This is a genomic window from Staphylococcus sp. 231237_7MaSpsaltlick (assembly GCF_043107035.1).
In genome coordinates, this window is sequence record NZ_JBICNX010000002.1 from 57,672 (window position 1) to 519,044 (window position 461,373).

Annotated in this window: 400 protein-coding genes, 2 tRNA genes, 11 pseudogenes, 3 riboswitches and 2 other annotated features (2 of these 418 running past the window's edge); of the genes and pseudogenes, 228 read left to right on the forward strand and 185 right to left on the reverse strand. The window is 32.3% G+C overall.

Going from position 1 to position 461,373, the window contains the following annotated elements; translation table 11 throughout:
* Together ACF91D_RS03450 and ACF91D_RS03455 are read left to right on the forward strand one after the other, a co-directional pair.
* Positions 1 to 472, forward strand: partial view of an anti-sigma factor gene (locus ACF91D_RS03450; RefSeq protein ID WP_327620928.1) — the 3' portion only. Its footprint begins 347 nt before the window's first position; 472 of the gene's 819 nt are visible here — the last part of the coding sequence; its start codon lies off the left edge, out of view; its stop codon occupies positions 470 to 472.
* Between the two features lie 136 nt (positions 473 to 608).
* The gene (locus ACF91D_RS03455; protein ID WP_119586357.1) at positions 609 to 2,084 is read left to right on the forward strand and encodes a Mur ligase family protein; all 1,476 of its coding nucleotides are present in this window, start codon (positions 609 to 611) and stop codon (positions 2,082 to 2,084) included.
* A gap of 63 nt (positions 2,085 to 2,147) precedes the next feature.
* On the opposite strand, the gene isaB (ACF91D_RS03460) is transcribed toward ACF91D_RS03455, so the two are convergent.
* Together isaB (ACF91D_RS03460) and ACF91D_RS03465 are read right to left on the reverse strand one after the other, a co-directional pair.
* Positions 2,148 to 2,963, reverse strand: coding sequence for an immunodominant staphylococcal antigen IsaB family protein (isaB, locus tag ACF91D_RS03460; RefSeq protein ID WP_327620929.1), 816 nt, complete (start codon positions 2,961 to 2,963; stop codon positions 2,148 to 2,150).
* A 191-nt stretch (positions 2,964 to 3,154) separates the two neighbouring features.
* A complete protein-coding gene (locus ACF91D_RS03465) occupies positions 3,155 to 3,775 on the reverse strand; it encodes a M15 family metallopeptidase (protein WP_069792933.1) in 621 nt (206 codons plus the stop codon).
* Between the two features lie 635 nt (positions 3,776 to 4,410).
* Between ACF91D_RS03465 and ACF91D_RS03470 the strand changes: the two genes are divergently transcribed.
* Both ACF91D_RS03470 and ACF91D_RS03475 read left to right on the forward strand, forming a co-directional pair.
* Positions 4,411 to 5,892, forward strand: coding sequence for a catalase (locus tag ACF91D_RS03470; protein ID WP_069792934.1), 1,482 nt, complete (start codon positions 4,411 to 4,413; stop codon positions 5,890 to 5,892).
* A gap of 22 nt (positions 5,893 to 5,914) precedes the next feature.
* Positions 5,915 to 6,241: a PH domain-containing protein gene (locus ACF91D_RS03475; protein WP_327620973.1), complete on the forward strand. Its 327-nt coding sequence runs from the start codon at positions 5,915 to 5,917 to the stop codon at positions 6,239 to 6,241.
* Between the two features lie 57 nt (positions 6,242 to 6,298).
* On the opposite strand, the gene allB is transcribed toward ACF91D_RS03475, so the two are convergent.
* Positions 6,299 to 7,660, reverse strand: a complete 1,362-nt coding sequence (gene allB, locus ACF91D_RS03480; protein ID WP_039068457.1) for an allantoinase AllB — start codon at positions 7,658 to 7,660, stop codon at positions 6,299 to 6,301.
* The gene (gene allW / locus ACF91D_RS03485) at positions 7,650 to 9,140 is read right to left on the reverse strand and encodes an allantoin permease (RefSeq protein ID WP_327620930.1); all 1,491 of its coding nucleotides are present in this window, start codon (positions 9,138 to 9,140) and stop codon (positions 7,650 to 7,652) included. The genes allB and allW overlap by 11 nt, the downstream gene beginning before the upstream one ends.
* A gap of 315 nt (positions 9,141 to 9,455) precedes the next feature.
* On the opposite strand from allW, the gene ACF91D_RS03490 reads away from it, so the two are divergent.
* Entirely contained in the window at positions 9,456 to 11,075 is a 1,620-nt protein-coding gene (locus ACF91D_RS03490) for a PucR family transcriptional regulator (RefSeq protein WP_069792935.1), read from the forward strand.
* A 246-nt stretch (positions 11,076 to 11,321) separates the two neighbouring features.
* On the opposite strand, the gene ACF91D_RS03495 is transcribed toward ACF91D_RS03490, so the two are convergent.
* Positions 11,322 to 11,822 (reverse strand): GrpB family protein, encoded by a 501-nt coding sequence (locus ACF91D_RS03495; RefSeq protein WP_069792936.1) that lies wholly within the window; start codon positions 11,820 to 11,822, stop codon positions 11,322 to 11,324.
* A gap of 359 nt (positions 11,823 to 12,181) precedes the next feature.
* Here ACF91D_RS03495 and ACF91D_RS03500 point away from each other — a divergent pair, with 359 nt between their 5' ends.
* The gene (locus tag ACF91D_RS03500; protein WP_039068454.1) at positions 12,182 to 13,621 is read left to right on the forward strand and encodes an MDR family MFS transporter; all 1,440 of its coding nucleotides are present in this window, start codon (positions 12,182 to 12,184) and stop codon (positions 13,619 to 13,621) included.
* Between the two features lie 84 nt (positions 13,622 to 13,705).
* Here ACF91D_RS03500 and ACF91D_RS03505 read toward each other — a convergent pair whose 3' ends face one another.
* The gene (locus ACF91D_RS03505) at positions 13,706 to 14,596 is read right to left on the reverse strand and encodes a LysR family transcriptional regulator (RefSeq protein WP_069792937.1); all 891 of its coding nucleotides are present in this window, start codon (positions 14,594 to 14,596) and stop codon (positions 13,706 to 13,708) included.
* 115 nt (positions 14,597 to 14,711) lie between these two features.
* Between ACF91D_RS03505 and ACF91D_RS03510 the strand changes: the two genes are divergently transcribed.
* Entirely contained in the window at positions 14,712 to 15,866 is a 1,155-nt protein-coding gene (locus tag ACF91D_RS03510; RefSeq protein WP_392436502.1) for an MFS transporter, read from the forward strand.
* A gap of 108 nt (positions 15,867 to 15,974) precedes the next feature.
* On the opposite strand, the gene cspD is transcribed toward ACF91D_RS03510, so the two are convergent.
* The 4 genes from cspD to ACF91D_RS03530 all read right to left on the reverse strand — a co-directional run bounded on the left by cspD (position 15,975) and on the right by ACF91D_RS03530 (position 18,625).
* Positions 15,975 to 16,175: a cold-shock protein CspD gene (gene cspD / locus ACF91D_RS03515; protein ID WP_011303913.1), complete on the reverse strand. Its 201-nt coding sequence runs from the start codon at positions 16,173 to 16,175 to the stop codon at positions 15,975 to 15,977.
* Between the two features lie 341 nt (positions 16,176 to 16,516).
* A complete protein-coding gene (locus tag ACF91D_RS03520) occupies positions 16,517 to 16,717 on the reverse strand; it encodes a DUF5453 family protein (protein ID WP_039068450.1) in 201 nt (66 codons plus the stop codon).
* 34 nt (positions 16,718 to 16,751) lie between these two features.
* On the reverse strand, positions 16,752 to 16,946 hold the full coding sequence (locus tag ACF91D_RS03525) for a hypothetical protein (RefSeq protein WP_039068449.1): 195 nt from the start codon (positions 16,944 to 16,946) through the stop codon (positions 16,752 to 16,754).
* A gap of 404 nt (positions 16,947 to 17,350) precedes the next feature.
* Positions 17,351 to 18,625: a dicarboxylate/amino acid:cation symporter gene (locus tag ACF91D_RS03530; RefSeq protein WP_107548534.1), complete on the reverse strand. Its 1,275-nt coding sequence runs from the start codon at positions 18,623 to 18,625 to the stop codon at positions 17,351 to 17,353.
* Positions 18,626 to 19,450: 825 nt separating this feature from the next.
* Here ACF91D_RS03530 and ACF91D_RS03535 point away from each other — a divergent pair.
* Positions 19,451 to 19,618 (forward strand): hypothetical protein, encoded by a 168-nt coding sequence (locus tag ACF91D_RS03535; RefSeq protein ID WP_392436670.1) that lies wholly within the window; start codon positions 19,451 to 19,453, stop codon positions 19,616 to 19,618.
* Positions 19,619 to 19,641: 23 nt separating this feature from the next.
* Here the strand turns inward: ACF91D_RS03535 and ACF91D_RS03540 are convergent, their stop codons facing one another.
* From ACF91D_RS03540 to ACF91D_RS03555, 4 genes are all read right to left on the reverse strand, one after another.
* Positions 19,642 to 19,908, reverse strand: coding sequence for a hypothetical protein (locus ACF91D_RS03540; protein WP_392436506.1), 267 nt, complete (start codon positions 19,906 to 19,908; stop codon positions 19,642 to 19,644).
* A 118-nt stretch (positions 19,909 to 20,026) separates the two neighbouring features.
* A complete protein-coding gene (locus ACF91D_RS03545) occupies positions 20,027 to 20,149 on the reverse strand; it encodes a hypothetical protein (protein WP_256093209.1) in 123 nt (40 codons plus the stop codon).
* A 169-nt stretch (positions 20,150 to 20,318) separates the two neighbouring features.
* A complete protein-coding gene (locus tag ACF91D_RS03550; RefSeq protein ID WP_039068446.1) occupies positions 20,319 to 20,564 on the reverse strand; it encodes a hypothetical protein in 246 nt (81 codons plus the stop codon).
* Between the two features lie 272 nt (positions 20,565 to 20,836).
* Complete coding sequence (locus ACF91D_RS03555; RefSeq protein WP_069792941.1) at positions 20,837 to 21,034, reverse strand: hypothetical protein; 198 nt, start codon at positions 21,032 to 21,034, stop codon at positions 20,837 to 20,839.
* Between the two features lie 358 nt (positions 21,035 to 21,392).
* Here ACF91D_RS03555 and ACF91D_RS03560 point away from each other — a divergent pair, with 358 nt between their 5' ends.
* Both ACF91D_RS03560 and ACF91D_RS03565 read left to right on the forward strand, forming a co-directional pair.
* On the forward strand, positions 21,393 to 21,863 hold the full coding sequence (locus ACF91D_RS03560) for a hypothetical protein (protein ID WP_069792942.1): 471 nt from the start codon (positions 21,393 to 21,395) through the stop codon (positions 21,861 to 21,863).
* Between the two features lie 11 nt (positions 21,864 to 21,874).
* Positions 21,875 to 22,228, forward strand: a complete 354-nt coding sequence (locus tag ACF91D_RS03565; RefSeq protein ID WP_039068443.1) for a hypothetical protein — start codon at positions 21,875 to 21,877, stop codon at positions 22,226 to 22,228.
* 43 nt (positions 22,229 to 22,271) lie between these two features.
* On the opposite strand, the gene ACF91D_RS03570 is transcribed toward ACF91D_RS03565, so the two are convergent.
* From ACF91D_RS03570 to xpt, 5 genes are all read right to left on the reverse strand, one after another.
* Positions 22,272 to 22,502: a terminase small subunit gene (locus ACF91D_RS03570; RefSeq protein WP_107548532.1), complete on the reverse strand. Its 231-nt coding sequence runs from the start codon at positions 22,500 to 22,502 to the stop codon at positions 22,272 to 22,274.
* Positions 22,503 to 22,788: 286 nt separating this feature from the next.
* Positions 22,789 to 24,330 (reverse strand): glutamine-hydrolyzing GMP synthase, encoded by a 1,542-nt coding sequence (guaA, locus tag ACF91D_RS03575; protein WP_017723341.1) that lies wholly within the window; start codon positions 24,328 to 24,330, stop codon positions 22,789 to 22,791.
* A gap of 21 nt (positions 24,331 to 24,351) precedes the next feature.
* Positions 24,352 to 25,818 carry an IMP dehydrogenase gene (gene guaB, locus ACF91D_RS03580; RefSeq protein ID WP_039068442.1) on the reverse strand — a complete coding sequence of 489 codons (1,467 nt, stop codon included), beginning with the start codon at positions 25,816 to 25,818 and terminating at the stop codon, positions 24,352 to 24,354.
* Positions 25,819 to 25,856: 38 nt separating this feature from the next.
* A complete protein-coding gene (gene pbuX / locus ACF91D_RS03585; protein ID WP_069792944.1) occupies positions 25,857 to 27,125 on the reverse strand; it encodes a xanthine permease PbuX in 1,269 nt (422 codons plus the stop codon).
* Positions 27,122 to 27,703 (reverse strand): xanthine phosphoribosyltransferase, encoded by a 582-nt coding sequence (xpt, locus tag ACF91D_RS03590; protein WP_039068440.1) that lies wholly within the window; start codon positions 27,701 to 27,703, stop codon positions 27,122 to 27,124. The genes pbuX and xpt overlap by 4 nt, the downstream gene beginning before the upstream one ends.
* Positions 27,704 to 27,953: 250 nt before the next feature.
* Positions 27,954 to 28,056: riboswitch (purine riboswitch) on the reverse strand.
* A 227-nt stretch (positions 28,057 to 28,283) separates the two neighbouring features.
* Here xpt and ACF91D_RS03595 point away from each other — a divergent pair.
* The 4 genes from ACF91D_RS03595 to ACF91D_RS03610 all read left to right on the forward strand — a co-directional run bounded on the left by ACF91D_RS03595 (position 28,284) and on the right by ACF91D_RS03610 (position 32,538).
* Complete coding sequence (locus tag ACF91D_RS03595) at positions 28,284 to 28,697, forward strand: general stress protein (protein ID WP_039068439.1); 414 nt, start codon at positions 28,284 to 28,286, stop codon at positions 28,695 to 28,697.
* A 271-nt stretch (positions 28,698 to 28,968) separates the two neighbouring features.
* Positions 28,969 to 29,634, forward strand: a complete 666-nt coding sequence (locus ACF91D_RS03600; RefSeq protein ID WP_039068438.1) for a hypothetical protein — start codon at positions 28,969 to 28,971, stop codon at positions 29,632 to 29,634.
* A gap of 121 nt (positions 29,635 to 29,755) precedes the next feature.
* Positions 29,756 to 30,805, forward strand: coding sequence for a midas domain-containing protein (locus tag ACF91D_RS03605; RefSeq protein ID WP_101094412.1), 1,050 nt, complete (start codon positions 29,756 to 29,758; stop codon positions 30,803 to 30,805).
* Positions 30,806 to 31,158: 353 nt separating this feature from the next.
* Complete coding sequence (locus ACF91D_RS03610; protein WP_039068436.1) at positions 31,159 to 32,538, forward strand: L-cystine transporter; 1,380 nt, start codon at positions 31,159 to 31,161, stop codon at positions 32,536 to 32,538.
* Positions 32,539 to 33,021: 483 nt separating this feature from the next.
* Here ACF91D_RS03610 and ACF91D_RS03615 read toward each other — a convergent pair whose 3' ends face one another.
* Together ACF91D_RS03615 and nfsA are read right to left on the reverse strand one after the other, a co-directional pair.
* Complete coding sequence (locus ACF91D_RS03615) at positions 33,022 to 33,597, reverse strand: hypothetical protein (protein ID WP_119584989.1); 576 nt, start codon at positions 33,595 to 33,597, stop codon at positions 33,022 to 33,024.
* Between the two features lie 79 nt (positions 33,598 to 33,676).
* On the reverse strand, positions 33,677 to 34,432 hold the full coding sequence (gene nfsA, locus ACF91D_RS03620; RefSeq protein ID WP_039068435.1) for an oxygen-insensitive NADPH nitroreductase: 756 nt from the start codon (positions 34,430 to 34,432) through the stop codon (positions 33,677 to 33,679).
* A 320-nt stretch (positions 34,433 to 34,752) separates the two neighbouring features.
* On the opposite strand from nfsA, the gene ACF91D_RS03625 reads away from it, so the two are divergent.
* The 5 genes from ACF91D_RS03625 to ACF91D_RS03645 all read left to right on the forward strand — a co-directional run bounded on the left by ACF91D_RS03625 (position 34,753) and on the right by ACF91D_RS03645 (position 41,484).
* On the forward strand, positions 34,753 to 36,744 hold the full coding sequence (locus ACF91D_RS03625; RefSeq protein ID WP_327620933.1) for a catalase: 1,992 nt from the start codon (positions 34,753 to 34,755) through the stop codon (positions 36,742 to 36,744).
* An 837-nt stretch (positions 36,745 to 37,581) separates the two neighbouring features.
* Positions 37,582 to 38,151, forward strand: coding sequence for an alkyl hydroperoxide reductase subunit C (gene ahpC / locus ACF91D_RS03630; protein ID WP_069792947.1), 570 nt, complete (start codon positions 37,582 to 37,584; stop codon positions 38,149 to 38,151).
* Positions 38,152 to 38,167: 16 nt separating this feature from the next.
* Entirely contained in the window at positions 38,168 to 39,691 is a 1,524-nt protein-coding gene (ahpF, locus tag ACF91D_RS03635; protein ID WP_392436513.1) for an alkyl hydroperoxide reductase subunit F, read from the forward strand.
* A 649-nt stretch (positions 39,692 to 40,340) separates the two neighbouring features.
* Positions 40,341 to 40,961 carry an NDxxF motif lipoprotein gene (locus tag ACF91D_RS03640; RefSeq protein WP_069792948.1) on the forward strand — a complete coding sequence of 207 codons (621 nt, stop codon included), beginning with the start codon at positions 40,341 to 40,343 and terminating at the stop codon, positions 40,959 to 40,961.
* A 307-nt stretch (positions 40,962 to 41,268) separates the two neighbouring features.
* On the forward strand, positions 41,269 to 41,484 hold the full coding sequence (locus ACF91D_RS03645) for a hypothetical protein (protein ID WP_017723360.1): 216 nt from the start codon (positions 41,269 to 41,271) through the stop codon (positions 41,482 to 41,484).
* Positions 41,485 to 41,524: 40 nt separating this feature from the next.
* On the opposite strand, the gene ACF91D_RS03650 is transcribed toward ACF91D_RS03645, so the two are convergent.
* Entirely contained in the window at positions 41,525 to 42,103 is a 579-nt protein-coding gene (locus tag ACF91D_RS03650) for a histidine phosphatase family protein (RefSeq protein WP_039069251.1), read from the reverse strand.
* A 123-nt stretch (positions 42,104 to 42,226) separates the two neighbouring features.
* Between ACF91D_RS03650 and ACF91D_RS03655 the strand changes: the two genes are divergently transcribed.
* Positions 42,227 to 42,592, forward strand: coding sequence for a DUF4870 domain-containing protein (locus tag ACF91D_RS03655; RefSeq protein ID WP_039069250.1), 366 nt, complete (start codon positions 42,227 to 42,229; stop codon positions 42,590 to 42,592).
* Positions 42,593 to 42,747: 155 nt separating this feature from the next.
* A complete protein-coding gene (locus tag ACF91D_RS03660) occupies positions 42,748 to 43,083 on the forward strand; it encodes a DUF4889 domain-containing protein (protein ID WP_039069249.1) in 336 nt (111 codons plus the stop codon).
* Positions 43,084 to 43,201: 118 nt separating this feature from the next.
* On the opposite strand, the gene ACF91D_RS03665 is transcribed toward ACF91D_RS03660, so the two are convergent.
* From ACF91D_RS03665 to ACF91D_RS03680, 4 genes are all read right to left on the reverse strand, one after another.
* Entirely contained in the window at positions 43,202 to 44,542 is a 1,341-nt protein-coding gene (locus tag ACF91D_RS03665) for a PepSY-associated TM helix domain-containing protein (protein WP_069792950.1), read from the reverse strand.
* A 312-nt stretch (positions 44,543 to 44,854) separates the two neighbouring features.
* Positions 44,855 to 45,481 carry a LysE family translocator gene (locus ACF91D_RS03670; protein ID WP_039069247.1) on the reverse strand — a complete coding sequence of 209 codons (627 nt, stop codon included), beginning with the start codon at positions 45,479 to 45,481 and terminating at the stop codon, positions 44,855 to 44,857.
* 504 nt (positions 45,482 to 45,985) lie between these two features.
* Positions 45,986 to 46,300 carry a DMT family transporter gene (locus ACF91D_RS03675; protein WP_039069245.1) on the reverse strand — a complete coding sequence of 105 codons (315 nt, stop codon included), beginning with the start codon at positions 46,298 to 46,300 and terminating at the stop codon, positions 45,986 to 45,988.
* The gene (locus tag ACF91D_RS03680) at positions 46,300 to 46,626 is read right to left on the reverse strand and encodes a DMT family transporter (protein ID WP_039069244.1); all 327 of its coding nucleotides are present in this window, start codon (positions 46,624 to 46,626) and stop codon (positions 46,300 to 46,302) included. Before ACF91D_RS03680 ends, ACF91D_RS03675 begins: the two co-directional genes overlap by 1 nt.
* Before the next feature lie 51 nt (positions 46,627 to 46,677).
* Positions 46,678 to 46,776: riboswitch (guanidine-I (ykkC/yxkD leader) on the reverse strand.
* Positions 46,777 to 47,063: 287 nt separating this feature from the next.
* Between ACF91D_RS03680 and ACF91D_RS03685 the strand changes: the two genes are divergently transcribed.
* Positions 47,064 to 47,288 carry a hypothetical protein gene (locus ACF91D_RS03685; RefSeq protein WP_039069243.1) on the forward strand — a complete coding sequence of 75 codons (225 nt, stop codon included), beginning with the start codon at positions 47,064 to 47,066 and terminating at the stop codon, positions 47,286 to 47,288.
* A 41-nt stretch (positions 47,289 to 47,329) separates the two neighbouring features.
* Here the strand turns inward: ACF91D_RS03685 and ACF91D_RS03690 are convergent, their stop codons facing one another.
* The gene (locus ACF91D_RS03690) at positions 47,330 to 47,764 is read right to left on the reverse strand and encodes a GNAT family N-acetyltransferase (protein WP_257934634.1); all 435 of its coding nucleotides are present in this window, start codon (positions 47,762 to 47,764) and stop codon (positions 47,330 to 47,332) included.
* 228 nt (positions 47,765 to 47,992) lie between these two features.
* Here ACF91D_RS03690 and ACF91D_RS03695 point away from each other — a divergent pair, with 228 nt between their 5' ends.
* Positions 47,993 to 48,172, forward strand: a complete 180-nt coding sequence (locus ACF91D_RS03695) for a hypothetical protein (RefSeq protein WP_039069241.1) — start codon at positions 47,993 to 47,995, stop codon at positions 48,170 to 48,172.
* Between the two features lie 424 nt (positions 48,173 to 48,596).
* On the opposite strand, the gene merA is transcribed toward ACF91D_RS03695, so the two are convergent.
* The 3 genes from merA to ACF91D_RS03710 form a co-directional block, all read right to left on the reverse strand.
* Positions 48,597 to 49,919 carry a hypothiocyanous acid reductase MerA gene (merA, locus tag ACF91D_RS03700; protein ID WP_327620935.1) on the reverse strand — a complete coding sequence of 441 codons (1,323 nt, stop codon included), beginning with the start codon at positions 49,917 to 49,919 and terminating at the stop codon, positions 48,597 to 48,599.
* Positions 49,906 to 50,340, reverse strand: coding sequence for a redox-sensitive transcriptional regulator HypR (gene hypR / locus ACF91D_RS03705; RefSeq protein ID WP_327620936.1), 435 nt, complete (start codon positions 50,338 to 50,340; stop codon positions 49,906 to 49,908). The genes merA and hypR overlap by 14 nt, the downstream gene beginning before the upstream one ends.
* Before the next feature lie 220 nt (positions 50,341 to 50,560).
* Positions 50,561 to 50,974: an SRPBCC domain-containing protein gene (locus ACF91D_RS03710; RefSeq protein ID WP_369967133.1), complete on the reverse strand. Its 414-nt coding sequence runs from the start codon at positions 50,972 to 50,974 to the stop codon at positions 50,561 to 50,563.
* A gap of 252 nt (positions 50,975 to 51,226) precedes the next feature.
* Between ACF91D_RS03710 and ACF91D_RS03715 the strand changes: the two genes are divergently transcribed.
* Positions 51,227 to 51,967 carry a poly-gamma-glutamate hydrolase family protein gene (locus ACF91D_RS03715; protein WP_069792954.1) on the forward strand — a complete coding sequence of 247 codons (741 nt, stop codon included), beginning with the start codon at positions 51,227 to 51,229 and terminating at the stop codon, positions 51,965 to 51,967.
* Positions 51,968 to 52,119: 152 nt separating this feature from the next.
* Positions 52,120 to 53,424 (forward strand): TrkH family potassium uptake protein, encoded by a 1,305-nt coding sequence (locus tag ACF91D_RS03720; protein ID WP_392436520.1) that lies wholly within the window; start codon positions 52,120 to 52,122, stop codon positions 53,422 to 53,424.
* A 193-nt stretch (positions 53,425 to 53,617) separates the two neighbouring features.
* On the opposite strand, the gene ACF91D_RS03725 is transcribed toward ACF91D_RS03720, so the two are convergent.
* Genes ACF91D_RS03725 through ACF91D_RS03740 form a run of 4 tightly spaced genes read right to left on the reverse strand, consistent with a single transcriptional unit; the run spans position 53,618 to position 57,796 of the window.
* Positions 53,618 to 55,114 (reverse strand): tripartite tricarboxylate transporter permease, encoded by a 1,497-nt coding sequence (locus tag ACF91D_RS03725; RefSeq protein ID WP_052253461.1) that lies wholly within the window; start codon positions 55,112 to 55,114, stop codon positions 53,618 to 53,620.
* An 18-nt stretch (positions 55,115 to 55,132) separates the two neighbouring features.
* Complete coding sequence (locus tag ACF91D_RS03730) at positions 55,133 to 55,618, reverse strand: tripartite tricarboxylate transporter TctB family protein (RefSeq protein ID WP_327620938.1); 486 nt, start codon at positions 55,616 to 55,618, stop codon at positions 55,133 to 55,135.
* Positions 55,619 to 55,638: 20 nt separating this feature from the next.
* Positions 55,639 to 56,637, reverse strand: coding sequence for a Bug family tripartite tricarboxylate transporter substrate binding protein (locus tag ACF91D_RS03735; protein ID WP_327620939.1), 999 nt, complete (start codon positions 56,635 to 56,637; stop codon positions 55,639 to 55,641).
* 4 nt (positions 56,638 to 56,641) lie between these two features.
* The gene (locus ACF91D_RS03740) at positions 56,642 to 57,796 is read right to left on the reverse strand and encodes a PrpF domain-containing protein (RefSeq protein ID WP_327620940.1); all 1,155 of its coding nucleotides are present in this window, start codon (positions 57,794 to 57,796) and stop codon (positions 56,642 to 56,644) included.
* 144 nt (positions 57,797 to 57,940) lie between these two features.
* Here ACF91D_RS03740 and ACF91D_RS03745 point away from each other — a divergent pair, with 144 nt between their 5' ends.
* The gene (locus ACF91D_RS03745) at positions 57,941 to 58,807 is read left to right on the forward strand and encodes a LysR family transcriptional regulator (protein WP_039069229.1); all 867 of its coding nucleotides are present in this window, start codon (positions 57,941 to 57,943) and stop codon (positions 58,805 to 58,807) included.
* 212 nt (positions 58,808 to 59,019) lie between these two features.
* A complete protein-coding gene (locus ACF91D_RS03750; protein ID WP_392436523.1) occupies positions 59,020 to 59,580 on the forward strand; it encodes a hypothetical protein in 561 nt (186 codons plus the stop codon).
* A gap of 76 nt (positions 59,581 to 59,656) precedes the next feature.
* Here the strand turns inward: ACF91D_RS03750 and ACF91D_RS03755 are convergent, their stop codons facing one another.
* The 5 genes from ACF91D_RS03755 to ACF91D_RS03775 form a co-directional block, all read right to left on the reverse strand.
* On the reverse strand, positions 59,657 to 60,964 hold the full coding sequence (locus ACF91D_RS03755) for a peptidoglycan recognition protein family protein (protein WP_039069226.1): 1,308 nt from the start codon (positions 60,962 to 60,964) through the stop codon (positions 59,657 to 59,659).
* A gap of 307 nt (positions 60,965 to 61,271) precedes the next feature.
* Positions 61,272 to 61,460: a hypothetical protein gene (locus ACF91D_RS03760; protein WP_039069225.1), complete on the reverse strand. Its 189-nt coding sequence runs from the start codon at positions 61,458 to 61,460 to the stop codon at positions 61,272 to 61,274.
* Between the two features lie 304 nt (positions 61,461 to 61,764).
* The gene (locus ACF91D_RS03765) at positions 61,765 to 62,007 is read right to left on the reverse strand and encodes a hypothetical protein (protein WP_017723381.1); all 243 of its coding nucleotides are present in this window, start codon (positions 62,005 to 62,007) and stop codon (positions 61,765 to 61,767) included.
* Between the two features lie 470 nt (positions 62,008 to 62,477).
* Entirely contained in the window at positions 62,478 to 62,888 is a 411-nt protein-coding gene (locus ACF91D_RS03770; RefSeq protein ID WP_327620942.1) for a GNAT family N-acetyltransferase, read from the reverse strand.
* A 54-nt stretch (positions 62,889 to 62,942) separates the two neighbouring features.
* On the reverse strand, positions 62,943 to 63,473 hold the full coding sequence (locus ACF91D_RS03775; protein ID WP_069792964.1) for a hypothetical protein: 531 nt from the start codon (positions 63,471 to 63,473) through the stop codon (positions 62,943 to 62,945).
* A 323-nt stretch (positions 63,474 to 63,796) separates the two neighbouring features.
* Between ACF91D_RS03775 and ACF91D_RS03780 the strand changes: the two genes are divergently transcribed.
* Complete coding sequence (locus ACF91D_RS03780) at positions 63,797 to 64,237, forward strand: hypothetical protein (protein WP_107548668.1); 441 nt, start codon at positions 63,797 to 63,799, stop codon at positions 64,235 to 64,237.
* 119 nt (positions 64,238 to 64,356) lie between these two features.
* Here the strand turns inward: ACF91D_RS03780 and rpsR are convergent, their stop codons facing one another.
* From rpsR to rpsF, 6 genes are all read right to left on the reverse strand, one after another.
* On the reverse strand, positions 64,357 to 64,599 hold the full coding sequence (rpsR, locus tag ACF91D_RS03785; protein WP_002484306.1) for a 30S ribosomal protein S18: 243 nt from the start codon (positions 64,597 to 64,599) through the stop codon (positions 64,357 to 64,359).
* Positions 64,600 to 64,840: 241 nt separating this feature from the next.
* Positions 64,841 to 65,536, reverse strand: a complete 696-nt coding sequence (locus tag ACF91D_RS03790) for a thioesterase II family protein (RefSeq protein WP_039069221.1) — start codon at positions 65,534 to 65,536, stop codon at positions 64,841 to 64,843.
* An 11-nt stretch (positions 65,537 to 65,547) separates the two neighbouring features.
* Positions 65,548 to 66,180: a 4'-phosphopantetheinyl transferase family protein gene (locus ACF91D_RS03795; RefSeq protein ID WP_069792965.1), complete on the reverse strand. Its 633-nt coding sequence runs from the start codon at positions 66,178 to 66,180 to the stop codon at positions 65,548 to 65,550.
* 77 nt (positions 66,181 to 66,257) lie between these two features.
* The gene (locus ACF91D_RS03800; protein WP_327620943.1) at positions 66,258 to 83,054 is read right to left on the reverse strand and encodes a non-ribosomal peptide synthase/polyketide synthase; all 16,797 of its coding nucleotides are present in this window, start codon (positions 83,052 to 83,054) and stop codon (positions 66,258 to 66,260) included.
* Between the two features lie 505 nt (positions 83,055 to 83,559).
* Positions 83,560 to 84,075: a single-stranded DNA-binding protein gene (gene ssb / locus ACF91D_RS03805; RefSeq protein WP_039069219.1), complete on the reverse strand. Its 516-nt coding sequence runs from the start codon at positions 84,073 to 84,075 to the stop codon at positions 83,560 to 83,562.
* Between the two features lie 18 nt (positions 84,076 to 84,093).
* Positions 84,094 to 84,399 (reverse strand): 30S ribosomal protein S6, encoded by a 306-nt coding sequence (rpsF, locus tag ACF91D_RS03810; RefSeq protein WP_039069218.1) that lies wholly within the window; start codon positions 84,397 to 84,399, stop codon positions 84,094 to 84,096.
* A gap of 402 nt (positions 84,400 to 84,801) precedes the next feature.
* Here rpsF and ACF91D_RS03815 point away from each other — a divergent pair, with 402 nt between their 5' ends.
* On the forward strand, positions 84,802 to 85,608 hold the full coding sequence (locus ACF91D_RS03815) for a GH25 family lysozyme (RefSeq protein WP_107548666.1): 807 nt from the start codon (positions 84,802 to 84,804) through the stop codon (positions 85,606 to 85,608).
* A gap of 148 nt (positions 85,609 to 85,756) precedes the next feature.
* Here the strand turns inward: ACF91D_RS03815 and ychF are convergent, their stop codons facing one another.
* The 6 genes from ychF to ACF91D_RS03845 form a co-directional block, all read right to left on the reverse strand.
* Positions 85,757 to 86,854, reverse strand: a complete 1,098-nt coding sequence (gene ychF, locus ACF91D_RS03820) for a redox-regulated ATPase YchF (protein ID WP_327620944.1) — start codon at positions 86,852 to 86,854, stop codon at positions 85,757 to 85,759.
* Entirely contained in the window at positions 86,854 to 87,069 is a 216-nt protein-coding gene (locus ACF91D_RS03825; RefSeq protein ID WP_017723390.1) for a DUF951 domain-containing protein, read from the reverse strand. The genes ychF and ACF91D_RS03825 overlap by 1 nt, the downstream gene beginning before the upstream one ends.
* A gap of 21 nt (positions 87,070 to 87,090) precedes the next feature.
* Positions 87,091 to 87,975: a mechanosensitive ion channel family protein gene (locus ACF91D_RS03830; protein ID WP_039069215.1), complete on the reverse strand. Its 885-nt coding sequence runs from the start codon at positions 87,973 to 87,975 to the stop codon at positions 87,091 to 87,093.
* Positions 87,976 to 89,050: 1,075 nt separating this feature from the next.
* On the reverse strand, positions 89,051 to 89,419 hold the full coding sequence (locus ACF91D_RS03835; protein ID WP_039069214.1) for a Na-translocating system protein MpsC family protein: 369 nt from the start codon (positions 89,417 to 89,419) through the stop codon (positions 89,051 to 89,053).
* Positions 89,420 to 89,593: 174 nt separating this feature from the next.
* Complete coding sequence (locus ACF91D_RS03840) at positions 89,594 to 92,242, reverse strand: DUF2309 domain-containing protein (RefSeq protein ID WP_327620945.1); 2,649 nt, start codon at positions 92,240 to 92,242, stop codon at positions 89,594 to 89,596.
* Between the two features lies 1 nt (position 92,243).
* Positions 92,244 to 93,773, reverse strand: a complete 1,530-nt coding sequence (locus ACF91D_RS03845) for an NADH dehydrogenase subunit 5 (RefSeq protein WP_327620946.1) — start codon at positions 93,771 to 93,773, stop codon at positions 92,244 to 92,246.
* A gap of 517 nt (positions 93,774 to 94,290) precedes the next feature.
* Between ACF91D_RS03845 and ACF91D_RS03850 the strand changes: the two genes are divergently transcribed.
* The 3 genes from ACF91D_RS03850 to melB (ACF91D_RS03860) all read left to right on the forward strand — a co-directional run bounded on the left by ACF91D_RS03850 (position 94,291) and on the right by melB (ACF91D_RS03860) (position 98,170).
* Positions 94,291 to 95,175, forward strand: a complete 885-nt coding sequence (locus ACF91D_RS03850) for an AraC family transcriptional regulator (protein WP_327620947.1) — start codon at positions 94,291 to 94,293, stop codon at positions 95,173 to 95,175.
* A gap of 172 nt (positions 95,176 to 95,347) precedes the next feature.
* Positions 95,348 to 96,646, forward strand: coding sequence for an alpha-glucosidase/alpha-galactosidase (melA, locus tag ACF91D_RS03855; RefSeq protein WP_327620948.1), 1,299 nt, complete (start codon positions 95,348 to 95,350; stop codon positions 96,644 to 96,646).
* Positions 96,647 to 96,799: 153 nt separating this feature from the next.
* Positions 96,800 to 98,170, forward strand: coding sequence for a melibiose:sodium transporter MelB (melB, locus tag ACF91D_RS03860; RefSeq protein WP_107549985.1), 1,371 nt, complete (start codon positions 96,800 to 96,802; stop codon positions 98,168 to 98,170).
* A 484-nt stretch (positions 98,171 to 98,654) separates the two neighbouring features.
* On the opposite strand, the gene ACF91D_RS03865 is transcribed toward melB (ACF91D_RS03860), so the two are convergent.
* The 7 genes from ACF91D_RS03865 to ACF91D_RS03895 all read right to left on the reverse strand — a co-directional run bounded on the left by ACF91D_RS03865 (position 98,655) and on the right by ACF91D_RS03895 (position 105,636).
* Positions 98,655 to 99,695, reverse strand: coding sequence for an NAD(P)-dependent alcohol dehydrogenase (locus tag ACF91D_RS03865; RefSeq protein ID WP_101051013.1), 1,041 nt, complete (start codon positions 99,693 to 99,695; stop codon positions 98,655 to 98,657).
* Positions 99,696 to 99,876: 181 nt separating this feature from the next.
* Positions 99,877 to 100,344, reverse strand: a complete 468-nt coding sequence (locus ACF91D_RS03870) for a DUF805 domain-containing protein (protein WP_327620949.1) — start codon at positions 100,342 to 100,344, stop codon at positions 99,877 to 99,879.
* A gap of 149 nt (positions 100,345 to 100,493) precedes the next feature.
* Positions 100,494 to 101,315, reverse strand: a complete 822-nt coding sequence (yidC, locus tag ACF91D_RS03875; RefSeq protein ID WP_069792660.1) for a membrane protein insertase YidC — start codon at positions 101,313 to 101,315, stop codon at positions 100,494 to 100,496.
* A 27-nt stretch (positions 101,316 to 101,342) separates the two neighbouring features.
* The gene (locus ACF91D_RS03880) at positions 101,343 to 102,443 is read right to left on the reverse strand and encodes a helix-turn-helix domain-containing protein (protein ID WP_069792611.1); all 1,101 of its coding nucleotides are present in this window, start codon (positions 102,441 to 102,443) and stop codon (positions 101,343 to 101,345) included.
* 248 nt (positions 102,444 to 102,691) lie between these two features.
* Positions 102,692 to 104,185 carry a tripartite tricarboxylate transporter permease gene (locus tag ACF91D_RS03885; RefSeq protein WP_069792612.1) on the reverse strand — a complete coding sequence of 498 codons (1,494 nt, stop codon included), beginning with the start codon at positions 104,183 to 104,185 and terminating at the stop codon, positions 102,692 to 102,694.
* Between the two features lie 14 nt (positions 104,186 to 104,199).
* Complete coding sequence (locus ACF91D_RS03890; RefSeq protein ID WP_039069444.1) at positions 104,200 to 104,643, reverse strand: tripartite tricarboxylate transporter TctB family protein; 444 nt, start codon at positions 104,641 to 104,643, stop codon at positions 104,200 to 104,202.
* Positions 104,644 to 104,655: 12 nt separating this feature from the next.
* Positions 104,656 to 105,636, reverse strand: coding sequence for a tripartite tricarboxylate transporter substrate binding protein (locus tag ACF91D_RS03895; RefSeq protein ID WP_069792613.1), 981 nt, complete (start codon positions 105,634 to 105,636; stop codon positions 104,656 to 104,658).
* Between the two features lie 334 nt (positions 105,637 to 105,970).
* Here ACF91D_RS03895 and ACF91D_RS03900 point away from each other — a divergent pair, with 334 nt between their 5' ends.
* A complete protein-coding gene (locus ACF91D_RS03900; RefSeq protein ID WP_069792614.1) occupies positions 105,971 to 107,026 on the forward strand; it encodes a DUF418 domain-containing protein in 1,056 nt (351 codons plus the stop codon).
* Between the two features lie 314 nt (positions 107,027 to 107,340).
* On the opposite strand, the gene ACF91D_RS03905 is transcribed toward ACF91D_RS03900, so the two are convergent.
* Positions 107,341 to 108,081 carry an SDR family NAD(P)-dependent oxidoreductase gene (locus ACF91D_RS03905; RefSeq protein WP_107549834.1) on the reverse strand — a complete coding sequence of 247 codons (741 nt, stop codon included), beginning with the start codon at positions 108,079 to 108,081 and terminating at the stop codon, positions 107,341 to 107,343.
* Positions 108,082 to 108,429: 348 nt separating this feature from the next.
* On the opposite strand from ACF91D_RS03905, the gene isaB (ACF91D_RS03910) reads away from it, so the two are divergent.
* Entirely contained in the window at positions 108,430 to 108,939 is a 510-nt protein-coding gene (isaB, locus tag ACF91D_RS03910) for an immunodominant staphylococcal antigen IsaB family protein (protein WP_039069453.1), read from the forward strand.
* Positions 108,940 to 109,133: 194 nt separating this feature from the next.
* Here isaB (ACF91D_RS03910) and ACF91D_RS03915 read toward each other — a convergent pair whose 3' ends face one another.
* The 4 genes from ACF91D_RS03915 to ACF91D_RS03930 form a co-directional block, all read right to left on the reverse strand.
* Positions 109,134 to 109,229, reverse strand: coding sequence for a type I toxin-antitoxin system Fst family toxin (locus ACF91D_RS03915; protein ID WP_107549122.1), 96 nt, complete (start codon positions 109,227 to 109,229; stop codon positions 109,134 to 109,136).
* A gap of 262 nt (positions 109,230 to 109,491) precedes the next feature.
* Positions 109,492 to 110,667 (reverse strand): ABC transporter permease, encoded by a 1,176-nt coding sequence (locus ACF91D_RS03920; RefSeq protein ID WP_039069454.1) that lies wholly within the window; start codon positions 110,665 to 110,667, stop codon positions 109,492 to 109,494.
* On the reverse strand, positions 110,664 to 111,344 hold the full coding sequence (locus ACF91D_RS03925; protein WP_107549124.1) for an ABC transporter ATP-binding protein: 681 nt from the start codon (positions 111,342 to 111,344) through the stop codon (positions 110,664 to 110,666). Before ACF91D_RS03925 ends, ACF91D_RS03920 begins: the two co-directional genes overlap by 4 nt.
* Entirely contained in the window at positions 111,341 to 112,456 is a 1,116-nt protein-coding gene (locus ACF91D_RS03930) for an efflux RND transporter periplasmic adaptor subunit (protein ID WP_327620950.1), read from the reverse strand. Before ACF91D_RS03930 ends, ACF91D_RS03925 begins: the two co-directional genes overlap by 4 nt.
* 374 nt (positions 112,457 to 112,830) lie before the next feature.
* Between ACF91D_RS03930 and ACF91D_RS03935 the strand changes: the two genes are divergently transcribed.
* A complete protein-coding gene (locus tag ACF91D_RS03935) occupies positions 112,831 to 114,261 on the forward strand; it encodes a YfcC family protein (protein ID WP_039069457.1) in 1,431 nt (476 codons plus the stop codon).
* A 276-nt stretch (positions 114,262 to 114,537) separates the two neighbouring features.
* On the opposite strand, the gene bioB is transcribed toward ACF91D_RS03935, so the two are convergent.
* Entirely contained in the window at positions 114,538 to 115,506 is a 969-nt protein-coding gene (bioB, locus tag ACF91D_RS03940) for a biotin synthase BioB (protein WP_327620952.1), read from the reverse strand.
* A 259-nt stretch (positions 115,507 to 115,765) separates the two neighbouring features.
* Between bioB and ACF91D_RS03945 the strand changes: the two genes are divergently transcribed.
* Entirely contained in the window at positions 115,766 to 116,587 is an 822-nt protein-coding gene (locus ACF91D_RS03945; RefSeq protein ID WP_101051052.1) for a MerR family transcriptional regulator, read from the forward strand.
* 95 nt (positions 116,588 to 116,682) lie between these two features.
* On the forward strand, positions 116,683 to 118,170 hold the full coding sequence (locus ACF91D_RS03950; RefSeq protein ID WP_327620953.1) for an MFS transporter: 1,488 nt from the start codon (positions 116,683 to 116,685) through the stop codon (positions 118,168 to 118,170).
* Positions 118,171 to 118,331: 161 nt separating this feature from the next.
* Here ACF91D_RS03950 and ACF91D_RS03955 read toward each other — a convergent pair whose 3' ends face one another.
* Positions 118,332 to 119,825 carry a CoA transferase gene (locus ACF91D_RS03955; protein ID WP_327620954.1) on the reverse strand — a complete coding sequence of 498 codons (1,494 nt, stop codon included), beginning with the start codon at positions 119,823 to 119,825 and terminating at the stop codon, positions 118,332 to 118,334.
* Positions 119,826 to 119,940: 115 nt separating this feature from the next.
* Between ACF91D_RS03955 and ACF91D_RS03960 the strand changes: the two genes are divergently transcribed.
* The 8 genes from ACF91D_RS03960 to ACF91D_RS03995 all read left to right on the forward strand — a co-directional run bounded on the left by ACF91D_RS03960 (position 119,941) and on the right by ACF91D_RS03995 (position 128,075).
* Positions 119,941 to 120,525: a TetR/AcrR family transcriptional regulator gene (locus ACF91D_RS03960; protein ID WP_080750313.1), complete on the forward strand. Its 585-nt coding sequence runs from the start codon at positions 119,941 to 119,943 to the stop codon at positions 120,523 to 120,525.
* A 408-nt stretch (positions 120,526 to 120,933) separates the two neighbouring features.
* Positions 120,934 to 122,235, forward strand: a complete 1,302-nt coding sequence (locus ACF91D_RS03965; RefSeq protein ID WP_107548895.1) for an LLM class flavin-dependent oxidoreductase — start codon at positions 120,934 to 120,936, stop codon at positions 122,233 to 122,235.
* Between the two features lie 13 nt (positions 122,236 to 122,248).
* Positions 122,249 to 122,815 (forward strand): GNAT family N-acetyltransferase, encoded by a 567-nt coding sequence (locus ACF91D_RS03970; protein WP_259338830.1) that lies wholly within the window; start codon positions 122,249 to 122,251, stop codon positions 122,813 to 122,815.
* Entirely contained in the window at positions 122,805 to 123,476 is a 672-nt protein-coding gene (locus ACF91D_RS03975; RefSeq protein ID WP_107548896.1) for an amino acid ABC transporter permease, read from the forward strand. Before ACF91D_RS03970 ends, ACF91D_RS03975 begins: the two co-directional genes overlap by 11 nt.
* 12 nt (positions 123,477 to 123,488) lie before the next feature.
* Entirely contained in the window at positions 123,489 to 124,262 is a 774-nt protein-coding gene (locus ACF91D_RS03980; RefSeq protein ID WP_107548897.1) for an amino acid ABC transporter ATP-binding protein, read from the forward strand.
* Between the two features lie 47 nt (positions 124,263 to 124,309).
* Entirely contained in the window at positions 124,310 to 125,593 is a 1,284-nt protein-coding gene (locus ACF91D_RS03985) for an MmgE/PrpD family protein (protein ID WP_241962751.1), read from the forward strand.
* A complete protein-coding gene (locus tag ACF91D_RS03990) occupies positions 125,590 to 126,351 on the forward strand; it encodes a transporter substrate-binding domain-containing protein (protein WP_107548899.1) in 762 nt (253 codons plus the stop codon). The genes ACF91D_RS03985 and ACF91D_RS03990 overlap by 4 nt, the downstream gene beginning before the upstream one ends.
* 296 nt (positions 126,352 to 126,647) lie before the next feature.
* Positions 126,648 to 128,075, forward strand: coding sequence for an aldehyde dehydrogenase family protein (locus ACF91D_RS03995; RefSeq protein ID WP_039069466.1), 1,428 nt, complete (start codon positions 126,648 to 126,650; stop codon positions 128,073 to 128,075).
* Between the two features lie 418 nt (positions 128,076 to 128,493).
* Here ACF91D_RS03995 and ACF91D_RS04000 read toward each other — a convergent pair whose 3' ends face one another.
* Positions 128,494 to 128,967, reverse strand: a complete 474-nt coding sequence (locus ACF91D_RS04000; protein WP_119585281.1) for a DUF805 domain-containing protein — start codon at positions 128,965 to 128,967, stop codon at positions 128,494 to 128,496.
* A gap of 243 nt (positions 128,968 to 129,210) precedes the next feature.
* On the opposite strand from ACF91D_RS04000, the gene ACF91D_RS04005 reads away from it, so the two are divergent.
* Positions 129,211 to 129,822 carry a YIP1 family protein gene (locus tag ACF91D_RS04005; RefSeq protein ID WP_039069467.1) on the forward strand — a complete coding sequence of 204 codons (612 nt, stop codon included), beginning with the start codon at positions 129,211 to 129,213 and terminating at the stop codon, positions 129,820 to 129,822.
* 552 nt (positions 129,823 to 130,374) lie between these two features.
* Here ACF91D_RS04005 and mbcS read toward each other — a convergent pair.
* The gene (mbcS, locus tag ACF91D_RS04010) at positions 130,375 to 131,946 is read right to left on the reverse strand and encodes an acyl-CoA synthetase MbcS (RefSeq protein WP_039069470.1); all 1,572 of its coding nucleotides are present in this window, start codon (positions 131,944 to 131,946) and stop codon (positions 130,375 to 130,377) included.
* Between the two features lie 523 nt (positions 131,947 to 132,469).
* On the opposite strand from mbcS, the gene ACF91D_RS04015 reads away from it, so the two are divergent.
* Positions 132,470 to 133,891 (forward strand): MDR family MFS transporter, encoded by a 1,422-nt coding sequence (locus ACF91D_RS04015; protein WP_080750315.1) that lies wholly within the window; start codon positions 132,470 to 132,472, stop codon positions 133,889 to 133,891.
* 166 nt (positions 133,892 to 134,057) lie between these two features.
* Here ACF91D_RS04015 and ACF91D_RS04020 read toward each other — a convergent pair whose 3' ends face one another.
* Both ACF91D_RS04020 and ACF91D_RS04025 read right to left on the reverse strand, forming a co-directional pair.
* The gene (locus ACF91D_RS04020; protein ID WP_327620955.1) at positions 134,058 to 135,254 is read right to left on the reverse strand and encodes an amidohydrolase; all 1,197 of its coding nucleotides are present in this window, start codon (positions 135,252 to 135,254) and stop codon (positions 134,058 to 134,060) included.
* A 189-nt stretch (positions 135,255 to 135,443) separates the two neighbouring features.
* Complete coding sequence (locus tag ACF91D_RS04025; protein ID WP_327620956.1) at positions 135,444 to 136,625, reverse strand: MFS transporter; 1,182 nt, start codon at positions 136,623 to 136,625, stop codon at positions 135,444 to 135,446.
* 120 nt (positions 136,626 to 136,745) lie between these two features.
* On the opposite strand from ACF91D_RS04025, the gene ACF91D_RS04030 reads away from it, so the two are divergent.
* The 3 genes from ACF91D_RS04030 (at position 136,746) to ACF91D_RS04040 (ending at position 138,274) form a co-directional block, all read left to right on the forward strand.
* Positions 136,746 to 137,123: a winged helix-turn-helix transcriptional regulator gene (locus tag ACF91D_RS04030; protein WP_039067130.1), complete on the forward strand. Its 378-nt coding sequence runs from the start codon at positions 136,746 to 136,748 to the stop codon at positions 137,121 to 137,123.
* Between the two features lie 115 nt (positions 137,124 to 137,238).
* On the forward strand, positions 137,239 to 137,664 hold the full coding sequence (locus ACF91D_RS04035) for a MaoC family dehydratase (RefSeq protein WP_327620957.1): 426 nt from the start codon (positions 137,239 to 137,241) through the stop codon (positions 137,662 to 137,664).
* A 250-nt stretch (positions 137,665 to 137,914) separates the two neighbouring features.
* Positions 137,915 to 138,274 (forward strand): DUF1304 domain-containing protein, encoded by a 360-nt coding sequence (locus tag ACF91D_RS04040; protein WP_039067133.1) that lies wholly within the window; start codon positions 137,915 to 137,917, stop codon positions 138,272 to 138,274.
* Positions 138,275 to 138,528: 254 nt separating this feature from the next.
* Here the strand turns inward: ACF91D_RS04040 and ACF91D_RS04045 are convergent, their stop codons facing one another.
* The 3 genes from ACF91D_RS04045 to glcP form a co-directional block, all read right to left on the reverse strand.
* On the reverse strand, positions 138,529 to 140,118 hold the full coding sequence (locus ACF91D_RS04045) for an ABC transporter permease (RefSeq protein ID WP_327620958.1): 1,590 nt from the start codon (positions 140,116 to 140,118) through the stop codon (positions 138,529 to 138,531).
* Between the two features lie 2 nt (positions 140,119 to 140,120).
* Positions 140,121 to 141,017, reverse strand: coding sequence for an ABC transporter ATP-binding protein (locus ACF91D_RS04050; RefSeq protein WP_327620974.1), 897 nt, complete (start codon positions 141,015 to 141,017; stop codon positions 140,121 to 140,123).
* A 110-nt stretch (positions 141,018 to 141,127) separates the two neighbouring features.
* Positions 141,128 to 142,486, reverse strand: coding sequence for a glucose transporter GlcP (gene glcP, locus ACF91D_RS04055; RefSeq protein ID WP_327620959.1), 1,359 nt, complete (start codon positions 142,484 to 142,486; stop codon positions 141,128 to 141,130).
* A 191-nt stretch (positions 142,487 to 142,677) separates the two neighbouring features.
* Between glcP and ACF91D_RS04060 the strand changes: the two genes are divergently transcribed.
* Positions 142,678 to 143,463, forward strand: a complete 786-nt coding sequence (locus tag ACF91D_RS04060; RefSeq protein ID WP_039067140.1) for a VLRF1 family aeRF1-type release factor — start codon at positions 142,678 to 142,680, stop codon at positions 143,461 to 143,463.
* A 146-nt stretch (positions 143,464 to 143,609) separates the two neighbouring features.
* Here ACF91D_RS04060 and ACF91D_RS04065 read toward each other — a convergent pair whose 3' ends face one another.
* Together ACF91D_RS04065 and ACF91D_RS04070 are read right to left on the reverse strand one after the other, a co-directional pair.
* Positions 143,610 to 144,191 (reverse strand): phosphatase PAP2 family protein, encoded by a 582-nt coding sequence (locus ACF91D_RS04065; RefSeq protein WP_039067142.1) that lies wholly within the window; start codon positions 144,189 to 144,191, stop codon positions 143,610 to 143,612.
* Positions 144,192 to 145,373, reverse strand: a complete 1,182-nt coding sequence (locus ACF91D_RS04070; RefSeq protein WP_101051393.1) for an FtsW/RodA/SpoVE family cell cycle protein — start codon at positions 145,371 to 145,373, stop codon at positions 144,192 to 144,194.
* Positions 145,374 to 145,695: 322 nt separating this feature from the next.
* On the opposite strand from ACF91D_RS04070, the gene ACF91D_RS04075 reads away from it, so the two are divergent.
* Complete coding sequence (locus tag ACF91D_RS04075) at positions 145,696 to 146,304, forward strand: class I SAM-dependent methyltransferase (protein ID WP_069792630.1); 609 nt, start codon at positions 145,696 to 145,698, stop codon at positions 146,302 to 146,304.
* 145 nt (positions 146,305 to 146,449) lie between these two features.
* Here the strand turns inward: ACF91D_RS04075 and add are convergent, their stop codons facing one another.
* From add to ACF91D_RS04140, 13 genes are all read right to left on the reverse strand, one after another.
* A complete protein-coding gene (gene add / locus ACF91D_RS04080) occupies positions 146,450 to 147,430 on the reverse strand; it encodes an adenosine deaminase (protein ID WP_069792631.1) in 981 nt (326 codons plus the stop codon).
* 326 nt (positions 147,431 to 147,756) lie between these two features.
* Complete coding sequence (locus ACF91D_RS04085; RefSeq protein ID WP_069792632.1) at positions 147,757 to 147,957, reverse strand: hypothetical protein; 201 nt, start codon at positions 147,955 to 147,957, stop codon at positions 147,757 to 147,759.
* 127 nt (positions 147,958 to 148,084) lie between these two features.
* On the reverse strand, positions 148,085 to 148,684 hold the full coding sequence (cysC, locus tag ACF91D_RS04090) for an adenylyl-sulfate kinase (protein WP_327620960.1): 600 nt from the start codon (positions 148,682 to 148,684) through the stop codon (positions 148,085 to 148,087).
* A gap of 18 nt (positions 148,685 to 148,702) precedes the next feature.
* On the reverse strand, positions 148,703 to 149,881 hold the full coding sequence (gene sat / locus ACF91D_RS04095) for a sulfate adenylyltransferase (RefSeq protein WP_039067150.1): 1,179 nt from the start codon (positions 149,879 to 149,881) through the stop codon (positions 148,703 to 148,705).
* A 16-nt stretch (positions 149,882 to 149,897) separates the two neighbouring features.
* Entirely contained in the window at positions 149,898 to 150,809 is a 912-nt protein-coding gene (locus ACF91D_RS04100) for a sulfite exporter TauE/SafE family protein (protein ID WP_069792633.1), read from the reverse strand.
* A gap of 20 nt (positions 150,810 to 150,829) precedes the next feature.
* Positions 150,830 to 151,441 (reverse strand): NAD(P)-binding protein, encoded by a 612-nt coding sequence (locus tag ACF91D_RS04105; RefSeq protein WP_069792634.1) that lies wholly within the window; start codon positions 151,439 to 151,441, stop codon positions 150,830 to 150,832.
* A gap of 25 nt (positions 151,442 to 151,466) precedes the next feature.
* Positions 151,467 to 152,207, reverse strand: coding sequence for a sirohydrochlorin chelatase (locus ACF91D_RS04110; protein ID WP_327620961.1), 741 nt, complete (start codon positions 152,205 to 152,207; stop codon positions 151,467 to 151,469).
* 45 nt (positions 152,208 to 152,252) lie between these two features.
* Positions 152,253 to 153,026, reverse strand: a complete 774-nt coding sequence (gene cobA / locus ACF91D_RS04115) for a uroporphyrinogen-III C-methyltransferase (RefSeq protein ID WP_327620962.1) — start codon at positions 153,024 to 153,026, stop codon at positions 152,253 to 152,255.
* Positions 153,027 to 153,048: 22 nt separating this feature from the next.
* A complete protein-coding gene (locus ACF91D_RS04120) occupies positions 153,049 to 154,758 on the reverse strand; it encodes an NADPH-dependent assimilatory sulfite reductase hemoprotein subunit (RefSeq protein ID WP_327620963.1) in 1,710 nt (569 codons plus the stop codon).
* Between the two features lie 15 nt (positions 154,759 to 154,773).
* Positions 154,774 to 156,600: an assimilatory sulfite reductase (NADPH) flavoprotein subunit gene (locus ACF91D_RS04125; RefSeq protein WP_107548616.1), complete on the reverse strand. Its 1,827-nt coding sequence runs from the start codon at positions 156,598 to 156,600 to the stop codon at positions 154,774 to 154,776.
* 192 nt (positions 156,601 to 156,792) lie between these two features.
* Positions 156,793 to 157,521, reverse strand: coding sequence for a phosphoadenylyl-sulfate reductase (locus ACF91D_RS04130; RefSeq protein ID WP_039067160.1), 729 nt, complete (start codon positions 157,519 to 157,521; stop codon positions 156,793 to 156,795).
* A gap of 401 nt (positions 157,522 to 157,922) precedes the next feature.
* On the reverse strand, positions 157,923 to 159,068 hold the full coding sequence (locus ACF91D_RS04135; RefSeq protein WP_327620964.1) for a globin domain-containing protein: 1,146 nt from the start codon (positions 159,066 to 159,068) through the stop codon (positions 157,923 to 157,925).
* A 420-nt stretch (positions 159,069 to 159,488) separates the two neighbouring features.
* Positions 159,489 to 160,370, reverse strand: coding sequence for a ParB/RepB/Spo0J family partition protein (locus ACF91D_RS04140; RefSeq protein WP_101051388.1), 882 nt, complete (start codon positions 160,368 to 160,370; stop codon positions 159,489 to 159,491).
* Positions 160,371 to 160,515: 145 nt separating this feature from the next.
* Positions 160,516 to 160,893 (forward strand) — a binding site (T-box leader).
* 61 nt (positions 160,894 to 160,954) lie between these two features.
* Between ACF91D_RS04140 and ACF91D_RS04145 the strand changes: the two genes are divergently transcribed.
* The 10 genes from ACF91D_RS04145 (at position 160,955) to ACF91D_RS04195 (ending at position 173,135) form a co-directional block, all read left to right on the forward strand.
* Positions 160,955 to 162,058 (forward strand): PLP-dependent transferase, encoded by a 1,104-nt coding sequence (locus tag ACF91D_RS04145; protein WP_069792640.1) that lies wholly within the window; start codon positions 160,955 to 160,957, stop codon positions 162,056 to 162,058.
* Positions 162,055 to 163,230 (forward strand): cystathionine beta-lyase MetC, encoded by a 1,176-nt coding sequence (gene metC, locus ACF91D_RS04150; protein WP_327620965.1) that lies wholly within the window; start codon positions 162,055 to 162,057, stop codon positions 163,228 to 163,230. Before ACF91D_RS04145 ends, metC begins: the two co-directional genes overlap by 4 nt.
* Positions 163,184 to 165,025: a bifunctional homocysteine S-methyltransferase/methylenetetrahydrofolate reductase gene (locus ACF91D_RS04155; RefSeq protein WP_069792641.1), complete on the forward strand. Its 1,842-nt coding sequence runs from the start codon at positions 163,184 to 163,186 to the stop codon at positions 165,023 to 165,025. Before metC ends, ACF91D_RS04155 begins: the two co-directional genes overlap by 47 nt.
* Positions 165,019 to 167,265: a 5-methyltetrahydropteroyltriglutamate--homocysteine S-methyltransferase gene (gene metE, locus ACF91D_RS04160; protein ID WP_101051385.1), complete on the forward strand. Its 2,247-nt coding sequence runs from the start codon at positions 165,019 to 165,021 to the stop codon at positions 167,263 to 167,265. Before ACF91D_RS04155 ends, metE begins: the two co-directional genes overlap by 7 nt.
* Before the next feature lie 24 nt (positions 167,266 to 167,289).
* Positions 167,290 to 168,030 carry a cyclase family protein gene (locus tag ACF91D_RS04165; RefSeq protein ID WP_119585253.1) on the forward strand — a complete coding sequence of 247 codons (741 nt, stop codon included), beginning with the start codon at positions 167,290 to 167,292 and terminating at the stop codon, positions 168,028 to 168,030.
* A gap of 506 nt (positions 168,031 to 168,536) precedes the next feature.
* Entirely contained in the window at positions 168,537 to 170,393 is a 1,857-nt protein-coding gene (locus ACF91D_RS04170) for an assimilatory sulfite reductase (NADPH) flavoprotein subunit (RefSeq protein WP_202847875.1), read from the forward strand.
* Positions 170,394 to 170,515: 122 nt separating this feature from the next.
* A complete protein-coding gene (locus tag ACF91D_RS32445) occupies positions 170,516 to 171,583 on the forward strand; it encodes a WD40/YVTN/BNR-like repeat-containing protein (RefSeq protein WP_327620967.1) in 1,068 nt (355 codons plus the stop codon).
* A 187-nt stretch (positions 171,584 to 171,770) separates the two neighbouring features.
* On the forward strand, positions 171,771 to 172,211 hold the full coding sequence (locus tag ACF91D_RS04185) for a LytTR family DNA-binding domain-containing protein (RefSeq protein ID WP_039067172.1): 441 nt from the start codon (positions 171,771 to 171,773) through the stop codon (positions 172,209 to 172,211).
* Positions 172,208 to 172,678: a DUF3021 domain-containing protein gene (locus tag ACF91D_RS04190; RefSeq protein ID WP_327620968.1), complete on the forward strand. Its 471-nt coding sequence runs from the start codon at positions 172,208 to 172,210 to the stop codon at positions 172,676 to 172,678. Before ACF91D_RS04185 ends, ACF91D_RS04190 begins: the two co-directional genes overlap by 4 nt.
* Positions 172,671 to 173,135, forward strand: coding sequence for a DUF4188 domain-containing protein (locus tag ACF91D_RS04195; protein WP_039067175.1), 465 nt, complete (start codon positions 172,671 to 172,673; stop codon positions 173,133 to 173,135). Before ACF91D_RS04190 ends, ACF91D_RS04195 begins: the two co-directional genes overlap by 8 nt.
* Before the next feature lie 92 nt (positions 173,136 to 173,227).
* Here ACF91D_RS04195 and ACF91D_RS04200 read toward each other — a convergent pair whose 3' ends face one another.
* From ACF91D_RS04200 to fadX, 5 genes are read right to left on the reverse strand one after another with little or no spacing between them, the layout of a single operon-like run.
* A complete protein-coding gene (locus tag ACF91D_RS04200) occupies positions 173,228 to 174,412 on the reverse strand; it encodes a thiolase family protein (protein ID WP_107549476.1) in 1,185 nt (394 codons plus the stop codon).
* Between the two features lie 32 nt (positions 174,413 to 174,444).
* Positions 174,445 to 176,703 (reverse strand): 3-hydroxyacyl-CoA dehydrogenase/crotonase FadB, encoded by a 2,259-nt coding sequence (fadB, locus tag ACF91D_RS04205; RefSeq protein ID WP_101051381.1) that lies wholly within the window; start codon positions 176,701 to 176,703, stop codon positions 174,445 to 174,447.
* Positions 176,704 to 176,745: 42 nt separating this feature from the next.
* The gene (gene fadE / locus ACF91D_RS04210) at positions 176,746 to 177,954 is read right to left on the reverse strand and encodes an acyl-CoA dehydrogenase FadE (protein ID WP_107548610.1); all 1,209 of its coding nucleotides are present in this window, start codon (positions 177,952 to 177,954) and stop codon (positions 176,746 to 176,748) included.
* A 58-nt stretch (positions 177,955 to 178,012) separates the two neighbouring features.
* Positions 178,013 to 179,539, reverse strand: a complete 1,527-nt coding sequence (gene fadD / locus ACF91D_RS04215; RefSeq protein ID WP_119585247.1) for a long-chain-fatty-acid--CoA ligase FadD — start codon at positions 179,537 to 179,539, stop codon at positions 178,013 to 178,015.
* Between the two features lie 17 nt (positions 179,540 to 179,556).
* Positions 179,557 to 181,131, reverse strand: coding sequence for a fatty acid degradation protein FadX (fadX, locus tag ACF91D_RS04220; protein ID WP_039067182.1), 1,575 nt, complete (start codon positions 181,129 to 181,131; stop codon positions 179,557 to 179,559).
* Between the two features lie 729 nt (positions 181,132 to 181,860).
* Between fadX and mgtE the strand changes: the two genes are divergently transcribed.
* Positions 181,861 to 183,246 (forward strand): magnesium transporter, encoded by a 1,386-nt coding sequence (mgtE, locus tag ACF91D_RS04225; protein WP_107550149.1) that lies wholly within the window; start codon positions 181,861 to 181,863, stop codon positions 183,244 to 183,246.
* 333 nt (positions 183,247 to 183,579) lie between these two features.
* Here mgtE and ACF91D_RS04230 read toward each other — a convergent pair whose 3' ends face one another.
* The 3 genes from ACF91D_RS04230 to ACF91D_RS04240 are packed head-to-tail and all read right to left on the reverse strand — an operon-like array spanning position 183,580 to position 186,118.
* Positions 183,580 to 184,533: a metal ABC transporter substrate-binding protein gene (locus tag ACF91D_RS04230; protein WP_069792649.1), complete on the reverse strand. Its 954-nt coding sequence runs from the start codon at positions 184,531 to 184,533 to the stop codon at positions 183,580 to 183,582.
* Between the two features lie 15 nt (positions 184,534 to 184,548).
* Positions 184,549 to 185,388: a metal ABC transporter permease gene (locus ACF91D_RS04235; protein WP_039067184.1), complete on the reverse strand. Its 840-nt coding sequence runs from the start codon at positions 185,386 to 185,388 to the stop codon at positions 184,549 to 184,551.
* Complete coding sequence (locus tag ACF91D_RS04240; RefSeq protein WP_069792650.1) at positions 185,381 to 186,118, reverse strand: metal ABC transporter ATP-binding protein; 738 nt, start codon at positions 186,116 to 186,118, stop codon at positions 185,381 to 185,383. The genes ACF91D_RS04235 and ACF91D_RS04240 overlap by 8 nt, the downstream gene beginning before the upstream one ends.
* Before the next feature lie 348 nt (positions 186,119 to 186,466).
* On the opposite strand from ACF91D_RS04240, the gene ACF91D_RS04245 reads away from it, so the two are divergent.
* Positions 186,467 to 186,901 carry a MarR family transcriptional regulator gene (locus ACF91D_RS04245; RefSeq protein ID WP_069792651.1) on the forward strand — a complete coding sequence of 145 codons (435 nt, stop codon included), beginning with the start codon at positions 186,467 to 186,469 and terminating at the stop codon, positions 186,899 to 186,901.
* Positions 186,902 to 186,905: 4 nt separating this feature from the next.
* The gene (locus tag ACF91D_RS04250; RefSeq protein WP_069792652.1) at positions 186,906 to 187,304 is read left to right on the forward strand and encodes a hypothetical protein; all 399 of its coding nucleotides are present in this window, start codon (positions 186,906 to 186,908) and stop codon (positions 187,302 to 187,304) included.
* A gap of 331 nt (positions 187,305 to 187,635) precedes the next feature.
* Here the strand turns inward: ACF91D_RS04250 and ACF91D_RS04255 are convergent, their stop codons facing one another.
* The 5 genes from ACF91D_RS04255 to ACF91D_RS04275 form a co-directional block, all read right to left on the reverse strand.
* Entirely contained in the window at positions 187,636 to 189,093 is a 1,458-nt protein-coding gene (locus ACF91D_RS04255) for a carboxylesterase/lipase family protein (RefSeq protein WP_158262149.1), read from the reverse strand.
* A 363-nt stretch (positions 189,094 to 189,456) separates the two neighbouring features.
* Positions 189,457 to 190,470: an amidohydrolase family protein gene (locus tag ACF91D_RS04260; RefSeq protein WP_069792654.1), complete on the reverse strand. Its 1,014-nt coding sequence runs from the start codon at positions 190,468 to 190,470 to the stop codon at positions 189,457 to 189,459.
* A gap of 52 nt (positions 190,471 to 190,522) precedes the next feature.
* Complete coding sequence (locus ACF91D_RS04265) at positions 190,523 to 191,368, reverse strand: NmrA/HSCARG family protein (protein ID WP_039067192.1); 846 nt, start codon at positions 191,366 to 191,368, stop codon at positions 190,523 to 190,525.
* Positions 191,369 to 191,404: 36 nt separating this feature from the next.
* Positions 191,405 to 192,238, reverse strand: coding sequence for an alpha/beta hydrolase (locus tag ACF91D_RS04270; RefSeq protein ID WP_069792655.1), 834 nt, complete (start codon positions 192,236 to 192,238; stop codon positions 191,405 to 191,407).
* 259 nt (positions 192,239 to 192,497) lie between these two features.
* Positions 192,498 to 194,186 (reverse strand): CocE/NonD family hydrolase, encoded by a 1,689-nt coding sequence (locus ACF91D_RS04275; RefSeq protein WP_039067194.1) that lies wholly within the window; start codon positions 194,184 to 194,186, stop codon positions 192,498 to 192,500.
* Positions 194,187 to 194,352: 166 nt separating this feature from the next.
* Between ACF91D_RS04275 and ACF91D_RS04280 the strand changes: the two genes are divergently transcribed.
* Positions 194,353 to 194,940 carry a TetR/AcrR family transcriptional regulator gene (locus ACF91D_RS04280; protein WP_039067195.1) on the forward strand — a complete coding sequence of 196 codons (588 nt, stop codon included), beginning with the start codon at positions 194,353 to 194,355 and terminating at the stop codon, positions 194,938 to 194,940.
* Positions 194,941 to 195,103: 163 nt separating this feature from the next.
* On the opposite strand, the gene ACF91D_RS04285 is transcribed toward ACF91D_RS04280, so the two are convergent.
* From ACF91D_RS04285 to ACF91D_RS04295, 3 genes are all read right to left on the reverse strand, one after another.
* Positions 195,104 to 196,165: an acyltransferase gene (locus ACF91D_RS04285; RefSeq protein ID WP_069792656.1), complete on the reverse strand. Its 1,062-nt coding sequence runs from the start codon at positions 196,163 to 196,165 to the stop codon at positions 195,104 to 195,106.
* A 361-nt stretch (positions 196,166 to 196,526) separates the two neighbouring features.
* A complete protein-coding gene (locus tag ACF91D_RS04290; RefSeq protein WP_039067198.1) occupies positions 196,527 to 197,906 on the reverse strand; it encodes an MFS transporter in 1,380 nt (459 codons plus the stop codon).
* A 165-nt stretch (positions 197,907 to 198,071) separates the two neighbouring features.
* Complete coding sequence (locus tag ACF91D_RS04295) at positions 198,072 to 198,872, reverse strand: Cof-type HAD-IIB family hydrolase (RefSeq protein ID WP_039067199.1); 801 nt, start codon at positions 198,870 to 198,872, stop codon at positions 198,072 to 198,074.
* 210 nt (positions 198,873 to 199,082) lie between these two features.
* Here ACF91D_RS04295 and cidR point away from each other — a divergent pair, with 210 nt between their 5' ends.
* From cidR to ACF91D_RS04315, 4 genes are all read left to right on the forward strand, one after another.
* Positions 199,083 to 199,970: a cidABC operon transcriptional activator CidR gene (gene cidR, locus ACF91D_RS04300; RefSeq protein ID WP_039067200.1), complete on the forward strand. Its 888-nt coding sequence runs from the start codon at positions 199,083 to 199,085 to the stop codon at positions 199,968 to 199,970.
* A 112-nt stretch (positions 199,971 to 200,082) separates the two neighbouring features.
* Complete coding sequence (locus tag ACF91D_RS04305) at positions 200,083 to 200,619, forward strand: acyl-CoA thioesterase (protein WP_039067201.1); 537 nt, start codon at positions 200,083 to 200,085, stop codon at positions 200,617 to 200,619.
* Positions 200,616 to 200,990 carry a hypothetical protein gene (locus tag ACF91D_RS04310; protein ID WP_101050699.1) on the forward strand — a complete coding sequence of 125 codons (375 nt, stop codon included), beginning with the start codon at positions 200,616 to 200,618 and terminating at the stop codon, positions 200,988 to 200,990. The genes ACF91D_RS04305 and ACF91D_RS04310 overlap by 4 nt, the downstream gene beginning before the upstream one ends.
* Positions 200,991 to 201,024: 34 nt before the next feature.
* Positions 201,025 to 201,228 carry a hypothetical protein gene (locus ACF91D_RS04315; RefSeq protein ID WP_039067204.1) on the forward strand — a complete coding sequence of 68 codons (204 nt, stop codon included), beginning with the start codon at positions 201,025 to 201,027 and terminating at the stop codon, positions 201,226 to 201,228.
* A gap of 304 nt (positions 201,229 to 201,532) precedes the next feature.
* On the opposite strand, the gene ACF91D_RS04320 is transcribed toward ACF91D_RS04315, so the two are convergent.
* The 10 genes from ACF91D_RS04320 to ACF91D_RS04365 form a co-directional block, all read right to left on the reverse strand.
* Positions 201,533 to 202,591 carry an acyltransferase family protein gene (locus tag ACF91D_RS04320; RefSeq protein ID WP_327620970.1) on the reverse strand — a complete coding sequence of 353 codons (1,059 nt, stop codon included), beginning with the start codon at positions 202,589 to 202,591 and terminating at the stop codon, positions 201,533 to 201,535.
* 261 nt (positions 202,592 to 202,852) lie between these two features.
* Entirely contained in the window at positions 202,853 to 207,682 is a 4,830-nt protein-coding gene (locus ACF91D_RS04325; protein WP_327620971.1) for a CDP-glycerol glycerophosphotransferase family protein, read from the reverse strand.
* 338 nt (positions 207,683 to 208,020) lie between these two features.
* On the reverse strand, positions 208,021 to 208,293 hold the full coding sequence (locus tag ACF91D_RS04330) for a hypothetical protein (protein WP_202847876.1): 273 nt from the start codon (positions 208,291 to 208,293) through the stop codon (positions 208,021 to 208,023).
* A 75-nt stretch (positions 208,294 to 208,368) separates the two neighbouring features.
* Positions 208,369 to 210,057, reverse strand: coding sequence for a teichoic acid ribitol-phosphate polymerase TarL (gene tarL, locus ACF91D_RS04335; RefSeq protein WP_327620972.1), 1,689 nt, complete (start codon positions 210,055 to 210,057; stop codon positions 208,369 to 208,371).
* Between the two features lie 28 nt (positions 210,058 to 210,085).
* Complete coding sequence (locus ACF91D_RS04340) at positions 210,086 to 211,114, reverse strand: alcohol dehydrogenase catalytic domain-containing protein (RefSeq protein WP_392436553.1); 1,029 nt, start codon at positions 211,112 to 211,114, stop codon at positions 210,086 to 210,088.
* Positions 211,107 to 211,823: a D-ribitol-5-phosphate cytidylyltransferase gene (locus ACF91D_RS04345; protein WP_039069270.1), complete on the reverse strand. Its 717-nt coding sequence runs from the start codon at positions 211,821 to 211,823 to the stop codon at positions 211,107 to 211,109. The genes ACF91D_RS04340 and ACF91D_RS04345 overlap by 8 nt, the downstream gene beginning before the upstream one ends.
* A 995-nt stretch (positions 211,824 to 212,818) precedes the next feature.
* Positions 212,819 to 213,337: a hypothetical protein gene (locus ACF91D_RS04350; RefSeq protein ID WP_039067208.1), complete on the reverse strand. Its 519-nt coding sequence runs from the start codon at positions 213,335 to 213,337 to the stop codon at positions 212,819 to 212,821.
* Positions 213,338 to 213,441: 104 nt separating this feature from the next.
* Positions 213,442 to 215,361 carry a coiled-coil domain-containing protein gene (locus ACF91D_RS04355; protein ID WP_069793253.1) on the reverse strand — a complete coding sequence of 640 codons (1,920 nt, stop codon included), beginning with the start codon at positions 215,359 to 215,361 and terminating at the stop codon, positions 213,442 to 213,444.
* A gap of 667 nt (positions 215,362 to 216,028) precedes the next feature.
* The gene (locus ACF91D_RS04360; protein WP_327620902.1) at positions 216,029 to 220,405 is read right to left on the reverse strand and encodes an amino acid adenylation domain-containing protein; all 4,377 of its coding nucleotides are present in this window, start codon (positions 220,403 to 220,405) and stop codon (positions 216,029 to 216,031) included.
* Positions 220,406 to 220,651: 246 nt separating this feature from the next.
* Positions 220,652 to 221,398 carry an SDR family NAD(P)-dependent oxidoreductase gene (locus ACF91D_RS04365; RefSeq protein WP_069793255.1) on the reverse strand — a complete coding sequence of 249 codons (747 nt, stop codon included), beginning with the start codon at positions 221,396 to 221,398 and terminating at the stop codon, positions 220,652 to 220,654.
* A gap of 416 nt (positions 221,399 to 221,814) precedes the next feature.
* On the opposite strand from ACF91D_RS04365, the pseudogene ACF91D_RS04370 reads away from it, so the two are divergent.
* Positions 221,815 to 221,966, forward strand: a pseudogene (locus tag ACF91D_RS04370) (recombinase family protein); the annotation flags it as partial.
* Positions 221,967 to 221,996: 30 nt separating this feature from the next.
* Here the strand turns inward: ACF91D_RS04370 and ACF91D_RS04375 are convergent.
* A complete protein-coding gene (locus tag ACF91D_RS04375) occupies positions 221,997 to 222,551 on the reverse strand; it encodes a TetR/AcrR family transcriptional regulator (RefSeq protein ID WP_101050693.1) in 555 nt (184 codons plus the stop codon).
* Between the two features lie 151 nt (positions 222,552 to 222,702).
* On the opposite strand from ACF91D_RS04375, the gene ACF91D_RS04380 reads away from it, so the two are divergent.
* The gene (locus ACF91D_RS04380) at positions 222,703 to 223,380 is read left to right on the forward strand and encodes an SDR family NAD(P)-dependent oxidoreductase (protein WP_039067213.1); all 678 of its coding nucleotides are present in this window, start codon (positions 222,703 to 222,705) and stop codon (positions 223,378 to 223,380) included.
* Positions 223,381 to 223,617: 237 nt separating this feature from the next.
* On the opposite strand, the gene ACF91D_RS04385 is transcribed toward ACF91D_RS04380, so the two are convergent.
* Positions 223,618 to 225,039, reverse strand: coding sequence for an APC family permease (locus tag ACF91D_RS04385; protein ID WP_039067215.1), 1,422 nt, complete (start codon positions 225,037 to 225,039; stop codon positions 223,618 to 223,620).
* A 216-nt stretch (positions 225,040 to 225,255) separates the two neighbouring features.
* Between ACF91D_RS04385 and ACF91D_RS04390 the strand changes: the two genes are divergently transcribed.
* A complete protein-coding gene (locus ACF91D_RS04390) occupies positions 225,256 to 226,089 on the forward strand; it encodes an aldo/keto reductase (RefSeq protein WP_069793258.1) in 834 nt (277 codons plus the stop codon).
* An 80-nt stretch (positions 226,090 to 226,169) separates the two neighbouring features.
* Here ACF91D_RS04390 and ACF91D_RS04395 read toward each other — a convergent pair whose 3' ends face one another.
* Together ACF91D_RS04395 and ACF91D_RS04400 are read right to left on the reverse strand one after the other, a co-directional pair.
* The gene (locus tag ACF91D_RS04395; protein ID WP_327620901.1) at positions 226,170 to 227,069 is read right to left on the reverse strand and encodes an ABC transporter substrate-binding protein; all 900 of its coding nucleotides are present in this window, start codon (positions 227,067 to 227,069) and stop codon (positions 226,170 to 226,172) included.
* Positions 227,070 to 227,316: 247 nt separating this feature from the next.
* Entirely contained in the window at positions 227,317 to 227,613 is a 297-nt protein-coding gene (locus tag ACF91D_RS04400; RefSeq protein WP_392436557.1) for a hypothetical protein, read from the reverse strand.
* Between the two features lie 397 nt (positions 227,614 to 228,010).
* Here ACF91D_RS04400 and ACF91D_RS04405 point away from each other — a divergent pair.
* Both ACF91D_RS04405 and ACF91D_RS04410 read left to right on the forward strand, forming a co-directional pair.
* Positions 228,011 to 228,397: pseudogene (locus ACF91D_RS04405) on the forward strand (nucleoside recognition domain-containing protein); the annotation flags it as partial.
* A gap of 12 nt (positions 228,398 to 228,409) precedes the next feature.
* Positions 228,410 to 228,559 (forward strand): FeoB-associated Cys-rich membrane protein, encoded by a 150-nt coding sequence (locus tag ACF91D_RS04410; protein ID WP_080750262.1) that lies wholly within the window; start codon positions 228,410 to 228,412, stop codon positions 228,557 to 228,559.
* Positions 228,560 to 228,643: 84 nt separating this feature from the next.
* Here ACF91D_RS04410 and ACF91D_RS04415 read toward each other — a convergent pair whose 3' ends face one another.
* From ACF91D_RS04415 to ACF91D_RS04435, 5 genes are all read right to left on the reverse strand, one after another.
* Positions 228,644 to 229,405: a MerR family transcriptional regulator gene (locus ACF91D_RS04415; RefSeq protein WP_039067220.1), complete on the reverse strand. Its 762-nt coding sequence runs from the start codon at positions 229,403 to 229,405 to the stop codon at positions 228,644 to 228,646.
* A gap of 526 nt (positions 229,406 to 229,931) precedes the next feature.
* Positions 229,932 to 230,801: an SDR family oxidoreductase gene (locus ACF91D_RS04420; RefSeq protein WP_101050690.1), complete on the reverse strand. Its 870-nt coding sequence runs from the start codon at positions 230,799 to 230,801 to the stop codon at positions 229,932 to 229,934.
* 16 nt (positions 230,802 to 230,817) lie between these two features.
* Positions 230,818 to 231,843, reverse strand: coding sequence for an NAD-dependent formate dehydrogenase (locus ACF91D_RS04425; RefSeq protein ID WP_327620900.1), 1,026 nt, complete (start codon positions 231,841 to 231,843; stop codon positions 230,818 to 230,820).
* 107 nt (positions 231,844 to 231,950) lie between these two features.
* The gene (locus ACF91D_RS04430; RefSeq protein WP_069793263.1) at positions 231,951 to 233,102 is read right to left on the reverse strand and encodes an alcohol dehydrogenase catalytic domain-containing protein; all 1,152 of its coding nucleotides are present in this window, start codon (positions 233,100 to 233,102) and stop codon (positions 231,951 to 231,953) included.
* Between the two features lie 118 nt (positions 233,103 to 233,220).
* Positions 233,221 to 234,063, reverse strand: a complete 843-nt coding sequence (locus ACF91D_RS04435) for an MBL fold metallo-hydrolase (protein ID WP_327620899.1) — start codon at positions 234,061 to 234,063, stop codon at positions 233,221 to 233,223.
* 311 nt (positions 234,064 to 234,374) lie between these two features.
* Here ACF91D_RS04435 and ACF91D_RS04440 point away from each other — a divergent pair, with 311 nt between their 5' ends.
* From ACF91D_RS04440 to ACF91D_RS04460, 5 genes are all read left to right on the forward strand, one after another.
* The gene (locus ACF91D_RS04440) at positions 234,375 to 235,508 is read left to right on the forward strand and encodes a hypothetical protein (protein ID WP_107548886.1); all 1,134 of its coding nucleotides are present in this window, start codon (positions 234,375 to 234,377) and stop codon (positions 235,506 to 235,508) included.
* A 20-nt stretch (positions 235,509 to 235,528) separates the two neighbouring features.
* Positions 235,529 to 236,647: a 5,10-methylene-tetrahydrofolate dehydrogenase gene (locus tag ACF91D_RS04445; RefSeq protein ID WP_327620898.1), complete on the forward strand. Its 1,119-nt coding sequence runs from the start codon at positions 235,529 to 235,531 to the stop codon at positions 236,645 to 236,647.
* Positions 236,648 to 237,237: 590 nt separating this feature from the next.
* Complete coding sequence (locus ACF91D_RS04450) at positions 237,238 to 237,651, forward strand: CBS domain-containing protein (RefSeq protein WP_052253406.1); 414 nt, start codon at positions 237,238 to 237,240, stop codon at positions 237,649 to 237,651.
* 132 nt (positions 237,652 to 237,783) lie between these two features.
* Complete coding sequence (locus ACF91D_RS04455; protein ID WP_039067229.1) at positions 237,784 to 238,137, forward strand: hypothetical protein; 354 nt, start codon at positions 237,784 to 237,786, stop codon at positions 238,135 to 238,137.
* 75 nt (positions 238,138 to 238,212) lie between these two features.
* On the forward strand, positions 238,213 to 238,920 hold the full coding sequence (locus ACF91D_RS04460; protein ID WP_327620896.1) for a peroxiredoxin: 708 nt from the start codon (positions 238,213 to 238,215) through the stop codon (positions 238,918 to 238,920).
* 678 nt (positions 238,921 to 239,598) lie between these two features.
* Here the strand turns inward: ACF91D_RS04460 and ACF91D_RS04465 are convergent.
* Complete coding sequence (locus tag ACF91D_RS04465; RefSeq protein WP_069793266.1) at positions 239,599 to 241,326, reverse strand: solute:sodium symporter family transporter; 1,728 nt, start codon at positions 241,324 to 241,326, stop codon at positions 239,599 to 239,601.
* 257 nt (positions 241,327 to 241,583) lie between these two features.
* On the opposite strand from ACF91D_RS04465, the gene ACF91D_RS04470 reads away from it, so the two are divergent.
* Together ACF91D_RS04470 and ACF91D_RS04475 are read left to right on the forward strand one after the other, a co-directional pair.
* On the forward strand, positions 241,584 to 242,045 hold the full coding sequence (locus tag ACF91D_RS04470; RefSeq protein ID WP_069793267.1) for a DUF2243 domain-containing protein: 462 nt from the start codon (positions 241,584 to 241,586) through the stop codon (positions 242,043 to 242,045).
* Positions 242,046 to 242,048: 3 nt separating this feature from the next.
* Positions 242,049 to 242,822 carry a cytochrome c oxidase assembly protein gene (locus tag ACF91D_RS04475; RefSeq protein WP_039067235.1) on the forward strand — a complete coding sequence of 258 codons (774 nt, stop codon included), beginning with the start codon at positions 242,049 to 242,051 and terminating at the stop codon, positions 242,820 to 242,822.
* A 91-nt stretch (positions 242,823 to 242,913) separates the two neighbouring features.
* Here the strand turns inward: ACF91D_RS04475 and ACF91D_RS04480 are convergent, their stop codons facing one another.
* The 9 genes from ACF91D_RS04480 to rpmH all read right to left on the reverse strand — a co-directional run bounded on the left by ACF91D_RS04480 (position 242,914) and on the right by rpmH (position 252,853).
* Positions 242,914 to 243,474 carry a helix-turn-helix domain-containing protein gene (locus ACF91D_RS04480; RefSeq protein ID WP_039067237.1) on the reverse strand — a complete coding sequence of 187 codons (561 nt, stop codon included), beginning with the start codon at positions 243,472 to 243,474 and terminating at the stop codon, positions 242,914 to 242,916.
* Positions 243,475 to 243,786: 312 nt separating this feature from the next.
* The gene (gene glpT, locus ACF91D_RS04485) at positions 243,787 to 245,145 is read right to left on the reverse strand and encodes a glycerol-3-phosphate transporter (protein WP_069793269.1); all 1,359 of its coding nucleotides are present in this window, start codon (positions 245,143 to 245,145) and stop codon (positions 243,787 to 243,789) included.
* Positions 245,146 to 245,409: 264 nt separating this feature from the next.
* Positions 245,410 to 246,867, reverse strand: coding sequence for a carbon starvation CstA family protein (locus ACF91D_RS04490; protein ID WP_327620895.1), 1,458 nt, complete (start codon positions 246,865 to 246,867; stop codon positions 245,410 to 245,412).
* Positions 246,868 to 247,159: 292 nt separating this feature from the next.
* Positions 247,160 to 247,996, reverse strand: a complete 837-nt coding sequence (locus ACF91D_RS04495) for a ParB/RepB/Spo0J family partition protein (protein WP_039067241.1) — start codon at positions 247,994 to 247,996, stop codon at positions 247,160 to 247,162.
* Between the two features lie 46 nt (positions 247,997 to 248,042).
* Positions 248,043 to 248,762, reverse strand: coding sequence for a 16S rRNA (guanine(527)-N(7))-methyltransferase RsmG (gene rsmG / locus ACF91D_RS04500; protein ID WP_069793271.1), 720 nt, complete (start codon positions 248,760 to 248,762; stop codon positions 248,043 to 248,045).
* Between the two features lies 1 nt (position 248,763).
* Positions 248,764 to 250,641: a tRNA uridine-5-carboxymethylaminomethyl(34) synthesis enzyme MnmG gene (gene mnmG / locus ACF91D_RS04505; RefSeq protein ID WP_039067244.1), complete on the reverse strand. Its 1,878-nt coding sequence runs from the start codon at positions 250,639 to 250,641 to the stop codon at positions 248,764 to 248,766.
* Positions 250,642 to 250,657: 16 nt separating this feature from the next.
* Positions 250,658 to 252,037 (reverse strand): tRNA uridine-5-carboxymethylaminomethyl(34) synthesis GTPase MnmE, encoded by a 1,380-nt coding sequence (gene mnmE, locus ACF91D_RS04510; protein WP_101050738.1) that lies wholly within the window; start codon positions 252,035 to 252,037, stop codon positions 250,658 to 250,660.
* 175 nt (positions 252,038 to 252,212) lie between these two features.
* On the reverse strand, positions 252,213 to 252,557 hold the full coding sequence (gene rnpA / locus ACF91D_RS04515; protein ID WP_039067267.1) for a ribonuclease P protein component: 345 nt from the start codon (positions 252,555 to 252,557) through the stop codon (positions 252,213 to 252,215).
* Positions 252,558 to 252,715: 158 nt separating this feature from the next.
* Positions 252,716 to 252,853, reverse strand: coding sequence for a 50S ribosomal protein L34 (rpmH, locus tag ACF91D_RS04520; protein ID WP_000240855.1), 138 nt, complete (start codon positions 252,851 to 252,853; stop codon positions 252,716 to 252,718).
* Between the two features lie 732 nt (positions 252,854 to 253,585).
* Between rpmH and dnaA the strand changes: the two genes are divergently transcribed.
* The 6 genes from dnaA (at position 253,586) to gyrA (ending at position 263,044) form a co-directional block, all read left to right on the forward strand.
* Positions 253,586 to 254,953 (forward strand): chromosomal replication initiator protein DnaA, encoded by a 1,368-nt coding sequence (dnaA, locus tag ACF91D_RS04525; RefSeq protein WP_039067249.1) that lies wholly within the window; start codon positions 253,586 to 253,588, stop codon positions 254,951 to 254,953.
* Positions 254,954 to 255,194: 241 nt separating this feature from the next.
* Positions 255,195 to 256,328: a DNA polymerase III subunit beta gene (dnaN, locus tag ACF91D_RS04530; protein WP_026113537.1), complete on the forward strand. Its 1,134-nt coding sequence runs from the start codon at positions 255,195 to 255,197 to the stop codon at positions 256,326 to 256,328.
* A 673-nt stretch (positions 256,329 to 257,001) separates the two neighbouring features.
* Positions 257,002 to 257,235 carry a S4 domain-containing protein YaaA gene (gene yaaA, locus ACF91D_RS04535; protein WP_171914394.1) on the forward strand — a complete coding sequence of 78 codons (234 nt, stop codon included), beginning with the start codon at positions 257,002 to 257,004 and terminating at the stop codon, positions 257,233 to 257,235.
* Positions 257,232 to 258,347, forward strand: a complete 1,116-nt coding sequence (recF, locus tag ACF91D_RS04540; RefSeq protein ID WP_039067250.1) for a DNA replication/repair protein RecF — start codon at positions 257,232 to 257,234, stop codon at positions 258,345 to 258,347. Before yaaA ends, recF begins: the two co-directional genes overlap by 4 nt.
* A gap of 12 nt (positions 258,348 to 258,359) precedes the next feature.
* Positions 258,360 to 260,294, forward strand: coding sequence for a DNA topoisomerase (ATP-hydrolyzing) subunit B (gene gyrB / locus ACF91D_RS04545; protein ID WP_172643867.1), 1,935 nt, complete (start codon positions 258,360 to 258,362; stop codon positions 260,292 to 260,294).
* 35 nt (positions 260,295 to 260,329) lie between these two features.
* A complete protein-coding gene (gyrA, locus tag ACF91D_RS04550) occupies positions 260,330 to 263,044 on the forward strand; it encodes a DNA gyrase subunit A (protein ID WP_327620894.1) in 2,715 nt (904 codons plus the stop codon).
* A gap of 210 nt (positions 263,045 to 263,254) precedes the next feature.
* On the opposite strand, the gene ACF91D_RS04555 is transcribed toward gyrA, so the two are convergent.
* Positions 263,255 to 264,070: an NAD(P)H-hydrate dehydratase gene (locus ACF91D_RS04555; RefSeq protein WP_069793274.1), complete on the reverse strand. Its 816-nt coding sequence runs from the start codon at positions 264,068 to 264,070 to the stop codon at positions 263,255 to 263,257.
* Between the two features lie 390 nt (positions 264,071 to 264,460).
* On the opposite strand from ACF91D_RS04555, the gene hutH reads away from it, so the two are divergent.
* From hutH to ACF91D_RS04605, 10 genes are all read left to right on the forward strand, one after another.
* Positions 264,461 to 265,969, forward strand: a complete 1,509-nt coding sequence (gene hutH / locus ACF91D_RS04560; protein ID WP_101094303.1) for a histidine ammonia-lyase — start codon at positions 264,461 to 264,463, stop codon at positions 265,967 to 265,969.
* A gap of 70 nt (positions 265,970 to 266,039) precedes the next feature.
* Positions 266,040 to 266,230, forward strand: a binding site (T-box leader).
* A 67-nt stretch (positions 266,231 to 266,297) separates the two neighbouring features.
* Complete coding sequence (gene serS / locus ACF91D_RS04565) at positions 266,298 to 267,581, forward strand: serine--tRNA ligase (RefSeq protein ID WP_327620893.1); 1,284 nt, start codon at positions 266,298 to 266,300, stop codon at positions 267,579 to 267,581.
* Between the two features lie 327 nt (positions 267,582 to 267,908).
* A complete protein-coding gene (locus ACF91D_RS04570) occupies positions 267,909 to 268,610 on the forward strand; it encodes an AzlC family ABC transporter permease (protein ID WP_107548657.1) in 702 nt (233 codons plus the stop codon).
* Positions 268,607 to 268,936, forward strand: a complete 330-nt coding sequence (locus ACF91D_RS04575) for an AzlD domain-containing protein (RefSeq protein ID WP_069793277.1) — start codon at positions 268,607 to 268,609, stop codon at positions 268,934 to 268,936. The genes ACF91D_RS04570 and ACF91D_RS04575 overlap by 4 nt, the downstream gene beginning before the upstream one ends.
* Before the next feature lie 130 nt (positions 268,937 to 269,066).
* A riboswitch (SAM riboswitch) is annotated at positions 269,067 to 269,166 on the forward strand.
* 60 nt (positions 269,167 to 269,226) lie between these two features.
* The gene (gene metX / locus ACF91D_RS04580; RefSeq protein WP_039069539.1) at positions 269,227 to 270,195 is read left to right on the forward strand and encodes a homoserine O-acetyltransferase MetX; all 969 of its coding nucleotides are present in this window, start codon (positions 269,227 to 269,229) and stop codon (positions 270,193 to 270,195) included.
* Between the two features lie 304 nt (positions 270,196 to 270,499).
* On the forward strand, positions 270,500 to 271,426 hold the full coding sequence (locus ACF91D_RS04585; RefSeq protein ID WP_176723098.1) for a DUF2232 domain-containing protein: 927 nt from the start codon (positions 270,500 to 270,502) through the stop codon (positions 271,424 to 271,426).
* Positions 271,427 to 271,440: 14 nt separating this feature from the next.
* Positions 271,441 to 273,408, forward strand: a complete 1,968-nt coding sequence (locus ACF91D_RS04590; protein ID WP_039069540.1) for a DHH family phosphoesterase — start codon at positions 271,441 to 271,443, stop codon at positions 273,406 to 273,408.
* A complete protein-coding gene (gene rplI / locus ACF91D_RS04595; protein ID WP_039069541.1) occupies positions 273,405 to 273,851 on the forward strand; it encodes a 50S ribosomal protein L9 in 447 nt (148 codons plus the stop codon). Before ACF91D_RS04590 ends, rplI begins: the two co-directional genes overlap by 4 nt.
* A 30-nt stretch (positions 273,852 to 273,881) precedes the next feature.
* Entirely contained in the window at positions 273,882 to 275,282 is a 1,401-nt protein-coding gene (gene dnaB, locus ACF91D_RS04600) for a replicative DNA helicase (protein WP_039069542.1), read from the forward strand.
* 286 nt (positions 275,283 to 275,568) lie between these two features.
* Complete coding sequence (locus tag ACF91D_RS04605) at positions 275,569 to 276,852, forward strand: adenylosuccinate synthase (protein WP_039069543.1); 1,284 nt, start codon at positions 275,569 to 275,571, stop codon at positions 276,850 to 276,852.
* Positions 276,853 to 276,942: 90 nt separating this feature from the next.
* Here the strand turns inward: ACF91D_RS04605 and ACF91D_RS04610 are convergent, their stop codons facing one another.
* Positions 276,943 to 278,160, reverse strand: a complete 1,218-nt coding sequence (locus ACF91D_RS04610; protein WP_039069544.1) for a macrolide family glycosyltransferase — start codon at positions 278,158 to 278,160, stop codon at positions 276,943 to 276,945.
* A 307-nt stretch (positions 278,161 to 278,467) separates the two neighbouring features.
* Here ACF91D_RS04610 and ACF91D_RS04615 point away from each other — a divergent pair.
* The 24 genes and pseudogenes from ACF91D_RS04615 to ACF91D_RS04730 all read left to right on the forward strand — a co-directional run bounded on the left by ACF91D_RS04615 (position 278,468) and on the right by ACF91D_RS04730 (position 300,212).
* Positions 278,468 to 278,542, forward strand: a tRNA-Glu gene (locus tag ACF91D_RS04615).
* Positions 278,543 to 278,551: 9 nt separating this feature from the next.
* Positions 278,552 to 278,624 (forward strand) — tRNA-Asp (locus ACF91D_RS04620).
* Between the two features lie 158 nt (positions 278,625 to 278,782).
* Positions 278,783 to 279,232, forward strand: a complete 450-nt coding sequence (locus tag ACF91D_RS04625; protein ID WP_039069545.1) for a MarR family winged helix-turn-helix transcriptional regulator — start codon at positions 278,783 to 278,785, stop codon at positions 279,230 to 279,232.
* A gap of 367 nt (positions 279,233 to 279,599) precedes the next feature.
* Entirely contained in the window at positions 279,600 to 281,009 is a 1,410-nt protein-coding gene (locus ACF91D_RS04630; RefSeq protein WP_101094299.1) for a DHA2 family efflux MFS transporter permease subunit, read from the forward strand.
* 543 nt (positions 281,010 to 281,552) lie between these two features.
* Positions 281,553 to 282,254 (forward strand): response regulator YycF, encoded by a 702-nt coding sequence (gene yycF / locus ACF91D_RS04635; RefSeq protein WP_029378693.1) that lies wholly within the window; start codon positions 281,553 to 281,555, stop codon positions 282,252 to 282,254.
* 12 nt (positions 282,255 to 282,266) lie between these two features.
* Entirely contained in the window at positions 282,267 to 284,099 is a 1,833-nt protein-coding gene (walK, locus tag ACF91D_RS04640; RefSeq protein WP_039069547.1) for a cell wall metabolism sensor histidine kinase WalK, read from the forward strand.
* The gene (yycH, locus tag ACF91D_RS04645; RefSeq protein WP_101050671.1) at positions 284,089 to 285,426 is read left to right on the forward strand and encodes a two-component system activity regulator YycH; all 1,338 of its coding nucleotides are present in this window, start codon (positions 284,089 to 284,091) and stop codon (positions 285,424 to 285,426) included. Before walK ends, yycH begins: the two co-directional genes overlap by 11 nt.
* A complete protein-coding gene (locus ACF91D_RS04650) occupies positions 285,427 to 286,209 on the forward strand; it encodes a two-component system regulatory protein YycI (protein ID WP_101094297.1) in 783 nt (260 codons plus the stop codon). It abuts the gene before it with no gap.
* Positions 286,210 to 286,627: 418 nt separating this feature from the next.
* Positions 286,628 to 287,428 (forward strand): MBL fold metallo-hydrolase, encoded by an 801-nt coding sequence (locus tag ACF91D_RS04655; RefSeq protein ID WP_327620892.1) that lies wholly within the window; start codon positions 286,628 to 286,630, stop codon positions 287,426 to 287,428.
* A 582-nt stretch (positions 287,429 to 288,010) separates the two neighbouring features.
* The gene (gene rlmH / locus ACF91D_RS04660; protein WP_327620891.1) at positions 288,011 to 288,490 is read left to right on the forward strand and encodes a 23S rRNA (pseudouridine(1915)-N(3))-methyltransferase RlmH; all 480 of its coding nucleotides are present in this window, start codon (positions 288,011 to 288,013) and stop codon (positions 288,488 to 288,490) included.
* 73 nt (positions 288,491 to 288,563) lie between these two features.
* Entirely contained in the window at positions 288,564 to 288,998 is a 435-nt protein-coding gene (locus tag ACF91D_RS04665) for a hypothetical protein (RefSeq protein WP_103388680.1), read from the forward strand.
* Positions 288,999 to 289,027: 29 nt separating this feature from the next.
* Positions 289,028 to 289,765, forward strand: a complete 738-nt coding sequence (locus ACF91D_RS04670) for a Cthe_2314 family HEPN domain-containing protein (RefSeq protein WP_107391432.1) — start codon at positions 289,028 to 289,030, stop codon at positions 289,763 to 289,765.
* Between the two features lie 186 nt (positions 289,766 to 289,951).
* Entirely contained in the window at positions 289,952 to 291,277 is a 1,326-nt protein-coding gene (locus ACF91D_RS04675) for a DUF6038 family protein (protein WP_107505230.1), read from the forward strand.
* 210 nt (positions 291,278 to 291,487) lie between these two features.
* Positions 291,488 to 292,588, forward strand: a complete 1,101-nt coding sequence (locus ACF91D_RS04680) for a hypothetical protein (RefSeq protein ID WP_107505229.1) — start codon at positions 291,488 to 291,490, stop codon at positions 292,586 to 292,588.
* The gene (locus ACF91D_RS04685) at positions 292,581 to 292,949 is read left to right on the forward strand and encodes a hypothetical protein (protein ID WP_031864395.1); all 369 of its coding nucleotides are present in this window, start codon (positions 292,581 to 292,583) and stop codon (positions 292,947 to 292,949) included. The genes ACF91D_RS04680 and ACF91D_RS04685 overlap by 8 nt, the downstream gene beginning before the upstream one ends.
* Entirely contained in the window at positions 292,949 to 294,565 is a 1,617-nt protein-coding gene (locus ACF91D_RS04690; RefSeq protein ID WP_207572932.1) for a DUF5906 domain-containing protein, read from the forward strand. The genes ACF91D_RS04685 and ACF91D_RS04690 overlap by 1 nt, the downstream gene beginning before the upstream one ends.
* 224 nt (positions 294,566 to 294,789) lie before the next feature.
* Positions 294,790 to 296,466, forward strand: coding sequence for a cassette chromosome recombinase CcrC (ccrC, locus tag ACF91D_RS04695; RefSeq protein WP_207573128.1), 1,677 nt, complete (start codon positions 294,790 to 294,792; stop codon positions 296,464 to 296,466).
* Positions 296,467 to 296,571: 105 nt separating this feature from the next.
* On the forward strand, positions 296,572 to 296,910 hold the full coding sequence (locus ACF91D_RS04700; RefSeq protein WP_040030676.1) for an SAUGI family uracil-DNA glycosylase inhibitor: 339 nt from the start codon (positions 296,572 to 296,574) through the stop codon (positions 296,908 to 296,910).
* Positions 296,911 to 297,008: 98 nt separating this feature from the next.
* Positions 297,009 to 297,320: pseudogene (locus ACF91D_RS04705) on the forward strand (DUF960 family protein).
* A gap of 14 nt (positions 297,321 to 297,334) precedes the next feature.
* The gene (locus ACF91D_RS04710; RefSeq protein WP_040030675.1) at positions 297,335 to 297,838 is read left to right on the forward strand and encodes a DUF1643 domain-containing protein; all 504 of its coding nucleotides are present in this window, start codon (positions 297,335 to 297,337) and stop codon (positions 297,836 to 297,838) included.
* A gap of 27 nt (positions 297,839 to 297,865) precedes the next feature.
* Positions 297,866 to 298,313 (forward strand): annotated as a pseudogene (locus ACF91D_RS04715) (JAB domain-containing protein).
* Between the two features lie 169 nt (positions 298,314 to 298,482).
* Positions 298,483 to 299,355, forward strand: coding sequence for an HTH domain-containing protein (locus tag ACF91D_RS04720; protein WP_327620889.1), 873 nt, complete (start codon positions 298,483 to 298,485; stop codon positions 299,353 to 299,355).
* Positions 299,356 to 299,411: 56 nt separating this feature from the next.
* Positions 299,412 to 299,702, forward strand: a complete 291-nt coding sequence (locus tag ACF91D_RS04725) for a hypothetical protein (protein WP_002464567.1) — start codon at positions 299,412 to 299,414, stop codon at positions 299,700 to 299,702.
* Positions 299,703 to 299,717: 15 nt separating this feature from the next.
* Positions 299,718 to 300,212, forward strand: coding sequence for a hypothetical protein (locus ACF91D_RS04730; RefSeq protein WP_053041964.1), 495 nt, complete (start codon positions 299,718 to 299,720; stop codon positions 300,210 to 300,212).
* 133 nt (positions 300,213 to 300,345) lie between these two features.
* Here the strand turns inward: ACF91D_RS04730 and ACF91D_RS04735 are convergent, their stop codons facing one another.
* From ACF91D_RS04735 to ACF91D_RS04750, 4 genes are all read right to left on the reverse strand, one after another.
* Positions 300,346 to 300,483, reverse strand: a complete 138-nt coding sequence (locus tag ACF91D_RS04735) for a hypothetical protein (RefSeq protein WP_095231730.1) — start codon at positions 300,481 to 300,483, stop codon at positions 300,346 to 300,348.
* Between the two features lie 13 nt (positions 300,484 to 300,496).
* Positions 300,497 to 301,381, reverse strand: a complete 885-nt coding sequence (locus ACF91D_RS04740; protein ID WP_044291542.1) for a permease — start codon at positions 301,379 to 301,381, stop codon at positions 300,497 to 300,499.
* 89 nt (positions 301,382 to 301,470) lie between these two features.
* Positions 301,471 to 301,791 carry an ArsR/SmtB family transcription factor gene (locus ACF91D_RS04745; protein WP_040030671.1) on the reverse strand — a complete coding sequence of 107 codons (321 nt, stop codon included), beginning with the start codon at positions 301,789 to 301,791 and terminating at the stop codon, positions 301,471 to 301,473.
* Positions 301,792 to 301,823: 32 nt separating this feature from the next.
* Complete coding sequence (locus ACF91D_RS04750; protein ID WP_040030670.1) at positions 301,824 to 302,024, reverse strand: hypothetical protein; 201 nt, start codon at positions 302,022 to 302,024, stop codon at positions 301,824 to 301,826.
* Positions 302,025 to 302,228: 204 nt separating this feature from the next.
* Between ACF91D_RS04750 and arsR the strand changes: the two genes are divergently transcribed.
* The 3 genes from arsR to arsC are packed head-to-tail and all read left to right on the forward strand — an operon-like array spanning position 302,229 to position 304,251.
* Positions 302,229 to 302,543, forward strand: coding sequence for an As(III)-sensing metalloregulatory transcriptional repressor ArsR (gene arsR / locus ACF91D_RS04755; RefSeq protein WP_040030669.1), 315 nt, complete (start codon positions 302,229 to 302,231; stop codon positions 302,541 to 302,543).
* Complete coding sequence (gene arsB / locus ACF91D_RS04760) at positions 302,540 to 303,832, forward strand: arsenite efflux transporter membrane subunit ArsB (protein WP_164097235.1); 1,293 nt, start codon at positions 302,540 to 302,542, stop codon at positions 303,830 to 303,832. Before arsR ends, arsB begins: the two co-directional genes overlap by 4 nt.
* 17 nt (positions 303,833 to 303,849) lie before the next feature.
* Positions 303,850 to 304,251: an arsenate reductase (thioredoxin) gene (gene arsC / locus ACF91D_RS04765; protein ID WP_044291550.1), complete on the forward strand. Its 402-nt coding sequence runs from the start codon at positions 303,850 to 303,852 to the stop codon at positions 304,249 to 304,251.
* A 19-nt stretch (positions 304,252 to 304,270) separates the two neighbouring features.
* Here arsC and ACF91D_RS04770 read toward each other — a convergent pair whose 3' ends face one another.
* Both ACF91D_RS04770 and ACF91D_RS04775 read right to left on the reverse strand, forming a co-directional pair.
* A complete protein-coding gene (locus ACF91D_RS04770; protein ID WP_025907459.1) occupies positions 304,271 to 304,612 on the reverse strand; it encodes an ArsR/SmtB family transcription factor in 342 nt (113 codons plus the stop codon).
* Positions 304,613 to 304,630: 18 nt separating this feature from the next.
* Complete coding sequence (locus ACF91D_RS04775) at positions 304,631 to 305,248, reverse strand: CadD family cadmium resistance transporter (protein WP_011274431.1); 618 nt, start codon at positions 305,246 to 305,248, stop codon at positions 304,631 to 304,633.
* Between the two features lie 288 nt (positions 305,249 to 305,536).
* On the opposite strand from ACF91D_RS04775, the gene ACF91D_RS04780 reads away from it, so the two are divergent.
* The 4 genes and pseudogenes from ACF91D_RS04780 to ACF91D_RS04795 all read left to right on the forward strand — a co-directional run bounded on the left by ACF91D_RS04780 (position 305,537) and on the right by ACF91D_RS04795 (position 310,172).
* Complete coding sequence (locus ACF91D_RS04780) at positions 305,537 to 307,873, forward strand: AAA family ATPase (RefSeq protein WP_327620888.1); 2,337 nt, start codon at positions 305,537 to 305,539, stop codon at positions 307,871 to 307,873.
* Positions 307,874 to 308,363: 490 nt separating this feature from the next.
* Positions 308,364 to 308,966 carry a succinate dehydrogenase assembly factor 2 gene (locus ACF91D_RS04785; RefSeq protein ID WP_327620886.1) on the forward strand — a complete coding sequence of 201 codons (603 nt, stop codon included), beginning with the start codon at positions 308,364 to 308,366 and terminating at the stop codon, positions 308,964 to 308,966.
* Positions 308,967 to 308,984: 18 nt separating this feature from the next.
* A pseudogene (locus tag ACF91D_RS04790) lies at positions 308,985 to 309,164 on the forward strand (abortive infection family protein); the annotation flags it as partial.
* 228 nt (positions 309,165 to 309,392) lie between these two features.
* Positions 309,393 to 310,172: a hypothetical protein gene (locus tag ACF91D_RS04795; RefSeq protein ID WP_327620884.1), complete on the forward strand. Its 780-nt coding sequence runs from the start codon at positions 309,393 to 309,395 to the stop codon at positions 310,170 to 310,172.
* Between the two features lie 213 nt (positions 310,173 to 310,385).
* Here the strand turns inward: ACF91D_RS04795 and ACF91D_RS04800 are convergent, their stop codons facing one another.
* Positions 310,386 to 310,592, reverse strand: a complete 207-nt coding sequence (locus ACF91D_RS04800) for a hypothetical protein (RefSeq protein WP_327620883.1) — start codon at positions 310,590 to 310,592, stop codon at positions 310,386 to 310,388.
* A gap of 349 nt (positions 310,593 to 310,941) precedes the next feature.
* Between ACF91D_RS04800 and ACF91D_RS04805 the strand changes: the two genes are divergently transcribed.
* The 4 genes from ACF91D_RS04805 (at position 310,942) to ACF91D_RS04820 (ending at position 314,381) form a co-directional block, all read left to right on the forward strand.
* Complete coding sequence (locus ACF91D_RS04805) at positions 310,942 to 311,322, forward strand: DsbA family protein (RefSeq protein WP_327620910.1); 381 nt, start codon at positions 310,942 to 310,944, stop codon at positions 311,320 to 311,322.
* Positions 311,323 to 311,499: 177 nt separating this feature from the next.
* Positions 311,500 to 311,865 carry a DUF4870 domain-containing protein gene (locus ACF91D_RS04810; RefSeq protein ID WP_119523411.1) on the forward strand — a complete coding sequence of 122 codons (366 nt, stop codon included), beginning with the start codon at positions 311,500 to 311,502 and terminating at the stop codon, positions 311,863 to 311,865.
* 429 nt (positions 311,866 to 312,294) lie between these two features.
* Complete coding sequence (locus ACF91D_RS04815) at positions 312,295 to 313,626, forward strand: PrsW family glutamic-type intramembrane protease (protein WP_327620882.1); 1,332 nt, start codon at positions 312,295 to 312,297, stop codon at positions 313,624 to 313,626.
* Positions 313,623 to 314,381 (forward strand): zinc ribbon domain-containing protein, encoded by a 759-nt coding sequence (locus ACF91D_RS04820; RefSeq protein ID WP_327620881.1) that lies wholly within the window; start codon positions 313,623 to 313,625, stop codon positions 314,379 to 314,381. Before ACF91D_RS04815 ends, ACF91D_RS04820 begins: the two co-directional genes overlap by 4 nt.
* Positions 314,382 to 314,604: 223 nt before the next feature.
* Here ACF91D_RS04820 and ACF91D_RS04825 read toward each other — a convergent pair whose 3' ends face one another.
* The 3 genes from ACF91D_RS04825 to ACF91D_RS04835 are packed head-to-tail and all read right to left on the reverse strand — an operon-like array spanning position 314,605 to position 317,462.
* Positions 314,605 to 315,582, reverse strand: a complete 978-nt coding sequence (locus ACF91D_RS04825) for a DUF1002 domain-containing protein (RefSeq protein ID WP_327620880.1) — start codon at positions 315,580 to 315,582, stop codon at positions 314,605 to 314,607.
* A gap of 43 nt (positions 315,583 to 315,625) precedes the next feature.
* On the reverse strand, positions 315,626 to 316,375 hold the full coding sequence (locus ACF91D_RS04830) for a hypothetical protein (RefSeq protein ID WP_327620879.1): 750 nt from the start codon (positions 316,373 to 316,375) through the stop codon (positions 315,626 to 315,628).
* A 34-nt stretch (positions 316,376 to 316,409) separates the two neighbouring features.
* Positions 316,410 to 317,462 (reverse strand): hypothetical protein, encoded by a 1,053-nt coding sequence (locus tag ACF91D_RS04835; protein ID WP_327620878.1) that lies wholly within the window; start codon positions 317,460 to 317,462, stop codon positions 316,410 to 316,412.
* 257 nt (positions 317,463 to 317,719) lie between these two features.
* Between ACF91D_RS04835 and ACF91D_RS04840 the strand changes: the two genes are divergently transcribed.
* From ACF91D_RS04840 to ACF91D_RS04885, 10 genes are all read left to right on the forward strand, one after another.
* The gene (locus ACF91D_RS04840) at positions 317,720 to 320,512 is read left to right on the forward strand and encodes a type I restriction endonuclease subunit R (protein ID WP_327620877.1); all 2,793 of its coding nucleotides are present in this window, start codon (positions 317,720 to 317,722) and stop codon (positions 320,510 to 320,512) included.
* 117 nt (positions 320,513 to 320,629) lie between these two features.
* Positions 320,630 to 322,186: a type I restriction-modification system subunit M gene (locus ACF91D_RS04845; RefSeq protein ID WP_327620876.1), complete on the forward strand. Its 1,557-nt coding sequence runs from the start codon at positions 320,630 to 320,632 to the stop codon at positions 322,184 to 322,186.
* Positions 322,179 to 323,342 (forward strand): restriction endonuclease subunit S, encoded by a 1,164-nt coding sequence (locus ACF91D_RS04850; protein WP_327620875.1) that lies wholly within the window; start codon positions 322,179 to 322,181, stop codon positions 323,340 to 323,342. Before ACF91D_RS04845 ends, ACF91D_RS04850 begins: the two co-directional genes overlap by 8 nt.
* 131 nt (positions 323,343 to 323,473) lie before the next feature.
* A complete protein-coding gene (locus ACF91D_RS04855) occupies positions 323,474 to 324,394 on the forward strand; it encodes a DUF5655 domain-containing protein (RefSeq protein ID WP_327620874.1) in 921 nt (306 codons plus the stop codon).
* Positions 324,395 to 325,064: 670 nt separating this feature from the next.
* A complete protein-coding gene (locus tag ACF91D_RS04860; protein WP_327620873.1) occupies positions 325,065 to 325,646 on the forward strand; it encodes a glycerol-3-phosphate responsive antiterminator in 582 nt (193 codons plus the stop codon).
* Positions 325,647 to 325,763: 117 nt separating this feature from the next.
* The gene (locus ACF91D_RS04865; protein WP_327620872.1) at positions 325,764 to 327,044 is read left to right on the forward strand and encodes an ABC transporter substrate-binding protein; all 1,281 of its coding nucleotides are present in this window, start codon (positions 325,764 to 325,766) and stop codon (positions 327,042 to 327,044) included.
* Between the two features lie 21 nt (positions 327,045 to 327,065).
* A complete protein-coding gene (locus ACF91D_RS04870; RefSeq protein ID WP_101050653.1) occupies positions 327,066 to 327,941 on the forward strand; it encodes a carbohydrate ABC transporter permease in 876 nt (291 codons plus the stop codon).
* A complete protein-coding gene (locus tag ACF91D_RS04875) occupies positions 327,931 to 328,746 on the forward strand; it encodes a carbohydrate ABC transporter permease (RefSeq protein WP_327620871.1) in 816 nt (271 codons plus the stop codon). Before ACF91D_RS04870 ends, ACF91D_RS04875 begins: the two co-directional genes overlap by 11 nt.
* Positions 328,747 to 328,756: 10 nt before the next feature.
* Positions 328,757 to 329,827 (forward strand): ABC transporter ATP-binding protein, encoded by a 1,071-nt coding sequence (locus ACF91D_RS04880; RefSeq protein ID WP_107549896.1) that lies wholly within the window; start codon positions 328,757 to 328,759, stop codon positions 329,825 to 329,827.
* Positions 329,828 to 329,829: 2 nt separating this feature from the next.
* Positions 329,830 to 330,609, forward strand: a complete 780-nt coding sequence (locus ACF91D_RS04885) for a sugar phosphate isomerase/epimerase family protein (protein WP_327620870.1) — start codon at positions 329,830 to 329,832, stop codon at positions 330,607 to 330,609.
* A 1,380-nt stretch (positions 330,610 to 331,989) separates the two neighbouring features.
* On the opposite strand, the gene ACF91D_RS04890 is transcribed toward ACF91D_RS04885, so the two are convergent.
* A complete protein-coding gene (locus ACF91D_RS04890) occupies positions 331,990 to 332,736 on the reverse strand; it encodes an SDR family NAD(P)-dependent oxidoreductase (protein WP_392436661.1) in 747 nt (248 codons plus the stop codon).
* A gap of 138 nt (positions 332,737 to 332,874) precedes the next feature.
* Here ACF91D_RS04890 and ACF91D_RS04895 point away from each other — a divergent pair, with 138 nt between their 5' ends.
* From ACF91D_RS04895 to ACF91D_RS04905, 3 genes are all read left to right on the forward strand, one after another.
* Positions 332,875 to 334,965, forward strand: a complete 2,091-nt coding sequence (locus ACF91D_RS04895; RefSeq protein WP_327620869.1) for a heavy metal translocating P-type ATPase — start codon at positions 332,875 to 332,877, stop codon at positions 334,963 to 334,965.
* Positions 334,966 to 334,982: 17 nt separating this feature from the next.
* A complete protein-coding gene (locus ACF91D_RS04900; protein ID WP_069793291.1) occupies positions 334,983 to 335,528 on the forward strand; it encodes a DUF1541 domain-containing protein in 546 nt (181 codons plus the stop codon).
* 843 nt (positions 335,529 to 336,371) lie between these two features.
* A complete protein-coding gene (locus ACF91D_RS04905; RefSeq protein ID WP_039067894.1) occupies positions 336,372 to 337,190 on the forward strand; it encodes an oxidoreductase in 819 nt (272 codons plus the stop codon).
* A 56-nt stretch (positions 337,191 to 337,246) separates the two neighbouring features.
* Here ACF91D_RS04905 and ACF91D_RS04910 read toward each other — a convergent pair whose 3' ends face one another.
* Positions 337,247 to 341,575, reverse strand: a complete 4,329-nt coding sequence (locus ACF91D_RS04910) for a non-ribosomal peptide synthetase family protein (protein WP_327620868.1) — start codon at positions 341,573 to 341,575, stop codon at positions 337,247 to 337,249.
* 805 nt (positions 341,576 to 342,380) lie between these two features.
* On the opposite strand from ACF91D_RS04910, the gene ACF91D_RS04915 reads away from it, so the two are divergent.
* Positions 342,381 to 343,655, forward strand: a complete 1,275-nt coding sequence (locus ACF91D_RS04915; protein WP_327620867.1) for a condensation domain-containing protein — start codon at positions 342,381 to 342,383, stop codon at positions 343,653 to 343,655.
* A gap of 56 nt (positions 343,656 to 343,711) precedes the next feature.
* Here the strand turns inward: ACF91D_RS04915 and ACF91D_RS04920 are convergent.
* The 4 genes and pseudogenes from ACF91D_RS04920 to ACF91D_RS04935 form a co-directional block, all read right to left on the reverse strand.
* Positions 343,712 to 344,158: pseudogene (locus ACF91D_RS04920) on the reverse strand (TRM11 family SAM-dependent methyltransferase); the annotation flags it as partial.
* 12 nt (positions 344,159 to 344,170) lie between these two features.
* A complete protein-coding gene (locus ACF91D_RS04925; protein ID WP_081325031.1) occupies positions 344,171 to 344,632 on the reverse strand; it encodes a THUMP domain-containing protein in 462 nt (153 codons plus the stop codon).
* 566 nt (positions 344,633 to 345,198) lie between these two features.
* Positions 345,199 to 345,801 carry a hypothetical protein gene (locus ACF91D_RS04930; protein ID WP_392436591.1) on the reverse strand — a complete coding sequence of 201 codons (603 nt, stop codon included), beginning with the start codon at positions 345,799 to 345,801 and terminating at the stop codon, positions 345,199 to 345,201.
* A complete protein-coding gene (locus ACF91D_RS04935; protein ID WP_327620866.1) occupies positions 345,794 to 346,426 on the reverse strand; it encodes a hypothetical protein in 633 nt (210 codons plus the stop codon). Before ACF91D_RS04935 ends, ACF91D_RS04930 begins: the two co-directional genes overlap by 8 nt.
* Positions 346,427 to 346,585: 159 nt before the next feature.
* Here ACF91D_RS04935 and ACF91D_RS04940 point away from each other — a divergent pair, with 159 nt between their 5' ends.
* The 9 genes and pseudogenes from ACF91D_RS04940 to ACF91D_RS04980 form a co-directional block, all read left to right on the forward strand.
* On the forward strand, positions 346,586 to 347,209 hold the full coding sequence (locus tag ACF91D_RS04940) for a hypothetical protein (protein ID WP_039067902.1): 624 nt from the start codon (positions 346,586 to 346,588) through the stop codon (positions 347,207 to 347,209).
* On the forward strand, positions 347,206 to 347,811 hold the full coding sequence (locus tag ACF91D_RS04945) for a hypothetical protein (RefSeq protein ID WP_039067903.1): 606 nt from the start codon (positions 347,206 to 347,208) through the stop codon (positions 347,809 to 347,811). Before ACF91D_RS04940 ends, ACF91D_RS04945 begins: the two co-directional genes overlap by 4 nt.
* The gene (locus ACF91D_RS04950; protein WP_039067904.1) at positions 347,808 to 348,941 is read left to right on the forward strand and encodes an ABC transporter substrate-binding protein; all 1,134 of its coding nucleotides are present in this window, start codon (positions 347,808 to 347,810) and stop codon (positions 348,939 to 348,941) included. The genes ACF91D_RS04945 and ACF91D_RS04950 overlap by 4 nt, the downstream gene beginning before the upstream one ends.
* A gap of 11 nt (positions 348,942 to 348,952) precedes the next feature.
* Positions 348,953 to 349,951 (forward strand): FecCD family ABC transporter permease, encoded by a 999-nt coding sequence (locus ACF91D_RS04955; protein WP_039067905.1) that lies wholly within the window; start codon positions 348,953 to 348,955, stop codon positions 349,949 to 349,951.
* On the forward strand, positions 349,951 to 350,760 hold the full coding sequence (locus ACF91D_RS04960; protein WP_069793297.1) for an ABC transporter ATP-binding protein: 810 nt from the start codon (positions 349,951 to 349,953) through the stop codon (positions 350,758 to 350,760). The genes ACF91D_RS04955 and ACF91D_RS04960 overlap by 1 nt, the downstream gene beginning before the upstream one ends.
* 266 nt (positions 350,761 to 351,026) lie before the next feature.
* Positions 351,027 to 351,983 (forward strand): alpha/beta hydrolase, encoded by a 957-nt coding sequence (locus tag ACF91D_RS04965; RefSeq protein WP_101050632.1) that lies wholly within the window; start codon positions 351,027 to 351,029, stop codon positions 351,981 to 351,983.
* A 94-nt stretch (positions 351,984 to 352,077) separates the two neighbouring features.
* A complete protein-coding gene (locus tag ACF91D_RS04970; protein WP_327620865.1) occupies positions 352,078 to 352,998 on the forward strand; it encodes an NAD-dependent epimerase/dehydratase family protein in 921 nt (306 codons plus the stop codon).
* A gap of 4 nt (positions 352,999 to 353,002) precedes the next feature.
* Positions 353,003 to 353,692, forward strand: coding sequence for a type 1 glutamine amidotransferase domain-containing protein (locus tag ACF91D_RS04975; RefSeq protein WP_327620864.1), 690 nt, complete (start codon positions 353,003 to 353,005; stop codon positions 353,690 to 353,692).
* 40 nt (positions 353,693 to 353,732) lie between these two features.
* Positions 353,733 to 353,906 (forward strand): annotated as a pseudogene (locus ACF91D_RS04980) (rhodanese-like domain-containing protein); the annotation flags it as partial.
* 467 nt (positions 353,907 to 354,373) lie between these two features.
* Here ACF91D_RS04980 and ACF91D_RS04985 read toward each other — a convergent pair.
* Entirely contained in the window at positions 354,374 to 355,123 is a 750-nt protein-coding gene (locus ACF91D_RS04985; protein ID WP_069793301.1) for a DeoR/GlpR family DNA-binding transcription regulator, read from the reverse strand.
* 143 nt (positions 355,124 to 355,266) lie between these two features.
* On the opposite strand from ACF91D_RS04985, the gene ACF91D_RS04990 reads away from it, so the two are divergent.
* The 5 genes from ACF91D_RS04990 to phnX are packed head-to-tail and all read left to right on the forward strand — an operon-like array spanning position 355,267 to position 360,538.
* A complete protein-coding gene (locus tag ACF91D_RS04990; RefSeq protein ID WP_069793302.1) occupies positions 355,267 to 356,022 on the forward strand; it encodes an ABC transporter ATP-binding protein in 756 nt (251 codons plus the stop codon).
* Complete coding sequence (locus tag ACF91D_RS04995; protein ID WP_107549901.1) at positions 356,012 to 357,637, forward strand: ABC transporter permease subunit; 1,626 nt, start codon at positions 356,012 to 356,014, stop codon at positions 357,635 to 357,637. Before ACF91D_RS04990 ends, ACF91D_RS04995 begins: the two co-directional genes overlap by 11 nt.
* Positions 357,638 to 358,639, forward strand: coding sequence for an extracellular solute-binding protein (locus ACF91D_RS05000; protein WP_039067913.1), 1,002 nt, complete (start codon positions 357,638 to 357,640; stop codon positions 358,637 to 358,639). It begins immediately after the preceding gene.
* A gap of 13 nt (positions 358,640 to 358,652) precedes the next feature.
* Positions 358,653 to 359,747, forward strand: a complete 1,095-nt coding sequence (gene phnW / locus ACF91D_RS05005) for a 2-aminoethylphosphonate--pyruvate transaminase (protein WP_069793304.1) — start codon at positions 358,653 to 358,655, stop codon at positions 359,745 to 359,747.
* Positions 359,748 to 359,749: 2 nt separating this feature from the next.
* Positions 359,750 to 360,538 carry a phosphonoacetaldehyde hydrolase gene (phnX, locus tag ACF91D_RS05010; RefSeq protein ID WP_069793305.1) on the forward strand — a complete coding sequence of 263 codons (789 nt, stop codon included), beginning with the start codon at positions 359,750 to 359,752 and terminating at the stop codon, positions 360,536 to 360,538.
* An 80-nt stretch (positions 360,539 to 360,618) separates the two neighbouring features.
* Here the strand turns inward: phnX and ACF91D_RS05015 are convergent, their stop codons facing one another.
* Positions 360,619 to 360,720, reverse strand: coding sequence for a hypothetical protein (locus ACF91D_RS05015; protein ID WP_158262151.1), 102 nt, complete (start codon positions 360,718 to 360,720; stop codon positions 360,619 to 360,621).
* Positions 360,721 to 361,254: 534 nt separating this feature from the next.
* Between ACF91D_RS05015 and ACF91D_RS05020 the strand changes: the two are divergent.
* A pseudogene (locus ACF91D_RS05020) lies at positions 361,255 to 361,597 on the forward strand (heavy metal translocating P-type ATPase); the annotation flags it as partial.
* A gap of 280 nt (positions 361,598 to 361,877) precedes the next feature.
* Here ACF91D_RS05020 and ACF91D_RS05025 read toward each other — a convergent pair.
* Positions 361,878 to 363,482: an amidohydrolase gene (locus ACF91D_RS05025; protein WP_069793307.1), complete on the reverse strand. Its 1,605-nt coding sequence runs from the start codon at positions 363,480 to 363,482 to the stop codon at positions 361,878 to 361,880.
* A 379-nt stretch (positions 363,483 to 363,861) separates the two neighbouring features.
* Between ACF91D_RS05025 and ACF91D_RS05030 the strand changes: the two are divergent.
* A pseudogene (locus tag ACF91D_RS05030) lies at positions 363,862 to 365,095 on the forward strand (APC family permease); the annotation flags it as partial.
* Between the two features lie 126 nt (positions 365,096 to 365,221).
* On the opposite strand, the pseudogene ACF91D_RS05035 reads toward ACF91D_RS05030, so the two are convergent.
* From ACF91D_RS05035 to ACF91D_RS05055, 5 genes and pseudogenes are all read right to left on the reverse strand, one after another.
* Positions 365,222 to 365,341: pseudogene (locus ACF91D_RS05035) on the reverse strand (hypothetical protein); the annotation flags it as partial.
* A gap of 332 nt (positions 365,342 to 365,673) precedes the next feature.
* On the reverse strand, positions 365,674 to 366,423 hold the full coding sequence (locus ACF91D_RS05040; protein ID WP_069793308.1) for a glucose 1-dehydrogenase: 750 nt from the start codon (positions 366,421 to 366,423) through the stop codon (positions 365,674 to 365,676).
* 25 nt (positions 366,424 to 366,448) lie between these two features.
* A complete protein-coding gene (locus ACF91D_RS05045) occupies positions 366,449 to 367,204 on the reverse strand; it encodes an SDR family NAD(P)-dependent oxidoreductase (protein ID WP_069793309.1) in 756 nt (251 codons plus the stop codon).
* On the reverse strand, positions 367,197 to 368,477 hold the full coding sequence (locus ACF91D_RS05050) for an MFS transporter (protein WP_327620863.1): 1,281 nt from the start codon (positions 368,475 to 368,477) through the stop codon (positions 367,197 to 367,199). The genes ACF91D_RS05045 and ACF91D_RS05050 overlap by 8 nt, the downstream gene beginning before the upstream one ends.
* Positions 368,478 to 368,504: 27 nt before the next feature.
* Positions 368,505 to 368,948: a MarR family winged helix-turn-helix transcriptional regulator gene (locus tag ACF91D_RS05055; RefSeq protein ID WP_069793311.1), complete on the reverse strand. Its 444-nt coding sequence runs from the start codon at positions 368,946 to 368,948 to the stop codon at positions 368,505 to 368,507.
* Between the two features lie 150 nt (positions 368,949 to 369,098).
* On the opposite strand from ACF91D_RS05055, the gene ACF91D_RS05060 reads away from it, so the two are divergent.
* Both ACF91D_RS05060 and ACF91D_RS05065 read left to right on the forward strand, forming a co-directional pair.
* Positions 369,099 to 369,542 carry a GNAT family N-acetyltransferase gene (locus ACF91D_RS05060; RefSeq protein ID WP_327620862.1) on the forward strand — a complete coding sequence of 148 codons (444 nt, stop codon included), beginning with the start codon at positions 369,099 to 369,101 and terminating at the stop codon, positions 369,540 to 369,542.
* Positions 369,543 to 369,611: 69 nt separating this feature from the next.
* Positions 369,612 to 370,346: a glucose 1-dehydrogenase gene (locus ACF91D_RS05065; protein ID WP_039067926.1), complete on the forward strand. Its 735-nt coding sequence runs from the start codon at positions 369,612 to 369,614 to the stop codon at positions 370,344 to 370,346.
* A gap of 434 nt (positions 370,347 to 370,780) precedes the next feature.
* Here ACF91D_RS05065 and alsE read toward each other — a convergent pair whose 3' ends face one another.
* The 6 genes from alsE to ACF91D_RS05095 are packed head-to-tail and all read right to left on the reverse strand — an operon-like array spanning position 370,781 to position 375,232.
* Positions 370,781 to 371,467 carry a D-allulose 6-phosphate 3-epimerase gene (gene alsE, locus ACF91D_RS05070; RefSeq protein ID WP_039067928.1) on the reverse strand — a complete coding sequence of 229 codons (687 nt, stop codon included), beginning with the start codon at positions 371,465 to 371,467 and terminating at the stop codon, positions 370,781 to 370,783.
* Positions 371,468 to 371,479: 12 nt separating this feature from the next.
* Positions 371,480 to 372,580, reverse strand: coding sequence for a PTS fructose transporter subunit IIC (locus ACF91D_RS05075; protein ID WP_069793313.1), 1,101 nt, complete (start codon positions 372,578 to 372,580; stop codon positions 371,480 to 371,482).
* A gap of 14 nt (positions 372,581 to 372,594) precedes the next feature.
* Entirely contained in the window at positions 372,595 to 373,041 is a 447-nt protein-coding gene (locus tag ACF91D_RS05080; RefSeq protein WP_039067930.1) for a PTS sugar transporter subunit IIA, read from the reverse strand.
* Between the two features lie 11 nt (positions 373,042 to 373,052).
* Positions 373,053 to 373,370, reverse strand: a complete 318-nt coding sequence (locus ACF91D_RS05085) for a PTS fructose transporter subunit IIB (RefSeq protein WP_069793314.1) — start codon at positions 373,368 to 373,370, stop codon at positions 373,053 to 373,055.
* A gap of 7 nt (positions 373,371 to 373,377) precedes the next feature.
* Positions 373,378 to 373,767 (reverse strand): PTS sugar transporter subunit IIA, encoded by a 390-nt coding sequence (locus tag ACF91D_RS05090; protein WP_327620861.1) that lies wholly within the window; start codon positions 373,765 to 373,767, stop codon positions 373,378 to 373,380.
* Positions 373,760 to 375,232: a BglG family transcription antiterminator gene (locus ACF91D_RS05095; protein ID WP_107549228.1), complete on the reverse strand. Its 1,473-nt coding sequence runs from the start codon at positions 375,230 to 375,232 to the stop codon at positions 373,760 to 373,762. The genes ACF91D_RS05090 and ACF91D_RS05095 overlap by 8 nt, the downstream gene beginning before the upstream one ends.
* A 271-nt stretch (positions 375,233 to 375,503) precedes the next feature.
* On the opposite strand from ACF91D_RS05095, the gene ACF91D_RS05100 reads away from it, so the two are divergent.
* Genes ACF91D_RS05100 through ACF91D_RS05120 form a run of 5 tightly spaced genes read left to right on the forward strand, consistent with a single transcriptional unit; the run spans position 375,504 to position 380,376 of the window.
* On the forward strand, positions 375,504 to 376,265 hold the full coding sequence (locus ACF91D_RS05100; protein ID WP_327620860.1) for an IclR family transcriptional regulator: 762 nt from the start codon (positions 375,504 to 375,506) through the stop codon (positions 376,263 to 376,265).
* Positions 376,262 to 377,203 (forward strand): sugar kinase, encoded by a 942-nt coding sequence (locus ACF91D_RS05105; protein ID WP_327620859.1) that lies wholly within the window; start codon positions 376,262 to 376,264, stop codon positions 377,201 to 377,203. The genes ACF91D_RS05100 and ACF91D_RS05105 overlap by 4 nt, the downstream gene beginning before the upstream one ends.
* A gap of 8 nt (positions 377,204 to 377,211) precedes the next feature.
* Positions 377,212 to 377,835 carry a bifunctional 4-hydroxy-2-oxoglutarate aldolase/2-dehydro-3-deoxy-phosphogluconate aldolase gene (locus tag ACF91D_RS05110; RefSeq protein ID WP_327620858.1) on the forward strand — a complete coding sequence of 208 codons (624 nt, stop codon included), beginning with the start codon at positions 377,212 to 377,214 and terminating at the stop codon, positions 377,833 to 377,835.
* 12 nt (positions 377,836 to 377,847) lie between these two features.
* Positions 377,848 to 378,993, forward strand: coding sequence for a galactonate dehydratase (dgoD, locus tag ACF91D_RS05115; protein ID WP_039067937.1), 1,146 nt, complete (start codon positions 377,848 to 377,850; stop codon positions 378,991 to 378,993).
* Between the two features lie 21 nt (positions 378,994 to 379,014).
* The gene (locus ACF91D_RS05120) at positions 379,015 to 380,376 is read left to right on the forward strand and encodes a gluconate:H+ symporter (protein WP_208181803.1); all 1,362 of its coding nucleotides are present in this window, start codon (positions 379,015 to 379,017) and stop codon (positions 380,374 to 380,376) included.
* A gap of 435 nt (positions 380,377 to 380,811) precedes the next feature.
* On the opposite strand, the gene ACF91D_RS05125 is transcribed toward ACF91D_RS05120, so the two are convergent.
* Both ACF91D_RS05125 and ACF91D_RS05130 read right to left on the reverse strand, forming a co-directional pair.
* A complete protein-coding gene (locus tag ACF91D_RS05125) occupies positions 380,812 to 381,495 on the reverse strand; it encodes a flavin reductase family protein (RefSeq protein ID WP_101050626.1) in 684 nt (227 codons plus the stop codon).
* Between the two features lie 713 nt (positions 381,496 to 382,208).
* Positions 382,209 to 382,760, reverse strand: a complete 552-nt coding sequence (locus ACF91D_RS05130) for a cysteine hydrolase family protein (protein ID WP_039067942.1) — start codon at positions 382,758 to 382,760, stop codon at positions 382,209 to 382,211.
* Positions 382,761 to 382,883: 123 nt separating this feature from the next.
* On the opposite strand from ACF91D_RS05130, the gene ACF91D_RS05135 reads away from it, so the two are divergent.
* Positions 382,884 to 383,348 carry an Lrp/AsnC family transcriptional regulator gene (locus ACF91D_RS05135; protein WP_069793321.1) on the forward strand — a complete coding sequence of 155 codons (465 nt, stop codon included), beginning with the start codon at positions 382,884 to 382,886 and terminating at the stop codon, positions 383,346 to 383,348.
* Between the two features lie 63 nt (positions 383,349 to 383,411).
* Here the strand turns inward: ACF91D_RS05135 and ACF91D_RS05140 are convergent, their stop codons facing one another.
* The 3 genes from ACF91D_RS05140 to ACF91D_RS05150 form a co-directional block, all read right to left on the reverse strand.
* Positions 383,412 to 383,741 (reverse strand): winged helix-turn-helix transcriptional regulator, encoded by a 330-nt coding sequence (locus ACF91D_RS05140; protein WP_107548751.1) that lies wholly within the window; start codon positions 383,739 to 383,741, stop codon positions 383,412 to 383,414.
* A 333-nt stretch (positions 383,742 to 384,074) separates the two neighbouring features.
* Entirely contained in the window at positions 384,075 to 385,409 is a 1,335-nt protein-coding gene (gene cstB / locus ACF91D_RS05145) for a persulfide dioxygenase-sulfurtransferase CstB (protein ID WP_101050617.1), read from the reverse strand.
* A gap of 35 nt (positions 385,410 to 385,444) precedes the next feature.
* Entirely contained in the window at positions 385,445 to 386,512 is a 1,068-nt protein-coding gene (locus ACF91D_RS05150; RefSeq protein WP_327620857.1) for a DsrE/DsrF/DrsH-like family protein, read from the reverse strand.
* 138 nt (positions 386,513 to 386,650) lie between these two features.
* Here ACF91D_RS05150 and cstR point away from each other — a divergent pair, with 138 nt between their 5' ends.
* Genes cstR through ACF91D_RS05165 form a run of 3 tightly spaced genes read left to right on the forward strand, consistent with a single transcriptional unit; the run spans position 386,651 to position 388,299 of the window.
* A complete protein-coding gene (gene cstR, locus ACF91D_RS05155; protein WP_017722250.1) occupies positions 386,651 to 386,911 on the forward strand; it encodes a persulfide-sensing transcriptional repressor CstR in 261 nt (86 codons plus the stop codon).
* Positions 386,911 to 387,666 carry a sulfite exporter TauE/SafE family protein gene (locus tag ACF91D_RS05160; protein ID WP_039067949.1) on the forward strand — a complete coding sequence of 252 codons (756 nt, stop codon included), beginning with the start codon at positions 386,911 to 386,913 and terminating at the stop codon, positions 387,664 to 387,666. Before cstR ends, ACF91D_RS05160 begins: the two co-directional genes overlap by 1 nt.
* Positions 387,667 to 387,690: 24 nt before the next feature.
* Positions 387,691 to 388,299 (forward strand): class I SAM-dependent methyltransferase, encoded by a 609-nt coding sequence (locus tag ACF91D_RS05165; RefSeq protein WP_327620856.1) that lies wholly within the window; start codon positions 387,691 to 387,693, stop codon positions 388,297 to 388,299.
* 180 nt (positions 388,300 to 388,479) lie between these two features.
* Here ACF91D_RS05165 and ACF91D_RS05170 read toward each other — a convergent pair whose 3' ends face one another.
* A complete protein-coding gene (locus tag ACF91D_RS05170; RefSeq protein WP_039067951.1) occupies positions 388,480 to 389,235 on the reverse strand; it encodes a DeoR/GlpR family DNA-binding transcription regulator in 756 nt (251 codons plus the stop codon).
* A gap of 199 nt (positions 389,236 to 389,434) precedes the next feature.
* Here ACF91D_RS05170 and ACF91D_RS05175 point away from each other — a divergent pair, with 199 nt between their 5' ends.
* The 12 genes from ACF91D_RS05175 (at position 389,435) to ACF91D_RS05230 (ending at position 402,861) form a co-directional block, all read left to right on the forward strand.
* Complete coding sequence (locus ACF91D_RS05175; protein ID WP_327620855.1) at positions 389,435 to 390,889, forward strand: CoA-acylating methylmalonate-semialdehyde dehydrogenase; 1,455 nt, start codon at positions 389,435 to 389,437, stop codon at positions 390,887 to 390,889.
* A 16-nt stretch (positions 390,890 to 390,905) separates the two neighbouring features.
* Positions 390,906 to 391,724, forward strand: a complete 819-nt coding sequence (iolB, locus tag ACF91D_RS05180) for a 5-deoxy-glucuronate isomerase (protein WP_327620854.1) — start codon at positions 390,906 to 390,908, stop codon at positions 391,722 to 391,724.
* A gap of 15 nt (positions 391,725 to 391,739) precedes the next feature.
* Complete coding sequence (gene iolC, locus ACF91D_RS05185) at positions 391,740 to 392,699, forward strand: 5-dehydro-2-deoxygluconokinase (RefSeq protein WP_327620853.1); 960 nt, start codon at positions 391,740 to 391,742, stop codon at positions 392,697 to 392,699.
* Between the two features lie 14 nt (positions 392,700 to 392,713).
* A complete protein-coding gene (iolD, locus tag ACF91D_RS05190) occupies positions 392,714 to 394,630 on the forward strand; it encodes a 3D-(3,5/4)-trihydroxycyclohexane-1,2-dione acylhydrolase (decyclizing) (RefSeq protein ID WP_327620852.1) in 1,917 nt (638 codons plus the stop codon).
* A gap of 16 nt (positions 394,631 to 394,646) precedes the next feature.
* On the forward strand, positions 394,647 to 395,666 hold the full coding sequence (locus ACF91D_RS05195) for a Gfo/Idh/MocA family oxidoreductase (protein ID WP_039067958.1): 1,020 nt from the start codon (positions 394,647 to 394,649) through the stop codon (positions 395,664 to 395,666).
* Between the two features lie 10 nt (positions 395,667 to 395,676).
* Positions 395,677 to 396,579: a myo-inosose-2 dehydratase gene (gene iolE, locus ACF91D_RS05200; protein WP_107549914.1), complete on the forward strand. Its 903-nt coding sequence runs from the start codon at positions 395,677 to 395,679 to the stop codon at positions 396,577 to 396,579.
* A gap of 41 nt (positions 396,580 to 396,620) precedes the next feature.
* Positions 396,621 to 398,210: a solute:sodium symporter family transporter gene (locus ACF91D_RS05205; protein WP_069793329.1), complete on the forward strand. Its 1,590-nt coding sequence runs from the start codon at positions 396,621 to 396,623 to the stop codon at positions 398,208 to 398,210.
* Positions 398,211 to 398,223: 13 nt separating this feature from the next.
* A complete protein-coding gene (gene iolG, locus ACF91D_RS05210; RefSeq protein ID WP_039067962.1) occupies positions 398,224 to 399,219 on the forward strand; it encodes an inositol 2-dehydrogenase in 996 nt (331 codons plus the stop codon).
* Positions 399,220 to 399,240: 21 nt separating this feature from the next.
* Entirely contained in the window at positions 399,241 to 400,080 is an 840-nt protein-coding gene (locus ACF91D_RS05215; protein WP_327620851.1) for a ketose-bisphosphate aldolase, read from the forward strand.
* Between the two features lie 27 nt (positions 400,081 to 400,107).
* Positions 400,108 to 400,497, forward strand: coding sequence for a tautomerase family protein (locus ACF91D_RS05220; protein ID WP_069793331.1), 390 nt, complete (start codon positions 400,108 to 400,110; stop codon positions 400,495 to 400,497).
* A gap of 350 nt (positions 400,498 to 400,847) precedes the next feature.
* Entirely contained in the window at positions 400,848 to 401,930 is a 1,083-nt protein-coding gene (locus tag ACF91D_RS05225) for a flavin monoamine oxidase family protein (RefSeq protein WP_327620850.1), read from the forward strand.
* A 193-nt stretch (positions 401,931 to 402,123) separates the two neighbouring features.
* Entirely contained in the window at positions 402,124 to 402,861 is a 738-nt protein-coding gene (locus ACF91D_RS05230) for an SDR family oxidoreductase (RefSeq protein ID WP_039067967.1), read from the forward strand.
* 187 nt (positions 402,862 to 403,048) lie between these two features.
* Here ACF91D_RS05230 and ACF91D_RS05235 read toward each other — a convergent pair whose 3' ends face one another.
* Positions 403,049 to 404,098 carry an ISL3 family transposase gene (locus ACF91D_RS05235; RefSeq protein WP_081325034.1) on the reverse strand — a complete coding sequence of 350 codons (1,050 nt, stop codon included), beginning with the start codon at positions 404,096 to 404,098 and terminating at the stop codon, positions 403,049 to 403,051.
* A 143-nt stretch (positions 404,099 to 404,241) separates the two neighbouring features.
* Positions 404,242 to 404,556: an antibiotic biosynthesis monooxygenase family protein gene (locus ACF91D_RS05240; protein ID WP_069793334.1), complete on the reverse strand. Its 315-nt coding sequence runs from the start codon at positions 404,554 to 404,556 to the stop codon at positions 404,242 to 404,244.
* 186 nt (positions 404,557 to 404,742) lie between these two features.
* On the opposite strand from ACF91D_RS05240, the gene ACF91D_RS05245 reads away from it, so the two are divergent.
* Together ACF91D_RS05245 and ACF91D_RS05250 are read left to right on the forward strand one after the other, a co-directional pair.
* Positions 404,743 to 405,504 (forward strand): SDR family oxidoreductase, encoded by a 762-nt coding sequence (locus tag ACF91D_RS05245; protein ID WP_069793335.1) that lies wholly within the window; start codon positions 404,743 to 404,745, stop codon positions 405,502 to 405,504.
* 76 nt (positions 405,505 to 405,580) lie between these two features.
* Positions 405,581 to 405,841 (forward strand): annotated as a pseudogene (locus ACF91D_RS05250) (ArsB/NhaD family transporter); the annotation flags it as partial.
* Here ACF91D_RS05250 and ACF91D_RS05255 read toward each other — a convergent pair.
* Together ACF91D_RS05255 and ACF91D_RS05260 are read right to left on the reverse strand one after the other, a co-directional pair.
* Entirely contained in the window at positions 405,835 to 406,077 is a 243-nt protein-coding gene (locus ACF91D_RS05255) for a hypothetical protein (protein ID WP_069793336.1), read from the reverse strand. The pseudogene ACF91D_RS05250 and the gene ACF91D_RS05255 sit on opposite strands and share 7 nt — an antisense overlap.
* 254 nt (positions 406,078 to 406,331) lie before the next feature.
* The gene (locus ACF91D_RS05260; protein ID WP_069793337.1) at positions 406,332 to 407,081 is read right to left on the reverse strand and encodes a DeoR/GlpR family DNA-binding transcription regulator; all 750 of its coding nucleotides are present in this window, start codon (positions 407,079 to 407,081) and stop codon (positions 406,332 to 406,334) included.
* Between the two features lie 157 nt (positions 407,082 to 407,238).
* On the opposite strand from ACF91D_RS05260, the gene ACF91D_RS05265 reads away from it, so the two are divergent.
* The 13 genes from ACF91D_RS05265 (at position 407,239) to ACF91D_RS05325 (ending at position 421,460) form a co-directional block, all read left to right on the forward strand.
* The gene (locus tag ACF91D_RS05265; RefSeq protein ID WP_069793338.1) at positions 407,239 to 408,708 is read left to right on the forward strand and encodes a rhamnulokinase; all 1,470 of its coding nucleotides are present in this window, start codon (positions 407,239 to 407,241) and stop codon (positions 408,706 to 408,708) included.
* Positions 408,692 to 409,951: an L-rhamnose isomerase gene (rhaA, locus tag ACF91D_RS05270; RefSeq protein WP_069793339.1), complete on the forward strand. Its 1,260-nt coding sequence runs from the start codon at positions 408,692 to 408,694 to the stop codon at positions 409,949 to 409,951. Before ACF91D_RS05265 ends, rhaA begins: the two co-directional genes overlap by 17 nt.
* Positions 409,952 to 410,782 carry a rhamnulose-1-phosphate aldolase gene (rhaD, locus tag ACF91D_RS05275; RefSeq protein WP_069793340.1) on the forward strand — a complete coding sequence of 277 codons (831 nt, stop codon included), beginning with the start codon at positions 409,952 to 409,954 and terminating at the stop codon, positions 410,780 to 410,782.
* Positions 410,782 to 411,096: an L-rhamnose mutarotase gene (rhaM, locus tag ACF91D_RS05280; protein WP_069793341.1), complete on the forward strand. Its 315-nt coding sequence runs from the start codon at positions 410,782 to 410,784 to the stop codon at positions 411,094 to 411,096. The genes rhaD and rhaM overlap by 1 nt, the downstream gene beginning before the upstream one ends.
* 17 nt (positions 411,097 to 411,113) lie before the next feature.
* Positions 411,114 to 412,451, forward strand: a complete 1,338-nt coding sequence (locus ACF91D_RS05285; protein ID WP_069793342.1) for an MFS transporter — start codon at positions 411,114 to 411,116, stop codon at positions 412,449 to 412,451.
* A 3-nt stretch (positions 412,452 to 412,454) separates the two neighbouring features.
* A complete protein-coding gene (aldA, locus tag ACF91D_RS05290; protein ID WP_327620849.1) occupies positions 412,455 to 413,885 on the forward strand; it encodes an aldehyde dehydrogenase in 1,431 nt (476 codons plus the stop codon).
* Positions 413,886 to 414,039: 154 nt separating this feature from the next.
* Positions 414,040 to 414,921: a family 1 glycosylhydrolase gene (locus ACF91D_RS05295; RefSeq protein WP_481135860.1), complete on the forward strand. Its 882-nt coding sequence runs from the start codon at positions 414,040 to 414,042 to the stop codon at positions 414,919 to 414,921.
* A 270-nt stretch (positions 414,922 to 415,191) separates the two neighbouring features.
* Positions 415,192 to 417,003: a purple acid phosphatase family protein gene (locus ACF91D_RS05300; RefSeq protein WP_081325036.1), complete on the forward strand. Its 1,812-nt coding sequence runs from the start codon at positions 415,192 to 415,194 to the stop codon at positions 417,001 to 417,003.
* Positions 417,004 to 417,082: 79 nt separating this feature from the next.
* On the forward strand, positions 417,083 to 417,757 hold the full coding sequence (locus ACF91D_RS05305; protein WP_039067972.1) for a hypothetical protein: 675 nt from the start codon (positions 417,083 to 417,085) through the stop codon (positions 417,755 to 417,757).
* A gap of 566 nt (positions 417,758 to 418,323) precedes the next feature.
* Entirely contained in the window at positions 418,324 to 419,742 is a 1,419-nt protein-coding gene (locus tag ACF91D_RS05310; protein ID WP_069793345.1) for a sodium:solute symporter family protein, read from the forward strand.
* 286 nt (positions 419,743 to 420,028) lie between these two features.
* Positions 420,029 to 420,613, forward strand: a complete 585-nt coding sequence (locus tag ACF91D_RS05315; RefSeq protein ID WP_327620847.1) for an arginase family protein — start codon at positions 420,029 to 420,031, stop codon at positions 420,611 to 420,613.
* A 51-nt stretch (positions 420,614 to 420,664) separates the two neighbouring features.
* Complete coding sequence (locus tag ACF91D_RS05320; protein ID WP_327620846.1) at positions 420,665 to 420,886, forward strand: hypothetical protein; 222 nt, start codon at positions 420,665 to 420,667, stop codon at positions 420,884 to 420,886.
* 241 nt (positions 420,887 to 421,127) lie between these two features.
* The gene (locus tag ACF91D_RS05325; protein WP_069793347.1) at positions 421,128 to 421,460 is read left to right on the forward strand and encodes a winged helix-turn-helix transcriptional regulator; all 333 of its coding nucleotides are present in this window, start codon (positions 421,128 to 421,130) and stop codon (positions 421,458 to 421,460) included.
* A gap of 338 nt (positions 421,461 to 421,798) precedes the next feature.
* Here the strand turns inward: ACF91D_RS05325 and ACF91D_RS05330 are convergent, their stop codons facing one another.
* Positions 421,799 to 422,875, reverse strand: coding sequence for an oxidoreductase (locus ACF91D_RS05330; RefSeq protein ID WP_069793348.1), 1,077 nt, complete (start codon positions 422,873 to 422,875; stop codon positions 421,799 to 421,801).
* A gap of 115 nt (positions 422,876 to 422,990) precedes the next feature.
* Between ACF91D_RS05330 and ACF91D_RS05335 the strand changes: the two genes are divergently transcribed.
* Positions 422,991 to 423,842 carry a LysR family transcriptional regulator gene (locus tag ACF91D_RS05335; protein ID WP_327620845.1) on the forward strand — a complete coding sequence of 284 codons (852 nt, stop codon included), beginning with the start codon at positions 422,991 to 422,993 and terminating at the stop codon, positions 423,840 to 423,842.
* 386 nt (positions 423,843 to 424,228) lie between these two features.
* Here the strand turns inward: ACF91D_RS05335 and ACF91D_RS05340 are convergent, their stop codons facing one another.
* Positions 424,229 to 424,972, reverse strand: a complete 744-nt coding sequence (locus ACF91D_RS05340; protein WP_392436617.1) for an amidohydrolase family protein — start codon at positions 424,970 to 424,972, stop codon at positions 424,229 to 424,231.
* Positions 424,973 to 425,391: 419 nt separating this feature from the next.
* On the reverse strand, positions 425,392 to 426,126 hold the full coding sequence (locus ACF91D_RS05345) for an NAD-dependent protein deacylase (protein WP_069793351.1): 735 nt from the start codon (positions 426,124 to 426,126) through the stop codon (positions 425,392 to 425,394).
* A 479-nt stretch (positions 426,127 to 426,605) separates the two neighbouring features.
* Between ACF91D_RS05345 and cntK the strand changes: the two genes are divergently transcribed.
* The 10 genes from cntK to ACF91D_RS05395 all read left to right on the forward strand — a co-directional run bounded on the left by cntK (position 426,606) and on the right by ACF91D_RS05395 (position 436,977).
* Positions 426,606 to 427,427 carry a histidine racemase CntK gene (cntK, locus tag ACF91D_RS05350; RefSeq protein WP_327620844.1) on the forward strand — a complete coding sequence of 274 codons (822 nt, stop codon included), beginning with the start codon at positions 426,606 to 426,608 and terminating at the stop codon, positions 427,425 to 427,427.
* A 9-nt stretch (positions 427,428 to 427,436) separates the two neighbouring features.
* Positions 427,437 to 428,255 (forward strand): staphylopine biosynthesis enzyme CntL, encoded by an 819-nt coding sequence (gene cntL / locus ACF91D_RS05355; protein WP_069793353.1) that lies wholly within the window; start codon positions 427,437 to 427,439, stop codon positions 428,253 to 428,255.
* Positions 428,248 to 429,540, forward strand: a complete 1,293-nt coding sequence (cntM, locus tag ACF91D_RS05360; RefSeq protein ID WP_069793354.1) for a staphylopine biosynthesis dehydrogenase — start codon at positions 428,248 to 428,250, stop codon at positions 429,538 to 429,540. The genes cntL and cntM overlap by 8 nt, the downstream gene beginning before the upstream one ends.
* A gap of 110 nt (positions 429,541 to 429,650) precedes the next feature.
* Positions 429,651 to 431,249: a staphylopine-dependent metal ABC transporter substrate-binding lipoprotein CntA gene (gene cntA / locus ACF91D_RS05365; protein ID WP_327620843.1), complete on the forward strand. Its 1,599-nt coding sequence runs from the start codon at positions 429,651 to 429,653 to the stop codon at positions 431,247 to 431,249.
* Positions 431,250 to 431,264: 15 nt separating this feature from the next.
* The gene (gene opp1B, locus ACF91D_RS05370) at positions 431,265 to 432,197 is read left to right on the forward strand and encodes a nickel/cobalt ABC transporter permease (RefSeq protein WP_069793356.1); all 933 of its coding nucleotides are present in this window, start codon (positions 431,265 to 431,267) and stop codon (positions 432,195 to 432,197) included.
* Positions 432,197 to 433,066 (forward strand): staphylopine uptake ABC transporter permease subunit CntC, encoded by an 870-nt coding sequence (gene cntC / locus ACF91D_RS05375; protein ID WP_069793357.1) that lies wholly within the window; start codon positions 432,197 to 432,199, stop codon positions 433,064 to 433,066. Before opp1B ends, cntC begins: the two co-directional genes overlap by 1 nt.
* A complete protein-coding gene (gene cntD / locus ACF91D_RS05380) occupies positions 433,063 to 433,878 on the forward strand; it encodes a staphylopine uptake ABC transporter ATP-binding protein CntD (RefSeq protein WP_069793358.1) in 816 nt (271 codons plus the stop codon). Before cntC ends, cntD begins: the two co-directional genes overlap by 4 nt.
* A complete protein-coding gene (locus ACF91D_RS05385) occupies positions 433,871 to 434,620 on the forward strand; it encodes an ABC transporter ATP-binding protein (RefSeq protein ID WP_069793359.1) in 750 nt (249 codons plus the stop codon). Before cntD ends, ACF91D_RS05385 begins: the two co-directional genes overlap by 8 nt.
* An 11-nt stretch (positions 434,621 to 434,631) precedes the next feature.
* On the forward strand, positions 434,632 to 435,819 hold the full coding sequence (cntE, locus tag ACF91D_RS05390; RefSeq protein WP_069793360.1) for a staphylopine family metallophore export MFS transporter CntE: 1,188 nt from the start codon (positions 434,632 to 434,634) through the stop codon (positions 435,817 to 435,819).
* 303 nt (positions 435,820 to 436,122) lie between these two features.
* Positions 436,123 to 436,977, forward strand: a complete 855-nt coding sequence (locus ACF91D_RS05395) for an alpha/beta hydrolase (protein ID WP_392436664.1) — start codon at positions 436,123 to 436,125, stop codon at positions 436,975 to 436,977.
* 73 nt (positions 436,978 to 437,050) lie between these two features.
* On the opposite strand, the gene ACF91D_RS05400 is transcribed toward ACF91D_RS05395, so the two are convergent.
* Both ACF91D_RS05400 and ACF91D_RS05405 read right to left on the reverse strand, forming a co-directional pair.
* A complete protein-coding gene (locus tag ACF91D_RS05400; protein ID WP_327620842.1) occupies positions 437,051 to 437,608 on the reverse strand; it encodes a hypothetical protein in 558 nt (185 codons plus the stop codon).
* A 32-nt stretch (positions 437,609 to 437,640) separates the two neighbouring features.
* Positions 437,641 to 437,913 carry a hypothetical protein gene (locus ACF91D_RS05405; protein WP_327620841.1) on the reverse strand — a complete coding sequence of 91 codons (273 nt, stop codon included), beginning with the start codon at positions 437,911 to 437,913 and terminating at the stop codon, positions 437,641 to 437,643.
* A 223-nt stretch (positions 437,914 to 438,136) separates the two neighbouring features.
* On the opposite strand from ACF91D_RS05405, the gene ACF91D_RS05410 reads away from it, so the two are divergent.
* The 10 genes from ACF91D_RS05410 (at position 438,137) to ACF91D_RS05455 (ending at position 448,171) form a co-directional block, all read left to right on the forward strand.
* Complete coding sequence (locus ACF91D_RS05410; protein ID WP_039068218.1) at positions 438,137 to 438,643, forward strand: DUF805 domain-containing protein; 507 nt, start codon at positions 438,137 to 438,139, stop codon at positions 438,641 to 438,643.
* 342 nt (positions 438,644 to 438,985) lie between these two features.
* On the forward strand, positions 438,986 to 439,291 hold the full coding sequence (locus ACF91D_RS05415) for a TM2 domain-containing protein (RefSeq protein ID WP_039068217.1): 306 nt from the start codon (positions 438,986 to 438,988) through the stop codon (positions 439,289 to 439,291).
* 380 nt (positions 439,292 to 439,671) lie between these two features.
* Entirely contained in the window at positions 439,672 to 440,400 is a 729-nt protein-coding gene (locus ACF91D_RS05420; RefSeq protein ID WP_069793362.1) for a tryptophan-rich sensory protein, read from the forward strand.
* A 218-nt stretch (positions 440,401 to 440,618) separates the two neighbouring features.
* Positions 440,619 to 442,118 carry an NAD-dependent epimerase/dehydratase family protein gene (locus ACF91D_RS05425; protein ID WP_107549785.1) on the forward strand — a complete coding sequence of 500 codons (1,500 nt, stop codon included), beginning with the start codon at positions 440,619 to 440,621 and terminating at the stop codon, positions 442,116 to 442,118.
* 42 nt (positions 442,119 to 442,160) lie between these two features.
* The gene (locus tag ACF91D_RS05430) at positions 442,161 to 442,661 is read left to right on the forward strand and encodes a TspO/MBR family protein (protein WP_101050587.1); all 501 of its coding nucleotides are present in this window, start codon (positions 442,161 to 442,163) and stop codon (positions 442,659 to 442,661) included.
* A gap of 4 nt (positions 442,662 to 442,665) precedes the next feature.
* Positions 442,666 to 443,139, forward strand: a complete 474-nt coding sequence (locus ACF91D_RS05435; protein WP_208181834.1) for a glycosyl-4,4'-diaponeurosporenoate acyltransferase CrtO family protein — start codon at positions 442,666 to 442,668, stop codon at positions 443,137 to 443,139.
* Positions 443,140 to 444,630: a phytoene desaturase family protein gene (locus tag ACF91D_RS05440; protein WP_069793365.1), complete on the forward strand. Its 1,491-nt coding sequence runs from the start codon at positions 443,140 to 443,142 to the stop codon at positions 444,628 to 444,630. It abuts the gene before it with no gap.
* A gap of 66 nt (positions 444,631 to 444,696) precedes the next feature.
* Entirely contained in the window at positions 444,697 to 445,740 is a 1,044-nt protein-coding gene (locus ACF91D_RS05445; RefSeq protein ID WP_069793366.1) for a glycosyltransferase family 2 protein, read from the forward strand.
* Between the two features lie 53 nt (positions 445,741 to 445,793).
* Positions 445,794 to 446,669, forward strand: a complete 876-nt coding sequence (locus ACF91D_RS05450; protein WP_069793367.1) for a phytoene/squalene synthase family protein — start codon at positions 445,794 to 445,796, stop codon at positions 446,667 to 446,669.
* The gene (locus tag ACF91D_RS05455) at positions 446,666 to 448,171 is read left to right on the forward strand and encodes a phytoene desaturase family protein (protein WP_208181837.1); all 1,506 of its coding nucleotides are present in this window, start codon (positions 446,666 to 446,668) and stop codon (positions 448,169 to 448,171) included. Before ACF91D_RS05450 ends, ACF91D_RS05455 begins: the two co-directional genes overlap by 4 nt.
* A gap of 50 nt (positions 448,172 to 448,221) precedes the next feature.
* On the opposite strand, the gene ACF91D_RS05460 is transcribed toward ACF91D_RS05455, so the two are convergent.
* On the reverse strand, positions 448,222 to 448,647 hold the full coding sequence (locus ACF91D_RS05460; RefSeq protein ID WP_039068208.1) for a pyridoxamine 5'-phosphate oxidase family protein: 426 nt from the start codon (positions 448,645 to 448,647) through the stop codon (positions 448,222 to 448,224).
* Positions 448,648 to 448,881: 234 nt separating this feature from the next.
* Between ACF91D_RS05460 and ACF91D_RS05465 the strand changes: the two genes are divergently transcribed.
* The 3 genes from ACF91D_RS05465 to ACF91D_RS05475 all read left to right on the forward strand — a co-directional run bounded on the left by ACF91D_RS05465 (position 448,882) and on the right by ACF91D_RS05475 (position 451,941).
* Positions 448,882 to 450,255, forward strand: a complete 1,374-nt coding sequence (locus ACF91D_RS05465) for a cryptochrome/photolyase family protein (RefSeq protein ID WP_208181839.1) — start codon at positions 448,882 to 448,884, stop codon at positions 450,253 to 450,255.
* A gap of 32 nt (positions 450,256 to 450,287) precedes the next feature.
* Positions 450,288 to 450,725: an antibiotic biosynthesis monooxygenase family protein gene (locus ACF91D_RS05470; RefSeq protein WP_039068206.1), complete on the forward strand. Its 438-nt coding sequence runs from the start codon at positions 450,288 to 450,290 to the stop codon at positions 450,723 to 450,725.
* Between the two features lie 319 nt (positions 450,726 to 451,044).
* Entirely contained in the window at positions 451,045 to 451,941 is an 897-nt protein-coding gene (locus ACF91D_RS05475) for a DUF5996 family protein (RefSeq protein WP_107549780.1), read from the forward strand.
* 379 nt (positions 451,942 to 452,320) lie between these two features.
* Here ACF91D_RS05475 and ACF91D_RS05480 read toward each other — a convergent pair whose 3' ends face one another.
* The gene (locus ACF91D_RS05480; RefSeq protein ID WP_327620840.1) at positions 452,321 to 452,692 is read right to left on the reverse strand and encodes a nuclear transport factor 2 family protein; all 372 of its coding nucleotides are present in this window, start codon (positions 452,690 to 452,692) and stop codon (positions 452,321 to 452,323) included.
* Positions 452,693 to 452,842: 150 nt separating this feature from the next.
* Positions 452,843 to 453,838 (reverse strand): YeiH family protein, encoded by a 996-nt coding sequence (locus tag ACF91D_RS05485; protein ID WP_107549778.1) that lies wholly within the window; start codon positions 453,836 to 453,838, stop codon positions 452,843 to 452,845.
* A 122-nt stretch (positions 453,839 to 453,960) separates the two neighbouring features.
* Between ACF91D_RS05485 and ACF91D_RS05490 the strand changes: the two genes are divergently transcribed.
* Positions 453,961 to 454,791: a LysR family transcriptional regulator gene (locus tag ACF91D_RS05490; protein ID WP_327620839.1), complete on the forward strand. Its 831-nt coding sequence runs from the start codon at positions 453,961 to 453,963 to the stop codon at positions 454,789 to 454,791.
* Positions 454,792 to 454,962: 171 nt separating this feature from the next.
* Here the strand turns inward: ACF91D_RS05490 and ACF91D_RS05495 are convergent, their stop codons facing one another.
* Positions 454,963 to 455,802 (reverse strand): AraC family transcriptional regulator, encoded by an 840-nt coding sequence (locus ACF91D_RS05495; RefSeq protein WP_101050576.1) that lies wholly within the window; start codon positions 455,800 to 455,802, stop codon positions 454,963 to 454,965.
* A gap of 175 nt (positions 455,803 to 455,977) precedes the next feature.
* On the opposite strand from ACF91D_RS05495, the gene melB (ACF91D_RS05500) reads away from it, so the two are divergent.
* Both melB (ACF91D_RS05500) and ACF91D_RS05505 read left to right on the forward strand, forming a co-directional pair.
* Entirely contained in the window at positions 455,978 to 457,366 is a 1,389-nt protein-coding gene (melB, locus tag ACF91D_RS05500; RefSeq protein ID WP_327620838.1) for a melibiose:sodium transporter MelB, read from the forward strand.
* A 14-nt stretch (positions 457,367 to 457,380) separates the two neighbouring features.
* On the forward strand, positions 457,381 to 460,365 hold the full coding sequence (locus ACF91D_RS05505; RefSeq protein ID WP_327620837.1) for a glycoside hydrolase family 2 TIM barrel-domain containing protein: 2,985 nt from the start codon (positions 457,381 to 457,383) through the stop codon (positions 460,363 to 460,365).
* A 126-nt stretch (positions 460,366 to 460,491) separates the two neighbouring features.
* Here ACF91D_RS05505 and ACF91D_RS05510 read toward each other — a convergent pair whose 3' ends face one another.
* Together ACF91D_RS05510 and ACF91D_RS05515 are read right to left on the reverse strand one after the other, a co-directional pair.
* Positions 460,492 to 461,121, reverse strand: coding sequence for an ABC-2 transporter permease (locus ACF91D_RS05510; protein WP_107548553.1), 630 nt, complete (start codon positions 461,119 to 461,121; stop codon positions 460,492 to 460,494).
* On the reverse strand, positions 461,121 to 461,373 hold the final stretch of the coding sequence (locus tag ACF91D_RS05515; RefSeq protein WP_107548552.1) for an ABC transporter ATP-binding protein. It continues 590 nt past the right edge of the window; 253 of the gene's 843 nt are visible here — the last part of the coding sequence; the start codon falls outside the window, past its right edge — the gene reads right to left on this strand; its stop codon occupies positions 461,121 to 461,123. The genes ACF91D_RS05510 and ACF91D_RS05515 overlap by 1 nt, the downstream gene beginning before the upstream one ends.

The following is a 461,373-nucleotide window of genomic DNA, read 5'->3' on the forward strand; positions in this document are numbered from 1 at the left end:
AATTAAACGTACGCCCGGCAAAAAACTTTCTATAGGAATTATGGCAGCATTATTACTGCTATCTCTAATTGGCAATGGCGTTCAATATTTTAACCACAAAGAATCACAAAAACAATCATCACCGATGATTAATACCAATGATACACACGCCATTAATTTGAAATCTATGAATGATGAAAAAACACAAGGTCAAGCTTATGTATCTAATGACAAGACTAATAATAAGTTAATGGTCGAAGCTAACGATATTGAAGCAACAAAAGGTAATGAAGTTTATCAAGTTTGGATTATTAAAAATGATAAACCATATCCAGCTGGAACATTCGCAACTACAAACAATAAGGGTATGGTCGTATTCAACTTAAATGAAATTGATGTAGACAAGAACGATACTATTGCAATCACTCTTGAACCTTCACCAAACAACCCAGAACCGAAAGGGCAAATGGTTATGGCTAGTAAAGAAGTTTAATAAAATTATCTGAAAGGATCACAAATTTATGTGATCCTTTTTTAATTTTTATACGTATATTTCTTAATTACATTTTTAATAAAACCATGATTATATTTGTACAATAAGAAACTCACTAAAAAGGTGGAGAAAAACTATGAAAATTACTATTAAAGATATCTTGTCAGTTATTGAACAAAATACAGTTGAATCTTCAAAATGTGTGAAATTGGATTCAGAAGTCGTTTGTGAAAAAGTTACTTCAATGTACCAAGATATAAGCCAAGCTACTCTCTTTATGCTAAAAGATTCAGACAACGTAACATATTATGCACAATGTGCTTGTAAAATGAATCCATTGCTTGTGGTTACCGATGCAAGCCCTTCAAAATTTAGCCATTTCGAATACAACCTACCTATTATTTTTATAACAGATTTTCCAGAAGTAGCTAATAACTTAGTCAAATTATTTTATAAAAGAGCAATTGAATATATGAATTTCATCGCTGTAACAGGCACAAATGGCAAAACAACAACTAGTCATATGATTGGTAATTTACTTACTAAACTTGATAAAAAAGTTGCCATCATAGGGACAATGGGAGTATACGACTGTAATTATAATAAGCTTAACTTTAAACACTCGACTCAAACTACACCAATGTATTTCGAAATGGCTGAGATTATAAATTATTTTTATAATGAAAATTACGATTATATCGTCTATGAAGCTACTTCTATAGCTTTGGAACAACGCCGGACAGATTTCATCAAAAATGACTTAGCCGTCTTCACCAATTTCAGTCCAGAACACCTTGAATATCACGGTACAATGACAAATTATTTAAATGCTAAACTAAGATTAAATAGCTTAAGCTCACTAAATTTAGTTAATTTAGACACGGTAGAATATCGTACTATTTTAAAAGATGAACAACATTTTTCCAGTACACAAGACGCATATTATCAATATCATATTGGTAATGACACTATTAGTATTGAGATTAATGATGATGCATTTACTATTACACCAACCTTTAAAGGGGGACATAACTTTATAAACTTAGCTACAAGCATATTTGCTTTAGATAAATTAGGTTTTGATTCAAAGAAAATTGTAAAAGTTGCTTCAATAATTGATCCGCCACTCCATCGTTTTCAAATTATAGAAATAGATGCTTATACGATTATATTGGATTTTGCACACACTGCTTTGGCCATTAAAGAATCTATAAATAACGCTTTGAATTATAGTAAAAGTATTAATAAGAGCTTAAACACGATGGTTACAGGCATAGGTTTAAGAGGCTTAGATAAAATAAAATTGACTGTAGATACTTTGCCTAAAGGTATTCATAAGTTGATGATTGCTGCGGAACAAGTAGGCTATGAAGACCCAGAAAAAATCCTCCGTTTTATGTTTAATCATTTACCAGATTGCTATAAAACCGGCAATATTTTGCGTGGCTCCTCACGTAAAGAGGGAATAAAGTCACTTTTACAAGCAACAGATAAAAATAATGAGATTATTTTACTTACTGGGATAAATGAACCACAAAATTATAGAGGTAAAAAGTATGATCATGATGATCAAGAATATGCAAAACAAATATTACAAGAGTTAAAAACTTAAAAAATAACACTAAAAAAAGCCCCTTAAATCGGGACTTTTTTTATGCTTTTCTGCACATTCAAACTAACTAATCATTACTTTCATTAAATAACCTTGCTTATCGAAGAAAGCTTTATACATACCGTTATTTGTTTCATAAGTCATATATGAGCCATCAGTCGTTTTGCCTTCATCTATCATATGATTCGACATATGCGCTTTTTTAAACATCTCTTTACTTACCGATTCTGGTTTCGTATCAAAAGTAATATGAATTACTTGTCCATCCTTATTCATATCGATCGTTGTGTCATAAACTGTTTTACTTGATGCAACATCCTTATCAGATGTAGCAGTATTAACTTTATAACCATCAATCATAACGTTGTCGTACTGTAATGCTCTTACAAAATCATAATCTTGAGTAAATTGCCCGTCATATGTTGTATATCCATTATAATTATAATATGGCATCATTGTTGTTTGTTCCATATGACTCATTTGCTCATTCATTGCCATGTCCTGTTGGTTCATGTTGTTATTCATTTGTCCCATCTGCTCGTTCATTGACATGTCTTGTTGATTCATGTTGTTATTCATTTGTCCCATCTGCTCGTTCATTGACATGTCTTGTTGATTCATGTTGTTATTCATTTGTCCCATCTGCTCGTTCATTGACATGTCCTGTTGATTCATGTTGTTATTCATTTGTCCCATCTGCTCGTTCATTGACATGTCTTGTTGATTCATATTGTTATTCATTTGTCCCATCTGTCCGTTCATTGACATGTTCTGTTGGTTCATGTTGTTATTTGTTGTTGTATTGGCTTGAGCTGATCCTGCTCCTAAAAATAGACTTGTCGCTAATACTGATGAAATCATTAATACTTTATTATTCATAAATCTCCACCCCTTTTTTAATATTTTATGAATGATTCTTGTTGTGTGTTTCTTCTTAATCTTACGCTTAAAAACAAAAGACTGTTTTACTGACAATAAAACTAATTGTTTTGCGTAATGCCCCCTTTTTATTCTACTTACTAAAACATACGTATTTTTACTATTATAAGTTCACTTTTTATAAAAATTATTTAAACTAAATGAAAATATTCTTCTAACGTAAGGTTAGTATTTTTCATTTTTTTCGCATCTTTTTTCCCTAAATACCTTAAATGCCACGGTTCGTACATAAATTGGGTAATGTGTTCTTTACCTTTAGGATACCGAATAATAAAGCCATAATGATGAGCGTTATCTTCCAACCATTCACTCTCTTTAGTATATTGAAACAGTTCCTTAGCTGATTCATGTAACCCTGGAGTAGCAACATCAAAAGCAAGACCAGTCTGATGTTCAGAAAATCCAGGTTTTGCGCTATATAGTTGCGCTTTTTTTAAACCATCACGTTGCACATATATATTAAACAATCGCATCTGTTTAAAATACGAACGAAAACCGCTTATAATAATCAATCGAAGCCCTTGTTTATTTGCATCATTAATCATTATCTTTAAAGCGTTTAGCGCTTTCAATTTTGGAAATGGCGTATAAAATGGAGAAATTTTATAGTCTTTATTTACGATAATATGACTATTAAAATAATACGCTCCGTTCTTTTTTATAATAGTATTATCATAGCCTTTTTGTTTTTTATTTAAGAAATAAATTATTAAGATTAAAATTACAACTAACCATGGGATTACTTTTCTCATATACTCATCCTTCTCACCACATATTTTTATAAAACATACTTCTTGTAACCTTCAGTTTACAAATCTTAGCTTTCATTTTTAAACTGAATTTACCCTAGCGCTATTTCAATTTATGTTTTAAGAACTATAAATGACTCCATATTTGCATCATTGACAGACTAATACCCCAAAATATTTCACCATTATTTGTTCAATAACATTACATTTAATAAAATGATAAATCAATTAAAAACTCAAAACATAAAATTACACATAAAAATTGAGCTTGATATTATAAACTATAAATTTCATTTATAGATAAGTATTATCAATTAAAATGATTTTTTGAGTAAAAAACTATGTACTTTAGCAAATTTTCAGCTATAATAAATTATAATAATTATAAAAAGATATTAATTATAATTAACTTCATAGTTTTGGAGGTGTATTGATTGTTTGAAAAAAACAATATATTCCAAGCTTTAAATTAGAGTCATAAAACAAAACTAAATATGCTTTTAATTATTGAAAATTTTATACATAAATATTACTTATTATAAATTTGAATGACTGAGTCCAAGCATTATTTACTGGAAAAGATCCAAATTTATTTATTTGATAATAAAAATATGGTTAAAAATAAAGGAGATTAAATTATGAATAAAAAGTTAACAGGGCTATTTGGAGCGCCTGTATCAGATAGAGAAAATAGTATGACTGCTGGTCCAAGAGGCCCTTTATTAATGCAGGACATTTATTTCCTTGAACAAATGGCACACTTTGATAGAGAAGTGATTCCAGAACGTCGAATGCATGCTAAAGGATCAGGTGCATTTGGTACATTTACAGTAACAAATGATATAACAAAATATACATGTGCAAGTATCTTTGCTGAAATCGGTAAACAAACAGAAATGTTTGCACGATTTTCAACTGTAGCAGGCGAACGTGGTGCAGGCGACGCAGAACGAGATATTAGAGGATTTGCTTTGAAGTTTTATACAGAGGAAGGTAACTGGGACTTAGTTGGTAATAATACGCCAGTATTCTTCTTTAGAGACCCTAAATTATTCCCAAGTTTAAACCACGTGGTTAAACGTAATCCAAAAACAAATATGAAAGACCCACAAGCAAATTGGGATTTCTGGACCTTATTACCAGAAGCGTTACACCAAATTACAATCTTAATGACAGATCGTGGCATTCCTAAAGGTTTTAGAAATATGCATGGCTTTGGTTCTCATACATATTCTATGTATAACGATAAAGGCGAACGTTTTTGGGTTAAATTCCATCATAGAACACAACAAGGTATAGAGAACTATACTGCAGAAGAAGCCGAACAAGTGATAGCTAAAGATAGAGATTCTTCTCAAAGAGACTTATTTAACAACATTGAACAAGGCAATTTCCCTAAATGGAAAATGTACATCCAAGTAATGACAGAAGAACAAGCCCGTAATCATAAAGATAATCCATTTGATTTAACTAAAGTCTGGTATAAAGACGAATATCCATTGATTGAGGTTGGTGAGTTTGAATTAAATCGAAACCCTGAAAATTATTTCCAAGATGTTGAACAAGCTGCATTTGCGCCAACAAATATCGTCCCAGGTTTAGATTTCTCACCAGACAAAATGTTACAAGGTAGACTGTTTTCATATGGAGATACTCAAAGATACCGTTTAGGCGTTAACCATTGGCAAATTCCAGTTAATCAACCTAAAGGTGTTGGTATGGAAAACATATGTCCATTTAGTAGAGATGGGCAAATGCGTATCTTAGATAATAACCAAGGTGCTAGTACACATTATTATCCAAATAGTAACGGTGCATTCGAAGATCAACCGCAATACAAAAAACCAGCTTTAGATATTCAAGGGCAAGCATACGAATATGACTTTCGTGAAGATGACGATAATTATTTTGAACAACCTGGTAAATTATTCCGTTTATTGTCATATGAAGAACAACAAACATTATTTAAAAATACTGCAAATGAAATGAGTCCCGTTACAGACGCATTGAAACACCGCCACATAAGACATTGCTATAAAGCCGATCCAGCATATGGTCAAGGTGTAGCCGAAGCTATGGGCATTGATATTAATGGAGTGGACTTAGATGTCGCGGACTAATATAAAAGGAAAAGGTGATTATATGATATTAGATAACGTAAACCCAGAAGATTTATTTCCAACTGGGAAAAAAGGTCCTGCCATTTTAGGGAAAATGGAATACCCTATTAATGGTATTGTAAAAACGTATGATGCTGCATACATTGCAACAAATGAACGCCTTATCTTAAATGTAGATATGGATGGTCAATTTTACTATAGAAATATCCGTTATGACGAATTAGAAGATGTTCAATTAGATAATGATACGCTAACAATGCGTTTTAGTATTGGTACATTTCCAATTACAAATTTAAATAACAATGACGCCGAACAATTCATAAATTATATTGAAACTAAGCGTACTTAAACAAAAAAGGATGACTTCTACCAAAGATTGAGTAGAAGTCATCCCTTTTTATTAAGATTAAATAAATTGGCCGATACGTTTTTCTGAAATACCAGTTTTTTGATTGTAAATTTCTTCGCCTCTTAAAATAGTTTGCGTTACTTGCGCGCCAATTTCACGACCAATATAAGGGCTCATCTTATTTCGATATGCTAAATCTTCTGCTGTTAAAGTATATGGCGCATTCGGTTTGATTAATACAAAATCTGCATCTTTTCCAACTGCTATGCTACCTTTTGCTTTCAATCCAAAACGTTTGGCAGGTGCTGTAGCAATAATATCTGCAAATTTATTTAATGACATATTACGTTTTTGAACACCTTCATCAAATAAAATATCAACATTATTTTGTAACCCAGCTATACCGCCCCATGCTTCAAAAGCATTATCTGTATCTTTTAAGTCGGGTGTACAAGGAGAGTGATCGGAAGTAACAAATCCAATATCACCATTTAGCACGCGATTCCACATACCTTCTAAGCGTGATTTTTCTCTGATTGGCGGAGAACATTTTACGACTGGACCAATGTCATCTAATTCTTCCTTGTAGAAGTAAAGATAATGTGTACATGTTTCACATGAAATATCTACACCCTCTTGTTGAGCTTTGATAATTTCATCTACACCTTCTTCACAAGCAACATGTACAATATGTACACGACAACCAGTTTCTTTTGCAAATAAGATAATCTTACGAATTGGCTCAACTTCAGTAAATACTGGTCTACTATCGACATATGCACTTAAAGTTGTTTCACCATTAGCTTTAGCAATTTCACCTAAACGGTCAGTGATCGTTGCATTTTCAGCATGAATAGAAAGTAATTTACCAGTTTTAGCAATTTGTTTCATACCTTCATATAATGAATAATCATCCACATTTTCAAAGTCACCTTCTATTGAACGATCACCACATGTTGCTAAAAACGCTTTATATGCTACGACACCCGCTTCATCTAACTCTTGAATACCGCCGTTTAAGTTATATGGTACTAAACCGCCATAACTCGCAACATCAACTGATAATTCATCTTTACCAGCATCAAATTTTGCTTGAATAGAAGCTTGATCAGTTGTTGCAGGCACTTGATTTAAAGGCATTTCAATAAATGACGTTACGCCACCTTTTGCTGCTGCGCGTGTACCAGTAACATAACCTTCCCAGCTATCACGATAACCGCCGCCTGGTTCAGTAATATGCACATGTGCGTCTACCATTCCTGGTGATACGATTTGGTTCTGAGCGTCAATAACTTGTTCAGCTTCACCTAAATCTTGACCAATAGCAGCAATCTTGCCATCTTTAACACCGATTTCTACATTTTGCTGACTATCTTCTAAAATGACTAATCCATTTTTTAAAATTAAATCATATTTCATTATAGTTCACTCCTTCTTGTTTTTTTGAAAATAATTTAACTGAATGGTGTAAAACAATATAAACTAAACTAGATATAAAGAATCCAATAAACCATGAAAAATCAGAAATTACTTTAAATGCTGGTAAGAATCCTAGTAATGAAATAACCACGCCTACTACTGTTGCAATGTAAGCAGAAATATTAACTCTTTGTATTTTTATCTCTTTATCATGTAAATCAAAATACAATTTATCAATATCAATACGACATTTAGATACTAGGTAGAAATGTACTATCATTACACCTGCAACAGGCCCAAGTATTGCGCCAATAGCATTTAAGAATAAAAAGATACTATCCTCATTTTCCATCATTTTCCATGGCATAATAACAACACTTAATACAGAAGCAATAACTACGCCACGTTTATAATTAATCCATTTAGGTAACAGCGCACTTAATTGATACGCAGCTGGTATAATATTACTCGTTGCATTCGTAGAAATGGTCGTCATTAATAGCACCCCTGTCGATATCAAGATTGCCCAGAAATTACTCCATTCATTAATAATCGTTAAAATATTCCACTCTTGATGACCTAAGTAAATAGAACCACCAATAATAATAAATACACTAGCAATCGCAAATAACACATGCGCAACTACTATGCCAGAAATCTGACCAATAATTTGTGTTTTAGTAGATTTAGCATTTTGTGTAAAATCAGATACACTTGAACCTGGTCCAGCCCAAACACCTAATAAAGAGTTGAAGATTAAAATAAATGATAAAATGGCTGGATATATAATACCGTCTGTTTTCGTTGATATTTCATAGTTCATGATATTACTGAAACCACCAGCAACAGTCACACCCCATATTGCCATGCCACCAAATACAATGTAAATTAGTGGATTTAAAATAGCAGTGAATTTGTTCAGTATGTCACCACCACCAAATCCAATCGCAAAACTAATTGCCCAAAAGATTAAAAATGCAATTAATCCTGGTACTGAAATACCTAAAATCGAAACGCCGCTTCCAATATTTTCAAATCCTGGAAAAATCTTATTTAATAAAATTAATAGCGCTTGAGAACCAGCAAATGTTTGTAAACCAAACCATGCAATACCGGCTACAACACCACGTAAAACGCCAGGCAATTTAGCGCCGATGTCTCCATATGTATCACGTAATTGCATTGCGAAGGGTATACCGTATTTAGAACCGGCATATCCATTTGAAACGAGTAATAACGCAATAACAAATGAACTTAAAATCAATGCAAATATGACTTGTAATGGCGATAGACCTATTAATAGAAAACCACCTACCGCTGTATAGTTAGGTATATTATGAACAGCACCCATCCATAAAGTGAAAAAGTTGAATGCAGAATTATTTCGTTGAGCTGATGTCTTAGGCATTATATCTTTATTATAACCACGCTTTTCAAAGAAAGCTTGATTATAAGCCGCTTCATTCCCCTGTCTTTCCATCTATTTATCTCCTTTGCTTCAATAGGCTATAACTATCTTAATCAATCTTTAATTTACATTTTATTACGTATGTAAGCGTTTTTCTTTGTTAGTAATGACATATATTGAGTAGAAAGTTATATATTTCGAACAAAATATGTGTATAATAATTTTTATATAACATTATTTTTGATAAGATTTATAAAATTATAAACGTATTTACGATGTTTATAAATATACCACTTGATTAATAAATATACAAATAAACCTATATTTGTTCATAAAATATAATAGTATGACTCATAATACAAGAAGACGGAAACGGAGGATTAAACCATGACTACACTTAACGAAATTTTATCCGTTCCTCAGTTTAAAGAGTTAGAACTGATTAACAAAAACGGAGATTTATCATCAGAAGTTTCAAGCTTAGATATTACTGAAAATAATGATATTAAGCATTTTACTTCTCAAAATGCTTTTATTCTAACAACTGGCGTATTATTTCAAGACAACCAAGAAGATTTAAAAAGGTTAATTAAAGACTTGCATGATATTAATACAGCTGGTCTTGGTATAAAAGTTTCAAGGTTTTTACATGAGATAGACAAAGAAGTTATAGAATTTGCAGACAAATTGGGGTTTCCTTTAATAGAAATACCAGAAAGTTGGAATTTAGGCGAAATTACACATCAAATTTCATCTTACATTTCAGACTCAGAAACTGGAAAATTAAACTATGCATTACATATACAACAAGAATTAAATCAGCTTCTCATCAAAGGTCATAGCATTAAGACAATGATTCAACGAATGAGTAAATTACTTGGTGTACCAATCATTCTTTTCGATCCTTTTAAAGCGCCGGAAGCGTTAAGTCATCATTATGATCAAAATAAACATTTAACTAATGAGCACATCGGTTATTTTCTCAACCATTATCAACAATCAACTATCTATGATAAAAACAAACAAGTTTTTGAAAACAAAGACCATGTAATCTTCAAAGTTTTGGGATATACGTATTTCCCTTATTATTTAATGGTTTCACAAGTTAATAAATTATCGTATCCATTCAGTTTGTTAACCATTGAACAAGTAGTTAGTGTATTGAGTTTCGCACTTTACAAAAACACAAAAATCGAAGAAGCTGAACAAAATGATATTAACCGCTTTTTTGAAGCACTCGTTAATAATCAAAGCGAGCAAACACTTTCAATCAAAAAGCATAACGATTTACTGAAACGCTATAATATTTTCGATTCTGATTATTATCAAATTATCATTTGTGATATTGATTCACCGAATAGCTTAGAAAACAGTTATTATCTCAATGAAAGGTATCAACTGACATTTCGTTGGCTACAATATATGCTTACCGATCTTGATGATTATATCAGTATTTATAAAATACCAAGTACAAATCGGTTCGCTATTTTATTACAAAATCGTCACGATTATTACTATGACTATCTTAAACGTCTCCAAAACAGTTATGGAGAACATTTTGAAGGCACGATTTCTTTTGGTATTGGTAATGAAGTTACAGAGTTTACACAAATAGCTTCATCATATTTTGAAGCTAACGAGGCATTTGAAAATGGATTGTTGAATGACAAACAAAGTTTCATTTCTTATTATCATTCCAAAGATATTAAAGAACTTTTACAGTTAATACCTAAAGAGAAATTACGTCCCTTTATAAAACATACTTTAGGCCCATTGAGCTACCCTAAAACTAAGAAAGACTTAGAATTAAAACAAACATTACAAGTCTATATGGATAATCAGTGTGATATAACTAAAACTGCAGAAAAGATATATATTCATCGTAATACAGTTAAATATAGAATTAATAAATGTAGCAATTTAATTGGAGTGAATATTGAAGACCCAATGCATTCATTAAATATCCGTATCGCTTTATACGTTTCTGACACCACTCAATTTGATTAGCCTCCTATAAGGTTATCTTAACTAAAGACGTGGAGCAGAAACCAAATTTTTTAATTGTTTATCTAAGCTTGCGCTCATGCATAAGTCTCACTAAATCAAAACTAATTACAAGAGCTGAAACTCTTGCATAAGAACCACTAATTTTCAAAAGTGGAAGACCTGAGTAAAAACTCACGTGTGAGAACCACTAACTTAATAAAGCCCCCACTCCTTTAAAGAAGTGGGGGCTTTACATTATTTCAAATACTAAGTTAATGCATCTTGTTCTAATTTTTTCATAAAAGCATCTTTTCCATCACAATAACTTTGCCTATCATCAGGAAATTGTTGAGCTAATCGTTCTTTTAATTGTCCGTATTCACGTGCATTCTCTTCATGTTTACGTAAATAATCCCTTACCGCTATGTGACGGTTAATCTCATTCATATTATCCTGTTGAAATATATGCATATGATGCGTACGTGGATTTCCACCCTTTATAAAAAATCTTCTCCCTGTAATTCCATTTTCTCCCAATGAAGTATAACCCAGGCTCATCAATACTTCATTATAGTCATCAATTTTTTCTATTTTATTTACTACTACTAACATATCAATAATAGGTTTAGCCTTTAAATTTTCAACAGCAGTACTCCCAATGTGATGTATTTTAATGACTTCTTCACTTATAATAGCTTCGATGTTTGATTTCTCAATTTCAAATAAAATCGGCCACTGTTTTTGATAGTGCTGTACTTCAATTTCCATTATAGTCACCTTCCCCCAATATACTTCATCATCTCTTAAAATCTCTCTTTTCTTTTAAACTAAATTATATCTTTAAAATCGGTAGTTATAAATGTATTTTCAATTCAACTGACAAAGTCACTTTCATATTGTACTTGATGATAGCACTATTTTTTTATATCTTAAATTAAATTTAAATCTATTTATCGATTTTGATTTATTCATTATACTCATTACATTCAATCAACTTCATAATCACATTATTATTTTTTAAAAGTTATTGCTTTTAATATTAGATTTTTAAACCGAATGGTTTGCTTTGCTAACTTAAAAGGATTAAAATCTATCGTTGGGATGTTATAAAAGGAGATGTAATTGAAATGTCGGAGAATGGAATATCTAACAAAAAAAGAAATACAATCATTTTAGTTATGCTCAGTAGTGCCTTTGTTGCAATGCTTAACCAAACATTACTCAACACTGCACTGCCAGCCATCATTAATGGCTTAGAAATAACTGAAACGACTGCTCAGTGGCTCATCACAGGATTTATGCTTGTTAACGGAATTATGATTCCTACAACAGCTTTCCTCATGGACCGCTTCCATACAAGATCACTCTATATTTTTTCAATGAGTGCATTCTTACTTGGTTCTATCATAGCTGCACTTTCGCCGACATTCGGTTTACTAATGTTAGCACGAGTAATTCAAGCTATCGGTGCAGGTATCTTGTTACCATTAATGCAATTCACTGTCTTCACCCTCTTTCCAGCTGAAAAGCGTGGATTCGCCATGGGGCTTACAGGAATTGTTGCGCAATCAGCACCAGCAATCGGCCCTACTTTAACTGGCTTTCTAATAGATACATTTAGTTGGAGAGCACCATTTATCGTAGTAGCTGCAATCGCTATAATCGCATTTATTATTGGTATCATTTTTGTAGAAAGTAATAATGAAACTAAACGTACTGAATTAGATAAGACTTCAGTGATATATTCTACATTTGGTTTTGGTCTAATGCTCTACGGCTTTAGTAGCGCTGGTAACCTTGGCTTCACTTCACCAATTGTTATCATTTCATTAATAGTTGGACTTATCATTGTCGGTATCTTTGTCTTAAGACAAATTAAAATCGACAATCCATTATTAAATATGCGTGTATTTGCTAACAGAACATTTTCATTATCTGCATTCGCTTCAATGGTTCTATTTATTGGTATTGTAGGTCCTGCGTTATTGATACCTATGTATATTCAATCAGGGCTTGGCCTATCAGCAATACTTTCAGGTTTAGTCATCTTACCTGGAGCCGTGGTTAATGCGTTTATGTCTGTATATACGGGTAAAATTTATGATAAATATGGACTGAAGATATTGGCTGTCCCTGGATTTATCTTATTAATTATTATGACCATTCTGCATTGTTTCTTAACTACAGAAACACCTTATTGGTATATTGTTGTCATCTATGCAGTCAGAATGTTTGCTGTTGCGTTAATTATAATGCCGTTAAATACAATTGGTATTAATGCATTAGAAACTAAAAACATTTCACACGGTACCGCTATTATTAATTCATTAAGAATTATAGCTGGTGCGATAGGTACTGCTATTATGATTACAATTTTAACTATTGTTAGAACAAACTACGTAGAAAATACTAATGGTAGTCAAACAAAAACTGAAGTAATGCAACATGCTACCGTACTTGGTGTAGATGCTGCATTTGCTTTCACAACAATTCTAATGATTATTGGTTTCATCCTAATGTTGATGATTCGTACTAAAAAAGAAACTATCAATAGTCGAGAATTATAACAGGAATAATTAAAGGAGCGAATATATGCTGTTAACTTTTAACGTCATATACTCGCTCCCTTTTTGTATTTTATTAATTTATATTTAATGACAAGCTTCTATGGCTTTTTCTAAAAATAATTGAGCTGCCTTTGAAAATGTATGGTCTTTACGCCAAACCAAATTATGCTTTGCAATTAACTTTGGCTCTAGCGGAATAAACTTAAGATCACTTTCAACAGAAGTATTAATAATACTATCTAATGTAACAACGTAACCCATATTAGCTTTAACCATCCAACCAGCATTATATGCTAAGTTAAACGTACTTACTATATTTAAATCTTTATATAAATGTCCAAACCATTCTGCAAATTCATTTTCTTCAATATCGGTTTCTAATACTTGTCTTGAACATATCAAGGCCTCTTTTGACAAATCTGTTTTTGTCACGTAATTTTTTTTCGAAAAAGCATCGTCTTTTTTAGCAATCACACCCCAGTGATCAAAAGTCGGTAAATCTAATGCTTTGTACTTATTTAAATTTACAGGCTGGATAAGCAAACCAAAATCTAATAACCCTTTATCTAATCGGCTTGCAATGTCCTCTGCATTACCACTATAAATATGAAAATGCACCTTAGGATGATATGTCTGAATCTCTTTAAAAATATTTGCAATAACTTCCATGCCTTTGGTTTCACCACAACCTATATAGACGTTCCCTTCAATATTTCTATCAATCACTTTAAATTCCTCTTGTATTTTTCGAGACATTTCTATGAGTTCTTCAGCTCTATTTTTCAATAAAAGGCCTTCGTCAGTAAGATGAATATTGTGATTGCTTCGCCTAAACAGTTTCACGTCTAACTCTGTCTCTAAATCTTTGATTTGTCTAGACAAAGTTGGCTGTGTGATATGTAATGCATTTGCAGCACGTGTAATACTTTCTTCTTTTGCTATTCTTACAAAATATTGTAGTGTTTTTATTTCCATAAATTTCCTCTCTTAGTTATACAATATATGCATATCTATTTAATATAAATAAGTATTTGTCATATCTCATTTTAACTTTTAAACTGAATTTATTAAAGTTCGGGAGGAACCTATAATGAAAAATAATAAATTAGTCATACTCATTTTAACTATTGGCGTATTTGGTATTTTAAATACAGAAATGGGGTTCATAGGACTAATCCCTCAAATCGCCGCTCATTTTAACGTTAATATATCTACAGCGGGATGGCTAGTTTCCATTTTTGCAATAGGCATTGCTATTTCTGGTCCTATCATGCCTCTATTACTCTCAAAAGTAGAAAGAAAAAGAGTAATGTTGCTCGTGCTCATAATCTTTATAATCAGTAATATTGTTTCACTTTTTACAACAAGCTTTACCGTATTATTAGTAGCGAGAATAATACCAGCCATATTTCATCCTGTATATATCGCTTTAGCCTTTTCAGTTGCATCAGATTCAGTTAATCCAAAAGCTGTTGCTCGAGTGTTTATAGGTGTCTCTGCCGGAATGGTTGTGGGTGTACCAATCGTGAATTTCTTAGCAAATCAATTCAATTTGTATGTAGCATTATCATTCTTTGCGCTTGTTAATATCATTGTACTTATACTAACAATTATGTTCATTCCAAAAATGCCAGCGAAAACAACTGTAACGTACGGAGATCAATTACGCGTCCTCAAACGACCACTAACTTGGTTGTCGATTATAGTATCTATTCTATTTAACGCAGCAATTTTTGGGGTTTATAGTTACTTTACTGATTTCTTAAATATTGTTACAGAGGCACAAGGAAATTTAATATCAGTTATGTTATTCTTGTATGGATTTTTCAATATTTTGGGTAATATTATTGCAGGAAAACTATTAACTTCGATGCCTCAAAAAGCAATATTAATGTTACCTTTGGCGTTGATTATAATATATATTGCTATGTTTTGTTTAGGAGCTTTCTCTATTCCAATGATGATTATCACTATGGTATGGGGAACATTAGCAGGCATTTCAGCAAATATAACACAATATGTGATTACTTCAGCTGCACCAGATGCTCCTGACTTATCAAACGGCATATTTTTATCTGCAGTAAATTCTGGCACCACAATCGGAACCTTTATAGGCGGTATATTTATTGCAACTTTAGGATCTAGCTTCGTAATGTTAATTGGTATATTCGCATGTATAATTAATATTGCATTTATTTTACTTAGAAAACGAAATTTTAAGCGCTTTGAAAATAACTTATCATAATAAAAACCCCCTAGTGCATTCATTGCTGCATCAGGGGGTTAAATGTCGTATTTCTTTTTTAAATTTGCATAAAAAAAAAGACGAGTTATACTCGTCTTTCAGCCGTTATTATAATTTAACAACGTTAGCTGCTTGAGGACCGCGGTCGCCTTCAACGATTTCGAATTCAACAGCTTGTCCTTCTTCTAATGATTTGTAACCTTCTTGAGCGATTGCTGAGAAGTGTACGAATACGTCGTTTCCACCTTCAACTTCGATGAAACCGAAACCTTTTTCTGCATTAAACCATTTAACTGTACCGTTATTCATAATTAAATTCCTCCATATGTGCTTTTGCACGAATATTTGTAATCTGTCTTAAAAAATCAAAAGGAGTAAATTCAAAAGAATAACTCTACAAATCAATTTCACGAACTAAATTACTTAATACCTATTATAACGAGTAATCATTCATTTGTACACCCTAAACCGTAAATTAGTTTATTAATTTAATTTTTAGTAACGATATAGTGTATTGTTCTATTTATTTTTATTCTTGTATATAGATAAAACACCTAAACACGACCTTAATTTTCATAGCTCAGAACACCCTAAATAATGCTATTCTTTAAAATCTTGAAGCATATTATTCCTTTTTCAAAACTTTAAGATCAACCAACAATTAACGAGATGATAAATAAAATAACAGATATGATGAGTGAGGACCACAAGTAAGGAGACATACGGTCTATCATTCTTTTATATTCGTGATCAGGAGCCTGCTCTTTTTTTAATTTCAAAAGTTTCATTAATAAATATAACGCTCCTACCATATTTATTAAAAATATAATAATCAATAATGTAATTGCCATAATATGTAACACCTCCTATGCGATTGGCTCATTGTTACGTTCTTTCTTCTCTAAATATATAGAATGCCTTATATAGTAAATGACTACCATTTATCATCGTAATCAACGCAAGTACAATAAGTATAGTTTGGCTAAATATAGATATGCTAAAAACGATGAACAGCGCTAAAACAATATTAATAAAACTAGAAATTAGAAAGCCATTACCTAATTTATTTTTCTTTTGCACATTAACGCACCTTTTACTTAAGAATATATTTTTGAAAATCTAAAATTGTGTTATCTTATAATAAATAATAACACAATTTATTTTTTAAAAAAATATAAAATCGACCTAAGGAGAGACATACATTGAATCTTACCCTTAAAATTCTAGTAGGTATTATCTTTGTTAGCATAATGTCTTGGAATAATACGATACAAACACGTCAAAATGTAAATAAAAAAGCACATAAAAACCAGACTCAACCCATGAATGGAAAACAATTTCGTTTCATGCTTTTCTTAAATATCGTTGTAGTTACACTTTTTTATATACTTCTAACGTACGCTTATTTTTAATAAAAACTGGATCAAATTTTAAAAATTACATAAAAGTACCCTCCCTTACAATCCGTAAAGGAGGGACATTTTCTATATTGTTTTCAGATACTCTTCGCCTTCTTTTTTATCGTAAACACCTTCTGTTTTAGCAATAAAGATTGTAGCTACTGAGTTTCCTAATACGTTAACACATGTTCTAAGCATTTCTAAAATTCTATCTACACCTATAATAAGTGCTAAACCTTGTGGATTTAATCCAACCGAACCTAATGTTGTTAATAACACTACGATTGAAGCTCCTGGCACACCCGCCATACCTTTTGATGTAAGCATCAATGTAACCATTAAGATGATTTGTTCACCAATGCTTAAGTCAACACCGTATAATTGTGCAACAAATAGCGCCGCAATAGATTGGTACATGGCCGCACCATCAAGGTTAAACGAATAACCAGTTGGTAACACAAAGGATGCGATATCTCTAGGCACGCCAAATCTTTCCATTTTTTTCATAACTGTTGGTAATACTGCTTCTGAACTTGCAGTTGAGAACGCAAGCATTAAATCATTTTTCAATAACTTGATGATTTGCGTAATCTTCACTCCACAAATTCTTGAAACAATACCTAATACAATAAAAATAAAGAAAAGCATTGCTATGACTACTGTTAAACATAATTTGAACAGTGGAATTAATGCTGATAATCCAAAAGTAATAATTGTTGTCGTAATAAATGCAAATACTGCAATTGGTGCTAATAATAATACTTTACCAATCATCCAGAATACTGCTTCTAATGCGCCACCTAAAAAGTCTTTAACAGGTTGTGCTTTTTGTCCAATAGCAGCTAACGCCAAACCGAAAAATACTGAGAAGAATATGACTGGTAAAAGTTCTCCAGATCCAAATGCTTCAACTATGTTAGTCGGAATAATATTGACAATTGTATCGATTAAATGATTTCCATATGTAGTGCCTTCTGCTGCTTTAGCAGTTGATTCATATTTTGAAATATCACCTTTAGGTAATAAATCGGGATTTAGCCCTTGACCTGGTTTAAATAAGTTACCAAATATTAATCCCATAAAAATTGCAAAACTTGTCATAATAACAAAATATAATAATGTTTTACCGCCATAGCGCCCAATCGTTTTTGTGTCTCCAACATTTGAAATAGATAGTGCTAAAGAACAAAATACAATAGGTACTACTAACATTTTAATTAAATTTATAAATACATCACCGAATGGTTGTATATAGTTAATTACATCTTTATTTCCATGTAAGATACTACCTAAAATTACCCCTAATACCAATGCTATGATAATTTGCGTCGGTAGGTTTATTCTTTTAATTACTCTCACTCTTGTTCATCCCCTTATCTAAGCTAACATTTGTATAAATGCTAGTTTTCTACAAAATACAGTTTATCACAAAGAAAATTCCACTCATATATTAAATTTACATGATTCTAAAAATTATTTATGATTTTTGTACAACTAAGCTATTATACCAGAAATTTGTGTATTTTAGTTAAAAAAGAACCACCTTTCAGCCTTATATCTATAGGAGTTTAAAGGTTATTAGCACATTAAAAGAAAGCGCTTTCTATATTATGTACAAATTTTTCAAAAATAGCTTTTTACATACAAAATTAGAGTTATTTGTTTTAATATACGTTATTTTACAATATATCTTCATCATATATATGTTTAAATCGAACTAGAACATTTTTAACAACCATATGTTAAAATCTCTTTTACTTTTTCAAAAAAGACGACCATAACCGCCTCATTCTTTGTTAATATAAAATTATGCTTTAAATATATTGCACACATCAAAAAACATTAATGTTTCATAAAAATTTTTACAAAAAAGGAGAAGTAATAATGGCAAGACATTAATCTAGAAGTCATCCCCAAAACAAATATACTGTTATATTAGCTAATTTACCTGTTATGGTGTTTTTTACCTATATGAATATTAACAACATATTAACAAACGACAGTACTACAGCTGTCTTATTATCTATCATTAGTCTAATGATTTTCTCGACGCTATATACTTTGCTTTCTACACTTTTTTTAAAAGCATAAGAACAATTGAATGTACTTACCTTTCCAAAATTAAAAGTATCCGTTTATCAATAACTTAGAATAACAACCAACTATTTTAAAAAGGAGTGTGCTATGATGCAATTTATAAATATTAATGCAGTAACAGAAAAAGGGTTAAATAAAAAGGTCAATGCGTTTTTAGAGGAAAATCCATATATTGAAATCATTAAATTCGATTATGCTATCGGCACTAGTGGTTATGGTGTAGGGATTTTATATCAAGACAAAGTGAAAATATAATTCAGGTCACGTCTGTAAAATAGTTAGATCGTTGTGCCTATTAACGCCAATGAAAGTATAAACATCTGTAACGGAACTACAAGCCCATTATTCACAATATACTTAAAAACTACATCTAATCCTGAAGATTCCTTAACAGATCCAGGTATACCGTTATCTATACTTTTAACGACTTCTTTCATGTTTATATTAATACTATATGTAATTGCAATCGTTAAAACCATTGTTATTAAGCTGAACAAAAATATCTTTAGAGTTCTAATAATAAAGGCTTTATCAATAGCAAACATAGTCTTCCCCTAACATTTATGAAGTCCACAACCAACTATACGTTAACATATTTTTCATTGAATTTATATTGTACATAAAAACCCCCACCAGAACTTATACTGATGGGTAATCACTTTATCAAGTATTCTTTTTAAAATTTTCTTTAAAGCCTTTTTTAATATCCTCAATCAAAGATTTACTACCAGTTAAATTAGAGATTGTACTCATTACAAAAGTTATAATTTTTCCGATTATATCCATATAGCATTCTCCTTTACTATATAAATACCATTTTTATAAATATATAATCATACTTACACTCTAATCCTACAATGGAACATCATCTACAATTTTAGTCCTATTAAGGTACTCCTTATCCATTTCCACTTCTGCTGGTGGGTAATTATTTTATGTATCAAGACAAGAAGAACTAATTTCTAAAAAACAAAATCTCTATTAAACCTAAAATAAACAAGACTGTACCTACTGATAAGTAAAGAGCTTCAGTTTTCCCTTCTTTTTTAGTTTCAATCCAATAATTTAAGATAAGTATTAAACCTACAATGGATAAAGAATATGGAAACTTTATAAGACCTATAAAATCCAATATTGTTAATATGGAAGTTGCTATAATTAATAAAATCAATATATTAGATATAACATTTAAACCTTTCATTACAACATCCCTTTCTCAAACGTTAACATTGTTACTTTTTCCAACCCCTTTATTGACGTTGAGCCTTGTAACTTTTAACAATCAATAATTTTTCTCTGTATAAATACATGTTCTACTTCTTTTTATTCTTCTTATTTTTTTCATTTACAGAAATTATAATTGGCAACAAACCACAACAAATAACAATTATTAAAAACAAACCAATATTCATAAAAGCACTCCTTTTATATTGGTCACACCACAAATCTGTGGTGTGAGTTACATACTTCTATTCAAAAACCTTTACGTTTAATTTGTCTGTACACAAAAATACTAGCTACAATAAAGGTTACTATACCGAATAATTTTACACAAATAGAACTGAACTTTAATATTTCTATATTAAAGGCTGTTCCTATTATTGGCATAAAAAAATCGATTACAATAAGTATTAGTAAAATACCTAATATTATTTGTTGACTTTTAGGCATATTAAACACTCCAATTTATAAAATTACAATTACAAATGTAGCTGTAGCAACATCAGCACTTTATTTAAGCAACCACTTATATTGTACAATTCTAATATTATTTATAGTTTATATTTCCTATATGCATAAATTGAGTTCTTAAATGTCTTATCAACATTAAGATATGTAACAATTCTCGCATAATAACTGTGTGAATACATTATTATTTATTCTGTTGTTAAATTTCAATCTTACCAGACAGATACGCATAGAAAATAACCACTTAGAGACTTTTTATCATTTTGTTGTTAAATAATTTTATACTTATATTGCAAACTTTCGAAATTGCAGATTTACCATTAAAGAAGATAACTGTATAATGAAAATCACAAAATCTATTGCTTCATTAGTATTAAGTGCTGTTTTATTAACATCTTTTTCACCTTTAGCAAAAGCAGAAGAACAAGCTCAATCAAAGCATAATGATAATGCTCAACAAACTCAGCAAAATAATCCGAATCAACAATCTTATGACAACAAAAAAGATATACAAACGTATGTCGGAGGAACATACCTTACTAAAAAAGCAATTAAAAGTATGCTAAACAATAAGGGTAAATTGGTAGGAGCAGTTAAAAATGTTACTGGGAACCAAAAAGCAGCAGATGCTGTTTCAAAAAACTTCAACTACATTGATGCAGAACTACGACCTTTACTGAAATTAACTGAAGTTCCAGCTAATTCAGTTGCCGACGCAGTATATAGAGGATTAGTCGAAGCTGGTGTTAAAAAAGGACTTGCTGGTCAAGTTAAGGTTGCAGTAAAAGAAGGTATTAACTTACTTGTTTAGGAGTGAAAATAATGTTTGAAAATAAAGATGATATAAGATTATTATATCAAGCAGTTTCAGAACTAGCTGAAATCGTAGGACATCATCCCTACAATACAAAATCAATAAGTCTCTTATGTTTAGACTTAGGCATCACTCTAGATGAATATGAAAAAGTATTTATGGCATTTACAAGGTTGTCTAATAACAAAAATACTGATGATATGAATATTGAAGAATTTAAAGCCATACTAATTGAAAATGTAGCTAAATATGATGAAATAACAGACTCTAAAGCTTTAAGATTTATAGAAGGTTATGCTAGAAATTATATACCTGAATTATTGCCATATGCAGAAAAGTTATATCTTGATTTAAGAGTATAAAATAAGAGCTTAGCATTAATTTGCTAGGCTCTTTACAATTTAATTAATCCTCCAACGGAACATCATCAATAAACACTGGTCTATTTGTATGCTTATCAGTAACTTGTTCTATTTCCTTATCCAATTGTTCTTCATCGAAATCCCATTCACCAACATTAATGAATATAAGTGTGTCTCCCGAAATTTCTTTCTTATCAGTAAATAAAGTGTGGTATTTACCTAATAGGTCACGCGCTTTTAAACGATTACTTATCTTAATAGGTACTTCCACCATCTCAATACTCTCATTTTAGATAATGTTGTACTTACCTGTATCTGGATTCTTAACATATTCACCACGTTTAGTAACGAACTCTTTCACTTCTGTTTCTTCTCTACTGCCGCGTTAGATAATAAATGTAAAATCTCATTCGCAGCATGCACATGATTATCAATAACCTAGCTTTTAAATCCATTATCCGAAAATCTTTCTGCTATATCTCCTTTTTTCACAAGTAATTTAAAATCCACAAAAACAACCCCTTAAGCCTACGCCTAAGGGGTTTAATCATTCTATACCATTATTCCCACTCAATTGTACTTGGTGGCTTAGATGTAATATCATATACAACGCGGTTAACGTGATCTACTTCATTCACGATACGGCTTGAAATCTTTTGTAAGACTTCCCAGTCGATGCGTGCGAAGTCACTTGTCATGCCATCGATTGAGGTTACGGCACGAATACCAACTGTATGGTCATACGTACGGTAATCTCCCATAACACCTACTGATTGGATACCTGGTAACACTGTGAAATATTGCCAAATCTCACGTTCAAGACCTTCCTCACGGATAACCTGTCTTAAAATCGCATCAGATTCACGTACAATTTCAAGTTTGTCTTCAGTGATTTCTCCAAGGACACGGATACCTAAACCTGGGCCAGGGAATGGTTGTCTCCAAACTAAGTGCTCTGGAATACCTAATTCGATACCTAGTTCACGCACTTCATCTTTGAATAGTGTGTTAATAGGTTCGATTAATTGGAATTCCATATCTTCAGGTAAACCGCCTACATTGTGGTGTGATTTAATTGTTTGAGCAGTTTTTGTACCTGACTCGATCACATCTGTATAAAGTGTACCTTGCGCTAAGAAATCTACACCTTTTAATTTAGAGGCTTCATCATCAAAGACATAGATAAACTCATTACCGATGATTTTACGTTTTTGTTCTGGGTCAGACACGCCTTGTAATTTACTCATGAAACGTTCTTGTGCATCTACACGAATAATATTCATGTTGAATCCTTCACCGAACTGCTCCATAACCATGTCGCCTTCACCTTTACGTAACAAGCCATGATCTACAAAGATACATGTAAGTTGATCACCAATTGCTTTGTGTAACAATACTGCTACTACAGATGAATCAACGCCACCGCTCATAGCACATAATACTCTGCGGTCGCCAACTTGATTGCGGATTTTTTCAACTTCAATTTCAATGAAGTTTTCCATTGACCATTCACCAGTACATTCACATACGCGACGTACAAAGTTACGTAATAAGTCGTTACCATATTCAGTATGACGTACTTCTGGATGGAATTGTACACCATATATACGGCGAGATTTATCTTCAATCGCTGCATAATTTGTGCTTGGGCTATCAGCAATAACTTCAAAGCCTTCTGGAATCTCAATAACTTTATCTGAATGACTCATCCAAACATTTTGTTCTTCCGGTAACCCAAAGAATAATTCATCAGTTTTAGCATTGATGATTGCTTTACCATATTCACGTTCATTGGCACGTTCAACTTTTCCGCCTAATAATTTAGTCGTCAATTGCATACCATAACAAATACCTAAAATCGGCACTCCTAAATTGTATATTTCTGGATCAATTGTGAACGAATCTTCCTCATAAACTGAGTTTGGTCCACCCGAAAGGATAATACCTTTAGGGTTCAATTGTTTTATTTCTTCCATACTAATCTCATGGTCGTGTAATTCACTATATACGCCCATTTCACGAATACGTCGTGTAATTAACTGATTGTATTGGCTACCAAAGTCTAAAACAAGTATGAGCTCTTGCTCTTTCGCCATTTCCATAACTTTAAATCTCCTTTTAACTTAGAATGAATAATTTGGTGATTCTTTTGTAATTTGAACATCATGTGGATGGCTTTCTGCTAAACCAGCAGGTCCCATGCGTGTAAATTGAGCTTCTTCTCTTAATGCTTCTAAGTTTTTAGAACCAGTATAACCCATACCAGATCTTACGCCGCCCATAAGTTGATAAATAGTGTCTTGTAGTGCACCTTTGTAAGCGATACGACCTTCAATACCTTCTGGAACGAATTTTTTAGGTGCTTTGTCTTCTTGGAAGTAACGGTCATTTGAACCACTTTCCATTGCGCCTAATGAACCCATACCTCTATATACTTTGTATTGTCTACCTTGGAACACTTCAGTTGCGCCAGGGCTTTCTTCAGTACCTGCAAGCAAGCTGCCTAACATAACTGCATGTCCACCAGCAGCTAATGCTTTAATGATATCTCCTGAGAATTTAATACCACCATCTGCAATAATTGCTTTACCATGTTTACGCGCTTCTGTAGCACAATCGTAAACGGCTGTAATTTGTGGAACACCAACACCTGCAACAACACGAGTTGTACAAATTGAACCAGGACCAATACCAACTTTAACTACGTCAGCTCCCGCTTCATATAAAGCTTTTGTACCTTCAGCTGTAGCAACATTACCTGCTATTAAAGTAACTTGTGGGAATGTTTTTTTAATATGTGCAACTTGTTCTAATACACCTTTAGAGTGGCCGTGTGCTGTATCGATAACTAATGCGTCTACACCAGCTTCAACAAGTTTTTGTGCACGGATATCAGTATCCTTAGCAATACCGATTGCTGCACCTACTAATAATCTACCATGTGCATCTTTAGCAGAATTAGGGAATTCAAGAACTTTTTCAATATCTTTAATTGTAATTAATCCTTCTAAACGGCCTTCTTTAACTAATGGAAGTTTCTCAATTTTATGTTGTTGTAATAACTTCTCTGCTTCCTCTAATGTCGTACCTACAGGAGCTGTAACAAGATTATCTTTTGTCATTACGTCTGAAATTTTAATTGAAAAGTCTTCGATAAAACGTAAATCACGGTTTGTAATAATACCAACAAATTGTCTAGTCTCTTTACTATCAACAATTGGCACACCTGAAATGCGATATTTACCCATTAATGCTTCTGCTTCAAAAACACTTTCTTCTGGAGTTAAATAAAATGGATTCGAGATGACACCATTTTCAGAACGTTTTACTTTTTGAACTTCGTCGGCTTGATCTTCAATGTTCATATTTTTATGAATAACACCAAGTCCACCTTGTCTTGCCATTGAAATTGCCATTTTTGATTCTGTAACTGTGTCCATACCTGCTGATACGATTGGAATATTCAGTTTAATACCTTCTGATAATTGAACACTTAAATCCACTTCTTTCGGTAACACATCTGATTCTGCTGGTAACAATAACACATCATCAAAAGTTAAAGATTCTTTTTCAAATTTATTTTCCCACATACTTGTACAGCCTCCTAATTAATTGTTTTATAGTTCTATTATTTCATAATTTCTGTGTCTTGTTGATGCTTTATGCCATTAAAAAAGAAATTCAAAACAATTGCTGAAATTGCACCTAGTACAATACCGTTTTGAGTTAACCATGCAAACTGCTCACCTAAAGCGTCAAAAGCTTGAGGTACCGCACTTATACCCGTTCCTAGTCCTACAGATACAGCAATAACTAACAAATTATTTTGGTTCTTAAAATTAATATTACCTAATATACTAACACCATATGCCATGACCATGCCAAACATAGCTATCATGGCTCCACCTAATACTGGTAGAGGGATCATATTTGCTAATGCACCTAGTTTAGGAATACATCCACAAATAACTAACAATATAACCATACCGTATATCACTTTATTCTTTTTCGCACCTGACAATGATACTAAGCCAACGTTTTGTGAATATGCAGTATAAGGAAATGCGTTGAAGATAGAGCCCAAGATGATAGCAATTCCTTCTGCTGTATAACCTTTACAGAAATCTTTGCGTTCCAAACGTTTACCTGTTATTTCACTTAATGCATGATATACACCGGTTGATTCTATTAAACTTACTAATGCCACTATAAAGAATACAAGTGTCGCTCCGAAGTCAAAGCTGAAAGTTGAAAATCTAAATGGTTGAGGTAACGCAAACCAATGCGCCGTACCAATTTGATTTACATCTACGATTCCTAAGAATCCAGCTAGCACTGTCCCCACGATGAGTCCGATAAGTATAGCAATAGATTTCAAAAACCCTACAGTAAAACGCTGTACGAGTAAAATGACAACCAAAGTAATGACACCTAAAATGATATTTTTAGGATCACCGTAGTCTTTAGCACCTTCACCGCCAGCCAAATAGTTCATTGCGACTGGCATTAGGTTAATCCCAATAATCGTTACCACACTTCCAGTAACAACTGGAGGGAAGAACTTCACCAAATAGGAAAAGAATGGTGCAATGATTACAACTAGAATACCTGATAAGAAGAGTGAACCATATAAGTCACCAATACCTTTAGTTTGACCAATTAAAATCATTGGTGCCACAGCAGTAAATGTACAACCTAATACAATCGGTAAACCGATACCTGTCCCTTTCCAAACTTGTAAAAACGTCGCTACACCACACATAAAGATGTCCACTGTAACTAAGAACGCAATTTGTTCAGGTGTGAAGTCTAAACTAGTTCCTACAATAATAGGTACCAATATTGCCCCCGCATACATTGCTAATAAATGCTGTAAACTTAAAATAAAAGTTTTCATGCTTCTTCGCCAACGAAAGTAACTCTATTTCCACTTAACGAAGCCACTTTGCATAATGATGAAACGGTTAAACCTGCTTGTTCCAAACGTTCTCTACCAGGTTGGAAACTTTTTTCAATTACAATACCTATGCCTACTGTTGCACCTTTAGCTTGTTGCACAATTTCATTTAAGCCTAAAGATGCATCACCGTTAGCTAAAAAGTCATCAATGATTAGTACTCGGTCATTTTCATCTAAAAACTCTTTAGACACAATCACTGTACTTGTCGTATTTTTAGTAAAAGAATGTATATCTGCTTGATAAACATCTTTCTTTAATGTGCTTGGTTTTGCTTTTTTAGCGAACAGACACGGCACACCAAAGTGCATAGCTGCCATAATCGCCGGTGCAATACCAGACGCTTCAATCGTTAAAATTTTTGTGATGCCCTCGTCCTTAAACTGCTCGTAAAAAGTTTGTCCAACATCATGCATCAGCTTGGCATCAATTTGATGATTTAAAAAACCATCTACTTTTAAAATCTTTTCGTCAATGACGACACCATCTGCTTCGACTTTCTGCTTCAACAAATCCACTCGAAAAAAACCTCCTCATTTTGTGTACAAAAAAAACCCTAAACTAACTTAGTTTCAGGATCTATGAGTGAACGTGCAATACCATAAGCAGTTATTCTCCTAGTTACAAATGATGTTTAAAGTGGTAAGATTTTACATTCATTTCCCTATTAAATATGTAAAAAATATGTTTAAAACATCGATTATGAGGAAACGGTTTAAAAAGCACAATCAAATATGTACAACTTTTCAAATCGCTTTTAATTGCTAAAGCATTGTATAGGTTACCCATAGTCATGTCGTTAATGGCAACATGGTAGAAACTTCTAAAGCCGTATCCTTTAGATTATATGAGTTAGATAAATTATTAACTGATGATAGCAAATTTTGGTACATTTTTCAATATACTTATTGAGTGTAAGCGCTTTTTAAAAGGTATCTCAGCGTATTTTCTAAAATTAAGTAAACGATACCATTTGCGTTAAAATGTAATTTGCCAGGTGTAAAACTTCGTTATATAATTAAATTGTATTCGTTTCGTTATATAAGTTACTGGGTAAACACATAATAATTAATTGAACAACGGATGGAGGAACACAAAATGTCAGAATTCACTATTGTACAAAAAAGCGAAGACCTAATAGATGCAGTCAAAAACAAGATTGCAGAAGGTTATAATGAGTCAGAAATTTCTGTTATCAGTAAAACAAAGCTTCATATCGACGAATTGCATGATTCCGAAGTAAACCTATCAGCTACAAGCGGATCTTTCAGCGATAAAATGGCTAAAATTTTAACGGGGGAAGACGGTGAAGAAGCTGTTTTAGCCCATTATAAATTGTCAGATGATGAAATGGAGCGCTATAAGAAAGAAATCTTAGATGGCCACTACCTTGTTGTGGGTGTAAAAGATGAATCTTCACATCAAGAAGTAGAAAATGCGAATGCAGCTTATGAAAATGAAACAGTACTTCAGCATCATTATGCCGAAGAATCCAATGGACCAAAATCGTAGACGCAAAGCTTAGCAATTAAGAGTTTAGCTTACTAACATCATTCACAACTTATAAAATGACATGAGCCATCATTGGCAGTCATCTAAAATGCACTTGTAATAAACATCTTAAATAATTAATTTATTGTCGGAGCGAACCAAGCAAATCAATTCAAATTGTTGATTTCTGTGTCGCTCCTTTTTTATTATAACGTGATACTTCTGCCTATAAATTACATTACAAATTTTGCTACTATGTTATAATGAACGCAATAATTTCGGGGGTGTACATATGAAATTCAAAATTATCACATCAATCGATGATCCCTTCTTCAAATCAGCTATGAATTTGTATGATGCTAAATTTGATATCGGATTATCCGAATATGAACAAATATTCAAACAATCACTTAAAAACGAGCACACTAAAGATGATTATATTTTTTTAGTTGGCATCGAGTCAGACACTGTCGTGAGTTTGGCAACTGCGCATTATGAGGCAACAACAAACTCAGCATTTTTAATCTACTTAATCGCCAATGATCAACCGAATCACGATGAACTAATTACTGAAACACTTGCGCGTATCCAAAAAGAAATCAATATCCTATCAAACCAACTACATGAACACGACGTTAACTTTATCATGTTAGAAGTAGATAAAGAACCTGAAGAAATTTCTGAGGAAGACATACCTATCTTGGATAATAGACGCCAATTTCTATATCAACACGGATTCGAAAAACAATATGACATTAATTATTTAGCACCAAATCTTGAAGGTTATAGTGAAGGTAAACCCATGGATTTATTTATAAAAGCTAATATTGAACTAACCAAAGATATTTATGGCCCTAGTATTAAATCAAACTATATTCTCAAATATGTGTTTGCTAACAGAATCTCTAGAAGTATTATTTATCCATTACTAGAGGAAATGGATTTACGCAAATCATAGGAACCACCACTTGAAATCACTATTAAAACAGTTTAAACTAGCATAGAGGTAAGACTGACGTTTCACTAACCGAAGACAAACGTCCGTATACATAAATCCATTAATGAAAGGACTTATTTCTATGTTAACCAAAGAATTTGCACAACGTGTTGAGCTAAGTGAAAAACAAGTCCGTAAAATCGTTCAACATTTAGAAGAACGCGGTTACCAACTTAGTAAAACAGAATATCGTGGCCGTGAAGCTACAGATTTCCAAGAAGAGGATATTGAGTTATTCCAAGATATTGCTGAAAAGGTAAAACAGACAAATAGTTACGATTTAGCTTTTGAAGAATTAGAGAAAGAAAAGGACTTTTTACAAGTATTAGTTAAAGACGATAGCAGTAATTTACCTACAGACCAAAACGTTTCTAAACTTGTAGATGATTTACGTTCTGAGATTCAAAAAATGCGTGACGAACGTCATATGCTTGGTCAAATGATTAACCAAGTCCATCAGCAACAACAAGAATTACATGAAATGCAAAACCAAATTACGTCTAAATTGGATGCTAACACTGAATCATTACAAGCCATCCAATCTTCTACTAACGAAATCAAATCAACTCAAAATGCTATTCAAGATTCTCAAAAAGAACAATCTGAATTAGCAAAATCAAATGTTGAAACTGCACATATTGCCGCTTCACAATCTATAAATGCGCAGAAAGACGACACTTTAACCGAAACTTCAACTGAATCAGTAGATACAAAATCATCTACAGATGATAAACCAGAGATTAACAAAGAAGTTAACGATAAAGCCAAAAAAGAAACATCTGACAAAGGTGTTTCAGATAGCACATCTGCCGATGCAACATCAAATGCACATATAGATGAATCTGAAATCACGCCAGTAAGTGAACAATCTACTACTGATGCACATACTGATAAGGTAGAACAATCAGATTCAACTGAAACGAAGTTAGCTACAGATGCTACTACTGCTACTGATAAAGGAAATGAATTATCAACATCAGCAACTGATGATGCAACAATTAAAGATGAAGTAACTGAAACAAGCACTCAAGATGAAACAACTACCAATACAACTTCTTACACATCAACTTCATCTGACGAAGCGCCAAAAGAACAACGTAAAGGTTTCTTTGCTCGTTTGTTTAATTTATAAAACTATCATTATTAATCTAAAGAATACTATGATCAAAATTCAGTCACCACCGAAGACAACACCATTCATTATAAGAGCGAAAATATATAATCGAGTTTTAGAACTAGATTATATATTTTCGCTTGTTTTATATCTAAATCTTCCATAACTTACCTATAAAATCCTAAAGCACCCTTTCCTTATTAATATAGTTGCACCTCTTATTTAAATCCAAGTTTTATTATCAGAAAATAAAGATATTTTAATTTCACAAATTTCTTGAGTAATTAACTTGAATATTGTTGGGTTTGCTAATATCCTTAGTATACGTATCGGATTAAAAAATTAAATTAAGAAAGTGTAGGTCTTTTTTTATGTTATTGACTATTCTTAACATCATTATTTTTGTGGCCTTCCTCATCGGATTATATATAATGGCTAGAAAACACGTTTCATTTCCAAAACGTGTGTTTTCTGCTTTAGGTATTGGTATCGTTTTTGGTATCGCAGTACACTTAATCTATGGTGTGGACTCTAAAGTTACTAAACAAACTATGGATTGGTTTAGTATCGTTGGCGATGGCTACATTTCATTATTACAAATGATTGTAATGCCTTTAATATTCATTTCAATCGTTTCAGCATTCACGAAAATTAAAGTGGGAGATAAGTTTGCTAAGATTGGGGTTTATATCTTTGTATTCCTTATCGGCACCGTAGCAATATCTGCAATCATTGGGATTATCTCCGCGCTTGCATTTGGTTTAGACGCTTCTTCTATCGATTTAGGTGGCGCCGAAAGTTCAAGAGGTAGCGAACTTGCAAGTCAAGCTAAAGATATGACAGCCAATACATTACCTCAACAAATTTTACAATTATTACCTAGTAATCCATTCTTAGACTTTACTGGTCAACGTACAACTTCTACAATCGCCGTAGTTATATTTGCAGCGTTTATCGGTTTTGCATTCTTACGTGTTATGCGTAAACAACCAGAGAGTGGTAACTTACTTAAACGTGGTATCGATGCATTATACAGCTTAGTTATGGCAATCGTAACGTTCGTATTACGCTTAACACCTTATGGTATTTTAGCGATTATGACTTCTACAATTGCTACAAGTGACTTCGCGGCAATTTGGACTTTAGGTAAGTTCGTAATTGCGTCTTATGCGGCACTTATCGTAATGTATATTATTCATTTAATCATTATCTCAGGTATAGGTTTGAACCCAGTGACATTCGTTAAGAAAACTGGCGAAGTGCTATTATTCGCTTTTACTTCCCGTTCTAGCGCTGGTTCATTACCACTTAACGTTCAAACACAAAAAAATCGTCTAGGCGTACCAGATGGAATTGCAAACTTCTCTGCATCATTTGGTTTGTCAATTGGACAAAATGGTTGTGCTGGTATCTATCCAGCTATGCTTGCAGTCATGGTAGCGCCAGCTGCTGGCGTGGAAGTTAACCTACAATTCATATTAGCTGTCATCGGCGTAGTAATAATCAGTTCATTTGGTGTAGCTGGTGTAGGTGGCGGAGCTACATTCGCTTCTATCATTGTGTTATCTACATTAAACTTACCAGTCGCATTAGCTGGTGTCTTAATCTCTGTCGAACCATTAATCGATATGGGTCGTACTGCATTGAATGTTAACGATTCTATGCTCGCAGGTACAGGTACAGCAAAACTTACAAACAACTTAGATCAAGACACTTATAATCAAAAAGAATATGCTGAAATCGCAAAATAATACCATATTATTTGCAACTGCTCATTCACATATTTGAACTATTTGTAAATACACTAAAAGGTCGGGGTACATGCAACGTGTCCCGATCTTTTTTGCTATTCTTAACTAAAATTATTTATTTCTCTTGAGTTCTATCATTAATTTTATATAATCAAACAAAAAAATAATAATTAAACTTAAAGGTAATGATTTTAACAGTAGGTTGACCTAAGTACCATCTGTCGTAAAGTAATGTGTCATTATGCTACATATAATAAACGCTAAAAATATAAGCCCCAATTTAAATAATATGTCTCCCACCTCTTTTAATATAATTTAGAGGGAAACATGTATTTACAAATCGTATTATATAAACCTCTGCATTCTTGTACTTCCTTAATTGTAAAAATATGTTTAGTTAAGACTTACAAACTTCTCTAAGCAAAATAAAAAAAGCTTTTCAAGCCACCACATAACTATGATGAATTGAAAAGCTATTTTTAATTAATATACTGGTTTGAAAGGGCCCCATGTTATTCTGTGTTTACTGTCTAAAGGGATTGTATCAATCGATTTAGATACATCATCAAACCATTTTAGAAATGCAGGATATTTATCTAACTTAGCCTCAGCACTATCTAGTGATACATCATGTAAATACCAAGTTTTACTTTCAAATTCATATTGAACTTGCGCATAGGCAAGCCGCGTCATATTAACACTATCATATAAACAGTTTACTTGCTTGGCTATAATAGGCGCTTGCGATACTAAACTTTGAGAAATAACCTTTTTGTAATCTTCATTATCTAAATCATTCCACATTCTCAATTGACCATCCATTTGGAAAAACATATCGATGGTAGGTTCCTTTTCGTCAAAAGAAACTAAAATGAAGATACGCTCAGCAGTGTAATCCACAGAATTAATTGCACCAACAACGAGTTTTTGTGCTAGCTTCGCCCAGTAATCTTGAGCCTCTTGAGGGGTGAGTTGACTTTTTGCTGAATAAGCACATTTATCCTGATCATCTTGAACTTCTGAATCCTTCGACTGTTTTCTAAAAATTCTATCGAACATATTCAACGTCACTACCCCCTTTCCAGAGTATGGATGGTACATTAAATACACCTATATGCTTGGGCTATTTCAAGGTGTTTTATTTTCTTATAAATCCTGATTTATTTAACTGTTCTAACATGTCTAACCTTTGTTTCGAACTCATAAAGTTCGCAATTTGATTAGACCACGTTTCTGAACGTTCTCCGTTTGTACGTGCGCTATAATAATCACTAACTGTTTGGTCATATGCTTTTAATTGTTCTCTTTGAGATTCTACGTCCCTATCATATTGGTTTTGGTGGAAAACATGTTCAAATGGTAAACGAGGTTTAGGGCTTCCGTCTTCATCATCTTCTGGAATACCAAGCGCCATACCAAATAGTGGGAAAGTGTGTTCAGGTAAGTTTAATACTTCTCTTACGCGTTCAATATCATTTCTTAGAGAACCTAAATAAACAATACCGTACCCCATATCTTCAGCTGTTGCAGCAATATTTTGAGCTACCAATGTGGCATCAATGGTACCAACGAGCAATCCTTCTGCTGATTCAAATGACGTTTCCATATCATGTTTTGATTCTTGGTTAACGATGGAATGTCTATAGTAATCCATTACAAATACAAATAAATAGCCATTTTCAACCACATAAGGTTGGCCAGATACTTCTTTCAAATCTTCTTTTACTTCTGGATCATTGATACCAATAATTGAGTATGCTTGTAAGTAACTTGAGGTTGAAGCACTTTGACCTGCTTCTATAAGTTGTTTGATATGCGATTCTAAAATAGGTTCTTTCTTAAATTTCCTAACTGAATGATGTTGCTTCAGCAAGTTATACACGTGTTCAGACATGTTTCCACTCCTCATTTCTGTAAATATATACCCATAGCATAACAAACACACATTTCCATTGCTTATATTCTGTTTACCCGATTTCCACGATATTTAAAAGGTTTAAATGAAATTATCTGTAAGTTATTATAATATTCTATTTATTAATGTAAAATTTTAAAACGTCGTCAATAAATAATGTCTTTAACCTGCAATTTTAACATTTATTATTCAGTTGCTTTTATAAAATTTAGATATACATTGCGAATTATACAAATATGTTTTCCTTTTAGTTTTAGTGGAAAACATACTATGAAAGTTTTATTTAAGGAGGGTTTCATTTGGTTAATAAAAAACAAAAGCAATTAAATGAAGTAGAAAAAAGCAATGATGAGAAACCGATGACTACAAATAACGGTGTTAAAGTAAGTGAAGACGAAAATACTTTAACGGTTGGTGAACGCGGCCCCAGTTTATTAGAAGACTTTCATTTTAGAGAAAAAATCATGCACTTCGACCACGAACGCATACCAGAACGTATCGTGCATGCTAGAGGTTTTGGCGCGCATGGTGAATTTAAGGTATATGAAGATTTATCTAAATATACCTCAGCAGACTTTTTAACTAACCCTGATAAAACTACACCTGTCTTTGTTAGATTTTCAACTGTACAAGGTTCTAAAGGCTCACCAGACACGGTCAGAGACGTAAGAGGCTTTGCTACTAAATTCTATACAGACGAAGGTATTTTTGACCTAGTAGGTAATGACATTCCCGTATTCTTTATTCAAGACGCTATCAAATTCCCTGACCTTATCCACGCAGTAAAACCAGAACCTCACAACGAAATGCCACAAGGCGGCACAGCCCATGATACATTTTACGATTTTTTCGCTCAAAATCCTGAATCAACACATACAACTGTATGGGCAATGAGCGATCGGGGCATCCCTAAGAATTTCCGACAAATTGAAGGATTTGGCATCCATACTTTCCGTCTCGTTAATCGCGAAGGAGAATCATATTTTGTTAAATTCCATTGGAAGCCGCTACAAGGCTTAGAATCTCTAGTTTGGGATGAAGCACAAATGCTACATGGTAAAGATGTAGACTTTCACCGTAAAGATTTATACGAATCTATTGAAAAAGGCGATTATCCAGAATGGGAATTAGGTTTACAAATCATTCGTCCTGAACAAGAATTTGATTTTGATTTTGATATCTTAGATCCGACTAAAATTTGGCCAGAAGATCAGGTACCTGTTAAAATTGTTGGTAAAATGACATTGAACCAAAATGTAACCAACGTTTTTGATGAAACTGAACAAGCCGCCTTCCACCCTGGTCATATTGTACCTGGTATTGATTTTTCGAATGACCCATTATTACAAGGTCGTTTATTCTCATATACCGACACTCAAATATCTAGATTAGGTGGGCCAAACTTTAATCAAATCCCAATTAACCGTCCAGTTAACGAAGTGCACAATAATCAAAGAGATGCCATGCATCAAATGAATATTAATAAAGGGCAAGTGGCTTATCATAAAAATGCACTTAACAACAATGATCCTCATACGACGCCTAAAGAAGAAGGTGGATATGAGCATTATCAAGAAAAAGTCGAAGGTCGCAAAATCCAAAAACGTAGCGAAAGCTTTAAAGATTATTATAGCCAAGCTAAACTTTATTTAAATAGTTTAACGCAACCTGAATTTGACCACACTGTAGATGGTTTCTCATTTGAAATAGGGATGTGTGATTCTATTATGGTTAAGCAAAACGCAGTAAACCAATTAAATAAAGTAGACCGTACTTTAGCTGAGCGTGTAGCTAAAAATGTAGGTGTTGAAGTACCCGAAGTAAATGAAGAAGTAAAATCAGATGAAAAAGACAGCAAATTATCAATGGAAACACTAGATATTCCATTAGCTGGTCACTCTGTAGCAGTAGCAGTAAATGGCGATATCAGTGCTAATACGTTGAAATCCTACGCTAAAACATTTACAGAAAACAAATTGAATTATGCGTTTGTTGGACAGCACCCTAAAGATATATCAGAAGAATTTGGTATAACGGAAACATTTGATACTGCTCATCCAACGCTATTTGATAGTTTGATTATTTTATCAGATGGTAGCGACATTCTTCCACCTGTTGAAGAATTCGCAGAACTCACGTATAAACACAATAAACCTATTGTTTTAAATCAGTCCGCATCACAAGGTTTAGCTGGCGCTAAATTAAATTTAGAAGCTCCTGGCGTTTTTGTTTCAGATGATTCCCAAACAATTGTGCAAGCATTTGAACGCAAAAGATATTGGGATAGATAACAAATAGAATACCGAATGTTATTTAAGTAATTTATATAGAAGCCCAACAAAGCATTATGCATACATTATTTGCTGAGGGTTCTATTAATACGGGACGAGAAGGAAATCAGATTTTTACTAATTGATTTCTTTCTCGTTCTTTTTCATTAATAAATTAACATATTGGATAAATACCTATTAAATTAATTATCAATGACGTCGTAGAGATGCAGTACATCTTTCATATTTTCATAAAATATCCACTACGAAAACTTTGCTATTATAATAACGAGCTATTTATTCGATATCCCTTTAGTTGAACTAATCGAAGAGGATAAAAACTTAAAAAATAACATTAAAGAAACTTATTGGGTGCGTGTTTCAATACAATCTAACAATCAATTAAATTTAATCGGAGCAGTCTTAAGGAAGTCTTATTTTATAGTAAGTTTTCAATTACAAATTCCGCAAAAGATAAAATATTCATAAATTCGTAATAATTCTATTTAGCCCTATCAAATCAATACTCACTAAATATATATTCATTTAAAACACACTTTTTCTCATTTTCATAGTTTAGTTGAGAATAAAAAGGCTATTTCCATACTATAGGCAGTTTTTCTAAAAATAAAACTCGTCTATTTACATGGTGTAAATTTTCACCTTGAAACATGCTTATACCGTCGATTACAGCGCAAAAATCCACTGTTTTTCTTAGTGAGCTTTCTTTGTTGACGAAAATAATGGGAAATGCAATAATAGTAAACGAAGATTAGAATTATTATAATTAAGAAATCGTAACAATTTAGCCTTATAATTCTAATTAAAATTCAGTTCAAAAAATAGGAGGATGTTTTTATGTCTTTAATAAATAAAGAAGTTTTACCATTTACAGCTAACGCTTATGATCCACAAAAGGATGAGTTTTTAGAAGTTTCAGAAGAAATTTTAAAAGGTTCTTGGAGTGTAGTTTGTTTCTACCCAGCAGACTTCTCATTCGTTTGCCCAACTGAATTAGAAGACTTACAAGGTCAATATGACAAGTTACAAGAATTAGGTGTCAATGTATACTCAGTATCAACAGATACACACTTTGTACACAAAGCTTGGCATGACCATTCAGAAGCGATTAATAAAATTCAATATACAATGGTTGGTGACCCATCTCAAACAATCACTCGCAACTTTGATGTATTAGACGAAGATTTAGGTCTTGCTCAACGTGGTACTTTCATCGTTGACCCTGACGGCGTTGTTCAAGCAGCTGAAGTAAATGCTGACGGTATCGGCCGTGACGCAAGCACGTTAGTACACAAAATCAAAGCAGCACAATACGTACGTCAACACCCAGGCGAAGTTTGCCCAGCAAAATGGGAAGAAGGTTCAGAAACATTACAACCTGGTCTTGACTTAGTAGGTAAAATCTAAGGAGGCATTGATTTAAATGCTAAATGATCAGCTTAAATCACAATTACAACAATTACTTCAATTAATGGAAGGCGATGTTGTATTAAAAGCAAGTCTTGGTACTGATGACAAGTCTAAAGAACTTAAAGAGTTATTAGATGAAGTCTCTGCAGCCTCATCTCATATTACTATAGAAGAAGCTGACTTAAAACGCACACCAAGTTTCTCAGTAAATAGACCTGGAGAGGAAACCGGCATTACTTTTGCCGGTTTGCCTATGGGTCATGAATTCAATTCACTTGTACTAGCATTATTGCAAGTAAGTGGGCGCGCACCTAAAGAAGAACAAGCCGTGATAGATCAAATCAAAGCACTAGATAAACCACTACACTTTGAAACGTATATTAGTTTAACTTGTCAAAAATGTCCTGATGTCGTTCAAGCATTAAACTTAATGAGTTTATTAAACCCTAATATCACGCATTCAATGGTAGATGGCGCTATTTTCAGAGAAGAGTCTGAAGATATCATGGCAGTACCTGCAATTTTCTTAGACGGTGAAGAATTTGGTAATGGACGTATGACAATTCAAGATATCCTTGCTAATTTAGGTAGTCAAGCAGACCTAGCAGAATTCAACGATAAAGATCCATATGACGTATTAATCGTCGGCGGTGGGCCTGCAAGTGGTAGCGCTGCTGTTTATACAGCACGTAAAGGCCTACGTACAGGGATTGTTGCTGATCGTATTGGCGGACAAGTTAATGATACAGCAACCATTGAAAACTTTGTCACTGTTAAAGAAACAGATGGCCCAAAATTTGCCTCTGCACTAGAAGATCATATAAAGCAATATGACATTGATGTAATGACAGGCATTCGCGCTAGTGAAATTGAAAAAACTGATAGTGGTATCGTTGTTTCTCTTGAAAATGGCGCACAATTAACAAGTAAAACAGTTATCATTTCAACAGGTGCACGTTGGCGCAAGCTTGAAGTACCTGGCGAAGAGGCATTAATTAACAAAGGTGTTGCATTCTGTCCACATTGTGATGGACCTTTATTTGAAAATAAAAACGTAGCCGTAGTCGGTGGCGGTAACTCAGGTGTCGAAGCAGCAATTGATTTAGCAGGTATTGTTGAGCATGTCACATTATTAGAACGTAACGCAAGCCTTAAAGCAGACAATGTTTTACAAGAGCGTTTGAACAGCTTGCCTAACGTTACTGTTATTAAAAATGCACAAACAACTGAAGTACTTGGTGAAAATGCTGTAACTGGTATTAAATACCAAGACAAATCTCTTGGTGAAGAACACACATTAGAACTTGAAGGTATTTTCGTCCAAATCGGACTATTACCAAATACTGAATGGCTTAATAATTATGTTGAATTAAATGAAGCTAATGAGATTATAATCGATCGTAAGAACGCTACAAGCATTCCTGGTATTTTTGCAGCTGGTGATGTTACTGATGATCGTAATAAACAAATTATTATCTCAATGGGCGCTGGGGCAAATGCTGCATTAAATGCCTTTGATTATATTATTAGACATTAATTGCTCTATCACAGTTATATCGTGTGAATGGCTAACGAAATCATTTTTTAAAATGTGATTCTTGATTAGTCCCCCCACTTAAATATAATAAAGGACTATTCCAAAAGAGTAGTATTGATAGAGATAAAAGGCTTTACTAACCAGAGCTCATGCAAAAGACCCACAAACTAAATAAATTAAGAAGTGGGAATTTAAGCTATTTCCAATATATAATTAAGGTTGGGACAATGAAAATTGTCCCAGCCTTTTATTATGCATATAGCCAGTTGTTAAAGCCCCACTCTTTGTCCTATTCACACTTAACATAAGTATGATTCCAGACAAATCTATTATCTTATGCTCTTTCATCTATTCAACCTTATCGCTGTAAAGATAAATACAACTAAATTTTATTGCGAACTATAAGTCGCTATATTGATACCTTCTATAACAATTCAAAGTTAAAATCTAATGAATATTTATAACTTTCTTATAATAAATTTATTGTTTACTCATTTTGTTCAAAAGATTGTGCGTTTATCATTTAATCATTTATTCAAATCAATAGCTCTACATGATACGCTTAAGTTATAATTTTTATAAAGCGTGTTTAAACATATACTGTATTGTTATACTCGTACGATTATTACTAAAGGAGCAATTAAAATTTATGAAAAAAATTACATTATTATCGTTAATATTTGTGCTAACTGTTGTACTCGCAGCGTGTGCAAACGATAAATCTGAAGATGACAATAGTCATAGCGAGCGACATGCGCCTAAGAATGTAAATAAAATTACTGAAGAAGATATCTTTAACTCAGATAAAAAAGGTGAAAATTTAAGTGAAGCAGAAGCAAATAAAGCTATTAAAAAATATTTGGATGTAAACTCTGACATTATTGATAATAAGTATCTACTTCAATATAAAATAGACAAACAAATTGGTACAGATAAAAAAATTACTGATGAACAGGCTGAACGTTTATCTGATTTATCACATAATGCGGTTAAAAATGATGTAAGATTCAAGAAATTCGTAGAAGAGAATAAACTCCCACAAGGTTATCAAGAAAATGTCGACCGTATTATCAAATACTTTACTGCTTTAAATACTACAATTAAAAATGCAGATGAAGACATAGAACAATTAGATTACCAACCACAGAATGAACTTAACGTTGTGGACGTGTCTACCAAATACGCTGGAGATGTTAATGGAAAACAGCAAGATAAAATCAAGAAGTTCCTAAAAGATAAAGGTATCGAATCTGACGCTGTTGATAAATAACTAGATCGCTTGTTAATAGATTGAAGTCAAAGCCATGTAATTATAGGTTTATGCTGTAATTATTCTATTAAATTACAATATGATTACATGGTAATATTTGTTGATACCAAAGGCTTGAACGCCATTTTTATATATAACCTTCAGTTACCCTGACTTATTTCTGTAAAAAACCTTACTTAATTGTAAGGTTTTTTAACACAATATCCCTTTTTTTCTCAAAGTGACATTTGTTAAGATTAATTTAAGTTAATAAACAAATGAATAGAAGCACAGCCACTCAGTAATAATTTCTAAGGAGGCACACCTTATGGTTTTAACTATTTTAATAGGTGCAATGGCTGCTATCTTCATAGCTTTTAATCTCTTTGAGAAGAAAGAAAAATATGGTGTTGTTTCATTTAAAACAATCGCCCTTAGTGTAACTTACGTTATACTTGCCGTTGTTGTCGGCAGTTTTTTAGACAATATCAATACAATATTCCAAGGATTTCATGATAGCTTAACAGCAGCTAAAAGATATTAACCTGAACTGACAAAGTCGTAGTTCAGGTTTTTGTTTGTGTTTATTTCTCTAATTCATATGGCATACAATTTTCAATTTTGCGGTCAATGACTGTCGCTTGTGTATCATATCTTAGATAGACAAAGCAGCAACGAAGCACAACTTGATGCGCTACAATTACAATATTTTCTAAACTATTATCTAATTCATGTTCAAAGAAATGTGTTACACGTTGTAACACGTCAGCGTAACTTTCCCCGCCTGGTGCTTTTTGAGTAAAACTATGGCGAAATGATAGATAATCCTCATCATTAAAATATTGTGCGTATTCAGGATTTTGTTCAACTTTGGCCACCATTTCCCCTTCAAACTCACCAAGCGAACGCTCTCTTAATGAAGATGTCACAGTTGCAGGAATATTATTATCAAATATCGCATTATACGTTTGTCTAGTACGTAGTAAATCTGATAGGTACACATGGTCTATTTCTTTTTTATTAAAATAGCTTTGTAATAACTGGGCAGAACGTGTCCCCTTCTCTGTTAATGGAACATCTAGTTGTCCACAAAAGTAGTTTTTACCTTCTTTTTTATCATAATTTGATTGCGATTCACCATGTCGTACTAAATATATTTTCATATGTCTTCCTCTTCTCTTTTATAATCATTATTTTACAATTCTACCTAACAAAAATGTAATATTAAACGTCCGCACTATATTTCTATCTTATTTATTGTTATTATCCTATCTGAGGTGATATCAATGAACCAACAAATTACACAAAACAATACACAAAGCGAACGTATACTTGCTTCAATTAGTTATTTCAGTATATTTTTTGCACCTATCATCGTGCCTATTATTATTTGGATATTTGCTGATAAACCAACTTCTACACACGCAGCAAAATCACTAATTTATCATATTATAACTTATATTGGGCCTATCTTTTTAATCATTAGTATTGCTATGGGCGGTGTCGTAATTGATTCACAAAATACAACTGTAAGTGTAGTAGCACTCGCGTTAGTTATACTACTATTCGCCATAACTATCTGGTATACGCTTAAAAATATTTACCGTGGTATTAAAGTACTCATTTCAGATTCGTCACTTTACAATCCATAATATACACTTAGTTGGTATAGGATTAAAACACACCTTAAAAGGTACATTAACTTATCGAGCTGTATTTAAATTATGACAAAGTTCAAAACAATTTAAAATTTTGTATACTTAGACAGTAATATCTTTTATGCTTAGAGTTAAAGGAGACTGAGAATATGAGTAAAAAATTAACAATTTCTTTAATTAGTATTTTAGTTATTATTGGTTTAGCTTTCACGATATTCATGCTATTTTCTGGTCAAAAAGATACTTATTATGGCTATATGTCTGAAAGTACCACTGCAGAAAAAGTTGTCAGCGAAAAAGATGGCATAGTAACGAAAGATGTCAAACTTGAGCATGATGATGATTTCAAACCTAAAAAAGGTGATTTTGTAAAATTAGTATCTAAAGATGATGGTGAATCATTCTACAAAAAAGAAGTAGTAAAACATGATGATATCCCACACGGATTAATGATGAAAATCCATGAAATGGATATGAATCACTAATTTTATCAAAACGTGTATTTCAATAAAGCAAGACTTATTAATTCGCTTTAAAAAACGGGGTGTAACACGGAATCAAATTTAAAAATTTGATTTTGTGTCACACCCCTTAACTATGTCTTTATTTCTTCTGTTTATTTTTTCGATCTTTATAATATAATAAAGCTTCGATAATAAATACAATAATCAATGAGAAACCAAATAACGGCATTAAAATTCCCAGTACGATAAGCACGATAACCAATGGAATTGACATTGGTTTTTTAACTCTTGGTGGCAGCTTCACATTACTACCTCTCATTTTTTTAATCCATGATGTTAATCCTAGTCCAATTGCTGTCAGTAAAGCGATACATACAAGTAAATTAATCACTTTATTAGCTACGCCAAAAAGATGACCTTCATGTAATGGTATGCCCCATGTAAACCATTTGCCAATAATGCCATATTCTTCATACTTCACCTTACCTAAATCATTCCCATTATATTGATCTATATATAACGTTTGCTCGTCATAAGGTGAAACATCTAACCCTGTGACACCTGTATTACTGCCATTAGAAACTGTAAAAGCAGCTGATTCATTAGATGGATAGACAATAGAATATGGTTTATCTATACCGTTCTTTTTAGCTTCAGTAGCTACTCTATCAATCGAAATTTGATTTTTAATATCTGTTCTCGGCATTTCGCCGCCACCATGGTGAGCAGCATGACCTTCTGAAGCAGGTTGTTTATTTTCACGTGTTGCCCATGGTATTTCATTTACATCCGATTTCGGAGGATTAATAGCCAATTCTGATTGTCCTAACTCGCCAGAATTGTCCATCACATTTGCAATCTTAGCTCCCATATATCCAGACCACGGCAAACCAGTAAGCACCAATACAAATACTGGTATTGCTATAACTACACCTAAAATACCATGCCATTTTTGGAACCTTAATTTTTTATTTTTATTTGAGATTAGCTTTTTCTTAATAAGCATATAAGTCCCAGAAAGAATCATAAAAATTGTCCAACACGCAGTTAATTCTACAAGATAATTTATAAACGTGTTTTCTGTGAATAATGAACTATGTATATTTCTTACTACATTTGAGTATGTATGTTTAGCATTTTGATCTGCTACTATTTGATTATTTTGGTCTAAAAATACATACCGCTGATTTCCAGCCATATCATCTAATGTAATACGATTATTATATGGGTCATCCATCATACTTACTTTACTGATGTAAAAGCCGTCAAACTTATCTTCTACTTCATCTACAGCTTCATTTAGTGTTTGATGTGTTTTAACGGAACTATCCCCGAAAAACTCTGTTTTATATATATTATTTTCTACTTCTTGAAAAAAGAGATAACCAATGCCCGAAATAGTTAACGTAATTAATAACGGTGTTATAAATAGCGCAGCATAAAAATGCAATCTTTGTAATGGATTAAATATATTTTTCAAATTTTTTCCCCCTTCTCCTCTAATATTATAAATAAATAACAAAATTATTATGTAGATAATTTGTGAATATTTTATAAAAAATTGCATTTAATTGGTTAATCTGTTTTCAAGTTAATTGCATTATACTAACACCTTATGTTCTATAATATATTTAATTTTAACCATTAAAAAAGGAACGGAATCGAAACCAAATTTTGTGATTTGACTTCACATTTCCGCTCCTAATTTTGTATATGTGTCTTGATATTTGCCAACATAGCATGTTGCCATTTGCATCAACCTCTAGAGAATAAATTCTCTTTAATTTAATACTTAACTACTTTTACTGAACAATAAATTAAGCGATAAACCAATCAATATTGCACCCACTGTATAATCAAAAACCGCTTTTACTGTTCTATTAGCGAACAATAATTTAATATATTGGAAAATATAGACACAAAATATAAACCACAACAGAATAACGGTAGTAACAATTGCTGACAATATTGCAATCTGGGACGTTACGCCTTCCCCAGCAGTTAAAAATTGAGGTAAAATACTTATGTAATAAAGTAATGCTTTAGGGTTTAATATCGTGCTTAACAAACCTTGTCTATAAGAACTCAAATAACTAATTTTTCGAGCCTTCATATGTGAAGTAGAAAAGTTCATACCCTGACGTGCGCTAATAATACTTCTGATCCCTAAATAAATCAGATAGAATGCACCTAATATTTTAATAGTCATAAAAATATAGTACATATTTGCCAAAATAAATATGATACCGAATACCGCTAATAATGAATACAATACATGGCCAGATGTAATACCTAAAGCAGCCATAGCACCATTGCCTTTCCCAGAAGTAATCGAATTTTTCATTACTACGAAAAAGTCTGGACCAGGTACAATAATAATCATTAAAGTAATCGTAATAAAAGCTGCAAGTCCTTCCATATCAAACACCCACCTTCATGCTTTATGGTATCAATTACAATATGTGTCTGCAACATGAATACTCTCATATTTTAACCGTCTTTTTATTGAATATATAGTCTTAACTATGATATATTAAAAATGTAGTTGGAAACCGACTACTAGTCTTTTATATTCATGAACATATTACTCTTAAGGCGACACTCATGTGTCGTCTATTTTTTTATTTTTAAAATCCTTATCTCTCTTAATATAAGGATATATGCATAAAACCCAGCTCTATACTAAAGCGGACTGATTGTTGTATCAGTCCGCTTTGACAACGAGCCGCAATAACTCAATTAATCGAGAATACGCTAATCTTTATTTTTCGATTTTTTATATTTTGTCTAGAAAAAACTATCGCATATTTACTTAGCTGGAAGTTTTATTCTGACCTTCCAAAGAACATCAAACACATTAAACACTAACATTAGTCAATAAGAGTATTACATACCTTCTTAATATTTATTAATAAAATAAACATTAACTTATTAATTTCAAACCAATCGTACTGCCTAGTATGACTATAATACAGATAATTCTTTTTATATCAGTTGACTCTTTATAAAATAGCATACCTAAAATGGCCCCTCCGACTGCACCTATGCCAGTCCATACAGCGTAAGCCGTACTCATAGGCAACTGGTTCATTGCTATGGATAACGATAAGAAACTCACTGCAAAGAAAGCTATCATCCATCCAAGCGAACTCCATTTACGACTATGCACATAAGCATTCAAAAACGTAATACCTAACATTTCAAAAACTCCTGCAATAATTAATAAAATCCAAGCCATTATGAACGCCCCCCATCACTTGTTGTCACTAATTTCAAACTAATTACACCTAATAATAGTGTTATTATTAAAATAATTTTCCCTAAATTAAATGGTTGTCCAAAAAATAGAAAATCAAATAATGTCACACCGGTCGTACCAAGTCCAACAAATACTGCATAAGATGTTCCTACCGGCAATACTTTAGATGCTTCAATAAGCAGGTAAAAGCTTAAAAATATAGCAATGATAGTTAAAATCCATTCAAATACTGATGAAGCATGCGTTAAACCAATGACCCATCCAACCTCAAATATTGAAGCAATAATTATTTTCAACCAATTCATAATAAAATCCTCCTTTAAAAATAAAAAGCCTGGGAGATAGTGTTAACTACTATCTCCCAGGCTTTTATCCTTCCGTGTCACATATAAAAATGTGGCCTTCTCTCGGACCAGACCAAATCATATTATTGCGGAACCCTAGAAAGCATTTATTTAATTCAGTAAATCGTAACAAATTACATCATATTTTTCAACTATTAACTCCAAATCCTCTAATTAAAATTATTATAATTTAGAAAACGCTTAAGCACACGTTTTCATATATTTTTCACTAAATTTTCTTGATTTTCTAAGCTTAAACCCTCTACATTTTACTTATTTTAATGTATAATAAGTATTAAATAATAACAATTATAATCTAGGGTGAAGTTACTGACATTTATTCTCAATTACTCTACTTTGTTACTAGATTTAAAAATTTAAAAAAGCGAGGGATTTTTATGCAACTTCTTAATTATAAGATGCACAATGACGAACTCATTGCCACAGTTTTATCAGACAAGAAACAAATATTCAAATACACATTTGACGTTACAACACCTGAATATGAAATTTTAGATGTTCTCGAAGAAATTAATGATTATGTAGACAATGGCCAACACCCACTAGGCTGTTCTTTACTTAAAAACTATTCTTATGAGGACGTGAGTCACAATATTTTATAATCTAGAATACACACCAAAAAGATGAGTATAACTGTTAATTACTAATCAGTATACTCATCTTTTAATTTTTCGTTAGTATATATTGCCATACCTGTTTTTAACTTTCTGAAACCTAACTGCCTATAAAAACTTTCATACCCTGTAGTAGCGATTAGATGAACACAAGATAATTCCCCTAAATACGTCAACATTTTTCGTATGATTTCTTGGCCGATACCTTGTTTTTGATGTGCAATGTTTACCATTACATCATAAATTGCTGCGTTAAAAACGCCATCCGACATCGCTCTTGCAAATCCAACAACTTTCCCCTGGTATTTTGCAATAATCACATGTGTTGCTATATTAAAAATCGTAATAACTTTTTCTTGATCGTGACCTGTCCAACCGTTATCATGATATATTTGAATAAGTTCGTCTACATCTTTTATGTCTAGTCCATATTCATAATTAATATTCACTTCTACACCATCCAATCAAATTCACCGCATATTTATCTAATCTATATTACGATCTAATTTCTATACTGTTAGTTACTTATTATCATTTTAACACGACTAATTTATATTTAATATTTCAATTCAAATATTTAGTTTACTACTCTTAAAAAATTGCTTTGAATGATAAGGTTAATACTTAGTAATTCGTGGGTAAATATATAATAAAGAGATTTTAATAAATATAAAAACAAGGAGGGACACATCATGTGGATAGCTTCAATTGTTCTTATTATAGTTGGTATTGTGTTACTCATTTTGAATAAACGCACTTCTAAAAAAGAAGGTGTTTCTAAAAAACAAAGTTATATTAGTATTGGGATTGTATGTATTATCGTTGGTGCTTTCTATTTCGTAGGACAAATCATTAGAGTGATAGTTTCATAACAATTTAAAATAGTCCCGGCTAAATGGCTTAACATGCATCTCAAAAATATATAGAAAGCTAAACCATTTGGTTATCTTTCAGAACGCAGAAAAACCTTAGATGATAATCACCTAAGGTTTATTTATATATTTTTTTTATTTTTCAAAATAGCATGGATCTTTCAGACAAAAATTGATTCTTTTATCAATTGATTTATTCAACATAATAAACACTACCACTTTTTAATTTATATATTATAATCTTTTCAGTATAATATTGGCAGTGATTTGGGCCGACTCCTGCGGGAAAAGCATCAGCCGAAGACTATAGGCTAAGATAGTGCCAGCAGAAAGTGTGCACAAAAAACTACCAACACAGTCTGAGCCAACCCATTAGGTCAGCTCTCTTATATCTATGTTGTAGTTCAAATATATCTTTTAGCTACTACATATTAAATAAATCATTAAACGATTCTACCATTGTAGGGTGTGTGTATATGTTTCCTTTTAATACTTTATAAGATAATTTTTGATCTATTGCTAACTTAATTAAATTTATAATTTCTTCTGATTGTAAACCGTATAGAGTTGCACCTAAAATTTCTTCATTATTTTTATTAACCACTGCCTTGAACAATCCTCTAGAATCATTGTTTATTTTATGTCTAGGGATAGTATTAACAGGTATAGCATTTTCTATCACATTATATCCTTGTTCTTTCGCTTGTGCACCTGTTAATCCTACACGTGCTAATGGAGGATCTATAAATACTGTATAAGGTACGGCGCCACGATTTTCCGTAGAACGTTGACCCTCTCCAAACAATTGCTCTTTTACAATTCTAAAGTCATCCAATGAAATATATGTGAATTGCATGCCGCCTTTAACATCACCTAAAGCGTAAATATTAGATACAGTTGTTTGTAGATATTCATTCACTTTAATTTCTCCATGCTCATCAATTTTTACATCAGTATTTTGAAGGTCTAAATCAGTATTAGGTTTACGACCTGTCGCTATCAATACAGCATCTGCTGTATACTCCCCATTCGATGTATGCACAATTGTACCGTTCTCTGTATCTTCAAATTTCTTTGTATCTGCATTTAAGACGATATTTACATTTTTGTCTGCTAAATCTTTTTTCACTTCAGCGACAATATCTTTATCTTCCTTAGTCATAATATCATTGCTACGCTCTAATACAGTTACTTTTGTTCCGAAATTCGCAAACATAGAGGCAAATTCTAATGCGATATATCCACCACCAATAATTACTAGATGATTAGGCTGGGATTTTAAATTCATAATACCTTCTGAATCGTATAAATGCTGTGATGACTCTATACCTTCAATTGGTGGAATGACAGATTTCGCTCCTGTATTGATGACGATTTGTTCTGAAGTAATAGTTTCCATAACTTCATCTTGCTCGTTCAATAAATTTAATTCATGATTAGATTTAAATTTAGCAGTATAATCTAATACTTCTATATTGTCATCGTCTGCTAAGTTATGATAATTCTTGTTATTTAATGCGTTTACAACATCTGTTTTTCTTGAAAATGCTTGTTCAAATGAACCATGCTCTATTCCTTCATGTACTAATGTTTTGGATGGAATACATCCTATATTGATACAAGTACCACCGTACATCTTTTTAGATTTTTCAATAACTGCTACTTTTTGACCTTGTGCAGCAGCAAATTTCGCTAGTGTTTTTCCACCTTTACCAAATCCTACAATAATTAAATCAAACTGTTTCATGAGAATCCTCCTTTAATACGTCTTTTAATACGTCTTTTATCGTAATATTTTTATAATATGCTGCTAATAAGTCTTGCTCTCTTTGGTGAAATTGAAACATCGTTTGGCCTATTCCCCTGGAAATTTCACAATCACTGCCTTCATCCCCAGTAAATAGTCTACCTTCTGATTTTTCTTCATTGAATAATACAAATAAATCTGCAAGATTTACGTCATTCGTTGATTGATTTGATTGGTAACCTCCAAACTTACCACGACTGGCGTCCAAATATTGCTGTTCATTTAACTTTCTAGTAACGCGACGTAATTGTACCGGGTTGACACAAATACGTTCCGCTAATTCACCACTTGAATACCGTTCATCTGGGTGTTTCACTAAAAAGGTTAAGAGATGCACCGCGATATTAAACTCTAAATTCATAATCATCACCTTTTTAATTGTAACTTTAATAATTACATTATAACTAATCCCACTTTAACAACAAAGTTATTTGCTTACAATTACTATATTCCCAAAAAATTTCATATTAGTAATAAAGCAGGATAAAATTCTAATTATTTTCAGAATTTCACCCTGCTTCCAAACTTTTAATGCACACGTATTTGTTTGTCTATATTAATTTTGTTAGTGTTTATAGATATTACAAGATGGCAGCTCGAATACTTACGTTATGTTCCAAATATGCTTTTAAACAACTAAGCATATACACCCAGCCCTCTTTTTGTCCTAATAATTGTTCTACATCCTGGGCATCAAAATCTTTCTCTATTGTAGTAACTACTGTACTATCGTCAACGCCCTCAAATTGAATCTTTACAGGATGATCCCCCCAAATAAATTCAATACTTTTATTTTTCTTTATTTCTTCTATCTGAATATTTAATTCTGCATTATATTCTTCATAACAGAGGGTGATGGTTTTACCTTGTTCCCATCTTGCTGAACTTGAAGAAAACCAAAAACCTCCAATTTGATTTGGATTTACAAAAGCTTCAAACACATTTTCTTTTGGCACATTTACTTGTATTTTTGTAACAATATCCAAGTCACACACATCCTTTCTTCAAGTTAATACTACATTTTCACACTTCTATTATATACATTTTACACTAACGCCACAAAATACACCTTATTACAAAATCATGAAATTACATACTACAGATTATGCATTATAAAATTATATTTATTAAGATTGTAAATATTAAATACCCTAATAGTAATGCAATTGTAAAAAACGTATCGGTCGGTATTATCCTTATTTCTGTTATAATTTCATCATCGCTACTATAAAATTAAGGAGATATCTATGAAAAATATAATCCATTCTTATTTATATTATTTGATCATGTTACTTATAGTAGGTGTCATTCTAACTTCCTTATATGTATTATATGTTTGGAAAAATGATCAATCACAAAACCAGGATTACTATAAAAGTTTTTCAGAACTTAAAGCTGATACAAAAGAAGGACGTGATTGGCAAGTTAATACAAAGACAACAAATAATAAAGATATATTAGTTACTGCCATTCATGGTGGTGGGATTGAACCAGGTACTTCTGAATTAGCAAAGATTATTTCTAAAAAAGGGGATTTTAATTTATATAGTTTTGAAGGATTATTAAAATCAAATAATGCCAAGCTGCACATTACTTCAACCAGCTTTGACGATCCTAAATTAAAAGATATGGTTTATAAGTCTAATGAGTCTATTTCAATCCATGGCATTAGAGATGAAAAAAAAGTAGTTTATATTGGTGGGAAAGATAAAGATATGTCTCAATCCATTCAAAAAGAATTAGAAAAAGAAGGATTTAATGTAGAGAAAAGCCCTAATTATGTAAATGGGGATTCCAACAACAACATCATTAATAAAAATGATACAGGGTCTGGTGTTCAATTAGAAATTTCAACAAAATATCGCAAATCTTTCTTTGACAATGGAGATTTCAATCGGAAAACGCGAGAAAATACTAATGACTATAAACAATCTATTTACGATTTTGCCGAAGCCGTTACTAAAGGTATCAAGAAACAAACCAATTAAATTTATTTCCAATAACATCGAGAAACCCTTTTATTGATAAAGGTATTTCTCGATCTTTATTTTTTCTAAATATTTTCTTTTATATTTGTCTTGCTTTTTAAAACGATAGGTATAAAATACTGTTTATTAAAATTAGTAAAGGAAATGACCAAATGAAAATATTAAATAAACCTTTGTATTTTTACCTTTTACTTTTTATAACTACAACATTAATTGGTTCATTACTTTTGTACTTACCTGTTACTGGCAAAAAACCTATTGATTTTATAGATGCATTTTTCATAGCTTCCAGCGCTTTTACAGTAACCGGTTTAGTCACTGTTGATGTTTCATTACAATTCAATTGGTTTGGCGACCTTATTATAATGCTATTAATTCAAATAGGTGGTCTTGGTATCGTGACAGTCACATTATTGACCTTTATATTAATAAATAAAAAAATAAGTTTAAAGAACCGTTATCTAGCAATGGCAATGTGGAACATTGATCAACCAGGAGGTATTATACGCCTTATTCTTCAATTTGTAGTATACAGTGTCGCTACTGAAATCTTGGGAGCTATATTTATTGCCCTCTCATTTGTCCCTAAATATGGTTTTGGCCAAGGCTTATTTTTAAGTATGTTTACATCAATTTCTGCATTTAACAATGCTGGTTTTGCTCTATTCAAAGATAATTTAATGAGTACGATTAATGATCCAATTATTACTATCACCATTCCGTTACTCATTATTATGGGCGGCATCGGTCCTTTAGTGTTCTTTGATTTAATCATGTCTCAAAAATTAGCACACTTAAAATTACATTCTAAGATTGTACTAAGCACATCACTCATATTAATTATTTTAGGTTCTGTACTATTTTTCATTTTAGAAAATCACGCTACATTAAACCATTTATCACTTCTGGAAAAAATAGGGGCTTCATTCTTCCAATCTGTCACAACACGTACTGCAGGATTTAACACTTTAGACATTGGACAAATCACGGCACCAACTTCAATGATGATGATGTTATTAATGTTCATTGGAGGCGCACCTATTAGTGCAGCTGGTGGTATTAAAGTAACAAGCTTGATTTTAACTCTATTGTTCATTATCAGTACACTAAGAAACGAAACGCATCCTTCCATATTTAAACGATCTATTTCAAATCGAACTTTAAATATGGCCGTTACAATTACACTCTGTGCTACTATATTTGTCTTAAGCATCTCTCTCATAGTCAGTCTACTTAACCCGCACACGCCCTACATGACTGTATTATTTGAAGTTATTTCAGCTTTTGGCACTGTAGGATTAAGCATGAATTTTACAATGGATTACCATACAGCTACAAAAATTATTATTATTGCAACGATGCTGATTGGAAAAATTGGGATTCTCACTTTCGTTCAATTGTTTGTTACCGAAAAGAAATCTTTATTCTATTACGCTAAAGGCAATGTACACTTATAGATTAATTCGGTAGACTAAAATAGCCTAATTACAACTAGTTATTCAAATATAATACACTGAATAGTAATTATATTTGGATACATAAAAAAAGATGATTCCCAACTTATTTTAGATGGAAATCATCTTTTTAGTTTATCCGAGATACCAGAGTCATAGTAATAATTATTTCAAACTATTATTATCTATTAAAAACTTAATTAGAATTCGATGAATTTGCTTTTTTCTTATTCATAATAATTGGGACTACGATGATTAAAACACTAACAACCAATAAAATAACTGTAATAGGAGAATGGAATAATGATAAAAATTCCCCATTGTTAATTAACAAATGTCTTCTTAATGATGTTTCCATCAAAGGACCCAGCACAATTCCTAAAATTAATGAAGCAATTGAAAAATGATATATTTTCATTAAATATCCTACAATACCAAATAATAGCATAATCCAAACGTTCAATAAGTCATTGTTGGTAGCATATGCTCCAAGTAGAGAAAGTATAATAATAAAAGTCGCTATAATACTATAAGGTGCTTTTAACAATAATGTGAATACTTGAACACCCGCTCTACCTGCAACCAATGTCATGACACTTGCGAATAACATAGCTAAAAATATCGAATATAAAAGTATAGGTTGATCTGATATAAGTTGTGGTCCTGGTTGAACACCTTGTAGCACTAAAGCAGCTAATATTACGGCTGTAGTTGGACTGCCTGGTATTCCAAGAATTAGTGTAGGAATCATTGAAACACCTGCCGCAGCATTATTAGATGTTTCAGGTGCAACTACGCCTTCTGCTTTTCCTTTTCCGAATTCTTCTGGATTTTTAGCTGTTTTCATAGCTACCCCATAACTTACAAAAGAAGCTATAGAACCTCCTGTCCCTGGCAACACTCCAAGTATGCTACCTATTATCGCTGATTTTAAAACTGTCCATTTATATACAATGAAGTCTTTAAACTTAAACACACCTTGTGATAATTTTGAATTTGCATTTAAATTTTGTGGATTACCATTGGTTATTTGTGAAAATACTTCGCCTAATGCAAAAGCTCCAATCATGATTGGAATATAGTCAATACCATTCATCAATTCTAAAGTATTAAATGTAAACCTATCTGTAGCTGTTAATGGATCTAAACCAATAGTTGAAATAAAAATACCAATAAGTCCTGATATAATAGCTTTAACCATATTACTGGTGCCTAAAGCAGAAATAACAGTCATGCCTAAAATGGCTAAAGCAAAATATTCTGAAGCATGTATCTTAAACGCAACCTCTGAAAGTATAGAAGCCAGGGAAAACATTAAGATTACTGCAAATATGCCACCGAACGCTGAACTGCTAATTGCTAACCCCAAAGCTTTTTTTGATTTTCCTTGTTGAGACATGGGATAACCATCAAAAGTCGTTGCCACCGCCTCTGGCGTTCCAGGTGTATTAAATAGAATAGCGGTAACAGATCCGCCATAAGCCGAGCCAACATAAATTGTTGATAAAAACGCTATAGCGGGCAATACATCTAAAAAATATGTGAAAGGTAGTGCTAATACAATCGCCATAGAAGACCCTATACCAGGTAATGCACCTAAGAATATCCCCACTAACAGCCCTAATACGACTAACATAATATTAGCGGGTTCAATTATCGTTAAAAAAGAATCTTTCAATAAGTTTATATTCATTCATTACACCTCCATGTCTCAATATATAAAATTACTAATTTCAGAAAAAATACCAATTCCTTTTGGTAGTGGTATACTTAGTATGTTTCCAAACAAAAACGTAAAAAGTATTGGAACACCTACAGAAAAACTAATAATTTGAATCTTACTTTTTGAGCCTAATAATACTAATAGTAAAGGTGTTAAAAATAAACATGATAAGAAAAACCCCATCTTATTTAACACTAAAATAAATACCGCTATGCCTATAGTTATGATCATTATAATGAGCGCCGGTTTAGTAAATAACGCATTATGATTCGTTTTCTCTTTATTTTTCTTATATTTAACAATCTCTTTAATTAATGTATAAATAAGTAATGCAACTAGAATAAAAAGTATAAAAGTTGGTATACCTGACGCGCCAATTGGATCAACATCTCTTAAATTCTCCATATTTATTGAGTTAATTAAGAAATATCCAAATATAATTAGTAAAATGAAACAAAATAATATACTTCCCATATAATCCCCCCGTTACATGTTTAAATGCCTAAATCATCTGAAATTTCATCAAATTTTTCATACTCCTCTTCTAATTTTTTCTCAAATTCATCTGGACCTAGATAGCCCTCACCTATATCCACTAAATTATTTTTGGCATATTCTTTATATTCTTCAGTTTCATATGCCTCTTTTAATTGTTTTGTAAGCTGTTTTTTCACTGCTTCTGGTGTTCCTTTTTTAATGACAAAGCCTCTCCATGAACCAATATCTACATCTAATCCTTTTTCTTTTGTAGTAGGAACACTTTGAAATTCTTCTATTTTATTAATTCTGTCATCATTAAAAATAACTAGTGGCCTAATTTTATTAGATTTAACATAGTCTACAACATTCACAACTTTATCTAGATATACATCTACTTCTCCGCCTAACGCTGCCGCCTTTACTTCAGATCCCGATTTATAAGGAATAAATTCACTATTTATATTGGCTTCGCTTTTAAATTTACTAGTTGCGAAGTCATCTAAACCTGTCGAACTTGTTCCACCAATCGTAAGTTTATCCTTTTTGCCCTTTTCAATTAATTCATCATAATTTTTGATTGGGCTATCTTCAGCAACAGATAATACATAGATATCGCTTTGTATTTGTACTAGTGGCTCAAAATCATCTAACAATTTAACCTTTTCGCTTTTATCTAAATTATCAGCAATTACTTGGGATGGTGTAATCTCTAACACATTATAACCATCATTTTTTTGTTGATACGTATACAACATCCCCAACAAACCGCTACTTCCATCCTTATTCACAGGTTGAAAATTAACATCAGAGCGTTCGGAAAGAATCTGTGAATATTGCCTTACAAATGCGTCACTGGCGCTCCCTTCACCAAAAGGTATAATCATATTGATTGTTTGATTGGGATACGCTTTAATTGCTTCTTTATCTATGTCGTTACCAGTATTTCCTTTTGCACTGCAGCTTGCTAATAGTATTGATAATGTAATGATGAGTAACCCCTTTTTTTTACTCATATTTTCACTTCCTATCCATTAAAGATATTGGAATAACTGCATTTCCTTCCATGATTCTTCTAGCGGTACGACCAGTACCTCCTTTAATTAATTTGTAAGCACTTTCATTTTTTTGTATAAAAACTTCAGACGAAATGGTACCACTAGGATGTCCTATCTCTATTGTGTTTAGCGTGTCTTTTTGGCAAACTGTAGCCGGAACTGTCCCAGGAATTTTACAAGCGGTTGCCAAGCATATAGAGCCACTCACAGCAAAAGCTGGATGCAATTTGCCCATAGAAATATATCTACCTATTATATTAATATTTTCCTTTTTAATTAAACTGCCTTGTTCTGTTATATAGTCTTTTGGTTCACTGACTAATGCTATTTTAGGTAATGCTTCTAATTCATTATTTACATTGTCTTCATCGCTAAATAACCCCAATAAAACGCCTACTTTAACTCGTAACTTCTCAATTGCTTTTGAAGTCTGTCTCTCATTGATATCCTTTGACAATTCAAATCCTTCAAGAGAAAAATCGCTAGCTTTGACAAAAGCAACAATATTGCCAGTATCTAATATACTTACTTTATACATAATTTCATCCATTTTAATATAGTCAACTAAATTTTCAGTCGGCAATAATTTTCCAGTAAATGCGCCGGATGAGTCAATAAAACTTACTGTAATCTTTGCTCCTGTACCTTCAACACCTGAAATCGAAAAGTCACCTACACTTTTTATCTCTCCTTGATATACAGGGACACGTACTTCCATAATTTTATTTGTATTTGTATTTAAAATTCTAACAGTTGTTTCACCATCTTCTCTCTTTACGAGTCCTTCCTCAACTGCGTATAAACCGACAGCCGACGCCATATTGCCACAAGTCACGTTGTAATCGATGCTTTTTTGATTGATTCCAACTTGCCCAAAATTATAGTAAATATCACTATCGTTTGTATCTGTCATGCCCACAATTGCTACTTTACTAGTAACAGAAGTACCTCCGCCAATACCATCAATTTGTCCGTTAGCAGAGCTTCCATAAATCTTCAAAATTACTTCCTCTCTCATTTTTTTCTCTATGGGCAAGTCTGTATCTTTAAAAATTAATCCTCTGCTAGTTCCTCCCCTCATTAAAACGCATGGGATTTTCAAACTTGTAGTATCCATAATATGCCCCCCTATTAATTATTGAAATATTCAGTTAACTTATATAAAGTATATAAGTATATATTCGATAAATAAAATATTACTTTTTTATGTTTGGTCATCAAAATCTTTTATGATATATATAAAATTTTAGGAGGATTATATATGGATAGTATGGATTGGGAAATTTTAAGAGAATTATTTAAATGCAAAAATATCACACAAACAAGTAAAACATTGAGAACATCACAACCTGCAGTAACATATAGAATTAATAAGCTTGAACAAGAATTTAATGTGAAGATTATCTACAGAAATAAAAAAGGTGTCGTGTTCACTTCGCAAGGAGAAATGATTGTAAATTATGCAATTTCCATGTTAAAAGATAATCAAAAGCTTAAAGAAGAACTTATAAGTCAAGAAAATACTGTGCAAGGGATATTAAGATTAAGTGCTTCTAGTATATTTTCAAGATATCAACTTCCTAAAATTTTGTCGGAGTTTAGCCAAAAATACCCAGCAGTAGAATTTGATGTTAATACTGGTTGGAGCGAAGAAGTTTTCAAATATGTTCATAATGACTATTCTCAAGTAGGCATACTAAGAGGAGATTATAGCTTTTCGTCAGAGAAGATTCGTTTAATGAAAGAAAAGATTTACATCGTTTCAAAACACCCAATTGATATAACTGAGTTACCTCATTTACCCAGAATATATTATAACACCGATACTTCTCTCAATAAGTTAATAGATGATTGGTGGATTGGAAAATTTATAGAGCCATCTTCCATTACAATAAATGTCGACAATATGGAGACATGTAAAGAATTTGTCCAACATGGTTTAGGTTTTTCTATTTTGCCTGGCATTTTATTACGAGATGATGATAATTTGTCTAAAACCCCATGCTTAGATCAACAAGGTGATTATATTATTAGAAATACAGACATGATTTTAAAAGAACAATATCTAAATAATACCGTAGTCAGAGCGTTTTATAATTTCATGAAGGATGTTAATTTAGAATTTTAAAATAATATATGATACCAATGCATTTCACCTAAATATTATACTTTAATCCAATTATATATCGTCACTCACTACTACCTAATTTACTCAAAGATACAGTATTCTTACACATAAAAATATAAAGTTACACCTACAACTAAAATGTAGTACAATATATTTAATATTTTATATTTTAGTGTTCAATAAAATGTGAATTAAAATTAAGGGAGAATGAGATGAACGATAATAAAAAGAATGGATGTATCGGTTGTTTAGGCTGTTTAGTGGTAATTTTATTCATCATATTGTTGGTTGGCGGATGTAGTGCTTTCTTCTATACAGAAAATAATAGCGATAGTACCAAAAAAGAAACTCAAAATAATTCTGATGCTAAAAAGAAAAATAAAGAGAATAAAAATTCCGACACTAATAATAGCAAAAATGAAGAGATTAATACTCAAGAAAATGGCTCTCAAGAATCAAATGATAATAATTACGAAGAGTCAAGTAATGCTTCTGATAATAGCGAAAATAGTAATGATAATGGCAATACTTATAATAATAATCAAAGCCAATCATCTAACAACTATAATAACAGTACCAATCAACAAAACAACTCAAGCACAGATATCGATACACCTGATACTAATGCACCAGACATTGATGCACCTGAAAAGAATGATTTACCAAAAACGCCAGATGTCGATGTGCCTAAGCCAGGTGAAACAACAAAAGATATGCCAGGTTATGATTCATCCAAAGATAGAGATAACGATGGTATAATAAACGAAAAATAAGCAAAAACGACACTTCACAATTGCTGATATCAACAAATGGTGGAGTGTCGTTTTATTTACTAATGTGCTTCATCAATTATTTAATTTTTAGTATTTGTCCTACTTTAATACTATTGGAATCCAACTTATTGTCGGACTTAATTTTGTCGACTGTTGTCTTTTGATTTTTAGCTATACTATATAAAGTATCTCCTTTCTTCACAGTATATGTCTTCACTAAATATAGTGTTTGTCCCTTACTAATATTATCATTTTTTAAGTTATTCCATTTTTTGATATTTTCAACGCTTACATTACTTCTTTTAGAAATATTATACAGCGTATCGCCAGCGACTACTTTATGTGTGTCTCCGGTTATCGTACCACTATTACTTGGCGCTTTTAATTTTAATGTTTGCCCTACTGATAATGTGTTATTGCTTAAATTATTCCATTTCTTAATGTCATCAATAGCTACGCCGCTTCGTCTTGAAATACTATATAAAGTATCGCCTTTAGCCACTTTGTAAGTTGATCCAGTTATTGCGTCATCATTACCGCCACCGTTTAGTGCTTTATAATGTTTTTGAACTAAACTATAAAATTGATCCATGTTATATCCCCATTGGTTAAAATAACCAACTGGGTCTGTGTGGTCCGTGCCACCCCAATATTGACTAATAGCGTTGTGACTAATAATTGTACCTGTACCTTGATTATTATCTGCCAATGATGGTGCCAGTCCATTTTGTTTCAGCATTTTAGCGGCTAAGTAAGCTTGGTTATTTACAGATTTAGCAAAACCATCAAATGTATTTGATCTCGTCAACTCTATTTGATAGAAATATGGATTTGCATTCGCGCCTGCACCCCAGGCTAAATAATTACTTGGTGCTGTTTGGATAATTTTATCACTACTTGCATAAGCATGTACAAAAGCACTCTGATAATTGTTATACATATAATTTACTTCGCCTTCAATCGTACTATTCGGGTTAGCAGTTTCGTGTATAACAACGCCTATAAACTTTCCTGATTTATAATTATATTTGGGTAAATTATTAATACGTGAATCTTGAACGATTTGCGCCGGTTTAATATTATTATTTGCAATATATGTATTTACGTCTTGGTAAGATCTATTTGCAAAAGTACGCATTTCTACTGAATTAGAATTATGTTCTGCAACCTTATTATGTAATCGTAAATCTTCAGGTGTTAGTTGGTCTTTTAAAGCTTGAGGGCTCATCTTTTGTGCTTTATCAAAATCGATTGGTTTACTTGTATTCTCTGCCTTATCTTTTTCCGTCGTTTGCTTTGTAGTATCTTCTTGGGCATATGCCACGGTACTACTTAGTATCAAGCTCGTTGCTACTATTAATGATAAACTCAACCTATACTTCATTTAAAAACTCCTTTTTTATAGCACGCTATTTTATCGCAATGCCTATATTAATTAATCCATCTTATTCTTACAGTTTATAATATTATTCAAATGTTTACAAAAAACTTTATTATTTCGTACTATTTTTTGAACATTCTATATATTAAGTGTTTTAAATATAATAAAAAAATGAGTAAGATAATGAAAGCACAAATATTTCCATTATCTTACTCTTATTAATCTTACATTTGTTTATCAATAAGTTTATTGTCCATAAACCCTCCATTGATAGGAGTTGAAAGTTACAATTTAGCGTCACATTGAACAATTATAAATCGATAATTACACTTGATAATATCGCAATTAATGCAACTATAAGTACAAACACAAGTAAAGTATCAATTTTTCTTTGATTACGTTCTTTATACGGTTTTCTAAATTCTTTTAATGCCACAAAACCTGCAATTAACACTAATAATAGACACACTAAATGTAAAACCAATGCTAATACGGCCATCTTCATCACCTCACACACTTTTATTAAATTATGATTGTGCTTATTTGTTTAAAACCGCTTCATGAACAATTAATTAGAAATCGTTACTCAATAAACTGATAATTAGAGGAATGGTGATTTGCGTAGTCTTTATAATACGCTACCCTTTTTATTGTCTCAAAAAACGCACAGTAAATTTCATTACTTTCTAGATACATTGAGTTTTTAGACATAAAAAAACAAACCAAACGCTAAAATTAGCAAATGGTTTGTCTCTCATTTATTATCCATATTTATCTGTGAAAATTCATATATTGTAAAACCGTCAGTTATTTTCAAAGAAATCTTTTGAATATGTTCTTAATCTACCGCAATTTTCACACAAAACATTTATTAACGTAATGGGTTCATTACCGTAAGTAGCAGATAATAATGGTAAATAGTATTGGCCATCCAATACTCTCATGTTAGGATTATCGCAATTGCAAATACCTTTATTTGTAGCCTTTGACTCAATAATGCTTATGATCCGTTCTTTTTGTATATCAGTGAATTTTTGCATTGTCATAAACTTTACCTCCCAACATATTATATTGTATCCATTATAATATGTTGACTACGTTAAATAAAGCTTAATTTAAAAAAGGCCCTCAATTAAGAGGACCACAGGATTAAAGGAGTTGCGTTCTCCTACACGTCATAGGACGCATAAGAGATTGACCCATTAATCACACACGTCCTAAGACGTGCAAAATTATTATAAATTAATTACTTGTATAAGTAAAATATAAATTATCCAGAAAACGTAATATTTATTAAAGGAAATTTAAACGCTAGTATTAATGGTTTTCTTTAGTAAGCAAGACACAAGGAAAGACGTCAAACTACATAAATACCTAAACCGTAATCCAAAAATAAACCGCCCCGAAAGGCGGTTTATCACGGATGAAGCACTGGAGGTACTTCATATATATAGCGTAACATATAAAAATTAGTATTGCCACGCCTATATTGTTCGATCTATTTTATATTCAAGTATTATGTATTATTTAATATCATGAAACCATTACAATTATAGTTTTCTAGCTTATTCATATTTAAAGATCGATAAAAATTGTTTGTCTTTTCACTATTATCTGTTATTAAAATAATTTGCCTTACATGCTTATACCTGTGTAATGTCATAGTTATTAATTTTCTTCCAATACCTTGTCTTTGATATTGCGGTTTGATTAAAATATCTTGGACAAATACAACTGAGCAGTCGTCACTAAGTGCTCTAATTAAACCAATTAATTCTGAATCCTCCCACACAGTGACAACATAATCCATATTCTTTATCAGTGCTTGGAAATCATAATCGGTACTCAAATAATTCCACCAACCTACACTCGCATATAACTTCTTCAAATTTTCTGTATCAGGTATTGTATGTTCCGAATACCTCATTGAAAGAACTCATTTATAAATATAGTAAATATATAGAGTAAGCATTTTTAAAATTTATAGATACTCTATTAACCAATTACTAATTAAAACCACAAAGATAATATCCGCTAACATCAACAAATTATTCATTGGTATTGTAAAATTTAAAACTTCTAAGCAAATGTAAAAGATACCTATTGCCACAAATAGCTGGAGTATTAAACTCAATACTTTATTTATTTTAACCTTCATTAAAAATATAGCCATGATTATACCAAAAAGTAAAACTACGTAGAACGACATACCTGCCAATCCAATCAACTCATCGGATTTAGAACTATAATCAAAAAACGGAAGTTTGCTTAATACCCTATTAACAAATAAAAGACCTCCAGTAAAGACAATAATTCCAATAAAATGTATCCCTAAACCTTTGATAAATACAATTATCCTAGACTCTCTTTTTTTCAAAACAAACGACAAAACTATATCAATTAATGCTGCAAAAATTACAATTAAAGCAAAGTTCAATAAATAGTGTGACCCATATTCACCTGTAAAAAGATTTATAAAAAATATTAAAGCATCATATAATCCATTTAACATAAGCGGCTCCTTCTAATTAACTTGTTATATAACCATTCAACTCAAATATTTCACTTTTTCATGACATAAATCTTTGATTATATTGAACGATACATAAGTATATTTTATAAGAAGTACCACAAATTTTAAATGATAATTTTCTAATATCACACAATTAAATGTGTTAATATCAATATAAGAATTCAAAAATACCACATATCAGTATTTTGAAAAAGAGACCATTCAGTACTATATACTTTCAATCTCTATGCCCTATTTCAAAACGGTTCGATAATAATATACTTTTATAATTTAAACAGTACTTACTAAAAGGAATGATTAGTATGCAATATACAAAATACTTACCTGGAAAATGGCACATCATAGCTTCTACATTTAAAATTTGGACTTCAGGCAAAAAAACAAATCCTTCTATTACTTATTCAATAATACAATCTCATCCTTTGAGAATTCTTGATAAAGTAACATACCAAACGAGAAATAAATCAAAATCCATTGTCGGTTACGATACACTAGATAACGATCAATTCAATTGGAGAGGTAAAGGCATTTTAAAACCATTTTCGAGCAAATGGAAAATTATTTATATAGACAAAGACGTGTTAATTATTAAGTTTTCTTCTACTTTAGTAACACAGCCTGGAATGGATATTCTTTTACGTAATAAGCAAAATGCTAATTCATATAAAATACAATTATTAAATCACCCAGAAAAATTTAACTTAAACGCCAAAACTATACAGAAATTTAAATGGTTATTTTAATTTTAGACTAAAAACAATTATCTATAGATTAAAATACTAATCTTCATGTTTATTAAAATCAATAAAACAAAAATAACCCCGTAGGTATATGCCTACGGGGTTTTCAGATACAATATCTATTATTGTTCTTCTTTAACATATGGTAATAATGCCATATGACGAGAACGTTTAATAGCTAATGTCAACATACGTTGATATTTAGCTGAAGTACCTGTTACACGACGTGGTAAAATTTTACCGCGTTCTGAGATAAAACGTTTTAATAATTCTGTGTCTTTATAGTCGATGTGTGTAATACCGTTTGCTGTGAAATAACAAACTTTTTTACGACGACGTCCGCCTCTTCTTGGTCCACCTGCCATGGTAACTGCCTCCCTTTAAGTTATTTTTTTAAATACCGTCTAGTTTTAATGTTTATTAATCATTTTATTATGATTCATGTGTTTTTATTTTCTATTAGTAAAAGATTTATAATGCGTGTGAAACATTGTATTAAATCTTTGCGTGTGTGTGCATGTGTAATATTAATCTTATAAAATTATAGACTATTTGTCAACACGTTAAGAATAAATAAACATGCTGAACTCGAAATAATTTGAACATCTAACCATTAAGTACTAATTTTACTTCTTCACTTAAGTCTTTATAATGATTATTTATAAAGAAATGATCGCCTTCAAAGAATCGATAATCTACTTTACCTTTTGTCAGGTCTGACCATTTATACAAAGTATGAGCAGAAATGGAATCTTGTTTCCCTACAAATACTGATAAATTGATATCTACTTGTCTTTCCTTGGGTTTATCGCAATAATAATCGATTGCTAGAAAGTCGTTTTTCAATGCTGGTTTCACAAGTTGCCATAACTCTTCATGATTTAATACTTCTTCAGATGTGCCGCCCTTATCTCTTATAAACTGTTTGAATTCTTCATCATTCATGGCTTCTATATCATTATATTTATCCAAATAGCCAATCGGTTCACTCGCACAAAGGAACATATGCTTTGGTCGATAACCTAATTGATCCAATTTATAATAAAGTTCGTATGCTAATATTGTCCCTAAACTGTAACCTAATAGAATAAACTCTTCAGGTTTTTCATTAATAATTTGCTTAACTAAGTCATCTACCATGTCATCAATACTATCTAGCGCCTCTTCGATTAACCTTTCACCACGTCCTGGTAATTCTAATGGCTTAAATTGAATATAACTTGGTAAATTGTTCTTCATTGGATAATATAACGCTTTATTTCCACCTGCAAATGGTATACAAAATAATGTTGTTTTAGCCATATACTCGCCCCTTAAAGTATAAATTCTGTATTAAAATTCTTTGTTATATCTAATAACTCTGCTTCTAAATCTTGGTTAGCTACATCTAAAATCACTGACAATGCATAAATCCCATACACAATATCATGAAAAAATGAACACGGCTGCATCATTTCATCTTCAGTTTCAATAAGTTGATAACGACCTTGAACTGGTGTAATAGAAAAAGAATCTAATGCTTTATACATGCCCATACCAAGTAATTTTAAATAGCACTCTTTCATCGTCCACACTTCAAAAAAACGATTAAATCGAGAGATTGTACTTTGTGTATCAGTAATGTATCGATACTCTAATAATGAAAAGTATTTTTTGGCAATATCTAAATCTATATTTTCAATTTTTTCCACATCTACGCCCACATTCGCGTCACTCACAACACATATTGAACAACCATCTGTATGAGACACATTGATGTGTTTATCTTTAGGTAATTTTAATACTGGTTTACCATGTGTATTTTCACCAAATTGAATATGCTCAAATTGTATTCCTGTATGCGCTCGTACACAATAATACTTAAACCATTTAGAGTATTGAGGGTGCCTCTTGAGGTTCTGATAATCAAAATCCTGCGTATTTAATACATATATCGTTATTTTCACGGTCACACTTCCACATCACTTAATCAATCAAAACAAATGAAGTAGCAAGTTGTTATTTTGCTACTTCATAGTTGTAATTAGAAATTATTTTTTGGATGGCTAATCATTTTAGATAATGTTGCATCTTCAGTAGGTTGCCACTTGAAGTTTAACTTTTCGAGTATGAAATTAGTTTTAAAATCTAATACTTCAAAATGAGATTTGTTGAAAATATTGTTATCTAGTACGCCTGTATGCAATAGGAAATCATTGATTTGATCGCTCATAACATCTTCTTTAATACAATGCATTAAGTAATCGACAAATTCATTCCACTGTACATCTTTAATATGATAATTGTTTTGATTATACACATGCATCAATTGTTTAAGTGAAAGGTGATGGTTATTATATATATGATGAATCTCGTTATTTAGTTGATTATTTTTAATCAATTGGCTACACGCTTTAGCTGCCTGATCCACAGGAGTGAATTCTAAATCATCATTTTCTAAATCTGGGAATATTTCTAGGTTTCTAAATGATTTTATAATACTATAGAAAGCATTGTTTTCTTCATTTTTCTGGAATACTCCTGTACGAGAATCACATTGTAAATTACCCAATCTATAAATATTTGTTTCTACACCTTGCTCTCTACTAGCAATCAATACTTTTTCAGCTTCTATCTTAGTATCTAAGTAAACATTATTCATTACCTGACCTAAATCTAAGTCATGTTCTGAAAATGTTAACTGTGCTTTGTCGTCTACCTTACCTGAAGCAATAGAAATTGTAGACATGTGGTGAATCTCTTTAGATTGATTGTATTTAGCAAATTGAATTAGTTGTTCAATACCGCCAACGTTTGCGCCGTATGAAGCATCTGTCGTCGCAAAGTGACTAACATTCGCCGCAGCGTTAACAATCATATCGATATTTTGAGATAAAGACTCGTAAGTTTCTGAAGCCATGCCTAGTTTTTCTAACTCGATATTACCTTCAATGATATGGATTCTTTCTGCATACTCAGGATCAATTTGAGATTCAAAGTAATAAATCCAGTTACGATATAATTTCGTTTCTCCTGTAACTTCTTTATTACTTCTTACCATGACATAAATATTAAAGTCCGTATCTTCTAATAAATTGTTCAACATGTATATACCAAAGAATCCAGTAGCTCCTGTGAGCAATACATTTTTACCTTGTTTAACCGCTCCAGAACTAATAACTTCATAATTCTCTACACTTTCTTCTTTATATTCATTAATTTCTTGAATAAATTCACTACTGAATTGATGTGCTTGTGCAGTATCTATATTTTTAAGTGTTTCTAACTTAGTTAGAATATTTGTTTGATCTTTTGCAGCTATAGACTCACTGATACGGTCAATCGTTTGTAGTTCGAAAATGTCTTTAATTGAAATGTTATATGATTTTGATAATAACGATGTCAGTTTAATCGCTATGATAGAATCTCCACCAATTTCAAAGAAGTTGTCATAAACACTTATGCTATCTGTATTTAATATTTCTTCCATTGCTTTAACAACATCCGCTTCGATTTCATTTCTAGGTTCAACAAACTCCTGTCTTTCAACTTCAATTTCAGGTAATGCACGTTTATTTAATTTACCATTAGATGTAACTGGCAATTGTTCTATTTGTGTCATATAAGCTGGCACCATGTAGTCTGGTACTTTACGTGCAAGTTCAGTCTTAATATCTGTAAATGAAATTGGTTGATCAGCAACCAGATACGCACAAATCGCTAGTTCTTCTCCAGCCATTGGTTTAGCAATGACACCTGCATCAGAAATGTTTTCAATACGTAGTAAGTGGCTAGAAATTTCACCAAGTTCAATACGATAACCACGAATCTTAACTTGTTCGTCTATACGACCTAAATATTCTATTTCTCCATCTGTTGTCCATTTTGCTAAGTCACCTGTGCGGTAAACTTTTCCTTCACCAAACGGATTATCAATAAATTGTTGTTGTGTTAATTCTGGACGATTGAGATAACCATTTGTTACAGCAACGCCTGCAATACAAAGCTCTCCTGGAACGCCGATACCTGTATGCTGATTATTACTATTTAGAACATACATTTGTACATTAGCAATTGGTCGACCGATTGTTATAATATCGTACTCCTGAATTGGCGGTAATGGATTATAAGTTACCTCAATTGAAGCTTCTGTCGGACCATATAAATCAATAAGCAATGTATCATTTGGCTGACCGATGATTGAGTTAAAGCGATTTGCTTGTTCAGATTTTAGTGCTTCACCAGTTGCAAGGACTATATTAAGTGATGCTATTTCAGCTACTTCATTTGTCGATTTAATATAATCAACAAACACACCTAACATCGAAGGTACAAAATGAATCATAGTGATTGAATGTTGTTGGATTAGCGATGTAATCTTACTTGGGTTTCCTTCTTCTCCAGATGGTAGTAACACGGCTTGCGCACCTACCATAGCGAATCCGAAAATTTCCCACACTGATACATCAAATGTATATGGTGTTTTAAACATGATGATATCTTCTTCATTAAAGTCATACTCATCAATCATCCAATTCAGACGGTTCAGCACACCTTCGTACGGAACAACCACCCCTTTAGGTTTACCAGTCGTACCTGACGTATATATTACATACATTAAATCAGAAACATCTGTAATGTGGTTTAAATTATCCGTTGATAGATTAGCAAGCGCATCTTTCTTAGTTATGTCAATTACCTTTCTATCAAACTCAATATTTGTATCTAATGCGCGATCTGTAATTATCAATGTTGGCTGACTATCATTCAAAATATAGTTGATACGGTCACTAGGTTGACTAGGATCCATTGGTACATAAGCACCACCAGCTTTTAATATTCCGTATATACTTACCATCATTTCTATACTACGATTCGTCATTAAACCTACAAGTGAATTAGCTTCTACTCCTTCTGCACGTAATTTATGGGCTAGTTGGTTCACACGTATATTAAGTTCTTTGTATGTTAAACTTTCACCTTCATATGTGATAGCTGTTTGATCTGGCGTTTTCGCAACTTGCTTTTCAAAACGCTCAACAAAAGTTTGCTTATTAGGTAATTCTGCATACGTATCGTTAAACGTACCGAGAATTTGTGCTCTCTCTTCTTCTGTTGTCATATCAATCTCACTGATATTTTGGGCTGGATGTTGTACCACTTCGCTTAATATTTTCAGATAGTGATTCAACATACGTTCAACCGTTTGTGGTTCAAATAATTCTGCAGCGTATTCTAGTGATACTTTGTATGCTTCGTCATCCTCAATCATCATATTTAAATCAAACTTAGCTTTTGTATTTGTTGCTTGTTTTTCTTTAATATCCCAATCTTCAATTTGAAGATCTTGGGTTTCGTTATTTTGTAACGTGAAGAGCACGTCAAAGAGTGGGTTGCGTGTTAAGTCACGTCTTTCTACAACCTCGTCCACTAATTCTTCTAGTGGATACTCTTGGTTATCATATGCTTTTAGTGCAGTATCTCTCACTTCATCTAAGAATTGCTCAAATGCTTTGTTATTTTCCGGATAAGCACGCATTGGCAACGTATTAACAAACATACCTAACAAGTTATCTGTATCTTGATGAGTACGCCCTGAGATTGGACTACCTATAACCACATCTTCTTGTCTACTATATTTATGCAATAAAATCATAAATGAAGACAGTAGAATCATATAGTCTGTACTATTAGTTCTTTGAGCCAATTCATGTAATGCGTCCCTTGTCTCTTTAGGCATTTCAGCTGATACTGTTTTACCTGTAAAGCTTTGTTGTTTAGGTCTTGAATGATCATAAGGTAAATCTAATACTGGTGCTTCATCTTCGAATTGAGATAACCAGAACGCACGTTGATTACTTAAATCACGGTTGTGCATCCATTCACTATAATCTTTGTACTGTACTTTCAAGTTATCTAAAGTTCTTTCGTGATATAGCGCGATAAATTCTTTAATGATTAGGTTAATAGAGAAACCATCTGAAATAATATGGTGAATATCAAAGAGTAAGATATGACGTTGATCAGCCAATTTAACGATTTTCACTCTTAACAGTGGTGATTGATTTAAATTGAATGGTCTTACAAAGTCATTTAACAACGTTTCATAATCATCTATATCTGTTTCTTCATAATCTACAGTTATATTTGCCTGTTCATCTATAATTTGTACAGGCTCACCGTCTATCGTTTCAAAATGCGTTCTTAATGCTTCGTGACGTTCCACTAAGCTTTGGAATACATCTTCAACACGCGCTACATCAACGACACCATTAATTTCTAGCATACTTGGCATATTGTAAGCCGTTTGACCTTGCACCATTTCATTCAACACATATAAACGTTTTTGTGGAGAAGATGCAAGATAGTATGACTTCGATTCAGCTATAGGAATATTTTGTCCATCTAAGCTACTTTCCTGGTCATTTAATACTTTTCCAAGTTGTGCGACTGTAGGACTTTCAAATATTACTTTTAATGGTAAACGTATACCAGTTTCACCTTCGATTTTATTAATCACATTAATGGCTTTTAGTGAGTGCCCTCCTACTTCAAAGAAATTATCATATATACTTACTCGTTCAATATTTAATACTTCACCAAAAATATTTGTGAGCATTTCTTCTATATCATTTGTAGGAGCAACATAATTTTCACTTTCAACCTGGATTTCAGGCAATTGTTTTTTGTCTAATTTACCATTTGATGTTACTGGTAAAATATCGATTTGAGTCATGTATGTTGGTACCATATAATCTGGTAAGTTTTGATTAAGTTGTGATTTAATTTCATCGAAGTCAATGCTTTCATCTGAAACTAAATAAGCACAAATCGCCAATTCTTCGCCAGCCATTGGTTTAGCAACAACTGCTACGTCTGAAATTAGATTAATCTGACGTAATAAACTTTCAATTTCACCTAACTCAATACGATAACCACGAATCTTAACTTGCTCATCAATACGGCCAAGATATTCAACATTACCTGTCGTACTCCATTTTGCCAAGTCACCCGTACGATATAATTTACCTTCTCCAAATGGATTATCAATAAATTTCTCGTCCGTCAAATCAGGTCGATTTAAGTAACCTTTCGTAACACCTACGCCACCGATACATAATTCTCCTGGAACGCCGATACCCATCAAACTTTCATCTTCATTCATAATATAAGCTTGAATGTTTGCGATTGGGCGACCAATTGGAATCTTGTCATACGTTTCGCCTGGTGTACATGGATAATAAATCACTTCGATTGACGCTTCGGTTGGGCCATATAAATCAATCAATAATGCATTGTTTGGTTCACCAATTAAAGCATTAAATTGATTTACTTGTTCTGCTTTTAACGCTTCACCACTAGCAAGTACATAGTTAACTGTAGCAATATCTGCTACTCTATTAGTTGATTTAATAAAGTCGATAAACACACCTAACATAGATGGCACAAAGTGAACCATTGTGATGTTGTGATGATCAATAAGTGCTGTTATTTTTTCAGGGTTACTTTCTTCACCTGAAGGTAAGAGTATTGCTTGGGCACCAACCATAGTTGGTCCGAATATCTCCCAAACAGAAACATCAAACGTAAATGGTGTTTTAAATAAAATCGTATCTTCATTGTTGATGTAATATTTATCAATCATCCAATGCAGACGGTTCATTACACCTTTGTATGGCACCATAACGCCTTTTGGCTTACCTGTTGTACCAGATGTGTAAATAACGTACATCAAGTCTGTGACATCTGTAACCTTGGTTAAATTATCTGTTGATTGTGTCTCTACTACCGAATCATCTGTTAAGTTCAATACAGCTTTATTAAAGTCGATTGTTCCATCTAACGTTTGGTCAGTTAACAGTACGTTTGGTTGACTATCTCCTAAAATGTAGTTGATACGATCGCTTGGATAGTTTGGATCAATAGGAACATAGGCACCACCTGCTTTGAGAATACCGTAGATACCAATCATCATTTCTAATCGACGATTTGTCATCAAGCCGACGAGCGTATTAGGTTTAACACCTTCAATGCGTAAATAGTTCGCAAGTTGGTTCGCCTTAGCATTTAACATTGCGTAAGTTAGACTTTCACCTTCGTAAGTAATAGCTATTTCGTTAGGACTCTTAGCTACTTGTGCTTCAAAGATTTCCACAAAAGTTTTGTTGTTGTTGAACGGAACTTCCGTATTATTAAAGTCATTAAATATTGTAGCTTCTTCTTGTTTGGTAATCATTTGAAGATTACTGATTTTTTGTTCAGGTTGTTGCACACTATGCTTCAATATTTCTAAGTAATGATCTAGCATACGCGCGACTGTATCTTGATTAAACAGTTCTTCTGCAAACTCCAATGAAATTTTATATCCATCGTCATCAAAAATCGTCATGCTTAAATCAAATTTGGCATTAGTCGTTGATGGTTCTTTCTGTTCGATAGACCAATCTTCTATTTGAAGACTTTCTGTTTCATTGTTTTGTAATGTGAATAGCACATCAAATAATGGATTACGCGTTAAATCACGTGTTTCAACTATTTCATCTACAAGAGCTTCTAACGGATACTCTTGGTTATCATACGCTTTCAATGCAGTATCTTTTACTTCAGAGAGTAATTGGTTAAACGTTTTACTTCTCTCTGGGTACGCACGCATAGCTAACGTATTTACAAACATACCTAGCATATTTTCTGTATCCTTGTGCGTTCTTCCTGAAATAGGACTGCCGACAACAATATCTTCCTGTCGACTATACTTATGCAATAGTACATTAAATGAAGCCAATAGAATCATAAAGTCCGTACTACCTGTCGTCTGCGATAACGCTTGTATCTCTTGACGTAATTCTTCCGGTACTTCCACGCTTACAGATTTCCCAGTGTAACTTTGTTGAATAGAGCGCGCATGATCATAAGGTAAATCTAGAACCGGTGCGTCTTCTTCAAATTGTGATAACCAGAAGGCACGTTGATCACTTAAATCACGTGTGTGCATCCATTCACTATAATCTTTATATTGCGCAGTCAAAGTTTCTAACGCTTGTCCATGATATAAAGCAGTAAATTCTTTAATGATTAGATTAATTGAAAAACCATCAGAGATAATATGATGCATGTCGAATAGCAATACGTAACGTTGCTCGGCACATTTAACCACTTTTACTCGAAGTAATGGCGCATGTGCTAAATTGAAAGGTCTTATAAAGCTGTCTAAGAGCTGTTCATAGTCTTCAGTTGATACTTCTTCGTAATCAACCGTAATGTTTGCCTGCTCATCTATGATTTGAACTGGTTCGCTATCTACTGTATCAAAATGTGTTCTCAATGCTTCATGACGATTCACTAAGCTTTGGAATACATTTTGTACGCGTTCCACATCTACTTCACCACGAACTTCTAACATACTTGGCATATTATAAGCTGTTTGACCGTCCATCATTTCATTTAAAACATAAAGACGTTTTTGTGGTGAAGATGCCAAATAGTGTGCTTTTGGTTCTGCTAATGGAATAGTTTGGCTACTTAATTCACCAGCATGATTACCAATTGCTTTAGCCAATTGAGATACTGTTGGATTTTCGAAAATAGCTTTCAATGGTATACGTACAGACATCTTGCTTTCAATTTCATTAATTACGCTAATCGCTCTCAATGAATGTCCACCTATTTCAAAGAAATTATCCAAAGCACTAACATTATCAAGATTTAATATGTCACCGTATACTTCTGCAATCGTCGCTTCTGTTGCATCTCTTGGTTCCACGTAGGTTTTATTCTCAAGCTTAATTTTTGGCAATCCTTTTTTATCTAATTTACCATTCGCTGTCACTGGTAAACTGTCAATTTGCATCATCAACGTAGGAATCATATAGTCAGGCAATTGTTTACCAAGCGTAGTTTTAATGGAATCAAAATCTACTACATCTTCTGAAACTACATATGCAGCAATCATTAAATCTGCATTATTTTCATCTGATTGCGTAACTACTGCTACTTCTGAAATGTTATCAATTTGGGCTATTGAACTTTCGATTTCGCCAAGTTCAATACGGTAGCCACGGATTTTAACTTGCTCATCAATACGTCCGATATAATCAAGAAGGCCATCTTTCGTCCATTTCACTAAATCTCCAGTACGATACATTTTCCCTTCACCGAACGGGTTATCTACAAATTTTTCAGCGGTCAACTCTGGTCTATTTAAGTAACCATCTGTTACAGCCATGCCACCTATGCAAAGTTCTCCTGGTACGCCAATGCCTAATAAATTATTATCTTCATTCATAATATATGCATGAGAATTGGCTATAGGTCTACCAATAGGTACTTCTGTGTATGATTGGCCTGCAAAGACAGGATAGTAAGTTACCTCAACTGTCGTTTCCGTAGGTCCATATAAATTGTAAAGCAATGTATGATTTCTTGAGCCAACTAAGTCATTAAATTGGTTAACATGATCTGCTTTTAATGCCTCACCACTCGTAAATACATGATTTAATGATGCAATTTCAGTTGCTTTATGACTTGTTTTGATGAAATCGATAAAGACGCTTAACATTGATGGGACAAAATGAGTCATCGTGATATCATGTTGGTCAATTACAGAAGCAATCTTCTCTGGGTTACTTTCCTCCCCTGAGCGTAGCATGATAATTTCGCCACCCATGACTGCCCAACCAAAGACTTCCCAAATAGATACGTCAAAAGTAAATGGTGTTTTAAATAATATTTTATCTTCTGTACCTAAACCGAAATAATCAACCATCCAGTTCAAGCGATTCATAACACTATTGTAAGGTACCATAACACCCTTAGGTTTACCTGTCGTGCCTGATGTATAGATAATATACATTAAGTTTGCTTCATCTGTTACAAGAGGTAGATTCTCTGTTGGTAAATTATTAAGGAATGTATTATTCGTTAATTTAATAATTTCATTATCAAATTTAATGCCATAGTCTATTTTTTCATCTGTTAGCAATACACGCGGATTACTATCTTTCAAGATGAAGTTCGTACGTTCGTGTGGATGGTTTGGATCTAATGGTACATAGGCACCGCCAGCTTTTAAGATACCATATATACCAATCATCATTTCTAAACGACGTTGAGACATAATACCGACTAAATCATTTGGTTTCACGCCTTCGTTGCGCAATTGATATGCTACTTGGTTCGCACGTTCATTTAATGTTTGATAAGTTAAGTGTTCACCTTCAAATGTGATTGCCGTTTTATTTGGTGTTTGTTCGACTTGTTTTTCAAAACGTTCTACAAACGTCACAGAATTATTTAATTCTAATTCTGTATCATTAAATTGATTTAAAATTATTTCTTTTTCAGCATCAGTGATAATTTCAATATCACTAATATTCTGTTCAGGACGACGCACAACACTAGAGATTATTTCTACAAAATGTGCTAGCATACGCTCTACTGTATCTTCACTGAATAACTCTTGTGCATATTCTAATGAGACTTTATAGTCTTCGTTTTCGTGAATGGTCATACTCAAATCAAATTTTGCATTTGTATTTGAAGTTTCTTTTTTCTGTATTAACCAATCTTCTATTTGTAAGCTTTGCTTTTCGTTATTTTGTAACGTGAACAACACATCAAATAAAGGATTACGTGTTAAATCACGTTTTTCTACAACTTCATCTAATAACGCTTCTAAAGGATATTCTTGATTGTCATAAGCTTTTAAAGCTAGCTCTTTGACTTCATCTAATAATTGGCTAAATGTTTTATTTCTTTCTGGATACGAACGCATTGCTAAAGTGTTAACGAACATGCCTAGCATATCCTCAGTATCTCTGTGTGTACGGCCCGAAATTGGACTACCTACAACAACGTCCTCTTGTCTACTATATTTATGCAATAGCACCATGAACGATGACAATAGAATCATATAATCTGTACTGCCTGTTGTTTGAGACAATTGATGGATAGCCTTTTGAACGTCCTCAGGCATTTCCACGCTCACTGTTTTTCCAGTAAAGCTTTGTTGATTTGGTCTAGCGTAATCATAAGGTAAATCTAACACTGGCGCTTCATCTTCAAATTGAGATAACCAAAATTCACGTTGGTCGTTTAAGTCACGTGCTTGCATCCACTCACTATAATCTTTGTATTGTACGCTTAATGGCTCTAACGTTTGTTCATGATATAAAGCAGAGAATTCTTTCATGATGATGTTGATTGAGAAACCATCAGAAATAATATGATGCATATCATAAAGTAGTACATAGCGTTGTTCAGCTGTTTTAGCTATTTTAACTCTTAATAACGGAGCTTGACCTAAATCAAACGGTTGGACAAATTCATTTAGTAAAGCAAATTCGTCTTCTTCATTAATTTCTTGGTAATCTACAACGATAGTTGCTGAGTCATTAATTACTTGAACCGGCTCGCCTTTTATCGTTTCAAAATGTGTTCTCAACGCTTCGTGACGATCTACTAATTTTTGGAATACATCTTCTACACGTGATACATCAACATTTCCTTGAATTTCTAACATGCTCGGCATATTATACGCTGTTTGACCATCTACCATTTCATTTAAAACATATAGACGTTTTTGTGGTGAAGATGCTAAGTAATACGGTTTACTTTCAGCTTGAGGGATACTTTGACTATTGCCATTATCAGTATATGTGTCAACCACTTTTGCAAGTTGTGCAATAGTAGGACTTTCAAACACTAATTTCAATGGTAATCGTTTACCTACTTCACTCTCAATCTTATTAATAATACCGATTGCTTTTAGCGAATGACCACCAATTTCAAAGAAGTTATCATTTGTACTTACCTTCTCAATATTTAAAACAGACTCAAAAATAGAAGCTAACATAGATTCTGTTTCAGTTTCAGGTGCTACATAAACCTTACCTTCAACTTTAATTTCTGGTAACGCACGTTTGTTTAACTTACCACTTGAAGATACTGGCAGTTCATCTATTTGAGTCATATAAGATGGGACCATATAGTCTGGTAATTTATGGTTTAATTCCATTTTCACTTCGTCAAAATCAATGTCTTGATCCGACACGATATAAACACAAATGGCTAATTCTCCGTCAATCATAGGTTTCGTGATAACTGCTACATCTAAAATATCTTTATTTTGGCGTAAGACGCTTTCAATTTCACCTAATTCAATACGGTAACCACGGATTTTAACTTGTTCATCGATACGGCCAGAATAAGAAATATTGCCGTCAGCATTCCATCGAGCTAAATCTCCTGTACGATACAATTTGCCTTCGCCAAATGGATTGTCGACAAATTTTTCTTGTGTCAATTCAGGACGGTTTAAATAACCTTCTGTAACATTGACTCCGCCTATTACAAGTTCTCCAGACACACCGATACCCATGACGTGGTTATCTTCATCTAAAATATAAGCTTGTGTATTAGCAATTGGTTTACCAATTGGAATATTCGTATAGTGAACATCACTATATGTTTCAAAACTTGTCACATCGATTGTTGCTTCAGTAGGACCATACAAGTTAATCAATTGCGTATTATTTTTTCCACCTATATATTCATTAAACTCGTTTACTAATTCTGGTTTAAGTGCCTCACCACTTGCTAGAACGTATCTTAAGCTAGAAACTAAGTGTGCTTGTTTTGTACCTTTAATGTAATTAATAAATACATTAAACATAGATGGCACAAAGTGGACCATTGTCGCTTCGGATGTTTGTATTAGAGAAGTAATTTGTTCAGGATTACCTTCTTCTCCTGATGGTAATAGCACAGCTTGTGCACCAACCATTGCAAAACCGAAAATTTCCCAAACTGATACATCAAAAGTAAATGGCGTCTTGAAACAAATAATATCATCACTGGCGATGTCATACTTATCATAAACCCAATTCAGTCTATTCATTACACTTTCTCCAGCAACTAAGACACCTTTCGGACGGCCAGTCGTTCCTGATGTATAGATAACATACATTAAATTAGAGACATCTGTGACATGCTCTAGATTGTTTGTCGGTAATGTTTTAAGTTCTTGGTTCTTAGTAATATCAATCACTGTATTATCATAAACAATATCACTATCTAGCGTTCTATCAGTCAATAATACAGTTGCTTGGCTATCCTCTAAAATATAATTAATACGGTCTTTAGGATAATTTGGATCCACAGGTACATATGCACCACCCGCTTTAAGAATACCGTAAATACCGATAATCATTTCTAAACGACGATTTGTCATTAATGCGACAAGCGAATTTGCTGTCACGCCTTCATTGCGCAATTGATAAGCTAATTGATTCGCACGTTCGTTTAATGCGTGGTAACTTAAGCTCTCGCCTTCATATGAAATTGCCGTCTTGTATGGTGTTTTTGCAACTTGATTTTCAAAGCGCTCAACAAATGTTTGCGTGTTATTAAATGGTATCGTCGTATTATTAAAGTCATTAAATATGACATCTCTTTCATTTTGCGTCACCATTTCAATTTCTTTAATTTTCGCCGTTGGTTGAGCCGTTATATTTGAAAGTAATTCCATAAAGTGCGTTAACATACGCTCAATGGTATCTTGCTCAAATAATTCTTGTGCGTATTCTAAGGCAATTTTATAACCATTATTGTCATAAACCGTCATACTCAAATCAAATTTAGCGTTGGTAAACGAAGCTTCTTTTTGTTCTGTTGACCAATCATCGATTTGGAAACTTTCATTCGCAGTGTTTTGCAATGTAAATAACACATCAAATAATGGATTACGTGTTAAATCACGTTTTTCTACAATTTCATCTACAAGCGCTTCTAATGGGTATTCTTGATTGTCAAAAGCTTGTAATGATGTATCTTTAACTTCTGCTAACAATTGTTCAAATGATTTGTTGCGTTCTGGGTTAGAACGCATTGCTAAAGTATTAACAAACATACCTAACATATTTTCTGTATCTTTGTGTGTACGACCAGAAATCGGGCTACCTACAACAATATCTTCTTGTCTACTATATTTATGCAATAGCACCATAAATGATGACAATAGAATCATATAATCCGTACTACCAGTTGCTTGGGAAAGTTTTGTAATAGCATTTCTTGTTGTTTCTGGCATATCCATACTTACCGTTCTACCTGTAAAACTTTGCTGATTAGGTCTAGCGTAATCATATGGCAAGTCTAGTACTGGTGCTTCCTCTTCAAATTGAGATACCCAAAACTGACGCTGTTCATCTAAATCACGCGAACGCATCCACTCACTATAATCTTTGTATTGTACTGTTAATTCATCTAATGTACGACCTTTATACAGTGCTGTGAATTCTTTGATAATGAGATTAATAGAGAAACCATCAGAAATAATATGATGCATATCAAATAATAAAATATATTGTTTTTCTGCACATTTAACAACTTTAACTCTTAATAAAGGTGCAGTTGTTAAATCAAACGGTTTAACAAAATTACTCAACAACGTATCATAATCTTCCGTTTGTGTTTCTTCATAATCAATCTGAATGCTACCTTCATCATCAACTATTTGAACTGGCTCACCATCGATAGTATCAAAGTGTGTTCTCAATGCTTCATGACGATCTACTAGTGCTTGGAATGTGTTTCTCACACGCTCTACATCAACCTCACCACGAATTTCTAACATACTCGCCATATTGTATGCAGTTTGTCCGTCCACCATTTCGTTTAAAACATATAAACGTTTTTGAGGTGAAGAAGTGAGATAATACGGTTTGGTTTCTGCTAGAGGAATACGGCGTTCAATCGCGTCGCTTACTTCGTTATCAATCACTTTTGAAAGTAAGGCAGCTGTTGGATTATCAAATATTTTTTTCAAAGGTAAACGCTTATTAGTCTTACTTTCAATTTCATTAATCACGCTAATTGCTTTAAGTGAATGTCCACCAATTTCAAAGAAGTTATCAAAGATACTTACGCGTTCTATATTTAGCGTAGCACTAAATATATCAACAACCATTGCTTCCATATCATTTCTAGGCGCAACGTATTCCAAGTTTCCTACTTTTATTTCTGGTAATGCTTTTTTGTTCAACTTACCACTTGAAGATACAGGTAACTCATCAACTTGCATCATGTAAGTTGGTACCATATATTCAGGTAATTGTTGGCTTAATTCAGCTTTTAATGCTTCGAAATCTATCTTTTGGTTTGAAACAATATAAGTACAAATTGATAATTCATCATCAATAATAGGCTTAGCAACAACTGCAACATTTAAAATGGCATCGTTCTTACGCAGAATACTCTCAATTTCACCTAATTCAATGCGGTAACCACGAATTTTAACTTGCTCATCTATACGACCTAAATAAGAAATATTACCATCATTATTCCATTGAGCTAAATCACCTGTACGGTACATTTTGCCCTCGCCAAACGGATTGTCAACGAATTTTTCTTGTGTCAATTCAGGGCGATTTAGGTAACCTCTTGTAACGTTAATGCCCCCAATGCATAATTCACCTGGCACACCAATACCCATTACATTGTTATCTTCATTTAAAATATAAGCTTGCGTGTTTGCAATCGGCTTACCAATTGGCACAACATCATATTTAACATTGTAGTCAAAGTCAAAGCTTGTAACATCGATTGTCGCTTCTGTTGGGCCATATAAATTAATTAATTGTGTGTTATTTTTACTACCAATAAGCTCGTTAAATTGATTTACGATACTTGGTTTTAAAGCTTCACCACTCGCTAAGACATATCTTAAACTTGAAATCATTTGTGTTTGGTTTGTCGCTTTAATAAAGTTAATAAACACGTTAAACATAGATGGTACGAAGTGCACCATTGTAGGGGTGTCATTTTGTATAACTGATGTAATTTTTTCAGGGTTACCTTCTTCACCTGAAGGTAACAGTACTGCTTGAGCACCAATCATTCCGAATCCAAATACTTCCCATACTGATACGTCAAACGTAAATGGTGTTTTGAAGAAGACTATATCTTCATTACCAATACCATACTTATCTATAAGCCAATTCAAACGGTTCATTAAACTTTCTCCTGAAACAAGAACCCCTTTAGGCTTACCTGTTGTACCTGATGTATAGATGACATACATTAAATTGTTCACGTCTGTAATATGCTCTAAATTGTCAGAAGGAAGTGACGCTAATGTTTCATTATTAGAAATATCAATCACTTTATGATTGTATGAAATCGTTTCTTTCAACTCATTATCCGTTAATAATACTTTTGCTTGGCTATCTTCTAAAATGTAGTTAATACGATCTGCTGGATAATTAGGATCTATCGGAACATAAGCACCGCCTGCTTTAATAATTCCATAGATAGCCACTAACATTTCTAAGCTTCTGTTAGCCATCACTGCTACAAGCGACTCTGCCTCTACGCCTTCAGAACGCAAACGATACGCCATTTGGTTGACCTTAGCATTGAACGCTTTATAGGTCAGACTTTCCCCTTCGTACTTGATTGCTGTTTTGTTCGGATATTTCGATACTTGTTCTTCAAATCGTTCAATAAATGATTGGGAATTATTCAGCGCTAAATTCGTATTGTTAAAGTCATTTAAAATTGTTTCTCTTTCTTCTCCAGAAACAATTTCAATATCTTTAATTTTTCGTTCTGGTGCTTCAATCATGCTATTCAACACATGTAAAATCGTTTCATGTAATTGATAAACGCCTGCTTCATCCAATACATCAATTTGATAATCATAATCTATATCCAAACCATTTTTACTACTTCTATTACTGATGTTAACACTTAATGGCGCATTATTTGTCCCGTTGTCTAACCATTCATCTAGAAAACCATCATTCATAAATTCAGCATCGTATTGGGCATTTTGGAAGGACACAAAGCAGTCTACTAAACCTTTTTTATTCCCACTATTTTCAACAATATACTCATATGGGTATTTTCTATGTTTTAATACATTAAGACTTTCTAGCTTAATCTTGTTTAAATAAGATTTAACAGTTGCTTCTTTATCCATTTCAATGATTATGGGTAATACTCTTGAAAATACTCCTGTAGATGTTTTTTCTTTTCGATTATTCCTATTATGTATCAGTAATCCAACAGAATTAATTTTAGACAATGTTTTTTTATGTTTAATGACATGCATTATTGCTGAAAAAAGGTTACTTATACTCACATCATTTTCTTCACAAAAACGTTTAACATTTTCAGCTTCTTGATCTAATAAATTAATACTTATTCTCTTACCAACTGCGCTGTCCAACGTTGTCTTCTCAAAAAGAATATTATCTTCGAAATTTTCTAATTTTCCTAACCAAAAATCTTTATCTTTCGAGAAACGCTTAGTGTTTTCATAGTCCATTTCAGTAGCAATAGCTTCAAAATAGGCAGCACTTTCTGTTTCTTTATCTTCTTTACCTACCAACTTTTTGGATAGGTTGTCTACAACAATTGTTACACCCCATGCATCGCTAATCAAATGGTGTTGTAACAAGAATATTACATAGTGTCCCTGAGGCGCTTTTGCTATAATCACTCTATAAAGTGGTTCATCTAAATTAAAGATATTCATAGTAGCACTTTCTCGAACCCACTTATCATAGCCAACTTCATCTTGATAAAAGTCTACAAACTCAAAATCTTGATGTTCATAGTCCACTAGATACTGCTTGTATTCTCCTTCTTCTCTAGTAACCCTTATTCTTAAAGTGTCATGTTGCTCTATGATTTTATTGAAGGCTTCATTTACTTCGTTATATCCTAAACCATTATTCATATGAACAATACCAGCAATATTATTAATGCTAGTGTTCTCATAAAATTGTTCTATTTGTAAAATTTCCTTTTGTGCGTACGATAACAATTTTTTATTTGCCAATTAAAGCTGCCCCCCTATAAAAATATAGTACATAACTTATAATAATATTATTTAAAGCATTCTTCAATGATATTATATTTTTTATTTACACTACAGTAAAATAATTTCCCAATTATCAATTGTTTAAACATATATAAATCAATTTACAATCATTTAATTGACTAATTAATTAATTACTTTAATTATTTATAATCTTATTTTAAACTTTATTAATAAGGAAAGTAATAATACACTCTTTAATTGCGCTAAATTCTATTGTATTATTCTGACTTTTCAGCCAATTTTAAGCATAGCCTTTTGCAAAGCCAATTTCTATAATACTTTTAGTACTTATTTTCAGTTCAATAACATTGTCTTTTTCAGAACAAAAAATACACCTTCAACAGTTGAAGGTGTATTAATTATCATATTATACTTCACACATTTACACACACATATAATATAATTTCACACATTTTAATATACTTCTAAACAGTCTACACAACATTCACACAATGTTTGTAGATTAGAACGGTAAATCGTCATCACTAATATCAATTGGTCCGTTTGCATTTGCAAATGGATTATCTGATTGATTATTATTCGATGTATTATTGTTGTTATTATTGTTATTTTGATACGACGATGTATTTTGTCCTGATTGTTGTCCGCCAAAGTTTTGGAAATTATTATTTCCTTCTTGACCATGACGTTGGTTTTGATTTTTTGGTTCAAGGAATTGAACGCTATCACAAACTACTTCAGTTACAAAAATACGACGTCCTTCTTGGTTTTCATAGCTACGTGATTGAATGCGACCGTCAACGCCAGCTAAACTACCCTTGAATAAGTAGTTATTAACATTATCTGCTTGTTTTCTAAAAACGACACAATTAATGAAGTCTGCTTCGCGTTCCCCTTGCGCATTTGTAAACGTACGGTTTACTGCTAGAGTAAAAGTCGCAACACTCACGCCTGAGGGTGTTGTTCTATATTCTGGATCTTTCGTTAAACGACCGACTAAAACAACTCTATTTATCATTTAAACGACCCCCATCTATTATTTTCTTGTCTTATCTTCGTCTTCACGAATTACGATATAACGGATTACATCGTCTGAAATTTTAGCTAAACGTTGGAATTCGTCAGTAGCTTCGTTATCAGAAGTTTGGATACGTACGATATTGTAGTAACCTTCACTGAAATCATTGATTTCATAAGCTAAACGGCGTTTGCCCCAATCCTTAGCTTCTAAAACTTCTGATCCTTGAGAAGCTAAAATTCCGTTGAAACGTTCAACGACAGCTTTTTTAGCTTCTTCTTCAATGTTTGGACGAACGATGTACATAACTTCATATGTTCTCATTTTATAATTGCACCTCCTTGTGGTCTATGCGGCTCGTCATCATATGTGACAAGCAAGGAATAATTTTCATTACTCACAATCAAGAATTATAGCACAAGCCTTTACTTTTTACAATGGTTATCCATCTTTAACAGTTTGCTTAATTTACGTAAATGTTTCATATGAAACATCACCAAGAATTGATTATTGTAATCGCTATTTCTCATATATAGACGTTTTATTAATTGCTTTTATACAAAACTGACACCATCTCATATATTTAATATTATAAGTTACAATTCTTTATTTTAATAAAAAATAAATGTTATTTAAGCTATGGTTGAAAATCTATATTAATTCTATTAGCATAACCCCTATGTTCGTTTTTTATATTTTTTAAATACATAAACAAAGGAGTACGTTATGGTTTCGGCAATAAAAAAAGGATTTATTACAATGTGTGTATTATTTGCATCAACAATAACTATTAACTCTACTTATGCAGCTAGTAATACCTCAAGCCAAAAAGGAACAATGGGATATGGATACCAACAATATTTAAATAAGCATCCGGAAAAGAGTACTAATCACGAAACAACCACTCGTTCTAAAGACATTCAGCCAGAAGCTGGAACTTCACAAGAAGGCGAACGTATCTTAGATATTTCCGAATGGCAAGGTAACTTAACTGATCAAGAAGTAAAGGATTTAAAAGCAAATTACGATTTCATTATTATTAGAGCACAATACGGCTCAGAAAAAATAGACGAGTCCTTAGAACACAATTCTGATTTATTAGACAAACATGACTTAGACTTTGGTGTTTATTCATATAGTATGTATGAAGACCCTGATGACGCACGTTATGAGGCACAAACTTTATATAACCGAGCTCCCAAAGCAAGCTTTTATATAAATGATTTTGAACAAAACTCAGTTACTTCTGGCACTACCGAAGAAAGCACGAATGCTTGGTATGACGAAATGAAAGGTTTAGCCGGAAATAAAAAAGTATTGTTTTATTCATATGAAAATTTCATGCTAGAACACGCTAAACAATCTGTAGAAAATTATGATGGCTACTGGATGGCCAACTATAATCCTGGGCAACCTACCCGTGAACACGTTTTATGGCAGTATACAGATAGCTACTCTTCCCCTGAATTAAATCAAGAAGTCGATGCAAACTATACAGGACCAAATGTTAGTACAGATTGGTTCACCTCTTAACTTTATAAACATAGTAAAGGCAGTTGAGCTTAAGCCACTACCAATATAATGATTAAGGCTGGAACAATTTAAATTGTCCCAGCCTGTTTTATAATATTGAGATATTTATACCCCAGTATTCTAATATATTATTTTAAAGCTAAGTGCCTTACACGTTAAACCTAAAGTGTACAACATCGCCATCTTTCATAATGTATTCTTTACCTTCTAGGCGTTGTTTACCAGCATCTTTTGCGCCATTTTCTCCGTTAAATTCCACATAATCATCATAACTAGTAACCTCTGCTCGAATAAAGCCACGTTCGAAATCCGTGTGAATAATACCCGCACACTGGGGAGCAGTCATACCTTTAATAAATGTCCATGCACGTACTTCTTGTACACCTGCTGTAAAGTAAGTAGCAAGGCCAAGTAAATCATAAGTTGTACGAATCAAACGATCAAGACCAGGTTCTTCAATTCCTAAATCTTCTAAGAACATCTCTCTGTCTTCATCTTCAAGTACAGCAATTTCTTCTTCAATCTTAGCACTGATGACAATGACTTCAGAATCTTCTTTCGCTGCATATTCACGAATGGCTTTTACTTTTTCATTATCTTCATCGCCAATTTCATCTTCGCCTACGTTAGCAATATATAACATTTCTTTAGATGTTAATAATTGAGCCTGATTCACATATTTTTGATCTTCTTCTGTAAATTCTAAGCTTCTTACAGGGTTCCCTTCTTCTAAAGCTTCTTTAATTCTTGATAAAATACGTGTTTCATTAACTGCATCTTTATCTTTTTGACGTGCCATTTTTTCTAATTTCGGTAAACGTTTGTCTACAGATTCTAAATCTGCTAATACGAGTTCCATATTAATAACTTCAATGTCATCAATCGGAGCTACACGACCAGAAACATGTGTAACATTATCATCATCAAAAGCACGAACAACTTGGCAAATCGCATCTACTTCACGAATATGGGATAAGAATTTATTACCTAAACCTTCCCCTTTAGAAGCACCTTTAACAATACCTGCAATATCGGTAAATTCGAATGTAGTTGGGATTGTTTTTTTTGGTTCTACCATTTCTGTTAAAACGTCTAATCTACTATCAGGCACCTCAACGATGCCTACGTTAGGATCGATTGTTGCGAATGGATAGTTTGCTGCAAGTGCCCCTGCTTTTGTAATTGCATTAAAAAGTGTAGACTTTCCTACGTTTGGTAAGCCAACAATACCTGCTGTTAAAGCCATTATTCATTCTCCTTATCGGTAGTATCTTGTTGTGATACCACTATTTTTTTTAGTTTTTTATTAAAAGTTTGTCTAGGAATCATAATACTACGCTGACAGTTTTCACATTTTATTCGGATGTCTGCACCTACACGAATGATTTTAAAACGATTCGTACCACATGCATGTTGCTTTTTCATTTCTACAATATCATTCAAACCGTAATTGGATGTCATTCTGTAACACCTCCGACCGTCTTATGCATTATTTTGTTGGTTTGCTTCGTATTGTACCATCATTGGTTGAGGCATTTTAATTTCTTTAAGTTTGAATAGTTTTAATATTTCTTTTCTTAAAATACGTGCCCCTGTAAAGCCTTCTCCAGGTATCGTCTCTGCAGAAATACGCAATACGATTTCATTATTTGTGATGGAATTCACCCCAACTACCTCTGGTGTAGATATAAATAAATAATATTTCGAACGAATTGCCTCAAAAGAGTCATTTAATTCATCTTCTACTTTATCAATATCTTCCGTTATAGAAACTGGTATTTCTACGATTGCTTCGCCGTTTATCACAGAGTAGTTCGTAATTTCACCAACACTACCATTAGGCAATGTTGTCAGTTCACCAGAAATAGTATTAATGCGCATGGATCTTAATCCTATTGATTTAACAGTACCTTCTGCTACTGGAGCGCCACCATTACTAATTTTAACATAGTCTCCTACATCAAATTGATTCTCAAAAATAATAAAGAAACCTGTAATGATATCTTTAACTACAGTTTGTGCACCAAAACCAACGGCCAAGCCAACAACACCAGCACTTGCTATGATTCCTCCCACACTGATACCGAATTTACTTAAAATCGTAGTCAACACTATAAACCATACCACATATGAGACTACATTTTGCACTAATGATATTAAAGTTTTTGAACGTTTTTTATTACTATTCTTACCTTTATTTTGAATTTTAAAGAACTGTGCAATACCTTTGTTCACAAAATGTAAAATAATCCATGCAGCCACTACATAAACAATAATCATTATTAAATTAGAAAGTAATGATTGGTACGTTTCTGGTTGCAATAATGGTTCTATTATAGAATAGAGAATATTTTTCACTTGATTCAACTATACTTCCTCCTTAACACAATTTCGCTTCACTTTATTATAACCTTTTTAAAGGCGAAACAAATCCAACTTTCGCTCTAAATCCGAGTCTTATAAATAATATCTATGCTGCTAATTAATCACATTAAATATTAACCTCATCTAGTTTATTAAAAATATAAACATTAGCAAAGCATTTAAGCATATTTATCACGTTATTTTTAACATTTGTAGTTAAAAAATGGCAAAAGAAAAAGAACCATAATTAAAAATTATGATTCTTTAACACCCAATTAGCAATATTACTATAAACTTTCATAATAATTCAAGTATATTTTTAATTTTTATTTTTATAAAATAGCGAGAATTTGAATTATGTAATTTATAAAAATAACCAATTTTAATCAATCTTGTTTTTATGCCAATCATTTAGTAACTATGTTCATAAAATTATATATAATTACTTTTTATATAATTTATATATTTTAACATTTACGCATTATTTTTACACAGTTAGGGAATTTATTCCAAAAATTTATTCAATTATTATAATATTTATGTGTAGGAGGTGAACTCACTTTTAGTAAACTTTGTATATTAATGTGACTGACCACTTTATACAAGCTTTTAAACGAATTCATGTTACTTTAATTAAATAATACTTTTTTCGTCGTTGTTGGGTATTAAATAGCTAAGTTACATATTATTTACAAGCTAGTGGTTAAAGTTGAAATATTAATCCCGTAATACTTAGTTTATGTTCTACACTTTTAACAGTATTAAAACAATGAATCTTTATTTAAGAATCTTAACTAAAGATTATGATACTTTAACACCCAATTATTTATATGATGATAGTTTTTAACGTAAACTTTACTCTTCCGGATTCCTGATTCATAACTAGTAGTGTGCACATACTGTCCCTTACAACAGTATGTGCATTTTTTATGCTATTGTCACGCTTAACTTCATATTAAATATGAGCTTAATTTACTTCTATAACTTTTCAACGTTACACATAGAAATACACTTAATTAATCAATAAACGACATTTATCAATAAATTAAGTGCATTACTTCGAAAAAATAAGTCTTTGTCAGTCAGCAAACTTCTTCTCTAAATCGTTATATAGTTTGAAAATCATAATACGTTCTCCTGTTATAGAACTCAAGTCTGTATGAAAACTTTTAACTTCTTCACCAGAAATTGATAACACAATTTCATTAAGTTCTTCTATCCCTGATTCTACAAGTTTAGAACGCGTTCGTTTAATCGTTAATAAACCTTCATTCGTGCCACAAACTTTGTACTCTGCTTGCGTTAATACACCTTGTAAACTGACTATAATCATATCACGCAATATGTCTGTTTTAACTGAAAGAGAACCACGACCGAGGAAGTCCTTTTCCCACTGTGTAATTGCTTTACTGATTTCAGACTCATAGGTACCTTTGGTTTTTTTCATTAAATATACATCTCCTGTAGAACCAAAATTAGAAATTTATTTTAACAAAGATAACAGTACCATTTTTCAGCAATTTTCTCTATAGCTACACTGTTTTGCCTATGAATTAAGAGCTATATCAAATTGTTTAGTTAAATACTATAAAGTGGGTTACCTAGCGCATAGCCACCCACTTTATAGGTTAGTTGTCCAATTATGCCATGTCCCTTGTTCATCCACACTAGCCAATCTTACCCAGCCATTAAGTAATTTTTGTTTAAAATTAGAATCATTATCCAATAATTTTTTAATAAATGACTGTGGTGCCTGTATAATAATTAACAATCTTATCGGCGAATGGTACATTTTGTTATCAGCTGCCATCACAGATTGCCACGGCAATCCCGTTAATAAGTCACTGGCGTTTCCTTGCATAACACCGATACCCGCCGTTACTGTCTGCGTTGCTTTACTACCACTGCCATAAAAATGAGGCGCTACTGTCGATGCATAGTACTGCAAATTAATCCATTGTGCAACAAGTGCTGGGCCAGCAATAATATTTGCTAATATACTGCCATCTTTGTCATTATGCCAATCATAATTATGCAAGAAAGCTCTACCTGCTAAATCACTATTTTTAGTTAATTCGCGTTGACCTATAATAAATGCTGCATTTTTCGCTAATCCCCATTCTGGTCTTATCTCGCTCCAATCATTTGTTATACGATGAACTTCATTGACTGGGTTCGGTTTAACTATATTATTATTCGGTAATTGCGCCAATCTTTTTTCATTTGCGGCATAACTTATTTGAGGCATTACCGCTTCGATTTTATCATAAGCTATTTGTGCTTCTTGAGATAATTCAGGTAAATATATCCACTTCAATTCATCTACAGAAGTTTGATGTTCTGCAGCTGCGAAAATAGTTTTTTCTGGGATTTCTATACCTTCCTGTAACAAACTTTCTCTAACCTCTGTCATATTACACAAATGAGCCAATACTTTAGCATTAAAACCACTGGCTGCCCCACCACATGCGCCACAATCTAATGAAGCTGCATAGGGATTATTAGCACTTTGGCTACCATGACCACACATCACAACTAATGGCGCAAAGTTTTTAGTTAAATCCATTAATTTCAATGCTTGTAATGTATAATTTACTTTTTCCGCTTTAGTGAAACCAATTGGTAGCCCATCTTCAAAATGTATATGTTGGTGGTTATGATGTTGGTTACGATCCAATGTCAAAGTAGTATCTTGTGGTTTTTGTAACCAATTACTATAAAACTTACGAATCATCGCACCCACACGTCTCGGCATAAAACTTCTTGTTAACATTTGTAGTGACAACCATGGGCCACTCAATTCCGGTAAGAGTAGACTTGGCAAAACGTTCTGTTTCATTTTTTTGAATGTATAAGTAACAGATTCTAATGCATGTTTACGTTGTTGAAACGCGTTGGGTTCACGTTCATGTGTATATTCTTGAATTTTATGTTGTGGTTGATTCATAACTGGTAATGAGGGATGATTGTATTTGCTACCTAACTCTGATTTCTCTATTGGTAAACCAAAGAAACCTGCAATACCAAGTGTTTCAAACGGGCCAGCCGCTTCAACTTGTCTTCTAAAAGGCTCCGATCTTACATCAATACAAAATGCCATTTGAACTTCTGTCTTTTGTGATGTCATTTGGTAAGGTTTCTTTGAAACAATCATGTCTTTTAATTGTTCGTTATATGTTTCTTCCCATGCCTCTAACCACAATTTTCGGCACAATTGATCATTAAATTCATTCGCAAACTGCACGTGTTGTTCTTTTTCTTCTATACTTAATGCACGCCAAGTTTCTACCGTAAATCCACCCCACTGCAACCATGAAACAATATTTGTTTCCAAAGCACTTTCATCTTTAGCATCTGGAGGCGTAACGGGTAAATGAGGATCTACAATTGCCCATTCCATCGCAACGCGTATAGCAAGGTAAGTAAATAATAAATCATGAACTTTTTTATGATGATCATCTTGCCACATCATCATTCCAGCCCAACCTGGCAAGGATAATAAATGATTCTCTAAGTATGTTTGAACTTCTATGTCCTTAATACCTAAATTGTTTAATGACACTTTAAGCAATGATTCAGCATCGTTTGGCAATGATTGTAACCGCATGCGTTGTTGTTTAGTTAACGCTGGGTCATATGGTACTAATCTCTGCCAAGCATTAAAAAGGCCTTTATCTCTATTTGGCATCGTCCATCCAGACTGTGCGTCATCAATAAATAACTTACACCATTTGATTACGTGATAATCTAAAGTATCAATCAATTTTTCATTTTTATCATCGAAAACATATGTACTAATTAATGGGACTGATGTAAGTTGTTCAGACGCAGTATTATTTTCCTTCAGACTTTCCCTCAAATCCCTTACGAGTTCGTCTATGATTTCTTGTTCTTCTGAGTATGCATCCAATGACTGTAATTTTAATGCTTGATGACCATATTGAGTTGCGTGTGCTTTCGGGATAGATAACTTTGTCTCTTCTATCCATTGTTGAAAACGACGTTCTATATACTTATCGCTTATCTCGCCTTGTTGTCTTGCTTCTATAATAGTTGTTCTCGCTGGATAAATATCGACTTTGCGTTCTTGTTTTAACCAACTTGCTACTTCATCAAATGTTTTATCTTCTAATCCAGACCAGGGACTTCTAGCAGCAAATACTGAAATGGGTGATAAAGGAACAATAACCTTGCTCGCATTTTCAACTGTTACGCGAATATCATCAAAATAGCTAGATTTCTCGATAGAATGTATATTGGATTCTCCCATTTTAGTGCCCTCCTTTGGATAAATATTTTTTCAAGTAATTAGGGTGACGTTCCACTGTTTCAATTTTTGCATCACCTAAATGTACAATCCACATATAAATAATTGAAAATGCTACTGATGAACGGTGACGTGCTACCCACGTACTCATCAAACTACCGAATAACAATATTAAAGCAACAATTACGACTACGAACATAGGTGGCTGTGCACTATGAAATGCGATGGTATGCAAAGCGTCATTGAAGAAATGGTGCACGATATAATAGACTATGCCGACCACACCAAGTACTAATAACCCCATAATACGACCAAATTTCCCTTCACCAAAGGCTACTAACTGTGTCCAAGATACAGATAACGACCACGCTAAGATAAGACCACTCACTAAACGATAGCCTTGTTCGGGAGCTGATAGCCAAAATCCTAGCCCTATCATAATCGCTAGTCCACGCCCTGCTAGTATCCATAAGTAAGACATTCTTTCATTTGCACGACTTGGTACATTAAAATGACGAACAGCTGAACCAGAACGTAAAAAGAGCGTCGCTTTAAATAAACCATGTAATATTAGATGAATGATCGCTGGTATATATGCGCCTAACGCACATTGAATTAGCATAAAACCCATTTGTCCGATTGTTGAACCCACTAATAAACGCTTATAGTCCACATGTACTAAACTAATACCCGCACCTATAAGTACAGAGGCGCTCGCAAAGCATAATAAAACGATTGTTGCAATGTCACCGTTAAACAGTGGAGAAAAACGCGTTAGCATAATACCACCAGCATTCACAATGCCAGCGTGCATAATTGCAGATACAGGCGTTGGCGCTGCGACCGATTCAATCAACCATCTTTGGAATGGCCATTGTGCCGCTGGAATCATAACCGCCAATATTATTAACATATTAATGCCAAAACGTGTCCATGCATTGATTTGATCAAGGTTAGCATTGGTAAAAATACCTGTATAATGCCATTCTCCTGTTATAATTCCTAGCCATATAACAACTAACAATAATGCGAGCCAACTTAAGAAGAATAATTTCCCTGTAACAATAGCTGCTGCCCTTGTCACTCTCCAAGCACTCGTCAAACTAATAAGTAATGTTAGGCCAACTAATGTGAAACCCCAACTAACTACCATAATACGTAGGTCGCCTGTTAACCATGCAATAGATGCAAAACTTGTCGTTAAGGTAAATAGCGTAAAGTATTTTCTATAGCTTCTATCTCCGGCCAAATAGCGTACACAATAACGTTGAATGATTAAACCGATAATTAATACGAAAAATGCCATCAACCAAGATAAAATATCTGAATACCATAAGCCAATATTGATGTTTTTTGGTGCTAAAATTAAACCGATGAACGCTATCAATGGTGGCAGTGCTACTAAATATATATGTATCCGAACATACGCTAGTGATACGCGCTTATTTAAAAATATAACGCCGCTTATTACTGAAATGAATATCGCGACAAATAATAGAATGAGTAATAATGATAAATTAGGCGATGTAAGCATATCGCATCCTCCTCCGTTAGATATGATGACTGTGGTCATAAAGTTAGCTTTCTCTAAAAATCGTTGTAGGACTTATTAAAAAAGCCGACAATATATAATAAACCTCCGTCGATTTATTATTATTGTCGGCTTCATTACAACGCACGCTAATACTTTATGCAGTGATTTGTTTTGCTACCTATATATGTATGTTGCTTTTAAATTTATAAATTAAGTTAAATTATTTGCATATGTCGTATGATTTTCACTTTCTACTTCAATTTGTTTACTTTTTCAATTTGCCAATATTTCTATTAACATCTTGCTAAAGCCCAAATCATCTAGTTCAAGCACACATCAACAACTATATTTATTTTTATTTAATATTACTAACATATACTTATAGTTCGTCATTGTCAAGAAACAGCATTTTCGAACTAATAAAAATAATAATTCATTCGAAATTTTATAAATACATATTTAATATTTTTTAATTTAAATAATGATAAAATAATCACCAAGTATGGAGGGATGGAAGTTGACGAAAAAAATTGATTACAACGCTTATGGTTTTAGATTTAAAGGAGATTATCAATATAATGTTGCTGGTTTAAGTGCAATTGGTTTTGAACTCATACAAAGTTCAAGTTATCGATGGCATGGTTTGCACAGAGGTGAAAAAGATGTGTACATTTTTCAATATACAACTCGAGGTTATGGTGCAATTTCAATAGACGAAAAAAATTATCAACTTGCTAAAGATGATGCTTTTTTTGTTCGTGTACCAAGTAATCATTGTTACTATCTTCCCAATCATTCGAGTGAATGGGAATTTGTCTATTTTACAATTTATGGCGAAGAAGTTAGTAGATTATTTAATAGAATTGTATCTACACATGGAAATATCCTAAAATTCCCTATTAATTCTGAACCCATCACACATATTATAGAAACGTTGCAAAAAATAGACGCTGTGGGCATTAAACATGGGTACGAATCTTCGTCGTGTGCCTATACATTTATGATGAAATGTCTAGAGTATCTCGAATATGGTTTGCAGAAATCTAATAATTACCCTCTTCCCACCATAAAAGCAATTAATTTTATAGAAAATCATTATCAACAAGACATTACATTAGACGATATAGTAGCAGTTACTGGGTTATCAAAATATCATTTTAGCCGCCAATTTCACAAAGTTGTGAATGATACGCCTATTAATTTTTTAACTAAAATTAGAATTAAAAATTCATTAATTTTATTAACTAAAAGTTCTCAAAGTATTGAATCTATTGCATATGAAGTAGGTTACGCCTCCAGTAATTATTTTAGTAAAGTTTTTAAGAAAATTGTTGGTATAACTCCTAATAACTATCGAAAAAATACTACGATTATGCCAGTTGATAAATTGTTCATCGATTAATAAAGAGCAATATATTACCCTTTTCAATATTATTTACGCTTGTTTGTCCTCAAAATAATGTCTAACCTATACATAAGCTATAGTGGTACCAGAAAATTTTCGCTTTATATTTTTAAAAATAAACCGTATTAATTATCATTCGGTTTTGAAATAAAACGAGGAGGCATGATTAATGGATAAAATTACATTTCTAGGTGCAGGAAGTACTGTATTTGCCAAAAATGTACTAGGCGATTGTATGACAGTTGAGGCATTACAAGATTTTGAATTTGCTTTATATGACATAGATGAACAACGATTACATGATTCAGAAATGATGTTAAACAACTTAAAGAAAAATTTACATTCGAACGTTACTGTGAAAGCATACCATAATCGTAAGGACGCATTATCAGGAGCAAAATATATCATAAATGCAATACAAGTAGGCGGATATGATCCCGCTACAATTACTGATTTTGAAATACCCAAAAAATATAACTTAAGACAAACTATCGCTGATACATTAGGTATTGGAGGTATTTTCCGTAATTTAAGAACAATACCAGTAATGCAAGCATTTGCCGATGATATAAAAGAAGTATGTCCAGATGCTTGGTTTTTAAATTATACAAATCCGATGGCAGTTTTAACTAATATAATGCTAAAAGAAGGTATTAAAACGGTTGGACTTTGCCATAGTGTTCAAGTATGTACGAATGACTTATTGGATTCATTAGATTTGCCAAAAGATAATATACAATCTAAGATTGCTGGAATTAATCACATGGCTTGGTTACTTGAAATCAAACAAAATGGCACAGACTTATATCCAGAAATCAAAAAGCGTGCCAAAGCAAAACAAAAATCAAAACATGACGATATGGTTCGTTTTGAAATTTTAGATAAATTTGGATTTTATGTTACAGAGTCATCTGAACATAACGCAGAATATCATCCTTACTTTATTAAAAATCTGTACCCAGAATTAATTGACAATTATAATATTCCATTAGATGAATATCCTCGTCGTTGCATAAACCAAATAGAAGAATGGTCACAAATGCGAGATGATATAGTTAACGATCAAAACCTAACTCATCGACGTTCTAACGAATATGGTTCTTATATTATTGAAGCAATGGAAACAAATAAACCATTTAAAATTGGCGGCAATGTATTAAATACTGGAGGTTTAATAAGCAATCTACCTGAAAATGCAGTTGTCGAAGTTCCATGTTTAGTTGATGCAAGTGGTATAGCCCCCACTTATATAGGTGCCTTACCTGAGCAACTCGCGGCTCTAAATAGAACAAATATAAACACTCAATTATTAACAATAGAAGCTGCATTAACTAATGATAAATCAAAAGTTTATCAAGCTGCTATGTTAGATCCACATACAGCCTCTGAACTATCTATCAACGATATTATCTCACTCTGTGATGATTTATTTGAAGCTCACGGTGATTGGCTTCCACCTTATAAATAAAATCTTACACCAGACCTGTGATTACTTAATCAGATGAGCAGTGTCTGGTTTTTTACAAAAGTTTTTACTATTAAAATTGAAAAGTTATATATATCTAAAAACTTAAGAACTTTGTTTATATAACTACTTAAGTTTTCTTATGAGGTGATTTATTTGGAGCGACAAATAACGCGTAAAGAAAAATATTCATTTGGCATTGGTGCTTTTGGTAAAGATTTAGTTGTTAATTTAATTGGCATATATCTTATGTATTATTTAACAGACATTTTAGGCATCACAGCTGGTTTTGTAGGAACATTATATTTTGTAGCTCGAATCTGGGACGCTATCAATGATCCTATTATGGGTATGATTGTAGATAAAACAAAAACAAAGTGGGGAAAATTCAGACCATGGTTAGTTATTGGTACTGTTATCAATTCTTTTGTAACCATTATACTATTCACAAATTTTGATTTGTCAGGCACCAATCTATATGTATTTGTCACAATAATGTATATCCTTTGGGGCATGACGTACACTATGATGGATGTTCCTTATTGGTCATGGTTACCAAATTTAACGAATAATCCAACCGAACGTGAAGAGGTGTCAGTGATTCCAAGGATTTTTGCGAGCCTAGCTAATTTAATTCTGGGTGCTATCGGTTTAAGTATTGTACTATTCTTGGATAATTTATTTGGAAATGGTGATCAATCCATTGGCTTTTTAATACTCACAATCATTATAATTATCTTCTTTATTACAACAATGGGAATCACTGTTCGCAATGTTAAAGAAGCCCCTACAAATATTGACACAGGTATTACATTACGTTTCAAAGATATATGGAGAATATTATTTACCAACAAAGAACTTTTGAATTATATCGGTATCCTAATCACCTTTTTCTTATGTACACAAATCATTGGAAATGTTCTTATTTATTATTTTAGCTATGTAGCTGAATCCAAGTTTTTATTTGCACTTTATAACGGTATGGGATTTGTAGAAATTCTTGCTTTAATTATGTTCCCAAGAGTTGCAAAATGGATTACACGAGAACGTATATTTCCTATTGCAACCTGTAGTGTAATAGTCGGACTATTGATTTTGCTAGCTGCAAGTTACATTTCACCACAAGGCATATTGCCTGTTGTAGTAGGTACTACCTTTATCAAAATTGGCACTGGATTCATTATGGGAATAATCACCGTTTCAATAGCAGACGTCATTGATTATAGTGAAATGAAGTTCGGACAAAGAAATGAAAGTGTTATCACATCTACTCAGACTTTCTTAATGAAAACTGCTATGGCCATTTCCGGTTTAATTACTGGATGGAGTTTAACACTTTTAGGTTATCAACCCGGCGTTCAACAAAATGAATTCACAAAAAATGGATTGCGTTTCATTATGGTTGTACTCCCAATAATTTGTATAACAGCTAGTTTTATTATTTATAAATGGAGTTATAAATTAAAAGGTGCATATATAAAAGATGTGGTTAATGTATTAAATCTAAGAAAAAGTAAAAAAGGATAATCTGGTTATCCACTTCAGAACTGATAAATAAAAACGACTGGTCTATAGTACCTTAGTCGCTAATATTTAAAAATACACCCCCTTACTATCTCAAATAGCGAGGGGGTTGGTGTTATTTAAGTATACTATTTAAGTGAAAATAAATAATCTAAGATCTTTTCCAATAAGTCTGATGCAGTATCTGTATCTGGCATGAAAATCACTCCCAACTATTGTAACGTTATGTTAGCGTTTACTTAAACGCTTATTAGTTAGTATAATAGTAAATTTTAACTTATACAAATTTTTTATATAAAAATTACTTAAGTTTTATGTTTATATAAGTAATTACACATATTATATCATTATCAATTTTATGCAATATATAAATTATATTTATAATAATAGCCACCTATTTCAGAAATTTATCTAAAACAAGTGGCTACTATAATATATTTTTAAAATTATTTTAAAGCACGTTGGTTATTCATTAATTGCAAGTTAATTACATTGTGCTTGTATCGATAACAAAGCGATATTTAACATCAGATGCTAAAACTCTTTCATAAGCTTCATCTATTTGATCAGCTGAAATCATTTCAATTTGAGGTTTGATATTGTGTTCAGCACAGAAGTCTAACATCTCTTGTGTTTCACGTATACCTCCTATAGCTGATCCAGCAAATGATCTACGGTGGCCAATTAAGTTCGCAACTCTTAATGAGATTGGTTCGGCTGGTGCCCCAACGTTAACAATTGTACCATCTAATGTCAGCAATTTAAGATAATCATCTAATTGCAAGTTTGCACTTACTGTATTGATAATTAAGTCAAAAGTTTTTGGTAGTTGCTCAAATGTAGATTCATCACGTGTTGCATAGTAATGTGTTGCACCTAATTTTAAACCATCTTCTTTTTTATTTAACGTTTGTGATAATACAGTTACTTCTGCGCCCATGGCATTTGCAATTTGAACAGCCATGTGTCCTAAACCGCCCATACCGATGATTGCTACTTTTTTACCTTCACTTGCTTTCCAATGATTTAAAGGTGAATAAGTAGTAATACCCGCACAAAGTAATGGAGCTGCAGCATCTAAACCGATATTATCAGGAATACGTAATACAAAATCTTCATGTACTACAATATGTGTTGAATAACCGCCTTGTGTCGGTTCACCATATCTATCCGTACCTGCGTATGTGCCAACCATTCCTTTTAGACAATATTGTTCTTCGCCGTTTTGACAATTTTCGCATTCGCCACAAGAATCAACCATGCAGCCAACACCTACACGATCATCTACTTCATACTTACTCACTTCTGACCCAACTTCTTTAACAATACCTGCAATTTCATGACCTGGCACTAGTGGATAGTGAACTGGCCCCCATTCACCATGTGCAGTATGAATATCAGAATGACATATACCTGCGTATTTAATCTCAATTAATACATCATGTGTATCAAGATCACGTCTTTTAATTTCTGTTGCATGAAAATTAGAATCCGGCCCGTTAACCGCTCTAGCTTTAGCATTAACCATAAAATGATTCCTCCAGTACTTATCCTATTTGAAGACTTTTCAACTTCTTCGCTTAACATCATAGCGTTTAGAGTTAACTCTAGTCCAAAAAACAGCCTATATATTGAGAAGTAATTATTCATGGTTTATAAAGAGCGCAATTTAAATATAGATACGAACTTTTCACTACAGATATCTTCGTTTAAGATGTTTTAGGGTTAATACCATACTTATTTTCATTCTTATGACCCTCAATGCAACAAATCACTATCACAATAATAGAAATCACTAAGTACAATAAGCTTCCTGCGACTAATACTAAAGAACTTCCGATAGAAAAATATATTTGAGGATTTATTAGCGTTACTATAATTCCAATTATCAGAAATACTAAAGGCGTTAAGTGTATAATCAATGGTAGTAACATAGACATTCCTATATCGTGTACACGTCTAACCATTACAGTGAATGTAGCAATAATAGTTACTACATTAAATACCCAATATATAATTTCAGCTATGATATGAGGCACAGGTAAAAAATCATTTAATATAGACGCAATTACAGATATAATAACTGTCATAAGTATTGGGTACCAATACTCTTTGCGCCTTGATCTACCTTTTATTTTCAAAGCATTAATCCAAAATAATTTGTAATAATGTATCATATAATAACTCCTTAAAAAAATTCAAACCAGATACATACTAACAAAAATATCTCTCTTTAGGTTGTAAGAATTAATTATGCAACTTATATTCCTTGGCTCGATTCCTTAAAAATACATATTGAATATCTTTTTAATATCGTGATTTTAACCTAACCGTAGCCTTTAATATCTTTATTACTATCTTTTTTCTGAATATGCTTACTCTTTATATTTTGCTTCAACAAACTTGCTTCTTTCATCGCTATCTTGGAATAATATTTATTCGAAAAATACATTTGGAATATTAAAAATAACGAGTTTACAGTCCAATATAAACCTAAAGCAGAAGCAGATGTAAGCGATATGTATACAATGAATATCGGGGAAATAATCGCCATCATATACCCCATCAATCGTTGTTCTTGTGGGATGTTTTCTAAATTTATTAATGGTTGTACGATGTATAAAACTCCTGCGATGACTGTAATCCAAATATCAGTTTGCGTTAAATTAAACCAAAGAAAATTAGCGTGCTCTGTTAATCCGCCACTCGTAGGCCATTTTAATGCTACATATAAACCAAATAGTACCGGCATTTGAATAAGCAAAGGAAAGCACCCTAGCATTGTTTTCATTGGGTTCATTCCATATTCTTTATACTTATTCATCATCGCTTGATTGGCAGCTATTCTATCTTCTTGTGTAGATGCATTTTTTATTTTTTTCTGCATTTCCTTTATTTCAGGTTTGACTATTTCCATTTTTTTACGCATAAAATGTCCATTTTTAGATTGTGCTAGCATAAATGGCAACATAACAATCCTAACAATCAATACTATTACAATAATTGCTAAGCCGTAGTTATTATTAAATACAGAACCTAGCCAATGCAAGAGATGATCCATTGGTTGCGCAAAAGTATTATAAAAAAAGCCACTTTTATTTTGTGACTTTGAATAATCACAACCAGATAAAAATATAGTTACTGTCATAATGAGAATTCTATATTTTCGAAACAATTACTCTCTCTCCTTTTTTAAATAGATTCGTTTAATTTTGGTTACAATGCTCTCAAATCCTTCTATATTATTAAAAGATGGGTGGTTTAAAACGCTTAAATAAAGCATTTCTAGCATATTTTCATAATTAACTGGCAATCTTTGACCAAATGGAAGTTGTTTGAACCATTCATTAATATCATCGAAAAATTCATCTGTGTGATAACTAAAATCGCTTATTAAATAGTCAAATGACTGACAAAATTTTTCTAGATTTTCTATAGTTTTTAATGGAGATTTATCGGAATAATACTGAGCAAATTGATAATAGATAGTAATTGTTAAATATGGATATAAATAATCAATGTTAAAAGCTGTATTTAGGTGATAAATTCTATTTTCTAGATTTTCTATCGATAAAGTATGTAAATCATAAGTTAAACGGAGCGTGAAATTTTGTAAATATAACATTAAAGATTGGTACATATCTGTCTGAATGACACTATTAGCCTTACTTTTTTCTCCATTCAGAATATACGCTTGAGCTAACATAAAACTTTGTCCTAATTTCATATCATGATCTGGCACATTATTAATAATATCAGTATATTTACCATCATATATTTGAAAGGCTAGTTTGTAGCCTTTAGCGTGCTTTTTCGTCTCTTCTATATCACAATTTTTTTCGATTAGATGAATCATTTTATAAGCTAGTTCTATCGTTTCGTTTTTTTGCTGCTCATTTTGACAATAGGATATATGATTCATCAAAAGTCCTAATAGCGAACTAAGTAATGTAAATTCATTACAATGACTACTATAATAATCTCTCACTCTCGATAAGTATTCATCATAGCTTGTAAGGTTAACCATTTTAGATAATGAGATTGAGATTTTCTTAATTTCTTTATCTGTCATAGTAAAGCTGTAATTAAGCAAGTCATCAACGGAAATATTGAAAACTTTTGCTAATTTAGGAAGCATTGTAATATCGGGGTATAGTGTTGCATTTTCCCATTTAGAAATACTAGTCTTTGTCGTATTAAGATGCTCAGCTAATGTTTCTTGTGTCATTCCACATCTTAGCCGTTCTTGTTTAATTATTTTAGATATTTGAATCATTTATAACACCTCTTATATTTAATCTTACTAGAAAACTTGAGTATGGTGTATTGCTTATATAGCACCTTTTAGAAACAAAGATTCCATTATAGAAACAAAAACATATTAAAAAGAGTAGAAAGAAAATCATATTGCTCAAATATGACTTCCTTCCTACTCTCTTATAATTAAATAATTAATTCGCACTTAATAAAGAACGAAAATAATCGCATTTTATATTCATAATTTTAAATATATCTATTTTCACATTATCTTTTTACTTTTTTAAAGCCTTTTATAATTAGTGGATAGAACAATGCTAAAATTGTCATTAATAATAATACAATACTTATCGGTGACCCTATAAATATATCTAATATATTATTATTACTTACTATTAAACTTTTACGAAAGTTTTGTTCCATATCTGACCCAATTATGGCAGCTAAGATTAAAGGCGCAATTGGGAAATCTAATAACTTCATTACTAAGCCAATAATACCGAAGATAATTAAAATATAAAAATCAATTACACTGTAACCTAATGTATATGTACCGATAAATGCAAGTACTAAAATAATTGGATATAAAACTTTAGGTGGCGTACGTAAAATCTTTAATAGTAAGCCGATTAAAGCAATGTTTAATATAACTAAAAAAATATTACCAATAAACATACTATTAACAAGAGTCCATATCATTTCAGGTTCATTTTCAAATAATAATGGTCCTGGCTGTAAGCCTAACATCACCACAGCTCCTAATATAACAGCTGTGGTTCCAGATCCTGGCACCCCCATTGTTAATAAGGGGATCAAAGCACCGACTGATGCAGCGTTATTGGAAGATTCAGGCGCAGCCACGCCTTCTATTTGACCCTTTCCAAAATTTTTACCGTTTTTAGATATTTGCTTTTCTGTCGAATAACTTAGCATTGCCGCAATAGATCCTCCTGCTCCAGGTAAAACACCGATTAGGAAACCAATTGGACTTTGTCTAAACATCGCTCCACGTGTTTTTTTCCAATCTTCTCTAGATAATTTCATTGATCCTACGTCATTTTTTGGTGGTTTTAATGCATGTAGGTTCAAATAATTGTACAACACCTCTGCTACTGCATATACCCCTATTATAACCACTAAGAAATCTATACCTTCACTTAAATGTGGAACATCAAACGTAAAACGATAAATGCTTGTCTGCAAGTCCACGCCTACAGTACTAATAATTAGTCCAATACTTGTTGCAATAAATCCTTTGACCATCTTCCCTGATGACAATGTAACAATAGCTGAAAGTGTAAATAAAAATAATAAAAAATATTCTTGTGGGCCAAATTTCAAAGCAAAATTTGACAATGGTTTTGCTAGAACTATAAAACCAATAACTGCTGTAATACCACCAATTAATGAAGCTATAGCTGATATTGTAAGTGCTTTACCTGCTTCACCTTTTTTAGTCATTGGGTAACCATCAAATGTAGCTGCAATTGCTGATCCATCACCTGGAGTATTTAATAATATAGAGCTTCTAGAACCTCCATACATAGCGCCATAATAAATTGAGACCATCAAGATTAATGCACTTACTGGTTCCATACCAAAAGTAACTGGTATAAGTACTGCTACTGCAGTAGCGGGCCCTAATCCAGGCAACATTCCTACAACTGTACCTAGAAAACCACCGATGAGCACCCATAAAAGATTCATCGGATGAAATGCTGTCGTTAATCCTTCCAAAAAACTACCAGTATCAATCCCCATTCAAATAACCCTCCTTAAGGTAAACTAACATCCAGTAATTGTGAAAAGGTATACCATGCAATACCAGAAAAAATTACTGTTACTAAAATATTTTGTAACCATCTTTTATAGCCATTAATTAAGAACATAATACATCCTAAAAATAGAATGGTTGAAATTAAAAATCCAAAACGTTCGAAAATAAAGGCATATATTATCGCTAAAATGATAGTCACTACAATGCGTATAAATGTACGTTTTTCAAGTAATTGTGAAAAAGCAGTAAATTTTTGGTGACGCTTTTTGAATTCTTGAAAAAAGTAAATAATACTCATTACAACAAGTAATAAACCGATTAGTAACGGAAAATACATAGGGCTGTTAGGATCGCCAATATTTGATTTTGGTATATTTATAGTTAACACTATATAAATCACACCAAATAATATTAATACTAATGGAAAAACAAGTCGTGACATTTATACTCCCCCTTATTTTAGACCTGAGTCATTTACTAGTTTATTATATTTCTTACGTTGTGCTTTCAAGAATTTTTCACTTTCTTCACTATCTTTATAGAAGTTTTCCCAATCATTGTTTTTTCTTATTTCTTGCCATCTTTTTGACTTAACAACTTTTTCCATTGTAGTATCCCAATACTCTCGTTGCTCGGGCGTCATATCTTTAGGGCCCATGACACCACGCCAGTGTGGAAACACTACATTAATGCCTTGATCTTCCCAAGTAGGTACATCTTCAATACCTTCAATTGGTTTATCAGAAGTTACAGCTAGCATTTTTAATTTACCAGTCTGATGCTGTTCTTTAACTTCCGAAACAGCTGTTGAAGCTACATCTACATGTCCCCCTAACAAAGCAGTTTGTAAATCTCCCCCACTTTTATAAACAAGAAAATCAATATTTTCTACATCAACGCCATATTCTTTTGCCGCTTGAACAAATGCTAAATGATCATTATTACCTAAACCTGGTGCAACCCCAATTGTTAAAGATTTAGGATCTTTCTTCAATTTTTCCATAACTTCTTTACCAGAATTTAAATTCGACTTATTAGATGCTGTTAGACTAATCCATTCTGTTGCTAAAATAGCAATAGGTGTAAAATCATCAGTATTTAAGTCACTTAATCCTAATTCATTATTAGACAATAATAAACTTGAATTAATAGAAATAGTGTTAGGTGAACGTGATTTTAAATATTGCCAACCTACTTCGCCACCACCTCCAGGTTTATTAATAACATTAACGTTTTGTTTAGTTAAATTTTCCTCAAGTATGATTTTTTGTATAGCACGCGCTGTGGTATCCCAGCCCCCACCTGGAGAAGCTGGAGCAACAATTTCTACTGTTTCATCTGGAAATTGCTTCTTCGATGCACTTGATTCATTGTTTTTGCCACATGATGCAAGCACAATTGAAAAAACAATGATTAAAACCAACCATTTTTTCATAATACCCCTCCTATTGTAAACGGTTACAAACTAGCTTTTATATTATCAGAAAATTCTGATTAAGTGAACGTTTTCCGTTGTTTTTATTAAAATTTTATATTATTTATTCTTAAAATATTATCAACCAAATCAAAAACACGCCAAGTTTATAAACTTGGCGTGTTTTTCACTCTAACAAAAGAGGTGTTTCAATTGAGACAAGTGTTTTTTAGATACAATTAAATTCTTTAGATAAAATTACTATTCAAGTGACGAAATTGTAAGGAAAAATTAATTTTCAGCACCCAGTTCTACTTGTATAATGTGCGTTATATTAAAAGAAACGAGGGATAAAATGAACGTACAAAAAGGTACAGCTTCACTATCAAGAATTAACCTCATTGATGTTATACGTGGAATAGCAATCATAGGAATTCTATTAATTAATATTCACTTCTTTGAGCCCTCTGATATCAAAAGTATAAAAATTAACACTTTTGATAGTAAAATGGTTAATTATATAGAATTATTCAGCCTAAATAAATTTCATTTTATATTTGCTTTTTTATTTGGTGTTAGCACTTCTATTTTTATAAACAATTTACAAAAAAAGCAGTTAACTATTTGGGTTCATATCCGTCGAATGATCCTACTCTTTATTGCTGGCGCACTCAGTTCCTTTTTATGGGACGGTGATATTCTTAAAATATATGCTGTTATGGGAATAGTTTTACTGTTATTTCAAAAGTTATCTAATATAATAAAGCTAAATAGCGGTATTTTATTAATTGTATTCGGTAACTTATTACCTATATTAATTAAGCTTATGGAAATAAGAGGAATTCATATTCCTCATTTAGTTAATTCTTTTATTTTATTGATGGTTATGCTTTCAACATTAGGACATATGTTATTAGGACAAGCACTTTATCACTTAGGGATTTTTACGAATAGAGATTTATTGCCTAAGTTAAAAATATACTGGCTAGTATTTTTATTAATAACAATAATTTTATGGACTATTTCACTATTTATCCAAAATCAAGGCATGTTGCACACATTTAACCAAAACAGTGGTCCTATTGTTGGCATGTTTTATATCTTATCAATTGTATTAATGTATCAATTTCGATCATTTCAAAAATTATTATCCTTGTTTATCCCTTATGGTAAGATGGCATTTACAAATTATTTAGGTCAAACCATAATAGGTGTTGTTATTTTAACACCTATATTTTCAAGCTATACAGTCCATGTTTACGGTATGCTTTTATTATATACATTCGTTATTGTGTTTCAAATTATATTTTCATTTATATGGATGCATTACTTTTTATTTGGTCCTTTAGAGTGGTTATGGCGTTGCGGCACATATTTAAAAATTCAGCCAATTAAAAGATCTAAAAAATAAGCTCTTCTTAAAGGAAAATATACTAAAAGAGACTCATCTTTGATAAAGTAAACAACGTATACGGCGCTCATTTTGCAAACATTTATAGAAGCTTATATTTTCGATTTTTCATTGTATAATACAATCAACCTTGGTAAAAAGACATCTATTATATAGTCTCTTCATTTTTGGGCACATCTTTTTATTAAAATTAACCCTTATTTATTTAGACGGTATTTATTTTTAAAACGACTAAAAGGCTCTTTGTTGAATAAGGAGCCTTTTAATATACCTTCTGAAATGGTAACTAAAATAATAAGCTAATTTGGATTTAATCAAGCATCTGTTCCTAAAGTCATGCCTCCATCTACAACAAGTTCAGCTCCGGTACAATACAAACTTTCATCAGAAGCAAAAAAAGCAATAGCTTTTGCTATATCGATTGGCTGTCCTATTCTATGAAGAGGTATCGAATTATAATAGGTGTTGCTTCCTTTACTTTCTGAAAACATACCTGTATCTACACCTCCAGGATGAACCATATTAACTCGTATGCCATAATCTCCTAATTCTATAGCTGTAGCCTTTGACATAGTTGAAATCGCAGCTTTCGTCGAGGCATATAAAGATGATTGATTAATGGGCGAGAAAGAGGAAATAGATACGGTATTTATAATAGAACCTTTCTTCTGTCTTTTCATGTGTGATGATACAACTTGCATTCCTAAGAAAACGCCAATTTGATTTGTATTTATTAATGCTTGATACTCTTCTAATGAAGTATTAATAAATGGTTTACGTAAATACATACCAGCATTGTTTACGAGGACATCCACACATCCAAAAGATTCTACTAATTTATCTATAGCTGATTCCCAATCGTTTTTATTACTCACATCTAATTTGATAGGTATAGCGCTATTTCCTAATTCGTTAGAGACTTTTATAGCTGATTCTAATTTTCTTGATCCAACGCCAATCTTCGCGCCTAGAGAAGCAAAATACTTGGCAATTTCTTTTCCTTGTCCTCTATTTGCCCCTGTTATCAATACAACTTTATCTGTTAAGTTTGGCAAGTAAACCCCTCCTTTGTACTTAGAATATATCAATAATTATATTTTACAAGTATAGAAGATTATCAAACAGTTAACCCTTAGCGTCACAAAATTCATATCCCCAGTAGTTCTATCTACAGCATCTACTTTTCCTACTTCTTTAAACAATTTTTTAATACTTTTTGCATCGTTAATATCAACTTCTTCTTTATATAAATCTTTACACTATAAGCTTGTTTGTTAATCATTTTATAAAGCAAAATTAGATCAGCCTTGTTCAAAGTGTAAATTTGCACTAACGGTATTAATTTTGCTATATTGGAACTGAATCATAATGTGATTCAATCTGTCTATATGGAGTGATATAGTATGAATAAAATTGCAAAAGTCTTTTTAACAGGTACATTTGTATTTGGAACTGCATTAAGTGTGAATGGTTATAAGGAAGATATATCAGATAATGAAGCACAAGCAGCAACGACTCAATCTTGGTATACTTATAGTGGATACACTTCAAAAGGTGGAGATTTCGTATTAGATCAATCTTTTTATAATGGGCTGAAAGCTGGAAACGTCAAGTTTAATGGAATTAAAGTTAATAGCAAGTATAGTTCCGAAACTGGCAGTAAAGTGATTTACGATCAAACTTTTCATCAGGTAGAGGATAATACAGCAAATAATGTAGAATTTGATATACAAAATAAAGCAGTAAGTTTTCAAGATATACGTGTACAATACGGCGAAAACTTTAAATATCAGCCCCCATTAAATGGCGATAAGAAAGCAAGCGGGGATGGACTTTATGGATACAAAGTTGGCGATGGTAATATTGTTTTTCATGTTAGTGATGGTTATGTAACAAGTGCTGTGGTTTCTTGATAGATTGTTTTAAAAATTAATGCTAGATGGTTAACATACAACAAACAATGATTATCTGTATATTTAAAGAATTTTGCATTCCTACGCACTATGATGTTATAATATATCTAACGAAGATTATATGCATATATGCACCAATCCCCTCACTACCGCAAATAGTGAGGGGATTTTTTGATGCGGCTTAACGTCGCCTTCTATTTATTGCGTTTACTACTAAGCCAGTAAGTAAAATACGCAACTGCACAATCACTAATGACTGGTGCAATGATGTGAACGAAGATCATAAGCATATTAAGCACCTCCTTCCGTCGAAAATATTGCCGGAAGTTAAGGCGACTTCATTATTATATCATCTGCCAAAATGTAATCCTATGTGATTCCAATAAGTTAAATTATATCAGCTCCACTTTAATATAGTAAAAGCCACACATCTTATTAAAAATGCGTGGCTCCTATTTTTCTATAAAAATTAATCATTATTTTAGAATATAGATTTTGACACTATCTTAAACATCATAAATATATTTTATAAAAATCATTTGCATTGTTTCACTATTTAATAATATCAATTAACTCTTTCTTAGCTGCTGCTCGAGCTGGAATCCAACCAAAAACAATTCCTATCAACATAGAAACGCCTACCGCAATGACTACAGAACTGATACTAACAACACTCTTAATGTAATCTGGTGTAACCGCATCAACTAGACTAGCGATTAAAATACCTAGAATCAATCCAATAAGACCACCGAGTACACATAGGACAACACTTTCCACTAAGAATTGTAGCTCGATGTCACGACTTTTCGCACCAAATGCGCGTCGAATCGCTATTTCTTCCGTACGTTCAGTAACTGAGATGTACATTACATTCATAACACCAATACCTGCAATAAATAGCGAAATCCCTGCTACTGCTGCCACAAAGTAAGTAATACCATCAAAGACTTTGTTAATTCCTTTCATCATCTCTTCAGTGTCATTATAACTATAGCTTCCGTCAGACATGCCCGAACCATTTTTATTCAATTTATCTGCAACTTTGTTAGCTACTTCTTTTTTATTCGCATTATCGGCAATCGTTAATTGTAATGATGGAAAATCTTGCTGTAAATTCCCCATATATTGATTAAATGTTTGAGATGGCATGCTAACAGCTTTAGGGTTCATCATATCATTAACGATACCTACAACTTCAAAACCTTGGCCATCAATATACAACGTCTTACCTATCGCATCTTTATTAAAGACATCTTTGGCAATTTTATCATCAACAGTTACGACCTTTTTGCGTAATTCATTATCTTCTGAATTAAAGCCTTTTCCTTCTTCAGGATGCATTACTTCATCTTTTTTCAGAATACTGATATCGCCTTTTTTCTGCGGATTTGTCATTTTTGCTGAATAACCTTGATCCTCAGTTTCTTTAATTTTGGCATCTGACACGCCATCGATTTGTTTTACAATTCCTATATCTTGCTGACTAAAAGGATTGTTTTTCGCACTTTCTCCACTGCTTGTCATAAAACTGATCAGCGCTGAATTTTTACCAGCGCCTGAATCTGAGAATTCATCTGCCGCAGTCTTTTTAAAACCATTACCTAACGACATAATCGTTATAACGGCCGCAATACCAATAATAATTCCAATCATAGTAAAGATATTACGTCGTTTGTTTTTTAAAATAGATTTGAACGAGATGGCGATAATATTCGATAAATTCTTCATTCTACCACCTCTTCCCGTTGAACGCGTCCATCTAAAATGTGAATAATACGGTCGGCTTTGTCGGCAACTTTACGATCATGTGTGACCATGATCATCGTCGTATTATACTCTTTATTTAACTTCATAAATAATTCCATAATATCCTTTGAAGTCTTCGAATCTAATGCCCCCGTTGGTTCATCGGCAATAATAAATTTAGGTTTATTAATAATGGCACGTGCAATCGCTACACGTTGTTGTTGACCACCTGATAATTTATTAGGGACAAGATGCTCTTTATCATATAGACCCACGTCATGTAATGTTTGTGTCACACGCTCTTTACGCGCTTGTGACCCTAATCCAGCGTATACCAAAGGGATGCTTACATTCTCTAAAATAGTATTATTTTGAATTAGTTTAAAGTTTTGGAATACAAATCCTACCGTCTTATTTCTAATATCTGAGAGTTGATTATCTGAAGTTTTTTTATAATTTTCTCCATTAAAAAGGTAATCTCCTTCATATCCACGATCAATAAACCCTAATATATTGATTAATGTACTCTTACCAGAACCTGAAGGACCCATAATCGCAATGAATTCACCTTCGTTAATGTTGATATTAATGTCTTTCAAAATATGGTTCTTTTCATCCCCATTTTTGAAGTATCGATTGATATCTACAAGTTCTATCATGATGACACCTCAACTTTGTCTCCATCATTTAATGTACTTTTAGGATTTTTGAGGACTTTATCACCTTTTTTCAGTCCTTCTTTAACAAAAATTTCTCCGTTCACTTTATCAATCTTAAGACCACGTTTTTCAACTTTATTATCTTTATTAACGACAAATACGTTATTATCTTTCGTTAATACTGTTTTAGGTAATTTAATAGAGTCTAGTGGTACTTTTACTTCCATAGAATAACCTGCACGTACTGGAATATCTATACCACTAATAATCACTGTGTATTTAGATGACTCTGAATCATTACCACCGCTTGGTGTTGATTGAACTGGGTTTGATGATTGCATTGTAGCACCTTCTTCATCACCACTTCCTCCGGCACTTGCACCACTTGCAGCTCCAGATTCACTCAACTGATCTTCATAGCTTTTAGGCAATTCTGCGATTTTTTTAATTGTCCCTTTACCTGTTTTACCATTACTTGTGATTTTAACGTCTACCTTGTCTCCCTCTTTGATTTTTTCTAAATCAAATTCTGAAACAGTCGTTTTGATTTGTGGTTCATTTGAAACTAATTGTAATATCGTTTGCCCATCCGATATATTTTCCTTATTTTTGATATCTACTTTACCATCAAATGCTGCGTATACACTGTCATTCACTTGTTTGTCATGTTGGTTTAATTGTTGTTGCGCTTCACTTAATGTACTTTGATCTTGTGTCAGTTTCTTTTGTAAATCACTATTGTTGGGCGCTTGATTAATATTTCTATAATCTTCATTAACTGCTTGCTGTGCTTCGTCCACTTTATTTACTAATTGTTGGCGTTTATTGTTGTTAACGTCATAGTTAATGAGTGAGTCTCCTTGCTTAACTGATTGACCATCATCAACTTGTGTACTTACAAATGTACCTAATTGACTATTGTTGTTATATGTTTTTACTGATTGAGGTGACGCTTTCCCTTCTAGATTAAGTGGACTTTCTTTCTCCACTTTATATGTATCGTATCCATTTTCATCCTTTTCATCGCTATTCACTTGTTTTAACACTAAAGCGATAGCTAATAATCCTATAACTGCGACAATCCCTATAAGCCACATCCATTTTTTCTTCAATTAACAAACACTCCTTATATATATTCTCACAGTAAGAATATCACAGTAACACAATTAAAAATATAAAGCATTTCATAATTAATAAATCAATATTCTTTTAAATTTATATATATAACAATATTGACACTTGAATTATTTTTATTTTTCACTGTATCTACTGCCTCCATTGTTTACATTACGGTCAAATATTAACGCTCATTTCAAACATATAATCATTTAATTTTTTATTTATAATTGTAAATTAATATTTCATATGTATATTAAAATGTAAAAATCAACAAAAATATTTCTAAATTTTCAGAATCTAACAAATTATTTTTAATTATTTTATGGTAAATTTAATTTATTTAGCATTTATATAAGGGGGAGGTTATTTGAGTTACTTCAATAAAGAACGCAAGCATGCGCCAAAGCCTAAGAAAAAATTTAAAATGCCACACATCTATGTCATTTTATTTATTTTTGGTGTAATCGCTACGCTTGCTACTTATATTGTTCCATCAGGTGAATTTAAGAGAATTAAAGGGCCTGAAGGCAGAGAAATGGTGGATGCTGATTCATTTCACTACATTACTTCTGCACCCGTAGGCATTGTCGACTTTATATCGATTATTCCTAGAGGACTTATTGAAGCTGGGGAAATCGTATTCTTTACATTAATTATTGGCGGCATGTTCATGGTACTTAGAAGAACGGGTATCATCGAAATTGCTGTTGATAACTTAGCACGTCGTTTTATTTATAAAAGTATATTTATTATCCCTGTGTTAACTACAGTATTTGCCATTGTGGCTACTTTAATTGGTACTGCAGAACTATCACTTGTTTATATTCCTGTCATCATTCCACTCATTATCGCTTTAGGCTATGATTCTATCACTGCCACAGCGATTGCTCTTTGTGGAACAGTTGTTGGCTTTACAGTAGGTGTACTTAACCCTATCAATACAGGATTAGCACAAAAGCTTTCTGGTATTCCAGTATTCTCGGGTATCGGTTTGAGAATCATCTTGTTTATCGTAGTGTTAGCAGTCACAATTATTTTCATTATGCGTTATGCTAGAAAAGTTCAAAAACAACCTACTTTAAGCTCCGTATATGAAGATGACTCAGAAAAAAGAGAGCTGTATCAGCACATTACAGAACATGCACCAACTAAAGCTACAACAAGACAAAAATGGGGCATAGCTGTTATCTTTGTCTTCTTTATTATTCTAGTTTACGGCGTCACTACCCAAGGCTGGTTCATGGTAGAAATGGCCGGTTTATTTATATTTATGGGTGTTATCGTCGGATTCGTTTCAGGTCTATCAACACAAACTATTTGTGAAGCTTTCAATGATGGTTTTAAAGATGTACTCATGGGTGCAATTATCGTTGGCCTTGCACGTTCTATTGCTGTAGTTCTTGAAGACGGCAAGATTATGGACACCATTGTCCATGGATTAGGTTCAGTCATTGATGGTACGACGCCAACAATTGCAGTCGTTGGCATGTATGCAGTACAAGTGCTTATTAACTTCATAATATCTTCTGGTAGTGGGCAAGCGTTGGTTACAATGCCAATTATGGCTCCTTTAGCTGATATGTTAGGTATTACTAGACAAACTGCTGTCTTGGCATTCCAACTTGGCGATGGCTTCACGCACATATTTTATCCTACAAGCGGTTACTTTATGGCAGCATTAGCCATAGGTGGTGTTTCTTATACTAAATGGATCCGCTTCTTCTTCCCACTCTTTATAATATGGGCAATTATTTCTATCATTACATTAATTATTGCTCAACTTAGTGGATGGTCTTAAATAACTTTTTATCACATAGTAGTATTTTAAAAATATAATATGCATGACTAAGTCAAAAATTGCATGTGCTATGATATTTATCGCAAAACAGTACGCTTAAAATAACACCATGCATAAAATCAATGCTTAACAATCTATATGTCTTTTTGTGACGATTTTTAATTTTGAGGGAGCAAGAGATAAACTTATTACTAGTTTCTCCTGTTCCCTGCATTATTGAATGAATTAAAGCAACCTAAATTAAAAGCATTTATACGTGAGGTAGTCCATTGCTAATCAGTGATTACCAAAATCAATTTCAAAACCTAAATCTTCTATCATTTTATAATCTAATTTATTCGGCTGACCACCTGTAATAAGATAATCTCCCACGAATATTGAATTTGCAGCTTTTAAAGCTAGTGGTTGTAGCGAACGTAAATTAACCTCTCTACCTCCTGCAATCCGAATTTCTTTAGACGGATTTATAATTCTAAATAACGCTATGATTCGCAAACATTTCATTGGTGTTAACTCATCCATGTCACCAAACTTCGTCCCTTTAATAGGATGTAGAAAATTGATAGGGATACTATCCGCATCTATTTCTTTCAATGCAAATGCCATATCTATAATGTCTTGATTAGATTCCCCCATACCACAAATCACTCCAGAACATGGCGAGATATGATTTTCCTTCATGATTTCTATCGTATCCATTCTATTTTTGTATGTATGCGTAGTTACAACTTCCTCATGATAATTTTCACTTGTATTAATATTATGATTATATCTATCCACGCCAGCTTGCTTTAGTTTTTTAGCTTGTTCATCATTTGTTAACCCTAGACACGCACATATCTTAAGTTGAGGATGTTTTGCCTTAATTTCTTCTACTGATTTACTTATATGATCTATTTCTTTATTACTAGGTCCTCTGCCACTCATTACAATGCAGTACGTACCTATGTCATGTTTATGTGCCACTTCAGCACCTTTAAGAATTTGTTCTTCGGGAACTAATGCATATCTTTGTTTTTGCTTCATATCTCTAGACTGCCCACAATAACCACAATTTTCTGGGCATATACCACTTTTTGCATTTAAAATCATGTTCAATTTCACTTTTTTTCCATAATAATGTTTTCTCAAAATATATGCTTCATTTAGCAAATCTAATGTATCTACACTTGCGTCTGTATATAAATTCAGTAACATTTCTTTCGTCAACCGCTTTCCTTGTAAAATACTTTGAGCTAATTTCATATATACATCCCCTTTTAAAATATGAATTAAATATTATTTTTAAATTTCTACTTAATTCATCATAAAACTAATCAACACTAAATGTAAACCTTTTATATATTTTAGTTTACATTTAACTTGCATTAATTCAATATACTTCGTAATCCTCTCTATTTTCTATGACAATAGACAATATTTTCCTACTAAATATTTGAATGTTTTTAACTACTGAATGATAATTATATTACTTTACATATTATTAACGCGTAGGAGGTAATTCATGAGTTTAGCAGAAACTTTATTTACGACGGGAGAATTCTCTGAATTATGTAGTGTAAAAAAGCAGACACTTTTCCATTATGATGAAATTGGTATTTTAAAGCCTCAATATAGAAATGACAAAGGCTATCGATTTTACACTTTAAAACAATTAGAAATATTTAGTGTGATTGATATATTGAAGGAGCTTGGTTTATCGCTTACTGAAATAAAGAAATTTTTAGATATTCGCTCACTACCTAAAACAATTAATCTGTTAGCTGACAAAGAAAAAGAAATAGATTTGAAAATCCAACAATTAAAACAACAAAAGCTAACCATACAAAATAAAAAGAATTATTTATATGAGTCTTACAAAGCTGACTTTTCTTCTATAGATATTGTAACGTTACCAACACAATACTATTTGTTAAGTGATACTATCGGCGATGTAACACTTAAATCTTCATCGCATAAACTCATGTCATTTATCAATTTTGTAAAGTTTAATCATTTAGACTCTGGTTATCCTATTGGTGTAATTATTGCTAAAAATAATATTCAAAATGATAAATACACTGAGTTTACAAATTTTTATATTCAAGTAGAACAAAATATAGAGCAATCACATTTTACTAGAAACAAAGGACAGTACATTATTGCCTATCATGAAGGCCCTGATGAAACATTATACAAAACACATAAAAAAATTAAAGATTATCTAATAAACACTGGATTTAAAATGATTGGTGATAGCTTTGAAGAATATGTTGTTGATGAAATCAGTACTAATGGGCCCGATAAATATGTCACAAAAATTTCTATAGCAGTCGAAAAAATTTAACACTTTCTATTTTTCATAAAAACTTACAAAACCATTCTTGACTATACGGTAACCGTATAGTTTATATTTTTATATATGGAAAGTAGGTGACTGTTATGAATATTAAAAAATGGATAATCTTATGTTTGGTCTCTAGTGCATTATTTTTAATCGTGATTGACATGACAGTTTTATATACTGCTCTGCCATTGCTAACACATGATTTAGAAGCGACAGCTACACAAAAATTATGGATTGTTAATGCCTATGCTTTAGTAGTTGCAGGGTTATTACCTGGTCTAGGCACATTAGGAGATTATGCAGGCTATAAAAAAATGTTTTTACTTGGTTTGGTTATTTTTGGTGGTGCTTCATTACTAGCAGCAAGTGCTACGACACCAACTGTATTAATAATGGCTAGAGTGTTATTAGCTATAGGCGCCGCTACAATGATGCCTTCAACACTATCAATCATTAAATTAACGTTTAAAGATTACCAAGAACGTGCTTTAGCACTAGGCATTTGGTCGGCAATCACTGCAGCTGGTGCAGGTTTAGGCCCAGTAATAGGTGGTCTATTATTAGAGAAATTTTCATGGCCATCTGTATTTATTATCAATATACCTATTGTGATTATCGTCTTAATTATTTCTTATATTTTAATACCTCAATATCCTACAAATAAAGATGGTAGTTGGGATTTTATAAGCTCATTCCAAATCATGGTAGGACTGATTACAGTTGTATTTGCAATCAAAGAATTAGCTAAACCAGATAATAATTTAGTAGTATTATTCGGGGCTTTCGCTATTGGACTCATTGCTATAACTATGTTCATTAGAAGACAAAATAGATTAAAATTCCCATTAATCAATTTAGCAATCTTTAAAAACCCGTATTTTACTGGCGGTACTATTGTTGCTATTACAACTTCCTTTATATTGATGGGACTTGAATATATTCTTTCTCAAAGGCTACAACTTGTTTTAGGCTTAACGCCATTAAATGCTGGGTTAATAATAATGATGATGGCTTTAGCCTCACTGGTAGGCGCAATTTTGATTGGTATCATATTAACTAAATTTGGTACGTTAAAACTACAATGGGTAACATTACTATTGGCCTTCATTGGTATATCAGCGTTTTATTGGGTTTTACATGCACATTTAGCCATACAAATTATTACTTTAATCGTAATTGGTCTTGGTTTAGGCAGCGCAATGACCTTAGCATCTAACGCGATTATGTCAAATACGGATGATAAGAATTCTGGAATGGCCGCTTCTATTGAAGAAGTGTCATTTGAATTTGGTGGCTCATTAGGCATCGCAATTTTAGGCGGATTATTCTCTGTTTTCTACAGTTTATTCTTTAATTTTAATAATAATTCTGTTGATTTATCTAAGGTAAAAGGCAGTTTAGATGAGACATTGATCCAAGCCGAACAACTCCCTTTACCTATCAGCAAAGAACTTATTGATGCTGGCAAAACAGCATATGACGATGCCTTTTCGCTCATTATTATTATAAGTATTTTATCACTAGCATTTACCATTATCTTATTGATATGGATGGACTTAAAACATAAACGATTGCCTGAATAAATAAGAACATTATAAGATTATAAAAAGCAGATGAAACGTTCAATTTATGAACATTTCATCTGCTTTACTCATGTTTTTATATCATTATTAAACACAATCGTAGCTATCAAACTAACTAATACGCAATCTAAGCACACTTTAAATAAAGTAACTTCAGAGCCTTACGATAACCATTCTGGTTTACTAGACCCTCTAGGAATTAATGTAGTATGGTAATAACCAGGTGTTTCTGACATCGTAACTTGGTCAGTCACACCGATATAATGCCCGAGTGGTGTCTCAGATTCAAATTGGTCAGGATCGACAATTGCATGGGTATCTGTCGTATTAAAAACATCATTTACATATGCTTTTTCAAAAATACCTAGGGACATTAAATAGAGGGAAACACGACTCAAGTTAACCTGAACTCTATAACTGCCGCCTTCTTTTGCTCTTCTTTCTAACGCTTTAATCGCTCCAGTTTCTAACAACCATGATATGACATAATCATTCACAACCACGATTGGTGGTAGTTTAGGTTGATCTTCGGTACCTTCTAATGCCATAACACCCGTAGCGCTTCCAGCAGTTTGATCGAAACCATTTCTATCTGACCAAGGACCTTGATCACCATAACAATTAACAGAACAATGAATAATTCCGGGTCTTTTTTCGGCAAGTTCATGAGGAGTTAAATGTCTCTCTTGCATGAAACCATATCTTTTATTCATGAAAAATATATCTGCTGATTTTAATAGATCATCAAATTTTTGTTGATGTTCAGTTGAATGATCGATATCTAAATAAGTTGATCTCATGCCGATATGTGAAGTTAATAATAAAGTTTCCTCTTCTAGCTCAGAAGGTCTCCATACATTTAATACATCTGCACCATGTAAAGCTAATCCTCTTCCTAAACCTGCACCAGCAATTACATGACCCATGCCTAACGCCCGGACGCCATCTAATGGTTGTTGAGGGTTTTCGCTGAAGCTTTCGGGTTCTGATTCACCAATTTTCTCTATCGTAACAAGTGGTTCTTTAGCAATATATCTAAACTGTTCTTCTTCCATAAATTCAGGCAATGTTCTTACCATAGGTATCACGACGCCTTTTTCAGCAGCAGATTCTTCCAAATCTTTGGCATCCCACTGTTTAATCGCATGAGCGACAGACTGCTTGTTTGGTAATGCTTTGATAAGTTCAAGCGTATGTCTATGTGAACTTGGGTAAGGGTTTAATGGCATCACCCATCGATTATCTTTTGTTTGATAAAAGCTAAATCTTGTTGGATTATTTGGAAAATATTGTTGTTTAGCAGGAAATCCATTTAGTGTTTCCCATTTTCTTTCATAAAAAGGAGATAAACGTTTCAAAGCCTTTCTTATATCTACATAAATATCTTGTCCATTACCTCCCCTGTTTTGCCATAAGGATGCAAGCGCAACAGACTTGGCAGCTAAGCCAATACCAGCTAATGAAGCAATTCTTAGTGTACTCGGTTGTATTGGATCCTTACCATAGAATGTAACTTCCCCACCAGCATCCGCAGTTGAATAGCCAATATCATTCAATAATTTTTCTAGCTCAGAATTAATATCAAAATCATCGTCTTTATTTATACGGTTTTGATAATTGTGTAGTAACACTGTTTTTAAGTCTTCATTTAGCATTTCTTTTCCTTCTTTCTCAATAGCTTTATTTCATTATAGTTATTTCGTTATACTCATTAAAGTAAGCGAAAGTTCAAAAATATACACTTCGTTTATAATTGTTTATTTTTAAGGAGTGTTTTTTATTTATACGAATAAGCGAAATAAAACTCAAAAAAGCATTATAGCTTCGGCGTTGTTATTACTAGAAAAACGCGCTTTACCTGATATTACAGTATCTGATATATGCAACGGGGCTAATATCACACGTGCGACATTCTATAAATACTATAAAAATATTGATATATTATACAAAAATATTAAAACACAAACACTCAACGAATTATTTGGTAACCCTTATGTCTTCTTTAATAAGCATCAAAATATTTTAGATGCTCAATTGTACTTAGCAAACCAAGTTTTTCATTATATTATTCATCATCGCTATTTATTCAAAACTTTAATGCTCAATGACCCTAGGTTCAATTTAGACATGTATAACTATTTTAAAGAAAACTATATTAACTTTTTAAGCAATACTATTGTTAATAATCACAATTTAGAAATTGATGATCAATTTTTATGTACATATATCGCTTCTGCCTATACTGGTATCATCTATGAGTGGGTGCTTTCTGATTTTGAAATGTCACCTATTGATTTGACCCATAGCATGATTTTTATAAATTCAAATGGTCCAATAAGTGTTTTAGAGAAATAAAATTTATTGAAAATTATTAATAACAAAGCTTCCTATTATATAGTTCAAATTCTTGAATATGGATACAATCTAAAATAAATAGATTATACATTTTAAATTTTAAAAGATTATATTAATATTTATAAAATCGCTTACTATTATAGTTTAGCGATTTTTATTAATTTATAATCGAAAAATATCTTGAAAATAATTATAAATATACATTTAATAATTGCACTTATACCTCTTTTGATTTTTAAACTTTTATACATATCTTTAATTTAAAATTATAAAAAAAGATAAATAATATACTTTAGCACAAACTGATAATAGAAATAACATATAAAATTTAATTGCTCACATAAAAGACTAATGCTATCATTTAATACATATAAGTATAGTCGGAAATGTTGAGAGAGGATGTTTTTTATGAAAAAAAAATATATGAAATTAGGATTATTTTTAGCGGGTTACGGTCATCACGTTGCGAGTTGGCGACATGATGAGGCAAGTGATAAAGGCCCTATGGATTTAGATCATTTAATACATATTGCAAAAAAATCCGAGATTGGGAAATTTGATTTGTTATTCTTAGCAGATAGTTTATTTGTATCATCTACTTCACATCCTAATATTTTAAGTCGTTTTGAGCCACTAACACTTCTTTCAGTGTTATCTAGAGAGACAGAACATATTGGTTTAGCAAGCACTGCTTCAACAACTTATGAACAACCTTTTCATTTAGCTAGAATTTTCAGTTCTTTAGACCATATTAGTAATGGGCGTGCCGCATGGAATATCGTTACTTCTTCTATTAATAGCACAGCTCAAAACTTTAATGGCGCAAAGCATATGGAACATGAACTTCGTTACGAAAGAGCAGAAGAATTTGTAGACGTAACCAATAAACTATGGCGCTCATGGGATGAAAATACATTCACACGTAACAAAGATAATGGACAATTTATTGATGAACAAAAATTACATACCATTGACCATACTGGCAAACACTTTAGCGTAAAAGGCCCTTTAAATATTGAACGATCACCACAAGTAAGACCTTTGCTCATACAAGCCGGTTCCTCCCCTACTGGTACCGATTTAGCAGCAAAGGTGGCTGACGTAGTCTTTACAGCGCAGAGTAATATCTCAGATGCTCAACAATTTTATAAAAACTTAAAAGAAAAAGTCCAACAACATGATAAAGCAAGTGATGAAGTATCAATCATGCCAGGATTATTCCCTGTTATCGGTGCAACTGAAACTGAAGCACAAAATAATTATCAAAATTTACAAGATTTAATTTTACCTGAAATTGGGTTGAAAATATTATCACCTTATCTTGGTGATATTGACTTAAGTAATTATGATTTATCAACTCCGTTTGAAGACATACCTTTTGATAGTGGTAATGGGGTCCAAAGTCGCTTTCAAGTAATTTTAAAAATTGCCAAAGAAGCACATTTAACCCTTGAGCAAGTGATGAAACAAGTAGCAGGTTCAAGAGGCCATCATATTGTAATTGGCACACCTGAAGCTATTGCCGATAAAATGCAAGATTGGTTTGAAAATAAGGCTGCTGATGGCTTTAATATCATGCCGCCATTATTGCCAACACAATTCGACTTATTTGTTGAGCAAGTTGTACCGATTTTACAGCATAGAGGTTTAGTTCAACAAAATTACGAAGGTGGGACTTTAAGAGAAAAATTTGGTTTACCAAATAAATAAGGAGGCAGCAACATTGCCAATAATCAGAAGAGCAACTATTGATGACGTTGAAGAGATTGTAGCCTTGATGCACGAAGCATATGCACCAATTAGAAAACTAGGCATAAACTTTGCTTCTGCTTACCCAACAGTTGAAAAAGTAAGAAACAACATTTTTCAAAACTTATGTTTTGTATATGAATCAGATCAAAAATTGATAAGCACCTTATCATTAAGAATGCCTTGGAGTAATAACCCAGGCCCTTATTACTTTCCACATATATGGTGGCTAGCAACACACCCTGATTATAAAGGTTTGGGTATTGGCGCAAAAATGCTCCAATATATCGAAACAGAAATTGTACAAAATGACTTACATTCTCCAGCCGTTACTTTAGGCACTGCTGATAACCATCCCTGGTTAATGAAAATGTATGAAAGAAAAGGATATAAAAAATTTGGTAGCCAAAACCTTGGCAAAGGTCATGTGACACAATACTTTATCAAAGTGTTGCAGCCATATTTATTTAAAGGTACTGCTGAATTACAACAACAATTTACCAATGTAACGTACGAGGAGGATACCCAGCATGGCATTTGATCCAATATACTTTTTAGAAAGTTTCCCTAAGATATTACCTTTTTTACCGACAACAATCTATTTAGCGATTGTTTCACTTATTATTTCTATCGTAGGCGGACTCGTACTTGCTATTATTTTAAAAGCAAATATCCCTGTACTTAAACAATTAGCCCTACTATATATTTCGTTTTTCAGATCTATACCTAGTTTAGTTCAATTATTCCTTATTTATTACGGTTTACCTCAATTGATTCCAGATATGAAAGTGATAGATGCACTCACTGCAGCAATTATTGGGTTGAGTGTTAAAAATTCGGCTTATTTAGCAGAAATTTTCAGAGCGGCTATTGCTTCCGTTGATAAAGGGCAATTTGAAGCCGCACATTCTATTGGATTAAATAAAGTTCGCACATATTTTTCAATTATATTACCCCAAGCAACTAAAAATGCCATTCCTGCTACAGGTAATATCTTTGTGGGCTTAATTAAAGAAACTTCACTCGTTTTCACATTAGGTGTAACTGAAATATTTGCTAAGAGTAAACTACTTTCCTCTGAATCATACAAATTTTTAGAGACATTTTTAGCAGTCGCTATCATTTATTGGATTATCACAATTTTATTCAGTTACTTACAAAATCTACTTGAAAAACGTATTAATAAACCATATGAGAATTGAGGCGACTATTAAATGATTAAAATTGAAAATTTAAAAAAATCTTTTGGAAAATCCGAAGTATTAAAAGACATTAATTTAGAACTCGCTAAAGGAGAGGTCTTAGCTATAATTGGGCCTTCTGGTTCTGGTAAATCAACATTATTGCGTTGTTTGAATTGGTTAGAAACACCAGATTCCGGTAAGTTAACTATTAATGGATATGAAGTATCAGCATTAAATGTAAATAAAACTAATAAAAATAATTTAATAAAGCAATCATCTATGGTCTTTCAACATTATAATTTGTTTAAAAACAAAACAGTCCATGAAAATGTAGCCATTGGTTTAAAAGGAAATAAGAAACTTGAAAAAGCAGTAATTAATCAACGTGCCGCTACGTATTTAGAAAAAGTAGGCTTATCTCAATTTAAAGACAAATATCCAGCTACTCTATCTGGTGGACAACAACAACGTGTCGGCATTGCTAGAGCGTTAGCATTGGATACACCTCTATTATTATTTGATGAACCTACTTCAGCATTAGACCCCGAGTTGGTTAACGGTGTATTAAATATCATTAAAGATGTAGCCAATTTACAAAAAACATTAATTATCGTCACACATGAAATGTCCTTTGCAGAAGATATTGCCGATAAAGTTATATTTATGGAGGATGGCTATATAGTAGAAAGTGGTACGCCTAAACAAATATTTCACAATCCAAACCACCAACGCACACAAGCCTTTATTAATAAGCAAAACGTCTCCAATCATTTAACAGAGGATGATGACACATTAAAACGATAACATCACAATTTATAGATGAAATAAAGACTAGTGCAACTTCAATTGGTATAGACGAAAGAACAGAAGCTACAAAAGGTATCATAGATTTTGTAGCAACAGCATTTGCATCTGCACATAATCCATCTATCCAAAAGTTAATCACAGCATTAATCAAAGAACATGGCTCAGGAGAAAGTATGATAGTTGGGTACAACGAAACGCTAACTGCTAGTGATGCTGCATTAGTTAATGGTTATATACTTCATTACTTAGACTATGATGATGTGCATTCTGATTTAAGAGGCCATGCATCATCTATTATTTTGCCTTCATTGCTTTCATTCTGCCAAAATAAGTCATTTCAATTCCAGCATTTTTTGGACAGTTACATTATAGGCATTGAAGTTGCAGCGCGAATCGGCAGAACAATTGGTTCCAATCACTATGAATCGGGTTGGCATTCCTCTTCAACTATAGGTGCATTAGCCGCTACAATGGCTTGTGCATACTTATTGGATTTAGACAATGATACTTGCGCTAATGCATTAGGCATCACAATTACAACAACAAGTGGCTTACGCGCACAATTTGGTACAGATGTGAAACCTTTGCATATAGGTTTAGCTGCACAAAAAGCTTATAACGCTATTATGCTTAGTCAAGACAATACTATTGTAGGAAATAAGGACCTACTACCAACTTTTTATGAGGTGTACAGCCAACACCAAAACGTACCAAGCGCGTTATTTGAATTAAACAACGGACAATTAGCTATTATTCAACCAGGATTATGGTTTAAATTATATCCTTGTTGTTCAGCAAATTATCATGCAATTGATGCCACTAAATCATTATTAGAAAAACATTCTATTACTACGCAAAATATTAGAAAAATAAATGTTATTTTTCCACCTAATGGTGATGCTGCATTAACATTCAAACACCCTACTAACGGGTTAGAAGGTAGATTTAGCGTAGAGTATGTGATTGCTAAATTAATTAAAAATCGTCAACTTACGATTCATGACTTTTCAGATGTTCCAATTGAACAAAGTATAGCTACCATAATGTTAAATATTGAAAGACACTATGATGGTTTAATTACACCTAGTGAGAATGCGTTACCTACAGGAAGATTCACAATTGTTGAAATTATTTTAAATTCTCAACAAAAATATCGTATGCGGATAAACGCTCCTAAGGGCAGTCCTAATGCTCCTTTAAGCCAAAACGAATTATTAGAAAAGTTAAAACAATATGCACCATGGCAAGCCCGTCATATCGAAGATTTAAAGACGATAAAAAATACAGAAGACTTTAAATTATACATTAAACCCGGAGGAAGAAAATGAAGAAAATAATAATATTTACATTAGTTAGCTTATTTGTATTAGCAGGCTGCTCATCAGGAAAAGATAAAGGTACGATTGTCGTAGGTACAACCGGACAAAGTTATCCGAATTCTTACGAAAAAGACGGTAAGTTAGTAGGCTATGATATAGAAGTATTTGAAAAAGCTGCACAAAAAGCTGGTTATAAAGTGAAATGGGTCAAAGCGGATTTCTCTGGAATTATGGGGCAATTAGATTCCGGACGCGTAGACTCTGTTGCTAATGCCGTGGCTGTGACAGACGAAAGAAAAGATAAATATCAATTTTCAACACCGTACTCTTATATAGGGAGTCAAATTGTAACTTCGACTAAAAACAAAAACATCAATCAATTCTCAGATTTAAAAGGAAAAACAGTTGCTGGTGTCATGGGATCTAATCATACTCAAGCTTTGACTCAATTTAACAAAGACAAAAACTATAATATGAAAACAAAAACATATGAAAATAGAGAAAGTGCAATGCTAGATTTAGACAATCATAGAATTGATGGCTACATCAACTCTAGTTCAGTACTTTCAGCAGAAAAAAATAAAAAAAATAAAGACATTAAATTTGTAGATAAACCTATAAATGTAGAAGAAACAAGTTTCCCATTCAAAAAAAATAATGCTGATAAACAAAGTGACATCAATAAGGGTATTAAAAAGCTAAAAGATAGTGGAGAATTAAAGAAACTATCCAAAAAATATTTTGGTGAAGATACTACTAAAAAATAACCTTTTATATTGAAGGCGAAATAATGAAATCTTTAGACAACATTAGATTTCTATTTCGCTTCTTTTTTTCTTAATTTACAAACCAAAGTTGTAATTTTTCACTATATTACCTATCTTGTATAAAGATTAAAATAAATTATCCTCCTCTAATATTTCTACTGAAAAAATATTTTCTCAGTATTTAAGCAAAAATATTGAAACCCGATTAAAACGGTAGTATTATCACCTAATGTCAGTTTGAAATTCACTTCACAAGAACTGGACTATGAATATAAAAGACTAAGAGGAGTGTAAATATGTTCAATCAAACAAAACAATATATCAACGGAGAATGGGTAGAAAGTCACAGCAATGAAACAATGGATGTTATTAATCCAGCAACAGAAGAAGCTTTCGGTAAAATTGCTAAAGGTAATGCTCAAGACGTTGAAGATGCGGTAAATGCAGCAGATAGCGTTTATTTAGAATTCCGTAATACTTCAATAGAATACCGTCAAAACTTACTTAACGATATCGTCAAAGAATACGAAAATCGTAAAGATGATTTAATCAAAGCGATGACTTTAGAGCTTGGTACACCAATTACAACATCTGAAAATGTTCATTACGAAATGGGATTATCACATTTTAAAGCAGCAAGAGATGCTTTAGATAGCTTTAATTTCAGAGAGCGCAGAGGCGACAATCTCGTAATGAAAGAAGCAATCGGTGTAGCAGGATTAATTACACCTTGGAACTTCCCTACAAATCAAACATCAATAAAATTAGCAGGTGCATTTGCTGCAGGTAGTACTGTCGTGTTAAAACCTTCAGAAGAAACACCATTTGCTGCAATTATCTTAGCAGAAATCTTTGATAAAGTGGGCGTACCTAAAGGCGTCTTCAACTTAGTAAATGGTGATGGTCTTGGTGTTGGTAACCCAATCTCTGAAAATGAAAAAATTAGAATGGTATCTTTCACTGGTTCTGGCAATACTGGTAGTAAAATTATGGAAAAAGCAAGTAAAGACTTTAAAAAAATATCACTTGAATTAGGTGGTAAATCGCCTTATGTCATCTTAGAAGATGCTGATTTAGACAAAGCTGCAGATGCAGCAGTTCATAAAGTAGTTGGTAATTCAGGACAAGTTTGTATTGCCGGCTCAAGAACGCTTGTTCCAGAATCTATCAAAGATGCGTTCATTGAAAAAGTAAAAGAAAAAATGAGTGCAATCAAAGTTGGCGACCCTCAAGATGCAACTGTAGAGATGGGACCAGTTATTAACAGTAAACAATTTAATCAAATCCAAGAATTTATTAAAATTGGTGAACAAGAAGGCGCAACAATTGAATTAGGTGGAGAAGGTAAACCTGAAGGACTTGAAACAGGCTACTTCATTAAACCAACTATTTTCTCAAATGTAGATAATCATATGACTATCGCTCAAGAAGAAATATTTGGACCAGTAATGTCTATTATTACTTACAGTGATGTTGATGAAGCAATCAAAATCGCAAATGATACAAAATATGGTTTAGCTGCATACGTGTATGGTTCAGATATGGACACTTTACAAAAAGTAGCTACTGCATTTGAAGCAGGCGTTATTGAAATTAATGAACACCCAAGAAGTGCTGATATGCCATTTGGTGGTTATAAACAATCTGGTATCGGTAGAGAATGGGGAGACTATGGTATTGAAGAATTCTTAGAAGTTAAATCAATTTCTGGATTCTTTCAATAAATAATAGTAATTAAAGCAAGGTGCCCATCTGTTTTATATTTAAATGAAACACTAATCAAATACACTTCCATTTGAAATGTAATAAACCCCAAAAGCTGAACTTTAGAATTCAACTTTTGGGGTTCTTATATTATATATACTACAAAATTGTTTTTACATCATATTAAGTCAAAATATTTTTAACCACTTTCACTATTCCACCAATTATATTAAGGAATACATCTAATATGATAGTAAAAATACTTTCTTTGCTCTCTTTATTTAACTTTCTTTTTGTTTGATTACACATTACCTTCACATCCTTGTTCAAAGATTCCAAATTGACAATCATTAATAACTATAAACCTTTATTTCTAGAGAATGAGGAAATGCTTATTTAAAATTTATCATAACTAAAGTTATAAAATACTCTAATTATTTATTTTTTATAATCCTTGCTTTTAGGATTCGGACCATATTGGTTATCTTCTTTTTGCCCTTTTGAACAACTAATCACTAATGCAACAATTAAGATAACAAGATAAATAACTCCAGCTATAACAAATACGATATCTAGCCCAGTATTATCTATTTTCATAATATCTAGGTTTATAAAGTTATTTATATCCTCAAAAAAAGTAACCAGAAAAATGATAATTGGTATTAACATAGTCATACCTACATCATGAAATCTTCTAACTGTAACAGTGAACATCGCAATTGTAACTAATATATATATTAACCAACCAATTATTTCTTCTATTATAGTTGGAATTGGTAATATATATATAAACAAACTTATCACAATATAAAGAAGTATATTCATTAAAATAGGATACCAATATTCTTTTCTTCGTGATCTGCCTGTAACATTTAAGGCATTAATCCAAAATAACTTGTAGTAATGTAACATCAATTTGCACCTCTATGTATGTTTTATTAAACCAATAAAATCGAAACACTATCTCGCAACAATAAATATATAAAATATCATAAATTAACAATTAAACTTTAATGATGAAATGTTAATAGCAAACTAATTTTACATCGATATTAAAGTTTTTATTGTATTTAGTTAACTTTTAATAAGTTGTTTTAATATATTGTAGCACGTGTTATGCTTTTTAAAAAGATACACTTAGGAGGCAATATACATATGGAAACATCTAAATTACCATTAGCTCAACATTTTTCAAATTTACGGGCTAATCCTAAATGGGCATTAAAATTACTTATTGCTGTTATCGTTGTGGTACTATCCACCTTGATTAGCAGTAGTTTAATTGACTATGATACATTGTTTAAAGACACTGGTTTAAGCGGGCAAGAACTTGAACAAACGAAAGCCATAGGACAAATCACCGGAGTCATTAGTGGCATTGTTGGCGGCATTATCGGCATCGGTATTACATTTGTTATTTTCCTATTAATTTCAAAAATCATGAAATCTGATGCTAGTGCTAAATCTATTTTTTCAGCTACATTAAGCTATACAGTTATCACTAGTGTAATTGGACTTATCGTGATTTTTATTCAATGGATTGCAGGCTTGTCACCAACGGACTATGTCATAACAAGTCTCAATATTTTTGATAAAGGCAATAGCTTTCTTAGTGCATTCAACTTACAAACACTTATAGGCGCTTATGTATTTGGCGTAATGCTCTTAGCTACAAATCGTTTTTCTAAAAAATCAGCAATTATATGGTCTATTGTCTATTTAGTTATCTTAGTAGGCTTTGCATTAATTGGTGCTTCTTTCCAATAATTATGGAATCAGTAACTTTTAAAATTATAAATTTTTAAGTGCTATTTGATCTGCAACGCGTGGATAAGTAACACTAGAGACCTACGTGGACTACTTTTGCATTTCAACTCTATAGTACCTATATGAGTAAAACCCGAGACATAGATAAATGTTTCGGGTTCTTTTTTGTATTATTTAAATTTTAAAATCATAATAAAATACTTGTAATAAATAAGATGCTAGTAATTATAAATAATACTCCTGCCACTTTAGACTTTCTTATATAAGCTATGCCAATAGACATTGTGAATATCGCTTGAAAGATATTCTGGACATTATTTGTAAAATGAACAACTTCAAAAAGACCTAAACAATTAATGACAATAAAAATAATTGCAATAACGATAAATATAATCTCATAAATTTTGAAATCTTTATTTATACTCAAATAAAAATCTCCTTTATAAATTTATATTTTCTACATGATGACGCCAGAAAAAGAAACTTGTAATAATAAATAGTAACTACAAAACATTTAATAAAAGTGACAAACGATTTTGTTTAATGAATGAACTATTTATTCTTTTCCGCTTCTCTTAATTCAATGCGTCTAATCTTACCTGAGTTTGTTTTTGGTAAGTCTTCTACAAACTCTATAGCACGTGGATATTTGTATGGTGCAACGTCTTGTTTTACATAGTCTTGAAGTGTTTTGACTGTATCATCAGTTGCTGGTATATCATCTTGCAAGATAACAAAAGCTTTAACGATATTACCTCTAATTTCATGTGGGCTAGCAACTACAGCACATTCTTTTACATATTCATGTTTTGTAAGTGAGTCTTCTACCTCAAATGGTCCAATTGTATACCCAGAACTGATGATAATGTCATCTTTACGTCCTTCAAACCAGAAATAACCATCTTCATCTAATTTGGCTAAATCACCTGTGATATAATAATCTCCTATTCTGGGTTCAGCAGTACGTTCAGGGTCTTTATAATAACCTTTGAATAATGCAGGTAAGTCTAACGGCACTGCTATATTGCCTACTTCACCAATTTCTGCTAGTTTACCATCATCATTGATAACAGTAACATAACTACCAGGAATTGCTTTGCCCATAGACCCTGGGCGACTTTCTGTATCTTTCAAGAAACCGATTAATAAAGTACTTTCCGTTTGTCCGTATCCATCTCTAACTGTAAGATTAAAATTGGCTTGGAATTTTTCTACAACTTCTCTATTTAAAGGTTCACCTGCAGACACTGCACTATGCAAATGTTCTAAGTTATACTCCGTTAAATTAGGGAGTTTTGCCATCAAACGATATTCAGTAGGTGTACAGCAAAGAACGTTAATTTTATAATCTTGTAGTAATTCTAAATATTTCTCCGCGTTAAATTTACCATTATAAACAAATGCTGTTGCGCCTGATCCCATAATTGAAAGAAACGGACTCCACACCCATTTTTGCCAACCAGGCGCTGCAGTAGCCCATGCAATATCGTCTTCTTTAATACTCAACCAATGTTTAGGCGCCATTTGCATATGTGCATAACCCCAACCATGTGAATGTACCACAGCTTTCGGATTGCCTGTTGTGCCAGATGTATATGATAATAAGGCAATATCATCTTTAGATGTATCAACAATTTGTAATTGATCTATTTCTCTAACCGATTCTGAATCGACCGTATACCAATCATCGTACTCTCCACCAACGATAAATTTTGTTAATGTGTTGTATTCTTTAACTGCTTTAAATTCGTCAATACTATCAGCAGTTACGACGATAGCTTTGACCTCTCCGTGTGAAATTCTATATTGTAAATCTTTTGTACGTAACATTTCAGAGCTTGGAATTACTACAATGCCCAATTTCAAAGCGGCTATGTAAATTTCGTACGTTTCAATAGAACGTGGCATCATCACAAGAACTTTGTCACCTTTTTGTAAACCATGTTTTAAAAACATATTGCCGACTTTGTTCGCATTTTTTATCAATTGATCATATGTGATTGATTGTGTTTCGCCCTCAGCATTTTCAAAAATAATAGCTTTTTTATTTTCATCAGCTGTATATTTTTCGATTTCGCTAACGATATTATACGTATCTGGAGCGACTAAATCTTTTTTATTCATTATTAACTCTCCTTTAATTCTAAATCTATAATTAACGTATTTACATATGCAAACACAAACCATTAATCATACTTTCGTTAATACAAAGTAACCCTATTACTTAATAACACCATAATTCTAATCCTTCTCTATATAAAAAGATACAATTATGACTTTAACTATATCAATACCTTCCTATTATAATATGCTACTAGATATACTTAAAGTATGATTAAAATTACTATGTACTTGATTTATGAAAATCTGACTAATTTAGAAATAACTTTGACATTTAGGATACATCTCATGTAGTATTTCTAGCATACACTTGTAAAATGTTATCGAAATCGAGGTTAGAACATAAATATATGTCGTAACCTCGAAAATGATGTTTATTTCAGCGCATTATATTTATGTTCACTTCCAAAAATTTTACTTTATTTTTCTATATTCATAGGCTTTATTGATGAAATTTATTTTTCACAGTTCAACATTTAGCTTTAACTTGTGCTTAGTGATATAATATAAAACTGTGTAATTTTTAATGAAAGAAGTGATACGATTGAGTTCAAATGATACTTTCCATGTTGAAAAAAGAATCCCTTTATTTATTGTGCTATTGTCTGGGGCTTTTATTACTATTTTGAACCAAACGTTACTTGGTACGGCATTACCGCCAATTATGAAAGATCTCCAAGTAACTGAAAGTACTGTACAATGGTTACAGTCTATATTTATGCTTATAAATGGGATAATGATTCCAGTAACAGCATTTTTAATCGAAAGATATACATCGAGGCAATTATTTTTAACTGCGATGAGCATCTTTGCCGCTGGTACATTACTTTGTGCAGTAGGCATAGACTTTTCAATGCTACTTATCGGGCGTGTCTTACAAGCAGCAGGTGCCGGTATTATGATGCCATTGATGCAAACAATTCTATTTTTAACTTTCCCTAAAGAAAAACGTGGTACCGCAATGGGCCTCTTTGGCCTCGTTATTGCATTCGCACCTGCTATTGGTCCGACTTTATCAGGTGTGTTAGTAGAACATCTATCATGGAGAAGTGTCTTCTATGTTGTATTCCCTATCGCAGTTATTATTATTATTGCTTCAATTTTCTTATTGAAAAATGTAACAGAAACTTCAAATCCAAAATTAGATACACCGTCAGTAATCTTATCTACATTAGGATTTGGTGGACTATTATATAGTTTCAGTTCTGTAGGTGAAGCAGGATGGAGCAGTGTACAATTCATAGCACCACTAATCGTGGGTATTGTTTCATTGATTGTATTCATCCGTCGTCAATTGAAACTAAAAGAACCTATGCTTGAATTTAGAGTGTTTAGTTACAATGTATATACATTAGGTACAGTATTAAGTATGTTTGTGTTCGGCGTGTTAATTGCTACAAATATTATCTTGCCACTATATATGCAGAATATGTTACAGTTCTCTGCGTTAGAATCTGGTCTTGTATTACTGCCAGGAGCAGTAGTTATGGGTCTTATGAACCCACTTACAGGCTATTTATTCGATAAATTCGGTGGAACTTGGTTAGCGCGTATCGGGTTACTCATATTAGTAGTATCTTCCATACCGTTTACTGTGCTAACAGCGCATACTAGTTTTACTTACCTAGCAATATCTAATGCCTTACGTATGATTTCTATCGCAATGGTTATGATGCCTATGACAACGTTAGCCATTAACCAATTACCAAATCATCTCATTGCACATGGTACTGCAATGAACAATACTTTCAGACAAATGGCAGGCGCTATTGGTACAGCATTATTTATCACATTAATGTCTGTATCAGCCAACCCAAGCGATGGCGTTGAGGGTATCATCCATGGTGTAAACGTAACATTCATGGTTGCAACTGGTATTTCAGTAATTGCGTTGATTTTATCAGCTAAACTTTCTGACGATAGTAGACCAGCTCGTAGAACCTTATAAGATCTGATAATTTAAAACATGAATATAAAATGATAAAAAATAACACTTTCGAAAAGTTCATTGCACATTGAACTTTTTGAAAGTGTTTTATTTTGCAAAATAATAAATTGCAACACAATACATAATCAACATAGCTAATTAGTATGCGCTGGACATATTAACTTTATTAAGCTTTAGCAGATAATCTATTAATCGCAATTTCACCTAATGATTTTGCAGATACTAAAAGTGCATTTTCATTAACTTCAAATTTAGGATGATGATTCATATAAGGGTCTTCCATATGTTCTGGCTTACAACCTACAATGAAAAATGTGCCTGGTATTTCTTTTAAATAATAAGCAAAGTCTTCTGAACCTGAAACTGCAGGAATTTCAACTAAATGTTTAAAATAGTCTCCCTGGCTTGTTGATAAAATATCTGTTACCGCTTGTGTTTGAGCAGGATGGTTGTATAAGACTGGATAACCAAACTGATAATCTAAGTCATACGTAATATCGAACCCTACTGCGACACTTTTCGCGACCTTCTCAATTTCTTCATACATAAATTGTTCTAAATCATCATTAAGATAACGCGCAGTACCTTTAATTGTCACTTTATCTTGAATGACATTAGCGCCACCTGGTGCATCAAAAGAACCAACGGTAATAACCCCCATCTCTGAAGGATCAATACGTCTAGATACAATTGTTTGAAGCGTATTTACAAAATTTGTTCCCGCTACTAACGCATCGTGTGTCTTATGTGGGCTTGCAGCATGTCCACCTAAACCTTTAATTGTTAATGTGAACGTTGAGCTTCCAGCAAAAGCATTGCCTGTATTATAACCAATTACTTCTGGGCCAGCGACTGGCACAACATGAATACCGTATACCTCGTCTAAATCACTTAACGCACCTGATGCCATAATTTGCTGTGCGCCGCCTGGAGGCATTTCTTCCGCATGTTGATGAATAATTTTAATTGTGCCTGGTAGTTCATCTTTGATATCAATTAGTGCGTCTGCTAAACCTAGTAAATAAGCAGTATGCGCATCATGACCACAAGCATGCATTACACCTTCGTTCGTTGATTTAAAAGGAACGTCCGCTTCTTCATGTATAGGTAAAGCATCAAAATCTGCACGCAAACCTATCGTATTACCAGGGTATTGCCCTTTGATTTCTACAATAATTGCATTACTCTCAGCAACCGGTTGTGTAACTACAACATCTTTATCCTTATAAAAGGATTTAATGTAATTTGCTGTACCATTTTCTTGAAAAGATAATTCAGGATGTTGGTGCAAATAACGACGATGCTGAATCATTTCAACTTCCTTCTGTTCTAACTTCTCAAATAATTTTTCTTTTACATTCATGAACATTCACTTCTTTCGATTGAATTTTAAAACATATCACTCACTAATAAGTTTAAATTCCAAAGAGTATTAATTCAAATATAAAATAACACTTTATAAAATTTCTAGTTATTTTCCATCAAATTTAGTGAAATTAATTACCAAAACAAACATATTTTCATTTCGTATCTTATTAACTTAGTTTTAATTTTAAGAAGTTTTAAGCTCTGTTGCTGTTTCATTTTTATGAACAATATATATCATAACGCTAGCAATAATCACCATTCCAAAGCCAAAATATGGTGTCATGGTAATACCAAAATGATTTAGTACAAACCCACCAATAACAGATCCTAATGTGATACCAATATTAAATGAAGCAATGTTTAAACTTGAGGCGAAGTTCGTCGTCGCTTTGTTTCTACGTTCAGCAAAAAGTACCACAACCAGTTGTAGTCCTGGAACATTCATAAAAGCAAATAAACCCATAAGCAATATGATTAATGTACCTAATACGTGATGCGTTACGGTTATACCTACAAGTAATAAGACTAGTGCTTGTACCAAAAATATACCTATAAGCACCTTAGTGGGCTGATTATTTGTTAATTTGCCGCCTAGTGTATTCCCTATTGCGACCATCACACCATAGATAACTAATAAAACTACAACGGCGTCATCACTATAATTCAATACATCTGTAAGCATGGTCGTCAAATAAGTATATACAACAAATGTTCCACCATAACCTAATGCTGTAATTAAATAAATCATCATTAAAGCTTTGTTTTTAAATACAGTTAATTGTTCTAATATTGAAACTTGTTCATATTCATTAAGATCTTTAGGCACAGTAAATACATTAACGATTAAACTGATAAAACCAATTAGCGCAATTGTAATAAATGAAGTTTCCCAACCAAATTGTTGCCCAATCCATGTACCTAGAGGCACACCAGTAATAGTTGCAACAGTCAATCCCGTAAACATCATTGCAATAGCGCTTGAACGTTTGTCTGGCGTTACTAAATCACTGGCAATCGCAGTCGCTATAGACATAAACACTCCATGCATTAATGCTGACAGTACACGCATGGCCAACAACATACTTAAAGTTGTAGCAAAAGCAGCGAGTGCATTTGCGATAATAAAGATTAACATAATACCGATGAGTAAATGCTTGCGTTTCATTTTATTAGTTAACGGAGTAAGTAATGGCGCACCAATCGTTACACCTACCGCATATAATGAAACAGTTAAACCAGCTAATGAAATTGTTGTATTAAATGCATCTTTGATTAATGGTAATAAACCAACACTAATAAACTCCGTCATACCAATAGCGAAAGCTGACATCGCTAAAGCTAAAATAGCAAATTTATTTTTCTTCATAATTCATTTTCTCTCCTTAACTATATTGATTGTGTTACTATATATCACACATGTAAGAAGAGGAAGTACGCACTTTAAAGTAATATAGGTACTTTTTAGTACCTATAAGGAGGAAATCATATGACTAAAACATATAATATAGGTGTTGAAGCTACAATTGACGTCATTGGTGGTAAATGGAAGCCTGTCATTCTATGTCACTTACAAAATAATGGCTTAATGCGCACTTCTGCATTAAAACGAGCGATACCAACTATTACTCAAAAAATGTTAACCCAGCAATTACGTGAATTAGAGAAGGATGGGATTATCAATCGTATTGTTTATGATCAAGTTCCACCAAAAGTAGAATATGAACTTTCTGAATATGGTCAAACACTTGGTAATATTTTATCTTCTTTATGTTATTGGGGAGAATATCACGTAGAAAAAATGTATGAACAAGGTGAGCCTGTCACATTGAATCAACAAGACTTTATTAATATCCCAAATGCCTAATCAAACGATTTAAGTTAGATTTCAAGAGATCTAAACAGATTGCCACAGATAATGTTTGAGCGTTTGGCGAACACCTTAATGATGAATTACTATAATAGAGGAGTATTTACAATTTATGAAACTTGATGAATTTGAAATAGACGATGTATTTACTACACCACCTAATAAGATAAGTGAGGAAGATATAATCAACTTTGCCCAAGAATTCGATCCTCAATATATGCATCTGGATAAAGAAAAAGCTACACAAGGTAGATTCAATGGTATTATTGCTTCAGGTATACACACCTTGTCCATTTCGTTCAAATTATGGATTGAAGCAGGTAAATATGGTGAGGACGTAATCGCAGGCACACATATGAATCACATTAAATTTATCAAACCTGTATACCCTGAAGATGAACTTTACACAAAAATTAAAGTATTGAATAAACAGGCCACAAAGCGTGATCAAGGCTTACTCACAGTTTTATTATCGACGTTTAACCAATACGAAGATAAAGTGTTTGAAGGAGAATTGACAGCATTACTGAGACGTTAAAGAGGGGGTTATTAAGCTCGAGGCATTGATCGCTTACTAGCTATATACTTAGCTACTACAGATTAAAAAAGCTAAAAATAATAATGTCATCTTTTATTTAAATATGATCTATTTAAGACTATGCGTTACTCAAAAATATTTACTCTATTTAAATATAAAAATCAATCATAATTTATATTTATTTTTCACTGCTATTTCTATATAATCATAAAGATAAAAAAATTACTTATTTTCTAAAGGAGATATTTATATGAATATCATATCAATTATTTTAGTTTTATTAGTTGCCGCAGAGTTTTTCTATATCCTGGCCTTACAGACTTTTGCTACAACTTCTGACAAAACGAGCAATTTATTTAAAATGACTAAACAAGCTCTACAACAAGATAATTTAAAAACACTTATGAAAAACCAAGGTGTTTACAATGGCCTTTTAGGCGTATTCTTACTATATGCTTTGTTCTTTTCAAACAATGCCAAAGAGTTAATTGCTTGTATATTAGTGTACATGATTATCGTTGCGGTATATGGCGCCGTAACCAGTCAAAAATCTATTTTATTAAAACAAGGCGGCTTACCAATCCTAGCCTTAATTTCATTATTATTCTAATGTCTAGCATCCATGAACATATCGTTACAACATGTAGCTAAAAATAATAAAAAATACAATCCGAAATCAACAGCAAGACATGTTAAATTGGTTCACACAATACAAAAACTAACATCATAATCCTTGAAACTTCTCAATTCAACTTGCTTCAAATAAACTAGAAGACAAATAAAGGCGAGTATATAACACCAATAATTAATGTTGATGTCATATATTCGCCTTTTAATTTTTTACTGATTATTTACAACTGAGCACTATAAATCTCGTTGCTTAAAACCGATAATGCCTATGATACACATCATTATTGCAATAATAGTTAATATCACCAATGGTAATAATTTAAAGTCATCTACCGGTATATTTGGAATATGATTAAACGGTGTAATATCTTTCATCCATGCTTTTACATTTAATAAAACGCCTAAGTAATTTACTACAAAGGTGTAAGCTAAATAAAGATATACTACGTTTGTAAACTTAATACCCCAACCAATAACCAAAGTACCAAGTCCTACAAAAACCAATATTGCTGGGATAAAGACCATTGCTGATTGCATAATCGTTCCAAAATCAATTGCGTTTTCTAACGCATAAACTTGACCTACATATAAACCTAGAGCAGCTAAAAAAATCATAACTATAGCGTTAATAATACTTAAAATCAAGAAACTAGATAAAAAATTGATTCGTGATACTGTGTTTGCTAATACAAGCATCGCATAACCCATATCAATACTCTTTTTAATTTTAAACAGTGACATCAATGATGGTATTGTACTGATTAAGCTCATAACTAGCATCAATTGTGGCAAAAATTGTTCAACATAATTATTACCTTTATCGGAAAGCATTGATTGTAATAATGGATTGTCTTTGAAAAAATTATCTAAATCGCCAAAGATAGACCCATAGGAAAGTCCGAGTACGAATAATCCGATAGCAAAATAGCAAAAACCCGCTTTTTGTAATTTTATTTGTAAGACTAGTGGCGATTTCATGTACCACGTTGCACGCTTTCTACTTGGTAATTGTGGTAGCATCTTAGCATTTATATCTCTAATATGATTTAATGCTAATGCGATAACATACATTAAAACAGTCACAACGAGCATGGTAATAATTGGCCACCAGTTATTTTCTGAAAAAGCATAGACTCTAGATAACCACCCCATAGGTGAGTACATTGATATTTGTTCATTCGCTATATCACCAAAAGCCCTAACTAAATACATCAATAACAAAATGGCAATACTCATACCCGCCGTTTCTCCACCCGATGATACAAGTTGTGCGATAACCATCGTTAACGCACTAAACATTAAACCGAAGACACCCATACTAAAGCCATAAACTAAGGCACCTGAAAAATCTATAGAATTGGTATTTAAACATGTAAGTCCTACCACAAATAAGATAGCTAACAGACCATTGCTAAATATACTCATAAATAAATGACTAATTAATGGTGCATGTTTCCCTATTGGTAATGCTTTTAAAATTTCTGTCCTACCATCCGCTTCATCCCCACGTGTATCTCTAGCTACAATGAGAATATTCATAATAGCTACCATAATGCCCGTAAACAAAGTCATTTCATGCGCAAACAATACACCAATATTAACATCGTTGAAATCTCCTGGCCCTAGCATAACTTCCATTGCAGGGTTCTTCGACATTTCTATTATTGGTCCCATCTTCGATTCATTAGGATACATGCTTTCAAAAGCTGGTGGGATAAGTAATGTTAAAATAGTTAAAAGTGTAAGCCATAGAAAAACTTTGAATTTATTACGCTTTAAATAAAAATAAAAAAGTTTCGGCGTTTGGAATAATAATGCCCCCACAATTATTCCTCCTCTTCACTATGGTTATCATAATGACGTTTGAATAATGCTTCTAAAGTTGGTGGCATAGATTCCAATTTCTTAACATCGTATTTCCCTAAGTATTTAATTACATCTGATACACAATTTGCATCTACTTCAAAGCGATATGTTGAATACGCTTGCTGAATGTTATGAACACCATGCACTTGTAATAAATTTTCTAATTTTTGTTGTGACTCGACGATAAACTGCATGCGTGTTAAATGCCTCATTTCTTCTAATGTTCCCGTCTCCACAACCTCACCATTGCGAATAATACCCACGCGATCACACAATTTTTCTACCTCACTTAAAATATGACTAGAAAGCAATACACTTTTGTTGTTCCTTTTAACAGCTCTTACACATTCTTGGAATATGTCTTCCATAAGTGGATCTAGACCTGAAGTAGGCTCATCTAATATATACAAACTTGCATCTATACTAAAAGCAGTAATCAAGGCTACTTTTTGACGATTGCCCGTTGAATAAGCGCTACATTTTTTGGTAATGTCTAACTCGAAACGTTTAATCAAATCCTTTTTCTTTTCATGGTTAGCATTAGGATGTAAATGTAAAAAGAAATCTATAATTTCACCACCAGTCAAGTTTGGCCACAGATTAACATCTCCTGGTACAAATGCAATATCTTTGTGAACCTCAACAGCTTCAGCCATTGCATCTTTCCCAAACACTTCAATTAAGCCTTGTGTTGGTTTCAACAAGCCTAATATAGACTTGATCGTAGTAGATTTCCCTGCACCATTTGGACCGATAAAGCCGTAAATCTCCCCTGCGTTTAATTCCATATTCACACCATTTAACGCATAGAAATCACCAAATTTTTTTGTTAAATTCTCAATTTTTAGAATAACCATCGTATCACCCATTTTTATCAATTTTCTATTCATCAAATTAAATCTGTTTGAAAGTGATTATTTTATAAAAGTATGGCTTATAACTACGAATAATTGTGTATATGTTTATTCTAACCATTGTATTTTATTGTTTCGTTTCCAGATGTCCGCTCTCTTAAATCATATTCAATTTCTTCTAAACTCCGTCCTCGCGTTTCTGGCAAGTATTTTATTACAAAGTACATCGCAAATACACCAATAACTGCAAAAATCAAGAATACCCATTCTGTACTTAGTGCGTTATTTAACACTGGAAATAATTGCGCAACAAGTAATGTACCGAAATTTAATACAAGCGTTGCTAAACCAGTAGCTGCACCACGCGCACGCATCGGGAACATTTCTGGCAACATAACCCAAAGTATTGGCCCCCAAGTTAAACCAAAGAATACAATAAATAGTGATAAGCACACGATAATAATACCTGCTGATGATGCGATACCAATCGTCCATATTAAAACCGCCATAACAAGTAACGAAATCACCATTCCAATATTCCCTGTTATCAATAATTTCTTACGATCAACTTTATCAGCTATAAATACGGCTATAATTGTTACAAGTACATTAATCGTCCCAATTCCTACCGTTCCTAAAATAGATGTTGCTTCACCTAACCCTGCTTTACTAAAAATAGTGGGTGCATAAAATATAATCGCATTAATACCTATGATTTGTTGGAATAATGCAAAAATACATCCAATTATTAATGTTGGCCTTAACCAAGGAGATTTTAAAATAGTCCAAGTTGATTCTGAAATTGCTGATAGTTCTTTCATCTCTTTAATTTCTGTATTAATTTCATTATTATCATTAAATGTAATGCTCATAACATTTCTTGCTGCTTTTTCATTTCTATGTTCCAATAACCACCTTGGACTTTCAGGCATAAATGCTATACCAACTAATAAGATTACAGACGGAACAACTGCTAAACCTAACATCCAACGCCATCCTTCTATATCTGCAAAAGCATAATTTACAAGATATGCTGCTAATATACCAATTGTAATCATTAATTGATTCAATGAACCAAGCGAACCACGATAAGCCGTTGGAGCCATTTCTGATAAGTATACAGGTACTGTTGCCATCGAACCACCGACAGCTAGACCAATAATAAGGCGTCCAAAGACAAGAGTTGGCATGTTTTGTGCAACCGCTAATATTAATGACCCAATAATATAAATGATGGCAATAATTAATACCAAACGTCTTCTTCCAATTCTATCTGATAAAGGTCCGCTACTACCAGAACCAATAATCGCACCTATAAGCATGGATGAAACTACAAGCCCTTCTGTGAAACTATTTAATGGAATATCATCATTTATAAAGAGCAATGCGCCTGAAATCACACCATTATCATAACCGTATAACAATCCGCCAAGTGCCCCTAAAATAAATATCAAACTCTTATTTGCTTTCAATTTTTATCAACCCCTTTAAAATTATGTTTATTATATTCTTAATATGTAAGCGTTACAAATATTTCCTGATTATTATATTTATAAATTCTATTTTTAAAACGGCTATTATTAGCTTATATAATATCAATAGGTTTAAAACTTATAATTTAGGAAATTAAATAATATATTATGATTTTAAGAGGTGAAGTGTAATGCTTTTAAAAGAAGAAATTAATAACTTAGAAAAATATGATGGTAACGCAGAAAATCAAAAAGTATTTTCAATTTATTTAAATACACATCCTGATCAAGGTACAAAATGGAAAATTGAATTAAAAAATGCGCTAAAAGATTTAGCTTATAGAACTAAACACAGTGATGATCATGAGGAAAAAAACCAAGCAAAAGAAATCATTAAAAAGGTTGAAACAGAAATTCATAATGTAGAACCTGAGTTAAAAAGAGGCCTTATCCTATTTTTAACTGCAGATGAATCATTATTATTTAAAAAATTAACTCATATTTCCTTAGATACTGAGTTTAATTGGGGGGATCAACCTAAATTAGACCAATTGAAATCATTACAAGGAAACTATCCTTATACCGGTATATTAGTTTTACAACAAGACAAAGCACGTTTAATTGAAACAGAAATAGGCACCATCATTAACGAAAAAGACTTTATTTTAGATATAGATACAGATGATTGGCGTGAACATCAAGGCCCACAAGGTGACGACTTTACACAAGGCGGCTCAAAAAGAGATGAGTTTAAAGAAAGGGTCAAAGCAAACCAAGAACGTTGGCTCAAGAATTTAGCTTCTACTGTAGAAATAAATGCTAAAAGAAATGGATGGAAACAAATTTATTTAGCAGGAGAGAAAGAAGAAATAGAAAAACTACGCACTTTATTTAACAGAGATATTGATAAAGTGGTTACTAGTAATATCTTAAATTTAAATGCTACTGAAATTATAAATAAAGTTAATGAAGAATAATAAAAAATGGGGGCAATATAAGAAATCAAAGTGTTAAAATGATTTTTTATATTTGCCCCCATTATGTTCATAATACTTTTTTAATTTAGTTAATCACTATATGATGTGCTGAAGTTTTAAAGGTTTAAACTTTAAAACTTCATTTCTCAATTATTTGCTTTTATAGCTTTAGGTTCTCTACCGATATATATTGATTGAAGCATAATATATAGGACAAGCAAGCTTCCTAATGTATCTGTAAAATAGTGCGCTTGTAGATATATTCTAGAAACCATAATAGAAATAACTAATAATACACTGATTACCGATAAAACTTTGCTGCTTTTTAATAATAAGATGAGACTCACTAATAAACAAACGCTTAAAACATGCATACTTGGAAAACTATAACCATCTATATCTATACTCGGTCTTGGGCGTTGAATAACATACTTTAGAAATGTCCCTATCGCAAATACACTAAAACACCAAAAACCATACCACCAAAATTTAACCCTATTATAGAAAAACAACACAAGTAATATTAATAGCACCATAACCAAACAATTGAAAGGAGAAAATATCGCAGAAATGAAAGACAAATAATGAACTAGTATATCGGCTGTTATCAATTCATGTAACCAGTGATAAACAAAAGCGTCTAAACCATTCGTTAAACCTGTATGTATACATAAAACTAAGAGCATAAAACATATGCTGACTAAAATCATATTCAAATAATTTTTCATTTAATAGCCTTTCCTTTCTTTTTTAATATTTCGAGCTACTGCAAGCAGTGCACCAAACGCAATACTTATACTTAACATCGATGAACCACCATAACTTAATAACGGTAATGTGACGCCTGTTAACGGGATAATTCCTGATACACCCGCAAGGTTGATAAATACTTGCATAAATAAATAACTTACAACACCTACACAAATTAACTTATAAAATTGATTTGTTGTTTTATTCGCATATATTAGTCCTTTAAATAAAATAACTCCATAAACCATTAATGTGCATAATACACCGATTAAACCCAATTCTTCTGCTATTACAGTGAATATAAAATCCGTATGTGGTTCTGGTAAGTATCCTAATTTTGCAATACCATTACCTAATCCTTTACCAGTTAAACCACCATTTCCTATAGAAGTTAGCGCCCCAGTTAATTGGTAACCATCTCCACTTTCATATTTAAATGGATCTAACATAACCTTGATTCTTTTTAATCTATATAAATTTTTTGAATCAAATATTAGTGTATAAATAATATAAAATACTATTGGAACCGTCGTAATCATCATAATTTGAAGTTTAATTTTATTTTTTATATCTGAGTAGATAAGTATAGAAGCAATTATAGCCACTGTAAGCAGTGTGCCACCTAGGTCCCCTTGCATCAACACAAGTAGTAAACCAATACCTAGTACACCTAACGGAGGAATCATGTGTTTTAAATAATAATCTTGAGAACTCGAAATACGTCTGTTAATTATGTATGATAGATAAAAAATTGAAGCTAACTTTAAAAATTCCGAAGATTGTAAGCTGAACAATCCTAAGTTAATCCAGTTTCTCGAACCGTTAATTTCTTTCCCAATCAATACTGTAATGAGTAGTAAACATAAAGTACCTATAATTATAAGTTTTTGTATGTTGCTTTTTTTTAACACATTAATATTGATAAAAGCGCCGATAAAAATAATGACTAAAAATCCAATTACTACAAAGAGAAATTGCCTTTTCATAAAATGATTACTCTCAATGGGTACGCCACCTGTAAGAGAACCTTTAGAAGCTGGCACCATACTCGCACTGTAGACCATTATTACGCCTAAAATGCCCAGTAACAAAAAACTTATAATTAAAATATAATCTAATTCCTTAATGTGTTTACGTATGTAAGTTAAAAATCGTTTCATGTCTGCACCTCATTATGACTGTCAGAATATAGTAAAACACAAATTTAATATCACCTCAATCATACTTTAGGCTTATCTAATTTGAATTACTAATATTTGAATCTTTAATTTCTATTCATTTATTATATATTTATCTATAATTGATATATTTACACATAAAAGCATCTCACCGATGCTCTTTTAAAAAGTCTTTATACACTAAATAAAAAAATTGAGAAATATGAAATACTATGCTAAAATCAATTAAAGACTTAAAGTATCTATAATAACCTTATAAGTAGAAAGTATCTTCAAATCTACTTATAAATGAAGGAGCTTTTATTTGAACAAAGATCGTTTTGACCAAATTGCACAAAAATACGATGGACCAGAAAGAATACACCTCGCTCACATTATTACCCAAGCAATAACACAACAACTTAAAGATACAAACTATCAAACTCTGTTAGATTATGGTGGCGGAACAGGTCTTATAACTTTAAATATTGCAGATTATTTCGAAGCAGTTACGCTCATGGACGCTTCCCCACAAATGGTAGATATTTTTGAACATAAGCTATCAGCTTCAAACCAAAGTTCTATTAAAACATTGGTAGGCGACGTACTTTTAGACGAAACAATACTCAATCACAAAAATTATGATGTTATTGTGCTCTCTTTAGTCTTACTGCACAGTGGTAACTATCAATTATTATTACAAAAGCTTTTTAATCATCTCAATAGCGGAGGTATGATAATACTTGTTGATTTTGATAAAAACGAAAATATTTATCATCCTAAAGTGTATAATGGCTTTAAACATACAGATATCATGAATGTCTTTAATGAATTAGGTCTAATAAGCCCACAGATTAATACTTTTTATAGTGGTGAAAAAATATTTATGAAGCAAGATGCAAGCTTATTTATAGCTACAGGCGTCAAACCATAGAATTTTATATTAACAAAAAGAAATCCCGAGACATAAATTAATGTCACGGGTTTTTAATTATCTAGAGAATAGATGACGGTTGTCCTTGACTCTGAAATCAGTAGTATCAAATAAATTCATAATTGTTTAAGTGTTTGTCATATATTTAAAAATGGAATTTTGCTTTTAGTGACAATTTTTCTATATCTGATAAAAAAGTATAGTTAATCGCGCGTTGATTAATGTATTCAATTTGTTCAAACGTAATCATTTTATTATTCACTAATAATTCATACTCTTCATTCAAGGAAGTTTGAGTAACCGTTCTATTATCAGTATTTATAAGAAATGGAATATCTTGTTCTAACAAATAAGGAATGTTTAATTCTTTTAAATCTGCAATCGCTTTTGTCTGAATATTACTTTTAGGACACATCTCTAATAATACATCCTGTGATTTTACAAACTGTAAGGCTTCTTCTTCTTGATTGATAGCCACGCCATGTCCAATGCGCTTTGCCCCTAATTTGATAGACTCTACCACGTTTTGCATACAACCACATTCACCTGCATGCAACGTGAGGTTGAAGCCTTGATCTAAGGCATATTGAATAGGCGAGGCTATATCATTAGGTGGGAAAGCTGCCTCAGGACCAGCGAAATCAATACCACTGATGACTTTACTATCGTATTTTTGAATAAAATCGAAAAGTGCTTTATTGACTTCGGATGCATGCTGTCGCATTGCACAAACTAATAAGTTAACTTGGATATCCAACGTGTTAATAGCTTCTTTCACACCTAATTCAACTGCTTCTAACACTTCAGTTAATGTTAACCCTAAGTCCATATGAAATCGTGGTGCGAACCTAATTTCAATATATTTCACATTATCCCGTTTCGCCTGTTGCGCAACATCGACAACTGCTCTTGTTAAAGCATCATGTGTCTGTAAAACTTTTAATATTTCATCAAAACATTGCAAATATTCATCTAAACTCTCACAATTACTACTCACAAATAGATGCTCTTCGTTTAAATCGATGCCTTGCTCCATCGCTAATTGTCTAATCAACTCAACACTAGTAGAACCATCTAGATGGCAATGTAATTCAACTTTTGGGATATCCTGTATAGTTTTATTCATATATGCCTTACCTGCCTTACCTCTCAAATGTCACCATTAATTTTTAATACGGAAACAAAAAGATTTTTTAAAAATTTTATCTATACACTATATCACGACGTTAAACACAATACTATAAACGCATATAATAAAAGGGGATTTATTTTGAATAAAATCACACAATATAACATGTATTCTAATTTATGTCATTACATTACTAAACAGCATAATTCAAAATAAAAATACTGCCAACAAGCCTTCAGACTCAGTCGACAGTATTGTAATTGTGTAAAAACAAATAAATTAAAGCAATTTTTATATGTATAACATATAAAGCGTTAGCATTACTACACGCCCCCTAAGTAGCCTATAGTAACTAATGAAATGCCTAAACCTAAAAAGCATATACAAAGTAAGATGACGATGATTTTCAATTCAATCATGAAATATTTTCTACTTTGTCCCTTATTAACAAGCAACACACCTATAACAATAACTATAATAAAGATTATAATTAAAGTATATGCAATAATATTTAATATGGCCATCCCATCTTCCCCTTTTACAGTTATACATAAGTCTTATTTTGAAATCTTTATTGCGTTGTTAAGCTACTAAGCACATAATGCTAAGCCAAGCTTAGCTTGTAAGACTGAAATTTGTACGCTTTACAAATTAAATATATTGATGTGTTTTTAAATAATCGATAATTTGAGCGACTGCCTCTTCCACACTATATTGCTCTGTATCTATTACAATTTCTGGATTTTGCGGTTCTTCATACGGTGCATTTATACCTGTAAATCCTTGAATCTCACCATTACGTGCTTTTTTATATAATCCTTTAGGGTCTCTTGATTCACATTCATCTAGGCTACATGAAGTGTAAACCTCTATAAATTCATCTTCTGCTAATAGTTCACGGACCACTTCTCGATCTGCTTGATAAGGTGAAATAAACGCCGTCACGGTCACTAATCCAGCGTCAACCATAAGTTTACTCACTTCACCGATACGACGAATATTTTCCGTACGATCGTCTGGACTAAATCCGAGATTTTTATTTAGACCATGTCTCACATTATCTCCATCTAAACGATAAGTATGAACTTGTTGATTATATAAAGCTTTTTCCAATGCTACAGAAATTGTCGATTTACCTGACCCTGATAATCCGGTAAACCAAATGACTGTACTTTTATGATTTTTACGTTGTTGTCTTTCTTCTTTAGTTACTTCTGACGCATGCCAAGTAATATTTTTTGAAGTAGTCATGACCAAGCTCCTTTAAAATTATTTTTCTTGTAAACCTTTAATAAGTACTGCTGCTACTTCAGGTCTTGAAAATTCTTTAGGTAATGATTCACCTTTTTTTAATTTTTCACGGACTTTTGTACCACTTAGATGCAAGTGTGATGAAGCATCATGTGGACATGTCTTCGCTGTTGCCATATTTTCACAAGATTTACAGTAGAAAGCGTGCTCAAACTTCAAAATCTGTATTCCTAACTCTGCTTCATATTGTGCAATTAATTCTTGCGCTTCATATGTACCATAATAATCACCCACGCCAGCATGATCACGACCAACAATAAAGTGGGTACAGCCATAATTTTTACGGACTGTCGCATGTAATATCGCTTCTCTTGGTCCCGCATAGCGCATTGCTGCTGGATAGATTACTAAGCGTGTTCTATTTTCTGGGTAATAATTTTCGAGAATAACTTCGTAACTTTCCATTCGTACTTCGGCTGGAATATCATCAGATTTCGTTTCTCCTACTAAAGGATTTAATAGAAGTCCATCTACCGACTCTAATGCGGCTTTCTGAATATATTCATGTGCACGGTGTACTGGATTACGTGTTTGGAAACCAACAATTGTCTTCCAATTTAAATCGTAGAATAGTTGTCTCGTTTCTGCTGGATCTAAATGGTAATCTACAAAATCATCATGTTTAGGTCTATCTAATAAATGAATCGGTCCAGCTAAATATACACTACCTTTTTCATAAACTTTTGCTACACCTGGATGTTCTACATCTGTTGTTCCATATACAAATTGCGCTTCTTTCTCTTTGTCATAAGTATACTTCTCTTCTAGTTCAAGAACGCCGTATAAATGATTGTCTTCGCCATATAAAGCGATGCGCGAACCTATTTCAAGTTCATTAGCTTTATCCTCAGTCACCGGTAAAGTGATTGGGATACTCCATACTAAACCATTACTCAAATGCAAGTTCTCTACTACTTCAGTATAGTCTACTTCATTCATAAACCCTGTTAACGGACTAAAACCACCGATACCAATAAGTTCTAAATCTGATAAACTCCATGGATTTAATGTAATAGCCGGTAACGAATCTACTACTGTTAGCAACTCCTCTTTTAAACTTGTATCTGCTTCTCTATTGATTAATGTTCCACCATGTGGTTGAATTGTATTTTCTTTAATTTCTTTAGTTAATGGCAATTGAAAAACTCCTTTTTTAATCTACTTCATGCGCGTTGACATTTGTATTATTTTTAGTGAAGATAAATGGTAATTTCTTATTTTGATATAAAGTGAAGAATAATAAACCAATCCAAATAACGATTAACGCTATTTTTACAGACATTGAAACTATGGGACTAGCTTCAAATACACTTAATAAAGAACTACTATTTGTAAAAATTATTAATCCACTGACACAAACAGCTAAAATATTCATAGGTAAAATCTTAACTAAATAAGCTGCAAATGGTGCTGCTATTAAACCACCAACACTTAATGCAATTACTAAGCCCCAGTTAATTTGGCTCCATCCTAAAAAGATAATGAAACTAATAGAAGCTGAAACAGTTACAAAAAATTCACTCGCTGAAACTGTACCTATTGCATATCTTGGTTCTAATTTTTTCTGGGCTAATAACAATGGCGTATTAACCGGTCCCCAGCCGCCACCACCAACAGAATCTAGAAAACCTGCAACTGCGCCTTGTGGAATCATCGAATATTTCCCAATGCTTGAAGGTTCTTTAATTTCGTGTTTATTTCGTTTATATAAAAATTGATATAAAATGTAAAAGCCCATCGTTAATAAAAATATCGCGATAAATGGTTTGATAAATTCACTGTGAATATGGCTCAAAAATGCTGCACCTATAAAAGCCGTTACAGCACCTGGAAGTGCCAATTTAATCATCGTTGGCTTGTGTACATTATCAAACTTCCAATGTGATGTACCAGAAGCAGCTGTTGTCGCAATTTCTGAAAAATGTATGGTTGCAGAAACGATAGCTGGCGCTACGCCAAATGTTAATAGTATAGATGAGGAAGAGGCGCCAAAGCCCATTCCAAGTGAGCCATCAATTAATTGTGCAAGAAAACCTGCAAGTGCAAATATAAATAGTTTATTCATGCGTCGTACTCCTTCCGACTCTACTTCATTGATTCAAGCCTTTTTATCATTTCAAGTTGCTTATTTTTCTCTCTATATGGCTGAGTTAAAGCCATTTTCAAAAAATCTTCTTTTTGGCTCATAGACAATTGTGTTTGCTTAATCTGTTGTCTACATTCATATAAAAAATCAACATAGTCTTCATAACTACTATCAAAACGTTCTTTGAATTCTGATAAAATTTGTGCTGTTAGCTTAGGGCTAGCACCATTAGTAGAAATACTCAGTGTCAACTTTCCGCGACGCAATATACTTGGAAATACAACATCACCTTTCTCGGCATCGGATGTCATATTAATAAATGCATGCTGAGGTTTTGAAGCTAGAATTTGTTGGTTAACTTCGCTACTATTGGTTGCAACGATGATCAAATCCGCCTGTTTTATATCTTTTGCTTCGAATGATTTTGCATGCCAATGTACGCCGTTTTGATCAACCATGTGACGTAAATGCTCGGAAATCGTAGGGCTAATGATGTGAATGTCTGTCGCATAATGCACTAAAGTACTAACTCTACGTTCAGCAACTTTGCCACCACCAACGACAACAATTTGCTTTTGAGAAATATCTATCATAAGTGGTATAAATGGCATAACATCACTTCTTTCTTAGATTGAATTACTGAGTCACATATTCAAAAGTCTCTTCAACACGTTCTTTTAATGCATCTTGCAAATGTTTATGATTACCTAACCGTTTACAGAGTATAATCTCTTTGGCATTCCCATATTCAACAACTTTCTTAGAAATCTGTTGATCTAGTATGCCTGTAAACCATATATAAGGCACAATATAGATTTGTGAACATTCTGAATGAACAGCATTATGCAAAGCTTCTTCAAAGGAAGGCTTACAAGCAGCTAAATAACATGTTTCGATATCACTAAATCCAGTTTGCTCCTGCAATTGAGACTTAATTGTCTCTACATCTATTTGAGTTTGTGGGTTATAACTACCTCTACCAATGATGAGCACTTTGGCATCGCCTTTTGGCGTAACACCTGATGCTTCAATCCTCTGTTTTAAAATTTCAGTCAATCTTGGTTGCACGCCTAAAGGTTCACCATAAGTAACATGGACGCTGGGATGTTTTTGTTGATTACGTTCAATTTCTGCTGGAATGTCCTTGAAATAGTGACCAGCGCTTAATAACAATACAGGTATCACTGAAATTTCAGTTGCGCCTTTATCAACTAAGCGTTGGAATCCTTGTGATAAGTCTGGGCTTGTTAATTCTAAAAAACAGGTCTCTTGCAGGGCCACATCAACTTGTACTTTTACTAAATCAATAAATGCTTTAGCTTCATTGACAGCATCGGGTACTCTACTACCGTGACTTACATATAAGACGCCTCGCATACTTACCCCTCCGTTTCTAGCGCTCTCAATAACACTCGTTCTATGTTATTGATGTGTTAGTTTCGCTACTGCTGATTCAACTGGCATCTCTTCAAACCAGCTAATACGCTCTCTTAATTTGACCACTTCACCGACAACGATCATTGCAGGGTTTTCAATGTCTTTTGCTATTTCCACAATATTTGATAACGTCCCTACCACAGTCTTTTGAAATTCTGAAGTTCCTAAACGTACTAGAGCAACAGGGGTATCAGTAGCGCGACCATGTTTGATTAACAACTCACTAATTTCAGGTAATTTTTTAACACCCATATAAATACATAGTGTTTCTGGCCCTAGGGCAAGGTGCTTCCAATAACTATCTTTATCTATATTTTTATTAATAACACCTGTAACAAATGCTACGGATGAACTATAGTCACGATGTGTTACTGGGATACCTGCGTATGCTGGTGCCGCTACGCCAGAAGTTATGCCAGGGACAATTTCAAATGGAACATGGTGCTCAGCTAATATTTCCGCTTCTTCTCCACCTCTACCAAAGATAAAAGGATCGCCACCTTTTAACCTTGTTACTACTTGTCCTTTTTTAGCTAAATTCACGAGTAATTTATTCGTGTCTTCTTGTGGCAACGAATGGCGATTAGGATCTTTACCACAGTACATAAATTTTGCTGTGGGTGATGCATGAGTTAACAATTCTTTATTCACCAATCGGTCATACAAGATTACATCTGCTTGTTCAATTGCTTTTAATCCTTTGACTGTAATCAGATCAGGATCTCCAGGCCCTGCGCCTACTAAAAATACTTTGCCCATCCTGTCACCACTTTCTCAAATTTTAACTATGGAACGTCTGTCCATCTCTTACTTCTTCAACAATTCCTGCACGTACAACGAAATCTCCGAAATGCTCTCCTTCAGTTCTTTCTTTTGCATATTGGATTAGTATTGGTTTTAAATTTTCTAATATTTCGGCTTCACCAATATTTTCTTTGTAGATTTTATTTAATCTATCGCCTGTAAATCCTCCACCCAAATACATATTATATTTGCCTGGACCTTTACCAATAAAAGCAATTTCTGCTAATGCTGGTCTCGCACAACCATTTGGACATCCAGTCATTCTAATCGTAATTTCTTCTTCGTTTAATCCCGCTTCATCAAGTAAGTTTTCAATTTTACTAATGAGAGAAGGTAGGTATCTTTCTGATTCTGCCATGGCTAGACCACATGTTGGGAATGCCACACAAGCCATAGAATTTCGTCTCAGACCTGTATAATTTTCACCATCTGTAATGCCATACTCAGCGATAATTTTTTCGATTTCGGGTTTTTTATCTGCAGACACATTAGCAATGACTAAGTTCTGGTTGGGCGTTAACCTAAAATCACCTGTATGAATTTCTGCTATGTTTCTTAATGCAGTTTTTAATTTATATTCTTCAGTGTCTTTGACGCGCCCATTTTGAACAAATAATGTGTAGTGCCATTGGCCACTGCCTTCTGTCCAACCATAGCGGTCGCCATTGTCATCAAAGTGATATGGACGTGACTCTTCTAATTTCCAACCTAAACGGTTATTGATTTCATTTTTAATCCAATCAACACCAAGTCTATCTACCGTATATTTAAAGCGGGCATTCGTACGTACTTCACGATTACCATAATCTCTTTGAACGGTTAATATCTTTTCACAGACATCTACGACTTCTTCTTTCGGGAAGTATCCGATAAGACGTCCGACTTGTGGGTATGTGGCCGTATCACCATGTTTCATGCCCATGCCACCACCGACAGTAATATTGAATCCAACAAGTTCATCGTTTTCTAAAATGGCAATCAAGCCGATATCTTGAGAGTACACATCTATATCATTTGATGGAGGCACCGCTATACCAATCTTAAATTTACGTGGAAGATATGTTTTACCATAGATTGGCTCAGGCTCTTCATCACTTGTATCCAAAACTTTTTCACCATCTAACCAAATCTCATGATATGCCTGTGTCTTAGGCGAAAGGTGTCGACTAATATCGCTTGCGATTCGATTAACTTCACTATGCACATCGGATTGGTAGGGATTAGGGTTGCACATCACGTTACGATTCACGTCTCCACATGCTGCGAGTGTATCTAGTAACGATTGATTGATGTCTTTCATCGTTTGTTTTAAGTTATGTTTTAAAATGCCATGAAATTGAAATGCTTGTCTTGTTGTTAATTTTATTGTGTTATTCGCATAGGTGTTTGCGATATCATCCATCGCAATCCATTGATCTGCTGTCGAAGCACCGCCTGGCGCACGCACTCTAATCATAAAGCTATAAGCAGGCTCTAACTTTTGTTTTCTACGTTCATCACGAATATCTCTATCGTCTTGCATGTAACTACCATGGAATTTTAATAGTTTCGTGTCTTCTTCAGCGATTGCACCTGTCACTCTATCTGCTAAACCTTCGACAATCGAACCACGAAGATAATCACTGTCTGTTTTAATACGTTCCATTTCATCGAGTTTGTCTGAAAAATTCACTTTTGTTTCAGCCATATCATCATCCCTCTCTTAATAAACATCTCTTTGATAACGTTTGTCTTTTTTCATTTGAGTAAGATACGCTTCTGCATCTGTTTCAGACATGCCACCTTCTTGTTCCAAAACATAACGTATGGTTTCATGTACATCTTTTGCCATATTTTTTTCGTCACCACAAACATATAGGGCAGCGCCATCTATCAACCATTTATAAAACGCTTCGCTTTGCTCTGCAATGCGGTGTTGAACATATACTTTTTCATCAGTATCACGTGAAAAAGCCACGTCTAATTTTGATAGTGTTTCGTCTTTTAACCATGCTTGCCATTCCGTTTGATATAAAAAGTCTGTAGTGAAATATTGTTCACCAAAGAATAGCCATGTATTACCAGATAACCCTAACTCTTCACGTTCTTGTAAATATGATCTAAACGGCGCTACGCCTGTACCAGGACCAATCATTATTACAGGTGTTGTTTCGTCAAATGGGAATTTGAAATTTGGATTTTTCTTTAAATATATTGGAATTGTATCTCCCGGTTGTACACGTTCAGCTAATTGTACTGAACACACACCATTACGAGCTCGTTCATGTGCTTCGTATCTAACTGCGCCAACAGTTATATGAACCTCATCAGGCGTTGCTTCGTAACTACTTGCTATAGAATATTCTCTTGGTGGTAATTTTCTTAGGAATTTATATAAGTTTCCAGGACTTAAATTTGTTGCTGGGAATGCATTTAATAGGTCGATAACATCACGGCCATCAATGTATTGTTGTATCCACTCAGCATCTTCTACCTGTGCAAGTAATTCGGTATTTCCAAATAACTCAGCTGCTTTTTGTAATAATGGTTTCGTTAATTTTGTAACTTCAAAGTGTTCTGTTAATGCTTTTTCTAAAGTTAATGTATCACCATCGTCATTAATAGTTACCTCTGTATCTTTGTCCCAGCCTAATGTCTCGGTTAATAATGACACTATCTCTGGATCGTTTTGAGGTAAGACTACGACACAATCTCCAGGTTCAAATGATTCTCCATAGTTGTCTAATAACAACTCAATGTGTCTAACTTCTTTGTTAGATCCTCTGCCATTGAGGTTAATATTTTCTAACACTTCAGCTTGATATGGGTTTGCTTTGGTATAACGTTTTTCTTTTGCTGATTGTACAGTTTCAGTAGATGTCACTGTTGGCTCATTACCAGAAGATTGATTTATTATTTCAATATTGGTATTCATCCATTTTTCTGCTAATTCATCAAAATCTAAATCACAATCTTGTCTTTCAGCTAACTGCTCAGCACCTAACTCTAGTAATCTAGCATCAAAATCCTTACCAGTTTGGCAGAAATATTCATACGATTCGTCACCTAAAGCTAATACTGAGAACCTTACATTTTCTAGTTTCGGTGCCTTACGACTATGTATAAATTCATGGAATGTAAGTGCATTGTCTGGAGGATCACCTTCACCATGTGTTGCAGTAATGACAAATAAATCCTCTACTTTTTTCAATTCTTTTGGTTTAAATTCGTCCATCGCTGTTAATTTCACAGTATGGTTTTGTTCGACAAGACGGTCGGCAAATATTTCAGCTAAACTCTGTGCGTTACCTGTTTCGGAGCCATAAACGACGGTGATGTGACGATTATTCACTTCTGTTTCTGATTCAGAATTCAATACATATTCTGCTACTTGTTGTGGCACCTCAGATGCTGATTCTTGCGTGGTTTGTTGTGCCGTAAGATAGCCGCTTAGCCAAATTTGTTGTTCTGCTGTTAATGTTTGAAAAATTTGATTTAATTGCGCCGCCTGTTCCGCGTCAAAAGGGCTATTTGATACTGATAAATTCACAATGCGTTCACCTCAATTTTTATTTTTAAAGCCATGAATATTTAATTTTTTTATTTCTTTACTTTCCCTATTAATTTTCAAATACTAATTAATAGGGAAATATTTTAAAATAACACAATATTCAATGGTATGATTCTTTATATACCCGATACGAATACTAGGGTATTGGTACAAAAAAATTTCTAACCTCAGTTATGGTTTATTAGTGGTATGAAGACCACATTCTGTTTTGGTAGAATTACTCCATCTGCCTGCTCTTGAGTCTCCTGAACCTGACACAGCTGCTGTACACGGGATACAACCAATACTCGGATAATTAAAATCATGTAATTCGTTATAATGTAAATCATATTTTTTGATATATGCCCATACATCGTCCCACGTCCAATGGATTAGTGGACACACTTTAACAGACTTAAATCGCTCATCTTTATTAATAAAATTAGTAGATTGACGACTTGGTGATTGCTCTCTTCTTAATCCTGAAACCCAAGCTGTCGCGCCAGACAACACTTCTTCTAGTGGTTTAATTTTACGAATGTAACAACATTGATTTGGATCATTCTTCCAGAGTGCTGGATTAAATTGATCCGCCTGTTCTTCTAAAGTAAGATCTGGCTGTTTAAGTTTTATATTCAATTCTGGATAACGTGCTTTAACACGATCTATTAAATCATATGTCTCTTGGAAATGAAGGTTTGTATCTAAGAATACAATTTCAGCATCTTTTTTCACACTGTAAATTAAATCAATTAAAATCATACCTTCAGCACCAAAGCTACATGAATATATAATAGAATCGCCGTATGTTTCGTATGCCCATGCGATTACCTCACGAGCGCCTTTCGTTTCATCTGTGATATCTAATGTATCAAAAGCGTTTGGCTTAAAGTTCTCATACGTAATTTTTGCTTCTGACATGAATGGGTCATCCCCTTTTCTTTTAATGTGCGTTGATTAAAAGTTCACGTTACATTTATTTTTAGAATTATTCGAAAATAATTATGTTAAACACTTTACCCACTGAAATTTTTTATGTCAAGTTCATCTTTTAATAATTCAAAATGTTAAAATTCTACTAATTATATCAAATGAAATCGCTTTATAAACCTATTTAAAAACGTTTTTCAATAATTATTTTAAAAAAATAATTATAATAATCTACTGCTTGCAATATCGCTCAAACATGCGGTTTTATAGTATTTCTATATTTTTTGAAAAAATTTAAAATTTTTATAATAATTCTAATTTAAAACCAAAAATACCAACAAACATTTGAATGCTTGTTGGTATTTAGTAATTTTTTATTTTATACGCACTAATTAAACAGAAAAGCTTAGTCTTGGAATGAATGTTTCAAAATGAACATGATCCATTGAAATATTCAACGATTGTAATTCAGCAATCATCGCTTTCAGGAATGAATTTCCTCCACATACGTACACCTCAGTATTTTCATCTACATACTCGCTCAATTGCTCCGTTTCAATAAATCCGTCACTATCGCGAAAATGCTTAATAAAAGTAGCATAATCTGATTGCTCAGTTATTTGATTTAATTTTTCTTCAAAAGCGACATTTTCCGCATTTGATGTTGCTTGTAAGAATATCGCAGGCGTGCCAGCTTTAATTGCTTCATCATACATTGAAACAAGTGGTGTGACACCTACGCCAGAACCTAAAAACAATTGTTTAGCCGATTTATTTTCCAATTTAAAACCGCCAACGGGTGCAGATAAATTTAATGTGTCACCAACAGATACTTCATCATGTAAAATCGTTGATACTTCACCTTCATGTGTTTCTGTCACGTCTCTTCTGACACCAAAAGTTAAGAAATCCGTGCCGCCATCGACAATCGAATAATGTCTTTTAGCTTGATATGGTAATTTATCGCTAGAAATGTCTACAGTGATGTACTGACCAGGTACAAATTGACTCAAATCTATTTTGTCGGATTTAACGGTATATGATTTAATTAATTCTGTTTCCTTCGTAATTTGCGTAACTTCAAACGGTTTAAAACCTTCCCATGCCATTTGGTTATATACTTCTTTCTCTAAACCAATAAACGCATCAGCAATTTCATCATACGCTTTTACCCAAGCTTGAATAATTGGATCTTCATCTTTCAACCCAGTTACTTCTTCAATAGCCCAAATTAAATTTTCACCGACAATTGGGTAATGTTCTGGTTTAACTTGTAATGCGCAATGTTTATACACGACTGGCATAATGGCTGGCACAATCGGTGTCAAATCTTCAATATTTTCTGCTGCAGCAACTACAGCCATTGCTAAAGCAGAAGATTGTAGTCCTCTTTTTTGATTCGTTTGATTAAATACATTTTTCAATTCTGGGTGTTCTTCAAATAATCTTTTATAAAAAATCGCAGTAATATCTTGCCCTTTTTCTTTAAGTAATGGTACCGTTTCTCTAATTGTTTGAATCTCTGTCTCGCTTAACATTTGAACCCTCCTGCCTAGTTCTATATTCCCATTATTAATCGAGTTCAATTATCTTACAACATTACATAATTAAATTCACAAAATTATCACATGCTATATTCATAAATTTGTAACTTATTTATTTTTCACAATTAATTTGCTGTAATAAAAAATTTAACGTCTAATTTATATTTCATTAATGTGTCTCAAATTGTAAAAACTCTTGGAATTAATCAACTATACTTTTTTAAAGTAGCGTAGTTGATGAGATTAATGAAACTAACTAGTAGTGCGTAATCATTATATTGTCTGTAAATATCATGTTTAAAATTGTGTTTCTAAAAATAGAAAAAGACAGAAATCATATTGTTCTAAAATGATTTCTGTCATATTTCTTAAGTATAAATTCTAAATCTATAGTTTGAATCGTCAGTATGTTAACTAACCGTTGTTATACTTATTATTCAATTGATGTATCAAGCGTTTAAACTCTGCTTCAGATTTAAATTCAAAAGTAATTTGACCTTTAGTCTTGTTTGTAGAAATAGCTACACTAGTACCATATTGCTCTTTTAGTTGTCGCTCTTGTTGCCTAATAAATTTAGGCTTAGTAATTTTTGCGTTTTCAGTTGCATGGCTCTTTTTCTCACTGAAATGCGTTGTTACATATTGCTCTAATTCTCTTACACTCCAAGACTCCCGGTGGGCTTTGTTAGCGATTTGTTGCATTTTTTGTGTATCTTTGACAATCAATAAAGTGCGGCCATGTGCGCCAGATAGCGAACCATTTTTCACCATATTGGAGACTGATTGAGGCAAGTGCAATAATCGTAACATATTTGCGATGTAAGGTCTTGATTTACTTAAACGTTGTGCAACGGCTTGTTGTGTTAAGTTTAGATCATCCATCAATTTGCGGTAACTTTCTGCTTCTTCAATTGCATTTAAATCTTCACGTTGTAAATTTTCTATAATAGCTAGTTCCATCATATCTTCGTCTGTTAGTGATTTTACGATTGCAGGAACTTCTTTTAAGCCTGCAATACCAGCTGCTCTGAAACGTCTTTCACCCACTACAATATTATAACCAGCAATTGTTTTTCTTAATACAATAGGTTGAAGGATACCGTGTAATTTAATAGATTCAGCAAGGTCTTTTAAACGTTCTTCATCAAATGTTTTTCGAGGTTGATATGGATTAGCTTTAATGTCTTGAATTTTTATATTTTGAACTTTTGCATCTGCTTCTAAAATTAACCGTTGATCTTGTTCATTTTCGATTTTAAAACACCCACTTCCCTTGTTATCACTAAATTGATACATATACTCATATACTTATTATATCATCACTGCAACACCATAAAATACAGCTAACAAAATTTAATTTAATCTAAATTTTCAGAAAAGTTATTGACAAATATAATTTTAATGTGTAACCTTGGGTATATCAAATTCGTAATGACATATTTCACACACAGTAACAAGGAAAGTAAAACTTACACTGCTGACACAGAGAGTCTTTGATACGCTGAAAGAAGACACGGAAAGAAAGTTTGAAAATGGCCTTTGAGTGTTGATGCCAATATGAGGTATCAACGGGATCGCCCGTTATAGCGATACAGTATTAACATTTTGTTAAATGGCGTACTGGATTTTTCCACACGTCGTATATTTCGTTAATACTCATTTTATTCCAACATAAGATGGGTTTTTATTTTTATTGAAAATACGATTATATGATTCAGATAACGCCAATCACATAACAACTTGGTGTACTGGATAAGGTTACTTTAGTGATAAAGTAACAAACAAAGGTGGTACCGCGAGCTAAGCTTTCGTCCTTTACATCCGAATTATTCGGGTTTAAAGGACGGAAGCTTTTTTATTTTAAAAGGAGGTTAACAATTATGAAAAATACTGAATTCGCACAGATCGCACTTTCTCAAGATCATACAGGTGCAATCGCTAATCCAATATACTTATCTACAGCATATCAACACCCTAAGCTCGGGGCTTCAACAGGATATGACTATACAAGAACTAAAAATCCAACACGTTCTGCATTTGAAGAAGCATTTGCAAAACTTGAAAGAGGTACTGCTTCATTTGCAACGTCTAGCGGTATGTCTGCCATCCAATTAATTTGTAACTTATTTAAATCTGGGGATGAAATTTTAGTTTCTTTCGACTTATACGGTGGTACTTTTAGACTTTTTGATTTTTACGAGCAGCAATACGGTATACATTTCAAATATGTTGATTTCCTTAATTATGAAGAAGTAGAACAAAGTATTACAGAAAATACAAAAGCACTATTTATCGAACCGATTTCTAATCCGCAAATGATAGAAGTCGATATTGATCCATATTACATTTTAAGTAAAAAGTTCAACCTATTATCTATCATAGATAATACATTTTTAACGCCATATCTTTCAACTCCGCTTGAAGAAGGTGCGGATATCGTTTTACATTCGGCTACAAAATATATCGGAGGTCACAACGATGTCCTCGCAGGTGTTGTGACTGTAAAAGATGAACAACTTGCTGAACAACTAGGACAATTACACAATATGATTGGCGCGACGCTATCGCCTTTCGATAGTTATCTATTACAACGTGGCCTAAAAACATTGCATTTAAGAATGGATCGTTCTGAATATAATGCTAAATTACTTGCCGAACGATGTAGTCAACTAGAAGCCATTGATCAAGTACTTTACAGCGGACGTACTGGTATGTTGAGTTTAAGGCTAAATAAAAATTATAAAGCCGATAAATTCTTAGAACACTTAGAAGTTTGTATTTTCGCTGAAAGCTTAGGTGGCACTGAAACATTTATTACTTTCCCATACACACAAACGCATGTGGATATGCCAGATGAAGAAAAAGATAAACGTGGCATAGACGAATATTTATTAAGGTTATCCATTGGCATTGAGAATTATGAAGATATCGAACAAGATATTATTCAAGCATTAGAAAAATCTAAACAAGGAGTGATTTCATGAGTTTATCAAAAGAAACAGAAGTAATATTCGATGCACATAGAGGGATTGATTATGATTCAGCAAATCCTCCTTTATACGATTCTTCAACATTTCACCAACAAGTTTTAGGCGGTGATGTTCAATATGACTACGCTAGAAGTGGCAATCCAAACCGCGCTCTTTTAGAAGAGAAACTAGCTAAACTTGAAGGTGGCAGTCATGCTTTTGCATACGCATCTGGTATAGCAGCAATCTCATCAGTGTTACTCACGTTAAATACTGGTGATCATGTCATTCTCCCAGATGATGTATATGGCGGAACATTTAGATTGACCGAACAAATATTAACACGCTTTAACATTGAATTTTCAACTGTAGATACGACTCACTTAAAAGAAATTGAAAATGCGATTCAAGACAACACACAATTAATATATATCGAAACTCCATCGAATCCATTATTTAAAATTACAGATATTCGAGGAGCTGCAGATATAGCCAGAGACAATAACTTGTTACTTGCTGTAGACAATACCTTTATGACCCCACTTGGGCAGTCGCCATTAGCACTCGGCGCAGATGTTGTTGTACATAGCGCCACTAAATTCTTAGGCGGTCACAGTGACATTATCGCCGGCGTAGCTATTACCAACAATCAAACCGTTGCTGATGCGCTTTACCTTTTACAAAATGGCACTGGTAACGCCTTATCTGCACAAGATAGTTGGACGTTAGCTAAACATTTAAAAACTTTACCTGTACGTTTTCAACAATCTGTAGAGAACACCAAACAAATATATGATTTCTTAGCACAATGTGATGAAATCTCTGAAGTCTATTACCCAGGAAATAGCGAGCTACATTTATCTCAATCACATCATGGTGGATCTGTGTTAGGTTTTAGATTGAAAGATGAGACAAAAGCTCAAGCATTTGTAGATGCCTTATCACTACCTTTAGTTTCAGTAAGTTTAGGAGGCGTCGAAACAATCCTCTCTCATCCAGCTACAATGTCACATGCAGCTGTACCTAAAGCAGTTCGTGAAGAACGTAATATTACATTTGGCTTATTTAGATTGAGTGTCGGATTAGAATCAGCCGACGAATTGATTTCAGATTTAAATTACGCATTTAAGGAGGCTTTCAATGAGTCAACTACTCGACAAACTAAAATCCAACATATTAGTCGCTGATGGTGCTATCGGTACAATCCTTTACTCTGAAGGCCTTGATACTTGCCCAGAAGCGTATAACTTAAACCATCCCGATAAAGTCGAACGTATTCACCGCACCTATATTGAAGCTGGTGCAGATATTATTCAGACCAATACGTATGGCGCAAATTTTGAAAAATTAAAAGCTTTTGGTTTAGAACATAGAGTGAAAGACATTCACCAAGCAGCAGTACAAATTGCCAAAAAAGCAGCAAATGATGATACTTTTATCTTGGGTACTGTCGGTGGTTTTAGAGGCATTAAACAAGAAGACTTAGAGCTCTCATCTATTCAATATCATACGGAAATCCAAGTAGAAACTTTAGTTAATGCTGGAGTGGATGGTATTCTCTTTGAAACCTATTATGATTTGCAAGAACTTACAAATATTATTGAGGCCACCAAACGTAAATACGATATTCCAATTATTGCTCAACTAACTGCTTTAAATACAAATTACTTAAGGGATGGTACTGAAATTAATCATGCACTACAACAAGTAACTTCAAGTGGTGCAGACATTGTAGGATTAAACTGTCACCATGGTCCACACCATATGCAGCAATCCTTTTCACACATCGAATTACCTGAGGGTGCATATTTATCTTGTTACCCAAATGCAAGTTTGTTAGATATTGAAAATAGCCAATTTAAATATAGTGATAATGCATCTTATTTCGGTAAAGTTGCTAAACAATTGATTAACGAAGGTGTAAGACTGATTGGTGGTTGTTGTGGTACAACTCCGGAACATATCCAATACATCAAATCGTCTGTAGCTGGTTTGAATCCTGTTACTCAAAAAGATGTTATACCGATTACAAAATATATTAATAACACAGAAAAAGAACCAAAAAAACAAAACCTTAAATCAAAAGTTGAAAATCGCCCTACTATTATAGTCGAATTGGATACTCCGAAGCATCTTGATACAGAAACATTTTTCAGAAATATCAAAAAACTCGATGATGCACAAATTGACGCTGTCACTTTAGCTGATAATTCACTAGCAACGGTTCGTATTAGCAATGTAGCTGCTGCAAGCATTATTAAACAGCGTTATGATATCGAGCCCTTGGTGCATATCACTTGTCGTGACCGTAATCTCATCGGATTGCAGTCACATCTATTAGGATTGTCATTACTAGATATCAATGAAATTTTAACAATCACTGGTGACCCTTCAAAGATTGGCCACTTACCAGGGGCAACCAATGTCTATGATGTGAATTCTAAAGGGCTAACCGAAATAGCCTTACGTTTTAATCAAGGTATTAACACTGATGGTGATGCGCTGAAGACAAAGACAAACTTCAACATCGCAGGTGCTTTTGATCCAAATGTAAGAAAATTAGACGGTGCAGTTAGACGCTTAGAGAAAAAATTAGAGAGTGGTATGCACTACTTTATAACACAGCCAGTCTATAGCAAAGAAAAAATTAAAGAAGTTTATGAAGCGACAAAACACTTAGACGTCCCTTTCTTTATAGGTATAATGCCCGTTACAAGCTACAACAACGCATTATTCTTACACAATGAAGTACCTGGCATTAAATTATCGGATGAAATATTAGAACAATTTGAAGCAGTTAAGGATGACAAAGCCAAAACAAAGGCTTTAAGTCTAAAACTTTCAAAAGAACTGATTGACACAGTACATGAGTATTTCAATGGTTTGTATTTAATTACACCATTCCAAAAAGTCGATTACACACTAGAACTTGCAAACTATTCAAAAACAATTACTTCAACTAAACAGGAGGCAATATTATGACAATTAAAACATCAAATTTAGGTTTTCCAAGGTTAGGTAGAAAAAGAGAATGGAAAAAAGCAATCGAAGGATATTGGTCAAATAAATATGATTTAGAAACACTTCATCAACAATTAACAGATTTACACAAAGAGAATTTATTACTCCAAAAAAATTACAATTTATCTAGTATTCCGGTTGGAGATTTCTCACTATATGATCATATCCTTGATACATCGCTACTTTTTAATATCATCCCTGAACGTTTTCAAGGTAAAGATGTAGATGATGATTTATTATTCGATATTGCCAGAGGTAATAAAGAACATGTTGCGAGTGCATTAATAAAATGGTTCAACACAAACTATCATTATATCGTTCCAGAATGGGATCATGCTGAACCTAAATTAAATAAAAACGTGTTGCTTGAACGTTTTAACTACGCACAATCTCTTAATGTAACTGCGCATCCAGTTATCGTTGGGCCAATTACATTTGTGAAATTATCTAAGGGCGGCACGCAATCATTCGAAGAAAAAGTAAATACACTTTTACCTTTATATAAAGAAGTTCTACAATCATTAGTTGACGCTGGCGCTGAATATATTCAAATCGATGAGCCATCATTAGTTACTGACGATAGTTCAGAATATGAAACTATCACGCAAGCCGCATATGATTATTTTGCTGAGGCTGGTTTAGGTGAACACTTAGTAGTACAAACTTATTTCGAACGAGTTAACTTAAAATTCTTAAACGGTCTCCCTGTTAAAGGATTAGGTTTAGATTTCGTACATGATAATGGATTTAATCTACAACAAATTAAAGCAGGAGATTTAGACAATTCCAAAACACTTTATGCCGGAATCATCGATGGCCGTAACGTTTGGGCTGCCGATATCGAAGCTAAAAAAGAACTAATTGAAACGTTACAAACATATTCAAGTGATCTTGTCATCCAACCTTCATCTTCACTATTACACGTTCCTGTATCACTAGATGATGAAACGCTAGATACATCAATCGCTGAAGGTTTAAGCTTCGCTACCGAAAAATTAGATGAATTAGATGCGCTTAGACGTTTATTCAATGATAACGATGATACAAAATATAATGAATTAAAAGCACGTTATGAACGTTTCCAAAATCAATCGTTTAAAAATCTTGAATACGATTTTGATAGTGTGCGCACTTCAAGACAATCAGCTTTTAAAGAACGTAAAAAAGCACAAGACGCGCGCCTAAATTTACCAGATTTACCAACAACGACTATTGGTTCTTTCCCGCAGTCACAAGAAGTTCGAAAATATCGCGCAGATTGGAAAAACAATCGTATCACAGATGCAGCATATAAAGAATTCTTAAAAAATGAGATTGCTCGTTGGATTAAAATTCAAGAAGACATTGGTTTAGATGTCCTTGTACATGGTGAATTTGAACGTAACGACATGGTAGAATTCTTTGGTGAAAAACTACAAGGTTTCTTAGTAACGAAGTACGGTTGGGTACAATCATACGGTTCACGTGCGGTTAAACCACCAGTTATTTATGGAGATGTAAAATGGACAGAACCTCTTACTGTCAAAGAAACATTATATGCGCAAAGTTTAACTGACAAACCAGTTAAAGGCATGTTAACTGGCCCTGTCACTATTTTAAACTGGTCATTTGAACGTGTTGATTTACCACGCGAAGAGGTTCAAGATCAAATCGCCTTAGCAATTAACGAAGAAGTGTTAGCCCTTGAAAATGAAGGTATCCAAATCATCCAAGTTGATGAACCTGCATTAAGGGAAGGCTTACCGCTCCGTTCAGAATACCATGCAGACTATTTAGATAAAGCAGTTCGTTCGTTTAAACTGTCCACATCTTCAGTCGCTGATGCAACACAAATTCATACACATATGTGTTATTCTCAGTTTGGGCAAATCATTCATGCAATTTACGACTTAGACGCAGACGTTATTTCTATTGAAACATCACGTAGCCATGGTGATTTAATTCAAGACTTTGAAGATATCACATACGATTTAGGTATCGGCTTAGGGGTATATGATATTCATAGTCCAAGAATTCCAACTGAAGCAGAAATTACAGAAGCGATTAACCGTGCTTTACAAGAAATTGATCGTTCACTTTTCTGGGTAAACCCAGACTGTGGTTTGAAAACACGTAAAGAAGATGAAGTTAAAGAAGCGCTTAGTGTATTAGTAAATTCTGTTGATAAATTACGTAAATCAACAAATACTGCAACTGTCTAATTATCAATTTTATAGGTGATGCCAATGAGTTACCCTTTATGGAAGCAATTAGAACAATTAAAATTATCAACGTGGGTCGACTTGACCCACACGTTTGATGAAACTATTCCTTGTTTCAGTGAATTTGAGCGTGCCAAAGTTTCAACACTTTTTAATGTTCAAAATGATGGCTTCTATGTTCAAAATTGGAATATTGTAAGTCAGTATGGGACACATATCGACGCCCCTATTCACTTTGTAGAAAACACACGTTATTTGCATGAATTAAATTTAAAAGAACTGGCCCTGCCACTTGTTGTTTTAGATTTTTCACAAGATGTAGCAGAAAATGCAGATTTTATTTTAACGCGTAGCCATATTGAACAGTGGGAGACTGAACATGGCTTAATTGAGCCTGAGACATTTGTTGCTTTTCGCAGTGATTGGTCGAAACGTTGGCCAAATATCGAAGCGTTTGAAAATAAAGACTCCGATGGCAATCAACATTTGCCAGGTTGGGGGTTGGATGCTTTAAAATATTTACTTGAAGAACGTAAAGTTAAAGCAATTGGACACGAAACTTTCGATACAGATGCATCAGTAGATATTGCGAAAAATGGCGATATTGTAGGTGAGCGTTACGTGTTAGGTCAAGACACCTATCAAATTGAACTATTGACCAATTTAGATCAGTTACCTAGTCGAGGCGCAATCATTTATGCCATCAGTCCCAAACCGAAAGATGCACCAGGATTTCCTGTACGTGCATTTGCGATAAAGCCTTAAACTTAAAACATAAAATTAGTATCATTTACAGGGTCCGAGATATGTATATATAACTCGGGCCCTGTATAACTATAAAAATAGTCCTAAGCAATCTATAACAACAGATTACTCATGGGTAATCTTAAATATGTTTGTTAATAAACTAACACACAGTTGATGGCATATACATATTGGCGTTAACTCAGTTGTCACGCTTGTTAGTTTAAGTCGTACTTGTGTATATGAGCTTTAGCTTAAGTAATCATTTTCTACCAATTATTTACATCGCTAGTTATCTTCCCCAACTGTGAGTCAGAAATCTTTTTAGCACAAGAAGGTTTCTGATTCTTTTTTATTAATATTATAGTACAAAATACATAGGTCATTAGTTTGATTTTACATAAATGATAATTCATATCATTTAAAAACTTTGAATCAATGTTATAATTCAAGAAAATTCAATATAGTTTATCTTGGGTGCTTTCCACCTATTTTCTATATAAATAACATAAATAGAGGTGACTTTTTTGCAACTTAATCAAACCAACGCTCCTTTTAATAAGGAGCAATTAGCACTTATAAATCAACTACTACCGATGCTTTCAACAGAACAGCAACATTGGTTAAGTGGTTACCTTATCAATCCAAATGCACTAGAGTCTGAAGATGACGCTTCAGTAGCACAAGAACCAAACTCACTAAACAACGCTGAGAACGAAACAAATAATTTAACTTCTACAGTTAATTCATCGGAACCTATAGATATCAATATATTGTATGGCACAGAAACAGGTAACGCTGAAGAAATTGCTGAAACATTTGAAGGTAAGCTAAAAGAACACAATTTTAATGCACATTTATGGGATATGGATGATTTTCCTAAAGAAACATTAGCCGATGTTGAACATCTCTTTATCATTTGTTCAACACAAGGCGTGGGTGAGCCTCCTATTAACGCTTTAGATTTATATGACTATCTTCATAGCGATGAAGCGCCACAGCTAGACACTGTCAACTTTGCAGTATTAGCGCTTGGGGACCAAGACTTTCCAGATTTTTGCCAGGCAGGCAAAGACTTTGATCATGTTTTAGGTGAACTAGGTGCAAATAGAGTAGCTGACCGCGTAGATTGTGATTTTGACTTTGAAGAAACTGCCGAGCAATGGATTACAAATATGCTTGAATTACTTTCTCAAACATCATCGAATATGGATACGATTGACGAAGAAGATGAAACTGTCACTATAGATGAACCAGAAGCGCCATTTTCTCGATCAAACCCTTTTCAAGCAGAAGTTTTAACAAATACCGTACTAACACAACCAGAAGCTTCTCGTGAAGTACGACACTTAGAACTATCACTTGAAGGTTACTCTGAAGCATACGAACCCGGAGACAGTTTGGTTGTTATACCGCACAATGACTCATCATTAGTTGCAAGTCTAATCTCAGCATTAGGTTGGGAAGCTGACACTAATATTAAACTAAGCGACAACGAAGAAGCACGCTCACTTAACGATGCGTTAAAATATGATTTTGAAATTTCTAAATTAACGCCAGGCCTCTTACACAATGCGGCCGAATTATTTGGTAATCCAATGTTAAATGCAAATGTCCAAAAATCAGAATGGATTCAGGATTATATATATGGGAGAGATGTGATTGATTTAATCCAAGACTTTACGCCCGTATCGTTAGAGCCCCATATGCTACCGCAGCTATTAAGAAAATTGCCACCAAGAGAATATTCTATAGCGAGCAGTAATCAAGTCAATCCTTATAGTGTGGATATCACAGTACGCGTTGTGAAATACGAGTCACATCGTCGTGAACGCCAAGGTGTTTGCTCTGGACAACTTGCCGACCGCACACAAATAGGTGATAAAATCCCTGTTTATCTTAAAAAGAACCCTAATTTCAAGTTCCCATATAACAACCATACGCCAGTCATTATGATTGGCGCTGGGACAGGCATAGCACCTTACAGAGCATTCCTTCAAGAAAGAGAACATTTACAACTTAAAGGAAATCAATGGTTAATATTTGGAAATCAAAATTATGACGCCGATTTCTTGTATCGTAGTGATTTAGAATCATGGCTTGAAAAAGGCGTCATTAGCAAACTAGACTTAGCATTTTCACGAGACACAGAAAACAAAATCTATGTCCAACACCGTATTGAAGAGAATGGCGCAGATTTCTATAAATGGTTAAGAAATGGTGCGACCGTTTACCTTTGTGGTGACAAAGATGAAATGGCTAAAGGCGTACACCAATCACTTGTAAATGTATTAGTGCAACATGGTGACTTTACTCAAGCACAAGCGGAAGATTATTTAACAGAACTCATTAAAAATCAAAGATATCAACGAGATGTGTATTAATTTAGGGTATAAATATCCTAAATTAATAATCACTATCTTAATAAATACAAAATAGTTATGGATAAAACAATGTAGTCTGGATTCATTTTATTCGTACTCAATTTTTAAAAGGTGGCTATAATATGACACAATTCGCAATCACTTATGATAATGCATTAGTATTAATAGATAAGGAACATGATCATATCCAACTTGAAAGAAAATTAGAAGGGATGAATATCATTTCAATCGCTCAAGACCCCAACAATAAAGACGTTCTTTATTGTGGCACATTCGATCGAGGTTTATGGAAAAGTATAGACAAAGGTCAGACATGGTCCCCTATCGGCACACGTTTCACTTATAATAGTCCATTCAACAAAGATGACATTCACATGACAGCTGTCACTGCAGTTACAGTTATAGATATAGGTAATAATCACAGTGCTGTATTTGTAGGTACTGAACCTAGTGCTTTGTTCATATCATATGACCAAGGTAATTCATTCGAATTGCTTACCGATTTTAGTCATATTACTGGTAAAGATCAATGGTTCTTTCCTCCTAGACCGCATACGCATCATGTAAAATGGTTTGACACAAGTATTAAATCACCAAACATGATTAACCTTACAATTGAAGCAGGTGGCTTTATTCAATCTACCGATGTGGGCCAACATTGGACAGCGCCACAAACCGAAGATACGCCTATTGATATTCACGTCTTAAAGAGCCATCCAGACTACCCAAATAAATTATACGGCGTTTTAGGCGATGCTTTCTTAAATGGTGGACGTGATACATTTATTGAAAGTGATGATTATGGTAAGTCTTGGACAACGTTTATTGAAGGAATTGAACATAGATATGGCTACGGTTTAGCGATTAATACTCAAAACCCAGAGAATATTGTTATTGCTACTTCGAATTCTCCATATAACGCACATAACTATGGAGATAGCACCTTTTCAACCATTTACGCTATTAATAAATCACAGGAGAACAAGTGGGTTGAAGTAACTACAGGACTACCCTCTCCAAATGGCACATTAGTTTCATCCATCACTGAGCAAGATGGCACCTTTTATATTGCTAATAACAAAGGCGTCTATTATTCAGATGACGGCGGTGTCAGTTGGACAGCGTTTGATATAACATGGCCAGATTCACTCACATCTCAACACGCACACCAATTTATTACTTTAAATTAGAAAATGTTAGACGAATAACCTTAAAGTTTGGACAATAACCAAGCTTTAAGGTTATTTTTTCGCTCAATCACACCGTTTTTCAGAGTGAATAAATACCACTTAACCACAAATACATACCACTTGTATAATTTATGTAGTATTTTTAGTTAAAATTTGTTTTACTTATGGCAATAGGAGGTGTGCCTGTATGGATTTAGAAATAATTCACGATAATGATTTATCCAAAGGAAAGGTTGTCATTCAGAGTCATAAACATACTGAACAACTACCAGAAATTATTGCTTATATAAAACAACTGTCACAAAATAAATTATTCCCTGGAAAATATGATGATGATGTTTACTATATCAAACTCCAAGATATTATTAGCTTTCGCATAGAGAATAAAATTTTAACGATTATCACGCCAGACCGTCAATATACCAGTGCTCAGCGTTTATATGAAGTGAAATCACAAATCAGTCCTCAATTTCTACAAATTTCAAAATCTGAAATTATTAATATTAACTATATCGATCATTTAAAACTTAATAAAAATGGCACTATCGAGATTCGTTTTACGAACAATGATTTCACCTACTCTTCGCGGAGATATTTGCCATTAATCAAGGAGGCTTTAAAACTATGAAACGTTTATTTTGCGGAGCAACCATTGGTATTGCTATTGGCGTAATTATTGCTTTAATATTTTCAACTATTTTTGCAAGAACGGCTTTTCACCCTGTATCGCCCATATCAACCATGGGGCATCTTTATTTTCAACATTTAAACGAATTACAAATTATGTTTATCTCAGTTATTATCTGGGCCTTAATAGGTATTAGCTTTAGTTTTGGTAAACTTATATTTTCAAATTCTAGGAAATCACTTTTATTTAAAACATCACTTCATTTTAGCCTTATGTTTATCATTATGTTGCCTTTAGCTATACTAGCAGGATGGTTTCCGCTTAAATTATCAGCAGTTTTGTTTTTCATCATTATCTATACAGTTATCTATTTTATTATTTGGACCATAGAAACGAAAAGGAATCAGAATGATATCAATGAGATTAACGCTATGCTTTCTCACAGAAGGAATGATAAAAATGAATAAAGGTAGATATACTGTGTTACCTGATGAACCTATTACAATATTCTTGATTGGTCTTCGTGTGAACAAATGGTACAAAATTCATAAATGGTTACCTGTACTTTTGGCTATGCCACCTATGCTCAATGAATTATCGAAAAACAAGTCACTCGGTTGCCTATCTTATGAAATGTTATTTAAATATCGTGGCGTGATGGTAGTACAATATTGGCAATCAAATGAACAACTTTTAACTTATTCAAAAATGCCAACACATTTAAAAGCTTGGCGCAGATTTGCAAAATCATTAAAGCAAAATGAGGCTGTCGGGTTTTATCATGAGACTTATAACTCAGATACAAGTCAGTATGAAAACATCTATATCAACATGCCTGACTTCGGTCTAGGTAAAGCACGTGATAACCAAGCAGTAAACAAAGCAACACAAACTGCAACACAAAGACTACGCTCTCAAAGATGATTTTAAATTATTTGTTAAAAATAGATTATTACAAAACATAATGGCCGAGACATATTAACTGATGCCCCGGCCATTATGATATTGCTTATATATTATCTTATATATTCAAAGATGCCTGCAGCGCCCATGCCGACACCGATACACATTGTTACCATACCATATTTTGTATCTGGTCTTTTTTTCATTTCTGATAATAATCTACCTACTAACATTGCACCAGTAGCGCCTAGTGGATGTCCTAATGCAATTGCTCCACCATTAACATTCGTCTTCTCACTATCCAATCCAACTTCTCTCATTGACGCTAAAGTTTGAGATGCAAAAGCTTCATTTAATTCTACTAAATCTATATCGCTAACATCTAAGTCCGCTTGTTTTAACACTTCAGGAATTGCGTAAGCTGGTCCAATCCCCATTAATTTAGGATCTACACCAACAGCTTTGAACCCTACAAAGCGTGCAATTGGTTTAACACCTAATTCCTTAACTTTTTCTCCAGACATGACAACTACAAATCCAGAACCATCTGTTAATGGTGCAGATTGCCCTGCAGTCACTGTGCCGTCAGCCTTAAACACCGTGCGTAGCTTAGCAAGTGCTTCTTTATTTGTGTCGGGTCTAATTAATTCATCATCTTTAAACACTTCTTTGCTAATAACCGGACCATTTTGATCATAAGTCACTTTATTAACTTCTATAGGTATAATTTCATCCTCAAATTTACCTGATTGTTGTGCTTCTGCAGCACGTTGATGACTTTGCACAGCATATGCATCTTGGTCCTCTCTTGAAACATTATATGTTTCAGCAACCATTTCTGCAGTCAATCCCATAGGATAAGAAACACCAGAATCTTCATCTTGAAGTATTGGATTATTCGTCGGTTCATTACCACCCATTGGCACTGCACTCATCAGCTCAATACCTCCAGCGACAAGGACATCTGCTTGGTCAGCAATAATTTGATTTGCCGCATGTGCAATCGTTTGAAGTCCTGAAGAACAATAGCGATTCACCGTTTGCCCTGGCACTTCATTAGGCATACCTGCAAGTAATGCAATCGTTCTTGCAATATTCTGACCTTGCAAGCCTTCTGGGAATGAATTGCCGACAATCACATCTTCTACCATGCTTGGCTCAAATGAACCTCCAACTCTTTCTAATACACCTTTTAATACTTTAGCGGCAACCTCATCTGGTCTTTCATGAGCCATTGCACCATTTTTTGCTTTACCAGCTGCTGAACGTCCATAAGCAACAATATATGCATCTCGCATTTAAGTTCACCCTTTCTTATTCTGATTAATGATTAGTTACGTAGTGGTTTACCTTTTTCTAACATGTGTGAAATTCTGTCATACGTTTTTTTATTTTGTAAAAGTTCTAAAAATCTTTCTTTTTCAAGTTTTTGCAAATATCTTTGATTAACGTAAGTGTTACGCGGAACATCTCCGCCTGACAATACCTCTGCCACTTTCAACGTAATTTCATAATCATAGTCACTAATAAAATGACCTATACGTTGTGCATCTAACTGACCTTCAGCCAATGCTTTAAAGTCTTTTCCTAATGCTATATATTGTGTTTTTGGTGTTGGCACATAATTTGTTTCCGCTTCATAACGGGCTCTGTTTAAGGCTACCTCTACACGTCTTTCGGTATTTAGAATTACTGTATCTGTATTTCTTAAATAACCAAATCTGATAGCTTCATAGGCATTAGTTGAAACTTTTGCAAAACCGATTTGCATCAGTATATCTGTAATTGATTTTTGTTTATCATCATTTTTATGATTCGTACGTAGCACTCTATCTGTTAATTCAGCAAGACCACCTCCAGCAGGTAACAAGCCAACTCCTGTTTCAACAAGACCTATATAAGACTCGCTTGCAGCAACTACAATTGGTGAATGTAAAACTAATTCACAGCCGCCTCCTAAAGCTCTACCGTGGACTGCTGTCACTACTGGTTTCAACGAATATTTCAATCTAGAGAAAACGTGGTGCAATTGCTCAACTGCTGCGCCAACTTCTTCTACTACGCGACCTTCTTCATGCGCTTTTTTCATTTGGAATAAGTTCGCACCAACACTGAAGTTGTTTCCACCGCCATAAATGACCATACTCGTATAGTCTTCACTTTCTAATTTATTAATTGCATCTAATAAATCATCAAGGAAGCCGTTAGAAATAACATTGTTTTTACTTTGTAGTTTTAATAGAAGTTGATCTTTATTAGCTACTGATAAATTTGAATCCTCTTTATCCCAGATTTCTTCATCAATATATTCTGCTACTGGTGTAATTCGTTCAATAGATTCACCTTCACTATAGAATGGTGTAGTACGTTGTTCTATCCAATCTGGTAGCTGACCTAACTCTTCTTTCATACGTGATTTCACACGTTCGAATCCCATTAAATCCCATAGCTGGAATGCACCTAGTTTCCAATTGAATCCCCATACTAATGCACGGTCAATATCTTTAAAGGATTCTGCAGCTTTAGGTACATTAACCGCTGAATAATAGAAATTGTTTCTTAACGTTTCCCATAAGAACACGCCTGCATCATCTTGTGCATTAAAGATAACATCTAAATTATTGGCTAAGTCTTTACTGAATTTAGCTAAAATTTCTAATTGTGGTTGTTCAGGCGCTACATAATCATTTTGTTCTGGATCAAACACGTAACGTTTTTTATCTACTTTTTTATAAAAGCCTTGTTTGGTTTTATTACCTAATGCACCGTTTTCTACTAATTTTTCAGATAGTTTAATATCGTGGAAGAAAGGTTGCTCTTCGGGTATACTTTGTAATCCTTTGATAACCGCTAAAGCAATATCTAACCCAACTAAATCAGACAAACCATACGTTCCCATCTTAGGTCTGCCAATACTTCGACCCGTTAAGGCATCTACTTCTGTAATAGAAAAACCTTGCTTTTCAGCTCTATACATAATGTCATTCATCGTTTGAGTACCTACGCGGTTAGCAACAAATCCTGGCACATCATTTGCTACAATGACACCTTTACCAAGTACGTCTTCAGCAAATGCTTGCACACGTGCAACCACTTTTTCAGAAGTGTTGCTATTTGGGATAATCTCCACTAATTTCATAATGCGTGGTGGATTAAAGAAATGCATTCCAAAGAATCTTTCTTTATCTTGTGTATCAAATACATTTGCTATTGACTCAATTGGAATCCCTGACGTATTCGTTGCAAATATAGCTTCTTTTTTGGCAACGTCTTTGACTTTATTCCAAACTTGGTGTTTAATATCTACTTCTTCTTTAACTGCTTCTATATAAATATCTGCATCATCTTGCCCTACTAAATCTTCATTAAAATTACCGTAAGATAAATTAGATGCAAACGCTAAATCAAATAATTGTGGACGTTTAGGATTTGTTATTATCTCATATGCTTTTTTTGAAATTTTATTAGGATCATTTTCATCTATCACAATGTCGAGCAGTTTTACTTTTAGTCCTGCGTTAACAAGCAGCGCTGCGATTTGACTGCCCATCGTACCCGCGCCTAATACTGTTGCTTTTCTTATCGTCATACTAAACCCTCCAAATTTTTTCTTGAACTACATATATGTGTATTAAATAAATGCTGAGTCACCTGTAATTGCTCTTCCAATTACCAAGGCGTTAACTTCATGTGTACCTTCATAAGTGTAAATAGCTTCAGCATCTGCAAAGAATCTAGCGATATCGTACTCACCAGCTAAAATACCGTTACCACCATGTACACCGCGCCCCATAGCTACTGATTCTCTTAATCTTAATGAGTTCATCATTTTCGCAGTTGAAGTCGCTACTTCGTCATATTCTCCATTGGCTTGCATGCGCGCAAGCTGTGCACATGTAGCCATTGCTTGGGCTAAGTTACCTTGCATCATGGCTAACTTTTCTTGAATTAACTGGAACTTACTAATTTCTTTACCAAACTGTTTACGTTTTGTTACATAATCCGTGGTTGCTTTTAAGGCACCAGCCATAGCACCTGTAGCCATATACGCCACACCTGCACGTGTAGAATACAATACTTTCGCAATATCTTTAAAAGTATTAATATTTTGCAGACGATTTTCCTCTTTGACGACTACATTTTTTAAACGAATTTTTGCATTAGGAACAATTCTAAGTGCAATTTTATGTTCTAATAATTCTATTTCCACGCCTTCTTGACTTGGTTCAATGATGAAACCTTTTGGCTTACCTGTATCGACATCAACCGCATATACGGGCATAACATCTGCTACATTTGCACCGCCAATCCATTTTTTCTCACCATTGATAATCCATTCATCGCCTTCTTTTTTAGCCGTAGTTTCTAATCCACCTGCAACATCAGATCCATGCTCTGGTTCAGTTAGTGCGAAACATGTACGCAATTCATGAGATTGTAATTTTGGTAGATAGTAAGCTTGTTGTTCTTTACTGCCTCCAAACCAAAATGAATTATGTCCTAAACCTTGATGTACACCTAATAGTGTCGCTAAAGATACATCAAATCTTGCTATTGTATACGACATGAAAAATTGGAACATTTGACTCGGTGTTTGTGCACCTTCACGACCTTCAAAGAGTAATGGATTTCTGAAATAATTTAATTTGCCTAACTCTTCAAAATAGTCCTCTGGCTCAGTAGCATTTAGCCAATGCTCATTTACTGAGTCTCGATATTTTTCTTCTAACATATCATTCAACTGTTTTAGTAATTTAACTTCACCTTCCGTTAAATCTTTCGCAATGCTTAAGATATCTTCTGGGTACAGTGCTTTAATTGTTTCTTCCTTTGTTGGCATAATTAAAACCTCCATTATAATGTTTGCGCTTACATTTATATTAAAAATTTTTTGCTTATTAATTTAATTCATCTTTACCTTGAACTAACTTCTGAGCTTTTTCATTCATATATTTCTGAAGTTCTAACTTGTCTGCTTTTGATGTAGAGTTCAATGGCATATGTGTTAATTTTAGATATAATCTCGGTATTTTATAACCAGCAATATTTTCTCTCATATATTCATCTAATTTCTGTTCAAAGTCTGGATCATTCTCAGTAAGTACGACCGCTGCAGAAACTGACTCACCATATTTTGGACTATCATATCCTACGACAACACTTTGAGCTACGAGTGGGTGTTCTGATAATATCGCTTCAACTTCAGAAGGTAATACATTCTCACCACCAGTAATAATCATCTCTTTGCGGCGATCAACGATATAGACATCACCATCTTCATCTACTTTTGCTAAATCACCAGTTAAGAAATACTCGCCATGAAACGCTTTTGCAGTTTCTTCTGGTTTGTTCCAATAACCTGGTGTTACATTATTCCCGCGCACCCCAAGCTCACCAATTTCTCCAACTTCTACTTCTTCAAAGTTATTATCAAATATGCATATATCCATGAACATTACTGGTTGCCCAATACTGCCCGGTTTCTGCGCGCCATTTTCTGGTGTATTAACCATTACGAGCGGTGCTTCAGTTAAGCCATAACCATTAATAATAGAATAACCCATGCTATTAAATTTCTTCTGCACCATTGGTAACGGTGATGAACCACCTTGAATTAAGAAATCAATACTTTCAAAATTTTTCAAATCAAAGTTATCGGCTACTAACATGGCATAATACATCGTTGGAATCTGAATTAAATAATTTGGTTGGTATTGAGCCATTAAATCATTTAACGATTCTCCATTGAAGTAACGTTGCAGTATAAGTGTGCCACCAGCCATTAATAAAGGTAGCGTCAAATCGTTAAATCCTAACACATGGAACATAGGCGTTGAAATAATTGTTGTGTAAGTTGAATTAATTTTATAAGTCAGCGCTACATTAATTGGATTATTTACAAAAGAGTCATATGAGAACATAACTCCTTTAGGTAATCCTGTAGTACCACTTGTGTACATTAGAGAGGCTAAATCGCTTCCTTCAACACTTACAGTATTGAAAGGGCGATGTTGCGTTGGGTCTACGATATCATCATATACTTTTGAATCTATATCCATGTGTAGTAATTCATCTGCAACGCCCTCTAAACTTGAAACATGTTTCTCAGCGTAGAAAATCAGTTTTACATTTGAATCAGTTATAACACTTTCAATCTCTTGCGTTTTAAGACGCCAATTAATTGGTAAGTATACGGCGCCTAATTTAAATGACGCAAACATTAAATCCAATAGTGCTACATCATTGGGCGTGAATATACCGACGACATCACCACGTTTAATACCTTGATCTTGTAAATAATTAGCTAAGTTTTCTGCACGAATATTCAAATCTTTATAGGACCATTCAGTTCCTTTAAATGGATCAATCACTGCGGCTTTATTATCATCAAACGTTGCTCTTGTTTTAATCCAGTCGTAGTTCATATTTTTCTCCCCCTTATTTAAATACGATGTACCGACTTAATTGCTTGAGACAATCCTCCCCATTCATCTTGATAAATATCACTATTAGTCACTTTGATATCATCAGCAATGATAGGTTTAAATGCCATCTGTGCCAAAATGTCTTGTTCTAGATCCAAGCCAGGTGCAATCTCAAGAAGTTTCAATCCCTTGGACGTTAATTCAAAAACTGCTCGTTCCGTTACAAAGTAAACTTCTTGTTTAAGTTCCAATGCGTTATGGGCGTTAAAATCCGTATTACCGATATTATTTACAAATTTTGAAGTATGACCTTCTTGCTCAACAGTCACTTTGTTGTTCTTGTAAGATAGTTGACCCCCGACAACCATCGAACCTGAAAAAACAATGGTATGCACCGTTTGGCTGATATCTATAAAGCCTCCACAGCCATTCATTTTATCTCCAAATTTTGAAACATTCACATTTCCAAATTGATCAATTTCGGCAAAACTGAGATACGCTACATCTAAACCACCGTTATAAATGAAGTCCCATGTCATGTCGTGTCTCATACGGGCACTCAAATTATAGTTCATGCCAAATCGTGATCCACTACTGATTAAGCCACCGAAAACCCCTGTGTCAATATTCGGTTGTACTAGATGATTCACTTGTTCTTCGCTTAACACATTAGATAATTCATTATTTATGCCAAAACCAATACTGATTACGTCTCCCTCGAGTAGAAATTGAGCTGCGCGCCTCAATATTACTTTACGGGTACCTAAAGATATATATGGTTCTCGCATCTTAGCGATTTGATAATGGCCAGAGAGTGCAGGATCATATTGTGTTTGTATGACTTGTCTATGAAGTTTTGGATTTGTATTAATAACTACATAGTCTACGAGCTTTCCTGGAATAAACACATCGCTCGGGTTAAAGCTACCTTTTTCCACAACATCTTTAACTTGAACAATTACTTTTCCTTTATTCCTATGCGCTGCAGCCGCCAAACTATAACCTTCACCTAAATGCGCTTCATGAGTCATATAAATATTTCCATCTGTGTCGGCATATGTACCTCTTAATAGTGCTATATCAATATCAGGAAAATGATATTGTAAATACTGTTGCTTATTAATTTCTATCAATGATACTAAATCCTCTGTCGTACGTGTATTGACTTTACCGCCTGAATAACGAGGATCAACATTGGTATTTAGGCCAATTTTAGATATTATGCCTGGTGAAGCTTGCGTTTTACTTCGATAGTGTGTTGTAATCACGCCTTGTGGTAAATAATATGCTTCAATGTCATTATTACGCATTGCATTGATGGTTTCTGGTGAACCAGTAATGATGCTTGTAATTAATCGCTTAATCATACCCCTTGTTGTAAAAGAATCTAAATCATAACTATCACCACGATAATCACTAATGTCATTCGCTAGCATAAAGGTAAAATTCTTAAAAGATTGATTTTCATCATTATGTTCGACTAACGTTTTCAGTATCTCAGCTGGTAAATTAGCCGTGGATAAGGCTGCCAGAGCTATAACATCACCTTTTTTAATGATGCTTGTTAAATCTGAAAATGGAATTACTTTCATATAGGTGTCTCCTATCTTTATTTAATCCAAACTGTTATACATAATTACCCTTTTAAAATCTCTCCTTTTCCATAAATGTAAGCCCTTACATGTAATATACCATTATTTTTAAAAATTATGCAAAAATTTCAAATTTTACAAATAAATATCTTCCTTACAACTAAAAATTAGCTTTCTTGCAAACTAACCAGCTCTTTTATACTGTTTCAGCTAAAATACGTAATTTTAGCTGCAGTTAGATATATACGATAATATTTGAAAATGTATACACTTATTAGTTAAAAGCCCCTTTCATTTAGCTAATATAACTCATAAAATCTTTGTATTGTGAAGAAAATCAATACGTTAAGTTAAGGTTTTTTACGCAAAAGTGTTTTCTATATCAAGACACCTATAAATATTAACAATTACACATAAGTAGAGCATCATATAATTAGGTTAACCTAAATATATTGTTTCGATTCCCAAAATATGTCATAATTGCACACATGCTTTTTAAGTGAGCATGTAGTGAATACGAAATACACTATATAACTGTATTAGCACGCGTCATAATGGGTGAGAAATCTAAAAAATATTATAAAACCTATTTGTATGGGACTAAGCATGAGCTTCAACTAATGTTTTTGCGTAGCACTCCGTTTGACGATGAAACAACTAACATTTTCAGAAAATAAAATGATACTGAGTTCACTTAACAAGGAAACCTCTATGATTGGAGATGATAAAATGATAGGAAACAATAATATCCTAGAAAGAAATAACGCGTTATTTAATAAATATGAAGCGTTATTGAAAATGATTCAACAAGGAGAAGATAGCCAATTTGTATATAGTTTTTCTTGTTTACATCCATATGAAAAAAGTGAATTTTTCTTTTTAGTGGATGAAGAAGAAAGATTATATATGTATCACTTTCTAAACTCAGAAGAGATGGCGCAAATTTTAAGTAATGCCGAAAATCTAAGACATGATATTTCAATTGTCTTTAAAGAAATACCTAGTGATTTTTCTAAAGAAGCAATCTTAAAAATGTCAGATGACGATGCAACGTATGTATTAAATCTATTAAATAGTGACCAAAAATCAGAAATTTTTAACGCCTTACCAGAACAGAAAGCGGATGAGCTTAAACATTTAATGAGTTATCATCATGAAACTGCTGGTAGTATCATGACCACCGAATATATATCAATTTCATCTACAATAACAACTGGAGATGCATTAAAGCATATTAAAATGCGTTCAGGAAAAGTACAATCAATTTATGTAGTCTATGTAGTGAATAATGATAATGAACTCATTGGCGTACTTTCTCTTAGAAATATTATTAATTCAGATCCTAATCAACTCATTAGTGATGTAATGAATTCAGATGTCATTAAAATTGAGAGTTTTATAGATCAAGAAGAAATTGCACATGTAATGCGTAAATATGATTTCTTAGCTATTCCGGTAGTTGACGAACGTAATCACCTATTAGGGATGATTACCGTAGATGACATCATTGATGTAATCGATAAAGAAGCAAATGAAGATTATTTAAAAATGGCTGCCTTGGACCGTGTGAGTGATGCAGAAGGCACAATTATTAATAGAGCGACTAAACGCTTACCTTGGTTAATATTGCTTACTTTTTTAGGGATGATTACCGCCACGATACTAAGCTCTTTTGAAGATACTTTAGCAAAAGTTTCGCTACTCGCAGCGTTTATCCCCATTATTAGTGGTATGTCTGGTAATACAGGTACACAATCATTAGCAGTATCAGTAAGAGGTATATCTACAGGAGAAATGAAAAAGAAAAATAAATTTAAACATGCTCTAAAAGAATCAACGAGTGGATTAATTACTGGTAGTGTATGTGGATTCATTCTCTTTTTAGTTATAGTAATTATTTATAGCCAACCTTTATTAGGTTTGATTGTAGCTATCAGTTTAACAATCGCTATGACAGTAGGTACTACAATTGGTTCATTAATACCCTTCTTTATGACTAAGATAGGTATTGACCCAGCTGTGGCTAGTGGACCATTCATCACAACAATCAACGACATTGTAAGTATGTTAGTATACTTTAGTCTTGCTACAACGTTTATAAGTTCTCTTACTTAAAATATGCTCTTTATAAAGCGTCACTACTCACTTATTTGAGTAAGTGGCGCTTTTTGGTTAACTTTATTTCATTTAACCTATCCAAATTATGTATTAATTTATATACCATCTAGACATAGCAATATATGACGTTAAACATGCGCTAAACATTGAAAAGAATACATTGTATACGTGATTACGTATATTCAAATAAACATAAAAAACGGTAAGGCTAGACAAGAATCTAATTTTACTAATTAGATATCGCTTGTCTTGACCTCACCGCTTTTTAATTATTGAATTTTTTACTTTTTACGTAAAGTGTAAATATCCCTCTAGAGCTATTAATTCTCTTTATTTTTTCAATCCGTCTTTAAGCACATCTAAATTATATTCAAGGTATTTTAAATAAGTGTCTGCTTGCTCGCCTTTTTTACCTATTTCATCTGAATAGATTGGCTTTTTATAAATAGGCACGCCAGTTTCGTTAGATACTGTTTTCATTGGACGCGTGTCCACGTTAGATTCTACAAATAAAGTAGCAGGTTTATTACTTTTTATAAATTTAGTTAAATCTTTGATTTGATTCGGAGTGCCATTTTCATCCGTATCAATTGGCCAAATATAACCTTCTTTTAGATCATAACGGTCAGTCAGATATTGAAAGGCTTGTTCACTAGCTACAAATACACGGTCTTCTTTAGGAATACTACCGAGTTGTTGTTTATAGTTATCCTCGATGTTATTTAATTTCTTTAAATATTCTTTTTCATTAGCTTCATAATAACTTTTATGTTTAGGGTTTCTTTCTGATAATGATCTTGTAATGTTTTTAATCATTTTTTCCCCAACATTAGGGTCGATGAAAGCATGAGGATTTACTTCTTTGTTACCATCTTCGTCTTTAATGTATTTAGGGGAAACCCCTTCTGATGCTTTAATAGCGTTCTTTTTAGAAAAATCAGTAGAACTTAAAGCTTTAGAGAGCCAACCTTGATCTCCACCTTCTAAATTCAATCCGTTATAAAAAACTAAATCGGCTTGAGATAAATGTTTAATGTCGCTTGGTTGCGGCTCGTAATCATGTGGATCTGTACCAGTAGGAACAAGATTCGTTACTTCAACGTGTTTCCCACCTATTTCTTTGGTCATGTCTTCAATCATTGAAAAACTTGTAACGACTTTGACTTTATCTTTATCAATAGCTTCCAACTTACCGTCAGAATCGGCGTCTTTTTGGTTATTGCCACATGCTGATAATATTATCGTTAATAAAGCTGTAGCTAAAATTAATATTATCTTTTTCACTGTGAGACCTCCTGTCTATGATTTAATTACTTTCCATAGCAATCCATTTTTCGGTGCTAAGATGAATGTAATGATGAATATTATTGTAATTACTAACACGATGACTACGCCTGATGGTAAATTGAAGGTCACGCTAAAGAACAGTCCAATCACAGATGACACCATGCCTATCAATGCAGAAGTTAAGATCATCGTTGATAACCTTTTGGTCAATAAATATGCCGTAGATGCTGGCGTAATTAATAATGAAACAACTAAAATTACACCTACTGTTTGTAGTGAAGCTACTGTTACTAGTGTTAATAAAACCATAAGCGTATAATGAATAAACTTAACTGGTAAACCAGACGCAGCTGCCATTGTCGAATCAAAACTGGATAGTAAAAATTCTTTATAAAATACAATAATGACTATCAATACAATCGCTACTACAATAAATGTGATGGTTCTATCTTCTGGTTTCACGGTCAACACGTTACCAAATAAAATTTCAGTCAAATCGATAGCTGACTGTGCTTTAGTAATCAGTAATACACCCAGCGCTAAAAATGAAGAAAATACAATGCCTATTGAAGAATCACTCTTAATCTTACTGTTTTGATTAACAAAACCAATGCCTAATGCCGCTAATACTCCAAATACAACGGCTCCATAAAAGAAATTAATCCCTATCATATAAGAGATCGCCACTCCAGGTAGGACAGCATGTGAAATCGCGTCTCCCATTAAAGCAAGACTTCTAAGTACTATAAAGCACCCTATCACACCACAAATCATACCTATTACAATTGAAGTAATCAGCGCTCGTTGTAGAAAACTAAATTCAAATACATCGTGTATAAACTGACTAACCATGATGCGCCCCACTTTCTGAAGCGATTAAAATATCAGTACCGTAGGCAGCTTTTAAATTACTGCTATTAAATACAGTCGCTACTGAACCAAAGTCAATTAATCGTTTATTTAAAATAATTAAACTATCAAAATATTTCTCCACTTTAGACAAATCATGATGAACAATTAAAATTGTTTTACCTTTTTGAGATAACTCTTTCAACAATTCGACAATAATTTCTTCACTGGTAATATCGATACCTACAAAAGGTTCATCTAATAAAATAAGGTCTGTTTGTTGAACCAGTGTTCGCGCAATAAGTACGCGTTGAAATTGTCCACCTGATAGTTCTCCAATTTGATTATCCTTATACTCAAGCATGTTTACTTTTTTAAGTGCCGCTTCAGCCTCTTGCTTTTGTTGTTTACGCGGTAATTGCCATGGTTTTAATACCGGATAAAACCCTAACATCACACAATCTAAAACTTTCATTGGAAATGTTGAATCAATATTACTTTTTTGTTCGACATACGAAATATTTTTAGGTTGCTTAGCTATTGGCAAATCGTTAAAACGGGCGATGCCTTTATGAGGCATTAAATTAACTATAGACTTAATTAATGTTGTTTTGCCCGCGCCATTAGGGCCGACAATTCCTACAATTTGCCCTTTTATAAGTTGGAAAGAAACATCTTGTAACGCTTCTGTTTTATTTTCGTACGTTACAGATAAATTTTTTATATCTAGCATGAAATTACTCCTTTCCTTCTTTTCTGATATAAAAACAATAATATTAGGCTAACCTAATTTTAATATTTAGTCAATAAAATAATTTTATTCGAAAGCATTATTATGCTCTAGCGTATATATTTAACTTTATATTTATTTCCAAATTAAAAATTATTAATAAATCGATTATAGTTGTACAGCATATAGGTTATTAGAATTAAGAACTTAATGTAGGTAAGAAGGATTGTGAAGTTGGTGCTTGCTAAGAGGGTGCTACTGAATAAAACAAACCACGAGAGCTTTTTAGTTTGTCTTTCGATGAATATGAGTTATATTATTATTAACCGGTTAACAATAAAGAGGTGTACTATGAATAAAGAAAATGTCATTCAATCGATTACACAATTGATTCAGATTAAAGAGAATCATCAACGTAATACTTCGCTAGTTGATAACCAAGATAAATTATCAGTTACTCAATTTCACATACTAGCTATTATTTTAAAAGAACAAAACGTTAATAATAGAATGTTAAAAGAACAACTTAAAATTTCTGCGCCTGCTATTACAAAGGCTACAAAAAAGTTAATCCAGCTAAAATATATTGCAGAAGATAAAACGCAGGATAATAAAAAGGTATATTATAAGTTGTTAAATAAAGGTGCTACATACGCCGATCTACATGAACATATGCATAATCAAATTATAAATAAGTATTTATCTATTTTAGAGAAATATAATGACGAAGAACTAGCAACTATTGATAGTTTTATTAAAGATTTAACAAATGAATTAGAGAGGTGACAACGTGGATAAAATCATATTAAAAGAACAAATTGAAAACTTATACAATGATATTTTAATTAATTTAGATATAGAACAAATTTCTAAATACTTTGCAGATGATTATATTCAAATTACTGATCACAAAGCATCTAATATCAACGAATTCAAAAATCATTTAACTAAACTAAAAGAAGTAGTTAAACAACTTTCAATTAATCACTTTAAAACTATGATGATTGATGAAAAGCAAAATATTGTTTATTTGAGATACGATGTATTAGTAGAAAAGAAAAATGGGTTCTTGGGCAAAATTGAAGTTTTTGCAGAATTTATCTTTAATAAATACGGTAAAGTTAAATATTGTAATGAATTAACTCAAGCTTATGAAACAGAACTATCTGGAATGGGTAGTATTTCTTAATAAGAACTCCTCTGTTTAGTGTCTGTATATAGATGATATTAAATCAAAATAGTTCGTACTGGAAAATTAAAAATAGACATATGCTTCTTGGGAATCCTTATAAAATCACATCATTAGTTATTAATATAATATTAAGCAAACAGCTTAATAAAAAAGCTTACAAGTTGTCAATAAAATAATGTGATTATCAAATGCGTTAATGCTTTAATAATTATTCAAATTTTATTATCACCTTGATTAGCTCCAAAATATTTCGATGATTTTAATAACTATACTAGTCGACAATTGGAGAGAAAGTTATATCAACTTAAATAAAAAAACAAATTTATACTTACTTTCTCAACGAATGAATTGTTCTAGTAAGTGATGTAAGCTCTAATGGACAGCTCAAAATTTCATTTTTTATTAGAGTCATATAAGGTAAGTCGCTATCATAACGTGGCCATAACGTGCTATCTTTATTGCTAGGAATGCCGTTTCGCGCAAATGATACCCATGCATGTTGTAAAGCTTTTGAAATAGTTATATCTTTTTCATCGTAGTCTTCTCTAGGGTTTAAGTTACCAAAAATATATCTAATTTCTGATGTATGTTTAGCTAATTCTTTTGTTCTATGTGCCATTGGAGAAACTCTCGAGAAATGATAATAATAAATATTATGGCCTGACTTTTCAAAACGTTTGATCGTTGCATAGCAAGGTTCAAACCATACTGCAGTAGTGAATAATTTATCTAAAGCTTCATATGTAGTTAAATTACCTGCCTTTAATATATGTTGCACACGGTCGCTTACTGGTTCCGTCAATGCCGTTATCATATTACTAAGCGTATCAACACTATATTCCATATCGGGTTTTATAAAATAACGGGCTTCATTTTCAACGCAACCGATTAAAATAGGTATATCTGTATTCCAATCTTCCAAATCTTGTTTAGCTACAATATCCCCATCAGGTACTGGGTTCCAAATTAGATTAGCTGGGGTATGAACTTCGCCAGGAGGCGGAAATACGCCTGAAAATTCTGTAGAAGCCTCTAATACTGTATCGGTTGAAAGTTGTTGCAATGATTTCAAATCACTTGATCCTAATTTATTTAACATATCTACAGTAACTTTTTCTACCTTTTCATAAGTTAGTTCTGGCGCAAACACATAAGGTTCAAAACCAGCGCTTTGTATAATAGCTCGATGAAATAATCCTTTAGCGCGTTTAACTGATAATAAATTTCTTACAGCTTGAGCACCAGCTGATTCACCAAATATTGTTACATTATTGGGATTTCCTCCAAAATATTCTATATTATTAGTAACCCATTTTAATGCAGCTACTTGATCAAGTACAGCAAAGTTGCACCCTATTTCTGGATGTGCTAAGAAACCAAAAGCACCTAGACGATAATTGAAGGTAACTACGGTTACACCTTGTTTTGCCAATTCAGCTCCGTCAAAAGCGTCTTCTGAACCAGCGCCACCTAAATTACCCCCTCCATGAATCCAAACCATAACGGGGCGCTGTGCAGTCTTATCGAGATCAGACGTCCATACATTTATATATAGACAATCTTCACTTTGTTTTAAAGTTCTTAAGTTAAAGCTCGCGCCACCTTTTTGCGGACACATTGGACCAAACTCTATAGCTTTATAAACACCTTTCCATTCTTTTGGAGGCAAAGGTTCTCGCCACCTTAATTCTTTGACGGGAGGCTCTGCGTATGGCATCCCTAAAAATTTATAAGTAGAATCATTAAATATTCCCTCTAATTTCCCTTGCTCTATTTGGATTTGCATCATTACCCCTCATTTCTCAAAAATTTAAGACTATAATTTTGTAATTGAGCGCATTTTTGTATGAAAATTTTTAGCTTAAGACAATGCATAAGCACGCCGTAATATATAAGTATCATTAAACCAGATAAAAGTTATACAATCGCATAATTACTTGCGTAAAAAGTATGAACTCTATATATGAACCAGTAATTCTCCACAAATCAGATATTAAGTTATTATCAGTTATAAAAGCTACTAACCACATCATAATAGACAAATTAAAACCTGAGAAATTTATCCCAGGTTCTACTTTGTTAAGTTTTATTACAATTTATAATTATTTTCAATCACTTCAATTGCTAATGTATTTAATATATGACAAATTTATACATTATTATTTAGTTTAAGCAAATGCTGTGCGTTTTTATAATTAATTTTGGCTTGGTCTTCTTCCGATAACCCTAATTCCTCTAAAAATGTACCCAGCCCCTCAGGTTTAATATATGGATAGTCAGCAGCGTAAAGTATTCTATCTATGCCAAATGCATTTTTAACCATTTCAAATTGTGGCTGCGTCAGCATACCGCTCGGTGTAATATAAAAATGATTTTTAAAGTATTCACTTATAGGGTGTAAGAGATGGTCTGAAAGAAGTGCTTCATCCATTCTCTCTAAGAAAAATGGTATAAACTCTCCCCAATGTCCAATAATCATTTGCAAATTAGGATGTTTATCGAAAACACCACCTAAAACAAGGTGGATGGCGTGGATACCGACATCAACGTGCCATCCATAGCCAAAGGAGGCAAATGAAGCGGCAGTAGCGTCTGTATATGCATCGCTTTTGTAATATGCTTGATAAACATCCGCATTCACTGGAGCAGGATGTAAATATATAGGCACGCCCAATGCTTCAGCTTTAGCAAAAATAACATCATATTTCTCTTGCTCTAAAAAGCCATCATGAGGTCGTCCAGGTATTAATACACCTTTAAAACCTAGCTGCGTAACTGCCCTTTCTAATTCTTCAGCCGCTGCTTGAGGTTCATTAATTGGTATACAGGCAAACCCAAGAAAACGTTCTGGATACATTTCAATATAATCATACAATTTATCGTTAGCATACCGACAGAGCTCAATTGCTTTTTCTCCTGTCAGGTTAGATGGCGCCCCATTACCATAAGATAATATTTGGACTGCTACGTTATGTTCTTCCATAAATTTGATTCGTTGTTCGTGATTCTGTATCTCATCATCATCCGTGAACCCTGTTTTACTTTCTAAAGCCTCTAACATAGTCTTTAAAGGCACACCTTCTGGGTCAGGTTGTACAAGTTTTGCCATTTCGTCTTTAACTTCTGGTAATATAAAATGTTCTTCAAGGGTAATACTCTTCATATAAACACAACTTTCTTTTCATATATTTTCCAAGTAAAAATATTATTTTGAACTAAGTGAAATCCTTCCATTCTAATTGTTGGAGCCAAGCATCAAAATTAAGTAGTTGAGGATTTACCTTACGTAATTCAGCTATATTAGCCTCATAGCCTTCATATTCAAACCATTCAAACATTTTCATCATTTGTTGGAACTTTTTACGTGCATCTACTATTTCACAAGATACTTCAAATTTCTCACTTAACTTTTTAGCTATTTCATTTAAAGTAATTTCTTCACCCGCTAATTCCATAGCTTTGCCTATATATTGTTTGGGTTGGCTAAAAGTAATAGCGGTAAAAGTACCGATGTCTTGTACCGCAAGCATCTGTAATGGTATTTCAGAATCCATAAAGCCTTGCATCACTATTTTGTCATCTTGCACTTTCGCAAAACCAGTGAAATTCTCCATGAAAAATGTGTGGCGTAAGATTGTATACGGTAAATCTAATGCACGAATATATTCTTCAATTTGCCATTTACTTGCAAAGTTATCAGCTCCACTATACTTTTCAGCGCCAGCTGCTGACCCGTATACAAAGTGAGTAGTACCTACTTGCTTAGCTACATCTGCCACCATTTTTCCTTGTTGTACTTCTTTATCAGGGTCTTTAGGATCAAATGATTGTACGCTGTAAACACCATAAACATTTTCCATTGCTTCGATAAGAGACTGTTTATCATTCATATCTGCTTGTACAATAACAGCTCCATCTTGTTCTAATTCTTTTATCGCAGATTGGTTAGGATTCCGCGTCATAGCATGCACAATCCAACCATTGGATAGTAAACTTTTTGCAACTGCATTGCCTTGGTTTCCGGAAGCGCCCATTACTAAAATGTTTTTATTATTTTCCATCGTAATCACCTTTCATCTCATTTTTTAATCAAAATATTATGTCCATATCGATAATATTGTTTCTGAAAATCCTTCAGGCTTCTGAATATATCCTAAATGTCCGCCAGGTATGTCGACGATTTTGATACCCGTTTGTTTAGCGATATAAAAATTGACATCTTGAGGAAACGATCCTTTAGAGTCATTCCCATTTAATAACGTTATGATGTCTTTATATTGTGATAAATCTTCTAATTTAATATCAGAATGTGTGTACTGTCTAATTTCATATTCTGCCCAAAACATCATGCGTTCATATTGTGCTTTTTGCGCTTTTTCATCCTCGGAAACAGGTTGAGCCATGCTTTTTTCATCGATTGCTGAAATATTCAATGTTTCTCCAAAAGTTTTCATACCTACTTGCAAACCTTCAGTTAAGACTTGTTCTACAATTTCATCATTTTTATCTTTCCAGTATTTACTATCTGGTAAAAAAGTATTAATTGGCGGCTCATGAAAAGCAATTTGTTGAATTACTTCTGGGTAATCTTTTAAAACATGCATGGTAACGATAGCGCCAGAACTAGACCCAAGTAGATATACTGGTTCATCGCTTAAGTGTTTCGCCAGTTCTGCAATATCCTTGGCATCACGTTTAACACGATAATCGTCATCAGGTTTTTGCGCCCGTTCAGGAAGAGGCGCGGTTAACTCACTATAACCATAGTCACGACGGTCTACAGCTACGACGGTAAAGTTATCTTTCAAGTGCTCTGCTAAAGGTAAAAATATATCACCTGTACCATTGGCTCCTGGCACTAAAATAAGTATAGGACCTTGACCTACTTTATAATAATTTAATGTCGCGCCTTCTAATTCTAATTTATTCATTTTGCTTCCTCCATTTATAAAAATTCGATTTGCACTACTTAATAAGTTACCTATATGATATTTCCCTTTCATATACTTAATACTCTTTTCCCACTGTCTAAAATTGCATTTAACTTTCATAATATAACCGATGTACTGTATATTATTAGCAACCCTGTGAATTAACCCACATTTGAAGCGATAAATAGTACTTAACAACATTGTTAAGTTTTTGTAGTATTTTAACTTTATTTATCAGCATCAAATATAGTTATAAATATTAGTTATTATCTATCACTGGCACAAGTATGTGTGAATCATAGACCCCGCCTGTGTAAATGTTGTGTATACCTTTATTTACTGTTTCATTATGTTCATAACGTGTTTTGAGGCCAGGTGTACTATTGCCTTTAACAACTTCGCTTGCTTTAACAACGACTTGAATACTTTCACCTTGTTTGAATAATGTACCAGAAGGTAAAATTTCCACTTCTACAGGTACGATTTCTTCTTTATTAAGTTTATCTTCGCTTTCATGTGTATGCCATGGTTGTAGTGGTTTAGATTTATCTTGATCTAATTCACGGTGAGAGACACGTAACCAACCTGTCGCAACTTGCCCATCTTCAATATGATTAAAATCAGGGAAATGTACTTCTTCGTCTTGGCGATTTAATTTTTTAATACCTACAAATAAATCCATGTCGTCTGTTTCATCTGCTGAAACCCATAGCTTCAATTTCATATTGCCTGTAAGTTCTGTGTCTTGGTCAAATACTGTGCTGAATCTTACTTCGTCTTTGTTTTCGACTTCACTATCGTATGAAACTTTAGCTGTATCTTGAGGTTTTTCAGTATTAAGTGACATTGTTTGACCATCTAAATATAAAGCTGTTGCAGTTGTATTTGGTAATGGAAAATCAGTCGCATATTTTGTATAACCTTGATAGAATTTACCTCTGACTTCGTAGCTCACTTTAGGGGTATCTTGCCAATCGTTGTCGATACCTTTGAGGTAATAGTCAAAGAAATCTTTTTGTTGTTCAAGAGATTCACGTGCATAGTAAGTTTCCCATTCTTTACGCCCATGTATTTTAAGCCATTTATCTTTGGAGGAAGCTTGTTTAAAGCCTTCAAATGTTCCTCGATTATGCAATCCTTGTGTAGACCAACTTGCACATACGAACATCGGCACTTTAATAGCTGAAAGGTTTGCTTGTTTGCCTTTCCAATAATCATCGAAAAGAGGATGATTTTTTTGAGCACCTTTTAAATCTTCAATATCTGAATCTGGCCATCTATTGATAAGACCTTCATACCAAAATCTATAAAATCCTGTATCAGGAATCCCACCATGAAAAGCTACTTCACGATACATATCATTTAAGCCTTCCCAAGGAATCATTGCTTTAAGATGAGTAGGATTTAATGAAGCTACCCACCATTGTGTAACTGCTAAATAAGAAACACCATTTGTACCAACGTTACCGTTACTCCATGGTTGTTGGCCAGCCCATTCAATTACTTCGGCGTAGTCTTTTGCTTCTGAAAGACCCCAAGGGTATAAAGATCCTTTTGATTTAGAGCTACCGCGTAGCGCAACTTTAACAACTACATAATCATTGGGAACCCAGAAACCAGGATCTGGTGATTCCTCAGGCGTGATACTTGAGGTTGGTAATGCTCCTAATGTCGGCCATATTGCGCCCATATTAGTAATTTTTGGTTTATTATCTTTACCGTATGTGTCCGCAGAAATTACGACTGGGAATGTACCTTCTTTATTTGGACGAATGACGTTAACATATAATTCTGCACCATCTGACATGGGCACAGCAATATCTTTTTCCATAATCATTTCTTGATTACCATACTGAATACTATCAACAACGATATGATTTGTACCTTCTTTAATATCTTCTATTGGAGTCGCAGTTAATTTTGAATTACCTAGCATTTGTTTAGTCATTTAAATCATTCCTTCTGTTTAGAATAATTACTTGTTTTCTAATACACTTTTACCTTATATTCATAACAAGTAATAAACAACAAGCAAGTATATGATAACTGTTTGAAAAACAACAGTCTGGATAATATTGTTGTCTAAAAGAGCATATTAAAGGAGGAACACACTTATGGCTCAAGACCGTAGAATACGTAAGTCTCAACAAACAATTAAAATAAATTTTTTAGAACTGTTAAAAACAGTTTCCTTTGAAAATATCACTGTACAGCAGCTTGCTGATTTGGCAGATATAAATCGTGGTACTTTTTATGCTTATTATGTAGATAAATATGATTTATTAGACACTATGGAAAATGAAAAAATTGATGAACTTCAAACATTTATAAATCAACAACATAAAGTTATTGGAGAAAACAGTCCAGCTTATATGGTTAAAAGTATTATGACTTATTTGATTGAACACATTGATGCAAATATAGGGTTCTACAAAACAATGTTTAGTATTGGAAAGGCTTCAATGTTGCAAGAGAAGTTACATATGCTTATTCAAAATCATCTCAGCACATATAAAAGTAAAGACAATAAAATAGGAGACATGCCTTTCGACTATTTTATGAGTTATGTTTCTGGAGCAGGAATTGCACTATTGAAACATTGGGTTCAAGATGAGAAAAGAATTAAAAAAGAGGATTTTATTCATCATTTTTATAATATTGTGACGGAGGGAACAATAGGCGTTGTTAAAAAATCAGTTTAAAAGTGTCTATGTTTTAAATTTCTAATATTTTTAATTTATCACTATTACTTTACCAATCGAATAACATTAAAATGGTCACATCCATAGCATAACTATGAATGTGACCATTAAGTTGTTTTAATTATTTAGTTGTCTAGTTGACTGAGGCAGTTTAATATTTCTCTCAGTCTTTTTTATTAACAATTGCCCTTTTAGATGGAATAGGAACAATGAAACTGGAAAAAGGTAATTTACTTATTAAATAAATCGATAATACTGAAACACATAATACAATAATATATGAAACCACAAATGTAGATGGATTATTCACGATATCAACAAATGGAGTTTGTCTGTATACCATGATTATAAAAACGTGAATTAAATAAATTCCCATTGAATAATTACCTATAACCGTTAGAGTTTGAGTTAGCAATGTATGATTTTTAACATGATTATAAAATATGATTAATAAAGCAAGAAAAATTGGTATATATACGACATTAGCAACATTTGTCGAACCATATAAATTTGTAATATCAATTTTAATAATTAAATCGATAAATAGTAGTATTCCAATGATTTTAAAATATATTTTATATTTCAAAACAATATCATTAATTTCCTTATAATACTTAGCATAGCCGATACCGAGGAAAAAGAAGGATATCCAATTTAAGATAAATGCTTTACTATTAACAAACGTATTCAACATCTCACTATGCAAAGTAACTGTGTCACTACCATAGTTTAACCAAAGCACATTAATAAGCGTTCCTATTATATATGCAATAATAAGTGGCGCTCCTTTTTTCAGTTTATGTACAAAAGGAAATAATACATAAAATTGAATCACTACTAAAATAAAGTACAAATGAATTTCTGCCGTCCCTAAAAGATAATACTTAATTATTGGTGTTCCTGCTGGATAATATGTATTTGATAAAACCATTCTCAATATGATATATAAAGTAGTCCAAAGTATATAGGGTATTAAAATTTTTGTGAATCTAGATTTAATAAAATAAGGTAATTCAAACTCACGCTTTAGTGTTGAGCTTGTAAGTAAAAACGCACTAATTACTGCAAAAATAGGCGTCCCTAGTCTTGCTATTTGGTTAAAATAAGATAAAATTGGATCAACGATAACTCCATTGGAATTATATAATTGTGCAGTTAAATGTATACAAAGCACTAACATCGTTGCTATAGCTCTTATGACAGGGATTTCTCCATAGTATTTCATAAATTGCACCTCTAAATTTGTTATAAGCATTTTGTAAATTTAATATAATCACAATTAATTGATGATAACATGTATTATAAATTTAAAATACAACTAATGTATAATTATAATTCAAAATCTATATAATTTGTCTGAAAGTAATCAAGATATGTTTATGTTCATAACATTGTCCATCTATATAAGTAACTCTTTTATAATTTTCAAACTATAGGGTGCACTTTATCTTATTTACTGTTAATATAATTGAATAATTTTAATAACAAGAGGGCGGGATAGAAACCAAAATTTTTAAATCGATTTCTTAACCCGCCCTCATAGTATTGGCTAGATAATTACTATATATTTAATTTTTCGTGATGCATTATGCTTTTATATTTTTGGGAATAATGATTTGCGCTACAATGATGCCTATAATCATCAGAGATATACCTGTAATCATTGACCAAGCCGCTGCTACACTAGCACTATTTGATACTTGTAAAGCTGCGAAAATAGTCGTGTACATCGCTATACCAAAGGCGCCGCCTAAAGTAGCGCTCATTTTATAAAGGCCTGAAGCAAGACCTACCTTTTCATCAGGAATAGTTAATATTGCAACAGTTAAACCAGGTGTCGCACATAAACCATTACCGATTGCGCAAATGACAAAACCAAACGTGACTGCTGCAATATACCATTCAGACGGTAAAGTCGTTAAACTAATGAATATAATACCAATAGCAGGAAAAGCTGGCCCTAATAGTAACATTGGTTTTCCACCATGCTTCATCGAAATTTTCTCACCTAAACGAACCATTAAAATTGCCATAATTACGTAAGGCACCGTTACTAATCCAGACTGGAACGAACTTAACCCTAGTTCAGTTTGGGCGTACATATTAAATACAGTTGTAATACCTACAGCTGAGTTTAAAACAAAATTAACTACAGATGAACCCATTAAACCGCGATTTCGAAATAACTCAAAATCTATAAAAGGTAAGTGTTTACGACGCTCAAAGAAATAAAATATAATTGTTGAAATAACAAAAATACTTAAGCAAATCATTGAAAAAGCACTTGTCCAGCCTTGTTCAAAGCCTTGTGTTGCAAATAAAGTAATACTGCCTATAAGCACCGCAAATATTAACATACCTACATAATCGAAAGGCCGTTTGTCTATAACTTCCTTAGCTTCTTCTTTCGTGCCAAATAATAATACAAATGCAATAATTGCAATAATGATAGACAGTATAAAGTTAGATTGCCAATTAATATATGTAGCGATCAATCCTCCAACCATGGAGGCCAAACCTATGCCACCCACACTAGCAATCATTAAGTAACTGAACGCTCTACGTAATGCTTTACCATTAAATTGGTCATTGAACACGCCAACCGTTGAAGGTAATAATATAGCCGCAGAGACCCCTTGCAAAATTCTACCAATAAGTAGTAATGCTGTAATATCAGAAATAATAATCAATAGTGACCCTATAATACTTAAAATAATGCCAATATAAGTCATTTTTAAGCGGCCAATTTTATCTGATATATCACCCGCACCCACCATAAAAATACCCGTTGCAAAAGAAGTGATACTCACAGATAAATTTAAAATTCCTGGAGTAGTATGATAAGTCTGTTGAACCGGTGTTGATATATTTATAAACGATTGGGCAAATAGCCAATACGTTAATACACTTAATACAATTGCTAAAATCAATTTATTGCCAGAGCGTGAATGTTCGCTTGTGCTCATGATGTAAAATGCCTCCTAATATCAATAATAAAGCTAGAACAACGAAAGTTTCTTAAAAATCTCTCCTCATTCTACTCCTAACTGATAATATCACATAAACAACGAATTATCGTGAGCATTATAAAGTTTTCAGTTAATTTTTAGCAGTATTTTTATATTTTCAACTTATTTAAAGCCTAATAATAAATTAAGTGTTTGCACTACACCATCTTCATCATTATTTTTTGCTATTAAGTTAGCCTCTTCCTTCAATTCTGGATATGCATTGTCCATCGCTACTTTATATTTAGCCGCTTTAAACAAATCAATGTCATTTAAACCATCTCCAAATGCTATTGTTTCTGCAGGACTAATTTGAAGTAACCGTTGTATTCGACGAATTGTTGTACCTTTGTTGACGCCTAAATCTGCAATATCAATCCACTCATCATCAGAAGCTATAATATATACTTCTGATTCATAATGTTTTATTTGGCTAGCAGTAGTCTTACAATTTCCCGTAGCATCATGAACTGAAATTTTCAAGAAATCATCTTCAACTTCAGAGAAATCATTGATATATGTTACGTTTTGAAATGATCCATGCACAATTTTCTTTTCAATTTCTGGAATATGATTTAATACATAAGCGCCCTTTTCAGTACAACCTAATACGGTTTGTGTTTGGTCAATATCTTGTATTGTTTGTATAATTTCTTTCCCTTTTTTATTTTCAATTTTAGCATTATAAATAAAGTCCCCATTATATTTAATCCTCGTTGCACTATCTCCAACAATAAATGTATCTTTGGACAACTCCCCGATAATACTTTCAACACGCTCACATTGTTTTCCAGTACAAAATACAAAGCGAATTTGATGTTCTTCACAATTTTCTTTTAATAATTGAAAAGATTCACTATTAAATTGGCTATCACTATTTAAAAAAGTACCATCCATATCTGCAACAATAAGCTTAATATTCACTCTAACATCCCCCTATGCTTGATATTTATACTAATTGTATCTATTAATTAGCAAAAAAAACAATATTTACATTCTATAAAACAAGCATTCTATTATTAAGTGAAAAAATAGACAACTTTTACCATACTAATAGTTGATATATAATAAATATATAAATTTATTATGAAAAAATCATACAAATAACGCTTTTATTTAAGGGGAGCAAATATTATGGAGCTCAGACATATGAAATACTTCGTGGAAGTGGTTAATTTAAAAAGCATGACTAAGGCAGCGTCAAAACTGTTTATTACGCAGCCCACTATTAGCAATACAATCAAATTATTAGAAGATGAATTAAATGTTACATTATTTCATAGATTTAAAAACCAAATTTACCTAACAGACGCCGGCGAAGCATTTTTCTTTCAATGTAAAGAGATGCTAAAAATGTATGACAATATTCCTAACGATTTAAGTAATTTACTTGAAATGAAATCCGGCCATTTAAAAATAGGTATACCTACTATTATTAATATACGAAAATTAATTAATTTAATTTCTCGCTTTCATGAATCATATCCAAATGTAACTTTTCAACTTTTTGAAAACGGAAGTAAAAAAATTGAAAATGATATTTATTATGGGGATTTGGACATGGGCATCACCGTTTTACCTACTGACACTAAAATTTTTAGTACTTTTTCATTTTTAGAGGAATCTTTAAAACTCGTGGTTCATAAAAACCACAAACTTGCTGATAAGAATTTGATAGATATAGAAGATTTAGTAAACGAAGAGTTTATTTTATTTAATTCTGACTTTTACCTAAACGATAAAATTATTAATATTTGTAGAAATCATGGATTTAATCCAAACGTTATTTTTGAAACAACGCAATGGAGTTTTATTGGAGAAATGCTTTTAAATAATATGGGCATTTGTGTACTACCAGAAGGAATTTTAGAATTATTAGACTCTGATTTAACAGCTATAAATATCAATGAAGCATCGATGAAATGGGAATTGGCACTTATTTGGAGAAAAGATACTATAGTCGATTCGCTTACCAAAAATTGGATTAAATTTATACAAGAAAACTTTTTATTGAATGATTAAACATTAAGGCATTTGTAGATTTTATACCTTTATAAATTATAGATATTTTATAGTTATAACTGCTCCTCCTATAATTTAATTTGTAATAAATAATAGAAATGGGAGATAAGTTATGGAAAATTATAAGTATCCGAACGACAGTAAAATCATTAGTACTGATCAAGTATTAATTAATGATTTAAATAATTATAATACTTTATTTGGTGGCGTATTGATGAAGAAAATTGATAATAACGCTACTTTATCAGCACGAAGACATGCTCGGGTTAAAGAATGTGTGACGGCATCTACAGATTCTATTGAATTTTTACATCCAATTACTCAATTAGACTCTGTTTGCATTGAATCTTACGTGGCTTACACAGGTGAAAAATCAATGGAAATATTTTGTAAAGTAATTGCAGAAGATATGATAACCGCTGAACGAAAAATAGCTGCAGTCGCCTTTTTAACATTTGTTGCCTTAGATGAACATAAAAAACCAATCAAAGTAGCAAATATCACGCCTCAAACACATGAAGAAAAATTATTGTATATGCATGGAGAAGATAGAGCAAACATGCGAAAGAATAGACGTCAACAAAGTAAACATCTTATTCAGTCACTTAATACAGTTAAGCCGTGGGCATTGGAGGTTGTAAATAAATGATAAGCGAAATGGAAAAACTACAACAAATTAAAACGAATCTGTCTCAATTACAAGTTCATTCACCTGAACTCTACTTAAAATTAGAATATATTGCCAGTTTAACTAGACAACTGAGTATACATTATAAATATTTAGGACTACTTATGTTTTCAGAAGACTCATATGTTATTCAAGAAAATAGACCCACTTTAATTAGGGATTCTGTTTTGAGTTTATATGAACAAGAAGTTGAAAAAGTAAAAAGTAATGAAGCATTTAATGATTTCTATGGTATGATACAAAAATTTCAAGATATAGCTTATTCACAAGTATTTCTCATTATTTTAGGCGCTGAACCTAGCTTCGTATTCCACAATACGATTATTAAATAATTAGAACAAGCTGTTAAAAATGAGGTGTACTTTAATGAGCATATCCGAGTGTAGATATGTATGTGTCAAAAATAATAAATCCTTTATAGCAGGTAAACTATATTGGTTATTTCCAACAGAAGTTGCAACATTAGACGAAAATTATTCTTATGTTTCCAATGATGGTCAACTATTAACAGAATCATATAAAACAAATTACTTTATAAAAGCCAAAAATTTAGTAAGTCATAGTTGTTAGCATAAATCATGGGTAATACAATTATTCTGATAATACAACATCACTTCCTGCCCCGTAAATCATCAATAGTAATTAAAACTCAGAATCAAAACGCTGTATCCCTTATCCTAGCATTTTGATTCTTGATTCCAATAATGAATCATTGGATAATGTAAGAATTGACTAATTATAGAAAGTAAGAGAGCGACAAATAAACCATTTAAATAAAAACGATATGCAGATTAAATGACATATTATAAATATAAAAAATTGTTCCATTCTAAACAATTAAAATTTTATATGAATATACTTTTTCCTATAATTGTTAATAATTTTTTTTCAGCATATCGCTAAATGAGTTTCTACCTATAATATATTTCGAGAAAGGAAGATGGGACAATAATAGAGCAATCCCTAAACTAAAACCTAACGTAAACAAAATCATTATTAATAAAAATAATATTGGTATTTGTACAAATGAAGCTAGCCCCCTAGATAAGTACGAATTCATCAATGGGTGGGATAAATATATAAAAAATGATATTTCACTAATTACTAATAATAAGGTTAATTTATACCTTCCTAGAACTTTCATTGCATATAAAATCATTAAGAATGTAAACACAGTGTACAAAATAAGATCAAACCTATTGGATTGGGCATATGTTACATCCATAAATTTATAAGTTACAAACATAGGAACAATTGATAAAATCCATAATCCAAATAGAAACCATATGTATTTTTTTACTAATGCCATTATATAGTCATAATTTTTTCCTAGGTAATAACCGAATGTAAAATAAAACAACCAATACGGTATAGCAGTTCTTGAATAAAAAGGATGAAAGTTTATCCACCATTGTAAATATGAATCATTTGTATAAGCAAGAAACGAATGAATAGAACTAATCATAAAAGTTACAAAGATTATTATTAACGGATTGGTTTTGTTTAAAAATTTATACAACAATAAATGTAAAATATAAAATTGAAAAATGACTATTACAAACCAACCGTACCAACTACCATATAATACATAGGTTGTAAATATATCGAAATAACCTCTGGTTTCATTGGAGTTGAGATAAATATTTAATGAGTAGAAAGACCCTATCAATAAATAAGGTAATAATATGAATTTAACCCTTTTTAAAAAGAAACCTTTAGGTAATCCATCAGAATAACGCATTGATAGTAATATTTCTGATAAAACTATAAAAGCTGGAGTTGCAAATAAGAATAAAATTCTTAAAAACGAGTTAATTGATTTACTAAAATCTGTGGTGTGTGGATCGTTAATTAACCCAGGAAAAGAGTGTAGAGCTACTATAGATATACAAAAGAAAGCTCTAGCATATGTAATTTCTATTTTTTTATCCATTTTAGTTCCATCCTTTGAGCTACTTTTACATTATAAAACAAGGGTTATAGAGTAAATTATTTTTGTGAGAAAATTCAGTGATTTATTAACGTTCTAGAGTACAAAATTTAGCATATATAATAATTTAAAAAGCGTTAAAGATTTAGCGAAATCTTCTTCTTTTTTAAAGATCAGAAAATAACTTCAAATTAAATCTTTAACGCTTTAGTTATAACGTATTGCCTTAATTTATTCTAAGTAAATTTTAGTTAAACATTATGCTCATTTATTTTTCATCGTTTCATAGAGACTTGTCCAATATGGTGTATTCTTTTCATAATTATAAATATGGTTAAATTGAATATCGCCGAACAACCTTCTTTTCTCTCTTTGGTAAGCCTTCTCATATAACATCTTAGTTTTACTATTTCTTATTTTTTGACCCTTTTCAACATCTTGTATAGCTATAATTTCTTCAAATGTTTTTGGCATAGGGCCTGCATGCGGCAAGAGATTTACATCTTTACCAAAAGCTAATATCTGATGTGCTTTAATCGAATCATTCGCTACGCTTTTTTTCAATGAAATTGAAGCAATGTTCCCTTCTTCTGTTGTAGACTTTATATTAGTGATGAGATTATTTATGTTATTAGTATCTGGTAACTGACCGATTAGATACAACACTTTCTCATTATATTTGTCAGTTGGAACAATATTCACATTATTTATATTATCTTCAAAGAACCACTGAGCCACATGCTTACTTGATTCGCCATAGTCATAGGGACAGAATTTATCTTTAGCTTGCAAATATTTATAACTCGGTTCTGGATGACTTAAACAATATTCCACTAAAGAGATTAAATTTGAAGTATTTTCTGCAATATAACCTGGTAATTCATCTATAGTTAAGTTTAAACCTCTAATATTAGTGTATTCTTCAATATCATATACATAATGTATGATTGGCTTTTCTGTTGGAATAAAATCAAAGAACACGCTGGAATAATCTGAAATTAGTACATCTACTATGCCCATCAAATGGTTCGTTGAGATGTCTCCAGGAGGAATAATAATATTTTTCGGGAAAGTTACATCCTTAAGTAACGATTTCGTAATACTATGCCCCCTAAATAAAATATTAACATCCATTTTAGATAGTGCTTTTAAATCATAAATCAACTTATCAATATCAAAACCATTACTTTCTTTTGTCTCTCCCCGCCAAGTCGGCGCGTATAATACAATATTTTTATCATTATCTATATTCATACGTTTTTTTATTTCAGTATTTTGGGTTTCAGTAGTATTCAATGTCGTATCGATTCTAGGATAACCCACTTTTGCAATTTCGCCTACATGGATTCCACCAATAGAATAAGCTGATTTTTGCTTGTCTATCATAAATTGATTAGGTGCAATAATATGGGTCGCTTGTAACAAATTCCTTGTACTACCCGCTACTCCTACTTTACTACCATTACTGTCGCGACCAACAGTCTTGTAAAAGATACCATGTGTAGTCTGTAAGTATTTCTGTTTAGGTTTTCGCACGAAATAATCAGAGAATGTCGAATTACATATTAAATATTTTGACTTAGTAATATATTTTAAATAAGCATCTGAATTTTTCTTAACAAAAATAATATTACTTTTGTTTCTCATATACACGGGGATGTTATCAAACGAATTAATTACCCAAATGTGTATAAAAGCGTCATAATTTTTATCATTATAAAGGTAATCAAACATAGCGCTAGGGTTTCCTACAATACCTGCTCCGCCCATACTTTCATAAAAAATCATATTATCTTCTATTTCATAATAATTATAGCTTTGAGCATACCTTACTGAGATAGAATCTAGATGCTTCTCGTAAGCACTTTTTGACATATAACTTGGTTTTCTAAATAATTCTGCTTCTTTATATGCTTCTAATGCTGCTTCTTTTTCACCTATTTTTTCTAATATATACGCCAACCTTCTAAAATTATTCGGTCGATGCGTTTGTTGCCTTATAATTGCATTTTTATACGCTATTGCGGCCTTTTCGTGATTTTCTATTTCTTCATAACATAAAGCTAATTGATAATACCAAGGTGATCTAACTTTATTCAATTCTAATGCTTTTTCAAAATAGTAAATTGCTTTTTCTATATTACCTATTTTTTTTATAAGTGTAGCGATTTTAAAATGTAGCTCTGCATTGTTATTTTCCTCTTCTAATCGTTCTTGATAAGCATTTATTGCTTGCGAATAAGATTTTGCTTTTTCATGTACATAACCGATTCCCCATTTCTTTAATAGTGGGTCTTCAGTGTACTGTATTGTTTTATCATAACTATTTTTCGCATCTTCAAGCCTATTTAAATCATACTCATGTTGTCCTTTTCTATAAAAATATGCGCTCAGTGATTCATTTGTCAAACTTATGTCGTTATTTATCAATTTAGAATAGTAATGAATCGCTTTAGCTTTCTCATTCATTTCTTCAAAATAATTAATTAATTGAATTATATTATCTGTATCATTAGAATTTAAATTTACATATTGTTCTAAATATTTCACTACATTTTTGTTATTATTAATTTTACGATATGCATTTACCAATTCTAATAAATATTTACTATTGTGCGGTTCTTTTTCTAAGTCATTTTCCAATAACTCTATAAGTTTTTGATACTCTCCTGTATTTTCTAGACAATTTTTTAACTTCGTTTTGATTGCGATATTATTTGGTTGGTAAGATAAAATAAGATTGAGATGACATTGAGCTTTTTTATAATCTTTTTCTTCAATCTCTAAATTTGCTAATTCACTAAGCGCTTTTGTATCTTCTTTATTGACTTCTATATATTTTTCTAGAAATTTAATACTTTCTTGGTTATTATCTAGATTTTTATATAACATCGCTTTTTTATAATAAATATTTGCTCCATTTTTCAAACCATGTTTAATTGCTTTATTTGTATAATGAATTGCTTCTTCCCACTTTTGTAACTCTATAGCTAAGTCAGTTAAATTAGAATAGTATTCTTTAGACCCTTTTAAAATTGGATGTAATTCCTTCAAGTTTTGATATTTAGCCTTTTTATCCTTGTTATTTTTATTTAACCTATATTGTAACATTGCTTTGGGAACATTATAAATTCCATTTAATTTACCCACGTTGTTTTTCACACGATATTTTACAAATTTATTTATTCTTCCTTTTTTAGGTGAAGTGTTTAAATCAAAGCTAATATTATCATAAGTTTTAGTAAAATATGGACGTGCATATTTAATTTTCATCTTATTCAGTTTTATGTTATTCCTATTATTACCTATACGAATAATATGATGTTGTGTATCTTCTTGAACTTCTAAACTCACATCGTATATTTCATTATAATCAAATAATTCAGGATTAAATTCTGCAACAACGTCAAAAATATTATCTCTGATTTTAGTTACTTGTACAGATTGTTTAGTACAAATCTTGTTCTCTTTGTCGTGTAGTGAAGAACGCTTATAAAATAAAAACTTAAAGTTTGGATGATGGTTTTCGCTTGCTTTTAACTCAACCCTTGTTGTTAATTGATAAATTTCATTTTCCAAATCGACATTAGTTAATTTAACTGATGGTGTATACATTTCTTGTTGTGTTTTAACCTCATTAAACAAATTTTGCCAGTTCTCAACAAAGTTATCGTATGAAAACTCCTGAGATTTTTCTAAAGAATTTTCAGAGAACTTCTTTTTCTCCTGTTCACTTTTAGAAAGATATATATTTATAAATTTAGCCAATTGATTAACATTTCCTTCTTCTACTAGATAACCATTTATTCCATCTTGGATCATATCGCTAGGACCATACTTAATATCATACGAAATAACAGGCGTACCATTCGCAATGCTTTCTTGAATAACTAATGCAAACCCTTCATATAATGAAGTAAGTAATGTACACTCTGCTTCTTGTAATACTTGGTCGATATTACGTGTATAACCTTCAAGTTTTACATTATTTGTTAAACCTAGTTTGTTAATTAGAATTTGCAAATTTTGACGCTCTTTACCTTCTCCATATATATGAAGTCTTGCATTAGAATTCTTTTCTACTACTTGTTTAAATGCTTGAATAGCTTGATTTATTCTTTTTTCTTTATGCAACCTTGATACCATAACTATTTTATTTTTTATTTTTTCTTTTTTAATATATTTAGTTTCAATTGCATGGGGGATTACATAGTAATTTTTTCTATACCCAAAACGATTCGTTATATCTTGCTTTTGGGATTCTGTTAATAACACTAAGCCATCTATTTCATTCAAATTACTTAATACTGCTCGATTACCTTCTCTAACAATATCTGTGCCCGGTCTAATATGAATACTATGCGTCATAAAGATTTTTCTTACATATTGATTTTTAATGCTCAATATTGCATCATCCATGCCCCTTGCCTCACTAATTAAATATGTATAGGGCTCTTTTATAAATAAAGATATAAAATATGTTTTGAATTCATTAAAAGAAGTAAATTCAATTATTTCTTTATCAAATAAAGTGATTTTTACTATTTCATTTCTCCCATTTTTATTTTCATAAATTCGACTTTCAAATATAGATTGATCCTTTCTATACAAGTCTTGTTTTTTTAAATATTCATCTTTATAGTAATTAACCGAGAATAAACATTCATCGTTATCTAATGTCATTTTTTGAATTATTACGTCGTTTGAATATTTCTTAATTTCTCTAAGTTTATTCTTATAGTACTGAACACTATAGATTTTTTCTTTTTGAGCATAATATTCAACTTTATTCTCACTTATAGATATTTTTTCTAAATTACTATCTGGTTTAAATGTATATTTCACCATTTGTTGACTAGTAATTTTACTTTTAAAATAATCATTTATATTTATAAATCTAGCTTTGTTATCCAAATTGTATCTATGGACAATTTCTTCTTTTATAATGCTATATTTCGAATCCAAATGAAATGTTAATATTAATGGTTTTATATTTAGTTTATCATTTATAATACCAACTTTATTTAACATAGATGCTGTTAATCCACCATGATTTTTATCCAACCTACTTGTTATAAATATATATTCATTCAATAAAACCCCTCATTTCATTTAATAAAATGCCTGTTTATCAAATATTAAAAGTTTTTTGTTAATAATTTGTTTAATCTACTATTTAGGTAGTTAATATAATTCCTTGAAATGTATTTTTCATTCTAAAGATATGTATACGAGAGAAGGTATTAACTTATAACAACACGTATAATTAGATATACACACAGAAATCATTATGAATTTATGATTAAAAAAATAGCAAATTCCCTATTCAGGTTCACCTATTAAAAAAGAGAAATTATATAAATTCGTTATAAAAATTTTCACTCAAAATAAACGTAATTATTATATATTTTTAAAACATGATAAAAGCTGTTTTAAAAGCGCTCTTTTTTAATATATGCATATATATTATTATCATTTATTTCTATAAAACTCAGTTTTTGAGTTGTTTTTATCTCATTATTTATTCTTGCCATAAAATGTCCATTAATAAATAAAAAGGGTATCGAATCACAAATTATTACTTCTCCTTCTAGTATTTCATAATCTTTATAAACAGATTCAACTAGTTTTTTGTTCTTAATTAAGTCTTCATTGTTTAACATTAGCATCTCATTATTATTGTAATTATAATAGTCTCTTTCCATAAATCGTTGCCTCATCTTATCTCAAACTCCTACATTTATAGTTTTTTAAAAGTTTTGGAAAACAGACTAATATTACTAACTGCCAAAAATATTACGTACAACTCTTTCGCTTGATCTACCATCATGATATTTAAAGTGCTTATCTAAGAATGGTTCCACTTTGTCTACTTCAAAATCTTCGTTATCTAATGCTGTGATTAAATCATTAAATGACTCTACAATTTTCCCTGGCACAAACGTTTCATATGGCTCATAAAAATCACGTGATGTAATATAATCCTCAAGGTCAAATGCGTAAAAAATCATCGGGCGTTTAAACACCGCAAATTCATAAACAAGTGATGAATAATCACTAATTAAAATATCTGTAACAAATAAAATATCATTAACTTCTCTAAAATCAGAAACATCCACAAAGTATTGCTCATATTCTCTAGGAATATTTAGTCTATTCTTCACAAATGGATGCATTTTAAATAAAACTACTGCATTATTTTCACGACAATATCGTGCGAATCTAGCAAAATCAATTTTAAAGAATGGATAATGTGCCGTATGATGTCCATTACCTCTAAATGTAGGTGCAAATAATATCACTTTCTTATCTTTAATGATTGGTAGTGCCGCCTCCATTTCAGCTGTAACTTGTTGTTCATATCCCTCGTCAAATAAGATATCTGTTCTAGGGACACCAGTCGGAATTATATTTTGTTCTTTAATACCAAAGGCTTCACCATAAAATGGAATATCTGTTTCTGAAGAAACAAAGGCCTTAGTATAATTTCTATGGTTTACAGAATTAAAGAATGGACCACCTTTTTTTCCAGCTCGGCTATAACCAACTGTTTTAAAAGCGCCAACCGCATGCCATACTTGAATAATTTCCTGACTTTTTCTGAACTTCACTGTATAGAGCAATGGATGAAAATCATCAACAAATATATAATCTGCTTTGCCTAATAAATATGGAAATTTAAATTTATCGATAAAATTACGACGTGCCGAAATATTAGATTTAAACAATGCATGAATTTTATATTTTTCGTCTAAATTTTGGCGTAACATCTCGTTGTAAACATATTCAAAGTTCCCTGACATTTCAGCTCTTGAATCTGACGTGAACAGGACGGTGTTCCCCTTTTTCAAATGGAAAAATTTTGTCGTGTTAAAAATAGATTTAAATAAAAAATCACGCAATTTATAAGACTTTGTATTATAGCTTTTTTTATACTCATTAAATTTCACAATTAATTTATTTGTTTTAGGGTTAAGCATATTAAATTTGACGTCTAATACAAATTCATTAACTTCTTTAGAAATTTTCGGATAAACATTATAATTTATTTTTTTTGAATTCCCTCCCTTTTTAAATTGATATTCAAATTCCTTGAGTAAAAAATTATTTTTATCATTAGTAGTTTCAAGGGAATGATAATGTTCATATTGTTCGTCGTCCAAATCATAGTGTGAAGGATTTAACAATACTTCATTAATATGAGCAATATGTTCAAATTCCTTTTTCAAAATTAATAAGTATTGTCCTGAGGGTAAGTAATTCCCATTATCTAAAATCGCAATGTTAAAACGTGCCTTAAACCGATTACCTTCAACTTTAACTTCATTTGCTTCTACTTCTTTTGTTTCAGTTAAATTTCGTAATACTAATTTTTTTCTTTCTATTCTATTACAGTCAGTATGACCTTCGATAAAAAGTTGAATTCTTTCCCAATATATATTATCAATTGTCAATTTATAATTATCCAACCTTCTATTACACTCCTTTTTTAACCTTTTACATCGTCCATTTAATAACAGTCTTGCCCCACGAAGTAGATAAATCTGTTTCAAATGCATTGACTGCGTCATTAATAGTCTTAACATCAAATTCATTACCTTTTAATAGTGCTAGTTTTTCCACAACATCTGGATGATCTTTATAGAATTTCGCAATATCCTTAAAATCTTGCGCGCCACTTCTACTACTTCCAAACATTGTTAAACCTTTTTCTAATACTAATCTTGTGTTAACTTCAACAGGATATTCACTTACACCCAGTAAGCTAACTGTACCTTCAGGTGAAATCAAATCGATGATTTGGTTTACTGCTGATTGGCTTCCTTTCCCACCTACACATTCAAAGGCATGGTCAAAAGTAACACCTTCAGGCACTTCATGTATATGGTATATTTCATCTGCGAAAGAAAAGTGACTTAATTTGTAATCTGTTTTTCCAAAGATATAAATCGCCGCATTAGGGTAGAGTTTATTTAATAAAATTGCAGTAATATACCCTAAATTGCCATCGCCCCAAATACCAAAGCTATTTTTATTTGCATTTGATTTACGCTCAAACCTTTGAATTGCATGCCAACTCACGCTTACCAATTCAGAGTATGCAATTGTACTTAAATCTTCTATACTTTCGTCGATTTCTACGACACGATCATGATCCATAAAAACATAATCTTGCATAAAACCATCATATCCACTAGATCTAAATTTACTACTAGGTAAATAGTTTTCTGCTATGACCGCATCTGTTTCTACGGGTGTATTCGGTACCATAATAACTCTTGTACCAGTCTTAAATATACCTTTGTTATCATAAACAACTTCACCAACACCTTCATGAACTAGAGACATCGGTAATTTTTTCTTAAGTACCTGTTCATTTCTACTACCCGTATAATATCTTTGGTCTGCCGCACAAATTGATAAATATAATGGTCTTACAACAACTTTATCACTTTTAATATTTTCATTATTGTATGTTACTTCAAATTGTCTAGGCGCTACCAATTGATAAACTTGGTTAATCACTCAACATCCCACCTTTGATGATAGAGTTCGCTACTTTAAGATCATAAGGTGTCGTAATTTTAATGTTGTATAGTTCTCCCATCACTAATTTCACTTTTTTATTAGCTACCACAAGAATTTTACATGCATCTGTCATTATTTCTTTATCTTCAAAAGATAATGCGTTATAGCTATTTCTCAATAAATTCACATTAAATGATTGCGGTGTTTGTCCTTGGTACATTTCACTTCTGACTGGGATAGACTGTATTTGTTCTCCATCATTCGACGTGATAATTGTATCAGTTGCCGGTATTACAGTATCGACAGCGCCATGTGCTAATACACTTTCTATATTTTCTTTAATGATTCGATGCGTTAAAAACGGTCTAACCGCATCATGTGTAACGATTACATCTTTATCAGTGATAGGGTGTGTTTGTTCAGCTTCATTTATAATATTCATAATTGTTTCGTTACGATCTGAACCACCTTGTACCACTTCGATTCTATCATCATTAATTTGATGTTTACGCAATGTATCCTTTGTATGCGAAATCCACTTTTGTGGCGTCGCGATAAATATTTTATCAAATTCATTCGTAAGCAAGAATTTTTCGACTGTATGAATTAATATAGGTTTACCATCTAGATCTAAAAATTGTTTTGGCAGTGGTACGTTACCCATTCTAGAACCAATACCGCCTGCCAATATACCAGCATATATCATGTATCCATCTTCTTTCTATAATAAAAATTTACTTCAATAAGCATGCTATAATTTTTTGAAAACACATTTCTACATATAGTAATTTCTAAATTAGGTTTTAAAAATTGCTCTTTCTCTGTTAAATTAACACAAACAAATTACAAAACATTTTATTCAGAATCTACGGAATAATATTCGTACATATCAATTATGTCTCTATTTCTTATATACAAAACTCCTAAAACAACACATGATATCAATAGTAATTTTTTCAAAATATTGTTAACCCCCTTCTCAAAATAAATTGATTTTACATAACTCTTTTCGATAAATAATATGACTTTATTAAAAGCGTGAAACTTTAGTAATAATTTACAATTATTTAATTAACGATTTTATTATATCAAAAATAAGCATAATAAATATAGTGCGTCCTTAAATTATTTAATATTATTTTTTAATTGTTTATTTTAAGTTTGAACTAAACCCTAAATCCCAAATATATTAACTAGCAAAATAAGATAACAATCAAATATATATTGAAACAAAGTGAATTTTATAAATAAAACATATTCTAGAATGCGTGTTACTTATAACTTGAAAAATGACCCATACATATTGGTATACTCCTTTATTGAATAAAATATATTCTTCTCATCCAGAGGCTTATACGCTACAAATTAGAAAACCAAAAGAATTGGAAAGGAGCATGAAGAAGTAAAAGTAAAAAACTACATAAATACAAAACTGTTTAAATAGAGAAATTGAAATCATTAAAAAATGGTCAAATTCATAGCGTAGCTATAAATTCGACCATTCATGTTATAATTATAAACTTATCTGTTTGACTGATTTCAGTTTTTTAGTAAGGTATTATCCCTTTATTTTTATTATTGGAATGTCAGTACGTTAATATAAATAGTTAGTCAAACTTCTGTAGCTAACTACTCATCAATGTTTTTATGCTTAAGGTTGGCGTCATCCTAAATATGGTTTTCTAACTTTTCAGATTAGCCCTATTCATTGTTGTTGATTTGTGCTTGTAGCGATTGTGAATTAGATTGTGAAATATTAAGTAAATATTTGGACCTTGCCAATGATCGCTTGCTATTATTATAGGAAACTCCAATTCGCTTGGAAAGTAAAACTGTAACAAGTGACCCTAATAACGCTAACACTGTAATTGTAATAAATAATGACACATTCGCAGTTGGATTAACAAAGAAGATAATCACAGCAATAAATATAGATATTATAGCAATACTTATTAATATTAAAGTAGCATACATATATTGTGTTGCTTGTTTCAAATCTTTTTGAAATTGTTCTTTGGAGCGCCTATAGTGAAGATTATTTTTATATAATTTCAAATCTTTGTTAGCATCCATCGTTTGCGCAAACTCTGAAACTTCTTTATTATCATCATTTTTTAGTGCTTCGATGATTGGCTGATAACCAAATGTAAGTGCAATTTTTTTCTCTTTTACTGTGCCCTTTGCCAGCCGGTTCAATTCTTCTAACTTTTGTTGGTTCATTGTTTCCACTCCCGTATTGTTTAATATTAATCCGTGTTACTAAGTTAGCATTCACTTATCCATTGAGTCTGCTATTTGTTAACAATAGGTGCTTCTAAACATTATTATTTATTTTGTGATAATTCTGTTTTTTGTGAATTTTGAACTTTAGTTTGAGTCTCTTTGTTATTATCTTGTTTTTCTTGGCTATTGGCTACATGACTACCAAATAAAGTACCTGAACCTAACACCGCACATAAAAAGAGACCACTTAACCAAGTGAAGAACGTTGGTTTTTTCCTACGTTCATAGCGTTTTGCTTTTTCAGCATCATCATCTAATAAGTTACCTACATCAATATTCTCTGGCCCAGCAACTTTATTAAAATTTGCTTGATTTGAATCATTGTTTGAAAAACTTAGAGCTTGTTGTTTAATTTCCATAGCACGTGCCGAGATACTTAAACTTGTTTGATTACTTTGTTCAAGTTGTTGATTTAAGCGATCTAGATGACTTCTATTATTTTGAAGTTCCATTTCTTTAGAACGGATTGATTCATCTTTATCCGCACTTTCTCTTTTTGATTTTTCTAATTCTACCCTTAACCAATTAATTTCATCTGTCATTTGTGAGTCTTTTAATTCATAATCAGTTACTTTTTGATTCACTGCTAAATCTAAACGTTCATTAAATGTTGCTTCATTATGAATTAAATCTTGCTCTAACTTACTAATTTCACCTCTAAGCTTGTCAACATCCTCACTTCTTTTTTGTACTAATGTCTCCACATCTTTTTCCATAACATCTTGAAGTTCCGACTTTTTAGTAGCTATTGTTTCTTGATGATTTTGAACGATGTCATCGACAATTTTAGTAATATGCAAATCATAATCGTTTTTGACATTGGCATCTAATACTTTAATTTGATTATTATAAGCATTTTTGGCTTTGTCTGATAATGTCTTCTCATATTCACGGATACGATTTGTTAAAATCGGTCTTTCTTCTCTTTCAATTTTTTCTTCCATGTCTCGGCGTGCTTTTTCGCTACGCTCATTTTTACTTGTTTCAAAATCTTTTTCTAATTTTTTAGTTTGTTCTTCAACTTTTTTTGGAATAACTCCTAAATCTTCTTGTAATTTACTTTCAATTTGTGTATATGTTTTATGATATTGAGAATCATTTGATTTATAATTACGCATTTTATCCGCTTCAATACTTTTGCTCCACAAATCATTAACAAGTTGATTAAAGATGCTGTTTATAATATCTTCTCTCTTTTTTTCTAAAACTGCTAATTTATCATTTTTGGCTTTGTTAAAGTCATCTTCAGTTAATTGTTCAAGCTTTCGATAAGTAGGTAATATTTCTTCATTATAACCCTTGTCATCAACAATACTTCTAAACACTAAATTTTCATCATCTAAATACACTTTATCTATAAGTGAATCAAGTGTGTTATATAGGTTGCTTTTTAAAAATTGTATATCTGAAGAATCTTCGTTTTTATTAATAGATATAACTTGTTTTTTCTTATTCTCATTAAACAATTTTTTCTTAGCTCCATTTTTATTTTGAATTTGTTCTATAATCGCGTCTTTCAGTGGGTGTAATGTTTCAAATTTTAAACCTTTACTTAAATCTGAAACATCAAAATTAGCAATATTGATTTCTTTTAAAATGTCATTGTTTATAACTTTTAGTTTGGATTTATTTTCATGAGGTATATAAAGTCTTAAACCAAAATTACAGTCAGGGTGTTTAACCTCTTTTATATTATGTAAGGAAGTTAAATCTGTGATACAGTATTCTCGATCTTCGAATATTTTGAATGGCTCATTTTCATCATTATGGTCTATCGTCACATCAAAAGATTGCACAATTTTAGAAGAACCTAAAATTTGTTTGAAAGAGTCAACAGCATTCCCTTTAGAATCTCCCTTTCTCAATACCGGGGCAACGATTGGAACAATATATATTTCGGTTTCTCCTGCAAGTACATGGTCTATTTCTAAAGAACTAATATCTAAAACGTTATTGCTCATTACATGTCATCCTTCCATTCGAGTTATTGTTTAAAAATGTTTTGAATAATACTTAATCGATAGTAAAGAAATCATAAAATGATTGAATTATTACATTCACAAGATTATATTTAATAATAATTTAGTCAGCTGATAAAATGATATTCCATTCTGAACAACCAAAACATACCAAAAAACGAACTTATATATTTTTTAATATTTTCTCTAATGAATTATTACTAACTATCATATTTAGATGATAACATATTAATTAAAGTTGTAATATTAATATTTTGAATAAAAACATGTATTTTAATTATTGATTTACGATATTTGTAATTATTTTTATACAATACTCGAAACATAAATGTTTTTTAGTTGCGAAAGGGAGTAGTTGCCGTTATATGTAAAAATTTACAAGTATAAAAATTATCAAATGAATTTCGACCAACTACTTCATTAATTACAGAAATATTTAAGGTTAAGCAGCGCTTTCAGGAAATGTTCGCCAATGAAATCTAATTTGGTTTCACAACAATAAAGAGCTTCCTTAATCAAAAACATAAAACGACAAAAGTCCGAGACATTAATTTATGTCCCGGACTTTTGTCGTTTTAACATCAATTTTAACTTACTTTAAAAATTGATATAAAACACAATTCTAATGTGTTCTATTTTAGTTAATCTTTTACTCTATTTCACTTATTTTTTGTTCTGGGTATTTTATAACACTATCTAATATATTTATAAACTTTTCCAACATCCGTTGGATCGTTGATGAAGAAAATAACTCACTTGCATATTTTAAAGACACTTTGTAAACTTCATCACCTTCGATGGTCATGTGTAAATCAAATTTAACGTTTGTATCGAAAGTTTCTTTACGTTCAATTTCCCAACCATCTATGTGCAATAACTGATTATTTATATTTTGAAATGAAAATGTTACATCATGCAATGTGTTACGAGTTAACTTATATTTTTTAATAATTTCTTCTTTCAATTGTTCAATAGGATAATCTTGATTATCTAAAGCTTTTAAAGATAAATCAGTAATTTCTGTTAATAATTGATTAAATGATTTATTTTCTTTTGGATAACCGCGTAAAGCAAGCTTATTAAAAAGCGGACCTACTATTTCTTCCGTATCCTTAAATGTACGTCCTGAACAAGGGCTACCGATTACTATATCTTCTTGATTAGTATACTTACTCATCAATATCATTAGCGATGTTAGTAATATTGTATAGTCAGTACTACCAGTTGTTTGTGCAAGTTTCTCCATTGCTTTTTTCGTTTCATTAGCCAAGTTTACAGTAATTGTTTTGCCCTCAAAAGTTTGTTGTTTGGGTCTAGGATAGTCTAAGGGTAAATCTAAAACAGGTAATTTATCTTCAAACTGTGATAACCAAAATTTGCGTTGCTCGGTTAAATCATAATTTTTAATCCACTCGCTATAATCCTTATACTGTAACTTCATGTTTCCTAAGTTATGACCTCGGTATAATTTTGAAAATTCATTAATTATATGAGAGATAGTGACTCCATCTGAAATGATATGATGGATATCAAATAATAATATATAACGCTGTTCATCATATTTCACTATTTTAACTCTTAACAACGGCGCCATTTTTAAATTGAATGGTTTTACAAAATCTTGTAAAAGTCTATCATAATCAATTGTTGATTTTTCTTCATAGTCTACACTAATTTGTGTATTACCTTCAATTATCTGAACAGTTTCTCCATCAATTGTATCAAAACGTGTTCTTAATACCTCATGTCGATTAACTAAAGTTTGAAAAGCATACTGTATGCGTTTAATATCTAAATTACCTTTTATTTTAAATATTCCAGGCATATTATATGTTGTTGTTTGTTTACCAGCAATTTTATTCAATGTATATATATCCTGTTGGATCGGAGATATAGAATAAAATAGTTTATCTTCAGCTTTTGGTATGTTTCGTATATTCCTGTCTGCATTACTTTTGTTTATAATTTTAGCCAATTGTATAACCGTTGGATTTTCAAAAATTACTGTGACTGGTATACGAACACCGCTTTTATTCTCTATTTCATTTATAATTCTCAAAGCATTAAGTGAATGACCACCAATTTCAAAGAAATTATCATTTGCCCCAACACTTTCAATACTCAATATGTTCTCAAATATTTGGGTAAGCATTACTTCTGTATCATCTTTAGGTGCAACATATACTTTGCTTTCAACCTTAATTTCAGGTAGCTGCCTTTTATTTAATTTACCATTATCTGTGACAGGTATTTTTTCAATTTGAGTTATATATGTTGGGACCATATAATTTGGTAACCTTTCGCTTAAATCTCTTTTAATATTTTCAAAGTTTAGTTGTTCTTCTGAGACTAAGTAAGCACAAAGCGCTATATCCCCATCTCCCATTGATTTGGCAATGACAGCAACATCTGTGTGCTTTTCATTTTTGCGTAAAACACTTTCAATTTCACCAAGTTCAATGCGATAACCACGTATTTTCACTTGATCATCGATACGCCCTAAACATATAATATTTCCATCTTCCTGCCATTTCGCTAAATCACCGGTACGATATAATTTCCCTTTACCAAAGGGGTTATCAATAAACCTTTCTTTTGTTAATTGAGGGCGGTTTAAATAACCCTCAGTCACACCTGTTCCTCCGATACAAAGCTCTCCTTGAGTACCAATACCCATGAGGTTATTATCTTCGTCCATAATATATGCTTGTGTATTCGCAATAGGTTTACCAATAGATATAGTTTCATAAATAACGTTATTTTCAAAACTAAAGTTTGTCACATCAATAGTAGTTTCGGTGGGACCATAAACATTGATTAATTGAGTATTATTCACTTTACCAATCCATTTATTAAATTGATTAACTAACTCTGGCTTCACTGCTTCGCCTCCAACTAAGACATACCTTAAGCTAGAAAGTACGTCCGTTTGTTTAGTTAACTGAATATAATGAATAAACGGGTTAAACATAGAAGGTACAAAGACAACTATCGACACTTTTGATGTCTGAATTAATGATGTAATCACTTCTGAGTCACCTTCTTTACCCGAAGGTAACAATGTGGCTTGTGCACCAACTAAAGCCCATCCAAATAATTCCCAAATTGACGGGTCAAATGTAAATGGCATTTTAAATAATATGTTATCTTTACTATTAATACCAAATCTCTTAATCCTTCTATTGAGATTATTCATAACATTTTTATGTGTTATCTTAACACCCTTGGGTTTACCTGTAGTGCCAGAAGTATAAATAATACACATCACGTCAGATATACTAGTGACATGCGATAAATTCTTTGTGGGTTGTATTGATGTACTATTGTCTTCCTTTAAATTTATAACCGATTGATTAAACTCAATAGAAGTGTCTAAAGCTCTATCTGTTAATAGCGTATTGGGCTTACTGTCACTTAAAATATAATTGATACGCTCACTCGGGTATTCTGGATCAATTGGCACATAAGCGCCACCAGCTTTTAAAACACCATATATCCCAACTATCATTTCCAAATTACGATTCGTCATTACACCTACTAAGCTATTCGGTTTAACGCCATTGCGTCGTAATTGATGCGCGACTTGGTTTGCTTTAGCGTTTAATGTTTGATAAGTAAGGCTTTCACCTTCGTAAGTAACTGCTTTATTATTTGGTGTTTTTTTCACTTGGCTTTCAAAAACGTCCACAAAGGGTTTCGTGTTATCCATACTTACTTGTGTATCATTAAAGTCATGTAAAATGAGCGTTTTTTCTTCATCTGTAATAGTCTCAATTTCACTAATTTTTTGTTGTGGATTCTCTAGAATTACATTTAAAATTTTTATAATATTTGAGTGTAAATTCATGACTGTCTTTTCACTCACCAGATCTAGCTGATAATTATAATCTATTTCGAGGGTGTCTTCTCCATCTCTATTACTTATATTTAGACCTAATGGGACATTTGTTGTGCCAGGGTCTAACCATTTTTCTGAGTACCCCTTTTTAATAAAATCTGGATTATGCTGAGTGTTTTGAAATGATACTACAAAGTCTAATAAACCTTTTGCATTTTTACTATGTTCCACTATATAACTATTGGGATATTTTCTATGTTTCAACACCTTGAACGTTTCATTTTTCATTAACTTTAAAAATTCATTAATAGATAAGTTCTTATTCATTTCCACTATTATGGGTAGCACTCTTGAATAGACTCCTGTCACTTGCTTTTCAAATTGCGTATTTCTATTGTGTAATATTAATCCAATCGAATTCTTATTTACTGAATTTTTTTTATACTTTAAAATCAACATAGCAGCAGAAAACAAATTGCTAATACTTAATTGGTTACTTTTACAAAAGTCCATAATTTTATGTGTGTATATATCTGAAAGACTATAATTTAGCCTGCCCCCTCGAGCACTATTATTTATATTATTTTCAAACAACTCATTATTTTCTAAATTTTCCACTTTTTTAACCCAAAATTGTTTGTCTTTTTCGAATCTAGATGAATTTTTATAATTTATTTCTTCTTCCACGTGGTCTAAATACGTAAATTCAAAACTCTCTTCTTTTTTTCCGTAAATTAATGATTCACATAACGTATTCCCAGCTATGGTCATACTCCACCCATCTGAAATAATATGATGTTGTAATAGTAATATTCCAATATCTCCACTAGGTTGAGTTAAAATTACAAACTTAAATAATTCGCTATTGAAGGCAAATATATTTGATTCTATCTGTGTAGTAATCCATTCATCATAACCCTTTTTATTATTATAAAAATCAATATACTCAAAGTCTTTTCTTTTATATTCATCAATATATTGTTTATATTCAGAATTCAATTTTTTAACTTTAATTCTATAACTCTCATGTTTTCTTATTAAATTGTTTAGTGATTTATCAATTTCTTCTATTCTAACATTATCTTTAATAGTAACCATTGCTGCTATATTATTAATACTAGTATTTTCATAATATTCTTCTAACTGAATAATCTCATGTTGCGCTTCAGATAATATATACTCTCTCACTAATTTTACCTCCATAATTTTAATCAATGTATATAACATGTAATTACATACATTTGCACATTATTTTATGATGATATTCTTTATAATCCTTACTACAATCATATATTCAAATAAGTATAGTTAAATAGAACAAAAGTATTTACATAAGTGGATTTTGCAACATAAATACCTTTCGGTAACTAAAGAACGGCAAGTTTTATTTTACTTTGGGATTACTACATCCCAAACTGTGTTACTTTTTTCTTTTCAGGCCAAGTATTTGTGTAATTTTTTCTTCAAAAATAATGGCGATATTTGATATAATTTTAAAAGATAATGAACAAGTTGAGGCTTGTTTATCTCCTCTTTTTGCTTTTGAATACCTTTTACTATAGTTTTTGCTAATTTATCAGCATTTAATATAAACGTTTTATTCATATTTTTATATAATCCATGCAAATCTGCTTTCTTTAAAAAAGGAGTATCTATTGGTCCTGGATTTACTACAAGAACATGGTACTTTGGTTCCTCCATTCTTAAAGTGTTTAATATTTGAGAAAATGCCGCTTTAGAAGCTCCGTAATGACCAGTACCTTTATCTGTTATTACTGAAGCAAAGCTGGAAATCCCTACAATTGTTGGTTCTTCAACAAAAAATTTTCGTAAAACATTCAATAAAATAGAAAAATTAATTGTATTAATTTTATAAATTTCATCCATTTGCTCTATAGAAATGGAAGACATATTTACTATATAACTCAAGCCTGCACAATGAATAAAACCGTCTATATCATGGCTTAATTTACGCTCCAATATTTTTAAATCTTCAATATTTAATAAGTCACATTCTATAGCCTGAACATTCTTGTTATTTTTAAATAATTCAATTTGATTAAATTTATATAAATCTCGCGATAGAATAGTAACTTTACATCCTTTATTAAGCAATGCTTTTACGATAGAGTAACCTAAACCACTGGTTCCCCCAGTAATAATGTAATGCTTATTATCCACACTAACACTCCTTTTAATTATATTTTAAAAACGAAATATCAATGACAATCACGATAATAACATAAAAATCAGTTATAAATCATTTTTTATATATTTACCAATCAATAAAAAATATATTTTTATATACTATTAAAATCATCAAAAACAATAGGAAACTATTCAAAGTGTAATAAAAGCAAATTTTGTATATAGTACTATTACAAAGAGAATGTTTATAAAAGAAAATAATAGTCACCAACAAAATATTTAAAGAGCTAACCCACATGAAAATGAATTAGCCCTTTTAAAGAATGAAATTTATAATCAACCTCATATTTACTTATCATAAAAATTTTATTGCTTTGATTTTTTAGGATACTTATTAAATAGGAACTACGACGACATAAACGTTCCAATGAAGTGAATAAAAACAATGCTTACATATTATTAGTATAAATACTTATGGGAAAGATGCGATGTATAAAATATTTTACTATGATCCATACATTCGCGGAACTCGAAATTAACTTATTAAGTGAACGAACTAAAAAAGATAAAATCTGCAAGAACAAGAGGAAGAAAAGGCGGTTGACCTTCATTACACTACCATAATAAAAGGTTAAACTCTTCCAACTATAAATAAGGCAATTTTCTTAGCTAATACTTCCTTCTCTATCATACTATTACTATCAGCTAACTGTAATGCGGCTTCATGAACCATTTGTGCAAAAATAGGCACAAATATTTCTTTTTCATTATCTTCATAAACACCTTTCAAACTTTTTGTTAAAACAATGTTCAACTCGGTTAGTATTTTTTTTCTCATTTGAGGTAATGCTAATCCAGCATAGCTACTTCTGCATTCAATATTAGGTTCTTGATAAAAATCATGAACTGCTAAAATAAGCTGAGCTATATTTTCTTGGTTAAAAACCATATTTTCCGGAACGTAATTATTAATAGAAACGGTAGCAAAACCTTCCATAACATAATCTATTAAGTCATATTTATCTTCAAAGTGCGCATAAAACGTTGCTCTATTTACTTTGGCCCCTTTTGTGATATCTGCTATTGTTATTTTCTCAAAATCTTTTTTATCTACTAAACTAAAAAAGGCGTTAATCAATGATTGTTTCGTATGTGTCACTCTTAAATTTTTTACTTTTTCTGCCATTTGAATCATCTCCTCAACAATTTAAAGTTCTTGTTGCTATAGCAACATTTAAGCATGGTTTGTTGATTGTTATATCACTTTATAAATTGTATATTTTACTTAAAGCAACACTTTGTTGTTTTAATATATCATAGATAAGGAGCTCCTTAAATTGAAAACATTAGTCATTGTAGGCGCAGGTACTGGATTAGGACTATCTCTAGCTAAAAAATTTGGTGCTGAAGGATTTAGAGTAGCAGCTATTTCTAGGAATGCCGAGAAATTAAAAGTTATTCAAGAAGAGCTAAGTAATTTAAACATTGAGGCAAAAACTTTTATAGCAGATATCACAAACTTGGAATCATTAAAACAATCTATCCACAGAATTAAAGGAGAGTTTGGTTCGATTGATGTCATAGAGTTTAGCCCTTACGCAAAAGAAGATAAATTTACAAATATATTAGAAACTACGCCAGAGAGTGTATCAGAAATGTTAAAAACTTATCTATTTCCATCAATTCAGTTAGTTAACGAAGTTTTACCAGATATGATAAATAAAGGAAGAGGGGCAATTCTATTTACTACTGGTGCATCTACAATATTCCCTTTACCTTTTGCTGGAAATGCTGGAATTATAGGCGCTAGCTTGCGTAATTATGCTGAAAATCTCTACACTCAACTGGAAGATAAAGGCATATTTATCAGACATATTGCGATCGGGACAGTAATAGAATCTGGAACAGTAGGCGATCCCAATTTTATTGCGGAAGCTTGGTATAATTTATACAACAAAAAAGGAAAGTTTGAAGAAACATTTCCAAAGAACCTTAAACAATCTGATATTTCCTAATTAGTATATCGCACTTAAATGCTAACACTATACTCTTATATTAATTAAGTACTTTTGCAGTTTACTGTATTAGAATGTTTTAACGCATTTATCAAGGTACTTATATAGATGCACTAACCCCCTCACTACTTTTTATAGTAAGGGGGATTTTTATACAAAAAACTGCCATACAAGTCAATAACTTGAAGGCAGTTTAGAGTATACATTTTAGTATTATATTTTAACATTTATATCTAACTATTTTTGTTGTCCATTGGTCTTAATAATATAAAACAGGTAGTATACTATACCGATGACAAACCAAATCAATGTATAGAATTTAGCTTGTCCACTTAATCCCCAAAATACTGCAAATACACAAATAAAGACAAGTATTGGCATAACAGGATACAACGGTAATTTAAATGCTGGTAATGGCAAATCTCTACCTTCTCGTTTACGTAAAGCGAAAATACCCGCCGTTACAAACATAAAGGCTACTAATGTTCCTGCTGTAATTAATTGTGCCAAGAACCCAAATGGGAATACAGACCCAACAATTACTGCAACGATAGATAATACGACTAGAGCGCGATTTGGTAGGTTTTTATTGTTCAATTTACCTAACCAAGACGGAAGGATACCATCTCTACCAAATGAGTAAAGTAAACGTGAACCAGCGAGCATCATACCAATTAATGCAGTAAACATACCAATGACAGAAATGGCTTGTACAATAATTGCAATAGTACCATGACCGCTTGTACGTAATGCCCATCCAACTGGTTCCGCATTGTTTTTATATTCACTGTAATCAAACATACCAACTAGCACTAATGCTACAATGACGAACAATGTCACAGCAATTAGTAATGATCCTAAAATCCCTCTAGGCATTGTCTTTTGTGGATTAATAGCTTCACCAGAATTGGCAGCAATAGAATCAAAACCAATGTAAGCAACAAATATAACAGAGCTACCTGCATAAATACCTTGCCAACCACCAAAAGCACCTGCTGCAGTTTCTTTATATTCAGGAATAAACGGTACATAATGTCCAATATCTATCACAGATAAACCTACTATTATAAATAGGAAAATTGCTAGCACTTTTAACACGACTAATATATTCTGTACGCGTGCTGTTTCTGAAGTACCCCTAGACAATAATAAAGCAGTGATAACAACGACAATTGCTGCTATCAAATCTATTACCCCGCCGTCAGTACCTAATGAATTTGAAAGTGAATTAGGTAGCGAAATATGAAAGGGGTCTAATAGCCCTCTTAAATTAGCAGAAAAACCAGAGGCTACAAAGGATACTGCAATTAAATATTCAGCGATTAACGCCCAACCAACAATCCAACCAAAAAATTCTCCAAATAATATACTAATCCAAGTATATGCAGAGCCTGCAAACGGCATTACAGTTGCCATTTCGGCGTATACAAATGCAACCATCGCAGCTACAATTGCCGCAACTAAAAAGGATAGACTGACGGAAGGTCCCGTATGATCCGCAGCCACAACTCCTGGCAATGTAAAAATAGCAGTTGAAACAATCGTTCCAACACCTAATGCTAAAAAGTCCTTAACGCGAAGTGTACGTTCTAAATGCGCATCTTTATTTTGATAGCGCGATACATCTTCTTTACGCAGTATTCTATGTAACAAATTCATTTTTATATCTCCTAGCTTTTTTTAAAACAAACATGTTTTTAAGTATAATGATTTTTGAAACTATTGTACATGCCATTTTAAAAAGAATCATTATTTTTAAGTAATTTTACCTAGGTTACTTTAAAGTGCGTACTTACATATTCCTAATAAGAGGTTTAAAATGGCGTTCATAGGTAATATTTTACTAAAATTCATTTAATAAAAAGGAGCATAATGATGCAAAATATAACTTTTAATAATGGCAACACAATGCCACAACTCGGATTAGGCGTCTTTAGAGTAGAAAATGATGACACAGCAAAAAATGCGGTAAAGCATGCAATTATCAACGGATATCGTAGTATTGACGCAGCATTAGTTTATGCTAATGAAGAAATGGTTGGACAAGGCATACAAGAAGGTATAGCAGCGGCAGGTATTCAAAGAGAAGACCTATTTATCACATCTAAATTATGGTTAAATAACTATGGTAAAGATAACGTGCAAGAAGGCTATGAAACGTCATTGAGCAATCTTGGTTTAGATTACTTAGACCTATATCTCATCCACTGGCCCGGTACAAATGAATCACTCATGTTAGAAACTTGGGAAGGTATGGAAGTATTATACAACGAAGGTAAAGTTAAAAATATTGGTGTTAGTAATTTCACGATTGAACAATTAGAATTGTTAGAAGCAAAAACTACTATTAAACCAGTTATTAACCAAGTAGAATTCCATCCATACTTTACACAAGAGTCATTAAGAAACTATTTAGCTTCAGCATCTATTCAAATGGAATCTTGGTCACCTTTAATGAATGCTGAAATTCTTACAGATGAAACGATTAATGCCATAGCTGATGAAACTGGAAAATCACCTGCGCAAATCGTAATCAGATGGAACATTGAACATGGTGTTGTTACAATTCCTAAGTCTGTGACGCCACATAGAATTGAAGAGAATATAAATGTTTTTGATTTTTCATTAACCGAAGCACAAATTAATCGTATTGATGCTTTAAATCAAGATAAAAGAATTGGTCCAAACCCTACAGAGTTTAACGGATAAAGGTTTAACTATATTTATATAGAGTGGAATGACAATCATCTTTACAATATATGATTGCTGTTCCACTCTTTCTTTATTTGTTATTTCATTAAATTATTTTTAAGTTCTTTTCTTTGAAATTCTAATGAATACGGGTCATTGTACCAATAAGTTTCGGCTTTTACATTAATAATATGGTTATTTTTAACAGCCGGAATTTGTTGCCACATATTTGTTTTCTCAAATTCTGGTTGAGCTTTACCTTCACTCATCGTGACAACATAGTCGCCAGCATACTTCGGTAATTGTTCTTGTGATAACTCTTTCCAACCATCTTTTTTAATTACTTTTTCTAACGATCTCGGCATATCCAAATCAAATGCTTGATATAACACTTCTCCACCACGTCCCCATTCCGGGCCAAATGCATAGATGGTTTTGCTAAAATCATCAAAAATTGAAACTGTTGCGTTTTCTCCTATATGTCCTTTGATTTCTTTAGAATCTTTAGCAGTTTGAGCTTTCCATTTTTCCACCCAAGTTTTAGCTTGTTTCTCCTTACCAAGTATCTTTCCTAATTCAATTTGTGTATCTAAATAATCCTTATTGCCGTATTCGATTGGTATAGTTGCCGCAATTTTTTGGTATTTTTTAATATTTTTGTCAGTAGTATCAATAATAATTAAATCCGGTTTAAGTTTTGCAACTTTTTCCACATCATTTTCATTTAATTTTTCAGTATTTTTAAATTTCTCTTTTAAAACATTACTCTTTTCTATGTCTTTAGTAACACCGATAATATTACCGCCTAAATATTTTATGCCACCTGCATATGTATTAGCTACCACCGCAATGCGCTTTGGATTCTTTGGTATATCAACTTTCTTACCACTGTCTAACGTATAACTTTTCGTACTTTCTTCTCCATTTGATTTTGACTCATTACTACATGCTGTGAGTAGCAATACTGCTAAAATAATAAAAGTTACTAATTGCTTCATTAAACCCCTCCTATTGATAATGATTATCACTATTAACTATATTTTATGCTTACCATTAATAATTAGCAATATATTTATTTTGATTTTAAAATTAATAGTGAATTTTAATAGTTTGTGGTTTTATATTTTTTGTTAATCCAACTGTTAAATAGATTGCTTTAAATATACTGAAGTAACAAGCTTATTAACTCATGAACACAAAAAATAAGTGGCTGGGGTGTAACTCCCAACCACTTTTGCGATAAGCTTATTCCATACGTTTTAATAACTCTAATTTAATTACTTTTAATGCTTCGCTATATTCTCTGTTGGTACTTTCTTGGGCGTTAATAATCAATAATTCAACAAGTTCTATATCACTTTTTTCGCTAACTTCATGTTCAAATTGATGTAAGTGTTCTTCAGAGGTTTTAGCATTTTGCTTTTCTATTTGATAATATTGATCAGCGCCTAAGCCACCTTCCTCAATCATGACAGATATCCCACTTGACCGTGTTTCATTCAGTCTTTTCACTTTAATGCATTTGTTTTCACGAATAATCATTTGAATCCCTCCTAATTTAATGCGTATTTAAAAATATATTACTGCTCATATAAACATCACATTGCTTCTAGAATTAGATTGACTTCAAATACACTTAGTTGACTTTAATTATTATGTATCGCGTTATATTTACAAATCTCATATAGTTAACTATTAAAATTGGTGTTTACCTTAGTGTATTATTACACTCAGATAAATACAACATCTTTGCTCACTATACTATACCCATTTACATAAATAATTATGGATTACGAAATAATCTCTTTTTTACTATTTCAGTTTATATATGTCTTATTCAAAAATGTTTAAGAAAGTTTTCATAAATACAATATTTTAACGACTTCTAATGCTTCAAATATAAATATATAATTGATAATGATTATTATTATGAAAGAGTAATGTAGATATTAACGAAAGCTTTTTGCATGCAATCGGTAGCTTCTTTGCCATTTTCATAGCACCATTAGGCTTCGGTACTTGGCAAGCTGGGGCAACTTTGATTCCTGGATTCCTTGCTAAAGAAGTTATTGTCAGTTCAATGGCGATTATTTATGCTTCCGATGAGTCAGGATTAGTCCATATTATTCAAGAACAATTCACACCATTATCTGCATATGCATTTATGATATTTATATTATTGTATATACCCTGTTTATCAACCGTAGCTACTATTCGAAAAGAAACGTATTCACTTAAATGGACTATACTAGCAGTTGCATATCCTCTAATTGCTGCCTATATATTATCGTTCGTTTTCTATCAGATTAGTCATATATTTATTTGAGGAAGTGAGCTTATGACAATTTTAATAAATATTATTGTATTTTCGGCAATATTCAGCTATACCGTATATACACTCACTAGATTTATTAAAAAATCTAAATCTGGAAAGTGTAACTCATGTGATTCAAAAGAAGGCTGCATAACTGACCACAAAATCAACTAAAATAAACGCCGTTCACTCTAAATATTAAAAATTATCTAGTGCGCGGCGTTTTAATAATTTATGCTCATTAACTTTTTGGTATACTCATGCTTTGCCAACGAATACTAAAATGGCCTCTTTGAGGAATTGTGTACCGCCTTCTACATATTTATCATAGTAATCAGTAAAAGCAGCATCGTTAACATACATTTCTGCTAGTCCAGCATGAGCCTCTTTAGAATATTCAGGCCATGTATACATGAGCCAAGCTTTGTGTTTTGCTGCTAATGCTTGTGCAAGTTCGGAAGATGGGTCACCTGTTTGATACGCTTCAGATAGCAAATCGATAATTTCTTTTTCCAAATTTTTCCAAGCATCGTAATCTGCCTGTGTCATATTCTTAAATTTTTTATTACTTTGATCTATGAGGTCATCTCCATATTGCATTCTGATTTCTCTTCCATGTTTTGTTTCATTTTCTTTAATAACTTTTTCTTTGAATCCTTCAAATTTTTCTTTATCTTTCATGATAATTTCTCCTTTATTATTAGCAATCGTTTTTTCAACTGTTTGAATAATTTTATCGAGGCGTTCACGTTGTTGTTTTAAGTTATAATAATGGTTTTCTAAAGCTTTCATCCTATTAAATGTTGGTTGTTGGATAATCTCTTTAATTTCATCTAAACTGACCTCTAACTCACGGTAAAATACGATTAGTTGCAGTATATCGACTTCTTCTTGTTCATATATACGATATCCAGATTCATTAATTCTAGCTGGCTTAAGTAAACCTATTTGATCATAGTAACGTAAAGTCCTATTGCTTACGCCAGATATTTTAGCTAATTGACTGACTGTATATGACATCCTTTACCTCCTTTCAAAATTCACTTTACACCCTTACGTAACGTAAACCTCAATAGGTAATTTTATTTTTATATACTTTTACCTGTTATTCATGATATTGATTCAATTTTAGCCTGTTTCTAATATATTTACGTAAACTTATATAGCTAATTATTTCCTAGAAAATAATATTAATTTTTAAAATCTGATTAACATTTACGTGAGTGGGAAAATATTAAAAGAGCACTATTAAGCCTTTTATTTTTATGCCTATACGAACGCAAATACGAATTCAAAATTATAATCGCTACAAAATTTTTCAAAATAAATTCAAAAGTAAAGGGTGAGATAAAATGAAAAAATTATTAACTCTTATTAGTATTATTACATTGATAATCATTGGTTTTATAATATGTAAAAAATACTTTGCTCATATTAATACTCTAGAAGAGCATAACAGACTTCATTTAGACTAATCATCTTATACATTAATAAAGGTAGAGGGGAAAATCAGCACTGATTTTCCCCTCTACCTTTATATTTCTAGTTATGAAGTCATATATCCTCCACCGTTCACGTGAATGACTTGACCAGTGACATAAGAGCTATCTGCTAATGTAGCTAAGAATACATAAGCAGGTGCTAATTCAGCTGGTTGTCCACGTCTGCCCATTGGCGTATTACCACCATGAACTTCTACTTTACTTTTACTGAAAGAAGCGGGTATTAATGGCGTATATATTGGCCCAGGAGCGACGCCATTAACACGAATACCTTTCTCCATTAAAGTTGTAGCTAGAGAACGTGTAAAAGCAACAATCGCCCCCTTAGTTGCGGAATAATCGATTAATTCAGCTGATCCATTATACGCTGTTACGCTTGTTGTATTAATGATCGTGTCTCCCGAAGTTAAATGTGGCAATGCTGCTTGAGAAAGGAATATCATACCAAAGATATTAGTTTCAAATGTTTCTTTAACTTGCTCAGCAGTTATATCTTGAAATTCATCTTTTGGATATTGTACTCCGCCATTATTCACTAAAATATTTAGGCCGTCAAAATCATTAACTACATCTTCAACTAACTTTTTAGAATCCTCAACATTTTTTAAATCATGGCTATAAGCTTTAGCAGATCTTCCTAATGATCTTATTATTCCTATAACTTCCTCAGCATCTTTTTCTTCATCATAGTAGCCAATTGCTACATCTGCACCCTCTCTAGCAAATAGAATAGCAACAGAACGCCCTATGCCTGAATCGCCCCCGGTAATCAGTGCTACTTTTCCATTTAATTTACCACCAGCTCTATATTCTTTAAATTCGCTAATCGGTCTGGGATCCATTTGGCTCTCAATGCCCGGTTGTCTATCTTGCGTATAGCCTCTAATTTCATTATGAAATTCAGTTAAATTCATTCGATAAACCTCCACTTTATTTTGACTTGTAACTACTATTTTTAATGTCACCGCCTGAAACAATAACGTCTTTTTCGTCAAAAGCTTTATCATTAAAAAAGTTAGTTAAGATGTTTTTCACACCATTTTCAATACGTTTTTGTGCTTCTAATGTCATACCGGAATAGTGGATTGTCATAGCGTTACGTGGCATAATTCTCCAAGGGTGGTCTTGAGGTGCAGGCTGCGGGTACCAAACATCTCCAGCATATCCTTGGATATGTTTAGCATTAACCAATTCAACTAAATCTTCTTTATTAACAATCTTACCTCGTGCAGTATTAACTAAATAGCTACCTTTTTTCATTCTACTCAATACATCATAATTAAATAAGTCATCGGTTTCTGTAGTTAATGGAGATAAAATTACTAACGCATCACTTGTAGATACTAATTCGTCAAAGTTCACATACTTCGAATATGCTGTATCTTCTTGACTAGAACGTCTAAAATGCTGTACTTGTACGTCAAAAGGTTGCAAGCGTTGAGCAACCAATTCTCCAATTTGTCCGTAACCAAAAATACCTATTTTCTTATGTTGAATATCATGCGCATGCTCACCCACTTTTGATAAATGCCATTCTCCATCATAAGATTGACGATGTCCCTCCATAAAATTACGCATCAATATTAAAAGATCCATTACTGTGTGTTCAGCGACACTTACAGTATTACATCCAGTCACTTCTATTACTGTTAATTCATTTTCACCTGCCGCTTCTAAATCAACGTGATCTGAACCTACGCCGGCAGTTATAGCTAGCTTGAGATTTTCAGCCTTATCAATTCTTTCTTTATTTATATACGCAGGTAAAAATGGAGAACTAATAACAACGTCCATATCTTCAATATGCTCTTCTATTTCTTCATCACTATTAACAACTACAAATTCGTGTTTTTTATTATCTATAAATGATTTAATACCTAATGCATATTTATCATTTAAAAGTTGATTCTCACTTTCCGCATTAGGATCTGAAGGGAATAAGCCAACTATTTTCATAACTATCTACCTCTTTTTATTTGTCTTTGTATCATGGAAATGTCTCTATTGGCCTACTCAAACTATTTTTAATATATTCACATAGTTCAAGAACGATTCAACAAAACTTATTCAGGTTTTAAAACTACTTTAATATTGTTATCTCTTTTTTCATCGAATATTTCATAAGCTTGAGGTGCGTCATCTAATGACATTGTATGTGTGATGATTTCAGTGGGGTTAAATGTGCCTTCTTGAATCATGTCATATAATTTTGGCATGAGGTGTATAACCGGAGCTTGTCCTGTCTTAATTTGGACATCACGATTGAAGATAAGATCAAGTGGAAAATCGTCTACTGGAGTTGCATAAACACCTGTTAATTGAATTGTACCGAATTTACTTACCGCTTCGGCAGCAGTATGAATTGGACTAATAGTTCCGCGTTGGGAAGAATTTGAACTTAATTTACGTTCAGAAGCTTGGACTTGACCATCCATCCCTACACAATCAATAACTATATCAGCGCCGCCATGTGTAGTTTCACGAAGTAGTTTGCCAATTTCTTTTTCATTATCGAAATTGTAAACTTCTACTTGGTTATATTGTTTAGCATGTTGTAGTCTATGTTCTACATTATCCACGCCGATAACACGCTTTGCGCCTTTAAGCTTGGCAAATTTTTGAGCCATAAGTCCTATAGGACCACAACCAAGAACTACCACAGTGTCACCTGACTTGACGCCAGAATGCTCTACGCTCCAATAAGCAGTAGGTACTACATCAGATAAAAATAATACTTGCTCGTCTTTCATATTACTGTCAGGAACAACAAAAGAAGAAAAATCTGCGTATGGTACCCTTAAATATTCTGCTTGGCCACCCCAATGGTTACCGTGCATTTGACCAAAGCCAAATAATCCGCCGTTATCCAATTTCCAACTTGCTGGTTCTTTATTTGAATTATCACATTGCGACTCCATTTCATGAGTGCAATAGTAACATTCACCACACCCTATATTAAAAGGAATCACAACACGATCACCTTTTTTAAGTTTTTTTACGTCTTTACCGACTTCTTCAACAATACCCATAGGTTCATGACCAATAACAAAGTCTGAATCCAACATTAAATCACCTTGGTGATATAAATGAAGATCAGAGCCACAAATACCTGAAGCCGTAATTTTAATAATTGCGTCTGTCGTTTCTTCAATTTTAGGATCGTCTACTTGCTTAACTTCCATGGATTTATTGCCTTGAAAAGTTACTGCTTTCATATAAACACTCCTTCATTATTTTCAGAATATTTAAATATTACCCTTTAGGAGAAATAAGTAAACTGACGATTATTTTAAAAAAGTGACAAGCTTCCACTTATATTAAATGAATTATTTTTTATTCTAAATATTTACCATGTTTTGGAAGAGCGATATCATCAAAATTATTAACTAAATAATTTAGGTTCTTTGTAAGTTCTTTACCTTTCATAGGTAAGCCGTGGCCTGTTATAGCTATCTTAGGTTGTATGCTTTCTAACTTTTTTATAGAGTCAAAAGCTGACTCCCAATCTGTAGTGAAATATCTCGGTGGCCCATAAATTTTCTTTTGTTGCGTTAACACTTGATATAGATAATCTTGTTTTACAGTTACAAAGGCGTCTCCCGCAATCAGTGCTCCGTCCTTTTCTCTATAAAGAGAAACATGACCTGGAGAATGTCCAGGTGTGTGTATCCATTGAAAATCCGACATATGTGGCACACTATAATCTTCAGGAAGCGCTTTGATACGATTACCTAAATCAATTGCTGTATTCGGCAATATAAATGATGTTTTTGCAAGCAAGCCACCTTCTACAGTGATATCAGGTTTTAAATAATTAACTTTACCAGTTAAAAATGGTATTTCTAAAGGGTGTGCGTATACTACGACATCCCAATAGTTAATCAACTCAATAATTGCACCAACATGGTCAAAATGACCATGTGTTAAAACAATTGCTTGTGGACGACTACCTGGACCAAACCTTTTTTCTACTTCTTCGATAATTGATTGAGCTGAGTTTGGCATTCCTGTATCTATAAGCACGAAATCATTTTTAGAATGACCATACATCACTATATTTACAATTTGCGTTGTATATTGATACAAATCATTAGTAACTTCAATACCTTGCTTATTTTCTATTGAAGTTATTGGAATAAATTTATAATCTTTACCATAGCTCATATTTCCAACCATAATATCACACCTTCTTTATTTAAATGCTATTTCCATATTTGCAGAGAATTTTAAAGTTAGATTAAGAAATTGACCGCTAATTCAATCAATTATATTAATAATTTACCCTTCACAATCAAAATAAATACTTGAATTTATTTATTTTAATCTAAGTATAGAATTATTCTATTTTAATAATAGGTACTTTATCCCCTTACAGCCTCCTGTTTATTCACTTTACAAAAGGTTATATAACTAATATATTTACAAATTCAATTAACTAAACTATTTATATTACCTATATTTTAATTATTAAAAAAGGAGGGAGTAGATTGAAACATATAAAAGTTGGATTAACCGTTGCTCCTAATATGCCAGAAAAATTGACAAATAAATTTATAAATATACTACCAGAACTCTTAGAGAAAAGAATTTCAGGAGTTAGCTTCGAATTTAAAGTAGAGTCAAATACAGTGGTAGGTAGCGCTGAATATGTAGATAGATGCATTGATTACGCATATAAACGTAAAGAAAAAAGTGAATTAGACTATTCTATATGTGTTACTGATTTACCAAGCTTTTCTAATAATAAAAGCGTTATATCAGATGTTAATTTTGAGAAACAAACCGCACTTATTTCTTTACCTGCGTTAGGGATCTATAGATTAAAACGTAAACTACGCTCCACAATTATGGATGTCATAATAGACATGTATATGAATTCTGAACATAAAACTTCTCCTTTAAAAAAATTGTCTTCTTTAAAAGTTAATGAAGTAACTCCTCAAGAGAAAACTACAACTAACCACAGATATGTTTATAGTTCTACCATTCTAGGTGTTTTGAAAATAATTTTAGGTATGACATATGCAAATGAGCCATGGAAAGCAATTATTTCTTTCAAAAAGATAATTGCTCTCGGGGTAGCAACGGGCACTTATATTTCTATATTTTCTACGCCTTGGCAATTAAGCCTAGTCTATGAATGGCAAAGATTTATACTGCTTATGACGCTTTCGCTAATAGGAATGATTGGCTGGTTAGTTTACGCTCACAATTTTTGGGAATTCCCTTCTTCAGCAACAGAAAAAAAATACCGGTATCTTTATAACATTACTACATTGTTAACTATGTTTTGTTTATTCCTTTTAAGTTATATTATTCTTTTTCTGTTATTACTAACTAGCATAATTTTCTTTGTACCTGACGATTTATTTAAAAATTGGGGAAACGCAACAGAAAGTTATTCAGTAAGCAATTATTTACGTTTAAGTTGGTTCATATCCTCTGCTGGTCTTTTAGCAGGTGCATTAGGCTCCGTTATGGAAGGAGAAAATACGATGAAAGAGATTACTTATACAAGCCGACAAAGAGGGCGTAAGCAAAGAATTCAACGCCAATTAGAAAAAGAGGAAACATCATTAAAAACTGAAAAACAAAAAAAAACGCATAAAATCAAAACATAAAATCTGAAGGAGTAATTACAATGAAGAAAAAAGTCGGTATACTGACAGCCCCTGATTTAGCAAAAAAGCTAGCAGATAAGTATTATGAAACGCTTCCTAGTTTGCTCTCTTCACAATTTGATTCATCAATAGAATGGGAAGTAGAAGTGATAAAAGATTCTATAACAGGCGCAGCAAAAAATTTTATTGATTTATATACAAACACTGAAAGTTATGCAAAAGAAAATAACTGGTCATATGTAATCAACTTAACTGATTTACCTATACTTGATGAAAAAAAAGTTATAGCTGCTGATATTAACAAGAAAAGTAAAACAATTTTGCTTTCTGTTTCTGCTTTTGGGTGGGGATCTATACGTAAAAGAGTAGAGCGTGCTATATTATACGCTATGAAAGAAGTTTACTATCTCAGTAATGATAATAATCAACAGGGTAACGAATACAATAACAAATATTATAGTCAAAACGCTTTTCCATCTAAACGACTACAAAGAAAAACTGTCTATATAGAGGACACTGATTCTTATCATATTCGTTATTTAATATTCCCTTCTTTTATCGGTAAATTACAATTAGTTTCTGGCATGGTCTCAGTTAACAAACCTTTAAACATGATGAAAACTCTTACGAGTTCACTTGCTTTATCTTTTACCACAGGTGCTTTTGGCTTAATTTTCACAACACTGTGGCAATTAAGTTATATTTTTTCAGAATTACGTTTATTATCTCTTTCTTTTGCCTCTATATTTGCAATATTGATATGGATTATTTTAGCTCATCAATTATGGGACATCCCTGCTGGAAAAGGAGAAAAACACATTTCTAAACTATATAATTTTACGACGCTAATTACACTTTTCATATCAGTATCGATTTACTATATAACTTTATTTATTTTATTTTTAATAACTTGTTTAACCATTTTGCCTGCTGATTTTATAGGAAAAACAATAGGAACTTCAGGACCTGCAGATTTTATACAATATATAGAAATTGCTTGGCTTGCTGCTTCTATTGCTACAGTAGCTGGCGCAGTAGGAGTAGGTTTAACAAATGAGAAGTTAGTAAAAGAGAGTACCTTTAGTTACAGACAACAATCTAGATACGAAAATATCGTTAACAAAAAGTCTGAAAAATAAAATCCTATAAAATTAAGCATAAATTCTTACTATTACTTTAATTAACCAATAAGCTAGCTAAAACAATTATATTTTATCGTTAAACTCATTTCTCTGCTTTCTAATATTATTGAAACTTGTGATGCCCAAAAAGTAATGCGCTATCTTGTTTTATACCATTCATAATTTTCTATATTATTAAATTTTGAATATAAATATACTGTAAGTTATTTCACCCTTAACTTTAAATGTTTAATAAAATAATTGTTGGGAATATTAATAAGGTGGTGAAATATTATTTTTTTAAAAACCTCAAAGGAGGGAATTTAAAATGATTAATACTTCTTATAAAACGAGTAATAAAACACCTATATAGCATATGATAAATTAAACAATTTAATCATTGATATAATTAATAAACAATATTTTACGTTCTTTATAGTAAAAACTACCTAGAATCCCCTTTTTTCAGCATTGACTGTCCCCATTAAATTTAAGCACACCTACTACCTAGCCTAACGACTAAGTATTTGTAAGAAAATTTCCAGACTATTTTCATACAAATACTTTTTATTTACCTATCTACTTTTAAGATTGGAGTGAAACTATTAATGGTGCAATTAAAAGATTGTTTAACACGTGAAATCGTTACTTCTGACGTAGAGGAAAATTTAACATCTATAGCGGAAAAAATGGCCGAAACAGCAGTCGGTTTTTTACCAATACTTCAACACACTAACTATGTCGGCGTCATAACAGATAGAGATATAGTTGTGAAAGGACTAGCAAACAATCAAACAAAAGCTGGAGACATCATGACGACAAATATTGTAACTGCTAATTCTGAGATGACTATTAAAGAAGCAGTATCATTAATGAAAGAGCATCGTATATACCGTTTACTAGTAGTAGACGATTATAAAATACAAGGCATAGTAACTTTAGGTGACTTAGGTGTAGAAAATGCTACACAATGGATTGGACAAACAGTAAGCGAAATATCTAAGGAACAAGATAATAATTAGCTAATAATTTATTAATCCTTAAGAGTCGCAAACATTTTGTGACTCTTTTTCAAAATTACTTATACTTGCCTACAATCGCGTAATCCAAATAATTTTTGAGAGTTAAACTATTAAATATTTAGAGGTGATTCTATGAAAATAGAAGATTGCATAGAAAATTTTATTCTCAGTATTAACGAAAAAAATTCCCAATTGTTTTGCAATTTATTAGGACCTAAAGAGCTCTCCAAATTAAGAAAAAAATTATATATAAACAGAAATTATATAAGTATTAATAGATATGTAAAAGAAAGATATTTGGAAAAACTGTCTCGTTTAGTTTCTCCACTTTATTCCTATGAGTATTTTAAGAGAGGAAACAAGTATATTGTGAAATATAAATTTGCCAGAAATAAATCTTATTTCATAACTGAATTCAATGTTTCAGAAAGTGAAAATGATTCCTTGATCAGTTTAAATATTACTAAAATACAGGCTAAAATATAAAGCTTTAGCCCCTCTTCAAGTGGTCCCAAAATCACCTACGTTTTTTACAATTTGAATCGAAATGAGGTTAGTGTTATGAGTTTTGAAAATGAAACAAGTTACGATATAAACAACTTACCTAGTATTGGTCAACAAGCGCCCCATTTTAAAGGGCTGTCTACTCAAGGAGACATAACTTTAGACGACTATAAAGGGCAATGGGTGCTATTATTTGCATACCCTTATGACTTTTCTCCGGTATCCACTTCTGAGTTTATAACATTACAAGAAAATTATGAGGAACTTAAAGATTTACAAATATCTGTTGTAGGTTTAAGTGTGGATAGTATTGCTTCACATATAGCTTGGTTAACAAGTATAGAATCATCTTTTAATACAAATATAGAGTTTCCACTTATTGCTGACTCAAGTAAACAGATTTCAAAAAATTATGGGATATTATCTAAAGAAGATGACAACCAATCAGCTACTCGTGCAGTATTGATTATTGATGATAATTTAGTTGTACGTTCAATTATGTATTACCCTGCAGCTATAGGACGCAATGTAAAGGAAATCATACGTATGGTAAAAGCAATAAAAACATCCGATGAAAATGATGCAATCACCCCTGAAAATTGGCAACCAGGAGACAAAGTGTTAGCCTTACCTCCTTCTAATGTTAAAGATGCCAAAGGACGTGTGAAGGGCGATAACTATAAATGTAAAACTTGGTATTACTGCGAAAAAGATATTGAACATAAAACCAAAAAAATTTATAATGCTTTTTTACAAGACGAATAGTAGCCTAATACATTGCCCTCACAGAAATTAAATAATAAAATCATACTAAGATTAGCTATGAAAAAATCTCTGACTATGGTATAAACATCAATTTCTATTGAGCTTATATATGAACTGATCCCAATTAGTGAGACTAAAATTAAAACGCCTCCGTATTATACATTTTAAATGAATAATACGGAGGTATTTTTTTATGCGCAGAGTTGCTCATTCAATAGAAATTAAAAGCAAAGCTATCGATTAACTTGAGATTTGAAGTATTTCCAATTATAATTCTTCATTCATTTTTTGTTTGTTTTCGGATAAAATTTCAAGCATTGATTTCCCAATGAACAATTTAAATAATCATTGAAATCATATAACTCAAAATTTCTTTTGAGTCCTTATCTTTTATTTCGCTAAGCATATCTTTTAAAACCTAGTCGTGAACGATTTTGTAACGCGCTGATACCCGGGGGATATTATGAGTGAAAGAATACGAATCGAACCACATCGCAAGCAAGCATGTACGGTCAAAAACATAAGATTTTTATATAAAAAGGACTAATCCATTTTTAATACACATTAGTTTTTATTTTGAAAATGAGGACTTATGTCTTAAGCTTTTCTTTTTATTAAGCATGAATAAAGATAAGTTGTATGAACAGATAAATAGATTATTTTAATTGGGTATCGCTTTTATTTATATGAATACTTTTTCTTCCAGCTTTTAACCGCAATAAATGATAATAGCGTCGTACAAATAATTAATACTATAGTAAATGGCCAAAACCATACAGATACAATACTGTCTTCTACAGCTAAACCAATTTTAGAAAATAGACCAAATGTAAAAACAATACTTCCTAATAAACAAATTGAAACTGGCAACGCGTATTTCCATGGTGTTAAATTAACAACAGCTTTGTCTTGGAAAGTAAAAGGAATCTTTAACGGTCTTATTTTGCCTAAAATCAATAAAAATAGTACTTCTATTAAGAAAAGTAGACCTTGAATATGAATAAAGTTAATAGGTATCATTACATTAAAAATTGTTGGTAAGCCCCACATTAACATATAATAAATCACCACATGCGAGATAATAACGATTTTAGCTCCAACTGCTGGAACAGTTTTTGAAAATATACCCACTAACACAATTACTATAATTGGTATATTAAAAAAGCCTGTAAATTCTCTAATAATCGTCCACAAACCATCTGGAGCATACAGTAATAATGGAGAAATAAAGAAGGTCAATAAAGACAATATAACGCCAAACCATTGGCTCACTCTTATCATTTCTTGGTCATTTGCTTTTTTATTCAGCACAACTTTATAAATATCGTAACAGAACATTGTTGCAGCACTGTTTAACAATGAATTGAAACTAGAAAAAACTGCTCCTAATAATACAGCTAAAAAGAACCCATTTAAAAACGTAGGGAAAACATCATTGATTAGTGCTGGATAAGCTAAATCCATAGTTTTTAACTTAGGGCCATAGAGATGATAGGCTATTATACCAGGAATCATCATTAAAAATGGGACTAGTATTTTTAAAAAACCTGTAAACAAGGCGCCTTTTTGACCTTCAGCAAGACTTTTAGCACCTAACGTTCGTTGAATAACATATTGATTAGTGCCCCAATAAAACAAATTAGCGAATAGCATGCCAGTAAATATCGTTCCAAAAGGTACACCATCTTTGCTAGATCCAATAGAATTTAGTTTTTCTGGATGTTCTGTCACTACTGTTTTTATACCTATAAAAAAATCACCATTTCCTAATGCTATAAAACCTAATATAGGTACAATTAGGCCAACAATCAATAAACCAATGCCATTGATGGTATCTGAAATAGCGACCGCGCGTAAGCCTCCAAATATAGCATAAATAGAACCTATAATGCCTATCGTCCAAACTGACAACCACATAGCTTGCTCAAATGTAATACCTAACATATTAGGTATATCAAACACCTGTAATACGGCTATAGCTCCTGAATATAGAACTGATGGAATCGTAATAAGTCCATAGCCAAGCATAAATAATAACACAACAAGCAATCTTGTCCCTTGATCAAATCTGTCATTTAAAAACTCTGGTAATGTTGTAAACGCGCCTTTTAAATAACGTGGTAAAAGTACAAGCGCTAAAATAATAACAGAAAAACCTGCTGTGACTTCCCAAGCCATATTAGTTAAATTAGCACTATACGCTTGACCATTTAAACCAATTAATTGTTCTGCAGATAAGTTTGTCAATACTAAAGAGCCTGCTATAAAGCTACCTGTTAATCCTCGTCCTGCTAAAAAATATCCCGTTGAGTCATTTACTTTATTTTTAGTTTTATGATAAGCATACCAAGCAACAAACGCCATAAAACCAGCACAAGAAAAAAGCGTAAAAAAAGTTTCTCCCATAATTGTCCCCCCCATATTAGAAAATTTCAGCTATTAAAATTTATTAATTAAATAATTCTTCGAGTAACAAATTCTCTATTTTCCTACGTCTTTTCCCTTTTTAAGTAAATTTAACTTCAAAATATAAAGAAAATTTATTTTTTTGGTATCGAATATAATTAGAATTTAATAAAACAATACGTGATGTTTATTAACATAAAAACAGGGGAGTTGATAATTATTGAAAATAAATAATATTTAGAAAGGCGTGTTAAAATATGAAACAGTTAATTGCTCATCCACAGCGTAACTTATGGTCCGGTATTCTATTTGGCCTAGGCGTTGCAGCTTTTATTGATGAAGTAGTGTTTCATCAGCTTTTAGCTTGGCATCATTTTTATGACAAATCATCTATGGCTATAGGCTTGGTATCAGATGGGTTGTTTCATGCGTTTAGTTGGTTTGCAACGGTTGCCAGTCTATTTTTATTAGCAGATATTAAAAGAAGAAATTCATTTTGGGTAAAAAGATGGGTGAGCGGTATGTTGTTAGGTCTTGGATTCTTCCAATTATATGACGGCCTTATCCAACATAAAATATTTCAAATACATCAGATTCGTTACGAAGTTAATGTACTCCCTTACGATATAGTTTGGAATGCCATTGCTGTTATTATTCTAATTGTTGGGTTTATTGTCTTTATACAAACTCAAAAATATATAAGAAGAAAAAGAGGATAAAATATGCATAATCACCTACAACCAGAAATTATTTATTTTGAAGTGCTTACCGTGTGTTTTTTAGTTTTATTTTTTCTTCTCTATTTCTTTGCTGCAATAATAACTAATAAAAAATTTAGCAAATGGCCATGGCATCGTTATGTCTTTTGGAGTTTAGGTATTTTTTGTATAGGTACTGCTTTGGCAGGACCGTTAGCATCTTATGCTCACATGAGCTTTATTGGTCATATGATTGGACACCTATTACTCGGTATGCTCAGTCCGCTTCTCTTAGCACTTGCTAAGCCTATGACACTGTTACTACGATCACTGAACGTGCCAACTGCCAGAAGCCTTACATCTATATTAAAAAGCCGCTTATTAAAATTTTTAACTCATCCTATTACAGCTACTACACTCAATATTGGTGGGTTATGGTTACTTTATACCACACCGCTTTTTCATTTAATGCATCAATCTATATTTCTCTATGCATTTGTGCACTTGCATGTATTTTTGGCAGGTTATCTATTCACTATTTCTATTATTTATTTAGATATAACGCCTCATCAATATAGTCACTTATATCGTTCTTTGATATTGATTATAGCTCTAGCAGCCCATAAAATTTTATCTAAATATATTTATGCTTTCCCAACATCCGGCGTACCTAGACCAGAAGCAGAAGCGGGAAGCATATGGATGTATTATGGTGGTGATATTGTTGATTTAGTATTAATTATTATTCTTTGTTATCAATGGTATAAAGCAACAACGCCACGTGCTACAACGTCTTGAAAACCTTTTTAATTATGTAATTATATTAAAGAAATGAAATTATTAATTTATAACTTTTACATTTTTAAAACCAATATTATTTTATTACTTATCATTTAAAAATATAGATACTTATTAGTAAAATTATTAAAAATACACCTACAAATAATATAAAGCTATACAAAAATGTGGCTATATTTCTTAGTTTAGTAGTCTTGATTTCATTTGGGTCGTTACCTTTCATAAATGCGACGATACGGTCATAAGTTTGTATATTGTAAGATTTCTTCATAATATCTAATTTAATAGAAGAAAACATACCGATACCTAATAATATAACTTCAATTATAATTCCTATTGATTCCCAATAATAAAGAGCTGGGCCAATTAAAATTGAAGCCATTAGCATTGGCCATATCATTAAATGTGTCCACAAGTTAAACCGGGCTTTTTTCAATTTTTGTTCCATAATCTCTACATCTCCTTTAACTAAAGCATCTAAAGAAACATCGAACAATGAACTAAGCATTAATAAATTATGCACGTCAGGATAACTCTTATCATTTTCCCAGTTTGATATTGTTTGTCGTGAAACATATAATTTATTAGCTAAATCTTCTTGAGAGAGTTGGTCACGGCGACGGAAATATTTGATTTGATAACCTAAGTTCATTGCTTTTGCTCCTTCTATTAGAGATTAAGATAAAACACATTATTAGACTATCAAAGTTCTTTAATATCTGTATAATTTTCTTTGTCTAAATACTTTTACATCCTACTATAACAACTTTTTTAAGCCTACCTCTAGACGGAACGACAAAAAAGGACGAGATTGAAACTAGTATAGTTTCATATCTCCGTCCTCATGATAATCATATATTTTCATATTAAGTAATCGTTTAACTTTTAAATTTTGATAACTGCATTCATTAATTTAAAATCCATTCACATCTATACAATTAAATTATTGATATAGCTAACTCAATTAATGTAGTTCTTCTTGACCACGTTTATTCCAAGTAAGTAAGAAACTGAGCATTGCTAATATACTAATCACTGTCAATAATACAAAACCAATATCCCAACCAAAATGTTGCACTACAAAACCTAATACGATATTAGCCATCACAGCTCCAAATAAATAACCAAACAAGCCTGTTAAACCTGCTGCAGTTCCTGCTGCTTTCTTAGGAACATAATCCAAAGCTTGTAAGCCAATTAACATCACAGGTCCATATATAAGGAATCCAATGGCAACAAGTGAGACATTATCTAACCAAGCATTGCCTGGAGGATTTAACCAATATATAAGTACAAATATTGTTACACCTAACATAAAGAAGAACCCTGCTGGACCACGGCGTCCCTTAAATAATTTATCAGATAAATAACCACATAATAATGTGCCTGGGATACCCGCCCATTCATATAGGAAGTAAGCCCAACCGGACTCACTTAGGTTAAACTGTTTCTCTTCACTTAAATATGTAGGCGCCCAATCTAACACACCATAACGTACAAAATAGACAAATATATTAGCAAAAGCAATTGCCCAAACCCATTTATTATTCAGAACATATTTGAATAAAATTTCTTTCGTAGTTAATTCTGTTTCGAATGTTTGCTTAGATGATGTGGAATAATCATTATTATAATGTTCAATTGGTGGCAAACCTTGTGATTGAGGTGTATCTCTAATTAAACAGTATGAAATAATCGCAATAATGATAGCTAATATTGCTGGATAAATAAATACGCCTTCAAAACCTTTTAAGTAACCAAAATTATATAGTGCTGTCATGGAAATACCCCATGTCGCTATAGGAGCCATTAACCCGCCACCAACATTATGAGCTACATTCCATATTGAAGTCTTACTACCACGTTCACTGACACTATACCAATGGACAAGAACACGACCTGAAGGTGGCCATCCCATACCTTGGAACCATCCATTTAAAAATAGTAATACAAACATAATTGTAATACTAGATGTAAAGAAAGGCACAAAACCAAGTAATAAATTCACAATCGCCGTTAGTATTAAACCTAAAGTTAAAAATATTCGAGCATTACTACGATCACTAATGGTGCCCATTACAAACTTACTAAAACCATAAGCAATCGAAATGGCTGAAAGTGCAATACCAAGTTCACCTTTACTGAAGCCGTCCTCGATTAATGATGGCATTGCTAATGAAAAGTTTTTCCGTAATAAATAATAACCTGCATAGCCTATGAAGATACCTAAAAACACTTGAAAACGTAGTTTCTTATAAGTATTATCAACTTGATCCTTTGGCAATGGTTCTATGTGTTTTGCCGGTTTCAAAAATTGAAGCATTGAATCACTCCTGACTTTATATAATTTTGATATATGAATTATAAAATATCATCATTATATTATATTCAAAAATGAAATATAGCAAGGCGTTTTGCAAATCTTTTATAAAATAGATAATTGTTTATAAATAGTTGGATATTAGAAAAAGCGAGAATGCAAAATTAAAAATTTATATGCTCGCTTTTTCTATAAATAATTATAATGCTTTGGTATTAACTTTTTAATAAAGTGTTATCTTTATTAAATACATTTTATTGATTAATATTACGTTACTTGTTGTTGTTGATATGGAATAGGATGATCTAATTCAAATTGAGCGCCGGCAGTAATTTTCTTATATTGATAACTAAAGTAAGCAACCCATAATATGGTCAACACGAACGCGATTATATAACTTAAATTAAGGTCTAAACCTAAACCAATTTTCTGGCTTAAAATATAGGTGAATATATTCCAAGTCATAAATACAGCTGGTATCGCTGCAACCCAAAAATTCTTTTTCGCTATTAATAAATACATGGCGCCCACCCATAATGCCACTACAGCAGTGGTTTGGTTAGCCCAAGAGAAATATCGCCATAAAACTGTGAAGTCAACTTGTGTTAACCCGAAACTTATAACAAATAATGGTGCAGCAACTATAATTCTTTTTACAATACTGCGCTGTCCATAATTCAAATAATCTGCAATAATCATTCTTGCACTACGGAAAGATGTATCACCACTTGTTATCGGTAATATGATAACACCTAATACAGCAATTGTACCGAAGACAGAACCTAATAATAGATGCGAAGCTTGACTAACTACCAATGCTGCTTCACCACGCGATAACACATCGTTTAAGCCATTATAGCCATTAAATAGACTCATTCCAGCTGCTGCCCATATCATTGCAATAATACCTTCTGCAATCATCATACCGTAAAAAATGAAACGACCATTCTTTTCTTTATTAGTTGTTCTTGAAATAATCGGTGTTTGAGTCGCATGAAAACCAGATAATGCCCCACAAGTAATGGTAAAGAATAATAATGGAAAAATAGATGCGCCATCAGGGTGCATATTCTTCAAGCTTAACTCAGGAATAGGAGCACCTGTTTGAATAAGACGGAATCCAATGCCTACTGCGCTTACTAAGAGTAAAGCACCGAATATTGGATATATACGACCAATTATTTTATCTATTGGTAAGATTGTGGATAGTACATAATATATAAAAATAACAAATATAATAATACCTAGAGCAATGCGGCCATCCATCAAATTATGTAGGAGTAGGGCTGGACTTGTTACAAAAACTGTACCTGTTAACAACAATAATAAAATTGAAAATATATTAACAAAATGTTTCATAACTTGTCCCAAAAATTTACCTGCAAGCTCGGGTAAATGCGCCCCTTTGTTTCTTATAGAAATCATTCCAGTTAAATAATCATGCACAGCCCCTGCAAATATACAACCAAACACAATCCAAATAAATGCTACTGGACCATATAACGCTCCCATAATTGGACCAAATATAGGACCAACTCCTGCAATATTCAATAATTGGATGAGTGAATTAGATGATGTCTTCATAGGTAAATAATCTACGTTATCCCTTTGATGATAAGCTGGCGTAGGTCGTTCTTCTTTTGTTCCGAACATTTTATCGATATATTTCCCATAAGTGAAATACCCAATAATAAGTATAATAATAGAAACTATAAATGTAATCATGTTACCATTCCCCCTTAAGATAACGTGAAAGCGTTTTCTTAATTTAATCATAAATAGTAATTTTCCACAATATTCTGCTGTTTTTTTATTCTAATTTAATTCATAGGAATTGGTAATATTATTATATCAAGCGCAATAAACGTTCACTTAATTCCCTCTACTTTTTAGAGCATTCAGCGAAGGTAACAGGGCTTCTAGTTTTTGATTATACTAAAATGCTATTGTTGTTAAATTAAAGCTACTCAATAAATAGTTAAAGGCCGAGACATCCATTGTCTCGGCCTTTTCAACTCTAATATTTATATAATTTAATTTTAATTTCATAGTAATCATCGTGATCTTTAGCTTGATGTTCAAATTTAATACCACTTTTTTCAATGGATTCTAAACTTTGACCAACTGCTTCTCGCGCATCAGTTAAATCTTTTTCGAACTCAAACCTACGAGCTTTCACCTTTTCAGGGCCAAGCTTTTGCTTAACTCGTGTTTCTGTTTGTTTAACATTTAGTTTTTGGCTAATAACTGTTTCAACCAAGTCAACTTGATCTTCTTCTGATAAACTTAACATTGCACGTGCATGACGCTCTGTAATCTTACCTTCACGTAGACGTTCTATTACTTTAGGCGCTAGTTTTAATAGTCTTAATTTATTTGCTATAAAACTTTGGCTTTTACCAACACTTTTAGCTAATTCACTTTGTGTAGTATCACCAATATCTAAAAGCTTTTTATATGCTTCCGCTTCTTCTATCACAGATAGATTTTCACGTTGAATATTTTCAATTAATGCTACTACAGCTGTTTCTTCATCATCTAAATATCTGATAATCACATCGGCATGTGTTTTATTGAGTGTTTGTAGGGCTCTGAATCTACGCTCACCAGCGATAATTTCAAACATATCTTCTTCAATTGGGCGTACTACAATCGGTTGTAGCAAACCATGTTCTTCTATAGATTCTGCAAGTTCTTTAATCTTATTTGGCTCAAATACTTGTCTTGGTTGATAACGGTTTGGCACAATGCGTTCGGTATGAATAGATTCAACGTTATTATGATCCTCTTCAATATAACCAACAATGTCATCTTTGTTCTTTAAACCAAATAATTTAGAAAAAGGTTTCTTCATTTATTATGCGCTCCCTCTAAATTAATTGTATTGAATTGAATTCTTTCTATTTTTCAAGTAACGGTGACTTATTCGGTGTTCCTGGTTTTCTTGGATATTTTTTAGGTGTTTGGCTTCTTTTATCAATGATAATCATCTGTCTTTCACCTGCGTTTTCAGGTAATTCGTATGAAATGGTATCCAAAACTTTACCACCTAGGACACCTATACCAAAACGTGCTTCTTCCAATTCTTCTTCACCTTTAGAAGATTTTAAAGCAATGAATTGCCCACCTTTTTTAACTAATGGAATACACAATTCACTTAATACTGAGAGTCTCGCAACGGCACGAGCAGTCACAATATCATAAGACTCCCTGTAGTCTCCCTTGCCATACGTTTCAGCACGGTCATGTACAAAACTAACATTCTCTAAATCTAAAGCATCTGCCAATTGATTTAAAAAATGTATTCGCTTATTCAATGAATCTACAATCGTAACTTTTAAATTTGGAAAAATAATTTTTAAAGGAATGCTAGGAAAACCAGCACCAGCACCTATGTCACATATTGTTAATTCTTTAGTTAAATCCGTATAAAAACTTGCCGCAATTGAATCATAAAAATGTTTCAAATATACTTCATGTTCCTCTGTAATGCTTGTTAGATTCATTTTTTCGTTCCACTCTACAAGCATTTGATAATACGTTTGAAACTGTTGTTGTTGTTTGTCTGAAAGTTCAATTCCATGTGTACTGAGTTGCTTAGTTAACCATGTTTCACTCATTTTAATTATTCACCCTTTGAATTTTACCTTGTTCAAGAAATACAAGTAAGATTGAAATATCAGCTGGATTCACACCTGAAATACGAGAAGCTTGTGCAATATTTAAAGGCTTAACTTCTGCTAATTTTTCTCTTGCTTCCGTAGCTAAACTATCTACTTTGCTATAATCTAAATCCTCTGGAATTTTCTTCTCTTCCATACGTTTAACTTTTTCAACTTGTTGTAATGACTTATTGATATAACCTTCATATTTTGTTTGAATTTCAACTTGTTCTTCAACATCTGACGGTAATTGATGTGCTTCATCCAAGATTTCAAGGATTAAATCATAAGTCATTTCTGGACGGCGTAGTAATTCTAAAGCTAATATGCCATCTTTTAGACGTGAACCGCCTTGTGCTTCAATAATTGCTTGTACACGTTCATTTGGTTTAACACGAATGCCCTGTAGACGTTCTTGTTCTGCTTTAATCATGTCGCGTTTTTCATTGAAGCGTGCATAACGTTCTTCAGAAACCATACCTAATTCATAACCTAAATCTGTTAAACGTAAATCAGCATTGTCATGTCTTAATAGTAAGCGATATTCTGCACGAGAAGTTAATAAACGATAAGGTTCGTTCGTACCTTTAGTAATAAGATCGTCTATAAGTACACCGATATAAGCATCAGAACGACTTAAGATGACTTCTTCTTTACCTTGGACTCTAGCTGCTGCATTAATACCTGCCATAATACCTTGGCCGGCCGCTTCTTCATAACCAGAAGTCCCATTAATTTGACCAGCTGTATATAAGTTTTTTATTTTTTTAGTTTCAAGTGTTGGCCATAATTGTGTAGGTACTAACGCATCATATTCAATTGCGTAACCAGCACGCATCATGTCCGCTTTTTCTAAGCCAGGAATAGTTTCTAACATTTGTCGTTGTACATGTTCTGGTAAACTTGTTGATAAACCTTGAACATAAACTTCATTTGTATTTCTACCTTCTGGTTCTAAGAATAACTGATGTCGTGGTTTATCATTGAAACGAACAAACTTATCTTCAATTGAAGGACAGTATCTTGGTCCAGTACCTTTAATCATACCAGAGTACATAGCTGATAAATGTAGGTTGTCATCAATCACTTGATGTGTATCACCATTTGTATATGTTAACCAACATGGTAATTGATCTAAAATATACTCTGTTGTCTCAAAACTAAATGCTCTACCAACATCATCGCCTGGTTGAATTTCTGTTTTAGAGTAATCAATTGTTTTTGCATTAACACGTGGAGGTGTTCCTGTTTTGAATCTAACTACATCAAATCCCAGACCTCTTAAGTTATCAGCAAGTGAAATAGATGGTAATTGGTGGTTTGGACCACTAGAATACTTCATGTTTCCTAGTATAATTTCGCCACGTAAGAACGTACCTGTTGTAATGATTACTGCCTCTGACCAGTATTCTGTTCCAATATTAGTACGTACACCTTTAATCACATCGTCTTCAATAATTAAGTCGTCTACCATGCCTTGCATAATATCAAGGTTGTCTTCATCTTCAATTACTTTCTTCATTTCTTGTTGATATAAGACTTTATCAGCTTGAGCACGTAACGCTCTAACCGCTGGGCCTTTACCAGTGTTTAACATACGCATTTGAATGTGTGTTTTATCAATTGTCTTGGCCATTTGACCGCCTAATGCGTCAATTTCACGTACAACAATACCTTTTGCTGGGCCACCAACTGATGGGTTACATGGCATAAACGCGATGTTATCTAGGTTAATTGTTAACATTAACGTTTTAGCACCACGTCTCGCTGAAGCAAGCCCTGCTTCAATACCAGCATGCCCGGCTCCTATTACTATTACATCATATTCTTGAGCCATAATTATTTCCTCCTTATTATTTTCCTAAGCAGAATTGACTAAATAACTGGTCAATCAATTCGTCACTTGCGGATTCTCCGATAATTTCGCCTAAAATTTCCCAAGTTCTCGTTAAGTCTATTTGTATCATATCCATTGGTATACCTGCTTCTGCTGCGTCTATAGCATCTTGAATTGTATTTCTTGCCTGTTTTAGTAACGAGATATGCCTTGAATTCGATACATATGTCATATCTTGATTTTGAACATCGCCACCAAAGAATAAATCTCTGATTTGAATTTCTAATTGATCGATACCTTCTTGTTTTAACATAGACGTTTGTATCAATGGCATATCGCCAATCATTTCTTTAACTTCATCTAAATTCAATTGTTTGTCTAAGTCCATCTTATTTACGATGACAATGGCATCTTCATTTTTAATAACTTCGTATAATTTGCGGTCTTCTTCAGTTAATCGCTCATTATAATTAAGTACAAATAAGATTAAATCTGCTTCACCAAGCGCTTTTCTAGAACGCTCTACACCGATACGCTCTACAATATCTTCTGTCTCACGTATACCTGCTGTATCTACAAGCCTTAATGGTACACCTCTTACATTAACGTATTCTTCTAATGTATCTCTTGTTGTTCCAGGTACTTCAGTCACTATAGCTTTGTTATCTTGAATAAGATTATTGAGCATAGATGATTTACCGACATTGGGTTTACCAACTATTACTGTAGCTAAGCCCTCTCTCATAATCTTACCTTGGGTACCTGTATCAAGTAATTTATTAATTTCAGTTTTGATTTTATTAGATTTATCTAATAACACTTCAGTTGTCGCATCTTCAACATCATCATATTCAGGATAATCTATGTTAACTTCGACTTGTGCAAGGATTTCGAGAATGGATTGTCGCTGTCGTTTAATCATATCACTTAAACGACCTTCTATTTGATTCATTGCAACTTTAGATGCACGATCGGTCTTAGAACGAATAAAATCCATAACTGCTTCAGCTTGAGATAAATCAATACGACCATTTAAAAATGCGCGTTTCGTATATTCACCAGGTTCTGCCATACGAGCACCATAAGTCATTGTTAATTCTAATATCCTATTTATTGTCAAAATACCACCATGACAATTTATTTCAACAATATCTTCTCTTGTAAAAGTTTTTGGTGCTCTTAATACACTGACCATAACTTCTTCTACTACTTCATTTGATTCAGGATCAATTATATGACCATAATTAATGGTATGAGATGCCACATCTTCAAGCTTTACTTTACCCTTAAATAACTTATCTGCAATTTCTACTGAATCAACACCGGATAAACGCACGATACCTATCGCACCTTCGCCCATTGGCGTGGATATACTCGTTATCGTATCTAAATCCATCATCCATCTCGCCTCCTTTTTGAACTCATTTTTTATCATTATAATATTTTAAAGATTTTCCTATTAAAAAGCGAACATATTGTTTTGAAAATTTAAAAACACACCCAAAGGTAAGGCTTAGGTTTGTCTGAGGTCAGACTAACTTACGTCTTATTTCTAGCCTCCCCTGCCCTACTCAAATGCGTTTATTAAAAACTTTCGCTATTTTCAAAACATGTTCTAGGCTTGCTTGTATTTGTAAAGTATCCATGTGTTTTGCTGGTTGCCTTGCAATTACAATAATTTCCATTGGTATGATATCTTCTTTATGAACTTTAAAATTTTCTCTAATCGCTCGTTTAATTCGATTTCTAACAACCGCATTACCCAATTTTTTAGAAACACTAATACCTAGTCGAAAATGTTCTAAATTTTTATTAGCTTTTGTATATACCACAAACTGCTTATTAGCTACTGATTTCCCTTTTTTATAAATAAATTGAAAATCACTATTCTTTTTAATTCGGTACGCTTTCTCCACCAAACATCACTCACTTATCTATTCATTACATATATTGATAGTTTTATATGTTATATCTATATCCATCATTGTCCTAAAATAGCAATTAAAATTAACATAACCTTTAGGCATTTTGCTAAATTAAAACCAAAAAAAAGACCACTGATGAGTCAGTGATCTTATGCTGATAATACTTTACGGCCTTTACGACGACGACGCGCCAAGACTTTACGACCATTTTTTGTGCTCATGCGTTTTCTGAAACCATGAACTTTACTATGTTTACGTTTATTTGGTTGATAAGTACGTTTTACCATGCAAAAACACCTCCATCTTTATTCGGTTCTATACTATTATAATAGATAAATTAATATACGTTTCTGCCTTAAGTCTTGATTTAACTGTTATTAATTTCTAGTCATAATTCAAGCAACTACTACAATATAACAAAATATATTTTATAAAGCAAGTATCAATTTAAGTCTCTCTTGTAAAATGACCGCAGAGCAATAATACTATTTCTTTAACTATTTATATTGAAGAAACATAATAACTAACACTCTATATTGTCGTTAAATTGTATCATAGCCCTCTTCTGAACATAACCACCTGTACATAATTTCCGTTATACATTTTTCATACATGTTTTATAAATTATTTCCCAAGCCCACAAAGTGCTCAAAATTTGATATACTGTTTATTCCTTAAAGTTATCCACTTATACACAGTATAACATTACATATTTGTGGATAAATTATATGTTATTCACAGGATCCCACATGATTTAGCAACATATTCACACCCATTTGACAGAGGTTAATGTTAAAAAGTATAATTGTGTGGATAAGTCATGTAGATATTGATAGATACAGGGTTTAGTTTATTAAATTATATTGTAAAAGTCTGTGTATAAATCATAGAACTAAATTAGTTATCCACTGATTGTGTGTAACTTGTGGATAATTATCAACAGGCTGTGATTCTTTTTAATTACACTTGTTACTTTTGTGTATAACTTTTAAAATTTACGAAAGTTGGAGTTAGTTATTATGTCGGAAAAAGAAATTTGGGAAAGAGTTCTAACCTTAGCTCAAGAAAAAGTTAGTTATCCTAGCTATCAAACTTTTCTTAAAGATACAAAACTTTATCAACTACAGAACAATGAAGCCATTGTAGTTATAGATGATCCTTTTGTTGCTAATTGGTTAAAATCGAATTACGTTGAAATTGTTCAAAGCGCCTTATACGAGGCAATTGGTCATGAAATCATGCCTGTTTTCTATACAGAAGATGAATTAGAAAATTTAAATCCAAGTAAAAGCCAAGAAACTAATAAGACGGAGCAATTCAAAAAAGAATATACACCTGGCGTAGATGAAGCCGCTATTGGCGGAGAACAGTTCAATACGCATAATACATTTGAAACATTTGTTATTGGTCCTGGAAACAGATTTCCTCACGCAGCAAGTCTTGCAGTTGCTGAAGCACCTGCCCAAGCATACAATCCATTATTTATCTATGGTGGCGTTGGTTTAGGTAAAACTCATTTGATGCATGCAATTGGACATTATGTATTAGCGAATAATCCTGATGCTAAAGTTATTTATACTTCAAGTGAAAAATTTACCAATGAATTTATTAAATCTATTAGAGATAATAAAACTGAACGCTTTAGAGAAAAATACCGTAATATTGATGTACTTCTTATTGATGATATCCAATTTATTCAAAATAAAGAACAAACACAAGAAGAATTCTTCCATACGTTTAACGAATTACATCAAGCAAATAAACAAATTGTTATTTCTAGTGATAGACCACCTAAAGAAATTGCTAAACTTGAAGATAGATTACGTTCGCGTTTTGAATGGGGCTTAATCGTTGATATCACGCCACCTGATTATGAAACAAGAATGGCAATTTTACAGAAAAAAATCGGCGAAGAAAACTTAGATATCCCGACTGAAGCGCTTACCTATATAGCAAATCAGATTCAGTCAAATATCCGTGAACTTGAAGGCGCATTAACTCGTGTATTAGCATTTTCGAAATTACAAGGACAACCTATTACTACTGAATTAACAGCCGCAGCGTTGAAAGATATTATTCAAGCGCCTAAATCCAAAAAGATCACTATACAAGACATTCAAAAAATTGTCGGTCAATATTATAGTGTAAAAATTGAAGACTTTAGTGCTAAAAAACGTACAAAATCAATTGCCTATCCTAGACAAATTGCAATGTATCTTTCTCGTGAACTAACAGATTTTTCACTTCCTAAAATTGGAGAAGAATTTGGCGGACGTGACCATACTACTGTTATTCATGCACACGAAAAAATTGTAAAAGATATACAAAATGATCCAACTTTTAAACAAGAAGTTGAAAACTTAGAAAAAGAAATAAGAAATCAGTAAAAAATCTGTACTATAACAGTTTTATTGTAGTTTATTTGAGGAATAACGTGAGGGAACAATTTTTGAGAATTGTGGATAATGTGCAAAAGTAATACACAGTGTGCACAAGTTATCCACAGTCTTTAAACGACGACATTATTACTTAATTTTGAGTTATCCCCTAATCCACAAGCCCTACTACTATTACTACTGTTTTAAAACCTATATAATTTAATATATAAACGACTGGAAGGAGTTTAATATGATGGAATTCACAATTAGAAGAGATTATTTTATTAATCAATTAAATGACACATTAAAAGCCATCTCACCAAGAACAACATTACCAATCTTAACTGGTATAAAAATTGAAGTTAAAAACAATGAAGTAATACTTACTGGATCTGATTCAGAGATATCAATAGAAATCACTATCCCTAAACAAGTTGACGGTGAAACTATAATTGAAATCGCAGAAACTGGCTCAGTGGTACTTCCTGGTCGTTTCTTTGTAGATATTATTAAAAAATTACCAGGTAAAGAAGTTAAATTATCTACCAATGAACAATTCCAAACATTAATTACGTCGGGTCATTCTGAATTTAATTTAAGTGGCTTAGATCCTGATCAATATCCTTTATTACCACAAGTTTCTCGTGATGATGCAATTCAACTATCAGTTAAAGTACTTAAAAACGTGATAGCACAAACGAATTTTGCAGTGTCCACCTCAGAAACACGCCCAGTACTAACTGGTGTTAACTGGCTTATACAAGATAATGAATTAATATGCACAGCTACAGATTCACACCGCTTAGCAGTAAGAAAAGTAGCTTTAGAAGACGACTCTGAAAATAAAAATGTCATCATTCCAGGTAAGGCATTATCTGAATTGAATAAAATTATGTCTGACAATGAAGACGATATCGACATTTTCTTTGCATCTAATCAAGTGCTTTTCAAAGTGGGTAATGTAAACTTTATCTCTCGTTTATTAGAAGGTCATTATCCTGATACATCTCGTTTATTCCCAGAAAATTACGAAATTAAGTTAGGTATTGATAACGGTGAATTCTATCACGCAATTGATCGTGCATCATTATTAGCACGTGAAGGCGGAAATAACGTAATAAAATTAAGTACAGGTAATGAATTAGTAGAACTATCTTCAACATCTCCAGAAATTGGTACTGTGAATGAAGAAGTTAAAGCTAGTAATGTAGACGGCGGTAACTTAAAAATTTCTTTCAACTCTAAATATATGATGGATGCACTCAAAGCCATTGATAACGATGAAGTGGAAATAGAATTTTTCGGTACAATGAAACCATTTATTCTAAAACCGAAAGACGATGACTCAGTTACACAGCTTATTTTACCAATTAGAACATACTAAGATACTGAGTTAGAATAAGTGAAAAATAACAGCTAGATTTATCAGGATAAAATAATATATGCGTAGTATGAGAAAGTTATCTAAGTATATGTTCAACTAATTTTATTAGCTGATTAAGTAGCTTTACAGGAGCGAGACTATGAAATCAATTTGCACATTGGTTTCTGTCCGTTCCTTTTTTTATGGAATTTCAAAATAGCAAAAGTAATTTAAGACATTCAAACGTGTATACAAGTAAGGAAATAACACTGAAAAAGTAAATTGATAAGAGAAGGCGAAATAAATATTAATGACTAGAAGCATTTAAAGAGGCAATATAAGCAAAAATAAACGTTATTGGACCGAAATATCGTAATTTAAAAAAATGCGCTAAAAAAAGCTTAAAATGCAAAATTCAGTTTAAAACTTAAAAGCTATGAATTTTATACCAACGTTTTTAATTTATTTTTAAATAATGATTTGTGAATAGATTGATATTAATTTTCAGTAAATGGATTATTAATCATTAATTTTTGATATAATATTACTAGTAAAGAGCTACTATAAATGACTTTGAAACTAAATATAGAAAAATAGTTAAAATAAGTTGAAAGAAATCGCTTACTCACTGTATTTTACATGAAATTTTTCGTAAAAAAAGGTATAATATATAAGTGAGCTTAAAAGAAATGGAGTGATTGATTTGGTTGAAGAAGTAATTGTTGATGGGGATATTACTTTAGGACAATTTCTAAAGACAGAAGGTATTATCGAATCTGGCGGACAAGCAAAATGGTTCTTACAAGATTTTGACGTCATGATTAATGACGAACGTGAAACGCGCCGTGGTAAAAAATTAAATCATCGAGATAGTATTGTTATACCAGAAGTCGGTTCATTTTTGATTTTACATCAAGGTGAAGAATGAAATTAAAGAAACTCCAACTAGAGCATTATCGAAATTATGAGTCAATCAGTTTAAATTGTCACCCTGACGTAAATATTTTGATTGGTGAAAATGCTCAAGGGAAGACAAACTTACTTGAATCAATCTATACCTTAGCATTAGCAAAAAGCCATAGAACATCTAATGACAAAGAACTGATACGTTTTAATAGCGATTATGCTAAAATAGAAGGTGAACTTAGTTATAGATATGGCGAAATGCCTTTAACGATGTACATCACCAAAAAAGGCAAACAAGTTAAAATCAATCACTTAGAGCAAAGTAGACTGACACAATATATAGGTCATTTAAATGTCGTATTGTTTGCGCCTGAAGATTTAAACATTGTCAAAGGATCGCCACAAGTTAGACGAAGATTTATAGATATGGAACTTGGTCAAATATCTGCGGTATATTTAAATGATTTATCACAATATCAGAGGATTTTAAAACAAAAAAATAATTACTTGAAGCAACTGCAATATGGTCAAAAGACGGACAGTACAATGCTAGAAGTCTTAAATCAACAATTTGCAGAGTACGCTCTCAAAATTACACAAAGACGTGAACATTTTATTAAAGAACTTGAATCACTAGCTAAACCTATCCATTCTGGTATTACCAATGAACGTGAAACATTGTCACTAGAGTACTTGCCAAGTATTAAATTGGCAGGCGGGGAACAAAGTGAGACGGAACGCTTAGAGGAAGTCTTAACTTTACTTAATGACAATATGGAACGTGAGAAAGACCGAGGTGTATGTTTATATGGGCCTCACAGAGATGATTTAGGTTTTAATGTAAATGGTATGGATGCTCAAACTTACGGTTCGCAAGGCCAACAACGAACGACTGCACTATCAATAAAACTCGCAGAAATTGAGTTGATGAACATTGAAGTCGGTGAGTACCCAATATTATTGCTAGATGATGTATTAAGTGAATTAGATGATTCGCGTCAATCTCATTTATTGAGCACTATTCAACATAAAGTGCAGACTTTTGTAACGACGACATCCGTAGATGGTATAGAACATGAAATTATGAAAAACGCTAAACTTTATCGCATTAATCAAGGCGAAATTATAAAGTAACAGAAAGTGAAGGTGGAAGCATTGTCAGATGTGAACAACACGGAAGATTATGGTGCTGGACAGATACAAGTATTAGAAGGTCTAGAAGCGGTACGTAAAAGACCTGGTATGTATATAGGGTCAACTTCAGAAAAAGGTTTACACCATCTTGTATGGGAAATTGTCGATAATAGTATTGATGAAGCACTAGCAGGGTATGCTAACCAAATCGAAGTTGTTATTGAAAAAGATAATTGGATTAAAGTAACAGATAATGGGCGTGGTATCCCAGTTGGTATACAAGAAAAAATGGGGCGTCCAGCAGTTGAAGTTATTTTAACAGTACTTCATGCCGGTGGTAAGTTCGGCGGCGGCGGATATAAAGTCTCTGGTGGTCTACATGGTGTTGGTTCTTCTGTGGTTAATGCCTTATCTGAAGACCTGGAAGTTTATGTGTATAAAGATCGTCAAGTTTATCATCAAGCTTACAAAAAGGGTGTTCCGCAATTTGACTTGAAAGTAGTTGAAGAAACAGATGATGATAACACTGGTACAGTGATTCGTTTTAAAGCGGACCCTGAAATTTTTACAGAAACAACTGAATATCATTATGAAACATTACAACAACGTACAAGAGAACTAGCTTTCTTAAATAAAGGTATTTCAATCACTTTAAGAGATGAGCGTGGTGAAGAAGTGAGAGAAGACACTTATCACTACGAAGGCGGTATCAAGTCTTACGTTGAGATGTTAAATGAAAACAAAGAACCATTACATGAAGAGCCTATATATGTCCATCAAACAAAAGATGATATTGAAGTTGAAATTGCATTACAATACAACAAAGGCTTTGCAACTAATTTATTGACTTATGCGAATAACATACACACTTATGAAGGTGGTACACATGAAGAAGGTTTTAAACGAGCACTTTCTCGCGTATTAAATAGCTATGGTATAAGCAGTAAAATTATTAAAGATGATAAGGAGAGACTTTCAGGTGAAGACACACGTGAAGGTTTAACAGCAATCGTCTCAATCAAGCACGGCGATCCACAATTTGAGGGACAAACAAAAACGAAATTAGGTAACTCTGAGGTACGTCAAGTTGTTGATAAATTATTCTCTGAGTTGTTCGAGCGTTTCTTATTAGAAAATCCACAGGTAGGACGCATAGTCGTTGAAAAAGGTATAATGGCTTCTCACGCACGTCTTGCTGCGAAAAAAGCACGTGAAGTGACACGTCGTAAATCTGCTTTAGAAATTTCAAGCTTACCTGGTAAATTAGCAGATTGCTCTAGTAAAGATCCTTCTAGAAGTGAAATCTTTATCGTAGAGGGTGACTCTGCCGGGGGGTCTACAAAATCAGGTAGAGATTCAGAAACGCAAGCAATTTTACCGTTGCGTGGTAAGATATTAAACGTTGAAAAAGCCCGATTAGATAGAATATTAAATAATAATGAAATCCGTTCTATGATTACAGCATTTGGTACAGGTATTGGTGGAGAATTTGATTTAAGCAAAGCACGTTACCATAAAATTGTATTGATGACTGATGCTGACGTCGACGGTGCGCATATTAGAACATTGCTATTAACATTCTTCTATCGCTTTATGAGACCATTAATAGAAGCAGGCTATGTATATATTGCTCAACCGCCTTTATTTAAACTAACACAAGGTAAACAGAAGTATTATGTGTTTAATGAACGTGAATTGGAAAAACTTAAAGCCGAGTTAGATCCTACACCAAAATGGTCAATCGCACGTTATAAAGGTCTTGGTGAAATGAACGCAGACCAATTATGGGAAACAACAATGAACCCAGAAAATAGAGCTATGTTGCAAGTATCATTAGATGACGCGATAGAGGCAGATCAGGTTTTTGAAATGCTTATGGGAGACGTTGTTGAGAATCGTAGACAGTTTATTGAAGATAACGCAGTCTATGCCAACCTAGATTTCTAATACAATGAACTGAATTTTTGAAGGAGGATATCTTGATGGCTGAATTACCTGAATCAAGAATTAATGAACGAAATATAACGAGTGAGATGCGCGAATCGTTTTTAGATTATGCGATGAGCGTTATTGTATCACGTGCTTTACCAGACGTTAGAGATGGTTTGAAACCAGTACATCGACGTATATTATATGGTTTGCACGAACAAGGTATGACACCAGATAAGTCGTACAAGAAGTCTGCCCGTATTGTTGGGGACGTAATGGGTAAATATCACCCACATGGTGACTCATCTATTTATGAAGCAATGGTAAGAATGGCACAAGACTTCAGCTATCGATATCCTTTAATTGATGGACAAGGTAACTTTGGTTCAATGGATGGCGATGGTGCAGCGGCGATGCGTTATACTGAAGCACGTATGTCTAAGATCACATTAGAAATGCTTAGAGATATAAACAAAGATACGATTGATTTTATAGATAACTACGATGGCAATGAGAGAGAGCCGGCAGTCTTACCTTCAAGATTCCCAAACTTACTAGTTAATGGTGCTTCAGGGATTGCAGTAGGTATGGCTACCAATATTCCGCCGCACAATTTAACAGAAGTTATTAATGGTGTGTTGAGTTTAAGTTATAATCCTGATATTACTGTTGCAGAATTAATGGAAGATGTTCAAGGTCCTGATTTTCCGACGGCAGGTATTATACTTGGAAAGAGTGGTATTCGTCGTGCGTTTGAAACAGGTAGAGGGTCTATCCAAATGCGTTCACGTGCAGAAATAGAAGAACGTGGTGGCGGACGCCAACGCATTGTCGTTACAGAAGTTCCGTACCAAGTAAATAAAGCACGTATGATTGAAAAAATTGCAGAATTAGCACGTGATAAAAAAATTGATGGTATTACAGATTTACGTGACGAAACAAGTTTACGTACAGGCGTGCGTGTTGTTATTGATATCCGTAAAGATGCAAACGCAAGCGTCGTATTAAATAATTTATATAAACAAACGCCATTACAAACATCATTTGGTGTAAATATGATTGCTTTAGTTAATGGTAGACCTAAATTAATTTCACTTAAAGAAGCTTTAGAAGAGTATTTAGAGCATCAAAAAGTGGTTGTACGTAGACGTACAGAATATAACTTGAAGAAAGCATTAGATCGTGCACATATTTTAGAAGGACTAAGAATTGCATTAGACCATATCGATGAAATCATTCGAGTAATTCGTGAATCAGAAACTGATAAAGTAGCGATGGCTAGCTTACAAGAACAATTTAAATTATCTGAACGTCAAGCTCAAGCTATTTTAGATATGCGTTTAAGACGACTAACAGGTTTAGAACGCGATAAGATTGAAGCTGAATATAATGAATTAATTGCATATATTGAAGAATTAAAAGAGATTCTTGCCGATGAAGAAAAATTATTACAAATTGTCCGTAATGAATTAATTGATATACGTGAACGCTATGGTGATGAACGTAAATCTGAAATTCAACTTGGTGGACTAGACGATATTGAAGATGAAGATTTAATACCTGAAGAACAAATCGTGATCACATTAAGTCACAATAACTATATTAAACGTTTACCAGTTTCTACATATAGAGCACAACATCGTGGTGGACGTGGCGTACAAGGTATGAATACACTTGAAGAAGACTTTGTTAGTCAGCTCGTAACGTTAAGTACGCACGACAACGTATTATTCTTTACTAATAAAGGACGTGTGTACAAACTTAAAGGTTATGAAGTGCCTGAGCTATCACGTCAGTCTAAAGGTATCCCAGTAGTCAATGCTATTGAACTTGATAACGATGAATCAATCAGTACTATGATTGCGGTTAAAGACTTAGAAAGTGAAGATGATTACTTAGTATTTGCAACACGCAAAGGTAGAGTGAAGCGTTCTGCATTGAGTAACTTCTCTCATATCAATAAAAACGGTAAGATTGCCATTAGCTTCAAAAATGATGATGAACTGATTGCTGTTCGTCTCACTGATGGAGAACAAGACATTCTGATTGGCACATCTCATGCATCACTAATACGCTTTAATGAAACAACCTTGCGCCCGCTTGGTCGTACAGCAGCAGGTGTTAAAGGTATTACATTAAGAGAAGACGATAAAGTTGTCGGTTTAGATGTTACTAATGCTGATAGCGATGAAGAGATTCTAGTCGTTACTGAAAATGGGTACGGTAAACGTACGCCAGTTGGTGATTACAGATTATCAAATCGTGGCGGTAAAGGTATAAAAACAGCTACAATTACTGAACGTAACGGTAACATTGTGTGTATTACTTCAGTAACTGGAGAAGAAGATCTGATGGTTGTAACAAACTCAGGCGTCATTATCCGTATTGATGTAGAAGATATTTCGCAAAATGGCCGTGCTGCTCAAGGTGTAAGATTGATTAAATTAGGTGAAAATCAAATTGTATCAACAGTAGCCAAAGTAAACGATGAAGATGACATTAATAAAGATGGGGAATCAACTGAAGCTATAGCATCTGATGTAGACAATAACAATGCATCACAAACTGATTTGCAAGATTCACAAAACAGTGAAGTCATCGTAGAAGGTGATGCCCCTGGAAATGCAATTCACACAGAAGTCGATGAAGAAGATAACACGTCAGGCAATGATGAACGACAAGAAGTAAGACAAGACTTTATGGATCGTGTTAATGAAGATATAGACAACGCAGACCAAACAGCAGATGAAGACAACGAAGAAGAATAACTCGAACTAAAAGACCCACCTCAAATGAGGTGGGTCTTTTAGAATATCGGCAGTGATTTGGACCGACTCCTGCGAGGAGAGCACTAGCCGAAGACTACATGCTAAGGCAGTACCCGCGCCGCGGAAAACGTGCACCAAAAAATTGCCAACAAAGGCGGAGGCTTTGTCGATAGTCTGAGACCCACCTCAAATGAGGCGGGTCTTTTTATATTAATTATTTTCCAATGATTTCATAGCAATTGGAATTTCGCTGATAAGTCTGGAAGGTGGAACAACATACATTTTCTCAGCTAATTGTTCTCCAATAAAACTGTGTGTATATGTCGCACTTGTAACAGCTTCTTCGATGTCATTAAATTGGCCTACAAAGCTAGTTATCATACCAGATAAAGTATCACCCATGCCACCAGTGGCCATCGCTGGTGTACCAATAGGTAGTTTGTAATCTTTATCTTTAAAGTAGAGTTCTGTACCATGCATCTTCAATACAATTGTTGCCCCGATACGGTCTACCGCTTCACGGTTACGCTCATAAGTTTGTTCTTCTATCGGGATACCACTTAAACGTTCCCACTCTTTTTGATGTGGCGTGAAAATAACTTTGCAAGTTGGAATTTCAGGTTTCAATTTACTGAAAATCGTAATAGCATCACCATCAACTATAAGTGTTTGATGTGGTTGTATATTTTGAAGTAGGAAAGTAATAGCGTTATTACCTTTAAAATCACAGCCTAACCCTGGGCCGATTAAGATACAATCGGTGTTTTCAATCATTTTTGTTAGCATTTTTGTATCATTAATATCGATTACCATTGCCTCAGGACAACGTGAATGCAAAGCAGCATGATTTGTTGGATGTGTTGCTACTGTTATTAAACCACTACCACTGTATACACATGCGCGTGCTGCAAGCATGATTGCACCACCTAAGTTTGCATTACCGCCAATTAAAAGAATTCTACCATAATCGCCTTTATGTGTTTCATCTTTACGTTTTGGAATGCTTACTGATGATAAAGTTTCCATTTTGAAACCTCCTTCTTAAATTATTGAATGTGTGTAAATTTCTATATTTTAATAAAGAAAATTAACCGACTAACATATTGAAATGATTCTACTTTTAATAGCGATTATAACAATTGCAGAATTATTTGTATTGCAATTAATTTTCCTTAGTTTTCGTCATAGGAATTATAAATACAATAAGAAATATTATACCTGGTTGTCCTATTAGTCAACAGTTAAAAGAGTTAAGAATTTATTAATTTCAATAAACTTATTTTTATTACAACTTTATCCCATTAAAACAGTAATTTAATACCATGTTACGGATATTGGCTAAGCTATTGTCCAGTAAAAAATGTAAGCGTATACTCAAAATAATCAGAGAAAAATATTAAGCAAGGAGATGGGAAAATGACATTACAACTTAATGGGGAAACATTAACGATTAATGATATTAAACAGTTTTTAAATAAAGAAGAGACGGTAGAAATTACGGAAAATGCATTTGAACGTGTGAAAAAGAGTCGTCAAACGGTCGAAGATATTATAAAGAATAAAGAAACAGTTTACGGAATCACAACTGGATTTGGTCTGTTTAGTGATGTACGTATAGACGAAGGAGAATATAATCAATTACAAGTCAATTTAATTCGTTCCCATGCATGTGGCATTGGTGAACCATTTTCAGAAGAAGTAGCGTTAGTGATGATGGTATTAAGATTAAACACCTTATTAAAAGGACATTCTGGCGCAACAGTAGATTTAGTAGAGCAACTAGTGTATTACATCAATCAAAGAATTATACCTGTTATCCCGCAACAAGGCTCATTAGGTGCTTCTGGAGATTTAGCGCCGCTATCACACTTGGCTTTAGCGCTAATAGGAGAAGGGAACGTTTTTTATAAAGGAGAAGAAGTGGACAGCCGGTATGTCTTAAACCAGTTAAATCACAAAGCATTGGAGTTACAAGCTAAAGAAGGTTTAGCGTTGATTAATGGTACACAAGCAATGACTGCACAAGGTGTTATCAATTATATAGAAGCGGAAGATTTAGGTTATCAGGCGGAATGGATAGCTTCACTTACACATCAAGCCCTAAATGGTATTATAGATGCATATAATGAAAAGGTACATAAAGCCCGTAACTTCAAAGAACAAATAGATGTTGCCGCGAGAATGTTAGACTGGTTGGAAGGTTCAGGATTGACGACAAACCAAGGTGAAGTGCGTGTACAAGACGCTTATACTTTACGTTGTATCCCTCAAATTCATGGTGCTAGCTTCCAAGTATTCAATTATGTGAAGGAAAAATTAGAGTTTGAAATGAATGCTGCAAATGATAACCCGCTTATATTTGATGAAGATGATGAAACACTTGTTATATCAGGAGGAAATTTCCATGGTCAACCTATAGCGTTTGCTTTAGACTTTTTAAAACTTGGTGTAAGTGAATTAGCAAACGTTTCAGAGCGACGTCTAGAACGCTTGGTAAACCCTCAATTGAATAATGGATTACCAGCCTTTTTAAGCCCACAACCAGGGTTACAAAGTGGTGCGATGATTATGCAGTATGCTGCAGCAAGTCTTGTTTCAGAAAATAAAACACTTGCACATCCAGCAAGTGTTGATTCTATACCATCTTCTGCTAACCAAGAAGATCATGTTTCAATGGGAACAATTGCTTCAAGACATGGTTATCAAATGATTGAAAATGCACGTCGTGTATTGGCCATTGAAGCAATCATTGCTCTGCAAGCTGTTGAATATAAAGATATTGATAAGTTGTCACCTAAGACCTATGAAAAATATCAAGAATTACGCCATATTGTGCCATCTATCACAGAAGATAGACAATTTCATAAAGATATTGCAGCAGTATCACAATATTTACGCGATGTTGCTTATATGGATGAAATATAATTGACTATAGATACTATCACTCTTGAAAAAAATGATGTTATTTGCTATATTTAATTTAACTTAATAAGTCATTGTTCGTAGGATAAGTAGTATTAATTTTCTGGTTTCAGAGAGCCTGTGTTGAGTGTGAACAGGTAGCCAAGGTTAATGTGAATCTACCTACTATAAGAGAACAATCGGATTTAACCGTTATTTTTGTGAGAGTGCAGTCTAATTTTAGATTGTTAAATAGGGTGGCAACACGTAGACCACGTCCCTTGTAGAGGGATGTGGTCTTTTTTGCGTGTTTATCCCAAATTTTTTAAAAATTGAAAGGATGGATGAAGTTATGTTAGATATTAAGTTATTTCGTAATGACCCTGATTTCGTTAAAGAAAAAGTAGCTAAGCGTGGGATGGAAGCTACTGTAGTAGACGAAGTACTAGAATTAGATGAGCAGCGCCGTCAGTTAATTAGTAAAGCTGAAGAAATGAAAGCCGAGCGTAATAAAGTGAGTGGCGAGATTGCTCAAAAGAAACGTAATAAAGAAGACGCAGATGAAGCCATCTCAGCAATGCGTAAACTTGGTGATGAAATTAAAACTTTAGATGACACACTAAATCAAGTTGATGTGGATCTTAATGATAAATTATCACGCATTCCAAATATTATTCATGATGATGTACCTGAAGGTGCCACTGACGAAGACAATGTAGAAGTTAAACGTTGGGGTACACCAAGAACATTTGATTTTGAAGAAAAAGCACATTGGGACTTAGTAGAAGAATTAAAAATGGTCAATTTTGAACGTGCAGCTAAAGTATCTGGCGCTAGATTCATTTTCTTAACAGGTGAAGGTGCACAATTAGAAAGAGCATTGATGAACTATATGATTACGAAACATACAACACAACATGGTTATACAGAAATGATGGTACCGCAATTAGTTAATGCTGATTCAATGTATGGTACTGGTCAATTACCTAAGTTTGAAGAAGACTTATTTAAAGTTGAAAAAGAGGGTCTATACACAATACCAACTGCAGAAGTACCTCTGACAAATTATTACCGTAATGAAATTATCGGGCCGGATGAATTACCAGCTAAATTCACTGCCCAATCAGCATGCTATCGTAGTGAAGCGGGATCAGCTGGTCGTGATACAAGAGGTCTTATCCGTTTACATCAATTCGATAAAGTTGAAATGGTTCGTTTTGAAAAACCAGAAGATTCTTGGAAGGCACTAGATGAGATGACTGAACACGCAGAAGCGATTTTAGAAGAATTAGGCTTACCATACCGCCGTGTTATTTTATGTACAGGCGATATCGGTTTCGGTTCAAGTAAAACTTATGATTTAGAAGTTTGGTTACCAAGCTATAATGAATATAAAGAAATAAGTTCTTGTTCAAATATTACTGATTTCCAAGCACGTCGTTCAAATATTCGTTTTAAACGTGATAAAAATGCTAAACCAGAATTAGCACATACACTTAATGGTAGTGGCTTAGCAGTAGGACGTACATTTGCTGCAATAGTTGAAAATTATCAAAATGAAGATGGTTCTGTAACAATTCCCGAAGCGTTAGTACCGTATATGGGTGGAAAAACAGTCATCAGTCCTATTAAATAAATTATTAAAAGTGCGTAGTTAAAGTATTAGCTACGCACTTTTTTATATGTACGGAGAGGGTAGGGGAGGTGTAAAAGTTGAGTATGAGAAATACATAAAAACAATGTTGCTAAAGTTATTAAATCGATTTAAAAAGTGATGACGCAACAGGGGAGTCTAAAATAAAACATAAAATTCTGAATTATTTTTAAAGCTTTTAAACAATGTTATAAGACACTCGTTAGTCTAACCTCACACAAGCGAACGTCTAAAAGTATTGATTGTTTTTATGCTATTGTAATAGAATGAATTTACTGTTTTTAGAGTTGAAGGGAAGAGGGTGGAAAAATGGGGAATGGGGCGCATATGACTTTTAAACAAGGTGTAAAAGCGTGTATTCCTACTTTGTTAGGTTACGCTGGTGTTGGTCTGTCTTTTGGAATTGTTGCAGTGGCCTCGGGTTTTAGTATGTTGGAAATTATTTTACTTTGTTTGTTAGTATATGCGGGCGCGGCACAGTTTATTATTTGTGCGCTTGTTATTTCTGGTACCCCTATATCTGCAATTATATTGACGACGTTCATTGTGAACTCAAGAATGTTTTTATTAAGTATGACACTTGCGCCAAGTTATAAAAACTATAGTTTATTAAATAGAATCGGTCTTTCTACATTAGTAACAGATGAAACATTTGGCGTAGCAATTACGCCACACTTAAAAGGTGAGAAAATCAATGACCGTTGGTTACATGGGCTAAATGTCACGGCATATGTGTTTTGGACATTTGCGTGTATTATTGGCGCGGTCTTTGGAAAATACATACATCAACCAGAATCGCTAGGATTAGATTTCGCAATTACGGCTATGTTTATTTTCTTAGCTGTTTCACAATTTGAAGGGATTAGACGTTCAAAAATAAATATATATTTTGTATTGATTATATGCGTGATTGTAATGATGTTTGCCTTAAGTTTATTTATGCCTTCATATTTAGCTATTATATTAGCTTCGACAATTGCAGCGCTAATTGGGGTGGTGATGGAACGTTGACAACGACAATACATATGTTAACAATTATCGTGTTATGCGGCGTGGTAACGTGGATCACGCGTATTATTCCGTTCATTTTGATAACTAAGATAAAGCTATCTGAAGGCGTGATTAAATGGCTTTCATTTATTCCAATTACATTATTCACCGCTTTAATTATCGACGGACTTATCGAGCAACAAGATGGCGTGGTGGGTTATAGTATTAACGTGCCATTCTTAATAACTATGCTACCGACGATTGTCATTGCTGTGATATCACGCAGTTTAACAATTACTATACTTAGTGGCATTGTCATTATGGCAGTATTACGTTGGGTATTTTAAACAATCCTATTGAAGTAAGTTATATTATCCGTTAAACTAAAAATAATTAGAAAATTGAGATATTTCAGATTATACTAATACATTAACTTTATCTGAATTTATAAGCATAGTTTTATACAATTAAAATCAAATCTTATTTCGAGAAGCTGAGGGACTTGGCCCGTGGACGCTTCAGCAACCGGCTTATAAAGTACGGTGCTAATACCAACGATAGACTCGAATGATAAGTATTTTTAACTTCTTACTTATTTTATGAGTGGGGAGTTTTTTTACTAAGTAGGAGGTAAAACATGACGAATTATACGGTTGATACATTAGAATTAGGACCATTCACAACAGAGTCAGGTGAATTCATCTCAAACTTAAAACTGCGTTATGAACATGTAGGATTAAAAGGACAACCACTTGTTGTGGTTTGTCACGCTTTAACAGGCAATCATTTAACGTATGGGACAAATGAAAATCCTGGTTGGTGGAGAGGTATTATTGACGGTGGTTATATGCCTATTAATGATTACCAGTTTTTGACATTTAATGTTATTGGTAGCCCTTATGGTTCAAGTTCTGCGTTAACAGACCCAAACTTCCCTGAAACACTTACGTTAAGAGATATCGTACGTGCGATAGAATTAGGTATTGAAACATTAGGATTTGAAAAGATTAATATATTAATTGGTGGTTCATTAGGTGGCATGCAAGCAATAGAGTTATTATATAATCGTAAATTTGATGTTGAAAAAGCAGTGATTCTTGCTGCTACAGACAAAACATCATCTTATAGTCGTGCGTTTAATGAGATAGCGAGACAAGCGATTCATTTAGATAATAAAGAAGGTATGAGTATTGCAAGACAGTTAGGATTTTTAACATATCGTTCGTCTAAGAGTTATGATAAGCGCTTTTCACCAGATCAAGTTGTAACTTATCAAAAACATCAAGGTAATAAATTTATGAATCATTTTGATTCTCTATGCTATTTAACACTCCTGGACGTCTTAGACAGCCATGACGTAGATAGAGGACGCAACGATGTAGATGAAGTGTTTAGTAATTTAGATACTAAAGTAATGACGATGGGCTTCACAGATGATTTGTTATATCCAGATGACTTGGTAAGTGCCGTGGGAAAACGTTTTAAATATCATAAACATTTCTTTGTTCCAGATAACGTAGGTCATGATGGCTTTTTACTGAATTTTAATGACTGGGCTCCTAATTTATATCACTTCTTAAAAGTATATAAAATTAAAAGAAAATGATTTAATAACACTAATATATATTCAATTTTAGGATGGGACTGTATGACTACTTTCGGTAGGGGAGGGTAGGCTAACGTATATAGTACATCCTTTTTTGTGTAAGCATTTAAGATGAGTGACATAAAGTGAAATTTTAATGTAGCAATATTTGGAAGGTAGCATCGTAAAATGTTGGTTAGTCTATTCGTTTAATAAATTCGTAACTATATAAAGTGTAGTATATCGTTATCTTCTGTATTTGGATTGCCAATAATTGTATAAAAGTTTTAAAGAGGTTAAAATAATAGTTATAGTCAAAAATAGTATGGGAGTGGCGAAATTGTTTTCAAAAATATACCCTAAAGTAACTGTGCTTAGTATCTTAACGCTAATCGTAGTAGCTTTAGCTTTACATATATTACCTCCGTTAGGCCTGGTGTTAAGTATCTTTGCTACGATTCCAGGTATTATCTTATGGCATAAGTCTATTGAATCATTCGGTTTAACAGCAGTCATTACAGTAGTGTTAACAACATTATTAGGTAATATATTTGTGTTAAGCACCATGGTCATCATACTCTTAGTGAGTTTTGTGATTGGCCAATTATTGAAAGAACGTACATCTAAAGAACGCATACTCTATATAACAACTACATATATTAGTATGTTCTCGTTAATTGCGTTTATGGGACTACAAACGTTTGATAAAATACCGAGTTCTACAATTTTGGTAAAACCAGTGAAAGATTACATGCATAACGTCGTTTCTGGAATTGCGGGAAGCGCTGAATACAAGCAAATGCTTGAAGAAGGTTTTCGCCAAATGTCAGTTCAATTACCAAGTTATGTAATTATCGCAGTATTTCTACTTATTTTAATCAATTTAATTATTACTTTTCCAATTTTACGTAAGTTCAAAATCGCTACACCAATATTTAAACCATTATACGCTTGGCAAATGAAACGCTCGCTATTATGGATGTATATTATTGTCTTGATTTGTGTTATGTTTGCGAGCCAAGCAGGGACTTTCCAAAGTATCGTTTTAAACTTTGAAATTGTGTTATCATTATGTATGTATATTCAGGGCTTAAGTGTTATTCACTTTTTCGGAAAGGCAAAATCAATGCCAACCGCGCTTTCTGTGTTATTCATGGTTATAGGGACAGCTTTAATGCCATTAACACATATTGTAAGTCTCCTGGGTGTTATAGATTTGTGTATTAACTTAAAAAGTATCATTAAAAAATGATTTGAGGTGGAAAAATGAACCGTCAATCCACTAAAAAAGCGTTAGTTTTACCATTTATTATTATGGCGCTCACAGCAATTGCACTTGTAGTAGTTTGGTTTGTTTTTAACCAGCTCATTGCAGGCATAGCGACAGTTGTATTAGTGATTATTATTGTAGTAACAGCAATAATGGTAAGACAAGCTTTGCAGAAATTAGATAGCTATGTTGATAATCTAAGCGGTCATATCTCCGAAGGCAATAATATCGCAATTAAAAGTTTGCCAATCGGTATGATTATCTTAGATGAAAATGAAAACATAGAGTGGATGAACAAATTTATGTCGGAACGCTTAACGCGTAATGTAATTTCCGATCCAGTTAATGAAGTATATCCTAATATCTTAAAACAATTAGAAAAAACACAAGAAGTTGAGATTTCTGAAAACGAGTACCACTACCGCGTACGTTATTCTGAGAAAGAACATGTATTATATTTCTTCGACATTACTGAAGAAGTACAAACAAATAAGTTATATGAAGATTCTAAACCAATTATTGCTACATTGTTCTTAGACAATTATGACGAGATTACGCAAAATATGAATGACACACAAAAATCAGAGATTAACTCAATGGTTACGCGTGTGATTAGTAGATGGGCTAGCGAGCATAACATTTATTTCAAACGTTATAGCTCTGATCAATTTGTTGCTTATTTAAATCAAGATATATTAAACAACATAGAAGCAACAAACTTTAGTATTTTAAGCCAGTTGCGTGAAAAAAGCGTTGGTTATCGTGCACAATTAACATTGAGCATTGGTGTCGGAGAAGGGTCGGAAGATTTAATAGATTTAGGAGAACTATCGCAATCAGGCTTAGATTTAGCCCTAGGACGTGGTGGTGATCAGGTTGCTATCAAGAATATGAACGGAAATGTACGTTTCTATGGTGGTAAGACTGACCCAATGGAAAAACGTACACGAGTTAGAGCACGCGTTATATCACATGCGCTTAAAGATATTCTGATGGAAGGTGACAAAGTTATTATCATGGGGCATAAACGTCCTGACTTAGATGCAATCGGTGGTGCAATTGGTGTTTCACGTTTTGCAATGATGAATAACTTAGACGCGTATATCGTCTTAAATGATTCTGACATTGATCCAACATTACGACGTGTTATGGACGCAGTAAATGAAAAACCAGAATTAAAAGATCGTTTTATCACATCGGATGAAGCTTGGGATATTATGACTTCTAAGACAACGTTAGTCATTGTAGATACGCATAAACCTGAAATGGTCATTGATGAAAATATTTTAAATAAAGCTAACCGTAAAGTGGTTATTGATCATCATAGACGTGGTGAAAGCTTTATTTCAAGTCCATTACTTGTTTATATGGAACCATATGCAAGTTCAACTGCAGAGCTTGTGACAGAGTTACTTGAGTATCAACCGACAGAACAACGTTTAACACGTTTAGAATCAACAGTAATGTTTGCTGGTATTATTGTAGATACGCGTAACTTTACGTTACGTACAGGTTCTAGAACCTTTGATGCAGCAAGTTACTTACGTGCGCACGGCGCAGATACAATATTGACACAACATTTCTTGAAAGATGATCTTGATACGTATATCAATCGTACTGAATTGATTCAAACAGTGAAACTACAAGAAAATGGCGTGGCTATTGCACACGGTTCGAACGATAAAATTTATCATCCTGTTACAGTTGCACAAGCTGCCGATGAACTGTTAAGTTTAGATGGTGTAGAGGCTTCGTACGTAATTGCAAGAAGAGAAGAAAATGTAATAGGTATGTCTGCCCGCTCACTTGGTGCTGTCAATGTGCAGTTAACAATGGAAGCCCTTGGTGGTGGTGGCCATTTAACTAATGCAGCCACACAGTTAAAAGACGTAACAGTGGATGAAGCGATAGAAAAATTACAACAAGCTATAACAGAACAAATGAGTAGGAGTGAAAATGCATGAAAGTAATATTCACACAAGATGTAAAAGGTAAAGGTAAAAAAGGCGAAGTTAAAGACGTACCAGTAGGCTATGCAAACAACTTCTTATTAAAGAAAAATTATGCAGTAGAAGCAACACCTGGTAATTTAAAACAATTAGAACAAAAAAATAAAGCTGCAGAAGCAGAGCGTCAACAAGAAATTGAGGATGCTAAGCAATTAAAAGCACAATTAAGTGAAATTGAAGTCGAAGTGTCTGCTAAAACAGGCGAAGGCGGTAAATTATTTGGTTCAGTAAGTACGAAACAAATCACGCAAGCATTACAAGAACAACACAACATTAAAATTGATAAACGTAAAATGGATCTCCCAAACGGTATTCATGCATTAGGTTACACTAACGTACCAGTTAAATTAGATAAAGAAGTTGAAGGTACAATCCGTGTACACACAGTTGAACAATAATAGTGGATTGAGATATGAGGTGTAATCACAATGGATGGAATGTATGAACAAAATCAAATGCCACACAGTAATGAGGCTGAACAGTCTGTCTTAGGTGCCATTATCATAGATCCAGAATTAATCAACACAACTCAGGAAGTATTACTTCCTGAGTCATTTTATAGAGGCGCACATCAACACATCTTTAGAGCAATGATGAACCTCAATGAAGATAACAGAGATATTGATGTGGTAACCATTATGGATCAATTGACACAAGACGGTCGATTGAATGAAGCGGGTGGGCCTCAATATCTTGCAGAATTATCAAGTAATGTGCCGACAACACGTAATATCCAATACTATACCGAGATTGTATTTAAGCACGCAACTAAACGTAAATTAATACAAACTGCAGATAGTATTGCGAATGATGGTTATAATGATGAGCTGGAACTAGATACGATACTTAACGACGCTGAACGTCGTATATTAGAATTATCATCCTCACGTGAAAGTGATGGATTTAAGGATATTCGAGATGTACTTGGTGAAGTATATGAGAATGCGGAATTATTAGATCAAAACAGTGGTCAAACGCCAGGTATTCCAACGGGATATCGAGATTTAGACCAGATGACAGCAGGATTCAACCGAAATGATTTAATCATTTTGGCAGCACGTCCCTCAGTAGGTAAGACTGCCTTCGCGCTTAATATTGCGCAAAAAGTTGCAACACACGAAGATCATTTTTCAGTAGGTATATTCTCACTAGAGATGGGTGCAGATCAACTTGCAACACGTATGATTTGTAGTTCAGGGAATGTAGACTCTAACCGCCTGAGAACAGGTATGATGACTGAAGAGGACTGGAATCGGTTTACTATAGCGGTTGGTAAATTATCACGTACGAAGATATTTATCGATGATACACCAGGTATCCGTATTACAGATATTCGTTCTAAGTGTCGTCGTTTAAAACAAGAACACGGTTTAGATATGGTCGTTATTGATTACCTACAATTAATTTCTGGTAGTGGTTCGCGCTTTTCAGATAACAGACAACAAGAAGTTTCTGAAATTTCACGTACATTAAAGGCAATTGCCAGAGAGTTAGAATGTCCTGTTATTGCACTAAGTCAGTTATCACGTGGCGTTGAGCAACGTCAGGATAAACGACCGATGATGAGTGATATTCGTGAGTCAGGTTCTATCGAGCAAGATGCCGATATCATCGCTTTCTTATATCGTGATGATTATTATAATCGTGGCGAAGACGAAGAAGACGATGATGATACGAACTTCGAACCTCAAACAAATGATGAAAATGGGGAAATTGAAATTATCATCGCTAAGCAACGTAATGGCCCTACAGGTACAGTAAAACTACACTTTATGAAACAATACAACAAGTTTACAGATATAGACTATGCACATGCCGAAATGGGATAAAAAATAATAAAAATATTTTCCGTACGATGAATCCTTTTTGAGTTTTATCGTACGGTTTTTGTTTCTTTTTACTTCTTGAATTTCTTAGTAAGTATGTGTCTGGATTTGATGTATTTGTTCGATAAGACATTGGTATCACTAGCTTAAAGGTGCATATGAATTAGCTGATACTTTTTAAAAAAGAGAGTGAATTATAGAAAATCAATGTTCGATTTTTGGTTTGCAATCTATCCACTGTATTGGTAAAATACGTAATGGTTAATCGAGAAAACTTGGAGGTGCTCATATGTCATCAATAGTAGTAGTTGGGACACAATGGGGAGACGAAGGTAAAGGTAAAATTACAGATTTCTTAGCAGAACAAGCAGACGTTATTGCACGTTTTTCAGGCGGTAATAATGCAGGTCATACTATTAAATTTGGTGGAGAAACATATAAATTACACTTAGTGCCATCTGGTATTTTTTATAAAGAAAAATTAGCAGTTATTGGTAACGGTGTCGTTGTAGATCCAGTGGCACTATTAAAAGAATTAGACGCTTTAAATGAAAGAGGTATTTCAACAGATAACTTACGTATTTCAAACCGAGCACAAGTTATTTTACCTTATCATATTAAGCAAGATGAATATGAAGAAGAACGTCGTGGAGATAATAAAATTGGCACAACGAAAAAAGGCATTGGCCCTGCTTATGTAGATAAAGCACAACGTATTGGTATTCGTGTAGCAGATTTATTAGATAAAGAAACATTCGAAAGATTATTAACAGATAACATTGAATACAAAGGCGCATATTTCGAAGGCATGTTTGGTAAACCATGTCCATCATTCGACGAAATCTTTGAAACATACTATGCAGCCGGCCAACGTTTAGCTCCATTCGTTACTGACACTGCAAAAGTTTTAGACGATGCATTTGTAGCAGAAGAAAAAGTATTATTCGAAGGCGCACAAGGTGTAATGTTAGATATCGATCATGGTACTTACCCATTTGTTACTTCAAGTAACCCTGTTGCAGGTAATGTTACTGTCGGTGGCGGTGTAGGTCCAACATTCGTGTCTAAAGTTATTGGTGTATGTAAAGCATATACATCACGCGTAGGCGATGGTCCTTTCCCAACTGAACTATTTGATGATGACGGACACCATATTCGTGAAGTAGGCCGTGAATACGGTACAACTACAGGTCGTCCACGTCGTGTAGGTTGGTTCGATTCAGTTGTATTACGTCACTCTCGCCGTGCGAGCGGTATTACAGACTTATCAATCAACTCTATTGATGTGTTAACAGGTCTAAAAGAAGTTAAAATCTGTACTGCCTATGAATTAGACGGTGAGGAAATCACTGAATATCCAGCAAACTTGAAAGACTTACAACGTTGTAAGCCAATCTTTGAAACATTGCCTGGTTGGACAGAAGATGTAACAGGTTGTCGTTCATTAGATGAATTACCTGATAACGCACGTAGATATTTAGAGCGCATCTCTGAATTAAGTGATGTTAAGATTTCTATCTTCTCAGTAGGTCCAGACCGTAATCAAACAAACTTATTAAGTTCTTTATGGTAAGTAATTAGTGCCAGTGAACTTCCATTAAAAGAAAACCTTGTAGTCATTCATTTTTTTAAATGATTTGGCTACAAGGTTTTTTGTATATATTTATTTTTGCATCATGCAATGCGCGTCACGAAACTCTAAAATTTTATTAACAGCTAATTCATAACCGTATTGTTCATTATGCGAAGGGTCTTTAATCATATCTATATTGTTTTGATATGCGTCTAAATTATTAAGCATAGATAATACAGTTTGTTTCAATTGTTCTACAGTAAAGGTTTCTGAATTTAACTGCTGTCCGATATTTAAGTTTTCGATTTGTTGTGCTACAACTGGTTGGTCTGCACTTTGTGGAAAAGCTAGCATAGGGACACCCATCATAATTGCTTCATTTGCGCTATTCATACCGGCATGTGTTAAGAATAATGAAGTGTATTGCAGTAATTCAGTTTGGGGCACAAACGTCTTTATAACAAAGTTGGAAGGTAGCTCATCAAAGTCTTCTATACGATTAGTTTCTCCAATAGAAACTACAACTGTGACATCAATATCAGCCAATGCCTTAAAACACTTATTGAAAAATGGTACGTTTTCATTAAAAACAGTACCTAAAGAAATGTAGATAATTGGTTTAGACTGATCAATTTCTGCCATGAAATCTGAAGGCTGTGGCATGATGACAGACGGTCCAGCAAAGAAATAACGATTACTGTCAAATGTATCAGAGTGGATTTGGAAATTTTGCATGACATACGAAATATTTAAGTCACCTGGATTATTCATTACTTCAAATCTTGAAGGAATTGAAATATCATAAGTTTGTTCTAAACGTGACTTTAAAATACTGAATTTTTTGTCAGCATCATCTTTTGCTTCAGCACTCAAATTTGTACTTAATTGATTTGTGAATTGATCAAATGAATCTTTAGTATGTGCAAATGTTGTGACAGAAGAAATAGCAGGGATACCTAATTTTTGTGCCAACATATAGCCGCACCCAAACATAGAATCATAAATCATGTAGTCATAATGTTCATTTTCGATGTCTTTTAAAATTTTTGGTAAGAACAAATCTGTAGTATTTAACAAGCCATTCATGACGTTAAAGAGATTATCACGTCCATAAGTTGAAAAATGTGCCATCATGTCATCTGAATTAAATGTGCGTATTTCTACACCGATATCTTGAAGTCTATCTGTGAATTTATCGGTTGCGTAATATACGATTTCCTCACCTTTTTCTACTAATGTTTTACACACGGCTACTGTTGGATTTACATGTCCGGCAGAACCTGGGTTAATAAATAGTACTTTTGCCAATTAAGTGCCTCCTCATATGTATTATTTAATTATTTTATCAAAATACATAGAAAACATAAAATATTTGAAATTTAATAAATGGTTTTGATATTAAAGTTTAATACATTGTTATTGGTTTTTTAGTAGTAATACTTAAAGTTTAAGTACGATTTTGCCGGGGTTTTACCATGTTTTTATAGTTTTTTGTAAGTATAGGTAAAAAACATAGACATTATACAATTAAGTTAGAAAATTATACTAATTTAATTTAAAAAAGAGCTTGTCATCTTGTTAAAGAGTTGGTATAATTTATTTTGTGCTTAAGAGAGGCTCCTTGGTCAAGCGGTTAAGACACCGCCCTTTCACGGCGGTAACACGGGTTCGAGTCCCGTAGGAGTCACCATTTATTTTAGGTCTCGTAGTGTAGCGGTTAACACGCCTGCCTGTCACGCAGGAGATCGCGGGTTCGATTCCCGTCGAGACCGTATAATGCCCATCCAATAGGATGGGCATTTTTTTGTATATATATTTAAAGGGTCGTATTTGAATCCTTTGTCTACATAACTTAATATAATGATACGATAAGATTTATAAAGGTGTATAGTAAATAACAACGTGAATCAAAGGGGATGTAATAAGGAAAATGAATAAAGATAGAGAAGAAACAGATTTGATTAATCTTATCAGTGATCGTCACAATGATTTAAGACAAAAAGTAGAATATATGACTTCACAGCAATCACCACAAGTACATTTTAGTAGCTCAGAGTGGTATCTAATTACCATCATAAAATATGATAACCCATCATTAGCTGAACTCACACGTATTGTTAATCTTACAAGACAAGCAATCCATAAAGCAATCAAACAATTAGAACAAAAATCCGTAGTTCAAATTGAATCAGTTCCAAATAATAAGAAAGAAAAACGAGTGAAGTTAACTAAATATGGTATTTCCTGTTATGAGAGATATGCAGAAAATAAACGATTGTTAATTGACCATATTAGTAAAGTGCTAGGTTTTTCGGAAATTGAACATTTACAGTATTTATTAGAACAGAACTGGCAATTAGAAGATCTAAATATAGAATAATTATTTGAGTATTTAACAGGTTTCAACTATGTTGTAATACTCAAGTTTTTTTGCGGTATTTTTCGTCAACCCAGTTGACAATTATTTGGAAATTTTGCTACAGTAAGGTAGTCAATTCCTTGTATTTATTGCGCAATAAAAAGGTTAGAATGACGAATTAGTTAAAAATATAATTTTCTATACGTATTAAATGTGAAAATAAAAATAGAATGGAAATATAGAATAAGTCATAATATATGCAGATGAATTAAGTAAAATAAACCTAAAAATATGAATTATTAAATTCATTATTTCTTTAGTATAAAAGCACTTTAATCACTCTACTTTATACTTATACTTCGTTTACCATAAAAAAGGAGTATATCAAATGGCAACACAAGTAAATGTGAAAAATCCTAATATATACGCGCTCGTCTTAATGATTGGTGGTTTTATGGGATTATTTAGTGAGACAGCACTCAATATGGCGTTAACAGATATCATGGCTGATTTTCAAGTTTCAGCAGCAACTGTACAGTGGCTAACAACAGGTTATTTGCTTGTTATGGCGTGTATAGTACCAGCATCTTCTTATTTAATTAAATGGTTTAATACGAAATCACTTATAATGACAGGGGTTATATTATCCTTTATCGGCGTCATGGTCGGCGCACTTGCACCTAATTTTATAATGTTACTAATAGGTCGTATAATACAGGCATTAGGCACGGGTGTACTGTTGCCGATTATGGTCACTGTACTTATGTTAATCTTTCCAATACAAAAACGTGGTGCTGTCATGGGTATTATGGGGCTTGTAATCACAGCCGGACCAGCACTTGGACCGACGCTGTCCGGTGTTATCATTTCAGCTTCTAGTTGGCATTTTATCTTTTGGATTAGCGCATTGATGTATCTTGTCGTGCTGTTAATGGCTATTTCAAAGACAGAAGATGTAGGAGATATTACAAAACCTAAAATTGATATTTTATCAATTTTATTATCGACAATTACTTTTGCAGGGCTAATTTTTGCGCTAAGTTCAATGGCAGAAGCCTCATTCAGTAATATAATAGTATGGTTGCCATTAATTTTTGGCGTAGTCTCATTATCGATTTTTATCGTACGTCAATTCAAAATTGATTCGCCTATGCTTGATTTAAGGGTTTTTAAATATCCTATGTTCGTTGTTGGAGCTGCAATGGTGTTTATTACGATCTTATGTATCTTATCCACAGGCATCTTATTACCGTTATATTTAAAAGGCGCATTATTATATAGCTCAGTCATTGCAGGTTTAATACTATTACCAGGGAATGCAGTTAATCTAATATTATCGCCAGTAATTGGTTCTTTATTTGACCGTTTTGGAGCAAGATACTTTGGCATCGTGGGATTCTTGTTAATGTTTATCGCAGCGATTACGTTCACATTAACTATTTCAGCATCTACACCAGTTTGGGTGATTATTATAGCATTTATTATTTTCTTTATAGGTATCTCAATGGTTATGATGCCAGCCCAAACAAACGCTTTAAACCAACTCCCACATCATTTATACGCAGATGGGTCAGCGACAATTACGACTTTGATACAAATAGGTGGATCAGCGGGTACAGCAATCGCGATTACAATTTACACAACAGCAATGAAGTCATTCAGTAAAGCTTATCCAAGTGTGGGCGAAGAAGCGGTGCTGTCACATGGAGTACAGTTTACTTTTATCTTTATTACTTTATTAACAATAATTGGTATTATTTTATCTTTATGTGTTAAAAGAACACGGTATAATAAATAAGATAACTTTAGGGATAAATTAAAGAGTAGTTCAGCTTAAAATACAGTAACGCTATCTTATAAAAAGCCTGTAGAAATTTATGCATAAAATAGTTTACTAAGCGCTGCAAGAAATTTTATTTATAGTATTAATTATATAATCAATATGCGGAGAGCGAGCGTAATAAGTCTAAATTGTAATTTTGGACTTATGCTTGCTCTCTTTTAAATTTTTATTAATTAGTGCATTATGTGATTGCTATTTAAAATTTAAGTATTGATTTATTTATACAATATGAGTATAAATAAGTTTTTAATTCGAAAAATACATTGTGTAAGCAATTAATTCGAACGCAAACGTAATTTTGTTTAGACTGGATATATCTATTCATGACTCGAAAAGTACCCATTTTATAGCAACAATGTTATAATTTTACAATACACAATTTTAATTTTCTATTTAGAAAAATAGAATTGAAGTGCCATAAATGGTAAATTATATTATAGAGATATGCGTAGAATTTAATGTAAATGTACTACAATATAGAAATGAGGTTTATAAAATATGGCTAGAAAAGTTGTTGTAGTCGATGATGAAAAACCAATTGCTGACATTCTAGAATTTAATTTAAAAAAAGAAGGGTACGAAGTATTTTGTGCCTACGATGGAAATGATGCAGTAGATTTAATATATGATGAAGAACCAGACATTGTGTTGTTAGACATCATGTTACCTGGTCGTGATGGCATGGAAGTCTGCCGTGAAGTACGCAAAAAATACGAAATGCCAATCATTATGCTGACTGCAAAAGATTCAGAAATAGATAAAGTATTAGGTCTTGAACTGGGTGCCGATGACTATGTGACGAAACCATTTAGCACACGTGAATTAATCGCACGTGTGAAAGCAAATTTACGTCGTCATTATTCACAACCAGCACAAGAAACTAACGATGAATCTAATGAAATTACTATTAAAGATATCGTTATCTACCCGGATGCTTATTCTATTAAAAAACGTGGCGGTGACATCGAATTAACACACCGTGAATTCGAATTATTCCATTATTTATCTAAACATATGGGACAAGTCATGACACGCGAACATTTATTACAAACCGTTTGGGGCTATGACTATTTTGGTGATGTGCGTACTGTAGACGTTACAATTCGACGCTTACGTGAAAAAATTGAGGACGACCCTTCTCATCCAGAGTATATTGTGACACGTCGTGGTGTTGGATACTTCCTCCAACAACATGATTAGAGGCCCTGTTAAATGAAATGGCTTAAACATTTTCAATCCTTACACACGAAACTTGTTATCGTCTATGTATTGCTGATTATAATCGGTATGCAAATTATCGGTTTATATTTTACGAATAGTCTAGAAAAAGAATTAACACAAACATTTAAAAATAATATTTCGCAATATGCGAAACAAATAGAAATTAATATAGAAAAGGTTTATGATGAAGATAATTCAGTAAATGCTCAAAAAGAGGTTCAAAACTTATTGAATGAGTATGCCAATAGACAAGAAATAGAAGAAATTCGCTTTATTGATAAAGATCAAATAATCATGGCTACTTCAAAGCAGTCTACGCGTAGTCTAATAAATCAAAAAGCCAATGATAATTCTATTCAAAAGGCGTTGTCACTAGGCGAAATCAATAGCCATACCGTATTAAAAGATTACGGAAATGGTAAACAACGTGTTTGGGTATATAACTTACCTGTTAAAACATCTAACGATGGTACGATTGGTGATGTGTACATTGAAGCCGATATCAACGATGTATATAACCAGCTAAGTAATATCAACCAAATCTTTATCGTTGGGACAGGGATTTCATTGTTAATTACGATAATCCTTGGGTTCTTTATTGCACGTACAATTACGAAACCAATTACAGACATGCGGAACCAGACCGTAGAAATGTCTAAAGGTAACTATACGCAACGTGTGAAAATTTATGGTAACGATGAAATTGGCGAGCTCGCACTCGCCTTCAATAACCTATCTAAACGTGTACAAGAAGCGCAGGCAAATACTGAAAGTGAAAAACGGCGTCTCGATTCCGTTATTACACATATGAGTGACGGTATTATCGCTACAGATCGACGCGGCCGCATACGTATTGTTAATGACATGGCGTTAACGATGATGGGTACCATGAAAGAAGATATTATTGGTGACTATATGCTTAACGTATTGAATCTTGAAGAAGATTTCTCATTAGATGAAATTCAAGAGAATAACGATAGCTTCTTATTAGACATCAATGAGACGGAAGGCATTATCGTTCGAGTTAACTTTAGTACGATTGTTCAAGAAACTGGCTTTGTAACAGGTTATATTGCCGTACTACATGATGTAACTGAACAACAACAAGTTGAACGAGAACGTCGTGAATTCGTTGCAAACGTTTCTCACGAATTACGTACACCACTGACTTCAATGAACAGTTATATAGAAGCATTAGAAGGTGGCGCGTGGAAAGATGACGACTTAGCACCACAATTCCTGTCTGTTACACGTGAAGAAACAGAACGTATGATTCGTCTTGTAAACGATTTACTACAATTATCTAAAATGGATAACGAATCTGACCAAATTACTAAAGAAATCGTCGACTTTAATATGTTTATCAATAAAATCATTAATCGTCATGAGATGTCCGCAAAAGATACGACATTTATTCGTGAAATTCCAAAACAAACCATCTTTACTGAAATTGATCCAGACAAGATGACACAAGTATTTGATAATGTTATTACCAATGCGATGAAATATTCACGTGGCGATAAACGCGTTGAGTTTCACGTGAAACAGAATGCGTTATATAATCGTATGACCATTCGTGTGAAAGATAATGGTATTGGTATCCCGATCAATAAAGTAGATAAAATCTTTGACCGCTTCTATCGTGTAGATAAAGCACGTACACGTAAAATGGGTGGTACAGGTCTAGGATTAGCTATCTCTAAAGAAATAGTAGAAGCTCATAATGGTCGTATATGGGCTAACAGTGTAGAAGGACAAGGTACGTCAATCTTTATTACACTTCCATGTGAAGTCTTAGAAGATGGTGATTGGGATGCGGAGTAAAGAGTTAATCAAATCCATAATCCTTATTCTCCTTGTATTAATGAGTGCAGTTTTAACATATATGACATGGAATTTTTCACCTGATTTAGCCAATGTGGATAAGCAAGATAATAATAAAGAAACAGAAGCTAAAACGATAGGTAAACCACTAGATCAAGGAATGGATAAAGTGGTAACACCCTATCAGATAATTCATTCTAAAGGTGAAGATTCCGAAGGTATGGAAGCCACAAAAAGCAATGTAGAATCAACACTGGAACCACTAAAAAATCATCGTGTATTACGTTCAGAACAAATGCACAGCAATCATAATTTAATTATTCCAGACCTTAGTGATGAATTTTTAGTATTAGATTTTACCTATGATATGCCATTAGCAACTTATTTAGGCCAAGCCTTGAATATTAATGCCAAAGTGCCAAACAATTTTAAATTCGATCGCTTAATCGTCGACAATAATAAAGATGGTACAGTGAAACTCTATGCGATTAGTAAAGATCGTCATAACGTTGTGCGTATGACAACGTCTGCTAAACTAAGCCAATTGGAAAAAGTGATGAAGCAACAACAAAAAAGTATGCAGCCTTATACAGAAATTATTACGAACAAAGATACGATTGATAAAGCTACACACATTTTTGCACCAAAAGCCCCTAAAGGCTTAAAATCATATCACACCATTTACAATCGCATTAGTGTAGATACGATGAATGCAATCTTATTTAATGATTCTGTCGTTGTACGTAGTTCGAAAAGTGGTAACGCAACTTATAATAATAACACGGGCGTTGCCAATTATAGCGACGACAGTGAAAAATACCGCTATACTAATCTCTCAGAAGATGAAAATCGTTCTACTAATATGCAAGAAAGCATACCAAGTACCTTTGATTATATAAATAATCACGGCGGCTTTACGGATGATTTCAGGTTATTCAATGTGGATAACAAGACAGGTGAACTCACATATCAAATGTTCTTAAACGGTCGTCCAACATTTAATAATGATGATCTTAATAACATTAAAGTATCATGGGGCGATAAAGGCGTCTTTAGTTATGCAAGAGCACTATTGAAAGCAAATGTAACAATTGATAGTGGTGAAGATGAGGTTAAACTTCCTGGTGCTGAGACTGTACGTGCAGAATTAGCAAACAACCCAGAGATTAACTTTGAAGAAGTAACAAACATGACTATCGGCTACAATATGGATAACAAATCAGACAATGCGGATATTGAAATCCAACGCAATAGTGAATTCAAACCACAATGGTATGTACAATATGATGGCGAATGGCGTGCATACAGCGATGGGGGGCTAGAATAAATGAACTGGAAACTTACAAAAACTTTATTTATTTTCGTCTTTATTCTAGTGAATATTAGCTTGGTCATTATCTATATAGATAAGGTGAATAAGTCCCATATCAATGATAGTGAAGCTGAAAATGCTGTCGATTTTAAACAAGAAGAAATTAAAATTCCAGATAATCTCCCAAGTGTTAAAAATTTAAAAATGCAGTTATTAACCGCGCGTTCATTTGATTTTTCATCTTATGCTAAAGCGCATTCTGATATATCAAGTGAAGACTCAGGCGCTATGGCTAAAGGTGATATCAGTAACCCTATCGATGTCAGCAATGATCAATACACCGACTTAAAGTCATACGTTAAAGATAAGGTGTATAAAGGTAAAGATTATGAAATGAGTAACATAGATAACAAAAACGTAACGTTTGAACAAACGTACGATGATTATCCAATTATGAATAACAACAAAGCGAGATTAGAATTTAATATTAATGACGATGGTAAAGCTTCAAGCTATAAACAGACAGCAATGAAGTCCATCACACCCTCAGAAGGTGCTAACAATGAGGAAAAACAAGTAAATACAGCGAGAAGCGCAATAGAAGCCCTTTACTTTAACCGTTATCTTAAACGCAACGATGAAGTCACGAACGCAAGACTTGGTTACTACACGGTTGTGAAAGAACCCAATGTGCAAGTACTCGAAGCCAATTGGGAGATTAAAGTAAAACACGGAGAAAAGATTAAAACTTACTATGTTGAAGCCGTCTCAGACAGCCCGAAAGTAATTGAAGAATAATATAACTAATCAGCACATCTTTTTGAAGGTGTGCTGATTTACTTTTTGGTAAATAAATATGAGCTTTTTAGAAGAAGATTATATTTAAAATAAACATATCTACATAAGTGATGGCAAAAGTATGTTAAAATTAAATACTGTTGATGAGCGTTATACAAAAGCAAAAAATAAAGCGATATAGTATAATGAAAGCGTAAAATTCGCGGTAAGTTGAAGCGGAAAAGAGAAAATAATTTTAAGCGACAGGATTTTTAAAATTCTGTGATTGCAGTCGTATGCATGATATTACATTAGCTATGCGCAGTGCTCCTAACAGCAGGAGCAACAAAATTTTTAGACAGAGGGTATATTGACGGCACATAAACCGTAGTCTGCCCTATAACAATATATACTAAACAGTGTTTACAGATTAGAAAGGGTGAATCGCTTGATACGTATGAGTGTATTAGCGAGTGGTAGTACAGGAAACGCCACTTATGTGGAAAATGATAAAGGCAGTATCTTGGTCGACGCAGGTTTGACTGGGAAGAAAATGGAAGAACTTTTTGGGCAAATTGATAAACAGATTAAAGACTTAAACGGCATTTTAGTTACCCACGAACATTCAGACCATATTAAAGGATTAGGCGTATTAGCACGTAAATACAACTTGCCTATTTATGCGAATGAAAAAACATGGTCAGCCATTGAAAAGAAAGACAGTAAAATTCCAATAGATCAAAAATTCATCTTTAATCCATATGAAACAAAATCATTAGCTGGCTTCGACATCGAATCGTTTAACGTTTCACATGATGCCATCGACCCACAATTTTATATTTTCCATAATAACTATAAGAAGTTTACTATTTTAACAGATACAGGTTACGTTTCAGATCGCATGAAAGGTATGATTCAAGGTAGCGACGCATTCGTCTTTGAAAGTAACCACGATGTAGATATGTTACGCATGTGTGGTTATCCATGGAAGACAAAACAACGTATCTTGAGCGACATGGGACATGTTTCCAATGAAGACGCAGCTCACGCAATGACAGACGTCATCACAGGTAGCACAAAACGCATTTATCTATCTCACTTATCTCAAGATAACAACATGAAAGACCTAGCCCGCATGAGCGTCGGACAAGTATTAAATGAACACGACATCGACACAGAAAAAGAAGTATTGTTGTGCGATACTGACAAAGCCAATGCTACACCGATATATAAGTTATAAAAGCGCTTGGTCTCAATTTTGAGACTTAGCGCTTTTTAATGAAGCATTATGTAGGAATGATGCAATCTATAAATAAATTCACAAATTAATCCAGGAGGACTAGTATTTGTATTGTAATGACCTAACCAATATCACAATTTGAGATATTGGTTTTTTATTATGTGTAAGAATAGTATTACTAAATTTTAAGGGTCATGCATCCCTGTGGCTTAATTGAAAACCAATATACAATTAGAGCATAATTATAAATAGTGGATAACTTAGCTAATAAAAGGTTTTTATAGGTAAAAATCATGAAGATAACGTAAAATTTGTGAATAAGTATGTAAGACACCCATCAACTTATCCACTGTTTTATCCATAGTTATCCAGAGATGTGCACAATTAACAAGGAAATACCCACATTATACACAGGGTTATCCACAAATTAACATGTTATTAACGTATTTTTGTTTAGAAAACGTAAACATTATTAAATAATGATATACATTCCTGTTATAATAAGAGGGAATAGTGTGAATAAGTGTACAACTTGTGGATAACTCTAATAACTATTGTTTATTATGAATTTGGAGGACAATTATGAAGATTACGATACTAACAGTAGGTAAATTAAAAGAAAAATACTGGAAACAAGCAATCGCAGAATATGAAAAACGTTTAGGAGCATACTCCAAAATTGAAGTTATAGAAGTTCCTGACGAAAAAGCACCTGAAAATATGAGCGACAAAGAAGTTGAACAAGTGAAGGAGAAGGAAGGTCAACGCTTACTAGCAAAAGTAAAATCTCAGTCAACTGTCATAACACTTGAAATCAAAGGCAATATGTTGACGTCTGAAGGATTAGCTAAAGAAATAGAAGGGAGAATGACGAGAGGACAAAGTGACTTCACCTTTATTATTGGTGGGTCCAACGGTTTACATCAAGACGTACTAGACCGTAGCGATTATGCATTATCCTTCAGTAAAATGACCTTCCCACACCAAATGATGCGTGTCATATTGATAGAGCAGATTTACCGCGCGTTTAAGATTATGCGTGGGGAAGCGTATCACAAATAAAACTAAAAAAACGATGTTGAACAATAATATTCATTATGAATTTTTTGAGTAAATCTTAGGAGGAGAAATTAAATTGATTAAACCTAAAGATATAGTTCAATTTTTAAAGCCATGGTTTTTGGCTCTTATATTTGTTGTTTTTATACTTATTCAAGTAGCAGGTTTCACTGGTTATAGTGAAGATTTTTTCGGGCTATTTCATATTGGAATTGGACAATTAGGTTTACTTTTACGATACAGCTTGGCATTTTTATTGTCTGGTCTTGTTACCTTTATTTACTTGTACTATTATAAAAAATTCATAGGAAAAAATAAGAATGATTATATAAAGAAAGTGAAGTCTGTTGTTGTTTTTGTGACATTTTTTATAGGTGGATTTATTATATATAAAGATATATACCTATCAGACATATTGCAAAACGCTTTATTATGGCAAAAGTTTGAATATATGAGTTTATTAGGTTCTACATTTTTAATATTTTGGTGTGAAAAATTAGCTGATAAATAATAGTATTATACAAAAGGAGTTTTGCTATAATGACAATAATAATCCACCCGCTGCAACATATTGAATCTGCAAACATGAATGATTTGCATGATCAGATTCCGTTTAATTACTCTATATTAGAAAACTTATACTTTGATTTTGAGAAAACTGACTCATTTTTTGATTTAACAAAAAGTTACGAAATCGATTATTGGAAAAACATGCTATTTAATCGCATGAATCTACTAATTCGAAATTATACATACACGATGTTCTATTATAATCAGGGTATACCTGATGAAGTTTGGTATAAGTCACCTGGTTCAAAAGGACAATCAGTTGAGCTTTTTCCTGATTTTAAAGAAGAAGACTATACTAAACAATTTAATTTTAATTACTTTTCTGAATATTTCTTCTTACAGGGTTTTAGCATATTTGAGTTGTTAGGACATATTATAGTAAATATTTACGACATACAATTAAAAAAGAATGAAATAAGTTTTCATAAAGCAATAAACAAACTTAAAGAAAAAGATTTAGTGAAATTTTATGCACTTGATAAAATTCGTAATTCCAATGAATTTGATGATGCAGCTAAACACAGACACAACATTACACATAATCAGCATCCACAATTTATATCTTCAGGAATAACTAAATGTGAAAATGGGATAGTTACAGCTGGTGTTGGAAATTACACTACATCTCAAAAAGTTAAAGAAATAATGGATGGGATGTTAATGTGTTTAGAAAAGACAATAGAAATTATAAATAAAAATAAAGATTAAATTATCTTTTAAAGATATAATTTAAATGGTATTGAATAGAATTAGTAGTATTGTATATAAATATAGCATCAGGGAGTAAACAAGAAGCAAAAATAAGATATGAAACCCTCAATATTGCAGATTTGGAAATATTTAATACTCACCCGATTTTTAATTTATATAAAAAATTAATGGAAAGTTGATATTATGACGAAAAATACTTTTAAAGAAAGAATTCAAAAAACATATACAAAAAAAGATCTTGAGAAAGCTTTAGGTCTTAAAAACAAAGCTCAATTGCAGAAACGAATTGATAAATTAGTTGATATTTATAAGGTTGATATGAAGAAATTTCAAAAAAACTCTGGTGAAAGTGAAAGAGCTGCTTATAGTTTCAATGGTATTGCTTTTGATATATTATGTGTCTTATTAAATAATATGACAGATGATAACATACCAAAAGCAATTACGGATGAAGACGTAAGGCTGAGAAAAGATACGATAGAAAATATTGATATTACCCAATATGCGAATTTTATTAAAAATGTTAAGAATGACATAGATAAAATTGAATTTAAACCATTAAAGTTACATATACATGCACAAAAAGCATACCAAGATGTAAAAAAGGTGTTTGATTCAGGCAGTAAAATAAACGATAAGTTACAATTAGCTTCTGAAGTAATGAGTCAATTACCTATAGATAAACAAGTGGAATTAAGTGACAAAATTGCACTTGCTATACATGAAGTTGTTTACTCAACATTTTCAGAAAGTAAATATAATGAACGAATTGATGAACATAATCAAACGAGTGAAAAGTCAAGTCAATATGATTTTCGATATAATTATTTTGTAAATCAATTAATAGATAATGTAATAACAGAAGATATAGATGAAGAGAAAGCATTCATATATGATAGAGATGAACAATTAGATTGGTTATTAGTTAACATACTAAATAAAGTTCAACGAGCTGCGGATGGATGGGGAATGAGAAATGCTAAACCTCATCACAGAACACAAACATTTAGAGATATGGAGCATTATTTCCTCAGAGATGTATCGAAGATGATAGATAAAGAGCTTAACAAAAAGGAAAACTTAAATAAGCAATCTAAAAAATATGACTTCGATAATAAGATAAAGATCATTAATGACAATATTGAGTTTTTTAATGAAGATGAACAAATTAGAAAGCATTTACTAGAGTTACGTAAACGATTAGACTTTCATTCTGCAGCAGTATTAGATAAGAAAAATCACTCACACATAGGCAATGAAATGTTCCAATATTTTATGGATGATATGCAGCAAGTTGTAACATTGATAGACCGATACATTAATAAGACTGAACATTATAATGATATGAAAAATGGCTATATTAATGAATATAAATCATTTTATAATGCATATAATAATGAAATTGAAGTGACTAAGACGCACGAAAATAACATCCCGATGGCAATGTTAATGAAGCAATTTAAGAATCAACTGTTAAAAAGAAGGAATAACCGGAAAAGCTCTAATTGAAGTTAAGTAGAAAATTGATTAATAATTGATAAGCTCAATCCCTCATATAAAGGGATTGAGCTTATTTGCTTGGTGGAAATTTTTTCGAATTTTTTTGCCACTTCATCAACGACCTCTATTTAGTATTAAGATTGTCTTGTCAAAACGTTTTGAACAAATTTTAAGTTGAAAGTGAGCGCGCCATTTTCAACCATAAAGGAGAAGATTTACATGGAGACAAGAGACAAACTGATGTCGTTGACTCAAAGTAACAAAACACAGCAGTGGTTAATGGACAAATCATCTAACCAAGATGATGTTCAGCAACTGCAGCAACAATTCAGCCAACTGCTAGATCAAAAATATAATGCACTTTTAGCTGATGAACAAGTTAAGTTAGACCAATATGTGGAAGTACATCATAATTTAGAAGTATTAAAGAAAGAGATTGAATCGGAACCCATTATGCTTAATATCGATAAATTACCCGATATAAAATCAACAATGCTTGAAAAGGCTAAGAACGATGAACATTCTGATAAGATCGAAAAGCTATTTGATAGGTTAGAACAGGCATTAAATGGTACGAATCGATTATATACGCAATTATCGTTGATTGGTACACGGACACATCGAATCACAACTAAAAATTTTAATATCCAAGGCTTACCAAAATCAGTCCAACGTATGATTTTACCTTCACAATTCAAAAAGGTATATACAATCGATTTCAAGTCATTTGACCCTTCGGTTGTTGGATACATGACGCAAGATTCTAAACTGATTGACTATTTGAATCATAAAGAAGGTTTATATGACGCATTACTAGAAGATTTATCACTGTCCAAAAAGGAGAAAAAGTTCGTTAAACGTGCATTTATTGGTTCGTTTCTATTTGGTGGCAACTTCGATAGCCCTAAATTCAAGTTGAAACAATATGTAAGTGAAGTGCAATGGTTGGATGCGGTCAGCCAATTTACAAAAGTCATTGAACTTAAGAAACAAATCGAAGAGCATAAAACCATGCCTATGCCTTACGGCATTGAACATGATATGAGCGCATTTCAAGGTAGCAGTATTATGGCATTTTATGTACAAACGGTAGCGAGTTATATTTTCAAACACATTCTATTGGAAGTGTACAGAGCACAATGCGAACAAAAAACGTTTAAAATTATTGTACCCATACACGATGCGATTATGATTGAATGTGATGATGAAGTAACTGCACGTGATGTTGCTCAGCTAATGAAAAGTACAGCTAACCAGTTGTTCAATGATGAATTTGCACATGTGACAGTGGAAGAACTGGGAGGTGAGGGCCATGAATAATGATAGAGGACAAAGTTTACAAATACCAAGTAGTACACCACTCAAAGAAAATTATATATATGTAGCTACGTTATATTCTGTGAGAGAAACAAATTTCTCAGGTGATGTGAAACATCAATTCACATATGAAATTGAAGTGAATAATCAGATCGTATATGTGAATCGTAATATCTCAACACAAAAGACAGCTAAGCAGTTGTCAATCAATGATTGGCTTAAACGTCACAGTAATTATAGCTCCACTCATGAGAATTATGACCCTTACATTGATAGAAAGCATTTAATCCATGTAGGTTGCTTTAACGGTAATTACTATGTACAAGATGTAGCATCATTAAATGAAGATGGAGGATTATTATAATGAACCATATATTACAAATGTTATCTAAGCTATTAAGTGTGGCTAAGGAGGCAATCGACCGTCAAGGTCTGATTGCTATCCTAACAAGTAGTATTGGAAATGATGAAATGGATAATTCTGAACAAGCTATAACGGTGTATAACGAGCTTATCGATAAGCTACAGCTTATCATTCCTAAAGATGTCGACTATAGACCTAACATATACAGTTATTTTGGCATTCAAAAAAAGCCAAATGACACAATATTAGTGGAAATGATGATAAGTATTTTTCATATCAAGCGTTTTGATTCAGAGTTGTTTATTTTCAAAGATATAGGTTGGCAAAAGGTAAATGAAGATGAATTGCAAGGGTTGATATCTAAAATGATACACGTGTTGTTGGTAGATTATAAACCTTCACTAAGTACTTTGACAAATATAGTGAATGGCTTACAAAAATCAACAGATGTAGAAGAACTTGTTGAGAATAAACAATACATTGGTTGTGGTAGAACCATGTTCAATCTGAATACATTTGAAGTAGTGGGAAATTGCATAGAAATTTTCCCAAAAACACGCTTGAATTTGGCAGTAGATAAAAGTGATGTCATCACTGACAAGATACCACCGTATTTTAATGAATATATGCTAGAACTTGCTAATTTCGATTCTGATTTACAATACTTTCTTTTCCAACATACAGCGGTGTTACTCACTGCAGATACTAAACTACGTCGTGGACTTGTTTTGTATGGAACTGCAAAAAATGGGAAATCGGTCTATATCAAATTAGTTAAGTCATTCTTTTATAGTAATGATATCGTATCTAAAACACTTAATGAACTTGGCGGGCGTTTCGATAAGGAAAGCCTAATTGGTAAACGAATTATGGCAAGTGATGAAGTGGGGAAAGCTAATGTTGATGAAGCAACTGTGAATGATTTCAAAAAATTACTATCTGTTGAACCAATTCATGCTGACCGTAAAGGAAGAACGCAAGTAGAAGTTACGTTAGATTTAAAACTCATTTTTAATACGAATGCTGTACTCAATTTTCCATCATCACATGCAAAAGCATTAGAGCGTAGAATGGCTGTTATTCCATGTGAATATTATGTTGAAAAAGCTGACCCTGACTTAATTGAAAAGTTACAGGATGAAAAGAAAGAAATCTTTCTTTACTTGATGTATGTGTATAAGCAAATTGTAAAAAATGATATCGAGTACCTCCAAAATGATCGTGTTACTGAAATTTCTCATGATTGGTTAAATTTTGGATATGAATTTGTTTCTAGTAAATCAGCAAGTATTGCAAATCAGAAAGCGTGTATTAATTTACTCAGAAAACTTATAGAAATCAAACCAGGATCACGAATCAAAGTATCCGAGTTAAATAAAGTTATTAATGAAGAAATAAAGGTGAGTTCTCAGGTTATTAAACAGTTAATTCAAGCAAACTTTGATACTCAAACCAAACTATACAATGGCTACGATTATTGGATTGATTTAGGTTGGAAAGAAACTGATAAAAAAGATGACATGATTTCATTCGATAAAAATGAGAATGTAACAGATGATGAGTTTTTATACGAAGATGATTTGAACTTAGGTTGGGAGGACTTTGACGATGAATAATGAACAAATTGAAGCATTTGTAGAAGTGCTTGTGCCTATCATAGAAGAACGTATCAATCAAGGTAAGTAATCTAATTACGTACTACAGGCAACTGCCTGTAGTACTCATATAATTAAGTGGTAAAAGTGATAAAAATGAAACGAAATTATAAATATATATTATTCATATGATGTTACAAGACCGATGGTCTGTAGCAATAATCTAATAAAAGGAGCGGTATGATATGAAGGGTAAAATTGCACTTTATTCACGCGTTAGTACGTCAGAGCAGTCGGAGCATGGGTACTCAATCCATGAGCAAGAACAAGTACTCATCAAAGAGGTTGTGAAAAACTATCCAGGTTATGACTATGAAACTTATATCGATTCTGGTATATCAGGTAAAAATATTGAAGGTCGACCAGCAATGAAACGTCTTTTACAAGATGTTAAGGATAATAAAATCGAAATGGTATTAAGTTGGAAATTGAATCGTATTTCTCGCTCAATGAGAGACGTGTTTAATATTATTCATGAATTCAAAGAGCATGGCGTAGGGTATAAATCGATTTCTGAGAATATTGATACATCCAATGCATCTGGTGAAGTTTTAGTTACAATGTTTGGGTTAATAGGATCTATAGAACGCCAGACTTTGATTTCCAATGTGAAACTTTCTATGAATGCTAAAGCACGTAGTGGAGAAGCTATCACAGGCAGGTTGCAGGGATATAGGTTATCACTTAACCCACTTACACAGAAAAATGATTTGGTTATCGATGAAAATGAAGCTAACATTGTACGGGAAATCTTTGATTTATATTTGAATCACAATAAAGGACTTAAAGCAATCACGACAATTCTAAATCAAAAAGGATATCGCACCATTAATCAAAAACCATTTTCAGTGTTCGGCGTGAAATATATTTTGAATAATCCAGTCTATAAAGGCTATGTCAGATTCAATAACCATCAAAATTGGGCTGTTCAGCGAAGAAGTGGTAAAAGTGATAAAAATGATGTGATATTGGTCAAAGGTAAGCATGAAGCCATTATAAGTGAAGATGTATTTGATCAAGTTCATGAGAAACTAGCTTCTAAAAGTTTTAAACCGGGTCGACCTATTGGTGGAGATTTCTACTTACGTGGCCTTATTAAATGCCCAGAATGCGGAAATAATATGGTATGTCGACGGACTTATTATAAAACGAAAAAGTCCAAAGAACGGACAATCAAGCGTTATTACATTTGTTCCTTATTCAATCGTTCAGGGAGTTCTGCATGTCACAGTAATTCCATCAATGCTGAAGTCGTCGAGCGTGTAATTAATGTTCATTTGAATCGTATTCTGTCTCAACCAGATATTATCAAGCAGATTGCATCAAATGTGATAGAAGAACTGAAACAAAAGCATAGTAACCAAACAGAAATTAAATATGACATTGATAGTTTAGAAAAACAAAAAGCTAAGCTTAAAACACAACAAGAACGATTGTTAGAATTATTCTTAGATGATCAAATGGATAGCGAAATGTTAAAAGCTAAACAAAGTCAAATGAATCAACAGTTAGAAGTATTAGATCAACAAATTAAAGAAGCGCAACAAGCAAATCAATCACAGGATGAAATACCTAATTTTGATAAATTAAAAGGACGACTCATTTTGATGATAACACGCTTCAGCGTGTACTTAAGAAAGGCTACACCCGAAGCTAAAAATCAACTTATGAAAATGTTAATTGATTCAATTGAAATTACGACAGATAAACAAGTAAAACTTGTAAGGTATAAAATTGACGAAAGTCTTATCCCTCAATCTTTGAAAAAAGATTGGGGGTCTTTTTTTATGCCCAAATTCCAATTTGAAATATATGGTCAAAATGATTATTTCATCGACCAAATTACCACTTTTACCACTTAGTTATTAGTGAAAAAAGTGAGAGAAATGAAATAAAAATCAAATATATATTATCTAAATGATGTATCACATGACTACATCAAACCAATACATTAGGAGGTCATAATTATGGCACTGGAACAACAACTCAAGCATTATATAACCAACTTATTCAAGCTGCCAAAGGAAGAAAAGTGGGAATGTGAATCCATCGAGGAAGTCGCTGATGATATTCTACCTGATCAATACGTCAGACTTGGCCCACTCAGTAATAAAATACTTCAAACCTATACCTACTACTCTGATACACTTCACGAAAGTAATATCTACCCTTTCATTCTCTACTATCAGAAACAGCTCATAGCCATCGGCTATATCGATGAAAATCACGATATGGATTTCTTATATCTACACAACACCATCATGCCCCTTTTGGATCAACGATACTTACTAACAGGAGGACAATAATAATATGCATAAATATATCAAAATCACACAAATAGTCATTACGGTCCTAAGTGAAATCATTACTTGGATGAAAGAATCAGAACGAAAGGAAAACGCTTATGAATAGATATATCACTAATGGTATTGTCCAACACTTACCTACTGCATTACAACATCAATTATGGCAATTTGTAGCACAACGTGAAAACAAACAGTCCAAGGAACGAGAAGCAATAGATTATTTTCATGTCTTCCAGTTCAACATGCACAATAACCAATTATATGTCAAACACAAACAAGAAAGACCAGCATATGTGAAAACGCATAAGGCAAATGTCAAATAACTTATCAATGTGAATAAAGTCTACATTATCCGAGAAGATGATGTAGATCTTTCTTATTATGTCATGTTATTACCAGAAGAATACTAAAGGAGTCAAAATAAATGGAAACAATAAAAAGTACATTAGAAACCGAAGCTATATTCAGTGATGATCAACAACATCGCTACCTACTTAAGAAAACATGGGACAGTGAAAAACAAACAATCACAATTATCACAATGTATCCGCATTATGATGGCATTCTCAATATTGATCTAACAACCCAACTCATTATGAACAAAGTTTCAGAAATGGAAGCATTTGGTTCTATCAATTTTGTGAATCTATACTCTAATATTACAACACATATCAATATCAAACATTTAGATGCCTATGATAAGCATACAGATATTCAAATTATGAAGGCAGTGAAAGAGTCAGATGAAGTGATATTAGCTTGGGGCGCTTACGCTAAAAAACCCGTCGTAGAAGTACGTGTTAATGAAGTTTTAGAGATGTTGAAACCACATAAAAAGAAAGTGAAACAACTCATGAACCCCGCAACAAATGAAATCATGCATCCTCTTAATCCAAAAGCCAGACAGAAATGGACTTTGAAAGCGTAACCCATATATGGAGGATGAAAGTAAATTATGAAAGAAATCAATATCGTTTCACTACAAATGATAAAAAACAGATATATTAAATTATCTAAAAAATCGTATTTCAAGTCCTACGGACGCCGCAGAAATCATGCGTTCATTCATTGGAAACAGTGACCGAGAACATCTCATTCTCATATGTATGAATAGCAAAAATCAACCTACACATATTCAAACACTATCAATTGGATCTATCAACAAGACAGTGATTCATCCTAGAGAAATATTCAAAACAGCGATACTCAGTAACGCAAATAGTATTATGCTCGGTCATAATCATCCAAGTGGAGATGTAACACCCTCTCCTGAAGATATCAATGTAACCGAACGGTTAATGCTCATCAGTGAAATGATGGGCATTTTATTTTATGACCATATTATTTTCTCAGATAGTCATACTTATTCCATTAGACAGCATGATTTAAAGGTAGAGGTATAGCCGTATTTTGTCACTACCATTACTTTGTCACTTTCCAATATTTATAAAATCCCTTTATATCAACGTTTTTATTTGAAAAATATTTTTCTCAACTTTTATCAAATAACCAAAGTATTGACTTATTGTGACAAACCTATTATGTAATATATAACTTAAAGGAGGTGACATATTGGATCGTGCATTTCGAATATTAACAATATACAATCGGTTACTACAAAATAAATCCGTCAACAAGCAATCACTCATATTAGAACTCGATACGAGTCCTAGGACAATACAAAGAGATATCGACGATATCAGAAACTTTTTATATGAAAGTAAATCGTGGATCAGTACACCCAAAGAAATTACGTACGATTATAAATCAGAAAGTTATAAGCTCGAACAAGATAAGCATGAAAATATGCATTTTATGTATGATATTTTGACTGCTTTGTACCTGACTAGACCAAAATTAAGTCATTACTTTTACCAATATCTTAAATTATTAATTCTAAAACACCATTCAGATTATCGAACTACATTACTAAAATATCTTGACCGCTTTGAAATTGATAAAAATCAAATAGGTATTTCGACATCATCATTAGCTATTCAAGCAATGAACGAAAATAAATATCTTCAATACAATCAAAAACTATTATTACCTTTATCGATATACTATCAAATGTATGCTTTTCACTTAGTATATCGAATGGACGATGAAATTTATATCGATGATATTAGTCAAATGAATCTGAGTTTGTCTGAAAAACCTGTAGACACACATAAAAAATCAAAGTTACAAACTTATATCACGTTTGAAATAGCTAAAGATGTATGGTCAAAAATGCATCGATATTATCAAATTCATGTGATAGAAAAATATGATGCACATTATCTTATCGTCACTTTTAAGGTGACAAGGCTCGAAGCTATTCAACTCTGTTTTATGTATCGATCCAATATACGTATCATTTCACCCCCAGATTTGAGAGAACAAGTGATTGATGAACTACTTTTATTACAATCAACGTATTTAAAACAACAGGTTCAAGAGTAGACACAACACACAATATTTATTAAATGACATTAATAATAATGAAAGGAATGGGAATTATGAGTAACATAATAAAAACAATAGGCAAAGGCATTGGGAAAGGTGTCGGTGCAGCAGCATATTATTCAGTTGCGACTGTTGGCGCTGCCATCGGTGCAATTTGGGAAACAACAGGCGATAGAGGTTTGATGAGAGATGCTTTAAGTGATAGTTCAAACCAAGACTTAATGGAAATATATGAGATACAGAAGAAAGATGATGGGGATTATGATACTTATATTGCGGCTAAATCCTTATTACAAGAGAGAGGATTCACTTATAATAACGAAACGAACAAATGGGAAAAATAACAAGGAGTGAAATAAATGGACTTTGCATATTACAAAGCGAAATCTTTAAATGATTTTGAAAATGAACTAAAAGCACTTGCTTTAAATAAAAAATATACATTCAGTAAGGAAACCGAAGTCCTTAAAGAAGAAGAAATTCTTGAAAAATCTAATAGCCATGAGCGTGAACTATTAAAAGTATTTAAAGATAATGCACAGATAACAACATATCATTTCAAGAGTCATAAAAGTAATTATTTAATTATTATTGGAGAGACCAAGACACCTAATATTATAGGTCTAACAGTTATATTTGATAAGAAGCCTTTTAAACAAATAGGAAAAGTTGCGTTGGGTTCTTTGATAGGATTAACCGCTATGTCTGGAGGTAGTCTTTTACTTGCAGCAGCTGGTCTAGGTATTTTAGGTTCTTATTTCAAAAGAACTTTCACAATAAAAGGACCACTAGGTAAAGAAATAACAAGAATTATAGAAAATCACTTTGGTGAACCTGTAGAAATTAAAGCATAATATAGAGGTAACCATTTTCAAAGACACATTGATTTCAAAATGTGTCCTTTTTAAATTATTGTAGAATAAATATAGAAAAGCGTAGCAAAACAGATTAATATAAGTGCCTGGATATAAATTCCAGGCACTTATATTAATTGTTACAACAATTGTTATTATCTTGTTGCTCTTTTTCACTTTTTTCTTTTTTTTCGTTCTTTTCCTCAATTTCTACCGAACAACATGACTGTTCCTGAGGTTTTATTTTTTTTAATGCGTCTTTAATCCCCATTATCTCACCTCCTTTAAATAATGATGTTAACAATCAAACCTGTAGCAATGGCTACAACTAAAATTGCAATAACGAATGATACTACAAATTTTTTCTTGAATAACTTAGATAGCAATACGACCTCTGGAATACTTGCGCCAGCACCACCAATTATTAATGCAACTACTGTTCCTAGAGACATACCTTTTGATACTAATGCTTCGGCTATAGGTAACATTGTTTCTGGTCTGATATACATAGGGATACCGATAACAGAAGCAATAAAGACCGATATAAAACCATCACCACTTGCATACTTAGTTATAAATTCTTCAGGTATGAATCCATATATAAAGGCACCAATAAATACACCAATAAATAGATAAGGTAACATTGGGTATAAAAATGCCCACGCATCGTTTAATGCTTGTTTAAAACGAGATCCTGTTTTATTAGCAAAAAAGCCATCACCTTTAACATTGACCCCTTTATAACTTTCAGCTAAATTCATTTTTGAAAATACTAAACCTGTTAAAATACTGAAAATTGCTAGTACTACAAAATAAACAATAGCTACTTTCCACCCTAATAAAGCCCATAACATAAATATCATTAGTGGGTTCATTAACGGTGAAGCAATTAAAAAACTCATCGCTGGACCAAAAGGAACTTTGGAATTTAATAAACCTGCAAGTATTGGAATAGTTGAACAAGAACAAAATGGTGTAACAGCACCAAATATCATACCTAATATATAATTGACGGCTTTATTAGGTTTGCTCAAAAGCTTTTTAATTTTTTCTTCTGAAACAACTTGTTGAATCAGACTTACTATAAAACTCACTACTATAAATAGTAATAATAATTCAAAAAATAACATCAGAAATGTTTTTATGAATTCTATAATTGAATCTACCATTAGTATAACGCCTCCGAATTTATTTAATCAACTTTTATTGATGTATTAATCAAAAAAAATTGATTAATTCTATGTTAAAAAGAAGATACTTAAAGTATCTTACAGCAAGTATCTTCATTTAAAACCACCTGTATTTGTTGCTCATTAATTTTATAATAATTCCATGTGCCATGCTTTTCAGCAATAAGAATATTTGCATCTACTAATTTTTTTAAATGATAGGAAAGTTTAGATTGTTTTAACGCTAATAATTCTTCTAGATCACAAACACATAAAGATTTTGAATCGCTTTGACGTATTGAATGTAGAATTTTAAGTCTGATTTTATCAGCTAGCGCATTAAACATCTGTTCATAAAAGTCTAATTGTTCTTCCTCAGTTCTATTAGGACTGGACTTAATAATTTCCATTAAATAATCACCTCTCTTATATACAGATATTTCTATTTTTGTTTGAGTTCTAGTATTGCTTGATTAAAATGAGTTTCTGTTATTTTACCATACATGTCAGGTTCTCCTTTAAAGAACTCCTTTTTCATATATGATATAGCTTCTTTTAAAGAAACTTCTCTTGATATCATAATTAGATTTAAGTAACTAACAAAATAATCAACAGATAATATACCTGCATGATTTATTCTCATAAAATCGAACTCCTTTATAAAATACTAAAATGATATATCAACTTTTTTTGATGTATTAAATATAAATTATTATTTCAACTTTTGCAAGATAATAAAACTAGTTATTTACGACGCATTCTAATCTAATACTAAAATTAGTCAAAAAACTACATAGACACAATGCTATATAGATGTTAATCTATGTAATGAATAGGAGGTATATTTATGTCTTATAAAGAATTATCAGCAATATTAAAAGTTTTATCAGATTCAAGCAGGTTAGAAATATTAGATTTACTTTCTTGTGGTGAGCTATGCGCTTGTGACTTATTAGAACACTTTCAATTCTCACAACCTACACTAAGTCATCATATGAAGTCATTAGTAGATAACGAATTAGTTACAACACGAAAAGACGGCAACAAACATTGGTATCAACTTAATCATGCTATTTTAGATGATATTATCCAAAACTTAAACATCATTAATACATCTAACCAAAGATGTGTATGTAAAAATGTGAAATCAGGTGATTGTTGATGACCATTTTAGCAATTGTGATTTTTCTTTTAACTTTAATCTTTGTGATATGGCAACCAAAAGGTTTAGATATTGGTATTACAGCTTTAATTGGAGCTGTTGTTGCTATCATTACAGGAGTCGTAAGTTTTTCCGATGTATTAGAAGTAACAGGTATTGTTTGGAATGCAACTTTAACTTTTGTAGCTGTTATTCTTATTTCATTAATATTAGATGAAATTGGGTTTTTTGAATGGTCTGCAATACATATGGTCAAGGCTTCAAACGGTAATGGCTTAAAAATGTTTGTTTTTATTATGTTACTTGGGGCAATTGTAGCAGCCTTTTTCGCAAATGATGGTGCAGCTTTAATCTTAACACCCATTGTATTAGCGATGGTTAGGAATCTAGGATTCAATAAAAAAGTGATTTTTCCCTTTATTATTGCCAGTGGTTTTATTGCTGATACAACATCATTGCCCTTAATTGTAAGTAATTTAGTAAATATCGTTTCTGCAGATTACTTCGATATTGGATTTATTGAATATTTTAGTCGAATGATTATTCCTAATATATTCTCTCTGATTGCTAGTATTCTCGTTTTATGGTTATATTTCAGAAAATCTATACCTAAAACGTTCGATACAGAAAATCTTTCAGATCCTAAAAATGCAATTAAAGACCCTAAACTATTTAAGATTTCATGGATTGTATTAGCAATACTGCTCGTGGGTTATCTTGTTAGTGAGTTTATACAAATACCTGTATCAATCATTGCTGGTATCATTGCTCTTATCTTTGTAATATTAGCTCGTAAATCTAAAGCAGTACATACAAAACAAGTAATTAAAGGCGCACCATGGAATATTGTTGTATTCTCTATTGGTATGTACCTTGTTGTGTTTGGACTAAAAAATGTAGGTATTACAACTATTCTTGGGGATATCCTAACAAATATTTCAAGTTATGGGTTATTCAGCAGTATCATGGGTATGGGCTTTATAGCTGCTTTCTTATCTTCAATTATGAACAACATGCCAACTGTTTTAATAGATGCAATAGCGATTGGTCAATCCAGTGCTACAGGAATATTAAAAGAAGGTATGGTTTATGCGAATGTCATAGGTTCTGATTTAGGACCTAAAATTACGCCAATTGGTTCTTTAGCAACATTATTGTGGCTACATGTCTTAACACAAAAAGGTGTGAAGATTTCATGGGGAACATACTTTAAAACTGGAATTATCATTACTATTCCAGTCCTATTTGTAACACTCTTAGGTTTATACCTTACACTAATCATATTTTAAGAAAAGAGGCTTTAATTATGGATAAGAAAACAATTTATTTTATATGCACAGGAAACTCTTGTCGTAGCCAAATGGCTGAAGGTTGGGGAAGGGAAATATTGGGTGAAGATTGGAATGTCTATTCTGCAGGTATTGAAACGCATGGAGTAAATCCTAAAGCAATTGAAGCTATGAAAGAAGTGGATATTGATATCTCAAACCATACATCAGATTTGATTGATAGTGATATCTTAGAACAGTCAGATTTGGTCGTAACATTATGTAGTGATGCAGACGATAATTGCCCTATATTACCACCTAATGTTAAAAAAGAACACTGGGGCTTTGATGATCCAGCAGGAAAAGAATGGCCAGAATTTCAACGTGTTAGAGATGAAATTGGAAAAAGAATACAAGAATTCAAAGAAACGCTCGTTTAATGTGAGCGTTTCTTTATATTTAAGTCATACATTTTATTAATAATGATTTCATTTCTATATCTTTGATATAATAGTATGCCATTTTCCCATCCTTGTAAAAATTCAGCACGTCTCTTTTATACAGGGCTCTCAAATGATGTGATGTTGAAGCTATACTCAAACCTAATGTTATAGATAAGTCACAAACACATAATTCTTTCTCTTTAATTAGAGCTAATATAATTTTCAGCTTATTCTCATCACTTATCTTTAATAATGTATTGATAAGCCGTTGAGTTTTTTCTTCTTTTAAAAATCTTAAAGCATAATTCACTTTTTCCTCATGAACACAAATGACGTCACAAATTTTATTGTTACTCATATTAAGTCACACCTTAATTTATAATATAAATCCTAATATTGTTTGTATGGTTTCATTTTCAATAATAATAAATAAGCCCAATGCTATGTAGATAACAGCCATAATCCAACGACTGAACTTCTCAACAATTTCACCCACACCAGGAATTCTAGCTAGTTTTTGTGCTGTGAATACTAAAAAGAAAATTAAAACTAAAAATACAATTAAGGTAGTCAGTAATTCAACAATATCCAATGTTACAAAATAAGGGACAAATAAACCAATATTATCTGCACCACAACTTGCAATTGTCACTAAAGAAACAGTCCCTACTAATTTGGACAAACCTTTTTCGTTTAATTCTTTTTTTGCTCTTTTTTCGCCTTCACAATCATCATAAATAGCAACTTTTATACCTAAGTAGATGGGGATCAAACCTAATAAACCTAATATCCATTTCTCTGGAACATAATTTAACACAAAAGCTAAAAATAAACTGACTAATATGAGGATAATCGATCCTAAATATTGACCTATATAAATATCCCTATATTCTTTTCTAGTCTTTGCTCTTGCAAAAAATATTAATAGTATTACTAATAAGTCTACTGCAGTAGCAATGTAAAGTATTGCCGCAGTTACAATAGTTTGAACCATAGAGCACCTCATTCAAATATATATTTGAATGAATTGTATCATATATTGTATACTTTATGAATAATTATTACGAATCGAAAAGCGAAACTTAACTGATTATAGGGATTGTATGTGCAAAACGAGTTATTTATATATTTATTGATAATAAGATTTAAAATAATTTTAGTTTGTCAGTTCCTTGCATTTTGTTTTTTAGCAATATCACTAACAAGGGGAAGCGTATCATAAATGATGAATTACGTTTAAATTAATATGATATTTTCATGACACAAAAGAGGAGGTAATATAATGGCTATAAAAAATATAAAATTAAGAAACAAATATCTACCATATAATGATTTGGAATTAAATTTTTTTTATAAAAATAATAAATTATCTAGAGAACTTCTTATTTTTGGCAGAAATGGTACTGGTAAGTCGACAATTGCAAATACTATAGATAGATTTAAAGATTGTTTTGAAATGAGCCCTGAATTAAATATTGAATACCTAGACAATACAAATAAGCAGTCAAAATTTTTAATTTTTAATGATTATTTTATTGAGAAAAATATCAAATTTAGTGAAAGTGATAATTTAAAGGCAATAGTGATGTTTGATGAACAAGGAGATATAGAAAGGAATATAGAAATACAAGAAAACCGACTTGAAAATATTGAAAATTCAAAAACTTTTTATAATAAAAAAATAGAATGTTATAACAAACAAAAAGAATTAGATGGTGTTTTAAAATTATTAAGAGGGGATAATAATTGGGCGGGAAGAGCAAGATTATTAGATAAAAATTCCAAAAATAATAAAAGAGTAGACATAAGCGTTTTGAATAAAGTATTAGACTATAAAAACGAAGAAGATTTAAGGGGTTTATTTAAACAATTAGACTCACAAATAGAAATAATTAATAGATATAGCAATGAAGATAGAATAGAAGAAATAGAAAAATATAAAGGATTAGAAAAAAATACTCAAGAAAGAATTGAAAAAACTCTTAAAGATACGATTAATTTACAATTTTCGTCAAATATTGATTCAAAAATAGAAAAGATATTTGACGAATTTGGTAATAATTATCTACAAAATTTAGATGAATATTTAAAAGCCAATCCAGAAATATGTAAAACTTGTTTAAGACCCTTAGATAAAGACTACACCCAAGAATTGAGAGAAAAACTGAAGTTTGCATTTCAAAATGATCTCATAGAGGAAAAGAAAGAAGAAATTAATGATTTAATCAATACTATAAAAGTAGAAAATTCTTTAGAATTCGAAAAAATTAATACCGATGATATAAATTTAGAAATAGAAAATTTAAATAAAAAAAATAGACAAATCAAAGAAAACCTATTACATAAGTCTTTAAATATAAATTCTAAAATTAATATTGATTTTAAGGAATATAGAGAGATATTAAATAATTTAAATTATAAAGTTCAAAATCTTAATAACGATATAAGAGAATATAATAGAGAAATAGAAAGGCTAAACGATCATAAAAACACATACGAACAAATTAATTTTAAAATAGCTTATAAAGAAATAGAAAATGAATATTTCAATTATAAGAAAAATATAGAAAAGCATGAAACTTATGAACTTAAATTCAATAAATGTAATAAATTAATTAATAAATTAGATTTGAGAATAGATAAACTAAAAATTAAACAATCACAAACTTCTATAGCTTTAGAAATTATGAATAGAGAACTAGCACTAATATTTTTTGATAAAAACAGATTAGCTTTGGTTGGTAAAGACGGACATTATGAAATTTTAGTGAGAGGTCAAAATATACCTATATCTAAATTATCAACTGGGGAAAAAAACGTACTATCATTAGTTTACTTTTTTTCATTACTAAACACTGAGAAAAAAATTTTGGAAATGTATAAAGATACTTATTTTTTAGTTCTTGATGATCCAATTTCTAGTTTCGATTTTGAAAATAAGATAGGAATTTATAATTACTTGAGAAAACAATTTAAATTGCTTTTTGAGAATAATGAATTTTCTCAATTATTGATAACTACTCATGATATGGAAGCATATTACAATTTTGAAAAAGTTCTCCAAGATATTATTTTAGATGATGGGGAAAAAGCAGTGAAAAAAGTAAATAAGTATATTTTAACTGAAAATGGGTTGGAAAGTGATAAAAATGGACAAAAAAGTAACATATATAATTATCAGTTTAAATTAATCTTTGAATTTGCTTGTGGAAATAACGATGAAGTAGAAACTTATATTGGTAATACTATGAGAAGAGTTTGCGAAGCGTTTAGTACTTTTAAATATAAGTGCAGTATAGATAATTTAAGAACAGATAAAAATATAATAGGTCTAATAAATAATTCTAATTTAAAAGATTTTTTTGAAAATTATTTATTTAGATTGATATTAAATAACGAGAGTCATCAAGAAGATGATTATAAAGGGATTACAGATAAAAATATAGATAAATATTTAACATTAACTGAAAAAATTAAAACAGCAAGATTAGTAATAATATTTTTATATAAGCTTGATAAAATGCATGTGGTAAAACATTTATCTAATAAAAGAGAAGCATTTGAAGTAGGGAAAATAATCGAGTCTTGGGAGCAAGAAATAATGAATCTAATGAACTAATAAATAATTTGTATAAAAGCACAAGTAATAACTAAGGAAAGAAGATTATTAATAAATATTTTTTTTATAGATGTGCAGAGGAAGAATTATTATCGATCCAAATAAATAGAACTTAATAACTAGTTATATATGATGATATAGTAAATGCAAAATCGGAGTGTATAGACTTTGCGAAAGAAGATTTAAGTGAAAATAAAAAAACAGCTTAATTAAAAAATATAAGTTTTTCAATTTAATATATTAAAATTGGACAAGAATTTGATAAAGTCATAGTAATTTTAGATAGTGGATTTGAATTTAAAATTATTAGTATTCATTATAAAGGAGACTATTATTATGATCCAATAAAAATGCTATTTCAAAATATGACAAGAGCGAGAAGAAAGTTAAAATTTATAATTCTTGACAATTCTAAATCATACAAAGATTTAATTAAATTAATATCAGAAAATGATTCGATTAAAAACAGTTAATACTTGAGATGAACACCATGAAAAAATCAACACTTATTGATAAATTCTTAGACTTACTCTCTTCAAGAAGTACACTCAGAGAAATTCATAATAATTTTATTGATGCAGATATTATAAGAGATAGTTCTATAAATCAAAAATATAGCGGACAACGTAAATCGTTAGCGTGGGAATATATTAGTACTTTAAATTTAGAAGATGAAGCTGAATTTTGTAAATTACTTAATGTTATAGAAACGTATTTGTTTCAATGGAACCTGTATACTCATGAAATTGATGAAGACGAAGAAATTAATAGATTAATAAAAATAATTAATGTATTGGGTTATGCATATAACCAAGATATAGAAAGAATAACTAAAAATGGAAGTGAAGTTAACCTAAATACTATAAAATCTTTGGCAGAAAAATTTGATGTTGAGTATGTATTAAAAGAATGTAATAGAATTGAAAAAGAGGCACAAACGGATCCTGAAGATGCAATTACATCTGCAAAAGCAATGGCTGAAAGTACTTTGAAGCATATTTTAGATTCTGAAGGAGAACAATTTAATAATAATGAAACTTTAAGAGCTTTGTATAAAAAAGTAAGTAATATTATGAATCTTTCTCCTGGTTGACACAATGAAAATACTTTTAAAACAATCTTGAGTGGTATGATAAATATAATTAATGGTCTGGACGAAGTAAGGAATGAATATGGTGACGCACATTGTAAATCAAAGAAAAATTATAAGCCGGAAACTAGACATGCTTATTTAGCAATCAACGCAGCGCGTATGATAACTGAGTTTCTTTTAGCTTCCTATAAAAAGTAATAGATATTTGATGATAAACAATCAATTGTATTGGATATATATTTATAAAATCATCATCAACTGATAAGTAGAAAGTTATCATAAGTGAAGGATTTTTGAAGGTTTTAAAAATAAAATTTCTAATTGCAAAAATTTTGGAGTCATTGAGAACATGATTTTAAATATAAAGATTCTCGTATTGTAAAATCAATCTTTGTATTTAATAATTTAAAAAGGAAGGTTAATAAGATGAACTCTATAAATCTAATAAATCATTATAACAAATTTAAAAAGGATATTGAAGAAAGGTTTTCAATACCATTACATTATGTGATATTTGGTATTTTACTTATTGTATGGTATTTAAATATTCCAATTGATAGATTAATAAGTTTTTTAGATGAAGATTTAAAAATTAAAATCTTACAAACATTTTCTCTAATATATAATCATTTAATATTATGCTCATTAATAATTTTCTTTTTAATTATTATCATATCAATAGTTTTTGATAATCTTAATATGAATAGATTTGTCCCACCGGATGCAGAATATATTGATGGGACTAAAAGCTCAATTAATTACATATCTGCAATTAAAAGATTAACTAGCATTTTTTTATTAATATTAACTAAGTATTGGATTTATTACTTTCTTGCTCTAGTTCTTATTAATAATGGTACGTATGTATATTTAAGTGATGGATCGATTTTACTTAATAGGATTTTAATGATCTTTAATATTATAATGTTGATTTGGTATGCTTTAAGAGCAGTTTTTGTATTGAAAATCCCTGTTGATAGTGTCATAACTCGCATTAGTGAACATGAATTAGAAAGATATTATATTATATTAAATGAAAAAAATGGATATATAATTGTGAAACCAGAATATAGAAAAATGACTAACTATTACTTAATTAAAATAGATGATATGTTTAACAATAACAAACATTATAAAGTAATTAATAAGTCGAAAGAACTTGATGAAATTATATATAATTTTGATTATTTAACTAAAAATATATAGTTTTGATTTTATGTTAAAAATTATATTGAGAGAAAATCTGAATATTGATATTTAAAAACCGCATCACTACCCGATAAGCAGAAATGTATCATAAGTGATGCGGTTTTTTAGACATTTAATAATAAAATTTATCATTACCAATGGTTTATAACATGAAATTGTGCATTTATATGATTAGCTAAGAAAAAAGACTCGAGCTTAATCGAGTCTTTTTTACTTGAACTTATTATGGTAGGAGTTATTGTTATTGTGTTTTTTTAAATTAGTAATTAAAACATAGAAACCAATTATTAAGATCAATATTGGTAAAATAATTATTAAATAAATAGAAAGCGAACCGAAGATGTTAGTCATCATAGCCAATGCGAACAAAATTAATGCAATTAAATTTAATAAATTCAGTCCTAAGATTTTAGACATATTTTCACCTCCATAATTTAAAGAACTATTTAAAATAGTTCCTTTTAGTCATCACCATCATTATTTTGCTTATTAAGGATAAAATAAATTATTATAGGAATGAAAGCAGAAAAAATAGTCGAATAGCTACCATTTTTAATTGATAATGGTATACAGATTGCCAAGATTATTAAACATATAGTTAATACTATAATGACATAAAGTTTACTTTTGTCCATCCTGCAACTCTCCTTCAACTGATTATTATCAAAAACGTAACATACTATTAATTTTTTTCATAGAATAAATAGATTAACAATAATTATTATTAAAATTTTCATAATTTAATGTTAATCAAGACGGTTCAGAAATTGGTTCAAATGAATCGAATGCAAAAGTGGTATTATATGGAGATTTAAGATGTCCACACTGCAAGGATTTCCATAAAAATACATTTCCAAGAATTAAAAAAGATTATATAGATAAGGGTAAAATATCATTTGAGTATAGAGATTTAGGAATATTAGGATTTGGGCCTTTTAAACTTGGAAAGCTCTCGTATGTTATTGATAAACATGCACCGAATGAATACTGGAATTACATAGATGCAGCATTAAATGTAAATGCAAATCCAGATAAATTAATATCAGATTTGAATGTATCAAAAAATATAAGAGATAAAATTAAAAAAGATTATAAAGAAAAAATAATTATGCTTCAAAAAATGGAATATATAAATGTGGTTAATTAATAATTAAAACTAGTTTTTAAAAATAACAGTAGAAAAGAAGTGGGATATTGATTAATATAATTATATAGACTTAAAAAACTATTTAAAAAATTTATGAAAATGATTAAGTAGTATGATTAAAGCTACGTAACCGAATGAATTAATTATTAAAAATTTATAACATATGGGAGAATAAAAATGAATTTACAAAATCAATCAAAATATCCAAATGCATATCCAAATGTTACTCAAAATGAGAAAACAATGGCTATGTTAATGTGGATACTAACATTTTTCACTGGATTTGTTGGTCCTTTAATTGTTTGGCTGATTAAAAAAGATGAATCAGCATATTTAAACCAACAGGGTAAAAACTATCTGAATTATATGATTAGCTATAGTTTATATGGTATTGGAGCTTTAATTTTAACAACTGTTTTAATTGGCTATCTTTTATTATTCGTTTTATCCATTGTATGTATTGTTTATAGTATTTTAGCTATTATATCTGTGAACAAAGGCGAAGATTATGTCGTCCCTTTTACAATAGAAATTATAAAATAAATAATAACTGATTAATAATATAGATGATTAACTAAGTAATAATACCAATTATATTTTTAAAGATAGTGAGAAAATATGAAGTTTATAGTAATTGAAGGCGTTAAAATCAATGATTAAGACGGTTAGAGGAATTTTCATTTCTCTAACCGTCTTTTAACTATTTTTGCTTTGAGATAATTATTTCTTATTTGTTTATATAAAGAGCATTATCGGAGCAACATAAACATTTTCAGTAACTATTTATGATACATGAAACTTTTTAGATAGATAAAAAAATGTAAACATTGATATTTTAAGAATACATTTGATTTTTGTAAACTTTTTAATAAGAAAATAAAAATTCAAATAAATGGAAATGTTATAGAATTTTCTTGTTCAATACATTAAAATAATATATATCAAAATTAAATTATTGAGAGTAGGAAAAGTATGAATTGTAAAAATTGTGGGAAACATATCGATAAAAATGACAAATTTTGTACTTATTGTGGGCACGGTATAGAACAGAATACAACAATTAATGAAAATACAACAAAAAATGATAAAATTTGTCCAAACTGTAAAGCAAAGGTGGGAATTGAGGATAGATTTTGTATAAAATGTGGTCATAATTTAAAGAAAGAGGATGGTGAGATAAAAAGGGAATCCCAAAAAAGTGAGGAGAAAGAGACCTTTAATGAAAGCGCTGAAACAATTGAACAACAAACTGCCCAAAATATTAACCTTAAAAATGAAGCAAGAAATTTATTTAGTAGCACTACTAAATCTATAGGGAAATTTGCTGGTAGCGAAGAAAGTTTAGATTTGAATTTAAAAGATATGTTTTCAGAAGTGTTTAAGCCCCATTCCAAAGAAGAATCGGATGAAGTATTTATAGCTGGAACCAAGAATACTACACCACCTTTAGATGAAGTTTCAGAAGAATGGGCAAAGCCTTGGGTTTTCTCTAGAGTGTTTCTAGCATTTGCTATTACATTTGCAGCATTATGGGTTTTAGGAACGGTATTTGAAAATGCAAACGCAATACCTGGTTTGATATTTATTGGTGCACTAACAGTACCATTAACAGGCTTATTCTTTTTTTATGAGTCAAATGCGTTTAAAGATATTAGTTTATTTGAAGTATTAAAAATGTTTTTTATAGGCGGAGTATTTTCTTTAATTAGTACTATGATTTTATACAATTTCATTACTTTTAGTGAAGAATATTATTTAAGTGGAACGATGACAGTAATAGATGCGGCGCTAGTAGGGTTAGTTGAAGAAACGGGTAAAGCAGTTATAATCGTGTATTTTATAAATAAAAATAGAACAAATAGAATTTTAAACGGTTTACTTATTGGAGGGGCAATTGGTGCTGGATTTGCGGTTTTTGAATCTGCAGGTTATATATTAAATTATTCAGCTAATTTTGATATTTCATTAATTGACATGATATACACTAGAGCATGGACTGCAATTGGTGGTCACTTAGTTTGGTCAGCAATTATTGGAGCAGGAATTGTTATTGCAAAAGAAGAAAATAATTTTGGATTCAATAACATATTAGATAAGAGGTTACTATTTTTCTTTTTCTCTTCAGTAATTTTACATGGGATCTGGGACACATCAATTTCATTAGCAGGAAGTATTACTCTTAAGTATTTAGTATTGATATTTATAGTATGGATCTTTGTATTTATATTAATGAAAGCGGGATTAAAACAAGTAAATATTTTACAGGCAGAAGTAAGGGGTATAAAGGAGAGCGTCGATAAATGAAATATTGTCCTAATTGTGGTAATAAAATAGAAAACACACAAGTTTTTTGTAATAAATGTGGTAAAAAGCTAGTCAATAGTGATCATAAAAGTGAAAAAGATAAATATCAAAATTCACAATTACAACATAAAATAAGTAGCAATAGACAAATGGAGCGTAGTAATTTTAAATTATGGGCAATCATTGTTTCGATAATTGTTGTTATTTTATTAGTTGTAGCGTTAATGTTTGCGGGATATTATTTTTATAAAAACGTAGTTTTAGGAAACGGTTCTATTAATATATTTCAAAGTGATAGTGAAACGACCCAAGATAATCAACAAGCAACTATTAATGTTTTGTCCTCTGAATTTAGTGAAAATTTTATGAATGCTGATAATACTAGTGGTTATGAAGGATTTAATATAGGAATGTCCAAACAAGAGATAAAATCAAAATTTGGAGAACCTGATAATAGAATTTCTATGGATATAGGTAATATAGAAAAATACCATAATATTGGTATATATTATGGTATAGACGATACAGTATCAAGTGTATACATTTTACCAGAAGCAATTTCAGTATCTGATTTCAAGCAATTTCATGGAGAACCCACTGTAGAAACAGAGGAGAAGTTGGTATATGACGATAACTCTGATAATGGTTTTACTATTTTTGTGAATAAAGAGAATGGTGAAGTGCAATCAATTGAAAACACATACCAAGTTGATGAAGATTCTTTGAATAGTATGGATTTAAATAAAATTAACTAGCGCACGTATATTATTTATTTAAAATTAAAAGATATTTATTATGAAAACCGTATCATTAACTGATAACAGAAGCATATCATAAATAATGTGGTATTTTAATATTTCTACTTATTATTAGTAGTATTGAAATGTAATAAGTATGACTAAGAAAAAATGACAATTTCTATTATACTTCAATAGAAATTGTCATTTTTTGGATTATACAAATTTAAGATTCTAGTATTTATAACTTATTTAATAGATTGGAGAAAAATTGAATGATGGATTGTATAATTTCCACAATACCATCCCATATACGTTGAAGGAGATTTCTATTTTCTTCTGTATTCAAATCTTTGGCTTTATCCTTCGCTTTATTCAATAAACCATCTGAATTTTTTTCGATTTTTTTTAATACATCTTTGGCATTTTGCTTAAACGCTTTTGGATCGGAAGTTAAGGCATTAGAGTTTGCCACATTTACCATATTATTATTAATCATTTGAATTTGATTACCTGATAATATTTCTGATAAACCACGTTCATCAAGAACTTTATTGACAGTGTCCTCTACTTGTTGTTGTGTGATTTGTTTATCTTGATTTTGTTTAATATCTGCAAGTTGCTCTTTAATATCTGCTATAGAAGCATTTAAAGCTTCATCTGAATACCCATCTTTACCTTTATTTTCTTCTGAAATTGTACCTAAGTCATTCATTTCTTGATTTGAATTTTGAATATCTTCGGCATTTAGGTCGTTACCTTTTTCTTCATAAGCTTTATAAATACCTGCTAAAGCACCTTCACCAGTTACTTGATCGACAGAAGCTATATGTATTTCTGCATTTTTAATTCCTGCCGTAATTGCAGCATTTTGGTATTGTTCTGATGTCACTTTTGTAATGTTGTTTGGTGTATCAATTTTCACATCAACACCTTTACCCCATTTTTTATGTTCAATCGTTGCACTTGAATAAATATAACTTAAATTACTACTACTTGGGATATAATTACTCACATCATTGACGTTAACACTATAAGTTTCATAATTATTTTCAACACCTAGGTCGTCCTCAGTTTGTTGTAAATCTTGTCCTTCTAAGTCAGCACCTTTAATAAAAACAGGTTCATCCCAATTTTCTTTATTTTCAGCTGCTTTAACAACACCTGAAGCTGATAACAACAATGTAGCTACTGCTAAACTAGTTACTGTTTTTTTCATTTTCAATACCCATCCCTTTAATTAAAATATTTCCTATATAGTATTAATCATATCCAATAACATGTTTTTGGATTGTTTCAATCATCTCCGCATCAGCCCGTGCCATATCATATTTATAAATTTGGTTAAACCTTGGGTTATAAATGCCGATGTAACGTATATTCTTAAACATAGATTTTTGAGAAGCTTTTCCCATTAAATAATAAATCACTAACTGAAGTGTACTACTCTTTTGTGGTAGTTGTTTTGAAACTTTAAAATCCCACAAAGTATCTTCAGTTAGAAAGTCGCCATCTCCAGTATCAATAATGCTTGTATAACCACCCTCAAATGTGAAACCATCCATTTTAACTTCACCAATTTGATTAAAAAATGAAAGGCTTCTTTCTATAAGTGATTTTATATTATTAATTGTGTTTTGATCGGGAATTTTAGATTCTTTGGGCATTCTTCCTGCTCTATATACCATATCGTAATTTACTAAATGACATGCTTTAATAATAGAGAGGTCGTCATTATCTTTAATATCTGATAATAATGATTCTGCTTTTTTTAAATCTCCAGCTAATTCTGCGCCAGTTAACGATATGGCAAATGACTTTTCTTTGTTTTGATTGATAATCATACGAGTGAGATAATCTACGACCAAACCAATTGTTTGTGGTGCTATATTTTCATTTTTTGTATCTATAAATGTTTCTGGCTCTAGTTGTTTAATTTCAAATGATTTTCTATTTAGGTATCCACCACGAGGTTGTTTAACTTGTGAAATTCTTTGTGTAACACTGACCAATTAAAAGCTCCTTTTTGTATTAATATTTTTATAATTATGAACCGTTTGAAGTTTCTTTGTCATTTACTGAACTTTTTGATTCTACATCTTGAGATTGTTCATTTTCAAAGTTGTTATCATCAATATTTTCATCATTGTTTTGGTTGTTATTTTCTTGTGTTGCATCTGAATTTTGCTTATCCTCGCTAGATGGTTGTTCTATTTGTTGATTTGGATCCTCACGTTCCTCATTTTGTGAAGCTTCCTCGTTACTATTTTCTTGCTGTTCTTCATTATTTAGTTCTTGATTTGATTCATCATTATTTGTTTCTGTGTTGTCTTTGTTTTGTTCATTTGTTGTATTTTCATCATCTGATTGATTATTCTCTTTTTCAGTTTGAGACTGGTTGTTATTTGATGTTGCTTGATTTGACCCATTCTCATATCCTTGTTCTTCTTGCCAATAGTTACCTACTATTTTTGAAAGTTTTTTATATTTTTGTTCTGGTACATCAGAAGTAGCAGTTTCAAACTCAGGCATACCTTTTTTATATATGTAAGTATTATAGAAATCTAAAGTTATATTATAAGCTTTTTTATCTACCTTTCCATCATTTGTTTTTACAAGTCCATCTGCATGCGTACCAGCACTACCAGTACTTATAATTTCTCCCGTATTTCTATCTATAATTGCGTGGTGCTTAACGGATTCGTTTATCCCGCCAAAAGGGGTTTCAATAAAAATTTCATCATTATTACTTTTATCTTTATTGTAAATTAGATTATCTTTATTTTGTGTGAAATTGACTAAATCTTCGGAGTTAAAAGCGATAGATTTTGCTTCATCAATTGTTATAGGTTTACTATTTTGATTATTTTCTTCAGTAGTTGTTTTTGTAGCATTAGTCTCACCTTGAGATTGATTCTTTGAATTTTGATTGTTTTCTGCTATTTCTTCATTTGATTGCTTTTCAGTTTCATCTGAATTTTTATCACTTTTATGTGCTTTATTATTGTCTTTTTTATCATTATCGTCTGCATTTTGACCGCAGGCACTTAAAATAATAAAAGAAGACAAACCTAACATCCATAATTTTCTAAATTTCATTAAATACAGCTCCCCTATATAAAATTCACTTTCAATGTTACCAGAAAAGAAAGCGTTATAAAATACAATAAAATTAAAATATACTATACTAAATATGATTAATATAAAATTGCTGTGATAATGAATGATTAATTTGTTTGTATTTCAGTAACAACTTAAATGTTATAATTATTAATAAGGTAATCCTTGAAATACAAATAAAGCCACACAATATAATCATTGATTATAATAGAAAAAAGTAAGTCTAGGGGGATGTTATGGTATACCAAAGTGAGTTTGCGTTAGAAACTGAAATGATGGAACAGCTGAAATCAAATGGCTATGAAACTGTAGCCATTAGGAGTGAACAACAACTATTAGATAATTTTCGTTCTATATTAAATGAACGTCACACTGATAAATTAAATGGAGAACCTCTAACAGATAAAGAGTTTCAACGCTTGTTAACGATGATTAATGGTAAGGGGATTTTTGAAAGTGCGCGTATATTACGTGATAAGATGCCTTTGAAACGAGATGATGAATCGGAGGTGTATTTATCATTTTTAGATACGAGAAATTGGTGTCAAAATAAATTCCAAATCACTAACCAAGTATCCGTAGAAGATACATACAAAGCGAGATATGATGTCACAATTTTAATTAATGGCTTACCATTAGTTCAAATTGAGCTTAAACGTCGTGGTATTGATATCAATGAAGCATTTAATCAAGTGATGCGTTATCGAAAACAAAACTACACAGGTCTTTTTCGTTATATACAATTATTTATTATCAGTAACGGTATAGAAACGCGTTATATCTCTAATAATGATGGTGAAATTTTGAAAAGTCATATGTTTTATTGGAGCGATAAAGATAATAATCGTATCAATACATTGAATGACTTTACTGATACATTTTTAAGACCTTGTCATATCGCTAAAATGATTTCACGCTATATGATTTTAAATGAAACAGATCATATCCTTATGGCCATGCGTCCATATCAAGTTCACGCTGTTGAAGCCTTAATACATCAAGCAACCGAAACGAGTAATAACGGCTATATTTGGCACACAACCGGTAGTGGTAAAACATTAACTTCCTTTAAAGCGAGTCAAGTATTGTCAGAACAAGATGACATAAAAAAAGTCATCTTCCTTGTCGACCGTAAGGATTTAGACAGCCAGACTGAAGAGGAGTTTAATAAATTCTCTAAAGGTTCAGTGGATAAAACGAATAATACGGCACAGCTCGTTAAACAGTTAAAAGATAAAAGTTTGCCGCTTATTGTTACGACGATTCAAAAAATGTCTAAAGCCATTCAGAATAACGCGGAAGCATTAGATCAATATAAGACAGATAAAGTGGTCTTCATTATTGATGAATGTCATCGTAGTCAATTCGGTGATATGCATCGCATTGTCCGTCAACATTTTAATAATGCACAGTACTTTGGTTTCACCGGGACACCTCGTTTTGAAGAAAATCAAAGTCAAGACGGCCGAAGTACTGCTGACATTTTCGGTAGATGCTTACACTCATATCTCATTAAAGATGCCATTCATGACGGCAATGTATTAGGTTTTTCAGTAGATTATATCAATACATTTAAAGCTCAAAATATAAATACAGATTCAGAAGATATGGTTGAAGATATTAATAAAGATGAAGTGTGGATGGCAGATAAACGTGTTGAACTCATTGCTCGACATATCACAGAAAACCACGACAAATATACGAGAAATAGACAATATTCAGCAATATTAACTGTACAAAGTATTCCAGCACTTGTGAAATATTACAACACCTTCAAAAATATTAGTAAAGACTATGAACATCCATTAAAAATAGCAGGTGTATTTTCTTATGCAGCAAATGAGGAAAGTAAAGAAGGAGATGTGGATGAGGCACATTCTAGAGATAAACTAAAAGAAATTATGCAAGATTATAATCAGCACTTCGGAACCAATTTCTCAACGGACACTTTCCAGGAGTACTTTAATCATATTTCTAAAAATGTTAAAAAAGGTGTTAAAGACAATAAAATTGACGTGCTTATTGTAGTGAACATGTTCTTAACTGGGTTTGACAGTAAAGTATTAAACACATTATATGTAGATAAGAACTTAAAATACCACGATTTAATCCAAGCCTATTCACGTACAAACCGTGTAGAAAAGGAAACCAAACCATTTGGAAAAATCGTCAACTATCGTGACTTGAAACGAAATACGGATAATGCATTAAAACTTTTCTCTCAGACAGATGATACAGATCGCGTATTAATGAGAAACTTTGATGAGTATCAATCTGAATTTGTAGATGCTTTAGCTGAATTGAAGACTATTGCCCTAAAACCACAAGATATGGATAATGTCCAAGATGAAAATGAGAAAAAAGCATTTGTGGAAGCATTCCGTCTAGTTTCAAAACTTGTACTGAGATTGAAAGCATTCGATGAGTTCGACTTTACAAAAGAAAATATTGGTATGGATGAACAAGAATTCGAAGACTACAAGAGTAAATACTTCGCAATATATGATGAAGTGAAGCCAAAACGTGGTGAAGTTGAAAAAGTATCCATCTTAAATGACATTGATTTTGAGATAGAAATCTTACGTAATGATATGATAAATGTGTCCTATATCATGGATTTAGTTCGCCAAATTGATTTGAAAGACAAAGTAGAACAGCAACGCAATCGTGAACAAATTAGACGTATATTAGACAACGCGGATGATCCAACACTACGTTTAAAACGTGATTTAATTCGTGAATTTATTGATGAAGTGGTACCTAAGTTATCTGAAGAAGATAACATTGATGAAGCTTATCTATTGTTTGAAAATGCGAAACGCGAAGAAGAATTTAATGATTTTGCACATCAACAAGCCGTTGATGAACAAATACTCAAGACACTTACAGGTGAGTTTGAATATAGTGGTATTGTGAATCAAGACCACCTTAAAGACCTCGTTGGAGATAAAAAACTTAGAGAAAAACGTCAAACTAAAAAAGCAGTGACGTCATTTATAGAAGAAGTAACAGAAAAGTATAGTAGTTAGAAATGGTATCAAACCTTTGTGATAATAAATATTGCAGAGGTTTTGATATGTGTTAATCAAACACAATTTAATTATGCAAACAAAGCATAAAGCATTTTAATAAATGGAGGAAATGAGATGTCAATTACTGAAAAACAACGCCAACAACAGGCTGAATTACATAAACGTTTATGGTCTATTGCCAATGATTTGAGAGGTAATATGGATGCAAGTGAGTTCCGTAACTATATTTTAGGACTCATCTTCTATCGCTTTTTATCAGAAAAAGCTGAAACAGAAGTTGCTGAAGCATTATCAGGTGAAGATTTAACATATGAACAAGCTTGGGAAGATGAAGAATACCGCGAAGACTTAAAAGCCGAACTCATCGAGAATGTGGGTTACTATATTGAGCCCGAAGATTTATTCAGCAGTATGGTTAAAGAAATCGAAAATCAACGTTTTGATATTGAACATTTAGCACAAGCCATTCGAAAAGTAGAAACCTCTACACTGGGACAAGATAGTGAAGAAGACTTTATTGGTTTGTTCAGTGATATGGATCTAAGTTCAACACGTCTAGGGAATACGGTCAAAGAGCGTACAGCTCTTATAGGTAAAGTCATGGTTAATTTAGCAGATTTACCTTTTGTACATAGTGATTTAGAAATTGATATGTTAGGTGATGCTTATGAGTTCTTAATTGGTCGCTTTGCAGCAAACGCTGGTAAAAAAGCAGGTGAATTCTATACACCCCAACAAGTATCTAAAATATTAGCTCAAATTGTCACATTAGGTAAAGATAAATTAAGGAATGTCTATGACCCAACATGTGGTTCAGGTTCATTATTATTACGTGTAGGTAAAGAAACAACCGTCTATCGTTATAATGGACAAGAACGTAACAATACAACATATAACTTGGCTCGCATGAATATGTTGTTACACGATGTGCGTTATGAAAACTTTGATATTCAAAATGATGACACGCTAGAAAACCCTGCATTCTTGGATGAAAAATTCGATGCTGTAGTAGCTAATCCACCTTACAGTGCTAAATGGTCTGCGGATAGTAAATTTAACGATGATGAACGTTTTAGTAATTACGGCAAACTAGCACCTAAATCTAAAGCAGACTTCGCATTTATTCAACATATGGTGCACTATTTAGATGATGAAGGAACGATGGCGGTAGTCTTACCGCACGGTGTACTTTTCCGTGGCGCAGCTGAAGGAACGATACGTAAATATTTGATTGAAGAGAAAAATTATTTAGATGCGGTGATTGGTTTACCAGCGAATATTTTTTATGGTACAAGCATCCCAACCTGTGTCCTAGTATTTAAAAAATGTCGTGAAGAAGATCAAGACGTGCTATTTATTGATGCTTCGAACGAATTTGAAAAAGGTAAAAATCAAAACCATCTCACAGATGAACAAGTTTCAAAAATCATCGATACGTATCAGAACAGAAAAACAGTAGATAAATATAGTTATGCAGCAAGTCTCAAAGAAATTGAAGACAATGACTATAATTTAAATATTCCACGATATGTCGACACATTTGAAGAAGAAGAAACTATCGATTTAGAGAAAGTTCAAAAAGAGATAAATCAGATTGACGACGAAATAGTACAAGTAGAACAAGAAATCAATGGATATTTAAGAGAATTAGGAGTGTATAAACATGACTAATGATATGAAGAATATGCCAGAGTTGAGATTTCCAGAGTTTGAAGGTGAGTGGGAAGAGAAATCATTAAATGATATAGTTGACGTTCGTTCTGGAAAAGATTATAAACACTTGAACAAAGGGCAATATCCTGTTTATGGAACAGGCGGTTATATGATTAGTGTCGATGAATATTTATATGATGGTGATGCTATAGGTATTGGTAGAAAAGGAACAATTAATAAACCTTATCTTTTAAAAGGTCCTTTTTGGACTGTAGATACACTGTTTTACTGTGTGCCTAAAAAAAATAATACATACTTTATTTTGAGTTTATTCAAAAATATAAACTGGAAAATATATGATGAATCTACAGGTGTACCAAGTCTAAGTAAAGTGACTATTAACAAAATTCAAAGAAAAGTTCCTGCAAATGAAGAGCAACAAAAAATAGGCGATTTCTTCAGCAAACTCGACCGACAAATCGAATTAGAAGAACAAAAATTAGAGAAGTTAGAAGAACAGAAAAAGGGTTATATGCAAAAGGTTTTCACACAAGAATTACGATTTACAGATGATAATGGTAATGAATATCCGAATTGGGAAAAAGAAGAAATACAAGATTTAATGGAAGTTACCTCTGTAAAAAGAATTCATCAATCAGATTGGCAATCTAATGGAGTGCCATTTTTAAGAGCAAGAGACATTGTGGCTTATAATAAAGGAGAAGAAATTAAAGAACCTTTATTCATATCCTATGATAAATATAATGAACATAGTTCAATATCAGGAAAGGTTGAAAAAGGAGATTTATTAGTAACAGGTGTGGGCACAATTGGCGTACCATTTTTAATAAAAGATAATACCCCTCTATACTTTAAAGATGGCAATATTATTTGGCTAAAAAATAGGGGGAATTTGGATGGAAATTTTCTTTTTTATTCTTTTTTAAATGCTAATATTCAAAACTATATAAAAAGAGTAGCAGGTGTGGGTACTGTTGGTACATACACAATAGCTAATGCGAAAAAAACACCAATATTTGAACCAACAAAATTAGAACAAGAAAAAATTGGAAATTTCTTTATAAACTTAGATTCGATAATTGAAAAACAGTCTTCAAAGGTCGAATTATTAAAACATCGTAAGCAAGGTTTATTACAGAAAATGTTTGTTTGATTCTGATAATACCCTATTATGTAAACAAAAATTTAAATATTCAAATGAACTCTTATTATTTTTTGGATGAACTGTACAGTTAAATTAGTATATAGAATGATAAGGAATTTTTAGATAAGGTGGTTTTTCTTTTGGGAGATGTAAAACTTTTTAATATTGAAGTGAACAATACTTACGAACTTGTAGGGGAGTCTGTTGCGATTGAAAAATCATTACAGAATATTATTGAATGTAATACAGAGCAACTATTAGGTATTAACTTTTTAGCAAGTGAATATTCTACAGGGAAAAATCACTCAGGTAGAATTGATACTTTGGGTATTGATGAAAATTATTCTCCTGTAATTATTGAGTATAAGCGTACGACAAACGAGAATGTTATTAATCAAGGCTTGTTTTATTTGGACTGGCTAATGGACCATAAAGCAGAGTTTGAGTTGCTTGTAATGAATCAATTGGGTAAAGATGTTTCTGATAAAATTGAGTGGGCATCGCCGAGATTGTTATGTATTGCTGGTGGATTTACAAAATATGATGAGCATGCTGTGAAACAAATTAATCGTAATATAGAGTTATATCGATATAAGTATTTTGAAAATAAATTTTTACTATTGGATTTAGTAAATGCAACATTTACAACGAGTCATAAAGAAAAAAATGTCAAAAGTGCTTCTCAAATAATAGATACAGAAAACAGTTCTTATACTTCAAAAAATCTTGAATCGGCTAATGAAAAATTAACAGATTTATACTATGAATTATATGAATATATGATGAGCAAAGGTGATGATGTTCAATTTAAAGAATTGAAACATTATTTCGCGTTCAAAAGAATCAAAAATTTTGCTTGTCTTGAAGTACATCCAAGTCAACAAAGAATTATTGTATTTGTAAAAGTAAACATAGAACAGACGGTTATTGAAAAAGGATTTATGCGTGATATGACAAATATCAATCATTGGGGGACTGGGAACTTATCTCTTTTAATAAGAAATAAAGAAGACGTTGAAAAAGCAAAAGTGTATATTGATGAAAGCTACGAAAATAATTAAACTATAATATTTTTTTATGGCTCTATACTAACACAGGACTGACATAAAAGTCAGTCCTGTTTTTAATTACCCTTTCTCCGTTTGTGTTGGGATTCTTCTATAATGCAGTTAACTATTTTTAAATAAAAAGAAACAGCTTTCGGATTACTGTCAGGCACTTCAGGCATTGTGTTTGCTTCTTCTCCCATGATTGGAGGTATTTTAAGTGATACATTGGCTTGTGCAAAACGTGTTTTTTATTAACATACCTTTTACTATTATCTTTTGGAATTATTAATGGTGTATACATATTAAGCGTAATGATTATTACAGTGATCAGTGGCGTAACTATAATTTCTAAAAAGTCAAAGGTGTTAACTCAAAATAATTATAATTTATTCAGGTTTCTTCATTATGAAATTTGAATAAATCTGTTTATTGTTGCAAGTAAATGAATATTCAACTCCATAATATTTAAAATTTTGTAATAACAAGTATAATCAAAGTTATTAAATGACTAATAAGAAAATAAATATAATTTTAATTGAAGAGCGATATTATTATTTTTGAGCTATATATTATGTTTTTCTACCAGATTTAATTTCGACTAATATATAATTGAATTTTAAAGAGTCTAAGAGAAAATATAGAGGGAAGCCATGTATTAAATCTTTAAAATGTGGAGGATAAAATGAAAGAGGATAAAGTAGTGATTGCATCAGTTACCAAAGAAAACCAACTTGAAAAGGTACTGAAATACAAAGATAACTTGAAAGCAGTATTTATTTTAACTGGTAATTTTATAAATATTAAAGAGTATGTGAAGCTATATCAGTCAAATGGAATTGATGTTTATATTCATGTGGAGAAGATTAAAGGATTAAAATTAGATGATTTTGGTTTTAAATATATAAAACAAAGCATTCAACCTGAAGGTATCATAACGACAAAAATGAGTCATGTAAAATTAGCGAAAAAGAATGATATTTTCGTAATTCAACGTTTCTTTTTAGCAGATCACGATATGAAAGAAAATATTATAAACACTGCTAAAGTAAGTCAGCCCGACATGTTAGAAATGATGCCAACGATTACTTCATTTTTAATTGAATCTATTCAATCAGAAGTAAAAATCCCCATTATTATGGGTGGATTAGTAGATAGTGAAACTTATTTAACTCAAGCACTTGAAGATGGCGCTTTAGGTGTATCGACTGCGAATAAAGAAATGTGGAAAAGAGAATTTACTGATTTTTTACATGAGCATCAATAAATATTAATATACATTTGTTACATTGAACATAACAAGTGAAGTGATAGGCAATTGGAGAGCCAAATAAGCGTGTATCGACACGTTTATTTGGCTATTTTTTTGGAGGGATTAAGGCGAATGAAGCAATTTAGTTTTCTCTTGTGTATAACATTAATATTTTTAGCAGGTTGTAGCGCTGAAGGGAGCAAGAAAGAGACAAAGGATGGCAAAGTGAAAATTGAGTATTGGCATGTCAACGCTGAAACTCAAGGTGGAAAAACGGTAAAAGAACTTGTAAACGATTTTAATAAACAAAGTGACGACGTCTATGTGCAAGCTAAATATAATCCAGATATGTATAAAGGATTGATACAGAATATGATGTCTGAAGCAGCAGGGGGTAGAACCCCAGATGTTGTACAAATAGGCTGGTCCTTTAAAAATTATTATAAAGACAACTTTGAATATACATCACCCGAAGAGATTATCAATCAATCATTTCCAGAAGATAAAAAGTTTATAAAAGAAAAGTTTGATGACAAGGTTTTAAAAATTGCCCAGGATGAAAACGGAGAACAACTAGGACTGCCATATTCCGTTAGTAGTCCAGTTATGTTTATAAATAAAGATATTTTACGTAAAGCGCATCTTGATGCAAATGGACCGAAGACTTGGGAAGAAGTTCAAAACTATGCAAAAAAAATTAAAGAAACCACAAATCAATATGGCATCTTTATACAAGAGCCTGCAGATAGTTGGGCGCAACAAGCAATCGTTGAAAGTAATGGGGGCAATATCGTAAAAGATGGCAAAGCATCATTTGCAAACCAGGAAGGTATAGAAGCGTATCAAATGATGCAAGATATGGTGAACAATAAGTCCGCATTACATACTAATGACGAACAAGGTCAACAGAGCTTTATCAATGGTGAAGTCGGTATGCTATTTACTACAAATGCGAAACAAAAACACATTAAAGATAATGCAACATTTGATGTTGAAGCGATTGAAATACCAAGTTGGAAAGGTAAAGAGAAAGCAGTCCCCGCAGGTGGTGCAATGCTAGGTATCACGTCAGATACTAAGGAAGAACAAGAAGCATCGTGGAAGTTTATGAAATATCTCTACAAAGTTGAAAATGTGGCGAAATGGACGAAAGGGACGGGATACGTGCCGCCACGTAATGATGTTGTAGATAACCCGAAAGGTTTAAAAGCTTATGTTGAAGAAAATAAGATGATGCGACCAGCAATCAACCAAATGAGTGATGTTGTGCCTTGGGCGGCATTTCCTGGTAATAGTGGTTTAGAAGCTGAGCAACAACTTATTGATATGCGAGATAAAATACTCGGGGAAGATGCAGATGTAAAGGAAACCATGGAAGCAACACAAAATAGAATTAATCAGGAATTAGATTAACCAATTAAGGAGGTACAAGTAATGAATAAAAAATGGTTGCCTTATGCATTATTACTACCATCTGTAATCATTATTTTAATTTTTAATATTATACCTTTGATTTATACCGTATATTTAAGCTTTTTTGATTGGAACATGGTTAAAACAAACAAAGAATTTGTAGGTTTAGATAATTATATTGAGCTTTTTACAAACACTAAGTTTTATATGATTATCGGTCAGACATTTGCCTATATTGCCTTACTAGTTGTATTTAATACAGTGATGACTTATATTTTTGCTTTTATTGTAGATTACTTTATTGGCAAAGGAAAACGTATTTATCAAACTGTATTGTTTATACCCTCTGTAATTTCACTTGTTGTAGGTGCGATGGTGTTTCTGTGGATACTTAACCCAGTGTCGGGACCTGTTGCACAAGTGCTAGGGATATTTGGCGTATCGATACCAAATTGGACGACAACGAATGGTTGGGTCATCTTTGTCATTAGTTTGATTGTAGCGTGGAAAGTCTTTGGGTATAATTTCTTGGTTTTATATTCCAGTATTATTGGCATACCAAGAGAGATGATTGAAGCAGCAAAAATAGATAACGTGAAGCCTTCACGTATTTTTATAGATATTATTCTACCTATGAGCTCGGCGACCGGTTTTTACATTTTAATTATGACTATAGTACAAGGTTTGCAGTACGTTTTTACGCCTATCAGTGTAATTACAAAAGGCGGCCCCAATTATCAAAGTAGTAATTTAATTTATCACGCTTATCACGAAGGGTTCACCTTATATAAAACAGGTGTTTCTGCTGCTGTCTCGACAATTACATTGATTATTTTCTTTTCACTATTACTGATTCAGTTTTTAGTGGTTGAGAGGAGAGTAAAGTATGAAAACTAAATCTTCTATCGCACATATCGTACTCATCACATGTATATTATTAGCGATTTATCCAATTATTTTTGCAGTAAGTAATTCGTTCAAAAAACTAAGCCACGCGTATGATTCTATGATTAATTTAATACCATTACCATTTACAATGGAGAATTTCGACAAATTAATTAACGATATTCCATTGTTGCAAATTACAACAAACACGTTCGTAATTGCCAGTGTGATCACGATAGTGAAAGTAATCATTTCATTTTTAGCAGCGTTCGCTATTGTTTTCTATCAATTCAAATTTAAAAAAGTGACTTATATGGTACTCGTAGCAACGATATTTGTTCCATTTACTGTCACGATGGTCCCGAATTATATTATTATGGCGCGTTTAGGTTTTGTAGATTCGTGGTGGGGGGTTATTTTACCCCAGCTTGCAGATGCGATTGGCATATTTATGTTAACGCAATCTATGCGTAATATACCAAAAGTATTGTTAGACTCCTTGCAAGTGGATAATATTTCAGTTTGGCATACGATGAAAGACGTGATTGTGCCAATTACTAAGCCTGCGCTGACATCAACAAGTATTTGGTTTTTTATCTTGTCATGGAATGAATATATATGGCCAAACTTAATGTTGAAAAGTGAAGAAAATTATACATTACCTTTAGCATTACAATTGTTTGTAAGTTCAGAAGGTGGCACTAATTTTACAGTGGCGATGGCCTTGAGTGTCTTAACGATGGCCATTCCACTCATCGTATACTTATTGTTCCAACGTATGATTATAGACACATTCACTGCAAGTGGGATTAAATAGGAGGTTTACAATGGGTACTTTAGAATTGAAAAATTTATGCAAATCATTTGGTGACACTAAAGTGATTGAGAATTTAACTTTGAAAATAAATGATGGGGAACGCGTAGTGTTTTTAGGCCCCTCTGGTTGCGGGAAGTCTACAATACTTAGAATGATCTCTGGCATAGAAAGTGTTTCAGACGGCCAAATACTATTTGATGATAAGGATGTAACAAATTATGCTCCGGGAGAAAGAGATATTGCAATGGTTTTTCAAAACTACGCGTTATATCCCCATATGAGCGTAGAGAAGAATATTACCTATGCATTAAAACGTAATAAAATACCCAAAGAAGATATTGAGCAACGTCTTCATCAAGCACTCTCTATATTAGATTTAAATCACTTAAAAGAACGTAAACCAAGCGAACTTTCAGGTGGTCAACGTCAAAGAGTTGCTTTAGGCAGAGCAGTCGTTAAGAATGCTTCTTATTTCTTATTAGACGAACCTCTGTCTAACCTAGATGCTTTATTGCGTGTATCTGCTAGGAGAGAGTTATTACATTTACATGATATGTATCAGCATACTTTTATTTTTGTGACACATGATCAATTAGAGGCAATGGCATTAGCTGATCGTATTGCATTATTTGATAAGGGTGAAATACAAATGTTCGATACACCGGAAAATGTTTATAATCATCCGAGTAATGTGTTTACAGCACGTTTTATCGGTACGCCACCGATGAATATCCTCGATGCAAAGTATGAGAAAAACCAACTCATATTTGATTCTAAACTATATATAGATGCGAAGACTTTAAATCAGCAAAATTTAGAGCTCTATGAAGGTCTTTCGCTATTAGTAGGTATTCGTCCTGAAGCAATTTATATAACGGAAGAACCAACAGGAATAAGATTTGAAATTGAAGATATTGAAAATTTAGGAGAAAGTTACAGTCTTATTGGAAAAATCAATCAACAAATGCTGACTGTAAAAAGTTATAAAAGACCAGAACAAAGTATAGTAAATATTAAGTTTGATATGAGTAAAGTAACATTGTTTGATCCAAATACAGAAATGAATATAGAGGAGAGGTAATTATGGCACTCATTTTAAGTACCAATGCATATATAAGAAGTGGATTAACGCCTATTTATGGTCTTTTAGAGGACAACCCAGATATAGGAATAGAACTTTTTGCGAATAACCAAGATAAAGCTTATATGAAAGAATTACTTGCTTTAGGTAAAGATACAAATCGATACTTAACCTATCATGAACAAATATTTGATGTAGAACACTCACGATCAAGGGAAGAAGATTTATATAGCTTAGAACAAATTCGATTAGCCATTGAACATTGTGTAGACTTAGGAATAAAAGATATCGTCTATCATGTAAATAACATCGCGATTGACGATAAGCAACAAATGATTGCTCAAACAAAATTTAATTTAGACCATATTACACAAGAAGCTAAAAAAAAAGGTGTCAATATTTTAGTGGAAAATGTGGGCGTAGATACCAAGCAAAACAAATTATTAACAGAATCAGAATTTATCAATTTTTGTAAAGAACGCGCGAACAACGTATTGATTGATATTGGACACGCAAATGCAAATGGGTGGAATTTAGATTATGTGATACAGCAACTTCAAGACAAAATTAAATTCTATCATTTACACAATAACGACGGTAAGCATGACGATCATAATTTATTACACGATGGCACATTAAATATGGAACACTTCTTTGAGACATACCATAAGTATACACCCAATGCCCATCTAACATTGGAATACAATTATGATATCGGAGGACAACCACAGCAAATTCAACATGATATAGACTATGTATTAAGAAAAATGAAAACAGAATAACAAGGATAAAGTTGAAAACTGTCCATCATAGTGAGAAGTCGGATTGTAGTAATTTAATCTACACTCCGACTTATATTATTATTGCGATACTATATTAATCATTTTAAATGGCTGAAGACATCATTTGTTTAAAAATAGCTAATAATAATTACTAACTTAAGATTTTTTGTAATGATATAAATAGAAATTAATCTTTTTAACATAAACAATACATACCTAATCAATTTGATGATTTTAAATAAAAATATATTCTGTTTTAAAATGTGTTTTTAATTCAATTACAAACAAAGGTTAAAATTTGAGAAAAATGAAACAAATAAAATAAATGTGCGTTGTCTATTTTCTACAATAAAGTATGTGAATATTAGTTTTGTTGCAAAGTGATAAAAGACATATCCCTGAATGATAAATTATCGGAGGGCGCATATGTATATCATATTTTTATATTCCAAATAGAGCATTATAACTTAATATATAACTAATAGCCGACAGTATAGTAATAACAGCTTTATTAAATTCTATAATCTAAAATGTTTCATGAGAAACGTTTTTTAAGCAATACTATTAACAAGCAGAAGCATATCATAAGTGATGCGGTTTTTAAGTTTACATTGTGCAAGTGATGATGTTAATTAATTGAAAATAATATTTAAAGTAAACAGAATGTGGAATGAAATTACGATAATTTATAGTATAACACTAGACAATCCTATTTAAGTTTATTCAGGTCACTCGTTTTATAATTTTTGTGTAGTATTAAGAGAACAAAATATAAATCAATTAAAATATCATCATATTAAAGATGGATTATATCTCGTGCTAAGGATAGAACATAAATCAATAGCAGTGAGAAGCTTATATTTGGGATTGAAAGAGTTGGTTAATGAAATCGGCCACTAATATGGTGACACAAATGAAATTATAGAAAGATATATATAGTGAATGTAGCAGAACAACATGAGTGTGGTATATGTATGCCGGCTAAATGTAAAGCATATAGACATAAAGTAAAGAGATTGCGAGCACGGTGTTTATACAGGTTGAAGTAACAGAAAAATGAATTGAGAAGTTTGAAATAGAAGTTTTAATAAATACAATTTTATTATAAACAGAGTAAATGAGTTTATCACAATGCAATTTTTTGAACTCGCCTTAAAAATGCATCAAACTCCCAAAACAGTATATTTATAACCATCTTTACATTTATATTTATTGTAGTAACTAACTATTTTCTTTTTGAAAATCATAATTTAATGGCGGTAATTTTCACTAAAATGTATAAGGCCTAATTCATCGTATAAACGACAAATTAGACTTATATAATCTTAGACGAACGCGCCCTTTTGTTGAATAGGAACTTGTTTTAATTTATCAATGAATTTATGAGAACATGACATTCTCGCTGTTTGGTCCGAGTGTTTGACCAGTATAAGCATTTCCATCTGGGTCAGCAGCTAAAAATACTGCAGATGCAGCAACTTCTTCTACTTTTGCGAAGTGTGGAAGGGCTAAATCTGACTTTTTATTATTTTTGAAGTTTCCCGATACTGAATCAAACAGCTCTGCTTCAGTTGGACTAGGGGCAACACAGTTAGCCGTAATACCATATTGTCCGAGTTCAAGCGCTATAGACTTTGCAAACCCAATAACAACTGCTTTGGCTGCGGCATAATGACTCATATTAAGCGTACCTATCTGTGCGGTTTGGTATGTGATATTAATAATTCTTCCTGATTTTCGGGAAATCATATGTGGCGCAACACTTCTTGTTGTTAAGAAGGCGCTGCTCAAATCAATATTTATCATCTTATTCCACATTTCCGAAGTCATATCTTGGACTGGGCTTTCGCATACCATTCCAGCATTGTTAACTAGAATAACGATTTTGCCAAATGTAGCTATAGTTTTATCAATAAGTTCTTTTTCTGTATTTTCATCTGTGGTATCGCCTTTTGTAACAATAACTTTTGTATTATTAATATTTTTAAGTTCATTGATGAGTGAATCAATTTCTTCTGAATCCATTCTATAAATATTAAGAGATAGCTTAGCACCTTCTTTAGCATAAGATTTTGTAATTCCTAATCCAATTCTTTTTAGTTTTACTCTAATTTCCTTGTTATATATTTTGGGTTATTGTAAATAACAGCACATCACTTGACTGTGTAATATCAGTTAAAAACAAAAGCGTTTATACCTATACGGGGTATGTGTTATATTATAACCATAATTACTATAATATTTTCGTAAATAGGGGGACTTAATTTGAGAAATAATGGAGAAGAACATAATCTTAATCATGAAAATCACATGAATCATTCTAATCAAATGCATCATGAAGCACATGAACATCATGATCACCATGAAGCGTATAGTCATCATAATGGGCACGAACATCACCATCATGGCAATTTTAAAGTTAAATTTTTTGTCTCACTCATTTTTGCAATACCTATAATTATTTTATCACCAATGATGGGGGTTAAATTACCCTTTCAATTCACATTTCCGGGCTCTGAATGGGTTGTCTTAATACTTGGTACAATTTTATTCTTTTATGGTGGTAAACCATTCTTATCTGGTGGAAAAGATGAAATTGTTGCGAAAAAACCGGGTATGATGACCTTAGTTGCTTTAGGTATTTCGGTAGCTTACATTTATAGCTTGTATGCTTTTTACATGAATAACATTAGTAGTACGCCAGGCCATACAATGGACTTTTTCTGGGAATTAGCTACATTAATTTTAATCATGTTATTAGGTCATTGGATAGAAATGAATGCTGTAGGAAATGCTGGGGATGCTTTGAAGAAAATGGCAGAACTCTTACCTAATAGTGCCATTAAAGTCATGGACAATAACGAACGTGAAGAAGTTAAAATATCAGATATCAAGATCGATGATATCGTAGAAGTGAAAGCTGGAGAAAGCATTCCAACAGATGGTATGATTGTTCACGGTCAAACATCAATAGATGAATCATTAGTCACAGGGGAATCTAAAAAAATACAAAAAAATCAAAATGACAACGTCATCGGCGGTTCTATTAATGGGTCCGGAACGATACAAATGAAGGTTACAGCTGTAGGAGAAGACGGCTATCTTTCTCAAGTTATGGGGCTAGTTCATCAAGCGCAAAATGATAAATCTAGAGCTGAATTGTTATCAGATAAAGTAGCGGGTTATTTATTCTACTTTGCCGTAAGTGTCGGCGTAATTTCTTTTATCGTATGGATGCTTATTCAAAATGATGTTGACTTTGCACTAGAACGACTCGTAACTGTATTAGTCATTGCTTGTCCACATGCTTTAGGCTTGGCGATACCTTTAGTTACTGCACGTTCTACTTCAATCGGTGCACATAATGGTTTAATTATTAAAAATAGAGAGTCTGTAGAAACAGCTCAATATATTGATTATGTAATGATGGATAAAACAGGCACTTTAACTGAAGGTAATTTTTCAGTTAATTATTATGAAAGCTTTAAAGATGACTTAAGCAATGATACAATATTAAGTCTTTTTGCGTCATTAGAAAGCCAATCTAATCATCCATTAGCCACAGGTATTGTGGATTTTGCGAAAAGTAAAAATATTTCATATGCTAGCCCGCAAGAAGTTAATAACATTTCAGGTGTAGGATTAGAAGGTAGCATTGATAGTAAAAAATATAAAATAACCAATATCTCTTATCTAGATAAATATAAATTTGAATATGATAACGACTTGTTTGTTGAATTAGCTCAACAAGGTAATTCAATCAGTTATTTAATTGACGAGCAACAAGTCATTGGCATTATCGCTCAAGGAGACCAAATTAAAGAAAGCTCAAAACAAATGGTAGCTGATTTATTATCAAGAAATATTACACCAGTTATGCTTACTGGTGACAATAATGAAGTAGCGAATGCTGTTGCAAAAGAATTAGGTATTAGTGATGTACATGCACAACTAATGCCAGAAGATAAAGAAAGTACCATACAAGATTATCAAAGTAACGGTAAAAAAGTAATGATGGTTGGTGACGGTATCAACGACGCGCCGAGTCTTATAAGAGCCGACATTGGTATAGCAATTGGTGCAGGCACAGATGTTGCAGTCGATTCAGGTGATATAATTCTCGTTAAAAGTAATCCATCAGATATTATCCATTTCTTGACCCTTTCAAATAATACCATGAGAAAAATGGTTCAAAACTTATGGTGGGGAGCAGGATACAATATTGTTGCTGTACCTTTAGCTGCTGGTGTTTTGGCATTTATCGGCTTGATTTTATCACCTGCAGTAGGTGCCATTTTAATGTCACTAAGTACGATTATCGTTGCAATTAATGCCTTTACACTGAAATTAAAATAAAAGATAGGAGCGTTACTATGATTAAAAAATTAATTTTTATTATATTAGGCTCAATGTTAGCGTTATCTGCATGTTCAAATAGTGATGAAAAAAATGAAGACACTAAAGACCAAAAGAGTGAGAGCCATATGAAACATAATGATGAAAGTAAGGCTCCTGAAGATATGACATCAACTGACCAAGGTAAGTTTAAACCAGGTGATAAAGTGACTATTACAGCTGGGCATATGCCTGGAATGAAGGATGCAGAAGCCACAGTAAAAGGCGCTTATAAAACATATGCCTATGTTGTAACTTATAAACCTACAAATGGAGATAAAAAAGTAAACAATCATAAATGGGTCGTAAATGAAGAAATTAAAGATGCCCCAAAAAATGGGTTTAACAAGGGCGATACTGTTAAATTAGAAGCAGATCATATGCCTGGCATGAAAGGTGCGACAGCGGATATAGATGATGTGAAAGAGACCCCTGTTTACATGGTTGATTACAAACCTAAAGATAATGGAAAAACTGTCAAAAATCATAAATGGCTGACCGAAAATGAATTGAAAGCACGTTAATAGTTTAATTCTTGAAGGTGAAATGGTTAGAGATAAAATATTAGTAGGGATTACTGTTATTTTAAAACTAACCCAATATTCTTTATATAAGAATTATATATTCTCCTTAATCAATAGTTTAAATAACTTACTATTGTAAAGGAGAATATTTTTTATGAATATTTAAATTATAGGAAGTCTTAACAGAATAACAATTTTATTGAAAAACTGATTATAACTTTAATGGCTTGAGTTACATATCTAGAAAAACCGCAACATCAACTGATAAGCAGAAGCGTATCATAAATAAAACTAAAGCTAGTGTATATTAGGAGGATTTATGGTAACTAAGAAGTAACATTATCTCCAAAGGTGTTTATTAAAACATTTTTTAGAAAATCAAGGTATAAGGTGAATGTCTATATTCATCAAGCTACAAACTATTTAAAATAAACTATGAGAATACTTCTGCTGCAAAATACGCATATGAAAACAGAAATACTAATGATAATATTTTAAAACGTAAATTAAAAATTTATGAATCAAAAGCTTGTTTAATAGTTAATTATATATTAAAAAATACGAATTCTGTCGAACTATTAGCGCTCAATTATTTAAAGCAACAAAAAATAGATGATTTTTTAGTGAATTAGATAAGTTGGTTGAGAAACAATTAACTAAATTTAATTGATTAAAAATGCGTAAACAAGGCTTTTTACAAAAAATGTTCATTTAGGTTCTTGTAACAACCTATTATGTTAATCATTAAGTATATCTTTAATTAAAAAATATAAATTTTATAATTTTTAAAAAAATATTATAGGTGATATGCTTGTTTCATACTTTAAAGAAAAGGTGATTTAGATGACAGTTGCTTTAATTACGGGCGCAAGTAGTGGAATTGGTTTTGAAACAGCTAAAATGTTAGCAAAAAAAGACTATCGCGTTTATGCTGTTTCAAGAAATATAAAAAACATGCAAGCTTTATTAGCGTATAATGTTAACATAATTCAATTAGATATAACAGATTATAATGCAATTCATGAAGTTGTTAATCATATCTTAATCCGAGAGGGACATATAGATATTTTAATAAATAATGCTGGGTATGGATCCTATGGTGCTGTTGAAGATGTTTCTATTGAAGAGGCAAAAAGACAATTTGAAGTGAATTTGTTTGGTTTATCAGAATTAACAAGAGCTGTTATACCTTCTATGCGTGAACAAAAAGCAGGAAAAATTATTAATATCTCGTCTATTGGGGGACGTATACCTAACTATTTTGGAACTTGGTATCATGCATCTAAATATGCATTAGAAGGATATAGTGAAAGTTTACGGCTAGAGCTTTCTGATTTCGGTATAGACGTTATTATTATTGAACCAGGTGGTATAAAAACGGAGTGGGGAACGATTGCAGCTCAAAATCTTAAATCAGTTGCAAAAGGGGGCCACTATGAAGAAAAAGCTTTAAAAATGGCACAATCAATGATTAAACAGCAATCTCTCAACATACTCTCACATCCATCTGTAGTAGCAAAAGTTATTATTAAGTCCATTGAAAAGCGTCATGTACAAGCGAAATATGTCACAGGATTCATTGCTAAACCACTTATCATTTTACATGCGATATTACCAATCAAATTATTTAATTGGACTTTAAAAAAACAAATATCTAAATAAATTTAGTGAAAAAAATGATGAAATGAGGTAGCAAAATATATTTGCTACCTTATTTTTTAGAAATTATTTTTAGTGTGGCTAACCATTTTAGTTAATAAGTTTGAGGTTATTGGTCTCCATTGAAAATCTAATTTTTCGAGTATAAAGTTAGTTTTGTAGTCTAGTGTTTCAAAATGTGATTTGTTAAATAATGTATTGTCTAAAATACCTGTGTGTAGTAAAAAAGTGTTGACCTCATCATTTAACATATCTAATTCAATACATTCTATTAAGTAATCCATAAAATCATTCCAATGAACATCTTCAATATAATTACCATTTTCGTTATAAATTGACATTAACTTTTTAAATGGTAAGAAATGTGTATTATAAACATGATAAATTTCATTTTGTAACTGATTATTCAATATCAATTTATTACATGCTTGTGCGGCTTTGTTTACTGGCGTAAAGTCTAAATTATCCAATTTCGGATATTTTTGTAATTTCTTGAATGATTTGATGACATTGTAAAAAGCATTGTTTTCTTCATTCTTCTGGAAAATACCTGTTTCAGAATCGCATTGTAGATTACCTAATCTATAAATATTTGTTTGAATACCTTCATCACGGTAAGCAACGAGCAATTTTTCAGCTTCTATTTTACCATCCATATAAACATTGTTTGGTTTCTGACCAATATCAATATCATCTTCTGAGAAAATAACAAACTTCTTATTTTCGATGTTACCTGAAGCAACACTTTTCGTTGACATATGATGAATTTCTTTAGGCTTATTTTCTTTAGCAAATTTGGCTAAATTATTAATTGCGTTAACGTTTGTTTTATATGATGAATTTTCGGTTGCAAAATGATTTACGTTTGCAGCAGCATTAATAATAATATCTACATTATTCGTTAGGTATTCATAAGTATCATTGTCAAAACCTAAACGTTCCATTTCAATATTTCCTTCCACAAAATGAATGCGCTTTTCATATTTTCGTTTTAGTGGAGAATCAAAATAATATAACCAATTTTCCTTTAGTTTCATTTCGCCACTTAATTCTTCACTATTTCTTACCATGATATAAATAGTGAAATCTGTACGGGCAAGTAAATCTTTTAATACATGGATACCAAAATAACCTGTCGCACCTGTTAGTAGCACTTGCTTATCTAATTTAATTATATTTTTATCGATGTTTTTATAATTTTCAGTACTTTTCTCTTTATAATCGTTGATAGCATTCATAAACTCGCTATGAAAATGAGTTTTTTGTTCCCTATTAATGTGTTTAAGTGTATTCAATTTTTCTATGGTATTCGTATCTCCACGTTCAAGTAATGCTTTACTAATACATCTAACTGTTTTTAATTCAAATATATCTTTAATAGATATATTGTATGATCTTGATAACAATGATGTTAATTTGATGGCTTTAATCGAATCTCCACCAATTTCAAAAAAATTGTCCTGTACACTTACACGATTCATATTTAATATTGATTCAAATGCCTCCGCAACTATGCTTTCCATTTTATTACTTGGCTCAATATAAGTTTTACTTTCAACTTTAATTTCAGGTAATTGCTTTTTATCCAATTTACCATTGGCCGTTACGGGTAACTTGTCTATTTGTGTCATGTAAGACGGAATCATATAGGTCGGTAATTTTTCACTTAACTTCGTTTTGATATCATCAAACGCTATTTTTTCGTCTGAGAGTAAATACGCACAAATAGCTAATTCTTCGCCTCCCATTGGTTTAGCAACAACTGTAACGTCTGAAACTTGGTCAATTCGACGTAAAGTATTTTCAATTTCTCCTAGTTCAATACGATAACCACGGATTTTAACTTGCTCATCTATACGACCTAAGTAGCTAATATTGCCGTCGACATTCCACTTCGCTAAGTCACCTGTACGATATAATTTCCCTTTACCAAAGGGATTATCAATAAACCTTTCTTTTGTTAATTGAGGGCGGTTTAAATAACCATCAGTTACACCTACGCCACTAATACAAAGTTCTCCTGGCACACCAATACCCATGAGATTATTATCTTCGTTCATAATATAAGCTTGCGTATTTGCAATAGGTTGTCCAATTGGCACAGCGTCATAAATAATATTATTTTCAAAATCAAAATTTGTGACATCAATCGTAGTTTCAGTGGGGCCATAGACATTGGTTAATTGTGTGTTGTTTTTTTTACCAATCCATTCATTAAATTGATTCACTAATTTTGGTGTCACTGCTTCACCGCCAACTAAAACGTGATTTAAGCTAGAAAGCAAGTGCGCTTGCTTCGTCGACTTGATGTAATCGATAAAAGGAATAAACATCGAGGGTACAAAGACAGCCATTGTTACCTTAGACATTTGGATTAACGAAGTAATTGTTTCTGGGTTGCCTTCTTCACCGGAAGGTAAAAGTGTTGCTTGTGCACCCACTATGGCCCATCCAAATAATTCCCAAATTGACGGGTCAAATGTAAATGGCATTTTAAATAATATATTATCTTTACTATTAATACCAAATCTCTTAATCCTTCTATTGAGATTATTCATAACATTTTTATGTGTTATCTTAACACCCTTGGGTTTACCTGTAGTGCCAGAAGTATAAATAATACACATCACGTCAGATATAATAGTGACATGCGATAAATTCTTTGTGGGTTGTATTGATGTACTATTGTCTTCCTTTAAATTTATAACCGATTGATTAAACTCAATAGAAGTGTCTAAAGCTCTATCTGTTAATAATGTATTGGGCTTACTGTCACTTAAAATATAATTGATACGCTCACTCGGATATTCTGGATCAATTGGGACATAGGCGCCACCTGCTTTTAAAACACCATATATCCCAACTATCATTTCCAAATTACGATTCGTCATTACACCTACTAAGCTATTCGGTTTAACGCCATCACGTCGTAATTGATGCGCGAGTTGGTTCGCTTTAACATTTAACTCACTATAACTGAGACTATCAGCTTCGTAAGTAACCGCCGTTTGATTAGGTGTTTGCGCTACTTGATTTTCAAAGCGTTCCACAAAGGTTTGTGTGTTGTTTAAATTCATCTCTGTGTTGTTAAATTCGTTTAATATAGTTCTTTTCTCATCTTCACTAATTATCTCTATGTCTTTAATTTGCTTATTTGGATTTTCTATTGCTGTTTCTATAATTTTCAACATAAAATTATGTAAATCTGCAATTTCTTTCTCATTCACAACAGCGACTTGATAATCATAATCTATAGCTAAAGAGTTATCCCTATTTCTATTACTTATACTTATAGCTAACGAAGTATTGTTTGAGCCATTATCTAGCCATTCGTCTGAATAACCATTTTCTATAATTTTCGAATCATATTGCTTGTTTTGAAAAGAGACCATACAGTCTAATATTCCAGATTTACTCCCGTTATCTTCTATAATCTTTCTATAAGGATATTTTCTATGCTTTAGTAAATTAAAACTTTCGTATTTTGTTTTGGTTAGTAAATCAGAAATAGAATTATTACTAGAAACATCTACTATAATAGGCAAGGTTCTTGAGAAAGCGCCAGTGAGTTCTTTTTCCATTTTTTTATTTCTGTTATGCATTATTGAGCCAACTGAAATTTTTTCTGCTAAAGTCTTTTTATATTTTAAAATAATCATGGCAGTAGTAAATAAGTTGCTAATACTTATATTATTTTTTTCACAAAATGTCAGTAATTTAACTGTATATGCATCAGTTAAATTAAAACTTTGCCTGTCTCCTTGAGCACAGTTTGTTGCGTTTTTTTTAAATAATTCGTTATCTTCTAAATTTTCTAATTTTTCTATCCAAAATTGTTTATCTTTTTTAAATCTTTCCGAATTTTTATATTTTAATTCTTCTCTAACATGATCAAAATATGAAGGTTCCAATGTTTCTGTTTTAGTGCCATCAATTAAGTAGTTACAAATTGTATTCACTGCTATCGTCATACTCCATCCATCTGAGATAACATGATGTTGTAATAATAATATCGCAGTTTTTCCTTCTGGTAACTTTATTATTGTAAATTCAAACAAGTCACTATTTATGGAAAATATGTTTTTGCTCACTTGTACATCTATCCAATGACGATATTCTTCTTGATCATTGGTAAAATCAACAACATTAAAATTTTTATCTTTATGTTCACTAATATATTGTTCATATTCTGAATTTTCTTTTTTAATTTTAATTCTATAACTATCGTGATTTTTTATTAAATTATTTAATGCTTTTTCAATTTCCGATATCGTCACTTTATTTTTAATGTTAACAATTCCCGCTATATTATTGATACTAGTATTTTCGTAATATTCTTGTAACTGAATAATTTCGATTTGTGCATCTGATAAAGGAACTTTTTCCATAATTAAACCTCCAACAATTTATATTCTAAGGTTAACATATTTCCAAAGAAATTTAATGTTTAACATTTTGTTTTGATTAGTAATAAAGAAATAATAAATGAAAATATATAAACATAATAAATTTTTTGGAAAATGGTGGTTAAACAACTCAAAATAAAATTATCTATGTTCGAAATCTCTAAATGATAATATAAGTTAGAAGGTCATCAAAAGGATTAAATCTTTAATAAAACCAGATTATAAGCTCATTTATACAAGCAAAATTGGGTTTGAAAAGTGTATGGGTGATTGGTATTAATGCTATTTGCGCAAGATTTCCTTAAGGGATTAATATAGCAAATGAACTTCGGGTAAAATAAAAAAGTATTAGTTACAAAAGCAAAAACATTATCAAAACGACTTATTACATTGATGGAAGCATATGTATATTATACGGGGAGGTTACCGGTACTTTTTAATAGATATAGCGAAGATGAAATGAATTTTATAGTAAGTAGTGTTAGGTTTAGATGGGAATTAAATATTATTCTATGTATTATTGTATATGAAAAACAATAAATGTTTAATTAAAACAAAAAAATAAAGTTTATATTTTTAAAGAAATATTATGGGTGATATGATAGTCTTATATTTATAATAGGAGGGATGTTATTAGGAAAAAGCTTAAATAATCTGCACAAGGAAGACACTATGAAGTAAGGGCATTAAATGATTATCTGTTTTTATTCAATATTACCATTTAAATTATATACTTAGATTTTAAAAAGACTAATATCAAAATAATTTATGATAGGAGCGACATTGAATGTTTACTAAAAATCTAACATCTGCACAAATGAATTATGTAATGGGTGAATTAACTTATCGTAATACAAGCCGTTACAGTCTTTCCTTTTTATTACATGCTGACAATTTTTACTCTTATGATGCTATAAATAATGCGTTAAATAATCTTGTTGAAAATTTTGATGCATATAGAATTCATATAACTACTGAGCAGGAAAGCCCAAAACAATATATAGAAAAATTTGAATTCCAATACTTCCCATTAGTAGAATTTCAAGACGCTAAGCAATTTGAAAATTGGATTAATGGACAAAAAAATAAATGCATATTTGATTTTAATCAAGATTTATACGAGTTTAAAATCGTGAAAAAACCTGATGGGAACCATTCTATTTTCTTCTTACATCATCACACCATTACGGATGTTTGGAGCATAACTCATACAGTTAATTATATAGCTAAAACACTTATTGGTCAGAATATGGAGGATAATTCATATTCTTATATAAGTGCAGTGGAAAATGAACAACAGTATGTAGCATCGAAACGTTTTGAAATTGATAAAAACTATTGGACTAATAAACTATACAATTATGAAATTGTTAGTTATTTACCGATATTAAAAAGTACAGGTTATACGTCATTAAGAAATTCATATCATCTCAATGAATATGAATTTAATCTACTTCATAAAATATGTAGTGATTTTTCAATTAGTATTAGTACATTGTTTATGTCTTTAGTACACTTATACATCAGTAAATTATCGAGTAGAAATAAAAACTCAGTAGGTTTAATGTTACATAATAGAAGTAGTGAAATTGAAAAATCAATTTGTGGTTTGTTTACCAACGCTTTACCATTAATTGTTGAAATAAATCCAGAACAATCTGTTGAAACGTTTATAAATTTAGTTAAAAAAGAGAATTTCAGTCTACTAAAGCACAGAAAATTTCCTAGTCATTTATTAGTAGAAGAAATGAAAGATAACAATCCATTAGCCTTAGTTGATTGGATAATTTCGTATCAAAGTGTGAAGTATGATAGTGAAATCACAAAAGCAGGTTTTAATGATGAATGGTTAATAAATAAAGAAACTGTTTTCAATACATTAAATATACATCTTAGTGATAGAAATAATAAAAACACATTGCATATCGATTATGATTTTAACACGCGGTATTTAAGTGCTTCAGCCGTTGAACACATACACCATAGCTTAATGAAAATTTTAAGTCAATTTCATAATAATCACGACGCATGCTTAAAAGACATAGAGGTTGATGTCATTTAAGAAATACATTAAGTAAAATTATATTTAATGGTTAATCATTCTTAAGATTTATTATTTCATTTCTTGAAAACGTATATTGTTGGATGTAATCCTTTAAGATTTAAACTGTATTTTTTCTGCAAAGAAAAATCTAAAGTATTTGCTAATGATACAATATTATTCCATCCTTCTAATAAAATAACTACAGTGCCTTCGTATGATAAAACTCTATATATTTCAGTCAGTATTTCTGAATTTATTTTATTTGTTTCAGAACCAAAGGAGATTTGTCTCCCGAAAGGGATGTTTGTTACAACCTTCGGAATAGATGTATTAGCAAAGGTTGATTTACAAGTATCCCACTGGTTCACTTCTGCAGGGGAATCTATAAGATTATCTTGAGCTACGTCAATAGCTTCCGAATCAATATCTTCTCCACCTATATAAGTAAAGGGATAAGCTAGCCTTTCTGTTAATATTGTTCCAGCCCCACAACAAGGGTCGAGAAAGACATTTTCAGCTTGCGGGTCTGAAAGTCATACCATAGCGTGTGCTACTGTTGGTAATAGCGCAGCTTTATTAAAACTTCGCTGCTTTTGCCTGAAACGATAGGTTGCATCTGTTAATCTTATTGAAAAAAGCGCATTATCGTCAATTATGTCTAATCTAAACTCTATATCATGATTTTTAGATGTGCCTATCTTTCTATGTGGATACCTTTTCTTTATTCCTTCTATGGTTTTGTTAGCAACCTCAAATCGAGTATAGTTATGTGAACCGGATCGACTAACATTCACATAAAAAGACCCTTTTCTTAAAAAAGGTTTTAAGTATAAATCATACACATATTTTTGTAAGCGTTGTAGGCTAGATCTTTGTTTACTAACTTTGAAATGTGTAATAACTTGATATAAATTATCAGCTAATTTTAGAGTCTTTAAATAATCTATATTTAAATTAGAACTAAAAAATACTTTCCCTTTCTCTAGCTTTTTTATCTAAGTAGCTGATAGCTTTGTATTTATCTCTTCAAGAAGTACTTATTCTAAACCTGTTAATACAGTTGCAAAATAATTGTTCATATATTTGGAGTTTAACTTGTTAAAATAGTAAGTTAGAAACCCGTCCCTCCTTTTAATGTAAAATTAGCAAAATAGGGGTTAGATTACTCGACAATCTGTATATAATATTTTCTGATATGAAAGTAATAAAAATCGACTATTCCATAGCACCTTTAGCGCAATCTGCAATTCGGCCAACTGCAGAACTTTTTAAAATTATATTATGGTTAAAGTTTGAAAATGCTCCAAACAAATGAAGTGAAATATTGTAAGGCTATAAATCTAAAAAATAGCAAGAAAGTATAAAATTTTAGAACAACAAAGCCACTTACGAGTACTGTAAGTGGCTCAGAACATAGATAAACCTTAGGTGATAGTTCGCCTAAGGTTTATTTATATATAATGGTAGATATTTTATAACCTTCTAAAATTAATAAGTCATAGTGAGTTAGTTAGAAAAATTAAAACAACCAAATAATAAATATTTAATATATTATAACAATTTATTCATATGCTAAGTAAGGAAAAAAGCCTTTTAAAAATTGTTCTGTAGCTGGCATGAAATAAGAACCAAAATGATAATCCGGATCTAACGTGGTAATAATCCAATGACCATGGTATTGAGAAGTTTGTTCATACATCACAGCGCCACCACTTGTTGACCCAATTAATATTTCAGCATCTTCTGGTGGCCAAAACACGCCATGTTGATGCCATGTGCAATCATTTAGCGTAATGTAACGTGCGAATAATGAATGATTCGGTGCTGATAAAAGCAAACCACTATCAGCATTCTCTTCTAACCACCACCAAAAGTTTGTAGGTCTAAATTCCCAATTTTGATTTGGCAGCCAATCGTTGGGTTGTGGTCCAAATGCGACAACAGTACCTCCAGATTGTGCGAAATCATGAATTTTATCGACACTTTTTAATAATAAAGGCTGGTTTAACTGTGAAGGCACGATTAATATATCAAGCATACTAATGTCTGCTTCTAAAAAATCTGGATGGTAAATTAATTGGTCTATAAATTGATGAAACTTAGGTTCGTGGAATGTACGATAATGTGACTCATTTCCAGAATATATAACCCCTATTTTATTCATTAACTTTGCCTCCTTGTAATGATATGATTTCTTGTTTTAACCAAGTTGTAAATTGATTAGAAATATAATCAGTTGTTTTATTTTGCGCTGTGTATGCTAAAAGTGAACGCCCCGCGTGTATAAAGAGTGTGCCTTTTGTTGAAGTTCTATCTACATAGGTCACAACATGTCCGTTACGAAATGTTAAGTGTATTTCATGTTCAGGTTGCGTTTGGTAATGGCCTCTTGCAAAGAAACCAGCTACACCTTTATTAAATGTCATGTCGTTAGTATCGACATTGGCATAGATAGAGGAATCACTGTTTGGATATAGCGAATAATCACTGAAATGATTAATATGTTCCGGCATAAATAAAGCAATTTTCGGCAAAAATGGTCTAAATAAGTGCCCAAAAAAGACAATGACTTTTTTAGCGTTCAAATAGTCATCAATCAAACGCTTATGACAATACAAATATTCTTGATCTACGAAATTTGGAATAATAATTGCATCAAATTTAAAAATATCTAATTTGTGAAATTCATATTGAGGTATATACTCTACAGTTATTTCTTTGTCTATATCATTTTCTTTATTAATACCAAATGCATGCTCAGGGTCGATGTGACCAATTAAATAAGTCATTAAAAACATCCTTTTATAATTAGTTTCTTTTTTGAAATAACATTTTTGATGATGATTAATTTTTTAAATTGAAATTGAAATTGATAATCATTATCGTTAAAATAGTTTATATATTATAAAATACGCATAAATATAAAATTTAGCAAGGGAAGTAGAAAAATGAATAAAATCGCATATTTAGCAATAGACATCCAATTTTCGAGACTTACAGAATTAGATCGTCTAAGAGGGCTCGTGTTTTTAAATGTATACGACTTGCCAAACACCAATTTAAATATATTTGATGGCGTGATTATTTCAAACCATATCGATGAGCCTTATTTATTGGCACAAGACGACATATTACATGACTATATAAACCAAGGCGGAGTGATTTTCACATTAGTGGAAAAATCTTTACCTTGGTTGAATTGTGTATCGAATTGGAAAAGGTCTTCCATCTCGTTAAAAGATCGAGCTTTAGAAGTGAAAGCAACGGATAATGGGCTTTTTGAGAATATTAAAGTAAAAGATTTGGAATATAGACGAGGCGTGCGGGGTTTCTTTTCAAGAGGTTATTTTGAAACAGTTCCTGAGCAAGCAAAAGTGTTAATAACGGATCAAGAACAACAACCTATTGTTTATGTAGACCGAACACATAAAGGAACGATATATGCAGGTGCTGGCACCGATATGTATCGTATCTATACATACGAAGACAACACTTCAAATCAAGTGGGGCTACAGATGTTAAATGCCATACGTACAGAAGCATCGAGAATTAGGGAGGATTATCAACATTGAATATAGCTTTGATTGTTAATGGGACACCATACCAAAATAGATTTTTAGAAGAACAGGAATTTAAGTATTTATATAATGACGTGATACATATTAGAACATTAAGATCACACGATTTAAGTTGCTATGACACAATTTTATTATCGTGTCGGCTAGATATTCAATTACTGAAACAACATAGACAATTATTTTTAAATTTTTTAAAACAAGGTAAGCGGCTAGTGATTTTTGGAGAAGTATTGGATCAATGGTTTCCTCACATACATTGGGAAGATTCTGAAGTGAATTTCAGTTGGTGGGTTCGACCCAACGGCGACCTCCCGTTAAACCCTGATTATCAAACGCATAGTTTATATGAATATTTGAAAGTGGATGATATGAAGTGGCATTATCACGGCACGTTCGCTCCACCAAATGGCGCGAAATCATTATTAAATACACCAGAAGGACGGTCTATTTTTTATATTGATGATGTCAATTTCAATGGCGAGTTAATCGTAACGTCTTTAGATCCAATGTTTCATATTGGACTTGGATTTATTAATCAAGCTAAGCCATTTTTACATGGTTTAGGACAATGGCTAAGAAGAGGAGATAATCAATGAAGAAAAAATATAGTATCCTAACTGGGATTGTATTATCAGCTACATTACTTACAGCATGTAATTCAAATACGACAGCTACGAATTCAGAAGATAAAGAATTAACAAAAGAAGAAAAAATAGTGAAAGACCAAACAAATAGAGAAGTGAAAATTAAAAAAGATCCAGACAGTATTGTAGTAGGAGGTATCTTGCCATACTTTTCTACTTGGTTTGTAGGGACGAACTCTACAAAAGAAATTAAAGGCATACATCCTAATGCGTATAACGCTGCAGAAAATTCTATACTTTCTAAAATATCGCCAGATATAAAAAAAGCGTCTACAGAGTTTGTGAAAAATGGCGATGTGAATATAGAAGAACTGTCTAAAATAAACCCAGATGTCTACTTTGAAAATGCTACGGAACAGAAAACCTTAGATAAAGTTGCGGAGAGTGGCATACCAACAATGGGGTTGCAGACAATCAAGGTAGAAGACGCTGACCCTTTAGCTACGTTTAACAGCTGGTTAAAAGTCACTTCAGATATTAAAGGTGGTAAGACGAGTGATAGAACTGAGAAATTTATGAAAGAGGGAGAAAAATCGCAAAAAATGATTGATGATGGGCTACAAGACACGAAAAAATCAGACAAACCCAAAGTTTTATTCTTACATCAACACACAGACAACTCTATCGTCGTTGGTGGCGGTAATTTCTTTAGTGAAAAATGGATAGAAGCAACTGGTGGTATCGATGTTGTCGGTGATGATGGGGTTGATGGTCAAAAAGAAGTTAATATGGAACAAATTTATAAATGGGATCCAGATAAAATCTATATTACGAATTTCACTGAGACCCAGCCTAACGATTTATTGAAAAACAAAGTGTCTGGTCAAGATTGGAGTCAAGTCAAAGCAGTTAAAGACAAAGCGGTCTATAAGGTGCCTTTAGGTATCTATCGTTGGTTCCCACCAAACGGGGATGCGCCGTTAATGCTTAAATGGATGGCACAACATAATCACCCAGATAAATTCAAATATGATATGAAAGATGAAATAAAATCATATTACCAAGATTTTTACGACTATAAATTATCAGACAGAGATGTTGAGTCTATTTTACATCCTTCTTCTGATGCTGCGAAGTATTAAGGAGTTAACTAATGAAGAAATCAAAAATATTATTATTAATTTTTTTACCACTTGTGGTAGCCATTATTTCACTCGGAGTAGGAAGAGTTTTTATAGACCCTATTACCATTATTAAAATTTTAACATCACAAATTATTCCTATAGAAGAAACATGGGCACCAGTACAAGAAACGGTAGTGATGAATGTTCGTTTTCCAAGAATATTATTAGCTTTATTAATAGGGGGTGGATTGTCTATATCTGGTGCGAGTTTTCAAGGTATGTTTGGTAATCCTTTAGTTTCACCAGACATATTGGGTGTTTCAGCAGGAGCTGGATTTGGAGCATCTCTAGGTATATTGTTTTTTGGTAACACTTTTGGGGCACAAATATTAGCTTTAGCATTTGGATTATTGGCGATACTGTTTACGTTTTTTGTAGCAGGAAATCAAAAAAATTCTCCAATCTTTATGTTTGTGCTCGCAGGTGTCATTACATCAGCATTGTTTAACGCGCTTATTTCATTAATGAAGTTTGTAGCTGATCCAGAAGAGAAATTGCCCGCAATCACATATTGGTTAATGGGAAGTTTAGGGACAGCAACTTATAAAGATTTATATATTGCCGCGCCAATTATTATCGTAGGAGTACTCATACTGTATACACTACGATGGAGGCTAAATTTACTCACGTTACCAGAAGATGAAGCTAAATCTATGGGTATTCCTGTTATAGCTTTAAAATGGGCAATCATTGCAGGCGCAACGATAATCACAGCAGCTACGGTAGCAGTAGCGGGTATCGTAGGATGGGTTGGTTTAATCATCCCACATATTGCACGTATGTTTGTAGGTAACAATAATCAATATGTGTTACCTGTGTCACTTGCTATTGGTAGTACATATCTATTAATTATTGATAACTTAGCTAGAAGTTTAACAGCTACTGAAATTCCATTATCTATATTAACTGCAATTATTGGCGCTCCATTTTTTGCATACTTATTACGCCGTATGGGAGGTTCGTGGTAATGCACTTAGAAGTAAAAAAAGGCAACTTTCATTATAAAAACAAACCTTATTTATATAAAGAAGATGTGAATTTTAAATTGGCTCCTGGCGAGGTCTTATCAATTTTAGGGCCGAATGGTGCAGGAAAAACAACATTGTTAAAATGTGTTATTGGACTGCTAGATTGGACGGATGGCGAGACGTTTATTGATAATGTTCCGTTAAATGACCTGAAGAAAAAAGAATTGTGGAAGAAGATTGGTTATGTACCTCAAGCTCAAAAAATGACTTTTGGTTATACGCTCTTAGAACTTGTGATTATGGGAAGAGCGCCATTTATAAGTGCTTTGGCACAACCTTCGAAAAAAGATGAAACAGCCGCTATAGAAGCACTAGAGACTGTTGGTATTCAACATTTAGCCAATCAATCATGTAACGAAGTTAGCGGTGGAGAATTACAGTTAGCACTTATTGCAAGAACACTTGTATCGAATCCGGAATTATTAATACTAGATGAGCCTGAATCCCATTTGGATATTCAAAAACAGATTACAATTTTACAAACGATACGTAAACTATCCAAAGAACAAGGTATATCATGTATTATTAATACACATTATCCTAACCATGCATTTTATCTTTCAGATAACGTGATTATTACTGGAAAAGAAAAAGGTATTATCTTTGGAAAAACAGCTGATGTCATGACAGAAAAAAGAATGAAACAATTCTTCGATGTCGATTTAAAGAAACTATATTATGAAGATCAAGACGTACGACTTGAGACATTGGCACCTATGGATTTAGGTATCCAGAAACGCGAAATTTAACATGAATAATCATAATAATATTTAATATGTGAAACTGGGTTTTTAACAGTTAAACAAACGGTATTAGAAAGGTATTAAAGTTCTGATTTAGAAAATACGTTACTTTGGCTAAAAGAACTCACAACTTCCTTTAAAAATAATATAAAAACAAAGAAACTGTATAAATTTTTAAGTATATATGCTTATATATTTAAACATATGGGTAGTGTAATAATATTACTCTTTTATAAATTGAAAATTTTTAATATTGAAGGAGATTGTTAATTATGGTCAAAAAAGTAGTTTTGGAACAAGCTGCTCAAGAATTTAGTGAGGCTAATAAACCACATCCTCGTATTTATGAATTAGAGCCTAAAGATGGTAGAGCCTTATTAGAAGAAGTGCAATCATCCCCAGTCGAAAAATACAATGTAGATATTGAAGATACAACATTTAAAACTGAAAAATTTGGCGATGTACCAGTGCGTTTTATACGCCCAGAAGGAAATAAAGATACACTACCCGTTATTTTCTATATACACGGTGCAGGTTGGGTATTCGGTAATGCTAAAACACACGATAAATTAGTTAGAGAGTTAGCCGTAAGAACGAATTCGGTTGTAGTCTTTCCAGAATATACACTTTCACCTGAGGCAAAGTACCCAACAGCAATTGAACAAAATTACGATGTTTTACAACAATTAAAAGAGGTTGCTGATGAGAAAAAACTTGATATTAATAAACTTACAGTTGCCGGGGACTCAGTGGGCGGTAATATGGCTACGGTTATGACAATTATGACCAAACAACGCAAAGGTCTAACAATCAATCAACAGTTACTATACTATCCAGTAACAAACGCTGAATTTGATACTGAGTCATATAATCAATTTGCAGAAAATTATTATTTAACTAAAGAAGGTATGAAATGGTTTTGGGATCAATATACAACTGATCCTAATGAAAGAGCAGAAATAACAGCTTCTCCTCTTCAAGCATCAATAGAAGATTTAAAAGATTTACCAAGTGCCATGATTTTAAATGCTGAAGCTGATGTATTACGTGATGAAGGTGAAGCATATGCGAACAAACTAAGAGAAGCTGGTGTAGAGATAACGCAAATGAGGTTTCAAGGTATTATTCATGATTTTGTTATGGTAAATTCTATGGACCAAACAAATGCGACACGTGCTGCTATGGATATATCAACAAAATGGATCAATAAAAAGAATAATCAACAATAAAATCGTTAATTTATTATACGTAAATTGATGTTATATAAAGTGAATCAATGAAAGGAATTGGTTCACTTTTTTTAATTTAAAAGGAGATGTCAACATGCAAACGGTGTTAGGAAGTAATGGACAAATTGGACAAGAAATAGCGAAGGAAATTTATAATAACTATACTAAACATATTCGATTGGTTGGCAGAAAACCTAAAAAAATTCATGATACTGATGAATTAGTAGCAGCAGATTTAATGAACTACGAGGATACTTATAAAGCCGTTAAAGGAAGTGAAATTGTATATTTTGCTGTGGGCTTACCTGCTAATTCAGAGTTGTGGGAAAACCGATTCCCAATTATTATGGAAAATGTAGTTAAAGCATGCCAAGAAACAAATACTAAGTTAGCATTTTTTGATAATACATACATGTATGAAAAAAACGCTGACGTTCAAGTAGAAAATAGTCCGTTTGTTCCAGTAGGTAGAAAATCAAAAGTTCGTGCTAATATGGCTGAAATGTTGTTGTCAGCTATGAAAGACAAATCTATTGACGCAGTTATTGGCCGAGCGCCAGAATTTTATGGGCCTGGATTGACTCAAAGTATAACGAACTCTTTAGTATTTAATCGAGTGAAAAATGATAAACGAGCATTTGTACCTATAAATGATTCTGTATTACGTACCCTTATTTGGACTCCAGATGCAAGTCGCGCTTTAGTACTATTAGGAAATACGCCTGATGCATATGGTGAAACTTGGCATTTACCGACCGATGACAGTATCACTTATAAAGAAATAATGAGTAAAGCAGAAAATGTATTAGGTAGAAGAATTAAATATACTATTGTACCGATGTGGCTATTTAAAATAGGTAGTTTATTTAACCAACAAGTTAAAGAACTTACCGAGTTATTACCAAGATATAAGTATGACAATGTCTTTAAATCTAACGAATTTAAGGAAAATTTTCCTGACTTTAAAGTTACAACATATGAAGAAGGTATTAGAAATATTTTAAAAGGAGATTAAAGTAATGAAAAAAATTATGATAGTTAATACAAGTACAGATTATTTTGAAGGCAGCAGTAAAGCGACAGGACTATGGCTTGGGGAACTTGTTCATTTCTATGATTATTTTAACTCTAAAAATTATCAAATTGATTTATTTAATACTGACGGTGGGAGCACACCAATTGATCCGGTTAGTTTAAAACCCTTAATGTTAGATAATATGACTAAAAAATATTACAATAATCAATCTTTTATGGATATTTTAAGTAACTCTCAGTCTATAAATGAAGCAAAACCTACTGAATATGATGTGATTTACTTTACTGGTGGGCACGGGGTAATGTTTGATTTTCCTAATAATGAAGCCGTACAACATGCAATAAATGAAGTTTATAATCATGGAGGTATTGTTGCTGCAGTGTGCCATGGTATAGCTGCGTTACTGAATGTAAAAGACGAAAATGGCAGGTACTTTATTGATAATAAAGAAATAACTGGTTTTTCTAATACTGAAGAAATCTTAGCTAATCGTAAAAAAATCGTGCCATTTATGTTAGAGAGCGAAATAAAAAAACGTGAAGCGTATTATAGTAAAGCCAAAGTACCGTTTATTCCCTATGTTAAAGTCGACAATAGACTGGTTACCGGACAAAATCCCCAATCACCAAAACAAGTTGCACAAGCTGTTGATAATATACTTAATAAAAATTAAGCTGAGCAAATTTTGCTCAGCTTTTTAAAAGCCGTATCTTAACGGTAAATTATTAAACGCAGATCGTCCCTTTGATGAAAGGGACAAAATATATCTACATCGTCAATCTGGCGTTAGAAGTTCTATCGCTGTGGGAATACTAGAATACAGAGGATTTACAAATATTGTTAACATGAGAGAAGGCTATCAAGCATTCCCAGCATTATTTCAATAATCATGACAATAATGGGTTATTTTTAAATTGAGTCATTATTTCTATGTAAATGTATGATGAAATAAAATTGGCCTTACTAGTTTTAATGGAGTTGAAGATGACAAAGAATTTTCAGTAACAATAAAATTCATCTAAATTTATGTAATGAGACTTAATTACTTTATTAGTATACAAACTATAAATATTAGCAAGTAGGAGAGAACAGTATAATTTCTGCTCTCTCCTATTAATTTATTATATCTATTATTTATCATCATCAAAGTAATAGATAAAGTAACATAATATAAATGATGTGAAAAATATCTTCCAAAATACAAAAGTTTGTTTATGAAACAAGTAAGAAAATCATTAATTATTAGGATGTTTTTAGTTTCATTTTTGGATAATTGTCTTTATCTAATTTACTAATAATAGTGGGAACGGTTAATAAAAACTTTTAGAAAGTAATGATAACCTACATTTTAAAGTTAAATTATATATATTTCATTGATTAATTTCTCTTTATCATTTTCATTTAATTCGTTATCGCAGATTAATATATCAAGTTCGTTAAAATCACATATTTTTATAGTAACAGTTTTATTTAATTTACTACTGTCCGCTGTAAGATAATTAATTTTAGACATTTGTAATATTCTGCGACGTGTTTCAACTTCTTCTAAACTATAATCAGTCACTCCATTATTTGATGAAAAACCACTACAACAAATAAATGATTTTTCAATATTTAACCGATCAAAATTAAATAAAAAATCAAAACTTGTAATAGATTGTTCTGATTTACGCACTTTTCCTCCTATGCTAATTACTGTGTGACCTTGGTTTAATGTTTGTAACATTACGGGGATAGAATTAGTAATGATAGTTAGGTTCTCATGATAAGTTAAGTTTTTAGCAATTTGTAAAGTAGTAGAGCCACTATCTAAAAAGATACAATCCCCATTTTTAATTTCATTGGCTGCTTTTTTAGCAATCTCTTCTTTCTTAGCTAAGTTTAAAGATAAGCGTTGTTCAATCATTGATTCTCCATTTTGCTCTTTTTTGATACGGATGCCTCCATATTCTTTAGTAATCAAATCTTCTTTAGCTAATTTTTGAACATCTCTTCTTAACGTTTCCATAGAAATATCTAAATTTTCTTGTAATGATTTCAATTTCATAAAATCGTTTTCTTCAAGTACTTTAATTATTTTACGTCTTCTCTCAGTAGGTAACATAGTGGAATCCTCCTAAATTATATAGTAATATATTAAACAGTTGGTAATTAAATAGTCAACACTTAATCAATTTTTACATTTGTTTAACATGAGATTAATAAACAATTTGTATACTTTTAGTATAGCAAATTGGAGGTGCTACATTGTTAGAATTAAAAAATGTTTCAAAAAAATATAAAAATAATGAAGTTCTAAATGATATTAACTTAGCTATCAATAATGGAGAAATCGTTAGTTTACTCGGCCCGAGTGGTTGTGGAAAAACAACATTATTAAATATGATTTTAGGTTTGACAGAAGTAAGTGCAGGAGAAATTATTTATAATAATGAAGTTATCCAAAATAAGCCAATGCACAAACGTGATTTTAATATTGTATTTCAAGATTATTGTTTGTTTCCACATTTAAATGCTTACGAAAATATTATTTACGGTTTAAAAAACTTGAAGAAAAATCCATATGATAAAAAAGTGACTGATTTAATAGAATTGCTCGAGCTTAGACCACATTTGTATAAAAAGATACATGAATTGTCAGGAGGACAAAAGCAACGTGTATCTATTGCAAGAACAATTGCTATGGAACCTAAAATTTTATTGATGGATGAGCCGTTGAGCGCATTAGATGGTGTAATTAAAGAATCTATTAAAGATATGATTCAAAAAATAGCAAAAACGCTAAATTTAACGACAATCATTGTAACCCATGACCCAGAGGAAGCCTTAACTATGGCTGATAAGGTGGTTGTAATAGAAAATGGAAAGGTAGCACAATTTGGTACGCCAGATAATATTATTAATGAACCGAAAAATAAATTTGTCGAACAATTTATTTTAGACCAGCTTAAAGTGAAAAGAAATCATATTTATCAATTATTTGGAGCATCCTATGGTGCCTAAAATTTATAGTCAGCGTATATTATTTACACTTATTATTTTATTTTTTCTTATATTTCTTGTTTTACCTATTATTTTCTTATTAGGACGTTCAATTATCAGTGATGGTCAATTTAGCTTACATTATTATGATGATATTTTAAATAATAAAACTATAGTAACTTCATTATTTAATAGTATAAAAATATCGTTGTTAGCGGCTACTGTGACAACTATATTAGCTTTTTTTGCAGCTTATACAATTCATATGACACACGGAGCGAGCTGGATTAAAACATATAATAAAACAATGGTGTTGTTACCAATGCTTGTACCGACAATTACATATGGTTTTATACTTATGTATCTATTTGGTAACGAGGGGATATTAGCTCGTATATTAGGTGACGCACCATTTACGATTTATGGTAAAAATGGTCTTTTTATTGGCTATGTAATCTACACATTACCAGCAGCCTATTTCATTATCTCAAATGCATTTAATTATGTAGACCATAGATTTTATTACATTTCGCTAATTATGAAAGATAATAGGTGGAGACGTTTCTATCATACATTATTAAGACCATTATTAATTCCGATTGCAAATGCTTTTGTGTTGTCATTTATATTAAGTTTTACTGATTTTGGGATTCCAGCATCGATAGGTGCGGATTATAACGTTATAGCAACCTCATTGTATCAAATGATTTTAGGATCTATACCTAAATTTGCAGAAGGTGCAGTAATTGCGGTATTAATGCTTATTCCAGCAGTCTCCGGCTTTATATTCTTGTCAGTGATAGAAAAATGGAATGTGAGACAACAAGGAGATAACCATACGAGTGTCAAAAAACGACCTATTCATGACTATATTATGAATGGTGCGAATTTTATACTGAGCACTGTTATTTTATTAATATTCATAGTTATGTTTATCGTACCGTTTACAGAACGTTATCCGTATCAATTGAACTTTACATTAACGCATGTAATCAAATTATTTCAAGATGATATTTTGATTCATATTTATATTCAAGCATTATTTGTAGCTGTAGCAACAGCAGTCTTTGGGACTATTGTTAGTTTCTGTGGTGCGCTCATTACTGTGCGTACTCAATTATATGGAAAACAAGTGTTGAAAATGATATCGATGGTTACGAATACCGTTCCAGGAATGATTTTAGGTCTTTCATATTTATTGTTTTTCCAAAATAGTAGTATTAAAGGCACATTTCTTATCATTATTTTGAGTATTGTAGTGCATTATTATACGACACCATTCTTAATGGCTAAGTCTGCGTTAGATAAGCTGAATCCCTCGTGGGATACAACAAGTACATTAATGCAAGATACTTGGATGGAGACAATATTCAAAATTATTATTCCTAACATGAAAACAACTATCGTAGAAATGGTTAATTATTATTTTATCAATGCAATGGTAACTATTAGTGGTGTGATCTTTTTGGTGTCGACATCTACACAAATCGTATCTACACAAATTAATCAGCTACAACACTTTAATCGGTTTGTAGATATCTTTATCCTCTCAATTTTGATTTTTATTACTAATGTTATTGCGCGACTGTTAACGAGTTGGTGGCTAAAGTCACAAAGTAGAAAAGGGGAGAGCTAAATGAAATTGAAACTGTTTGTTGGTGTATTACTATGCCTAATACTGTTATATTTTTCTTATTTTGGTCTTGGCTCATCTACCGATAAAGTCGTCATTGCAACGAATTCTGATGAAGAAGCCATTACTGTTATGGAAAAAACTTTAGATCAACATGGCTTTAAAGGAGAATATATTATTCAACCACATTCTACTGCCGAATTAGGAGGGAAAATGATTGCAGAAGGTAAAAATATTGAAGCAGATGTTGTTACACAATCTACCTATTACTTAGAAAGTGCACAAGATAAAAATAATATGTTTGCGTCAATGGAAGCAGAAAAACAGAAAAAGACAATTGATTCCTTTCCTAATTATATAATTCCATTATTAGGAAACATGGGCTCTTTATTTGTGAATACTAAAGCGTTAGAAAAACAAGGCTTACCTATTCCTAAAACAGTAAAAGATTTGACCCAACCTGAATACAAAAATCAAATTGCAATGCCAAATATTATGGAATCCTCAACCGGGTGGTTAGTCATTCAAAGTATTTTAGGACAATATGGTAATGACGAAGGTAGCAAAATTTTAGAAAAACTAATTGATAATACAGGGCCTCATTTAGAAAGTTCAGGTTCAGGACCACTTAAAAAAGTAGAGTCTGGGGAAGTAGCTGTTGGTATTGGATTAAGAGCCCAAGCCGTTAAATCTGAACAGAATGGAAATCCGATACACTTTATTGACCCTAAAGAAGGTAATTATTCACTAGTGGAAGCTGCAGCTGTAGTGAATAAGGGCGGTAAGAAACAACAGAAAGCACAGAAAATGGTTCAAACAATTCAACAACATGGCCGTGAAGATTTACTGAAAACATATCCAGTGCCTTTATATCAGGGGGAAGAAGTAGAGAAAACGCAGGAGCCTAAATATCCTAAAAAATGGGATGAACGCTTAACGGTAGAATTATTAGAAAAACATCAAGATATTTTTAACGATGCTAAAAAACTAGTAGAAAATAACTAAGGAGGCGTTTATTATGTCACAATATAAACTTTTAACACCAGGACCATTGACAACAACGGAAACAGTAAAAGCGCAAATGTTAGAAGATCGATGTACTTGGGACGATGACTATAAAAGTCTAACACAGTCAATACGTCAAAAATTGTTAACAATAGGAATGACAGATTCTAGTAAGTATACGACAGTGTTACAACAAGGGAGCGGCAGTTTCGTAGTAGAGAGCGTACTACAGACAGCATTATCCGATGACGATCATATACTTATTATTAGCAATGGTGCGTATGGTGAAAGAATGGTTAAGATGGCGCAAGTAATGAAAAAAAACGTTACTCCAGTCTATTTAGCATATAATGAAATACCTAATATCAATGAACTGAAGGAAATAATAGATAGTGACACCTCAATTACGCATATCGCATTTGTTCATTGCGAAACAACGACAGGTATCTTAAATCCAATCGAAGAAATATGCGAAATGGCTACTCAAAACAACTTGAAAGTTATTTTAGATGCAATGAGTAGTTTTGGTGGTGTCCCAATCAATATACAAGCATTAGATATTGACTATTTAATTAGTAGCGCTAATAAATGTATTCAAGGTGTGCCAGGATTTGGATTTGTTATCGCCAAACGAACATCATTAGAACTATGTGAAGGGAACGCGTCGAGTGTCTCCCTAGACCTTTATGATCAATGGAAAAATATGGATATAGATGGCAAATGGCGTTTTACTTCACCCACACACGTAGTTGGGGCTTTCAGACAAGCTATCAGCGAATTAGAAGAAGAAGGCGGTGTAGAACAACGATATCAACGATATCAAAGTAACAATACGTATATTATCAATGAAATGAAGAAAATTGGATTTGAACCTTATGTTAAAAGTACAGTACAATCACCAATTATTACTACATTTTTATATCCTAATGAATCGTTTGAGTTTAAAGCTTTTTATGAATATATGAAACAGAGGGATTTTGTATTATATCCTGGTAAATTAATGGATACACCTTCATTTAGAATTGGTAATATTGGCGATTTACATCGAAGTGACTTTGAATTATTAATTAAAGTAATAAAAGAATATCAAGTTAAGGAAGGGGAATAAATATGACTAAAATCAAAGGAATTATATTCGATTGGGCTGGTACTACAGTTGACTTTGGTTGCTTTGCACCTGTAAATGTATTTATAGATATTTTTAAAGCAGCCGAAGTAACAGTGACAATAGACGAAGCTCGTGAACCAATGGGTATGTTAAAAAGAGATCATATTCAAACTATGTTAGAAATGCCAAGAATACAACAATTGTGGCAAAAACAATACGGCAAAGCACATAGCGAACAAGACATAGATAATTTATATAATCAATTTGAAAAGCTATTAATGAAGAATCTAAAATCATTTACTGATCCAATAATTAATGTGACTGAAGTCATAGACGATCTTCGAGAAAAAGGATATGTTATTGGTTCTACAACAGGATATACAAGAGAAATGATGAAAATAGTGAGTTCAGCTGCGAAAGAAAAGGGATATGCACCTGACCATATTGTAACAGCTGATGATGTGGGGGGACACGGTAGACCGTATCCATATATGATTTTTGAAAATATGCGTCAACTCGAATTACAATCGGTTCATGAAGTAATAAAAGTAGGAGATACTGTATCCGATATCAAAGAAGCAGTTAATAGTGGTGTTACAGCAGTAGGTATTATTAAAGGCAGTTCGGTTGTTGGATTAAGAGAAAATGAGTGGAATAATTTGAATAAAGAGGAAAAAAATAAAATTATAGAAGAAACAAAACAAAAATTTATAGCTAATGGGGCAGATTACGTATTACAAGATATAACAGAATTACCGCTAATAATAGAAGAATTAAATAAAAAAGAATAAAACATTAAAGATATTCCTTATTTGCTAAAATGATTTCAAATATAGGATGTAAAATAGAGACACTTTCGTTGAATTCATTTTCAGGAGGAATTTATTCGGAGGTGTTTTTCTATGAAAATTATCGAATTATTGAATTCACTAACATCTGGAGATAAATTTCTCCCTCTCGAAGTATTAAACATTTTTAAACAACCACCAACTAAATGTCCTTGGACCTTACTGTTACCAATTATTGCTTCTTAATCACCTTTATTTAAACATTTTCTTGTATTAAAATGTTTTCCCCTTTCTAATCAAATGACTTATCTCCAATATATTTAAAATTTATTATACTTCTATAAAAATGGTTATTAAACTAAGTATTTTTATGAGTTTAATAACAGCCTTTATTAAAAAATATAATTATGAAAGATTTAAGAGAATTACTTTAATATGTATATTTTTCTATTAATCATCGATTATGTTAATAAAAAGTGACTATTAAATGATTCAAGAATATATGAACTTGTTGTTATGCATAATGTTGTCATTATACGCTCTAGGGTATGTGATGTTTTGATAATTAAAAGTATGAAGATTTGCCAAACCATGAACATCATGATCACTATGGAAACCATGACCATAGCAGTGATTACGAACATCACTATCATGGTGAGTTTAAAGTTAAATTATTTGTCTCATTAATTTTTGCAATACCTATCATTATTTTATCGTCAATGATGGGAGCTGAATTACCATTTCAATTCACATTTTCAGGCTCTGAATGAGTAGGTTAATACTTGCTAAAATTTTATTCTTTTATGGAGGTAAGCCGTTTTTAATTGGCGAAAAAGATGAACTTGGAGTTGAAAAAACAAGCACGATGATATTAGTTGCTTTAGGTATTTCGGTAGCTTATATTTATAGCTTGTATGCTTTTTATATTAATAATATTAGTAGTACGACAGATTATACGATGGCTCTTTTTTGGGGTTAGCTACATTAACTTTAATTATGTTTTTAGGTCATTGGATTGAAATGAAAGTGGCAAGAAATGTTGGAGACGCATTTAGGATGTTATAAAACATTTATCAAGAAACTAACATAGACGCACTAACCCCTCACTATTACTGGTAATGAAGGGGTTTTGTAGATATGACTAATCGTCTATTTTGTTTAACCAATACGTAAATGACGCAATAATATAATCACTGATGAATGGAGTGTCAGGTGAACAAGGGTTTTCAATGTAGATAATGTCCTCCTCTCTGGGTTAAGTTGGCCCCCTGAGAAAAAGGCAACTACAGTATTATACAATTTGTGAATGTTATAAGTATCATACTTTCCTTAAATAAATATATTAAATAGAGTATATAACTTCACTGTTGCATATAGTCATTTCAATTAAATCATCATTCAATATTACTTTATCATTAAGTGGGTTTTGATTTAAAATTACAAAATCAGCTACATTGCCTTCTTGGATAGACCCTTCACAGGCATGAGTATTATTCAACTTAGCAGCATCTATAGTCATTTTTTTATATGCTTCGCTTCGTGTTAAACGTTGGTTTTCACCTAAAACTTTCCCATTTTTTGTGATTCTATTAACTGCAATTTGAATTGATTCTAAAGGAGAAATCGGTGTAACAGGTGCATCTGTATGAATTGTGAATGTCATATGCGCATCTTCAGCCCATCTTAATGGGTCTAAATTTTGTGCTTTATCTTCACCTAAAAATACATCACGATGTAAATCTCCAAAATAATATACATGATTGATAAAGAAAGAACCACCAATGTTGTGTTCAGCCATTTCTTTAATATCATCCTGTGTGACTGTTTGTAGATGTTCAATACGATTTAATAAAGGTGTTTTTTTATAATCAGCTGTAGCTTTATAAGCGTTAATGACTGACTTAGCAGCAAAATCACCATTAGCATGCGTCACGATATTAAATCCTAATTTTTGAAAATGTTTAAATATATCAATTAATTTGTTGTTACTCATTAATGGTGCAGGCGCTTCACTGCCATCCAAGTATTTATTACGAATTGATGCAGTTTGTAATTGTATAGAGCCATCGCTAAAACATTTAACTCCACCTAAATGTCCCATACCATTACTTATATTATTTAACTTTTCTTCAATTTCGTTAGCATGAATATTTTTTAAATTGTGATTTTGCTCTAATAACTCATGACTTAACATCCAACGTGTGCGAATTCTCTGAGGAGACTCCAAAAATTTAAGTACTCCCTCATAATCTATATATCCTCTACTACCAATTAATAAATCAGATGTACTAGTTATACCACTTTTAACATAGTCATCTACAGCTAAATTCATTGTATAGATAGTATCTTCTGGTTTAGCCTCAGGTAAAACACGTTGTAATTTTGCAGTTGCTGGAATTTCAATTAATACACCATTAACTTTGCCATGTTGGTCACGCTCATAGTAGCCACCCTCAGGATCTGGGTCATCCAAACTAACCCCCATATATTCTAAAGCTTTTGTATTAACAGTAGCCATATGCCCTGAATAGTGCATAACGCATATAGCAATATCTTCTGAAATTTTATCTAAATCAAAGCGATTAGGATGTCTTTGTTCTTCTAATGATTTTTCATTATAACCGAAGCCCATAACCCAACCCTTTTTGTATAAATTTTCTTTTTGTACTTTGAATTGCTGAATTAATTCATCTATATTAGAAATTTTATTTGCAGAACAATCTACCATTGTTTTTGTAGTACCATATGCTGTGGGATGACTATGAGTGTCAATAAAACCAGGTGTAATCCATTTTTCTTCTAAATCAAGTGCCTCATTATCTTTTATAATTGAATCTTGGGAGATAATTTGATCAATATACCCATCTTTTAAATACAATGTAGCAAGATAAGGCTTGTTATCTATCATATCTAAAATATTTGCATTAATTATCTTTGAAATTTTCATTTAAAAACCACCTATTTTTTATTAATAGAAACTCATTGAATACCTTATTCTTAAAGTAATAATTTTTCAACAATTTATAATTTACTATTTACACTAATGTGTATAAGTTATGATAAACAAGAATTTATAAAAACAAAAGGAGCTAAAGGAGCAATATTTATGTTTGTCTTTTATGACTTAGTGATTTTAGCTATCTCTTGCCAGGATATAAAGCTATGCCGGGAGATATTAATAAACTCCCAATTGCTATAGTTAATGATGTTAATGGAAATTATGGATATCAAATCTCAAAGCAATTAAACAAAAGTTTACCTTTTGATAATATTAATAAAAATATTACATACGTAGAAGCAAATAAAGAACTAAAACACAATAAGGTGAACGTTTTCCTGTTTCAGAAGGAGCTTTTACTTTTAGTTTTTTAGATTTTGAGCGATATGTAAGTTTCCTTTCTTCTTGGTTTCTAACTTTTGAGTATATTTGTGTAGTCGCGCTAAATGCCATGACTTTTAGTTTATTATTTAAATTTTTAATGCCGAAGATTTTAAATATAGATAAGTTGTATACCATTGGGGATGTGGGGGGATAGGATGTATATATTACTGATATTTTAGTAGCATCTATATTATTAATTATTTTTATGCTCATTACCATTAAAGAAGCTAGTGTTTCAGAATCATTACAATACTATTTTTGTATAGCTATTATTTCAATTATTTTATTATTATTTTTCAGTGCATTCTCTAGTTATAGTTTTTCATTTGAAAGTTTAAAAACATTAACAAAAGAATCTCAAGGTTTGTTTAGTTCTATAATTATGATGGTAGCTGTAGCTCCATGGGCATATATTGGATTTGATAATATACCTCAAACAACAGAAGAGTTCAATTTCCCTCCAAATTAATCGTTTATAGCATACTTGCAACAGCATTAACTTATGTCACTATGCTACTGGTTACGGGATGGATAAGTTTGAATCCCAATCATTTAAATAGTGATTTATGGCTAACAGGGCAGTAATTCAAAATGCATTTGGGAATATAGTTTAGCATTATTAGCAATTGCTATAATTATAGCAATATTTACTGGTTTAAATAGGTTTTTGATGAGTTCAAATCGCTTACTATTTTCAATGGAGCGTTCAGGTATTATGACAGAAATATTTGGTAAATTACATTCTAAATATAAAACACCACATATAGATATCATATTCTGATTTACTATTACTTTAATCGCCCTTGGTTAGGTAGAACAGCATTAAATTGGATTGTAGATATGTCCTTTACAGGAATATCTATTGCCTATTTTATTACTTGCTTATAAGCAACGAAACTATTTAGTTATAAAAAAGCAAGTAATTCATATGCATCTTTTTATAAAACATTTGCTATTTTGAGGGTCAATTGTATATTTCGTTTTTTTATTATTATTATTAATTCCTGGTCCTCCTGCCTCTTTATCTATACCTGCATATATTGCATTAGGTATATGAACAATTATCGGATTAGTATTCTTTGTAGTAAGGCACCCTAAATTAAAGCTATATTACTAGTAATTATTTAAGGCGTATAGTCTTAAACCGTAGTGAGGAAGAGATTAATAAAAAAGGTTAATAAAATATTGCCGAATAATAATAATAGCCTCTATAGCGATAATAAATATAGGAATGATTTTTTATATTTCAAAATATAAAAAAGAGCTTACAGAAAACAATAATCTGCTGTAAGCTCTTTTCTATTTTACCTAAGGGCTGTTAACATGCAGTGCCAAGACATTCTAGGTAATAAATATTTCTTAAATATATGCATACTTCTACGTTCATTAGCTTGATTAAAAGGCAATGTTTCTTGTGATTTTTTTATTATAACCAAATTCACCGTAAGTAAAGATGATTTAAAGGGATGTAAAATATCTAGAAATCAATTAATACAATTTGCTGGTTTAATGAGGTTAAGAATTATTGATTAAAACAGTGTCAAAAAATTTTTGATCTCAGTGATAAATCAATTGGTGAAGCTAAAAAAGAATCAAAACCTATTTTTTCGCGTATACCATCTATTGTCGCTTCTATTTGCTGATAAGATAATAAGCGCAATCTAATCGATAATAACTGGTACTATGATCTTACTAACAACCTTAAACATAATTACGTTGACAAATTTATTCATGTAGAATAACTAAAAATAAAATCTTATTCTGCAGTTTCCCCGCCATCGACGGGAAGGTTAATGCCTGTAATAAAAGAAGACTGGTCAGAACATAACCAAACCGCAGCGCTTGCTTGTTCATTTGGTATGCCCATACGGCCCATCGGAATACCAGATTCAAAAGCTTTCGCTTGTTCTTCTGCTTCTTGACTCCAATTTTCTACAGCTGCTGTTTTTGTCATACCAGGACAAATTGAGTTAATGCGTATGTTTTGTTTGCCAAATTCTAATGCCGCACTTTTAGTTAACCCATTAACGCCGTGTTTAGCAGAAATATAAGGAGTTAAACCAGGTGTTCCAACTAAACCACCTGTAGATGCTGTATTAACAATTGCGCCTCCACCAGATTCAAGCATAGCTGGTATCTCATATTTCAAACATAAAAATGTACCAGTTAAAGTAATATCTATTACACGCTGCCAACGGTCTGTATCAATCTCTGTTAATGGAGCTGTTGGAGCGCCGATGCCTGCGTTATTATGTGCCCAATCCAATCGACCAAATTGTTTAACAGTTTGGTCAATTAAATTTTTAACGTCTTTTTCTTCGGCTACATTACACTTAATAAATTGTGCTTCTCCACCTTCGTCTTGAATGAGTCTTACAGTTTCATATCCCGCCTTTTCAGAAATATCTGATACGACAACTTTTGCGCCTGCTTTTGCAAAGGCGATAGCACTTGCTCTACCAATGCCATTACCTGCTGCGGTTACAATACCAACTTTATTTTTCATTATTTATCACGCTTTCTTTATATGATTAATATAATTTAATACTACCACCGTCTACCATTACGGTTTGTCCAGTAATATATTGAGCATCTTTACTTCCTAGAAATACAGCGACCGGCCCAATGTCTTTTTCAACGTCTCCAAATTTTTGTAGAGGAATGCCTTGGACAACTTGATTATAATATTCTGGGTTATCTTTTCTCCATTGATCAACACCTTCAGAATAAGCAATAGGCGAAATCACATTAGCATTGATACCAAACGCTCCGAATTCATTTGCGATAACGCGAGTTATACCACGAATAGCCTCTTTAGCCACAACATAAGACCCTTGATTTTTATCTCCCTTAACAGCTGCGCCAGAACCAAAGTTTATAATGTTTCCTTGTGTTTCTTTTAAATAAGGAATTACCATTTGGCATAAATAAAACGTCGCATAAAACCCCGTATTAAATGACAAATTCAAATCATCTTCCGTAATGTTTAAAAAACTATTCATACGAGATGCATGAGCGTTATTAACTAATATGTCAATTTGTCCATAAGTCTGTATAGTACGGTCCACACAAGCTTGTAATGATGCTTTATTACTTAAATCTGTTTTGATAAAGAAAGTATCATAACCTTGGTTGTTTAATTCTTGGCTCAATGCCTGTCCTTTTTCTTCAGCAATGTCAGCAATAACAACTTTCGCATTTTCTTTAACGTAGGCTCTTACAATCCCTGAACCAATGCCTCCTGCGCCACCTGTTACGATAGCAATTTTATTATCTAGTCTAGCCATTTAAATCACCTTTCTTTTTAGAATTCCAATATCCTTCTTTAACAAGTTTTTCTTTATTTTTAAAAGCCAAAATAATCGCAATGATATTAACCACAAATAGTAAAATAATAATAATAAGGCCCGCGGTATAGCTTCCTGAAATATCATATATAAAACCATAAGCTGGTAAAGCGACAATAGATGCAAGGGCTAAGCCAATTGATGAGGTGGAATAAATTTGACTATAGTCTTTACTTCCAAATAATGACGAAGCCATCGCTGGTGCTATTGTTCCAATCGATGAAGTAAACACTCCAAATAAGAATAAAGCAACAGCTACTACCACAATAAAATCAGGCATAGCAATCAATAAAATAGTAGCGATTAGCCCTAGTATCATAGCCAATAAACCCACTTTTTTTGCGCCAATCTTGTCTGTTAGATAACCAAATACGAGTGAACCGACAAAAACACCTACCATCAGTGCAGACATCATTGCGCCAGCAATACTAACTTTTTGTCCATGATTAACAAGATAAGTGGGAACATGCATTGTAAAGCTTGATATGGCGGTAATAATGAAGAAAAATAGGACTAATAAGAAAAAAGCTGGTGTTTTTTTGGCCGTAGTATACGAAATACCTTCGATGTTTTGTATTTGTTTATGGGGATCTATATCAGTGCTTGTATCTCCATAAGCTTTTGTATTTTTATCCTTAGGAGAATTACGAATTAATAATAAAATGATAGGTGCAACAATAATAAGCACACCTAATCCTGTAATAAAGTATGCATTTCTCCAACCAAACTGACTAATTAAAGCGCCTATAATAGGTTGCGCAAATACACCCAGTAACCCTCCAATTGCTGATAAAATACCAAGGGCCAGCCCTTTCCCTTTACTAAACCATCTTTCGATTAAAACAGGACCACCTATTACAGTAATGAAAACCCCGCCGATAGCGAGCGGTATAGCTAAGAGGTACCATCCCCAAATTGAATTCATTAAACCAAATAAAGCGAACGCCCCTGCTTGGAAAACAATGGCAAAAAATAATACTAACCGTGCACTATATTTAGATAATAGTTTTCCTCCAAACGGAAGAAACAGCAGGGTAACAATCGAAGAAACACTTAAATAAATCGTTAAACTCCCTACGCCTACATTTAAATCTTGGGACACAGGGGATAAAAATAAACCTGCTGAATTATTTAACGCTGCTTTCCCTAATCCTACAGAAACACAGAGCCCTATTAATATTAACCACGCAAAATGTAACCTTTCTTTATGCATTTAAGCCACCTCTAAAATTTAAAATATTTATCTGCTTTCTGTATTTAGATATTTTACACGTTCAAATAATTTCTTTTGTATGCTTAGTAGTTGCTCAACTTCTTGGGTGTTTAAAACAGAATAAACTTCATTTCTCATGTTTCGCCCTTGCTTTTGAGCTTCTTCTAAAACATCTAATCCTCGATCAGTAATTGTAATTAAAATAACACGTCGGTCATTTTCTTGTTGCTCTCTTACTATATAGTCTTCTTTTATAAGGTTGTTCGTTAATTTAGTAATAGCGCCAGAAGTATAGCCTAAGGAAAGCGCAAGAGACGAGGTTTTTTGTGGCCCCTCCTCTTTTAATTTGGATAAAGCCAAAATCTGTGAAATATTGACGTTCATATTAAATTTTTTCATAAAAAGTGTCATTGTAGCATCATTAAACAGTTCGGCATTATGAATAAGTTCAAAAAAATTGTTGTTTTCCATGTTATCTCCTTCCTAAAAATAAGTTATAATGTTAATATACCAGTAATTATCTTTCCGGTAAAATATTTAACGGTATAATAAACGCCTGATTTTTATAAATTGAAAATAAGCAAAAAGATAATAATTTTAGGGAGAAGACGAGGAGGAATTATGGGTATTTATATAGAAAGTATTAATTCATTTAATATAAATGAAGTTAAAAATTTAAAAATAGCCAAGAAACAATTTCATTTCATAGAAACAATAACGGATTGTTTAAACGAAGCCGAGAAATCTTCACAGTGGCATCCAGTAGCAATTTATAAAGATAATATTGTCGTTGGCTTTGCGATGTATGGTTGCTTTGGAGAAAACAAAGAAACTTGGATTGATCGAATTCTTATTGATGAACAACATCAACGTAAAGGCTATGGACGAGAAGCTATGAAATTGCTGATAAATTTAGTTTTAAATAATTATGATATAAACACAATCTATTTAAGTATTGTTAGAAACAATGATATTGCAAGAGCGTTATATGAAAAGTTAGGTTTTCGTTATACATCAATAGATGATTTAAATGGTGAATTAATATTTAAGTATGATAGACATTAATTGTCGCTGTAGTGCTTAATAGCTAACGTTAAAAACATAAATTGAACCAAATAAGGAGTGTATAGAAAAATGAAAAGATTAAAAGATAAAGTTGTAATTATTACTGGAGCTGCACAAGGTATGGGCAAAATGCATGCTGAAAAAGCATTAAGTGAAGGTGCAAAAGTTGTGATTACTGATATAAATAAAGATCTAGGGTTACAAACTTCTCAAATACTCGGAGAAAACGCTATATTTATTCAACATGATGTGGCGAATGAAGAACATTGGAGCAATGTAATAAGCACAGTTAATGAGAAGTGGGGGCGTATTGATGTATTAGTTAATAATGCAGGAATTACTTACAGTACACCTTTAGAAGAATTGAGTTTAGCAAGTTATATGAAGATTGTGAATATTAACCAGGTTTCTGTATTTTTAGGTATGAAGACTGTAGCAGAAACTATGAAATCTCAAAATGCCGGTGCAATCATTAACATATCATCTATGAACGGTTTAGTAGGGGGAGCTATTGGATATACTGATACAAAATTTGCTGTTAGAGGTATGACTAAAGCAGCATCTAGAGAATTATCTCCCTTTAATATTCGTGTGAATTCCGTACACCCAGGGGTTATCCAAACACCTATGTTAGAGCAAGAAGATGTTAAAGAACAAGTAGAACAATTCAAAAAAACGATTCCTATGAGACGTGTAGCACAAGTAGAAGAAGTATCAAATATGGTTATCTTTTTAGCTTCAGATGAAGCTAGTTATTCTACAGGGGCTGAATTTGTTATTGATGGCGGTCTAACAGCATTATAATAAAGCAGTTTTAAGAATTTCATACTATGTTGAACTATTATTTTATAATTTTTTGATAATATTTTTGTTTTGACGCACCAAAATTTTTATGGCTCTATAGTTACTTATCCTTCTTATATTCAATACAATAAGAAAAACAAGTTCTTATTTAACAACGTTATCGAAAAGTAGAAATATATTCTATATAAACAAGGAACATTATTACGTACGTTAATTTGACCAAAGCATCACATAATAAACTTCCCTTTATTATTAGCAAATCAACAATAAAGGGAAGTTTATTATAAATGATGTGTTTTTTATAGAAGCATGGAGATATGGTCTCTATTGAATAATAAATGTCAATTTCTATTTAAATAATATAGAAATTGACATTTGTTTTTATTCAGATATATTTTTGACATAGGTTGTTGCTGTGTTTGTTGAAATTATAGTTATAAAATTTGTGACTTTGCTTTATTAAAATCTTCTAACATCTCATGCCATGATTCTTCAATACTTTCGTTCAATCCAAAGAGGCCGCTCCGTCCCAATATATAAATATCTGGTCCAGCTTTTTGAATTTTTTCAAAAGTATTTTTATTTGAAGACCCATCCATCTCTATAAGATACCCAAAGTTATTGATATCTCTTAAAACACGTAACTCTCGTATTTTTTCTAGTGTATTATCTATAAATTTTTCACCTGCAAAACCAGGGTCAACAGTCATAATAGTTATTTTATCGACTAAATCGATATATGGTGTTATTACATCAATTTTAGTTTCGGGGTTTAAAACAACTCCAAACTTTAAATCTGCATTGTGTACTTGATTGATTAAACGATAAGCAATTCCGTTCATAACTTCTGCGTGTACGCAAATATAGTCACTTCCAATTTTTATTAATTGATCTATCCATTGAGTTGGATTAGTTACCATCAAATGTGTAGAAATTGGTACAGAAGAAATTTTTTTAACTTGTTCAATAAACCAAGGTGACAAAGTAATGTTTGGTACAAAGTGTCCATCCATAATATCTATATGGTACGAATCCACATGTTTATTTAAAAAAGTGATTTGGTCTTTAAACTTATCTAAGTCCATCGTCATAAGTGATGGAGAAAATTTTGCATTCACCATAAATTTTCCTCCTTAAGTAATCTTTAGTTCATTTAAATCTATTTCATCTTCTTCTGTCTCGTCTTTTATGTCGTTTGATTCATCAATTGGCTTTTTTAAAATGGTAAGAACTAGAGCAGTAACAATTACATTAGCTAATACAGCTAGTACAAAAGTAAATGGTTGAGACATGGTAGGTAGTACTAATAAACCTCCAAATGGCACCTGTGCATCTCCACCGAGTACCATAGAAATCGCACCACCAACAGCGCCGCCTATCCCAGTTGCAACAACACTGCGTATGATATCATTTAATGCCAGTGGTAAAACCCCTTCAACAATCTCAATGAGCCCCATTGGAAAAGCAGTTTTTAACGTTTCGACTTCAACTTGTTTATAAATATTTTTTTTGAAAATTTTAGCAACCCAGTATGCTAAAGCAAACCCTAAAGGTGTGGCAGTATTAACAACAATCAATGCAGTTATAGGTTCGTGAATACCTTGTGCTTGTAATGTCAAAACGAAAGCAAATACTGTTTTGTTAATCGGTCCGCCAAAGTCAATACTAGCTAGTACTCCAATCAATAGGCCATAGAATAATTTAGAAGTGCCATTTAACGATTGTAAGTATTCCGTTAACCAATGTGTAAAAGCACCAATAGGAACTCCAATGATATAAACCATAATCAATCCTCCGACGAGTGAAGCGATAAATGGAATAACAAGCATTGGCATAAGACCTTTAGCCCAATTTGGTAATTTTACGAATTGAATAATTAGTAATACAAGGTATCCTGTAAGAAACCCTCCAATGATGCCACCTATAAAATCTGCGCCAACAGCTGATGAGGTTAAACCTATAATTACACCAGGAGCAATACCTGGTTTGTCTGCAATAGAATAAGAAATACCAGTAGCAATTATTACAGGTAATAATTTTAATCCAAGCCCTCCTATTACAGCGAGAACATCCCAAAATGAATAACCTGTTTTAGTTAAATCGGCAGAGCTATCTCCACCGAATGCCATTCCTATAGCTATCATAAACCCAGCACCACAAACCACAGGGATAAGATAGGAAATGGCAGTTAATAAATGTGTTTTAAAATTTAAACTATTAAAAAATGATTTCATAAACCTCATCCCCTTTAAGATGTAAGTATCTGTATGATTTCTTCTTTTCTTTTAGCATCAAGTAATTTAGTGTTTATTTCATCATTACCTAACTTTCTAGCTATTTGCGATAGTAATTTTAAGTGGTCTTTTGAGTTTTCGATGCCTATGGCAATTAAAAATACAATTTGAGCGCCATCATTATCTAATGACTCCCATTCCACTTTATTATTTAATGTTGCAATTGCGACACCTGGCTTCTGAACACTTTTACTTTTGCCATGTGGAATTGCTAGTAAATTACCAATTCCAGTAACGCCTTCATTTTCCCGGTTATATACATCATTTAAAAAAACATCTATATCGTCGATGTAATGTTCTTTTTTAAATGATGCTGCTAAATTCTTTAAAGTTTCATCTTTGTTAGTATAATCTGATTTAGGAAAAATAATATTTTTGTCTAAGATATTTGTAAGTTCCAAATTTTCACCTCTTAACTTTTGCTTGCTGCAATTTCTTCTATTTTTTCAATTAACTTATTTGGTGATTTAATTGCTAAATCTGTAGGTATTTCAACTATTTTTTTTCCATCGAAACGCTCTTTATTTGATATTTTTACGTCGACTGCGAGTAACACAATATCTGCATTGTTTATTGATTCTTCAGTTAACTCATTTTCGGAACCAATAGTTCCTTGCGTTTCAATTTGAATTAAATGTCCTTTCTTTTTAGCTGCTTGTTCCAATTTCTCTGCTGCTATATATGTGTGTGCAATACCTACTGTACACGCGCAAACACTTACGATATTCATATACACATTACTCCTTTGTAATCAATTTTTTTATATAATCTTCATTTGCTAAGTTCTTCATAAAACTTCTTATTAAATTTTTCTCTCTGTCTTCAGCTTTCATAGGCATTATTATTAAAATAATTAAATCTATTAGTCTGTTTTGCCACATTATAGGTGAGGAATTGTTTTTGACTAAGATAATACGAGTTTTATGAATGTAAGATTCTTTAATATGTGGCAATATTACTTTTGGATATATTTCTAAGTTTCCTTTTGATTCTCTAAAAGCAATGTCCTTTGACATGGTGTTCTTTTTATCAATAATGTCCTCTTCAATAAGTAAGTTTTCAATATCGTCTAAAATTTTGTACTCATTATTTGATTTTGTAGTTATTTCAAATAAAATTTCATTCATAATTAACACCTAACTTTGGAATAAAAGATTTTAATTTTGCTTGGTCATTTTTATTAAACATTGCACTTACAACAACGACAGGCCTAATGTCAAAATTCTTTATTGAAATAGTGGAAATTATTAAATCAATATCATTAATAATTTCACTGTTGATAATATCTGATGATATTACATCTATTACTTCAATCTCGGGAATGTTTTTTTCAATTTTGACCCGTAATAGTTCCGAGGTCCCTATACCAGTTGTACATGTAATAAGTGTTCTGATTTTTCTAGGGTTACGTTCTATTTCACGAGCAAAATATAGCGTTAAGAACCCAATCTCATCTTCTGAAATGGTTGGTAATAGTTTTTTAGAAATATAAGATGTTTGAAAATATATTTCAGAATATTCGAACTTTATTTGCTCTAATAAAGTATTTTTAATAAGAATATTGTTCTCTAGCCTATTTATCATAGGCTTTATATGTTTCATTAAATCAATACGAAACTTAGCGTTAGAAAAATCACTATTCAATCTTTTTTCCATAGGTGTTATTAAATTGTTAGCAAAATTTTTAATGTCATCTGTAAAGTCACATTCTTTTTCATTGTTTGAAGGTTCATCATGCTCTATTCGATACGATGTTAGGTACTTATACAAATAGTCTTTTTCTATGACAGGTAGCTTGGAAGATAAGTATGTCTCGAAATTTTTGATAATGATATCACAAATTCTGAAATACCTTGAATCCATAGTGTTTTCATCAGTTTCTATATTTTTATGATTTCTAAAATCACGCTTCCCATGTTTTCTAAAACGTAATATTAAAATATATAGGTGTGAAAATATATTAATATTATATGGATATGGGATGTTAACATTAAGTGTTTTTTCAATAGTGCTTATTTGGTTATAAACAAAATTTTTATCTTTCTCTTCCATGCTTTTCGGAATACTAGATAATTTTTCAACGTTTAAATTTAACGTATCCATACTTTGCATTAACGCACTTCTAATATTGGATTCATCCCCTGAAATTACCAGGGTACGATCTTTACGAATGAGTTTTAGATTAAACTGTTCGATAGTTTCTATAATGACTTTTTCATCTACTGATAACATACTTTCACTAATATAAAATTTATTTACAATCTGGTTGACGTTAATTGGTTTTGGGGAGCTTATTAAAAGGTCCTTTATAATTTCGTTTCTTCTTTCAATAGGTGACATTGTTAACTTTACTCTTTTAGAAATAATATCTTGTGTAATTTCTAAACTATTAAAATCGGGATTGATATAAAATCCTTTTCCTTTTGCTGAATAAATTTTTTTACTAGTGGTAGAATTATTAATTTCATTTATTAAACGATAAATACTCTTAGAAGAGATTGATAATAAATCAGCTAATTCAGTTGCCTTGGTGTACCCTGAGGTATTTAGTAAAAAATTTATAACTGTATTCTTTTTTTCCTCCTTATTCAAAATTATTCCCTCCTCATATATTGAGTATATATTAATATTTTGTAAGCGCTTAATTTAAAATTGTCCAATACAGTGGACAATTTATTGTAATCTTATTAAGCAATATATAATTTTCTAGTATAAACCTTTGAAAATATAATTAAATAACATGTTACATATATAATAGTAAAATAAAATGTTAATTATTGACATTTAAAAAATAATATGATTATATTCTTATGCTTTCACATACATATATGAGTTTCACATATATGAAATTAGGAGGGTTAGTATGGTTAAATCTGCAAAACGTGTGTTTGAGGTTTTAGAGTTATTGAAAGATGCTGTAGTTCCATTGAGTGAAAAAGAAATAGGAGATAAGTTGAATATCCCACCAAGTAGTTTATTTAACTTACTTAAAACAATGTTGGATTCTAAATATATAAGGAGAGATTATCAAAATAAATACTTATTAGGACATAAATTGATTAATTTAGGTAATAGAGCTCGGGAAGATTTAGATTTATATAATGAGAGTTTGACGTACGTTAAGCATTTAAATGAAAAAATTAATGAAACAATTTTTTTAGCTTATCCTCAAAACAATGAAATGATTTATTTAACTAAATTTGATAGTGATAGATCTGTCAGGACGGCAGCCCAACCAGGGGTTAACAAACCAATTTATTCTACTGGATTAGGCAAGGCATGCTTATCAATGTATAACATAAAGACGTTAGAAAATATTTTTGAAAACATTGACTTTGAAAAGATAACACCTAAAACTGTTGATAATTTTACAGAACTTAGAAAGCAATTATTAATATTTAAAGAACAAGGTTACGCTTTAGATGATGAAGAAAATGAAATAGGGTTATATTGCGTCGCAGCACCAATATTGAATGATGAAAAACAAGTTGTTGGTGCAATAAGTTGCGCAGGACCAAAAGAACGAATTATTAAAAATAAAGCTATCCCAATTCTTATAAAGAAAAACGCTTATTTTATTTCAAGAGCAATGGGTTTAACGAGAAATGGAGTTGATATAAATTGACTGTAATTTCATACGGAGAAGTCATGGGTGTATTCTCAGTTAATGATGGTAAGTTTATGCATAGAGAAAGCACACAGTTTCATATTGCAGGTGCTGAAGCGAATACTATGATTGGGCTATCTAAATTAGGGGTTGCTTCACAATTTATCTCTGCTATAGGTAATGATGGAGTTGGAGATGCTATTCAATATCAATTAAGAGGAGAAGGGATAGGTACTCAATTTTTAACTAGCTTAAATAATTATTCTACTGGAATCATGACTAAAGAAAGAAGCGTTTCGAATACAATTCGTGTAGATTACTTTAGAAAGTTTAGTGCGATAAATCATTATGAAATCAGCTATTTTTTTAAAACTATTTTTGAAAGCGCAACCATGTTATATATTACTGGTATTACTCCATCTTTAAGTCAACTTACTTATGAAACAACAATATCATTAATAAAAGAGGCTAAAGAAAGAGGAATAACAGTAATATTTGACCCTAATTATCGAAAAAAACTTTGGAACCAAAATGAATTCAAAAAATTTTATAAAAAAATAGCTAAAGACATTGATATTTTATTAACTGGTAGTAGCGAAGCAAACATTTTATTTGGAAGTAAAACAAATGAAGAAATTGTGAAAGAAACAGATGCTAAGTTATTAGTTATTAAAGACGGTTCTAATGGTGCATTTTTTGCAAATCACGAAGAAAGTTTCTTTAAAGAAGCATATAAAGTTAAAGAAATAGATTCAATAGGTGCGGGTGACGCATTTGCGGCAGGTTTAATTTATGGAATTCAAAAATATAATATTGATGATTTATCACAATTGTCTAAATATGCTTTAGCTATGGGAGCTTTAGCTACAACATCTTATGGAGACTTTTATGGATTACCAACGTTAAATGAATTAAACCAATTTTTAAATCATCAACTAAGTGATGTGGAAAGGTAGTATTTTAAATGAGCATTGATGCTATTAAGAAATATAAAATCATATCAATAATTAGAGGATATGATACTAAAGATACCTTAGAAATAGTGGAACAGTTATATAAGGCAGGTATTAGATTAGTAGAAGTAACACTTAATTCTCCAAACGCTCTGGAGTCTATAAAGAGTTTAAACGAAATTTACAATGGAGAAATGTTTATTGGAGCAGGCACAGTTCTAAATGCTGATTGTTGTCAGAAAGCTATAAATATAGGTGCGAAATTTATTGTTTCGCCAGATACAAATTTAGAAGTAATATCTTGTACGAAAAAAAACAATATAATTTCAATTCCAGGTGCTCTCACGCCTTCTGAAATTACATACGCTGTTAATGCAGGAGCAGATATAGTAAAAGTATTTCCAATATCTGAAATGGGACCAGCATATATTAAAGATATTCGAGCGCCACTAGATAAAATAGATTTGTTACCAACTGGAGGTATTGATGAAACAAATATTAAGCAATACATCGATATGAATTCAATTGGCGTGGGCGTTAGTAGTGCTATTGTAAAAAGTGGTCTAGAAATTAATGAAGAATCTTTAAATGAAATTAAAGTAAAAGCTGAAAATTTGATAAAAAAGATAAAATAGGAGGATATTAACATGAAAATTACAAGTTATGAATTATATCAAGTGCCGCCTAGATGGTTGTTTTTAAAAATAACAACAGATAGTGGACTTACTGGTTGGGGGGAACCAGTAATTGAAGGAAAAGCAGCCACTGTGAAAGCAGCAGTAGCTGAGTTGATGGATCAAATTATTGGCGAGGATCCATGTAATATTGAGGGTTTATGGAACCAAATGTATCGCTCTTCGTTTTATAGAGGGGGACCAATATTGATGAGCGCTATTGCTGGAATTGACCAAGCACTTTGGGATATTAAAGGAAAACACCTTAATGCTCCCGTTCATCAATTATTAGGTGGGAAAGCGAGAGAAAAAATAAAAGTTTATTCATGGATAGGTGGAGATAGACCGACTGATGTTGCTTTAGAAGCCCAAAAGGTTTCAGATAAAGGCTTTACAGCGATTAAAATGAATGCAACCGAAGAATTACAATATATTGATGACTTTAAAAAAGTTCAGGATGTAGTTGAACGTGTCAGTGCGATTAGAGAAAAAATGGGGGACGGTTTTGGTATAGGTATTGATTTTCATGGTCGAGTACACAAACCTATGGCTAAAATTTTATTTAAAGAATTGGAATCTTTACATCCGTTATTTATTGAAGAACCTGTATTGCCAGAACATAACGGTACTTTAAAGAGTTTATCAAACTTTTCTATTCCTATTGCTACTGGAGAAAGAATGTACTCACGTTATGATTATAAATCAGTGTTAGCTGATGGGTATGTAGACATTATCCAACCTGATTTATCTCATGCTGGCGGAATTACAGAATGTAAAAAAATAATATCCATGGCAGAAGCGTATGATGTAGCAGTAGCACCACATTGTCCTTTAGGCCCTATAGCATTAGCTGCGTGTTTACAAGTAGATGCGACTTGTCACAATGCAATCATACAAGAGCAAAGTTTAGGAATTCATTATAACAAAGATAATGATTTATTAGATTATGTAAAAAATAGAAGTATTTTTGAATATGATAATGGCTTCGTAAAAATACCTGACGCCCCCGGTTTAGGTATTGAAATTGATGAAGATTATGTTAAGGAACGAGCAAAAGAAAGTCATAACTGGAAAAACCCAATTTGGAAACACAAGGATGGTTCTATTGCCGAATGGTAAATAGCATTAAGGGGGATAAATATGAGCTTAGTTGGAGTTATATTTAGTGTCGTTGTTAGCGTGGCGATACTTTTAGTGTTAATAATTGTTTTAAAACTAAATACTTTTATTTCACTAATAATTACATCAGTAATTGCCGGCCTTTTTTTAAACATACCTATGGAAGAAATAATGGGAAGTATTGAAAATGGGATAGGAAGCACGCTTGGCCATATAGCTTTAATATTTGGACTTGGTGCTATGTTAGGTAAACTACTATCTGATGGTGGCGGTGCAAGCAGAATTGCAGAAACATTAATTTCAAAATTTGGTGAAAGATATACACAATGGGCAATTATAATTGCTTCATTTATTATAGGTATCGCTCTATTTTTAGAAGTTGGTTTAGTTTTACTTATACCATTAGTATTTACTATTGCCAAAAAACTTAATGTATCACAATTGAAAATTGGTATTCCAATGATGGCAGCTTTATCAGTAACACATGGGTTCTTGCCGCCACATCCAGGGCCAACAGTTATAGCTAAAGAGCTACATGCTAATATTGGTGAAGTACTTATGTATGGAATAATAATAGCGATACCTGTAGCTGTTATATCTGGACCTTTATTCTTGAAAGTTGCAGAAAAAATTGTGCCTTCTGCATTTAGAAAAGAAGGAGATATTTCAGAGTTAGGAACTCAAAAGCAATTTTCTGAAAGTGAAATGCCGAGCTTTGGATTAAGTGTACTTACGGCATTGTTACCTGTTTTATTAATGTTATTATCTACTGTTTTACAATTAATAACGGGACATGAGGATGGCAAAGGTATAAACTATTTAGAAAACTTTGTATATTTCATAGGCACTGCTGGGACAGCGATGATGATTTCAGTTATGTTCGCTATTTTTTCTATGGGATTATGGAGAGGAAAACGGATTGAAAAAACAATGGCTTCAGTAACTAATTCAATATATCCTATTGGAATGATGTTACTTATAATAGGTGGTGGTGGCGCCTTTAAACAAATCCTTATTGATGGTGGTGTAGGAGATACAATTAAAGAGAGCTTTACGAATACATCAATGTCTCCGTTACTTTTTGCTTGGATTATAGCAGCAGTGTTGAGGATTGCATTAGGGTCTGCGACAGTTGCAGGAATATCTACCACAGCAATTATATTACCAATTGTACAAAATTCAGATACTAATGTGGCGCTAGCAGTTTTAGCGATAGGTGCTGGTAGTTTAATCTTTTCTCATGTAAATGATGCAGCATTTTGGATGTTTAAAGAATATTTTGGACTTACGATTAAAGAAACATTTTTAACATGGTCACTTTTAGAAACTGTCCTTTCAGTTTCAGGTATTATATTCATTTTATTTTTAAGTTTATTTTTATAAATATTAGCAATATAGGATGTCTCGCTGAAATATTTTAGCTATTATTTTAAACCCATTTTTACAATAGTATAGTTTTTATGTAGTACACCACAACTTTCACAATAATCATGCGTATACAAAAATTTTACGTATTCGCATAATAGCACTTAAATCTTTGTTCTTTATATTCAATTTCTTCCTGTTTATTGTCGGAAATAAGATTAGAGACTTCAATTTCAAGTGTTCTTGATATAAAATAATTGATAGGCGCATAATCTCTTCTTAGTTTATTTGGTAGGACATTTAAATTATAGAGATTTTTGTGCTTTTTTGTATCAAAAAACAAGACTGAATAGAAAAAGGACCTTTGACAAAGAGCCTAAAAAATCAGCCTACTTAATCTATAAAGTAAAATTAAGTAGGCAATTTTATTGTTATTAATGTAATTTATAAAAATTAATGTGATTTGTTATCAAAATTTCTGCCTTCTAAACCAGCCAATTCCTCTTTTGATGCAGATGGAGCTTTCATTTCAAAAATTTGGTCGATAACTGTATAGTCATAATATCCTAAACGTGCAATTGGTCTAATAGATTGTATATCAAGTTTCCCATTATCTAGAATAACTTCGTCATCAATATGAACTTGTGCTACACGACCTATTACCATATCTACAGTTGATACTGAATCGCCAGTAGGTATACGTACTGTTTGTACATATTCACATTCAAAATGTACGGGAGATGCTTTTACTCTATGACCAGGCGCTTCAACGCATTTTTCTTTTTCTACACCTGCAAATTCAAATTCATCTTCTTCTGGTGGTAAAGCTTTAGCGGATAAGTTTACTGCTTCTCTTAAATCATAAGTTGCCATGTTCCATACAAACCAGCCTGTTTCTTCTGCATTTTTAACTGTGTCTTTACGCTCGTGATCACCTAAAACAGATTGATTAGCTGCAAACATTACCATAGGTGGATCCCATGTTAAATTTTGGTATTGGCTATAAGGTGCTAAATTATCTTTACCATCCTTTGATATTGTTGAAATCCATCCAATTGGTCTAGGGACAGTACTGCTTTTAAAAGGGTCATGTGGTAAACCATGACTACGTGTGCCTTGTTTTGGTGAATAATTCATAATATCATCACTCCTCAAAAATTTTGAAACCACTCCAAGAATAATTGTAATTAATAAGCACGTCTAATACTAAATTTGAATTGATTTATTAGTTCAAACTATAGAACGCTAAAATGTAAATCAGTATGTTGTTTGTTTATCGTTTGGCAATAATTAATGAAGCAATGAATCCTACGAATACATATAGATAATATAATTACAAACATACTTTGCTGTGGTCTGTTTTATTAAGAGTAGTAATAAAAATTTTGTAGGATTAAAAATACGTTTATTTCAGGTGCTTTTGGAATTGTTATCCTAGAAACTTTAAACCCATTTTTACAATAGTGTAGTTTTTATTTAATACAACACAACTTTCACAACAATTAGGAGTATGTAAAAATTTCGCATAATAACACTTAAACCTTTGTCCTTGATATTCAATTTCTCTCAGTTTATTGTCGAAAATAATATTAGGGTCTTCAATTCTAAGTGTTTTTGATATAAAATAATTCATAAGCGCATAATCTCTCCTTAGTTTATTTGGTAGGACATTTAAATTATAGAGATTTTTGCGCTTTTTTTGTATCAAAAAACAGGACTGATTTTTATACCAGTCCTGTTTACAATAGAGCCAGGGTATCATTTTATAAAGAAAAACAAAAAGATATACTATAAATTAAAGTTTTTCTTTATATAGTCTTATTTTATTTAAATGAATCTGCAAGCTAACTTTATTGTTGTTGAATAAAGTTTTCTGTTGTATAAATATCAGCATATAATAAGTCTAACGCGCTGATAAATGCGTAGTGAGCATCTTCTGCTTTAACCACATGCTCGTTATAAGTTAATTCACGTGAAGCACATGCATCTTCAACGACGGATACTTTATAACCTAAATCAGCTGCAGCTCTTGCAGTAGCATCAATACACATATGTGTCATCATACCAACAATTACAACATGTTCTATATTTTGAGCTTGTAATTTATCATGTAAGTCCGTATTAACGAAACTGTTAGGGAATTGTTTAATAATAAGTGTTTCATCATCTTTTGGTTGTACTACTTCTCGAATTTCTGCACCTTCGGTATCAGGAGCGAAAAATCCTAATGATTCATCAGGCGCAATATGTTGAACATGGAAAATATTTTCACTAAGATTTTCTCTAAACCACGTTAATAATTTTTGAGCATTTTCGGCTGCATTTTCAGGATTACTTAATGGGTATTTACCACCTGGGAAATAATCATTTTGAATATCGACAATAATTAAAGCTGTATTCATATTTATCCATCCTTTACTGAATTTAGTATACAATTATAATGATATATTAAAAACGATTCGTTATCGATAGGTCTATGAAATGAATTAGATGAAAAAACTTGCTTGATGAAAGGAAATCCAACAATGAAAATAGATAGTACTGATATACAAATATTGAAAATACTAGCAAATCATTCACGTACTCAATGGAAAGATATAGGAGAGCAGATACACATGACAGGTCAAGCAGTAGGTAACCGTATTCGTAAAATGGAAGATGAAGGTATTATAAAGTCATATACCATAAATATTAGCGAAGAAACTATCAAAAATGGAATGCTGGGTTTCTTAATAATATATATGGAGACGACACAACATGGTCATTTTATTGATTTCGTAACGACTTGTAATGACATAATAGAAGCACATAGAATTTCAGGGGACGGTTGTTATCATTTGAAGTTTAAAGTATCTTCGAATGAACAGTTGAATACGTTACTACAGAAACTGTTAGAATATGGAAATTATTCTTTATATTTATCAGTAAATCAACTCAAAAAGGATGACCAATTTAACGAGCAATATTACTTAAATTATTTTGAAAAATAATATGGACGCTAACATTTATTACAGTGTTAGCGTCCATTTGTATATGCAAAATTAATCATAATATTAATATTTATTTTGTTCACCCCAACTACACATATTTTCAATAATTGGCCATAGGGATTTGCCTTTTTCAGTTAGGCTGTATTCCACTTTAGGAGGTATTTGGGGGAAAGCTCTTCTGTTTACGAGACCGTCTTGTTCTAATTCTTTTAAAGAGTCACTAAGCGTCTTGTATGTGATTTTGCCTAAATAGCGTTTGAGTTGATTGAAGCGTACCACTTCATACGTAGATAAATAGTAAATAATGGTTAATTTCCATTTTCCGTTGATAATTGAGAGCGTGTAATCAAAATACGTATCGTTCAAATGACTATGATGATTAATGTTTGCTATGCTTACACTTCCTTTTGTGTCGATATTATAAAGGGCGCCTTACAATAGCTTTAAAATTCATTGTTTATGTCACTTAATTATTCAATAGACATAACATAGAATATATAGGCGAATAGGATGGTAGTCCCCAAAGTGATATATAAGATAAGGCATCATCAGTAACCATTTCTCTCTGTAGATATGGCACTGAATGATGCCTTGTTTTTAACATAGCTATCATTGTGAACTGATTAAATTTTTGAATATATGATTTCCTCAATTTCTATATTATTTCAATAGAAATTGACTTTTATTTATTAACCAAATATTTTATACCCTGAATCTTGATTAGATTTATTTCAATGCTAATGGAAAGTCTTTATAACCTTCGCTAACGTTTACAATATTAGTAAAACCTCTATATTCTAGTATACCGATTGCAATCGAACTTCTAACTCCTGATTGACAATGAACGTATATTTTATCATTTTTATCAAAAGGTATACTCTCATTTAATAATTTTCCGTGAGGGATATTCACCGCTTGTTCTAAATGACCTTGGTTCCATTCTTCATTGTTACGCACATCTAGCACATTGGTTTCTTTGCCGGTCATATCCGCGCTATGAATAGAAGATGTCATGATTGTTGTTTGTGGTAAACGATAACCTGCTACATTTTCAAAACCAATTAACTGTAAAGTATGCACTGCTTCTTCAACTGTAGCTTTATCACCGATTAAGTCTATATCTTTATTATAGTCTAAATACCAACCAATTTGATTAATGAAGTTGTGATTATAAGGAATATTGATAGTTCCTTGCGCATGACCGCCATGGAAAGCTTCTTTACTACGAAGATCAAATGCGATTCTTTCATTGTTTAAGCTAGGGTAAACATTATATGGTTGATACATGTTCATACCAAATTGGTTAATTTGTTTCATTTGGGCAAAATGATGCGGTGGAGCTGGTTGATTTGATGTTAATGTTTCAATAAACGTTGCTTCCTCAGTTACATTAAAGGCCCAGTTGTTTATTTTTTCGTAACCTAACGTAGACATCGGTACTGCCCCTAAAGCTTTACCGCATGGGCTACCTGCACCATGGCCTGGCCAAATTTGAATATAATCTGGTAAATCTTTAACACTATTTACAGATTGATACATTTGTTTGGCACCGACTTCTGTTGAGCCTTTCATTTGTACTGCTTTTTCTAATAAATCCGGTCTACCTATATCACCAACGAAGATAAAGTCGCCACTAAATAGCCCCATCGGTATATTAGAACCTCCGCCTTCGTCAGTGAGTAAGAAACTGATACTCTCTGGGGTATGACCTGGTGTATGCAAGACTTCTAATTTAATATTTCCTACATAAATAGTGTCTTGATGTCTAACAAAATGGGTTTGTTGTGGCATGTTTTTATAATTCAAGTCATCGTCACCTTCACCAGATACATATATACTTGCGTTTAATTTTTCCGCAACGTCTCTAATACCTGAAGCAAAGTCAGCATGAATATGCGTTTCGGCAGCTTGTGTAATTGTAAAACCTTCTTCATCTGCAACTTCCATATATTTTGTTAAGTCTCGTATTGGATCAATAATCATCGCTTCTCCTGTGCGTTGACATCCAATTAAATAAGATGCTTGAGATAAATTATTATCATAGAATTGTTTGAAAAACATAAAAATCTCCCTTTTTAAAAATATAGTTTAGTTTATTAAATAAATAAATTGTGACTGGCTTGTTCTGTTTCACCAATATAAGTCCCTACGCCACCATATTCGACTTCATCTCTAAGTTCTTCTTTTGTAATGCCCATAACGTCCATACTCATAGTACATGCGATTAACTTGATGTTTTGATCAATTGCTTGGTTTATAAGTGACGGTAAGGAATCAACATTTTTCTTTTTCATAACATAACGCATCATGATATTACCTAAACCGAACATGTTCATTTTTGATAATGGCATGCGTACTGGTGTCTTAGGCAACATAAAATCAAACATTTTTGCAATACCTTTCTTCTTAACATGAGTTGCTTGTGTTTTTTTCAATGCATTAAGTCCCCAAAAAGTGAAAAAGATAGTTACATCTCTGCCGGCAGCTTTAGCACCGTTTGCAATAATCATTGCTGCCACCGCTTTATCTAATTCACCACTAAATAAAACGATAGTCGTACCTTTATCGGTATGATTTACTTCCAGTTCTTTTGGTTTTTCTTTTTGAATAACGGCGTTAATTTCATTGTTATTTTCATTCAGCTTTACAAGTGAGTGTCCTGTCTGTTTCGACCAGCTTTTAATATCACTAAGAAAACCAGGATCAGTGACGGTCACTTCGATTTGGTCACCAATTTCAATATTTTTAATTTCTTTACTAATATTAACTATTGGGCCCGGGCACTGAAGGCCATTAAAATTAAATTGTTTGCGGTTCGGTTTGAGTGATTTATTATTCTCTTCTACCACATCATCATAATCAATATTTTGGTTTTCATAAGCTGTATAACCACCGTCTAAATTCACAACGTCATAACCTTGTTTAGCTAAATATTCACTTGCTTTAGCGCTTCTGTTACCACTTTTACAGTAGATATAATAAGTTTTATCCTTGTTCTTAGCGAATGTGTCAATATTTTCTACAGAATGTAATATTGCACCATCAATGCGGCCTAATTTGTATTCTTCTGGTGTTCTAACATCAATCAATTGTCCTTTTTTCGCCAATTGCTCTAACTCCACTTTACTTAATTCGTTAATATGTTGCTCTTGATATTGTTTCATATTCTCCTCCTCTAGATACCTATAGGGGTATAATAACAGTTGAAAACAACTTAAGTCAAATACCCCGATAGGTATTTGACAATTTACTGTAAATTTATTACTATAAATATATTCAATTTAAAACCGGAGGAAACTAATATGGATTATAATAAACAAATGGTAAATCGCATCAATAGAATACAAGGCCAATTAAATGGTGTTATTAAAATGATGGAAGAAGAAAAAGATTGTAAAGACGTCATTACGCAACTCAGTGCATCAAAGAGCTCAATCCAGCGTTTGATGGGCGTTATTATAAGTGAAAATTTAATAGAATGTGTAAAAGCAGCCGATGATAAGGGAGAAAGTTCTCAAGAAATGATTAATGAAGCTGTGAATTTATTAGTAAAAAGTAAATAATGGACATGCTCAATATAATAGCGATGTTGTTGATTGGCGTATTCGGAGGTTTTATATCTGGCTTGGTAGGCATAGGAGGAGCCATTATTATTTATCCAGCTATTTTGTTGTTACCATCATTATTAGGTGCTCCTGTCTATAGCGCATATATTGCTTCGGGTCTCACTTCTAGTCAAGTGTTTTTTAGTACACTCAGCGGTTCATTTAAAGCGAGAAAGAAAGCCGAATTCTCACCTAAACTTGTAATGAATATGGGTGGGGGTATGGTTATTGGAAGCATATTCGGAGCAATGCTAGCTAATTTATTTAATGCTACTTTTATCAACACTATATATATAATCATCGCTTTAGTTGCATTACTATTAATGTTTATTAAAGTTAAATCTGTTTCCCAAGAGGTTAGATTCAAACCTGTTTTACTTATCTTAGTAGGGTTTGTGATTGGTGTAGTGTCAGGCATTGTAGGCGCAGGCGGTGCATTTATTATTATTCCCGTATTATTAGTTTTATTCAAATTGCCAATGAACACAGTAGTGACTAATAGTATCGTCATTGCTTTCATCTCATCGATAGGGGCTTTTATTATTAAATTCATACAAGGCTATATCCCTATCGAAAGTGCAATATTTTTAATAATTGGAAGCATGCTCTTTGCGCCTATAGGACTAAAAGTAGGTTCCAGGGTACCTGACATTGTTCAAAAAAGCATTGTTAGTATCTTGATTGCGATTGCAATTATACAACTTGTATTTTAATTAATTTAAAAAGGGGGCTTTAAAGTGAATCACTGGGATGAAAAATTTGATTCAGAAGATTATATTTATGGCAAAGAAGCGAATTCATTTGTCAAAGATATTTTTAAAAAGCAAACAGACAATAATGAGAAAATTTTATTACTTGCAGAAGGTGAAGGCCGTAACGCGATATATCTAGCAAAACTTGGGTATGATATAACGACTTATGATATGTCGCAAGTGGGGATTAATAAACAATACCAATTAGCGAGCGAAGCACATGTTGTCATAGATGCAAATTATGGAGACATCACAAAACCTAATTTAGCGCCTCAGTCATCATTTGACTATAGTATTAATATCTTTGGTCATGTGCCTAATGAAGGCAAACAAGAGATGTTCAATAACCTCATTCAATCATTAGTCGTAGGGGGTTATAGTTACTTTGAGTTTTATTCAAAAGAACAATTAGCATATGGCACTGGCGGTCCTAAAGACGAATCCATGTTATATACTATTGATGAAATCGAAGCTTATTTAAAACACTTACCTGTTAAAATTCATCAATTAGAACAGCATGAGGTTTATCGTAATGAAGGTATTAAACATACTGGGACAGGTTCTATAATCCAAGGTTATATAGAAAAAATATAATGTTTGAGTATAAGATGATAACAGAGTCCATGAAATAAATGACTTTGACTAAAAATAAGCGTCAATTTCTATCGAGTTAGTATAGAAATTGACGTTTTTATATAGTCAAAAGCGCCATGTAATAAATCACTGCAATAAATGATTTGTTACATGGCGCTTTATAATGTTTGAAATCCATCGCTAAAAATAAACAGCTATGTTATGTTTTTGGCAAAAATCATTGATGTCTTTTGGAGGAATTTTATCGGTAAACATTTTGTTAATATCGCTTAAATCGCAATACGTGAGTAAAGTGGATTTCCCCATTTTACTATGGTCGGCTAAGATAAATGTTTCTGTGGCTTTGCTAGTAATATATTGCTTTATTAAATTTTCTTCCATCTCAGAATTAGATAATCCATTTTGAATATCAACACCTGTTGCTGACATAAAAGATTTATTAATATTGAATTTTTCTAGCAACATATTAGAATCAATACCTATAAATGATCTAGTTATCGGTTTATATTTTTCTCCGATAATAAATAAAGTGACATTTTCAAATTGCGAGGCTTTATTCATAATATCAAGGCTATTCGTTATTATAGTAAAAGTCAGATGTTTATCTACATAATCCAACAAATGGATTGTGGTCGTACCTGTATCAATATAAATAATATCATTGGTTTCTATTTCATTTGCCGCTAGTTCTCCAATTAATTTTTTAGAATTACTATTTTCGATATTTCTTTTATTATAGTCCACGGCTCTATGCGAATCTTCAATCACTTCAATGCCACCGTAAACTTTTTTAACGATATTCATATCTACAAGTTGGTTGACGTCACGCCTAATAGTGTTAATTGAAACATCGAACCTTTGCCTCAATTCTTCTATAGAAGCGGTTTTATTTTCTTTTATGAAAGATTCAATTTCATAAATACGTTTAGCTTTCATATATAATTCCCCCATTTATTACAATATAACCAATTTCATGAAAATACACAACCTAATACGGAAAAAGTTACTCAAAAGTTGACACAATTTTGAGAATATTATAAAGTTATTCCAAGAAGTAACCAAAACATTATCAAAAGATACAAAAATAAAAAGTATTTTGTAAGCGGTTACCAAAAAATAATTGGAGGATTTTATAATGGCAGAAATCTTAAAGAATTATATTAATGGTGAATGGAAAGAATCAAAGAGTACAGAGACGCTGGATGTTTTGAATCCTGCAACTAAAGAAGTGATTGCCAAAGTACCTCTTTCGACACGTGAAGAATTAGATGAAGTAGCACAAATCGCTGCTGAGGCATTCCAAGAATGGAAAGAAGTTGCTGTACCTAAGCGTGCACGTTTGTTATTCAAGTTACAGCAACTATTAATAGACAATAAACAAGAATTAGCTGAAATCATAACTAAAGAAAATGGCAAGAATACAACAGAAGCTTTGGGTGAAGTACAAAGAGGTATTGAAAACGTTGAATTTGCGGCTGGTACACCATCGTTAATGATGGGGGATTCGTTATCAAGCATTGCAACAAACATTGAAGGTACAAGCTATAAATATCCGGTAGGTGTTGTGGGGGGGATCACACCATTTAACTTCCCTATGATGGTGCCATGTTGGATGTTCCCGATGGCGATTTCTTTAGGTAACACATTTGTGATTAAACCATCTGAGAAAACCCCATTATTAGTAAATAAACTAGCTGAATTAGTAGAAGAAGCCGGTTTCCCTAAAGGTGTATTCAATGTTGTGCATGGTGCACACGATGTCGTTAATGGTATTTGTGAAAATGAACATATTAAAGCAGTTTCATTTGTGGGGTCTAAACCAGTTGGCGAATATGTCTATAAAAAAGCCACAGAAAACTTGAAACGCGCCCAATGTTTAACAGGAGCTAAGAACCACACTATTGTATTGGACGATGCGAACATTGATACAGCTGTGAAAGATGTTATTGGAGCGGCATTTGGTTCTGCGGGTGAGCGTTGTATGGCTGCGGCAGTTATAGCAATAGAAGAGAATGTTTATGACGAATTTAAAGAAAAATTAGTTCAAGCAGCTAAAGACATCGTTATTGGTAACGGTTTGGAAGATAACGTGTTTTTAGGACCTGTAATTAGAGAAGAAAATAAAGCTAGAACACTAAGCTATGTGGATGCAGGTGTTGAAGAAGGCGCAACACTAGTGCTAGATGGTAGAGAAGACAATAAAGAAGATGGCTATTTTGTTAAACCAACTATCTTTGAAAATGTCACACCAGATATGAAATTATGGCAGGATGAAATTTTCGCGCCAGTATTATCACTAGTTAAAGTTAAAAATCTACAAGAAGGTATCGAACTAGCGAATAAATCAGAATTTGCAAATGGAGCTTGCTTGTTCACAGATAGTGCTTCTTCAATCAGATACTTTAGAGAAAATATTGATGCAGGCATGTTAGGTATTAACCTTGGTGTACCAGCACCTATGGCCATCTTCCCATTCTCAGGTTGGAAATCTTCATTCTATGGCTCATTGCATGCTAACGGTAAAGATAGTATCGAATTCTATACACACAGAAAAGTAGTTACAGCACGTCATGACGAACCTAAATTTTAAGGAGTGAACATTGATAATGGCTCAACTATTAAATAAACCTGTACATCGTCGCTTAAGCGATGATGTACAAGTTATCCACGATTTAAAGCCTAGCGACATTAATCTAAATTATATTGGTTTAAAAGTACTAGATATTAAACAGAATGGTATTTACGAAGAATCAACTGAGGATTTTGAATTATGTATTGTAGCTTTAACTGGAAAAATTAATGTATCAGATGAAAATGAAACTTTTAATGATTTAGGAACTAGAGACTCAGTATTTGAAAGAATACCAACAGATAGTGTGTTTATTTCGAAGCACCATAATATAAAAATTGAAGCCACACGAGATGCTAGGGTGATTTTATGTTATTCACCTGCTGAAGAAGTCAGACCAACACAGCTAATACCAGCAAAAGAAAACGGTGTTGAAGATAGAGGTAAATATTCAAATCAACGTCATGTGCACAATATATTGCCAGATACACATGAAGCGAGCGAAAAATTATTAGTAGTAGAAGTTTATACGAATCAAGGTAATTGGTCTAGTTATCCTCCACATAAGCATGATCAGGACGATTTACCCAATGAGTCACTATTAGAAGAAACTTATTATCATGAAATGAATCCAAGTAAAGGTTTTGTGTTCCAAAGAGTATTTACCGATGATTTGTCATTGGATGAAACAATGACAGTTGAAAATGGTGATGTTGTAGTAGTCCCAGAAGGATATCATCCTGTAGCCGTTCCAGATGGTTACGATGGTTATTATTTAAATATTATGGCGGGTCCAAAAAAAGTTTGGAAATTTTATAATCAACCAGATCATGAATGGATTATTGACCGTAAATAAAAGGGGTGTAAATAAATGACTAATAAGAAACACATCGTAGCAATTGGTCGTGCTGCAATTGACTTAAATGCTAAAGAAATCAATAGACCAATGGAAGAAACGGCCACATTTAGTAAATATGTAGGTGGATCTCCGACAAATATCATGATTGGTGCATCAAAATTAGGCTTAAACGTTGGTATCATTGCCAACGTATCTGACGACCAACATGGAAGATTTATTACAAACTATTTTGAAGAAGTTGGTGTAGATACTTCACAAATTCATATTGATGAAGAAGACCGTAAGATTGGCTTAACTTTTACTGAAATAAAAAGCGCTCAAGAATCAAGCATCCTAATGTATAGAGAGAATGTAGCTGATCTATATCTTGCACCAGAGCACGTGAATGCAGATTACATTAAGAATTCCGAATATTTGCTCATTTCAGGAACGGCATTGTCTCAATCGCCTTCAAGAGAAGCAGTATTAAAAGCATTATCGATTGCTAAAAAACATGGCGTAAAAATTATATTCGAATTAGATTATCGTCCATACAACTGGACGAATACGGAGGAAACATCGATTTATTATGAATTAATTGCTGAGCAATCAGATGTTGTTATCGGTACGAGAGATGAATTCGATATGGTTGAAAGCTATCAAAATATTTCAGACCAAGAAATTAGTGATTTGCTGTTTGAAGCAACACCTAATTTGGTTGTTATCAAGCATGGCGTGCAAGGTTCATATGCATTTGATAAATCGGGTCATGTTTATGAAGGAAAAGCATTCAAAGCGAATGTAGTGAAAACGTTTGGTGCAGGAGACTCATATGCAGCAGCATTTATTTACGCGCTCGTTAAAGGTAAGCCTGTAGAAGAAGCATTGAAATATGGAGCAGCTTCAGCAGCCATTGTTGTAAGCAGTCATAGTTCGTCAGAAGCAATGCCTACGATAGATAAAATAGAAAACTTAATTAAAGAACAATCATAAGGCGGTGTTGAATTATGGTCAAAACAGTGAGATTAACAACAGGTGAAGCAATCGTTAAATTTTTAACAAAACAATATATTTATGTTGATGGAGAAGAAATAAAATTTGTAGAAGGTGTAATGAACATTTTTGGTCATGGCAATGTGCTCGGTATAGGTGAGGGCTTGTCTAAATACCAAGAAGATTTAAAAATAATTCAGGGCAAAAATGAGCAAGGTATGGCTCATACTGCAATTGGATTTAGTAAGCAAAGTTTAAGGAAAAAAATATTTGCCGTAACCAGTTCTGTTGGCCCTGGTTCAGCGAATCTGGTTACTGCAGCTGGCACTGCATCAGCAAATCATATTCCAGTGTTATTCCTTCCTGGAGATACGTTCGCTACACGTCAGCCAGACCCAGTATTACAACAAATAGAAGATCCTCAAAGTATTGGGACAACTACGAACGATGCCTTGAAGCCTTTATCTAGATATTTTGATCGTATAACGAGACCAGAACAAATTATGTCAGCACTCATTAGAGCGTTTGAAGTTATGACAAATCCTCAAACAGCTGGTCCAGTAACGATAGCATTAAGTCAAGATGTACAAGGAGAAGCATTTGATTTTCCAGAAACATTCTTTGATAAACGCATACATTATGTAGATCGATTAGAACCTTCTAACCGTTCTATTGAAACTGCGATTGAAGCGCTTAAAACTGCTAAGAAGCCTTTGTTAATCGTCGGCGGTGGTGCTAAATATTCTGAGGCACAACATGAAATTGAGCAACTAATAGACAATCATCATATACCGATGGCTGAGACACAAGCAGGAAAATCAACAATTGCAGCGTCACATCCATTAAATTTAGGTGGTTTAGGTGTAACTGGAAACTTAGCAGCGAATATTTATGCGAAAGATGCGGATGTCATTATAGGTATCGGTACAAGATATTCTGATTTTACAACTAGTTCAAAGACAGCTATCAATTTTGATTCAGCAAAAATCATTAATATTAATGTAAATAGAGTTGATGCTTATAAATTAGATGCGATTCAAGTAGTTGGTGACGCGAAAGTATCTATTTCTAAATTAAGACAGCAATTAGACAATCAGCAATATGATATAAAGGACACTGTTCGTGATGTTAAACAAGAATGGAATAACGAACGCAATCGCTTAGCGAACATCGATATAAAAGACGCTGATTATACACCCGAAATAGCAGCGCATTTTGATAAAGAGAAACTAAATCGATATGTAACATCATTACAAACCGAGTTACCACAAACGAACGCTTTAATAGAGGTCAATAAATCCATTGATGATCATGACGCAATTATTGTCGCTGCAGCTGGTTCATTGCCAGGTGACTTAGAAAGGTTATGGGAAACAGATACCTTTAATACTTATAACATGGAATACGGTTATTCAACTATGGGGTATGAAATTGGCGCTGCCGTTGGTGCTAAAATAGCAGAACGAAATAAAGAGGTATATGCGCTCGTAGGTGACGGTAGTTTCCTAATGTTGCATACCGAATTAATTACAGCACTGCAATACAATTATAAAATTAATATCATTTTATTCGATAATAGCGGGTTTGGTTGTATAAATAATTTACAAATGGATAACGGCAGTGACAGCTTTTGTACAGAATTCACTGATGTTAAAGGCGACATATTAAATATTGATTATAAAAAAGTCGCTGAAGGATATGGTGCAGTTACTTACAAAGTAAATGATCTCAATGCATTAGCAACAGCTATCGCAGAAGCTAAGAAAGAAGAAAAATCTACATTAATAGAAGTTAAAACGTTACCTAAAACGATGACGGCTGGATATGAGTCATTTTGGAATGTAGGCGTTTCGGAACATAGCGACAAGCAAGCCGTACAAGAAGCATTTTCAAACAAAGCTGAAATCATGAAAACAGCTAAACATTATTAAGACAGGTGAGAAAATAATGACAAAAATAAAAATAGGTCAGGTAGGTCTTGGCCGATTAGGTAAAGTGCACGCGTCGAATATTGTAAAACATGTGAACAATGCTGAATTATACGCAGTCGCAAGTGTAGTTGAACAAGAATTAGAATATGCCAGTGAAGCGTTAGGCGTTCAACATTGTTATACATCATACAGTGACATGCTTGATAACGATGCTCTAGATGCGGTTGTAATTGCCTCACCAAGTGGATTTCATGCAGTCCAAATTACTCAAGCCCTAGAAAAAGGGTTACACGTATTTTCTGAAAAACCGATTGGCTTAGAATTGGAAAATATTAGACAAGTTGTAGATAAAATCAATGATCATCCACACAAGGTGTTTCAATTAGGCTTTATGCGTAGGTTCGATGAATCTTATTTGTATGCAAAAGATGCAGTAGATCGAGGGGAATTAGGCAAAATTACAGCCATGCGTTGTTATGGTATTGATCCTAGTTCAGGGTTAGACAGTTTTATACAATTTGCCAAAAATAGTGCTAGTGGTGGTTTATTCTTAGACATGTCAATTCACGATATTGATTTGGTAAGGTGGTTTACTGGTTCAGAATTTAAAACAGTCTATTCCCTAGGAAATAATATTGCAGCACCTGAATTAACTGCGTGCGATGAATTAGAAACAGGTGCGTGTTTATCAGAGCTAGAGGATGGCACAATTGCATATTTTTTAGCAGGAAGGAATGCGCAACATGGTTATCACGTTGAAACAGAAATTATAGGGACTGAAGGCATGATTAGAATTGGCAACGCACCTGAAAAGAATTTAGTCACTCTATATGACAAAAATGGTGTGGTGAGGCCTACTTCAGATCATTTTCCAGAAAGATTTAGGTTTGCTTTTATAAATGAAATGAATACATTTATAAAAGCCATTACAAATAAAACCCAATCATCGGTTACAGCTATGGATGGTTTGAAAAGTACTGAAGTCGCAATTGCTATGCAAAACTCAATCGAAACTAAGAAGGTTATTACGTTATGAGGTGAACAGAATGACTAGAGATATTCGTTATGCATGTGCACCAATAGCATGGACGAATGATGATATGCCAGAATTAGGCAGTGAAAATTCATTTGAACAATGTATTAGTGAAATGGCATTAGCTGGGTATGAAGGCACAGAAATAGGCAATAAATATCCGAGGAACCCTGAAGTATTAAAGTCTTACCTTGAACCACGTGGTTTATCAGTTGCTAGCGCATGGATTAGCTTGTATTTAACATCAGAACCGTATGAAGTAACGGCAGAGGCATTTATAAAACATAGAGATTTCTTATATGAAATGGGAGCCAAGGTGATTGTCGTATCCGAACAAGGTAATAGTATTCAAGGAAAATTAGATAAAGCGTTATTTAGAGAGAAGCCTACTTTCACCGAAGAAGAATGGCAGTTACTAATCGAAGGATTAGAAAAATTAGGCGAATTAGCGCACGAAAAAAGTATGGAAATTGTATATCATCACCACATGGGAACTGGTATACAAACTACAGAAGAAATTGATGAACTAATGGAAAGAACAAGCAAAGACAATGTTTCTCTCTTATTTGATACAGGACATCTAGTTGTTTCTGGAGAAAACCCTATAGAAATATTTAATAAACATGTAGATCGCATTAAGCACATCCACTTTAAAGATGTAAGGCCAGAAGTTAAAGAAGCAGTGGATAAAGAAAATCAATGCTTTTTAGATGGTGTAAGGAAAGGCATGTTCACTGTCCCTGGTGATGGGGCCATTGATTTTGAGCCTATCCTAAATCTTATATATCAATCAGGTTATAGTGGATGGATTGTAGTTGAAGCTGAACAAGATCCATCCGTAGCAAATCCTTTTATATATGCTAAAAAAGCGAAAGAGTACATGGCTCAATATCAGAGAACATTTAGTTCGATGTAAGACTGAGGGTATTCTTACGCTTCCAAAGGGAGAGAGTTATCATGAGTATGTTTGCAGTAATTTCATTTTTAGTAGTCATTGTAATAATCGCATTATATGCATTCTTAAAAAGTAAAAAAATTAATACGAAAAACGCTGATGGTTACTTTATGGGTGGTAGAAGTTTAACAGGTTTTACCATTGCTTCTACAATCATCATGACGAACCTGTCGACCGAGCAAATCGTAGGTCAAAACGGCCAAAGTTTTAGGGCAGGTATGGAAGTTATGGCTTGGGAAGTAACTTCGGCGGTAGCAATAGTCATATTAGCGCTTGTGTTTCTACCAAGATATTTTAAATATGGCGTAGATACGATATCTGACTTTATTGAAATGAGGTTTGATACGTTTACTAAGAGACTGGTATCGTTACTCTTTATATTCACATATGTTGTATCGTTTCTACCAGTTGTCCTGTATTCAGGCGCACTAGTATTTAATAAAATTTTTAATGTCAGTGAGATATTAGATATAAGTGATATAACGGCTGTGGTACTAATTTCAACATTTATAGGTATCTTCGGGATTATTTATTTGTTTATCGGAGGTCTTTCTTTAAGTGCACACAGTGATTCTATTTATGGAGTGGGACTTATTCTTGGAGGTCTTGCTATACCAGTTTTAGGGTTAATAATGTTTGGTGATGGCAGTTTCTTAAAAGGTTTTGACAAGGTGATTCAAAATACACCTGAAAAATTAAATTCTATTGGTGCCATTGATTCGGACATCGTACCTTGGCCAACATTGTTCTTTGGTATGTTCTTTAATAATTTATTCTTTTGGTGTACGAATCAAATGATTGTTCAAAAGGCACTTGCTGGTAAAAACTTAAAAGAAGCTCAAAAAGGTGCAATGTATGTTGGTACATTTAAAATATTTGGAGCGTTATTCCTAGTATTCCCAGGCGTACTAGCGTTCAATATGTTAGGTAATAAAGTTACTAATCCTGATAATGCATATCCTATGCTTGTTAATGAAGTGTTACCAGGGTGGGCTTATGGCTTATTCGGTGCAGTTATATTTGGAGCGATTCTCAGCTCATTTGTTGGATCACTCAATAGTACAGCAACCTTATTCTCGCTTGATTTTTATAAATCCGTAATTAATAAAGAAGCAACAAATAAACAAGTTTCTAGAGTTGGTAGATTAATAACTGTCCTTGTAGGGATTATTGTAGTAATTATTGCACCAATGATTTCACTATTTCCACAAGGTTTGTATGCTGTAGTACAAGAGTTTAACGGCATTTATAATATGCCATTATTAGTGCTAATACTTGTCGGATTTTTTGTTAAACGTACATCACATCAAGGTGCTAAAGTGATGTTTATTTTACACATAATTTTGTATGCGCTTTCAAAAATATTGATATCAGATATACATTATCTATATGTTCTAAGTGTATTATTCTTTATAGATTTATTTATAGTATTAATATTCAACAAATGGAAACCATCTGACGAATTTGATTTTAATGTCAATTACGCAAAAGTAGATATCACTCCTTGGAAATATAGATATTTCGTAGGGGCTATAATTATCATTGTTGTAATAGCAACTTATATCTTATTCTCACCACTTGGTTTAGCTTAATAGGAGGAATTTCATGACACTTACATTCGGAGTGATTGGCGCTGGTAGAATTGGTCAATTACATATTAATGGTTTAAGAAATAATAAAGACGTCAAAATTAAATGGGTCTCAGATTTATATTGCGATAAGTTGTCAGAATGGATCGCAAAAGCAGGTATTGAAAATAAAACAAAAGACCATAGAGATATTATTAACGATCCAGAAGTAGATGCGATTATCATCTGTTCACCTACAGATACACATGTTGAAATTATTAAAGCAGCAGCAGCAAAAGGTAAACATATATTTTGTGAAAAGCCTATCAGCCTTTCTTTAGAGGAAGCAGAAGAAGCTGTTCAAGCGGTGCAACAAGCTAATGTAAAACTTCAAATGGGCTTTAATAGAAGATTTGATAAGAATTTCAAACAACTTCACAGTATTTTAAGCAAAAAAGAACTAGGTAAGATTCAAACATTACGTATTACTTCTAGAGATCCAGAGCCACCTCCAATTGAATATATTAAACGTTCTGGTGGGTTGTTTATGGATATGACGATTCACGACTTTGATATGGCGAGATATTTAATGCAATCTGAAATTGTTGAGGTATACGCCACTGGTTCAGCATTAGTCAATCCTGAAATCGCAGCATATGATGATATTGATACGGCATTGGTTACATTAAAATTTGAAAATGGTTCAATTGCAGTTATTGAAAATTGTAGAAGAAGCGTTTATGGCTATGATCAACGTATAGAAATTTTAGGAGACCATGGTGCAATTGATGTGGGAAATGAACAGTCTTCGACTTTAAATTATCATCGTATAGATGGTATTAGAAGAGACAATCCGCCGCATTTCTTTTTAGAGCGTTATAGTGACGCGTATAAAGTTGAAATGGACGACTTTATTGCTGCACTGCAAAATGATACAGATGTTATTTGTTCAATTGAAGATGGGTATAAAGCACAACAAATCGCGTTAAAATGTAAAGAATCGCTAATATCAAACGAACCAAAAAGAATATAAAGAAGGGTGGGATGCTAATCAATGAATACACTTATACAACAAGCCAAACAAGAACACTACGCCATACCTCAAATCAATGTAAATGGATTATTATGGATAGAAAGTATTTTAGAAGCAGCAGAAGCAACGCATTCACCTATTATCGTAGGGACAACCGATAAAGTGGTTGAATTTCTTGGTGGATATCATTTTATATGTACGACAATAAAAAATAAGATTAAAGCAATGAACATCACGATACCGGTTATTGTGCATTTAGACCATGGTTTGACCGTAGAAAATTGTAAAAAGGCAGTTGATGCTGGCTATGATTCAGTGATGTTTGATGGCTCAAAGTTACCCATTGAAGAAAACATTAAACAAACTAAAGCGGTCGTTGATTACGCGCATAAAAACAATGTCATTGTCGAAGGTGAAGTAGGAGCCATTGGTGGTAACGAAGATGGTGTTATTGGTAATGTTAAATATGCCGATTTAGAGGATTGTATCAGATTAGCACAAGAGGCAAAGTTAGATACATTGGCACCTGCGTTAGGATCTGTACATGGAAAATATCAAGGCGAACCGGATTTAGGATTTGAAGAAATGAAATCCATACAAAATGCCATTGATATCCCACTAGTGCTACATGGGGCATCAGGTATTTCAAATGAAGACTTATTAAAAGCAATACACTTAGGTCATGCCAAAATTAATTTTAATACAGAAATCAATATCGCCTGGAGTAATCAACTAAGACAAACACTTAACCAAGATAAGTCGTTATTTAATCCACAACAAATTCTAAAACCAAGTAAAATAGCGATGGTAGAAACGATTAAATCTATTATTTACAAATGTACGTCTCATAACCGGGTATAACTAAATATATAGGGAGGTCGATTCAAAATGCCATTAATGAAAATTGATTTAATAAAAGGAAGAGAAAGGGAAGAAATAAAGAAAATATTAAATATCTCTTATGAAGTTATGCTAGATACATTTAAGGCGCCCAAAGGCGACAGGTATCAAATAGTTAATCAACATGAAGATTATGAAATGCAAATTTTGGATACAGGTTTAGGTGTAGAACGAACAAAGAATGTAATTGTGTTTACAATTATTACAAGACCAAGGACGCAGCAACAAAAACAAAGTTTCTATAGTGAGTTAACAAATAAGCTTCATGACGACATGGGCATACGTAAAGAAGACATCATGTTTAGTTTGGTTGAGAATACAGATGAAGATTGGAGTTTCTTTAATGGAGAAGCTCAATTTCTAAATGGTACGCTTTGAGAAAGCAATTATTTAGAATTTTAATAACATGTTCTATCTCCGTCGGAAAACTGAAATTTGAAATGGAAAATTCATAAAACTACTTACTAGGATACTCGTTCCCTTAATTCTATCGGGGAGTGAGTATCCTAGTTTATGTTGAATATAAACTGCTGATTGAGGCAATTTTAAATATATGTGCTAAATCAATTATACGATTTAAGATGATTATCGTATTGACTATTTAAACTCGTATTTTGTGCAAGCGGGGGAGCTGTTAGAGGCGGAGTTGATTATCTGGGCCCTATATATAGTTATTGTCATAATAAATATGATATAATTGACTGAATTTTCAAAAAGAGGTGTGTATATTGACTAAAGTTTTAATTATTGGCGGGGGCGTTAGTGGCCTTCGCTTAGGATCTTTACTTGCAAAAGAAGATATATCTTTTAAAATATTAGAATCGAGAGAAAGAGTAGGTGGGAGAGTTTTAACGCATAATCAAGATAACAATTATTTTGATTTAGGCCCAACTTGGTTTTGGCCCGATACGGAAAAAACAATTACAAACTTAATAACTGAGTTAAATATTCCTACTATCGAGCAATATAATGAAGGATTTAGTTTATTAGAATTATCAAAACATCAAACACCGAAATATGTTGAGTCTAGTGAACTTAATAATAAAAGTAGGAGAATTGTTGGGGGGATTAGTGCATTAGTTAATGTATTAAAAGATAGTATATCTACTAGCAATATTGAATTAAATAAGAAAGTGACATCAGTTATTAAAAATAAAAACGGCACAATTACAGTGAATACATATGATGAACTTAAAAATAATCGTATAAATTATAATGCAGATATTCTTGTTTTAACACTACCTCCTAGGTTACTTTTAGAAAATATAAATTTCAAACCATCTTTACCTGAAAATATACAAATAGATTTACTTAGTAAGCCTACGTGGATGGGAGCACAAGCTAAAATCGTAGTAACTTTTGATAAGGCATTTTGGAGAGATGAAAATTTATCTGGAAATGTGGTGAGTTGGGCAGGACCATTACGAGAGATATATGATGCCTCTACCGAACGTGATGAAAGTGCATTATTTGGCTTTTTCAGTTTACCTCCATCAATTCGAAATCAATATGATAAGGAAGCTATTCATAATAAAGTAATTGACCAACTCGTTAGGTTATTTGGTCCTAAAGCAAAATATTATAATAATATTTTTTATAAAGATTGGTCTCAGGATAAGCACACAGTAACTGAAGGCGATAAACTCAATATTGAAAGCTTCCCGAGTTATGGGCAACCTCCAAAATATGCTGAAAATGTTATTTTTTCTGGTACTGAATATGATGAACAACATGGAGGTCATTTAGAAGGTGCACTATCATCTTCAGAAAAAGCATACTATAAGATAAAAAAATTAATGTCTTATAAATAACTACTTACATATAAATATTCCTTATTAATATAAAACGTGATTTTGAAAATGATATTCTGTTACTAAGTCTTTTGTAATGTACTCTTATATCAACTTCATGAAATTATATTTATTATAAATTTAAAACAGTTTATTTTACTAATTAATATAATTAAGAATATACTGGATTTTAGTAGTATAAGGAGGTAATATAATGAATAATGTAAAAGACAAAGTAGTAGTTATAACTGGCGCGTCTAGTGGTATCGGTGAAGAAACAGCAAGTCTCTTAGCTGAAAATGGAGCTAAACTTGTTTTAGGTGCAAGACGTATCGATAAATTAGAAGAAATCCAACAGAAAATTGGTAATAATGTAAGTATACAAAAAACAGATGTGACGAATGCCGACGATGTTAATACATTAATTGAAACAGCGTATAATGATTTTGGTCGTGTAGATGTTTTAATCAATAATGCTGGCCTTATGCCACAATCTTTCTTAGACAAAAACAAACAAGATGAATGGAATCAAATGATAGATGTTAATATCAAAGGTGTATTATACGGAATTGGCGCAGCATTACCATACATGAGAAAACAAAATTCAGGTCATATTATTAACTTAGCTTCTGTAGCAGGTCATGCTGTTTTCCCAGGTAGTGCAGTCTATAGCGGTACAAAATATGCAGTGAGAGCTATAACTGAAGGTTTAAGACAAGAAGAATCAACAGTAGGTTCAAATATTAGAACTACCATACTTTCACCAGGAGCTATCGATACTGAATTAACAGATCATATTAGTGATCAAGAAATTAAAAAAGGCGTAGATAAATTATATGAAGATGCCATTAAACCAGATGCTATTGCAAGAGCAATTAACTATGCAATTAATGAACCTGAGGATGCGTCTGTTAACGAATTTATCATTCGTCCAAGTAGCCAAATTCTATAATTCAAAAATAGCATTTTAGTATTGTAATTAAATATATAAACAACATCCGATTTAAAATTTCGGAATCAGTAAGTAGGCTATTAGATTTCATATTGAAATTTAATAGCCTATTTTATATCTATACACTTTTAAAGGGGAACTGTAAAAACGGGCTCTTTATCAAAGAGGACTGATACCATTTTTGAGATTAGGCAACCTTAGGTTGCTTAATCTCTTTTTTGATTGGAGAAGCATAAAGTCGTGAAGTTAGTAAGATACGGTTGCGCAAATTATCATAATTTCTATATTCAAATGATATTCGTTTAATAAGTTTAACATTATTATTAATACCTTCTATCGGACCATTAGTTATATTAGTGTATTTTAGTGTGTTATTAATAAATGATTGATATTTATTTAAAGTTTTCAAGACTATTTTCAATTTGAAACATACTTTGTTGGCATCTATTTCATCAAGGGTATTCATAAAATCTATAGAATTATTATAGTTTAAACTATATCTTAATTTATTAACTAGTTCATAGCTATATTGGAAATTTTTATCAAAACTTAGTAAATACTCAACAACGCCTTTGGGTGTTTGCCAGGACTTGAATAACTTTAATTTACGATAAGAAATCGCATTAAGATCTTCAAACGGAGTTAGAATTAATTTCCAATAGCGTTTGTATTTATTATATAAAGGTCTATTACTACTCCTAAACGTATTCATCAGACCAACTCTAGACATGTTAAGCGCACGATTCAATGCTTGAACAATATGAAATCTATCAATAATAATTTGAGCATTAGGAAAAACTTCTTTAATCAAGGACATATATGGTTCATACATATCAATCGTAACGGTTAACACTTTGTTTCTCTCTTTAAGAGGAAAACGAGAAAAATAATTTTTTAGAGAGTATAGCTTTCTATCTCTTACTATATCTATAATTTTATGCGAAGTCGGATCACAAAAAATGAAACTCATTGCGCTGTCTACTTGTTTAACACTTTTAAATTCATCCATTAGTATATGTTTTGGCAAAGAGTTAAATGGCAAATATTTGATAACTTGTGCAGTATGATTAATCATACGTGAAACTGTTGAATTAGATACACCACAACTTTCACAATAATCAGGAATATATGTAACTTTCGCATAATAGCACTTAAATCTTTCTCCTTTGTATTCAATTTCTTCTAGTTTATTGTCGAAAATAACATTAGGGTCTTCAATTCCAAGTGTTTTTGATATAAATAATTCATAGGCGCATAATCTCTCCTTAGTTTATTTGGTAGGACATTTAAATTATAGAGATTTTTGCGCTTTTTTTGTATCAAAAAATAGGGCTGATTTTTATATCAGTCCTGTTTAGTATAGAGCCCTTTTATTATATTTTATATATCTAATAGTTCGAATTGCTTAATTTGTTTTTCAATATTTACTGAAGAAGTATTTTCTTTTTCTGCTTTGCGCATTTGCTTATGTTCTTCAATATGTGATGGGCGGGATAGCCATGCTTGAAAATATTTTTTCTCTAACCATTTAGATACTATAGAATATGAAATGCTAGAGTTCTTTTCGTTTTTCCAAATTTCAACATCTATTAAACCGTCGTATCCTTGGAAATCATCTTTGGCATGTAATGCCTTGTTGTCTAAAACGGCTCTATCCTCTATATTAGCTGTGAAATCAGCTTGTGCGATAAACATACAATCAATCCTCCTTAAGACTATTAATTAATCATATCAAAAATTATATGATTCGACATATATATCACTCTGAATTAATCTATATTATTTAATAAATAAGCTTTTTGCGAAATTTAAAGTAAGTTTTATTACTAGACGGATATCTAAAAACCAATTACACTAATTAGACTTATAAGGGGGGCTAAAATGGATATAAAAAACAACACAATATTAATAACTGGGGGCGCCTCTGGAATAGGACTTCAGTTCACCAAAAAGTTTTACGCAAACAATAATAAAATTATTATTTGTGGACGTAATACTGAAAAACTGAAAAGTATTGAAGCGGAATTTCCAGAAGTTATTACAAGGGTATGTGACATTTCTAGTTCTGAAGAACGACTGAATTTATATAATTGGGTAACTGAAAATTATCCAGATATAAACGTACTGGTAAATAATGCTGGGATACAAAATCGGTTCAATATCTTGAAAAGCGATGCAGCAGAAGATTGGGAAAACTTAAATGTAGAAATAAAATCTAATTTTGAAGCAACTGTACAACTTTCAATTCTATTTAGTCAGTATTTTGCTGATAAAACAACTAATTCAAATATAATTAATGTGTCTTCAGGTTTAGCTTTTGCGCCTATGGCAATAGCACCAATTTATTCAGCGACAAAAGCTGCAGTACATTCATTTACCGTTAGTTTGAGACACCAATTATCTAAGACAAATACAAATGTTTTTGAAATAATACCACCTGCCGTTAATACTGATTTAGGTGGAAAAGGTATCCATACTTTTGGGGCAAATCCGGTTGATTTTATCAATGAAATTTTTGAAGGACTAGTTCAAGAAAAAATTGAAATTGGTTATGGTTCTTCTAAAGAACGCTTAGAAATGTCCAAAAAAGAATTAGACGAATATACAGAAGAAATGTATAACGCTTTGAAAAATACAATTTAACAAATTCCAATTTAGCATATTTTGAAAAAGCTTAAATTTTTCTAATTTTTGCTTAATGTTACACATATAACATGGACTGTTGGTTATCAACAGTCCATGTTTATATTTAATACATTATTTCGATATTGGTTTTATTGAGTATTTTAGTGGAATGCTTATTCCTAATATATTTTCTCTGATTTTTAGTATTCTCATTTTATGGTTATATTTCAGAAAGTCTACATCTAAAACGTTCGATGCAGAAAATCTTATAGCGCCTAAAGATACAGTTTAAGATCCAAAGTTATTTAAGATTTCACGGATTGTATTAGCAACATTACCCGTGGGTTATTATATTAAAAATAATCTTTTAAAGGACTTGCGGAACTTTACCCATGCATCTTCATCAAGGTAATATTTATCTGCTATTTGGATGATGACCTCTTTTTTCAATAAATTATTGAAGGTTCTTTTGTGCTTAATATTTAAAGCGTCGTAAGTTTTGGCATTTTGGGGTGAAGTAGCTTCTGATATAATCATTTGCTTAGCAACTCTATTTTGTTTCCATACAATCACTTCTGAACCATTAGACATAAGACTCACTCCTTTTTATATAATTATAACATTATATAAATTAATTATCTTGATGTGTTAAAAGCATATACGGAGATATCAGTTTTTAATATTATTCTTTACAGACAATAGGGGGTCTAAGTATTACTAAAAGAAATATTGCGACTCGTATTATGAGTCAATAAAACGATAGAAGCCCACTACTCATGTTGTAAACAAAGGTAGTAGGCTTTTTATGTTGAATAGAAGTTACTGTCGCCATGGCTAATAGATGGTTATAACACAATTGTTGATGCTTTAGTGAATATGTTTTGCCATGTGTGATCGAGTTCTGTATCAGTGACAATGTAGTCAATATCAGATAATTGGGCGAACGTAATAAGACTGGTCTTATCGAATTTTGAGGCGTCGATTGCTAAAATAACTTTATTGGCTTTGCTAATCATTAACTCTTTGATGTGCGCTTCATACTCATTCGAATCAGTAATCATGCCATCTTTAGTTAAGGACTTACAACTTAAAATAGCATAGTCAGGATTAAATTTATGAATGGATTCAATTGTTTGCGGCCCAACTAATGCTGATGAGTGTTTTAAGAGTTTACCTCCAGTCGAATTAATTTCGAGTGATGACTGGTTTAACTCATATAAGGCATTGACTGCGTTTGTAATAATATGGATTTTTTTATCAGTAATTGCGAATTGTTTTAACGTTTCGATAACTGTTGAGCTTGAGTCTGAAAATAAGCTAGTATCGTCTTCAATAAAATGATTGATTTTTTTAGCAATCTTAAGCTTGGCTTCTTTATTCCGCGTGTGGCGAACAGAATAAGGTAGCTCTTCAGACTTTAATAATTTAGCTCCACCGTAATTACGTTCAGCAATGCCTTCTTTTTCTAATTTTTCTAAGTCTCTGCGGATAGTTTCTTCAGAGACATTAAATGTTTCTGCTAATTTACTTACGTAAACAACGTTGTTTACGTATAACTCATTCAGTAAATTTTTTCTCCGTTCAAAAGGCTTCATCTGTCATTGCTCCTAATTTGTTTTTCTCTAGTATAGCATAACCTAGCCTAAAACCTCACATATCACCATTATAAACAACAACAAACAACAAAATGTGTGGTTTATTGTTGATTTATGATAACTATAGCTCTATAATGTAAACCAAAGAGGTGAAGAAATGAAAAATTACATCGCAGTTGATATTGGTGCGTCAAGTGGAAGAGCAGTCCTAGCGCATGTAGAAGATGGAGATATCAAAATACAAGAAATTAATCGTTTTGCTAATGGATTCACCACAAAAAATCAACAAGAAGTGTGGGATGTTGATTATTTGTTTGATGAGATTATAATATCACTCGAACGAGCCAAAACGCTAGGCGTCGGTTCATGTTATTTAAGTATAGATACCTGGGGTGTAGACTATATTTTTTTAGATGATAAAAGTAAGCGCTTGCAAGAAGTGGTGTCATATAGAGACACGCGTACGAACCATACAATGGAGAAAGTATTTCAATTAATAACTAAGCACGATATTTATAACAAGACAGGTATTCAATTTTTACAATTTAATACGTTATTTCAGTTATATGAAGAATGTAAATCGGTAAAACAACAAGCAGAATATATTTTATTAGTTCCGGATTATTTAAACTTTCGCTTAACTGGGCGATTAACTAACGAAGTTACTAATTTAAGTACTACACAATTATTAGACCTATATGGCTATAACTTAAATAACGAATTGTTAGAAATAGTCGATATCAAGCCTCAACAGTTTGCAGAAGTGGTTGAACCTGGCACATATCTTGGAGATGTGAGACCCGATATTCATAAGTTGCATAATTTACCAGAAACGTGTGTTTATGCGACCACGTCGCATGATACTGCTTCTGCAGTATTAGGATCAGTAGGTCATAGTGGGAAAGATTGGGCATTTTTATCCAGTGGGACGTGGTCATTAATTGGTCAAGAATTATCAGAGCCTATTGTCTCTGAAAATGCTTTTAATCAGGGCTATTCCAATGAAAGAGGGATTCAAGGAACTTATAGGTTTTTGAAAAATATTATAGGTATGTGGATTATCCAAAGAGTCCGTAAAGATTGGCCCAAGAATTATACATTTCCCGAAATGGTAAAACAGGCACAACAACATACTGATTTTAAAGTGTTCGTTGATTTTAATGATGCACGCTTTATAAATCCAAATAACATGGTTGAAGCTATTCAAACCTATTGCATTGAGACTGGACAATCCGTTCCACAAACTATAGGAGAATTAGCACAAACAGTGTATTTAAATTTAGCTATCATTTATGCAGTTTCTATAGAGGCATTGAATGAGATAACAGGGTCGACGATTGAAGTTATTAATATTGTAGGCGGTGGCTCTAATAATGAATATTTAAATGAACTTACAGCTTATTATACGAACTGCGATATTATTGTAGGCCCTGTAGAAGCTACAGTTTTTGGTAACTTAGCAGCCACAATGATCGCGACAGAACAATTTAAAGATATAGCAGAAGCGAGACAAGCGATTGCACAGTCAAACATGCTGCAACATATCATGAAACCTAAAGATACAACAGACAGAATCACTGATATTAATTTATTTAAGGAGGCAACACAATATGCACACAAATTATAAAGAAGCATTTGCATTAGCAAAACAACAATATGAATCAATAGGAGTTAACGTAGAAGCCGCATTAGATAAACTAAAAGATATTAAAATTTCTATTCATTGTTGGCAAGGGGATGATATCGAAGGCTTTTTATTTAATGAGGAACTATCAGGTGGTATCTCGGTAACAGGTAATTATCCTGGTAAAGCACGTAATGGTTCAGAACTACGCAGTGACTTAGAAGAAGCGCTTAAACATATTCCAGGAAATCATAAAATTAATTTACACAGTATTTATGCTGAAACAGAAGAAACGATTGATTTAGATGAGATTGAGCCTAAGCACTTTAGAAATTGGGTAGAATGGGCGAAACAACACAGTTTAGGGTTAGATTTTAATCCAACGTGCTTCAGTCACGAAAAAGCAGCAGACGGCTTAACATTAGCACACCCACAACAAGAAATTCGTGATTTTTGGATTGAACATTGTAAACGTGCACGCCAAATCGGTGCTTATTTTGGTCAAGAATTAGGCCAAGCGTCAATTACTAATATATGGGTACCTGATGGGTACAAAGATACACCTGTAGATCGTCTGACACCGCGGAAACGTTTAATGAATAGTTTGGATGAAATTTTCAGCGAAGACATTGATGAAGCCTATAACGTAGATACTTTGGAAAGTAAATTATTTGGTATCGGCTCAGAAAGTTATGTAGTAGGATCTCATGAATTTTATATGGGTTATGGCTTAACACGCAATAAACAAATTCTATTAGACGCAGGTCATTATCATCCAACTGAAGTTGTGTCTAACAAATTATCAGCTTTGTCATTATTTGCTAAAGGTTTAAGTTTACATGTGTCGCGACCGGTGCGATGGGATAGCGACCATGTCGTAACGTTAGATGATGAATTAAATGAAATAGCTAAAGAATTAATTTATAACGACTTAATAGATACGACAACTGTAGGCCTAGATTTCTTTGATGCTTCTATCAACCGTGTAGCCGCATGGGTTATTGGTACTAGAAATATGCAAAAAGCATTATTAAAAGCACTATTAGACCCGGTGACACAATTAAAAGAAGCTGAACTAACTGGAGATTTTACGCAACGTTTAGCATTACAAGAAGAAATGAAAACTTATTTATTTGGTGCTATTTGGGATGAATTTTGTCTTAGAAATGATGTAGAGCCAGGGTTAAATTGGTATGAAGCTATTAAAGATTATGAACAAAATGTATTGGTAGAAAGAGGGATATAAATGGAAAAATTTATCGATTCGCCTATGGTTAAATCATTATGCAATATTACTAATGTGATGTACAACAAAGGCTGGGATGAACGTAACGGAGGTAATATCTCGTGGATTATTGATGATGATAAAGTAGCACCTTTCTTAGATGGTTTCACGGGAAATACACGTAATATTGCCTTGCCGTTTACTGTTGAGGCGTTAGCACAACGCTATTTATTAGTTACAGGAACAGGAAAATATTTTAAAAATATTAAAGACGATCCTCAAGACACACTTGGTTTAATTCAAATCGCTGGTGATGGTAAAAGTTACGACATTTTATGGGGGTTTGTGAATGGTGCATATGCGACAAGTGAATTGCCCACGCATTTAATGAATCATGCCCAACGCCTAGCAGTTGATGAAAATCATAGAGTCATCATGCACTGCCATGCGACACACACGATTGCGATGACGTTTGCACATGAATTAGATGAAAAAGCATTGACCAAAACGTTATGGAAGATGTGTACAGAGTGTTTAGTTGTATTCCCAGATGGTATCGGTGTTATTCCTTGGGTAGTCCCAGGAACAGAAGAAATCGGACAATTAACGGCAGAGAAAATGACATATTGTCGAAGTGTATTATGGCCATTTCACGGAGTTTTTGGTGCTGGACAAGACTTAGATGAAACATTTGGTTTGATTGAAACAATTGAAAAAGCAGCAGAAGTTTATACGTATGTTCAAGCGCAAGGTGGCACGAAGCAAGAAATTAGTGATGAACAACTTAGCGCACTTGCACAAGGGTTTAATGTAGAACCAAAAGCCGGCTATTTAGAGGTAGGTGTGAAGTAATGCCACAGCTAGCCTCAGTCATGTATGTGAAAGAAGGATGTCACGCAGAGTACAAACGTCGTCATGATCAGATATGGCCTGAAATGAAACAACTATTAAAAGACCATGGTGTGAGTGATTATCATATTTATTTAAATGAGCATACCGGTGAATTATTTTCGGTCTTAACAATAGAAGATGAAACACTACACGCTGAAATTGCGCAACAACCGATATGTCGCCAGTGGTGGGAGTATATGGCAGATATTATGAATGTGAATGATGATAATAGTCCGAAGTCAATCGAGTTAACAGAAGTGTTTTTCCTAGAATAAAAAAAGGGGATGGAAAAATGAACTTAAAACCTAAAAAAACAACGGGATGGGTGGCGACGATTGCGATTGCAATGGCGAACTATATCGAAGCTGGTTCCATCATTGCCGCAGCGAGTAGTTTATCACTGTGGCAAGCGTATTTAAATATTGATAACATGCAAATTGGTTTGTTGAGTGCATTGAGTGCAAATGCTTTGGGAGCAGCAATTGGTGCATTGATAGGCGGTCCAATTACAGATAAATTGGGACGTAAATTTATTTTCAAATATGATTTAATTCTATATATGTTAGGCATACTAGCAATTATTTTATCATTTAACTTCTCAATGCTATTGATTGGTACTATTGTTGTCGGTATTGCAGTTGGTATCGGCGTGCCTGTTGCGTGGACGTATATTGCAGAAGAAGCGCCTGAAGATGAGCGTGCGAAACGTGTAGGTACAGCACAACTGGCTTGGTCCATTGGCCCTGCAATCACTTTTTTATTAGCAGTTATTGTTGCACCCATGGGCTTGTTAGGTTCACGTTTGATTTTTTTACATCTATTCATTATTGCAGGTGTAACTTGGTGGATCCGTCAAGGTATGAATGAATCTGAAATTTGGGAAGCAGAAAAAGCGAAAGAGAAAGCAGAAGCGGCTCATGATATTAAAAAAACATCAGTAATTAAAGAATTATTTACCAACCCTGTGAATTTAAAAGCGATGTTATTATTAATGGGTATTTACCTGTTTTGGAACTTAACTTCTGGCGCTATGGGTTATTTTATGCCATTTATTTATGAAAGCGTTGGCGGTTTATCTGGCGCTCAAGCGAACATTTTACAAGCCGTGTTGTGGTTCTTAACAGTAGTGACGACATACTTTGGCTTTATGAAGTTAGGAGATAAAGTTAATCAACGACTGTTATTTGGTGTTGGCGCAGTTATGGGCATCGTGGCATGGTTAATTTTAACATTTGCGCCAATGAACTGGGTTTCACTCATATTGTTCGTTGTACTTTGGGGTTCATCTGCAGGTATTGGAGCGCAAGCCTTTTATGCACTATGGACAAGTGAACTCTTCCCAACAAGGTACCGCGCAGGGGCACAAGGATTAATGTATTTTATTGTACGTACTGGTATTTCAATTTATTCCTTTGTCTTACCGACGATTTTGGCGACGTTAGGTTTTAAAGTTACCGGTATAATTATGATTAGTTTCTTAGCCATTCACACTATAATAGGCTTAGTATTAACACCGAAAACGCAAGGCAAGACATTAACACAAATTGAAAAAGAGCGTTATGGCGACAGTGCAAACATTCAAGTAAAAGAAGCAGCGCAAGCAAATAATTTAAAAGAAGTGAGGGGTTAAGTGATGTATCAAATTAAAGATTATGTAAACGGCCAATTTGTAGAGCGACCAGAAGCATCCGTAATTGATGTTATAAACCCAGCGACAGAGGATATTATTGGACAAACATATGCAGGTACACAATTGCATACTCAAGAAGCAATTTATAGTGCACAACAAGCACAAATTGATTGGAGCGAAGTGCCTGCTATTGAAAGAGCACAATATTTAAAGAAAATAGCCACGGGAATACGCGAACGTAACGAAGAGTTAACGGAAGTCATTATCAAAGAAGGCGGAAAAACGCGTGGTTTAGCCAGTACAGAAGTATTTTTTACTGCTGACTATTTAGATTATATGGCGGAGTGGGCGCGTCGTTTTGAAGGTGAGATTATTCAAAGCGATCGTAAAAACGAGCATATTTTATTGTATAAAAAACCGCTTGGCGTTACATCAGGTATTTTACCTTGGAATTTCCCATTCTTTTTAATCGCACGCAAAATGGCGCCAGCATTAGTAACTGGTAATACAATTGTCGTAAAACCATCAGAAGAGACGCCTATTAACGCTTTAATTTTTACTGAGATTTTAGATACAGTAGGCTTACCGACAGGGGTTTTCAACTTAGTCAATGGTGCCGGCGAAGTTGTTGGTGATGAACTCGCACGCAATGAAGCAATTGAACTCGTATCGATTACAGGTAGTGAAAGTGCAGGGAAAAAAGTCATGGAAGCGGCGAGCCGCAATGTTACAAAAGTAAATTTAGAGTTAGGTGGTAAAGCACCAGCCATTGTCTTAGAAGATGCTGACATTGACAAAGCAGTACAATATATTATTGATTCACGTATTATCAATAGCGGTCAGGTGTGTAACTGCGCAGAAAGAGTCTATGTGCAATCATCCATACAAGATCAATTTGTAGATAAATTAGTAGCAAAAATGGCTGAAGTAACGTACGGTAACACGTTAGATAGTGATTATGATATGGGACCACTAATTAATAAAAAAGCCCAAAAAAATGTGCATCATCACGTAGAACAAGCTATTCAACAAGGAGGACACTTAGCGTGTGGCGGCGTTCTACCTAAAGGTAAAGGTAACTTTTATCCAGCAACCGTAATTACAGATTGTCATAACGACATGGAAATCATACAAGAAGAAGTTTTCGGACCTGTATTACCCGTCGTGAGTTTTGAAACTATTGATGAAGCAATAGCGCTCGCAAATGATAGCAGGTTTGGTTTGACTTCATCTATATACTCTAACGATATGAAACAAGTCTTTAAAGCTGTAGATCGCTTAGAATTTGGCGAAACGTATATTAATAGAGAAAATTTTGAAGCTATGCAAGGTTTCCATGCAGGTGTTAAACATTCAGGCATTGGCGGTGCTGACGGCAAGCATGGCTTAGAAGAATATTTACGCACACATGTCGTATATATGAATATAGATTAGACTATGGTTATCATTTTTTAACTATAAATAGAGAGAAAACCGAGACATTATGAATGTCTCGGTTAAAAATAAGATAGAAAGCTACATTTGTCATTGTCTTATATAATAACTTTTTAATTCATAACTACAAGTTTATTTACATAGATTAATAGTAATATATAAAAGTTATTGTTCAAGGGTTTTTTCAAACTCGATAAGCTGTTGCTTAATTATATCTAACGAATCAATGTTATATCAAGCAGCGCATTATATGTTAGTTGCAAGTGCTAAAGCTGTGGAAAGTTGTCACCGTATCACGCCCGATGCTCATATAGGTTGCATGATTGCAGGCGGTAGTTTTTATCCGTACAGCTGTAACCCGGAAGACGTCTGGCAGTCTATGATTGATGAAAGAACTAATACATTCTTTGTAGATGTCCAGGCTAAAGGGAAATACCCTTACTATATGGAATCACTATTTAAGTCTAAAGGAATCCAAATTGATATTACTGACCATGATAAAGAAGTTTTGAAACAAACCGTAGATTTTGTAGCGTTTAGCTATTATGCGTCTAGAACATCTATTGCTGATATTACAAGAGTAGAGAAAAATGAAGGTAATGTAATAGTATCGGCTAAAAATCCATACTTAAAGATGAGTGATTGGGGATGGGTTGTCGATCCACTTGGTTTAAGGATTACGATGAATCAAATATATGAACGCTTTGAGAAACCTCTATTTGTTGTTGAAAATGGGTTGGGAGCAAAAGATGTCATAGAAGCAGACGGCAGTATCCAAGATGACTATCGTATTGATTATATGCAACAGCATATTCAAGCGATGCATGATGGCATTCAAGACGGTGTACCATTGCTTGGTTACATTAGTTGGGGAATTATAGATTTAGTATCAGCATCCACAGGTGAAATGAGTAAACGTTATGGTATGATATTTGTTGATAAAGACGATGCTGGTAATGGCACCTTAGAACGTAAAAAGAAGAAATCATTTGATTGGTATAAAAAAGTCATACATCAAAATGGTATAAAAATTTAAATAGCTAGAGAACCAAGTATTTATATTTGGTTCTTTTTATTTTTCTATGCGTAATTTAGCTATTTTCATTTTAGAAAGCAAAGGCATTATGGGTTTTCGATTTCGGAATTCTATAAAAAATAACTAAAATCAATTATCATTTGTATGTTTATAAGAATATATAGTTTTAATGTCATATTTACAAATAACATATGTAATTAATATCGGCTTAAAATAGTAATGTTAAAGTAGTGAGGAAAGAGTAATATGAATCGTCAGAGGAGGAGTTATATGAATCAGAAGAAACATCAATCGATTGCTTTCCGTACTGCAGCGAGTTTTGTCTTATTATTTAGTCTTATTGCTACACCAGAATCAGCACACGCAAGTGGATCAGGGGAAGCTACCGATAATGCCAATCCAACAGCCCAACAAGAGAATAATAACAAAATAAAACTTTTAGATAAAAAGCCTAAAGTTGAAGATATCAAAAAGCAAAATAAACCGAACCGAATTATTACAAATATAAATGGTAATCCACAGTCAGAAATGGGTTTTAGCTGGTATACATCAGATAAATTTGATGATTCTAAAGTATGGGTATCAGAGTCTAAAAACTTTAAGAATGCCAAAACATTTGATGCAAATGTTCAAAAAGTAGATTCAAAGTACCTTGAAAGAGATAAACATGGAAATATTATTTTTAAAGATATTGCTAAAAATGATGAAGGTGAGCCAGTAAAAGGTAAAGATGGTAAAGAAAAAGTGAATGGTTATTATACAGATAAACATGCTGGTGGCCCAGAATGGATGAGTGGTGACAAGCATGGTAAAACAAACTTAATAACTGAAGCTGAGTATACATACAAAGCACAAGCAAAAGACTTAAAACCAAATACAAAGTACTACTATAAAGTAGGAAGTGATAATGGTAAGAAGAGCCAAGTTGGACAGTTTAAAACAGCTGGTAAAAAAGGCGATCCATTTAATTTCGTACAATATACAGATACGCAAAATGCTTTTTGGAATGAAAATGTAAGAAATGAAGCGGCATTTGGTGCAGATACGTTGAAAAATGCTATTCAAACGGCTGGGGATCCTAGCTTTGCATTACACACAGGAGACTTTATTGAAACAGCAGAAGTTGAAGATGAATGGAAAGATTTATATAAACAATCGCGTCCATCATTCATGTCATTACCAGTTGTAGCCACAGCAGGAAATCATGATGAATATGCACTAAATGAAGAAGATGAAAAACTATTAACTAAATTTAATGAACATGTGAACGTACCAAAAGAAAATGACGCTGTAAATGGCGGTTCTTACTATTCATTTGATTACAACGGCGCACACATGGTTGTTGCAAATACAAATGACAACAAAAAATCTAAAGACAATCCAGACGAAAAAGCGATAGGCAAAAAACAAATGGAATGGATTAAGAAAGATATCAAAAAAGCACGTGATAATGGTTCGAACTGGGTAGTGTTAAACTTACATAAACCAATGTATTCTAAGTCTTATCATGCTTTATCAGATAAAGATGTGAAGAAAATTAGAGAAGAGTTAACAAAAGAAATCGATGATTTAGATGTAGATCTAGTCTTACAAGGTCATGATCATGTATTATCACGTACACATCCATTAGAACATACTTCGACGAAAAACAGTTTCGTAAATGCTAAAAAAGAAGACACTAAACAATTTGTTGGCCAAGACAATGTAACATATTATGATAATCCAAAAGGTTCTGTATATGTATTGCCAAATACAGGTGGTACAAAAGAATACGACAGTATCTACGACCGTTCTTTAGAACATATTAAAAAAGTGAGACCAGAATTAAGTTGGTTAACTGAAAAAGATTTAGAACACTATAACAGTCTATTTAAATTAGGTAAACAGCCTCAAGAAACAGATGCCTTTAAAGACAGTCACTCAAATAACCGTGACTCTTCTTCACAAAACTTCTCAGTCTATGAAGTTGAGGGCAATACATTGAAAGTTAAAATTTATCAATTAAACGGTGACATTAGTAAAGGTGAACAGCGTAATGTTGAACTAGTTGATGAGTTTGGCATTCAAAAAGACAATAAATAATTAAATCAACGCCTAAGTTAGAGGATAATAATCTAGCTTAGGCCTCTTGATTTCCCAGGAAATTGAGGATTGATAAATAATGAAACAAGTACTAAGATGCCTAACAATAATCTTTTTATCTTGTCTGGTATTATCTGCCTGTAATAATGAAAAAGAAGCAACTCAACAGTCAGGTAAAAATGATAAAGCTACTAAAAGTGCTAACCAAGAAACATCATCCGAAGCATCTATATCAGACCAAGATAAAAAAGAAATTAAAGAAGAGGTCTTGTCGTGGCTTGCTAAACATGAGAAAAGTAATAATAAGGCAGTATCAAATCGCTATTTCGGTAGTGGAAGCATGTCTGATGGAGATTGGTATGCAGGTACTGAGGATGGGGAAATTCAAGTAAGTGATAGGGGAAAACCAGGGCCGAAAGCTTTTGATTTACATTCTGTGACGGGTGCGGTAACTTACACATCAAATGAAGGGGTAACTGGTATAGATAAAGCTGCCAAGAACTTATCAAATATTGAAGGGTATAGTGCTGTTGCTGACATTAATAAACCCGTAACTAAATACCTATTTGCAGATAATGGCAAAGTGTATGAATATGCGTTTACTGATTCAAAAGATATTACCTTGTCATCTGGTTTTGCACCTAAAGATTATAATGGAAAAGATCCAAATTTAAACCCAAATCAAATGTTCAAAGTTAGTGATAATAAAGCACTTAACGATTTTTATAATAAATTATTGAAGAAATATGAGTGAATTATTATAACTTTATTGAATTAGCTTATATCTCTGGCGATAGTGAAAAAGGCATTGAAGCCTAGACCAAAGATAATAAAAATTATTACTAATACTGGCAAAGACACAAATACTCCATTATTAATAAACTTATATGCATGAGCCGGGTCTTTGATGCTAGTTAGTCATAATAAAAACAAATAATAACGACTAATAAGTATTATAGTAATAGATTTTATAATTGATAAAAAAGAAATCGCAAAATAAATAAAACTATACTCTTGAAATTGGAAATTATGATACGCCCCCAAATGTTGGACTGAAAATCTAACTTTTAGGGGTGTGTTATTTTGATACTAGCTAAATTAAAGCGAAACATAAAATTTAAGCAACTAAAAGAAGAAGCAAAAGATTAAATCACTACGAATAATTATAAAATTAATGAAAACCCCACTCATAGTATAAAAAATAATTTTAGTCCAAGAAGTTATATAAAAGTTATATTTAAAATAAAAATTGCTTTAATTAAAAACACACGATAAACTTAAATTTCGTAAACTAATTTATTTTTATAAGGAGATATCGATGTGTTTAATAATAACGAACAATATATTTTAGGTTTTACGATCATCATTTATTTTATTTTCTTATTACTTATGTCTTTTTATATAAAAGGGAAAATCAAAACTTATGATGACTATAATATGGCAAGTAGAACAGTTTCAGTGTTTCCGCTTATACTAACATTCGTTAGCACAGGGGTTGGTGGGGCGACACTTTTAGGATATATGGAAAATGGTTACACGTTAGGTATGGGGCAACAATGGATTCACATTACAATGATGGTTGCTGTAATTATCCTTGCACTATTTTTCTTAAAACGTATTAGATTATTAGGAGAAAAATATAATATGGTAACGATTGGTGATTATACTGCACTTCGCTATGGTGAATCAGCACGTATTCCTACGGTTATCAGTTTTCTTTTTGCTTATTGTGCAATGACAGGCATGCAGTTTGTAGCAATTGCTTCTATTTTAAATTTAACAACTGGTTTAAATATGACAATTGGCATTGTGATAGGATGGATTTTGCTATCGATAAAGACTTATTTTGGTGGTTTGAAAGCGGTCATATGGCAAGATGTTGTACAAGGAGTCATCCTTACAATAGGAGTGATAGTACTATTTTTTGTAGTTATTTATTATTCAGGCGGTTGGAGCGATATTCAAACTAATGCTCAGAATATTAATCAACTTGAAATGCTGAGTTTAATTAATATCACACCGAATGAGATTTTAATTTATCTTTTAACATTAGCTTTTTATCAATTTATCAGGCAAGACGTTTGGCAACGTATTTGGGCAGCAAAAGATTTGAAAACTGCAAGAAATGGTTATTGGATTTCTATGATTATAGCAGTATTATTAGGCGCGATAACAGTATTCATAGGTGTGTTGAGTAGGTTTGGATTGAATATGAATATAACTGAAACACCGCTAGTTTATTATCACGTGATTCAAGAAGTATTCCCGTTTCCAATTGTGGTAGTAATGGTTATTGTCTTATTAGCGGCCGTTATTTCTAGTGCCGATTCCTTTTTTATTGCAGGATCCTCGTCTATTGCTAATGATATTATCAAGCCTAATATTAAAAGTTTTAGCCAAAAGAAAATGCTGTTGTATAGCAAGCTATCTGTATTGATAGTATCTGTAATTTCGTTAATATTAGCAATTATGATTCCAGGATTAGTAGATTTAATGGTGACAGGAACCGCGATGTCTGTTTCTGGTTTGCTAGCGCCTGTAGTTTTTGGGTTGTTTTGGCAAAAACCTTCGAAGCTTGCTGGTAATTTAGCCATGTGGGGTGGATTGATTTCTGCGATAGTTTGGCAAATTCTTGGTCATCCCTTTGGTCTCCATCCAATATTAATTGGCTTACCACTTTCAACTATAATATTATTACTTGTAACATTATTTGGAAAGAAAGATGATGTTCGTGTTTAAGGTACCCTTTATATTATAGATTTGAACGGAAATTCATTATATAAAATCTAAAAATTAAATAGCAAATATGCATTCATATACTTAAAGCGTTCAATATTGTTAGATAGACATAATTGAACGCTTTTTCCTATTCAATTTTAAAAAAGCGAATAACTCAAAATGGGTCTACTATCATTTAAGATAGTAGGTGGCATAAAAGTGCATACTTACATCAAATTATATGAGTAATATAATAAAGGTAGGTTAAGATAATAAATAACGAAATATGAAAAGGGGAGAAAGAACAATGGCTAATAGTACTTTACGTATGTTGATGCCACAGTGGCAAGGTGGAAATAATGAGGCAGGATATGCTTTAGGAGCAGAACTCTTATCGTGGTTAGCACCAAAAAGCGATGACCCTTTAGTAGAGGTTCCTATAGAATCAGACCCTGAATTATTAAAAACTGAGGAAGGTGTAGTTGCACGTCAGGCACTATTAAAACAATTGCAATCAGCAGAACATTTAATAGAGCAACATCAACCAGATAATATTGTAATATTTGGTGGTGACTGTTTAGTTGGACAAGCACCTTATGCTTATCTTAATGAACGTTATGGTGGGGATGTCGGTGTGTTATGGATAGACTCGCATGGGGATATTTCATCCCCGAAAGAAATGGAAAATGCCAATACAATGGTATTAGGTAATTTATTAGGAGAAGGAGATCAAGCATTTGCTGACAAAGTGAAAATGCCATTGAAACCTCAAAATGTTATGTTAGCTGGTATTAAGCCAAAAGATTATGAGGCTGAACGGATTGAAGCATTAGGCATCCAAGTAGCATATCCTGAAGATTTTGAAGGAGATAGTGATATTGTTATAAAATAGATAAATGATAACAGTATTAGACATTTAATCGTTCACTTTGATGTCGATATATTGGATCCAAACCGATTCCGTTCCCAGATTTTTGCCAGTCCAGAACCAATTTCTATCAACTGGGCTGAAGGTGAAATGAATTTGGGGCAAATTGGCAGGCTCATTGATGATGTTTCTAAGCATACCAGTGTCGTTGGTTTAGGTATTACAGAACATATGCCTTGGGATGCTAACGCGTTACGTAATCTATTGAATAAATTACCGTTGTTAAAAAATGAGTAACTAAAGGGGAAGGGATAGAAATCATATTTTTATAAAATGATTTCTTCACTCCAATCCATCAAGTATGTGTAGGAAAAAAGAATACAAAAGCTGAAGTTATTGTATAAATGTCTATTTAAAAGTTGGATCTAAGTATATTTGCATTTTTATTATTTACTGCTAATACGATATTTAAGGTTGAAACATTATTTATGTTTCAACCTTCTTTAGTGTTAAAATGATGTATACGGGTGGTGATTTAATGAGTATGCAAGAATTTCATGGGAAAGTAAAAAATATTGACGATACGCCTTTTGGTTATACAATGTCTATTATCGGTGGTAAATGGAAAATGGTGATTCTCTATTTAATAGCTGAAAATGAAAAGGTTCGATTTAACGCGCTGAAAAGAATGATAGGTACTATAACTTATAAAACATTAAGTACACAGTTAAAAGAATTGGAAGCAAACGACATTATAATTAGAACAGAATACCCACAAATACCACCTAAAGTAGAATATTCACTTTCAGAAAAAGGCAAATCTTTAATCCCAATTTTAGAAACTATATGTGAGTGGGGCCTAGATCATTAAATAGGATAAAAAATGTATTAAAATTTAACTATGTATCGTTTTAATTTATATCAATTTTTTTGACACTTAAATTATAAAAGCCAGAGATAAAAAGAACTAATATATCTCTGGCTTTATATTGTAATTGATTAAATATATAGTTGTTTTACTAATAACGTGAGTTCACTGTCTTTGCCGTATAATATAGCTTATTATCACGAGTTAAAATGTGGTCGGCACACTGAACGCTTTCTGTCGATAACGCTTCATAAAACACGCTTTATTAAACTTATATGACAATAATTGTTACCAATGAAAAATGCCATATTAAAACTGAAATATTTAAAATAATTAATAAATTATTTTAATTCAAAATCTTTAAGCGTTGCGTCAGGGTTTAAAACTTTATCTGGATTGAATTCATTTAAAGATTGATTTGCATGTATTTTTTGAGGTAAAGTATGATTGGCTAAAGCAGCTTTACCAAGCGCAATTAAATCCGCTTCTTTATTTTTGAGCATACTTATCGCCGTTTCAATATCCTCTAAATGCCCATTTGCAATAATGGGAACATCAGTATGACGTTTAGCGAGAGCAGCTAACGAAAGCGTATTATCATTGAAAGCAGGTTGCCAAGCTTTATACTCTGTTGTATGGATATAATCAACGCCGGAGTCAGCTAGATTTTCAAAAATAAATTGAGCATCCTTTTCGCCACCTTCCCATTTGTAGTCAAAGTCATTTACCTTACTTTGAGAAATACGGATACCCACGATAAAATCCGATGAGACTTCTGACTTAATAGCTGTAATTACTTCTAATATAATTCTGATTCTATTTTCTAACGAACCGCCATAATCATCATTTCTTTGATTGGTATACGTAGTTAAAAACTGGTCTAATAAATATCCGTTTGCAGCGTGGATTTCAATACCATCAAATCCTGCATATTGAGCATTTTTAGCAGTTTTCACAAAACTTTGTACAACACTCTTTATACCTTCAATAGATAAAGCTTCAGGCGTTGGATATTTACCTTCGCCATTATACATTGCGCTTTTTTCTCCTTTAGGAACAATTGAAGAAGGTGCGACAGACGTATAACCAAATGCGTTGCCATGTACGAGTGCGCCTGCATGCATAAGTTGAGCAATCATTTTAGAGCTGTTTTCATGCGCTGCATCAACGACACTTTTCCAAGCATCGATTTGATTTTGAGTTACAAGACCAGGTTGATGTTGGTACCCAGGGCTATGTGTTTCATCTATAAAAAGACCTTCAGTAATTATTAAGCCAAAGCCACCTTCAGCAAAAGAACGATAATAATTCAGCATCTCAGATGTAGGGATACCTTTTAATGTAGCACTAATACGCGTCATAGGTGCGAGAGTTATTCTATTTTTAACATTTAAAGTATTTAATGGTTGAAAAAACATTAGGTTCTTGACCTCCTCTAATAAATTCAGTAAATTCATTTTAACTTTAGTCGCGAGTTTAGTAAAATTGAAATCATTGAATCATCTGTTCAATATTTTTGAAGGAGAGATACAAATGGAATTTCGTCAATTAATTACTTTTAAAAGTATTATAGAACATGGAGGTTTTAAAGAAGCGGCGGATCAGCTAGATTATGCCCAATCTACTATAACCACACATATAAAAAATTTAGAAGAAGAACTTGAACACGAATTATTTAATCGTTTAGGTAATCATGTCACGCTCACTAATTATGGTGAGAAATTATTACCTTATGTGAAACAATTACTACAAATCTACTATCAAATTGAGGATTTAGATGATGAACCCAAAGGCCGACTAACTATAGGTATATCGGAATCTTTAATGATATGTAGAATACCAGAAATTTTAGAAATGTATAAAAAAAATTACCCTAAAGTCCAAATTTCTTTGAAGTCCGTAGCACCTAACGATATTAAAGCACATCTTCAAAAAGGTGTTATAGATTTAGCGCTTATATTAGAAAATGAAAATTGGCAAAATAAACTTTTTTATATTGAAAAATTAAATACTGAAAGAATGATTTTAGCTTATAGTAATACCAAGCAAAATTTAAATACAGCGCTATATTCAGACCAATTTTGTAGTTATCAACCAATGCTGAAAGAATACTTTAAAATTAATTCTTGGGACGTACAAGATAGCTTTGAATTTCAAAGCATTGAAGCAATTAAACAATGTCTAGAACATGGGTTAGGTATTTCAATTTTCCCATATTTTTCAATAAAAAAAGAGTTGGAACGTAAACAATTTACTGGAGAAGAAGTAGATGTAAATAACAAAGGTATTGCGACATTTTTGGTCTATCATCAATCTAAGACATTGTCTTCATCAGAAATAGCAATGATTGAAACAATTAAAGATTGTGCTAAAAGATGGTATTAGTAGTAAAAGAATGAACCAGCGAACAAAAAAGTATCTAAATAAAATATATTTTATGAAATTGTTGTGATCAAACGCACAATTCATCACATAAAAACTAGTAAAATATCTTTGAGGTACAAGAATGTTTTCCTAGTTAATAAGCTGCTTACCTAAGTGTAATACTATTATGAAGGGCAAGAAACGCCATGTGCTTGATAAACTCATTTAACAACTGTTAATGTATTTAGCACTTTTGGGAAGCCAACATATGTTAAGAGATTTTTAGATGTTATATACAAAACTCTGACTTCAGTAATGTCAGAGTTAAAAAACGTAAATCTTTAGTGCCAGTAAGTGGATTTGAAGGGCTCTATGATGGAGACTTTATTTTTGCTTATGTTTATATTTTACTTTTTATACCAATCTAAAGCATTTTGATAAAATATTTTATGACAAGCTTCGTCGTCGAATATTTCTGTAACTAGATCAATATCTGCACTAGAAAATCGTTGAGTTGCACGCGTAGAAGGTAAATCTGTGCCAAACATGAGCGCGTGAGGATTCGTTTGATAAATTAGTTTTAGTGCATTTTTAATATTTAAATCTACACGACTAAACCCTGTAGCTTTAACGTGAACGCCTTTATCTACTAAATTCAATAAATTAGGAAGACCTTCCTTAGACAGACCAAGGTGATCAATTGAAATAGCAGGAAGTTCTAAAAGTGTTTTTTCAAGTTCAGGTAAATTTTTTGAATCAATATATAATTCGCTGTGCCATCCTACTAAATCATAAACCCGTTTTGCAAAATACTTTAAAGGCGCTAAATCTTCTGAACCACCACGTTTAACGTTGAATCTCAACGCTTTTACACCACTATTATTTAAAGATATGATTGTTTCATCAGATACTGTGTAAGGTAACTGGGTAACCCCGTAAAAATCAGGTCCCAAATCATTAAGTGCTTTCAAAAGATATTTTTGATCAAAACCTTGAAAAGATCCAGACACTATAGCCCCGCCTTGAATGTTGATATCTTTAGTTTCACGCTTGTAATCTTCAACCATATAACTTGGTGGCAAATAGCCATTGTTTTCTTTTATATCAAAATTAAAATCAATAATGTGAAAATGTGAATCAAAAATTTTCATTTTTAAAGCCTCCATTTTTATCAACAATATATTACTTCTGAAAAGGTTGAAATAATATTTATTAATTATCATAAGTCATTTGTATAAATTATAGGAGCTTTTCAGGTTCAATTTTAATTTTTGAAAATTGTAAGTTGACTCTATAAATATAGAATGATTGATCTAAGCCACCAAGTTGTGAGTAGTAAACGTTCAGATGCATTAACGCATGCGGAGGGATTTAACGAAAACAATTGAACAGCCAAAGCTTTTAGAACAAGCAAAATTTGATTTTCTATTTATGTCAGATAGTTTATATCTTGATGAGAAAACTCACCTAGGTATGTTTACATTTTTGAGCCAATTTCTTGAATGTTGATTATTGATAACTATTTGTTATTAATCAGTATTTTTTAAATTTCTAGTAGTTCTTATATGGTTTAGCTTTCATGATTAAGCGTTGAAATCACTGAAACCATATCTTCGTTGATGACTAAATCTGCATTATGATCATAAGGTGTGGCATCTCTATTAATAATAATAAGATTTTGTCCTTTGAAGTTTGAAATTAGACCTGCCGCTGGTTGAACTACGAGTGATGAGCCTAAAACAATTAATGTATCAGCCGTTTCAATTTTATTAATAGCATTAAAAATAGTGTTTTGATTTAACATTTCTCCATAAAGTACGATATCAGGTCTAATGATACTGCCACATGATTCACAATGGCGTAGGTGATGTTCCATGACATAGGTTTTAGAATACTCATTAAAACAATCAACACAATAGAATTGATTTAAAGTGCCATGGAGTTCGTCTACATTTAAGCTACCTGCATCTGAATGAAGGCCGTCGATATTCTGGGTGATCACACCTAGAGATTGATGGTCTTTTTCGAGTTGTGCAATCCAATGATGAATGGTATTTGGTTGTTTATCAGCAAGAAGTAAACGTTTATGATAAAAATCGACAAATCCTTCTGGATCATCTTGTAGATAATTAGTACTTAACAAGTATTCAGGTGAGTAACCTTCTTTTGAAATTTCATCGAACAGACCACCCATAGACCGAAAGTCAGGCACACCACTTGCTACAGATACGCCAGCACCTGTAAAAAATGTAATTCTACTGGAATTATTAATGATATCTTTCAATTGTTCAATATTACGATTCACACTTATCACTCCATTTAAAAATATACTCTGTTGTTATGAATATTTTATTATACTTAATATAATTTTAAATATTAGGCACTATTTTAGCAAATATGGAAAAGTATAATTGAGAGCAAATAAGTTTATGGCTATTTTAAGGCATCTAATTCACTAAGAATATTATAACTAACAAACAAAACCTATAAAGTCTCGTCATTTACAGTATTTTTTATGTATTAGTGAATGATTGGGGCTTTATTTTTTATATAAAAATTTAAAAAATTCCCACATGTACTTTTTACAATAAATACCCAATTCAAGTTTTTTTAATAATTATTAATTGAAAAATATTATCATTTGTATTGACAACCATAAAAGACCAATATATGATATAAATCAAATCGTAACTATTACGATTTGATAAGGCTGCGCAATGAGCCAAAGTTTTTTAATCAATGTTAGCAGGCTTATATAAAAATTTTAAATAGAAGGAGAGTCGTATGAATCGAAAGGTTATAGAATTTTCTAAGTATAATCCATCGGGGAATATGACGATACTAGTGCATTCGCAACATTATTCAAGAGATTACGCATCCATAGCTAACCAATTAATGATAACGAGTCATGTTTGTTGTGAGCAAGTTGGGTTTATAGAGTCCACTGATACGGACTTTAATAAAAGTTGTCATTTAGTTATGAGCGGAAATGAATTTTGTGGTAATGCCACAATGTCATACATACATTATTTACAAGAAAGTAATATACTGCAAAAACGGCAATGTGCAGTTAAAGTTTCGGGATGTTCAGGGTTGGTTCAGTGTGAAGTACATAGCAATCAACATTATGAAGTCAGTATGCCCCAAGCACAACGCGTGTCCGCAAAAAAGCTTAATATTGATCAGCAACAACGGCATGCAATAGAAATTATATATGAGTCATATGTACATTTTGTTGTTCCAGTCACTGAAGTGACTACCAAATTGCAACATCAGGTTGAACAATTTGTCCGTCAGCAAACATGGAGTAATAAATATAAAACGATAGGTATCATGTTATTTGATGAACAACGTCAGTTTCTTAAGCCGCTTATTTTTATACCAGAAATTCAAAGCTTAGTTTGGGAAAATAGCTGTGGTTCTGGTACTGCATCGATTGGCGTTTTTAAAAATTATAACGCTGAAAGTGCATGCGAGGATTTTATAGTTTATCAGCCAGGTGGCAACATTCTAGTGACTTCTAGGAAATGTCCAAAGTCTGGGTTTCAAACTTCCATTAAAGGGCAAGTCTCAACAGTCGCAACAGGAAAAGCATTTATAGAATAGGAGACTAAAATGAATAATTTAGAGAAAGAGATTAGTGCTATATTACATAAATATTTATTAAATTTTGAAACGCTATATGAAAATGTCTTAGAAAATAGTGACTACATTGATGCATTAGAAACATTAGTGGATGAGTATAGTCAGTTTATATTAAATCCAGTTTTTAGAAGATTGTATGAAGATTGGGAAGATGAAGCGGTTAAAGAACATCTTACAACGAGACTTCAATTCATATCAGCCCAATGTGTTAAACAAGTAGAAGTTATTCGAGCACAACGTTTATTAGACGGTAAGGCTTCTACTTCAGGATACTTTGATAACATCGAGCACTGTATTAATGAGGAATTTGGACAATGTCATATAACTGAAAATGACAAATTATTGTTAGTTGGATCTGGTGCATATCCTATGACACTCATTCAAGTGGCAAAGGAGACTGGTGCTTCTGTTATTGGTATTGATATTGATCCAACGGCAGTTGATTTAGGTCAAAGGATTGTTAAAGTATTAGCACCAAATGAAGATATAGAGATTACAGAGCAGACAGTAGACCAATTAGTAGATATCAAAGAAGTGACACATATTATATTTAGTTCAACAATTCCAATTAAATATGACATATTGGAGCAACTTTATGATTTAACGAATGAAAATGTTGTTGTTGCAATGCGATTTGGTGATGGAATCAAATCATTATTTAACTATCCCTCTGAGAAAACTAGCGTAGATAAATGGCAATGTGTAGATAAACGTATACAATCTGATCAAATTTTTGATATTGCTTTATATCGAAAGGCATCAATAAAGGTTGGTGTAGCGGATGTCTAAAATATTAATTATCGGTACTGGGCCAGTTGCAATTCAATTAGCCCAGCTGTGCCGTCTGACAACAGAGAAGGAAATAGATATGGTAGGCCGTGCCTCAACCTCGTTGAAATCACAAAAGTTATATCAAGCATATCAAAACGATAATTACTTTGAAGTAACAACCCAAAATGATGCTCATAAACACATGGAAGGCCGCTTCCAAATTAGTCATTTGTATAAAGATATAGAAGGTGTTAATGGTCACTATGACACAATTATTATGGCGTGTACGGCAGATGCATATCATAGTACATTATCACAACTATCGACAGCAACATTAGAAAAAGTAAAGCGTATCTTGTTAGTATCGCCTACGTTTGGTTCGCAAATGATTGTCGAGCAGTATGTGACTAACTTCAATAAGGACCTCGAAGTTATATCATTTTCTACATATCTGGGTGACACGCGTTTGTATGATACTGAGCAACCTAACCAGGTTGTAACCACTGGGTTGAAGACGAAATTATACGTAGGTTCTAATCGTGAGCATTCAGCAACAATCAATTATTTAACAAGTGTGTTCAAGCAATTTCACATAAATTTGGTAGATATGCCAACAGCTTTACATGCAGAAACACGCAATAGTTCTTTGTATGTGCACCCACCATTATTTATGAATGATTTTTCATTAAAAATTATTTTTGAAGGGACAGAAGTACCTGTTTATGTGTATAAGTTATTTCCAGAAGGTCCAATTACGATGACACTCATTCATGAAATGCGTTTGATGTGGACAGAGATGATGACGATTTTAGCAGAATTTAGTGTGCCGTCAGTCAACCTTTTGGAATTCATGGTGAAAGAAAACTATCCTGTGCGTCCTGAGACATTAGCGGATGATGATGTCTACAGTTTTGAAAAGTTACCGGCAATTCATCAAGAATATTTACTGTATGTGAGATATACAGCAATATTAATAGATCCGTTTTCAGAGCCTGATCAACACGGCCGCTATTTTGATTTTTCCGCGGTACCGATTAAGCAGCTTTATGAAAATGAACAAGGCGTCGTTCATATACCACGTATGCCAAGTGAGGATTATTACCGTACTTCAATTATTCAACATATTGGCAAACTATTAGGTATTAAGACACCAATGATTGATACATTTATGAAGCGTTATGAACAATATTGTCAGGACTATAAAAAGCATAACCAACAATTATCATCACAATTCAACGTGAACTTATATAAAGATGATAAATCTTTGGTAGAGGTGTACTTAGATACCAAAGGTAAGATTTAGTGACAATGATTTGTAATATAAAAATATTAAATGGTTTTTGATTTTACATAAGTATGATCCACACGATTAAAAATGATATTACAATTTTTAAATGAGAAAGAGGAAAAATAATGAACAAACTTACTAAGATGAGTGCAGTATTAATTGCATCAGGTGTTATTTTAGCGGGATGTGGAAACGGCAAAGGCATAGAAGAGAAGAAAGAGAACAAGCAGTTAACGTATACAACAGTGAAAGATATTGGAGATATGAATCCACATGTTTATGGAGGGTCTATGTCTGCAGAAAGTATGATTTATGAGCCACTTGTACGTAATACTAAAGACGGTATCAAGCCATTATTAGCTAAAAATTGGGATGTATCTGATGATGGTAAAACGTATACTTTCCATTTGCGTGATGATGTTAAATTCCATGATGGTACAGGGTTTGACGCTGAGGCAGTTAAGAAAAATATTGATGCAGTTCAACAAAATAAAAAATTACATTCATGGTTAAAGATTTCAACATTAATTGATAATGTTAGTGTTAAAGACAAATATACCGTCGAACTTCAGTTAACAGAACCATATCAGCCAGCTTTAGCAGAATTAGCAATGCCGCGACCATATGTATTTGTATCACCTAAAGATTTTAAGGATGATGGAACTAAGAATGGCGTGAAATCATTTGATGGCACAGGTTCATTTAAACTGGGTGAACATAAAAAAGACGAGTCAGCAGATTTTAATAAAAATAATGATTATTGGGGCGAAAAAGCTAAGTTAAATAAAATACAAGCAAAAGTAATGCCAGCAGGTGAGACTGCCTTTTTATCAATGAAAAAGGGTGAGACGAACTTTGCTTTTACAGACGATAGAGGCACAGATAGCTTAGACAAAGACGCTTTAAAGCAATTGAAAGATTCTGGCGATTACCAAGTTAAACGTAGCCAGCCTATGAATACAAAAATGTTAGTCGCAAATTCTGGTAAGAAAGATAGTCCAGTGAGTGATAAAAATGTAAGACAAGCGATTGGTCATATGGTAAATAGAGATAAAATAACTAAAGAGATCTTAGATGGCGAAGAAAAGCCGGCAACACAACTATTCGCGAAGAATGTTACAGATATTAATTTTGACATGCCTACGCGTAAATATGATGTTAAAAAGGCGGAAACGCTGTTAGATGAAACGGGTTGGAAACAAGAAAAAGATAGTAATGTCCGTAACAAAGATGGTAAAGAATTAACAATGACTATGTATTATGACAAAGGATCTTCTAGTCAAAAAGAACAAGCAGAATTTTTACAAGCAGAATTTAAGAAAATGGGTGTTCAATTACAAATTAGTGGTGATACATCAGACAAAGTTGCAGAACGTCGTACATCTGGTGACTATGACTTAATGTTTAATCAAACTTGGGGATTATTATATGACCCACAAAGTACAATAAGCGCATTTAAAGCAAGTAACGGTTATGAAAGTGCGACAGCAGGTATCGCCAACAAAAAAGAGCTATACAACAATATTGATGAATCATTTAAAATCCAAGATGATAAACAGCGTTCTGATGCATATAAACAAATTTTACAACAAATAGATGATGAAGGTATTTTCATTCCTATATCACACGGCAGAATGACAGTGGTTGCACCTAATGATTTAGAGAAATTATCATTTACACAGTCGCAATATGAATTGCCTTTTAATGAAATGCAATTTAAATAAAGGAGTGCATTTATAATGTTCAAATTTATTTTAAAGCGCATGATGATTATGGTTCCACTGATGATTGTAGTGAGCTTTATGATATTTTTACTAACTTATATAACGGATGAAAACCCGGCGGTTACAATTTTGCATGCACAAGGTACACCGGATGTATCGCCGCAACTAATTGAAGAAACAAATGAGAAATACGGTTTAAATGACCCATTATTGATTCAATATAAGAATTGGCTATTTCAAGCATTACAGTTAGACTTCGGTACGAGTTATATTACAGGCGACCCTGTTGCAGAACGTATTGGTCCAGCGTTTTTTAACACATTAAAATTAACTGTCATTTCTAGCATTTTCGTAATGATTACATCAATTATTTTAGGGGTTGTCAGTGCCTTAACAAGAGGGGGATTTGCAGATCGTGCGATACGTTCTGTGGCTTTCTTTCTAACAGGCTTACCATCTTATTGGATTGCTTCGATGTTAATCATTTACATTTCTGTAAATTTAAATTTATTGCCAACTTCTGGACTGACAGGTCCTGAAAGTTACATATTGCCAGTTGTTGTTATCACAATTGCATATGCTGGTATTTACTTTAGAAATATTAGGCGTTCAATTGTTGAGCAGTTGAATGAAGATTATGTACTGTATTTGAAAGCATGTGGTGTGAAGACTACAACTTTAATGTTGCACGTATTGCGTAATGCATTACAAGTTGCCGTCTCAATCTTCTGCATGTCTATACCAATGATTATGGGTGGTTTAGTAGTAATAGAGTATATATTTGCTTGGCCAGGATTAGGGCAATTAAGCTTGAAAGCCATATTAGAACATGATTTTCCTGTCATACAAGCGTATGTATTAATTGTGGCTATACTATTTGTTGTATTTAATACATTAGCAGATATAATCAATGCACTCTTGAATCCAAGATTAAGGGAGGCATCGTGATGATTATTTTAAAACGTTTATTACAAGACAGGGGCGCTGTTATCGCTCTAGCCATTATTGTCATATATGTTGTGTTAGGTTTTGCAGCCCCCTTGGTGACAACACACGACCCTAATCATATTGACACAGCTAACAAATATAGTGGACCAAGTTTACAACATTTCTTAGGAACTGATCATTTAGGACGAGATATTTTAACGAGGTTGATTTATGCGATTAGACCTAGCTTATTATATGTTTTTGTAGCGCTTTTTATTTCTGTTTTGGTTGGTGCCATATTAGGATTTGTTTCTGGTTATTTCCGGGGTTATATTGATGCGTTTATCATGCGTATGTGTGATGTGATGCTAGCATTTCCTAGTTATGTTGTTACACTCGCACTGATTGCGTTATTTGGTATGGGCGCTGAAAATATTATTATGGCATTTATTTTAACGCGCTGGGCGTGGTTTTGTCGTGTGATTCGCACAAGTGTTATGCAATATACTGCTTCAGATCACGTTAAATTTGCCAAGACAATTGGCATGAGTGATTTGAAAATTATTCGCAGACATATTATGCCGTTGACACTTGGTGATATTGCAATAATCTCAAGTAGTTCTATGTGTTCTATGATTTTACAAATATCTGGATTTTCATTTTTAGGGTTAGGTGTTAAAGCGCCGACTGCTGAGTGGGGCATGATGCTCAATGAAGCTAGAAAAGTAATGTTTACTCATCCAGAAATGATGTTTGCTCCAGGTATTGCAATCGTTATTATCGTTATGGCATTTAACTTTTTATCAGATGCATTACAAATTGCGATTGATCCAAGGATATCTTCAAAGGAAAAACTACGTTCTGTGAAGAAAGGATTGGTGCAATCATGACGTTATTAACAGTACAACATCTGTTTATCAAAGATAGCTGGACAAATCAGATCATTGTTAACGATGTAAATTTTACAGTGGATAAAGGTGAAGTGTTAGGTATTATTGGTGAAAGTGGTAGTGGTAAGTCAGTTACATGTAAATCTTTAGTAGGTTTAAATCCTAAGCGTTTAAGTGTTGAAGGAACAGTGACATTTAATAATGTACAAATGCTTACTTTGTCAGAGATGCAGTTAAAGAAGCATAGAGGTAAAGATATTGCGATGGTTATGCAACAAGGTAGCCGTGCATTTGATCCTTCATCTACTGTGGGCAAGCAATTAATTGAAACTATGAAGGTTCATACACAACTATCTATTCAAGAAATCGAAGTAACATTGACGGAATATATGGATTATATGGGGTTAAACAATCCCAAACAGATATTAAAGTCGTATCCCTATATGTTATCGGGTGGTATGTTACAGCGTTTGATGATTGCTTTAGCTTTGGCATTGAAACCTAGATTAATTATTGCAGATGAACCAACGACAGCTTTAGATACTATTACGCAATATGATGTGTTACAAGCGTTTAAAGATATTAAGCAACATTTCGATTGTGCCATGATTTTTATTTCTCATGACTTAACAGTGATTAATCATATCGCAGATCGAGTAGTTGTGATGAGGAATGGACAACTTATTGAAGAAGGAACTAGAGAAGCGGTGCTATACCAACCACAACAAACGTATACTCAATATTTATTATCTACACGAAAAAAAGTTAATGATTATTTTAAATCTGTGCTAAGGGGGGAATCAAATGCTTAAGATTATGAATGTTGAAAAGTCGTATTCGCGTTCACAAATGTTTCAGCGTAGCATGACCCCTATTGTTAAAGATGTATCCTTTGAATGTCCAGTTGGTAAAGCAATTGCAATTATCGGCGAGAGTGGTAGCGGAAAATCAACATTGAGTAGGATGGTACTAGGTATTGAGAAGCCTAACAAAGGTTCAGTAACGTTGAATGATCAACCCATTTATAAGAAAAAGGTGAGAAATCATCAAATAAGTGCGGTTTTTCAAGATTACACATCTTCATTACATCCTTTCCAATCAGTGAAAGAAATATTATTAGAAGTGATGTGCCAGTGTGACAATCAACCTAAGGTACTCATGGAGGCACGAGCTATTGAATTATTAGAAGAAGTTGGCTTATCGAAAGTATACATGGACAAATATCCAAATATGTTATCCGGCGGTGAAGCGCAACGTGTGGCGATTGCACGCGCCATATGTATGAACCCTAAATATATATTGTTCGATGAAGCAATCAGTTCTTTAGATATGTCGATTCAAACCCAAATTTTAGATTTGTTAGTAAATTTACGCTCGAAAAGGCAGTTAAGTTATATTTTTATTACACATGATATTCAAGCTGCCACCTATTTATGTGAGCAGTTAATTATTTTTAAAAACGGCAAAATTGAAGAACAAATTGCAACCAAAGATCTACATCTAAGTGATAATGCTTATACAAAAGCATTGATTGAAAAACAACTATCATTCTAAGGAGTGAGACAATGAAAGGTGCTATGGCATGGCCTTTTTTGAGATTATATATACTAACATTAATGTTTTTTAGCGCTAACGCTATTTTGAATGTCTTTATACCATTACGAGGACATGATATAGGAGCTACAAATACGGTTATCGGTATTGTAATGGGTGCTTATATGCTAACTGCTATGATATTTAGACCCTGGGCAGGACAAATTATTGCACGTGTTGGCCCGATTAAAGTATTACGCATCATTTTAATTATTAATGCAATTGCTTTAATTCTATATGGTTTTACTGGATTAGAAGGATATTTCTTGGCACGTGTGATGCAAGGTGTATGTACAGCATTCTTCTCGATGTCATTACAACTAGGAATTATTGATGCTTTACCAGAAGAGCACCGTTCAGAAGGGGTCTCGTTGTATTCGCTATTTTCGACAATCCCCAATTTGATTGGCCCAATTATAGCCATAGGTATTTGGCACGCTGATAATATTTCCATTTTTGCGATTGTTATTATTTTTATTGCGTTATCCACCACGTTCTTTGGTTATCGTGTCACAATTGCTGAACAAGAACCGGATACGTCCCATAAAATTGAAAAAATGTCATTTAATGCAGTTACGGTATTTGCTCAGTTTTTCAAAAACAAAGAGTTGTTCAATAGTGGTTTAATCATGATTGTAGCATCGATTGTATTTGGTGCGGTAAGTACTTTTGTTCCGTTGTACACTGTGAATTATGGCTTTGCGAGTGCGGGCATATTCCTGACTATTCAAGCTGTAGCTGTGGTTGTAGCAAGATTTTATTTAAGGAAATATATCCCATCGGATGGATTATGGCATCCAAAATTTATAGTGACTGTCTTATCGTCCCTAATGATTGCATCTTTTGCTGTGGCGTTTGGTCCACAAGTAGGTATCGTGATTTTCTATGCGAGCGCAATCTTAATCGGTATCACACAAGCATTGGTATACCCAACATTAACGTCTTATCTAAGTTTTGTCTTACCTAAAGTAGGCCGTAACATGTTATTAGGATTGTTTATTGCATGTGCAGATTTAGGTATTTCTTTGGGAAGTGTCATAATGGGACCGATATCTGATTCACTAGGGTTTAAATGGATGTACATTATTTGTGGTCTGCTTGTGATTTGCGTCATGGTTTTAAGTGTGATAAAACGTCCTATATCCTATAAGTCGAGTTAGCGTAGATTATCAAAAGCTTTAGTACATGATGATTGAAAAGTGAAGTAATTACAATCATGAAAATAGTAGTGTATGTATTATTTTACTTGGCGAGGGTTCTAAAGTGATTTACTGAGTCAGTTTAAAATGATAGAGATATTACATATAAAACATATAATAAACGCTATAAATTGCTTAAGTAAGGCATTTTATAGCGTTTTTTTATTTGGGTATTCAAATAAATAATAAGGAAATACTTGTTAGCTTACTTTATACTTAAAACAAAATGACAGAATAGAGGTTATTGTAGTGAGGAAGTTATGGATTTGGGGCATATGTATCGTCGTTATTGTTACTATTGTGGCATTTATTACTATAAAGGTGTTTACTCAAAACCAATCTACGGTGGAAAAACCTGCACAAGCAAATTTTATGAATAGCTCAACGCCTACACTATTTTTACATGGTTATGGTGGGAGCGCAAATTCAGAAAAATTTATGGTTAAACAAGCCAAACAAAATGGGGTTACTAAAGATGTGATTACAGCGAATGTTTCTAAAGGTGGAGAGGTTGAATTAAAAGGGAAACTTGAAAAAGATACAACTAATCCTATCGTACAAATTGAACTTGCCAATAATAAGCAAGGTGATCTTGATAAAAATGCGAAATGGTTTAAAAATGTATTAACGAAATTGCAAAGTGAATACGACATTAATAAGTTTAATTTTGTAGGTCATTCTATGGGTAATTTATCATTTGCTCAATATATGCTGACGTATGGGAATGACCCGTCGTTACCTCAATTGAATAAACAAGTGAATATTGCTGGGACATATAATGGCGTATTAAATATGAATGAACAAGTGAATGAAATTAGTGTGGATGCTAATGGCAAACCTAGCCGCATGAATCAGCCATATCAAGAATTACAACAACTTAAAGAGATATATAAAGGTAAAAATATCGACGTATTAAATATATTTGGTGATTTGAAAGATGGAACTAGCTCTGATGGACGTGTATCTAATAGTTCATCTAAGTCGTTAAAATATTTACTTGGTGATAGTCCGAAAAGCTATAGAGAATCCAAGTATGAGGGTAAATCAGCACAACACAGCCAGTTACATGAAAACAAAGAAGTTGCTAAAGAATTTATAGCATTTTTATGGACGAAATAAGATGACATAGTTTTTTAAATTAGTATAAAAAAGCGAAATGCAAATTAGCATCTCGCTTTTTTATTTTTGATATTTATTCGGGTTCACCGTCTTCATCATATTTCGTTACATTTCCATCTTGGTCAATTATATAAGAACCTGCTAAATCTCCATTTTTATCAGTGAATGAGAATCCCCAGTCTCCATCATCACTTTGCTCGGGCTCTTTATAAGTATATTGAGAAGTGTTTAAACTGTGTCCTTCGTATTCTTCTACTATATCAATTACATTTTTTCGCGTCACACTAGTATCCTTATCGCTATCACTTTCGCTACTATCTTGTGCTTGTGATTCGTTAGATTCAGAGATAACAGGTACCCAATTATCTAGTTCACTTTGTGAGAAGTCTTTTAATTTTACAGTTTTTGGATTATTAAGTATGTTGTTAGATTGGTTTTTTGAATATTCATCCTCATCCCAACGTTTGTCTTGAAAATGGCTAGGCACATCATAGATATTTACTGTCCCATCATTGTTATCTTTGTATATAACTTGCCCAGCAGCAGTAGGTGTGCCGTATAATGCTTGAGTTCCGTTTGGGAATGTGGCTGAAGCGCTCTCGTTATAAGGGTTTAACGCCTTGCCAGACACGTCTGCATGTGTGATTTCAGTATTGGATGGGTCTACATACCACCATTATTTTCAATGACGGAAATCCATACTTTAGCATAGTGTTCTGGTGAATTTATATTTTCACTATTGCTATTTGAATTATCTGAGGAAGTTTCGTTGTTAGACTTTGTTTGGTCATCATTGCTACTTCGATTGTTATTATGTTGGTCTTGATTGCTTGTGTCTTTGGAATCTTCTCCTGAACCTGTATTAATGTTGATGTCACATGCAGATAGAATCATAGTGGTTATTATAGCCCCAAATGCTAAGTATTTAAATTTCAAAAAAATCCCCCTTTAAAATAAAGAATATTGTTATAATTCATTATACATAATTAGTTGTCAGAAATCTTATTTTTCAATATTTTATTGTTTGCAAAAAAATTCAGTCCATCATTGAGAGTATTTGATGTTTAAAATATGTTTCATACATAAGTAAAAAATGTAGTTTGCTATGTACAACTTTATTTTAGTACACTGTAATTATCAAACTTATAGGGGAGTTTAAATGGACAGTTCACAGAATCAAGTTATCGAAAGTTACAAAGCATTTTGGACACGTTTTATTGATGTTAATGGAAGGTCAACACGTCCTGAATTTTGGCATCCTTTTTGGATTAATTTTTTAATATCTTCGGTTTTGGGTGTTGTATCGAGTGGTTTACTTAGTGGCTTATTTGCGATAGCTATTATTATTCCTACTTTCACTGTGATGGTAAGACGTTTACATGATACAAATCGTACTATGATTCTTGCCATCGTTTCATATATTAGTGGTTTTATTACGTTAATTGCTGCAACTTTATTTATTATAGGTGTTATTGTCGTTGTTGCTAATACAGAAAGCAACGGTTTGCTCGGTGCTACAGTAATGGCTGGCATTTTCGGTACGGTAATCGCAGGATTGGTCACGCTTTATACTTGGTTTGTACTAATTCTTGCAGGTAATAAAGAACCTAATAAGTACGGTACGGGAGGAAGTTGCGACACTGATATCGAAGTATATACACAATAATGAAAATAGAAGTAACCATATAGAGCTGGGAGCATATTCAAATTAATTGCGCCCAGCTTTTTGTTTATTAAAAAGTGTGTAAAATTAACGCTTACTTTAAAGTTTAGTTTTGGAGAACTTAGTTGAATAAATTAGGCAATTACATTTTTCGATAACAAAAAGTTTATTGTTGTAGTTCACAAGAAAACAATCATTAATTAAAAATGTATAAAATATTTTGAAACTTGACTATTTAAGTAACATAAATTTTTGATTATTTATTGAAAATAAAGGTCTAATATAATTCTGATTATGTTAGTATGTTTATATGAAATTAAATTAAATGAATAGGGGACTATGTAAATGAATTTAGACGAAAAATCTTATATTGAACAACAAGTTGCAAATCGTTCAAAATCAACTGGAATAGCTTATCTTTTATGGTTTTTTCTAGGTAGTTTTGGAGGTCATAGGTTTTATTTTGGAAAAACAGGATCTGCTATAGGTTTAATTGCATTAACATTATTAGTTTCTTGGTGGACTTTAGGAATTCCGACTTTTATTTGGATTATTATAGATGCATTTCTTATACCAAGTTGGAAACATAAAGAAGAACAGTCCATAAGAGAGCAAGCCACTGCTGAAGTAAAATTCATGCAAAATAAGTAAGTACAATTTAAAACATTATTAAGCAGTGAAGAATTTATATTCAATAGATTTCTTCACTGCTTTTTTTAATATATTTAATGAAAATAGAAGTAGAGGTATCAATTGTCTAGAATTGGGGAAATAAAGTATTAGTATAATATTTTACAACATTGATGTATTTGAGCTCCTTAATTGATTGATATTTATTGTTAATCAGAAATGTTAGTTAAAGAATTGGATTAAATGCTTTTTGAATTTCTTGACGTTTCAAATGATATAATTTTTTCAATTTAGCGATATTTTAAATAGTTGTTGATAAAGCTTAATGCCAGTTACTTATCATATATTTATAACCAATAAAAATGATACAATCTATTAAATTAAAGATAGGAGGCTTATTAATGAATAATCAAAGAAAATGGGTAATTTTATATTTTATTGCTTTTTTGATCATGATTGCAGTTAATTATTTAAGTGGTAGTAATATAGGAAGTATCGCCAAAAATAAACAAGCAATTATTCAACCTGCTGGTTTCGCATTTGCAATTTGGGGTTTAATCTATGTGCTTATTTTAATATGGCTAATCAAATTGTGGCTAATGCGCTCGCGTGATAAAGAAGTAGTAAGTCGATTAAAATATCTTCCTATTATTAATTTTATATTAAATAGTGTTTGGATTATTGTTTATACACAACAATGGTTCTTAATTTCAGTAATCGTTATTATAGCGTTACTTTATAATATCGCTCAAATGTATGTAATATTATCCAGCTATCGAGGTTTTAATCGTTTCCCAATTTCAATTTATTTCGGTTGGACGACTGTCGCAACTATCGTTAATATTTTCTCGTTAGCGATAAATTATCATGTTAAAACAATATTCGGTTTAACAGAATTAAGTTGGACGATTATAGCGTTAATTTTAGCTACAATGATTGGAGTTTTTATAGCTATCTCTTTTAAAGATTGGCTATATCCATTGGTCTTAATATGGCCTTTTTATGGTATTTATATAGAAAATAGTAATCATTATTTAAGCGTAGATATTATTTTAATCACGACCAGTTTTATATTATTTGTTAATGCGGTCATTATAGTCTGGAAAAATTTCATTAGGGATAGGCTTTAGATTTTCAAAAGCGTGGTTATTAGAATATTAAATCTAACTAAATTTAATTATACAGGCATACATTAATAATATAAGGGTATTATATTATACAAGAGACTTAGAACTCTTATCATAATTAAATTAAATTAATTTAATTGTAATGAGCAAACAGGCTTATTATGCAAAGGATGAGCTGAGGAAGATTTTCCTGCTCATCTTTTTTATTGGAGGCTAAATTTATGAAAAAAATTCTGTTAACTGGCGCTTCGGGTTATATCGGCGGTCATTTAATGAATAGATTAAAAGAAAACTATGAAATTATAGCTGTTTCTAGACATATAGAGAATAAAAAGGACGAACAAAATGTAACTTGGAAATCCGCTGACTTATTTGATTTGAACGAGATAACAGAAGTGATGAAGGATATTGATATCGCTATATATTTAGTGCATTCTATGATGCCTTCAGCTAAATTAACACAAGCAAGTTTTGAAGATATGGATGCATTACTAGCAGACAATTTTGCAAAAGCAGCGAGTTTTAATAAAGTGGATCATATCGTATTTATGAGTGGATTAATACCTAAAACTAATGAATTATCACCACACTTAAGAAGTCGTTTAGAGTGTGAGCGTATTTTAGGGGCTTATGGCGTACCGGTAAGTACTTTAAGGGCTGGTTTGATTATAGGTTCTAAAGGAAGCTCTTACCCAATTCTAAAAAAATTGGTGGAACGTCTACCAGGGTTACTGTTGCCACAATGGGCATATAATACAACGTTGCCAGTAGCTATTGAAGACGTCATTAATGGGCTTTATAAGATCGTAGAACGTAGTCCACATAGTAACGAATCAATTGATATTGGTGGACCAACTCATATGACATATAAAGACTTATTTAAGCAAACTGCTGAAGTGTTAGATAAACGTTTACCTACCTTAGACTTACCAATTATTCCAATTTGGCTAAGTAAATATTGGGTTAAATTGATTTCTGGTGTTCCAAAAGAGATGGTTTATCCATTAATGGATAGTTTGATTCACGATATGGTAAGAAATGAAGAAAATACAGTGGAAGGTATCTCTGTTGGCAAAATAGATTTTAGAGAGAGTGTACGTAAGGCTTTAGCGGAAGAAACTACAAAACAAAAAAAACATAAGAAATCAGGTAAGTCTGCAGTTAAGGATGTTCGCGCAATTTCAAGAGCAATCTTACCTAAAGACATGAATATAAGCCAAGTAACAGAATTGTATGCTGATTTTTTAAATAAGATTACACTAAACGTCGTTAATAGCGATTTTGATGAAGATAACTTTTCAATAACTGTACCATGTTTGAATAAAGATTTACTTTTATTAAAAAAAGATGAAACTGCATCTAATGATGAAAGAATTTTGTACCGTATTGTAGGCGGTGACTTTGCTCTTGATTCAAACGGGGGCAATGCGAGATTAGAGTTTAGAAGATTGCCTAATAGCAATGAATGTATTATAGCGTTACAAGAATATGAACCTACATTACCATGGTGGGTGTATAAGTATACTCAAGCAAAAGTTCATAAAAGTGTAATGAATCTTTTTAAATTGAAGTTGGAAACTACGAAAAGTATTAAAAAAGGAGGCGTAAATATGAAAAAATTTATTTTACCTGTCGTTATTGTAGGCGCAGTGGTTTTAAAATTATATGGATTGAAAAAGTGTTTAGCTAAAAGAAACAATATGTCTAATGCCGAACTATAGTGGTTAGTTGTATAGTTAGTTATAAAGAAGAGGAGATTAACAATGAAAGCAAGCGAGATAATTAAATCAATCATAAAAGTTATAACGCCAGTTATCGGTGGCAAATTTATAGGGAAATTTGCAGTGAAAAATGCTCGAAAAGACTATAAAAAGAATGTTAAACCACCCTTTTCACCGCCTGGATATGTCTTTCCTATCGTGTGGCCAATACTTTATACAACGATGGGTGTCGCTTATGCACTAGTGACTAATAAATCAGAACATAAGACTTTAAGAGGCGTTTACTATACACAATTAGGGCTTAATTACTTATGGTCAGTCTTGTACTTTAAATATAAGTTACGCTTCAGTGCATTAGTAGAGAGCGTTGTATTGCTTGGTGCAGTAATAACTACAACTGTAAAATTTTTCAATGTGAAGAAGATTGCGGGTATCTTGCTAGTCCCATACATGCTTTGGAGTGCATTTGCAACGTATTTAACGGCTGGCAATTGGTTTTTAAATAAAGAGAATCCAAGCTACACAGGAAAAACTGAGAATTAAATTGATGAAAAAAATAATATATAATGCGCTATATTGGTTTATAGTTCAAATGGTCATTGCCCAATTTGGCACGCGTATTAATTATAAATATTTAGAGAAGGATAATATATATTTTAAAAGTTGGAATTTTGAACAAGAAGGTCGATTATGGCAACAATTAGTTAAAGTACAATATTGGAAACATCGTTTACCAGATGGCCAAAATATTAATCCCAATATTGTGAGTAAAACGACATTTGATATATCTAATAATATGTATGAAATACGTCAATTTATATTAGAAACTAGACGTGCTGAACTTGTACATTTATTGTCTATAATCCCTATTATTGTATTTTTTAAATCATCTAAAAGCGTTAAAATCATTAATCTGTTCTATGTCATTATAGCCAATGTGCCTTGTATGGTTGTACAGCGCTATAATCGCCCTAAATTAATACGTATTTATTTAAAATTGCAAAAAAGAAAAGGTGATTAAATGGGAAATAAGAAAGTTGTTGTCATCGGAGGCGGTTTGGGCGGTGTTTCCAGTGCAATTTGTATGGCTCAAGCAGGCTATAAAGTGGATTTATATGAACAAAATAAACATATTGGTGGAAAGGTAAATAGGCTAGAAATAGGTGACTATGGATTTGACCTCGGTCCATCTATTTTGACTATGCCTAAAGTATTCCAACATTTATTCCAAAAATGCGGCAAAAAGCTAGAAGATTACGTTAGTATTCGCAAGTTAGCATTACAGATTAGAAATGTTTATCCGGATGGTCAAATTATAGATTTATATGAATCTATGGAAGATATATTAATAAATAACGAAACATTATCAAATAAAGATATAAAGCAACTTACTGCATTTTTTAATTATGCTCAAAAGATACATGAAGTTGCTAAAAGAAGTTATTTTGATAAAGGATTAGATACGATGTCCGCAATTATCCGTTACCATGGTCCATTTTCAGCCTTAAAACAATTCGACTATTTTCATACAATGCAACAAGCAATTAACAAAAGAGTCGAGAACCCTTATTTGAGAGAAATGCTAGGATATTTTATCAAATATGTAGGATCCTCGTCTTATGATGCTCCAGCTGTATTGAGCTTACTGCCTCAAATGCAACATGCTGAAGGATTGTGGTACGTAGATGGTGGGATCCATAAATTAGCAGAAGCGATGGAACAATTAGCGAGAGAATTAGGGGTGGATATACATTTTAATGCCTCTGTCAAACATATAAATTATAATAACCAAAGCGAAGTGACAGGGATAACGTTAGAAAATAACGAAGAAATATATGCAGATTACATTATATCTAATATGGAAGTAATCCCTGTTTATAAATATTTATTAAATTTTGATGAGCATAAAATAAACAAATTGGAACGTAAATTTGAACCAGCTAGTTCGGGTTATGTCATGCATTTGGGCGTGGATAAAAGTTATCCAGAGCTTAGACATCATAATTTTTTCTTTTCGAATAATTCTAAAGTTAATTATGATGAAGTTTTTCATCAATATGTTTTGCCTGAAGATCCAACAATTTACGTTGTTAATACAAATAAAACAGATGAGCTACAAGCACCAGAAGGACATGAAAATATAAAAATATTGCCACATATACCGTATATTCAAAACAAACCATTTAGTGAAGCGGAATATCATCAATTCCGAGAACGTATATTGGACAAATTGGAGTCTATGGGCTTACAGGATTTAAGACAGCACATAGTATACGAAGATGTATGGACGCCGCATGATATAGAAAATAAATATAATTCTAATAAAGGCGCCATATACGGTGTAGTATCTAGTAAGAAGAAGAATAAAGGTTTTAAATTTCCTAAAAAAAGTCAATATTATAAAAATTTGTATTTTGTAGGTGGGTCCGTAAATCCAGGAGCGGGTATGCCCATGGTAACCTTAAGTGGTATGCAAGTTGCAGAAGCTATTATTATTGGAGAAAGTAGTTGAGGTTGAATGGTACTTTATATGATAGCAATGGTATTAACGATATTATCTTTAATATGTGGAATGTGCATGTATACGCGTCGAGCGGTGATAAGTAACTCCGAAAAAGACAGCGGTCAGACAGCGGTCAGTGTTATTATACCTGCTAGAAATGAAGTTGAGAACTTACCTAAATTACTTAACAGTATAGGTGAAGAGCAAGAAATAGAAGTTATCATTATGGATGATGGTTCAACAGATGACACCCCAGACGTTGCCCGATATCACGGTGCAAGCGTATATACTGTTAAAAATAATGATACATGGCAAGGTAAATCGCATGCTTGTTGGCAAGGTAGTCAATTTGCATCTCATAACTTATTAATGTTTGTTGATGCGGATGTTCAATTTACAAATGGTTACAGTATCCAACGTATAGTCAATCAATATTACTTACAGGGCGCTAAAGGTCTACTTTCTATACAGCCTTATCATAAGATAAAGAAATTATATGAAAATATATCGGCTATTTTTAATTTGATGACAATCGTCGGTATGAATAAATTTTCAATAATTAAATCATCAAATAAAGAACAAAGCGCATTTGGGCCTGTGATTTTGACGAATAAGCGAGATTATGAATTGACACAAGGTCATTTGAAAGCTAAAGACCAAATTATCGAAGGATTTGCCATAAGTAAAGCTTATCATGATTACGATTTGCCAGTTAAATTATATGAAGGTCAAGGGGTAGTCAATTTTAGAATGTATCCCCAAGGATATAAAGCATTATTAGAGGGATGGAGTAAACACTTTGCACTTGGATCTCAAGTAACTAAAAAATCTACACTTACTTTTGTATTTTTATGGCTATTTGGGTCACTTGTAACTATCTTAGCTGTAATCTTTTCTATTAATTTAGACCCATTATATATGATATTAGCCATTATTTTTTATTTTATATATGCTTTACAATTTCACTTGTTTATTAGAAGAACAGGCAATTTTAGTCTTATTACAAGTATTTGTCATCCAGTACTTTTCATATGCTTTGTAGTGATATTTATTAAATCGTGGTTAGATATCAATGTGTTTAAACGTATACATTGGAAAGGCCGTAAAATAGATTTATAATTTAGTTTTTTATAAATGTCGAGTAATTAAAGGCATTTTGAGGAGGGCAACAAATGAATGAGTTAGAGAGAGATTATAACTACTGTCATAATATAATGAAAACACATTCAAAAACGTTTTCTTATGCCTTTGATTTTTTGGATATAAGAAGAAAAAAAGCAGTATGGGCTATTTATGCAGCTTGCAGAATTATTGATGATAGTGTCGATAGATATAAAAACCTTGAGAAATTAGATGAGATAGCGAGTGATTTAGATACTATTTACGGTAATCATATCCGAAGTTATCAAAGTGATGCATCCATTATGAATGCTTTAAATGACACTTTGAATACATATGCAATACCTCAAAACCCATTTAAATCTTTAATTCAATATGTAAAGGGAGATTTAGATTTAAAAGTAATTCAAACAGATTCCGATTTATATGATTATTGCTATGGTGTGGCAGGCACTGTGGGGGAATTGTTAACTCCTATATTAGCTGCATCAAATGAAAATAATTTCGAGCAAGCTAAAGATGCTGCTATTGCTTTAGGTAAAGCAATGCAAATAACTAATATTTTAAGAGATGTTGGTGAAGATTTTCAAAATGGACGGATTTATCTCAGTGAAGAAAAATTAGCTCAATATCAAGTTGAACTACATTCTACATATTATGAAGGAGTTAACTCAGATTATATAGAGCTATGGGAAAGTTATGCTACAGAGGCAGTTGAACTATACAACATTGCACTGAACGGTATTAACTACTTTGATGAAGAGGTACGTTATATCATTGAATTAGCGACAACTACCTATCGTGAAATACTTGAGGAAGTAAGAAAGTCAAACTATACATTGCGTAAAAAAGTATTTGTAAGCAAATTGAAAAAAATAAAAATTCATCGTGATATTAGCGCGAAATATAAAAGGAGTGAAACATTATGAAGCTTGCAGTTATAGGCGGCGGTGTTTCAGGTTTAGCTGCAGCTTCAAGGTTAGCGGCAAATGGACACAAAGTGGATTTATATGAAAAGAATCAACAAATAGGTGGAAGGATGAATCAAATTAAGCAAGATGGGTTTACATTTGATATGGGGCCAACTATTGTAATGATGCCTGAAATTTATCGTGACGTTTTTAATTATGCACATAAAAATATGAATGATTACTTGGAGATTAAACAATTATCACATATTTATGATGTTTATTTTAGTGAAACAGATCAAATTCGTGTACCTACTGACCTTGCACAATTAAGAGATATGCTTGAAGCTATTGAACCTAACTCTACACATGGCTTTATGTCATTTTTAACAGATATATACGAAAGATACGAAATCGCACGCAAACATTTTTTAGAACGTACTTTTAGAAAACCTACAGATTTTTATAACCCTTTTACTTTATACCAAGGAATGAAATTAAAAACGTTTGATAAAGCAGATAACTTAATTGAAAAATATGTAGATAATGAAAAAATTCAAAAAATCTTAGCGTTTCAGACTTTATATATAGGCATTGATCCTAAACGAAGTCCTTCATTATATTCAATTATACCAATGATAGAATTAATGTTTGGTGTTCATTTTATTAAAGGCGGCATGTATAGCTTTGTCAAAGCACTTCAAACATTAAATGAGGAGTTAGGCGTTCAAATTTATACAAATGCAAACGTTGAGGAAATTATCATTGATAGTCGATTTAAGCGTGCAGAAGGTTTGAAAGTAAATGGAAATATAAAAAAGTATGACAAAATAATCTGTACTGCTGATTTTCCATACGCAACCTCGACTCTAATTAAAAATGAACACCACCCCCAAAAATATACGACGCAAAAAATTGATAATATGGACTATTCTTGTTCTGCCTTTTTAATGTATATAGGGGTTGATAAAGATTTATCTGAAGAAATTTTGTTACATAATGTTATATTTTCAAAAGATTTTGATAATAATATTAATGAGATATTTTCCGGAGAAATATCTCGAGATCCTTCAATATATGTATATGCGCCTAGTGTAGAAGATCAGTCGTTAGCGCCAAAAGGTCATACAGGTATTTATATACTCATGCCAGTTTCAGAATTGAAAACAGGCGATGCGGATTGGTCTGATGAAGCAACAATCACAAAGGTAAAGGATATTATTTATAACAAGCTTTCTACAATTAAAGCTTTAGAAAATTTGAAAACACGGGTTGTTACAGAGATTATTTACACACCTAAAGATTTTGAAGGAGATTATAATGCGAAATTTGGAGCTGCTTTTGGTTTAATGCCTACGTTAGCACAAAGTAACTACTATAGACCACCTAATGTTAGCAGAGAATACAAAAATTTGTATTTTGCTGGAGCAAGTGTTCACCCAGGAGCAGGAGTGCCAATTGTATTGACAAGCGCCAAGATTACGGTTGATGCTATGTTAGAAGACATTAATAAGGGTAAATAAAAGAGCGCTTAAATCACTTGTGAATGGGGTGATTTTAAGCGCTTTTTGTATTAATCGAACGTGATGGTTTGGGGTGTATCTAAATTATTATCATTCATAACTTTTATTGAATTTGGAATCACTTTAATTACACATAAGTTCGGATCGTCTTTAGAATCAAAGAAAGTCTTATCTTGTTTTTCCCAAATCCAATCAATAGTTTTCTGATCTTTTAGAATTTCAACATTAGCTTCAATTTCTAAAAAACTACGGTTTGTCGTTTCGTCATAACCTATAAGTACGTGTGCTTTTGGGTTATCTTGAAATTCAGTAATTTTTTTAGACTCAATGCTTGTCTTTGTATAAAGCGTAAGCCCGTCATTATAAAACACCATGTATCTACTGTTAGGTGTATTGTTATGCGCGGTAGATAAGACACCTATTTTTGATGTATTTAATATATTTTCAATTTCATTTTGCAATTGTTCATTATTCATATTTTAATCACCTCTAATAATTCTATACCCTAAAATCCTCTGTAATATGTAAATTTTTAAAAGTGACATTATTTTTTACTGAATTATACATAAGTTATAACGGGTATATGATTGATAAAGTAATTATAAGTTAGAGAATAATTATAAAGTTTAATGTTATCATTTCATTAGTTTATCTAGAGCATTTATCGATTTTATAAAGTTGTATTTTAGGCCAATATGGGAGGCAATAGAATGTATTTAGGAGTCATACTCAACAGAGTTTTTAGAATAAAAGATAATCCACTATTTGATTATGTAGCGGAACATCAAGACGAGATAAATAAAGTGTATTTTATCTTACCTATAGAAGATTTAGCTGATGCAGCAGCAGTAAAGCGTGATTATTACCATAAAGTAGTAAAAGGGTTTGTAAGTGCTTTAGATAAATATAATCTTCACCCTTATATTGTGACGTACGAAAAGTTAGGCGAATTAGTTGATACATTGGCGTTATCTCATGTATTAGTAGCAAAAGATATTATGAGCTACCACAAAGAAACATATGACTATCCTCATGTAAAAAAAGCTTTTGAAAAGCATAATATCACAGTGATTGGACAGCGAGTGAATCATTATTTTCAACCCACAAAGACATTTAATAAACAACAACAGCCTTATAAAGTATTTACTAGTTTTTATAAAGCAAATCGCCAAGATTTAGTACATACCCCTAAGAAAAGTTATCAATATAAGCAGTTGGCTAAAAATGCGGAAAAGGGCTCAAATCAAAGTGACTTAAAACTTAAAAATAATAAAGATATAGAAAAGTTAGCCCGTAAAGCGTGGAATGATTTTTTAAATGATTACATAGCTCATTATAATAAATTGACTGACGATGTAACGCAGGATTTTGTAAGTGGATTAGGAAAATATTTAGCATATGGGCTACTCGATATTCGTGAAATTATAAATGATTTGCTTGAAGGTTACGATAGCGATGAAACAAATTACGAAGGCTTTATTAGAGAAATTATGTTCCGTGAATTTTATTATGTATTAATGTCACAATATCCAGAAACTGCAACTAAATCCTTTTCTAAAAAGTATCGTGATATGCAATGGTCTTATAATAAATTGCATTTTGAAGCTTGGAAAAATGGACAAACTGGCTATCCAATCGTTGATGCTGCAATGAAGAAACTAAACCGTACAGGATATATGCACAATCGCTTAAGAATGGTTGTATCTCAATTTTTAACTAAAAATTTATTCATTGATTGGACATGGGGAGAAGCATATTTCAAACAATATTTGCTAGATTATGATAATGCGTCCAATGTACATGGTTGGCAATGGTCCGCATCAACTGGAACAGATGCAGTGCCTTATTTCAGAATGTTTAATCCTATACGTCAAAGTGAACGTTTCGATGCTCAGGGCTATTTTATTAAGACACAGCTAGAAATTTTCAGTGAGGTTTCTAGCAAAATTATCCACGATCCAACAAAACATAAGACAAAATTTAAAGAAAACTATCATATTGAAATTGGAAAAGATTATCCAGAAGCTATCGTAGATCATAAAAATAGTAGAGACTACGTTATGCATAAATTTAAACAATTTTAATGGATAAATAGATAGGGGAGGCGATGTTCCATATGTTAAAAAATTCAACACATCATATTTACTTAGAACAAAACGATGATAAAGTAATAATAGAAAAATTTAATGAGAAACAGCAATATATCATATTAGAACAAATTAATGATTTACCGCAAAGTGGATTTACAGTTTTTAATCATTTATATGTAAACCCTAGTTTTGAAGAAGACTTTGAGCGCTTGTTTTTAAACAGAAATAGACATTTAAAAAGCTCAGAAGGCTTTGAAAGTTTATTGTTTTTGAAACCTCAAACTAAACATGCGCATTATGTTATTGTAACAGTTTGGACAGACGAAACCGCTTATCAACAGTGGCAAAACTCTAAAGAATATAAAGCATCGCATCACAAAAGAGGGACTGACAGTGGTTCAGACAAAAACATCGTAAATAGAAAGCTATCATTTAATATTAGTCTAGATTTAACTGATAGTTAAGAGCAGTTAAAAAGGTAGAAAAATTTGAAACATAAAGAAACCGATTTATATTAATACATAATAAATGGCTTATATGACCCAGCTTTCAAGCACACTACATCTAGTCACTTACGTATAATACTTAATCTGGAGTTTAGGTAACGGTAAATATAAAGTTTCCCGTGAAACATACAAATAACAGAAAGCTATCGATTAACTATTTTTATGAGACTTTTTAACTCAAGCAAATTGTTATTTATTATTAATTTTATGTTGCTATTATAACGAATATGGGTAATTACAATAAGATACAAAAATAAATTAATGGAGTGGTTGATATATGTTATTGAATGAGTGGAAGCAAGAAAAAGAAACAATGCATTTATTATCACAAATATTAGGAAAATATAAATTAGTAGCAGCTTATCAGCAACCACAATGGGCTCATGTGTCTTTAGATATTACAGTTCAAGGATTCACGACAGGTATGTTGCATGCAGATAATAAAGATTTTTATATTACCGTTAATTTACTTGATGATGAAATTGAGTTGAGAATTGATAACAATAAAGAAATTATAGCGTTGAAAGATGGTCTTACAATCCAATATTATTATCAAGAGATTCAACGTATATTAGCAGAAAACAAAGTGTTCATAGATATCAATACGACACCACAAGAATTCCCAGATACGACGCCATTTGAAGAAGACTTGCACCATCATCACTATGATTCTCAAATTAGTAATAATATGTTGCAGCTAATGAAATTTGCCTATCATGCAGAATCAAAATTCATCGCTCCACTGCGTACTAGAAAATTTACGCCGGGATTATTTTGGGGAACATTTGATATATCATGTGCAATTATCCAAGATATCCATCAACCGTTTGAAAACGATGACATGGTGATTGAACGTGCAGCATTTGATGAGGAAATGATTGAATTTGGATTTTGGTTTGGAGATGATAATTTTAAAGGACCAACATTCTTTGTTTTACCATATCCATTTGCTAATAGAAAATTTGAATGTCATGATGATTTTCCACAAGATAGCTATTTCAGTGAAACTTTAGGAGAGTTTATTATAGAAGTAACAGAATACAGTGAAGAGAGTAAGGAAGAAATCGAAAAATTCTTCTATGAATCTTATAATATTTTAAAAGATTATTTAGAATGGCAAGGATGTATCCATTTTCACTTACCACTTAAAATGGCTAATAATCATTTGACTTAGTCTACCTAAGTTATTCTAAGTTCTTTAGCGTAAAAGGTTAGAGCCATGTAATATGAAAAGATAGGTAAGCTTTGTTTATCAAATCCCGGTCTATATAAAATAAAAACCATTCCTTTTGTTTGTTAAGTACAAGAGAGAATGGTTTTATCATTTTATTCATCAAGTTAGCCTTAGGTTTGTGTGCAGGCATAGTGAAGGTTGTCTAGTGTGAGGTGCGACAGAATAGCCTTTTGCTATTGCTATCTGTACATATAATAAAGTTACGATATGATGGATATAAATAGATGTGGAACCCTTGAAACCAAAGTTTGTTATTTCATTTCAATTTATAGTTTCACTCCATGTCCGTAGCACATCTTACTTCTTATAAGGTAGATTATTAATTTGAAAATAATGTTTTATCTTTAGGTTGATTCTCTAAATAAATTATTTTTCCTTCATTATCTAATCTTGCAATGTCTATACCCTCTTGCGTGTAAACACCTGTTTCAAATCTATTTCCACAAATAGCCCAATGTGTTTTGAAAGTCCCATCTTCTTGTTCTATCCAACCATTATGCATGTGTTTTAAATCTTTATTTGTTTGGTACACACCTTTAACAAATTGTTTCCATGCGTCTTTGCCTTTAAAATTTTTTTGATTCAACACAAATTCAATATCATCGTTAAATAAATCATTTAACTTATCAAAGCTTTCTTCACTATATCTAGCTTCATCGAACAAGATAAAGTATGCATCTAATGTTTTCATTTTATATACCCTCTTTATAAGTTGATTTCTACATAAGCATCCCAATTAACAAGTGTCTTATTAAAATCTTATTTTATATATAATTAAAGGTATCGTATAGATATCTGCTTATGAACAGTCAATTTTATAGTAACCTTTGATAATAAACACTTAGCCATAAATATAGTTGGCAATGATAAACGTGATAGTTGATAATATCATAGATACAATGATGACACCGATTAAAGGCTTAAACGCTCGGTTTTGCAAATCTTTAAATGATACATTTAACCCTAGTGCCACCATTGCCATCAATAAGCAAATTGTTGTTAACGGCTCAATTATTTGCATTATAAACTGAGGTATAGGTACATAAGTATGAAATATTGCCATTAATACAAATCCAATTAAAAAGTATGGCATTTCGATACGTTGGTTTGTATTCCTAGCCTGTGATTTCAAGTTCATCACAAATATAAGTATGATACTTAAAGGTATGAGCAAGAATACGCGACCTAGTTTACCTAATAAGCCAATTCGTAAAGCTGTCTCACCTGAGAAATCTGCAGCAAGAATGACATGAGCAATTTCATGTAGACTCACGCCAGACCATACGCCAAAAACTTTTGGTGGTATTGTGAATAGTGTATAAATTACCGTATAGCCTAGTGAAAAAAGTGTACCAATTAATGCAACGATACCTATACTAATGGCTGTGTCTTTTTCGCGTGCTTTTAAAATTGGAGATACAGCAGCTATCGCGGCAGCCCCACAGACGCCAGTACCAATACCTAGCAATAATGTGATAATTTTATCTCCTTTAATATAGTGATTTAGTAATAACATTAATCCAATACTTACAATGATGACACCACCATCAATAAGTAATAATGCACTACCTTCTCCTATAACATCAAAAATATTAAGCTTTAGACCATACAATATAATGGCGAATTTTAATAGATGTTTAGATGCGAAAGTAATACCTGGACGATAACTTTCAGGATAACCATTAAAATGTCTAAATAGTATTGCGATAACAATTGCAATTGTCAAAGCACCGATCTTATCTAAAAGTGGCAGCTTTGAACTAATTAAACTTATTGCAGCAATAATAAACGTGAATAATATGCCAATGATAAATGGTTTATTGTTAAATTTAGTCATGTAACGTCTCCTCCTTTTATCAAAAGCATAGCACCACAAATTCATAACGTTAAATAAATATTTAGTATATAGGTCATAACAATTTTGGTATGATAAGAATAAACAATGAAAGGTGATAAGACATGGACCCACTGAAAGTGTTAACTGAGATTGTCAAAGCGCAGAGTTTTACAAAAGCTGCAGAAAATTTGTATACATCACAACCATCAATAAGTAGAGATATAAAGAGACTCGAAATTGACTATGACGTAAAAATATTTGAGTTTAAACATTCGAAAATGGCATTAACAAGTGATGGAGAGAAACTATACCAATATGCGCTGCAAAGAGATCATTTAGAACAAGCACTACGACAAGATCTAAAGAGGCAAACAAATGCAATCGCTGGAGATTTAAAATTGGGTAGCAGTTACACATTTGGCGAATATCGTTTGTCACGACAACTTACTAAATTAGCCCAAATGTATCCAGAATTACATATTCATGTACACTTAGATAATTCAGAAACGATTGCTGAACAAATTAAAAATAACATCGTTGACGTTGGTGTGGTAGAAAAAAAGATACAAAACAATGCGATTATAAGTACGCCAATTGCTCAAGACGAAATAGTATTAATTAAAAAGAAATCTAGCCCGTCTAATTTAGAGACATGTTTTATTCGAGAACAAGGTTCCGGTACGCGTGTATATCAAGAAAACGGTTTGAATCAATTATCATTAAACCCTTATTTAGTAATTATTAATAATACAAGTTTAATTAAAAGTATGGTTCATGCAGGAAACGGTTTTTCGATTGTATCTAAATCAACATTAACACCTGAAGATTTGGAGCAACTTGAAGTTATTAATTTAGATATTGAGAGGTTTTTTTATTTAATTTTACATAAAAATAAATACATTGATGAAAAAATGAAACGAGTTATATCCGTATTAAAGCAAGATCTGGAATGACTTATAAAATGATGTGATTCATATATGGAATATTTTGGTCTAGGAGTAAAGAAGTGGAGTAGAAGTTATTGTCGTTAATTAAAAATTAGTAATAAACAATTAGCAATTAGCATAAGGCAGAAATCAAATGATAGTCATTAATTTCGTGTACCTATGCTATTGAGTGAGTGCTCATTGCTTATTACTAATTGAAAAATGATGCCGATATTCAGAAGCACTGATTTCAAAATGCTTTGTAAAATTTTTAGAAAATAGTAGTGGGTCTTTGTAACCAACGCGTCTTGATATGTCACTTATACGTGTACTCGTATGTATTAATAATTGTGAAGCGTGATACATCCTTATATAGGTTAAATATTCTTTAGGGGAACAACTTAAATTCTTTTTGAATAATTTATATAAATGACTTCGTGTAATATTAACGCTTTTAGCAACATCCTCAACAGTTATATGTTTTTGATAATTTGTGTTTATAAAATCAACGGCATGTTGGATATCTTCATTTACAATATCAACTTGGACAGAAAAATTTTTAGGAAACTTTTCTTGTAAGGTATAAACTAATTGATACAAATATTGCATAATTAGAATATCATTGGAGTTATTTGATTCAATACGCTGAGATAGCTTACAAATGAGTTGAATTATATTTTTAATATCTGTCGTATCTTGTCCTAATATGACATGGCTATCAACAATACTACATCGAGATAAATAATTTAATATTTGTTTACCATTCATACCTACCCAATAATAAGTCCAAGGATTTGAAAATGAAGGCTTATATTCAACTTCCATGCCACGTTCAAGCAAAAAAATATCTCCAGCAGTTAAATGATAAGTTTTACCAGCATAACTAAAAGTACCTTCTCCTTGAGTTACGATATGTAATACAGATTTTTGGAAAACAGTATAATTATAACCAACATTTGGTACGCCGATTTCAATACCACATTCGGCTAAATTTGCATCGATTAGTTTCTTTTGAAATTTCTTCCACAATACTTGCATGTTATCCCTCTTAATTAAAAAACATATTTGAACTTATATTTATATTAGTTGAAAATGAAACATTTTGCCATATATCGTCATCATTATGCTATTCATAACTATAACTTACTACTGATAGAATAAAATCAACATATATGTAAGCGTTTCAATAAGAACTAACTTAGAGGTGAATGTAATGAATAGGCATTTAACAGGAAAACAAAAATTTGCATTTGGCTTCGGTGCCGTCGGTAAGGATGCCATATTTAATATCGTCAGTGTATTTCTAATGTTTTATATTACAGACATAGTAGGGCTATCTCCTGCATTTGTGGGCGTTATGTTATTTGTTGCACGTATATGGGATGCAATTAACGATCCAATTATGGGAATGGTTGTTGATAATACACGAAACAACTTTGGTAAATTTAAGACGTGGCTTGTTATCGGCACATTAATTAATGCTGTAGTAACAGTATTATTATTTACTAATTTTGATTTACCACAAACAGCAATGTACATTTATATTTCTATTATATATATTTCCTGGGGAATGACATATACGATGATGGATATACCTTATTGGTCATGGCTTCCTAACTTAACGCATAACCCAAGAGAACGTGAAGAAGTATCAGTTATTCCAAGATTTTTCGCTAGCTTAGCCGCATTTACTGTCGGCACTTTTGGTTTATTCTTTATACATAAACTTGGTGATATTTTTGGCGGAGGCAGTGATTCTACAGGTATTTTTGTATTCGCAATAATTTGTAGTTTGATTTTTATATTTACCATTGGTGTAACGGTCTTTAAAGTACCGGAAGACCAAGAAATGGAAAAGCAAATAGGTATTAAAGTTAAATTTAAAGATATCGGTCGAATTTTATTTAAAAACAAAGAATTATTAGCAATTATGGGCGTACTCTTAACTTTTAACTTGTGTTTACAAACGTTAAATGGCTCTATTATTTATTATTTTAAATATGTAGTTAATGCAGAACATTTATTTTCAATTTTTAATTCTATGATTTTATGCGAAATGGTTGGTTTACTGTTATTACCACGCTTTATTAAATGGGTTGGCAGAACCGCTGCATTTAATACTTCTATAACATGCATTATCTCTGGATTGTTAATTATGTTGATATCCGGCTACATTGCACCGCAAAGTATGACTTTAGTTATTATAGGAGCGGGAATACTACGAATTGGTTCAGGTTTTATGGTAGGTATCACAACTGTTTCATTAGCAGATGTGATTGATTACGGAGAAGTTAAATTTGGTCAGCGTAATGAAAGTATTATTACATCAACAAATACCTTCTTAACTAAGACTTCTCAAGCGGTGGCGGCTTTAATCGTCGGCGTAGGTTTATCTATTTTAGGTTATACGCCAAACGAAGCACAATCAGTAGTGACAATTAACGGTTTAAGAATCATGATCTTAGTTTCGCCACTTGTTTTCGTTTGCTTAGCTGCATTTTTATACCATAAAGCCTTTAATTTAAAAGGCGACTTTTTAACGGATATTGAAAAGACATTACAGTATAAAAGGCAAAGGGAATTTAGAGAAAGAATCAAATAAAGGGGTTGTTATCCATGTTAGAGCAACAGTTTCATGAAAATTTAGAGATTCAACATGTTAATTTATTACCAAGACGTGCATTTTATATACCATATCAACAAGGGGAAGCGGCTTATCATTTTGGAACAAGATATAATACTCGAAATGTGACATTGTTAAATGGCGAATGGTACTTTCAATACTTTGAGTCAATCGAAGCATATCTAAATCATTCAAATGAACAGGGAATCAAAACACTAACAGTACCATCAGTTTGGAATTTATATGGCTATGATCAAATACAATATTTAAATACTCAGTATCCAATACCTTTTGATCCACCATATGTACCTAAAGATAATCCATGTGGACACTACACGCGAAAATTTACTATCGATGAATATGATCAACAATACGATTATCATTTGAACTTTGAAGGTGTAGATAGTGCATTTTATGTATGGATTAATAATGAATTTATAGGATATAGTCAAATTGCACATGCTATTTCTGAGTTTGATATTTCCAATTTTGTTCAACAAGGTGAGAATCATATCGACGTGCTTGTATTGAAATATTCTGATGGCACTTATTTTGAAGATCAGGACATGTTTCGACACTCGGGCATTTTTAGAGACGTTTATATTTTAAAACGCGCAACTGAACGTGTTGATGATTTTAAAGTGCAAACGAAGCTAAGTGACGATTTAAATTCTGCGAAGATAGATGTAAAAATAGAACGGGCGCACAATCTAAAATCAGTAGAATTTCAATTATATAACCCTGAGGGTGAAGAAATAGCAACCATATTTGGAGCACAGGAATATCAATTTAATGTCTATAAACCTCAATTGTGGTCTACAGAAAGTCCGACTTTATATACATTATACATTGTGACAGATCAAGAAGTGATTGCACAAAAAGTTGGAATTCGTGAAGTGGCTATCCAAAATAATCAATTTTATATTAATGGTCAATCCATCAAACTGCGTGGGACAAATTACCATGATAGTCATCCAGAAACTGGTTATGTAATGACAGAATCCCATTTTAAAAAAGACTTAGAATTGATGAAACAAGGAAACTTTAACGCCATTCGTACGGCACATTACCCAAAATCTCCACTATTTTACGAAATGACGGACCAATATGGTTTTTATGTAATGAGCGAGGCTGATATTGAGACGCATGGTGTCGTTAGGTTATATGGTGAAGACAATAATGAAGATTTTAATATTATAGCTGACGATAGTAAATTTGAAACAGCTATTATAGAGCGTATTGAAGCTTCTATTATGCCACTGAAAAATTACAGCTCTATCGTATCTTGGTCATTAGGAAATGAGTCGGGATTTGGTAAGAATATGGTCAAAGGTGCAGCACGTGCCAAATCACTAGACAATACAAGGCCAATTCATTACGAAGGTACATTATATCGAGATAAGCAACAACACTATGATCTATCTAATATAGATATGATTAGTAGAATGTATCCTTCTCCTGAAGAAATTGAGGAGACTTATTTGAAGAAACCGGATTTGGATAAACCGTTTATCTTATGTGAATATGCACATGCAATGGGCAATTCTCCAGGAGATTTACACGCTTACCAAACTCTAGTTGAGCAATACGATAGCTTTATCGGAGGATTTGTTTGGGAATGGTGCGATCACGCTATTCAGATTGGAATGAAAGAAGGCCAACCTATTTTTAGATATGGTGGCGACTTTGGAGAAAAACTACATGACGGTAATTTCTGTGTCGATGGCATTGTTTTTCCAAATAGGGTGCCCCATGAAGGTTATTATGAATTCAAACAAGAACATAGGCCATTAAAACTTGTGTCACAAGATAATTTTAAAATTGTGCTACGTAACCAATTGGATTTTACGTCTGCAGAGCAATATATGTTTGTAGAGGCTACAGTGACAAATTTGAATGGGGGAAAAACGATCAGTGAAATACCTCTTTCAAATTTCTTGCCACATACTACGCAAACAATTGATTTGAGCGATTATATCAATATAGAACATATCAGTGATGTCATATTACGGTATAAATTAAAAGATGATGATCAATTTCGTCATGAAAATTTTGAATTAGGACATGATCAAATCGTATATCAACGTCGAATAATGAAAGAGCAGGATGAGCAATCTAGTGAAAATGATATTTTAGTAAATGAAACTTATAAATTAATCAAAGTTGCATTAGGTAAAAGTGAAACGTATGTTTTTAATAAAGGTAATGCAAGTCTTGAGTCAGTTCTCAAGCATAATCATATAGTAATTAACCAAAGCACAACAAATAATATTTGGAGAGCTCCCACTGATAATGATACGAATATAAAATGTGATTGGGATTACTCTGGTTATAAAGATATCACTACACGCGTGCACGATTATCAAATTTTAGAAAGCGAGACAGAGGTCAGTCTTATTTTTAATATAGCGATGGTTAATGACGCGGTGCCACCGGTACTATTTGGCACAGTGACTTGGCGTGTTCAACATGATGGAATACTTAATGTAACTTATGAGTTAGAAAGAGATGTGAAAGCGCCTTACTTACCACGATTTGGTTTAGGTTTGACCTTACCTAAAGTATTTGAACAAGTGAAATATTATGGCAAAGGTCCTTTCAGTAGTTATCAAGATAAAGGTGTAGCCAATTATTTAGATGAGTTTGAGACGACTGTTACAGGTAATGGTGAAGTCCATATCAGACCCCAAGAAACGGGAAGTCATAATGAAACTACATTTGTTGAAATTAGTGATGGGTGTAAAAGGGTTATCGTGACAAGTGATAATACATTTAGTTTTAATACAACACATTATTCATTAAAACAGCTGACCGAAATAACCCATAAAGATGCACTAGAACTTGAAGATCAAACCTATTTATATATCGATTATGCACAAAGCGGTATAGGTTCAAATAGTTGTGGACCAGAATTAAATGAAGCATATCGATTAAATGATCGACACATCGAGTTTAGCTTTAATTTGAAATTTGTCTAAGTAAGTTTTCGAATAATATGTAAATAAAAACAACCCTAGTTAACTAATGTTAGTCAATTAGGGCTGTTTTTTATATTGCTGAAATCCAACTTAATGATTAGTGATTTCTATATTAAAATTTTCTCATTATAATTCTTGATTCTTAAATACTTTTAATGAAGTAACATAAGATAGAACAAAAGCTATTATGCCAACTAATGCATATACGCCGACAACCAATATGCTGTTTCCTAAATTTGTAGCGTCTGAACCTGATACTGCAACTTCTGATAAATTCATGCCAAAAAAGACGATGAAAAATAAGAAAAGTACAATGAACGACGTTGAAATTAAAATAACATTAGAATTTTCGGGCCCAAATTTAAATGTTAATGGGAACATCATGGCATAAGTACCTGCGCCTCCAATACCTACTAGTATAGACATGAGTATTACATTGAAATCTTGCGTAATTAATGAAACAGATATGACGCCAAATATAAAACCAATTAAAGTGAGTATCCCATAAAAGCTAAAGTAACTATTAACATAAGCGCTTCTGCCACTTGGGAGTGTTGAGATATAGTACATCCATTTTGAATCTTTTTCATGTTTAATGTTATCCGTAACTGGCGTTATGAGGAACAACATTGGTAAAAAACATGCCATAATTGGATTGATAAATGCAAAAATAACGGCCGCTACTATCGCTACTATGAGATATGTATAAAGAGATTTTTTTGATGAATAATAACTACTTAATATTAAGCCTTTCATTAGCTATCACCTCGCATAATTAATTTTATTGCATCATCAATGGTTTCTAATGGGCGAGCATCTGTAACCGCCGTGCGATCATTGATTAATGAGATTCTAGAACCTTTACGTACTCTGGATGCGATGAGTATATCGTTTGGGATATTGAATTCCTCTTCGCTTTGTTCTAAAATACCGTAATGATTAAATAAATTGTCTTTTTTCTCCTCTAAAATGATTTCTCCATTTTTCATAAATACGAGTTTTGTTGCA

Coding starts and splice junctions, on each gene's coding strand:
- ACF91D_RS04785 (WP_327620886.1), top strand. CDS start 308,364: ATGAAAAAATCAACACTTATTGATAAATTCTTAGACTTACTCTCTTCA.
- ACF91D_RS04460 (WP_327620896.1), top strand. CDS start 238,213: ATGAGTTTTGAAAATGAAACAAGTTACGATATAAACAACTTACCTAGT.
- ACF91D_RS03825 (WP_017723390.1), bottom strand. CDS start 87,069: ATGACATCCAATTACGGTTTGAATGATATTGTAGAAATGAAAAAGCAA.
- ACF91D_RS05075 (WP_069793313.1), bottom strand. CDS start 372,580: ATGAAATCATTTTTTAATAGTTTAAATTTTAAAACACATTTATTAACT.
- ACF91D_RS05300 (WP_081325036.1), top strand. CDS start 415,192: ATGAATCAGAAGAAACATCAATCGATTGCTTTCCGTACTGCAGCGAGT.
- ACF91D_RS05170 (WP_039067951.1), bottom strand. CDS start 389,235: ATGAAAGCTAAACGTATTTATGAAATTGAATCTTTCATAAAAGAAAAT.
- nfsA (WP_039068435.1), bottom strand. CDS start 34,432: ATGTCTGAACACGTGTATAACTTGCTGAAGCAACATCATTCAGTTAGG.
- ACF91D_RS04390 (WP_069793258.1), top strand. CDS start 225,256: ATGCAAAATATAACTTTTAATAATGGCAACACAATGCCACAACTCGGA.
- cspD (WP_011303913.1), bottom strand. CDS start 16,175: ATGAATAACGGTACAGTTAAATGGTTTAATGCAGAAAAAGGTTTCGGT.
- ahpC (WP_069792947.1), top strand. CDS start 37,582: ATGTCTTTAATAAATAAAGAAGTTTTACCATTTACAGCTAACGCTTAT.
- ACF91D_RS04330 (WP_202847876.1), bottom strand. CDS start 208,293: ATGGAAAGAGACTATTATAATTACAATAATAATGAGATGCTAATGTTA.
- ACF91D_RS04950 (WP_039067904.1), top strand. CDS start 347,808: ATGAAGAAAAAATATAGTATCCTAACTGGGATTGTATTATCAGCTACA.
- allB (WP_039068457.1), bottom strand. CDS start 7,660: ATGAAATATGATTTAATTTTAAAAAATGGATTAGTCATTTTAGAAGAT.
- mnmE (WP_101050738.1), bottom strand. CDS start 252,037: ATGGATTTAGATACGATAACGAGTATATCCACGCCAATGGGCGAAGGT.
- ACF91D_RS05100 (WP_327620860.1), top strand. CDS start 375,504: ATGGTTAAATCTGCAAAACGTGTGTTTGAGGTTTTAGAGTTATTGAAA.
- ACF91D_RS04735 (WP_095231730.1), bottom strand. CDS start 300,483: ATGGGGATTAAAGACGCATTAAAAAAAATAAAACCTCAGGAACAGTCA.
- cntE (WP_069793360.1), top strand. CDS start 434,632: ATGAAAGGTGCTATGGCATGGCCTTTTTTGAGATTATATATACTAACA.
- ccrC (WP_207573128.1), top strand. CDS start 294,790: ATGAAGGGTAAAATTGCACTTTATTCACGCGTTAGTACGTCAGAGCAG.
- ACF91D_RS05245 (WP_069793335.1), top strand. CDS start 404,743: ATGGATATAAAAAACAACACAATATTAATAACTGGGGGCGCCTCTGGA.
- ACF91D_RS03505 (WP_069792937.1), bottom strand. CDS start 14,596: ATGGAAATAAAAACACTACAATATTTTGTAAGAATAGCAAAAGAAGAA.
- opp1B (WP_069793356.1), top strand. CDS start 431,265: ATGTTCAAATTTATTTTAAAGCGCATGATGATTATGGTTCCACTGATG.
- ACF91D_RS03755 (WP_039069226.1), bottom strand. CDS start 60,964: ATGAAGTATAGGTTGAGTTTATCATTAATAGTAGCAACGAGCTTGATA.
- ACF91D_RS04675 (WP_107505230.1), top strand. CDS start 289,952: ATGACGAAAAATACTTTTAAAGAAAGAATTCAAAAAACATATACAAAA.
- ACF91D_RS03640 (WP_069792948.1), top strand. CDS start 40,341: ATGAAAAAAATTACATTATTATCGTTAATATTTGTGCTAACTGTTGTA.
- ACF91D_RS04120 (WP_327620963.1), bottom strand. CDS start 154,758: ATGGCTGAAACAAAAGTGAATTTTTCAGACAAACTCGATGAAATGGAA.
- ACF91D_RS04200 (WP_107549476.1), bottom strand. CDS start 174,412: ATGCGAGATGCATATATTGTTGCTTATGGACGTTCAGCAGCTGGTAAA.
- ACF91D_RS03520 (WP_039068450.1), bottom strand. CDS start 16,717: ATGGCAATTACATTATTGATTATTATATTTTTAATAAATATGGTAGGA.
- isaB (WP_327620929.1), bottom strand. CDS start 2,963: ATGAATAATAAAGTATTAATGATTTCATCAGTATTAGCGACAAGTCTA.
- ACF91D_RS04050 (WP_327620974.1), bottom strand. CDS start 141,017: ATGGTTATTCTAAAAATTGAGAATTTAACAAAAAAATTTGGTGATTTC.
- ACF91D_RS04285 (WP_069792656.1), bottom strand. CDS start 196,165: ATGAAATACTATGGAGAAATCCCTGTCATAAGAGCTATAGCAACGATG.
- ACF91D_RS04245 (WP_069792651.1), top strand. CDS start 186,467: ATGAATAAAGAAAATGTCATTCAATCGATTACACAATTGATTCAGATT.
- ACF91D_RS04935 (WP_327620866.1), bottom strand. CDS start 346,426: ATGACTTATTTAATTGGTCACATCGACCCTGAGCATGCATTTGGTATT.
- ACF91D_RS05480 (WP_327620840.1), bottom strand. CDS start 452,692: ATGAAAACATTAGATGCATACTTTATCTTGTTCGATGAAGCTAGATAT.
- dgoD (WP_039067937.1), top strand. CDS start 377,848: ATGAAAATTACAAGTTATGAATTATATCAAGTGCCGCCTAGATGGTTG.
- ACF91D_RS04465 (WP_069793266.1), bottom strand. CDS start 241,326: ATGGGAGAAACTTTTTTTACGCTTTTTTCTTGTGCTGGTTTTATGGCG.
- ACF91D_RS03900 (WP_069792614.1), top strand. CDS start 105,971: ATGAACGTACAAAAAGGTACAGCTTCACTATCAAGAATTAACCTCATT.
- ACF91D_RS04105 (WP_069792634.1), bottom strand. CDS start 151,441: ATGCCATTTATACCACTTATGATAGATATTTCTCAAAAGCAAATTGTT.
- ACF91D_RS05205 (WP_069793329.1), top strand. CDS start 396,621: ATGAGTATGTTTGCAGTAATTTCATTTTTAGTAGTCATTGTAATAATC.
- ACF91D_RS03660 (WP_039069249.1), top strand. CDS start 42,748: ATGAGTAAAAAATTAACAATTTCTTTAATTAGTATTTTAGTTATTATT.
- ACF91D_RS05410 (WP_039068218.1), top strand. CDS start 438,137: ATGGACAGTTCACAGAATCAAGTTATCGAAAGTTACAAAGCATTTTGG.
- ACF91D_RS05385 (WP_069793359.1), top strand. CDS start 433,871: ATGCTTAAGATTATGAATGTTGAAAAGTCGTATTCGCGTTCACAAATG.
- ACF91D_RS03500 (WP_039068454.1), top strand. CDS start 12,182: ATGTCGGAGAATGGAATATCTAACAAAAAAAGAAATACAATCATTTTA.
- ACF91D_RS03955 (WP_327620954.1), bottom strand. CDS start 119,825: ATGCTAAATGAAGACTTAAAAACAGTGTTACTACACAATTATCAAAAC.
- ACF91D_RS04435 (WP_327620899.1), bottom strand. CDS start 234,063: ATGGTTGGAAATATGAGCTATGGTAAAGATTATAAATTTATTCCAATA.
- ACF91D_RS03615 (WP_119584989.1), bottom strand. CDS start 33,597: ATGTTCGATAGAATTTTTAGAAAACAGTCGAAGGATTCAGAAGTTCAA.
- ACF91D_RS04165 (WP_119585253.1), top strand. CDS start 167,290: ATGAGTTACCCTTTATGGAAGCAATTAGAACAATTAAAATTATCAACG.
- ACF91D_RS04065 (WP_039067142.1), bottom strand. CDS start 144,191: ATGAAAAATTATTTGAATATGATTTTAGTCAGCATATGTTTTATGCTC.
- aldA (WP_327620849.1), top strand. CDS start 412,455: ATGTATCAAATTAAAGATTATGTAAACGGCCAATTTGTAGAGCGACCA.
- cntM (WP_069793354.1), top strand. CDS start 428,248: ATGTCTAAAATATTAATTATCGGTACTGGGCCAGTTGCAATTCAATTA.
- iolG (WP_039067962.1), top strand. CDS start 398,224: ATGACACTTACATTCGGAGTGATTGGCGCTGGTAGAATTGGTCAATTA.
- ACF91D_RS04820 (WP_327620881.1), top strand. CDS start 313,623: ATGAAATATTGTCCTAATTGTGGTAATAAAATAGAAAACACACAAGTT.
- ACF91D_RS04350 (WP_039067208.1), bottom strand. CDS start 213,337: ATGAACCAACAAAAGTTAGAAGAATTGAACCGGCTGGCAAAGGGCACA.
- ACF91D_RS04345 (WP_039069270.1), bottom strand. CDS start 211,823: ATGATATATGCTGGTATATTGGCAGGCGGTATTGGTTCTAGAATGGGT.
- ACF91D_RS04455 (WP_039067229.1), top strand. CDS start 237,784: ATGAAAATAGAAGATTGCATAGAAAATTTTATTCTCAGTATTAACGAA.
- yycH (WP_101050671.1), top strand. CDS start 284,089: ATGCGGAGTAAAGAGTTAATCAAATCCATAATCCTTATTCTCCTTGTA.
- add (WP_069792631.1), bottom strand. CDS start 147,430: ATGAATAAAACTATACAGGATATCCCAAAAGTTGAATTACATTGCCAT.
- ACF91D_RS04235 (WP_039067184.1), bottom strand. CDS start 185,388: ATGGTTAGTCAGTTTATACACGATGTATTTGAATTTAGTTTTCTACAA.
- ACF91D_RS05220 (WP_069793331.1), top strand. CDS start 400,108: ATGCCATTAATGAAAATTGATTTAATAAAAGGAAGAGAAAGGGAAGAA.
- ACF91D_RS05285 (WP_069793342.1), top strand. CDS start 411,114: ATGAACTTAAAACCTAAAAAAACAACGGGATGGGTGGCGACGATTGCG.
- ACF91D_RS03510 (WP_392436502.1), top strand. CDS start 14,712: ATGAAAAATAATAAATTAGTCATACTCATTTTAACTATTGGCGTATTT.
- ACF91D_RS04375 (WP_101050693.1), bottom strand. CDS start 222,551: ATGGCAGAAAAAGTAAAAAATTTAAGAGTGACACATACGAAACAATCA.
- ACF91D_RS03915 (WP_107549122.1), bottom strand. CDS start 109,229: ATGCTTATGATCTTCGTTCACATCATTGCACCAGTCATTAGTGATTGT.
- ACF91D_RS04030 (WP_039067130.1), top strand. CDS start 136,746: ATGACTAAAACATATAATATAGGTGTTGAAGCTACAATTGACGTCATT.
- ACF91D_RS03770 (WP_327620942.1), bottom strand. CDS start 62,888: ATGAGGTATTCGGAACATACAATACCTGATACAGAAAATTTGAAGAAG.
- ACF91D_RS03595 (WP_039068439.1), top strand. CDS start 28,284: ATGTCAGAATTCACTATTGTACAAAAAAGCGAAGACCTAATAGATGCA.
- rpsR (WP_002484306.1), bottom strand. CDS start 64,599: ATGGCAGGTGGACCAAGAAGAGGCGGACGTCGTCGTAAAAAAGTTTGT.
- ACF91D_RS03745 (WP_039069229.1), top strand. CDS start 57,941: ATGGATAGTATGGATTGGGAAATTTTAAGAGAATTATTTAAATGCAAA.
- ACF91D_RS04585 (WP_176723098.1), top strand. CDS start 270,500: ATGGGAGTGGCGAAATTGTTTTCAAAAATATACCCTAAAGTAACTGTG.
- ACF91D_RS04815 (WP_327620882.1), top strand. CDS start 312,295: ATGAATTGTAAAAATTGTGGGAAACATATCGATAAAAATGACAAATTT.
- ACF91D_RS05055 (WP_069793311.1), bottom strand. CDS start 368,948: ATGGAAAACAACAATTTTTTTGAACTTATTCATAATGCCGAACTGTTT.
- ACF91D_RS04315 (WP_039067204.1), top strand. CDS start 201,025: ATGAGCATATCCGAGTGTAGATATGTATGTGTCAAAAATAATAAATCC.
- ACF91D_RS04740 (WP_044291542.1), bottom strand. CDS start 301,381: ATGGTAGATTCAATTATAGAATTCATAAAAACATTTCTGATGTTATTT.
- ACF91D_RS05430 (WP_101050587.1), top strand. CDS start 442,161: ATGAAAGCAAGCGAGATAATTAAATCAATCATAAAAGTTATAACGCCA.
- ACF91D_RS05510 (WP_107548553.1), bottom strand. CDS start 461,121: ATGAAAGGCTTAATATTAAGTAGTTATTATTCATCAAAAAAATCTCTT.
- ACF91D_RS04800 (WP_327620883.1), bottom strand. CDS start 310,592: ATGTCTAAAATCTTAGGACTGAATTTATTAAATTTAATTGCATTAATT.
- ACF91D_RS03995 (WP_039069466.1), top strand. CDS start 126,648: ATGTTCAATCAAACAAAACAATATATCAACGGAGAATGGGTAGAAAGT.
- cobA (WP_327620962.1), bottom strand. CDS start 153,026: ATGGGCAAAGTATTTTTAGTAGGCGCAGGGCCTGGAGATCCTGATCTG.
- ACF91D_RS03750 (WP_392436523.1), top strand. CDS start 59,020: ATGAACGATAATAAAAAGAATGGATGTATCGGTTGTTTAGGCTGTTTA.
- ACF91D_RS04625 (WP_039069545.1), top strand. CDS start 278,783: ATGAATAAAGATAGAGAAGAAACAGATTTGATTAATCTTATCAGTGAT.
- ACF91D_RS05090 (WP_327620861.1), bottom strand. CDS start 373,767: ATGAATGAAATTTTATTTGAAATAACTACAAAATCAAATAATGAGTAC.
- ACF91D_RS05040 (WP_069793308.1), bottom strand. CDS start 366,423: ATGAAAAATAAAGTTGGTATTGTAACCGCAGCAGGTAATGGCATTGGT.
- walK (WP_039069547.1), top strand. CDS start 282,267: ATGAAATGGCTTAAACATTTTCAATCCTTACACACGAAACTTGTTATC.
- ACF91D_RS05215 (WP_327620851.1), top strand. CDS start 399,241: ATGAATACACTTATACAACAAGCCAAACAAGAACACTACGCCATACCT.
- cntC (WP_069793357.1), top strand. CDS start 432,197: ATGATTATTTTAAAACGTTTATTACAAGACAGGGGCGCTGTTATCGCT.
- ACF91D_RS04430 (WP_069793263.1), bottom strand. CDS start 233,102: ATGAAAGCAGTAACTTTTCAAGGCAATAAATCCATGGAAGTTAAGCAA.
- ACF91D_RS03885 (WP_069792612.1), bottom strand. CDS start 104,185: ATGGGGATTGATACTGGTAGTTTTTTGGAAGGATTAACGACAGCATTT.
- ACF91D_RS03980 (WP_107548897.1), top strand. CDS start 123,489: ATGATTAAAATTGAAAATTTAAAAAAATCTTTTGGAAAATCCGAAGTA.
- dnaB (WP_039069542.1), top strand. CDS start 273,882: ATGGATGGAATGTATGAACAAAATCAAATGCCACACAGTAATGAGGCT.
- ACF91D_RS05440 (WP_069793365.1), top strand. CDS start 443,140: ATGGGAAATAAGAAAGTTGTTGTCATCGGAGGCGGTTTGGGCGGTGTT.
- ACF91D_RS03775 (WP_069792964.1), bottom strand. CDS start 63,473: ATGTTAAATGGATTATATGATGCTTTAATATTTTTTATAAATCTTTTT.
- ACF91D_RS03835 (WP_039069214.1), bottom strand. CDS start 89,419: ATGAAAAAAACCAAAGGTACCTATGAGTCTGAAATCAGTAAAGCAATT.
- ACF91D_RS03765 (WP_017723381.1), bottom strand. CDS start 62,007: ATGACAATGCAAAAATTCACTGATATACAAAAAGAACGGATCATAAGC.
- ACF91D_RS05420 (WP_069793362.1), top strand. CDS start 439,672: ATGAATAATCAAAGAAAATGGGTAATTTTATATTTTATTGCTTTTTTG.
- rlmH (WP_327620891.1), top strand. CDS start 288,011: ATGAAGATTACGATACTAACAGTAGGTAAATTAAAAGAAAAATACTGG.
- mgtE (WP_107550149.1), top strand. CDS start 181,861: ATGATAGGAAACAATAATATCCTAGAAAGAAATAACGCGTTATTTAAT.
- melA (WP_327620948.1), top strand. CDS start 95,348: ATGGATAAAATTACATTTCTAGGTGCAGGAAGTACTGTATTTGCCAAA.
- ACF91D_RS05130 (WP_039067942.1), bottom strand. CDS start 382,760: ATGAATACAGCTTTAATTATTGTCGATATTCAAAATGATTATTTCCCA.
- ACF91D_RS04085 (WP_069792632.1), bottom strand. CDS start 147,957: ATGGCCATATTAAATATTATTGCATATACTTTAATTATAATCTTTATT.
- ACF91D_RS04475 (WP_039067235.1), top strand. CDS start 242,049: ATGCATAATCACCTACAACCAGAAATTATTTATTTTGAAGTGCTTACC.
- ACF91D_RS04570 (WP_107548657.1), top strand. CDS start 267,909: ATGGGGAATGGGGCGCATATGACTTTTAAACAAGGTGTAAAAGCGTGT.
- ACF91D_RS03840 (WP_327620945.1), bottom strand. CDS start 92,242: ATGGGAGAATCCAATATACATTCTATCGAGAAATCTAGCTATTTTGAT.
- ACF91D_RS04265 (WP_039067192.1), bottom strand. CDS start 191,368: ATGGAAAATAATAAAAACATTTTAGTAATGGGCGCTTCCGGAAACCAA.
- arsC (WP_044291550.1), top strand. CDS start 303,850: ATGGATAAGAAAACAATTTATTTTATATGCACAGGAAACTCTTGTCGT.
- yidC (WP_069792660.1), bottom strand. CDS start 101,315: ATGACAGTAACTATATTTTTATCTGGTTGTGATTATTCAAAGTCACAA.
- ACF91D_RS03670 (WP_039069247.1), bottom strand. CDS start 45,481: ATGGAAGGACTTGCAGCTTTTATTACGATTACTTTAATGATTATTATT.
- mnmG (WP_039067244.1), bottom strand. CDS start 250,641: ATGGCTCAAGAATATGATGTAATAGTAATAGGAGCCGGGCATGCTGGT.
- ACF91D_RS04915 (WP_327620867.1), top strand. CDS start 342,381: ATGTTTACTAAAAATCTAACATCTGCACAAATGAATTATGTAATGGGT.
- ACF91D_RS04070 (WP_101051393.1), bottom strand. CDS start 145,373: ATGAAACGATTTTTAACTTACATACGTAAACACATTAAGGAATTAGAT.
- ACF91D_RS04155 (WP_069792641.1), top strand. CDS start 163,184: ATGAGTCAACTACTCGACAAACTAAAATCCAACATATTAGTCGCTGAT.
- ACF91D_RS04275 (WP_039067194.1), bottom strand. CDS start 194,186: ATGACTAAACAAATGCTAGGTAATTCAAAATTAACTGCGACTCCAATA.
- metX (WP_039069539.1), top strand. CDS start 269,227: ATGACGAATTATACGGTTGATACATTAGAATTAGGACCATTCACAACA.
- ACF91D_RS03465 (WP_069792933.1), bottom strand. CDS start 3,775: ATGAGAAAAGTAATCCCATGGTTAGTTGTAATTTTAATCTTAATAATT.
- ACF91D_RS04970 (WP_327620865.1), top strand. CDS start 352,078: ATGCAAACGGTGTTAGGAAGTAATGGACAAATTGGACAAGAAATAGCG.
- ACF91D_RS05000 (WP_039067913.1), top strand. CDS start 357,638: ATGAAATTGAAACTGTTTGTTGGTGTATTACTATGCCTAATACTGTTA.
- serS (WP_327620893.1), top strand. CDS start 266,298: ATGTTAGATATTAAGTTATTTCGTAATGACCCTGATTTCGTTAAAGAA.
- fadD (WP_119585247.1), bottom strand. CDS start 179,539: ATGAACTACGACTGGATTAAAACAAGAGCAACGTTTGATGATAATAAA.
- ACF91D_RS03760 (WP_039069225.1), bottom strand. CDS start 61,460: ATGGCCGTATTAGCATTGGTTTTACATTTAGTGTGTCTATTATTAGTG.
- iolD (WP_327620852.1), top strand. CDS start 392,714: ATGGTCAAAACAGTGAGATTAACAACAGGTGAAGCAATCGTTAAATTT.
- ACF91D_RS03780 (WP_107548668.1), top strand. CDS start 63,797: ATGCAATATACAAAATACTTACCTGGAAAATGGCACATCATAGCTTCT.
- ACF91D_RS04940 (WP_039067902.1), top strand. CDS start 346,586: ATGAATAAAATCGCATATTTAGCAATAGACATCCAATTTTCGAGACTT.
- ACF91D_RS04320 (WP_327620970.1), bottom strand. CDS start 202,591: ATGGATAAAAAAATAGAAATTACATATGCTAGAGCTTTCTTTTGTATA.
- gyrA (WP_327620894.1), top strand. CDS start 260,330: ATGGCTGAATTACCTGAATCAAGAATTAATGAACGAAATATAACGAGT.
- ACF91D_RS03865 (WP_101051013.1), bottom strand. CDS start 99,695: ATGGTTAATGCTAAAGCTAGAGCGGTTAACGGGCCGGATTCTAATTTT.
- cstB (WP_101050617.1), bottom strand. CDS start 385,409: ATGTTTTTCAAACAATTCTATGATAATAATTTATCTCAAGCATCTTAT.
- ACF91D_RS04975 (WP_327620864.1), top strand. CDS start 353,003: ATGAAAAAAATTATGATAGTTAATACAAGTACAGATTATTTTGAAGGC.
- ACF91D_RS05445 (WP_069793366.1), top strand. CDS start 444,697: ATGTATACGCGTCGAGCGGTGATAAGTAACTCCGAAAAAGACAGCGGT.
- ACF91D_RS03735 (WP_327620939.1), bottom strand. CDS start 56,637: ATGAGTAAAAAAAAGGGGTTACTCATCATTACATTATCAATACTATTA.
- ACF91D_RS04905 (WP_039067894.1), top strand. CDS start 336,372: ATGACAGTTGCTTTAATTACGGGCGCAAGTAGTGGAATTGGTTTTGAA.
- ACF91D_RS04700 (WP_040030676.1), top strand. CDS start 296,572: ATGGCACTGGAACAACAACTCAAGCATTATATAACCAACTTATTCAAG.
- dnaN (WP_026113537.1), top strand. CDS start 255,195: ATGATGGAATTCACAATTAGAAGAGATTATTTTATTAATCAATTAAAT.
- ACF91D_RS03975 (WP_107548896.1), top strand. CDS start 122,805: ATGGCATTTGATCCAATATACTTTTTAGAAAGTTTCCCTAAGATATTA.
- ACF91D_RS05425 (WP_107549785.1), top strand. CDS start 440,619: ATGAAAAAAATTCTGTTAACTGGCGCTTCGGGTTATATCGGCGGTCAT.
- ACF91D_RS04885 (WP_327620870.1), top strand. CDS start 329,830: ATGGCACTCATTTTAAGTACCAATGCATATATAAGAAGTGGATTAACG.
- ACF91D_RS04685 (WP_031864395.1), top strand. CDS start 292,581: ATGAATAATGATAGAGGACAAAGTTTACAAATACCAAGTAGTACACCA.
- ACF91D_RS04290 (WP_039067198.1), bottom strand. CDS start 197,906: ATGAGCACAAGCGAACATTCACGCTCTGGCAATAAATTGATTTTAGCA.
- ACF91D_RS05460 (WP_039068208.1), bottom strand. CDS start 448,647: ATGAATAATGAACAATTGCAAAATGAAATTGAAAATATATTAAATACA.
- cntL (WP_069793353.1), top strand. CDS start 427,437: ATGAATAATTTAGAGAAAGAGATTAGTGCTATATTACATAAATATTTA.
- ACF91D_RS04745 (WP_040030671.1), bottom strand. CDS start 301,791: ATGGAAATTATTAAGTCCAGTCCTAATAGAACTGAGGAAGAACAATTA.
- ACF91D_RS03570 (WP_107548532.1), bottom strand. CDS start 22,502: ATGGTGGAAGTACCTATTAAGATAAGTAATCGTTTAAAAGCGCGTGAC.
- ACF91D_RS05125 (WP_101050626.1), bottom strand. CDS start 381,495: ATGAATTATTCACCAAAACAAGGCACACGTAGTCATGGTTTACCACAT.
- ACF91D_RS05455 (WP_208181837.1), top strand. CDS start 446,666: ATGAAGCTTGCAGTTATAGGCGGCGGTGTTTCAGGTTTAGCTGCAGCT.
- ACF91D_RS04255 (WP_158262149.1), bottom strand. CDS start 189,093: ATGCAAATCCAAATAGAGCAAGGGAAATTAGAGGGAATATTTAATGAT.
- ACF91D_RS05110 (WP_327620858.1), top strand. CDS start 377,212: ATGAGCATTGATGCTATTAAGAAATATAAAATCATATCAATAATTAGA.
- ACF91D_RS04400 (WP_392436557.1), bottom strand. CDS start 227,613: ATGATTATTCGTGAAAACAAATGCATTAAAGTGAAAAGACTGAATGAA.
- ACF91D_RS04770 (WP_025907459.1), bottom strand. CDS start 304,612: ATGAGTAACAATAAAATTTGTGACGTCATTTGTGTTCATGAGGAAAAA.
- rhaD (WP_069793340.1), top strand. CDS start 409,952: ATGGAAAAATTTATCGATTCGCCTATGGTTAAATCATTATGCAATATT.
- ACF91D_RS04060 (WP_039067140.1), top strand. CDS start 142,678: ATGCTTTTAAAAGAAGAAATTAATAACTTAGAAAAATATGATGGTAAC.
- ACF91D_RS03715 (WP_069792954.1), top strand. CDS start 51,227: ATGAAAAATATAATCCATTCTTATTTATATTATTTGATCATGTTACTT.
- ACF91D_RS05265 (WP_069793338.1), top strand. CDS start 407,239: ATGAAAAATTACATCGCAGTTGATATTGGTGCGTCAAGTGGAAGAGCA.
- ACF91D_RS04900 (WP_069793291.1), top strand. CDS start 334,983: ATGATTAAAAAATTAATTTTTATTATATTAGGCTCAATGTTAGCGTTA.
- cysC (WP_327620960.1), bottom strand. CDS start 148,684: ATGACTACTTCAAAAAATATTACTTGGCATGCGTCAGAAGTAACTAAA.
- ACF91D_RS04930 (WP_392436591.1), bottom strand. CDS start 345,801: ATGAATAAAATAGGGGTTATATATTCTGGAAATGAGTCACATTATCGT.
- ACF91D_RS03560 (WP_069792942.1), top strand. CDS start 21,393: ATGAAAATCACAAAATCTATTGCTTCATTAGTATTAAGTGCTGTTTTA.
- ACF91D_RS03730 (WP_327620938.1), bottom strand. CDS start 55,618: ATGGGAAGTATATTATTTTGTTTCATTTTACTAATTATATTTGGATAT.
- ACF91D_RS04385 (WP_039067215.1), bottom strand. CDS start 225,039: ATGAATTTGTTACATAGAATACTGCGTAAAGAAGATGTATCGCGCTAT.
- ACF91D_RS05120 (WP_208181803.1), top strand. CDS start 379,015: ATGAGCTTAGTTGGAGTTATATTTAGTGTCGTTGTTAGCGTGGCGATA.
- ACF91D_RS04495 (WP_039067241.1), bottom strand. CDS start 247,996: ATGAAGAAACCTTTTTCTAAATTATTTGGTTTAAAGAACAAAGATGAC.
- ACF91D_RS32445 (WP_327620967.1), top strand. CDS start 170,516: ATGACACAATTCGCAATCACTTATGATAATGCATTAGTATTAATAGAT.
- ACF91D_RS05340 (WP_392436617.1), bottom strand. CDS start 424,972: ATGAAAATTTTTGATTCACATTTTCACATTATTGATTTTAATTTTGAT.
- ACF91D_RS04590 (WP_039069540.1), top strand. CDS start 271,441: ATGAACCGTCAATCCACTAAAAAAGCGTTAGTTTTACCATTTATTATT.
- ACF91D_RS04020 (WP_327620955.1), bottom strand. CDS start 135,254: ATGAATGTAAAAGAAAAATTATTTGAGAAGTTAGAACAGAAGGAAGTT.
- guaA (WP_017723341.1), bottom strand. CDS start 24,330: ATGGAAATGGCGAAAGAGCAAGAGCTCATACTTGTTTTAGACTTTGGT.
- ACF91D_RS03895 (WP_069792613.1), bottom strand. CDS start 105,636: ATGAAAAAATGGTTGGTTTTAATCATTGTTTTTTCAATTGTGCTTGCA.
- ACF91D_RS04310 (WP_101050699.1), top strand. CDS start 200,616: ATGATAAGCGAAATGGAAAAACTACAACAAATTAAAACGAATCTGTCT.
- ACF91D_RS03945 (WP_101051052.1), top strand. CDS start 115,766: ATGAGTTTAGCAGAAACTTTATTTACGACGGGAGAATTCTCTGAATTA.
- ACF91D_RS05470 (WP_039068206.1), top strand. CDS start 450,288: ATGTTAAAAAATTCAACACATCATATTTACTTAGAACAAAACGATGAT.
- ACF91D_RS03555 (WP_069792941.1), bottom strand. CDS start 21,034: ATGCCTAAAAGTCAACAAATAATATTAGGTATTTTACTAATACTTATT.
- ACF91D_RS04680 (WP_107505229.1), top strand. CDS start 291,488: ATGGAGACAAGAGACAAACTGATGTCGTTGACTCAAAGTAACAAAACA.
- ACF91D_RS05325 (WP_069793347.1), top strand. CDS start 421,128: ATGAGTATGCAAGAATTTCATGGGAAAGTAAAAAATATTGACGATACG.
- ACF91D_RS03880 (WP_069792611.1), bottom strand. CDS start 102,443: ATGATTCAAATATCTAAAATAATTAAACAAGAACGGCTAAGATGTGGA.
- ACF91D_RS04880 (WP_107549896.1), top strand. CDS start 328,757: ATGGGTACTTTAGAATTGAAAAATTTATGCAAATCATTTGGTGACACT.
- ACF91D_RS05230 (WP_039067967.1), top strand. CDS start 402,124: ATGAATAATGTAAAAGACAAAGTAGTAGTTATAACTGGCGCGTCTAGT.
- ACF91D_RS04135 (WP_327620964.1), bottom strand. CDS start 159,068: ATGTTAAGCGAGACAGAGATTCAAACAATTAGAGAAACGGTACCATTA.
- rpmH (WP_000240855.1), bottom strand. CDS start 252,853: ATGGTAAAACGTACTTATCAACCAAATAAACGTAAACATAGTAAAGTT.
- ACF91D_RS04965 (WP_101050632.1), top strand. CDS start 351,027: ATGGTCAAAAAAGTAGTTTTGGAACAAGCTGCTCAAGAATTTAGTGAG.
- ACF91D_RS03870 (WP_327620949.1), bottom strand. CDS start 100,344: ATGATACATTATTACAAATTATTTTGGATTAATGCTTTGAAAATAAAA.
- guaB (WP_039068442.1), bottom strand. CDS start 25,818: ATGTGGGAAAATAAATTTGAAAAAGAATCTTTAACTTTTGATGATGTG.
- ACF91D_RS05465 (WP_208181839.1), top strand. CDS start 448,882: ATGTATTTAGGAGTCATACTCAACAGAGTTTTTAGAATAAAAGATAAT.
- ACF91D_RS04840 (WP_327620877.1), top strand. CDS start 317,720: ATGGTATACCAAAGTGAGTTTGCGTTAGAAACTGAAATGATGGAACAG.
- ACF91D_RS04000 (WP_119585281.1), bottom strand. CDS start 128,967: ATGTTACATTACTACAAGTTATTTTGGATTAATGCCTTAAATGTTACA.
- ACF91D_RS04415 (WP_039067220.1), bottom strand. CDS start 229,405: ATGTCATATACAGTCAGTCAATTAGCTAAAATATCTGGCGTAAGCAAT.
- ACF91D_RS03605 (WP_101094412.1), top strand. CDS start 29,756: ATGTTAACCAAAGAATTTGCACAACGTGTTGAGCTAAGTGAAAAACAA.
- ACF91D_RS04650 (WP_101094297.1), top strand. CDS start 285,427: ATGAACTGGAAACTTACAAAAACTTTATTTATTTTCGTCTTTATTCTA.
- ACF91D_RS04130 (WP_039067160.1), bottom strand. CDS start 157,521: ATGTCAGAAGCAAAAATTACGTATGAGAACTTTAAGCCAAACGCTTTT.
- ACF91D_RS05260 (WP_069793337.1), bottom strand. CDS start 407,081: ATGAAGCCTTTTGAACGGAGAAAAAATTTACTGAATGAGTTATACGTA.
- phnX (WP_069793305.1), top strand. CDS start 359,750: ATGACTAAAATCAAAGGAATTATATTCGATTGGGCTGGTACTACAGTT.
- iolB (WP_327620854.1), top strand. CDS start 390,906: ATGGCTCAACTATTAAATAAACCTGTACATCGTCGCTTAAGCGATGAT.
- ACF91D_RS05135 (WP_069793321.1), top strand. CDS start 382,884: ATGAAAATAGATAGTACTGATATACAAATATTGAAAATACTAGCAAAT.
- ahpF (WP_392436513.1), top strand. CDS start 38,168: ATGCTAAATGATCAGCTTAAATCACAATTACAACAATTACTTCAATTA.
- cntK (WP_327620844.1), top strand. CDS start 426,606: ATGAATCGAAAGGTTATAGAATTTTCTAAGTATAATCCATCGGGGAAT.
- ACF91D_RS03725 (WP_052253461.1), bottom strand. CDS start 55,114: ATGAATATAAACTTATTGAAAGATTCTTTTTTAACGATAATTGAACCC.
- ACF91D_RS03655 (WP_039069250.1), top strand. CDS start 42,227: ATGAACCAACAAATTACACAAAACAATACACAAAGCGAACGTATACTT.
- phnW (WP_069793304.1), top strand. CDS start 358,653: ATGTCACAATATAAACTTTTAACACCAGGACCATTGACAACAACGGAA.
- ACF91D_RS03925 (WP_107549124.1), bottom strand. CDS start 111,344: ATGATAGAACTTGTAGATATCAATCGATACTTCAAAAATGGGGATGAA.
- ACF91D_RS05335 (WP_327620845.1), top strand. CDS start 422,991: ATGGAATTTCGTCAATTAATTACTTTTAAAAGTATTATAGAACATGGA.
- ACF91D_RS04630 (WP_101094299.1), top strand. CDS start 279,600: ATGGCAACACAAGTAAATGTGAAAAATCCTAATATATACGCGCTCGTC.
- ACF91D_RS05025 (WP_069793307.1), bottom strand. CDS start 363,482: ATGAAAATTTCAAAGATAATTAATGCAAATATTTTAGATATGATAGAT.
- isaB (WP_039069453.1), top strand. CDS start 108,430: ATGAATAAAATTGCAAAAGTCTTTTTAACAGGTACATTTGTATTTGGA.
- ACF91D_RS03495 (WP_069792936.1), bottom strand. CDS start 11,822: ATGGAAATTGAAGTACAGCACTATCAAAAACAGTGGCCGATTTTATTT.
- melB (WP_327620838.1), top strand. CDS start 455,978: ATGAATAGGCATTTAACAGGAAAACAAAAATTTGCATTTGGCTTCGGT.
- ACF91D_RS05415 (WP_039068217.1), top strand. CDS start 438,986: ATGAATTTAGACGAAAAATCTTATATTGAACAACAAGTTGCAAATCGT.
- ACF91D_RS04750 (WP_040030670.1), bottom strand. CDS start 302,024: ATGAGAATAAATCATGCAGGTATATTATCTGTTGATTATTTTGTTAGT.
- ACF91D_RS05175 (WP_327620855.1), top strand. CDS start 389,435: ATGGCAGAAATCTTAAAGAATTATATTAATGGTGAATGGAAAGAATCA.
- rplI (WP_039069541.1), top strand. CDS start 273,405: ATGAAAGTAATATTCACACAAGATGTAAAAGGTAAAGGTAAAAAAGGC.
- ACF91D_RS04450 (WP_052253406.1), top strand. CDS start 237,238: ATGGTGCAATTAAAAGATTGTTTAACACGTGAAATCGTTACTTCTGAC.
- ACF91D_RS05240 (WP_069793334.1), bottom strand. CDS start 404,556: ATGTTTATCGCACAAGCTGATTTCACAGCTAATATAGAGGATAGAGCC.
- rhaM (WP_069793341.1), top strand. CDS start 410,782: ATGCCACAGCTAGCCTCAGTCATGTATGTGAAAGAAGGATGTCACGCA.
- ACF91D_RS04730 (WP_053041964.1), top strand. CDS start 299,718: ATGGACTTTGCATATTACAAAGCGAAATCTTTAAATGATTTTGAAAAT.
- ACF91D_RS03680 (WP_039069244.1), bottom strand. CDS start 46,626: ATGAATTGGTTGAAAATAATTATTGCTTCAATATTTGAGGTTGGATGG.
- cstR (WP_017722250.1), top strand. CDS start 386,651: ATGGATTATAATAAACAAATGGTAAATCGCATCAATAGAATACAAGGC.
- ACF91D_RS04850 (WP_327620875.1), top strand. CDS start 322,179: ATGACTAATGATATGAAGAATATGCCAGAGTTGAGATTTCCAGAGTTT.
- ACF91D_RS05485 (WP_107549778.1), bottom strand. CDS start 453,838: ATGACTAAATTTAACAATAAACCATTTATCATTGGCATATTATTCACG.
- ACF91D_RS05330 (WP_069793348.1), bottom strand. CDS start 422,875: ATGTTTTTTCAACCATTAAATACTTTAAATGTTAAAAATAGAATAACT.
- ACF91D_RS05150 (WP_327620857.1), bottom strand. CDS start 386,512: ATGAAACAATATCAAGAGCAACATATTAACGAATTAAGTAAAGTGGAG.
- ACF91D_RS03545 (WP_256093209.1), bottom strand. CDS start 20,149: ATGGATATAATCGGAAAAATTATAACTTTTGTAATGAGTACAATCTCT.
- yycF (WP_029378693.1), top strand. CDS start 281,553: ATGGCTAGAAAAGTTGTTGTAGTCGATGATGAAAAACCAATTGCTGAC.
- rhaA (WP_069793339.1), top strand. CDS start 408,692: ATGCACACAAATTATAAAGAAGCATTTGCATTAGCAAAACAACAATAT.
- bioB (WP_327620952.1), bottom strand. CDS start 115,506: ATGAAATTAGCTCAAAGTATTTTACAAGGAAAGCGGTTGACGAAAGAA.
- ACF91D_RS03720 (WP_392436520.1), top strand. CDS start 52,120: ATGAAAATATTAAATAAACCTTTGTATTTTTACCTTTTACTTTTTATA.
- ACF91D_RS05505 (WP_327620837.1), top strand. CDS start 457,381: ATGTTAGAGCAACAGTTTCATGAAAATTTAGAGATTCAACATGTTAAT.
- ACF91D_RS05495 (WP_101050576.1), bottom strand. CDS start 455,802: ATGCAAGTATTGTGGAAGAAATTTCAAAAGAAACTAATCGATGCAAAT.
- iolC (WP_327620853.1), top strand. CDS start 391,740: ATGACTAATAAGAAACACATCGTAGCAATTGGTCGTGCTGCAATTGAC.
- ACF91D_RS03675 (WP_039069245.1), bottom strand. CDS start 46,300: ATGGCTTGGATTTTATTAATTATTGCAGGAGTTTTTGAAATGTTAGGT.
- ACF91D_RS04005 (WP_039069467.1), top strand. CDS start 129,211: ATGGAAACATCTAAATTACCATTAGCTCAACATTTTTCAAATTTACGG.
- ACF91D_RS04775 (WP_011274431.1), bottom strand. CDS start 305,248: ATGGTTCAAACTATTGTAACTGCGGCAATACTTTACATTGCTACTGCA.
- fadX (WP_039067182.1), bottom strand. CDS start 181,131: ATGAAAGTAATTCCATTTTCAGATTTAACAAGCATCATTAAAAAAGGT.
- ACF91D_RS04040 (WP_039067133.1), top strand. CDS start 137,915: ATGAATATCATATCAATTATTTTAGTTTTATTAGTTGCCGCAGAGTTT.
- ACF91D_RS04875 (WP_327620871.1), top strand. CDS start 327,931: ATGAAAACTAAATCTTCTATCGCACATATCGTACTCATCACATGTATA.
- glpT (WP_069793269.1), bottom strand. CDS start 245,145: ATGCTTCAATTTTTGAAACCGGCAAAACACATAGAACCATTGCCAAAG.
- ACF91D_RS04240 (WP_069792650.1), bottom strand. CDS start 186,118: ATGCTAGATATAAAAAATTTATCTGTAACGTACGAAAATAAAACAGAA.
- ACF91D_RS03695 (WP_039069241.1), top strand. CDS start 47,993: ATGTGGATAGCTTCAATTGTTCTTATTATAGTTGGTATTGTGTTACTC.
- ACF91D_RS04100 (WP_069792633.1), bottom strand. CDS start 150,809: ATGAATAAACTATTTATATTTGCACTTGCAGGTTTTCTTGCACAATTA.
- hypR (WP_327620936.1), bottom strand. CDS start 50,340: ATGAATTTAGAGTTTAATATCGCGGTGCATCTCTTAACCTTTTTAGTG.
- ACF91D_RS05085 (WP_069793314.1), bottom strand. CDS start 373,370: ATGAATATCGTAAGTGTTTGCGCGTGTACAGTAGGTATTGCACACACA.
- ACF91D_RS04355 (WP_069793253.1), bottom strand. CDS start 215,361: ATGAGCAATAACGTTTTAGATATTAGTTCTTTAGAAATAGACCATGTA.
- ACF91D_RS04870 (WP_101050653.1), top strand. CDS start 327,066: ATGAATAAAAAATGGTTGCCTTATGCATTATTACTACCATCTGTAATC.
- ACF91D_RS04140 (WP_101051388.1), bottom strand. CDS start 160,370: ATGTATCAATTTAGTGATAACAAGGGAAGTGGGTGTTTTAAAATCGAA.
- ACF91D_RS04280 (WP_039067195.1), top strand. CDS start 194,353: ATGGCTCAAGACCGTAGAATACGTAAGTCTCAACAAACAATTAAAATA.
- ACF91D_RS04305 (WP_039067201.1), top strand. CDS start 200,083: ATGGAAAATTATAAGTATCCGAACGACAGTAAAATCATTAGTACTGAT.
- ACF91D_RS03650 (WP_039069251.1), bottom strand. CDS start 42,103: ATGAAAATATATTTAGTACGACATGGTGAATCGCAATCAAATTATGAT.
- mbcS (WP_039069470.1), bottom strand. CDS start 131,946: ATGAATAAAAAAGATTTAGTCGCTCCAGATACGTATAATATCGTTAGC.
- metC (WP_327620965.1), top strand. CDS start 162,055: ATGAGTTTATCAAAAGAAACAGAAGTAATATTCGATGCACATAGAGGG.
- ACF91D_RS05065 (WP_039067926.1), top strand. CDS start 369,612: ATGAAAAGATTAAAAGATAAAGTTGTAATTATTACTGGAGCTGCACAA.
- ACF91D_RS04425 (WP_327620900.1), bottom strand. CDS start 231,843: ATGAAAATAGTTGGCTTATTCCCTTCAGATCCTAATGCGGAAAGTGAG.
- ACF91D_RS04185 (WP_039067172.1), top strand. CDS start 171,771: ATGGATTTAGAAATAATTCACGATAATGATTTATCCAAAGGAAAGGTT.
- ACF91D_RS03455 (WP_119586357.1), top strand. CDS start 609: ATGAAAATTACTATTAAAGATATCTTGTCAGTTATTGAACAAAATACA.
- ACF91D_RS05060 (WP_327620862.1), top strand. CDS start 369,099: ATGGGTATTTATATAGAAAGTATTAATTCATTTAATATAAATGAAGTT.
- recF (WP_039067250.1), top strand. CDS start 257,232: ATGAAATTAAAGAAACTCCAACTAGAGCATTATCGAAATTATGAGTCA.
- dnaA (WP_039067249.1), top strand. CDS start 253,586: ATGTCGGAAAAAGAAATTTGGGAAAGAGTTCTAACCTTAGCTCAAGAA.
- cntD (WP_069793358.1), top strand. CDS start 433,063: ATGACGTTATTAACAGTACAACATCTGTTTATCAAAGATAGCTGGACA.
- ACF91D_RS04780 (WP_327620888.1), top strand. CDS start 305,537: ATGGCTATAAAAAATATAAAATTAAGAAACAAATATCTACCATATAAT.
- arsR (WP_040030669.1), top strand. CDS start 302,229: ATGTCTTATAAAGAATTATCAGCAATATTAAAAGTTTTATCAGATTCA.
- ACF91D_RS04710 (WP_040030675.1), top strand. CDS start 297,335: ATGGAAACAATAAAAAGTACATTAGAAACCGAAGCTATATTCAGTGAT.
- ACF91D_RS03610 (WP_039068436.1), top strand. CDS start 31,159: ATGTTATTGACTATTCTTAACATCATTATTTTTGTGGCCTTCCTCATC.
- ACF91D_RS04190 (WP_327620968.1), top strand. CDS start 172,208: ATGAAACGTTTATTTTGCGGAGCAACCATTGGTATTGCTATTGGCGTA.
- ACF91D_RS04865 (WP_327620872.1), top strand. CDS start 325,764: ATGAAGCAATTTAGTTTTCTCTTGTGTATAACATTAATATTTTTAGCA.
- ACF91D_RS03790 (WP_039069221.1), bottom strand. CDS start 65,536: ATGGCTAAAACAACATTATTTTGTATACCATTTGCAGGTGGAAATAAA.
- ACF91D_RS03685 (WP_039069243.1), top strand. CDS start 47,064: ATGCAACTTCTTAATTATAAGATGCACAATGACGAACTCATTGCCACA.
- ACF91D_RS04555 (WP_069793274.1), bottom strand. CDS start 264,070: ATGGAAACTTTATCATCAGTAAGCATTCCAAAACGTAAAGATGAAACA.
- ACF91D_RS03535 (WP_392436670.1), top strand. CDS start 19,451: ATGATGCAATTTATAAATATTAATGCAGTAACAGAAAAAGGGTTAAAT.
- ACF91D_RS03920 (WP_039069454.1), bottom strand. CDS start 110,667: ATGAAGAATTTATCGAATATTATCGCCATCTCGTTCAAATCTATTTTA.
- ACF91D_RS04480 (WP_039067237.1), bottom strand. CDS start 243,474: ATGAACTTAGGTTATCAAATCAAATATTTCCGTCGCCGTGACCAACTC.
- ACF91D_RS05490 (WP_327620839.1), top strand. CDS start 453,961: ATGGACCCACTGAAAGTGTTAACTGAGATTGTCAAAGCGCAGAGTTTT.
- ACF91D_RS04605 (WP_039069543.1), top strand. CDS start 275,569: ATGTCATCAATAGTAGTAGTTGGGACACAATGGGGAGACGAAGGTAAA.
- ACF91D_RS03950 (WP_327620953.1), top strand. CDS start 116,683: ATGAATATTAAAAAATGGATAATCTTATGTTTGGTCTCTAGTGCATTA.
- ACF91D_RS03475 (WP_327620973.1), top strand. CDS start 5,915: ATGATATTAGATAACGTAAACCCAGAAGATTTATTTCCAACTGGGAAA.
- ACF91D_RS04725 (WP_002464567.1), top strand. CDS start 299,412: ATGAGTAACATAATAAAAACAATAGGCAAAGGCATTGGGAAAGGTGTC.
- allW (WP_327620930.1), bottom strand. CDS start 9,140: ATGGAAAGACAGGGGAATGAAGCGGCTTATAATCAAGCTTTCTTTGAA.
- ACF91D_RS04395 (WP_327620901.1), bottom strand. CDS start 227,069: ATGAAGCAATTAGTAACTTTTATTATTTTAGCAGTATTGCTACTCACA.
- ACF91D_RS04690 (WP_207572932.1), top strand. CDS start 292,949: ATGAACCATATATTACAAATGTTATCTAAGCTATTAAGTGTGGCTAAG.
- ACF91D_RS04445 (WP_327620898.1), top strand. CDS start 235,529: ATGAAGAAAAAAGTCGGTATACTGACAGCCCCTGATTTAGCAAAAAAG.
- merA (WP_327620935.1), bottom strand. CDS start 49,919: ATGAAACAGTTTGATTTAATTATTGTAGGATTTGGTAAAGGTGGAAAA.
- ACF91D_RS05435 (WP_208181834.1), top strand. CDS start 442,666: ATGAAAAAAATAATATATAATGCGCTATATTGGTTTATAGTTCAAATG.
- ACF91D_RS03990 (WP_107548899.1), top strand. CDS start 125,590: ATGAAGAAAATAATAATATTTACATTAGTTAGCTTATTTGTATTAGCA.
- pbuX (WP_069792944.1), bottom strand. CDS start 27,125: ATGAAAACTTTTATTTTAAGTTTACAGCATTTATTAGCAATGTATGCG.
- ychF (WP_327620944.1), bottom strand. CDS start 86,854: ATGGCTTTAACAGCAGGTATTGTTGGCTTACCAAACGTAGGAAAGTCT.
- ACF91D_RS05315 (WP_327620847.1), top strand. CDS start 420,029: ATGGCTAATAGTACTTTACGTATGTTGATGCCACAGTGGCAAGGTGGA.
- ACF91D_RS03490 (WP_069792935.1), top strand. CDS start 9,456: ATGACTACACTTAACGAAATTTTATCCGTTCCTCAGTTTAAAGAGTTA.
- ACF91D_RS04490 (WP_327620895.1), bottom strand. CDS start 246,867: ATGATTACATTTATAGTTTCTATTATTATACTTATTATTGGGTATTTC.
- ACF91D_RS04955 (WP_039067905.1), top strand. CDS start 348,953: ATGAAGAAATCAAAAATATTATTATTAATTTTTTTACCACTTGTGGTA.
- ACF91D_RS03890 (WP_039069444.1), bottom strand. CDS start 104,643: ATGTCACGACTTGTTTTTCCATTAGTATTAATATTATTTGGTGTGATT.
- ACF91D_RS05015 (WP_158262151.1), bottom strand. CDS start 360,720: ATGTTTAATACTTCGAGAGGGAGAAATTTATCTCCAGATGTTAGTGAA.
- ACF91D_RS05195 (WP_039067958.1), top strand. CDS start 394,647: ATGACAAAAATAAAAATAGGTCAGGTAGGTCTTGGCCGATTAGGTAAA.
- ACF91D_RS05160 (WP_039067949.1), top strand. CDS start 386,911: ATGGACATGCTCAATATAATAGCGATGTTGTTGATTGGCGTATTCGGA.
- ACF91D_RS04270 (WP_069792655.1), bottom strand. CDS start 192,238: ATGAATAAATTAGAATTAGAAGGCGCGACATTAAATTATTATAAAGTA.
- ACF91D_RS05050 (WP_327620863.1), bottom strand. CDS start 368,477: ATGCATAAAGAAAGGTTACATTTTGCGTGGTTAATATTAATAGGGCTC.
- ACF91D_RS04860 (WP_327620873.1), top strand. CDS start 325,065: ATGAAAGAGGATAAAGTAGTGATTGCATCAGTTACCAAAGAAAACCAA.
- ACF91D_RS03645 (WP_017723360.1), top strand. CDS start 41,269: ATGGTTTTAACTATTTTAATAGGTGCAATGGCTGCTATCTTCATAGCT.
- cntA (WP_327620843.1), top strand. CDS start 429,651: ATGAACAAACTTACTAAGATGAGTGCAGTATTAATTGCATCAGGTGTT.
- ACF91D_RS04025 (WP_327620956.1), bottom strand. CDS start 136,625: ATGAAGAAAAATAAATTTGCTATTTTAGCTTTAGCGATGTCAGCTTTC.
- rsmG (WP_069793271.1), bottom strand. CDS start 248,762: ATGAGTGAAACATGGTTAACTAAGCAACTCAGTACACATGGAATTGAA.
- ACF91D_RS03540 (WP_392436506.1), bottom strand. CDS start 19,908: ATGTTTGCTATTGATAAAGCCTTTATTATTAGAACTCTAAAGATATTT.
- ACF91D_RS04810 (WP_119523411.1), top strand. CDS start 311,500: ATGAATTTACAAAATCAATCAAAATATCCAAATGCATATCCAAATGTT.
- ACF91D_RS05255 (WP_069793336.1), bottom strand. CDS start 406,077: ATGTCTAATGGTTCAGAAGTGATTGTATGGAAACAAAATAGAGTTGCT.
- ACF91D_RS04145 (WP_069792640.1), top strand. CDS start 160,955: ATGAAAAATACTGAATTCGCACAGATCGCACTTTCTCAAGATCATACA.
- ACF91D_RS03600 (WP_039068438.1), top strand. CDS start 28,969: ATGAAATTCAAAATTATCACATCAATCGATGATCCCTTCTTCAAATCA.
- ACF91D_RS04985 (WP_069793301.1), bottom strand. CDS start 355,123: ATGTTACCTACTGAGAGAAGACGTAAAATAATTAAAGTACTTGAAGAA.
- ACF91D_RS04910 (WP_327620868.1), bottom strand. CDS start 341,575: ATGGAAAAAGTTCCTTTATCAGATGCACAAATCGAAATTATTCAGTTA.
- alsE (WP_039067928.1), bottom strand. CDS start 371,467: ATGGTGAATGCAAAATTTTCTCCATCACTTATGACGATGGACTTAGAT.
- ACF91D_RS04420 (WP_101050690.1), bottom strand. CDS start 230,801: ATGAATTTAACTGAATTTCATAATGAAATTAGAGGCTATACGCAAGAT.
- ACF91D_RS04410 (WP_080750262.1), top strand. CDS start 228,410: ATGACAATTTTAATAAATATTATTGTATTTTCGGCAATATTCAGCTAT.
- ACF91D_RS03550 (WP_039068446.1), bottom strand. CDS start 20,564: ATGAAAGGTTTAAATGTTATATCTAATATATTGATTTTATTAATTATA.
- ACF91D_RS05045 (WP_069793309.1), bottom strand. CDS start 367,204: ATGGCTAGACTAGATAATAAAATTGCTATCGTAACAGGTGGCGCAGGA.
- ACF91D_RS03845 (WP_327620946.1), bottom strand. CDS start 93,773: ATGCTTACATCGCCTAATTTATCATTATTACTCATTCTATTATTTGTC.
- ACF91D_RS04825 (WP_327620880.1), bottom strand. CDS start 315,582: ATGAAAAAAACAGTAACTAGTTTAGCAGTAGCTACATTGTTGTTATCA.
- rpsF (WP_039069218.1), bottom strand. CDS start 84,399: ATGAGAACATATGAAGTTATGTACATCGTTCGTCCAAACATTGAAGAA.
- cidR (WP_039067200.1), top strand. CDS start 199,083: ATGGAGCTCAGACATATGAAATACTTCGTGGAAGTGGTTAATTTAAAA.
- fadE (WP_107548610.1), bottom strand. CDS start 177,954: ATGCCAACAAAGGAAGAAACAATTAAAGCACTGTACCCAGAAGATATC.
- ACF91D_RS05305 (WP_039067972.1), top strand. CDS start 417,083: ATGAAACAAGTACTAAGATGCCTAACAATAATCTTTTTATCTTGTCTG.
- ACF91D_RS03565 (WP_039068443.1), top strand. CDS start 21,875: ATGTTTGAAAATAAAGATGATATAAGATTATTATATCAAGCAGTTTCA.
- iolE (WP_107549914.1), top strand. CDS start 395,677: ATGACTAGAGATATTCGTTATGCATGTGCACCAATAGCATGGACGAAT.
- ACF91D_RS04845 (WP_327620876.1), top strand. CDS start 320,630: ATGTCAATTACTGAAAAACAACGCCAACAACAGGCTGAATTACATAAA.
- ACF91D_RS04110 (WP_327620961.1), bottom strand. CDS start 152,207: ATGCGAGGCGTCTTATATGTAAGTCACGGTAGTAGAGTACCCGATGCT.
- ACF91D_RS04015 (WP_080750315.1), top strand. CDS start 132,470: ATGAAAGAAGTGATACGATTGAGTTCAAATGATACTTTCCATGTTGAA.
- ACF91D_RS03470 (WP_069792934.1), top strand. CDS start 4,411: ATGAATAAAAAGTTAACAGGGCTATTTGGAGCGCCTGTATCAGATAGA.
- ACF91D_RS04035 (WP_327620957.1), top strand. CDS start 137,239: ATGAAACTTGATGAATTTGAAATAGACGATGTATTTACTACACCACCT.
- ACF91D_RS05450 (WP_069793367.1), top strand. CDS start 445,794: ATGAATGAGTTAGAGAGAGATTATAACTACTGTCATAATATAATGAAA.
- ACF91D_RS03740 (WP_327620940.1), bottom strand. CDS start 57,796: ATGGATACTACAAGTTTGAAAATCCCATGCGTTTTAATGAGGGGAGGA.
- ACF91D_RS03965 (WP_107548895.1), top strand. CDS start 120,934: ATGAAAAAAAAATATATGAAATTAGGATTATTTTTAGCGGGTTACGGT.
- ACF91D_RS04670 (WP_107391432.1), top strand. CDS start 289,028: ATGACAATAATAATCCACCCGCTGCAACATATTGAATCTGCAAACATG.
- hutH (WP_101094303.1), top strand. CDS start 264,461: ATGACATTACAACTTAATGGGGAAACATTAACGATTAATGATATTAAA.
- ssb (WP_039069219.1), bottom strand. CDS start 84,075: ATGATAAATAGAGTTGTTTTAGTCGGTCGTTTAACGAAAGATCCAGAA.
- fadB (WP_101051381.1), bottom strand. CDS start 176,703: ATGACGATAAGAAAAGCAACAGTATTAGGCGCGGGTACGATGGGCAGT.
- ACF91D_RS05475 (WP_107549780.1), top strand. CDS start 451,045: ATGTTATTGAATGAGTGGAAGCAAGAAAAAGAAACAATGCATTTATTA.
- ACF91D_RS04960 (WP_069793297.1), top strand. CDS start 349,951: ATGCACTTAGAAGTAAAAAAAGGCAACTTTCATTATAAAAACAAACCT.
- ACF91D_RS04260 (WP_069792654.1), bottom strand. CDS start 190,470: ATGAAGAGTATTACCCTTGAAGAACATTTTATATTACCAGAAGTTAAA.
- ACF91D_RS04995 (WP_107549901.1), top strand. CDS start 356,012: ATGGTGCCTAAAATTTATAGTCAGCGTATATTATTTACACTTATTATT.
- ACF91D_RS04470 (WP_069793267.1), top strand. CDS start 241,584: ATGAAACAGTTAATTGCTCATCCACAGCGTAACTTATGGTCCGGTATT.
- ACF91D_RS03815 (WP_107548666.1), top strand. CDS start 84,802: ATGGTTTCGGCAATAAAAAAAGGATTTATTACAATGTGTGTATTATTT.
- ACF91D_RS04195 (WP_039067175.1), top strand. CDS start 172,671: ATGAATAAAGGTAGATATACTGTGTTACCTGATGAACCTATTACAATA.
- ACF91D_RS04795 (WP_327620884.1), top strand. CDS start 309,393: ATGAACTCTATAAATCTAATAAATCATTATAACAAATTTAAAAAGGAT.
- ACF91D_RS04835 (WP_327620878.1), bottom strand. CDS start 317,462: ATGAAATTTAGAAAATTATGGATGTTAGGTTTGTCTTCTTTTATTATT.